The sequence below is a fragment of the Pelagibacterium xiamenense genome, assembly GCF_021166475.1.
In the GTDB taxonomy this organism is placed as follows: domain Bacteria; phylum Pseudomonadota; class Alphaproteobacteria; order Rhizobiales; family Devosiaceae; genus Pelagibacterium; species Pelagibacterium xiamenense.
On record NZ_JAJOYS010000001.1, the window covers coordinates 1,066,885 to 1,516,565 of the forward strand.

General features: G+C 63.3%; 436 protein-coding genes, 3 tRNA genes and 1 riboswitch (2 of these 440 only partly in view). Of the genes, 241 read left to right on the forward strand and 198 right to left on the reverse strand.

Annotated features, from left to right (window positions below; all coding sequences use genetic code 11):
• Together glyS and LSG43_RS05235 are read left to right on the forward strand one after the other, a co-directional pair.
• Positions 1-815, forward strand: the 3' end of a protein-coding gene (gene glyS, locus LSG43_RS05230; protein ID WP_231801802.1) for a glycine--tRNA ligase subunit beta. The gene continues 1,222 nt to the left of window position 1, outside the view; the window shows 815 of its 2,037 coding nt (coding positions 1,223-2,037); its start codon lies beyond the left edge, outside the window; its stop codon occupies positions 813-815.
• A 26-nt stretch (positions 816-841) separates the two neighbouring features.
• Positions 842-1,822, forward strand: a complete 981-nt coding sequence (locus tag LSG43_RS05235) for a DUF808 domain-containing protein (RefSeq protein ID WP_231801803.1) — start codon at positions 842-844, stop codon at positions 1,820-1,822.
• On the opposite strand, the gene rnhA is transcribed toward LSG43_RS05235, so the two are convergent.
• Genes rnhA through ispH form a run of 3 tightly spaced genes read right to left on the reverse strand, consistent with a single transcriptional unit; the run spans position 1,819 to position 3,763 of the window.
• The gene (gene rnhA, locus LSG43_RS05240) at positions 1,819-2,274 is read right to left on the reverse strand and encodes a ribonuclease HI (RefSeq protein WP_231801804.1); all 456 of its coding nucleotides are present in this window, start codon (positions 2,272-2,274) and stop codon (positions 1,819-1,821) included. The two genes, LSG43_RS05235 and rnhA, sit on opposite strands and share 4 nt — an antisense overlap.
• Entirely contained in the window at positions 2,271-2,786 is a 516-nt protein-coding gene (locus LSG43_RS05245; RefSeq protein ID WP_231801805.1) for a GNAT family N-acetyltransferase, read from the reverse strand. The genes rnhA and LSG43_RS05245 overlap by 4 nt, the downstream gene beginning before the upstream one ends.
• A complete protein-coding gene (gene ispH, locus LSG43_RS05250) occupies positions 2,783-3,763 on the reverse strand; it encodes a 4-hydroxy-3-methylbut-2-enyl diphosphate reductase (protein WP_231801807.1) in 981 nt (326 codons plus the stop codon). The genes LSG43_RS05245 and ispH overlap by 4 nt, the downstream gene beginning before the upstream one ends.
• 126 nt (positions 3,764-3,889) lie before the next feature.
• On the opposite strand from ispH, the gene LSG43_RS05255 reads away from it, so the two are divergent.
• Both LSG43_RS05255 and LSG43_RS05260 read left to right on the forward strand, forming a co-directional pair.
• On the forward strand, positions 3,890-6,172 hold the full coding sequence (locus tag LSG43_RS05255; protein WP_231801808.1) for a putative PEP-binding protein: 2,283 nt from the start codon (positions 3,890-3,892) through the stop codon (positions 6,170-6,172).
• 336 nt (positions 6,173-6,508) lie between these two features.
• On the forward strand, positions 6,509-7,510 hold the full coding sequence (locus tag LSG43_RS05260; protein ID WP_231801809.1) for a cell wall hydrolase: 1,002 nt from the start codon (positions 6,509-6,511) through the stop codon (positions 7,508-7,510).
• 1 nt (position 7,511) lies between these two features.
• On the opposite strand, the gene LSG43_RS05265 is transcribed toward LSG43_RS05260, so the two are convergent.
• From LSG43_RS05265 to ygfZ, 3 genes are all read right to left on the reverse strand, one after another.
• Complete coding sequence (locus LSG43_RS05265; RefSeq protein ID WP_231801810.1) at positions 7,512-8,054, reverse strand: hypothetical protein; 543 nt, start codon at positions 8,052-8,054, stop codon at positions 7,512-7,514.
• Between the two features lie 161 nt (positions 8,055-8,215).
• The gene (locus LSG43_RS05270) at positions 8,216-8,824 is read right to left on the reverse strand and encodes an HD domain-containing protein (RefSeq protein WP_231801811.1); all 609 of its coding nucleotides are present in this window, start codon (positions 8,822-8,824) and stop codon (positions 8,216-8,218) included.
• An 18-nt stretch (positions 8,825-8,842) separates the two neighbouring features.
• Positions 8,843-9,673: a CAF17-like 4Fe-4S cluster assembly/insertion protein YgfZ gene (gene ygfZ / locus LSG43_RS05275; protein ID WP_231801812.1), complete on the reverse strand. Its 831-nt coding sequence runs from the start codon at positions 9,671-9,673 to the stop codon at positions 8,843-8,845.
• A gap of 80 nt (positions 9,674-9,753) precedes the next feature.
• On the opposite strand from ygfZ, the gene LSG43_RS05280 reads away from it, so the two are divergent.
• Entirely contained in the window at positions 9,754-11,091 is a 1,338-nt protein-coding gene (locus LSG43_RS05280; protein ID WP_231801813.1) for a dihydroorotase, read from the forward strand.
• A 227-nt stretch (positions 11,092-11,318) separates the two neighbouring features.
• Here LSG43_RS05280 and putA read toward each other — a convergent pair whose 3' ends face one another.
• Entirely contained in the window at positions 11,319-15,011 is a 3,693-nt protein-coding gene (gene putA / locus LSG43_RS05285; RefSeq protein WP_231801814.1) for a trifunctional transcriptional regulator/proline dehydrogenase/L-glutamate gamma-semialdehyde dehydrogenase, read from the reverse strand.
• Between the two features lie 152 nt (positions 15,012-15,163).
• On the opposite strand from putA, the gene LSG43_RS05290 reads away from it, so the two are divergent.
• The 3 genes from LSG43_RS05290 to tdh are packed head-to-tail and all read left to right on the forward strand — an operon-like array spanning position 15,164 to position 17,894.
• A complete protein-coding gene (locus LSG43_RS05290; RefSeq protein ID WP_231801815.1) occupies positions 15,164-15,625 on the forward strand; it encodes an Lrp/AsnC ligand binding domain-containing protein in 462 nt (153 codons plus the stop codon).
• Between the two features lie 44 nt (positions 15,626-15,669).
• Positions 15,670-16,863, forward strand: a complete 1,194-nt coding sequence (locus LSG43_RS05295; RefSeq protein ID WP_231801816.1) for a glycine C-acetyltransferase — start codon at positions 15,670-15,672, stop codon at positions 16,861-16,863.
• Between the two features lie 8 nt (positions 16,864-16,871).
• Positions 16,872-17,894: an L-threonine 3-dehydrogenase gene (gene tdh, locus LSG43_RS05300; protein ID WP_231801817.1), complete on the forward strand. Its 1,023-nt coding sequence runs from the start codon at positions 16,872-16,874 to the stop codon at positions 17,892-17,894.
• A gap of 22 nt (positions 17,895-17,916) precedes the next feature.
• Here tdh and LSG43_RS05305 read toward each other — a convergent pair whose 3' ends face one another.
• From LSG43_RS05305 to LSG43_RS05315, 3 genes are all read right to left on the reverse strand, one after another.
• On the reverse strand, positions 17,917-18,195 hold the full coding sequence (locus tag LSG43_RS05305) for a hypothetical protein (protein WP_231801818.1): 279 nt from the start codon (positions 18,193-18,195) through the stop codon (positions 17,917-17,919).
• Between the two features lie 109 nt (positions 18,196-18,304).
• Complete coding sequence (locus LSG43_RS05310; protein WP_304622645.1) at positions 18,305-18,661, reverse strand: TIGR02301 family protein; 357 nt, start codon at positions 18,659-18,661, stop codon at positions 18,305-18,307.
• Positions 18,662-18,686: 25 nt separating this feature from the next.
• Positions 18,687-19,094, reverse strand: a complete 408-nt coding sequence (locus LSG43_RS05315; RefSeq protein WP_231801822.1) for an NUDIX domain-containing protein — start codon at positions 19,092-19,094, stop codon at positions 18,687-18,689.
• Positions 19,095-19,141: 47 nt separating this feature from the next.
• Between LSG43_RS05315 and LSG43_RS05320 the strand changes: the two genes are divergently transcribed.
• From LSG43_RS05320 to LSG43_RS05330, 3 genes are all read left to right on the forward strand, one after another.
• Positions 19,142-19,888 (forward strand): SOS response-associated peptidase, encoded by a 747-nt coding sequence (locus LSG43_RS05320; RefSeq protein WP_231801823.1) that lies wholly within the window; start codon positions 19,142-19,144, stop codon positions 19,886-19,888.
• A 371-nt stretch (positions 19,889-20,259) separates the two neighbouring features.
• Positions 20,260-20,493: a hypothetical protein gene (locus LSG43_RS05325; RefSeq protein WP_231801824.1), complete on the forward strand. Its 234-nt coding sequence runs from the start codon at positions 20,260-20,262 to the stop codon at positions 20,491-20,493.
• A 100-nt stretch (positions 20,494-20,593) separates the two neighbouring features.
• On the forward strand, positions 20,594-23,053 hold the full coding sequence (locus LSG43_RS05330; RefSeq protein WP_231801825.1) for an EAL domain-containing protein: 2,460 nt from the start codon (positions 20,594-20,596) through the stop codon (positions 23,051-23,053).
• Positions 23,054-23,062: 9 nt separating this feature from the next.
• On the opposite strand, the gene LSG43_RS05335 is transcribed toward LSG43_RS05330, so the two are convergent.
• Positions 23,063-23,662 carry a TetR/AcrR family transcriptional regulator gene (locus tag LSG43_RS05335; protein ID WP_231801826.1) on the reverse strand — a complete coding sequence of 200 codons (600 nt, stop codon included), beginning with the start codon at positions 23,660-23,662 and terminating at the stop codon, positions 23,063-23,065.
• A gap of 122 nt (positions 23,663-23,784) precedes the next feature.
• Here LSG43_RS05335 and LSG43_RS05340 point away from each other — a divergent pair, with 122 nt between their 5' ends.
• The 3 genes from LSG43_RS05340 (at position 23,785) to LSG43_RS05350 (ending at position 26,181) form a co-directional block, all read left to right on the forward strand.
• Positions 23,785-25,011, forward strand: a complete 1,227-nt coding sequence (locus tag LSG43_RS05340; protein WP_231801827.1) for an MFS transporter — start codon at positions 23,785-23,787, stop codon at positions 25,009-25,011.
• Positions 25,012-25,112: 101 nt separating this feature from the next.
• Complete coding sequence (locus tag LSG43_RS05345; protein WP_231801828.1) at positions 25,113-25,550, forward strand: VOC family protein; 438 nt, start codon at positions 25,113-25,115, stop codon at positions 25,548-25,550.
• Positions 25,551-25,707: 157 nt separating this feature from the next.
• Entirely contained in the window at positions 25,708-26,181 is a 474-nt protein-coding gene (locus tag LSG43_RS05350; RefSeq protein WP_231801829.1) for a DUF2975 domain-containing protein, read from the forward strand.
• A 94-nt stretch (positions 26,182-26,275) separates the two neighbouring features.
• Here the strand turns inward: LSG43_RS05350 and LSG43_RS05355 are convergent, their stop codons facing one another.
• The 4 genes from LSG43_RS05355 to LSG43_RS05370 form a co-directional block, all read right to left on the reverse strand.
• The gene (locus LSG43_RS05355; protein WP_231801830.1) at positions 26,276-27,901 is read right to left on the reverse strand and encodes a hypothetical protein; all 1,626 of its coding nucleotides are present in this window, start codon (positions 27,899-27,901) and stop codon (positions 26,276-26,278) included.
• Positions 27,858-28,442 carry a hypothetical protein gene (locus LSG43_RS05360; RefSeq protein ID WP_231801831.1) on the reverse strand — a complete coding sequence of 195 codons (585 nt, stop codon included), beginning with the start codon at positions 28,440-28,442 and terminating at the stop codon, positions 27,858-27,860. The genes LSG43_RS05355 and LSG43_RS05360 overlap by 44 nt, the downstream gene beginning before the upstream one ends.
• Before the next feature lie 242 nt (positions 28,443-28,684).
• Positions 28,685-29,938, reverse strand: coding sequence for a glycerate kinase type-2 family protein (locus LSG43_RS05365; protein WP_231801832.1), 1,254 nt, complete (start codon positions 29,936-29,938; stop codon positions 28,685-28,687).
• A gap of 43 nt (positions 29,939-29,981) precedes the next feature.
• The gene (locus tag LSG43_RS05370; RefSeq protein WP_231801833.1) at positions 29,982-30,530 is read right to left on the reverse strand and encodes a TetR/AcrR family transcriptional regulator; all 549 of its coding nucleotides are present in this window, start codon (positions 30,528-30,530) and stop codon (positions 29,982-29,984) included.
• 86 nt (positions 30,531-30,616) lie between these two features.
• Between LSG43_RS05370 and LSG43_RS05375 the strand changes: the two genes are divergently transcribed.
• Positions 30,617-31,633, forward strand: coding sequence for an NAD-dependent epimerase/dehydratase family protein (locus LSG43_RS05375; protein ID WP_231801834.1), 1,017 nt, complete (start codon positions 30,617-30,619; stop codon positions 31,631-31,633).
• Here LSG43_RS05375 and LSG43_RS05380 read toward each other — a convergent pair.
• Positions 31,630-32,190 (reverse strand): hemerythrin domain-containing protein, encoded by a 561-nt coding sequence (locus tag LSG43_RS05380; RefSeq protein ID WP_231801836.1) that lies wholly within the window; start codon positions 32,188-32,190, stop codon positions 31,630-31,632. The two genes, LSG43_RS05375 and LSG43_RS05380, sit on opposite strands and share 4 nt — an antisense overlap.
• Positions 32,191-32,247: 57 nt before the next feature.
• On the reverse strand, positions 32,248-33,660 hold the full coding sequence (locus LSG43_RS05385; RefSeq protein WP_231801837.1) for an FAD-binding oxidoreductase: 1,413 nt from the start codon (positions 33,658-33,660) through the stop codon (positions 32,248-32,250).
• A gap of 165 nt (positions 33,661-33,825) precedes the next feature.
• On the opposite strand from LSG43_RS05385, the gene fabI reads away from it, so the two are divergent.
• Together fabI and LSG43_RS05395 are read left to right on the forward strand one after the other, a co-directional pair.
• A complete protein-coding gene (gene fabI / locus LSG43_RS05390; RefSeq protein ID WP_231801838.1) occupies positions 33,826-34,623 on the forward strand; it encodes an enoyl-ACP reductase FabI in 798 nt (265 codons plus the stop codon).
• A 32-nt stretch (positions 34,624-34,655) separates the two neighbouring features.
• The gene (locus LSG43_RS05395) at positions 34,656-35,285 is read left to right on the forward strand and encodes a histidine phosphatase family protein (RefSeq protein WP_231801839.1); all 630 of its coding nucleotides are present in this window, start codon (positions 34,656-34,658) and stop codon (positions 35,283-35,285) included.
• Here LSG43_RS05395 and LSG43_RS05400 read toward each other — a convergent pair.
• Positions 35,282-36,259 carry an aldo/keto reductase gene (locus LSG43_RS05400; protein WP_231801840.1) on the reverse strand — a complete coding sequence of 326 codons (978 nt, stop codon included), beginning with the start codon at positions 36,257-36,259 and terminating at the stop codon, positions 35,282-35,284. The genes LSG43_RS05395 and LSG43_RS05400 overlap by 4 nt on opposite strands.
• A gap of 166 nt (positions 36,260-36,425) precedes the next feature.
• On the opposite strand from LSG43_RS05400, the gene aroC reads away from it, so the two are divergent.
• Positions 36,426-37,538: a chorismate synthase gene (gene aroC / locus LSG43_RS05405; RefSeq protein WP_231801841.1), complete on the forward strand. Its 1,113-nt coding sequence runs from the start codon at positions 36,426-36,428 to the stop codon at positions 37,536-37,538.
• Between the two features lie 3 nt (positions 37,539-37,541).
• The gene (ribB, locus tag LSG43_RS05410) at positions 37,542-38,621 is read left to right on the forward strand and encodes a 3,4-dihydroxy-2-butanone-4-phosphate synthase (protein WP_231801842.1); all 1,080 of its coding nucleotides are present in this window, start codon (positions 37,542-37,544) and stop codon (positions 38,619-38,621) included.
• 6 nt (positions 38,622-38,627) lie between these two features.
• Here the strand turns inward: ribB and LSG43_RS05415 are convergent, their stop codons facing one another.
• From LSG43_RS05415 to LSG43_RS05435, 5 genes are read right to left on the reverse strand one after another with little or no spacing between them, the layout of a single operon-like run.
• Positions 38,628-38,912 carry a hypothetical protein gene (locus LSG43_RS05415; protein WP_231801843.1) on the reverse strand — a complete coding sequence of 95 codons (285 nt, stop codon included), beginning with the start codon at positions 38,910-38,912 and terminating at the stop codon, positions 38,628-38,630.
• A 15-nt stretch (positions 38,913-38,927) separates the two neighbouring features.
• On the reverse strand, positions 38,928-39,665 hold the full coding sequence (locus tag LSG43_RS05420) for a TlyA family RNA methyltransferase (protein ID WP_231801844.1): 738 nt from the start codon (positions 39,663-39,665) through the stop codon (positions 38,928-38,930).
• Positions 39,662-40,249, reverse strand: a complete 588-nt coding sequence (locus LSG43_RS05425) for an SCO family protein (RefSeq protein WP_231801846.1) — start codon at positions 40,247-40,249, stop codon at positions 39,662-39,664. Before LSG43_RS05425 ends, LSG43_RS05420 begins: the two co-directional genes overlap by 4 nt.
• Before the next feature lie 30 nt (positions 40,250-40,279).
• A complete protein-coding gene (locus LSG43_RS05430) occupies positions 40,280-40,516 on the reverse strand; it encodes an exodeoxyribonuclease VII small subunit (protein WP_231801848.1) in 237 nt (78 codons plus the stop codon).
• 12 nt (positions 40,517-40,528) lie between these two features.
• Positions 40,529-41,482, reverse strand: coding sequence for a histone deacetylase family protein (locus tag LSG43_RS05435; protein WP_231801850.1), 954 nt, complete (start codon positions 41,480-41,482; stop codon positions 40,529-40,531).
• A gap of 65 nt (positions 41,483-41,547) precedes the next feature.
• Between LSG43_RS05435 and LSG43_RS05440 the strand changes: the two genes are divergently transcribed.
• The 5 genes from LSG43_RS05440 (at position 41,548) to LSG43_RS05460 (ending at position 46,167) form a co-directional block, all read left to right on the forward strand.
• Positions 41,548-42,498 carry an L-threonylcarbamoyladenylate synthase gene (locus LSG43_RS05440; RefSeq protein WP_231801852.1) on the forward strand — a complete coding sequence of 317 codons (951 nt, stop codon included), beginning with the start codon at positions 41,548-41,550 and terminating at the stop codon, positions 42,496-42,498.
• Between the two features lie 195 nt (positions 42,499-42,693).
• Complete coding sequence (locus tag LSG43_RS05445; protein WP_231801853.1) at positions 42,694-42,900, forward strand: cold-shock protein; 207 nt, start codon at positions 42,694-42,696, stop codon at positions 42,898-42,900.
• A gap of 55 nt (positions 42,901-42,955) precedes the next feature.
• The gene (locus tag LSG43_RS05450; protein WP_231801854.1) at positions 42,956-43,165 is read left to right on the forward strand and encodes a hypothetical protein; all 210 of its coding nucleotides are present in this window, start codon (positions 42,956-42,958) and stop codon (positions 43,163-43,165) included.
• Between the two features lie 759 nt (positions 43,166-43,924).
• Positions 43,925-45,166, forward strand: coding sequence for an NAD(P)/FAD-dependent oxidoreductase (locus LSG43_RS05455; RefSeq protein ID WP_231801855.1), 1,242 nt, complete (start codon positions 43,925-43,927; stop codon positions 45,164-45,166).
• Positions 45,167-45,168: 2 nt separating this feature from the next.
• The gene (locus tag LSG43_RS05460) at positions 45,169-46,167 is read left to right on the forward strand and encodes a 4-hydroxyproline epimerase (protein WP_231801856.1); all 999 of its coding nucleotides are present in this window, start codon (positions 45,169-45,171) and stop codon (positions 46,165-46,167) included.
• Positions 46,168-46,174: 7 nt separating this feature from the next.
• On the opposite strand, the gene LSG43_RS05465 is transcribed toward LSG43_RS05460, so the two are convergent.
• Complete coding sequence (locus LSG43_RS05465; RefSeq protein ID WP_231801857.1) at positions 46,175-47,584, reverse strand: sigma-54 interaction domain-containing protein; 1,410 nt, start codon at positions 47,582-47,584, stop codon at positions 46,175-46,177.
• A gap of 318 nt (positions 47,585-47,902) precedes the next feature.
• Here LSG43_RS05465 and LSG43_RS05470 point away from each other — a divergent pair, with 318 nt between their 5' ends.
• The 6 genes from LSG43_RS05470 (at position 47,903) to LSG43_RS05495 (ending at position 53,436) form a co-directional block, all read left to right on the forward strand.
• On the forward strand, positions 47,903-48,691 hold the full coding sequence (locus tag LSG43_RS05470) for a 3-hydroxybutyrate dehydrogenase (RefSeq protein ID WP_231801858.1): 789 nt from the start codon (positions 47,903-47,905) through the stop codon (positions 48,689-48,691).
• Entirely contained in the window at positions 48,688-49,446 is a 759-nt protein-coding gene (locus LSG43_RS05475) for an ABC transporter ATP-binding protein (RefSeq protein WP_231801859.1), read from the forward strand. Before LSG43_RS05470 ends, LSG43_RS05475 begins: the two co-directional genes overlap by 4 nt.
• Positions 49,439-50,167, forward strand: a complete 729-nt coding sequence (locus LSG43_RS05480) for an ABC transporter ATP-binding protein (protein WP_231801861.1) — start codon at positions 49,439-49,441, stop codon at positions 50,165-50,167. The genes LSG43_RS05475 and LSG43_RS05480 overlap by 8 nt, the downstream gene beginning before the upstream one ends.
• A gap of 88 nt (positions 50,168-50,255) precedes the next feature.
• Positions 50,256-51,419: an ABC transporter substrate-binding protein gene (locus LSG43_RS05485; protein ID WP_231802811.1), complete on the forward strand. Its 1,164-nt coding sequence runs from the start codon at positions 50,256-50,258 to the stop codon at positions 51,417-51,419.
• Between the two features lie 140 nt (positions 51,420-51,559).
• Positions 51,560-52,447, forward strand: coding sequence for a branched-chain amino acid ABC transporter permease (locus LSG43_RS05490; protein WP_231801863.1), 888 nt, complete (start codon positions 51,560-51,562; stop codon positions 52,445-52,447).
• Positions 52,447-53,436 carry a branched-chain amino acid ABC transporter permease gene (locus LSG43_RS05495; protein ID WP_231801864.1) on the forward strand — a complete coding sequence of 330 codons (990 nt, stop codon included), beginning with the start codon at positions 52,447-52,449 and terminating at the stop codon, positions 53,434-53,436. Before LSG43_RS05490 ends, LSG43_RS05495 begins: the two co-directional genes overlap by 1 nt.
• 30 nt (positions 53,437-53,466) lie before the next feature.
• Here LSG43_RS05495 and LSG43_RS05500 read toward each other — a convergent pair whose 3' ends face one another.
• Positions 53,467-54,426, reverse strand: coding sequence for a DnaJ C-terminal domain-containing protein (locus tag LSG43_RS05500; protein WP_231801865.1), 960 nt, complete (start codon positions 54,424-54,426; stop codon positions 53,467-53,469).
• A 149-nt stretch (positions 54,427-54,575) separates the two neighbouring features.
• Between LSG43_RS05500 and pdxH the strand changes: the two genes are divergently transcribed.
• Both pdxH and LSG43_RS05510 read left to right on the forward strand, forming a co-directional pair.
• A complete protein-coding gene (gene pdxH / locus LSG43_RS05505) occupies positions 54,576-55,211 on the forward strand; it encodes a pyridoxamine 5'-phosphate oxidase (protein ID WP_231801866.1) in 636 nt (211 codons plus the stop codon).
• A 33-nt stretch (positions 55,212-55,244) separates the two neighbouring features.
• The gene (locus tag LSG43_RS05510) at positions 55,245-56,057 is read left to right on the forward strand and encodes a DUF1499 domain-containing protein (protein ID WP_231801867.1); all 813 of its coding nucleotides are present in this window, start codon (positions 55,245-55,247) and stop codon (positions 56,055-56,057) included.
• Here LSG43_RS05510 and LSG43_RS05515 read toward each other — a convergent pair.
• Positions 56,035-56,943, reverse strand: coding sequence for an MBL fold metallo-hydrolase (locus LSG43_RS05515; RefSeq protein ID WP_231801868.1), 909 nt, complete (start codon positions 56,941-56,943; stop codon positions 56,035-56,037). The genes LSG43_RS05510 and LSG43_RS05515 overlap by 23 nt on opposite strands.
• Before the next feature lie 71 nt (positions 56,944-57,014).
• Between LSG43_RS05515 and LSG43_RS05520 the strand changes: the two genes are divergently transcribed.
• The gene (locus LSG43_RS05520; RefSeq protein ID WP_231801869.1) at positions 57,015-57,635 is read left to right on the forward strand and encodes a biotin transporter BioY; all 621 of its coding nucleotides are present in this window, start codon (positions 57,015-57,017) and stop codon (positions 57,633-57,635) included.
• Between the two features lie 71 nt (positions 57,636-57,706).
• Here LSG43_RS05520 and LSG43_RS05525 read toward each other — a convergent pair whose 3' ends face one another.
• The 4 genes from LSG43_RS05525 to LSG43_RS05540 form a co-directional block, all read right to left on the reverse strand.
• Positions 57,707-58,042, reverse strand: a complete 336-nt coding sequence (locus LSG43_RS05525) for a hypothetical protein (RefSeq protein WP_231801870.1) — start codon at positions 58,040-58,042, stop codon at positions 57,707-57,709.
• 154 nt (positions 58,043-58,196) lie between these two features.
• Positions 58,197-58,751 carry a transglutaminase-like cysteine peptidase gene (locus LSG43_RS05530; protein WP_231801871.1) on the reverse strand — a complete coding sequence of 185 codons (555 nt, stop codon included), beginning with the start codon at positions 58,749-58,751 and terminating at the stop codon, positions 58,197-58,199.
• Positions 58,752-58,947: 196 nt separating this feature from the next.
• On the reverse strand, positions 58,948-59,733 hold the full coding sequence (locus LSG43_RS05535) for a hypothetical protein (RefSeq protein WP_231801872.1): 786 nt from the start codon (positions 59,731-59,733) through the stop codon (positions 58,948-58,950).
• A gap of 548 nt (positions 59,734-60,281) precedes the next feature.
• A tRNA-Pro gene (locus tag LSG43_RS05540) sits at positions 60,282-60,358 on the reverse strand.
• Between the two features lie 127 nt (positions 60,359-60,485).
• Here LSG43_RS05540 and LSG43_RS05545 point away from each other — a divergent pair.
• Positions 60,486-60,560, forward strand: a tRNA-Gln gene (locus LSG43_RS05545).
• A gap of 32 nt (positions 60,561-60,592) precedes the next feature.
• Here the strand turns inward: LSG43_RS05545 and LSG43_RS05550 are convergent.
• A complete protein-coding gene (locus tag LSG43_RS05550) occupies positions 60,593-61,144 on the reverse strand; it encodes a VIT1/CCC1 transporter family protein (RefSeq protein ID WP_231801873.1) in 552 nt (183 codons plus the stop codon).
• 178 nt (positions 61,145-61,322) lie between these two features.
• Here LSG43_RS05550 and LSG43_RS05555 point away from each other — a divergent pair, with 178 nt between their 5' ends.
• The 6 genes from LSG43_RS05555 to LSG43_RS05580 are packed head-to-tail and all read left to right on the forward strand — an operon-like array spanning position 61,323 to position 65,529.
• Positions 61,323-62,201 (forward strand): MBL fold metallo-hydrolase, encoded by an 879-nt coding sequence (locus LSG43_RS05555; protein ID WP_231801874.1) that lies wholly within the window; start codon positions 61,323-61,325, stop codon positions 62,199-62,201.
• A complete protein-coding gene (locus tag LSG43_RS05560; RefSeq protein ID WP_231801875.1) occupies positions 62,195-62,533 on the forward strand; it encodes an ArsR/SmtB family transcription factor in 339 nt (112 codons plus the stop codon). Before LSG43_RS05555 ends, LSG43_RS05560 begins: the two co-directional genes overlap by 7 nt.
• Positions 62,534-62,570: 37 nt before the next feature.
• Positions 62,571-62,999, forward strand: coding sequence for a YeeE/YedE family protein (locus tag LSG43_RS05565; RefSeq protein WP_231801876.1), 429 nt, complete (start codon positions 62,571-62,573; stop codon positions 62,997-62,999).
• Positions 62,999-63,442 carry a DUF6691 family protein gene (locus tag LSG43_RS05570; RefSeq protein WP_231801877.1) on the forward strand — a complete coding sequence of 148 codons (444 nt, stop codon included), beginning with the start codon at positions 62,999-63,001 and terminating at the stop codon, positions 63,440-63,442. The genes LSG43_RS05565 and LSG43_RS05570 overlap by 1 nt, the downstream gene beginning before the upstream one ends.
• A 32-nt stretch (positions 63,443-63,474) precedes the next feature.
• Entirely contained in the window at positions 63,475-63,801 is a 327-nt protein-coding gene (locus LSG43_RS05575) for a protein tyrosine phosphatase family protein (RefSeq protein WP_231801878.1), read from the forward strand.
• A gap of 12 nt (positions 63,802-63,813) precedes the next feature.
• Complete coding sequence (locus tag LSG43_RS05580; protein WP_231801879.1) at positions 63,814-65,529, forward strand: SulP family inorganic anion transporter; 1,716 nt, start codon at positions 63,814-63,816, stop codon at positions 65,527-65,529.
• Here the strand turns inward: LSG43_RS05580 and LSG43_RS05585 are convergent.
• Positions 65,526-66,605, reverse strand: coding sequence for a cytochrome C (locus LSG43_RS05585; RefSeq protein ID WP_231801880.1), 1,080 nt, complete (start codon positions 66,603-66,605; stop codon positions 65,526-65,528). The genes LSG43_RS05580 and LSG43_RS05585 overlap by 4 nt on opposite strands.
• A 144-nt stretch (positions 66,606-66,749) precedes the next feature.
• Between LSG43_RS05585 and LSG43_RS05590 the strand changes: the two genes are divergently transcribed.
• From LSG43_RS05590 to LSG43_RS05625, 8 genes are all read left to right on the forward strand, one after another.
• Positions 66,750-67,994, forward strand: coding sequence for a hypothetical protein (locus LSG43_RS05590; protein ID WP_231801882.1), 1,245 nt, complete (start codon positions 66,750-66,752; stop codon positions 67,992-67,994).
• Positions 67,994-68,779 (forward strand): RnfABCDGE type electron transport complex subunit D, encoded by a 786-nt coding sequence (locus LSG43_RS05595; RefSeq protein ID WP_231801884.1) that lies wholly within the window; start codon positions 67,994-67,996, stop codon positions 68,777-68,779. Before LSG43_RS05590 ends, LSG43_RS05595 begins: the two co-directional genes overlap by 1 nt.
• Positions 68,772-69,584, forward strand: coding sequence for an NADH:ubiquinone reductase (Na(+)-transporting) subunit C (gene nqrC, locus LSG43_RS05600; RefSeq protein ID WP_231801886.1), 813 nt, complete (start codon positions 68,772-68,774; stop codon positions 69,582-69,584). Before LSG43_RS05595 ends, nqrC begins: the two co-directional genes overlap by 8 nt.
• On the forward strand, positions 69,581-70,240 hold the full coding sequence (locus LSG43_RS05605; RefSeq protein WP_231801888.1) for an NADH:ubiquinone reductase (Na(+)-transporting) subunit D: 660 nt from the start codon (positions 69,581-69,583) through the stop codon (positions 70,238-70,240). Before nqrC ends, LSG43_RS05605 begins: the two co-directional genes overlap by 4 nt.
• Positions 70,237-70,839: an NADH:ubiquinone reductase (Na(+)-transporting) subunit E gene (gene nqrE / locus LSG43_RS05610; RefSeq protein ID WP_231801890.1), complete on the forward strand. Its 603-nt coding sequence runs from the start codon at positions 70,237-70,239 to the stop codon at positions 70,837-70,839. The genes LSG43_RS05605 and nqrE overlap by 4 nt, the downstream gene beginning before the upstream one ends.
• A complete protein-coding gene (nqrF, locus tag LSG43_RS05615) occupies positions 70,836-72,059 on the forward strand; it encodes an NADH:ubiquinone reductase (Na(+)-transporting) subunit F (RefSeq protein WP_231801892.1) in 1,224 nt (407 codons plus the stop codon). The genes nqrE and nqrF overlap by 4 nt, the downstream gene beginning before the upstream one ends.
• Positions 72,060-72,062: 3 nt before the next feature.
• Positions 72,063-73,031 carry an FAD:protein FMN transferase gene (locus LSG43_RS05620; protein ID WP_231801894.1) on the forward strand — a complete coding sequence of 323 codons (969 nt, stop codon included), beginning with the start codon at positions 72,063-72,065 and terminating at the stop codon, positions 73,029-73,031.
• 166 nt (positions 73,032-73,197) lie between these two features.
• The gene (locus LSG43_RS05625) at positions 73,198-73,596 is read left to right on the forward strand and encodes a CBS domain-containing protein (RefSeq protein ID WP_231801895.1); all 399 of its coding nucleotides are present in this window, start codon (positions 73,198-73,200) and stop codon (positions 73,594-73,596) included.
• 107 nt (positions 73,597-73,703) lie between these two features.
• Here the strand turns inward: LSG43_RS05625 and LSG43_RS05630 are convergent, their stop codons facing one another.
• The 5 genes from LSG43_RS05630 to LSG43_RS05650 all read right to left on the reverse strand — a co-directional run bounded on the left by LSG43_RS05630 (position 73,704) and on the right by LSG43_RS05650 (position 81,093).
• Positions 73,704-75,887 carry a TRAP transporter permease gene (locus tag LSG43_RS05630; RefSeq protein WP_231801896.1) on the reverse strand — a complete coding sequence of 728 codons (2,184 nt, stop codon included), beginning with the start codon at positions 75,885-75,887 and terminating at the stop codon, positions 73,704-73,706.
• A 113-nt stretch (positions 75,888-76,000) separates the two neighbouring features.
• Positions 76,001-76,978 (reverse strand): TAXI family TRAP transporter solute-binding subunit, encoded by a 978-nt coding sequence (locus LSG43_RS05635; RefSeq protein WP_231801897.1) that lies wholly within the window; start codon positions 76,976-76,978, stop codon positions 76,001-76,003.
• A 211-nt stretch (positions 76,979-77,189) separates the two neighbouring features.
• Entirely contained in the window at positions 77,190-78,554 is a 1,365-nt protein-coding gene (locus LSG43_RS05640; protein ID WP_231801898.1) for a sigma-54-dependent transcriptional regulator, read from the reverse strand.
• Positions 78,551-80,440 carry a sensor histidine kinase gene (locus LSG43_RS05645; protein ID WP_231801899.1) on the reverse strand — a complete coding sequence of 630 codons (1,890 nt, stop codon included), beginning with the start codon at positions 80,438-80,440 and terminating at the stop codon, positions 78,551-78,553. The genes LSG43_RS05640 and LSG43_RS05645 overlap by 4 nt, the downstream gene beginning before the upstream one ends.
• Positions 80,441-80,502: 62 nt before the next feature.
• On the reverse strand, positions 80,503-81,093 hold the full coding sequence (locus LSG43_RS05650; protein WP_231801900.1) for a uracil-DNA glycosylase family protein: 591 nt from the start codon (positions 81,091-81,093) through the stop codon (positions 80,503-80,505).
• Positions 81,094-81,367: 274 nt separating this feature from the next.
• Between LSG43_RS05650 and LSG43_RS05655 the strand changes: the two genes are divergently transcribed.
• Positions 81,368-83,635, forward strand: a complete 2,268-nt coding sequence (locus LSG43_RS05655; RefSeq protein ID WP_231801902.1) for an efflux RND transporter permease subunit — start codon at positions 81,368-81,370, stop codon at positions 83,633-83,635.
• A 288-nt stretch (positions 83,636-83,923) separates the two neighbouring features.
• On the opposite strand, the gene argE is transcribed toward LSG43_RS05655, so the two are convergent.
• The 4 genes from argE to eutB are packed head-to-tail and all read right to left on the reverse strand — an operon-like array spanning position 83,924 to position 88,318.
• Positions 83,924-85,093, reverse strand: a complete 1,170-nt coding sequence (argE, locus tag LSG43_RS05660; protein ID WP_231801904.1) for an acetylornithine deacetylase — start codon at positions 85,091-85,093, stop codon at positions 83,924-83,926.
• Between the two features lie 19 nt (positions 85,094-85,112).
• A complete protein-coding gene (doeA, locus tag LSG43_RS05665) occupies positions 85,113-86,297 on the reverse strand; it encodes an ectoine hydrolase DoeA (protein ID WP_231801906.1) in 1,185 nt (394 codons plus the stop codon).
• Between the two features lie 36 nt (positions 86,298-86,333).
• Positions 86,334-87,326, reverse strand: a complete 993-nt coding sequence (gene eutC / locus LSG43_RS05670) for an ectoine utilization protein EutC (RefSeq protein ID WP_231801908.1) — start codon at positions 87,324-87,326, stop codon at positions 86,334-86,336.
• Between the two features lie 2 nt (positions 87,327-87,328).
• Positions 87,329-88,318, reverse strand: a complete 990-nt coding sequence (gene eutB / locus LSG43_RS05675) for a hydroxyectoine utilization dehydratase EutB (RefSeq protein ID WP_231801910.1) — start codon at positions 88,316-88,318, stop codon at positions 87,329-87,331.
• Positions 88,319-88,688: 370 nt separating this feature from the next.
• On the opposite strand from eutB, the gene ehuB reads away from it, so the two are divergent.
• From ehuB to LSG43_RS05710, 7 genes are all read left to right on the forward strand, one after another.
• Positions 88,689-89,570 (forward strand): ectoine/hydroxyectoine ABC transporter substrate-binding protein EhuB, encoded by an 882-nt coding sequence (ehuB, locus tag LSG43_RS05680; RefSeq protein WP_231801912.1) that lies wholly within the window; start codon positions 88,689-88,691, stop codon positions 89,568-89,570.
• Positions 89,571-89,727: 157 nt separating this feature from the next.
• The gene (ehuC, locus tag LSG43_RS05685; protein ID WP_231801914.1) at positions 89,728-90,399 is read left to right on the forward strand and encodes an ectoine/hydroxyectoine ABC transporter permease subunit EhuC; all 672 of its coding nucleotides are present in this window, start codon (positions 89,728-89,730) and stop codon (positions 90,397-90,399) included.
• Between the two features lie 3 nt (positions 90,400-90,402).
• Positions 90,403-91,095, forward strand: a complete 693-nt coding sequence (ehuD, locus tag LSG43_RS05690; RefSeq protein WP_231801916.1) for an ectoine/hydroxyectoine ABC transporter permease subunit EhuD — start codon at positions 90,403-90,405, stop codon at positions 91,093-91,095.
• Positions 91,092-91,868 (forward strand): ectoine/hydroxyectoine ABC transporter ATP-binding protein EhuA, encoded by a 777-nt coding sequence (ehuA, locus tag LSG43_RS05695; RefSeq protein WP_231801918.1) that lies wholly within the window; start codon positions 91,092-91,094, stop codon positions 91,866-91,868. Before ehuD ends, ehuA begins: the two co-directional genes overlap by 4 nt.
• Before the next feature lie 139 nt (positions 91,869-92,007).
• Positions 92,008-92,550, forward strand: coding sequence for an Lrp/AsnC family transcriptional regulator (locus LSG43_RS05700; RefSeq protein WP_439652003.1), 543 nt, complete (start codon positions 92,008-92,010; stop codon positions 92,548-92,550).
• 136 nt (positions 92,551-92,686) lie between these two features.
• Positions 92,687-94,177, forward strand: a complete 1,491-nt coding sequence (locus LSG43_RS05705; protein ID WP_231801920.1) for an NAD-dependent succinate-semialdehyde dehydrogenase — start codon at positions 92,687-92,689, stop codon at positions 94,175-94,177.
• Between the two features lie 28 nt (positions 94,178-94,205).
• Entirely contained in the window at positions 94,206-95,576 is a 1,371-nt protein-coding gene (locus tag LSG43_RS05710; RefSeq protein ID WP_231801922.1) for an aspartate aminotransferase family protein, read from the forward strand.
• 41 nt (positions 95,577-95,617) lie between these two features.
• On the opposite strand, the gene LSG43_RS05715 is transcribed toward LSG43_RS05710, so the two are convergent.
• A complete protein-coding gene (locus LSG43_RS05715; protein WP_231801924.1) occupies positions 95,618-97,282 on the reverse strand; it encodes a thiamine pyrophosphate-binding protein in 1,665 nt (554 codons plus the stop codon).
• A 229-nt stretch (positions 97,283-97,511) separates the two neighbouring features.
• Between LSG43_RS05715 and LSG43_RS05720 the strand changes: the two genes are divergently transcribed.
• On the forward strand, positions 97,512-98,723 hold the full coding sequence (locus tag LSG43_RS05720) for a sensor domain-containing diguanylate cyclase (RefSeq protein WP_231801926.1): 1,212 nt from the start codon (positions 97,512-97,514) through the stop codon (positions 98,721-98,723).
• 104 nt (positions 98,724-98,827) lie between these two features.
• Here the strand turns inward: LSG43_RS05720 and LSG43_RS05725 are convergent, their stop codons facing one another.
• Positions 98,828-99,598: an alpha/beta fold hydrolase gene (locus LSG43_RS05725; RefSeq protein ID WP_231801928.1), complete on the reverse strand. Its 771-nt coding sequence runs from the start codon at positions 99,596-99,598 to the stop codon at positions 98,828-98,830.
• Positions 99,599-99,952: 354 nt separating this feature from the next.
• On the opposite strand from LSG43_RS05725, the gene LSG43_RS05730 reads away from it, so the two are divergent.
• From LSG43_RS05730 to LSG43_RS05760, 7 genes are all read left to right on the forward strand, one after another.
• Complete coding sequence (locus tag LSG43_RS05730; RefSeq protein WP_231801930.1) at positions 99,953-100,990, forward strand: hypothetical protein; 1,038 nt, start codon at positions 99,953-99,955, stop codon at positions 100,988-100,990.
• Between the two features lie 338 nt (positions 100,991-101,328).
• Positions 101,329-101,814 (forward strand): toll/interleukin-1 receptor domain-containing protein, encoded by a 486-nt coding sequence (locus LSG43_RS05735; protein WP_369412445.1) that lies wholly within the window; start codon positions 101,329-101,331, stop codon positions 101,812-101,814.
• A gap of 389 nt (positions 101,815-102,203) precedes the next feature.
• Positions 102,204-103,820, forward strand: a complete 1,617-nt coding sequence (locus LSG43_RS05740) for a helix-turn-helix transcriptional regulator (RefSeq protein WP_231801932.1) — start codon at positions 102,204-102,206, stop codon at positions 103,818-103,820.
• 117 nt (positions 103,821-103,937) lie between these two features.
• Positions 103,938-104,747, forward strand: coding sequence for a methyltransferase domain-containing protein (locus LSG43_RS05745; RefSeq protein WP_231801933.1), 810 nt, complete (start codon positions 103,938-103,940; stop codon positions 104,745-104,747).
• Between the two features lie 63 nt (positions 104,748-104,810).
• Positions 104,811-105,021, forward strand: a riboswitch (cobalamin riboswitch).
• 108 nt (positions 105,022-105,129) lie between these two features.
• Positions 105,130-105,933 carry an ABC transporter ATP-binding protein gene (locus tag LSG43_RS05750; RefSeq protein WP_231801934.1) on the forward strand — a complete coding sequence of 268 codons (804 nt, stop codon included), beginning with the start codon at positions 105,130-105,132 and terminating at the stop codon, positions 105,931-105,933.
• 11 nt (positions 105,934-105,944) lie between these two features.
• Entirely contained in the window at positions 105,945-106,892 is a 948-nt protein-coding gene (locus LSG43_RS05755) for an ABC transporter substrate-binding protein (RefSeq protein WP_231801935.1), read from the forward strand.
• A gap of 43 nt (positions 106,893-106,935) precedes the next feature.
• Entirely contained in the window at positions 106,936-107,997 is a 1,062-nt protein-coding gene (locus tag LSG43_RS05760; RefSeq protein ID WP_231801936.1) for a FecCD family ABC transporter permease, read from the forward strand.
• 15 nt (positions 107,998-108,012) lie between these two features.
• Here LSG43_RS05760 and LSG43_RS05765 read toward each other — a convergent pair whose 3' ends face one another.
• The 4 genes from LSG43_RS05765 to LSG43_RS05780 form a co-directional block, all read right to left on the reverse strand.
• A complete protein-coding gene (locus LSG43_RS05765; RefSeq protein ID WP_231801937.1) occupies positions 108,013-109,116 on the reverse strand; it encodes a pyridoxal phosphate-dependent aminotransferase in 1,104 nt (367 codons plus the stop codon).
• A gap of 103 nt (positions 109,117-109,219) precedes the next feature.
• Positions 109,220-109,741, reverse strand: a complete 522-nt coding sequence (locus tag LSG43_RS05770; RefSeq protein WP_231801938.1) for an HD domain-containing protein — start codon at positions 109,739-109,741, stop codon at positions 109,220-109,222.
• 46 nt (positions 109,742-109,787) lie between these two features.
• Complete coding sequence (locus LSG43_RS05775) at positions 109,788-110,900, reverse strand: THUMP domain-containing class I SAM-dependent RNA methyltransferase (protein WP_231801939.1); 1,113 nt, start codon at positions 110,898-110,900, stop codon at positions 109,788-109,790.
• Between the two features lie 57 nt (positions 110,901-110,957).
• Positions 110,958-111,851, reverse strand: a complete 894-nt coding sequence (locus LSG43_RS05780) for a LysR family transcriptional regulator (RefSeq protein ID WP_231801940.1) — start codon at positions 111,849-111,851, stop codon at positions 110,958-110,960.
• Positions 111,852-111,968: 117 nt separating this feature from the next.
• Here LSG43_RS05780 and LSG43_RS05785 point away from each other — a divergent pair, with 117 nt between their 5' ends.
• From LSG43_RS05785 to LSG43_RS05795, 3 genes are read left to right on the forward strand one after another with little or no spacing between them, the layout of a single operon-like run.
• Positions 111,969-112,364, forward strand: a complete 396-nt coding sequence (locus tag LSG43_RS05785) for a (R)-mandelonitrile lyase (protein WP_231801941.1) — start codon at positions 111,969-111,971, stop codon at positions 112,362-112,364.
• Between the two features lie 32 nt (positions 112,365-112,396).
• Positions 112,397-113,413 carry a zinc-dependent alcohol dehydrogenase family protein gene (locus LSG43_RS05790; protein ID WP_231801942.1) on the forward strand — a complete coding sequence of 339 codons (1,017 nt, stop codon included), beginning with the start codon at positions 112,397-112,399 and terminating at the stop codon, positions 113,411-113,413.
• A gap of 29 nt (positions 113,414-113,442) precedes the next feature.
• The gene (locus LSG43_RS05795; protein ID WP_231801943.1) at positions 113,443-114,426 is read left to right on the forward strand and encodes an aldo/keto reductase; all 984 of its coding nucleotides are present in this window, start codon (positions 113,443-113,445) and stop codon (positions 114,424-114,426) included.
• A gap of 26 nt (positions 114,427-114,452) precedes the next feature.
• Here LSG43_RS05795 and LSG43_RS05800 read toward each other — a convergent pair whose 3' ends face one another.
• Positions 114,453-115,304 (reverse strand): AraC family transcriptional regulator, encoded by an 852-nt coding sequence (locus LSG43_RS05800; RefSeq protein ID WP_231801945.1) that lies wholly within the window; start codon positions 115,302-115,304, stop codon positions 114,453-114,455.
• A 70-nt stretch (positions 115,305-115,374) separates the two neighbouring features.
• Between LSG43_RS05800 and LSG43_RS05805 the strand changes: the two genes are divergently transcribed.
• Positions 115,375-115,731, forward strand: a complete 357-nt coding sequence (locus LSG43_RS05805) for a GFA family protein (RefSeq protein ID WP_231801946.1) — start codon at positions 115,375-115,377, stop codon at positions 115,729-115,731.
• Between the two features lie 165 nt (positions 115,732-115,896).
• On the opposite strand, the gene LSG43_RS05810 is transcribed toward LSG43_RS05805, so the two are convergent.
• Genes LSG43_RS05810 through LSG43_RS05825 form a run of 4 tightly spaced genes read right to left on the reverse strand, consistent with a single transcriptional unit; the run spans position 115,897 to position 120,013 of the window.
• A complete protein-coding gene (locus LSG43_RS05810) occupies positions 115,897-116,496 on the reverse strand; it encodes an ABC-type transport auxiliary lipoprotein family protein (RefSeq protein ID WP_231801948.1) in 600 nt (199 codons plus the stop codon).
• A gap of 15 nt (positions 116,497-116,511) precedes the next feature.
• Positions 116,512-118,089 carry an MlaD family protein gene (locus tag LSG43_RS05815; RefSeq protein ID WP_231801950.1) on the reverse strand — a complete coding sequence of 526 codons (1,578 nt, stop codon included), beginning with the start codon at positions 118,087-118,089 and terminating at the stop codon, positions 116,512-116,514.
• Positions 118,079-118,870, reverse strand: a complete 792-nt coding sequence (locus tag LSG43_RS05820) for an ABC transporter ATP-binding protein (RefSeq protein WP_231801951.1) — start codon at positions 118,868-118,870, stop codon at positions 118,079-118,081. Before LSG43_RS05820 ends, LSG43_RS05815 begins: the two co-directional genes overlap by 11 nt.
• A gap of 3 nt (positions 118,871-118,873) precedes the next feature.
• Positions 118,874-120,013 (reverse strand): MlaE family ABC transporter permease, encoded by a 1,140-nt coding sequence (locus LSG43_RS05825; RefSeq protein WP_231801953.1) that lies wholly within the window; start codon positions 120,011-120,013, stop codon positions 118,874-118,876.
• A 188-nt stretch (positions 120,014-120,201) separates the two neighbouring features.
• On the opposite strand from LSG43_RS05825, the gene pcaD reads away from it, so the two are divergent.
• On the forward strand, positions 120,202-121,011 hold the full coding sequence (pcaD, locus tag LSG43_RS05830; RefSeq protein WP_231801955.1) for a 3-oxoadipate enol-lactonase: 810 nt from the start codon (positions 120,202-120,204) through the stop codon (positions 121,009-121,011).
• An 11-nt stretch (positions 121,012-121,022) separates the two neighbouring features.
• On the opposite strand, the gene LSG43_RS05835 is transcribed toward pcaD, so the two are convergent.
• Positions 121,023-121,634: a PadR family transcriptional regulator gene (locus LSG43_RS05835; protein ID WP_231801957.1), complete on the reverse strand. Its 612-nt coding sequence runs from the start codon at positions 121,632-121,634 to the stop codon at positions 121,023-121,025.
• Positions 121,635-122,010: 376 nt separating this feature from the next.
• On the opposite strand from LSG43_RS05835, the gene LSG43_RS05840 reads away from it, so the two are divergent.
• The 3 genes from LSG43_RS05840 to LSG43_RS05850 all read left to right on the forward strand — a co-directional run bounded on the left by LSG43_RS05840 (position 122,011) and on the right by LSG43_RS05850 (position 125,139).
• Positions 122,011-123,027, forward strand: coding sequence for an asparaginase (locus LSG43_RS05840; protein WP_231801959.1), 1,017 nt, complete (start codon positions 122,011-122,013; stop codon positions 123,025-123,027).
• A 108-nt stretch (positions 123,028-123,135) separates the two neighbouring features.
• Positions 123,136-124,599 carry a helicase HerA-like C-terminal domain-containing protein gene (locus LSG43_RS05845; RefSeq protein ID WP_231801961.1) on the forward strand — a complete coding sequence of 488 codons (1,464 nt, stop codon included), beginning with the start codon at positions 123,136-123,138 and terminating at the stop codon, positions 124,597-124,599.
• Positions 124,600-124,608: 9 nt separating this feature from the next.
• Positions 124,609-125,139, forward strand: coding sequence for a hypothetical protein (locus tag LSG43_RS05850; RefSeq protein WP_231801963.1), 531 nt, complete (start codon positions 124,609-124,611; stop codon positions 125,137-125,139).
• Positions 125,140-125,162: 23 nt separating this feature from the next.
• On the opposite strand, the gene LSG43_RS05855 is transcribed toward LSG43_RS05850, so the two are convergent.
• From LSG43_RS05855 to msrB, 4 genes are all read right to left on the reverse strand, one after another.
• A complete protein-coding gene (locus LSG43_RS05855) occupies positions 125,163-125,714 on the reverse strand; it encodes a response regulator (RefSeq protein WP_231801965.1) in 552 nt (183 codons plus the stop codon).
• Positions 125,715-125,888: 174 nt separating this feature from the next.
• Complete coding sequence (locus tag LSG43_RS05860; protein ID WP_231801967.1) at positions 125,889-126,488, reverse strand: superoxide dismutase; 600 nt, start codon at positions 126,486-126,488, stop codon at positions 125,889-125,891.
• Between the two features lie 122 nt (positions 126,489-126,610).
• Positions 126,611-128,677, reverse strand: a complete 2,067-nt coding sequence (locus LSG43_RS05865; RefSeq protein ID WP_231801969.1) for a S9 family peptidase — start codon at positions 128,675-128,677, stop codon at positions 126,611-126,613.
• A gap of 104 nt (positions 128,678-128,781) precedes the next feature.
• Complete coding sequence (gene msrB / locus LSG43_RS05870; protein ID WP_231801971.1) at positions 128,782-129,180, reverse strand: peptide-methionine (R)-S-oxide reductase MsrB; 399 nt, start codon at positions 129,178-129,180, stop codon at positions 128,782-128,784.
• 220 nt (positions 129,181-129,400) lie between these two features.
• Here msrB and LSG43_RS05875 point away from each other — a divergent pair, with 220 nt between their 5' ends.
• The 10 genes from LSG43_RS05875 (at position 129,401) to LSG43_RS05920 (ending at position 137,186) form a co-directional block, all read left to right on the forward strand.
• Positions 129,401-131,770 carry a putative monovalent cation/H+ antiporter subunit A gene (locus LSG43_RS05875; protein ID WP_231801973.1) on the forward strand — a complete coding sequence of 790 codons (2,370 nt, stop codon included), beginning with the start codon at positions 129,401-129,403 and terminating at the stop codon, positions 131,768-131,770.
• Positions 131,770-132,189, forward strand: coding sequence for a Na+/H+ antiporter subunit B (locus LSG43_RS05880; protein ID WP_231801975.1), 420 nt, complete (start codon positions 131,770-131,772; stop codon positions 132,187-132,189). The genes LSG43_RS05875 and LSG43_RS05880 overlap by 1 nt, the downstream gene beginning before the upstream one ends.
• Positions 132,189-132,566, forward strand: coding sequence for a Na+/H+ antiporter subunit C (locus LSG43_RS05885; protein WP_231801977.1), 378 nt, complete (start codon positions 132,189-132,191; stop codon positions 132,564-132,566). Before LSG43_RS05880 ends, LSG43_RS05885 begins: the two co-directional genes overlap by 1 nt.
• Before the next feature lie 13 nt (positions 132,567-132,579).
• Positions 132,580-134,172 (forward strand): proton-conducting transporter transmembrane domain-containing protein, encoded by a 1,593-nt coding sequence (locus LSG43_RS05890; protein WP_231801979.1) that lies wholly within the window; start codon positions 132,580-132,582, stop codon positions 134,170-134,172.
• Positions 134,169-134,651, forward strand: coding sequence for a Na+/H+ antiporter subunit E (locus tag LSG43_RS05895; RefSeq protein ID WP_231801981.1), 483 nt, complete (start codon positions 134,169-134,171; stop codon positions 134,649-134,651). Before LSG43_RS05890 ends, LSG43_RS05895 begins: the two co-directional genes overlap by 4 nt.
• Positions 134,648-134,971: a cation:proton antiporter gene (locus tag LSG43_RS05900; RefSeq protein ID WP_231801983.1), complete on the forward strand. Its 324-nt coding sequence runs from the start codon at positions 134,648-134,650 to the stop codon at positions 134,969-134,971. The genes LSG43_RS05895 and LSG43_RS05900 overlap by 4 nt, the downstream gene beginning before the upstream one ends.
• Positions 134,968-135,321 (forward strand): monovalent cation/H(+) antiporter subunit G, encoded by a 354-nt coding sequence (gene mnhG, locus LSG43_RS05905; RefSeq protein ID WP_231801985.1) that lies wholly within the window; start codon positions 134,968-134,970, stop codon positions 135,319-135,321. The genes LSG43_RS05900 and mnhG overlap by 4 nt, the downstream gene beginning before the upstream one ends.
• 137 nt (positions 135,322-135,458) lie before the next feature.
• The gene (locus LSG43_RS05910; protein WP_231801987.1) at positions 135,459-135,881 is read left to right on the forward strand and encodes a Ros/MucR family transcriptional regulator; all 423 of its coding nucleotides are present in this window, start codon (positions 135,459-135,461) and stop codon (positions 135,879-135,881) included.
• Positions 135,882-136,066: 185 nt separating this feature from the next.
• Positions 136,067-136,504 (forward strand): helix-turn-helix domain-containing protein, encoded by a 438-nt coding sequence (locus tag LSG43_RS05915; RefSeq protein WP_231801989.1) that lies wholly within the window; start codon positions 136,067-136,069, stop codon positions 136,502-136,504.
• Positions 136,491-137,186 (forward strand): DUF6456 domain-containing protein, encoded by a 696-nt coding sequence (locus LSG43_RS05920; protein WP_231801991.1) that lies wholly within the window; start codon positions 136,491-136,493, stop codon positions 137,184-137,186. The genes LSG43_RS05915 and LSG43_RS05920 overlap by 14 nt, the downstream gene beginning before the upstream one ends.
• A gap of 49 nt (positions 137,187-137,235) precedes the next feature.
• Here the strand turns inward: LSG43_RS05920 and LSG43_RS05925 are convergent, their stop codons facing one another.
• Together LSG43_RS05925 and LSG43_RS05930 are read right to left on the reverse strand one after the other, a co-directional pair.
• Entirely contained in the window at positions 137,236-137,661 is a 426-nt protein-coding gene (locus tag LSG43_RS05925) for a SufE family protein (RefSeq protein WP_231801993.1), read from the reverse strand.
• Positions 137,662-137,787: 126 nt separating this feature from the next.
• Positions 137,788-138,120: a hypothetical protein gene (locus LSG43_RS05930; RefSeq protein ID WP_231801995.1), complete on the reverse strand. Its 333-nt coding sequence runs from the start codon at positions 138,118-138,120 to the stop codon at positions 137,788-137,790.
• A gap of 320 nt (positions 138,121-138,440) precedes the next feature.
• Between LSG43_RS05930 and LSG43_RS05935 the strand changes: the two genes are divergently transcribed.
• Genes LSG43_RS05935 through LSG43_RS05945 form a run of 3 tightly spaced genes read left to right on the forward strand, consistent with a single transcriptional unit; the run spans position 138,441 to position 141,468 of the window.
• Entirely contained in the window at positions 138,441-140,096 is a 1,656-nt protein-coding gene (locus tag LSG43_RS05935) for a PAS domain-containing sensor histidine kinase (protein WP_231801997.1), read from the forward strand.
• Positions 140,093-141,097: a peptidoglycan-binding domain-containing protein gene (locus tag LSG43_RS05940; RefSeq protein WP_231801999.1), complete on the forward strand. Its 1,005-nt coding sequence runs from the start codon at positions 140,093-140,095 to the stop codon at positions 141,095-141,097. The genes LSG43_RS05935 and LSG43_RS05940 overlap by 4 nt, the downstream gene beginning before the upstream one ends.
• Positions 141,098-141,132: 35 nt before the next feature.
• A complete protein-coding gene (locus tag LSG43_RS05945) occupies positions 141,133-141,468 on the forward strand; it encodes a DUF1491 family protein (protein WP_231802001.1) in 336 nt (111 codons plus the stop codon).
• Between the two features lie 16 nt (positions 141,469-141,484).
• Here LSG43_RS05945 and LSG43_RS05950 read toward each other — a convergent pair whose 3' ends face one another.
• The gene (locus tag LSG43_RS05950) at positions 141,485-142,636 is read right to left on the reverse strand and encodes a DUF2336 domain-containing protein (protein ID WP_231802003.1); all 1,152 of its coding nucleotides are present in this window, start codon (positions 142,634-142,636) and stop codon (positions 141,485-141,487) included.
• A 350-nt stretch (positions 142,637-142,986) separates the two neighbouring features.
• Here LSG43_RS05950 and LSG43_RS05955 point away from each other — a divergent pair, with 350 nt between their 5' ends.
• Positions 142,987-143,796: a hypothetical protein gene (locus LSG43_RS05955; RefSeq protein ID WP_231802005.1), complete on the forward strand. Its 810-nt coding sequence runs from the start codon at positions 142,987-142,989 to the stop codon at positions 143,794-143,796.
• Between the two features lie 13 nt (positions 143,797-143,809).
• Here LSG43_RS05955 and LSG43_RS05960 read toward each other — a convergent pair whose 3' ends face one another.
• Genes LSG43_RS05960 through LSG43_RS05970 form a run of 3 tightly spaced genes read right to left on the reverse strand, consistent with a single transcriptional unit; the run spans position 143,810 to position 147,096 of the window.
• The gene (locus LSG43_RS05960; RefSeq protein WP_231802007.1) at positions 143,810-144,361 is read right to left on the reverse strand and encodes a DUF1254 domain-containing protein; all 552 of its coding nucleotides are present in this window, start codon (positions 144,359-144,361) and stop codon (positions 143,810-143,812) included.
• A complete protein-coding gene (locus tag LSG43_RS05965) occupies positions 144,358-144,930 on the reverse strand; it encodes a DUF1214 domain-containing protein (protein ID WP_231802009.1) in 573 nt (190 codons plus the stop codon). The genes LSG43_RS05960 and LSG43_RS05965 overlap by 4 nt, the downstream gene beginning before the upstream one ends.
• A 3-nt stretch (positions 144,931-144,933) precedes the next feature.
• Positions 144,934-147,096, reverse strand: coding sequence for a transglycosylase domain-containing protein (locus LSG43_RS05970; RefSeq protein WP_231802011.1), 2,163 nt, complete (start codon positions 147,094-147,096; stop codon positions 144,934-144,936).
• Between the two features lie 130 nt (positions 147,097-147,226).
• Between LSG43_RS05970 and LSG43_RS05975 the strand changes: the two genes are divergently transcribed.
• Together LSG43_RS05975 and LSG43_RS05980 are read left to right on the forward strand one after the other, a co-directional pair.
• Positions 147,227-147,676, forward strand: coding sequence for a YcgN family cysteine cluster protein (locus tag LSG43_RS05975; protein ID WP_231802013.1), 450 nt, complete (start codon positions 147,227-147,229; stop codon positions 147,674-147,676).
• Between the two features lie 38 nt (positions 147,677-147,714).
• Complete coding sequence (locus tag LSG43_RS05980; RefSeq protein WP_231802015.1) at positions 147,715-148,320, forward strand: class I SAM-dependent methyltransferase; 606 nt, start codon at positions 147,715-147,717, stop codon at positions 148,318-148,320.
• Here the strand turns inward: LSG43_RS05980 and LSG43_RS05985 are convergent.
• The 4 genes from LSG43_RS05985 to LSG43_RS06000 all read right to left on the reverse strand — a co-directional run bounded on the left by LSG43_RS05985 (position 148,317) and on the right by LSG43_RS06000 (position 150,641).
• Positions 148,317-148,619: a hypothetical protein gene (locus tag LSG43_RS05985; protein ID WP_231802017.1), complete on the reverse strand. Its 303-nt coding sequence runs from the start codon at positions 148,617-148,619 to the stop codon at positions 148,317-148,319. The genes LSG43_RS05980 and LSG43_RS05985 overlap by 4 nt on opposite strands.
• A gap of 73 nt (positions 148,620-148,692) precedes the next feature.
• A complete protein-coding gene (locus tag LSG43_RS05990; RefSeq protein ID WP_231802019.1) occupies positions 148,693-149,406 on the reverse strand; it encodes a class I SAM-dependent methyltransferase in 714 nt (237 codons plus the stop codon).
• Positions 149,407-149,476: 70 nt separating this feature from the next.
• On the reverse strand, positions 149,477-149,902 hold the full coding sequence (locus LSG43_RS05995) for a type II toxin-antitoxin system HicB family antitoxin (RefSeq protein ID WP_231802021.1): 426 nt from the start codon (positions 149,900-149,902) through the stop codon (positions 149,477-149,479).
• A gap of 235 nt (positions 149,903-150,137) precedes the next feature.
• Complete coding sequence (locus LSG43_RS06000; protein WP_231802023.1) at positions 150,138-150,641, reverse strand: MarR family winged helix-turn-helix transcriptional regulator; 504 nt, start codon at positions 150,639-150,641, stop codon at positions 150,138-150,140.
• 291 nt (positions 150,642-150,932) lie between these two features.
• On the opposite strand from LSG43_RS06000, the gene ectA reads away from it, so the two are divergent.
• The 9 genes from ectA (at position 150,933) to csgH (LSG43_RS06045) (ending at position 158,119) form a co-directional block, all read left to right on the forward strand.
• Positions 150,933-151,487, forward strand: a complete 555-nt coding sequence (ectA, locus tag LSG43_RS06005; protein WP_231802025.1) for a diaminobutyrate acetyltransferase — start codon at positions 150,933-150,935, stop codon at positions 151,485-151,487.
• Positions 151,488-151,543: 56 nt separating this feature from the next.
• Positions 151,544-152,827 carry a diaminobutyrate--2-oxoglutarate transaminase gene (gene ectB / locus LSG43_RS06010; RefSeq protein ID WP_231802027.1) on the forward strand — a complete coding sequence of 428 codons (1,284 nt, stop codon included), beginning with the start codon at positions 151,544-151,546 and terminating at the stop codon, positions 152,825-152,827.
• Between the two features lie 19 nt (positions 152,828-152,846).
• Positions 152,847-153,248, forward strand: coding sequence for an ectoine synthase (locus tag LSG43_RS06015; protein WP_231802029.1), 402 nt, complete (start codon positions 152,847-152,849; stop codon positions 153,246-153,248).
• Positions 153,249-153,383: 135 nt separating this feature from the next.
• A complete protein-coding gene (gene thpD / locus LSG43_RS06020) occupies positions 153,384-154,310 on the forward strand; it encodes an ectoine hydroxylase (protein WP_231802031.1) in 927 nt (308 codons plus the stop codon).
• Between the two features lie 123 nt (positions 154,311-154,433).
• The gene (locus LSG43_RS06025) at positions 154,434-155,891 is read left to right on the forward strand and encodes an aspartate kinase (RefSeq protein ID WP_231802032.1); all 1,458 of its coding nucleotides are present in this window, start codon (positions 154,434-154,436) and stop codon (positions 155,889-155,891) included.
• A gap of 360 nt (positions 155,892-156,251) precedes the next feature.
• Positions 156,252-156,518, forward strand: a complete 267-nt coding sequence (locus tag LSG43_RS06030; protein ID WP_231802033.1) for a hypothetical protein — start codon at positions 156,252-156,254, stop codon at positions 156,516-156,518.
• Positions 156,519-156,584: 66 nt separating this feature from the next.
• Positions 156,585-157,046, forward strand: coding sequence for a preQ(1) synthase (gene queF, locus LSG43_RS06035; protein WP_231802035.1), 462 nt, complete (start codon positions 156,585-156,587; stop codon positions 157,044-157,046).
• Between the two features lie 153 nt (positions 157,047-157,199).
• Entirely contained in the window at positions 157,200-157,634 is a 435-nt protein-coding gene (locus LSG43_RS06040; RefSeq protein ID WP_231802037.1) for a curlin, read from the forward strand.
• 74 nt (positions 157,635-157,708) lie between these two features.
• On the forward strand, positions 157,709-158,119 hold the full coding sequence (gene csgH / locus LSG43_RS06045; RefSeq protein ID WP_231802039.1) for a curli-like amyloid fiber formation chaperone CsgH: 411 nt from the start codon (positions 157,709-157,711) through the stop codon (positions 158,117-158,119).
• Between the two features lie 61 nt (positions 158,120-158,180).
• Here csgH (LSG43_RS06045) and LSG43_RS06050 read toward each other — a convergent pair whose 3' ends face one another.
• Both LSG43_RS06050 and LSG43_RS06055 read right to left on the reverse strand, forming a co-directional pair.
• Positions 158,181-158,879, reverse strand: coding sequence for an RES family NAD+ phosphorylase (locus LSG43_RS06050; protein ID WP_231802041.1), 699 nt, complete (start codon positions 158,877-158,879; stop codon positions 158,181-158,183).
• Entirely contained in the window at positions 158,873-159,283 is a 411-nt protein-coding gene (locus tag LSG43_RS06055; RefSeq protein ID WP_231802043.1) for an MbcA/ParS/Xre antitoxin family protein, read from the reverse strand. Before LSG43_RS06055 ends, LSG43_RS06050 begins: the two co-directional genes overlap by 7 nt.
• 182 nt (positions 159,284-159,465) lie before the next feature.
• Here LSG43_RS06055 and LSG43_RS06060 point away from each other — a divergent pair, with 182 nt between their 5' ends.
• The gene (locus tag LSG43_RS06060) at positions 159,466-159,876 is read left to right on the forward strand and encodes a curlin (protein WP_231802045.1); all 411 of its coding nucleotides are present in this window, start codon (positions 159,466-159,468) and stop codon (positions 159,874-159,876) included.
• Between the two features lie 87 nt (positions 159,877-159,963).
• Here the strand turns inward: LSG43_RS06060 and LSG43_RS06065 are convergent, their stop codons facing one another.
• From LSG43_RS06065 to LSG43_RS06075, 3 genes are read right to left on the reverse strand one after another with little or no spacing between them, the layout of a single operon-like run.
• Positions 159,964-160,698 carry a DNA alkylation repair protein gene (locus LSG43_RS06065; protein ID WP_231802047.1) on the reverse strand — a complete coding sequence of 245 codons (735 nt, stop codon included), beginning with the start codon at positions 160,696-160,698 and terminating at the stop codon, positions 159,964-159,966.
• Positions 160,695-161,189 (reverse strand): SRPBCC domain-containing protein, encoded by a 495-nt coding sequence (locus tag LSG43_RS06070; RefSeq protein WP_231802049.1) that lies wholly within the window; start codon positions 161,187-161,189, stop codon positions 160,695-160,697. The genes LSG43_RS06065 and LSG43_RS06070 overlap by 4 nt, the downstream gene beginning before the upstream one ends.
• On the reverse strand, positions 161,190-161,537 hold the full coding sequence (locus LSG43_RS06075; protein ID WP_231802051.1) for an ArsR/SmtB family transcription factor: 348 nt from the start codon (positions 161,535-161,537) through the stop codon (positions 161,190-161,192).
• Positions 161,538-161,712: 175 nt separating this feature from the next.
• Here LSG43_RS06075 and LSG43_RS06080 point away from each other — a divergent pair, with 175 nt between their 5' ends.
• A complete protein-coding gene (locus tag LSG43_RS06080; protein ID WP_231802053.1) occupies positions 161,713-162,189 on the forward strand; it encodes an SRPBCC family protein in 477 nt (158 codons plus the stop codon).
• Here the strand turns inward: LSG43_RS06080 and aac(3) are convergent.
• Positions 162,186-163,034: an aminoglycoside 3-N-acetyltransferase gene (gene aac(3), locus LSG43_RS06085; protein WP_231802055.1), complete on the reverse strand. Its 849-nt coding sequence runs from the start codon at positions 163,032-163,034 to the stop codon at positions 162,186-162,188. The two genes, LSG43_RS06080 and aac(3), sit on opposite strands and share 4 nt — an antisense overlap.
• Before the next feature lie 118 nt (positions 163,035-163,152).
• Here aac(3) and LSG43_RS06090 point away from each other — a divergent pair, with 118 nt between their 5' ends.
• From LSG43_RS06090 to trhA, 5 genes are all read left to right on the forward strand, one after another.
• Positions 163,153-164,115: an SEL1-like repeat protein gene (locus LSG43_RS06090; RefSeq protein WP_231802057.1), complete on the forward strand. Its 963-nt coding sequence runs from the start codon at positions 163,153-163,155 to the stop codon at positions 164,113-164,115.
• A 196-nt stretch (positions 164,116-164,311) separates the two neighbouring features.
• On the forward strand, positions 164,312-165,532 hold the full coding sequence (locus LSG43_RS06095; RefSeq protein WP_231802059.1) for a lytic murein transglycosylase: 1,221 nt from the start codon (positions 164,312-164,314) through the stop codon (positions 165,530-165,532).
• Between the two features lie 331 nt (positions 165,533-165,863).
• Positions 165,864-166,916, forward strand: a complete 1,053-nt coding sequence (locus tag LSG43_RS06100) for a sensor domain-containing diguanylate cyclase (RefSeq protein ID WP_231802061.1) — start codon at positions 165,864-165,866, stop codon at positions 166,914-166,916.
• Between the two features lie 82 nt (positions 166,917-166,998).
• Entirely contained in the window at positions 166,999-167,805 is an 807-nt protein-coding gene (locus LSG43_RS06105; protein ID WP_231802063.1) for a glycosyltransferase family 25 protein, read from the forward strand.
• Positions 167,806-167,891: 86 nt separating this feature from the next.
• Positions 167,892-168,575: a PAQR family membrane homeostasis protein TrhA gene (gene trhA / locus LSG43_RS06110; protein ID WP_231802065.1), complete on the forward strand. Its 684-nt coding sequence runs from the start codon at positions 167,892-167,894 to the stop codon at positions 168,573-168,575.
• A gap of 42 nt (positions 168,576-168,617) precedes the next feature.
• Here trhA and LSG43_RS06115 read toward each other — a convergent pair whose 3' ends face one another.
• From LSG43_RS06115 to LSG43_RS06130, 4 genes are all read right to left on the reverse strand, one after another.
• Positions 168,618-170,423, reverse strand: a complete 1,806-nt coding sequence (locus LSG43_RS06115; protein WP_231802067.1) for an ABC transporter ATP-binding protein — start codon at positions 170,421-170,423, stop codon at positions 168,618-168,620.
• A gap of 315 nt (positions 170,424-170,738) precedes the next feature.
• Complete coding sequence (locus tag LSG43_RS06120; protein WP_231802069.1) at positions 170,739-171,701, reverse strand: DMT family transporter; 963 nt, start codon at positions 171,699-171,701, stop codon at positions 170,739-170,741.
• 134 nt (positions 171,702-171,835) lie between these two features.
• Entirely contained in the window at positions 171,836-173,683 is a 1,848-nt protein-coding gene (gene ilvD / locus LSG43_RS06125) for a dihydroxy-acid dehydratase (protein WP_231802071.1), read from the reverse strand.
• Positions 173,684-173,876: 193 nt separating this feature from the next.
• Complete coding sequence (locus tag LSG43_RS06130) at positions 173,877-174,656, reverse strand: hypothetical protein (protein ID WP_231802073.1); 780 nt, start codon at positions 174,654-174,656, stop codon at positions 173,877-173,879.
• A 215-nt stretch (positions 174,657-174,871) separates the two neighbouring features.
• Here LSG43_RS06130 and LSG43_RS06135 point away from each other — a divergent pair, with 215 nt between their 5' ends.
• A complete protein-coding gene (locus LSG43_RS06135; RefSeq protein WP_231802075.1) occupies positions 174,872-175,783 on the forward strand; it encodes an alpha/beta hydrolase fold domain-containing protein in 912 nt (303 codons plus the stop codon).
• 527 nt (positions 175,784-176,310) lie between these two features.
• Here the strand turns inward: LSG43_RS06135 and LSG43_RS06140 are convergent.
• Positions 176,311-176,874 (reverse strand): dihydrofolate reductase family protein, encoded by a 564-nt coding sequence (locus LSG43_RS06140; RefSeq protein WP_231802077.1) that lies wholly within the window; start codon positions 176,872-176,874, stop codon positions 176,311-176,313.
• A gap of 161 nt (positions 176,875-177,035) precedes the next feature.
• Here LSG43_RS06140 and LSG43_RS06145 point away from each other — a divergent pair, with 161 nt between their 5' ends.
• Positions 177,036-177,476 carry a VOC family protein gene (locus LSG43_RS06145; RefSeq protein ID WP_231802078.1) on the forward strand — a complete coding sequence of 147 codons (441 nt, stop codon included), beginning with the start codon at positions 177,036-177,038 and terminating at the stop codon, positions 177,474-177,476.
• On the opposite strand, the gene LSG43_RS06150 is transcribed toward LSG43_RS06145, so the two are convergent.
• Entirely contained in the window at positions 177,454-178,425 is a 972-nt protein-coding gene (locus tag LSG43_RS06150) for a magnesium transporter CorA family protein (RefSeq protein ID WP_231802080.1), read from the reverse strand. The genes LSG43_RS06145 and LSG43_RS06150 overlap by 23 nt on opposite strands.
• A 202-nt stretch (positions 178,426-178,627) precedes the next feature.
• Positions 178,628-181,534: an insulinase family protein gene (locus LSG43_RS06155; protein ID WP_231802082.1), complete on the reverse strand. Its 2,907-nt coding sequence runs from the start codon at positions 181,532-181,534 to the stop codon at positions 178,628-178,630.
• A gap of 146 nt (positions 181,535-181,680) precedes the next feature.
• Between LSG43_RS06155 and LSG43_RS06160 the strand changes: the two genes are divergently transcribed.
• From LSG43_RS06160 to LSG43_RS06170, 3 genes are all read left to right on the forward strand, one after another.
• Complete coding sequence (locus tag LSG43_RS06160) at positions 181,681-182,322, forward strand: type VI secretion system-associated protein TagO (RefSeq protein ID WP_231802084.1); 642 nt, start codon at positions 181,681-181,683, stop codon at positions 182,320-182,322.
• A gap of 73 nt (positions 182,323-182,395) precedes the next feature.
• Positions 182,396-182,779 carry a VOC family protein gene (locus LSG43_RS06165; protein ID WP_231802086.1) on the forward strand — a complete coding sequence of 128 codons (384 nt, stop codon included), beginning with the start codon at positions 182,396-182,398 and terminating at the stop codon, positions 182,777-182,779.
• A gap of 154 nt (positions 182,780-182,933) precedes the next feature.
• A complete protein-coding gene (locus LSG43_RS06170) occupies positions 182,934-183,317 on the forward strand; it encodes a VOC family protein (protein ID WP_231802088.1) in 384 nt (127 codons plus the stop codon).
• On the opposite strand, the gene ilvA is transcribed toward LSG43_RS06170, so the two are convergent.
• Together ilvA and LSG43_RS06180 are read right to left on the reverse strand one after the other, a co-directional pair.
• Positions 183,314-184,834, reverse strand: coding sequence for a threonine ammonia-lyase, biosynthetic (gene ilvA, locus LSG43_RS06175; RefSeq protein ID WP_231802090.1), 1,521 nt, complete (start codon positions 184,832-184,834; stop codon positions 183,314-183,316). The genes LSG43_RS06170 and ilvA overlap by 4 nt on opposite strands.
• Before the next feature lie 26 nt (positions 184,835-184,860).
• Positions 184,861-185,655, reverse strand: a complete 795-nt coding sequence (locus LSG43_RS06180; RefSeq protein ID WP_231802092.1) for an ion transporter — start codon at positions 185,653-185,655, stop codon at positions 184,861-184,863.
• Positions 185,656-185,886: 231 nt separating this feature from the next.
• Between LSG43_RS06180 and LSG43_RS06185 the strand changes: the two genes are divergently transcribed.
• From LSG43_RS06185 to LSG43_RS06245, 13 genes are all read left to right on the forward strand, one after another.
• Positions 185,887-186,318 (forward strand): hypothetical protein, encoded by a 432-nt coding sequence (locus LSG43_RS06185; RefSeq protein ID WP_231802094.1) that lies wholly within the window; start codon positions 185,887-185,889, stop codon positions 186,316-186,318.
• 54 nt (positions 186,319-186,372) lie between these two features.
• Positions 186,373-187,602, forward strand: coding sequence for a DNA-packaging protein (locus LSG43_RS06190; RefSeq protein ID WP_439652013.1), 1,230 nt, complete (start codon positions 186,373-186,375; stop codon positions 187,600-187,602).
• Between the two features lie 197 nt (positions 187,603-187,799).
• A complete protein-coding gene (locus tag LSG43_RS06195; RefSeq protein WP_231802096.1) occupies positions 187,800-188,093 on the forward strand; it encodes a tetratricopeptide repeat protein in 294 nt (97 codons plus the stop codon).
• 266 nt (positions 188,094-188,359) lie between these two features.
• On the forward strand, positions 188,360-188,794 hold the full coding sequence (locus LSG43_RS06200) for a type II toxin-antitoxin system HicB family antitoxin (protein ID WP_231802098.1): 435 nt from the start codon (positions 188,360-188,362) through the stop codon (positions 188,792-188,794).
• Positions 188,795-188,961: 167 nt separating this feature from the next.
• A complete protein-coding gene (locus tag LSG43_RS06205; protein WP_231802100.1) occupies positions 188,962-190,128 on the forward strand; it encodes a phage portal protein in 1,167 nt (388 codons plus the stop codon).
• Between the two features lie 276 nt (positions 190,129-190,404).
• Positions 190,405-190,593 carry a hypothetical protein gene (locus LSG43_RS06210; protein ID WP_231802102.1) on the forward strand — a complete coding sequence of 63 codons (189 nt, stop codon included), beginning with the start codon at positions 190,405-190,407 and terminating at the stop codon, positions 190,591-190,593.
• On the forward strand, positions 190,593-190,742 hold the full coding sequence (locus LSG43_RS06215; RefSeq protein WP_231802104.1) for a hypothetical protein: 150 nt from the start codon (positions 190,593-190,595) through the stop codon (positions 190,740-190,742). Before LSG43_RS06210 ends, LSG43_RS06215 begins: the two co-directional genes overlap by 1 nt.
• On the forward strand, positions 190,739-191,233 hold the full coding sequence (locus LSG43_RS06220) for an HK97 family phage prohead protease (protein ID WP_231802106.1): 495 nt from the start codon (positions 190,739-190,741) through the stop codon (positions 191,231-191,233). Before LSG43_RS06215 ends, LSG43_RS06220 begins: the two co-directional genes overlap by 4 nt.
• A gap of 12 nt (positions 191,234-191,245) precedes the next feature.
• Complete coding sequence (locus LSG43_RS06225; RefSeq protein WP_231802108.1) at positions 191,246-192,490, forward strand: phage major capsid protein; 1,245 nt, start codon at positions 191,246-191,248, stop codon at positions 192,488-192,490.
• Positions 192,491-192,593: 103 nt separating this feature from the next.
• Positions 192,594-193,172 (forward strand): head-tail connector protein, encoded by a 579-nt coding sequence (locus tag LSG43_RS06230; protein WP_231802110.1) that lies wholly within the window; start codon positions 192,594-192,596, stop codon positions 193,170-193,172.
• The gene (locus LSG43_RS06235) at positions 193,169-193,510 is read left to right on the forward strand and encodes a phage head closure protein (protein ID WP_231802112.1); all 342 of its coding nucleotides are present in this window, start codon (positions 193,169-193,171) and stop codon (positions 193,508-193,510) included. The genes LSG43_RS06230 and LSG43_RS06235 overlap by 4 nt, the downstream gene beginning before the upstream one ends.
• Positions 193,507-193,911 (forward strand): DUF3168 domain-containing protein, encoded by a 405-nt coding sequence (locus tag LSG43_RS06240; RefSeq protein WP_231802114.1) that lies wholly within the window; start codon positions 193,507-193,509, stop codon positions 193,909-193,911. The genes LSG43_RS06235 and LSG43_RS06240 overlap by 4 nt, the downstream gene beginning before the upstream one ends.
• An 11-nt stretch (positions 193,912-193,922) precedes the next feature.
• The gene (locus tag LSG43_RS06245) at positions 193,923-194,336 is read left to right on the forward strand and encodes a phage major tail protein, TP901-1 family (RefSeq protein ID WP_231802116.1); all 414 of its coding nucleotides are present in this window, start codon (positions 193,923-193,925) and stop codon (positions 194,334-194,336) included.
• Here LSG43_RS06245 and LSG43_RS06250 read toward each other — a convergent pair.
• Positions 194,333-194,608, reverse strand: coding sequence for a type II toxin-antitoxin system RelE/ParE family toxin (locus LSG43_RS06250; protein ID WP_369412447.1), 276 nt, complete (start codon positions 194,606-194,608; stop codon positions 194,333-194,335). The two genes, LSG43_RS06245 and LSG43_RS06250, sit on opposite strands and share 4 nt — an antisense overlap.
• A 3-nt stretch (positions 194,609-194,611) precedes the next feature.
• Complete coding sequence (locus LSG43_RS06255; protein WP_231802118.1) at positions 194,612-194,884, reverse strand: CopG family ribbon-helix-helix protein; 273 nt, start codon at positions 194,882-194,884, stop codon at positions 194,612-194,614.
• Positions 194,885-194,968: 84 nt separating this feature from the next.
• On the opposite strand from LSG43_RS06255, the gene LSG43_RS06260 reads away from it, so the two are divergent.
• From LSG43_RS06260 to LSG43_RS06325, 14 genes are all read left to right on the forward strand, one after another.
• A complete protein-coding gene (locus LSG43_RS06260) occupies positions 194,969-195,283 on the forward strand; it encodes a gene transfer agent family protein (protein ID WP_231802120.1) in 315 nt (104 codons plus the stop codon).
• The gene (locus LSG43_RS06265; protein ID WP_231802122.1) at positions 195,280-195,492 is read left to right on the forward strand and encodes a rcc01693 family protein; all 213 of its coding nucleotides are present in this window, start codon (positions 195,280-195,282) and stop codon (positions 195,490-195,492) included. The genes LSG43_RS06260 and LSG43_RS06265 overlap by 4 nt, the downstream gene beginning before the upstream one ends.
• Positions 195,476-196,012 (forward strand): phage tail tape measure family protein, encoded by a 537-nt coding sequence (locus LSG43_RS06270; RefSeq protein WP_231802124.1) that lies wholly within the window; start codon positions 195,476-195,478, stop codon positions 196,010-196,012. The genes LSG43_RS06265 and LSG43_RS06270 overlap by 17 nt, the downstream gene beginning before the upstream one ends.
• Entirely contained in the window at positions 196,012-196,644 is a 633-nt protein-coding gene (locus tag LSG43_RS06275; protein WP_231802126.1) for a DUF2460 domain-containing protein, read from the forward strand. Before LSG43_RS06270 ends, LSG43_RS06275 begins: the two co-directional genes overlap by 1 nt.
• Positions 196,641-197,519 carry a phage/gene transfer agent baseplate hub protein gene (locus LSG43_RS06280; protein WP_231802128.1) on the forward strand — a complete coding sequence of 293 codons (879 nt, stop codon included), beginning with the start codon at positions 196,641-196,643 and terminating at the stop codon, positions 197,517-197,519. Before LSG43_RS06275 ends, LSG43_RS06280 begins: the two co-directional genes overlap by 4 nt.
• On the forward strand, positions 197,516-197,938 hold the full coding sequence (locus tag LSG43_RS06285) for an NlpC/P60 family protein (RefSeq protein WP_231802129.1): 423 nt from the start codon (positions 197,516-197,518) through the stop codon (positions 197,936-197,938). The genes LSG43_RS06280 and LSG43_RS06285 overlap by 4 nt, the downstream gene beginning before the upstream one ends.
• Positions 197,939-197,948: 10 nt before the next feature.
• Positions 197,949-201,707: a baseplate multidomain protein megatron gene (locus tag LSG43_RS06290; RefSeq protein ID WP_231802131.1), complete on the forward strand. Its 3,759-nt coding sequence runs from the start codon at positions 197,949-197,951 to the stop codon at positions 201,705-201,707.
• A complete protein-coding gene (locus LSG43_RS06295; RefSeq protein ID WP_231802133.1) occupies positions 201,704-202,648 on the forward strand; it encodes a DUF2793 domain-containing protein in 945 nt (314 codons plus the stop codon). The genes LSG43_RS06290 and LSG43_RS06295 overlap by 4 nt, the downstream gene beginning before the upstream one ends.
• 31 nt (positions 202,649-202,679) lie before the next feature.
• The gene (locus tag LSG43_RS06300; RefSeq protein ID WP_231802135.1) at positions 202,680-203,429 is read left to right on the forward strand and encodes a glycoside hydrolase family 108 protein; all 750 of its coding nucleotides are present in this window, start codon (positions 202,680-202,682) and stop codon (positions 203,427-203,429) included.
• Positions 203,430-203,484: 55 nt separating this feature from the next.
• Positions 203,485-203,781: a hypothetical protein gene (locus tag LSG43_RS06305; protein ID WP_231802137.1), complete on the forward strand. Its 297-nt coding sequence runs from the start codon at positions 203,485-203,487 to the stop codon at positions 203,779-203,781.
• A 19-nt stretch (positions 203,782-203,800) separates the two neighbouring features.
• Entirely contained in the window at positions 203,801-204,460 is a 660-nt protein-coding gene (locus tag LSG43_RS06310) for a response regulator transcription factor (protein ID WP_231802139.1), read from the forward strand.
• Between the two features lie 10 nt (positions 204,461-204,470).
• On the forward strand, positions 204,471-205,829 hold the full coding sequence (locus LSG43_RS06315) for a sensor histidine kinase (RefSeq protein ID WP_231802141.1): 1,359 nt from the start codon (positions 204,471-204,473) through the stop codon (positions 205,827-205,829).
• 81 nt (positions 205,830-205,910) lie between these two features.
• Positions 205,911-206,393, forward strand: a complete 483-nt coding sequence (locus LSG43_RS06320) for a hypothetical protein (RefSeq protein ID WP_231802143.1) — start codon at positions 205,911-205,913, stop codon at positions 206,391-206,393.
• Between the two features lie 135 nt (positions 206,394-206,528).
• Positions 206,529-207,776 (forward strand): hypothetical protein, encoded by a 1,248-nt coding sequence (locus LSG43_RS06325; RefSeq protein WP_231802145.1) that lies wholly within the window; start codon positions 206,529-206,531, stop codon positions 207,774-207,776.
• Here the strand turns inward: LSG43_RS06325 and LSG43_RS06330 are convergent, their stop codons facing one another.
• On the reverse strand, positions 207,777-209,771 hold the full coding sequence (locus tag LSG43_RS06330) for an FAD-dependent oxidoreductase (protein ID WP_231802147.1): 1,995 nt from the start codon (positions 209,769-209,771) through the stop codon (positions 207,777-207,779). It abuts the gene before it with no gap.
• Positions 209,768-210,847, reverse strand: coding sequence for a hypothetical protein (locus LSG43_RS06335; RefSeq protein WP_231802149.1), 1,080 nt, complete (start codon positions 210,845-210,847; stop codon positions 209,768-209,770). Before LSG43_RS06335 ends, LSG43_RS06330 begins: the two co-directional genes overlap by 4 nt.
• Before the next feature lie 124 nt (positions 210,848-210,971).
• Here LSG43_RS06335 and ccmI point away from each other — a divergent pair, with 124 nt between their 5' ends.
• From ccmI to LSG43_RS06380, 9 genes are all read left to right on the forward strand, one after another.
• On the forward strand, positions 210,972-212,048 hold the full coding sequence (gene ccmI / locus LSG43_RS06340) for a c-type cytochrome biogenesis protein CcmI (RefSeq protein ID WP_255714015.1): 1,077 nt from the start codon (positions 210,972-210,974) through the stop codon (positions 212,046-212,048).
• Positions 212,049-212,054: 6 nt separating this feature from the next.
• Positions 212,055-212,489 carry a cytochrome c maturation protein CcmE gene (gene ccmE, locus LSG43_RS06345; protein WP_231802819.1) on the forward strand — a complete coding sequence of 145 codons (435 nt, stop codon included), beginning with the start codon at positions 212,055-212,057 and terminating at the stop codon, positions 212,487-212,489.
• An 8-nt stretch (positions 212,490-212,497) separates the two neighbouring features.
• Positions 212,498-214,471, forward strand: coding sequence for a heme lyase CcmF/NrfE family subunit (locus LSG43_RS06350; protein ID WP_231802153.1), 1,974 nt, complete (start codon positions 212,498-212,500; stop codon positions 214,469-214,471).
• Positions 214,468-214,932, forward strand: coding sequence for a cytochrome c-type biogenesis protein (locus LSG43_RS06355; protein ID WP_231802155.1), 465 nt, complete (start codon positions 214,468-214,470; stop codon positions 214,930-214,932). The genes LSG43_RS06350 and LSG43_RS06355 overlap by 4 nt, the downstream gene beginning before the upstream one ends.
• A gap of 86 nt (positions 214,933-215,018) precedes the next feature.
• On the forward strand, positions 215,019-215,774 hold the full coding sequence (locus LSG43_RS06360; RefSeq protein ID WP_231802157.1) for a sulfite exporter TauE/SafE family protein: 756 nt from the start codon (positions 215,019-215,021) through the stop codon (positions 215,772-215,774).
• A 136-nt stretch (positions 215,775-215,910) separates the two neighbouring features.
• Positions 215,911-217,428 carry a Do family serine endopeptidase gene (locus LSG43_RS06365; RefSeq protein WP_231802159.1) on the forward strand — a complete coding sequence of 506 codons (1,518 nt, stop codon included), beginning with the start codon at positions 215,911-215,913 and terminating at the stop codon, positions 217,426-217,428.
• A gap of 87 nt (positions 217,429-217,515) precedes the next feature.
• On the forward strand, positions 217,516-218,187 hold the full coding sequence (locus LSG43_RS06370; RefSeq protein WP_231802161.1) for a response regulator transcription factor: 672 nt from the start codon (positions 217,516-217,518) through the stop codon (positions 218,185-218,187).
• The gene (locus tag LSG43_RS06375) at positions 218,180-219,598 is read left to right on the forward strand and encodes a sensor histidine kinase (RefSeq protein ID WP_231802163.1); all 1,419 of its coding nucleotides are present in this window, start codon (positions 218,180-218,182) and stop codon (positions 219,596-219,598) included. The genes LSG43_RS06370 and LSG43_RS06375 overlap by 8 nt, the downstream gene beginning before the upstream one ends.
• 21 nt (positions 219,599-219,619) lie before the next feature.
• Positions 219,620-222,523: a bifunctional [glutamine synthetase] adenylyltransferase/[glutamine synthetase]-adenylyl-L-tyrosine phosphorylase gene (locus LSG43_RS06380; protein ID WP_231802165.1), complete on the forward strand. Its 2,904-nt coding sequence runs from the start codon at positions 219,620-219,622 to the stop codon at positions 222,521-222,523.
• Here LSG43_RS06380 and LSG43_RS06385 read toward each other — a convergent pair.
• Positions 222,520-224,031, reverse strand: coding sequence for a sensor histidine kinase (locus LSG43_RS06385; RefSeq protein ID WP_231802167.1), 1,512 nt, complete (start codon positions 224,029-224,031; stop codon positions 222,520-222,522). The genes LSG43_RS06380 and LSG43_RS06385 overlap by 4 nt on opposite strands.
• Positions 224,032-224,642: 611 nt before the next feature.
• Between LSG43_RS06385 and LSG43_RS06390 the strand changes: the two genes are divergently transcribed.
• Both LSG43_RS06390 and LSG43_RS06395 read left to right on the forward strand, forming a co-directional pair.
• Positions 224,643-226,514 (forward strand): ABC transporter ATP-binding protein, encoded by a 1,872-nt coding sequence (locus LSG43_RS06390; RefSeq protein ID WP_231802169.1) that lies wholly within the window; start codon positions 224,643-224,645, stop codon positions 226,512-226,514.
• An 89-nt stretch (positions 226,515-226,603) separates the two neighbouring features.
• A complete protein-coding gene (locus LSG43_RS06395; RefSeq protein ID WP_231802171.1) occupies positions 226,604-228,499 on the forward strand; it encodes an ABC transporter ATP-binding protein in 1,896 nt (631 codons plus the stop codon).
• On the opposite strand, the gene LSG43_RS06400 is transcribed toward LSG43_RS06395, so the two are convergent.
• Positions 228,500-228,982, reverse strand: coding sequence for a methyltransferase family protein (locus LSG43_RS06400; RefSeq protein WP_231802173.1), 483 nt, complete (start codon positions 228,980-228,982; stop codon positions 228,500-228,502). It lies immediately after the preceding gene.
• 155 nt (positions 228,983-229,137) lie between these two features.
• Between LSG43_RS06400 and LSG43_RS06405 the strand changes: the two genes are divergently transcribed.
• Together LSG43_RS06405 and LSG43_RS06410 are read left to right on the forward strand one after the other, a co-directional pair.
• Entirely contained in the window at positions 229,138-231,618 is a 2,481-nt protein-coding gene (locus tag LSG43_RS06405; RefSeq protein ID WP_231802175.1) for a beta-mannosidase, read from the forward strand.
• A 19-nt stretch (positions 231,619-231,637) separates the two neighbouring features.
• A complete protein-coding gene (locus LSG43_RS06410) occupies positions 231,638-232,348 on the forward strand; it encodes a D-lyxose/D-mannose family sugar isomerase (protein WP_231802177.1) in 711 nt (236 codons plus the stop codon).
• Here the strand turns inward: LSG43_RS06410 and LSG43_RS06415 are convergent.
• Entirely contained in the window at positions 232,342-233,916 is a 1,575-nt protein-coding gene (locus tag LSG43_RS06415) for a serine hydrolase (RefSeq protein ID WP_231802179.1), read from the reverse strand. The two genes, LSG43_RS06410 and LSG43_RS06415, sit on opposite strands and share 7 nt — an antisense overlap.
• Positions 233,917-234,081: 165 nt before the next feature.
• Here LSG43_RS06415 and LSG43_RS06420 point away from each other — a divergent pair, with 165 nt between their 5' ends.
• Both LSG43_RS06420 and LSG43_RS06425 read left to right on the forward strand, forming a co-directional pair.
• Positions 234,082-235,221, forward strand: a complete 1,140-nt coding sequence (locus LSG43_RS06420) for a PQQ-dependent sugar dehydrogenase (protein WP_231802181.1) — start codon at positions 234,082-234,084, stop codon at positions 235,219-235,221.
• Between the two features lie 128 nt (positions 235,222-235,349).
• A complete protein-coding gene (locus LSG43_RS06425; RefSeq protein WP_231802183.1) occupies positions 235,350-236,900 on the forward strand; it encodes a GNAT family N-acetyltransferase in 1,551 nt (516 codons plus the stop codon).
• Positions 236,901-236,921: 21 nt separating this feature from the next.
• Here LSG43_RS06425 and LSG43_RS06430 read toward each other — a convergent pair whose 3' ends face one another.
• The 7 genes from LSG43_RS06430 to LSG43_RS06460 form a co-directional block, all read right to left on the reverse strand.
• Entirely contained in the window at positions 236,922-237,404 is a 483-nt protein-coding gene (locus LSG43_RS06430) for an SRPBCC domain-containing protein (protein WP_231802185.1), read from the reverse strand.
• Positions 237,401-237,742, reverse strand: coding sequence for an ArsR/SmtB family transcription factor (locus LSG43_RS06435; RefSeq protein WP_231802187.1), 342 nt, complete (start codon positions 237,740-237,742; stop codon positions 237,401-237,403). Before LSG43_RS06435 ends, LSG43_RS06430 begins: the two co-directional genes overlap by 4 nt.
• A 145-nt stretch (positions 237,743-237,887) precedes the next feature.
• Positions 237,888-238,289 (reverse strand): GFA family protein, encoded by a 402-nt coding sequence (locus LSG43_RS06440; RefSeq protein WP_255714020.1) that lies wholly within the window; start codon positions 238,287-238,289, stop codon positions 237,888-237,890.
• Positions 238,289-238,750, reverse strand: a complete 462-nt coding sequence (locus LSG43_RS06445) for an SRPBCC family protein (RefSeq protein ID WP_231802189.1) — start codon at positions 238,748-238,750, stop codon at positions 238,289-238,291. Before LSG43_RS06445 ends, LSG43_RS06440 begins: the two co-directional genes overlap by 1 nt.
• Positions 238,734-239,081 (reverse strand): ArsR/SmtB family transcription factor, encoded by a 348-nt coding sequence (locus LSG43_RS06450; protein ID WP_231802191.1) that lies wholly within the window; start codon positions 239,079-239,081, stop codon positions 238,734-238,736. Before LSG43_RS06450 ends, LSG43_RS06445 begins: the two co-directional genes overlap by 17 nt.
• Before the next feature lie 176 nt (positions 239,082-239,257).
• A complete protein-coding gene (locus LSG43_RS06455) occupies positions 239,258-240,532 on the reverse strand; it encodes an RNA polymerase sigma factor (RefSeq protein ID WP_231802193.1) in 1,275 nt (424 codons plus the stop codon).
• Complete coding sequence (locus tag LSG43_RS06460; RefSeq protein WP_231802823.1) at positions 240,529-240,903, reverse strand: YciI family protein; 375 nt, start codon at positions 240,901-240,903, stop codon at positions 240,529-240,531. Before LSG43_RS06460 ends, LSG43_RS06455 begins: the two co-directional genes overlap by 4 nt.
• A 197-nt stretch (positions 240,904-241,100) precedes the next feature.
• Here LSG43_RS06460 and LSG43_RS06465 point away from each other — a divergent pair, with 197 nt between their 5' ends.
• The gene (locus LSG43_RS06465) at positions 241,101-241,355 is read left to right on the forward strand and encodes a hypothetical protein (RefSeq protein WP_231802195.1); all 255 of its coding nucleotides are present in this window, start codon (positions 241,101-241,103) and stop codon (positions 241,353-241,355) included.
• A 101-nt stretch (positions 241,356-241,456) separates the two neighbouring features.
• Entirely contained in the window at positions 241,457-242,572 is a 1,116-nt protein-coding gene (cfa, locus tag LSG43_RS06470) for a cyclopropane fatty acyl phospholipid synthase (RefSeq protein ID WP_231802197.1), read from the forward strand.
• Positions 242,573-242,575: 3 nt separating this feature from the next.
• On the opposite strand, the gene LSG43_RS06475 is transcribed toward cfa, so the two are convergent.
• Positions 242,576-243,190, reverse strand: a complete 615-nt coding sequence (locus LSG43_RS06475) for a TetR/AcrR family transcriptional regulator (protein WP_231802199.1) — start codon at positions 243,188-243,190, stop codon at positions 242,576-242,578.
• A 95-nt stretch (positions 243,191-243,285) separates the two neighbouring features.
• On the opposite strand from LSG43_RS06475, the gene LSG43_RS06480 reads away from it, so the two are divergent.
• A complete protein-coding gene (locus LSG43_RS06480) occupies positions 243,286-244,032 on the forward strand; it encodes an SDR family NAD(P)-dependent oxidoreductase (RefSeq protein WP_439652004.1) in 747 nt (248 codons plus the stop codon).
• Positions 244,033-244,252: 220 nt separating this feature from the next.
• On the opposite strand, the gene LSG43_RS06485 is transcribed toward LSG43_RS06480, so the two are convergent.
• The 5 genes from LSG43_RS06485 to LSG43_RS06505 are packed head-to-tail and all read right to left on the reverse strand — an operon-like array spanning position 244,253 to position 248,340.
• Positions 244,253-244,759, reverse strand: coding sequence for a GAF domain-containing protein (locus tag LSG43_RS06485; RefSeq protein ID WP_231802203.1), 507 nt, complete (start codon positions 244,757-244,759; stop codon positions 244,253-244,255).
• A gap of 11 nt (positions 244,760-244,770) precedes the next feature.
• Entirely contained in the window at positions 244,771-245,523 is a 753-nt protein-coding gene (locus LSG43_RS06490; RefSeq protein WP_231802205.1) for an ABC transporter ATP-binding protein, read from the reverse strand.
• Positions 245,520-246,356 carry an ABC transporter ATP-binding protein gene (locus LSG43_RS06495; RefSeq protein WP_231802207.1) on the reverse strand — a complete coding sequence of 279 codons (837 nt, stop codon included), beginning with the start codon at positions 246,354-246,356 and terminating at the stop codon, positions 245,520-245,522. The genes LSG43_RS06490 and LSG43_RS06495 overlap by 4 nt, the downstream gene beginning before the upstream one ends.
• Positions 246,353-247,258 (reverse strand): ABC transporter permease, encoded by a 906-nt coding sequence (locus LSG43_RS06500; RefSeq protein WP_231802209.1) that lies wholly within the window; start codon positions 247,256-247,258, stop codon positions 246,353-246,355. The genes LSG43_RS06495 and LSG43_RS06500 overlap by 4 nt, the downstream gene beginning before the upstream one ends.
• Positions 247,258-248,340: an ABC transporter permease gene (locus tag LSG43_RS06505; protein ID WP_439652005.1), complete on the reverse strand. Its 1,083-nt coding sequence runs from the start codon at positions 248,338-248,340 to the stop codon at positions 247,258-247,260. Before LSG43_RS06505 ends, LSG43_RS06500 begins: the two co-directional genes overlap by 1 nt.
• A 137-nt stretch (positions 248,341-248,477) precedes the next feature.
• On the opposite strand from LSG43_RS06505, the gene LSG43_RS06510 reads away from it, so the two are divergent.
• The 3 genes from LSG43_RS06510 to LSG43_RS06520 all read left to right on the forward strand — a co-directional run bounded on the left by LSG43_RS06510 (position 248,478) and on the right by LSG43_RS06520 (position 251,938).
• Complete coding sequence (locus tag LSG43_RS06510; protein WP_231802211.1) at positions 248,478-249,164, forward strand: helix-turn-helix domain-containing protein; 687 nt, start codon at positions 248,478-248,480, stop codon at positions 249,162-249,164.
• Positions 249,161-250,759, forward strand: a complete 1,599-nt coding sequence (locus LSG43_RS06515; RefSeq protein ID WP_231802213.1) for an ABC transporter substrate-binding protein — start codon at positions 249,161-249,163, stop codon at positions 250,757-250,759. The genes LSG43_RS06510 and LSG43_RS06515 overlap by 4 nt, the downstream gene beginning before the upstream one ends.
• Before the next feature lie 72 nt (positions 250,760-250,831).
• The gene (locus tag LSG43_RS06520) at positions 250,832-251,938 is read left to right on the forward strand and encodes a M24 family metallopeptidase (RefSeq protein ID WP_231802215.1); all 1,107 of its coding nucleotides are present in this window, start codon (positions 250,832-250,834) and stop codon (positions 251,936-251,938) included.
• Positions 251,939-251,951: 13 nt separating this feature from the next.
• On the opposite strand, the gene LSG43_RS06525 is transcribed toward LSG43_RS06520, so the two are convergent.
• Complete coding sequence (locus LSG43_RS06525; RefSeq protein ID WP_231802217.1) at positions 251,952-252,524, reverse strand: PadR family transcriptional regulator; 573 nt, start codon at positions 252,522-252,524, stop codon at positions 251,952-251,954.
• 196 nt (positions 252,525-252,720) lie between these two features.
• Between LSG43_RS06525 and LSG43_RS06530 the strand changes: the two genes are divergently transcribed.
• Positions 252,721-253,221, forward strand: coding sequence for a YbaN family protein (locus tag LSG43_RS06530; protein WP_231802219.1), 501 nt, complete (start codon positions 252,721-252,723; stop codon positions 253,219-253,221).
• Between the two features lie 38 nt (positions 253,222-253,259).
• On the opposite strand, the gene LSG43_RS06535 is transcribed toward LSG43_RS06530, so the two are convergent.
• Positions 253,260-254,468: a GGDEF domain-containing protein gene (locus LSG43_RS06535; protein ID WP_439652014.1), complete on the reverse strand. Its 1,209-nt coding sequence runs from the start codon at positions 254,466-254,468 to the stop codon at positions 253,260-253,262.
• 377 nt (positions 254,469-254,845) lie between these two features.
• Between LSG43_RS06535 and iolE the strand changes: the two genes are divergently transcribed.
• Positions 254,846-255,754, forward strand: a complete 909-nt coding sequence (gene iolE / locus LSG43_RS06540; RefSeq protein WP_231802223.1) for a myo-inosose-2 dehydratase — start codon at positions 254,846-254,848, stop codon at positions 255,752-255,754.
• Here iolE and LSG43_RS06545 read toward each other — a convergent pair.
• The 9 genes from LSG43_RS06545 to dgoD all read right to left on the reverse strand — a co-directional run bounded on the left by LSG43_RS06545 (position 255,751) and on the right by dgoD (position 265,379).
• A complete protein-coding gene (locus tag LSG43_RS06545) occupies positions 255,751-256,851 on the reverse strand; it encodes an ABC transporter ATP-binding protein (RefSeq protein ID WP_231802225.1) in 1,101 nt (366 codons plus the stop codon). The genes iolE and LSG43_RS06545 overlap by 4 nt on opposite strands.
• A gap of 9 nt (positions 256,852-256,860) precedes the next feature.
• Positions 256,861-257,856, reverse strand: coding sequence for a glycoside hydrolase family protein (locus LSG43_RS06550; protein WP_231802227.1), 996 nt, complete (start codon positions 257,854-257,856; stop codon positions 256,861-256,863).
• A 32-nt stretch (positions 257,857-257,888) separates the two neighbouring features.
• Positions 257,889-258,767 carry a carbohydrate ABC transporter permease gene (locus tag LSG43_RS06555; protein WP_231802229.1) on the reverse strand — a complete coding sequence of 293 codons (879 nt, stop codon included), beginning with the start codon at positions 258,765-258,767 and terminating at the stop codon, positions 257,889-257,891.
• Positions 258,767-259,855: a carbohydrate ABC transporter permease gene (locus LSG43_RS06560; RefSeq protein WP_231802231.1), complete on the reverse strand. Its 1,089-nt coding sequence runs from the start codon at positions 259,853-259,855 to the stop codon at positions 258,767-258,769. Before LSG43_RS06560 ends, LSG43_RS06555 begins: the two co-directional genes overlap by 1 nt.
• Before the next feature lie 71 nt (positions 259,856-259,926).
• Entirely contained in the window at positions 259,927-261,195 is a 1,269-nt protein-coding gene (locus LSG43_RS06565; RefSeq protein ID WP_231802233.1) for a sugar ABC transporter substrate-binding protein, read from the reverse strand.
• A 3-nt stretch (positions 261,196-261,198) separates the two neighbouring features.
• Entirely contained in the window at positions 261,199-262,278 is a 1,080-nt protein-coding gene (locus LSG43_RS06570; protein WP_231802235.1) for a LacI family DNA-binding transcriptional regulator, read from the reverse strand.
• A 333-nt stretch (positions 262,279-262,611) separates the two neighbouring features.
• Positions 262,612-263,334 (reverse strand): FadR/GntR family transcriptional regulator, encoded by a 723-nt coding sequence (locus tag LSG43_RS06575; protein WP_231802237.1) that lies wholly within the window; start codon positions 263,332-263,334, stop codon positions 262,612-262,614.
• Between the two features lie 31 nt (positions 263,335-263,365).
• Positions 263,366-264,124 carry an SDR family oxidoreductase gene (locus LSG43_RS06580; RefSeq protein WP_231802239.1) on the reverse strand — a complete coding sequence of 253 codons (759 nt, stop codon included), beginning with the start codon at positions 264,122-264,124 and terminating at the stop codon, positions 263,366-263,368.
• Position 264,125: 1 nt separating this feature from the next.
• Positions 264,126-265,379, reverse strand: coding sequence for a galactonate dehydratase (dgoD, locus tag LSG43_RS06585; RefSeq protein ID WP_231802241.1), 1,254 nt, complete (start codon positions 265,377-265,379; stop codon positions 264,126-264,128).
• Between the two features lie 46 nt (positions 265,380-265,425).
• Here dgoD and LSG43_RS06590 point away from each other — a divergent pair, with 46 nt between their 5' ends.
• The 5 genes from LSG43_RS06590 (at position 265,426) to LSG43_RS06610 (ending at position 272,395) form a co-directional block, all read left to right on the forward strand.
• Complete coding sequence (locus LSG43_RS06590) at positions 265,426-266,337, forward strand: carbohydrate ABC transporter permease (protein WP_231802243.1); 912 nt, start codon at positions 265,426-265,428, stop codon at positions 266,335-266,337.
• Positions 266,334-267,176 carry a carbohydrate ABC transporter permease gene (locus tag LSG43_RS06595; protein WP_231802245.1) on the forward strand — a complete coding sequence of 281 codons (843 nt, stop codon included), beginning with the start codon at positions 266,334-266,336 and terminating at the stop codon, positions 267,174-267,176. The genes LSG43_RS06590 and LSG43_RS06595 overlap by 4 nt, the downstream gene beginning before the upstream one ends.
• A gap of 70 nt (positions 267,177-267,246) precedes the next feature.
• Complete coding sequence (locus tag LSG43_RS06600; RefSeq protein WP_231802247.1) at positions 267,247-268,536, forward strand: ABC transporter substrate-binding protein; 1,290 nt, start codon at positions 267,247-267,249, stop codon at positions 268,534-268,536.
• Between the two features lie 68 nt (positions 268,537-268,604).
• Positions 268,605-271,313, forward strand: coding sequence for a DUF8487 domain-containing protein (locus LSG43_RS06605; RefSeq protein WP_231802249.1), 2,709 nt, complete (start codon positions 268,605-268,607; stop codon positions 271,311-271,313).
• Complete coding sequence (locus tag LSG43_RS06610; RefSeq protein WP_231802251.1) at positions 271,310-272,395, forward strand: ABC transporter ATP-binding protein; 1,086 nt, start codon at positions 271,310-271,312, stop codon at positions 272,393-272,395. The genes LSG43_RS06605 and LSG43_RS06610 overlap by 4 nt, the downstream gene beginning before the upstream one ends.
• Before the next feature lie 433 nt (positions 272,396-272,828).
• On the opposite strand, the gene LSG43_RS06615 is transcribed toward LSG43_RS06610, so the two are convergent.
• The 10 genes from LSG43_RS06615 to LSG43_RS06660 are packed head-to-tail and all read right to left on the reverse strand — an operon-like array spanning position 272,829 to position 282,815.
• Entirely contained in the window at positions 272,829-273,659 is an 831-nt protein-coding gene (locus tag LSG43_RS06615; protein ID WP_231802253.1) for a substrate-binding periplasmic protein, read from the reverse strand.
• Entirely contained in the window at positions 273,659-274,483 is an 825-nt protein-coding gene (locus tag LSG43_RS06620; RefSeq protein WP_231802255.1) for an ABC transporter permease, read from the reverse strand. The genes LSG43_RS06615 and LSG43_RS06620 overlap by 1 nt, the downstream gene beginning before the upstream one ends.
• A 14-nt stretch (positions 274,484-274,497) precedes the next feature.
• Complete coding sequence (locus LSG43_RS06625; RefSeq protein WP_231802257.1) at positions 274,498-275,301, reverse strand: ABC transporter ATP-binding protein; 804 nt, start codon at positions 275,299-275,301, stop codon at positions 274,498-274,500.
• Positions 275,298-276,329, reverse strand: a complete 1,032-nt coding sequence (locus tag LSG43_RS06630; RefSeq protein WP_231802259.1) for an ABC transporter substrate-binding protein — start codon at positions 276,327-276,329, stop codon at positions 275,298-275,300. Before LSG43_RS06630 ends, LSG43_RS06625 begins: the two co-directional genes overlap by 4 nt.
• A 32-nt stretch (positions 276,330-276,361) precedes the next feature.
• A complete protein-coding gene (locus LSG43_RS16450; RefSeq protein ID WP_255714027.1) occupies positions 276,362-277,156 on the reverse strand; it encodes an ABC transporter permease in 795 nt (264 codons plus the stop codon).
• Positions 277,149-278,117, reverse strand: a complete 969-nt coding sequence (locus LSG43_RS06640) for an ABC transporter ATP-binding protein (protein WP_231802263.1) — start codon at positions 278,115-278,117, stop codon at positions 277,149-277,151. Before LSG43_RS06640 ends, LSG43_RS16450 begins: the two co-directional genes overlap by 8 nt.
• Complete coding sequence (locus tag LSG43_RS06645) at positions 278,114-278,719, reverse strand: hypothetical protein (RefSeq protein ID WP_231802265.1); 606 nt, start codon at positions 278,717-278,719, stop codon at positions 278,114-278,116. The genes LSG43_RS06640 and LSG43_RS06645 overlap by 4 nt, the downstream gene beginning before the upstream one ends.
• A gap of 43 nt (positions 278,720-278,762) precedes the next feature.
• Positions 278,763-279,602 (reverse strand): citryl-CoA lyase, encoded by an 840-nt coding sequence (locus LSG43_RS06650; protein WP_231802267.1) that lies wholly within the window; start codon positions 279,600-279,602, stop codon positions 278,763-278,765.
• Between the two features lie 16 nt (positions 279,603-279,618).
• Entirely contained in the window at positions 279,619-281,370 is a 1,752-nt protein-coding gene (locus LSG43_RS06655) for a thiamine pyrophosphate-binding protein (protein WP_231802269.1), read from the reverse strand.
• A 38-nt stretch (positions 281,371-281,408) separates the two neighbouring features.
• The gene (locus tag LSG43_RS06660) at positions 281,409-282,815 is read right to left on the reverse strand and encodes an aldehyde dehydrogenase family protein (RefSeq protein ID WP_231802271.1); all 1,407 of its coding nucleotides are present in this window, start codon (positions 282,813-282,815) and stop codon (positions 281,409-281,411) included.
• A gap of 364 nt (positions 282,816-283,179) precedes the next feature.
• On the opposite strand from LSG43_RS06660, the gene LSG43_RS06665 reads away from it, so the two are divergent.
• Complete coding sequence (locus LSG43_RS06665; protein ID WP_231802273.1) at positions 283,180-284,094, forward strand: ThuA domain-containing protein; 915 nt, start codon at positions 283,180-283,182, stop codon at positions 284,092-284,094.
• Positions 284,095-284,224: 130 nt separating this feature from the next.
• Positions 284,225-284,914, forward strand: coding sequence for a GntR family transcriptional regulator (locus LSG43_RS06670; protein ID WP_231802827.1), 690 nt, complete (start codon positions 284,225-284,227; stop codon positions 284,912-284,914).
• Here LSG43_RS06670 and LSG43_RS06675 read toward each other — a convergent pair.
• On the reverse strand, positions 284,911-285,810 hold the full coding sequence (locus LSG43_RS06675) for a shikimate dehydrogenase (RefSeq protein ID WP_231802275.1): 900 nt from the start codon (positions 285,808-285,810) through the stop codon (positions 284,911-284,913). The genes LSG43_RS06670 and LSG43_RS06675 overlap by 4 nt on opposite strands.
• A 154-nt stretch (positions 285,811-285,964) precedes the next feature.
• Here LSG43_RS06675 and LSG43_RS06680 point away from each other — a divergent pair, with 154 nt between their 5' ends.
• The 5 genes from LSG43_RS06680 (at position 285,965) to LSG43_RS06700 (ending at position 291,773) form a co-directional block, all read left to right on the forward strand.
• On the forward strand, positions 285,965-286,660 hold the full coding sequence (locus LSG43_RS06680; protein ID WP_231802277.1) for a TetR/AcrR family transcriptional regulator: 696 nt from the start codon (positions 285,965-285,967) through the stop codon (positions 286,658-286,660).
• A gap of 228 nt (positions 286,661-286,888) precedes the next feature.
• Complete coding sequence (dctP, locus tag LSG43_RS06685) at positions 286,889-287,881, forward strand: TRAP transporter substrate-binding protein DctP (protein ID WP_439652006.1); 993 nt, start codon at positions 286,889-286,891, stop codon at positions 287,879-287,881.
• 150 nt (positions 287,882-288,031) lie between these two features.
• Positions 288,032-288,553 carry a TRAP transporter small permease gene (locus tag LSG43_RS06690; protein WP_231802281.1) on the forward strand — a complete coding sequence of 174 codons (522 nt, stop codon included), beginning with the start codon at positions 288,032-288,034 and terminating at the stop codon, positions 288,551-288,553.
• Positions 288,550-289,845, forward strand: coding sequence for a TRAP transporter large permease (locus LSG43_RS06695; protein ID WP_231802283.1), 1,296 nt, complete (start codon positions 288,550-288,552; stop codon positions 289,843-289,845). The genes LSG43_RS06690 and LSG43_RS06695 overlap by 4 nt, the downstream gene beginning before the upstream one ends.
• Before the next feature lie 38 nt (positions 289,846-289,883).
• Positions 289,884-291,773, forward strand: coding sequence for a bifunctional sugar phosphate isomerase/epimerase/4-hydroxyphenylpyruvate dioxygenase family protein (locus LSG43_RS06700; RefSeq protein ID WP_231802829.1), 1,890 nt, complete (start codon positions 289,884-289,886; stop codon positions 291,771-291,773).
• Positions 291,774-291,779: 6 nt separating this feature from the next.
• Here LSG43_RS06700 and aroQ read toward each other — a convergent pair whose 3' ends face one another.
• From aroQ to LSG43_RS06715, 3 genes are all read right to left on the reverse strand, one after another.
• Complete coding sequence (aroQ, locus tag LSG43_RS06705) at positions 291,780-292,205, reverse strand: type II 3-dehydroquinate dehydratase (protein WP_231802285.1); 426 nt, start codon at positions 292,203-292,205, stop codon at positions 291,780-291,782.
• A gap of 86 nt (positions 292,206-292,291) precedes the next feature.
• On the reverse strand, positions 292,292-293,269 hold the full coding sequence (gene dctP, locus LSG43_RS06710) for a TRAP transporter substrate-binding protein DctP (protein WP_231802287.1): 978 nt from the start codon (positions 293,267-293,269) through the stop codon (positions 292,292-292,294).
• Complete coding sequence (locus LSG43_RS06715) at positions 293,266-294,222, reverse strand: SMP-30/gluconolactonase/LRE family protein (protein ID WP_231802289.1); 957 nt, start codon at positions 294,220-294,222, stop codon at positions 293,266-293,268. The genes dctP (LSG43_RS06710) and LSG43_RS06715 overlap by 4 nt, the downstream gene beginning before the upstream one ends.
• 184 nt (positions 294,223-294,406) lie before the next feature.
• Between LSG43_RS06715 and LSG43_RS06720 the strand changes: the two genes are divergently transcribed.
• From LSG43_RS06720 to dusA, 4 genes are all read left to right on the forward strand, one after another.
• Positions 294,407-294,889: a c-type cytochrome gene (locus LSG43_RS06720; RefSeq protein ID WP_231802291.1), complete on the forward strand. Its 483-nt coding sequence runs from the start codon at positions 294,407-294,409 to the stop codon at positions 294,887-294,889.
• A gap of 52 nt (positions 294,890-294,941) precedes the next feature.
• Complete coding sequence (locus tag LSG43_RS06725; protein ID WP_231802293.1) at positions 294,942-296,636, forward strand: pyrroloquinoline quinone-dependent dehydrogenase; 1,695 nt, start codon at positions 294,942-294,944, stop codon at positions 296,634-296,636.
• A gap of 130 nt (positions 296,637-296,766) precedes the next feature.
• Complete coding sequence (locus LSG43_RS06730; protein WP_231802295.1) at positions 296,767-297,486, forward strand: transporter substrate-binding domain-containing protein; 720 nt, start codon at positions 296,767-296,769, stop codon at positions 297,484-297,486.
• Positions 297,487-297,836: 350 nt separating this feature from the next.
• Positions 297,837-298,853, forward strand: a complete 1,017-nt coding sequence (dusA, locus tag LSG43_RS06735; protein WP_369412449.1) for a tRNA dihydrouridine(20/20a) synthase DusA — start codon at positions 297,837-297,839, stop codon at positions 298,851-298,853.
• Positions 298,854-299,336: 483 nt separating this feature from the next.
• On the opposite strand, the gene LSG43_RS06740 is transcribed toward dusA, so the two are convergent.
• The 3 genes from LSG43_RS06740 to LSG43_RS06750 form a co-directional block, all read right to left on the reverse strand.
• Positions 299,337-299,966: a class I SAM-dependent methyltransferase gene (locus tag LSG43_RS06740; RefSeq protein WP_231802299.1), complete on the reverse strand. Its 630-nt coding sequence runs from the start codon at positions 299,964-299,966 to the stop codon at positions 299,337-299,339.
• Positions 299,967-300,195: 229 nt separating this feature from the next.
• Complete coding sequence (locus LSG43_RS06745; protein WP_231802301.1) at positions 300,196-300,882, reverse strand: retropepsin-like aspartic protease family protein; 687 nt, start codon at positions 300,880-300,882, stop codon at positions 300,196-300,198.
• An 11-nt stretch (positions 300,883-300,893) separates the two neighbouring features.
• Positions 300,894-301,724 carry an adenosylcobinamide-GDP ribazoletransferase gene (locus LSG43_RS06750; RefSeq protein ID WP_231802303.1) on the reverse strand — a complete coding sequence of 277 codons (831 nt, stop codon included), beginning with the start codon at positions 301,722-301,724 and terminating at the stop codon, positions 300,894-300,896.
• Between the two features lie 67 nt (positions 301,725-301,791).
• Here LSG43_RS06750 and cobT point away from each other — a divergent pair, with 67 nt between their 5' ends.
• Together cobT and LSG43_RS06760 are read left to right on the forward strand one after the other, a co-directional pair.
• The gene (gene cobT / locus LSG43_RS06755; RefSeq protein ID WP_231802305.1) at positions 301,792-302,808 is read left to right on the forward strand and encodes a nicotinate-nucleotide--dimethylbenzimidazole phosphoribosyltransferase; all 1,017 of its coding nucleotides are present in this window, start codon (positions 301,792-301,794) and stop codon (positions 302,806-302,808) included.
• 153 nt (positions 302,809-302,961) lie between these two features.
• The gene (locus LSG43_RS06760) at positions 302,962-303,657 is read left to right on the forward strand and encodes a glutathione S-transferase family protein (protein ID WP_231802307.1); all 696 of its coding nucleotides are present in this window, start codon (positions 302,962-302,964) and stop codon (positions 303,655-303,657) included.
• On the opposite strand, the gene LSG43_RS06765 is transcribed toward LSG43_RS06760, so the two are convergent.
• Positions 303,639-305,099 carry a sensor histidine kinase gene (locus tag LSG43_RS06765; protein ID WP_231802309.1) on the reverse strand — a complete coding sequence of 487 codons (1,461 nt, stop codon included), beginning with the start codon at positions 305,097-305,099 and terminating at the stop codon, positions 303,639-303,641. The genes LSG43_RS06760 and LSG43_RS06765 overlap by 19 nt on opposite strands.
• Positions 305,100-305,497: 398 nt before the next feature.
• Between LSG43_RS06765 and LSG43_RS06770 the strand changes: the two genes are divergently transcribed.
• Positions 305,498-305,983 carry an Lrp/AsnC family transcriptional regulator gene (locus LSG43_RS06770; RefSeq protein ID WP_231802311.1) on the forward strand — a complete coding sequence of 162 codons (486 nt, stop codon included), beginning with the start codon at positions 305,498-305,500 and terminating at the stop codon, positions 305,981-305,983.
• A 58-nt stretch (positions 305,984-306,041) separates the two neighbouring features.
• On the opposite strand, the gene moaA is transcribed toward LSG43_RS06770, so the two are convergent.
• Positions 306,042-307,064 (reverse strand): GTP 3',8-cyclase MoaA, encoded by a 1,023-nt coding sequence (gene moaA, locus LSG43_RS06775; protein WP_231802313.1) that lies wholly within the window; start codon positions 307,062-307,064, stop codon positions 306,042-306,044.
• A 51-nt stretch (positions 307,065-307,115) separates the two neighbouring features.
• On the reverse strand, positions 307,116-307,709 hold the full coding sequence (locus tag LSG43_RS06780) for a L,D-transpeptidase (protein WP_231802315.1): 594 nt from the start codon (positions 307,707-307,709) through the stop codon (positions 307,116-307,118).
• A gap of 244 nt (positions 307,710-307,953) precedes the next feature.
• Here LSG43_RS06780 and rpiA point away from each other — a divergent pair, with 244 nt between their 5' ends.
• From rpiA to gltX, 8 genes are all read left to right on the forward strand, one after another.
• On the forward strand, positions 307,954-308,655 hold the full coding sequence (gene rpiA / locus LSG43_RS06785) for a ribose-5-phosphate isomerase RpiA (protein ID WP_231802317.1): 702 nt from the start codon (positions 307,954-307,956) through the stop codon (positions 308,653-308,655).
• 31 nt (positions 308,656-308,686) lie between these two features.
• Positions 308,687-309,205 (forward strand): DUF2059 domain-containing protein, encoded by a 519-nt coding sequence (locus LSG43_RS06790; protein WP_231802319.1) that lies wholly within the window; start codon positions 308,687-308,689, stop codon positions 309,203-309,205.
• A gap of 113 nt (positions 309,206-309,318) precedes the next feature.
• On the forward strand, positions 309,319-310,698 hold the full coding sequence (gene gor / locus LSG43_RS06795; RefSeq protein ID WP_231802321.1) for a glutathione-disulfide reductase: 1,380 nt from the start codon (positions 309,319-309,321) through the stop codon (positions 310,696-310,698).
• Positions 310,699-310,816: 118 nt separating this feature from the next.
• On the forward strand, positions 310,817-312,193 hold the full coding sequence (locus LSG43_RS06800) for a class II 3-deoxy-7-phosphoheptulonate synthase (RefSeq protein WP_231802323.1): 1,377 nt from the start codon (positions 310,817-310,819) through the stop codon (positions 312,191-312,193).
• A 178-nt stretch (positions 312,194-312,371) separates the two neighbouring features.
• Positions 312,372-313,307: a hypothetical protein gene (locus tag LSG43_RS06805; RefSeq protein WP_231802325.1), complete on the forward strand. Its 936-nt coding sequence runs from the start codon at positions 312,372-312,374 to the stop codon at positions 313,305-313,307.
• Between the two features lie 182 nt (positions 313,308-313,489).
• Positions 313,490-314,479, forward strand: coding sequence for an aldo/keto reductase (locus tag LSG43_RS06810; RefSeq protein ID WP_231802327.1), 990 nt, complete (start codon positions 313,490-313,492; stop codon positions 314,477-314,479).
• A gap of 130 nt (positions 314,480-314,609) precedes the next feature.
• The gene (locus LSG43_RS06815) at positions 314,610-316,277 is read left to right on the forward strand and encodes an NAD+ synthase (protein WP_231802329.1); all 1,668 of its coding nucleotides are present in this window, start codon (positions 314,610-314,612) and stop codon (positions 316,275-316,277) included.
• Positions 316,277-317,602, forward strand: coding sequence for a glutamate--tRNA ligase (gene gltX, locus LSG43_RS06820; protein ID WP_231802331.1), 1,326 nt, complete (start codon positions 316,277-316,279; stop codon positions 317,600-317,602). Before LSG43_RS06815 ends, gltX begins: the two co-directional genes overlap by 1 nt.
• Here the strand turns inward: gltX and LSG43_RS06825 are convergent.
• Positions 317,547-318,686 carry a DUF2865 domain-containing protein gene (locus LSG43_RS06825; RefSeq protein WP_231802333.1) on the reverse strand — a complete coding sequence of 380 codons (1,140 nt, stop codon included), beginning with the start codon at positions 318,684-318,686 and terminating at the stop codon, positions 317,547-317,549. The two genes, gltX and LSG43_RS06825, sit on opposite strands and share 56 nt — an antisense overlap.
• A gap of 139 nt (positions 318,687-318,825) precedes the next feature.
• On the opposite strand from LSG43_RS06825, the gene LSG43_RS06830 reads away from it, so the two are divergent.
• The 8 genes from LSG43_RS06830 (at position 318,826) to LSG43_RS06865 (ending at position 328,678) form a co-directional block, all read left to right on the forward strand.
• Positions 318,826-319,833 carry a fumarylacetoacetate hydrolase family protein gene (locus tag LSG43_RS06830; RefSeq protein WP_231802334.1) on the forward strand — a complete coding sequence of 336 codons (1,008 nt, stop codon included), beginning with the start codon at positions 318,826-318,828 and terminating at the stop codon, positions 319,831-319,833.
• 402 nt (positions 319,834-320,235) lie between these two features.
• Positions 320,236-321,651 carry a cysteine--tRNA ligase gene (gene cysS / locus LSG43_RS06835; RefSeq protein ID WP_231802336.1) on the forward strand — a complete coding sequence of 472 codons (1,416 nt, stop codon included), beginning with the start codon at positions 320,236-320,238 and terminating at the stop codon, positions 321,649-321,651.
• 15 nt (positions 321,652-321,666) lie between these two features.
• Entirely contained in the window at positions 321,667-322,131 is a 465-nt protein-coding gene (locus LSG43_RS06840; RefSeq protein WP_231802338.1) for a GFA family protein, read from the forward strand.
• Entirely contained in the window at positions 322,128-322,628 is a 501-nt protein-coding gene (locus LSG43_RS06845; protein WP_231802340.1) for a GFA family protein, read from the forward strand. The genes LSG43_RS06840 and LSG43_RS06845 overlap by 4 nt, the downstream gene beginning before the upstream one ends.
• On the forward strand, positions 322,625-324,220 hold the full coding sequence (gene cimA / locus LSG43_RS06850) for a citramalate synthase (protein ID WP_231802342.1): 1,596 nt from the start codon (positions 322,625-322,627) through the stop codon (positions 324,218-324,220). The genes LSG43_RS06845 and cimA overlap by 4 nt, the downstream gene beginning before the upstream one ends.
• 231 nt (positions 324,221-324,451) lie before the next feature.
• Complete coding sequence (locus LSG43_RS06855) at positions 324,452-326,317, forward strand: LysM peptidoglycan-binding domain-containing protein (protein ID WP_231802344.1); 1,866 nt, start codon at positions 324,452-324,454, stop codon at positions 326,315-326,317.
• A gap of 63 nt (positions 326,318-326,380) precedes the next feature.
• Complete coding sequence (locus tag LSG43_RS06860; RefSeq protein ID WP_231802346.1) at positions 326,381-326,707, forward strand: ArsR/SmtB family transcription factor; 327 nt, start codon at positions 326,381-326,383, stop codon at positions 326,705-326,707.
• A gap of 78 nt (positions 326,708-326,785) precedes the next feature.
• The gene (locus LSG43_RS06865; RefSeq protein WP_231802348.1) at positions 326,786-328,678 is read left to right on the forward strand and encodes an ABCB family ABC transporter ATP-binding protein/permease; all 1,893 of its coding nucleotides are present in this window, start codon (positions 326,786-326,788) and stop codon (positions 328,676-328,678) included.
• Between the two features lie 48 nt (positions 328,679-328,726).
• On the opposite strand, the gene LSG43_RS06870 is transcribed toward LSG43_RS06865, so the two are convergent.
• From LSG43_RS06870 to mctS, 12 genes are all read right to left on the reverse strand, one after another.
• Positions 328,727-332,080 carry an efflux RND transporter permease subunit gene (locus LSG43_RS06870; protein ID WP_231802350.1) on the reverse strand — a complete coding sequence of 1,118 codons (3,354 nt, stop codon included), beginning with the start codon at positions 332,078-332,080 and terminating at the stop codon, positions 328,727-328,729.
• Positions 332,077-333,273: an efflux RND transporter periplasmic adaptor subunit gene (locus LSG43_RS06875; RefSeq protein ID WP_231802352.1), complete on the reverse strand. Its 1,197-nt coding sequence runs from the start codon at positions 333,271-333,273 to the stop codon at positions 332,077-332,079. The genes LSG43_RS06870 and LSG43_RS06875 overlap by 4 nt, the downstream gene beginning before the upstream one ends.
• A 131-nt stretch (positions 333,274-333,404) precedes the next feature.
• Positions 333,405-333,971, reverse strand: a complete 567-nt coding sequence (locus LSG43_RS06880; RefSeq protein WP_231802354.1) for a PadR family transcriptional regulator — start codon at positions 333,969-333,971, stop codon at positions 333,405-333,407.
• A gap of 152 nt (positions 333,972-334,123) precedes the next feature.
• Positions 334,124-334,999 (reverse strand): carboxylating nicotinate-nucleotide diphosphorylase, encoded by an 876-nt coding sequence (nadC, locus tag LSG43_RS06885; protein WP_231802356.1) that lies wholly within the window; start codon positions 334,997-334,999, stop codon positions 334,124-334,126.
• An 8-nt stretch (positions 335,000-335,007) separates the two neighbouring features.
• On the reverse strand, positions 335,008-336,156 hold the full coding sequence (locus LSG43_RS06890; protein ID WP_231802358.1) for an alpha-hydroxy acid oxidase: 1,149 nt from the start codon (positions 336,154-336,156) through the stop codon (positions 335,008-335,010).
• Between the two features lie 102 nt (positions 336,157-336,258).
• Positions 336,259-337,518 carry an NAD(P)/FAD-dependent oxidoreductase gene (locus LSG43_RS06895; protein WP_231802360.1) on the reverse strand — a complete coding sequence of 420 codons (1,260 nt, stop codon included), beginning with the start codon at positions 337,516-337,518 and terminating at the stop codon, positions 336,259-336,261.
• 54 nt (positions 337,519-337,572) lie between these two features.
• The gene (locus tag LSG43_RS06900; protein WP_231802362.1) at positions 337,573-339,432 is read right to left on the reverse strand and encodes an extracellular solute-binding protein; all 1,860 of its coding nucleotides are present in this window, start codon (positions 339,430-339,432) and stop codon (positions 337,573-337,575) included.
• Positions 339,433-339,505: 73 nt separating this feature from the next.
• A complete protein-coding gene (locus tag LSG43_RS06905) occupies positions 339,506-341,116 on the reverse strand; it encodes an ABC transporter ATP-binding protein (protein ID WP_231802831.1) in 1,611 nt (536 codons plus the stop codon).
• Between the two features lie 5 nt (positions 341,117-341,121).
• Complete coding sequence (locus LSG43_RS06910) at positions 341,122-342,216, reverse strand: ABC transporter permease (protein WP_231802364.1); 1,095 nt, start codon at positions 342,214-342,216, stop codon at positions 341,122-341,124.
• Entirely contained in the window at positions 342,217-343,338 is a 1,122-nt protein-coding gene (locus LSG43_RS06915) for a microcin C ABC transporter permease YejB (RefSeq protein WP_231802366.1), read from the reverse strand.
• 132 nt (positions 343,339-343,470) lie between these two features.
• Complete coding sequence (mctR, locus tag LSG43_RS06920) at positions 343,471-344,115, reverse strand: two-component system response regulator MctR (protein WP_231802368.1); 645 nt, start codon at positions 344,113-344,115, stop codon at positions 343,471-343,473.
• On the reverse strand, positions 344,112-345,503 hold the full coding sequence (gene mctS, locus LSG43_RS06925; RefSeq protein WP_231802370.1) for a two-component system sensor histidine kinase MctS: 1,392 nt from the start codon (positions 345,501-345,503) through the stop codon (positions 344,112-344,114). The genes mctR and mctS overlap by 4 nt, the downstream gene beginning before the upstream one ends.
• Positions 345,504-345,752: 249 nt before the next feature.
• On the opposite strand from mctS, the gene LSG43_RS06930 reads away from it, so the two are divergent.
• Positions 345,753-346,856, forward strand: coding sequence for a TRAP transporter substrate-binding protein (locus LSG43_RS06930; RefSeq protein ID WP_231802372.1), 1,104 nt, complete (start codon positions 345,753-345,755; stop codon positions 346,854-346,856).
• Between the two features lie 60 nt (positions 346,857-346,916).
• On the opposite strand, the gene LSG43_RS06935 is transcribed toward LSG43_RS06930, so the two are convergent.
• The 9 genes from LSG43_RS06935 to LSG43_RS06975 all read right to left on the reverse strand — a co-directional run bounded on the left by LSG43_RS06935 (position 346,917) and on the right by LSG43_RS06975 (position 355,601).
• Complete coding sequence (locus LSG43_RS06935) at positions 346,917-348,065, reverse strand: GGDEF domain-containing protein (RefSeq protein WP_231802374.1); 1,149 nt, start codon at positions 348,063-348,065, stop codon at positions 346,917-346,919.
• Between the two features lie 147 nt (positions 348,066-348,212).
• Positions 348,213-349,604, reverse strand: coding sequence for a TRAP transporter large permease (locus tag LSG43_RS06940; RefSeq protein WP_231802376.1), 1,392 nt, complete (start codon positions 349,602-349,604; stop codon positions 348,213-348,215).
• A gap of 7 nt (positions 349,605-349,611) precedes the next feature.
• Entirely contained in the window at positions 349,612-350,169 is a 558-nt protein-coding gene (locus LSG43_RS06945; RefSeq protein WP_231802378.1) for a TRAP transporter small permease subunit, read from the reverse strand.
• A 128-nt stretch (positions 350,170-350,297) separates the two neighbouring features.
• The gene (gene cobM / locus LSG43_RS06950) at positions 350,298-351,056 is read right to left on the reverse strand and encodes a precorrin-4 C(11)-methyltransferase (protein ID WP_231802380.1); all 759 of its coding nucleotides are present in this window, start codon (positions 351,054-351,056) and stop codon (positions 350,298-350,300) included.
• Positions 351,053-352,282: a precorrin-6y C5,15-methyltransferase (decarboxylating) subunit CbiE gene (gene cbiE / locus LSG43_RS06955; RefSeq protein WP_231802382.1), complete on the reverse strand. Its 1,230-nt coding sequence runs from the start codon at positions 352,280-352,282 to the stop codon at positions 351,053-351,055. The genes cobM and cbiE overlap by 4 nt, the downstream gene beginning before the upstream one ends.
• Positions 352,275-353,042, reverse strand: coding sequence for a precorrin-3B C(17)-methyltransferase (locus LSG43_RS06960; RefSeq protein WP_231802384.1), 768 nt, complete (start codon positions 353,040-353,042; stop codon positions 352,275-352,277). Before LSG43_RS06960 ends, cbiE begins: the two co-directional genes overlap by 8 nt.
• Positions 353,039-353,770: a precorrin-2 C(20)-methyltransferase gene (locus tag LSG43_RS06965; protein WP_231802386.1), complete on the reverse strand. Its 732-nt coding sequence runs from the start codon at positions 353,768-353,770 to the stop codon at positions 353,039-353,041. Before LSG43_RS06965 ends, LSG43_RS06960 begins: the two co-directional genes overlap by 4 nt.
• On the reverse strand, positions 353,767-354,399 hold the full coding sequence (locus tag LSG43_RS06970) for a precorrin-8X methylmutase (RefSeq protein ID WP_231802388.1): 633 nt from the start codon (positions 354,397-354,399) through the stop codon (positions 353,767-353,769). Before LSG43_RS06970 ends, LSG43_RS06965 begins: the two co-directional genes overlap by 4 nt.
• Positions 354,396-355,601, reverse strand: a complete 1,206-nt coding sequence (locus LSG43_RS06975) for a ferredoxin-like domain-containing protein (protein ID WP_231802390.1) — start codon at positions 355,599-355,601, stop codon at positions 354,396-354,398. Before LSG43_RS06975 ends, LSG43_RS06970 begins: the two co-directional genes overlap by 4 nt.
• A 213-nt stretch (positions 355,602-355,814) precedes the next feature.
• On the opposite strand from LSG43_RS06975, the gene LSG43_RS06980 reads away from it, so the two are divergent.
• Together LSG43_RS06980 and LSG43_RS06985 are read left to right on the forward strand one after the other, a co-directional pair.
• Positions 355,815-356,282: a ParC-related protein gene (locus tag LSG43_RS06980; protein ID WP_231802392.1), complete on the forward strand. Its 468-nt coding sequence runs from the start codon at positions 355,815-355,817 to the stop codon at positions 356,280-356,282.
• Positions 356,283-356,285: 3 nt separating this feature from the next.
• The gene (locus LSG43_RS06985) at positions 356,286-356,564 is read left to right on the forward strand and encodes a type II toxin-antitoxin system RelE/ParE family toxin (RefSeq protein ID WP_231802394.1); all 279 of its coding nucleotides are present in this window, start codon (positions 356,286-356,288) and stop codon (positions 356,562-356,564) included.
• On the opposite strand, the gene cobF is transcribed toward LSG43_RS06985, so the two are convergent.
• Positions 356,561-357,310, reverse strand: coding sequence for a precorrin-6A synthase (deacetylating) (gene cobF / locus LSG43_RS06990; RefSeq protein WP_231802396.1), 750 nt, complete (start codon positions 357,308-357,310; stop codon positions 356,561-356,563). The genes LSG43_RS06985 and cobF overlap by 4 nt on opposite strands.
• Before the next feature lie 211 nt (positions 357,311-357,521).
• On the opposite strand from cobF, the gene nspC reads away from it, so the two are divergent.
• The 5 genes from nspC (at position 357,522) to LSG43_RS07015 (ending at position 363,726) form a co-directional block, all read left to right on the forward strand.
• On the forward strand, positions 357,522-358,628 hold the full coding sequence (gene nspC, locus LSG43_RS06995) for a carboxynorspermidine decarboxylase (protein ID WP_255714044.1): 1,107 nt from the start codon (positions 357,522-357,524) through the stop codon (positions 358,626-358,628).
• Positions 358,629-358,703: 75 nt separating this feature from the next.
• Positions 358,704-359,996, forward strand: a complete 1,293-nt coding sequence (locus LSG43_RS07000; protein WP_231802398.1) for a saccharopine dehydrogenase family protein — start codon at positions 358,704-358,706, stop codon at positions 359,994-359,996.
• A 92-nt stretch (positions 359,997-360,088) separates the two neighbouring features.
• On the forward strand, positions 360,089-360,892 hold the full coding sequence (locus LSG43_RS07005; RefSeq protein WP_231802400.1) for an IclR family transcriptional regulator: 804 nt from the start codon (positions 360,089-360,091) through the stop codon (positions 360,890-360,892).
• 236 nt (positions 360,893-361,128) lie between these two features.
• Complete coding sequence (locus LSG43_RS07010; RefSeq protein ID WP_231802402.1) at positions 361,129-362,292, forward strand: helix-turn-helix transcriptional regulator; 1,164 nt, start codon at positions 361,129-361,131, stop codon at positions 362,290-362,292.
• Positions 362,293-362,397: 105 nt separating this feature from the next.
• On the forward strand, positions 362,398-363,726 hold the full coding sequence (locus LSG43_RS07015; RefSeq protein ID WP_231802404.1) for a hypothetical protein: 1,329 nt from the start codon (positions 362,398-362,400) through the stop codon (positions 363,724-363,726).
• A gap of 30 nt (positions 363,727-363,756) precedes the next feature.
• Here the strand turns inward: LSG43_RS07015 and csgH (LSG43_RS07020) are convergent, their stop codons facing one another.
• The 4 genes from csgH (LSG43_RS07020) to LSG43_RS07035 form a co-directional block, all read right to left on the reverse strand.
• Positions 363,757-364,170 (reverse strand): curli-like amyloid fiber formation chaperone CsgH, encoded by a 414-nt coding sequence (csgH, locus tag LSG43_RS07020; RefSeq protein WP_231802406.1) that lies wholly within the window; start codon positions 364,168-364,170, stop codon positions 363,757-363,759.
• A gap of 25 nt (positions 364,171-364,195) precedes the next feature.
• Entirely contained in the window at positions 364,196-364,567 is a 372-nt protein-coding gene (locus tag LSG43_RS07025) for a hypothetical protein (protein WP_231802408.1), read from the reverse strand.
• A 168-nt stretch (positions 364,568-364,735) separates the two neighbouring features.
• Positions 364,736-365,107 (reverse strand): hypothetical protein, encoded by a 372-nt coding sequence (locus LSG43_RS07030; RefSeq protein ID WP_231802410.1) that lies wholly within the window; start codon positions 365,105-365,107, stop codon positions 364,736-364,738.
• 353 nt (positions 365,108-365,460) lie between these two features.
• Positions 365,461-365,964 (reverse strand): MarR family winged helix-turn-helix transcriptional regulator, encoded by a 504-nt coding sequence (locus tag LSG43_RS07035; protein ID WP_439652015.1) that lies wholly within the window; start codon positions 365,962-365,964, stop codon positions 365,461-365,463.
• Positions 365,965-366,045: 81 nt separating this feature from the next.
• On the opposite strand from LSG43_RS07035, the gene LSG43_RS07040 reads away from it, so the two are divergent.
• The gene (locus LSG43_RS07040; protein WP_231802414.1) at positions 366,046-366,927 is read left to right on the forward strand and encodes an EamA family transporter; all 882 of its coding nucleotides are present in this window, start codon (positions 366,046-366,048) and stop codon (positions 366,925-366,927) included.
• A 307-nt stretch (positions 366,928-367,234) separates the two neighbouring features.
• Here the strand turns inward: LSG43_RS07040 and LSG43_RS07045 are convergent, their stop codons facing one another.
• Positions 367,235-367,639, reverse strand: coding sequence for a hypothetical protein (locus tag LSG43_RS07045; protein ID WP_231802416.1), 405 nt, complete (start codon positions 367,637-367,639; stop codon positions 367,235-367,237).
• A 338-nt stretch (positions 367,640-367,977) separates the two neighbouring features.
• Between LSG43_RS07045 and LSG43_RS07050 the strand changes: the two genes are divergently transcribed.
• From LSG43_RS07050 to LSG43_RS07060, 3 genes are read left to right on the forward strand one after another with little or no spacing between them, the layout of a single operon-like run.
• Positions 367,978-368,790, forward strand: a complete 813-nt coding sequence (locus tag LSG43_RS07050; protein ID WP_231802418.1) for an ImuA family protein — start codon at positions 367,978-367,980, stop codon at positions 368,788-368,790.
• Positions 368,705-370,243, forward strand: a complete 1,539-nt coding sequence (locus tag LSG43_RS07055) for a Y-family DNA polymerase (protein ID WP_231802420.1) — start codon at positions 368,705-368,707, stop codon at positions 370,241-370,243. The genes LSG43_RS07050 and LSG43_RS07055 overlap by 86 nt, the downstream gene beginning before the upstream one ends.
• Positions 370,240-373,587, forward strand: coding sequence for an error-prone DNA polymerase (locus LSG43_RS07060; RefSeq protein WP_231802422.1), 3,348 nt, complete (start codon positions 370,240-370,242; stop codon positions 373,585-373,587). Before LSG43_RS07055 ends, LSG43_RS07060 begins: the two co-directional genes overlap by 4 nt.
• A 104-nt stretch (positions 373,588-373,691) precedes the next feature.
• Here the strand turns inward: LSG43_RS07060 and LSG43_RS07065 are convergent, their stop codons facing one another.
• Complete coding sequence (locus LSG43_RS07065; RefSeq protein ID WP_231802424.1) at positions 373,692-374,117, reverse strand: hypothetical protein; 426 nt, start codon at positions 374,115-374,117, stop codon at positions 373,692-373,694.
• An 824-nt stretch (positions 374,118-374,941) separates the two neighbouring features.
• Between LSG43_RS07065 and LSG43_RS07070 the strand changes: the two genes are divergently transcribed.
• From LSG43_RS07070 to LSG43_RS07090, 5 genes are all read left to right on the forward strand, one after another.
• Positions 374,942-375,739, forward strand: a complete 798-nt coding sequence (locus LSG43_RS07070) for a sugar transferase (protein WP_231802426.1) — start codon at positions 374,942-374,944, stop codon at positions 375,737-375,739.
• A gap of 129 nt (positions 375,740-375,868) precedes the next feature.
• Complete coding sequence (locus LSG43_RS07075; protein ID WP_231802428.1) at positions 375,869-377,215, forward strand: UDP-glucose dehydrogenase family protein; 1,347 nt, start codon at positions 375,869-375,871, stop codon at positions 377,213-377,215.
• Positions 377,212-378,243 carry an NAD-dependent epimerase gene (locus tag LSG43_RS07080; RefSeq protein WP_231802430.1) on the forward strand — a complete coding sequence of 344 codons (1,032 nt, stop codon included), beginning with the start codon at positions 377,212-377,214 and terminating at the stop codon, positions 378,241-378,243. Before LSG43_RS07075 ends, LSG43_RS07080 begins: the two co-directional genes overlap by 4 nt.
• Position 378,244: 1 nt before the next feature.
• Positions 378,245-379,003 carry a WecB/TagA/CpsF family glycosyltransferase gene (locus tag LSG43_RS07085; RefSeq protein WP_231802432.1) on the forward strand — a complete coding sequence of 253 codons (759 nt, stop codon included), beginning with the start codon at positions 378,245-378,247 and terminating at the stop codon, positions 379,001-379,003.
• 22 nt (positions 379,004-379,025) lie between these two features.
• A complete protein-coding gene (locus tag LSG43_RS07090; RefSeq protein WP_231802434.1) occupies positions 379,026-381,575 on the forward strand; it encodes a lipopolysaccharide biosynthesis protein in 2,550 nt (849 codons plus the stop codon).
• Between the two features lie 9 nt (positions 381,576-381,584).
• Here the strand turns inward: LSG43_RS07090 and LSG43_RS07095 are convergent, their stop codons facing one another.
• The 3 genes from LSG43_RS07095 to LSG43_RS07105 all read right to left on the reverse strand — a co-directional run bounded on the left by LSG43_RS07095 (position 381,585) and on the right by LSG43_RS07105 (position 384,465).
• Positions 381,585-383,108, reverse strand: a complete 1,524-nt coding sequence (locus LSG43_RS07095; protein WP_231802436.1) for a hypothetical protein — start codon at positions 383,106-383,108, stop codon at positions 381,585-381,587.
• 116 nt (positions 383,109-383,224) lie between these two features.
• Positions 383,225-384,202 (reverse strand): hypothetical protein, encoded by a 978-nt coding sequence (locus tag LSG43_RS07100; RefSeq protein ID WP_231802438.1) that lies wholly within the window; start codon positions 384,200-384,202, stop codon positions 383,225-383,227.
• Complete coding sequence (locus LSG43_RS07105; protein ID WP_231802440.1) at positions 384,202-384,465, reverse strand: spike base protein, RCAP_Rcc01079 family; 264 nt, start codon at positions 384,463-384,465, stop codon at positions 384,202-384,204. The genes LSG43_RS07100 and LSG43_RS07105 overlap by 1 nt, the downstream gene beginning before the upstream one ends.
• A gap of 190 nt (positions 384,466-384,655) precedes the next feature.
• On the opposite strand from LSG43_RS07105, the gene LSG43_RS07110 reads away from it, so the two are divergent.
• On the forward strand, positions 384,656-385,570 hold the full coding sequence (locus LSG43_RS07110) for an OmpA family protein (protein WP_231802442.1): 915 nt from the start codon (positions 384,656-384,658) through the stop codon (positions 385,568-385,570).
• Between the two features lie 14 nt (positions 385,571-385,584).
• Here LSG43_RS07110 and LSG43_RS07115 read toward each other — a convergent pair whose 3' ends face one another.
• From LSG43_RS07115 to LSG43_RS07140, 6 genes are all read right to left on the reverse strand, one after another.
• Positions 385,585-387,018, reverse strand: a complete 1,434-nt coding sequence (locus LSG43_RS07115) for a mannose-1-phosphate guanylyltransferase/mannose-6-phosphate isomerase (RefSeq protein ID WP_231802444.1) — start codon at positions 387,016-387,018, stop codon at positions 385,585-385,587.
• Positions 387,015-388,448, reverse strand: a complete 1,434-nt coding sequence (locus tag LSG43_RS07120; RefSeq protein WP_231802446.1) for a phosphohexomutase domain-containing protein — start codon at positions 388,446-388,448, stop codon at positions 387,015-387,017. Before LSG43_RS07120 ends, LSG43_RS07115 begins: the two co-directional genes overlap by 4 nt.
• A gap of 81 nt (positions 388,449-388,529) precedes the next feature.
• Positions 388,530-390,677, reverse strand: a complete 2,148-nt coding sequence (locus LSG43_RS07125) for a GumC family protein (protein WP_231802448.1) — start codon at positions 390,675-390,677, stop codon at positions 388,530-388,532.
• A 54-nt stretch (positions 390,678-390,731) separates the two neighbouring features.
• Positions 390,732-391,535 carry a metallophosphoesterase gene (locus tag LSG43_RS07130; protein WP_231802450.1) on the reverse strand — a complete coding sequence of 268 codons (804 nt, stop codon included), beginning with the start codon at positions 391,533-391,535 and terminating at the stop codon, positions 390,732-390,734.
• Positions 391,532-392,935: an O-antigen ligase family protein gene (locus tag LSG43_RS07135; protein ID WP_231802452.1), complete on the reverse strand. Its 1,404-nt coding sequence runs from the start codon at positions 392,933-392,935 to the stop codon at positions 391,532-391,534. Before LSG43_RS07135 ends, LSG43_RS07130 begins: the two co-directional genes overlap by 4 nt.
• Before the next feature lie 29 nt (positions 392,936-392,964).
• Positions 392,965-393,633: a hypothetical protein gene (locus tag LSG43_RS07140; RefSeq protein WP_231802454.1), complete on the reverse strand. Its 669-nt coding sequence runs from the start codon at positions 393,631-393,633 to the stop codon at positions 392,965-392,967.
• 383 nt (positions 393,634-394,016) lie between these two features.
• Here LSG43_RS07140 and LSG43_RS07145 point away from each other — a divergent pair, with 383 nt between their 5' ends.
• Entirely contained in the window at positions 394,017-394,598 is a 582-nt protein-coding gene (locus tag LSG43_RS07145; RefSeq protein ID WP_231802456.1) for a transglutaminase-like cysteine peptidase, read from the forward strand.
• 7 nt (positions 394,599-394,605) lie between these two features.
• Complete coding sequence (locus LSG43_RS07150; RefSeq protein ID WP_231802458.1) at positions 394,606-394,893, forward strand: hypothetical protein; 288 nt, start codon at positions 394,606-394,608, stop codon at positions 394,891-394,893.
• 109 nt (positions 394,894-395,002) lie between these two features.
• Here LSG43_RS07150 and LSG43_RS07155 read toward each other — a convergent pair whose 3' ends face one another.
• The 9 genes from LSG43_RS07155 to LSG43_RS07195 form a co-directional block, all read right to left on the reverse strand.
• Positions 395,003-395,602: a DUF1236 domain-containing protein gene (locus LSG43_RS07155; RefSeq protein ID WP_231802460.1), complete on the reverse strand. Its 600-nt coding sequence runs from the start codon at positions 395,600-395,602 to the stop codon at positions 395,003-395,005.
• A 115-nt stretch (positions 395,603-395,717) separates the two neighbouring features.
• The gene (gene xth, locus LSG43_RS07160; RefSeq protein WP_231802462.1) at positions 395,718-396,485 is read right to left on the reverse strand and encodes an exodeoxyribonuclease III; all 768 of its coding nucleotides are present in this window, start codon (positions 396,483-396,485) and stop codon (positions 395,718-395,720) included.
• Positions 396,482-397,126: an alpha/beta hydrolase family protein gene (locus LSG43_RS07165; RefSeq protein ID WP_231802464.1), complete on the reverse strand. Its 645-nt coding sequence runs from the start codon at positions 397,124-397,126 to the stop codon at positions 396,482-396,484. The genes xth and LSG43_RS07165 overlap by 4 nt, the downstream gene beginning before the upstream one ends.
• The gene (locus LSG43_RS07170) at positions 397,123-398,196 is read right to left on the reverse strand and encodes a tetratricopeptide repeat protein (protein WP_231802466.1); all 1,074 of its coding nucleotides are present in this window, start codon (positions 398,194-398,196) and stop codon (positions 397,123-397,125) included. The genes LSG43_RS07165 and LSG43_RS07170 overlap by 4 nt, the downstream gene beginning before the upstream one ends.
• 6 nt (positions 398,197-398,202) lie before the next feature.
• Positions 398,203-399,120, reverse strand: a complete 918-nt coding sequence (ku, locus tag LSG43_RS07175) for a non-homologous end joining protein Ku (RefSeq protein WP_231802468.1) — start codon at positions 399,118-399,120, stop codon at positions 398,203-398,205.
• Between the two features lie 33 nt (positions 399,121-399,153).
• A complete protein-coding gene (gene ligD, locus LSG43_RS07180; protein ID WP_231802470.1) occupies positions 399,154-401,586 on the reverse strand; it encodes a DNA ligase D in 2,433 nt (810 codons plus the stop codon).
• Between the two features lie 39 nt (positions 401,587-401,625).
• Positions 401,626-402,876, reverse strand: a complete 1,251-nt coding sequence (dinB, locus tag LSG43_RS07185; protein WP_231802472.1) for a DNA polymerase IV — start codon at positions 402,874-402,876, stop codon at positions 401,626-401,628.
• Positions 402,877-403,001: 125 nt separating this feature from the next.
• Positions 403,002-403,075 (reverse strand) — tRNA-Gln (locus LSG43_RS07190).
• Positions 403,076-403,191: 116 nt separating this feature from the next.
• Positions 403,192-403,599 (reverse strand): C40 family peptidase, encoded by a 408-nt coding sequence (locus LSG43_RS07195; RefSeq protein ID WP_231802474.1) that lies wholly within the window; start codon positions 403,597-403,599, stop codon positions 403,192-403,194.
• A 441-nt stretch (positions 403,600-404,040) separates the two neighbouring features.
• On the opposite strand from LSG43_RS07195, the gene LSG43_RS07200 reads away from it, so the two are divergent.
• Complete coding sequence (locus tag LSG43_RS07200) at positions 404,041-405,249, forward strand: Ppx/GppA phosphatase family protein (protein WP_439652007.1); 1,209 nt, start codon at positions 404,041-404,043, stop codon at positions 405,247-405,249.
• Complete coding sequence (locus LSG43_RS07205; protein WP_231802478.1) at positions 405,239-405,955, forward strand: RlmE family RNA methyltransferase; 717 nt, start codon at positions 405,239-405,241, stop codon at positions 405,953-405,955. The genes LSG43_RS07200 and LSG43_RS07205 overlap by 11 nt, the downstream gene beginning before the upstream one ends.
• Here LSG43_RS07205 and LSG43_RS07210 read toward each other — a convergent pair.
• Positions 405,952-407,397: an MFS transporter gene (locus LSG43_RS07210; protein ID WP_231802480.1), complete on the reverse strand. Its 1,446-nt coding sequence runs from the start codon at positions 407,395-407,397 to the stop codon at positions 405,952-405,954. The two genes, LSG43_RS07205 and LSG43_RS07210, sit on opposite strands and share 4 nt — an antisense overlap.
• A 155-nt stretch (positions 407,398-407,552) precedes the next feature.
• On the opposite strand from LSG43_RS07210, the gene LSG43_RS07215 reads away from it, so the two are divergent.
• Both LSG43_RS07215 and LSG43_RS07220 read left to right on the forward strand, forming a co-directional pair.
• A complete protein-coding gene (locus LSG43_RS07215) occupies positions 407,553-408,497 on the forward strand; it encodes a diacylglycerol/lipid kinase family protein (RefSeq protein WP_231802482.1) in 945 nt (314 codons plus the stop codon).
• 3 nt (positions 408,498-408,500) lie between these two features.
• The gene (locus tag LSG43_RS07220; protein WP_231802484.1) at positions 408,501-409,331 is read left to right on the forward strand and encodes a metallophosphoesterase family protein; all 831 of its coding nucleotides are present in this window, start codon (positions 408,501-408,503) and stop codon (positions 409,329-409,331) included.
• A 62-nt stretch (positions 409,332-409,393) separates the two neighbouring features.
• Here the strand turns inward: LSG43_RS07220 and LSG43_RS07225 are convergent, their stop codons facing one another.
• Entirely contained in the window at positions 409,394-410,449 is a 1,056-nt protein-coding gene (locus LSG43_RS07225; RefSeq protein ID WP_231802486.1) for a saccharopine dehydrogenase family protein, read from the reverse strand.
• Between the two features lie 59 nt (positions 410,450-410,508).
• Here LSG43_RS07225 and LSG43_RS07230 point away from each other — a divergent pair, with 59 nt between their 5' ends.
• Entirely contained in the window at positions 410,509-411,093 is a 585-nt protein-coding gene (locus LSG43_RS07230; protein WP_231802488.1) for a Crp/Fnr family transcriptional regulator, read from the forward strand.
• Here LSG43_RS07230 and LSG43_RS07235 read toward each other — a convergent pair.
• Positions 411,090-411,431: an ArsR/SmtB family transcription factor gene (locus tag LSG43_RS07235; RefSeq protein WP_231802490.1), complete on the reverse strand. Its 342-nt coding sequence runs from the start codon at positions 411,429-411,431 to the stop codon at positions 411,090-411,092. The two genes, LSG43_RS07230 and LSG43_RS07235, sit on opposite strands and share 4 nt — an antisense overlap.
• On the reverse strand, positions 411,431-412,069 hold the full coding sequence (locus LSG43_RS07240) for an SRPBCC family protein (RefSeq protein ID WP_231802492.1): 639 nt from the start codon (positions 412,067-412,069) through the stop codon (positions 411,431-411,433). Before LSG43_RS07240 ends, LSG43_RS07235 begins: the two co-directional genes overlap by 1 nt.
• A 278-nt stretch (positions 412,070-412,347) precedes the next feature.
• Here LSG43_RS07240 and guaB point away from each other — a divergent pair, with 278 nt between their 5' ends.
• The 3 genes from guaB (at position 412,348) to LSG43_RS07255 (ending at position 415,701) form a co-directional block, all read left to right on the forward strand.
• Positions 412,348-413,850 carry an IMP dehydrogenase gene (guaB, locus tag LSG43_RS07245; protein ID WP_231802494.1) on the forward strand — a complete coding sequence of 501 codons (1,503 nt, stop codon included), beginning with the start codon at positions 412,348-412,350 and terminating at the stop codon, positions 413,848-413,850.
• Positions 413,850-415,148, forward strand: coding sequence for an RsmB/NOP family class I SAM-dependent RNA methyltransferase (locus LSG43_RS07250; protein WP_231802496.1), 1,299 nt, complete (start codon positions 413,850-413,852; stop codon positions 415,146-415,148). Before guaB ends, LSG43_RS07250 begins: the two co-directional genes overlap by 1 nt.
• 64 nt (positions 415,149-415,212) lie before the next feature.
• Positions 415,213-415,701, forward strand: coding sequence for a TspO/MBR family protein (locus tag LSG43_RS07255; RefSeq protein ID WP_231802498.1), 489 nt, complete (start codon positions 415,213-415,215; stop codon positions 415,699-415,701).
• Here LSG43_RS07255 and LSG43_RS07260 read toward each other — a convergent pair.
• Complete coding sequence (locus tag LSG43_RS07260; RefSeq protein WP_231802500.1) at positions 415,698-416,321, reverse strand: flavodoxin family protein; 624 nt, start codon at positions 416,319-416,321, stop codon at positions 415,698-415,700. The two genes, LSG43_RS07255 and LSG43_RS07260, sit on opposite strands and share 4 nt — an antisense overlap.
• Positions 416,322-416,540: 219 nt before the next feature.
• Here LSG43_RS07260 and guaA point away from each other — a divergent pair, with 219 nt between their 5' ends.
• On the forward strand, positions 416,541-418,103 hold the full coding sequence (guaA, locus tag LSG43_RS07265) for a glutamine-hydrolyzing GMP synthase (protein ID WP_231802502.1): 1,563 nt from the start codon (positions 416,541-416,543) through the stop codon (positions 418,101-418,103).
• A 58-nt stretch (positions 418,104-418,161) separates the two neighbouring features.
• Here the strand turns inward: guaA and LSG43_RS16595 are convergent, their stop codons facing one another.
• Both LSG43_RS16595 and LSG43_RS07270 read right to left on the reverse strand, forming a co-directional pair.
• Positions 418,162-418,464: a GTP-binding protein gene (locus LSG43_RS16595; RefSeq protein ID WP_369412461.1), complete on the reverse strand. Its 303-nt coding sequence runs from the start codon at positions 418,462-418,464 to the stop codon at positions 418,162-418,164.
• 52 nt (positions 418,465-418,516) lie between these two features.
• Positions 418,517-418,918, reverse strand: coding sequence for a Fur family transcriptional regulator (locus tag LSG43_RS07270; protein WP_231802504.1), 402 nt, complete (start codon positions 418,916-418,918; stop codon positions 418,517-418,519).
• An 81-nt stretch (positions 418,919-418,999) separates the two neighbouring features.
• Between LSG43_RS07270 and aztA the strand changes: the two genes are divergently transcribed.
• Positions 419,000-419,779: a zinc ABC transporter ATP-binding protein AztA gene (aztA, locus tag LSG43_RS07275; RefSeq protein ID WP_231802506.1), complete on the forward strand. Its 780-nt coding sequence runs from the start codon at positions 419,000-419,002 to the stop codon at positions 419,777-419,779.
• Positions 419,779-420,654, forward strand: coding sequence for a zinc ABC transporter permease AztB (gene aztB, locus LSG43_RS07280; RefSeq protein WP_231802508.1), 876 nt, complete (start codon positions 419,779-419,781; stop codon positions 420,652-420,654). The genes aztA and aztB overlap by 1 nt, the downstream gene beginning before the upstream one ends.
• 54 nt (positions 420,655-420,708) lie before the next feature.
• On the opposite strand, the gene LSG43_RS16600 is transcribed toward aztB, so the two are convergent.
• A complete protein-coding gene (locus LSG43_RS16600; protein WP_369412464.1) occupies positions 420,709-420,846 on the reverse strand; it encodes a hypothetical protein in 138 nt (45 codons plus the stop codon).
• On the opposite strand from LSG43_RS16600, the gene LSG43_RS07285 reads away from it, so the two are divergent.
• From LSG43_RS07285 to zigA, 3 genes are all read left to right on the forward strand, one after another.
• Positions 420,790-421,596, forward strand: a complete 807-nt coding sequence (locus tag LSG43_RS07285) for a metal ABC transporter solute-binding protein, Zn/Mn family (protein WP_369412463.1) — start codon at positions 420,790-420,792, stop codon at positions 421,594-421,596. The genes LSG43_RS16600 and LSG43_RS07285 overlap by 57 nt on opposite strands.
• 61 nt (positions 421,597-421,657) lie before the next feature.
• Entirely contained in the window at positions 421,658-422,980 is a 1,323-nt protein-coding gene (locus LSG43_RS07290) for a metallochaperone AztD (protein WP_231802512.1), read from the forward strand.
• A gap of 82 nt (positions 422,981-423,062) precedes the next feature.
• Complete coding sequence (gene zigA / locus LSG43_RS07295) at positions 423,063-424,280, forward strand: zinc metallochaperone GTPase ZigA (RefSeq protein WP_231802514.1); 1,218 nt, start codon at positions 423,063-423,065, stop codon at positions 424,278-424,280.
• A gap of 74 nt (positions 424,281-424,354) precedes the next feature.
• Here the strand turns inward: zigA and LSG43_RS07300 are convergent, their stop codons facing one another.
• From LSG43_RS07300 to araD, 4 genes are all read right to left on the reverse strand, one after another.
• Positions 424,355-424,903 carry an MmyB family transcriptional regulator gene (locus tag LSG43_RS07300; RefSeq protein ID WP_255714127.1) on the reverse strand — a complete coding sequence of 183 codons (549 nt, stop codon included), beginning with the start codon at positions 424,901-424,903 and terminating at the stop codon, positions 424,355-424,357.
• A 173-nt stretch (positions 424,904-425,076) separates the two neighbouring features.
• A complete protein-coding gene (locus LSG43_RS07305) occupies positions 425,077-425,787 on the reverse strand; it encodes a ribonuclease activity regulator RraA (RefSeq protein WP_231802516.1) in 711 nt (236 codons plus the stop codon).
• A gap of 44 nt (positions 425,788-425,831) precedes the next feature.
• On the reverse strand, positions 425,832-426,740 hold the full coding sequence (locus LSG43_RS07310) for a dihydrodipicolinate synthase family protein (protein ID WP_231802518.1): 909 nt from the start codon (positions 426,738-426,740) through the stop codon (positions 425,832-425,834).
• Positions 426,741-426,742: 2 nt separating this feature from the next.
• A complete protein-coding gene (gene araD / locus LSG43_RS07315) occupies positions 426,743-428,485 on the reverse strand; it encodes an L-arabinonate dehydratase (protein WP_231802520.1) in 1,743 nt (580 codons plus the stop codon).
• A 226-nt stretch (positions 428,486-428,711) separates the two neighbouring features.
• Here araD and LSG43_RS07320 point away from each other — a divergent pair, with 226 nt between their 5' ends.
• The 6 genes from LSG43_RS07320 to LSG43_RS07345 all read left to right on the forward strand — a co-directional run bounded on the left by LSG43_RS07320 (position 428,712) and on the right by LSG43_RS07345 (position 434,874).
• Entirely contained in the window at positions 428,712-429,758 is a 1,047-nt protein-coding gene (locus tag LSG43_RS07320; protein WP_231802522.1) for a Bug family tripartite tricarboxylate transporter substrate binding protein, read from the forward strand.
• 66 nt (positions 429,759-429,824) lie between these two features.
• A complete protein-coding gene (locus tag LSG43_RS07325; protein ID WP_231802524.1) occupies positions 429,825-430,244 on the forward strand; it encodes a tripartite tricarboxylate transporter TctB family protein in 420 nt (139 codons plus the stop codon).
• A 10-nt stretch (positions 430,245-430,254) separates the two neighbouring features.
• Positions 430,255-431,751: a tripartite tricarboxylate transporter permease gene (locus LSG43_RS07330; protein ID WP_231802526.1), complete on the forward strand. Its 1,497-nt coding sequence runs from the start codon at positions 430,255-430,257 to the stop codon at positions 431,749-431,751.
• Positions 431,752-431,789: 38 nt separating this feature from the next.
• Positions 431,790-432,833 (forward strand): LacI family DNA-binding transcriptional regulator, encoded by a 1,044-nt coding sequence (locus LSG43_RS07335; protein WP_231802528.1) that lies wholly within the window; start codon positions 431,790-431,792, stop codon positions 432,831-432,833.
• Positions 432,834-433,098: 265 nt separating this feature from the next.
• Positions 433,099-434,136: a four-carbon acid sugar kinase family protein gene (locus LSG43_RS07340; protein ID WP_231802530.1), complete on the forward strand. Its 1,038-nt coding sequence runs from the start codon at positions 433,099-433,101 to the stop codon at positions 434,134-434,136.
• Between the two features lie 15 nt (positions 434,137-434,151).
• Positions 434,152-434,874 (forward strand): FadR/GntR family transcriptional regulator, encoded by a 723-nt coding sequence (locus LSG43_RS07345; RefSeq protein WP_231802532.1) that lies wholly within the window; start codon positions 434,152-434,154, stop codon positions 434,872-434,874.
• Here the strand turns inward: LSG43_RS07345 and LSG43_RS07350 are convergent.
• From LSG43_RS07350 to LSG43_RS07365, 4 genes are read right to left on the reverse strand one after another with little or no spacing between them, the layout of a single operon-like run.
• Positions 434,871-435,995 (reverse strand): iron-containing alcohol dehydrogenase, encoded by a 1,125-nt coding sequence (locus LSG43_RS07350; RefSeq protein ID WP_231802534.1) that lies wholly within the window; start codon positions 435,993-435,995, stop codon positions 434,871-434,873. The two genes, LSG43_RS07345 and LSG43_RS07350, sit on opposite strands and share 4 nt — an antisense overlap.
• 13 nt (positions 435,996-436,008) lie before the next feature.
• Positions 436,009-436,926, reverse strand: coding sequence for a dihydrodipicolinate synthase family protein (locus LSG43_RS07355; RefSeq protein WP_231802536.1), 918 nt, complete (start codon positions 436,924-436,926; stop codon positions 436,009-436,011).
• Positions 436,923-437,873, reverse strand: coding sequence for a 4-hydroxythreonine-4-phosphate dehydrogenase PdxA (gene pdxA / locus LSG43_RS07360; RefSeq protein WP_231802538.1), 951 nt, complete (start codon positions 437,871-437,873; stop codon positions 436,923-436,925). The genes LSG43_RS07355 and pdxA overlap by 4 nt, the downstream gene beginning before the upstream one ends.
• Positions 437,870-439,048, reverse strand: a complete 1,179-nt coding sequence (locus LSG43_RS07365) for a sialidase family protein (protein WP_231802540.1) — start codon at positions 439,046-439,048, stop codon at positions 437,870-437,872. Before LSG43_RS07365 ends, pdxA begins: the two co-directional genes overlap by 4 nt.
• Positions 439,049-439,302: 254 nt before the next feature.
• Between LSG43_RS07365 and LSG43_RS07370 the strand changes: the two genes are divergently transcribed.
• The 5 genes from LSG43_RS07370 (at position 439,303) to LSG43_RS07390 (ending at position 445,360) form a co-directional block, all read left to right on the forward strand.
• A complete protein-coding gene (locus tag LSG43_RS07370; RefSeq protein ID WP_231802542.1) occupies positions 439,303-440,208 on the forward strand; it encodes a DMT family transporter in 906 nt (301 codons plus the stop codon).
• A gap of 89 nt (positions 440,209-440,297) precedes the next feature.
• Positions 440,298-441,803 (forward strand): ABC transporter substrate-binding protein, encoded by a 1,506-nt coding sequence (locus tag LSG43_RS07375; protein ID WP_231802544.1) that lies wholly within the window; start codon positions 440,298-440,300, stop codon positions 441,801-441,803.
• 72 nt (positions 441,804-441,875) lie between these two features.
• The gene (locus LSG43_RS07380) at positions 441,876-442,790 is read left to right on the forward strand and encodes an ABC transporter permease (RefSeq protein ID WP_231802546.1); all 915 of its coding nucleotides are present in this window, start codon (positions 441,876-441,878) and stop codon (positions 442,788-442,790) included.
• 1 nt (position 442,791) lies between these two features.
• A complete protein-coding gene (locus tag LSG43_RS07385; protein ID WP_439652008.1) occupies positions 442,792-443,748 on the forward strand; it encodes an ABC transporter permease in 957 nt (318 codons plus the stop codon).
• Positions 443,741-445,360: an ABC transporter ATP-binding protein gene (locus tag LSG43_RS07390; protein WP_231802548.1), complete on the forward strand. Its 1,620-nt coding sequence runs from the start codon at positions 443,741-443,743 to the stop codon at positions 445,358-445,360. Before LSG43_RS07385 ends, LSG43_RS07390 begins: the two co-directional genes overlap by 8 nt.
• 2 nt (positions 445,361-445,362) lie before the next feature.
• On the opposite strand, the gene LSG43_RS07395 is transcribed toward LSG43_RS07390, so the two are convergent.
• Both LSG43_RS07395 and LSG43_RS07400 read right to left on the reverse strand, forming a co-directional pair.
• Positions 445,363-447,300 (reverse strand): acetoacetate--CoA ligase, encoded by a 1,938-nt coding sequence (locus LSG43_RS07395; protein WP_231802550.1) that lies wholly within the window; start codon positions 447,298-447,300, stop codon positions 445,363-445,365.
• Positions 447,301-447,310: 10 nt separating this feature from the next.
• Positions 447,311-448,486 carry an acetyl-CoA C-acetyltransferase gene (locus tag LSG43_RS07400; protein WP_231802552.1) on the reverse strand — a complete coding sequence of 392 codons (1,176 nt, stop codon included), beginning with the start codon at positions 448,484-448,486 and terminating at the stop codon, positions 447,311-447,313.
• Between the two features lie 85 nt (positions 448,487-448,571).
• Between LSG43_RS07400 and LSG43_RS07405 the strand changes: the two genes are divergently transcribed.
• A complete protein-coding gene (locus LSG43_RS07405; RefSeq protein ID WP_231802554.1) occupies positions 448,572-449,135 on the forward strand; it encodes a PAS domain S-box protein in 564 nt (187 codons plus the stop codon).
• 107 nt (positions 449,136-449,242) lie between these two features.
• Positions 449,243-449,681, forward strand: the beginning of a protein-coding gene (locus LSG43_RS07410) for an ABC transporter substrate-binding protein (protein ID WP_231802556.1). It continues 1,139 nt past the right edge of the window; 439 of the gene's 1,578 nt are visible here — the first part of the coding sequence; it begins with the start codon at positions 449,243-449,245; its stop codon lies off the right edge, out of view.

Sequence of the window (449,681 nt, forward strand, 5' to 3'; positions counted from 1 at the left end):
AGGGCCTGATGGGCCGCTATTACGCCCTCGCGCAAGGCGAAAAGCCTCAGGTCGCCGCCGCCATCGAGGACCACTACAAGCCGCTCGGCCCCTCCGACCGCGTCCCCACCGATCCCGTCGCCATCGCCGTCGCACTCGCCGACAAGCTCGACATCCTCACCGGCTTCTGGGCCATCGACGAAAAGCCGACAGGCAGCAAGGACCCCTACGCCCTGCGCCGCGCCGCGCTGGGTGTGATCCGTATTATTACGGAGAACGACCTGCGCCTCGCCCTCAACGCCTTCGTGAAGAACGGCGACCTCCTCGCCTTCTTCCACGACCGCCTCAAGGTCTCCCTCCGCGACGCCGGCGCCCGTCACGACCTCGTCGACGCCGTCATTTCCGGGGACAGCGACGACATCCTCCAGATCGTCTCCCGCGTCACCGCGCTCGGCACGCTGCTTGAAACTGACGACGGCAAGGCGCTCCTTGCGGGCTATAAGCGCGCCGTTAATATCGTCGTCGCCGAGGAGAAGAAGGACAACACGGCCTATACCGGCGGCGTCGACGCCAAGGCCCTCACCGCCCCCGAGGAAACCGAACTGGCAACCGCCATCGACCTTGCCCGCACCGCCGTCGACGCCAAGCTCGCCGCCGACGACTACGCAGGCGCCGTCAGCGCGCTCGCGGCGCTCCGCGCGCCGGTCGATGCCTTCTTCGAGGCCGTGCTCGTCAACGACACCGATCCCGCCATTCGCGCCAACCGCCTCAACCTCCTCGCCAGACTCCGCGACACGATGCACCTTGTCGCCGATTTCGGTAAGGTCGCCGGATAAGCGAAAAACAAAGACGGAGCCACCCCATGAGCGTCGGCCTTATCGCCCTCCTCGACGACGTCGCCGCCATCGCCAAGGTCGCCGCTGCCTCGCTCGACGATATCGCCGGGCAGGCGATGAAAGCCGGGGCCAAGGCTGCCGGTGCGGTAATCGACGACGCGGCAGTCACGCCGCGCTACATTCATGGCTTTTCGCCCGAACGCGAATTGCCCATCGTGCGCAAGATCGCGATCGGATCCATCAAGAACAAGCTGATCTTCCTGCTCCCCGCGGCGCTGCTTTTGAGCCTGTTTCTGCCCTGGCTGATCAATCCGCTGCTGATGATCGGCGGCGCCTATCTTTGCTATGAGGGCGCGGAAAAAATATTCGCGATGCTCTTCCCCCACCAGGCGCATCATCATGAAGCCAAGGTGGAACCGTCCCCCGCCAATGCGGACAAGCTCGAGGCCGAGCGCGTCGCCGGCGCCATCAAGACCGACTTCATCCTCTCCGCCGAAATCATGACAATCGCCCTTGCCGCGATCCCTTCGGGCAATATCGCCTATCAGGCCGCTGTTCTCGCCCTCGTCGCCTTCGGCATCACCGGTATCGTCTATGGCGGCGTGGCGCTCATCGTAAAGGCCGACGATTTCGGCCTCTACCTCGCCAAAAACGGCCGCACCGGCTGGGGCAGGGCGCTCGGCCGCGGCATCGTCAAGGCCATGCCGGGTTTCATGAAAACCCTCGCGCTCGTGGGCACCGCGGCAATGGTCTGGGTCGGCGGCGGCATCATCGTTCATGGACTGGCCGGCTTCGGCCTCGACGCCCCCGAACACTGGATCGAAGACGCCGCCCACGCGGTCGAAGCCATCGTTCCTGCCATCGGCGGCGTCATCGGCTGGCTCACCACGGCCACCCTGGCCGGCATTCTCGGGCTCATTGTGGGCTTCGTATTGATACCGGTCGCCGAATACGCAATCGCGCCTGTGCTCGGGATATTCCGCAAGGAAAAGCCCGCGGCGCACTAACCCGCCCGCGCGCCCTTTTTGAACGGCGCCATCCCCTCATTGGCGAGTTGATCGGCGCGCTCGTTGAGGTCGTGCCCGGCATGTCCGCGCACCCAGTGCCAGTTGACCGTGTGCCGCGATACCGCTGCATCGAGCGCCTGCCAGAGTTCGACATTCTTCACCGGCTTTTTCGCCGCTGTCTTCCAGCCGTTCTTTTTCCAAGAGAACAACCAGCCATTGATGCCGTTCTTGACGTATTGGCTGTCGGTATAAATTTCGACCGTGCACGGTCGTTTCAGGGCGTTGAGCGCCTCGATGGCCGCGGTCAGTTCCATCTGGTTGTTGGTCGTCAGCGGCGCGCCGCCCTTGAGCTCTTTTGTGGTCCCGCCATATTGCAGGATCGCCCCCCAGCCTCCCGGGCCGGGATTGCCCGAGCATGCTCCATCGGTATGGATCACCACGCTCTGGCTCATCCTTCGGGCCGCTCCATTTTGAGAAACTGCGTCTTGAGCCCGCCCTCGGCGTCCGCGACATGCGTCGGTGTCATCCCGATCTTCTTGAGGACGTGGATCGAGGCGGTATTGCGCGTATCCGCGAGCCCGATAAAGCGCGGTTCGTCCGTGCTTGCGAAATACCAGTCGCGCAATCCCGCGGCCGCCTCGGTCGCGTAGCCTTGTCCCCAATGCTCGCGAAAAAACGTATAGCCAAGCTCGGGCTCGCCCGCGTAAATCCCGAACCCGGCCCGCCCGATGAACCGCGCGTCGGATTTCCGCCGCACGCGCAGTTTCCCAAGCCGCCGGGTCTCATAAAGCCCGATCCAGCTTTCAAGCGCCGCGCGCGCCATGTCGCGGGTCCACACGGTTCCCGAGATCGTCAGATATTGCGTGACCACAGGGTCGCCGTGCAGCGCCACAAGATCGTCGAGCTGATCGATTGTCCAGCTTTCGAGGACCAGCCGCTCGGTTTCGAGAACCGTCTCGCTCACGCCACGTGCCCGGACGCCGCTTCGAGTTCGCGCAGGACGCGCGGGATGTTGAAGGCGATATTCTCGTCCGCCGTTGAAACCATCTCGACCTGAACCGCGAACCGCTCCGCAAACGCGTCGATCACCTCTTCGACCAGCGCCTCGGGCGCCGACGCCCCGGCGGTGATCCCGATCGAGGTGACGCCTTCGAGTTGGTCCCAGTCGATATCGCTTGCCCGCTGCACCAGCACCGAAACCCGGCACCCGGCGCGCTCGCCCACTTCCACAAGCCGCATCGAGTTCGACGAATTGGGCGCCCCCACGACGATCATCGCATCGACCTTCGGCGCCACGGCCTTCACGGCCTCCTGCCGGTTGGTGGTCGCATAGCAGATGTCTTCCTTGTGCGGCACGGCAATCTCGGGGAACCGGCTCTTGAGCACCATCACGATGGCAGATGTGTCGTCCACCGAAAGCGTCGTCTGCGTCACGAGCGCCAGATTGGCCGGATCGCGCGGCGCGAAGGTCTCCGCGTCCGCAACGGTTTCGACGAGCGTGATTTTGCCCGGCGGCAGCTGCCCCATCGTGCCGATGACTTCGGGATGCCCCTTGTGTCCGATAAGGACGATATCGCGTCCTTCCTCGGCATGCCGTTGGGCCTCCACATGCACCTTGGTGACCAGCGGACAGGTCGCATCGAGATAGAACATGTTCCGGTGCCGCGCTTCCTCCGGCACCGATTTGGCAACCCCGTGCGCGGAGAATATCACCGGCGCCTCGGTTCCGGCGGGGATTTCCGAAAGCTCCTCGACAAATACCGCGCCCTTGGCCCGCAGCCCGTCGACGACGTATTTGTTGTGCACGATCTCGTGCCGCACATAAACGGGCGCGCCGTACTTCTTGAGCGCCAGATCGACGATCTGGATGGCGCGGTCGACGCCCGCGCAGAACCCGCGCGGGGCGCACAAATAGATATCGAGAAGGGGTTTGGCGCTCATAGCCCTGACATGCGGTTTCCCCCCGCCCAAGTCAAGCCACGATATTCGGTCAATTGACCGCAGCGTGGGCTGTTGCCCAATGCCCCGGTCATGGGCAATATGGCCGGGAATCAAAGGGATTTTCCGGTGGCACCTTCCCAGCAGATGTTTGCGCTCGCGCCGGCCATGGGCCTGCCGTCGCTCGCCAAGAGCCAGATACGGCTTCTGGTGGGCAAGGCGTTGTGGGTCTATTCCATGGCCGAGGCGGGGCTGCCGGTCGTCCCCACCATCGCAATCACCCGTGCATCCTGGGATGCGCTGCAGGCCGAGCGCACAACCCGCAGCGACAGCCTGCGCAAGGTCTGGGTCGCGACGCTCTTCAAGCTCGTCAAGCCCGGCAGCCAGCCGCCCGACCTCGTGGTCAGGACCTCAGCGCCAAAGCATCTGCCTGGTTTGAAGCCCGCCAAGATCGGTATTCCCGCGCCACAAAGCGAGGAGGACGCCGTCGATACCGAGCGCCCCCTCGGCAAGGCCATCGCCGCGGCCTTCGCCTCATACGGTGCTCCCGAAGGCTGGGCCGGCGAAGCCGAACTTGAAGCGCGCGAAAACCAGATCGTGGTTGTCCAGGCCAAAGCTTCAGGCCGGCTCGAGCAATTCCTCACGCGCGACACCTCGACCGGCGCCTTCGGTCCCGTCGCTCTCCCCGGCGACCGCCTGCCCAAACTGCCGCAAAGCGCCCTCGACCTTGCCAAGGCGCTCGACGCGGCCTCGGGCCAGCATATGGCCTGCGTCGTCGCGATCGCTGGCGAGGAAGCGCAATTTCTCTCCGCCCGCGCGGTGGAAGTGAGCGCCGGCGCGCAACTCGAAGCCGCCGTCGACAGGGTCGACCGCAAGGTCTGGACCCCCGCCGAAGCCGTCCGCCGCTTCAACCCTTCGCAACTGCCGCAATTGCTGCACCCCAGGCTTGCCGACGGCGCGGGCACCGAGCCGCTCGCCAGCGGTCTCGGCGTTTCCCCGGGCGCAGCCAGCGGCGAGATCGTCTTTTCCCCCGAAGACGCCGCCCGCGTCCGCGCCCGGGGGCGCCACTGCATCCTCGTTGTCATGGAAACCGGCCCCGGCGATATCGAGGGCATGAAGGCGGCAACCGGTGTCCTGACCGCCCGCGGCGGCATGACGAGCCACGCCGCGGTGGTCGCGCGCATCACCGGCAAGCCCTGCGTCGCCGGCGTCAAGGCACTGCAGATCGACGCTTCGAGCGGCACCTGCCGGATCGGCGAGCGCAGCTTTGCCGCCGGCGACAAGATCACTATCGATGGCACCGAGGGCCAGGTCTTCGCCGGCGCGCTGCCGCTCTCGCGTCCACACATCGGCGGCGCGCTCTCGCGACTGCTCGATTGGGCCGACGACAGCCGCACCATTGCCGTGCGCACCAACGCCGAAACCATCGAGGCCACGCGCACTGCGCTGAGCTTCGGCGCCGAAGGCATCGGGTTGGCGCGCTCCGAGCACATGTTCTTTTCCTCCGACCGCATGCTCGCGCTCAGGCGTCTTATTCTCTCGGAAAGCGAGGACGACCGCGCCACCGCGCTCGAAGGGCTCGTCGACTACCAGGCCGCCGACTACGCAGCGCTTTTTGCCACCATGCAGAACAAGCCGGTCAACGTCCGCCTGTTCGACCCGCCTTTGCACGAATTCCTGCCCCGCGCCGAAGACGATATCGAGGAAACCGCGTCCGCCCTCGGGCTCTCGGTCAAGGCGCTCCACGCCCGGCTCGAACGTCTCGTCGAGGTCAATCCCATGCTCGGGCATCGCGGCTGCCGGCTCATCATCACCTATCCCGAAATCCTCTCGATGCAGATCCGCGCCCTCGTCGCCGGCGTCGAGGCGGCCATGGACAACCAGGACCAGCCGGTCAATCTCGAGATCATGGTGCCCTTCGTTACCTCCGCGCGCGAGGTCGCCTGGGTCAAATCCCGCGTGCGCGACCTCGTCGGCAACGCCGAGGTCTTCCGCGAGGGCGCCAGCCTCGCCTTCGGCACCATGATCGAGCTCCCCCGCGCCTGCCTGCGCGCCGGCGATATCGCGCGGGAAGTCGATTTCATCTCCTTCGGAACCAACGATCTGACCCAGACCACCTACGGCATCTCCCGCGACGACGCCCCCGCTTTCCTCGCCACCTATCACCGCCGCGCGCTTTACGACGTCGATCCCTTCGTCACCATCGACCAGCGCGGCGTGGGCGAGCTGATCCGCATTGCCATCGAACGGGGCAGGGCGGTCAATCCGCATCTCAAGGTCGGCATCTGCGGCGAACACGCGGGCGAACCGCGCTCCCTGCAATTCTTCTCCAGCCTCGATATCGACTACGTAAGCTGCTCCCCCTACCGCGTCCCGGTCGCGCGCATGGTGCTGGCGCAGGAGGATGTGTAGCCCGCGCCGCCGCACTCAAATTTGGTCAGCCTTGCTGTCACATCTGTGCCGGAAAATTTCCTCGCCCGCGCCCGATTGTCTCCCTGCCCGCGCCCGAATGCCCCTGTTTACACCTTTCTAACCTTAATAATCGATCATCCCGATTGTCGGCATTTGATCGGGTTTGTGTTGCTTTTGGGCATCACGGGGCTTGCGGTCACGATTTGAGCCGCTGCGGAGGGCTTTGAAAGCCGCCTGCCGGGCTCGCGTACTGCCGAAGAGTTGCGTGGCGTTCGGTGCGCCTGACCGGCCCTTGGGGGCGCTGTCGCACCGATATAAAGTAGTTGGCGTGAAAGTATGGCGTATCGGCAGCACCCGGTGCGGGCAAAAAGGGCCCGTGCATCGCTCAGACCAGCGCGTGCCGTTTTGGGGCTCGCGCTCAGCCTTTCGCTTTTTGGCATGACCACGGTTCCCACCGGCGGCAGCCGCACCTTCGATCCCGCTACCGAAATGCCCGCGACGCCCGCCGCGTTCCTGAGCTATGAAGCCGGCACCCCGGTCATCACGGGCTCCGTCGCGCCGCTGTTCGAAAACGCCGTGTTCACCGGCCCGAACCGTTTGGGCAAGACCGGCCGCGCCGCGCCGCCAACCGACATCGCCGAATTCTCCGGCGCATTCGACGAGGCGCGCATGGCCATCGCCTCGGCCCGCTCGCTCGAAGATGCGAACGTCACCCGGCAGTCGGCGGTGATGGTGGCGGAGACAGAGGACGAAGGCGGCCCGCGGATGTCCGTTGCCTCCATAGACCCCGAAATGGTCTCCTCGGGCGGGCTCGCGGCCATCGACGCCGTGTCCGGCAATCCCGCGCCGGTCGATGTCCCCGAGACGCTCGCCTACGCCCGCGCCAACACCCCCGCGACCGATTTCACCCCGCGGCACAGTTATTCAGAGCGCGAGCAGTGGTGCCTCTCCACCGGCATTTATTTCGAAGCGCGCGGCGAAAGCTATCGCGGCCAGGTCGCCGTTGCGCAGGTCATCATGAACCGCGTCGCGCACCATAATTACCCCGACACCATCTGCGGCGTAGTCTACCAGAACCAGCACCGGCGCAACGCCTGCCAGTTCTCCTTCGCCTGCGACGGCATCGCCGACCGCATCAACGAGCCGGACGCCTGGGCGCAGGCCAAGGAGATCACCGCCGAAGTTCTCAACGAGGATATCTATCTTTCCGAAGTGGCCGACGCGACCCACTACCACGCGACCTATGTCCGCCCCCATTGGGCCCGCAACATGGAGCAGGTCACCCAGGTCGGCCTTCACGTTTTCTATAGGTTCAAGCCCGGCTGGCTGTTCGGGTAGGCTACCGGTTGGTGTAGCACGCCATGAAGCTGCCGCCCGACATGCACGAGTGCAGCCCCAGATCGGTGATCCTGGTGTAGGTCTGGAGCCCGTTCGGCGCCTCGCCCCAGATCAGGATCGAAGACGACGTGCCCCGCGTCCCCCTATATGACAGCGTCGCCTCCGAAACCAGTTGCCACAGTTTGCGCGGCGAAAACACCGGCCGCACCTCGATCCCCGGATATTGCACATAGGGCGAAACGATCGCGTCGCTCGAATAGACCCCGGTCGCCGTCGTCGCGATGTTGACCTCGGTCACTTTGCCATAGCCGATCTTGCGCACGCTCGCCGTGCTGGTCGGTTCGAGCGACACCCAGTCCTCGGCCGTAACGTCGTAATCCCGCCCCTCGAACGTCACGAGATTGGAAAGTGGCGCGTCTTCGTCCGCAAACGCCCCGCTTGCCCCCAAAAGCGCAACACAGATGAACAAAAACGCCACCGCGACCCGGATATGCGGGGCGATCAGCGTGCTGTGGTGGGCGGGCTTGTAACGGGCGGGTCGCATGGCCAATCCTCAAAGCGTCAACGTTGCGTTAACACTTTATCAACCTTTCCGGCCCGTTAACGCAAAGCCCTTCCTTCGCGACGGTTAATACCTAAAATTCGATTCAAACTTTAAGGATTTCAATGCGTTGGCCAAAGCCTGGGAACCGGCGGGTTCCGGCTTCAGCGCTCTACGAAAAGGCTGTCGAAAACGCCCACGAAGCGCTCATGGGCTTCCTGGGTCGGCCAGGGGCGAATCAGCCGCTCGAACCCCGGCAGGTCGAAGCCCGCCAGCGTCGGCTCACCGAAAATCTTGCGCGCCTCGTCCGCCCCGAACCCTGCAAGGTTCACGGCCTCGAAGAACGCCGCTTCCTTGTCGGCGCGCTTGATGAGCTTGCGCACCGCGGTCGGCGGCGTTGCGGGCAGCCCGAACCGGATATGGATGGCGCTCAGGAGCCGTTCCTCGACCTCACGGTAATTGCCCCCCATCGCCGCCTTGAACGGGGAGATGATGTCGCCCATCACGTATTCGGGCGCGTCGTGCAAAAGCGCATAAAGCTGGGTGACGTCGTCGATATCGGTGTCCATCGCCCCGACGATCTCGGTTACGAGCACCGAATGCTGAGCGACCGAATAGGCATAATCGCCCCGCGTCTGCCCATTCCAGCGCGCGACCCGCGCCAGCCCGTGGGCGATGTCGGATAGTTCCACGTCGAGCGGGGAGGGGTCCAGAAGGTCGAGCCGGCGGCCCGAAAGCATGCGCTGCCAGGCGCGCGATTGTGCCCTTGCCATCCGGCCCCCGTGTCTTGATTACTGTTCGGAATCGGTCATCTCGACAGCGAAACCGTAGCGCGCCCACCCGGGCAGGGCAAGCTGCACGGGCGCGTCGTCGAGCGTCACCTGATCCGTTTCGCCCACCTTGTCGAGACGGACGATGGCGACCGCACTGCCGCCGACCGGCGTCCCGATCGCGCCGACCGATTTGCCGCTCAGTAGAAGGGTGTCCCCGCGCGCCGCTGCCTTGACCCCCGAGACGATCACCGGCCGCCGCCGCGCCGTTCCGCGATGCTGCATGCGCGAGACCACTTCCTGGCCCACATAGCATCCCTTCTTGAAATCGACGCCGCCGAGCTGGTCCATCCCGATATCGTGCGGGAACGCATCCTCGGTATCGAAGTCCCACCCCAGCGCCGCAATGCCCGCGCCGACCCGCGCCGCCTCCGGCGCATCGCCCTCAGTCCAGTCCGCCGCCGCGCCGGCTTCCGCGATCACGCGATAGCCGAGCTCTTCGCCGCGCGCGTCCGCATGGACGATCCCGTTCTCCGGTGCCGCCTCGGCCCAGCCCACGCGGTGGCTCTCGTTCAGCATCTCGATCTCGAGCTTGGCGCGCAGCTTGTACATCCGCATGCGCTTGTGGAAATTCTCCGCCACGCTCTCATGGACATCCACCCAGTGCGCGCCCTCGGCCCAACCGATCAAACCCTCGGCGATGATCTTGCCCTGTGGCGTCAAAAGCGCGAACCAGCGCGCCACACCCTCGGTCTCGTCGACGGGCGCGGTCAGGACATCACCCAGAAGATGCGTCGCATCGGGTCCGGAAAACCGGAAAACGATACGATCCGCACGCAAATAAACGGTCATTTCAGGCTCCAATCTGGACTCCGCGTCCCGCGCTCCGCTACACCCGGTAGCAATTACCACCACCACCGGGAGCGTTTGCCATGAGTCGCCACTTCGATTGTCTCTTCAAAGGCGGCACGCTGGTCAACCACGATGGCATAGGTGGTGCCGATATCGGCGTTTCCAAGGGCAAGATCGCCGCCATCGGTTCGCTTTCCACCGCCACCGCCGATAAGATCGTCGATTGCACCGGGCTGACCATCCTCCCCGGCGTCATCGACACCCAGGTCCACTTCCGCGAACCCGGCCTCGACCACAAGGAAGACCTCGCAACCGGCTCGCTCTCGGCTGTCATGGGCGGGGTGACGGGCGTTTTCGAAATGCCCAACACCAATCCCCTCACCACCAGCCGCGAAACCTTCGAGGACAAGATCGCCCGCGCGACGAACCGCATGCACTGCGATTTTGCCTTCTATATCGGCGGCACCCGCGAAAATACCGCCGATCTCCCGGTTCTCGAACGCCTCCCAGGCTGCGCGGGCGTCAAGGTCTTTATGGGCTCCTCGACCGGCTCGCTGCTCGTTGCCGACGACGAGGGCGTCGAAGCGATCCTCAGCGCCATCTCGCGCCGCGCGGCCTTCCATTCCGAAGACGAATACCGCCTCGAAGAGCGTAAATCCGTCCGCGTCGAAAACGACCCGTCCTCACACCCGCTCTGGCGCGATCCCGAAGCGGCGCTCAAGAGCACGAAGCGTCTCGTCGGCCTCGCCCGCAAGACCGGAAAGCGCATCCACGTCCTCCACATCTCGACGAAAGAAGAGATCGAATACCTTGCCGGTCACAAGGACGTTGCGAGCGTCGAAGTCACCCCGCACCATCTGACCCTCGACGAGACCGCCTATACGCGGCTGGGCACCTATGCGCAGATGAACCCGCCCGTTCGCGACGCCGAGCACCGCGAGGGCATCTGGAAAGGCGTCGCCAACGGCGTCGCCGATATCCTCGGCTCGGACCACGCCCCGCATCTGCGTGAGGAAAAGGACAAGCCCTACCCGGCGTCCCCCTCGGGCATGACCGGCGTCCAGACCCTCGTCCCCATCATGCTCGACCACGTCAACGCCGGCCGCCTCTCGCTCCAGCGCTTCGTCGACATGACCAGCCACGGCCCCAACCGCCTCTTCAATCTCGCCTGCAAGGGCCGCATCGCGGTGGGCTACGACGCGGACCTGACCGTCGTCGACATGAACCGCACCGAAGCCATCACCAACGACTGGGTCGCCTCGAAGGCCGGCTGGACGCCCTATGACGGCGTTTCGGTCAAGGGCTGGCCGGTCGGCACCGTCATCCGCGGCGCAACCGTGATGTGGGAAAACGAACTCGTCACCCCCGCCCAGGGCCAACCCATCCGCTTCATGGAAACACTGCAGCCGGAGGGGTAGGGCACCCGGCGGCACACCTTCCAACGAGCAGGATGGCCGCGTCTCGAATGACGGGCCACCGCGAGTACAGCCCGGCACCTCCCCCTTTTGCGGGGATTTGGCGCAAGCCGAAAAAATCGGCGCCCCCCAAGTCATTATCGGCGCGCCAGGCACTGCATGGTCTCCCTCCCCCTTGTGGGGAGGGATTAAGGGTAGGGGTGTTCGGCGCGCATAGCGCAACCCTGAACCTAAGCCACTGCCATCAGGCTCGCATTCCCGCCAGCCGCCGCCGTATTCGTGCTGATCGCCACCTCGTTGACGAGCAGGTCCACGGCATAAACCGCCTCGCCGCTCTCGAGCAGCCCGGTCGCAAATCCCTGTACCAGGACGATCGCCCCCTCGCGCTCCGCCGCCCGGCGGCTCATCGCGCCGACCGTCTCCGCATCGCCTTCGACGAGCACCGCATCGGCCCGCTCGAAGTCCTCAGCGCCCGCCATTTTGACGCGCGAACCGATCTCCTGCGGCAGCGACGCGACCAGTGCCTCGATCTCGCTGCCGCCCTCGACCACGGCGTCATTGCCCGCCGCCAGCGCTGCTGCCAACCCATGCGCCAGCCCCGTCAGCGTCTGCGGCGCGACGAGCACCACGCCCTTGCCGTGCGTGAGATAGACGTTCTTCTCACCCACGGGACCGCTGAGTTCGCTCTCCGCATTGATCGCCGGATGCCGTCCGTACCGCAGAACCGCGTCGGCGAGTTGATCCTCGTCTCGCGCGTCGACCCATTCGGCAAGCCCCTGCAGGGTCGGGCCGGGCTGCCGCAGCGGCAGGTCGAACACCTTCCGGCTCGTCGTCGAAACCAGGCGCCGCAGGTATAGCGGCCCGCCGGCCTTCGGCCCCGTGCCCGAGAGCCCGTGCCCGCCAAACGGCTGCACCCCGACCACGGCGCCGATCTGGTTGCGGTTGATGTAGATATTGCCCACTTCGACCGCGCCCGCGACGTCGGCCATGGTCTTGTCGATCCGCGTATGGAGCCCGAAGGTGAGCCCGTACCCGAGCGCGTTGATCTTTTCGATCAGCGCATCGAGCGCGTTCCGCTTGTAGCGCACCACGTGCAGCACCGGCCCGAACACCTCGGGCCCGAGATCGGAAATATCCTTGAGTTCGATGATCGTCGGCGGCACGAAGGTGCCGTGTGCGGTGGACCCAGGCAGGTCCAGCGTCGTCACATTGAACCCCTTCTCCCGCATCCTCTCGATATACCCGGCGATAGTGTCACGCGCCTCTTCGGTAATCACCGGGCCGACATCGGTCGCAAGCCGGTCGGGTTTACCCAGCGTCAGCTCGCGCGTTGCGCCCTTGAGCATCTCGAGCGTCCGGTCGGCCACTTCCTCCTGCAGGCACAGGACCCGCAGCGCCGAACACCTTTGCCCCGCGCTGTCGAAGGCCGAGGCGATCACATCGAGCACCACCTGTTCGGTCAGCGCCGAACTGTCGACGACGAGTGCGTTCTGCCCTCCGGTTTCCGCCACCAGCGGGATCGGCGCGCCATTGGGCAGCGTCCGCCCGGCCAGTTGCCGTGCAATCGCGTGCGCCACCGGAACCGACCCGGTGAACATCACCCCGCACACCGCTTCATGAGCAACGAGCGCCGCGCCGATCGACCCGTCGCCGGGTATGAACTGCAGAACGTCCTGAGGCACCCCGGCCTCGTGGAACAGGCGCACTGCCTCCTGCGCGATGATCGGCGTCTCTTCCGCCGGCTTGGCGACGACCGGATTGCCCGCCCCGAGCGCCGCGGCCACCTGTCCGGTGAAGATCGCAAGCGGGAAGTTCCACGGCGAAATACACACCACCGGCCCGAGCGCACGATGGGTCGCGTTGTCGAACGTCTCGTCCACCTGCTGTCCGTAATAGCGCAGGAAATCGACCGCCTCGCGCACCTCGGCAACCGCGTTCGCCGCCGTCTTTCCGGCTTCGCGCATGGCCAGCGCCATGAAGCGCTCCATGCGGTCTTCCATTGCATCGGCGACGCGATAAAGGATCGCCGCGCGCGCTGAGGGCGCCTCGGCGGCCCACCCGGGCGCAGCCGCGCTGGCCCGCGCCATCACCTCCGGTACCATCGCCTCGGTCGGCTCATGGACCATCCCGACCACGTCGCGGTGGTCGGCCGGATTGACCGACGGCCGGTTCGGGCCGCCCTTGTCCTCGCCCGCAGTCCACTCCGTCTCGACGGTCGCGTCCAGCGCCTCCGAAAGCGCGATCAGCGCATCTTCGTTGCTCAGGTCGAGCCCTCGCGAATTGGTCCGCCCCCGCGCGAGAATGTCCTTGGGCAGCGCGATATCGGGGTGCTTCGACCCCACCGGCGAAATCGCCTTCGCAACCGCCACCGGGTCGGCCACCAGCCGCCCGACCGGGATATCCTCATCGGCGATCTGGTTGACGAAGCTCGAATTCGCTCCGTTCTCCAAAAGCCGGCGCACCAGATATGCCAGAAGCGTCGAATGGCTGCCCACCGGCGCGTAGATCCGGCACGGCCGGTCCAGCTTCTCCTTGGGTACGACCTCGTTATAAAGCGGCTCGCCCATCCCGTGCAGGCACTGGAACTCGTAGTCGCCGCGTTTGAAGTCCGGCCCGGCCAGCGTATAGATCGTCGCCATCGTCTGCGCGTTATGCGTCGCGAACTGCGGAAACACATGCGCCCGCGCGTCCAGAAGCTTCCGCGCGCACGCGATATAGCTCACATCCGTGTGCACCTTGCGGGTAAAGACCGGGAAATCCTCGAGCCCTTCGATCTGCGCGCGCTTGATCTCAGAATCCCAGTACGCGCCCTTCACCAGCCGCACCATGATCCGGTGCCCGCTGCGCTTTGCAAGGTCGATGATCCAGTCGAGAACATAGGGGCAGCGCTTGGAATAGGCCTGAACGACAAAACCGATCCCGTCCCAGCCCGCATAGGCCGGGTCCATCGCCAGCGCCTCGAGCAGATCGAGCGAAATCTCGAGCCGGTCCATCTCCTCCGCATCGATGTTGAGCCCGATCCCATAGCCTTTGGCCAGCGCCGCAAGCTCCTTGAGCCGCGGCAGCAATTCCCCCACCACCCGGTCATATTGTGCCCGCGCATAGCGCGGATGGAGCGCCGAGAGCTTGATCGAAATCCCGGGCGCCTCGTAAAGCCCCTTGCCCTTGGCCGCCTTGCCGATGGCGTGGATGGCCCGGACATAGTCGTCCATATAGCGCTGGGAGTCCTCGGCCGTCGTCGCGGCCTCCCCGAGCATGTCGTAGGAGTAGGAAAAGCCCTTTTCCTCCAGCCGCCTGCCGTTCTTGATGGCTTCCTTGATCGTCTGCCCGCAGACGAACTGCTCGCCGAGCATCTTCATCGCCATTTTGACCCCGGCCCGGATCACCGGTTCGCCCGAGCGCGAGACGAGCCGCGACAGCGCGTTCGAAAGTCCCTGCTCGTCCACCGGCGTCACCAGCCGCCCGGTCACCACCAGCCCCCACGTCGCCGCGTTGACGAAGATCGACCGGTCCATGCCCAGATGGCTCTGCCAGTTCCCCGGCGCGATCTTGTCGGCAATCAGGAGATCCCGCGTCTCGTTGTCCGGCGTGCGCAACAGCGCCTCGGCCAGGCACATGAGCGCAATGCCTTCCTGGCTCGAAAGCGCATACTCATGGATCAGCCCGTCAATGCCCCAGCCCGGCCCGTGGGTACGGATGGCCCTGACGGTCTTTTCCGCCAGCGCGCGGATCTTGTCCGCCTCCGCGCTCGAAACCGTCGCCGCTTCTAAAAGCGGCGGCACGGCCTCGGCCTCTGGCCGCCGGTAGGCCGCCGTGATCGCCGCCCTCAGCGGCTCGCCCTCGCGCGGCGTGCGTCCCAGAAACTCGGAAAAGGGGCGCGCCGGAGCGTTGGAAACGGGCGCGGTCTTCGCATCGATAGCCATCGCAGGATGCCTCAGTGCTGTAATGATAACTATGGTCGCTTGCCGCTTTAAGGGCAATTGCACCGAGCATGTGCCGGTTCCATCCGGAGGGCTATTGGATATTTCCGCGTTTTCCCGTAGAACTTTTGGAAAATCCTGCGCGGAGCGTACATATGACGGAAATAGATCGCATAGACCGGCGCATCCTGAAAGAGCTCCAGCTCGACGGACGGGTCACCAATGCCGAGCTCGCCCAGCGCGTGGGGCTCGCCCCCACCTCGATGAGCGACCGCCTCAAGCGCCTCCAGGCCCACGGCATCATCACCGGCTTCGCCGCCCGCGTCGATCCCAAGAGTGTCGGGCTCGAGCTCCTCGTCCTCGTCGAGGTTTCGCTCGACAAGACCACCCCCGACGCCTTCGACAAATTCGCCAAGGCCGTCCGCAAGGTCCCCGAAGTGCTCGAATGTCACATGGTTGCCGGCGGCTTCGACTATCTTCTGAAGGCGCGCCTCGCCGGCATGTCGCAATACCGCTCCTTCTTGGGCGACGTACTCCTCACCCTCCCGGGCGTCAGCGAAACCCGCACCTACCCGGTCATGGAAGAGGTAAAGTCCGACGGCCCCTTGCCGGTCTGATCGCGTCGCGCTAGCCGTTAGAGGCGAGTTGAGGAGACTATCCCATGATGAAAGGTCTTGCCGAGCACCTCTCGGCCACCCTCGAGGACATCCGTGCCGACGGGCTCGAAAAGCACGAGATGGCCATCGGGTCGTCCCAGTCCGGCCGCGTCAAGGTCGGCGGGCGGGAGATGGTCAACCTGTGCGCCAATAACTATCTCGGCCTCGCCGACGACCCCGAAGTCGTCGCCGCCAGCGTCGCCGCGCTTGAAAAATACGGCTCCGGCATGGCCTCGGTCCGCTTCATCTGCGGCACCCATGAGCTTCACAAGCAGCTGGAAGCCACAATCGCCCGCTATCTCGACAAGGACGACGCCATTCTCTTTGGCTCGTGCTTCGATGCCAATGGCGGCATCTTCGAAACCCTGCTGGGTCCCGACGACGCCATTATCTCTGACACGCTCAACCACGCCTCGATCATCGACGGCGTGCGCCTTTCCAAGGCCCGCCGCTTCCGCTTCGCCACCTCGGATATGGACGACCTCGAAACGCAATTGAAGATCGCCAGCGCCGAAGGCACGCGCTTCAAGCTCATAGTCACCGACGGCGTCTTCTCGATGGACGGCTATATCGCCAAACTCCCCGAAATCTGCGACCTCGCGGAACGCCACAACGCCGCCGTCATGATCGACGACTGCCACGCCACCGGCCATCTTGGCGAAAAGGGCAAAGGCACGCCTGCGCTCACCGGCGCCGGCAATCGCGTCGACATCGTCTCGGGCACATTCGGCAAAACCCTCGGCGGCGCCATGGGCGGCTTCATCGCCGGCCCGCAGCCGGTCATCGATATCCTCCGCCAGCGCGCACGGCCCTATCTCTTCTCCAACGCCCTGCCGCCAGCGGTCGCCGCCGGCGCCATCAAGGCCATCGAGATCGCCGAGGCCGCCGACGACCGCCGCGAAACCCTCGCCCGCCATACCAACCGCTTCCGCACTGCGCTGACGGATGCCGGCTTCGACCTCGTTCCCGGCGAAACGCCCATCATTCCGGTCATGCTCTACGATGCCACCAAGGCGGGCGCCATGGCCAGCGCCCTGCAGCAGCGTGGCGTCCTCGTCTCGGCATTCTCCTTCCCCGTCGTCCCGCGCGAAAAGGCCCGCATCCGCACCCAGATGTCCGCCGCCCTGACCGACGACGATATCACCGCCGCCATAGACGCCTTTGTCGCCGCACGCAGGGAGCTCGAAACCGTCCGATGACCCGCACCATGAAAGCTCTCGTCAAGGCCAGGGCCGAACCCGGCCTCTGGATGGAAACGGTTCCGGTCCCCGAACTCGGACCCGACGACGTTCTCGTCAAGGTGACCAAAACCGGCATCTGCGGCACCGATTTGCACATCTATAAATGGGACGCCTGGGCTCAGTCCGCCGTCCCGGTCCCCATGACCATCGGCCACGAATATTGCGGCACCGTCGCCGAACTCGGCTCTGCGGTCACCAATCTCAAGGTCGGCCAGCGCGTATCGGGCGAAGGCCACGTCATCGGCTTCAAATCCCGAGCCAGCCGGGCAGGGCGCTTCCATCTCGACCCCGAGACAAAGGGCGTGGGCGTCAACCTCCCCGGCGCCTTCGCCGAATACGTCAAGGTCCCCGCCTTCAACATCGTCCCGCTCCCCGATGCGATCGACGACGAGATGGGCGCCATCCTCGATCCGCTGGGCAACGCCGTCCACACCGCGCTCGCCTTCGATCTCGTGGGCGAGGATGTCCTGATCACCGGCGCCGGCCCCATCGGCATCATGAGCGCCGCGGTCGCCAAGCACGCCGGTGCCCGCCACGTGGTCATCACCGATCCCAACGACAACCGGCTCGACCTCGCAAAAAAGACAGAGCCCGAGATCGTGACCGCCAATACGTCCGACGACCTGCGCGCCATCGTCAGATCTCTCGGCATGAACGAGGGCTTCGACGTGGGCTTCGAAATGAGCGGCGCCCCCGCCGCCCTCGCAACGCTGACCGATCACCTCGTCATGGGCGGCAAGATCGCCATGCTGGGGCTCCCGGCAAAACCGTTCGAATACGATTTCGCCAGGCTGGTCCTGAAAATGCTGACCTTGAAGGGCATCTACGGGCGCGAAATGTTCGAGACCTGGCACAAGATGCTCGCCATGCTCGAATCCGGCCTCAACGTCCGCCCCGTCATCACCAACCGCTTCCCCGCGGAGGATTTCGACACGGCCTTCCAGTCCGCCATCCAGGGCGGCGCGGGCAAGATCGTGCTGGAGTGGTAGCAAAGCCGGGCGGCCGGAACCGCTATTGCAGTACCCGATCCAGCGAGTATTCCCCGTTGCTGATTCGGTCCGGGATATCGCCGATCATCTTGGCCACGGCCTCTTCGCCGTGATCCTTCACCAGCGTCGCGATTGCCGCGAACATCGCGGCGTGCGCGAGCGCCTGCGTGTCCACCCCGTCGCTGTCCGCGGCGTTCCATGCGTCCGCGAGATACTCGAGCGCGATCTGACGCTCTTCATGTTCGGCCTCAAGGCCGGCTACGGATGCGGAAAACGGAAATGTGCTGCGCCAAATGCTCATAAGCCGAGTGTTATCACGGCTTTGCGGCACTGCTAAGAACAAATGACCAATTGGTTAATGCCGACGTCGAAATCTGTGCAAATCCCGACCGAAAGCCCCGGCTTCCGGCCTATTCGGCAAATTGTGTGTGGATATCGCGCGCCAGCGCCGCACCCTCGTCGAGAAGGCGTTCGAGGGCCAGTTCCGCCGACGGCGTGCAGGTGCGGTAGAATCGCGCATAGGACTCGTACCCGGCATTGAAGGCCCCCGCGAGCCGCGCCCGCCGGTCCGCGTCCGGTTCGTCGAGCGCGATCAGCTCCGCCATCTGCGACCGCCAGTCGATCTCGTCGCCGCCGCACAGGGGGCCAAGCATATAAAGACTGCCCAGAATCTCCGAAAGCCGCTCCATCTGTGCCTGATAGGGCGGATCGACCGCCAGCGCGGCGCCGGGCAAAAGGGCGGCAAGGATGACAACAAGACGCTTCAGAACGAAAACCCCGGCAAGCCGTTAGCTACGACGCATATCCATAGCTATCCAGATGCCGCGCGCAAGCCGCAACGATCCGTGCAAGGTTCGGCGTCGTCTTGTAGCGGGGGATTTCCTCCAACAGCACCCAGTCCCAATTGGCGATCTCGTCGCAGACCATCGGCGCCCGGAACGGATGCCGCGCGGTGAACACCGCCAGCCGGTATCGCATCGCACCCTCGCCGACGGTTTCGGTCAGAACCTGCGCCGGCGCGCTGACGATCAGCCCGGTTTCCTCGAACAGCTCGCGCTTGACGCACTCGATGGGGGTTTCTCCCAAATCCATCCGCCCGCCCGGCAGCGTCCATAGCCCCTCGAAGGGTGCATAGGCGCGCTGGATCAAAAGCACCGCATTGCCGTTCAAAAGGGCAATCGAGCAGGCATTGGGCTGCATGCGGCGCTTCCTCTTGCTATAACGGCCCGGTAAGGAGCCGAATATTCATGTGCGGACGCTACGCTTTCACGCTGCCATCCGAGGCGATGGAAACCCTGTTCGGGGTTCGGAATGTACCGGAGTACCCGCCACGCTACAATATTGCGCCCACCCAGCCGATTCTGTCGGTCATGCGCGATGAATCCGGTGCCCGCGCCGCAAAGCTCGCCCGCTGGGGGCTCGTGCCCGCCTGGGTCAAGGACCCGCGCGAGTTCCCGCTCATCATCAACGCCCGCGCCGAATCCATGGCGCAAAAGCCCGCCTTCCGCGATTCGGTAAAGCACCACCGCTGCGTCGTTCCTGCCTCGGGCTATTACGAATGGCACCGCGCCCCTGACGGCACGAAGATCCCCCACTATATCGCCCTTGCCTCCGGCGAGCCGCTCCCCATGGCGGGTCTCTACGCCACTTGGATGGGCCCCAACGGCGAGGAGATCGACAGCGCCGCGGTCATAACCGTCCCGGCCAATCCCGACCTCGTCCATATCCATGACCGCATGCCCGCAATCCTCGACAGGGCCGATCTCGACGCCTGGCTCGACGTCCGCGGCACCGATGCCGGAACCGCGCTCGCGGCGATTCGCTCCGCCCCCCAGGGCACGATGACCGCCCATCCGGTGTCCAGCCGCGTCAATTCCGCTCGCAACGAGGGCGAAGATCTGATTGCGCCGGTCGCTGTGGAAAAGCCGTCCCCGGATTCGGACAAAGCTGAGGACGTCAAGCCGGTAAAACCGTCCCAGCTCGACCTTTTCTAGCCTTTAAACCGGGAACGGTGTTCCCCATTTGCCGTTCACTGCGCGGGAAGTTTTTCGCCTTCGTGTGACCATTTGGCACAAGGGGGCTCGATTTCCACGCATGTTCTTGGTAAAAGACCTTCCGCGACGCCTCACAGAGGCGTTCCGAAAGGTCAGGCTGGAGTTCGGCATAATGGTAACACTAACAGTTTGGGCACGCCTGACCGCGTCCGTCTCCACGTATTCCGTATGCAAACGACATACGGACTCGATGTGTAGCTCCTGGACCTGGCGCGTAGCGCGATAACGCCACACCGCCGTCACAAGACCCTCACATTAGACTGTTAGCACCGTCCCAGGGTTTGGGCGGATCGCTTCGGAGACTTTTCGAAATGACCAAGCCGATTGTTATCTCTGTCCATGGTGAACCCCAAGGCGTCGTCGTTCCCGGCGATGGCGACTTCCGTTTCATGGCCGTGAAGCTCGGCGTCTTCCCGCTCGAAGGCAAAGTTTTCGAGTCCGTCGCCGCCGCGCAGCAGGCCGCGCGTGCCCTCGTCGACGGGGCAGGGGAGTTCGGCGAAACCTTCACCGACACACCCGACGACACCAACGGACTGGTGGCGTAAGCGCCGCCGGTCCTGAAAAGGCCGCTTTTCCCCCGTAACACGCGGCTTAACAAAGTCTTTCCGGCTTTCTTGCCAAAATGGCGCCAGCTGGAGACACTCTATGAATACAACAGATTTTAGCCCCGACCTCTGGAAGAGCGCGCTGACGCGCGCCGGCATGGGGGTATGGAACTGGGATCTGCGCACCGACACCTGCTTTTATTCCGACAGCTGGTACGCGATGCTCGGTTACGCGCCGGGCGAACTCCCCGAAGCGAGCGATCTGTGGCTCCAGCTGACCCACCCTGACGATCGCGCACGCGCCATCCGCAGTGGCGAGCAGCACATCTATGGCGACGCCGAAGGGATCGAAACCGAACTGCGCCTGCGTCACAAGAGCGGCCGCTGGATCTGGGTTCTCGACCGCGGCGGGGTCGTCGAATGGGACGAAGCGGGCCGGCCCGTCCGCGTCATCGGCGTCCAGACCGACATCACCCCGCAAAAAACGGCCGAGTTCGAACTCGAACGGACCAACTGGCAGTTCGACCTCGCCCTCGAAGCCGCCCGCATGGGCATCTGGCAGTTCGACCCCGTCGCCGAGAAAAGCTATTGGGATCAGCGCACCCGCGAGATCTTCGGCCTGGGCCCCGGTCCGGAGGAACTCGAAAGGAGCACCTGGCACAGCTTCCTGCACCCCGAAGACAGGGCCAGCGCCGAGGCCGCCCATGCCGCCGCCGCAGAGATATCCGCTGGAACCACCGTGTTGCGCTATCGCATCGTGCGCGCCGACGGCGCCGTCCGGCACGTGGAAACCCTCGCCCAATACGCCGAGAAGGACGGCTGGAAGCGGCTGATCGGCTCGATCCGGGACGTCACCGACGAAGTTGTCGCCGCCGAAACCCTCGAGGCTGAAAAAGAGCGCTTCCAGGTCACCCTGCGCGCCATCGACGACGGTGTCGTCAGTTCCGACATCGAGGGCAATATCAACTTCGTCAACCGCGCGGCCCAGGCCCTTCTGGGTGACGAGGCTGCGCTTCTGGGGCGCCGCTTTTCCGAGGTCATCGCGCAGGCCAGCGCCGAGGCGCCTCCCTTCGCCTCGGATACTCCCCTCGACCGGGACGTGCTGGTGCTTGCCAGAAAAGGCGAGCCCATCCTCGTGCGCCTCACCAACAGCCCCATCCGCGCCCAGGACGGCCGCATCCTGGGCGCCGTGCATTCGCTCAAGGACATGACGAGCGAGTGGCTCAAGAAGCGCGAACTCGCCCACGCCGCCCGGCACGACGCGCTCACCGGCCTCCTTAACCGCTCTGCCCTCGAAGACGTGCTGCGGCACGCCATCGACAAGGTCCCCTCCGAACGCTTCACGCTGCTTTACCTCGACCTCGACTACTTCAAGGCCCTCAACGACTATGGCGGCCATGCCGCCGGCGACGACGCGCTCCGCGCCCTGGCGGAGCTGATCCGCGCCCGTTTGCCCCAGGGCGCTTCCGCCGCCCGGCTGGGCGGCGACGAGTTCGTCATCCTTCTACCCGGAGACGTTCGCGCTGCCGAGGAGGTCGCCAAATCGCTCATCGCCGCCGTCGGCACGCTCCAGGTCATGCCGTCGCGGGCGCACCCCCCGCTTGGCGCCAGCATCGGCATAGCCGAGCTCGCCGACGCCGGCACCCTGCCGGCCGACCTGCTCGCCCGCGCCGACGACGCCTGTTACGCGGCCAAGACCTCCGGCCGCAATCGCTTTGCGGTATTTTCGACCGAGTGGTCGCGCCATGGCTTCGGGCTGACCTCCGCCAAAATCATGGCGGAGGTGAACCAGGGCAAGGAGGATGGCCGCCTGCAGCTTTACGGTCAGGAACTCCGCCGTATCGACGATCCTTACACCTCGTGCGGGCGCGTCGAGGTCCTCGCGCGCCTCACCGACAGGGACGGGCGGTTCATTCCGCCTGCCGAATTCATCCCGGCCGCCGAGCGCTTCGGCATGGCCCCGATGCTCGATCGCTGGGTCCTGCGCCGGGCGCTCTCCCAATTCGGCGCCGAAATGGCCGAGCCCGGCGGCCTGACCCTGGGCATCAACCTCTCCGCCCAGACGCTTTCGGACCCCGAACTCTGGGCGTTCGTCGACAACACGATCTGCCGCAGCGGCGCCCTTCCGCAAAACATCGTCTTCGAGATCACCGAAACCGCGGCCTTCACCAATGTCGAGGCCGCCGAGCGCTTCTTCGCCAGTGCCCGCGAGCGCGGCTGCCGCCTCAGCCTCGACGATTTCGGCGCCGGGCTCAGTTCGTTCCAGTACCTGCGCCGCTTCCCCATCGACAGCATCAAGATCGACGGGGCCTTCGTCGAAAACCTCGTGAGAAGCAAGTTCGACCGCGCCATCGTCTCGTCCATCGCACGGATCGCCAAGACCGTCGGCTACAATGTCGTGGCCGAAAAGATCGAGGACGAGGACGTCCTCGACGTCCTGCGCACGCTCAAGGTGAAATACGGCCAGGGCTTCCACCTGCACCGCCCCGAACCGCTCAAAGCCGTCGTCGCCCGCTTCCGCCAGTCGGGGGTTACAAACCTCGCCCGCGCGCGCCGTTAGGCCCCGCCGCTACCGCACCGCCGGCACCGTCCGCAATCCCTCGAGGATCGCGGTAAAGCTCGCGACCGCCCGCTTCGAGGTCTCCTCGGGCGTGTCCGACGCCGCGATCCACATCGCCGCGTGGCTCGCCGCGCCGTTGATGAGCCGCGCCGTGGCCTCGGTATCGATATCCCCGATCACGCCGTCCGCCTTGAGCGCGTCGAGGCTCTCGCGCAGCGCCGCGATGCACCCGTTGGTGTCCGGCCACTGCGAAATGTCCCCCAGAACCGCCGGCCCGTCGCGGAATATGATGCGCTGGATTTCCGGCTCGAGCGCCATCTCGATATAGGCCGTCCATTCGCGCACCACCCCGTCCCAGAGATTGGGCGCCGCCTCAGCGATCGCCTCGAGCCGTTTTGTCATTTCGTGATCGATCTCGGCAACGACCGCCTGCAGCAGCCCCTTTTTGTCCCCGAACTGGTGGTAGAGCGCCCCCCGCGTCAGCCCCGCTTCCGCCGTGAAATCGTCCATCGACGCCTCCGCGTAGCCGACCGTGCCGAACGCGCGCCGCGCCGCCTTGAGCAGTTTCGCCCGGGTTTCGGCAATCATTTCCTTGCGTGGCTTGCGCATGCGAAATCCTTTTTCATACGCGACGTATCTAAATTGACATACGAGACGTATGTGGCTACATCGCTCACATACGCCGCGTATGTATATACGGGGCGGGTCCGCTCTGATCAAGGAATCCCGCAATGTCGAACCCTTACCGGAAAATCTTCAGCACGCCAGGCGCAAAGGGCTTTTCGGCGTCTGCCTTCGTCGCGCGCCTGCCCATTGCCATGGCACCGATCGGCATTGTGGCCATGCTCTCGCAGACCCATGGCGAATACTGGCTCGCGGGCGCCGTCTCGGCCACCTTTGCGTTCACCAACGCCTTCGCCGCCCCGCAGCTTTCCCGCCTCGTGGACCGGTACGGGCAAACCGCCATCGTCGCCCCGACGACGATCATCTCGGCCGCCGCCTTCCTCGTCCTCATCGCCGCCGCCAACCGGGACTGGCCCCTTTGGACCCTGTTCGCCTCCGCCTTCATCGCCGCCGCCATGCCCAGCATGTCGGCGATGGTCCGGGCCCGCTGGAGCGAGATTTTCCGCAACCGCCCCGAACTCAATACCGCCTTCGCCTTCGAATCGGCGGTCGACGAGTTGATCTACATCGCCGGCGCGTCGCTCTCGGTGGGCCTTGCGGTTTCGCTATTCCCTGAGGCGGGCATGCTCGCCAGCACGGCTTTCCTCACGCTTGGAACGCTGGCTTTCCTCCTTCACCGCGCCACCGAACCGAAGGTCCGCGCCGCTGAAGCGGGCGGTCCGGCCCGCTCCGCCATCACCCTGCGCCCCGTCCAGGTCATCACTCTGGCGCTCGTCTTCGTCGGCGCCATGTTCGCCACCGCCGAAGTGAGCGCCGTTGCGATCACCGAAACGCTGGGTGCCCCCGGCGCGGCCAGCCTCGTCATCGGCGTTTACGCCGCGGGTTCGTTCGTCCTGGGGCTCGTCCTCGGCGCGCTCAACCCCAAAATGCCGCTCCAGCGCCAGTTGCTCATCGCCGTGACCGCCCTCGCGGTGACCGCCGTCCCGCTTCTGTTCGCGGGCAGCTCGGTCGCGCTTTTGGCCTTCGCGGTGTTTGTGAGCGGCATCGCCATCTCGCCCACCTTCATCACCGCCTTCGGGCTGATCGAGCGCCTCGTCCCCGAAGCCATACTGACCGAGGGCGTCACCTGGGTCATGACGGGCATCGGCATCGGCATGGCGCTGGGCGCCTTCGTCTCGGGCTGGGTCGTCGACACCTTCGGCGCGCACAACGGCTTCTGGGTCTCGGTCGGCTCGGGCACCGCCGCCATGCTCATCGTCGCCCTCGCCCAGCGCACCCTCTCGGGCGACCGCCACGACGCCGGCGGCGCCCAGGCCCTGCAGCCCGCCGCATAAATCCAGGCCGGGCAGGGGGCGCTTCAACCGGGCGCCCCCCCCATTGTGAGCCCCGGCGACACCCTGTAGCGTGCCCCCGGGACACAAAGGAGGGCGGCGATATGGCACTCAAGCGGATGGACAACGTCGGCATCGTCGTCGAAGACCTCGAAAGGGCGATCGCCTTCTTCGGCGAACTCGGCCTCGAACTTGAAGGGCAGGGCATGGTCGAAGGCGAATGGGCCGGGCGCGTCACCGGGCTGGGCGACCAGCGCGTCGAGATCGCCATGATGCGCACGCCGGACGGCCACAGCCGCCTCGAGCTCTCCCGCTTCCTCGCACCCCCCGTCGCCGCCGACCACCGCAACGCCCCGGTCAACGCCCTGGGCTACCTCCGCGTCATGTTCGCCGTGGACGACATCGAGGAAACCCTCGAACGGCTCACCGCCCACGGCGCGAAGCTCGTGGGCGACCTCGTTCAATACGAAAGCGCCTACCGCCTCTGCTACATCCGCGGCCCCGAAAACCTCCTCATCGGCCTCGCCGAGGAACTGGACTGAGAGAGGAGAGGGGAGCTTTTACCCCCGCCCAACGCCACACCGCCCGACCCGCGGACGGTTTCCCGACCGGCATGAATGCGGCGGTCAACAACCATATGGCGCAAGGACCGGCACCGGACTAATATCGCCACCGATCGTTCGGTTGGGACCGGTCATCATGAAAAAAAGCCCGACGCTATTCCTTCAGGCCGTCATCGTGTTCATCGGCATGGGCGCGCTCGCTGCCATGCTCTGGGCCCCCCACCTCGAAGGCCGGAACGCAGGCGCCACCCTCGTCCAGATCTATCTCAACGATCCGTTCCTCGCCTCCGCATACATCGCGTCCGCGCCCTTTTTCGTGGCGCTCTACCAAGCCTTCAAACTGCTCGGACACATTGGGCGAAACAAGGTCTTCTCAACGAACTCCATAAGAGCGCTACGGATCATAAAATACTGCGCGATAGCGCTCGTCGCGTTGCTGTTGGCGGCACAAGCCTACTTCTTCATTGTCGTACGCGGTCACGATGACATAGCGGGCGGGGTCGCCATAACTCTCGTGCTGCTTTTCATCTCAGCCGTGATCGCCGCTGCAGCGTTCGTGCTTGAGACAACATTGCAAAACACCTTGGACATGGGTTCAAGGAGGACGTGATCGGGGTGGCAAGCGGACCGTCGGCCTAGGGTGGTTCAGTTGCGACTGCGGACATCTCGGGTCCGACCGATATGACTTCCGCTCCGGCTGACCTCTAGTGCCAAGTGCTGCATAGCTGCCTGTCTAGCCACATCATTACAGGTTCCCACGCACGATAGGGAACTATAGAAACGTAGGCGGCTACAATCCAAGGGGCATCTTCGAAGTCGGAGAGATGGTCACATTCAGCTTCGAGCCCACGCACTTCTTGGAGCAAATCTTGCCAGTTCAGCGCATAGTAAGTCCGGCTAATGAGTTCACCTTCTCCCGAAAGTAGGCAATCCCGAAAATGACTCGGAGCTATTGACATGGACTCGTGAAGGATATGGCTGAAATCCTGCCATAGCTGCTTACAGGTGACCTTCATATTTCGCTTCGCCAGCATCAGGAGGAGGGTGCGTGCCATCCACATTCGCTCATCAAAGGAGTCTTCGAGGATACGGGGGTCGGCAAGCCAAAAGGCTCCTTGCGAACGCGCCCAGCAGGACGAGAAATCATAGTACGGACTAGCAAGAGGAATTGTATTTTGCACGCGGCCACGGCTAACTGACATGAGCTGTCGGAGAATGTCTGCTAGGCCGAGCTCGGCGGAAATGCCGCCCCATTTATAGACGGACCAGTACCGCATAATCAGCGATGGAATAGCGCCCTCACCCCACAGATTCGGCTCGGCCAAACTGGCTGAAACCATCTCCCTAGCGTAGGCACGATCATACCCGCTATCTTCGTCCGGCTTTGACAAAAGAAGGAAGGCGGCACATTCGGCGACAAGGTTCCGCCGGTGCCACATTATGTCGACTTCCGACAGTGGGTCGCCACCAGTCCATGTGGTCGTCGGCTCGAAAAACGCATCTTGCGCCTCTTGCATTAGATCCTGCGCATGGGATTCCACAAGGCGGACATAGCCGCGCACAATCGCCTTCCGCCTTTTATTCCCCCGCACGAAACGTGAGGCGTAAATCGTCGCGATGATCGTCAATTGATACAAGGCATAGTGATTGTCCTCCTCATACCATTTGGCTTTTGCTATCTCAGAAATTAGCAGTGTTGATGATACCCGCGAGTTGAGCAGTGACGCAGACGCTTTTCCCGTTTCCACGGGTGCTGTCTCCACCAAGACTTCGGTGAATGCCGCCAGGTCGGGCAAATCCCTGCCGTCAGTTGCCATCAGGTTGAGGAGAGTTCTGGTTCCTTTGGGTGAAGTGGGCCAAACTTGCCGTGCTGTAGACAGAAACAGAGCAAGCAACTCTCCTCGACCCCACCATTTGAATGAGATGGCGGCAGTTGTTTCTCCTACATCCGCGGCCATGAGCGCAAAGAGTGATTGTGCCTCCTCGTCAATCTCACCATTTGTTACCAAAACTGCGTGGTGACGCTCGCGGCCCCCGCGAATGTTACTGGGAAGTGGGACTTTGTTTAGCTCTTCGATCTGCGGTACCAATCCCTGCGCTTCAGTTTTGGTAAGCCGCGATCCTGGGTTGCCCTTAAGCTGAAACGCATAAAGCGTGCCTTCTGGATTTCTGGCGACAACGTCCTTCCCAAATTCTAATGCCGAATGTCGCGTGCTGTGCAACACGGACCAACCAAGCGATATCAGCATTTGGACAAACGCAGCCTGATATCGTCGCTCAGTCTGGTTATCCAGCCAAGATTCGACCAGCCTCTCGACGACGGTGCTCATTTCGTTTTCTACCCAAGAGTTTGCCCAATTCCCGCTGAAAGGCGGGGTCCGCCATGGCGGCAGCATGTGCATTGGTCATTTCTGGCGCGCCCCACAACGTCGGTGGCAACCACACACCATCGACCGAAAAATTATGTTCCATCTTCTCGAAAAGCTCGAGAAGCATCTCTGCGCCGAGCGGCTGCCCATTGCCGTTTACAATGTTTCCGGTCTTGGCAGTGACGTCGTTCATCATCTCGATCATCATCTTCTCCTGCTGCTGCGCGAACTGCCGAGCGACGTTATCGTAGGCACTGGCAACCTCCGGAAGGCCAAATGCCCTCATAGCAGCACGGCGCACTGTCATTTCGCCGGTAGCATGCTGGAATTTAGTGGGATCAGATGTGTCGTCATGCCGGTGAATTGTGGCGGCCCGGCCCTCGAACTGGATATGCTTGCGGATCTTTCTGAAAATAGGGGAGAAGTCACCAATGCGCTGCTTCAGGTAGGCAATGTTTTGCTCCTGACGGAAACTCACCACTTTCTGGACAGTCGGCAACAAACCGAATCCTCTCGATAGAAATCGTGCGCTCAATTTGTGACAAACAACGAGATCGCACAATCGTAGTTCGGACTTTCAGAACAGCGGCAGTGGCAACTCTTATACCTTCGCGACTTGGATTTGTATGACCGAAGTGAGGTAGTTTCCCGTCGAGCCAGAGCGCCGGCCATTACCGCGCACCCCTGCTCCAGCGACGACGGCACTCCGTAGCGCGACCCTCGCCGAATCCGTGTTTGGCACCTCTACCCCACAACCACCGCCCGAAAATCATTCACATTCGTCCCCGTCGGCCCGGTCTCGAACAGCGTCTCTGCCGCCTTGAACCCCGCATAGCTGTCGTTCGCATCGAGCAGCCCGCGCGGGTCCAGGCCCGCTGTCCGCATCCGCGCCGCCGTATCCCCGTCCGCGAACGCCCCGGCATTGTCTTCCGACCCGTCGATCCCGTCCGTATCGGCGGCCAACAGCGCGATATTTTCGCCCTCGATCCCCAGAGCGAAGGCCAGGGCGAATTCGCCGTTCCGCCCGCCGCGCCCGCCTTTTTTGCGGATCGTCACCGTGGTTTCCCCGCCCGAAAGCAGCACCGCCGGCTTTGCGAACGGCCGGTCGCGGCGGAGCACTTCGCGGGCGATGGCCGCGTGTACCCCCGCCACCTCGCGCGCTTCCCCCTCGATCGCGTCCGAAAGGATCGCGGGGGTAAAGCCCGCCTCCCGCGCCACTTGCGCTGCCGCCTCCAGCGAAACCCCCGCCGAGGCGATAATGTGGTGGCTGTCGCGGGCGAAGACCGGATCGTCGGGCATGGGCGCATCGGCGGCCGGGGAATTGAGATGATCGAGCGCGGCGGGCGGCAGGTCGAGCCCATATTGCGCGACCACCCTGAGCGCATCGTGGCGCGTCGCAGGGTCGGGCACAGTGGGACCCGAGGCCACATGCGCCGGGTTGTCCCCGGGAATGTCAGAGACGATAAGGCTCACAACCGGCGCCCGTGTCGCCGCCGCCAGCCGTCCGCCCTTGAGCGTCGAAAGATGTTTGCGCACCGTGTTCATCGCCGAAATCGGCGCCCCCGAGGCCAACAGCGCCTCGTTGACGGCGATTTCGTCGGCAAGGGTCATCCCCTCCGGCGGCGCCGGCAGCAACGCCGATCCGCCCCCGCAGATGAGCGCGACGACGAGGTCGTCCTCGGTAAGCCCGGCGATCTCCGAGCGGAGCCGCTGCCCGGCCTCGAGCCCCGCAGCATCGGGTACCGGATGTGCCGCTTCGAGGATGTCGATGGTGCGCGTTTCGCACCCGTAGCCATACCGCGTCACCACCACCCCGGAGACCGGCTCCCCCCAGAGTGTCTCGAACGCCGCCGCCATCTGCGCGGCGCCTTTGCCTGCGCCGATCACCACCGTCTTGCCCCTGGGCTTGGCCGGCAGATGCGCCTTTATCCCCGTCATCGGGTCGGCGGCATCGACGGCGGCCTTGAACATGGCTTCGAGCAGGTCGCGGTGTTTCATGGGGCAGGGGCTCCGTTCGGGCTGGGGGATAACTGGATGGCTACTACGATTTATCCCCGCCACCAAGCACCCGCTTGGCGAGCAGCCGGATCGCCTTGCGCATTTCCTCGGGGTCGGGGATCTTGGCGAGAATGCCGTAGGCGGACGCCAGCAGCATGCGCGCGGTTATCTCCGGGTCCGGCACGCCCTCGGCGGCCAAAACGCCGGCAAGCTCGGCCTCCACCTGGTTGTCGAGCGCCTTGAGCGTGCCCGCCAGCCGGTGATGCGCGTTCAAAAGCTCGTCCGCATGCGGCGAGCGCGCCAGAAGATCGGCGGCGACCCCGAGCTTTCCCGCGAGCGCCTCGCCGATCCGTTCATCGAAAGGCCCATCCTGGCCGATCCCGCGATGAAACGCCGCCAGCTTGCCCTCGGCCATCACCTCGACAAGCGCCGTATAGATCGCCTCCTTGTCGGGGAAGTAGCTATAGAGCGTTGCCTTGGCGACGCCCGCCTCGCGGGCGATCATTTCCATGGTCGTGCCCTTGAGCCCCGAGCGCAGGATCACCGCCTCGGCCCCCTCCAGAATCCGCTTCCGACGGTCGCGGCTTTTCATCGATTGTCCCATTGTGTCATCGTGGTATTGAACGAATTGAACGAATATCATATATATCGTTCAGTTTTGACAGTGAGGCTATCATCATGGATCGTGTTCTTCTCACGGGCATTTCGGGTTTCCTCGGCGGCCACGTTGCCCTGGCCCTGCTCAAGTCCGGATACAGTGTCCGCGGCAGTGTGCGCAACCTTTCAAAGGCTGACAAGGTCCGCCAAACCCTTGAAAACGCTGGCGCTGACACGACGAACCTCGAATTCGTCGCCCTCGATCTCAACCGCGACGAGGGCTGGAAAGAGGCGATGGAGGGCTGTCGCTACCTCCTCCACACCGCATCCCCCTTCGTCCTCCAGATGCCTGAAAACAAAGACGAATTGATCCGCCCCGCGGTCGAGGGAACAGAGCGCGCGCTCACCGCCGCACTGGCCGCGAACGTCGAACGCGTCGTCCTGACTTCTTCAATGGCTGCAATAGCTTACGGGCACGATGCGTCCCGCACAGCGCCCTTCACAGCCGCCGATTGGACCGACCTGGAGGGCCGCGGCGTCACCGCTTATGTGGAGTCAAAGACCCGCGCCGAACGCCGCGCATGGGAACTGATGAGCGCCGCCGGCCGGCAAAGCGACCTCGTCACCATCAACCCCGCCGGCATCCTCGGCCCGCTCCTCGACGAGGACCCCGGCACCTCGGCCCAGATCGTCCTGAGGCTCCTCAACGGCACGGTTCCCGCGGCCCCGCGCATGCCGTTCGTCGTCGTCGACGTCCGCGACGTCGCCGCCGCGCACGTGGCCGCATTGACCGGCGAAGTCGGCGGAACCCGCGTCCCGGCGGGCGAGCGTCCGCTGTTCTTGTTCGAGATCGCGGGGATGCTCCGCAAGCGTTTCCCCCACTATGCGTCCAAGCTCCCAAAGATCGAGATGCCGGATTGGGCTGTCCGGATTTATGCCTTGTTCGACAAGGACATACGCAGCAATCTGGGTGAACTTGGCGTGCTCAAACGCCTCGATTCCGGTCCCGCCGAAATGCTCCTCGGCCGCAAGCTGATCATAGCCGAGGACGCCGTCGCGGCGACGGGCGAAAGCCTCATCGCCCACAAGCTGGTCTAGACGCCGATCTCGAAATATCCCAGCGCGTCGCCGATCGATTCTTCTTCATAGCCAAGATGCGAGAGCAACACGCGCCCCAGTGCGTCGTTGATCTCGCTGGCGGTTTCGAAGTTCTCCTGGCTGGGATTTTGCGCCAGTGCATTGAGCGCATCCACGAGCCGCACCAGCAACTCGTGGACCACCTTGTGCTCCTCGACGAGCCGGTCGGTCACCTTCTTCCACGCCTCGCCTTTTTCCGAAAGCGCCGGGAAAATATGCGCATCCTCGATCGAATGGTGGGCGTGAACGATCTGGCAATGCTGGCCACACAGGTTGCCGAACTGCCGGTAGTTGGATACCAGCTCGAGCGAATCGACAGCCTTTTCAACCTCTTGTGCCGTCATTTTGCCCTTGGCTGTCGCCTTCACCACCTGGCGCAGCGTCGTCACGTTCTGCCGCAAATGGTCGTGGATCATCTTTAAATGCAGTCCCGGACGGCGTTGAGCCGCGGTGACGTTTTCGAGCTTGGGCGCGCGCGGACGCGTGGAATCATCGAGAAAAGTGATGTCGAGGAGCATTGGGGTGAGGCCTGAAGTTTGCGGGTTTGGTCAATGTAGTCAGCGCGGCGCCGATTGCTAGCCCAGCACCTTGCCGGGGTTCAAGATCCCTTTGGGATCGAGCGCGGACTTGATCGACCGCATCATTGCCATGGCGACAGGGTCTTTCACTTCGGCGAGAAGGCCGGTCTTGAGCTGGCCGATCCCGTGCTCGGCGGAAATCGATCCGCCAAGCTCCCGCACCACAGCGTAAACGGCCTTGTGTACCGGTTCGGCTCCCGCCATGAAGGCTTTCTGGTCTGCGCCATCGGGTTGGCTGAAATTGAAATGAATGTTGCCATCGCCCAGGTGCCCGAACGGCACCGGCCGAATGCCCGGAACTACGTCGGCTACGGCCTTCACCCCCCGTTCGATAAGCGTGGGCACAGCCGCCACCGGCACCGACACATCGTGCTTGATGGAGCCCCCTTCGCGCGACTGAACTTCTGACATTTGCTCCCGCGCCTGCCACATCGCCTCGCGCTGAGCCAGGGATTCTGCGATCGCGCCGTTGGTGACGAGCCCGGATTCGAAGGCCGGTTCGAGCGCGGCCATCAGAGCTCCGGGCGCCACGCCCTCGGGCACCGAAATCTCTGCCAGAACGTGCCACGGCGAAGGTGCGGCGGCGACATCGTGCTCGATCATGCCGTGCTTGAGCTGAAATTCGATCCCGATGCGCGGCATCAGTTCGAACGCCGTCAGCGTATGGCCCGCGCGCGCTCGCAGTTGAGCGAACAAATGAAGGGCGGCATCCGGCGATGCGACGTTGAGGAACGCCGTTTCATAATCGGCCGGCTTGGGAAAGAGCTTGAGCGTTGCCGCGGTGATGATCCCCAGCGTTCCCTCGGAGCCCACGAAGAGGTCTTTGAGATCGTATCCGGTATTGTCCTTCTTTAGTGCAGTGAGCCCTTGATAGAGCGTGCCATCGGCGAGGACGGCTTCCACACCCATGCACAATTCCCGCGCATTCCCATAGGAGAGAACCTGAACGCCGCCGGCATTCGTCCCCAGGACGCCGCCGATTCGCGCAGACCCCTGAGAGGCGATGTGGAGCGGAAACAGCATACCCGCATCCTCGGCGATCTGGTGCGCCTCTTCGAGCGTCGTGCCGGCATTGAGCGTCATATGTCCCGCCGCCGCGTCGACATCGCGCACGCCCTTGAGCCGGGAAATCGAAACGATCACCTCGTCGCCGAAAAGCGGCACCTGACCCCCTACGAGCCCGGTGTTGCCCGCCTGCGGGATGACCCGCACATTCGTCTCGTGTGCCCAGGCCATCACCCGCTGCACTTCGGCGACCGTGCGAGGCAGGGCGACGGCGCGCGCCTTGGTGGTGAAGCGCCGTCGCGGCTCGGAGAGATAGCCCGCCATTTCCGCCGGAGCGGAGATCACGCTGTCGGCGCCGAGCAACTCGGTGAGTGCGTAAATTACCTGATCCTGGGAAAGAGGCATCGCGCGTCTTCAAGGTCCGCTTTCGTCTTTCGAAACCCGTTATGCCACAACCGGCAAGGTCTCGGCTACGTCGATGGGGTACCGCAAAACAGCGCCCCGATCCACCTTGCCCGGCGCTCTTGCGTGTGCCAAAACCGCTCCAAAGGTCATATCGCGGAGAAAAACATGGCTGGTTTGATGGAAGGCAAGCGCGGGCTCATCATGGGCGTCGCCAACAACCGCTCGATCGCATACGGCATCGCCAAGGCGCTGCACGCTCAGGGGGCGGAAATGGCCTTCACCTACCAGGGCGAGGCGCTGCACCGCCGCGTTCAACCGATCGCCGAAGAGTTTGGCTCCGACCTCGTTTTGCCGTGCGATGTGACCGATCCCGACGCCATAGACGCGGTCTTCAACGTCTTGAAGTCCAAGTGGGGCAAGCTCGACTTCCTCGTTCACGCCATCGGTTTTTCCAATAAGGAAGAACTCGATGGTCGGTATATCGACACGACGCCGGGCAATTTCGCGCTGACGATGAACATCTCGGTCTATTCGCTGACCGCGCTCGCCAAGCGCGCCGAACCTCTGATGGAGCCGGGCTCCTCGATCCTCACGCTCACCTATTACGGCGCCGAAAAGGTGCTGCCGCATTACAACGTCATGGGCGTCGCCAAGGCGGCGCTCGAGGCTTCGGTGCGCTATCTGGCCGCCGATATGGGCCCCAACGGCATCCGTGTGAACGCCATTTCCGCCGGCCCGATCAAGACGCTTGCCGCGTCGGGCATCGCGGGCCTGCGCGAAATGCTCAAGTGGAACGAAGAAAACGCGCCGTTGCGCCGCAACGTAACCATCGACGAAGTCGGGAACTCGTCACTCTACCTGCTTTCGCCGCTGTCCAATGGCGTCACGGGCGAGATCCACTATGTGGATTCCGGCTACAATGTCATCGGGATGAGAACTCTCGATGAGAATAAGGGCGAATAGGCCCACCCTTCGAGCATAAAGACAGTATTGCCATGACTGCCGTTTCCTGGCCCGATTTCTACTTCGCGCGCCATGGCCAGACCGACTGGAACAAAGAACGCCGCTATCAGGGGAGCCGGGACATCCCGCTCAACGCGACAGGCCGTAAGCAGGCGGACGCCAACGGTGTGCTCCTGCGCTTTCTGCTCGAGGAGGCAGGCACCGATCCCGCAAGCCTCAAATGGTACGCCTCACCACTCGGTCGGGCGCGGGAAACCATGGAGCGCATGCGAGCGGCCTTTGATGTTCCGTTGCCCGACGTGCACTACGACAAGCGGCTGGTCGAGATTTCCTTCGGTAATCTCGAAGGCCGGCTGCATGACGAGATCAACCGTGAGCTGGCACTCGCGCCGGGCGACCGTGACGCGGAGTATTGGCATTTCCGTCCCGAGAACGGCGAGAACTACGACGACGTGGCTCACCGGCTCGTCGCCTTTGCCGAGGAGCTGACGCATCATTGCGTCATCGTTGCCCATGGTGGCATCCTGCGCGTGCTCCGTCACATCGTCGAAGGCGCCGAGCGCAAGGAAGTCCTCAACTGGGCGCCGCCGCAGGGTGTGATAGCGCATTTCGTCGGCGGCGAGATGACGCTTCACGCCGCCGAAAAGACCTGGGACGATTAGGCGGCCCTGTTCATGTTGGGCCGCAAGCCCAGATCCTCGATCGCCTGCACCTGCTCGGCATCAAGCGGCCCGGCAGCTTCCGCGGCGAGGGCGTCCTTGAGCTCGGCGCGGTTCTTGACCCCGAGAACGAGCGTATCGACGCCCTCGATACCCAGCGCGTAGCGGTGCGCGACGATGGCCGGATCCTCGCCCCATTCAGCGCAGAGTGCCCGGAACGGCGCAGCTTTGTCGAAGTCGGGCAGGTCACGATTGCCTTCGGGTACGTCCCTGTCGAAACGGCGCGTCAGCGCGCCGGCCTGAACGGCCCGAATACCCATGACGCCCACCTCGTTGCGCTGCGCTGTTGCGATGATTTCGCGATGGCGCGGTTGCTCGTCCTCGACGACGAGGCCGCCAGGGCTATCGAGCAGGTTCGCGACGGCTTGCACGGCGTGCGGCCTCGGCACGGTGCTGAGCGCATCGAGGATTTGTGGTGTTTTCGCAACCCCCGTGAGGCCCCAGCCACCGATCAACCCGTCATCCATAAGCCGCTCGAAGGCAGGAATGACGTAGTCGCGGTAGACCGACCAGCGCGTGAAATGCGTATGACCTTCCGGCGCAGAACCGACGTCGGGGCGGATCTCATTGTGGAGGAACAAGAGATCCACACGGTCCAGCCGCATGGCTTTGAGACTCTCTTCGAGCGAAGCGCGGAACCGCGAATAGGCTTCCTCGCCCGGCGCCGAGGCAAGGCCGTATTTCGTCGTCACTTTGATGTGCTCGGGTAGGCGCCCGTTGAACGCCTCCCCGATCAGCGCCTCGCAGACATTATACCCAGGCGCGGCATCGAGAACGTCGATGCCTTCATCGATAGCCATCTTGAGCGTGGCGATGCCTTCCTCCCGGCTTGTTTCGCCCCACACCTGCCCGATGCCGCCACCCCCGAGCGTAAGGCGGCTAACCGTGCCGTACTTTCCGAATTCACTGCGTTGCATACCGGTACTCCCTTTTGCATCCTCCATACTGTGCGCTCGGAACGCGCATCGGCTACGGACACCGATGCAATGCGGTTTTCAAAGCTGAAATACGGTCCGCCCAAAAGCGCATTTCCCTTTGCGTCACGTTCCGTTAGAAAGGCGCCAACTCACTTTCGGAGTGCCTATGAGCTTTAATTCGTTTGGTCAGATGTTCCGCATAACCACCTGGGGCGAGAGTCACGGGCCGGCGCTCGGCGTCGTGGTCGACGGGTGTCCACCGGACCTGCCGATCAGCGCCGAGGTGATCCAGCGTGATCTCGATCGGCGCAAACCCGGCCAGTCGCGATATACGACCCAGCGTCGCGAGGCCGACATGGTGAAGATTCTTTCGGGCGTTTTCGAAGATGAACGCACCGACGGATTGAGAACCACCGGCACGCCGATTTCGCTGATGATCGAGAATACCGACCAGCGCTCCAAGGACTATTCGGAAATCCGCGACAAATTTCGACCCGGCCACGCTGACTACACCTACCTTCAAAAATACGGCATCCGCGATTATCGTGGTGGCGGGCGGTCTTCGGCACGTGAAACAGCAGCGCGCGTCGCTGCAGGCGCTGTCGCAAAGGTCGTTATCCCCAACGTCAAAATCCGCGCGTCGCTTGTCCAGATCGGTCCGCACAAGATCGATTATGCCAATTTCGACTGGGACGAAGTGGGCAACAACCCCTTCTTCTGCGCCGACCCGAAGGCCGCTGAGTTCTGGGCCGACTATCTCGATGGTATCCGCAAGAAGGGCTCGTCTGTCGGCGCCATTATCGAAGTGGTCGCCGAGGGCGTGCCGGCGGGTTGGGGAGCGCCCGTCTACGGCAAGCTCGACCAGGACATCGCGTCTGCGATGATGAGCATCAACGCGGTCAAGGCTGTTGAGATCGGCGCCGGCTTCGAAGCTGCCGCGTTGACTGGCGAAGAGAACGCCGACGAGATGCGCGCGGAGCGGCCCATGCCGAAATTCCTCTCCAACAAGGCTGGCGGCATTCTGGGCGGAATATCGAACGGTGATCCCATCGTCGCTCGCTTCGCTGTCAAGCCCACAAGTTCCATTTTGACCCCGCGTGGAACCGTGACGACCGAAAACGAGGATGCCGATATCGTAACCAAGGGCCGTCACGATCCCTGCGTCGGCATTCGCGCGGTACCGATTGGCGAGGCCATGATGGCAATCGTTCTTGCAGACCACTATTTGCGCCATCGCGCGCAAACCGGGCGCGACGGCGGCATCGGGTTTGGGGCGTAGGCAATGTTGAGAAGCGAGTCCGATACGCGGGTCGAAGTAGCGCTCGAGGCGATAAGGCAAGGCCGCATGGTGGTCGTCATCGACGATCACGACCGCGAAGGCGAAGGGGACATCGTCGCTGCGGCGTCCCTGATCACGCCCGAGCAGATGGCATTCATTGTGCGGCACACCTCTGGCATCGTCTGCGCGCCAATCACCAGCGAACGCGCCGCAAAGCTCCATCTTGACCCGATGGTGGCCCTCAACGACTCCGCGCACACGACAGCGTTCACCGTTTCGATCGATTTCAAGCACGGCACGACGACGGGCATCTCGGCGGAAGACCGCACGGCGACTGTACGCGCGCTCGCCAACGGCAATGTTGGCGCGGAGGACTTCTCCCGTCCCGGTCACATCTTCCCGCTCATCGCCCGGCGCGGCGGCGTCTTGATGCGCTCGGGGCACACCGAAGCGGCGGTGGATTTGTGCAAGCTGGCGGAATTGCCCGATGTCGGCGTCATCTGCGAACTCGTGAATGACGACGGCACGGTGACGCGCGGCGAGCAGGTTTCCCAATTCGCCGAAAGACACGACCTGCCTCTGGTCTCGGTCGCCGACCTTATTGCTTACCGCCAGCGCCGCGAGACGCTGATCGAGCGCGCGGGGATTTTCGACATCGAAACCAGCGCCGGTAAGGCGATCGCATACGCCTACACGACGCCCTTCGATCGCGTGCAGCACCTCGCCATCGTCTTCGGCGACGTCTCCCGCGGCGAGAATATTCCGGTCCGTCTCCAGCGCGAGGATATCGTCTCCGACGTATTCGGCGGTGCCTCCAAACTCAATTCGACCCTTGAAAGCCTTGCCAAATCTGGCGGCGTGCTCGTCTACCTTCGCGAGGGGACAGCAGGCGTCGCCTACGATGGTGGCAAGGAAGGGAGCGAAACGCACCGCTCTGCCAAGGACCGCGAGGCCGAGTGGCGCGAAGTCGGCCTTGGCGCACAGATCCTGCGCGATCTGGGTATTGCCTCGATCAGGCCGATGGCCTCGCGCACGCGCCGCTATGTTGGGCTTGAGGCCTTCGGGATCACCATCGCCGAATAGGGGCGGTCAGCAGACTTTGGGTTTGCGCTTGTGCCGCGTCGGGCGCGAGCGCTTGAACGTGCGCGCGACGGTGCCTTCGGATTTCTGTTCGAGCGCTGCCAGCGCGTCATCGAGCCAGTCCCAGCGCCGGCGGGTGCGGCGCACAAGGCGCAATGCGGTCTTGGACGTGCCGATGAGTATGAAGAGCGCGAGCGCCACCATCGGAATGCCGAACGGGATCGGCGTCGGGGCGAGGATGGCGCCGACGATCAGAAGCACCAGGGCGAACGGGACGAGGACGAGCCGCGCCATAGAACAGTTCCCGCATCATGTTCGCCGAAACGCCGCTATATGTTCGGTATTGCCGTCCCCGCCCGTGAGCGGAGAGGGCATGCGCATAACGAACGTCCAGCCCAGTTGCGCCATATGACCGATGACCGCCTCGATCGCCGCCTCGACATGTGGCCCCTCGATGACAATGCCGCCCTTGCCGATGAAATCGCGTCCGACCTCAAACTGCGGCTTGATGAGCAGCACCGCCTCCGCACCGATCATACACCGGCTAGATGGCGGTGAGATGACTTTTGTGAGAGACACGAAACTGACGTCGCAAACCAGCATCTCGATGGGCTCGGGAATGAGCGTGGTGTCGAGGTCGCGGGCGTTGGTGCCCTCGAGCGAGACGACGTTGGAGAGTGCCGCCACATCCGGGTGCAACTGCCCGTGGCCGACATCGACCGCGTAGATCGTCTTCGCGCCGCGTTGCGCGAGAACCTGCGTGAACCCGCCCGTCGAGGCGCCAAGGTCGAGGCAGACTTTGCCGCTGGGATCGAAGCCGGCGGCGTCGAGTCCCGCGATGAGCTTCAGCGCTGCGCGGGAGACGTAGCCCTCCGCCGGGTCCGAAATGGCGATAATGTCGGTTTCGGTGACCGGCTGTCCCGCCTTTTTCGCCGCGATACCATTGACCGTCACCACGCCGCGCCTGATGGCGTCGGCAGCCCGGGCACGCGAGGGGACGAGGCCGCGGGCCTCGAGCACGCGGTCGAGCCTGTCGCGCCCGCTCATGCGCCGGTAAGGCGCCGGATCTTGTCCATCGCGGTGTTGCTGTCTTCCATATAGGCGATGGTGCCGAAGAACTTGCCGTCTGCGTCGATCATGTAGACCGAGGAGGTGTGGTTGACGAGATACTCGGTCGAGCCCTCGGCCTCGACCTTTTCGGAAAAGACGCCATAGGAGCGCTTGATCTGGTCAGTCTGCGCCTCGTTGCCAACGAGCCCGAAGACGTCCTCGCCGAAGTTGGACAGATACGTGCGAACGGTTTCGACGGTATCGCGTTCAGGGTCGACGGTGACGAAGACGATGTTGAGATCGTCCGCATCGAGCCCGAGCTGCTCCTTCCAGGCCGTGGTCTCGGCCAGGGTGAGGGGGCAGACATCGGGGCAATAGGTGTAGCCGAAGAACATCAGCGTCGGCGTGCCCTGGAGATCGGCCTCGGTGAAGGTTTCGCCGGTGGCGGTGGAGACCATTTCGAAGGGGCCCCCGAACATAGATCCCGAGCGGTCCATTGGGCGCGTGAAATAGATGACCGTCGCGGCGATGGCCGCGAGCGCCACAAGCGCCCACAGCGCGATGCGAACCTTGTTGAGCACTGCGTCTTCCCCCGGCAAATGTCTCTCGTTTTACTGTTCGTCCAAAGGTTCGGTGCCGGTGGGCGTGCCATCCCTGGCGAGCGTGATCTTCTCGATCCGCGCCTCGGCCTGCTTGAGCAGGGTCTCGCAATGGCGCTTGAGCGCCTCGCCACGTTCGTAGATCGCGATCGACTCCTGCAACGGCGCCTTGCCGCTTTCGAGCTGCTGGACGATCTTTTCAAGTTCGTCGAGGGCAGCCTCGAAGCTCAATTCCGAAATCTCGGTCATCTCGATATCCCTTTAGTCTTCTTCGTGTTCTGTGCCGGCTTCACCGGTCAGAAGGACACCGACATGCGCCGCGACTCCGGAGGCAAGGCCGGCCAGATCGTAGCCACCTTCCAGCATCGAGACCAACCGGTTTGAGCAGCGCCTGTCCGCAATGTCCAACAACTTTCCCGTGAGCCACGCGTAATCGTCCGCGACCCATTCGAGCTGCGCCAACGGATCGCGGCGCTCTGCGTCGAAACCGGCCGAGACGAGAATGATGTCGGGCCGGAACGCATCGAGCGCGGGGAAGATGCGTTCGCGGTAGACCTCCCGCATGGCCTGGCCGTCCGAACCCTCCGGCAGAGGGCAGTTGACGACGTTGCCGACCCCGGTTTCCTCGGGCCGTCCGGTGCCCGGATAAAGCGGCCATTGGTGCGAGGAGGCATAAAAGACGCTTTTGTCGTCCTTGAAGATGTCCTGGGTCCCGTTGCCGTGATGCACGTCGAAATCGACGATGGCGACGCGCTCGGCACCGTGTAGCCGTTGGGCCTGGCGGGCGAGGATGGCGATGGTGTTGATGAGGCAGAACCCCATCGAGCGGTCGCGCTCGGCATGGTGTCCCGGCGGGCGCGCGGCGACGAAGGCGTTGTCCGCTTCACCCATGACGACCGCCTCGAGCGCGCGAAGCCCGCCCCCCAGCGCCGTGCCGACCGCATCGAGGCTCTTGCCCGAAACGAAGGTGTCCGGATCGATCTGCCCGATGCCCTCGGCGGGGCGCATTTTACGGATCACGTCGAGCACGGAAGGCGCGTGGACGAGCTCCGCAAGCGCCAGATCGCCAGCCGGCGCATCCTCGCGCGCCAGGCGCCCGAACCGCGGCTGGGCGAGCACGTTGGCGATGGCCTCGAGCCGTTCGGGGCGCTCAGCATGGCCTTTCGGCGTTTTATGCGTGTCGCCGTTTGTCTGGCTGACCAGGAGGGTCGTCATGGATTAGATTGATCTCCGTTGATCCACTTCTTGACGGCACACAATTGCCTTGTCAAACAGCGCCGATGCGTGCCCCACAGAAAGACCCGCAAACGATTGAAGAGGCCGCCGCGATCCTGCGGTCGGGCAGGTTGTGCGCTTTTGCCACGGAGACAGTCTACGGGCTGGGCGCGGACGCCACCAATTCGGACGCGGTGCTCGCGATTTACGAGACCAAGGGCCGTCCGCGCTTCAATCCCTTGATCTGCCACTGCCCCGATATGGCGATGGCGCGGAAGATTGCGGTCTTCAACCCGGTTGCCCAAGCGCTGGCCGACCGCTTCTGGCCCGGCCCGATGACGCTGGTGCTGCCGCTCGCGACAGATGCGGGGCTTTCGGACCTCGTGACCGCCGGGCTTGAGACCGTCGCGCTGCGTATTCCCGGGCACGAAGCCGCGCGAAACCTCGTCGCCGCGGTAGGGCGCCCGGTGGCAGCACCCTCGGCCAACCCCTCGGGCAGGCTTTCGCCCACGACCGCCGAAGCGGTGCGGGCGGGGTTCGGCGGCCGCGTGCCGGTGCTCGACGGCGGCCCGTGCGAGGCGGGGCTTGAATCGACGATCCTCGCGGTCGAGGGCGAGGCCGTCACCCAGCTGCGCGCCGGCGCGCTGGCGCGCGAGACGGTGGAGGCGGCGTTGGGGATCGCCGTGCCGACCGCTGGGCACGACGCGGCGATTGCCGCGCCGGGAATGCTCCTGAGCCATTATGCGCCCAACGCCGGGGTGCGGCTCAACGCGGAAAGCCCCGCGCCGGGGGAGGCCTATCTCGGCTTTGGCGGGTTTGCGGGCGACGGCGCACGCGCAGCGCTCAACCTCTCGCCTGCGGGCGATCTGCACGAGGCCGCGCGCAACCTCTTTTCGTTCCTCGCCCGGCTCGACGCTTCAGGTGCGGGAAAAATCGCCGTAGCGCCCATCCCGGTGACGGGCCTGGGCGAAGCGATCAACGATCGGCTGGAGCGCGCCGCAGCGCCGCGGCGATAGACCTGCCACTGCCGCCTTGTTTCGCACGCAATCGGCTGATAGTGTACAGCCACACGTTCGATGCTCTTAGCTACCTGATTTCCCGGCTATGCCGGTCACTTGGATACCTGATCTGCAAGACGTTGAGATCCTCGCATTGAGGATCGGCTTGCTTGCATAAGCGGCAAGAAAACCCTGCCACTGAAAGGATCCATCATGGTTTCCGGCAAAGTCAAATTCTTCAACACCACCAAAGGCTTCGGCTTCATCCAGCCCGACCAGGGCGGCCAGGATGCATTCGTGCACATCTCGGCTGTCGAGCGCTCGGGTCTTTCGACGCTGGTCGAAGGCCAGGCGGTGACCTACGAACTGGAAAAGGGCCGCGACGGCCGCACCTCGGCGGTGAACATCCAGGAAGCCTAAGGCTTGCGAAGGCCGCCTCCGGGCGGCCTTTTTCATTTTTAAGGCGTTTGAACCGATGACCAAAGTCAGTCCGCAGCGCAAGACGCTCGAGATGGAAGCTCGCCAGCGCGAGGCGCTCCGCCAGGAGGAACTGGTTTTGGAAGCGACCCGTGCCAAAACCGCCCGCCTGCGCGCCCTGCGACTCGAAAAAGAAGCCCAGGACCAAATAGACCGCGCAGCCGCCGGCCCCGTCCGCCGCGCGCGTAAAAAGCCCGCTCGCGGGTAAACTCCCCCTAAGCAGACACACCTATTTGTCCGGCGGCCCTTGGGTCCCGGTGTCAAACAGCGTGGACGGTATGCGGCGAGACGATGCCTCATACTGATAATTTAGATGCGAGGCCCGCCTCGCCGCATACATCCGGGATTTTAGGCTTGGCGTCCGCTCGGGCTGGGGCCAATCCCCGCCAGGTTTCCCCGGTGACCACAGGATCGCTGTGGCTGGCCTCGGTGACGTTCGGACCTCCGCTGGGACGACTCCCATCGGACCCGGACCGGTCCCGCCCAAACGTTCGTTGCGCTCGCGCCCATAAAAGCGGGTCCGTAACGCGCATCATAGGCGAGGTTTGAGAGGCGGGGATAAGTTTGCTCTGGCAGCCTTCAGTTGCGCTGGAAACCTCCTCCCATGCGCTTCGTCAGCTCCGCTGGCCCTCTGGGGGCGGCAGGAGGGCTTTGGTGGTGTTTTCGGGGCGTGAACAGGAAGCTCCCGGTGTTTTCCGTTCGGCGCGAAATAGGGATTGACCGTCGTGCCGACAATCTGCAATGGCTTTGTCGACAAATAAAATACAGATGCCGTGGCGTGGCGCGGGTAGTCGGCCCCGACCCTCTGCGAGCGCGAGAAGGAGCTGCCCATGTGGGCCGTCATGATACCTGCCGTCACCGGGGCACATTCAAAAACGACGGCAGTTGGATGCGACCGACTCGGCAGAACATATTCGCCTGTGGGGCGGGCGTTTCGAAGAACACTTAGTTTTCAGGAAGATACGCAATGACATCCCGTGACATCGTGGTGATCGGCGCCGGCGTGGTCGGGCTTTCGGTCGCATTGGCGCTGCAGGCGCGCGGGCGCGACGTCACCGTCATCGACCGCACCGGACCGGGGGCAGGGGCTTCGGCTGGCAATGCGGGGGCGTTTGCGTTTTCCGACATCATTCCGTTGGCGACGCCGGGCATCATGCGCAAGGCACCCAAATGGCTCATTGATCCGCTGGGTCCGCTGAGCGTGCCTCCACAATATGCGCTAAAGATCACCCCGTGGCTTTTGCGGTTCTGGCGGGCGAGTTGGCCCGACCGCTACGCCGCGGCGGTAACGGCGCAAAGCGCACTGATGCAGCTGTCGCGGGACGCCCTTGCGCGGCAGATTACAGCGTACGGGCTCGAGGGGATGATCCGGCGCGAAGGCCAGTTGCAGCTTTATGAAGGCGCGCGGGAGTTCGAAGCGAGCATGCCGGGGTGGCAATTGCGAAAAGAGGCGGGAATCGCCTTCGAACACCTTGAGGGGCCTGAGACGATTGCGCGGGTGCAGCCGGGGATCGCGGCGCGGTTTACCCATGCAGGATATACGCCGGACTGGATGAACGTCACCGATCCGCTCGTCTGGACGCGGACGCTGGCCGATAGGTTCGTCGCGGGCGGCGGGGCGGTGGAGACCGCGAGCGTGCGGGGGATAGCGGCGGATGGCGGCGCGGCGCGGATCGAAACGGATGCGGGTGAGATTGCCTCCGGGCACGTCGTGGTGAGTGCAGGGGCCTGGTCGCGGCAATTGGCGCGGCAACTCGGGCACGACGTGCCGCTCGAAACCGAGCGGGGATATAATACGACGCTGCCCGAAGGGGCGTTTCCGCTTAAAACGCATCTGACGTTTGGCGGGCACGGCTTTGTCGTCACGCGCATCGGCAAGGGCGTGCGCGTGGGCGGGGCGGTGGAGCTCGGTGGACTCGATCTGCCACCCAATTACAAACGCGCCGAGGCGATGCTCACAAAGGCCGCGGGCTTCCTGCCGGACCTCAAAACCGGTGGGGGAACGCAGTGGATGGGCTTCCGGCCCTCGATGCCCGACAGTCTGCCGGTGATTTCTTCCGCGCCTGGGGTGGACGGTGTGACCTACGCCTTCGGGCACGGGCATCTTGGCTTGACGCAATCGGCGGGGACAGGCGAGCTTGTTGCGCAGATGGTGTGCGGCGAAACGCCGAATATCGATATGGCGCCCTTCCGGGCGGATAGGTTTTAAAAATGATCCATACGTTTCAGTGCATTGACGGGCACACATGCGGCAATCCAGTGCGGCTTGTGTCCGGTGGCGGGCCGCGGCTCGAGGGCGCGACCATGCTCGAAAAGCGGGCGCATTTCCTCGCCGAATTCGACTGGATCCGCACCGCGCTGATGTTCGAGCCGCGCGGACACGACATGATGTCGGGTTCGATCCTCTATCCGCCGACGCGGGAGGATTGCGATATTGCGATCCTCTTTATCGAAACCTCGGGCTGCCTGCCCATGTGCGGGCACGGCACCATCGGCACTGTGACGATGGCGCTCGAAAACGGGCTGGTGACGCCGCGCGAGCCGGGGGTCTTGCGGCTCGATACACCGGCGGGGCTGGTAGTGGCCGAATATCGGCAGGAAGGCCGGTTTATCGAAGAGGTGCGGCTGACCAACGTACCCTCTTTCCTTTATGCCACCGATCTGAGCGCCGAAGTGCCGGGGCTGGGGGAGGTCCGTGTGGATGTGGCATTCGGAGGCAACTTCTACGCCATTGTCGACCCGCAGGAAGCTTTCCGCGATATGGCGGATTACCGGGCGGTGGACTTGATCGGCTGGTCGCCGCAGCTGCGCGCGGCGCTCAACGAGAAATACGACTTCGTACACCCCGAAAAGCCGCAGATTTCGGGGCTGAGTCACATCCTCTGGACCGGCGTGCCGACCGAGCCGGGGGCGACGGCGCGCAATGCGGTGTTTTATGGCGACAAGGCGATCGACCGCTCGCCGTGTGGAACGGGGACATCCGCGCGCATGGCGCAGTGGGCGGCCAAGGGCAAGCTCGCTGTTGGCGACGAGTTCATCCACGAATCCATCATCGGCTCGCTGTTCAAAGGGCGGGTCGAGCGCACAGCCAAGGTGGGGGATCGCGACGCTATCATTCCCTCGGTCGGCGGATGGGCGCGGATGACAGGATACAATACGATCTTCGTCGACCCGCGCGATCCCTATGCGCACGGGTTTGTGGTGCGTTGAGGGGCGCTCACCCGCTCAGATCGTACCGCTTGAGCTTTTCGTAGAACTGGCTGCGTGAGACGCCGAGCAGACGGGCGGCGACGGACTTCTGGCCGTTGGCCCGCTTGAGGGCGTCGATCATCGCCTCGCGTTCGGCACGGGCGCGGGCATCGGCGAGCTCCGGACCATCCTTGAACGCCGTGCGTGTCACGGGGCGCGGCATGGCGCGGGCGATGATCTCGGCGTTCAGGGATTCGGTCGGCGCGATGGCAGCGGCGCGTTCGAGCGTGTTGCGCAGTTCGCGGACATTGCCGGGCCAGTCATGCTGGCGGAGGAGGGCGACGGCGTCGGGCTCAAGGCTCCAGCCGGCCATGTCTTCGGCGCGGGGGATGGTTTCAAGGAGACGCTCGCAGATGGGGCCGACATCCTCGAGGCGGTCGCGCAAGGGTGGGACGTTCACCGTGAGGACAGCGATACGGTAGTAGAGGTCGGCGCGGAATTTGCGTTCTGCCATCAACTGATCGAGATCCTGGGAGGTGGCGGCGATGATGCGGACATCGATCTTTTTGACCGCGTTCGAGCCCAGGGCCTCGATCTCGCCCTCCTGCAGGACGCGCAGGAACTTGGCCTGGATCGAAAGCGGCATGTCGCCGATTTCATCGAGAAAAAGCGTGCCGCCATGCGCGAGTTCGAACTTGCCCTTGCGCTGCTTTTTCTCCGCGCCCGTAAAAGCGCCCGGGGCGACGCCGAAAAATTCGGATTCGAGCAGCGATTCGGGGATCGCAGCCATGTTGACGGCGACGAACGGCCCCTCGGCGCGGTCGGAAGCCTGATGCAGGGCGTGGGCGAGGAGCTCCTTGCCCGTGCCGGTTTCCCCCAGCAGCAGCGCCGGGCCGTCGCGCAGGGCAAAGCGGCGAATCTGGGCCTTGAGGTCCTGGACGAGCTCGCTCGTGCCAACGAAATTGGAGAGGGAGTATTTGGTTTCGCGCTCGCGGGTCAGCGCCGCCTGCGCGCGAGAAAGCTGGCGCTGCAGGCTCTCAACCTTTTTGAGGATCGGCGCGAGGTAGTCGACATTGTCGTAGAAGACGAACCCGATGGCGCCCTGAACAACGCCGCCCTCGTCCTTCAATGGAATGCGGCAGACGACGAACTGGCGGTCGTCGAACTGCATGATGTCGAGAAGGCTCGGGCGCCCGGTGCGGACGACACGGCGCAGTTGCGAATGCGGGAGTACGTCTTCGACCGGACGGCCCACAGGGTCGTAGTCATCTGCGAGCTTTAAAAGCCGCCGGTAGCGGCCGTCCAGCCAGACGATGCGCGCATCCGCGTCCACCATGATCGCGCCTTCGAAATACTCCCGGAGCATGTCGAACGCCCCCATGGCGGCGGCGACAAGGGCAGGCGGTGTGTTGCCGGACGGGCCGGTAGAACTGGTCATGCTCGGTTCTCCTCGTCCCGAGGCTACTCCCCCGATGCCCGACCCGCAACTGCGTGCGTTCTCATAAGCATCCGCTCGTGATCCACGTGGCGGTCGGGGTGTCCGGGTGGGCGGACAGACGTGTCCGGCGCGCCGGACACGTCATCCCCGCAGGATCGAGGGGGAGCCGCGTTCTCTATGAGCCGCCATGGCCGCAAGTCCTTGTCTGAGGGCCGTTCTCGCGGGGGCAGGCCAGACTTGGCACGGTCCTTGATAGGTATGTCGGCAACAACGCGGATCGAAGAACGGTCTGGAACACACAAAAGGGATGGAGGCCCGGTGTCCGAGGACGTCGAACATCGTGTTGTGCTGGTCACCGGCGCAACGAGCGGAATAGGACTGGCGATCGCCAAGCGGTTCGCGGCGGCGGGGTATACGGTGGCGGTCAACGGCATCGAGACCGATGCCGATGCGGCTCCTGCGCTTGCGGAAATTGCTGCCCAAGGCGGAAAGGCCGAGTATTTCGGCGCCGACCTCGCCGATGATGCCCAGGCCGAAGCGCTCGCGTGCAGGGTGATCGAGCGCCTGGGGCGCATCGATGTGCTCGTCAACAATGCCGGCATCCAGAAGGTTGCCGCCATCGAAGACTTCCCTTCAACTGACTGGCACCGCATCATCGCCATCAGCCTCGACAGCGCCTACCATACGATCCGCGCGGCACTGCCGGGGATGAAGCGCAACGGCTGGGGACGGATCATCAATATCGCCTCCGCGCACGGGCTGCGGGCATCCGCGTATAAATCCGCCTATGTGGCGACCAAGCACGCCGTGGTCGGTCTCACAAAGACCGTCGCGCTCGAAGTCGCAGAGGCCGGGATTACCGCAAATGCCATATGCCCAGGCTATGTGTGGACACCGCTGGTCGCCGCGCAGGTGGCCGATCAGGCGCGCGTGCACAAGATGAGTGAGGAGGACGTGGTGCGGAATGTGATGCTCGCACCCCAGCCGACGAAGGCCTTTGTCCGGCCAGAGGAAATCGCTGAAATGGCGTATTACCTCACCGGCGATTTGGCGCGCTCGATCACGGGGGCAGCGATTTCGATCGATGGAGGCTGGACGGCAAAATGACCGATACCGATCTCATCCTTTCGGCCAAGGGCATGACCAAGCAGTTCGCCGGGTTCATGGCGGTCAATAATGTCGATCTCAATGTGAGGCGCGGCACGATCCACGCGCTCATCGGGCCCAACGGGGCAGGCAAGACGACGTGCTTTAACCTCCTGACGAAATTCCTCCAGCCGACCGCCGGTTCGATCACTTTCAACGGGCGCGATATCACGACGCTCGCGGCGTCCGAGATCGCGCGGCTTGGGATGGTGCGCTCGTTTCAGATTTCCGCCGTGTTCCCCAAGCTCACAGTGCTCGAAAACGTCCGCGTCGCGCTGCAGCGGCGCCGGGGGCACAATTTCGACTTCTGGCGTGCGCAGACGGTGCTGGGGCAATTCAACGCCGAAGCGATGCGCCGGGTGGAAGAGGTCGGGCTGGCCGATTTCGCGCACCATACCGCCGACGAACTCTCCTACGGCCGCAAGCGGGCGCTCGAGATCGCGACGACGCTGGCGCTCGAACCCGAGATGCTCCTGCTCGACGAACCTATGGCCGGGATGGCGCAGGCGGACGTCGAGCGCATCTCCGAACTCATCAAGCGGATCTCGGCAAACCGGACGATCCTGATGGTTGAGCACAATCTTTCCGTGGTCGCGGATCTTTCGAACACGATCACGGTGCTCGCGCGCGGGCAGGTGCTGGCCGAGGGCGATTACGCCACCATATCGAACGACGAGCGGGTCATCGAAGCGTATATCGGGGTGGGGCATGACTAGCGCGCAGCCAATCGCGGGGACCGCTCCGCTGCTCTCGGTTTCGGACCTGGAGGCCTGGTACGGGGAAAGCCACGTGTTGCACGGCATGGCGTTCGACGTGGCGCCAGGCGAAGTGGTGACACTTCTGGGCCGCAACGGGGCGGGCAAGACCACGACACTCAAGGCGATCATGGGGATCATCCAGAAGCGGACCGGATCCGTACGGTTCGAGGGCCGGGAATTGATCGGCGCTCCGTCGCGGGCGATCGCCAAGGCGGGGATTGCACTGTGTCCGGAGGAACGGGCGATCTTTTCCTCGCTCTCGGTGGAAGAGAATCTGATGCTGCCGCCCAGGGTGAAGCCCGGCGGCATGCCGGTCGAAGCCATCTTCGAGATGTTTCCAAACCTCAAGGAACGGCTCGCGAGCCAGGGGACCAAACTCTCCGGCGGCGAGCAGCAGATGCTGGCGATCGGGCGCATCCTGCGCACCGGCGCGAAGATGCTGCTCCTCGACGAACCGACCGAAGGACTGGCGCCGGTTATCGTCCAGCAGATCGGCCGGACGATCGCGCGGCTCAAGCAGGAAGGCTTCACCATCGTTCTGGTCGAACAGAACTTCCATTTCGCCGCTTCTGTGGCGGATCGGCATTACGTCGTCGAACAGGGCAAGGTGATCGACATGATCCCCAACGCCGAGCTCAACGACAATATCGAGAAACTGCACGCCTACCTGGGCGTGTGAGTGCAATGGAAGGTGCCAGGCACCTTCGTCACGTTGATCAAGGGAGGATAGAGACGTGAACATCGCAACCCCAATTCTGGCAGCCGCCATGGGACTGGCCATGGCCGGATCGGCCTATGCCATCGACGTCAAGATCGGCGTTCTGAACGACCGCTCGGGCACCTATGCCGACCTTTCTGGCGAAGGCTCGGTGATTGCCGCACAAATGGCGGTGGAGGATTTCGGCGCCGCCGACAGAGGCATCAACGTCGAGATCATCTCGGCGGACCACCAGAACAAGCCCGACGTCGCCTCGACGATCGCCCGGCAATGGTATGATGAAGAAGGTGTCGATGCGATCTTCGACGTGCCAACTTCATCTGCGGCGCTCGCGGTCAACGAGATCACGCGCGAAAAGAACAAGATCTTCATCGATTCCGGCGCAGCGTCCTCGGATCTGACGGGAGCGCAATGCTCGCCCAACACCGTGCATTGGACCTATGACACCTGGGCGCTGGCCAACGGCACAGGTGCCGCGATGGTCGAAACCGGGGCGGACAAGTGGTTCTTTCTGACCGCCGACTACGCATTCGGTCATGCGCTGGAGGCCGACACGTCGGCCGTCGTTGAGGAGACCGGCGGCGAAGTGCTGGGCTCGGTCCGCCATCCCTTCCCTGGACAGGATTTCTCCTCCTACCTTCTGCAGGCGCAGTCTTCTGGCGCCGAAGTGATCGGGCTGGCCAATGCAGGCGGCGACACGGTCAATGCCATCAAGCAGGCCGCCGAGTTCGGCATCACGCAGTCCGGCCAGTCGCTTGCCGCGCTCCTGATGTTCATCACCGACGTGCACGCGCTCGGGCTCGACGCGGCACAGGGGCTGGTGCTCACCGAAAGCTTCTACTGGGATCTCAACGAAGGCACCCGGCAGTGGTCTGAACGTTTCGCCGAGCGCAATGGCGGCGACATGCCGACTATGGTGCATGCGGGCGTCTACGCAGGCGTACTGCACTATTTGAAGGCAATCGAGGAAACCGGCACGATCGACGCCGGCCCGGTGATGGAGGCCATGAAGGCCATGCCGACCTCCGATCCGCTCTTTGGTGAAGGCGAGATCCGCGCCGATGGCCGCAAGGTGCACGACATGTACCTGTTCCGCGTGAAGTCGCCCGACGCCTCCGAGGGCGCGTGGGACTACTATGACCTTGTTTATACCATTCCGGCCGAGAACGCCTTCCGTCCGATCGAGGAGGGCGGTTGCGAACTGGTGGAATAATCGGGTCTGCCAACTGAAGGATGCGCCGGAGACCGGCGCATCCCATACACATCGTTTATTGTCGCGCGTTCGAACCGAAAGAGTGGGACTACTTTTTCCGAACACGCTCCAAATCACGCGTTGTCTGAAAGCACACGCCTATGTTCGAAATCTTTGGCATCCCGGCCGCTGCCCTTTTCGGCCAATTGCTGCTCGGGCTCATCAACGGCTCGTTCTACGCCTTGCTCAGCCTTGGGCTGGCCGTCATCTTCGGGCTTTTGAACATCATCAACTTCACGCACGGCGCCCAGTACATGATGGGCGCGTTCGTCGCCTGGATGCTCCTGACCTATCTGGGTGTCGACTACTGGTGGGCGCTCATCCTCGTTCCGGTGATCGTGGGGGCAACCGGCATCGTCGTCGAGCGGCTGATGATCTCGCGGCTCTACCATCTCGACCACCTCTACGGGCTGTTGCTGACCTTCGGACTGGCGCTCATCATCCAGGGGCTGTTCCGCAATCAGTACGGTGTTTCCGGGCTGCCGTATTCGATCCCCGATGCATTGCAGGGCGGCACCAATCTGGGGTTCATGTTCCTGCCCAACTACCGGGCGTGGGTCGTCGTCGCCTCGGTCGTCGTATGCTTCGGCACATGGTTTCTGATCGAAAAGACGCGCCTGGGGGCATATCTGCGGGCCGCGACGGAAAACCCGAAGATGGTCGGTGCCTTCGGCATCAACGTGCCGCGTCTGATCACGCTCACCTACGGGTTCGGCGTCGGCCTTGCCGCGCTCGCGGGCGTGCTTGCGGCACCGATCTATTCGGTCAATCCCAACATGGGTGCGGATCTCATCATCGTGGTGTTCGCCGTGGTGGTGATCGGCGGGATGGGGTCGATCATGGGGGCGATCCTGACCGGATTTGGGCTCGGTATCGTCGAGGGACTGACGCGCGTCTTCTATGCTGAAGCCTCGGCAGTCGTCATTTTCGTCATCATGGCGCTGGTGCTGCTCATCAAGCCCGCCGGCCTGTTCGGGAGGGTCGCGTGATGACCGATCAAACGCTTATGGATACCGTCGAGACACCCTCCGCCGGACGCCCGACACCGCTCGGCATCCCGCGCCTGCACCTTGCGATATGCGCAGCGCTTGTCGCGTTCTTCATCATCGGTCCATTCTTTCTTTACCCGGTCTTCCTGATGAAGGTGATGTGCTTTGTGCTGTTTGCCTGCGCCTTCAATCTGCTGCTGGGCTATGGCGGACTTCTCAGCTTCGGCCATGCAGCGTTCTTCGGCTCGGCGAGCTATGTCTCCGCCCATGCAGCAAAGGCATGGGGATTAACGCCCGAACTCAGTATTCTGCTTGGAACCGGCTCGGCAGCGCTTTTGGGGCTGGTCATCGGCGCACTGGCGATCCGCCGGCAGGGCATATATTTCGCCATGGTCACACTGGCCTTTGCGCAGATGGTTTATTTCGTCTCGCTCCAGGCGCCATTTACCGGCGGGGAGGACGGCATTCAGGCGGTGCCGCGCAACATGCTGTTCGGGCTGATCGACATCTCCAGCGACAATGCGCTTTATGCCTTCGTCTTCGTGATCGTCTTCGCCTGTCTCTTCCTCATCTACCGCATCATCCATTCGCCGTTCGGGCAGGTTCTGAAGGCGATCCGGGAGAACGAGGCGCGGTCGGTTTCGCTTGGCTACCGCGTCAATCGCTACAAGCTTGCGGTCTTCGTGATGTCGACGACGCTCGCGGGAACGGCTGGAGCCACCAAGGCGCTCGTGTTCCAACTCGCCTCGCTGACGGACGTGCACTGGGCGATGTCAGGCGAGGTGGTGCTGATGGCGCTCCTGGGCGGTATGCATACGGTATTCGGGCCGATTGTCGGCGCGGCGATCATCGTGACGATGCAGAACTACTTTGCCACCTTCGGCGCGTGGGTCACGGTGCTGCAGGGAACGATCTTTGTGGTCGCGGTTCTGCTGTTCCGCGAAGGCATCGTGGGCGTATTGGGGAAGTGGCTCAAGAAGCCGTTGTGATAATGGGAGGCGCGGCCAGGCCGGCCGCGCTCACTCCCGCACTTTGTAGGGCTTCTGATCTCGCCAGAACCGCATAAGACTTTCAAGGTCCGGATCGCCGCCCTCGGGGAGGACGACGCGCAGATTGACATAGAGGTCGCCCTTCTCGAACAGCCCCTTCCCCTTGAGGCGCAGCGCCTTCGCGGTATCGACGCCGGGCGGAAGGTTGAGCTCTACGGTGCCCGACAGCGTAGGGACGCGGACCTTGGCGCCCAGAACGGCTTCGTAAAGCGTGATCGGCACATCAACGCGCAGGTCATTACCTTCGCGGCGGAACTGCCTATGGCGCGCGAAACGCACCGTCACCAACGCATCGCCGGTCTTGCCGCCGAGGGGAGAAGGTTTGCCCTGACCGCGCAGGCGGATCTGCTGGCCCTCTTCGAGTGGCTTGGGAAGTTTGACCGACACCGTCTTGCCCGTCGGCAGCGTCACGGGCACCGAGGCGCCCTTGTGCGCGTCTTCGAGCGTCACTGCGAGATCGACGGTGATATCCTCGCCCTTGATCGAGCGGCCCGAGGAGGATGTGGACGCGGTGAACGGGTCCCAACTGGCGCCGCCCGCTGCGCCGGAGAAGGGGTTGGCACCGGCAGAGCGCCGGTTGCCGCCGAACCCGCTCATGAATTCCTTGAGGATATCTTCGGCCGAAAAGCCGCCCGCGCCGGCGCCGCCACCGGGGCGGCCGCCACGCATACCGGCACCGTCAAAGCCGCCGAAACCGGCGAACTTCGGATTGCCGTCGGCGTCGATCTCGCCGCGGTCGTACTGGCCACGTTTGGTCGCGTCCGAGAGGAAGTCGTACGCAGCCGTCACCTCGGCAAACCTGGCGTGTGCCGCTTTGTCGTCAGGGTTCTGGTCGGGATGCAGAGCCTTGGCAAGCTTGCGATAAGCCGACTTGATGTCCTTATCGCTCGCATTCCGCGGCACCCCGAGTACTGTATAAGGGTCGCGCATGCTCTTTCTTTTGTCCGCAACAGCGTGCCCGGCTCGATATCGAGTCGGGCAGAGCCTTCAACTTCTATACCTTTCGCGGCAGTTGCAACGCCGCATCTTCGCGTCCTATATGGCCACCGTCCTGCACAATGTCCAGAAGTGGTACGGATATGACCGCGAAAACGGCGTCTTTGACCGAAATCCTGTTCGACGACGGCTACAAAGGCGACGTCGATCCCTTCGAGGTGTTCACCGAATGGCTGGAGGCGGCCCGCGAAAGCGAGATCAACGATCCCAACGCCATGACATTGGCGACGGTTGACGAAACCGACATGCCCGATGCGCGCACCGTGTTGCTGAACGGACGGGACACGCGGGGGTTCGTGTTCTATACGAATTTCGGCAGTGCCAAGGGGCGCGAACTGCGGACCCACCCCAAGGCCGCGCTTCTGTTCCATTGGAAATCCCAGCGCCGGCAGATCCGCATACGTGGTCCGGTCGAGACGGTGAGCGACGCCGAGGCCGACGCCTATTTCGCCACGCGGCCGATACAGTCGCGTATCGGAGCGCATGCCTCGGACCAGTCGCGGCCACTCGAAAGCCGTCAGGTGCTTTTCGACAAGGTCGAGGCGCTGAAGACCGAGTTCGGCGAGGACGTGCCGCGTCCGGACTACTGGTCGGGCTTTCGCGTCAAACCCCTCGAGATAGAGTTCTGGAAGGACGGTGCCTTCCGGTTGCACGACCGGGTGGTATTCAGGCGCGAGGGGCTTGACGCGCCTTGGACGCGCAGCCGGCTCTATCCCTGAGGCCGATTGGGGCAGGGGGGCACCGGGCCGGTCATGCGCGTTTTCGTCCGTACATCCAAACTTGCCATCTGGGCGCGGAGGCTGGGGACCTTCGGCGTACCGTTGCTGGTGCTGGCGATCCTGTTGCACGTCCTGGGGCACATCAGCACCGATGTGTTCGAAGTCTGCCTCGCGATTGCGACGGTGGCGGGCGGTCTTGCCGTGTTACTGGCGCTCGCGGGCTACGTAAGGCTCTGGTTCACGGGCGACAAAGGTTGGGGCCTTGCGAGCGCGGGGCTGTTGACCGGTGCACTCTGCATTCTGCCCGTGGGTGCGGCGCTGGCCCTGATGGCCGTCTATCCGTCGACCGCAGACATTTCGACCGACCCGCGCGATCCGCCCGAGCTGACATTCCCCCGTGCCGGGGAGCCGCAGGCTATCGATCCCGACCTGGCGCTCGAAGCGTTTCCGCGCGTTCTATCGCGCTCCTACCGGATCGATCCGGTGATCCTCTATGGCATCGTCCGGCGCATTGCCGAGGACAAGGGATGGCAGGTGATGGGCAGTCAGGGGCCGCAAACCGCCGGGGATGACGGCAGGCTCAACGCCATCCGCAAATCGCTCCTGGGCTGGTCCAACGAGGTTGCGGTACGGATCGAGCCCGCGCCGCTTGGCGCGCAACTTGACATACGCGGCGCGTCGGTCCGCGACGTGCAGCACGACCTGGGATCGAACGGCCTGGCCCTTGAAAGCTTTCTTGTGGCGCTGGATCAGGCTGTCGCGGACCATCTTCGCAACAACGTTCAGTTGAGCGACGCTTTCGAGGCCGACATCCCTGCGGACGCTACGCCGATAGCCACGCCCTGACGCCGAAGATGCCGCGCTTGAGGCTGATTGCGTCCTTATCGGCGAGGTATTCGAGATGCGCAAGCACAGTCTGCTGCGCCGCGAGCGCGAGCCGGCCGCGAAGCTGCGGATAGATCGCTGCCGTGATCTGGCGCAGCGATTGTGGGCCTGTGCCGAGCGCGTCGACAATTTGGCTGTTGCGCATCATCCGGTGTGCTTTGAGTGCCTTGGCGAAGCCGCGTCCGTCGGCGATTTCACCCCCGTGAGCAGGAACGAAGCGCGTCTGATGCAGGGCGATGACCTTGTCGAGTGACGCGAAATAATCCGAAAGTCTGCCATCGGGCGAGGCGATCAACGTGGAGTTCCATCCCATGACATGGTCGCCCGAAAGGAGCAGCCGGGTGCCTTCGACCGCGAAAGCGAAGTGATTGGCGCAGTGGCCCGGGGTCGCGACCGCGGTGAGGGTCAACCCGTCGAGTTCGAGCGGCTGGCCATCCCAAAGCGTCGTGTCGGGCTTGAGTCGGAAGCCGATGCCCTTTCGGCGCATCAGCGATTCGCTAAGGGTGGGCTTTCGGGAATACCGGTGGGGCCCGCCCGAAAGCAGCGGCGCGCCGGTGGCCGACTGGAGCCTGGGTACCAGCGCGCAATGGTCGGGATGCGTATGGGTAAGGAGGATACCGGCGACGCGGCGCCCGCCGATGGCCGACAAAAGGGCCTGAAGATGGCTCGGGCTGTCCGGGCCCGGGTCGAGGATCATGACCTCCTCGCGGCCAAGGACGAAGCTGTTCGTCCCGGTGAACGTATAGGGCCCGGCGTTCGGCGCGGTCACGCGTACGATGCCGTCGGCCACGGCGACCGGAGTGCCTCTCTGTGGATCGAAATCGGTACTGTACTGCTGGGTCGGCATAGCCATTGCACGGGGGGATGAGTGTGGCTAGAAGTTGGACATTCTCTTCGGCTAACGCAAAGGAATTCGTGATGGCCATGACTTTTGCCACGTCCAATACGCTTTTGGGCGCGCTCCAGCCCAAATCCCGCACGGCGCAGGCGATCACTGCGATCGCGGTTGCGTTCCTCGGCTCGATTCTTCTGACCATCGCTGCCAAGGTTTCGGTTCCGGTCTGGCCGGTTCCCGTTTCGCTTCAGTCGATGGCCGTCGCCGTCATCGCTGCCGCCTTCGGCCTGCGCATCGGCGCCGCGACCGTGACCCTGTACCTTGCTCAGGGCCTCGCCGGCCTGCCTGTCTTTGCGGGCGCCTATGCGGGCCCCGCCTATGTGATGGGTCCCACGGGCGGGTTTCTGGTCGGCTTCCTCGTCATGGCCGTCATCATCGGCTACCTCGCCGACCGCGGCGCGGCTCGCAATGTGGTTTCCGCTTTCGCCGCCATGATGCTCGGGGCCGCGGCGCTCTTCGCCTTCGGGTTCACCTGGCTCTTGGCGCTGTCGGGGCAGGCTGGCTGGATCGATCAGTCCAACGTGCTGATGTCCGCCTATAAGGGCGCCGTCGAGCCCTTCATCCTTTGGGACACGCTCAAGATGGCGTTTGCGGCCCTCACGGTCGTGGGCGGCTGGGCGCTGGTCAAGCGCAACGAACGCTGACCCGCGAGGAACGGAACGCCAAAGGGCCGGTCGAAGGACCGGCCCTTTTTCTGACGGCGGATGGTGCCGGATCAGTCGTAGTAGGAATAGACACCGACCTCGCAAACATTGACCCCCGCGCGAATGGCTTCCGAGCCATCCGCGAAGATAGCGCGGAAATCGTAGCGGCAGTAGCCCGACCCATCGTCGATGTTGATCACGACCGAATGCCCTGCCGGCAAGACGGAATCGCCCAGAATGTCTTCCTCCCAAGTCGGGCGGTCGACGTTCGAAGCGTAGAAATATGTCATCGTTACCGATGAGAAGTTTTCGATTCTGACGCGTCGGTCATAATTCTGCGCGTAGGCCTGCGTGGCGGCCAACACGGCCACCAGAACAAACCAGAGTCCAAGACATCTGGATTTCATGACTGTCGTCCCCTTGAAATTCCTCCTCCTCGGGAGGACGATCTAATCTACCACGGGACAGCGCAGTCGGACGACTCAATAGATCACGAGGCAAGGCCGTCGCGCCCGTCGTCCGGTTCGAACAACGCAGCGGTCACGTTCCGGGAAACCAACCCTAGCCGATCGTGCCCCAACGCAGTGGATCGGCTCTGGACATCGCGATCCAGTTGATTTCGGTCTGGTTCCACTGCCGGATCGTGCCGTCCATATTGTCGAGGACGAGATCGCCTTGCCCGGTGCGGACGACGAGGACCGCGTGGGCCTGTCCGCGATAGGTGCCGACCCCGATCCGGAGGGCGCTGGCCGGCACGCCGGCCTGGATCAGCATGGCCCGCTTGGCGAGTACATAGTCCTCGCAATCCCCGCTCGACACGCCGAGCGCCCACACATCATCAGAGTCCGCCCGTGGACGGATTGCTCGATTGACCGAAGCGTTCACGTGCTGAAGTTCGGCCCACAGCGCATCTGTCAAAGCGATTTCCGACTGGCCGCCGCCCTGGCAGTGGCCGGGATTGGCAAGGCAGAAAAGCTGGAACCCCAGTGGGGGCGTGTAGTCCGCGACAGTGGTGAGATGCGACCTGTCGGCGGGGTTCGTATCGGCATGAGCCATACTGATCTGCGCCGTGGCTAGGCAAGCCACGGCCAGGCAAAGACTGGCAAAACGACTCATTCTGGCAACTCCTGGGTCGGGAGAATGCCAACATGATGAATGTGCCCAGTCTATGGCCCCTTAGGCCGATACTCACATTTTTAGTAAATTTGCACAGTTTCGGCCGGCGCCGGGAGAACGGCGCCGGCCGGTGTTGGCAAGGCAGGTTGCCAGAATTTCCCGCGTCCCCTCAGGAAGTCGCCTTGCCAGCGTTCTGCTAGTGGAAGTGGTTCCGCAGGTCGTCGATGATATCCGCCAGTTCACCCTCCGGATCGTCGCCGAAACCAGAGAAGTGGCCATCGGGGCCCTTCCAATGGTCGCCGTGCGGATGATCCCAATGGTCGTCGTCGAGCCAGGGGGCGCCACCATTGCCGCCACCACCATTGCCGCCACCACCATTGCCGCCGCCGCCATTGCCGCCGCCGCCGTTACCACCGCCGCCGTTGCCGCCGCCGCCGTTGCCGCCGCCGCCGTTGCCGCCGCCGCCGTTACCACCGCCGCCGTTGCCGCCGCCGCCATTGCCGCCGCCGCCATTGCCGTCGTCGAACAGCCAATCGGCAAGATCACCCGGTGAGCCATCGCCAGCATCGAAGCGCGAGCCGCCGATAGGGATGGCGGCAGTCTGAATTCCGTCCTCGCACAGTGCCTGCGCGATACCGGTGATCTGTTCGCTTTGAGCCGGTGACGACACGTCATTCGCCAGTGCCAAAATCACCCCGGCAATTTCCGGGCAAGTGATATTGACATCGGACCGTCCCTCGACAGCCCGCCCTTGCTCGGCGAGCGCGCTTACGAGGGAGACGATATCGCGGTCCTGGGTCGCCAGGCCGTCGCGCTGGCCCACGTACATCGAAGTGAGATCGTCACAGGCCTGCAGCCCGAGCGACGCGCAGCCGCTCGTAACGTCCCGGCTGCTGAGTTGCAGCCCTTGGGTGAAGGCTGGGTACGAGATCGAAGAAACGAGCAGTACTGTCGATAGTGTCAGGAAACTTGAACGCCACATGGAACCCTCCCATAACTCGGCATAGGCGGGGGAAGATACTACAACTTGCTTATGTATGCCATGGAACGTGGTTAATGTTTGGTTAAACCGGGAACAGTATAAGTATTGTTGGAGCAAATATTAGTTGTATGATAAATGTGCCGTAGATTCGCATTTGGGGCGGTCGTCCGTCGCCTTCGAGGCTGCGCGGCTGACCCGTTGCAGACTTTCCATGGATTTGGAAAACAGCTGGCGACCGTGAAAGGGATATGCGGATCGACTTGTCCCGAGCGAGAGGTCCCGACTCATGGTTCGGGGTCAAATTAATTAAGAAAAATTGATTTAATATCGATCGGATACTTGCGTCCTGGCGCCCAAAGCGCGCCAAAAAGCCGCCGCCAAGCGTTCACAATATCGCGATTGAAGGTTTTGGGCCGGCCGAAGAACCGATATGCGGGCGAGCCGGACACCTGCCGCGCTCGTAGCATGCGCGGGCGGCGCGCGCCACCTAAATGGTCCGTTATAAACAAGAACCCCTGGTCTCGCGGTGGCGAGGCCAGGGGTGGAATTGGTCGGAGTAGCAAGATTCGAACTTGCGACCCCCTCGTCCCGAACGAGGTGCGCTACCAGGCTGCGCTATACTCCGAGATGCCGGACCAGCTTCGTGGCCGGTCGTCATGTTGGCCCGCCTTATATAGTGCGTTCCTTGACGGTTCAAGCCTGTTTCGCGGTGTTGCGTACGCCACCCGAACGGTGTAACAAGCACCGCGTCTTGGGGCGTCGCCAAGTGGTAAGGCATCGGTTTTTGGTATCGACATTCGCAGGTTCGAATCCTGCCGCCCCAGCCAGTTTTCTCCAGTTACCGCGCCGTGTGAGATGATCACAGAGCGCGCGCTTCGGCAACTGACTGCGCTCCAAGCAGGCCGATGCCATAGGCAAACAGCGCGGCAACCGAGCCGACAAGAAGCATTTCGGCACCTGCCTGGAAAAAAGGGCGCGTGGTAAAAAACGACCGCGCCGCGCCAATAAGAAACAGCGTTATCATAGCCAGAATCGTCGCCAGCCAGAAACGGTTATCGCCGAGCCCGGGGACGAGATAGGCCGCCAACGGAATGCAGCCTGCGAGAACGAATCCCATCGTCGTGATGCCACCTTTGCGGCCTGCCTTTCCGAACCGCGGCGGATTGGGCTTGGAGCGCTCGGATAAAAGTGCGCTCGCGCCCATGGAAAACCCGTCGGCAACGAGGTTGGCGAGCCCAAGTATCACAATGATCTGGTTGGGAAGCTGCGCGCCGGAAACGCCGGCAACCACGGCGAGCGTGGTGATGACGCCGTCATTGGCGCCATAAACAATTTCGGGAAGATGCGCGCCCAGGAGGGTACGCAGCTTGCCTTGTTCCGACGGCGGGCCGGGCGGAGGGTGCAAGGCCATGGTGTTGCTCGGTTCGGGTGGTGTGCGACGTCAGTGTGACGTTCCCTCTCCCCGGTGTCCTTGACCTGGGTCAAGCATAAAAATCGCAAATTAATGCTTGCAAAAAAATGCAAGCGTTATTACCTAGGCGATCAACGTAATCACCCGCCCCGCGAACACCCAAGTTCAGGACACACCAATGACAGCCAAACCGGAAGTCACGGGCTTTTTCGAACCCCGGACCTCGTCCATTCAGTATGTCGTCGCCGACCCGGAAACCGGGAAATGCGCCATCGTCGATCCGGTGCTTGATTACGACGAGAAATCGGCCGCGACCGGCACCAAGGAAGCGGACCGGATACTCGCGTTCATCGCCGACAAGGGCTACGAGGTCGAGTGGATTTTGGATACCCACCCACACGCCGACCATTTCTCTGCGGCACAGTATCTCAAGGAAAAGACCGGCGCGCCCACGGCCATTGGCGAGAAGGTGACCGAGGTGCAAAAGCTCTGGAAGGGCATCTACAACTGGCCCGAATTTCGCGAGGATGGAAGCCAGTGGGATAAGCTCTTCGCCGATAGGGAGACCTTCAAGGTCGGCAATATTCCCGCGTTTGTGATGTTCTCGCCCGGCCACACGCTGGCGTCGATCACCTATGTCGTCGGCGATGCAGCCTTCGTGCACGATACGCTGTTCATGCCCGATAGCGGTACAGCGCGCGCCGATTTTCCCGGCGGCAGCGCGAAAGCCCTCTGGCACTCGATCCAGGACATTCTGGCACTGCCGGACAAGACCCGCATCTTCACGGGCCACGACTACCAGCCCGGTGGCCGTGATCCGATGTGGGAGAGCACGGTCGCCGAACAGAAGGCCCAAAACATCCATATGGCAAAGCTCAAGACCGCAGAGGAATTCGCCGCGGTGCGTGACGCCCGCGACAAGACGCTGCCGATGCCCAAGCTGATCCTGCACGCCTTGCAGATCAACACCAATGCCGGCCGGCTCCCCGAGCCCGAAGCCAATGGCTGTCGCTATCTCAAGATCCCGCTCAACGCTCTCGGGGGCGCAGCATGGTAGGCCCGGCAATTCAAACCGAGCTGTCGCGCGAAACGCGAGTCATCAAGCAAAAGGTCGACGAGGCGTCGGCTTTTCTCAAGAAGCTCGCCAATCGCGACCGCCTGCTTGTCGTCTGCGCGCTGGTCGAGGGCGAAAGAAGCGTGCGCGAGCTCGAAGATCTGCTCGACATTCGCCAGCCCGGCCTTTCCCAGCAACTCGCGGAACTCCGCGCTGCTGGCATGATTGCCGGGCGCAAGGAGGGCAAGGCCGTGTTCTACAGCCTCGCCGATCCCAAGGTGAAGGCGATCATCGGCACGATGTACGACCTTTTCTGCGGCCCGAACGCCAACTGACGGGCGCCTCTGCCACACGAACTTCAAGGATATTGTCTTGACTGAATTTACACCGCTCTTGTCGCTCGCCGGCGGCGCGCTGATCGGGCTTGCTGCCGTCCTTCTTATGGCGCTGCACGGCCGTATCGCGGGCATGACCGGCATTCTGACTGCCGTTATTCCCCCGCTCTCTCCCGACTGGGGATGGCGCGCGGCCTTCCTTGCCGGCGCCATCGCCGCTCCGGTTCTGCTGGGCGCGGTCTTTGGTGACGTTGTTGGCTTCTCAAGTCCCGTTCCGGCGTCATGGCTGATCGCCGGAGGGCTTGTCGTCGGCGTCGGGGTCTATTTCGGTTCCGGTTGTACATCCGGCCACGGCGTCTGCGGCATCGCGCGGCTCTCGCCCCGTTCGATAGCCGCGACCGCGGTCTTTATGGTCGCGACCGCGATAACCGTCTTCGTGATACGCCACGTCCTGGGAGGTCTGTGATGCAAAAGGTTCTCTTCGCCGGTCTCATCGGCCTGATATTCGGCACGGGAATCGCGATTTCCGGAATGGCCAATCCGGCCAAAGTGCTCAACTTCTTCGATTTCGCAGGGACCTGGGACCCCTCACTGGCCTTTGTCATGGGCGCCGCGCTGGCTGTCGCAGCCATCGGGTACCATTTCGTTCTCAAGCGCCCGGCGCCGGTTTTGGACACAACCTTTCACCTGCCCACGGCTCGCCGGATAGACACACCGCTGATCGCAGGTGCGGCGATCTTTGGCGTCGGCTGGGGCATCACAGGGTTTTGCCCGGGCGGGGCCATTCCGGCGCTGGGCCTCGGCGAGCCCGACGCGATGATCTTCGTCGCCGCAATGACTGGCGGCATCGTTCTTGCGCGGTCCGCGAGGCTGGCATTCGCAGCGCGGGCGAATGCCCGTGACGCCTGATAACCCCTTCGTAAAACGCGAGAGGTAGCAATATGAAAATCAATAAAATCGACGACCGGTTCGCAACCACCGGGCAGATCACCCCCGAACACGTCAGCGAAATCAAACGCATGGGCTTTTCCGCCATTGTCTGCGCGCGGCCCGACAACGAGGAACACGGTCAGCCCGCGTTCGACGATGTCGCCCGTGCCGCAGAAACGCACGGCCTGCTTGCCGTTCACATTCCAGTCTCCGGCATGCTGACAGAGGGCCAGATCATTCGCTTCCATGAGGCGATGGCCGAAATCGAGGGACCGGTGCTCGGCTATTGCCGCTCGGGCGCCCGTGCCGGAAGCCTCTACGCGACACTCAACCGGTAGGGCGTGACGACGATGCTGGCAAAGTACGTCCCCATCCTCAATTGGGGCAGGGCCTATCGGCGGGATCAGTTCGGGCGCGACCTCATCGCGGCGGTCATCGTCACCATCATGCTGATCCCGCAGTCGCTGGCCTACGCGCTGCTCGCCGGTTTGCCGCCCGAAGCCGGGCTCTATGCCTCGATCCTCCCGCTTGTCGCCTACGCCATCTTCGGATCCTCGACGTCCCTCGCCGTTGGTCCGGTCGCCGTCGTCTCGCTCATGACGGCAACGGCGGTCGGTCGGCTCGCGGCGGAAGGTACCGCGGACTATGCGAGCATCGCCATGGTTCTGGCGCTGCTTTCGGGCGGAATACTGACCCTAATGGGCCTGTTCCGCCTGGGCTTCGTCGCCAACTTCCTCTCTCATCCTGTTATCGCCGGGTTTATCACTGCATCGGGCCTGATCATCGCAACGAGCCAGCTCGGCGGTCTTCTGGGCATTCCGAGCCGGGGTCACACCATGCCCGATCTCCTGGCATCGATCTGGGAGAACCTCGCGCGGTTCAATCCCTATACGCTTGCCGTCGGTGCCACCGCGTTGGCCGCGCTCGCCTGGATCCGCCTCGACATGAAGCGCCGTTTGACTGCGATCGGCGTACCTGTCGCCATTGCCACCTTCATGGTGCGGGCCGGCCCCGTCGCTGTCGTCCTTGCATCGATCGGGGCTTCCGCGGTCTTTGGGCTCGGAGAGCGTGGTGTCGCCCTTGTCGGGGATGTACCGCAAGGCCTGCCTTTGCTTGCGGTGCCGGGCATCTCGCTCGAACTCGTCACGGCTCTCATCGGCCCGGCATTGATCATATCGATTGTCGGCTTTGTGGAATCCATCTCCGTGGCCCAGACCCTCGCTGCTAAAAAGCGCGAGCGCATCGATCCCGATCAGGAGCTGATCGGGCTGGGCGCCGCCAACGTCGCGGCAGCCATCGGCTCGGGCTATCCGGTGACCGGAGGCTTCGCACGGTCCGTGGTCAATCACGACGCTGGCGCTGCAACCCCCGCGGCGGGGGCTTTCACTGCCATCGGCATTGCCGTCGCGACGCTGGCCCTGACCCCGTTCCTCGCGCTTTTGCCCAAGGCCACGCTCGCGGCAACCATCGTCGTCGCCGTCCTGTCTTTGGTGGATCTTTCCATTCTCAAAAAGGCGTTCAACTACGCGATGGCCGACTTCATCGCGGTCGCCACGACTTTGGGCGTCACCCTTGTCTTCGGCGTGGAGATGGGCATCTCGCTCGGTGTAGCCGCATCGATCCTGATCTTTCTCTACCGCACCTCAAGGCCGCACACGGCCGTCGTGGGGCGCGTGCCCGGCAGCGAGCATTTCCGCAACGTCCTGCGTCATAGCGTGGAGACCACGCCCGGCATCCTCTCCCTGCGCGTTGATGAAAGCCTCTACTTTGCCAATGCCCGGTTTCTTGAGGACTGCATATATGCGCGTGTGGCGGAGCATCCGGAAATCAGGCACGTCGTGCTGATGTGCCCGGCAGTCAACGCCATAGACATGTCAGCACTCGAGAGCCTCGAGGCGATCAACCAGCGCCTTGGTGACCTGGGCATTCGCTTCCACCTCACGGAGGTCAAGGGCCCCGTCATGGACCGGCTCGAACACTCGGACTTCCTCGATCACCTCACTGGGAAGGTGTTTCTCAGCCAGCATGCGGCGATTGCGGAGCTTTCCGGGGCAGGGGACGTCTAAGGCCGCGTGAGGCCACTCACATCCCATCCTAGCGGACCGGACAGGCTCTCGATGGAATCGTGGAGCACCTGCAAGGCATAATGCGGATTGTGGGCATAGGCGCCCGGATCGCCGGCAATGAACTTATAGTTGTATGCCGCCTTGAGAAGCCGGGGCGTCCATCCCGCAAAGCGAACAACATCTCCGTCGTCGGCCGTATCCGGTTCACCGTCAGCATCGGTGTCCGCGAAGAAGTAGGGAAAGCGGTTGCCGTTGTAAACGATCCCCTGACCGCTGATTTCGCGCGAATAGGCGACCATCGCCTCCATCAACCGCGTATGCAGTGCCGCGATTTCAACGGCTATGCCTTCGGCAGGATCGCCGTTGCCGTCGAAATCCGTCTCGGATGTGCGGATTGTCTCGGGATCGGCGGTCTCGTGGCACCCGATACAGGTCTCGGTTTCGACCATCAGGCTGTGCGGTTCGTGGCAGTCGATGCACTCCGAAGCCGGAGGTACATGGCCAAACCGGCCGGCATAATCTTTGCCGGGATATTGGTACGCGCCCTGCGCTTCGGCGCCAAGCTGGGTGGCAGCGGCGACGGCGTAGTGCGGGTTGATGAACGAAAGCTCGGGATAGATGGTATCCTCGTCGCGCTCCCCAACGGCGTTGGCGACCGACACGCCCGAGGCCCGGCCCTGGTGGCAGGTCGAGCAGGTCGCTGTGTTGCCTGAAATTGGAATTTCTGCACCCGAGCGGAAGGTCACGGTCGAAATCTCGCGGATGCCCTCGGCGTGGCAGGTGTCGCAATCGATTACGCCTCCTGTTTCCACTGGATGGTCGATGGTGCCAACCGTGCTGCCATCCAACCCGTAAAAATCGCGAAAGCCCTGACCGGAGTGGCACAACGCGCACGTACCGGGGATTTCTCCTTCATCATTCCAATGCGTGAAGGAAGGGGAGGTCGTGTCAGCATGGCTCGAACCGAGCCAGCTCTGGACGATTTGTGTCTCGGGTTCGGCCTGGGCGAACGCCGGACCCGGAGCCGCCGCAAGCGAGAAGGCGAGAGCGAAGATCGCGATCGGGTTGAAGCGCATGGCAATTCCCTCCAGTTCGGCCGAACCATTTCCCTTTGCCCGGTGCTTACCCGCACTTGCGTGCGCGCGCCTTGATCTCTGTCAATGAAGCTGCGGGAAGAGACCGCTAGAGACGGTCAAATAACCGCCCCGGAGCACCCCGCCATGCGTCTCAAATTCCGCAAGGGCCTGGATATCGGCATCCCCGGCGCGCCCCGCCAGGTGATCGACAGCACGATTCCGGTTGAGCGGGTCGGTGTGGTTGGCTCCGATTATGGCCCGGCCCGGTTCGACATCCTCGTAAACGAGGGCGAAACCGTTGAGCGGGGAACGCCTTTGATACGGGAGAGAAAGCGCCCCGATATTGCCGTGGCAGCGCCGGTTTCCGGCATGGTCGAGGAGATTGCGGTAGGCGCAAGGCGGCGGCTGTCCTCCATCGTCATCAAGACGGACGGCGATGCGGCGGTGGTGTTCAACACGGCCGATACCCAGATGCGGGAAGGCGTGCGTCGTCTCCTGCTCGAGTCGGGGAGCTGGACGTCTTTTCGCACTCGGCCCTTCGACCGCATCCCGGACCCGGATGCGGATCCTTCCGCGATATTCGTAACGGCGATGGATACGCGTCCCCATGCGGTGGATGCGCGAGTGGTATTCGAGCGCCATAACGACGACTTTGCGCGTGGCATCGCGCTGCTCGATCAGCTTACGCCAGCGCCCACCTACGTCTGCCACGCGCCCGAGATGCCCTTTTCATCGGCCCTGGGACGGGCGCTGCGCATCGAGGTTTCCGGATTGCACCCCGCTGGCCTCGCCGGAACGCACATCCATTATATCGCTCCGGCAACCCGCGCGAAGGTCGCCTGGCACGTTCACTACCAGGATGTGGTGGCAATGGGCTATCTCGTGCGCACGGGAACCCTGCCGGCCGAGCGCGTCATCGCGCTTTCGGGGCCCGGCCTCTCCGACCCGCGACTCGTTCTGGCACCATCTGGTGCCGACCTTGTCGAGCTCACCCGCATACACGCCACGCCGGGCGACAAACGTATTCTGTCCGGCTCGCCGCTTTGCGGACGGGAAGCCCGATTTCTCTCGCGTTATCACTGGCAGGCAAGCGTGATGCTGCGCGATACGGGCAAGGCGCCTTCCAACTGGATGATGGCCGCGCTCCGACACGCCGCGGCTCCCGTGCCGCTGATCCCGACGCGCGCGCTCGACTATGCCTTCGGGACAGATCTGCCGGTCGTCGCACTCCTGCGCGCCCTCAGCACCGGTGACACCGAGGGCGCCGAAAGGTTTGGCGCGCTTGAGCTCGCCGAAGATGACTTGGCGCTCGCGACCTATGTCACAGGCGGGACAACAGCTTTCGGCGCGCTGCTGCGCCGCATGCTCGACACGCTGGAGGCCGAGTGATGATCCGGGGTCTCTGGGAACGGGAAACCATCGCGCTTCTCATCCTCGCGGCCGCGCTCCCCGTCGGTATCGCTGGCGCGGTGGAGGGTGGATGGGCCTTCGCGACGACCTTCACGCTGGCGCTTGCCGTGCTCGCCTTCTGGCAAGGCGTATTCCTATTCGCCCGTGCCCAGCTCGCGACGGGAATTGGTGTACTCACCGCGCTCGCGGTCACCCTTTTGGGGCCGCAGGGTTTGGCGCCCTGGCAAATTATCCTCGGCGTGAGTTTTGGAGCGGTGATCGGCGAGCAGGTTTTCGGTGGCTGGGGTCGCAACATCATCAATACGGCTGTTGCTTCTCTTGCCTTCCTCTTTTTTGCCTTTCCCGAAGCGGTGACGCCGGAGCCGGGCTGGTTGATCGCCGTTTCGAGCGTGCCTGGGGCGGCTCTACTGGTCGTTCTCGGTGTCCTCGCCTGGCCAATTCCCGTCGGCGCCATCATGGGCATTGCGACCGTGGGCTTGTTGATGGGTGCAGACCTCTCCGTGCTTTTTTCTCACGGCGCCATCGTCTTTGGCATCGTGTTTCTCTCGGGCGACCCGGTGACCTCGAGCGCTACACCGGCCGGCCGCTGGGCCTATGGCGGTCTCGCCGGAGGCTTGGCGGGGCTGCTGGGCTGGGCCGCCTACGGTGTCGGCGCGCCCCAGACGATCGTTTTTGCGACATTGCTGGCCTCTCTCTTTGCCCCGCTCATCGACCACACCGTTATCACGATCAGTGCCGCTGCGAGAAAGAGACGCCATGGCTGAGTTCAGTCCCCTCACGCTTTGGCGTCGGATTCTTGCGCTGCCGAATGAAAGCCGGGCCAAAACGGTAGCCGTCGCTTTTATGGTCGCCCTTGTGTGCGCCGCGCTCGTTTCGGGGACGACGGTCGTTCTGAGACCTTTCCAGGACGCGAACCGCGCCGCCGAACGCCAGGAGCGGCTCGACGCGATGATGGCGGAGCTGCCGGGAATGGAGGACATCCTCGCCAGGTCGGGTGCCGACAGCCTCGAAGCGGTCATCGTCGACCTTGCGGCGGGCGCGGTTGCCGAAGGCGTTGACCCGGCCGTCTTCAACAGGGCTGCCTTTGCAGCCGACCCTGCAACCAGCACGGAACTGAGCGCGGACGACGACATCGCCGGGCTTGGACGGCGCTCGGATTTCCAACAGATCTACCTCCTTCGCGATGGTGACGATCTCCGCCTCATCCTCCTGCCGGTTTCCGCCGTGGGCTACGGCGGCCGTATCGAAGCGCTTCTGGCTCTCGAGGGCGACCTAAACACTGTCGCCGGGCTCTCGATCACCGGGCACAGCGAGACGCCGGGCCTGGGCGCCCGCATTGCCGAACCGGGATGGCAGGCGCTCTGGCCGGGCAAGGAAATCGCCGACGAAACCGGTGAAATCCGGCTCCACGTGGCGCGCGGCGGCGCAAGTTCGGTCTTCGAGATCGATGGCATCACCGGGGCTACGCGCACCGGCAACGCCGTCTCGAACATGATCACCTTCTGGATGGGACCGTTTGGCTACGGCCCCCTTCTCGATGCGCTCAGATCGGGGAGTTTCCGGCCATGACGTCCGCATTTCGGCGCCTTCTCGATCCGGTCATCGACAACAATCCGGTGACCCTCCAGATTCTCGGGATCTGTTCCGCCCTGGCGGTCACGACATCTTTGGCGACGGCGCTCACGATGAGCGTGGCGCTTACCGCCGTCCTTGTTGCCTCGAGTACCGTTATCAGTCTGATCCGGCGTCATATTCCCAACGCGATCCGTCTCATCGTACAGATCACGATCATCGCTTCGCTTGTGATTGTGGCGGATCAGATCCTCCAGGCCTTCGCGTGGCAAATGAGCCAGCGGCTCTCCATATTCGTCGGTCTCATCGTGACCAACTGCCTCGTTCTCGGCCGTGCGGAGGGCTTTGCAATGCGCAACGGCGTTGGCGCGAGCGCACTCGATGCGCTCGGCAACGGGCTGGGTTATTCGTTCATTCTCCTGATTGTCGGCGCCATTCGTGAGGTTTTCGGGACCGGAGCGCTCTTTGGGCATCCGGTTCTGCCGACGCTTGCTAAGGGCGGCTGGTTTACACCACTCAACCTCATGATGCTCGCTCCGAGCGCATTCTTCATTCTCGGACTTCTGATCTGGTTCATCCGGACGATCAAGGTCGAGCAAGTCGAGCACGAAGGCACCGCCATAATCAGTGCGGACGAGGCTCGAAAGCCATGATCGACCTCTTCGTCCAATCCACTTTTGCGGACAACCTGGCGCTTACGTTCTTCTTGGGATTGTGCACGTTCCTGGCGGTCTCGCGGCGCGTCGAAACGGCGGTCGGCCTGGGGATTGCCCTGCTGGTCGTGCAAACGATCACCGTCCCGGTCAACTACCTGATCTATGCCCATCTGCTCTCGGCGGGCGCGTGGGGCTGGTTGGGGCTCCCCGAGGTCGACCTCACCTTCCTGCGCTTTGTCGCCTTCATCGGTGTCATCGCGGCGATGGTGCAAATCCTTGAAATGGTGCTCGATCGCTACCTGCCGGCGCTCTACCGGGCGCTGGGCATTTATCTGCCGCTGATTACCGTCAACTGTGCCATTCTCGGCGGCAGCCTTTTCATGGTCGAACGGCACTATGACTTCACCCAGAGCGTTGTTTTCGGTTTGGGCAGCGGGTTCGGCTGGGCGCTCGCCATCGTCGGCCTTGCGGCTATCCGCGAGCGGCTCGTCTATGCCGATCTGCCCGATGGGCTCAAGGGGCTGGGGATAGCATTCATCGTTACCGGGTTGATGTCGATGGGCTTTGCGGCGTTTTCCGGGGTTGCGTTGCCATGACCGAAATTGCGCTTGCGACCGGCCTGACAGTTGTTCTCACTCTGGCGCTGACCGCACTCGTGATGGGCGCGCGGACGCTACTTAGCCCCGCTGTTTCTGCAACCGTTCGCGTGAACGGCGAACGCGAGATCGCCGCACTGACAGGCGTTAAGTTGCTTCCGACCCTTGCTGGAGCCGGCATACCCTTGCCGTCTGCGTGTGCGGGGGCGGGAACGTGCGGGCTGTGCCGCGTGCATGTCGATGCAGGCGGGGGAGATATCTTGCCCAACGAAGCAGCTCGATTTTCCCGGGCCGAAATTCGCGACGGGCTGCGGCTTGCCTGCCAAGTTGTCATCCGCGGCAACATGGTCGTCAGGGTGCCCGAGGATATTTTGGGAGCAGAGACGTTCATCTGCCGGGTTGCCGCGAGCACGATGCTGGCGCCGCTTGTCAAGGAAATCGTACTCGACGTCCCGCAGGGCCAGGATTTCGCCTTTCGTGCGGGACAATTTGTGCAGGTTACCGCACCGTCATATGCGCTCACCTTTTCCGACATCGCGGTGTCACCCGAGCATGCAGCGGTCTGGGACAAGCTGGGCTGGAGCCAGCTGAAGACGCGGGTCGATACGCAAACGACGCGCGCGTATTCCATCGCGAGCCGCCCCGGGGACAAGGGGAAGATCGTCCTCGATATCCGCCTCGCGGTCCCACCACCTGGCACCGGTGACGACATTCCACCGGGCAAGGTGTCCTCGTATCTCTTCTCGCTCGAGCCGGGAGACGTGATCGAGGTCTCGGGGCCGTACGGGACATTCTGTGCGCAAGACACCGAGCGCGAAATGGTCCTGATCGGGGGCGGCGTAGGCATGGCCCCGCTGCGCGCCATCATTCACGATCAGCTCGAGCGTGTCGGGAGCACACGCAAGATGAGTTACTGGTACGGAGCACGCAGCGCCTCGGACGTCTTTTATGCAGATCAGTTCGACACCCTCGCGGCCGCGCACGAAAACTTCTCCTGGACCGTAGCGCTCTCCGAGCCCAGGCCAGATACCGGCTGGCACGGTGAAACCGGCTTTGTCCATGACGTTGTCTGGCGCAAATACCTAAGCACGCACCCCGCGCCCGAAACCTGCGAATACTACCTGTGCGGTCCCCCGCTTATGATCGATGCAGTCCTTGCAATGCTCGACGAGGCAGGCGTTGAGCCAGAGTCGATCTTTAACGACGATTTTGGGAGCTAGACGATGCCGATCTCTCGACGTGAATTCCTGATGCTTTCCGCCGCTGCCGGCGGTGTCTGGGGCCTGCCGGTGCGCGCGGCCGAGACGCAGATTGTCGGTGGAAGCGCTTTCGGCAGTTACTGGCGGCTAACACTCGGGCAGGACGTCGATCCAGCGCCACTGGTGCGAGATATCGAGGCAATCGTGATCCGGATCGACCAACAGATGTCGCCATTTAGAAGTACGACCGACGTGTCGCGGTTCAACGCATCGCGCGGGACCGACTGGCACCCGGTTTCGGCCGATGTTCGCGCCGTCGCGGGCGCGGCACAGCAGATTTTTGCCCTGAGCGGGGGCGGCTTCGACCCGGGCGTCGGCCCGACCGTCGGGCGTTATGGCTTCGGCCCCATCAAAGGGGAGCGGCGGGGCGCCTTTGAGAGTCTCGAACTGCGCGAGGATGCGATGCGCAAGGGGGATCCCGCATTAACGCTCGATCTTTGCGGCATTGCCAAGGGTTATGCGCTTGACCTGATGGCGTCCGGGCTGGTGGCACATGGCGTAGTCGACTTTCATCTTGAATTGGGAGGGGAGGTCTTCGCCAGCGGATATCATCCCGGCGGTCGGCCCTGGCGGACGGCGGTCGAGGCTCCCGAGATCACCCATATTCTCGCGCTCGATGGCAAGGCCGTGGCCACCTCCGGGGATGGTGTGAACGGCTTTGCCGCCGGCGGGCGGCGATACGGTCACATTATCGACCCGGCGAGCGATTCTCCGGCCACCGGCAGCGTTGCGTCGGTCTCCGTGGTCGCCGACACCGCCTGCGCCGCGGACGCCTGGGCGACGGCGCTTATGGCGCTGAGGCTCGAGCGCGGCGCGGCGCTTGCCCAGGCACAAGGGCTGCCGGCGTTATTCCAGGTGCGCGACGGCGGGGGCCTGCGTGCCATTCCCGTGGGAGGGCTTGAAACCCACGTTGTCGGGGAGCTGGCATCATGATGACGTTCATCTTTACCCTTGGTGTTTTTGCGCTGTCCATCGCTGGCCTCGCCATCGGATTGTGGCTGGGCAGGGCGCCCATCAAAGGCTCGTGTGGCGGGCTCGATTGCATAAAAGGGGTTGATTGCGTGGCCTGTGCGAGACGCTCCGTCCGGGAGCGGCGGCTATGACACCGCCCGCCGGGACCATCGCGCGCTACATGACGACCGACGTCATTTCGCTTGCGCCCGATATCGAGATCAACCGCGCGATCGCTCTCCTGCTCACAAAGCGCATTTCGGGTGCGCCAGTGCTCGACCGCTCCCGCGCGCTTGTGGGCATCCTGACCAAAAAGGACTGCTTCAAGGCGGCGCTCAATGCGAGCTATTACCAGCAATGGGGTGGTCTGGTCTCGGACTATATGAGCGGCGATGTCGAAACGCTCGATGCGGAGCTCGATCTTATCGGCGCTGCACAGCGCTTCCTGACTAGCACCTACCGGCGTTTTCCAGTGATGAGGGAAGGGGAGATGGTCGGGCTATTGAGCCGGACTGACCTGCTCAGGGCCTTCAACGCAATGTGGTAGCAGCGGCCGCCGCGTCGGCCGGGGGCTGTACACCTCTCCGGGAATTTCCACCCCACGGTGTTCGAGCTCATCCCGACGATCCTGGGCGAGCTCGAACCCGTTAAGGTTTAGTCCGACCCCCGCACCACCGAACGGCCGCGCAGGACACCCTTCTGGATGGCGAAGACCACAATCCCGACACCAAGCCCCACCATGTCGGTGAGCCATCCGCCATCGATCATCGAGAGCGCCGCGATGAGCAGCACCGTCCGCAGGACGGGACCGATCTTGCCAAAGAAATAGCCCTGAACAGCCGCCGAGAGCAGATAGACGCCGATGGAGGCACTGATCACGACGTGTAGGATGTCGTACCACGCGCCCTGCATGAGCAACTCGTGGCTGTAAAAGAACATGAACGGCACGACGAACGCCGCGAGGCCGAATTTGAAGGCTTCGACCGACGTCTTCATCGGGTCGGAGCCCGAAAGTCCCGCACCGGCATAGGCGGCAAGCGCGACCGGTGGCGTGATGGCGGACATCACGGCGTAGTAGAAGACGAAGAAGTGTGCGACGAGGACGGGGATGCCCAACTGCACGAGCCCCGGCGCAACGACGGCGGCAGCGACCGCGTAGGCGGCTGTCGTCGGCATGCCCATCCCCAGGACGATGGAAATGCACATCGCAAAAAAGAGCGCGATGAACTGGTTCTGTTCGGCAATGCCCAAGAGGAGTGAGGAGAACCGTGCCCCAACGCCTGTCAATGCGATAACGCCGACGATGATGCCCGCCGCCGCACAGACCGCAACGAGCTGGATACTCATCTTGGCGGCGAGTTCGAGCGCACGGGCAAAGGCGACCGGGCCCATCTTGTAGGGCGTGAGCCAGGAAACAACCGCTGCCGAAGCCATCGCGAGCGTGCCGGCGCGGATGACCGAATAGCCCGAAAACAGCGTGTAGATCAGGATGATGATCGGCAAGAAGAGATAGACCTGTTTGACCAGAACCGCGAACTTGGGAAGTTCGGATTTGGGGAGGCCTTTCATGCCCAGCTTGGTCGCCTGCAGGTCCACCATGAAAAAGACCGAGGCGAAGTAGAGCAGCGCCGGGATGATCGCCGCGACGACGATCTCGGTATAGGGAATACCCGTTACCTCCGCCATGATGAACGCGCCGGCGCCCATGATCGGCGGGAGAATCTGACCCCCGGAGGATGCGGTGGCTTCGATCGCCGCCGCGCTGCGCGCGGGATAGCCGACCTTCTTCATCAGCGGGATCGTGAGCGAACCGGTCGCGACCACATTGCCGGCGGAAGTGCCGTTGATCATGCCCATGAGGCCCGAGGCGAACACCGCTACCTTGGCCGGTCCCCCTCGCCACCCGCCGGCCGCGGCGAAGGCGAAATTGACGAAATAATCGCCCACGCGCGAGGCCTGCAGGAACGCCGCAAAGGTGATGAAGAGGATGATGTAGGTCGAGGATACGGCGATCGGGTCGCCCAGGATGCCCTGGTCGGTGAAGATATAGGTGAAGAATCGCTCGAGAGAGTAGCCGCGATGGGTGAGAAAGCCCGGAAGCCACGGTCCGAGGAACGAATAGCCGATGAAGATGCCGGCGATGATGACGAGCGCCAGCCCGGCGACCCGGCGGGTCAGCTCGAGAATGAGCGCGACGCCGACGAGCGCGGCGTAAAAGTCAGCCGGCTGCGCGAGTGCCGTACCGGCGCGTAGACGGATCGGCTCGACGTTGAAAAGGATGTAGCCCATCATCGTCAGCGCCGCTAAGCCGAGCAGCCAGTCGGCGGCATAAACGCGGTGGGCGTCACGATCCGAGAAGAACCAGCCCGCGAGGATGGCGGCAGCGGTGCCGATGACGAGGGGAATACCGTAGGTCGCAAAAACGAAGGAATCGGGCATGCGGATACCCGCGGCCCAAAGCCCCAGCCAGGCATAGGCGACCATTATGAAGCCGTAGCCGATGCCAATCGCCGCGACCGTGAGCAGGCCCCATTCGATGGGCGAGCGCCGCACGCGTTCGGCGCGCTCTTCATGCGAGAGCGAGAGGGCCGAATAGATCAGGAAGCCGATGAACAGCCCGCCCGCAATGTGAAGCAGCCGGTAGGTCCAGGTTTCGAGCGGATAAAGGTTCATCACCGCGACGTGGAATGTCGTATAGGCCATGCACAGGACGGCAATGAGCCAGTTGAGCCGCCCGCGCGGCGCGCGCTGGTTGGTGGCGAGTGGTTCCTCGTCCACCCCCTTCGCGATCATCGGACCGGCATCGCCGTGCGATGCGGTTGCTTCAGTAGTCGACATGTCTGAAATCCTCCCGGGGGCCACGTGCCTCCGACCGGCGGCAATCTTGCCGCCCAACGTTTTCGCCCACGGATGGCGGCGTACCGCCACCCGCGTCTTCAGTCAGCGCCCTGTCAGCCGCGCAACTCGTCGGGGATTTCGATGCCGATTTCCTCGTAGTACCGCACCGCACCGGGGTGGAACGGGAGGAACGTATTCTTGTCGACATTCCCCGGGATCGTTTCTGCCGCGGTGGAGTGAATCTGCACCATGCGTTCTGTGTTTTCCATCACCAGCTTGGTGATCTCATACGCAAGGCTTTCCGGCATATCCTGGCTCGCCACCGCGAAGTTCCAGAGCGCGAGCGTCAATTGCGGATCGTCAAAGCCCTGATAGAGGCCGCCCGGAACGTCGAATGCCGCCAGTTCCGGCCGCTGCTGAAGCACCTGCCCGCGCTCTTCCTCGGTGAACCCGAAGATGTTGACGTCGTTTTCCGCCGCGATCTGGGCGAAGGCCGCAATCGGGACGCCGGCAGCGAAGGCGAAGGCATCGATCAGCCCGTCCTTCACCTGGCCGACCGCGTCGTTGGCGCCCGCATAGCTGATCTCGGGCGAAACGCCGAGGATTTCGAAAAAGCGTGGCCAGTAGGTCGCCGCGGTGCCGCCGGCGGGGCCGACAGCGACGCGCTTGCCGTCGAGGTCGTCGATCGAGTCGATGCCCGAGGACGCGAGCGCGACCGCCTGGAAGGGCGTCTGATACATCGGAAAGAGCGCGCGCAGATTCTTGTGCTCGAGCCCCGGAGCGAGTTCGGATTGGCCGGTCCAGGCTTCGTAAGCCGGGCCCATGGTGACAAGGCCGATCTGGTGGTCGCCGGTTTCAACCAGCGTGGCGTTCTGGACCGGGCCGCCGGTCACTTCGCCCGAGGCGTTGACGCCAAGCTCTTCGGTAATCAGACCGCCAAGGCCCGTGCCGTAAATGAAGTAGGTGCCGCCCTGGCTGGCGGTCCCGATCGTCAGGCTCGCCGGCCAGTCGGCCCGGTCGTCCTGCGCGACAGCCGGTGCCGCCACGAGCATCGACGCTGCCGCGATGGCAGCGAGAGTGGTAAAACGCATTGCGTCCTCCCCGTTGGGTTTTGCTTGTCGGTTTCAACCCACCCGGCACCGGATAACCTCCTCCGCGCCGAATGCGATGACCGAGAAGCCCCCAAGAACCCGGGGGGCGCAAGCGCCCAGGGCAAGTCACGCGACACTTTTTTCGCAAATCGCGCGGTCGATGTGTGGAAACGGTATCATGGACATCAAAGTGTGTGTGGGTTTCCACCCATCATTCGACTTCGGCGTCTGGTTCGAGGAGGAACTGACGACGATCGATGCCGTGCTTCTGCATCTTTTCGTAAAGCGACTTACGTGAGAGCCCCAGCGATTCATAGACAGGCTTGATCCGTCCGCCATGCGCGCGCAATGCGTTTTCGATAACGCCACGTTCGAAATTCGCTACCCGCTCGGCGAGCCGCTGGCCTCCATCCGGGGCGCTGCTTTCCTCGTTGGTGAAGGGGAGGCCGAGATCGAGCGCGTACCGGTCCGCAGCGTTCCTGAGCTCGCGCACGTTGCCCGGCCATTTGCGTTCGCTCAGCGCCGCAATTACGTGAGGCGGCACCGCTACAGGATCGCGTCGATAGCGGGACGCGGCCTCGGTCACCAACTGCATAAAAAGAAGCGGTATATCCTCGCGCCGGTCTTCAAGCGGCGGTACTTCGAGCGTGATGACGTTGAGCCGATAGAGCAGGTCGGACCGGAAACGGCCATCGGCGGCGTCTTTGGAGAGGTCCGTTTTCGAGGTCGCGAGGAACCGTACGTCGAGGGGCAGGGGCTCGTTGCTGCCCAGCCGCGTGATGACGCGCTCCTGAATGACGCGCAGCAGTTTGCCTTGTACGTCGAGCGGCATGGAGCCGATCTCGTCGAGCAGAATGGTGCCGCCCTGCGCGTGCTCGAACTTGCCGAACCGCGCGCGCATGGCTCCGGGAAACGCGCCGGCCTCGTGGCCGAAAAGCTCGCTTTCGATGAGATTGGCCGGCAGTGCGGCGCAGTTGATCGCAATGAACGGCTTCTGCGCCCGGCCCGAAAGGTCGTGTAGCGCGCGGGCGGTGACCTCTTTGCCTGAACCCGTCGGCCCGACGATGAGGACGTCCGCATCGGTCGGCCCGACCGTGCGGACTTTGCGCCGCAGATCGATCATTGCGTTCGACCGGCCCAGTATGCGCTGCTCGATGTCGTCGCTTTGCCCGGCGGCGGCGCGCAGGACGCGGTTTTCAAGCACGAGACGGCGATAATCGAGCGCACGGGCGGCGATTTCGGTGAGCTGGCCGCTGGGGAACGGCTTTTCAATGAAGTCGAACGCGCCCTCGCGCATGGCGCGTACGGCCAGTTGCACTTCCCCGTGGCCAGTAAAGAGGATGACGGGAATATCACGGTCGAGCGCATGAATGCGGTTCATCAGCGTGAGACCGTCCATGCCCGGCATGCGGATATCGGTGATGACGATGCCCTTGAACCCGAACCCCACAAGATCGAGCGCGCGCTCGGCCGTGGCAAGATCCTCCACGGAAAGCCCCGCCAGATCGAGCGCCTGCGCGGTCGACTGGCGCAGTTCGTCCTCGTCGTCGATCAGGAGAACTTTGCCCGCACTCATTGCGCCGCCTCGGCCAAAGCGTCCTCGGTCCGGGCAGGGGCCTCGGCCGCCACAAGCTCAACGGTGAAGACCGCTCCCCCGCCCGCATGGTTCGCAGCACGCAGTTCGCCGCCGAAATCCTTGACGATATTGTAGGAAATCGAAAGGCCGAGCCCCAGGCCCTTGCCCACGCCCTTGGTGGAAAAGAACGGGTCGAAAATACGTTCGTTGAGCCCTTCTGCTATGCCCGGCCCATGGTCTCGGATCGCGATTGTGACCGTTGTACCATCACCCCGAACCTCGATGTCGACGCGCTTGTTGTCGGTCTCGCTTACCGCGTCGATCGCGTTCGACAAGACGTTCACGAGGACCTGTTGCAGGCGGACCGGACCGCCGCGGGCATAAAGTGGCGTCTCCGGGAGGCTGGTCTCGATAGCGATCCCCGTCTGTTTCACCCGCCAGCCCATAATGTCGAGCGCGTCCGCGACAACCTGAGCGACCGGTACCGCAGAGAGCTTCTGATTGGGCTTGCGCGCGAAGTTCCTCAAATGGCGCGAAATCGCGCTCATACGGTCGATGAGCCCCGCGATGCGCGAGACGTTTTCAGCCGCGTCCGCGATCCGCCCGCGCTCGATCAGTACGTGTGTGTTGTCGGCATAATTGCGCGCGGCTGCGAGCGGCTGGTTGAACTCATGTGAGAGCGCCGCGGACATCTGCCCGAGCGCCGCGAGCTTGCCCGCCTGGATAAGGTCCGCCTGTGTCTCGCGCAGGCGGTCCTCGGTGGCGCGGCGCTCCGCGACTTCGCCCTCGAGCCGACGGTTGACGGCGGCAAGTTCAACGGTGCGCTCAGCGACCCGGTGTTCGAGCAATTCCCTGGCTTCACGCTGAAGTTCCATGCGCTCGCGCAGGCTCGCCCGACGCTGGAGATAGACGGCGACGCCAAGGGCCAATATCCCCACGACGAGAAGCGCCGCGATCACGGTGTTGAGTGCCTGCGCCCGGGCAGGGGCTGTGTCGAGCAGGACGCTCAGCGTCCAATCCGCTTCCGGCAGCGTTTGGCTGACAACGAGGTATTCCGCCGTTTCGTCGTTGCCCGAAATCGTCAGGAGTTCGCGGCCGTCTTCGGTAACCGCGCGCGAGACCGGCAGGTCGCGCAGCCGGGTATTGGCGTAGACCGTATTGTCGTCACCGGCCCGCTCGCCCCGGATGGGTCGAATGCCGGTGAACAACCATTCCGGCCGCCCGCTCATGAAGATCGTGCCTTCGGGGTCCGCGACGATGATCTCGTAGTCCGCGCCACGCCACCCGTCCTCAAGTGTGCCGGCGTCGACTTTGAACACCAGCGCGCCTTCGATTGTGCCGTTCACGCGGATGGGGGCGCCGAAGTAATAGCCGCGATCGCTGGTATCGGAGCTGAGTGCAAAGAACCGCTCTTCCCGTCCCGATATGACGTCCTGGAAATAGGGGCGATCATCGAACCGTTCGCCCGCGAACGATGTTGGCCCGAGAAAGTTGGACGCGGCAACCGTCGTGCCGTCCGGCATCAGCACATAGATCTGCGTTGCCTCGAGCAGCGCGTTGGTTTCCATGAGATAGATGTTGGCGGCAACCAGCGCCGCCGGGCTCTCGGGATTGGCAACGACCGCCTTGATGCTTTGCTGGCCGGCGATCAACTCGGGCAGCTCGAGATACCGCGCCATCTGCGCACGCAGCGCGGCGACCGCGAGCGTCACCGTGTTGCGCCCGCGCTCTGCGGCGGTTTCGAGATAGGCCCGGGTGGCATAGTCGCCACCGATGCTGCCTATGGCGATGACGAGTGCAAGCACGGCAACGCCCAGCCACAACCAGGGGCGCTGGAGATGGCGCAGAAGGTATGCAGGTGTGCCGGAGCGCCGGGAAATTGTCATTTCATCATCTTACTTGCGGCGCACGCACCGCGAAACGGTTTTGTGGGCGGGACCGCGTTGCGTCATTTCCGACCGAGACAAACAGCGACACGCGCCCGAAGCGCGGGAAGAACATCGCGCTCGAACCACGGATTCCGCCTCATCCACCCCACCACGCGCCAACTGGGATGGGGCAAGGGGCACAACCGCGGGAGATGATCGGCAAACGCCGCGACATTGGCTCCGAGCCTGCCCGCGCCGGTCAAATAGGCACGCTGGGCGTAGAGGCCGACGAGCACCGTCAGCTCTATGTCCGGCATCGCGTCGAATAGGCGCCGATGCCAGGTCGGCGCGCAAATAGGTCGTGGTGGCAGATCACCTCCACGCGGCGCGACGCCCGGGTAGCAGAATCCCATCGGCACAAGGGCAATTTTGCCGTTGTCGTAGAAATCCTCTGCGGCGATCCCCAACCACCTACGCAGCCTTTGCCCGCTCTGGTCGTTCCAGGGCACCCCGCTCTCGTGAACCTTCCGGCCCGGAGCCTGGCCGATGATGAGGACTTTCGCGGTGTTGCCGACCTGGACGACCGGGCGCGGCCCCAACGGCAACTCCGCTGCGCAGATCGCGCAACCGCGAATTTCGTCATGCAGAGCCTGCAAGCCGTCCGACGTCATACCGCACCTTCCGCCAGCCAATGAAAACGACGATAACCCGTACCCGACTCGCGCCATAACACGGCTCGATCAACAACGCGTATCGAGACCCCGCGCGGCTTGCTCACAGGCGCCGAATGTGTAGCAATGGCGGGACCTTAAGGGAAGCCGGGAGGGTTGGGATGCTTGACCTGCCAAGTTGCGCGTTGCGTGGTGCGGGCGATCCCCCCGGTGCCGCTGCACAACCCCTTCGCCCGGGTGCTGGCTGATGGCGGTTCCGGCAGGTTCCCGGGGCGTGAGCGCGATCGCTCCGATCGCAATGTGGGGCCTCGTGGTCCTTCTCGACGTTCTGGCTCTCTTGGCAGTTTTCGGCCTGGGTTTCGACGATGGCCTGGGCCGTGTGTTCGCGTCCGACAGCCAACGCAACGCCGACTATGAGGAACTCTCAGGACACTTCACCCCGAGCGAGGGCGATACCGTGGTTTTGTTTCAAAGCCCGGACTTCGCTGATCCCGACAGTCTCCAGGCGGTCTCGGACTTCGTCATAGAAGCGAGCTTTCTTGACGGCGTCGTGGATGTCTTTTCGCTATTCGCGTTGCGTGAGCCGGTCGACACAGGCGGCATAGGCGCGCCGCTGATCGGCATAGACGTACCACGCGACGGGTCTCTGGCGCCGAGGCTGGACGCGATCGCAGACAATATGGCGGGCGGTGGGCGCCTGATCTCGGGGGATCGCACGTCGACAGCCGTTGTGATCGCGACTGACCGGTCGGCAGTAGCCGATGGCGCGCGCACGATAATTGAACACCTTGAGGACGTCGCCGCCAGCGTCACGGCGGGGACGGATGTTTCCTTCGAAGTTACGGGCCTTCCAGCTGTTCGTCTCGACATTGTCGACAGTCTTTTCAGCGATCTCATCAGGCTCAATTTACTGGGTATGATCGCAGGGTTCGCCATATGCGTCATGGCGCTGCGCAGCGTACGGCTCGCGGTCTTCGTCGTCCTTCCCGCTGCCACGGCGCTCCTGTGGGCGCTCGGCGCGCTCTCGACATTCGGCTTCGGCATCAACGTGCTCTCAATCGCCCTGCCGGTCCTGATCCTTGTGCTCGCTTTTGCCGACAGCCTTCATCTGACGTTCGAAATTCGGCGCCTCGCACCCGATGAGCCATCGCCCGACCGGCTCGCCATCCTGGCGCTGAAACGCGTCGGACCGGCCTGCGCGCTGGCGTCGTTCACCACAGCGATCGCGTTCGGGGGGCTCATGATCTCCGAAAGCGAAATCGTCCGTAATTTCGGCCTGGCGGGGATCGTCGCGGCGTTGATCGCGCTTGTTGCGGTGCTCACGGTCCAGCCGTTGGTCTTTGCGACGGCGGGGCGGCTGATCCCCGCCGAAAGGCTGTTCCCGGCGCGGCGTAGGCGGATGCTGCGGGTTTTCGACTGGCAGTTCCTCCCCGAGTTCGCGCTGCGCCATCCCCGGCCGATTGCCATTGGCGCAATCGCCGCGCTTGTGGCCTTTGGCGCGGTATATACCGCGATCGAGCCGTCTTACTCGGTGCTCGAAAACATCAACCGCGACGCGTCCCGCGTCCGCGCGATCGAAACGTTGAACGACGAACTGGCCCCGATCAACACCATTGATATTCCGGTATCGATCGAGGCGTCCGGCGGGCTCGATGCGACCGCCGTCGAACGGATTACCGCCACGCACGAGGCGGTTGCGGGACTGGTGCCGGGAACGGTCGCCGTGTCGCTCCACAGCCTTGTGCCGGACACCGTGAACCTTTCGGCCGCCGAACGGGCGCAGAGGCTGTCCCAGGTCGTGTCGTCGATGTCAGGGAACCAGCGAGGACGGGTTTTGTCCGACGACGGAACGACAGCACTCGTCCGGCTCCATATCAACACTTATGACGCGGGCGAGGTCCGGGCCATCACCGAGCGCATCGAGCGTGCGCTGGCCGCCGACCCCATCGCATCGCAGGCCGCCGGGACACCCACCGGGTTCATGGTCATGTCGTCTTTCGTCAGCGCGGGGATGATCCTCGATCTCAACTATTGCTTCTTTATCGCTGTCGTCGCATCGGGGCTTTTGACGACGCTCTGGTTCGCCAACTGGCGCTATGGCGCGGTGGCGCTGGTGCCGAACGTGCTGCCCATCCTGGCGGTGGGGGCCTGGCTGGTGCTTTCGGGACGCGGGCTGCAGTTTTCGAGTGGCGTGGCGCTCACCATCGCCTTCGGCATCGCGGTGGACGATACGGTCCACATCATCAACCGGCTCAGGATCAATGCGCCACGGGGAAGGCCGTTCGATCCCGGCGCGATACACCGCTCGGTGGTCGAGGTGACGCCGGCGCTGGTCGTGACAACGACCGTCTTGTCCTTCGGGCTCCTGAGCACGTTCTCGAGCGCGTCGCCGATGATCGGCTATTTCGGCATCCTCTCCATTGCCGTGTTCATCCTGGCAATTCTTGCGGACCTCGTGGTGTTGCCCGCATGCCTGATGGTGCTCAACGGATGGGAAAAGAGGCGGCGCGAAAGCCGCATACTGAAAGAGCGGGATGCATGAGCGAACATCCGCAATCTTACAGCCGATATACGACCTGGATCGGCCGGATTTCATGATCGCAACGCATTGGCATCTCGATGTGACGCCGGGGGAGCTAAGCCATCGCGCTCGCGCCCGAACTGCTTGAGGTCTGGTGTGGGCGGTGCGCTGGGCGCAATCTGATGCAGGCGGAGGTCCACCGGCGCCGCGCGCACTCCTGCCGGTTCACAAGCAAAGGGGCGACTTTCCGCACAATCTGCCCTTTATACGGGCCTGTCAGGTCCGCCGCTCGGCGCATAGGGGGTGGGATTAGCTCAACCGCGGTTCGAGGTTCTCGATCATCTCCAGGCACGCGCTCAACTGGCTCAATTCGATGAACTCGTCGGGCTTGTGGGCCTGCTCGATGGAGCCGGGACCGCAGATGACCGCATCGACGCCGAGCTGCTGGTAGAGCCCGGCTTCGGTGTTGAATGATACGCACTCGGCATCGTCATTGTTGCCGGTGAGCGCCCGGACGAGCGTGACGGCTTCGGAATCGCTCATCGGTTCAAGCCCGACGACTTCGCCGATCACCTGCGTCACGATCTCGGCTTCCGGATGCACATGCCGCATGCGCGGAAGGAGCTCGTCTTCCACATAGGCCTTGACCTGCTCATGAGTGAAGTCGAAGTCGGCAGTGTTGATGGTGCGCAGTTCCCAGTCGACCGAGCATGAACCCGCAATTATGTTGCGTGCAATGCCGCCGGCCATCTTTCCGATCTGGATCGTCGACCAGGGCGGATCGAAGCGAGAGCCTTCGGGTGCCCGGCTCTTGAGCGCTTCGCCGGTCTCAAGCAGTTTGGAGACGAACCGCACGGCGTATTCGACGGCGTTGACGCCGCGGTCGGGCACCGATCCGTGTCCTTCAAGCCCGGAAAAGCTCGTTGTGTACTCGCAGCAGCCTTTGTGGCCCTCGATGATCTTCATCATCGTGGGTTCGCCCACGATGCACAGAGCCGGCTTGCGGCCGACCGCCTGAAGCTCCTTGAGCATCACCTGCGCGCCCAGGCATCCTTCCTCCTCGTCATAGGTGAACGCCATGTGGAGCGGGCGCTTGAGCTCGCGCTCGGCGAAATGGGGTGCATAAGCCAGCGCGCAGGCGAGGAACCCTTTCATGTCGCACGCGCCGCGACCGAAAAGCTTGCCGGCCCGGATCGTTGCGGTGAACGGATCCGAACTCCACTCCTGCCCGTCGACCGGCACGACATCGGTGTGCCCCGAGAGCACGATGCCGCCGTCCATCTCCGGCGGGCCGAGCGTGGCGAAAAGGTTCGCCTTGGTTCCTGTCGGGTCGAGCGTCAGATAGGTCCGTGTGCCGATCTGGTCGAGCCTCTGGTTCACGTAAGCGATGAGATCGAGGTTGCTGTCGCGCGAGACGGACTCGAACGCGATAAGATCGGCAAGAATTTCGAGCGTTTCGCCCAGGAGTTTATGCGCCATCAATCCCCCAAGGTCGCATTCAGTGCTTGACGCAAAGTTCCCGCGGCACGTTGGCAAGGCATTCGGGCCCGCCCTCGTCGCGGATGCGTATCGTTTCGGTGATCTCGAGCCCCCAATCGGGTGTCCAGATAGCGGGCATGAAATGGAAGGTCATGTTCGCACGGAGGATCGAGGGATCGCCCGGACGGATGCTCATCGTGTGCTCGCCCCAGTCGGGCGGGTAGGAAAGCCCGACCGAATAGCCCGCGCGGCTGGTCTTCTCGACCCCGTATTTGAGCAGTGTCGAGAAAAACGCCTCGGCGATCTCTCCGCAAGTGTTGCCGGGCCTCGCGACCGCCATGCCCGCTTCAAGTCCCTCGAGCACAGCCTCCTGCGCGCGCAGCATCTCAGGCGGCGGCGTGCCCAGATATACCGTGCGCGAAATCGGGCAGTGATAGCGCTTGTAGCAACCGGCGATCTCGAAGAACGTGCCTTCGCCCTTGACCAGCGGCCGGTCGTCCCAGGTGAGGTGGGCAGCGGCCGCGTCGCGTCCCGAGGGCGTCAGCGGCACAATGGCCGAATAGTCCCCGCCATATCCGTCGACACCCTTGATCGAGGCCGCATAAATCTCGGCGACGAGGTCGCTTTTGCGCAGCCCCGGCTCGGTAATCTCGCGAATGCGCGCATGCGTCCCCTCGATAATGCGAGCGGCGCGGCGCATGTATTCGAGCTCGGCGTGCGACTTGACCGAACGCTGCCACGTAACGACGCCGGAGGCGTCCACATAGGTTGCGTTCGGCAGCTTGGCGCGCAATGTTTCAAGGCACGCGGCGGTGAAGTAGTAGTTGTCCATCTCAACGCCGATGCGCCGGCCGTCCCAGCCCAGTTCCTCGAGGATACCGCACAGGTGCTCATAGGCATGACGCTCGACGTTCTGCACATAGTCGTCGGGGTAGGCGTAGATGGACTCGTCGGCGAGCCAGGTCGTCATCTGTGCGCCGACCGCGTCCATCGGCCGGCCCCACCAGAGCGGGTCCTCCGTCAGCGAAACCACGACGGCCTGATGCACATAGAACGACCACCCGTCATAGCCGGTGAGGTAGTGCATGTTCGAAGGGTTGGTGACGATAAGAATATCGATGCCTTGCGTCTGCATCGCCCGGCGCGTGGAGTCGAGCCGTTCGTGAAACTCTGGCAGGGTAAAAGGCAAACGCGTACTGGGCATTCAAGTCGTGCTCCGCAAGAGACCCCTTTCGGGCTGCTAGGTGGAAATCATTGTCCCCGCTTGCGCCGATTGTGCGCGTGTGCGGGCGAGGTTGGCAATGGCGGTATCCTGCACACCGGTTCCTGTGAGGTCCGCATAGGTGATCTGGCCGGCCCCTGTCCGGCCCGTGGCGGTGCCCGCGACGACGGCGCCCAGTTCGGCAAAAACCGTCTCGGGGTCGATGATGCCGACCTTAATGGCGTGGTGCAACTCCCCCAGCCGCCGGGTCTGCGAAAGGCGGTCCGCGACATAAAGATCGGCCCGGACCGCGAGCGCGGGCTCAATCTCGTTTTTGTGCTCAGCGTCCGAACCCATGGCGGTCAGATGCTGGCCGGGGGTGAGCCAGTCGGCCATAACGAGAGGTTCTTTGGCCGGTGTGGTGGTCACGACAATGTCGGCGCCCTCGATGGCGGACCGGATGTCCTGCGCGACGGTCACGGCGATGCCGAGTTCCTGCGACGCCTCCCGCGCCAGAGCTTCGGCCTTTCCCGCGTCACGCGCCCAGATCACGGCCTCCCTTATCGGACGCACCAGCGTCAGTGCCTTGAGCTGCAGGCGCGCCTGGACGCCCGCACCGATGATCGCGGCGCGCGCTGCCTCGGGGCGCGAAAGATGCTTTGCCGCAACCGCGCCTGCAGCCGCCGTGCGCACATCGGTCAGATAGCCATTGTCCAAAAGAAGTGCTTCAAGAAGCCCGGTGCGCGCCGAGAGCACCACCATCAGCCCGTTGACCGAAGGCAGGCCGATCTTGGGATTGTCGAAGAATCCCGGGCTCACCTTGATCGCAAAGGAGTCCAACCCCGGTACATAGGCGGTCTTGACGTCCACCTCGCCATTGGCCTCCAGGATGTCAAGCCGGAGGATATCAGGCATCGCGACCTTGCCGGCGGCCAGCGTCGCGAACGCGTCTTCCACGCACGCGACCGCATCGGCGTCGAGCGGCACCAGATCGCGCAATTGCGCTTCGGTGAGGATCGAAACGTCCGGCATAGCTAGGCCTCCTCGAATGCGGGATGGGTTCCGCAGATGATCTCGCGGTGCACGCGTGTATCGATGTTGCGTCCGGTCAGAACCAGGCCCGTCGGCCCTCTGGGCTCGAATTTCCCCGACATAAGGGCCGCAATACCGACGGCGGCACCACCTTCGAGCACTTCGCGCTCAAACTCATAGGCAAAACGGACGGCCTCGGCGATTTCGCTTTCGGACACGAGGATCGTCTCGTCGACGAGATCGCGCACCATGTTGAATGTCAGCCTGTTGTCGAGCCCGATTCCGCCCCCGAGCGAATCCGCAAGCGTGGCAACTTCCTCGACGTCGACCGGATGCCCCGCCGCAAGGCACGCCACCATCGCCGCGCCGCGCTCCATACTGACGCCGACGACGCGCGTCTTAGGGCTCATCGTCTTGACCGCAAGAGCGATGCCCGAGATCAGCCCTCCGCCCGAAAGGGGAACAAGGATCGCGTCGAGATCGGGCAGCGCCGCCATGAATTCGAGCCCGATCGTGCCTTGTCCCGCAATGACGTCGGGATGGTCGAAAGGGGGAATGTTGTTGAACCCTTCCTCGGCGACCAGCCGATCGACCTCGACCTGGGCATCATCCTGGCTCTTGCCGACAATCCGCGCCTCCGCCCCAAGCGCCGCGATGGCCTCGACCTTGTTGGCCGGCACGAGGGACGACATGCAAATGATCGCGCGTGTACCGGTGGCCTTGGCGGCATGGGATACAGCGCGCCCGTGATTGCCGGTCGAGGCTGCAGAGACCCCCCGCTTGCGTTCCTTCTCGGGCAGGCCGAGGACAGCGTTGGTAGCCCCGCGCAGTTTGAAGCTGCCCGTGATCTGGTGGTGTTCGAGCTTGAGGTGCACAGGGTGCCCCACGCGCTCGGTGAGCGCCAGGCTCGTTTCGACCGGCGTACGGCGAATGTGCGGCGCGAGCCTGTTGGCCGCCGCCAGGATATCGGTGAACGCGACAGCCTTGCCCATGCCCGCACCCAGTGACCGTCAGAATTTTCATGAAGGCACCGCTGGTAAAAGCGGCGCATATTCAATGGACTATGCAGCCACTCCTGCAGGGCGGTCCTTCCATTTATATCGCCTCCAACAGGCGATCTTGCTGCCATCGCGCGCCTAAAAAGACGCATCGTCCCTCGACTTGTGGCGAGAAGTTGGCAACCCTTACACGCTCAATCCGTTTGCATCTTCGTAAGTATCGAAGATGAAAGAGCGTTTGTGCGGACACGACTATCACAGTCCATTTGCCCGCTCAAACCTATGGGTGATCTGCGCACAATAGTGCGGTTCATCTGCATAGGAACTTGCATAACCGCGATAACATCAAAGGACAGGAGACCTCATGCACGGGAAAACTACACATACGCTGCGCAATACGCTTCTCGCCGGCGCCGCTCTGGGCGCGCTGGCGCTGACCGGCGCTGCGCAGGCGGCGTCGCTCGAGGAAATCCAGGAAAGCGGCACCATCCGCATCGCTGTTGCCAACGAAATTCCCTATGGCTACATCGATCCCAATGGCGAAGCCATGGGCGCGGGACCGGACGTCGCCAAGCACGTGATGGCCGAACTCGGCGTCGAGAACATAGAGTGGATCACCACCGAATTCTCCTCGCTCATCCCCGGCTTGCAGGCCGATCGTTTCGACATGGTCGCAGCCGAAATGGCGATTCTGCCGCAGCGCTGCGAGCAGGTGATCTATTCGAGCCCCACCACATCGTATGGCGAAGGCTTGCTTGTCGCTGAAGGCAATCCCGCTGGCGTTCACGCCTATTCGGACTTTGCCGACAACCCCGATCTGACCGTCGCCATCATGGCTGGCGCCGATCAGCTTGAAATGCTTCAGGCTCTAGGGGTTCCCGAAGGCCAGATGGTGACCATCAACTCCAACGCCGATGCGATTTCGACGGTTTCGACCGGTCGCGCCGACGCCTATGCCGCAACCGGTCTGACGGTCGGCGAACTGGCGAACCGCAGCGACGCCGTCGAGGCTGCGACCGACTTCGTCGATCCGGTGATCGACGGAACGGAAATCCGTTCCTGGGGTGGATTTACCTTTGCCCAGGGATCGGAAAGCCTGCGTGACGCGGTCAATGGTGTGCTGGCCGAATACCAGCAGACTGAAGAATGGAGCAGCGGGCTCGCTTCTTATGGCTTCACGGAAGCCGATATCAACGGTGTTTTCAACGCAACCACCGAAGAGCTCTGCTCAGAGTCCGCGATTTAAAGCGTTAAGGCTCCTTGCGCGGTCCTGCGGCCGCGCCGGAAGCGACCAATGAGCCGGTCGGGGCGCGAGGTCCCAGGGGGGACGTCCCGGCCGGCATTGTATCGGAAATTCCCAGGGCGTGGCCCTGGCATGGGGCACTTGCGATGGGCACACTCTGATGCACTGGACAGAATATTTCGGCCCTCTCATGCAAGGGGCGTGGGTCACGATCGAGCTGACCGTATATTCGACTATTCTGGGCGCGATCCTCTCATTTGCCGCCGGCATCGGAAAAACGTCGCACAACCCGGTTCTCAAAGGCATCTCGGTTGTCTACATCGAGGTATTTCGCGGGACCTCCTTGCTGGTCCAGCTTTTCTGGCTTTATTTCGCGCTCCCGCTGATCGGCGATGCTGTCGGGATCGATTTGCGGCTGCCGCCGGTGGTCGCCGGCGTACTGGCGCTGTCGCTGAACATCGGCGCTTATGGTGCCGAGGTCGTGCGGGGGGCCATCCAGGCGGTTTCGAAAGATCAATACGAAGCCGCCAAAGCATGCAATTTCACGCCGCGCCAGACGCTGTTTTCAGTCGTCTTGCCTCAGGCCATCCCGGAAATGATGCCGCCGTTCGGTAATCTCGCGATCCAGAACCTCAAAGATACCGCCCTGGTTTCGCTCATCAGCCTGGGCGATCTGGCGTTCCGCGCCGAGCAACTGCGCAATTTCACCCAGGATTCGACCACGATCTACACGATGGTCCTGTTCATGTATTTCGGCATGGCACTGGTGCTGACGGCAATCATGAAGCTGCTCGAACGCAATGTCGGCCGCTGGCGCGCGGTGAGGAGGTAGCCGATGCTTTTCGGAATCGAATGGGATACCTCCAGCAATCTGGCCTTCGCCATATCGATCCTGCCGATCCTCCTGATCGGCATGTGGGTGACGATTCAGGCTACGGTACTGGGCTTTTTCATTGCCATTGTGCTCGGCCTCGTCCTGGCGGCGCTCAAATCTGTGCCGCTCAAAATCGTCTCTTGGCCCGCATACGCGATCACCGAATTCATTCGCGACACGCCGCTGCTCATACAGCTCTTCTTTCTCTACTACGTTCTGCCCGAATATGGCCTCGTGTTCCCGGCCTTCCTCACCGGCGCGCTGGCGCTGGGTATCCAGTACAGCGCCTATACCTCGGAAGTTTATCGTGCCGGTATCGAGGCGGTCGCCAAGGGGCAGCACGAGGCGGCGCGCGCGCTCAATTTCAAATCCTTGCGGACCTTTACCCACGTAGTCCTGCCGCAAGCCGTTCCGCGCATCATTCCGGCCATGGGCAACTATCTCGTCTCCATCATGAAAGACGTGCCCGTGCTCTCGGTGGTGACCGTGCTTGAAATGCTCAACGTGGCCCAGATCATCGGCGACCGCACGTTCAACTATCTGATCCCGCTTTCGATGGTGGGTGGGCTCTACCTCATCATGACGCTAGTGGCTTCGAGCGCCGTGCGTTACCTCGACATGAACCTTCCCAAGAGAGGCTTGCCGCTCAAATGACCGACCCCATCATAAAATTCGACAAGGTCGTCAAGCGTTTCGATACACTGACGGTGATCGATGAGCTCGATTTCGAGGTCGGCCAGGGCGAGAAGGTGACCATTATCGGACCGTCGGGCTCGGGCAAATCTACCGTGCTGCGCATCCTGATGACGCTCGAACCCATCCAGGAAGGCGTCGTTTATGTCGATGGTGACATGCTCTGGCATGAAAAGGCCAACGGCGGCGTCAAGCCGGCCGGAGAAGCGCACCTGCGCCGGATGCGCGAGAAGATGGGTATGGTGTTCCAGCAGTTCAATCTGTTTCCGCACATGACAGTGCGGCGGAACCTGACCGAAGCACCGGTCAAGGTCCTCGGCATGTCAAAGGCCGAAGCGCGCGAGCGCGCGGAAGAACTGCTCGATATGGTCGGGCTTGCCGACCAGGCCGACAAGTTTCCGCACCAGCTTTCGGGCGGCCAGCAACAACGCGTCGGCATCGCCCGCGCGCTCGCCATGCGGCCCAAGATCATGCTGTTCGACGAACCGACCTCGGCGCTCGACCCCGAGCTCGTGGGCGAAGTGCTCAGCGTCATCCGACGGCTGGCTGAAGAACACGACCTAACCATGCTGCTTGTGACGCACGAAATGCAGTTCGCGCGCCAGGTTTCCGACCGCGTATGCTTCTTCGACCGCGGCAAGATCAAGGAACAGGGCACACCCGAAGAGATTTTCGGGAACCCCAAGGAAGAGCGCACCCGCGCCTTCCTGAAGGCCGTGCTCGAGGGCGAATAGGGCCCCGAAAAGGGTCCAGGCAACGCCGCCGCGTCCCGAGTCGCGGCAGGCACATTCTTCGCCGCTGGGTGGCTTCATCCGGCGAAGGTGTTGTTGTGAAACTTTTTTCCGGCCAATCTGGACGCGCGGACCCTTGCGGATGTACCGTGCGCGGATGGTTTTCGACATTGCCCGAGCCGGAGGCGCACCCATTCGTAACGGTCAGTTCAAACTCGATGATCGTGATCTGAAAATTCTCTCGATCCTTCAGCACGAAGGCCGCATTCCCAAGGCAACGCTCGCCGAGCGGGTCAACCTGACCCCCACGCCGTGCTGGGAACGCCTCAAGCGGCTGGAGGACGCCGGGATTATCGAGAGTTACGGCGCGCGCATTTCGTTGCGGGCGCTCGGGCCGATTTCCGTGATTTTCGTCGAGATCGAACTGCAAAGCCATCAGGTCGAGGATTTCGCGCGCTTTGAAAAGGCCATCGCCGACATTCCCGAAATCGTTGAATGCTGGGCAGTCGGCGGCGGGATCGACTACATGCTCAAGGTGATGACGCGCGACCTCGAAAGCTACCAGAAGCTGATCGAGGAGTTGCTGACCGCCAAGATCGGGGTGAACCGCTATTATTCCTACGTCGTCACGATGCCGGTGAAGGACACGCCCCTGCCTGTCGGCATCATCGCCGAGCAGGGCTGAATTCCGCTTCGGGAGAATTTTCCTCGCCTGCCGGTGGTCCGTAAAAGAACAACCCTCGCTTCGCACGGCTGAGTTTGGCGAACGTCTCTCCGGTTTGATCGCTATGATTCTCCCATCGTTTTGGGAGCCCCCGATCATGTCCAATTCGTCTGCCAAACACAAAGCATCCGGACTGGCGAGCCTTCTCGCCGATCCCGAACTGTTTTGCGAATTCGCTCATATAAACGGCCAGGCCGTAGGTTCGCGCTCCGGCGCGGACCTTGCTGTCAATGATCCGGCGACCGGCGCGGCAATAGGAGCCATTCCCTCGCTCGACGCCGAGGATGCTTCTGCTGCCGTGGACGCCGCCGAAGCTGCATTTGAGGAATGGTCCGGCCTGCTGCCCCAGCAGCGAGCCGCCATCCTGCGCCGATGGTTTGACCTGATGCTGGATGCCAAGGAAGATCTGGCGCAGATCATGACGGCCGAACAGGGCAAGCCGATCTCCGAGGCGCGCGGCGAGATCGACTATGCGGCGAGCTTTATCGAGTTCTATTCCGAAGAAGCCAAGCGGCCGAATATCGAGTCCGTCACCTCGCATCTGCCTGATGCGGAAGTGGAAATCTGGCGCGAGCCTTCCGGCGTTGCCGCGCTCATCACCCCCTGGAATTTCCCGTCGGCCATGATCACCCGCAAAGCCGCCGCCGCCTTGGCTGCCGGGTGTACCTGCGTCGTGCACCCATCGTCCGAAACGCCGTATTCGGCAACCGCTCTTGCCGTTCTCGCCAAACGTGCCGGCATGCCCGATGGATGCTTTAACGTGGTGACGGGGAAGGCTTCGACCATCGTCGAGCCCTGGACGCGTGATCGGCGCATCAGAGTGCTTTCGTTCACCGGATCGACCGAAATCGGGCGGCTGCTCTACCGGCAATCCGCCGATACGGTCAAACGTCTGGTGATGGAACTGGGCGGACATGCGCCGTTCATCGTCTTCGCCGATGCGGACCTCGAGCAGGCCGTCGCCGAGGCCATCAAGGCGAAGTTCGCGACCTCGGGTCAGGACTGCCTCGGCGCCAACCGGTTCTTCATCGAACGCCCGGTTTACAAGGATTTTTGCGCACGCTTTGCCGAAGCCACGGCGGCGTTGACGGTCGGTGCCGGCAACACCGATCCCGACATCGGGCCGCTGATGAACGATCGGGCCGTCGCAAAGCAGAAAAGCCATGTGCAAGACGCTCTGGCCAAGGGCGCGAAATGCCTCACTGGAGGGAATGTCCATGCCGCGGGGCCGCTCTTCTTCGAGCCCACCGTACTCGCCGACGTTCCGGATAATGCGTTGATAATGAACGAGGAAACCTTCGGTCCCGTCGCCGCGCTCTGCGCCTTCGATACCGAGGAGGAGGCGCTTTCGCGGGCAAATGCGACCGAATACGGGCTGGTCGCCTACCTCCATACCAACAACCCGCGCCGCATCTACCGCGCCTCGCGCACGCTGCAGTTCGGCATGGTTGCGGTCAACCGCACCAAGGTGACCGGCGCGCCCATTCCCTTCGGCGGCTACAAGCAATCCGGCATGGGCCGCGAGGGCGCGCGGCTGGGGATGGAGGAGTTCACCGAAGTCAAATACGTCTGCCGCGACTGGCGCTAACCTATTCAAGACAAGAAGGAAAATAACAATGCTCTCGAACGATCAACTCGACCGCTGGGACCGCGAGAACTTCTTCCATCCCTCGACCCATCTCGCCCAACACGCGCGTGGTGAAAGCCCCAATCGCATCGTAACCGGGGGTTCCGGCGTCTATATCGAGGACCGTGACGGCAACCGGCTGCTCGATGCGTTCGCAGGGCTCTATTGCGTCAATGTCGGCTATGGCCGTCCCGAGATCGCCGAGGCAATTGCCAATCAGGCCAAGGAGTTAGCGTATTATCACGCCTATGTCGGCCACGGCACTGAGGCTTCGATCACGCTGGCCAAGATGGTTCTGGACCGTGCCCCCAAGAATATGAGCAAGGTCTATTTCGGTCTCGGCGGCTCGGATGCCAACGAAACCAACATCAAATTGATCTGGTATTACAACAACATACTGGGCCGTCCCGAGAAAAAGAAGATCATCTCGCGCTGGCGCGGTTATCACGGGTCCGGGTTGATGACGGGCTCGCTGACCGGGCTTGCGGCGTTTCACAACAAGTTCGACCTGCCGCTCGCCCAGGTGATCCACACCGAGGCGCCCTATTATTTGCGCAGGAAAAACAAGGCGCTAAGCGAAGCGCAGTTCGTCGAGCACTGCGTTGCCGAACTCGAGGCGCTGATCGAACGCGAGGGTGCGGACACGATTGCCGCGTTTATCGGGGAGCCGATTCTGGGCACTGGCGGCATCGTTCCGCCGCCCGCCGGATACTGGGACGCGATCCAGAAGGTGTTGAAAAAGCACGACATTCTGCTCGTCGCCGACGAGGTGGTGACCGGCTTCGGGCGGCTGGGGTCGATGTTCGGATCGCTCCACTACGGCATTGAACCCGACATCATCACGATCGCCAAGGGCCTGACCTCGGCCTACGCCCCGCTTTCCGGGTCGATTGTCTCGGAAAAGGTCTGGAAAGTGCTCGAGGATGGGACCGATGAGTTCGGTCCGATCGGGCATGGCTGGACCTATTCTGCCCATCCGCTCGGTGCGGCCGCGGGGGTGGCGAATCTGAACCTCATCGACCAGCTCGGCCTTGTGGAAAACGCCGGGAAAACCGGTGCATATCTCAACAAGACGATGGCCGCGGCGCTCGGCGATCACCCGCACGTTGCCGAAGTGCGCGGCGAGGGGATGCTGTGCGCGGTGGAACTGGCCAAGGACAAGGAAGCCACTGAATTCTTTGATGTTTCCGAGAAGGTTGGCCCGCGGATTTCAGCCGAGATGGCCAAGAACGGCGTGATTGCCCGGGCCATGCCGCAAGGCGACATCATCGGCTTTGCGCCGCCCTTCTGCCTCACCGAAGCGGAGGCGGACATCGTTGTGGAAAAAACCGTCGATGCGGTGAAATCCGTCCTCGGCTAACGGGCCTTTCATCGTGGGCGAGGATGGAACAATTCTCGCCCTTACGATGACTGCGCCTTCGCCCGGATTTCGCTCAGGGTCGCATCGATCGACAGCGCTTCAGGGTCGACGATGCAATGGAGGATCGCGGGGCGCCCCGCAGCCCTCGCGCGCTCGAACGCGGGCGCAAATTCGGCTGTCGTTTCAACGCGTTCGCCATGTCCGCCAAAGGCGCGCGCATAGGCGGCGAAATCGGGATTGGTGAGCGCGGTCCCAACCGCGCGTCCGGGATATCCCCGCTCCTGATGCATGCGGATCGTGCCGAACATAGAATTGTCCACGATGACGACGATGATCGGCAGATCGTATTGAATTGCCGTCGCAAATTCCTGCCCGTTCATCAAAAAACACCCATCGCCCGCAAACGCGACGACCGGCCGGCCCGGATCGAGCCGTGCGGCAGCAACCGCCGCGGGGATACCATACCCCATGCTGCCCGAGGTGGGGGCAAGTTGGGTATTGAACTGCGTGAAGCGATAGAACCGGTGCACCCAGGTGGCGTAATTGCCCGCGCCATTTGTGATGACGGTTTGAGGCGGCAAGGTCTCGCGCAAATGGCCCATGACGGCGCCCATATCGACATTATCGGTCTTGCGCAGCTTCGGCGCGTTCCACGCCTCGAACGTCGCCCGCTCGGCGGCGACGGCTTCACGGCGGATGGGCGAAGGGGGCAGGGCGCCCGATAGCGCCGCAACGAAGGCGGCAGGCGATGTAGCGATGCCGATATCGGGCTGATAGACGCGGCCCAGTTCGTCGGGGTCCGGATGCACGTGGACGAGCTTTGCGCGCGGGGTGGGGATGTCGAGGAGGGTATAGCCCTGGCTCGCCACCTCGGAAAGCCGCGTGCCGATGAGGAGCACAAGATCGGCGGACCTGGCATAGGCGACGAGCCCCGGATTGGGGCCGAGGCTGAGATCGCCGATATAGTTGGGGTGATCGGCGGAAAAGAGCATCTGCCGGCGGAACGAGACCGCGACGGGGAGCTCGAGCGTTTCGGCAACCGCGTGCATCGCCTCGCGCGCTGCGGCGGTCCACCGGCTGCCGCCGAGGATGGCGAGCGGGCGTTCGGCAGACTGGATCGCGTCGCACACGGCGGCGATTTCGGCGGAAGAGGGCGCCGGGTCGGGCACCTGATAGGCCCGCGCGTCGGCGACGGCGGCGGTTTCGGTGAGCATGTCCTCGGGCAGCGCGATGACGACGGGGCCGGGGCGCCCGCTGGTGGCGACGGCGAAGGCGCGCGCGACCATCTCGGGGATGCGTGCGGCGTCGTCGACCTCGGTCGCCCATTTCGCCATGGTGCCGAACACGGCGCGGTAATCGAGCTCCTGAAACGCCTCGCGGCCGCGCATATCGCGCGCGACCTGCCCCACGAACAGGATCATCGGGGTGGAATCCTGCTTGGCGATGTGCACTCCGTGGGCGGCATTGGTCGCGCCCGGGCCGCGCGTGACAAAGCAGATGCCGGGCCTGCCCGTGAGCTTGCCCGCCGCCTCCGCCATCATCGCCGCCCCGCCCTCCTGCCGGCAGACGGTGACCGATATCGGGGAATCGTAGAGCGCATCGAGCGCGGCAAGATAGCTCTCGCCGGGAACGCAGAAGACGGTTTTAACGCCGTGGATGGCGAGCTGGTCGATGAGGATCTGGCCGCCGGTGCGGGCTATGGTCATATCGGACCCTTGAGGTCTAGGAATATGCGCCGAGTTTGAAGGTGGATGTGCGGGGACACAAGGCCAACCGCACGATCTGAACGCATATTGCTCACGCCGGTGCGTTGAACTTATCTGCACAATATTTCCAATGAAGATTTAACGCATAGCCACTAGCCTTGCGTCCATGAGGAGGACCGAACCAAAGATTACGCGGGACACGCCGTTCCTGTTTGGCAGGGACGGCGAAATGCTGCGGAAGATTGTCGACGCTGCCGCTGTCGGCATGATGGTGTGCGCCATGGACGGCACGATCGTTTATCGCAACAGGGCCTTCGTGCGCGATTTCGGTGCAGACGTCCGGTTGGCGACCGAGTTGTTCGAAGGCGAGGGCGCGCAATTGCTCGAGCAGCTCAAGGACGTCCTGGCCGGACACCGGGACGAATATGTTGGCGAACACCGCTGCCTTTCAGCGACGGGCGCCCCGATCTGGGTTTCCGCGGCGGTGTCCGTGCTGCCCTCACAGCACACAGGCGATCCGCTCTACCTCGTTGTGCAGCTGAGCGATATCGACCGCAGAAAGCGCGCCGAAAAAGCGCTGGCCGAAAGCGAAAGCCGCTGGCAGTTCGCGCTGGAGTCGGCCCGGCAGGGCGTTTGGGATCACGACGCGCGCACCCGCTCCATGTTCTATTCCCCCATGTGGAAAAAGTTGCGCGGGTTTGCGCCCGACGAGGTTGTGGACGACTCGCGCGACGCGTGGCTCGCCCGCGTACATCCGGACGATCAAAAACGTCTCCTCGAACGCGTCGACCGGCAGAACGTGGGCGAAGACGGCTATGATATTCTCGAATACCGGGAACGCCACAGAGACGGACACTATGTGTGGATCCTGAGCCGTGGCAAACCGGTCGAGTGGGACGCGGACGGCAATGTCGTGCGCACCATCGGTACGGACACCGACATTTCGCACCTCAAAGCTGTCGAGGCCGATCTCGCCCACGCGGCGACCCACGACTCGCTGACCGACCTTCTCAACCGCCGGGCATTCAATCGCGCACTCGAAGACGTGCCCGAAGACGGCCAGCACTGTCTGCTGTTCGTTGACCTCGACAATTTCAAGCCGGTCAACGACGATTTCGGCCATGCCGAAGGCGATCGCGCCCTGATCGCCGTCGCGACGGTCATCCGTGGCGCGATCCGCAAGACCGACTGCGCGGCCCGGATTGGCGGCGACGAGTTCACCGTGCTCTTGCGCGATCAGGACCTCGCGAGCGGACAGGCGGTTGCCGCGCGGCTCAAGGCAGCGATCGCGCAGATTGCCATCGGACCGGAACCCGCAAAGCGGACGCTGAGCGCCAGCATTGGCGTCTCGGAATTCGATTCCGAATGTTCGGTCGACGCTATCTACGCGCGCGCCGACGCCGATTGCTACCGGGCCAAGAAGGCCGGGAAGGCGCGTTAGCGTCGTTTCAGGAAATAGCCGTACGCATCATAGCGACTGCCGAGCGCTTGAGCGTGCGCCCGCAAGCGCCCCCAAAGGCTGCGGCGTGAACCCCATTCGAAGCGTCAAGTCCCCAGCAGTCGCGTTATTGTCTCCGCATAAAGGCGCGGCGCGGTGTTCATGGCCTCGTGGCCCTGTCCTTCGAGCGTCTGGACCTCGACACGCGGCAGGTTGCGCGCGAGCGCATCCGTTGCGAAGGCGTCGCGCGGGCTTTCGGTCCCGACCTGAAGCAGAACCGGAACCTGCAGCTCCCTGAAGCCGACCGGATCGAACCGGTAGGCACTTAAAGCCAGAATGTCGCCAAGAGATGCTTCGGCGTCGGTGACGATAAAGGGCCATGCCCCGGCGGCACGGAGGCCGTCGATATCATCCCCTGTGAGCCCCAGAACTTCAGAGAAGAAGTCCTCCGCCAGCCCGTTCCAATCGGCATTCGCAGCCCTGAGTTTGAGCCGATCGATGACCTCCGGAGGGGTCGTATCCGGCCAGGGCGGTTCGTAGAGCACGAGCTTGCGAACCTGCCGGGGACCGTCGGCAGCAGCGCGCAGAGCCACCTGCGCGCCGTATGAGTGACCCACAAGGCAGGCGGGCTCTGCCAGCGATTGCAGGAACGCCGCGAGGTTTTCCGCCTCATCGAGAAGGGCCGGGCCGGACGTCGTCTGCCCGCGCCCGCGGCGCGCGATTGCATATACGGTAAAGTGCTCCTCCAGAGCGGGGCGCACCAGCGCCCAGTTTGTCTCATGATCGCTGAAGCTGCCATGAACCAGCACCAGCGGAGGGCCCTGTCCGGCCTTTTCGTACGAAAGTGTCGCGCCACCGGGGCAAGAAAAGACCTGCATCATATATCCAGAAGCTGGAGTGGGATGGTGCGGAGCGGCTTGGTTGCTTTAGGGGCGACGCTACAAGCGAGCCGTTAGTCTGCTTTCGACCCCGTGACATTGACCAGATTCCGTCACTCCCAACAAGTTGCCGCTAGTTCGTCGGGTAACATCTGTGGGGGCCGTTTGCGGTCTGCCATATTTCAGCATGAGTATGGATAAGCGGACGTGCTCGCCCAGTGTCCAACCGCACGTGAAATGAATTTCCAACGAAACTGGCGCTGACTGCATCTATTACTTGGAATATTTCTCCGCGGTTCTTGCCCCGTCAGTATCAACCCCTTACGTTCTTTCGTCATAGCAAGGGGCTGAACAATGGCAAAGCGTTTTCCTTGGAAGAGCAATTACCTTAAAATCCCGCCGTTTGTGCAGAGCGCACTGAATGACATTGACGGCGATCTTATCACCGTCGCTGCGACCAAGAAGATCAGACGTAGAGATATTGGCGCGGGGCAGTATAGTCACCTAGGATTGAGCATGGCCAGTTCCTCCGTCGTCGCGGCTGGTCCAACCCAACCCGCTGCCGATGCCGGAAAGTGGTCTTTGCGGAACGCATATGGTTGGGACCGCAAGCGCCAGGATTGGCCGATGGTCCAGAAGACATGGACCTTCGAGTCACCCAACTTCGGGGACGGCGCGCGTAACGGCTGGACAATGCGTTCTTGGACCAAAGACGTTTATCAGCACCAAATTTTCGAACCACAGGGCATGACCATCGAAGCTAGTGTGCTGGAAGATAGGGGCGGTGAGCAGGTCGTGGTCAAATTTGCTCTCGCACCCATGCTCAGCCGGGACATGGCCGAGTTCGACTTAATGCTGCTTTGGGCGATCAACGTCCTCCAAGAGAATACCGGCGTCACCGGCGTGTACGCGAGCCACGCGACGCGCGAGGAATACGTTTCAGCCGTTACGCTCGACTGGCAGATTTTCCCACCGGGCACCGTGGACGAAGTTGTTGCTCGCTTATTGGGATCGTCCAATCCAACGAACGCCGCCGACTTCGAGAAGCATGTTCGCGAGCGGGTGCAATTGTTCGAAGGTTTCGAGCCGATAGCCTACATTCGTGGTCAGGGCGGCTTCGGCTCATATTTCGGTGCACAGTTTGCTGACGATCTAGTCGTCTTCGAGAACCTCAGATACGGCAACGCAGTCTATTTGCTGTATCAAGATTGGGATGAAGCGTCGCAGCGGTCGCGGCTCGATCTTCTCCGCGATCAGGACGCACACTTTGATCGAGTGTTGCATACTAATGGATGGCAAGATCGGCTTATAGCGCTGCTGCACGATAAGCTCTTTGAGCGCGGCCTACACCGGAGGCGGAAGGGCTATCGGTCAAAGAGTCGCGGTCAATGACTTGCTAGAATTGTTTCGCAATTAATATCTGTCAACATCAGATGTTGCGCAGAAATTACCATTTCAAATTTCCGGCAGAATAGTCGATGAGACGGAGGGGAGAGCATATGGCCAGATGTACTGCGCCAGTAAGGGGACACCGTTCGGCGGCAGCGGCAGCCAACTGCCCCGCTTGCGGAGGTCGTTATGGTCGCTCAAGGGGATATGGCAGCTACGGCGGTTACAGTGATTACAGCAGCTATCAGCCTTCTCCTTCCACCTTTAAATCGGGTAACCCGGGCGGTGGCGGTTCGGGGTATCGCAGCTCTAAGCCGCGCTGGTCCCCTTCGAGTTCCGGGGTGTGGTACACTTCCGAAGAAGTGCGGGCACTCAGTCCTGTCCGTGAATCCGTCGAAAGCCTTGCGGTTTCAGAGCCTGATCTCCGTGACGTCTTCCTGTGCCACGCGTGGGATGACCGTCAGGGGGCCGCGAAAGACCTTCATGACCTCCTTGAAGCGCGCGGTGTTCGCGTGTGGTTTAGCGAGAAAGTCCTCGGCCTTGGCGTGCCGATGATGCGGGCAATTGACAAGGGGTTGGTGAACTCTCGCGTCGGTATCGTGCTGGTTACGCCCGCCATGTTGCGCCGTCTACCGGCAGAAGGTGTCGCGGATAAAGAGCTTTCGGCGCTTCTTCGGCGTGAGCGGCTCGTGCCAGTTGTACACGGAACGACCTACGAGGAGCTTGAGAAGGTCAGCCTTCTGCTAGCGTCTCGGGCTGGGCTGAACACTGCCGAAGAGTCGATGGCGGAAGTTGCGGCTAAGATCGCTGAGTTGGTCGCGACTTGATATGCGGGTTGCGCGGCCGAAGTCAGGACGAGGTGCCACCAGATCGCGATGGGGCTTCGATGGCAGGTTTCGCGGAGTATCCGCTGGAACCGTCTATTCCGCTTCCACAGGCGAGCGGCTTGCGGCTTTGCCCTCATCCTCCGCAATCAATAGACCGAACATAATGCAGAAAAGAACTGGGGCAGCAGGGAGCTATAGCAATCAAATCCACACAGGCAGCGCTGTCCACTTGTTTGGTCACATATGCCCGTCTTCGGGGGAGAACGATGCCGGACCTATGTGCTGGGCACGGGCCATGCGCGTAGCTCAGAGCCTGCACTGAAGCTGTCCCCATCTCCCCACCCACCCCCGCAGTGTCCAACAGTCCCCCCAATATGCTAGAAAACCACATGGTACGTCTTGCCGAGATCGAAGCGGGGCGGGAGGCGTTTGCCCGATGCAGGTGGCGGGAAGCCTATGCGCGGCTTTCCGGGGCCGATGGGGTGTTGTCTCTCGAACCGGACGATCTCGAACGGTTTGCGGCGGCGGCGTATCTTGTCGGTGAGGAGGCCGAGGCAACCGCCATCTGGACGCGCGCGCATCACGAACGCATCGACCGGGGGGAGATCGAGCAGGCCGCAATATGCGGGTTCTGGTTGAGCCTCAATTTCCTGCTTCGCGGGGAGGCGGCGCGCGGTACCGGTTGGCTGGCGCGCTCGGAGCGGCTGCTCAAGGACCGGGAGGGTCCGTGCGTGGCGCAAGGGTACGGATACGCCGTGAGGGGCCTTTTGGAGATGGGGGCGCCCGAAAGCGCCAATGCGCAGTTTCGGCGGGCCGTCGCGCTTGCCGAGCGGTTCGGGGATGCCGATCTTTTAGCGCTCGCGCTTCTGGGGTCCGGCCAAAGCCTGATCCGGTTGCACAAGAGCGCCGAGGGCGCGGCGCGGCTCGACGAGGCCATGGTGGCGGTGACGGCGGGCGACGTATCGCCGGTCTTTGCCGGTATCATCTACTGCGCCGTCATCCTGACCTGCCAGCGCATCTTCGATCTGCACCGCGCGCAGGAATGGACCGGCCAGCTCGACGCCTGGTGCGCGTCCCAGCCCGATCTTGTGCCCTATCGTGGCCGGTGCCTCGTGCACCGGTCGGAAATTCTGCAGTTGCAGGGCAACTGGCCCGGGGCGCTCGATGAGGCGATGAAGGCCCGCGCGCACCTTGCCGGCAGGTCGGCGGCAGAGGTTGGACACGCGTGCTACCAGCTGGGCGAGCTTCATCGGCTTCGCGGCGCGTTCGATAAGGCCGAAGAGATGTACCGTCAGGCCGGGCTGCACGGCTATGAACCGCGCCCCGGCCTCTCGCTGCTGCGTCTGGCGCAGGGCGAGCGCACGGCCGCCGCCGCTTCAATCCGCGAAGCGGCGGGGGAGGCGCGGTCCGCGGACCCCAGACTGCTCGGCCCGTGCGTCGAGATCCTGATCGCCGCGGGCGATCTCGAAGCCGCACCGGCCGTCGCCGACGCGCTGGCACACACGGCCGCGACCCTCGACGCGCCGTTTCTGCGCGCGATTTCGGCCCAGGCAACCGGTGCTCTCCGGCTGGCAGAGGGGGCGGCGGAACTGGCGCTCGCGCCCTTGCGCGAGGCATGGGGGCTCTGGCAGCAGCTCGGCGTGCCTTATGAAGCCGCGCGCGTGCGCGTGCTCATGGGGCGGGTGTGCCAGCGGCTCGGCAGTAACGAGGATGCGCACATGCATTTCGAGGCCGCACGGGCGGTTTTCCGCGATCTGGAGGCTGCGCCCGATCTGGCCGCGCTCGACAAGCTCATGGCGGGCGGCGGCCCGGCGGGGCTTTTAACGGACCGCGAACGCGAGGTGCTGGCGCTCGTCGCGGCCGGCGAGACGAACCGGGGGGTCGCCATCGCGCTGGGCATCAGCGAACACACAGTCGCGCGCCACGTGAGCAACATCTTCGACAAGCTCGGGGTATCGTCGCGAACCGCGGCCAGCGCCATCGCCCACAGGGACAAGCTCGTCTGAGCGGCACATGGTCAATTCTCACCACAGGGCCGCCGACGCCGCCTGGTGAATACGAGCGATGCGGCGGCGCGCTCTCCTTTCTACGGTACGTGGCGTTCCGAGCAAAAGGAGGAGAAAATGACCGAGCAAGTTTACGGCAAGTCCTTTGCCGCCAACCCCGCGGAGAATTACCAGCGCTATTTCGTACCATCCATAGGCGCGCCGGTCGCGGACGATCTGATGGCGGCCGCAAAGCTGCAGCCGGGCGCGCGCGTGCTCGATATCGCGTGCGGGACCGGCGTTGTGACCCGGCTCGCGGCGGAGCGCGTCGGCGCCTCCGGCGCCGTTACCGGGCTCGACATCAGCCCGGCCATGCTGGCGGTGGCCCGGTCCCGGACCGCGCCCGGCGCATCGATCGACTGGATTGAGGCGAGCGCGGAAGCGATCCCGCTCGAGGATGAGGCGTTCGACGTCGTCTTCTGCCAGATGGGGCTTCAGTTCGTTTCCAACAAGCTCGCCGCGTTACGCGAAATGCGGCGGGTGCTGGATGCGGGCGGACGGGCGTTTGTGACGGCCCCCGGTCCCAAACCGCCCCTCTTTGCGATCCTCACCGACGCACTGGCCCGGCACCTGAGCCCCGAGGCGGCGGCGTTCGGCGATCTCGTCTTTTCGCTGCACGATGTCGATGAACTGACCGAACTCATGCGCGGCGCCGGGTTCGCCGACATCGACGTCACGGCGCGGCCCAAGACCCTACGTCTTCCCGCACCGGCCGATTTCCTGTGGCAATATCTATACAGTACGCCCCTCGCAGGCGCGGTCGCCGAGGCCGGGCCGGCAAAGCGCGAGGCGCTGGAGCGCGACGTCTGCGAGCGTTGGCAGGACTTCGCGGCCGATGGGTCGACGGCGCTCGACGTCGGCGTGACCACGGCGACGGGGACGAAATAGGCGAGGTGTATTTTGCGACGGGAGAGGAGCGGGGGCGGCGTTGACAACATGAAGGTCTTCATGCCCTATACCGCCGTCGCAGGTTCCCCGGCGGTTCACACCAACGGGGATTAAAAGGGAACACGGTGCGACGTACCCATCAGGGCGCAATACCGTGGCTGCCCCCGCAACTGTAGGCGGCGAGCTCCTTCGAGATACCACTGGCAACGCAGCCGGGAAGGTCGAAGGCGCATTGAGCCGCGAGCCAGGAGACCTGCCGCGACGTTCACTTCAACCCGGCCGGGGTGTGCCGAGGGGACGTAGATGGCGCTCGACGACATTATCACAGCTTTGTGCCTGATCGGTTCTCCCGTTATCCCCGGCCAATTGGCGGAGACGGGCGATGGACCTGGCACAGCAACTCGTCGGCGCTAGACCCGCGCGCCTCGACGCCCGGGGTCTGAGTTGGGGACCCGCCGGCGGCGCCCCCATCATCACCGATATCAACGTCTCGGTCGCGGCCGGCGAAATGCTCGCGGTGGTCGGCCCGAACGGTGCCGGCAAGTCGAGCCTTCTGCGCTGCCTTTACCGCTTTCATCGCCCGACCGCCGGCACGGTGCGGCTCGATGGCGACGACATCTGGGCCGTGCGGCCGCGCGCTTTGGCCCGCCGCGTGGCGACGGTTCTCCAGGAGTCCGCGTCCGACTTCGGACTGACGGTCGCCGAGATCGTGGAACTGGGACTGACGCCCCATGTCGGCCGCTTCAGCACGCCCAGCTACCGGCCCATCGAAACGGCGCTGGCGCTGATGAACCTCACCGATTTTGCCGCACGCAATTTCGCCTCCCTCTCCGGGGGCGAAAAGCAGCGGGTGATGATCGCGCGGGCGCTGGTTCAGAAGCCGGACCTCATCATTCTCGACGAGCCAACAAACCACCTCGACATCCGTCACCAGCTCGAGGTGCTGGACCTCCTCTCGCGGCTTCCCACTACGGTGATCGTGTCCCTGCACGACCTGGCTCTGGCGTCCGCACATGCCGACCGAGTGCTGGTGCTCGAAGACGGTAAGCAGATTCAGTTGGGACAGCCGCTCGACGTGCTGACACCGGAGACTGTCCGTCGAACTTTCGCGGTCGAGGCTGCCATTGACAGCCATCCGTCCACCGGCCGCCCCCGGTTTTCCTTTCATCTCGATCGCAACGCTTGAAGGAGTTCATCATGCGCTTCGTCTCCGCCGTCCTCGCGCCGGCGCTTCTCGCCGCTACCGCCGTTTCGGCGCAGGCCCATCCCGTTACGGTCCAAAGCTGCGATCGCACCGTCACCTTCGACGCCGCACCGACACGGGCGGTGGCAAATGACGTCAACCTCACCGAGATGATGCTCGCGCTCGGCCTCGCCGACCATATGGTCGGCTACACCGGTATTTCGGACTGGAAGACGCTGGACGAACGGCTTCGCGAGGAGGTGGGGGAATTGCCCGAACTCTCTCCGAACTACCCCTCCAAGGAAGTGCTGCTCGGCGCCGATGCGGACTTCTACTTCGCAGGCTGGAACTACGGCATGCGCGTGGGCGGCGAGGTGACGCCCGATACGCTGGCGGAATTCGACATCGCGACCTATGAACTGACCGAAAGCTGCATCCACATCATGGACAAGCCCAAGGCGTCCATGGACGACATGTATGTCGACCTCATCAACCTGGGCAGGATTTTCGGCGTCGAGGACAAGGCCGCCGCGCTCGTCGACGGCTACAAGCGGGAACTGGCCGACTTCACCGCCACGCTGCCGGCCGATGGGGCCGCGCCAAAGGTCTTTGTTTACGATTCAGGCGAGGACAAACCCTTCACCGCCGGCCGCTACGCCATCCCCACGGCGCTGATCGAGGCGGCAGGCGGCACCAACATCATGGACGATGTTGAATCGAGCTGGGCTGAAGTCGGCTGGGAACCGGTGATCGAGCGCAATCCCGACGTCGTGGTCATCGTCAACTATGGGGACGTCACCGCCGAGCAGAAGATCGACTTCATGAAGAACAATGCGGCCTTCAAGGACATCCCGGCGGTAGCGAACGACCGTTTCGTCGTGCTCGAATATGTCGAGGCGACACCCGGTCCGCGCAATATCGAAGCCATCAAGCGCCTCGCCGCGGCGTTTTTCCCGTCCTGATCCCAAATGGGCCGGCGCGTCTGGGCCGGCCCGGATTTACGTCATGTCACACAAACATCTCGTCGCGGGCCCGCGCCACATCATCCTGCATAACCTGCCCGCGCTGGTGGCAGGGCTGGTGCTCGTGCTCCTTGCCGTGATGATGGCGGGTGTCAGCGTCGGCGCCGTCGGCATTCCCCTCAATGTCGTCTGGGGCGTCATCGTCAACCACCTTGCACCGGGCAGCGTCGAGGTGACCTGGTCGGCCGGGCGTGACAACATCGTCTGGGAGGTGCGGCTGCCGCGCGTCATCCTGGGGGGCATCGTCGGAGCGACCCTGGCCGTGGTCGGCGCGGCCCTGCAGTCGGTCACCCGCAACCAACTCGCCGACCCGCATCTGCTGGGCATCTCCTCGGGCGCCGCGCTGGGGGCGATTGTCGTTCTGCTCCATACCGGCATGTTCCTCGGGCTTGTCACCGTGCCGCTCTTTGCGTTCGTCGGCGCGCTCGCGACGACGGCGATCGTGGTCGGTGTCGCCAGCTTCACCAAGGCAACCGATGCCAGCCGGCTGGTGCTGATCGGGGTCGCCGTCTCCTTTGTCGTGACGTCACTGGGGAGCCTCGGCATATTTCTGGGCGATCCGCGTGCGGCCCATACCGTGATCTTCTGGATGCTCGGTGGCCTTGGACTGTCACAATGGGAACAGCTGCCTTACCCGCTTGCGGCCCTGGCGGCGGGCAGTGCCTACCTCATGTTCAACGCCCGCAATTTGAACGCCATGACGCTGGGCGATGAATCCGCAACGGCGCTGGGCCTGCCCGCCTCAGGCTTCCGCATCGTGGTCTTCATCGTCTGCGCGCTGCTGACCGGCGCCGCCGTTGCCTTTTCGGGCGTCATTTCCTTCATCGGCCTGATGATCCCGCATCTGGTGCGCTTGGTTGTCGGCGGCGACTATCGCCGGGTGCTGCCGCTCTCGGCGCTTGTCGGGGCCATCTTTCTGGTCCTTGCCGACATGGCTGCGCGGGTCATCATCCCGCCCCAGGACATGCCGCTCGGGGTGATCACCGGCCTGGTCGGCGGCCTGTTTTTCATCGTGCTGATGCGCCGGAACGGGCGCCTGGGCTGACGCGCGGCGTGCCCTCTAACCCAGCGCCTTGAGCGTATCCTCGAGCGCCTCGGCCGCGATTGCCAGTTCGGCGTCGGGGCCGACGCTCATGCGGATGCAGCGGTCGAGGCCGGGGGCGGCGGGTTTGCGCACGAAGACGCCGCGTTCGGCGAGGCCGTTAAGGATCGCGAGTGCGTAAGCATGGTCGCGGCCGCAGTCGATGGCGACGAAATTGGTGGCCGAGGGGACGGTCGCGAGGCCCAGATCGGCGGCGAAGGCGTGGATCGTCTCGCGGGCGCGGGCGATTTTGCCGACGACTTCGGCAAGGTAGATCTGGTCTTCGAGCGCGGCCAAGGCGGCGGCCTGGCTCATGCGGGTGACGCCGAAATGATTGCGGATACGGTCGAAGCCCGCGATGACGTCCTCGTGTCCGACGGCATAGCCGACCCGCATGCCCGCAAGACCGTAGGCCTTAGAAAAGGTGCGGTAGCGCAAAAGATTGGGTCGGGCGGTATCGAAGGCCGGGAAGGCGCTTTGCGGCGCCGTCTCGCAATAGGCCTCGTCGAGGACGATGATCGTCTCCTCGGGGATCGCGGCGATGAAGGCCGAGACCTCCTCGGCGCTCCAGAGCGTGCCCATGGGGTTGTCGGGATTGGCGAGATAGACGATGCGGGTGGGGGCTTCGCGCGTGGCCACGAGGAGGTTTTCGAGCGATTCCCTGTCCTCGACATAGGGCACCGTGGCGAGCGCGGCGCCCTGCGCGGCAACGTGATAGTTGAATGTGGGGTAGGCGCCCAGCGAGGTGACGACGCGGTCGCCCGGCGAGAGGAAAAGGCGGCAGGTGAGGCCCAAAAGCCCGTCGATGCCTTCGCCCACGGTCACATTCTCGAGCCCGACGCCCAGATGCGCCGCGAGCGCGGCGCGGATGCCGTGGTTCTGCGCGTCGCCATAGGCCCAGACCTCCGGTGCGGCCGCGCGCATTTTCGCCACGACCGAGGGCGCGGGGCCGAAACCGGATTCGTTGGCGCCAAGCCGCGCCCGGAACGGCCGTCCGGTCTGCCGGACGATGGTTTCAGGGCCGACGAACGGCACGGTGGCGGGCAGCGCCTCGATGACGGGGGTAAACGGCGGTCGGGACATGGATTTCCGGCAGGCTCCTCTTGCCCCTGTGGTACACGCGTTGGGGGCGGCAGGTCCAGTGGCGCGAGGGCCGTGGGCGGATGACGCGGTGAAGGCATATCGCCTATTGCGGCGGTCCCGCGAGACACATGTCCGCGAGGACAGGCAGGGATAGATCGTGCCGACCAGCAAGATCGGCAATGATCGGTGCCAGATAAGGGCGGTCGGACGTTTTCGCCCGCAGCATGTCCCAACTGGCAGAATCCCGGAGGGTTTTCATCCAGCTGCGGCCGATCGCAACATCGGCAACGGCAAGCGCGTCCGCAAGCTTGAGGGCATCTGAGAGCAGCGTGTCCGCATGAATGCCGGTGCGATGGTCATGCGCCTTTATCGCAGTCAGGGCGTCCGAGGGTAGATCGTCATCGAGCCACGAAGCCGCTATGACCCCGTGCAGGTGGCGGGCGTCGGCGGTCTCGAAATAGTCGAGGTCGTGGCAAAGGCCGACGCTTTCCCAAAGGTTGGTATCGCCCCCGAGCCGTTCGGCGAGGCGCCGCATGAGGTAGCCGACGAATATAGAGTGGCGGGCGCGTCCGGATTTGCCCAGATACCGCTCCACCCGTTCGTGCGCCTGTTCTAACGTGATCATACTCAGAAGGGTATGCCGGTGATGGCCGCCACATCAAGAAGAGAGCTCACCCCAACGCCTCCGTGCGATAAAGCGTCACCCTGATGCCGCCATTGTCGACCGGCGCCCCGGTGGGCAGGAACGGCAGGCGGGTGGATTTGGCGAGGGTGGGGTCGCTCGTGATCAGCCCGACGCGCCAGCCGGCGAAGCGGGTCGCGAGGGTCTGGCCCAGCGCGGCGTAAAGGGCCGTGAGCTGGCCCTTGTTGCCGATGCGCGCGCCATAGGGCGGGTTGACGATGACGAGGCCCGGCGGGCCATCGGGCGGCGTGAGGGTGGAGACCGTTTGCTGGGTGAATTCGGTCCATGCCGAAACGCCGGCGCGTTCGGCGTTGGCCTGGCTCATGCGAACCGCACCGGGATCGCGGTCGCTGCCGAAAAAGCGGGATGAGGGTGCGGTGGGGGCGATCGAGGCGCGCAGGGTTTGCCAGGCTTCGGCCTCGAAGGTCGCGAGGTCCTCGAAGGCGAAGCGGCGCGAGCGGCCGGGGGCGAGGTTGGCGGCGATCTCGGCGGCCTCGATGACGAAGGTGCCCGACCCGCACATGGGGTCGAGGACGGGTTCGGTGCCGTCATAGCCGCATTGATGGAGGAAGAGCGCGGCGAGGGTTTCGCGCATCGGGGCGCGGGCGACGGCCTCCTTGTGGCCGCGCTTGTGGAGCGAGGCGCCGGAGGTGTCGATGCTGATCGTGACGACGTCGTTTTCGATCCGCGCCTTGATGACGAGCGCGGCGTCGCTGGCAATCGGCGCGCCGAGCTCTTCGGTAATCGCGGTGGCGATGCGCTGGGCTGCGGCGGCCGAATGGTAGATCTTCGACTTGCGGCACACCGCTTCGACGCGAACGGGGACGCCGGGCTTGAGGACGTCCGCCCAGGGGACGCGGCGGGCGCGCTTGTCGAGCTGGGCGAGGTGCACGGCGGGGAACGACGCGATACGCGCCAGCACGTGCCCCGCGCCGCGCAACGTGAGGTTGGCGCGCCAGACATCGGGCCAGCCGCCCTGGGTGACCACGCCGCCCGGCACGGGTCTGGGATCGGCAAAACCCTTGGCGCGGGCTTCGGCGGCGAGGGCCGGTTCGAGCCCGGGCGGGGCCATGAGGAAGATTTCGAATGGGGTATCGGTCATTGCAGCGTCAATAGCCTGATGCGGGCTGCCGCGCGAGAGGAAAGGTGGGCGAGGCCGCTACCCGCGGTATCTCAACGCCTCGACCACGAGAGCGAACGCAGGGGACGCCTGGCGCCGGTGCGGGTAGTAGAGGTGATAACCCTCGAAATAGGGGCACCAGTCGGCAAGCACTTCGACGAGCCGGCCGCTCGCAAGATGAGGCTCAGCGAGATCGTGGGGGATATAGGCAAGGCCCAGCCCGTCGAGCGCGGCACCCACCACCGGCAGGACGCTGTTGCTGGTAAACGGGCCGTCGACGCGAACCTCGAGCGCCCGGCCGTCCTTGGCGAATTCCCACGCGTAAAGCTGACCCGCCGTCGGCAGGCGGATATTGATGCACCTGTGGGCGGTCAGGTCCTGCGGCGTCACAGGCGTTGGGTGCGTGTCGAAATAATCGGGCGTGCCCACGACCGCGAAACGCCAGTCGGGGCCGATGCGGACGGCGATCATGTCCTTGCTCAGCGACTCGCCCAGGCGCACGCCGGCATCGATCCGGCGCTCGACGATGTTGGTAAAGCCGTTGTCGATCACGAGCTCGACCGTGAGGTCGGGATGTTGGCGCAGGAGCGGGACAAGGCGCGGGCGCAGTATGGTATCGGCGACATAGTCGGACGCCGATATGCGGATGGTGCCCGCAGGCTTGTCGCGCAGCGCACCGAGCGCTTCGACCTCGTTCTCGATCTCGTCGAGGTGCGGACCGACCGACCTGAGCAGGCGCTCGCCAGCCTCGGTCGGCGAGACGTTGCGCGTCGTGCGCGAGAGAAGCCGCAGCCCCAGCCGTTCCTCGAGCCCGCGTATCGTATGGCTGAGCGCGGAGGGCGACACGTCGAGCCGCACGGCGGCCTTGGTGAAGCTCCGCTCGCGCGCGACGGCGACGAAGGCGGTCAGGTCGTTGATATTGGTGCGCGGCATTACTGAGAATTCCTCACAAGTGCATGCGAACTACACCGGCTAGTCCCGTTAGTCCAGTCCGCATAGTCTCCCCCTCTAACCAATCCTGGCATCAAGGCGGCAGTTATGGAGGCCTCAATGGAAATCATCCGAGCCGGCTCCCAGCCCTCGGGCGCGGGTCCGTCCGACTGGTTCACCGGGACCGTGCGTATCGATCCACTCTTCAACCGGTTCGACGCGGCGCGCGTGCAGGGCGCGAACGTTACCTTTGAGCCCGGTGCCCGCACCGCTTGGCACACGCACCCGCTTGGCCAGACCCTGATCGTCGTGGCCGGGGCCGGGCGGGTCCAGCGCCGGGACGGTCCGGTCGAGGACATCCGCCCCGGCGACGTCGTGTGGATCCCTCCGGGCGAAAAGCATTGGCACGGCGCCGGCCCGGAAACGGCGATGACCCACATCGCCATTCAAGAAGTGCTCGACGGCAAGGCCGTCGAATGGCTCGAACACGTCACGGACGCGCAATACGGCGCGTAGCCGGACCCAGACACAACCAGGAGATACCATCCATGCGAGCAACCGTTCTTCACGGTGCCGGAGACGTCCGTTTCGAGGAGGTTCCCGAGCCGGAAATCCTCGATCCGACGGACGCGATCATCAAACTTTCGGCGACCTGCGTCTGCGGGTCCGACCTGTGGCCCTATCGCGGCCTCCAGCCTGTCGACGGTCCCCAGCACATGGGGCACGAATATTGCGGTGTGGTCGTCGAGGTCGGCAGCGCGGTCAAGACCGTCCGTCCCGGACAGTTCGTCGTCGGATCGTTCTGCATTTCGGACAATACCTGCCCCCATTGCCAGCACGGCTTCCAGTCCTCGTGCGAGCAGCGCGAATTCATGAGCGGCGCCCAGGCCCCCTATGCCCGCGTGCCGCTGGCGGACGGGACGCTGGTCGCAACCGATACCATGCCCGAGGACGACCTCATCCCGGGCCTGCTCGCGGCATCCGACGTGCTGGGCACCGGCTGGTACGCCGCCGACGCTGCGAAGGTGCAGCCGGGATCGACCGTCGTTGTCGTCGGCGATGGCGCGGTGGGCCTGATGGGTGTCCTCTCGGCCGCCCAGATGGGCGCAGGACGCGTCATCGCGATGAGCCGGCATAAATCCCGCCAGGATCTGGCGCTCGAATACGGCGCGACCGATATCGTCGCCGAACGTGGCGAGGCCGGGATCGCGCAGGTCAAGGCGCTGACCAACGGTGTCGGCGCGGACGCGGTGCTCGAATGCGTGGGGACCCAGGAATCGATGAGCCAGGCGATCCAGGTGGCCCGGCCCGGATCGATGATCGGCTATGTGGGAGTGCCCCACGGTGTCGAATTCGACGGGCAGCAGCTCTTTTTCTCGCAGACCGGTATGCTCGGCGGGCCCGCCCCGGTGCGGCGCTTCCTGCCGCACCTCATGGACCTCGTGCTGACGCGCAAGATCAATCCCGGCAAGGTCTTCGACCTCCAAATCCCGCTTGAGGACGTTGCCGAGGGCTATAAGGCCATGGACGAGCGCCGGGCTATCAAGACGCTGCTGCGCGTGTAAGATCCGCAACAGAGACGGGAGAGACGACGATGGAAAAGCGCAAACTGGGTCAGGGGCTCGAAGTCTCCGCTCTGGCGTTGGGGGCGATGGGCTACGGCAAGTCGCGCGAGATCGAGGACCGCTCCGAGATGATCGCACTCTTGCGTGCGGCTGCAGAGCGCGGGATGGATTTCTTCGACACGGCCGAAGTCTACGGGCCCTGGACCAACGAGGAAATGGTGGGCGAGGCCTTCGCGGGCATGCGCGACAAGGTGAAGATCGCCACCAAATTCGGCTGGGACATCGATCAGCAAACCGGCGAGCACCGCGGCGGGGTGAACAGCAAGCCCGCGCAGATCCGCAAGTCGGTCGAAGGCAGCCTCCGGCGGCTTAGGACGGACTACATCGACCTCTACTATCAGCACCGCGTCGATCCCGAAGTGCCGATGGAAGACGTGGCCGGGACGGTGAAGGACCTCATCGCCGAGGGTAAGGTGCGCTATTTCGGGCTGTCGGAGGCCGGGGCCGATTCGATCCGCAAGGCGCACGCCGTGCAGCCGGTCGCGGCGCTCCAGAGCGAATATTCGCTTTGGACCCGCGACCCCGAGCCCGAGATCATCCCGACGATCGAAGAGCTCGGGATCGGGCTCGTGCCGTTCAGCCCATTGGGCAGGGGCTTTCTGACGGGCAAGATCGATGCGAACGCGCAGTTCGGCGACAACGACCTGCGCAGCAGAATCCCCCGGTTTGCCCCAAAAGCGCGCGACACCAACCAGGCGCTGGTCGACCTTTTGAAACGCATCGCCGCCAGGCACAATGCGACGCCCGCGCAGGTCGCGCTGGCATGGCTTCTGGCGCAAAAGCCGTGGATCGTGCCGCTGTTCGGCACACGCAGGCTCGAGCGGTTCGAAGAGAACACCGGCGCGCTCTCGGTGACGCTGGGCGCGGACGATCTCGATGAGATCGAAACCGCGGGCATCACGGTCGAGGGCGCGCGCTATCCCGACGATATCCTGCGGCGGTCGGGTCTTTAGACCCGGACCGGGCACTTGAGCCGTTGTTATTCAGGCTCCATACCTTGCCCGGCGCCGCGCTGGCTCTCCCGGTAGCGCGATGGCGGGCAGCCTATGAAACGCTTGAAATCGTGGGCCAGATGCGCCTGATCGAAATAGCCGAGATCTCCGGCGAGATGCGCGAGGTTGATGTCGTCCTCATGCGCCAGCCGCCATGCGGCCTCCTGGATACGAAATCGCTTGATCGTCCATTTCGGTGATACGCCGACATAGTCGTGAAAGACGCGCTGGAGTTGGCGCATGCTGCATCCGGCCTCGTCGGCCAGCGCTTCGGCGCTGGTCGGGCCGTGCTCGCGCGCGGCGATGGCAATGACCGTCCGCAGCCATTGCACCGTCGCGTCAGGCGCGGGGCGCGTGCGGATCATTGTATCCTCGACGGCGGCAATCATCGCCTCGTGATCCGGCGCCGCGAGAACCCGCGCTTTGATGGCGCCCGCCGCGTCGCCGAGGACGGGCGCGGGAGAGCCCTTGTTGTCCGTGAGCGCGGTCACGGGGCCATCCAGATATGGCCGCAGCCCTCCCGCGAGGAACCGGACGCCCAGCACGCGCCCCTCGCCCTCGACGGGCCGGTCGAAAACGCCGCTTGTGGGGCCGTAGAGCGCGGCATCGCCCGCGCTTAAGACGAGGTGCGCATTGGGATAGGGCAGGACGCGCTGGGTTTCGGTCGGGCGGCCGCGCATATCCCATTCGACGATCCAGTAGTGCTCGACGAACATCGCGAGCGCCGCGCTGGGCGTGTAACGGCTCAGCCTGATCCGGTTGGCCGCACCGGCGGGGTCGACGATGCCCTTGGGGGCCTCGGAAACGATGGGCCGTTGCGCGCTGTCGCGTTTTTCCAAGTCTGAATCATCCGCGCGTGTCTTTAGGAATGCGCGGAATGAAGACATGACAGCGAAGGGATCACAAGCCATGACACAACAACGATACCGGGGCAGCTGCCAATGCGGTGCCGTCACCTATGAGGCGCTTCTCAGCCTCGACCAGGCGATCACCTGCAATTGCTCGCGATGCCAGCGCATGGGATTCGTGCTCACGTTCACGCCGCGGGAGAACTTCGATCTCAAGTCCGGCATGGAAAACCTCACGGAATACCGGTTCAATACCGGGACCATTCGGCACCAGTTCTGCAGCACCTGCGGGGTTGAGAGTTTCGCGCTCGGCGAGATGCCGGATGGCGCGCAGATCGCGGCCGTCAACGTCAATTGTCTTGAGGGTGTCGACCCCCGCGCGCTGGCGACGCAAGCTGTGGATGGACGGAGCGCGTAAGTCTCACGCCCCGGAGGCGCCGACCGGGCACGCTCGAACCCGGGCAGAGCGGCATCCGTGCGTTGAGGTTCAAGGTCAACTGGCCCGGAATGCTGCTCGTCGCGGCGGGCATCGTGATATTCCTCGTGGGATATCTCGGATTTGCCGGCTAGCGCAACGCTTGTCCTAAGCCCGCGCGGCCGTCCAGGCGACCAGTTCGACGATGACGCTGTCGAGCGCCGTGTTGAGCGCGGCGACGACGGTGGGAGCGTTGAGGCTCGATGCCGGAACGTCCGCCGAGAAGGTCTGGCTCGCGATGATGCGGCGGTCCCAGTCGTCGACCAGCCGCACGGCCAGCGACACCCGCGCCATGGCCGCGCCCCGGGACGTATCGAGCTCGAATGCACGCACGTCGGTTGCAAGGATCACTTCGGCGTCGAGCGGATCGGAGGGCGCGCCGATATTGGCGACGCCGGCATCGCGGAACGACTGCAGCATGCGGGTCTGAACCAGCCGGGGCAGCACGTCCGACCATTGCGAATCCGCGAGGTAGGAGAGCACGCCGCCGGGCTCGCGCACGACAATGCGCTCGCTGTCGTAAATCTGGATCGCATCGGGAACATCGACGATCACCGTGCGGTTCGAGCGGCGCGGCACGGCGGCCTGCGCGGCGGCGGTGAGGTCGTAGGTGGTCAGCTGCCGCGCGCCGAAACATCCGGCGAGCGCGGTGGTGAGCCCCATCGCGGAGAGAGTGAGAAACGCCCGGCGGCCGTATGTCTTTCCCATTACGCTACTTCCTCTTTACGGCCTGAAATCGCGGATCGTATCCCCGCCGAACACCAGGACCTGCGGATTGCGCTCGATACTCTGCAGGATGCGGTCGAGCCGCTGCAGGGTGCCGCGCGCATCGTTGGCAAGCGAAGTGTAGGCACCCAGACCGCGATTGGTAAAGTCGGTGATCCCCAAAGTAACCTGGTTCATCTGCGCGTCGAGGTTGTCGGACATCCGCCGGAAGGACGACGCGGCCTCCGAGAGGTCCGAAAGGAGCGTCGAGACGTCGTCGGATGCGGCGATGGTGTCCAGCCGCTCGGCGAGTTGCTGGATCGACTGGATGGCGCTGCCCGCTTCGGCAAAGAGCGATTCGCCATCCTCGGTGGCGATCATCCCGTCGATGCGCGCGATCAGCGCATCCGCGCGCTCGGCCGCGCCGTTGAGCGTTTCGGTGAGGGCGCGGGCGTTGACCATGATCTCGTCGACGTTGTCGGCATTGCTGCCCAGGGCATCCGAGAAGGTGTCGATATTGTCCATGGCGCGCGCGATGACGTCCGGATCGATCGTGGACGACGCCTGATCGATCAGGTTGAGCGTGCCCTGAAGCCCGTCGGAGACCCCTGAAAGATTGCTCGCCAGCGAACGCGCGTCGTCGAAGAACCCGTCGATATTGTCGACATTGGCTGAAAGCGACTGCGAGAAGGTACTGATGTCGTCGAAGGTCTGGCGCACCTGGTCAGGCGGGATGACGTCGACGATCTCGCGGATGTCGGCGGTGAGGTTGCGCAATTCGTCGGCCAAAGGCCCGATCTGGTCGCTGGTGCGGGTGACCGAGGAAAGAAAGTTCTCGACCCCGCCCGCATTGCTCGCGAGCGCCGCAGAGAAGGTCTCGGCATTGGCGATCGTCGCGCCGAGGCTTTCCTCGTTGGCGGTGACGAAGCTCTCGATACGCTCGAAGGTGGCGGTCGCGCTTTCGAGCGTATCGCGCGCGTTGGTGACGATGGCCTGGAAGTCCGATCCGTCCCCGGCATCGCCCACAAGGCCGGCGAGCGAGGAGGAAAGCGATTCGATGTTGGCGAGGGTGGCCGAAAGCCGGTCTTCGTTCTCGACGAAGAAGCTGTCGATCCGCGTGAACGTGCTTTCCGCGCTTGCGACGATATCGCGTGCGCCTTCCATGATGAGCTGGAAGTCCGACGGCTGGCCCTGGAGTACGGCGGCGGTTTCCCCCGGCGCCGGTTCGAGGCGGCCGGCGGCGAGGGTGCCGCCCAGAAGCTGGATATGGGCGACCCCGGTGAGCCCCTGGATTTCGAGGATGGCGCGGGTGTCGTTCATCACCGGCGCGTCGGCGGCGACCTGGATCTGCGCGAGGACCTGGCTCGGGTCGTCCGGGTTGATGCCGATCTCGATCACCTCACCGACCGGCAGGCCGTTGAAGAGCACGTTGGTGCCCGCGCCCAGGCCCGTCACCGCGCCGTCGAAAACGATCGTGTAGGGCGTGCGCGCAACCGAGGAGTCCGCCGCGCTGAACCAGTAGACGAAGCCCGCGAAGGCAACGGCAATGAGGGTCACGAACGCGCCGACGATGGCGTAGTTTGCTTTATATTCCATGCCCAGTTTGCCCCTTCTCCAGATGTCGCGCGCGCGGGCCGTGGAAATATTCGGTAAGCCACGGATCGTCCGCCGCAAGCATGTCGGGGAGGCTCCCCACCTTCAACAGCTTGCCCTTGCCCAGCGCAGCGATACGGTCGCAGACGGTCGTCAGGCTGTCGAGGTCGTGCGTGACCATATACACGGTCAACCCCAGCGCGTCCTTCAAATCGAGCAGAAGCGCGTCGAACTTGGCGGCGCTGATGGGGTCGAGCCCGGCTGTGGGCTCGTCGAGAAAAACGATCTGCGGGTCGAGCGCGAGCGCGCGCGCCAGCGCCGCGCGCTTGATCATGCCGCCCGAGAGTTCGGACGGGTAAAGGTTCTCCGCACCGGCGTCGAGGCCGACGAGGTCGATCTTGAAGCGCGCGATCTCCCGGCGGAGCGCCTTGGGGAGCCCGAGATATTCGCGCATGGGAAATTCGACGTTCTCGAGCACGGTCAGCGACGAAAAGAGCGCGCCCTGCTGGAACAATACGCCCCAGCGCCGCTCGATCTCCACCCGCTCGCGGCGCCTGAGCGCCGCATAATCGCGGCCGAGAACCTCGACGACGCCGCCGCGCATGGGCAAAAGCCCGATGATGGCGCGCAGCGTAACCGATTTGCCTGAACCCGAGGGGCCGATCACCCCGAGCACCTCGCCGCGCCTGACATCGAGGCTGAGCCCGTCGATGACGTTCTTGTCGTCGAAGCCGACGACGAGGTCCTTGATCGAGATGATGGGATCGGCGGCGGGGTTCAGCATGGCCTAGAACCCGATCGCCGCGAAGAAGACCGCAAAAAGGCCGTCCGCGACGATGACGAGGAAGATCGCGCGCACCACCGAGGCGGTGGTGTGGCGCCCCAGCGATTCGGCGCTGCCGCGGACCTTGAAGCCCTCGTTCGCCGCAACGAGACCGATGATGACGGCCATGACCGGCGCCTTGATCAGCCCCACGAAAAGCGACTGGAAGGTGAGCGTGTCCTGCAGCCGGTCGAGGAAGGTCTCGAACGGGATGCCGCCATAGGTGAGGGCGACGACCGCCGCGCCGCCAAGCCCGGCGAGCGAGCCGACGAACGAAAGCACCGGCATGCCGATCAGGAGCGCGAGCATGCGCGGCAGGATGAGCGCCTGATAGGGGTCGACCCCCATGATCGCGAGCGCGTCGAGCTCTTCGCGCATGCGCATGGTGCCCAGTTCCGCGGTGATCGCCGAGCCCGACCGGCCGGCGATCATGATCGCCGCGAGCAGGAGCCCGACCTCGCGCAGCATCAGGATGGCGGCGAGGTCCACCACGTAGATCCCGACGCCGAAATTGTTGAGCTGGAGGATCGATTGCTGCGTGATGATCGCACCCACGACGAGCGAGATCAGCACCACGATGGGCACCGCGCGGAACACGATGAGGTCGAACTGGTTGATAAAGGCGGTGAAGCGGAACCGCGCCTTGAGCGAGAGGGTCGCCGCCGCGGCCCCGATTGTTTGGCCCAGGACCGCGTGAATGCGGAAAATGTCCCCCAGCGCGTTGGCGCTCATGTGCCCCAGCCCGTCAAGCGGCGCCAGATACCAGGGCGGTCCCCGGCGCGGGGTCTTGACGTGGGGGCCCACTTCGTTGACCCGGTCGAGGAGCGCCGCGTGGGCTTCGGTGGCCTCGGCGATTTCTACGGTGCCGTCCTGGGAGAAGAGGTCGCGCTTGCGCGCGATCAGCCACGCGCCCACGGTGTCGAGCCCGGTGACGCGGTGGAGATCGAAGCGGACGGCGGGCGGGCTCGGACGGTCCTTGAACGCCGCTTCGATGCGGTTTTGCATCTGGCGCGCCCATTGCGCGGTCCACGAGCCCGAAAGGCTTGCGACAAGAACGCCATCGGCACTGGAAATGTCGATCACAGGTTCGTCCGTCGCCGCCATGCGCGCGCTACACCCTCCAACCCGACCGTTGCGATACGGTCAATGCTGGCAATCGTTTAGCATGTGGCGTTGCGATTGTCACAACATCAGAGGGCTTCCCAGACGTTCCGTCCACGATCATTGCAAGCGTGCATCGGTTTGCGATAACCCCTTGTCCGACGTCAGGATAACCAGCAGGAGCGCCGCACATGCAGTTCGTCAGGATCGATGACGCCGTTGTCCACTATCAGGTGATCGGGGCGGCGCCGGACAAGCCCGCCATCGTCTTCGCCAACGCGCTGGGCACCGATTTCCGCATCTGGCGCGACGTCATCGTGCGGCTGGCGGGAAAGTTCACCATCCTGACCTACGATATGCGCGGCCACGGCCTGTCGGACGCGGGCACGTCGCCGGTGACGATCGCCCGCCATGCAGAGGATCTGGCCTTCCTTATCGGGCATACCGGCATCGGGCGCGCGTTCGTGTGCGGGCTTTCGGTGGGCGGCATGGTTGCCCAGCAGCTTGCGCTTTCGCACCTCGAATTGGTGCGCGGGCTGATCCTGTGCGGGACCACGGCGCGGTTCGCCGATGCCGAGACCTGGGACGCGCGCATCGCGGCGGTCGAGGCGAACGGTATCGCCGCACTTGCCGACGCCACGCTCGAACGCTGGTTCACCGAAGCCTTCCGCGCGCCCGGCAATGACGAACTCGCGGGCTACCGCAACATGCTCACCCGCCAGCCGGCCAACGGCTATATCGGCACCTGCGCGGCGTTGCGCGATGCCGACCTGCGCGCGGCGGTGATGGAAATTGCGGTACCGGCGCTGTGCGTTGCCGCCGACCACGACGGATCGACGCCGCCCGACGTTGTCGCGCAGTTGGCAAAGTCGATCCCCGGCGCGCGCTATGAAGTGCTCAAGGGCGCCGGGCATCTGATGTGCGTCGAGCAGGCCGAGATGCTGAGCGAAATGATCCAGGCGTTCACCGCGATGGTCGCCGAGGACAAGACGCTGAACTGACGGCGCCGGCCCTAGTGGAACGCGACCCGAGCTCCGGGTTGTCCGAACGCCCTGTTGTCTTCGTTGGCAAAGACGTAGGCGCCGCCTTCGATCTTGCCGATCAGCCCCTGAATCCAGTCATACGCGCACGAGGTGTTGTGCATCCAGAAGCTCAAAAGCGCTTCGACGTGCTGGGGCAGGGCATCCGAACCCGTCCATTGGGCCTGGCCCGACGCGTCGAGGACGGCGGTCTTGTGCTCGAAAAGGATGTCCCGCCGCTTGCGCAGATATTTAAGAACGGTTTCGCGCGGCAATGCCGACATGAAGACAATGCCCGCACAAAGGAAGTCCGGGCGCGGTTCGGGTTCGATCAGCGCCTTGGCCATGAGGCGCTGAAACTCCTCTTCCCCCGCTTCGGTCATTTCGTAGTCCGTTCGGGCCGGAACGGTTTCGGTCGCCTCGATCTCGATGGCGTGCAAAAAGCCGTCCTTCGAAAGCTGCCGAAGTGCGTGATAGATTGAGCCGGTTTTGGTGTTGGCCCATTTGTCGGCCTGCCAAGCCAACAAATCCTGACCAACCAGATAGCCATGAGCGCGCCGGTGTGCCCGGACAATGGCCAAAACCAGCAAACGTGTAGCCGACATAGGGTGAGGCCCCTCCCGATTCTAGCGGGTTTACGCCCCAGCCCACCCTCTCCTAGCTGTGGCGCGCACCTGTTGTGTCTGTTCTCCCAGACCCTGTTCCGGACCGATCCAGCCGGATTGGTCCGCTCATAGTGCAAAGTTTACTACATTTAACAGGACGATGAACAGCGCTCAAAGGCCGAAATCGCGGAATGTTCAACGCCTTAACCGCATTTCTCCACAAAGAATGATTTGTTTTAATTCTAAAGTCGCATACCGCGGACCGCTTTTCGGGTGCCCCGGGGGAACGCCGCGCGGGCGCGATGGGTTCAATATTGACTTTCCGGCGCGCCTGCGATCCTTGATCCGCAAGACCTCTCGCACAAGGACGAAAGCGATGGACGCCAATCCCGTACTCGCCACATTCACGCGCGGCAACTGGGTGGAAAACCGCCATCGGGGGGCGTTCTGCATTGCCGATGCGGGGGGCACGGTGATCGCGTCCGCCGGGGACATCGAACGGGAGATCTTCCCGCGCTCGGCGATAAAAGCGCTCCAGGCGCTGCCGATTTTCGAAACGGGGGCGGATCGGCGCTTTGCCATGGACGACGAGGCGCTGGCGCTTGTCTGCGCGTCCCACTACGGCGAGCCCGAGCACGTGCGCGTCGCGGCCGCGATGCTCGAGCGCGCGGGGCTGACGGCGGACGATCTCGAATGCGGCGCGCACCCGCCCACGAGCCCCGCCGCGCGCAAGGCGCTGAGGGCCGCCGGCGAGGCGCCGTCTGCGCTCCATAACAACTGCTCGGGCAAGCACGCGGGCATGCTGTCGGTCGCAAAGGCGCTCGGGATCGACACCAAGGGGTATGTGACGCGCGGGCACGAGGTGCAAAGGCGCGTGCGCGCGGCGGTGGAAGCGGTGCTCGAGACGCAGATGACCGAGCACAAATGCGGCACGGACGGCTGCTCGATCCCCACATGGGCGGCGCCGCTCAAAAGTTTTGCGCGCGGGTTCGCGCGCATGGCGACAGGGGAAGGACTGCCCGAAGGAATGGCGGCGGCGTCCCGGCGCCTCTTCGACGCGGCGACCGCGCATCCGTTCCTTATTGCCGGAACCGACGCGTTCGATACCGAGGCGATGGCGGCGTTCAAGGGGCGGCTGATGATCAAGATCGGCGCCGAGGGTGTCTTCTGCGGCGCGCTGCGCGACAAGGGGTTGGGCTTCGCGCTCAAATGCGACGACGGTAACCCCAAGGTGGCGACGGCAATGATCGCGGGCCTGCTCGCCGCTGTCGCGGAGCCGGATGCGGAAGCCGCGGCTGTGCTGGCGAAATTCTCGCGGCAGGTTTCGACCAATTGGCGCGGGATCGAGGTCGGAGCGCTCGAGGCGGCCGACGGCGTGCGGGTCGGGCTTTAGCCGCCTATTGCGGCGGCGGGGTTTGCGTTCCCGGCCCCTGCGCACTTGTTCGATCCGCTTTGCGCCCGCTATAGGTTGACGACGACAACGAGTGGGGAATCGGGCGACATGCTCAACGACACGGCGGTTTACCTCGGCACCAGCACCGGGCCCGAATATCTCGCGCTCGACAAGGCGAACCGCCACGGGCTCGTCACCGGCGCGACGGGGACGGGCAAGACGGTGACCATGCAGATCCTCGCAGAAGGGTTTTCGCGCGCCGGGGTGCCGGTCTTCTGCGCGGACATCAAGGGCGACGTCGCCGGGCTTGCGGTGGCCGGGGAGCCCAAGGATTTCCTCGCCGCGCGGGCCGAGAAGATCGGGTTTGCCGATTACGTTTTCGAGGGGTTCCCGACGATCTTGTGGGACCTGTTCGGGCGTCAGGGGCATCCCGTCAGGACGACGGTTTCGGAGATGGGACCGCTGCTCTTGTCGCGCATTCTCGATCTTAACGATACCCAGGAAGGGGTGTTGAACGCGGCGTTCGCGCTGGCCGACGACGAAGGGCTCTTGCTGCTCGACTTCAAGGATTTGCGCGCGCTGCTGGCCCATGTCGGGGAGCGCCGCAAGGAGCTTTCCACGCTCTATGGCAACATCTCGACGGCGACAATCGGCGCGATCCAGCGGGCGCTATTGGTCCTCGAACAGCAGGGGGCGGAGCATTTCTTCGGCGAGCGGGCGCTCGATATCGCCGACCTGATGCGGGTGGATGCGCAGGGGCGGGGGTATATCTCCATCCTCGCGGCGGACGAACTGATGCAGTCGCCGCGGCTTTATGCGGTGTTTCTCCTGTGGCTTCTCTCGGAGCTCTTCGAACAATTGCCCGAGGTCGGCGACCCGGAGAAGCCACGGCTCGTCTTCTTTTTCGAGGAAGCGCACCTGCTTTTCGACGAGGCGCCCAAGGTGCTGCTCGAAAAGATCGAGCAGGTGGTAAAGCTGGTGCGCTCGAAAGGCGTCGGGGTCTATTTCGTGACGCAGAACCCCATGGATGTGCCCGAGTCGGTGCTCGCGCAACTGGGCAATCGCATTCAGCACGCGCTGCGCGCCTATACGCCGAAAGAGCGCAAGGCCGTGCGCGCCGCCGCCGAGAGCTTCCGGCCCAACCCGGCGTTCTCGACCGAGGAGGCGATCACCCAGCTTGGGACCGGCGAGGCGCTGGTCTCGACGCTCGGGGAGAAGGGCGCACCCTCGGTCGTCGGGCGCACGCTCATCCGCCCGCCATCCTCGCGCATGGGGCCGCTGAGCGAAGCCGAGCGCGGCGCGGCCATGGCCCAAAGCCCTGTGGCGGGGAAATACGACGAAGCGGTGGATCGCAGCTCGGCCTATGAGGTTCTGGCCCAGCGCGCCGAACAGGCGGCGCGGGAGGCGGAGATCGCGGCGCTCGAAACCGCGAATGCGCGGCCGGCGCCGAGGCGCTCTTCGCGGCAGACGCCAATGGAGGCCGCGTTCAACCAGTTCGCGCGCACGGTCGCCCGGCAGGCGGGCAACGCGCTCGTGCGCGGTATTCTCGGCAGCCTCTCGCGCGGCCGGTAGGAGGAACTGATGGCGCAGGAGATGACCGTCGCGGTTTTTGCCGATGCGGGAGAAACCGAGTACGCGGCGCTCTATCGCGAGGTCGGCAAGCTCCTGCGCAACCGGCGCGTATCTGTGGTTCTGGCCGCCGCCGACGGGCGCTATCCGGCGGATATCGTCGCTGGCGCGGCGGGCGGGGAGGCGGCGGTCACGCTCGTTTGCGCCGAACCGGAGCGGCCCGCCGGGCTGCCGGATCGCGTCGCGGTCGAACCCGCCACCGACGCGCGCGACGCCGCCCGGTTCGCCGCTGAAGCCGCCGATGCGCTCATCGGGTTGCCGGGCGGGGTCGCGTCGGCGGCGGCGCTTTATCGGGCGTGGACCGACGTCGGCGGCCCGGCGAGCGGCAAGCCGGTGGGGCTCTTGAACCGCAAGAAGGCGTTCGAGATCGTCCGCGGATTTATTTCCGACGTGGCCGCTCCGGGGCTGGGGAGCACGGACCAGATGATCGTCTTCGCCGACGGCGTGGACGATTTGCTCGGGAAGCTCAAGCGGCTGGTTTAGCGCGCGCCGGGATGGCCCGTGTGCTATTCCGGCCGGGCCTCGATCTGGCGCTGGGCACGGTGAGCGGCGAGGGACACCACATTGTCGCCCCGGCGCTCGAAGGGGAGGTCGCGGCGGTCGCGTAGGGGGATGCGGCCGCGGCGTTCGGGGCCGGTGTAGGCGCCCTTGACCGTGATGTGGTCGGCAGGACCGTTGGCGATGCGCGCGCCGATGCGCTCCTTGAGATAGATCGGGCTCATGGGCTTGACGATCACTTCATCGATCCCCGCGGCGACGCAGTCGCGGCGCATGCCGGGGCTGATCGTGCGGCTCATGGCGATGATCTGCACGTGTTTCGAAATGACCATCTCGTCATTGCGGATGGAGTGTGCGAGCGAGGTGAGGCTGCCGTCTTCCAATGTGAAATCGGAAACCAGCATGGCAACCGGCGCGATCCGCATATAGGCGTTGAGCGACCGTGCATCGCGGAATTCGCGCACCCGCCAGTCGCGCCGGCTCCGCAGCGTCGCGCCCAGAATGGACGCCAGCGCCGGGCTGGACGACAAAACGGCGATGGTCGGCACGGATTCCGTCAAGATGCACCCCTTTTACCCCATGTTTAATAAAGTCTTAACATGCATGGGGGCGAGTCGGAAGCCAACTGTCGCGCTTGTGAGGGCCGTCCACATGGGATTTCGGGGGCGACAAACGCAAATGCCCCGCCTGCGGGGTGCAGGCGGGGCACGCGATACCGTTCTGACCTGGAGGGGTTACGAAGCGGCTTCGAAGAGTTCTTCCACGTATTCCCAGTTCACGAGGTTGTCGAACCAGGCTTCGAGGTATTTCGGGCGGGCGTTGCGGTAGTCGATATAGTAGGAGTGCTCCCACACATCGACGCCCAGAAGCGGCACGCCGCCATGAACCAGCGGGTTTTCGCCGTTCGGGGTCTTGGTGACCTCGAGCTTGCCGTCCTTGAGGGTCAGCCAGGCCCAGCCCGAGCCGAACTGGCCGGCGCCGGCGGCGAGGAAGTCGGCGCGGAACTTGTCGAAGCCGCCAAGGTCGCTATCGACAGCGGCCTGCAGCTTGCCCGGGAGCGAGCTGCCGCCGCCATTGGGCTTCATCCAGTTCCAGAAATGGATGTGGTTGTAGTGCTGGCCGGCATTGTTGAAGAGGCCCTGGTTCTTGCCGTAGCTCTCCTTGACGATGTCCTCGAGATCCTTGCCCTCGAGGCCCGAGCCTTCGAGGAGCTTCGACCCGTTCGTCACATAGGCCTGATGGTGCTTGTCGTGGTGATATTCGAGCGTTTCGGCCGACATATAGGGCCCAAGCGCGTCATAGGCATAGGGGAGATCGGGAAGGGAAAAGCTCATGGATGGCCTCCTGTCTGGATGACGTCAAAGACGTATGAAATCAGTGCCTGGCAAATTTACCAAGTGAATACTTTTTATATATCCGCTTGTGTGTGACGCTGCAATGTCGGGCCGGGAGAAAACTATGCTAACCCCACGCATTTGAGCGCAAAGGCATAGGTGATCGCGGTTTCCTTGATCCGCTCGAAGCGGCCCGATGCCCCGCCATGCCCGGCGCCCATGTTGGTTCGCAGGTACAATGCGTTCCCGTCGGTCTTGGTTGCACGCAGTTTCGCGACCCATTTTGCCGGTTCCCAATAGGTGACGCGCGGGTCCGTGAGCCCGGCGAGCGCGAGGATGGGCGGGTAGTCCATGGCCGCGACATTGTCGTAGGGCGAATAAGATGCGATGCGGTCGTAGGCTTCCTTCGAGGCGATGGGGTTACCCCATTCGGGCCATTCGGGCGGGGTCAAAGGCAGCGTGTCGTCGAGCATGGTGTTGAGCACATCGACGAAGGGGACGATGGCCATCACGCCGGCCCAGAGGTCGGGCCGCATGTTCGCGACAGCGCCCATGAGCATGCCGCCGGCCGAGCCGCCCTCGGCGACGAGCCGGCCCTTGGCGGTATACCCCTTTTCGATCAGCATTTCGGCGGCGGCGATGAAATCGGTGAAGGTGTTGGCCTTGTGCTCGGCGCGGCCGGCCTTGTACCAGCGATAGCCCTTGTCCATGCCGCCGCGGATGTGGGCGACGGCGTATACGAAGCCGCGGTCGACCAGCGACAGCGTCGAGACCGAGAAGCCCGCCGGGATCGAATGCCCGTACGAGCCATAGCCGTATAGAAGGCAAGGTGCGGAGCCGTCGAGGTTCAGGCCCTTGCGGTAAAGGAGGGTGACGGGCACCTCCTCGCCGTCGGCGGCTTTGGCGAAGAGCCGCCTGGTTTCGTAAAGCGCGGGATCGTGGCCCGAGGGCACCTCCTGCTGCTTGCGCAGGGTGCGCTCGCCGGTTTCGAGGTCCATGTCGAAGACCTGCGCTGGGGTCGTGGGCGAGGAATAGGAGAATCGGATCGTCGCGGTGTCGAACTCGTAACCCGGAATGAGACCGAGCGAATAGGCCTCCTCGGGGAAGGCGATGGTCTCTTCCTCATCCGTGCGCAGATCGCGGACGACGATGCGGGGGAGACCGTCCTTGCGTTCGAGGCGGATGAGGTGGTTGGCGAGCACTTCCATGTCGAGGATGAGCGTGCCCGGTTGGTGCGGGACGAGGTCGGTCCAGTTGGCAACGCCCGGATCGGCGACCGGCGCGGTCGCAATCTTGAAGTCCTCGGCCTCGTTGTCGTTGGTGAGGATATAGAGTGTGCCGTCGCGCTCCTCGAGGGAATACTCGGTGTTCTCGTGGCGCGGCTCGACGAGAGACGGTGCGCCGCCCTTGTCCGCGTCGATCAGCCAGACCTCGGAGGTCTGGTGATCGTGCGCGGAAATGGTGATGAAGCGGCGCGACTGGGTGAGCCCGACGCCGACGAAAAAGCCCGGGTCCTTTTCCTCGTAGACGATGGCGTCGTCGGCTTGCGCGGTGCCGAGGACGTGGCGGCGGACGCGGAAGGGGCGGTGGTTTTCGTCGAGCTCGACATAATAGAACGCCGTGCCGTCATTGGCCCAGAGCGCGCCCGAGCCGGCCTTTTCGATAATCTCTTCGCGGTCCTTGCCGGTGGCGACGTCGCGGATGTGGATGGTGTAGTATTCCGATCCGTTCCGGTCCGCCGCCCAGGCGATCATCGTGTGGTCCGGCGCATGCTCGGCGCCGCCGAAACCGAAATAGCCCTCGCCCGCTTCGGCATTGCAATCGAGGAGGATGGTTTCGTCTCCGCCTTCGCGTGCCGTGCGGCAGATCAGCGGATACTGGTCGCCCTCGCGGGTGCGCGAATAATAGGCGAAGGGGCCATCGGGCGCGGGGACTGAGCTGTCGTCCTCTTTGATGCGGCCACGGATTTCCGCGTAGATCTTTTCCTGCAGCGCCTTGGTGGGGGCGCCGAATTCGCTCTCGTACCAGGCGTTTTCCGCTTCGAGATAGTCGCGGATGTCCTGCGGGAGCGTCGCTGGATCGGCCATCACCTCGCGCCAGTTGTCCGCGCGCAGCCAGGCATAGGGGTCTTGCCGGGTGACGCCGTGGCGGGTGTCGGAGAAAGGGCGCTGGGCGGCGATGGGGGGCATGGGGTGTCCTGAAATAGATGACGGGTTGGTGCGTCGGCCATACGTCGAATACCCCCCACCCGTCCTCCCCCGCAAGGGGGGAGGTGCTTCGCTGGAGCCGGAGGTTATCCCTCCGGCTTGAAATCCAGCGCCAGCCCGTTGGTGCAGTAGCGCTGGCCGGTGGGGGCGGGGCCGTCGGGGAAGACGTGGCCCAGATGCGCGTCGCAATTGGCGCAGCGGATCTCGGTGCGGCGCATGAAATGGCTGCGGTCGTCGATCTCCTTGATGACGTCGTCCGAGACGGGCTGGAAGAAACTCGGCCAGCCCGAGCCGGAATCGTATTTGGCCTCCGAGGTGAACAGCGCCGTGCCGCAACACACGCAATAATAGGTGCCGTCCCGCTTTTCGAGATTATAGGGATGCGAGAAGGCCCGCTCGGTGCCGTGCTCCCGGGTGACGTGATACTGCTCCGGCGTCAATTTATCGCGCCACTCGGCATTGGAAGTTTTGGTCGCTTCGGTCATGGTGCGTTTCGCCTTTTGTGAATGTGTTGTTCATTATTATAGCGTTTGTCTGCGATATGGTGTTCACAACTCCTTGCAGCAATCCCATGTTCCAGCCCGGCTGGACCGGTTTCGGTTGAGCTTGCCGAAAGGGACGCTAGTCTTTGCGCGCTGATTCTTTTTCCGGTGGCTGTGGACATCGGAGGTGCGGTTTTTTGGTTTGGATGGTCCGGGGGCTGAGTTGGGTCCAAGTCTCGATTTTTCGATTGCGCTGATTGCTGTCGCGCCATTTCTTGCGGCCCTCGTCGCGCCCTGGATCAAGTCTTTCACCGGTGCGCTCGCCGGCTGGGTTCTCGCCATCGTTCCCGCTGCCATATTCGCGCTGCTGCTCACCTTTGTTACTCCGGTCGCCGAAAATACCGTCGTCAAGGCGGCGCTCCCGTGGATTCCCTCCTACGGCATTAGCTTTTCGTTTTTCATCGACGGGCTGAGCCTGATGTTCGGGCTGCTGATCTCCGGGATCGGCACGTTCATCGTGATCTATTCGGGCGGCTATCTCGCCGGGCATCCGCATCAGGGGCGGTTCTTTTCCTACATGCTGATGTTCATGGGCTCGATGCTCGGGCTCGTGCTCGCCGACAACATCTTCACGCTCTTCGTCTTCTGGGAGCTGACCTCGATCACATCGTTCCTCCTGATCGGGTTCGACCACTCGCGCCAGGCCGCGCGGCGCGCCGCGATCCAGGCGCTGGTGGTGACCGGGGCGGGCGGGCTGGCCCTGCTCGCGGGGCTGATCCTGATGTCGGTGGCAAGCGGCGAAAACAGCCTCACTGGCCTCCTGACGCAGGCCGGAACGATGCAGGAGCAGCCGGTCTATCTTCTGGCGCTCATCCTCGTGCTCATCGGCGCGTTTGCGAAATCGGCGCAGGTGCCGTTCCATTTCTGGTTGCCCAACGCGATGGAGGCCCCGACGCCGGTGTCGGCCTATCTGCACTCGGCGACGATGGTGAAGGCCGGTGTCTATCTGATCGCGCGGATGAGCCCGGTTCTGGGCGGGACGCCCGAATGGTTCTGGATCCTCACCCTCTTCGGCGGGCTGACGCTCCTGTGGGGCGGCGTGCTGGCGGTGCGGCAGACGGACTTAAAGCAGATCCTCGCCTATACGACGCTCGGTTCGCTGGGGCTTCTGGTGATGCTTTTAGGCTTCGGCACCAAGGAAGCGGTCCTGGGGGCGATCCTTTATCTTTGCGCGCACTCGTTCTTTAAAGGCGGGCTTTTCATGGTTGCCGGCGCCATCGATCACGGCACCGGCACGCGCGATATCACCGCGCTCGGGGGCTTGCGCGAACACCTGCCGGTGACGTTCATCGCAGCGGTCCTCGGGGCGTTCTCGATGGCCGGTTTTCCCATCGCGCTCGGCTTCCTTGCCAAGGAAGAGATGTATCTTGCGCTGGTACACGGCCTCTGGCCCGACCTGTTCTTCCTCGCGGTCCTCATTGCCGGCAATGCGCTGATGATGGCGGCGGGCATCCTGATTGCCACAAAGCCGTTCCTCGGACCCCTGAAACCCACCCCGCATGAGCCGCATGAGGGCGGGCTTCCGTTGTGGATCGGGCCGGTGATACTCGGGGTCATGGGCGTTTCCGCCGGGCTTTTCACCGACTGGATCAACCATTACGCGCTCAATCCCATAGGCGGGTCGGTCACCAACCACGCCGTCGACGCGCACATCCATCTCGCCTTCGATCTCGCCAATCCCGCGGTCTGGGCCTCGCTCGCGACCTGGGCGCTGGGGGCGGCGATCATTTGGCAGGCCGACGCGGTGCGCAGTGCGGTACGCCGGACGGGGCAGGCGATCGGATGGACGTTCGACATCGGCTTCGATGCGCTGATGTTCGGGCTGATCCGGTTTGCCGACCGGGTGACCCGCACGCTCCATCACGGCCGGCTCGAATGGTATATCCTCCTGCTGTTCTCGGTGCTCGCGGTGGTCCTTTATGCCCCGATGCTCATCACCGGAACGGCGCCGCGCATGGCTGAATTCCCCGTGCTGAGCTTTTACGAATGGGGGGCGATCCTCATTGCGGCGGCGGGGCTCATCGCCATCCTGCTCCTGCGCACCCGGCTGACCGCGATCGTGGCACTCGGTATCCAGGGGTTCGCGGTTGCGCTCATCTTCCTGCTGTTCGGCGCGCCGGACCTGGCGTTCACCCAGTTTATGGTCGAAACGCTCTCCGTCGTGATCCTGGCGCTGGTGATGACGCGGCTGCATCTCGACGCCCGCGATCCGCGCGAGTTCGAGGTTGCGCTGCGTGACGGCGCGGTGGCGGTCGCGGCGGCGACCGGGTTCGCGGTGGTGCTTTTGAGCGTCCTGCAACTCGATCTCGACCTGTCGCTCACCGAGTTCTTCAACGAAACGAGCCGGCCCCTCGCGCATGGCCGCAACATCGTCAACGTCATCCTCGTCGACTACCGCGCCATCGATACTCTGGGCGAGATTTCGGTCGTCATGGCTGCCGGCATCGCGATCATGGCGCTTGTCCGGCTCAAGGGCGGTGACGGAGATACCCCGCGCGGCATTTCCCGCCCGACCGAGCGCAGGAGGACATAGTGAATACCGTCATCTTCCGGACGGCGGCACCGATACTTGCCGCGCTCATGATCATGTTCTCGATATTCGTGCTCCTGCGCGGGCACAACGAGCCCGGCGGCGGATTTATCGGCGGGCTCATCGGGGCGTCGGGCATTGCCATTTACGGCATCGCCTGCGGCGTCGATGCCGCACGCAGGGCGCTCAAGGTGCACCCGATTTCGCTTGCCGGCCTGGGCGTTTTCCTTGCGGCCTTGAGCGGCTTTCTTTCGCTGCCGGCGGCCGTTCCGTTCCTGACGGGGCTCTGGGCGACGTTCTATGTCGAGGGTGCGGAGATTTCGCTTTCAACGCCGATGATGTTCGATATCGGGGTCTATTTCGTCGTGGTGGGGGCCGTGGGCACCATCGCGCTGACGCTCGAGGGCGGGGAGGACGACTGATGGAAACAGCGCTTGTCGGGCTGATCGCCCTGTTCTTTGCCGTTTCGCTCTATCTGCTCTTGTCCAAATCCATCATCCGGATGCTGCTGGGCGTTGCCATTCTGGGCAATGCGGTGAACCTCCTGATCTTCACAACGGGTCGGCTGACGGCAGAAATACCGCCCATTGTGCCCGAAGACGCCTATGCGCCGATCCAGGGATCGGCCAACCCGCTGCCGCAGGCACTGATCCTCACCGCCATCGTGATCGGCTTTGCGATGTTCGCCTTCCTTCTGGTGCTGGGCTACCGCGCTTACCAGGCGCTCGACGCCGACAACACCGACAACATGCGCCTCGCCGAACCCGAGGATGCGCCGCGCCCACCGTTGAGCTACTAGGTAAAGAACAAGAATGGCGACCGCCGCGACTAGCTACGACGCACTCAACCTGCCCCCCGCGATGATCGAGGGCGCGACCGCTCCGGCCGACTGGATCGTCGTCTGGCCCGTGGCGCTGGCGCTGTTCGGCGCCGGGCTTCTGGTGATGCTGCGCAACCAGCGGCCGCTGCAATCGGTCTTTGCGGGGCTGATCGTGCTGGCGATCATCGTTTCGAACGTCTATTTGCTGCTGCGCGTCTTTGAGGCCGGCCCGCTCGCCATGACCATGGGCAAGTGGCTGCCGCCCTTTGGCATCACGTTCGTCGCCGACATGACCGGGGCGCTTTTCGCGCTCTCCGCCTCGGTCGCCGCTTTCATCGTCGTCATCTTCGCCAAGGTCGAACTCGACGGGCGCGAATACAGGTTCGGGTTCTACCCGCTTTTGCTGCTGCTCCTGTGCGGGGTGAGCGGGTCGTTCCTCACAGGGGACATCTTCAACCTTTATGTGTGGTTCGAGGTGATGCTGATCGCGTCCTTCGGGCTTCTGATCCTGGGCGGGCGCCGCATCCAGATCGATGGCGCGGTGAAGTACGGGTTCCTCAATTTTCTGGCCACAGCGCTCTTTCTGATCGCCATCGCCTATCTTTACGGGATCACCGGCACGCTCAACATGGCCGACATCGCGCGCAAATCCGCCGAGGCGCCGGTGGGGCCGCTGCTGACCGCGTCCGGGCTGTTCCTTTTCGCGTTCGGGGTCAAGGCGGCGGCGTTTCCCGCCAATGCCTGGCTGCCCGCGGCCTATCACACCCCGGCGGTGGCCGTTTCAGCGCTTTTTGGCGGCCTTCTGACCAAGGTCGGCGCCTACGCCGCCTATCGCGTGCTGGTGCTGATGCTGCCGGCAGGCAGGGATATGCTCGAGCCGGTCATTCTGGCCGTCGCGGTGGCAACCATGATCCTCGGGCCGCTGGGCGCGCTGGCGCAGACAAATCTGCGTCGGGCCATCGGCTTCCTCGTGATCGGGGGCATCGGCGTGCTTTTCGCGGGACTGACGCTGGGCACCCAGCACGGTATCGGCGGCGGCGTCATTTATGCGGTGCATTCGATCCTGACGCTGACGGCGTTCTATCTCGTCGGCGGGCTGGTCGAGCGCATGAGCGGGACGCAGGACATCCGATATATGGGCGGGATCTACACGGTCAACGCGCCGCTTTCGATCCTCTTCATCATCCTCGTATTCGCCATGGCCGGCCTGCCGCCCTTCCTCGGGCTGTGGCCGAAAATCCTGCTCGTCGAGGGTGGCGTGCGGGCCGGGGACTGGGTGATCGTCACGACCCTCCTGCTCAATTCGCTTCTGACGCTGATTGCGGCCAGCCGCCTCTGGGCGCATATTTTCTGGCGCAACGGCCATGAAGGCGCCCGATCCGAGCAGCCCAATGATACGCTGCGGCGGCTGACGTCCGACGAAGTCGGGCTCGGGCTTGCGCCGACGATCGCGCTTGTGGCGCTGATCGTGGTGCTCGGGTTCTTCCCCAACTGGCTGATCGAGGCGGGCGGCGTCGCGGCCATCGACTTGCTCGAGCCGGAACGCTACATCTCCGCCGTTTTCGCAGGAGTGCCGCAATCATGAATTTCGCCCTCCTCGTTCTGATCCTTGCCATCGTCTGGGGCGCTGTCACCGGCTCGTTCGGGATCATGAACCTGCTGCTGGGGCTCGGCGTCGCCGTCATAGCCCTGTTCTTCGTGCGTGACCGGGTGACCCGGCCGAACCTGCTACGCCGGATGTGGCGCATCGTTTCGCTGATCGGGCTGTTCCTTTACGAGCTCATGATGTCGGCGATCCGCGTCGCCGTTCTCGTCGCCGCCCCGGATATGGGCCGCAGGGTGCGCCCCGCGATCATCGCCTATCCGCTCACGGTGACCTCGGACGTGGAGATCACGCTTTTGTCCAGCCTGATCACGCTCACGCCGGGCACGCTGAGCGTCGACGTGTCCAAGGACCGCAAGACGCTTTATGTGCACGTGCTCGAACTGCACGACGAAAAAGAGACGATCCGATCCATCCGCACGGGCTTTGAGGCCAAGATCATTGAGGTATTCGAACCATGAGCGGTCCTGAATTCCTGCATCTGGCGACCACCATATCGCTCGGCCTTTTGACCGTGTCGCTGCTCTTGACGATGTACCGCATCGTCGTCGGCCCGTCCCTGCCGGACCGCATTCTGGCGCTCGATATGCTGGTTGCCGTGGTGATCGGCTATATCGTCGTCATCGCCATCCGCACCGGCTTCATGCTTTATCTCGACATCGCCATCGCGCTGGGGCTTGTGGGCTTTCTCTCGACGGTGGCCTTCGCGCGCTTCATCTATCAACGCTGGGAAATCTCGCGCAGCGCGCAAGAGGAATCACGCGAGGAGGCCCGGGAATGATTGCCGAACTGCTGTATTACATTGCCGGCCTGCTGCTGCTGATCGGCGCCGCGTTCAGCTTTCTCGCCGTGATCGGCATCCTGCGGTTGCCCGATCTTTATACCCGCGCGCACGCCGCCTCCAAGGCCGGAACCGTCGGCTCGGGGCTGACGCTGATCGCAATCGCACTGATTTCATTCGACGGCGCGGTGATTCTCCGCGCGCTGGTGGGCATCGTCTTTTTCATGCTCACCGCGCCGATCTCCGCTCATCTCCTGGCCCGGGCAGCCTATGTTGCCGGGTACAAACCCTGTGGAGAAACCGTATTTAACGCCCTCGAAAATCATGACGGCGATTCAAGTAAAGACTAGAGTGCGCTAAATTTCGCCAAGATGTATTGTGAAGCTTGAATCTGAGACTAAATAACCGTACACCAGACCAATTGGCCCAGACGCTTAAAAACCACCCTGCGTAAGCCAGTATGTCCCCAACTTGAAAGGGAATCGCAATGACCAACACGGTGGATGCGGAGCCCAAGGTCGATATCGACCTTGTAGAGTTCAGTACCGAAATCGTATCGGCTTATGTAAGCCACAATGCCATTAGCCCGACCGACCTTCCCAAGCTGATCGGCGATGTTCACGCAGCGCTCAAAGCACTGCACACCGAAGAGATTGCTCAGCCGGTAGAAGAAAAGAAGCCGGCAGTGCCTGTGCGCAAATCTGTGACGCCGGACTACATCATCTGTCTCGAAGACGGAAAGAAGTTCAAGTCGCTGAAGCGTCATCTGCGCACGCATTACAATCTTTCGCCGGAAGAATATCGCGAAAAATGGGGACTCCCGAGCGACTATCCCATGGTCGCGCCGAGCTATTCCGAGACGCGCTCGAAGCTCGCCAAGGTCAACGGCCTGGGCCGCAAGTCGGCCTGATCGCGCGCTGGAGGCGCGCCGCGCGCCTCGGGGACGACAGTATCGCATCAGCACGGATCCACTGATCAAGGCCGCCTTCGGGCGGCCTTTTTCGTGCACGATTAACGGCGCGGGTACCGAAGTTATCCCCGCCCCCACCTTCTCCCGTTATAGGAATTATGTCCTATATGTGAGAAGGTGGTCCTATGACGATCCGGCATACACGTTCCCAGACAGTTCAGGAGGCATCGGGTCTCCGTTATACCGGCGCGACCTCGCGGGGCCGCGACCGGCAGGTACGGCGGGCCTGCCGCAAGGTCGGCCGCCACGTCGCCGCCGCGCGCGGCGTGACGTTCGCCGAATTGCTCATGCCCAGCCGCTCGCGGGCGCCGGTCGCGGCGGCACGGCAGGTCGCGATGTATCTGTGTCACACGCTGCTGGGCGCGACGATGACCGAAGTCGGGCGCGCGTTCGGGCGGGACCGCAAGACGGTTTCGCATGCCTGCGCCGCGGTCGAAGACCTGCGCGACGACCGGGCGACGGACGAGGAGCTCCTGGCCCTCGAGCGCGTCATCGACGATGCCCTCATCGCCGCCCGTATCCATCCGGGCAAGCCCCGGGGGGCACGTCATGTCAGCCACTGAACGCCAGATGCGCTTCGTCCATGCGCTCCTGCGCGGCAGGCAGGAAACGGTCGCAACGCTTTCGGAGCGCGAACGGGCGGAACTGATCGACGCGGGGGTCGTCACCGAAGCCGGAGAGGGGCCGCGCGCCACGGCGGCGGCGCGCGAATGGCTGCGCCGGGCCCGGGCTGCAGGCGGCAGCGAGGCCGCTCAGCCGCCCGCTGGCGAACCGCTGCCGCTGCTCGCCGCCCTGGCACGCGCATCGGGCAGCCGCCCGGCCTTCCTTGCGCCGCACCATCTGGAGGCGGCGCGGCGGGTGCAGCGTCTGTTCGACAAGGCGCACCTCACGCCCCGAACGACAATGGCCTATAGCCCGATCGTGACCGGGGGCGCGCCCAACGGGCAAGCGAGCGCCGATATTACCGACATGGCTGCGTCCGCCCGCAAGGCGCTGGCGGCGCTCCACGCCCGGCTTCCCCGCGATTGCGCGGGGGTCGTTATCGACGTGTGCGGGTATGAAAAGGGGCTGCAGGCGGTCGAGACCGAACGCGGATGGCCCCGGCGTTCGGCCAAGCTGGTGCTGCGGATCGGGCTCGATCAGCTCGCGCGGCACTACGGGCTGGCCCCGGAGGTCAGCGGCCCGGATACCGCGCGGGTGAGCAAATGGAGAGAGGAGGGCGCGCGCCCGCGTGAGTTTTACTAGGCGCTGTCGGCGTACTGGGGGGCAGGGAGTATCCCGTCCGCCGCAGCGTCTAAGCCATCGCCATCGCGTCCGAGCGGATGCGCTTGACCATTGCGGTCAGCCCGTTCGAGCGCTGGGTGGAAAGGTGTTCGCGCAGCCCGATCTCGTCGAGCAACGGGATCGCGTCGGTCTCGGCAACATCCTTGGGCGTCCGGCCCGAATAGAGCGCGAGCAGGATGGCGACGAGGCCCTTGACGATGAGCGCGTCTGACTCCCCGCGATAGGTGAGCACCGTTTCTCCGTTCTGCGCGTGCGGTTCGGTGACGAGCCACACCTGGGACGCGCAGCCATGCACCTTGTTGGCGGCGCTGCGTTCGGCCTCGGCAAGCGGAGGCAACGCCTGGCCAAGCTCGATGACATAACGGTACCGGTCTTCCCAATCATCGAGAAAGGAAAGGTTTTCGGCGATTTCGTCGAATGCGGGTGTCGTCTTCATACGCTCTAGATAGAGCACTGCGCGCCGCAAAAAAAGGGCCGCACGCTCCGCTTCGTCGCGTATGTGCGGCCCCAAGAGCGAGCCGGCCGGCTGAGGTCCGACCGGGCCGGCCCGGGGAAGATCCTTTTAGCCCGCCCAGTCGGGGCGTTCGGGCGGCACGGGTGCCGTCCGCGGCGCGACCGCGGCGTCCATGAGCGCCGATGCGGCGGTGCCGGCAGAGGCGGTGGTCAGCGCAAGGGGGGCATCGTCCGTGCCCATGCTTTCGAGAACGCCGAGCGCAGCGGCGCGTCCCGCCGTGCATTCGAGCGAGCCACAGGGGAGACTGGAAATCCCCGCAGCGGCGATCTGCGGCGCGCTCTGGCCGACCGCCTGCGCCGCATTGCCGATATCGGCACCAGCGTGCGGCGCGAGCACCAGATAAGCGGCGGTGAGCCAGAAAGCCGAGCGAACGATAAACATTTTTCCGAACCATCCTTGCCCCGATAGAGAGGCGATGGGGCAAATCTAGCGCGCCCGCCGTAAAGCCGGTCTCGAAAAAACGCATAAAATTTTCATCAAATTTTCGATCAATTGCGCGCGTCCCGGTAAGGCCGGATTCAGCAAGGTTCTATTTACGCTAAGAGGAGAAACCGGCGCGATTCGACGCTCAAAACGGGGCTTGGGCGCCACTTCGGCCCGCGACTTAAGGGTGCATTAGGGCTTGGGATGGAACTGTGTCGCCAACCACAAGGACCGTCCCTTGGGATTCGGGCCAGGCGCCCGGAAAGTCGAGTAATTTCATGCGCAACCCTTTGAAATTCGCGGAGATCAGCGCGTTCCCGGCAGGCGTTCAGCTCGGGAATCGCTCCACGCGCAAGGGCCGCGAAACGCTCTTTTTTGCCGCATCGGGGTTGCTCGCGCTCGCCGCGATTGCCTATCCGTTCGCGCTTTACGCCCTGACCGTGGGGATCAGGCTGCCCTTCCTGCTCGCCAGCATCGCCATGGCCGGCGGCGGCGTCGCGCTGGCGCTCCACATGCACAAGCGCTACGCGATCGAGCGCGCCTGTCTCCTCGTGACGGCGGCGGCGCTCGGCCTGACGCTGACGCTCGCCGATCCGGACATTTTCGATTTCGGCCTCGCCGTTCTGATCGGCGCCGCGATCCTCGCGGTGCGCGAACGTTCGGCCGGCGCAACGGCGGCGCAGGGAGTGTGGGGAGGCGAGGGGGCCGAACGGCGCGCGTTTGCCGACTTCATCGAAAGCGTACCCGACGCGGTCGCCGGTTTTGGCGCCGACGGCACGCTGCGCTATCTTTCGCGCTCGACGAGCCGGTTGCTCGCCTGCCAGCGCTACGAACTGGACAATGGCGGCTTTTTCGAACGCATCCACGTGATGGACCGCCCCGCCTATATGGCCGCGATTTCGAGCGCCACGCGGCGCGGCAAGCCGGCGCACGCCGAAATGCGGATGCGCCGCGACAGCGATACGCCGGGCCGGTCGGCCCATTACGTGTGGATCGAAATCAGCCTATCGCCGGTCGGTGAAGCCGCGCCCGGCGCGAACGCCCGCGACGTCATCGGCGTCATGCGCGACATCACGGTCCGCAAGGACGCCGAGGGCGAGGCCGACAAAGCGCGCCGTGAGGCCGAGCAGGCCTCCGAGGCCAAATCGCGCTTCCTGGCGACGATCGGGCACGAACTGCGCACGCCGCTCAATGCCATTGTTGGGTTCTCGGACATGATGCAGGCGGGGATCGGCGGCACGCTCGCACCCGGGCACATGGAATATGCCGGGCACATCCGTCAGAGCGGGCTGCACCTGCTTGAAGTGGTCAACATGCTGCTCGACATGTCCAAGATCGAGGCGGGCAAGTTCGAGATCTCGACCGATCTTTTCGCGCCGGATGCACTTGTCGATCCGTGCATGCAGCTTGTCGAAAAGCAGGCCATCGACAAGGGCGTGACGCTCACGCGGGCAATGGCGCCGGGCCTTCCGCAGGTTGTCGCCGACGAACGCGCATGCCGTCAGATTCTCATCAACCTCCTCTCCAACGCCGTCAAGTTCAGCCACGAGGGCGGCGAGGTGCAACTGGCGATGCGCCGGCAGGGCAAGATGCTCGCGGTCGCGGTCTCGGACTCCGGGGTCGGCATGACGCCCGAAACGATCCGGCGTATCGGCGAGCCTTTCCTCCAGGAGCAGGGCGGTCTCTCGCGCCGCTACGAGGGCACGGGACTGGGACTTTCCATCGTCAAGGGGCTCGTCGGGCTCCATGACGGGCAGTTGCACGTCACCTCCGAGCCCGGGATCGGCACGACGGTTACCGTCCTCTTGCCGCTCGACGGACCCGAGCGCACGCGCAAGCCGCATTCCGCCGAAATCGCGGTCCTTCACACAGGAACCAGCCGCAGCGACGAAGACAAATGGCAACACGACGAAAGACAAAGCGCCGCAAGATGAACCAGACCTCGACAGCTTCGATGCCAATGGCGATTGGCAACGCTCTTTTTTCGCTTGTCGGACGGGGCGTCGCCTGGGGTGCGGGCAAGATGATGCACGCACCCATGACGTCGACCGGCGTGATCGTGGTGACGGGGCTTTCGATGATGGCGTCCGCCAACGCGCTGTTTTTGCAGGACGGGTACCATCCCGCGCCCATGTTCGGTGCGCCGGCGATCAGCCGCCCCGAGCCTGTCGAGCCGGTGATCGAGCGCCCCGCCGACCTTACGCCCGCGCCGCAGCCTGTCGCCGAACGCGCCAGCGCCCCGGACCAGCCGGTGCCGCAGGAGACAGCAACGGCACCCCAGACGCAGGAGGCGGACGCACCCGTACCCATCGGCAATGAGGACATTGCCGAGCTTCAGAGCAAGCTCAAGGCGATGGGGCTCTTCGACGGCGTGGTCGACGGCTATTACGGCCCCAAGACGGCGGATGCGATCCGGGCCTTTGAAGGCCGGGCCGGCCTGCCGCGCACCGGCGCGGCGACGCCAGAAGTGATGGAGGCCGTGCGCAACGCGCCCGCCACGACCTCCGAGGCGCCCGCAGCGCAGCCGCAGACAAGCGCCCAGCCGATGCCCGCGCCGGTCACATCCGAGCCCGCGGGACAGGATATCGCCGCGCTTATCGCCAGCAGCGAGACCGCGCCCGCACCGGCCGCATCCCAACAGGCCGAAGTCCCGCTTTTCGATCCGTCCACGTCTCGCCCGGCCGAGGCTGTTGCCCAAACGGCGGAGGCTCCGGCGGCCGACCCGGTGCCCGCGGCCCTCGACCGGGCGCTCGTGAGCACGGTTCAGCGCGGGCTCGCCCAACTGGGCTTCCTTCAGGCGCCGGTCGATGGCGTCGCCGGGGCAAGCACCGCCGAGGCGATCCGCAAATTCGAGATCTTCCATAATTACCGCACGACCGGCCAGGTCAGCCGCGACCTCGTCGACATGCTTGAAGCCGCTGGCGCGGACATATAAACCGGCCCTTCCTTTTTCTTCTCGACGAGGCGGCGATGCAGCGCCTGCGCAGCGACATCTGGTGCGCCGCATTCGTGCGGCGGCATAACGACCTGGGCCGCATGTGCGTCATCGCCCGGCGCGGCGATCCGGTCGCCGGGCAGATCTGGGTGGAGATCGATCACCTCAACGGCACGAGTTCGCTCTACGTCCCCGCGCCGAGCGCCACGAGCGACGGGCTCGACCGGGTGTTCCAGCGCCGTTACGGCGAAGTCGAACCTTTGACGATCCGGGAGCGGATCGCGCGCGAGGTCGAGTTCGATCCCGATCTGTGGGTTATTGCCCTGGATCTGCGCAATGGCGATCCGGGGCTTGAGGTCGTTGAAGGTTAGGGTGCGAGGCGGGCGGCTATCCCGCCCTGAGCGACCGCAGTTTGTCCAGAGTTTCGAGGGCGCGGTCGCCTGCGCCGCCCGAGCGCGGCTGCGCCGCAGGGCGCTCGGCAGTGCGGCGGCTGGGCTGCTGGAAGGCGGCGTATTCGGGCTTTGAAAGCTCGAACGGATTGACGTCACCACGCCAGGCGCTGAGCATATAGACCATCGCGGAGGGGGCAACGTCTTCGAAAAGCCGCGCGAAATGCGCAAGCTGCCGCGAACGGTCCGCGTCATGGCTGGTGGCGTGGATGAGCACCTTGAGCCCGTCATGTGCCGTGCACCCGAAGGCGCGCAGCACCACGAACAGCGCCGCGCCGCTGACGTCGTGGGAAATCTGGCCGCAGCGCACCTCGTCGAGCCCCGTGACCTGCGCCAGGAGCCGCGTGATCCTGGGGCGCTGGTTATGCGAAAAGAGCTTCATCAGGGCGCCGGTGAACTCGCCGGTCGCGACCGAGATGTGCTCGAACGTCGCCATCATCGGCGCCTGGGGCAACTGGCGTTTGGCGTAGGCCCCGATGACCGCGAGCCGCCCATCCTCGGGCAGATCGAAGAAGGCCTCGGTCAAAAGCGCGGCATCGAAATCCTCGCGCCGGCAAAGCGTCGCGGCGACGTCCTGGTCCATCTGCGCAGAGCGCGCCAGCGCCGTGAGATAGGCGCCGCGCGGGGCCAGCGCCGTGTTGGCGGCGAGCGCGCGATAGACCTTGCGGCTGTTGATGGGGAAGAGCCGCGCGAGCACGGCGTTCGAAAGGTCCGGCCGGCCCGCGATCGCGGCAATGACGTCGATCTCGCCCTTGTCGATGAGCCGCATCAGGACGTCTTCGGAAATGGCCTCGGCCTGCTGAATGTGCGGGATCAGCCCTGTCCCCAGATTCTCGAAAACGAGGATCTCGAGGTCGGGCGTCAAGCCGGGCGCGCTTGCAAGAATGCCCGCCGCCTTGGTGCGGGCCGACGGCATCGCGGTCGGGAACAGCCGCGCAGCCAGAGCCTCGAACTGCGCAACTTCCGCACTGAGCGGCCTGGGCCGCCGCGCAAAGGCGTCACATGCCGCCACGAGCAGCGTATTGGCACGCTCGACGCCGCCGGTCTCGATGAGCAACTGGAATGTTTCGTATGGCTGAAAGCCGATCATAGGGGCCGACTCAATATCGCGACTCTCTTGGTTGCCTCACTATTCATCATAATTCGTTAGCGGACTGTTAACCTTGATGAACTCTTAATGCGTTGTGCCAGTACGGGATGACCCGGTGATTTGCCGGGCGGATAGGAGAGGGTATCCGGCACTCCCGACCGGCTGCAAAGAAAGAGGCCAAAATGGGTATGCTGATCAGGTTCAGTCCCAGAACCGCGCGGCCCGTCCCCGCGCAATCGGCCCGGCGGGAACCGGCCAAAGTGCTGCTTTTCACCGGGATACGCTACGACCGGGGACCGGAAGCGGCGGGCAAGACGCCCGCACGGCCGCGAAGACGCAAGGGTTGAAGGTTGCATAGTCGCAGGTTCGGGGCCGCGCTCGCCGCGGTGGTGATTGCTGTTGGCCTGTCCGCCTGCGCACGGCCTGTGGGCGATTTCGGCCGCGCCAAGCCTAGCGTGCTCCATGACGAGATCATGCCGCAGATCGGAGATGGCCTCGCATCCTCACGCGGCGAGCCGGTTTCCGATTTCAACCTGACCGATGAGGAACGCGAGATGCACAACCGCGTCTGGCGCTTCCTTGTGGCCCCCCATACCCGCGACTGGTTTTACGATACCGCCGTCGAATTGCAGCGCACGCGGATTTCGGGGGCAACCGATACCCGGTTCTCGGCGGATCGCTACTACCACTATCTGCGGACGACCCAATACGTGTCCGCCGCCGTCCGCTACCGCACCGTTGCCAACGACATCACGCTCGACATCGCGACCCTGCCCACAACGTTCCAGTCGATCTGCGCGGTTATCGAGATCGACCGCCAGCGCGCCATCGCCGTTGCCAACGTTTCGCTTGCCGCGCCCGGCGCACCGGCGGAAGTCGCCGCCCGCAAGTGGGAGAACGACCAGCGCATCGCCTGGTTCACGCGCGCGCTCGAATACCGCTACCGCTCGTATTCGACGGCGCTCGACCGGCTGCTGGTCGAAACCCCCAACCCCGAGGCCCGTACGGTGGACGCGCTGCTTTCGCAGATGGAGCTCTTCGTGCGCCGCGCGCAGGCGGGGGATTTCTGCGCCGTCAACCCGGGCGGGTTCGTTTCCAAGGACGGCGGCATCCCCTCGCGGTACGAGACGATGATCCCGGAGCCGGCAATCCGGAAATAGCGTTGGATGCCGTCTACCGGATCGTCAGGCAGCGCAACTGGTCAAGCATGTCGCGATAGCGCGCGCGCATTGCGTCATGGGCCGGGGCCAGCCGGATGACGACCATGACGTCGTCCGAGGGCGCTTCGACGATCAGGAGGCCCTCTTCGATTTCGAAGCGCTGCTCGGCCAGAAGACGCATCTGCGCGGGATTGAAGATCCCCATGTCGAGCGTGCGGCCGACGCCCGAGCCCGAGCGGCTGGTCGTCGAATAAACGATCTGTCCCTGACGGTCGAAGACCGCGAGCGACCAGAAGCTCAATGGCAGCGTGCCGTTTACGACGCCGGGCCCGGCGTCGAGGTCGATCTGGCACACCCCGTATAAAAGCGCCGGATCGAGGCCGAGCGGGTTCGGCTCCCCCGGCGCCGGAGCGGCGATCGGGGTCATGTTTTCGAGCGTGCCGAGCGCGGCGACCTGGCTCCACAGGTCGCGCGTGGCGAGGTGGGGCAGGGCCAGAATGACCACGAGGTGGATCAGCCCGCCCAATAGTAGTCCGCCGAAAATCCAGACAAACAGGCGGGTCATGGGCAGGCGACCCTCTCGATGGCCGGCAGGGTGCTCACGTTGGAACCGCCGCCCGCGAGCCCCGCGGCGTCGTAGAGCGTCATGACGAAGGTAAAAGGGCCGGTCTCGTTTGTCGGGAGCCAGTTGCCCGGCATCATCTGCGGTCCGAAATTGAGGGTGACGCCGTCGGGGTCATAAACGATGCGTTCGGAATGGAAGTGGCTCAACCCCGGCGCGGCGGCGATTGTCGCGCCTTCGGGGTCCGCCGCGAGCAGCGTCCAGAACGTCGCCCCCGGCGTTTGGCCGGTCACCGCATAACTGCAGGCGCGCTCGAGCCGGTCCCCCTCGCTGTCGGTGCGCGCAACGAACCGGATGCCTTCGGATTTGCCCAGCTGCAGAAGACCCGTGCGCGCGAGGTAGGCGCGCGAATAGGGATCGGGGTTTTCCGTGCCGATTTCCGACCACCCGGCCCAGGGGCCGATGCGGATGGCGCCGAAAAGACGGCCGTCGGTGAGCGCGTAATAGCTCGTTCCGAACCCAACGCCGAGCGCGACCGCGAGCATGATGATGAGGTAGACGATAAACCGCAAGGATCACAAACTCTCCGAGCCGCCGGGAACAGGCGCGGTGGCCTGATCGAGCGCGCCGGGGATGGCGCCGGACTGTGCCTGACGCATTTTCTCGGAGAGATCAAGAAGCTTCACCGCCGCCGCCTCGGTGAGCGTGGGCGGCGGCGCTTCTTCGTCCTCGAGGCCGGGGGCCGCATCGCCCTCGGCGATGATCAGCGGGCGGGGCTCCATTTCAACGCCGTAGATCGGGAGCACTTCAATGCCGCGATGGGCGTTCTCCATGAAATTGCGCCAGGTCTGCGCGGGCAGCCGTCCGCCCGTGAGATTGTTGGTGGGCTCGTAATTGTCGTTGCCGTACCAGACGGCGGCGACGTAATTGCCCGTGAACCCGATATACCAGGCGTCGCGGTATGACGTGGTCGTACCGGTCTTGCCCGCTGAGGGCACGCCCTCGATGACGGCGCGTCCGCCCGTGCCGCTGTAATTGACCGCGTGCAGCACGTCGTTCATCGAAAGCACGACGTCGTCGCTCAGCAGCCGGTCGCAGCCGGGTTGCCCGGGGGCCTCGTAGACGACTTCGCCGGTCAGCGTGGTGATGCGCGTGACGCCGTAACCCCTCGCCCGGCAGCCGCCATTTGCAAAGACGGCATAGGACGAGGCCATGTCGAGCACGCTCACCGACGCGACGCCGAGCGCGAGCGAGCGGGTGACGGGGAAATCGTTCTGGATGCCCAGCCGGTGCGCCATGTCCGCGATGGGCTGGCGGCCGGTCTGGATGGAAAGACGGACGGGCACCGTGTTGATGGACGACGCGACCGCGGCGCGGATCGACGTGCTGCCGCGATAGGAGCGGCCATAGTTCTGCGGGCACCAGTTGCCGATGCAGATGGGCGCATCGGTAATGGTCGAGCGCGGCGTGATGTCGGTCATTTCGAACACCGTCGCGTAAACGAACGGCTTGAACGAGGAGCCGGGTTGACGCGTGGGGTTGGTTGCGCGGTTGTATTGGCTTTCCCCGTAGTCCACGCCGCCCACCATGGCGCGCACCGCGCCGTCGTGGTCCATCGCCACGAGCGCGCCCTGGGAGACGTTGAACGCGTCGCCCTCTTCGCGCAGGACGGTCTGCACCGCATCCTCGGCGTAGTCCTGCAGTTCAGGATCGATGGTGGTGCGCACAACAAAACCGATCTCGTCGCTGTCCCCGACCAGCCGCTTGGTTTCGAGGAAGGCCCAGTCGAGGAAATAGTTCGGCGCCTCCGCGATGTCGTTGCGCACGATCGGCTCGGCGGGACGGCGGCGCGCGCCGGTCACCTGACCTTCGCTCATGAACCCGGCGTCGACGAGGTTGGAAAGGACCACGTTGGCGCGCCCGCGCGCGGCGGCCAGGTCGACGTGCGGCGCATAGCGGGTCGGGGCCTTGAAGAGACCCGCGAGCATTGCCGCTTCGGCGAGGGTGATGTCCTGGATGCGCTTGCCGAAATAAAACTCGGCGCCCGCAACCACGCCGAACGCGCCGCCGCCCATATAAGAACGGTCGAAATAGAGCTTGAGGATTTCGTCCTTGGTGAAATTCGCCTCCAGCCAGAAGGCGAGGAACAATTCCTTGATCTTGCGCTCGATTGTACGCTCGTTGGTCAAAAAGAGGTTCTTGGCGAGCTGCTGGGTGATAGAGGAACCGCCCTGGAGGTTGGAATCGCCCTCCGCGTTGGAAATCAGTGCCCGCATCGTGCCCCAGACGTCGATGCCGAAATGGCTGTAAAAGCGCCGGTCTTCGGTCGCGAGCGTGGCTTCGATCATGTAATCGGGGATGGCCGAGAGCGCCACGGAATCGTCTGCCCGGATGCCGCGGCGGCCGATTTCGTTGCCATAGCGGTCGAGAAAAATGACCGAATAGTCCTCGGCCCGGTTGAATTCGCCCGACGCGGTCGCGTCCATAGCCGAGAGCGCCAGCGCTGTCATCAGCACCGCGCCGATGGCCGCAAAGCTCATGGCGTCGGACGCGATTTCGACGAAAAACCGCTTGATCCCGCGCACGGCAAAGAGCGAGAAGAAGTCCTGGACCTTGATATAGGCGCGTCCGGCGGATCGCAGCCCGTCATAAAGCGCGGAATCGAGCCAGGCGTCGGCCTCGAGGAGGCGCGTCTTGCTCCTGGCGCGCTTGTGTTTCTGGTAGAACGGATCCTTCACGGCAAATGCGCTCCCCGCCGCAGGGTGGTCCTCGCGGCATTTATGCCTATCTTATTGCCAGCAATGGGTTTAGGTCACAACACTTCTATGTGCATTGGGTTTACGCCCGTTCGAGACGAAAAGGCACCGGATGTCCTGGTGGGATGAAAAGCCGCTTGCGGCAATGAGCCAAGAGGAATGGGAAGCGCTCTGCGACGGGTGCGGCAAGTGCTGCCTTTTGAAGCTCGAGGATGAGGATACCGGAGAGATCTATACCTCGGACGTGCGCTGTGCGCTGCTCGACGGCGACACCTGTCGGTGCACGGACTATCCGAACCGTCAGGCCAAGGTGCCCGACTGCATCAAGCTGACCCCCGACAAGGTCACAGAGATCAAATGGATTCCCAAAAGCTGCGCTTATCGCCGCCTCGCCGAGGGCAGGGGGCTCGCCTGGTGGCATCCTCTGGTGTCGGGCGACCCCGAAACGGTGCACAAGGCCGGCGTTTCGGTGCGCAGCCGGACGGTCGCGGAGACGGACGCCAATACCGACGACTGGGAAAGCCACATCGCCGACTGGCCGCACTGGGAACCCGCGGATTGAGCGCATCCGCACATGCCTCCGCGCCAATGCGGCAATTCATGCGCGACCGGATGCGTCTCGAGCCGGTGCCCGGCCTCGACGGGATCAGTCTTTATCGCGCGCATCCGGGTAGCGGGCTCTCACGCTTTGCCGGCGACACGCCGCCCTATTGGGCATGGACCTGGGGCGGCGGGCTGGTGCTGGCACGCTTCATTGCGGACGGTCCCGAATGCGTCGCCGGACTGCGCGTGCTCGATCTGGGTACGGGCTCCGGGCTGGTTGCCATCGCCGCGGCAAGGGCAGGGGCGCGGCATGTGATCGCCGCCGATATCGACCCCAACGCGGTTGCCGCCGCCGCGCTCAATGCCGAGGCCAACGGTGTCACCCTCGATCTGGTCGTGGGCGATCTCCTCGACGAACCGCTTCGCGAGGTCGATGTCGTGGTGATGGGCGACCTCTTCTACGAAGCCGCGGTCGCCCGGACCATGCTGCCCTTCGCGCGCCGGTGTGCGGGGGCAGGCATCACCGTTCTGATCGGCGATCCCCTGCGGCCGGATTTGCCCGAGTGCGCCCTTGTCAGGCTTGCGCACTACGACGTCGCCGATTTCGGCGACGGGCACGACGCGCCGGGGCGCGCCGCGGCAGTCTTTACGTTGCGGCGCTAGCGATCCTTGCTCTTGGACGACCGGGCGCCTTTGTTGAGATCGGTGCGCGCGCGGACGTCCTTGTCGAGCTTCTCGAAGCTTTCGAGCAGGTCGTCGGTGTCGCCCCTGGCGTCGGCCTGCGCCTGACGCTGGTTGCGCACATTGTGCTGATCATCGCCGTGCAACCGGTTCTTGCCCTGAATGTCCTGAGCGTATTCGAACTCGTCCGGGCGGTCGTCACGTGGCGGGCCGGCCGGCTTCGCCCCGTGCTGGCCGGTCGCGTGCTTGCCCATGGATTTGCCTGCATTCGCCTTGGCCATTGTCGGACCTCCTGTTTCTCACAGGCCAATGCGGCCAACGACACATGAGTTCCCCGCGGCAATCGCAGGTTGGTCAAGCCAGGGGCTTTTCCCATTCCATGATGAGAAACCACGGAACGCGGCGATAGCGCGCGGTTCGTGCCGGATCGGCGCCTTGCGGCAAGGGTTCGTCGAAATGGCGCAAGACGAGCCCGTGGCTCAGAAAGAGCTGCATATAGGCCGAAAGCGGGCGATGCCAGTTCTCGATCGAGATGCCGCGCCAGCTCGCAACGGCGCTTCGTGGCGTCATGTAGTCGTCGAGGATAAATTGGCTGTTCCCGTCGGCGTCTTCGCGCCAGCCATTGGGGATGGATGCGGTGGAAAAGCTCGTGAGGTTGGCGATGAGCAGCGTGCCGCCGGGGGAGAGGACGCGCACCATTTCGGCGATGGCGGCTTCGAGGTCGGGGATATCGATCAATGTGAGATAGGAGACGACGAGGTCGAAAGCGGCATCGGCAAACTCGAGCGCCTCGGCCCGCCCGAGCCGGTAGTCGCCCTCCGGGTGCCGCGAACGCGCATGCGCGATGAGCTTTTCGGTCGGATCGATCCCGATGGCCGGAATGCCCGCCTCTGTCAGCATCCGCACGAAGCGCCCTTCGCCGCATCCGACATCGAGCGCGTGTGAAAACCGCTTGGCCCGGACCCGCTCGAGCATCGGCGTATCGAGGACATATTGGCGTCCGAAATCGCCTGTTTCGCCCATATCGGCAATCCACGCATCCGCCGATTCCGCCCAGCCGTTCGACATCATCCGATCCTCCCAAACCGCAAGCCGAGGCTGGCGGTTTGAGCGCGGTTTGGCGGGGAAGTCAATTGCGTCAAGCGGCTTCGACAGAGACCACCAGGCGATGACCCAGTGCATGCAACGCAGCGGAAAGCCGCGGTAGCTTGGTCGCGTGCCATGGATCGAGCGCGCGGCGTACCGCCTTTTCGTCCCAGCCTAACCGGCGCGCCAGTTCGCTCTGGGTAATGCCCGAGGCCGCAAACGCCTCGAGCAGCGCAATCTTTGCTGCGATGTCCGGCTCGGGCGCGATCAGCGGCTCTCCGGTAGACGGCACAGGGAGCGTGCGCCCCCTGCGTAGATATTCGAGCATGACGATCCCAAGCGCATCGGCGGCATTGGTATAGGCCTCGACCGTGCCGTCCCCTTCGGTGATCGCCTCGGGGAAATCGGCAAAGGTAACGAGGACGGTCGTGTCGTCGTCTGCCGGTTCGAAGGTCGCCGGGTAGGCATAGGTGCGCATGGCTTACCTCGTTCATAGAGCATTGCATGACCGCCTTTGCCACGACCTTTGTGGAGGTCGAAAGCGAGGCCGCGCGCCTTGGCCTCCTTCCTGATCTCGGCAATGAAGCGGTCGCGCTTGTCCATGCCGGCTCCGCGCACGTGTCACCTGCACAATTTCGGACAAAAATGTCCGAAATTCAAGGTGGTTCAGGAGAAATGTTTCGGGGCTATGGAGAACACGGGCCGGTGCGCACCTACGACGCCTCGGTCTCCGGCACCAGCTTGGGCGCGATCGTCGCGCTGGAATCGAGGACCGCCGCGGCGTCCATGTCGTCCTGGCCCAAAAGGCTCGCGACGCGCTCCAGGGCGGCGATGAGCATCAATTGCTCCCATTCCTCGAGCGCGGTGAACTGCTCGTGGAAGCGCGCGTGGACGCCGTCGGGCGCGATCGCGAGGACTTCGCGTCCCGTCGGGGTGAGCGAAAGCCAGACCTGGCGGCGGTCGGTTTCACCCTTGCGGCGCACAACCATGCCTTGGGCCTCGAGCTTGTGGATCAGCGATGTCGCCGTCGCCTGGGTGATCCCCATGCGCGCAGCGACGCTGCCCGCGGTCTGCTCATTGCCGTCTTCGAGCAGTTGCATGAACACGAGCTGGGACGGCGTCAGGCCGGTCTCGCGCATGAGCGCCTTGGAATTGAGCTCGGTCTTGCGCAGGATTTTACGCATCGCCGACAGGGCTGTTTTCGTGCGGTTTTCCAAGGCGTTATTCCGATGGCGTTGTCTTGACGTCATCATAGCTTTCCCTTCCGCGCGACCCAAGCGGCTTGCGCATCCGTTGAGAGGAAATTAGTTTGTACATAGAAAATAAACTAATCGCCTCTTGACGCAAGGGTGAACTGATAATTCCGAGTCGGAAATAAATTTCCGATCAGGAAAAGCCTAAGAAATGCACTGGTTTGGGGTATAGTCGGGAACGAACTCCCCCGTCACGCGGTTGACATTTAGTTTGGATAAGCTAACTAAATGCCCGAAACGAGTGGAGGCATAACCATGCAACTCACGGCGATCACGCCCACAAAGGGCAAGGCGGACCAGAAGATCGCGATTCGAACGCCCCGCAGGGAAGACGGTTCGAACGTCTGGCAGCTCATCCAGGACACCGCAAAGCTCGACGACAACTCCATGTACTGCAATCTGCTGCAGTGCACCCATTTCGCCTCGACCTGCGCGGTCGCGGAAATGGACGGGGAGATCGTGGGTTGGGTCTCGGGCTATATCCCGCCAGAGGATCCGGAAGCCTATTTCGTCTGGCAGGTGTGCGTGAGCGAAAAGGCCCGCGGCAAGGGCCTAGCCAAGCGGTTGATCTCGGCCGTTCTGGCGCGCAAGGCCTGTGAGAACGTCACGCATGTGAAGTCGACCATCACGAGCGACAACAAGGCCTCCTGGGCGCTCTTCGGTTCGATCGCGGAAACGCTCGAAACCGAATTGAGCCGCAAGCCGCACTTTATCCGCGACGCCCATTTCGCCGGTAAGCACGACACCGAGTTTCTCGTGACCATCGGCCCGTTCGAGCGCGAGGCGCTTCCGGTACGCTCCGCCGCCTGATCCGCGCGCGCCTGAACCCCACAGAATTCAAAGCCGTCTTTAAAGGAGACGATGCAATGACCACAACCGACCATTCGACTTTCGATCGCGTGGAAAGCCAGGTGCGTTCGTATTCGCGCAGCTTTCCCAAACTCTTCAACAAGGCCAAGAACGCGACGATTTTTGGTGAAGACGGCAAGGAATATATCGACTTCCTCGCCGGCTGCTCTTCGCTGAACTACGGCCATAACGACCCTGACATGCAGGCCGCGCTGGTCGATTATGTTACGTCCGACGGGATCGCCCACGGGCTCGACATGTTCACCGACGCCAAGGAGAAGTTCCTCCAGGCGTATGAGGAGATCATCCTCAAGCCGCGCGGCATGGACCACAAGCTCATGTTCACCGGTCCGACCGGCGCCAATGCGGTCGAGGCCGCGTTGAAGCTGGCGCGCAAGGTGACCGGCCGGACCAATGTCATCGCCTTCACCAACGGCTTCCACGGCATGACCCTTGGCGCGCTCGCCGCGACGGGCAATGCCGGCAAGCGCAATGGTGGCGGCGTGCCGCTCAACGACGTCTACCGCGCGCCCTTCGAAGGATATTTCGGGGACGAGGTGGATACCGCCGACATGCTCGAACAGATGCTCGACGATCCGTCGGGCGGCATCGACGCGCCTGCTGCAATCATCGTCGAGCCCGTGCAGGGCGAGGGCGGGCTCAACGCCGCCTCGGGCGCATGGCTCAAGAAGATCGAGGCCATTGCCAAAAAGCATGGCGCGCTCTTCATTCTCGACGACATCCAGGCTGGCTGCGGCCGGACGGGCACGTTCTTCTCGTTCGAGGAATTCGGGCTCGACCCCGACATCATCACCCAGGCCAAGTCGCTTTCGGGGATGGGTCTGCCCTTCGCGCTCACGCTCATCAAGCCCGAGCACGACATCTGGAAGCCCGCCGAGCATAACGGCACGTTCCGGGGCAATAACCACGCCTTCGTGACGGCCCGCGTCGCGCTCGAAAAGTTCTGGAAGGATGATGCGTTCTCCAAATCCGTCAACGAGAAGGCCGCACATCTCAAGAAGCGCCTCGGCGCCATTGCCGAGCGGTACTACCTGACGCTGCGCGGCCGCGGCATGATGCTGGGCATCAACACCGGCGACGGCGAGGCCGCCTCGGCCATTTGCGCCAAGTGTTTCGAGGGCGGCCTCATCATCGAAACCTCCGGGGGCGAGGACGAGGTGGTCAAGGTGCTGTGCCCGCTCACCATCGACATGGCCCAGTTCGACAAGGGTCTCGACATCATCGAGGACGCCTTCGAGGCGGTGCTCGCCAAGAACGCGCCGCGGGCCGCGGCAGAGTAAGACGCAAGAGGAAGACAAAATGATCGTACGTGACCTCGAAGAGGCCCGGCAGGGCGAGCGCCTGATCCATTCGGATGGCTGGGATTCGACCCGTCTGCTGCTCGCCGGCGACAATATGGGTTTCTCGTTCCACATCACCCGGATCCACGAGAACACGACGCACGTGTTCCACTACAAGCACCATTTCGAGAGCGTCTACTGCGTCTCGGGCGACGGCGAGATCGAGGATCTCGAGACCGGGACGGTCTACCAGATCAAGCCCGGCGTGATGTACGCGCTCGACAAGAACGACAAGCACCGTCTCACCGCGCGCAGCGAAATGGTGATGGCGTGCTGCTTCAACCCGCCCGTCACGGGCAACGAGGTGCACCGCGAGGATGGCTCGTACGCACCGGCAGCTGAATTGGCGCAGAGCGCCTGATTTCCTTGCGCGGGGCATGGTGCCCTGCGGAAGGCCAAGTCGCGCCGCATTCTGCGGGGCGCTAGGGGCAGTCTCACGGGACGGGTTCGTACCCGCCCAATGTCAACCTAGAACAAAAGAGAAGGGAATAGTTCTATGACACTCTCTGCCGTTCATAACACTGGGGACGCATACCCGACCCGGCTACCCGAAGAATCCTGGCTGGAGCGCCAGGACCCCGTATTCTGGGGCAAGTGGTCGCCGCAGGCGCCGTTGACGCGCGCCGAAACCGAAAGCTTCGAGAAGAACGGTTTTCTGATCCTCAGGGATCTGTTTTCCGAGGCCGAGGTCGAAAAGCTCAAGGCCGAGTCCGCCCGCCTGCGTTCGGGTGAAGCCGAGCTTTCGAGCGAAAACGTGATCACCGAACCGGACTCCGACGCCGTTCGCACGGTCTTCCGGCTCGACACCGAAAGCGCGGTCTTCGACCGGCTGGCGCGCGACGAACGCGTCGCAGGCAAGGTCAAGTTCCTGCTCGACGAGGATGTCTATCTCCACCAGAGCCGGTTGAACTACAAGCCCGGCTTCACCGGCAAGGAGTTCTACTGGCACTCGGACTTCGAGACCTGGCACGCAGAGGACGGCATGCCGCGCATGCGGGCGATTTCCGCGTCGATCCTGCTGACGGACAACGACGCGCTCAACGGGCCGCTCATGCTGATGCCCGGATCGCACAAGCACTTCATCGCATGCGCGGGCGAGACGCCCGGCGATAACTACAAATCCTCGCTCAAGAAGCAGGAAATCGGCGTGCCGAGCCATGAGGCGCTGACGAAGATGGCCGACGAGTTCGGCATCGAATACGCCTCGGGCAAGGCCGGCACCGTGATCCTTTTCGAATGCAACACGATCCACGGTTCGAACGGCAACATCACCCCGTTCCCGCGCTCGAACGCATTCTTCGTCTACAACGCCTGGTCCAACCGGGTGACGGAACCGTTCGCGGCCGACAAACCGCGTCCAGCGTTCCTCTCGGAGCGCGATCCCAAGGGTCCGATTACGATCGAGAGTGGCGAGATCAGCTAAGCCGCTCGACCAACCAGCAGGGTCCGCGCCTCTCGTGCGCGGATCCTGGAACTTCAAGTGTCGCCATGATGGTGGCATCAGATTACGCCGCAAACCTCGTAGTCCTTGCGGCGGGAGGCAGAATTGACCAAGCAACCCCATACCGTCGAAAAGATTGGCGGCACATCGATGTCCCGCAGCCATGAGCTGCTCGACACGGTCCTTGTCGGCGACCGCAAGGGCGATGCGCTCTACAACCGCGTTTTCGTGGTTTCGGCCTATGGCGGGATGACCGACGCGCTCCTCGAACACAAGAAGTCGGGCGAACCGGGCGTCTATTCGCTCTTTTCCTCCGCCGAGAGCGGCTGGAGCTGGGGCGACGCGCTTTCGGACGTGTGCCGGAAGATGATCGACAAGAACGCCGAAATCTTCGCCGACCCGTCCGCGCGCGAAATGGCCGACAAGTTCATCCGCGAGCGCGTCGAGGGCGTCCGGTCCTGTTTGATCGATCTCTCGCGGCTGTGCTCGTTCGGTCACTTCCAGCTCGAGCAGCACCTTCTGACCGTGCGCGAAATGCTCTCGTCGCTGGGGGAAGCCCATTCGGCCTACAATACCGTGCTGCTTTTGAAAGAGCGCGGGGTCAACGCGCGCATGGTGGATCTCACCGGCTGGCGCCAGGACGGCGAATACAAGCTCGACGAGCAGATCGCCAATGCCTTTGAGGGTATCGATCTCTCCAGCGAAATGCCCATCGTCACGGGCTATGCCCAGTGCGCCGAAGTGCTGATGAAGACCTACGACCGCGGCTATAGCGAAGTGACGCTTTCGCGCGTCGCGGTGGTGACCGGCGCCGCCGAGGCGATCATCCACAAGGAATTCCACCTCTCTTCCGCCGACCCCAAGCTCGTCGGCGAGGACCGCGTGCGCGTCATCGGCGAAACCAATTACGACGTCGCCGACCAGCTCTCGAACATGGGCATGGAAGCGATCCACCCGCGCGCGGCGAAAAGCCTGCGCCAGTCGGGTATCCCCCTGCGCGTCAAGAACGCCTTCGAGCCCGAGCACCCGGGCACGGTGATCCGGTCCGATCTCGAGGCCAAGCGGCCGGGCGCCGAGATCGTAACGGGTCTCAAGGGTGTGTTCGCGCTCGAATTCTACGACCAGGACATGGTCGGCGTGAAAGGCTACGACAGCGAAATCCTCGAGGCGCTGACCCGGCACAAGGTCTGGATCATCTCCAAGACCTCGAACGCCAATACCATCACGCACTTTTTGAAGGGCTCGATGAAGGCGATCAAGCGTGTCGAGGCCGATCTGGCCAAGGCCTTCCCGACGGCATCCATCGGTCTGCGCAAGGTCGCGATGGTCTCCGCCATCGGGCGCAACCTGCGTGGCGGCGCGACCCTGGCGCGCGCGATCGGCGTGTTGGCCGAAGCGGGTATCGAACCGCTCGGGATGACCGACATGATCCGCAAGGTCGATCTGCAGGTCATCGTTGATGAGGACGATTTCGACAAGACGATTATCGCGCTGCACCGCGGTCTGGTTGAAGACGCCGGCAAGAGCGAGGCCCCGCGCGCCAAGCTGCACGCTGCGGCCTGATATCCCGCCCGACCGGTATGAACAAAAACGGCGCTGGCGTCTCGTCAGCGCCGTTTTTTTTGGGCCGCCAAACCGGCAGAGCATGGGAGCGGAAACGCACTGTCACATTGGCGACTCTTGCAAGCGCTACGATGAGTCCCTAGATTGGTGGGGCAAATCGATGCGATCTCCGGCTGCCGCGCATACAATTGCGCGCCCTGATCGGCAAAGGCCGACGGCTCGGGATCTCAAATCCACCTCACACTGAAACGGCGTCCGCGCGGGCGCGCCGGTCGTTGTGCCGGCCGCAGACCGTAGCGGAGCCAGAACCAAAAGACGGCCGGGCGGGGGAGTCCGGCGCAAAACGAAAAGAAAACGAAGATGACGAATTTTGATTTTACAGCCCGTGCGCGCCTTTATCTCGGCAGCGACCGGACAACCGCCCTCTCGCTGGGCGCCAAGACTTTCAAGACAGCCGCCGCGGCTATCCGCTTCGCGATGGAAGAAGCCGCACCGGTGAGCCTGCGCGGTGCGCTGCTCGTCGTCGGCGCCGAGGGGTATTCGGGCGAAGCGATCCGCGCGCTCTATTCCGACCCGGCCTATCCGCTGTGCCGCAATGGCGCGGCCGCGCCCGACCTGGTCGCGTGACGGACTTGCCGCCCCGGCCCTGAGCCGCTACACCGCGCCGCGACCACGCGCGAAAGGATAGCGGCCATGGCAGAGATTGAAAGCGGCTCATTGCAGCTGGGCAAACAGACCGATGCGCCGCGATCGCCCGAAGAGGCGGTGCTCGACCCGGTACCCAATCCGCATCCCGACACCCTCTATGTGACGCGGTTCGTGTGCCCCGAGTTCACGTCGCTGTGCCCGGTGACCGGTCAGCCGGACTTTGCGCACATCGTTATCGACTACGTCGCCGACAAGCACCTTGTCGAATCCAAATCGCTCAAGCTGTTCCTGGGCGCGTTCCGCAATCACGGGGCGTTCCACGAGGGCTGCACGGTCGATATCGGCAAGCGGATCGTCGAAGCGATCAGACCGCACTGGCTGCGCGTTGGCGGATACTGGTATCCGCGCGGCGGTATCCCCATCGACGTGTTCTGGCAGACCGGCACGCCGCCCGAAGGCATCTGGCTCCCCGACCAGGGCGTGCCGCCCTATCGCGGCCGGGGCTGAGGCGTCAGCCGTCCCCACGGTTCCGCAGAAAATTTTTCGCATGAACGCTTTCTGAACGCGCGCTTCAGCGCCGGTTCCGGCGCGCGCCGTTACACCTGTCCTTGTTGAACGCAACACCGGCGGAAAAACCGCCACAGGATCAGGAGAGAGAACATGTCGCGCAAACTTATCCTTTCGACTGCCATCGCCGCCATCGTGGGTTTTGCCTCGGTTCCGGCCATGGCCAACAGCGTCTACATCCAGCAGTGGGGCTGGGCGAATGCCGCCGGGGGCCATCAGGCCGGCAACGGCAACGCCATCGGCGTCTACCAGAGGGGTTGGAAGAACAACTCGGTCTCCCGGCAGTTCGGTAACGGGAATGTGGCCGCGACCGGACAGGACGGGCACCACAACGCCTCCGATATCTGGCAGAATGGCAACGGCAATGCTGCCGGCGTCGGCCAGTTCGGCGGCCACCATACGTCCATCCTCACCCAGGACGGCAACGGCAATGTCGCCGCCGGCGTGCAGGTCGGCAATGGTTGCGAGGCCGAAGTCAATCAGACGGGCTCGGGCAACGTCGCGGCGTTCGTCCAGACCTGCCCCTGATCGGGCCATGGCCCACGACGAGCGGGAGAGGTCCGCCTCTCCCGGGTCCAACCCGGTGAGAAAGGAAACTGACCATGTTTGGCAAGGATAAATCGTTCGGGATGCAGGCTCTGGCCGCAGGTGCGGCGCTCACCGCACTGGTTGCGCTCGGTGGCGCCGGCTACGCAAGCAGCTCCGCATCCAACGCCTCGGGCTCCGCCCGCTGCGACATCGCCGCCACCCAGAGCGGTTCGATGATCGCCCTCGAGGGCCTGCTCCACGCTGAAAAGGCATTGCAGGGCAGTTATCGGTTCACTGTCCAGAGCGTCGGCGGAGGTAACTCGTCCACGACGTCCCAGGGCGGCGGCTTCGTTGTCGAAGCCCAGGACACCGCGGTTCTCGGCCGCGTGAATGTCGGAGGTTCGTCCGCCACCTACGACGTCCGGCTGGTGATCGAGATCGACGGAGAAGTCTTCGAATGCCAAAGCCGCGTCGGCGCGCAGTGAAAGCGCACGCCGGAGCAGCCGAATAAAGACCTTCCGCACCGCGCGGGAGGTCTTTTCGCGTTCATAATGCGAAAAGCCGCCCCGTCCGGCGGTTATGCACCTGGTCCACGCGCGCCCCATCCCAATGGAAATCGAAATGATCGCCCTGAACGGGGATGGGGACAAGGTCCGGCCAGAATACCCCCGCGCATGCGCCGCCGGGGCACCGGACGCTGTCGTAAACCACGCCGTTGCCACCCGCACGACGCACGGCCTTGCCCAACGCCTGCGGCGCGCTGTAGTCGTCGGGGTCGTGATAGGGAGCGCGTCCGCGCACGTCGCACAGGTCGAGATCGAGGCTGTTGACGAGGACGCGGAACTGCGACGTCCAGCCCGGCGCCTCCGCGCTCGCGGCCATTGTCCGGCCGTGGTGGTAGGCAACCTCCCGCAGCGCGACTTCTTCGCTGTTGCCGGCGCTGTAGATGCCATAGCTGCCATCGGTGAACCGCCCGGGCCGGTCCGGGCTCACGTGAACGAACGGCGCCATGAGATAGGACGCGCCCGGTCCGCCCACGCGCCGCTCGGGCGGCACCAGCGCGAGCGTCCCCATCTGCTCGCGCAGCCGCGGATTGGTCTTGGACTCGGCGGAAGCGAGCGCCTCCCAGTCGCGCGGATCGGCGATGTCCTCGAAAAGGTCGACTGGTGGATGGATCGAGCGGATGATACGGTAGGCCTTGGGCCAGCTCACGCGGGCGACCGGCAGGTCGTCCGGGCTCACCATCCCCCGCGCTCGGTGTCGAGATACGTCCGGACACGCGCGAGCGAAAAGATATCGCCCGCGGCCATGATCTCGGCCGGCGTCTTGCCGCCGAACACCGTGTTCGGCGTCTTGACCCAGCGATAGCCCCGTTCGGGATCGGTAAAGAGGATGCGCAATCCCTTGTGGATGCCCATCAGGAGCGACAGCCGCGTTGCGAGATCGCGGTCGATCCGCCCGATATCCCCCGCCTTCCAGCGCGCATAGGTTCGCGCCGGCAGTCCACCGAGAATGTCGCGCGCCTGACCGTCGGCAAGACCCCATCTGGCAAACAGATTGACCACCGCCCGCGCGAGCGCGGCGCTCTCTTCGTCTGTGATCCGGTCCGCATCGGGGACGGCTGACGTCTTTGCAATCTCGACAAGCATCGCAATTACCTCGTTTGGCGTAAAATAGGCATATTTATGCCATTTGGCAAGTCTTCGCCGCCACGCCAACCTTAACGCCAGATAAATGCTGCCTTCGAGGTGAGTTCAGCCGCGCCCTGTCAGTGTGAGGCCATCGGTTTTGAATGCCGGGACGCAACACACGGGACCAAAGGACGAGGACCATGACCAGGATTGTGAAAACCACCATCGCCACGATTTTCGCCGCCACCCTCGGCGCCGCCGCGCTCCATACGCCGGCCCATGCGGGCGGCCAGGTGTCGATCGGCATCAACGCCAAGAACGCCGAACAGGCCCAGGCCATCAACGCCGGGCTCGCGATCTACTCCATCTTCTCGGAGATCGAAGGCTCGGGCATCACCCAGAATGGCGCCAACAACATCGCGGGCCTTCTCCAGAACGGCGCGGGCAATACCGGCGTCGTGCACCAGGAAGGCAACGGCCACAACGGCACCCTCCAGCAGCACGGCCACGGCAATTCCTACGGCCTGTTCCAGTTCGGGCAGGGCACCAACGCCCACGTCAACCAGACCGGCTACGGCCAGTCCGGCGTGGGCTTCACCTTCGGCTGGTAGGCCGGAGCCGCCAGAAGGGGACGCGAGGGCGGCGTGGCGCGAGGGCGCCACGCCGTTTTTTGCTGTGCGTGACGGTCCTCCGGCCGGTCAAGCGCGGGCCTGCTTTCCCAGCGCCATATAGTGCGCGCGCCGGTCCTTGGGAAACTTTTCGAGCGCGGCGCGTAGCAGAGCTCTGGGCATCGTCGCGGCGTGGGCGTCGAGGAAGGCGATAAGGGCCGGGTCGTCCTGGGGGATGCAGCGGAGCATCCAGCCGGTGGCCTTGTGGATGAGGTCTTCGGGGTCGGTGCGCAGGATGTCGGCGATCGCCAGCGTGTCGGCGTAGTCCTTGCGCTTGATGAAGGCGAAGGTGGCGAGGATGGCCGTGCGGCGTTCCCACATGTTCGGTGACCGGGAAAGCCGATAAAGGAGATCGCGCGGTTTATCGACGAGGTGCGGACCGACGACGTGCCAGGCGCCGAGGTCGACGAGATCCCAATTGTTGATCCTGTCGTGCCGGCGCAAATAGAGTTCGTGGAGCACGTCGCGGCGCTCGGGCGTGGTGCCCTTGCGCTTGTACTGCCGGGCCATGATCGAAACCGCACCGGCCCGGTGCTCGTGGATACCGCTTTCGAGCAGGAGTTCGATCTCGGCGGGGTCCATGTCGAGGAATGCTTCGGCAGCCTCGAAGACGTGTCCCATGCGCACGCCCATGAAGACGTCGCCTTCGCCGTATTCGCCTTCGCCCATCTTGAAGTAGCGGTTGTACTTTTCGCGCTCGGCGTCCGATTGCAGCGTCTCAAGGTGCGCCTTGAAGGCATCGGCGGTGGGCGCGTCCGCGCTCATCGCGGTTGCAATTCCCCGAGCAGCCTGTCGAGCGAGTCGAGGCTCATGCCCAGGCCGTCCGTCATCCCCGAGGCAGCGGCGGCGTCGCGCGCGGCGCGGGATTCGAAAAGGATGACCTGGGTCATCTTGGTCTTCTCGACAAGCGCCGAAAACTGGATCGTGACAAGCATCGGTCCCATGGCCTCCTCGTCGTCGAAGACCTCCGTGCTGACCAGTTGGTCCGGCCTGTCGATCTCGTGGAATTCGCCCGTGAGCCCCAGGAAGGCGTCGTCCGGACCGGTCCATTCGTAGCGGTATTCCCCACCGATGGAGAGATCGATCTCGCATTTCGAGAACGACCATCCTTCGGGACCCGTCAGCCACCGGGCGACGTATTCGGGCTTGGTATAGCAGTCGAAAACGAGGTCGACCGGCGCGTCGAAATCGCGCTCGACGCGGATCTCGGTCTCGCTCGGCGCAGTGACGATCAGGCGGTGGCCGGAAGTGGTCATCTAGTTCTGCTCCCTTTTGCGCTGGGCCTTGAGATCATCCAGAAGGTCGTCGAGCCGCGAAAAATTTGCTTCCCAGACCTTGCGGTAGTTCTCCAGCCAGTCCGTTGCCTCCTTGAGCGCCGCGCCCTCGATCTTGCACGGGCGGCGCTGCGCATCGCGGCTGCGCGAAATCAGCCCCGCGCGCTCGAGCATCTTGAGATGCTTGGAGATCGCAGGCTGACTCATGTCGAAAGGTTCGGCAAGTTCCATCACCGTGGCCTCGCCCTCGATGAGCCGGGCGAGAATGGCGCGCCGGGTGGGATCGGCCAGCGCGATGAATGTGGCGTCCAGGCGTTCGGATTCATTCATGATATATAACCGATAAGTTTGATAGCTTTATAGTTATGATATTGGCGCCCCGGCGTCAATGTTTGCGCGTTCAAAGATCGGTAAGCGAATGCGCTTTTATCTCGACCCTGTCGGCATCGCCTGTCCCGCTTCGTCCTAGAGGCATCATCATGGACGCCAAACGAGGAGATCGACAATGTCTGCTGATGCCAATTTCGACGAAAGCCGCATTCTGGTCCTCAACCGCCTGATCGACGCCCCGCGCGAGAAGGTCTTCCGCTGCTGGACCGACCCTGAACTGCTGCCCCAATGGTTCGCGCCCAAGCCCTGGACCGCCCCGCGCGCCGAACTCGACGTGCGCCCCGGCGGTACGTGTTTCGTGGTGATGGCGGACCCCGAGGGCAACGAATATCCCAACCCCGGCGTCTATCTCGACGTCGTACCCAATGAACGGCTGGTGTTCACCGACGCCTTCACCGCCGCGTGGGAACCCTCGGACAAGCCGTTCTTCGTTGCCGAGCTGACCTTTGCCGACGAGGGGGGCAAGACCCGCTACATCGCCCGCGCCAAGCACTGGCGCGTCGAGGACAAGCTCGAACACGAGAAAATGGGCTTTCACGAAGGCTGGGGCATTTGCGCCGATCAGCTCGAGGCTCTGGCGCGGACGCTCTAGCCGTACCGGCGCTCCAGCCAGTCAACCGCAAACCGGGTCATGGCGGCGGCATCGACGAGGATGCTGTCGGCATGGCCGATCTTGGCCGACCGCCCTGAACCGCTTTCGAGGAAGTCCGTCACGATATCGGTGAAATAATCGATATCGTCGAGCGCCGGAATGACCGCCTCGCCGGTATTGAATTCCTCCACCCAGCGCCACACGGTCCCGGTCTCGCTCGCGAACGGCACCTCGATCCGCTTGATGCGCTTGCCTTCAAGGCGCGCGAGATGCTCGGCGTGATGGATGAGCGTCATCGTATCGCGCGGCGCCCCGAGCATGAGCACCTTGCCGCCCGCTTCAACGAGCTTTGCAAGCGGCGAGCGCGCGCCATACCCATAGTCGATCGGATGCCCGGCCGTGAGCCATTCGGCCCGCGCGCCGATCGCCGCCATGGAGGCGCCGGGACTGCCGCTGCGCAACGCCCCCGGCGTTGTGCGCAAGAATTCGGGGAAGGCGCCATTGTCGCGGATCGCGCGCGACCGAAGCGGATCGAAGGGAGGAATATGCGGTTTCCATGCGTCCGGAACGCGGCCGTCGGCATCGAGAAGGTCTTCGTAGCGCGCGTCCCAATCGGTATACCCCATCACGGTCCCTTCGGGCCCCACCGCGTCACGCAGCGCGCCGATCACAGCGTCCGGCCCGTTGAGCAGCGGGCCGATCTTCGAGAGCGCAGCGTGGACCATAACGATATCCCCGCGGGCGAGCCCGATGGCGCGCAAATCCTCCAAAAGCGCAGCGCGCGTTACGAATGGCGCCCGCGGTGCCTCGACCGTCGCATCGGGTCGGGTAGTTTCGTTTGTCATGGTCCTCACATCTATTTGCAGTCGCCGACTTTGGGCTTGCATTGCCCCGGCGCTTCTTGTGGACTTGGTTCTATTGTTGTGCGGCGCCAAGACCGGCACAAGGACAGGGGACGGAGACATGGCTGCTTTTTGTGTAAAACGACGGCCGCGCCGGGTCCCGCAGGCCCTTCGGTTGCTCGTCGCCGGCCTGCTGGCGCTTGCGGTCTTTGCCCCGCCAGCCGCCGCCCAGACCGTGAGCGACGGCTATGAGGCGTTCGAAGCCGGAGACTATGCGCGCGCGGCGGAAATCTGGCGGCCGCTGGCGGAGGCCGGTGACGTCGACGCCCAGTTCTATATGGGCGACCTCTACGAGTTCGGCGACGGCGTGCCGCAGGACTACGGCACCGCGCTCGAATGGTACAAACTCGCCGCCAAGCAGAACGACGCGGAGGCGCTTTTCCGCGCCGGGGTCTTCCACGATTTCGGCTATGGCGTTGACGTCGACTACGAAACCGCGGCCGAGTTCTATGCGCTCGCCGCGGATGCCGGCCATGCGCCGGCGCAGTTCAATCTGGGGCTGATGTACCTCGATGGCGAGGGTGTGGAGCAGGACTACGACGAGGCGCTGCGCCATTTCCAACTGGCCGCGACCCAGGGGCACGCAGGCGCGCAGAATTCCATCGGCGTAATGTACGACAACGCCGACGGCGTCGAGCAGGATTACGCCGAGGCGCTGCGCTGGTACCGGTTTGCCGCCGATCAGGGTCTCCCCATCGCCATGCACAATATCGGGCTTCTGTACGACAATGGCCGCGGCGTCGACGTCGACTTCGAACAGGCGGCGCTTTGGTATCGCAGGGCCGCGGACCTCGGTCACGCGGCGGGCATGCACGATCTGGGGCTCATGTATTACTACGGCGAGGGCGTGCCGCTCGATGCCGAGCTTGCCTACTACTGGCTTTATCTCGCGCGCGAATATGGCGGCGGCACCAATGAGTATATCGAGGAGGACGTCGCGATGGCCGCCGAGCAGCTGAGGGCGTCCCAGATCGCCGATATCGAGGAGAAGGCCCGCGCCTGGCAGCCGCGCGAGGGCGAATAGGCCGTGCCATGGTTAATCGCGCGACGACCAACGTGCTTAACGCCATCTTAAGCCGGTGGAGGCATTCTTAAGTCCTATCGTTGAGTTGCGTACGCAGGCCGTTCGGCGGCGACCCCGAGGGGGCAGGGGGAACCGCATTTCGCCACAATAGTGGCATAGGGAACGGCGTGCGGATTGGAAACGAAGAGGCCAACCAATGCGTATCGTTGCCCGTGCCCCGTTCAGAACGACCGTTTACCGCTTTGCCATCGCCGCTACGCTGAGCGTATCGGCGGCCTTCGGCGCGATCGCGCCGGCTGCGGCCAACCCGTCCCAGTTCGTCGCCGGGCTGTGGCCCGAGGCTCAGGCCCGCGGTGTCTCCCGCGCCGTCTTCGAGGCGGCTTTCGCCGGGTTCAGCCCTTCCGACCGGGTCATGGAGCTGACCCGCTCCCAGCCCGAGTTCACGCAGACCGTCGGCGCCTATCTCGACAGGCGCGTCAGCGCCGGGCAGGTCGACCTGGGCCGCCGCATGCGGGGAGAATGGAGCCAGACCCTTGCGCGTATCGAGGCCAACTGGGGCGTTCAGAACGAGGTCGTCCTCGCCATCTGGGGCATGGAGACGAATTTCGGCAACTACATGGGCGGCAACAACGTCATCCACGCGCTGGCGACGCTGACCTATGGCGACTATCGCGCGGGTTTTTTCAAGGATCAGTTGCTGACGGCGCTGCAAATCCTGCAGGCGGGGCACGTTGCGCCCCAGAACATGGTCGGGTCCTGGGCCGGCGCCATGGGCCACACCCAGTTCATGCCAACGAGCTTCGTGAGCTACGCAGTCGACTATAATGGCGACGGCCGGCGTGACATCTGGAACTCGATCCCGGACGCTCTGGCTTCGACCGCCAACTATCTGAAAGAACATGGCTGGCGGCCCGGAGAGACGTGGGGCTACGAGGTCCGCCTTCCGGCCAATTTCGACTACGCCCGCGCCTGGCAGATCAACCGGCAGTCCCTGGCACAATGGCACGCCATGGGCGCCGTACGCGCCAACGGCATGGCCTTCCCGCGGCCGGACGACCAGGCGCGCATCTTCATGCCCTCTGGCGCCAACGGCCCGGCCTTCCTGCTGCTGCACAATTTCGAAGTCATCAAGCGCTACAACAATTCCGACAACTACGCGCTCGCTGTCGGCCACCTCGCCGACCGCATCCTCGGGGCGGGGCCGTTTGTGCAGCCCTGGCCGCCCAACGAGGTCGCGCTCAACAAGGCGCAGCGCCGCGAACTGCAGACCCTGCTGAACTCCCGCGGCTTTGACGCGGGCACCGCCGACGGCGTCGTCGGCCCGCGCACCCGCGAGGCGATAATCGCCTATCAGCGCAGCATGGGACTCACCGCCGACGGGCATGCGTCGGGGGCACTGCTGGCGCAATTGCGCTAGAGGACGGCCATGCCGGTTGCCACCCGGCGCCACGGCGACTAGTCTCGCTGTCGGCCCGGAGGCACCGCGATGACATCGCTCACCACCGATCTCGAACAAAACTTGCGGCCCGGGCACGGCTTCACACCGAATATGTGCTCGATGTTACAAGGCAAACCGGGTTGTGTCTGAGCGGGAAGGACGCGTAGCCTGTTTCAAGTTTGCGCGGCCCGTTCGGGCATGCAAAACGTATTCCAGGCTCAACACCTTCGTAACCATAGCCGCGTTGCATACCCCAATTTTGTACAAAATGCGGTAGATTGAAGATGATGGCACAGGCGCGAGAGGAAGCATGACATCCAATCCGCAGACCGACGAGGAAGGCCGCCTCGGGGCGCTCTATCGGCATGGTATACCCGGAGCGGATCTGGGCGAGGCGGTCGAGCGTATCGTCAAGATCGCCATGGCCAGTACCGGGGTTCCGATTGCCGGGATCTCTGTGATCGATCGCGATCAGCAGACTTTCCTTGCCGTCCGCGGAATGCCCGACACGCCCATTTCGCGCGCCGATGCGATCTGCGACCATACGGTCGCGGGCGCAAAGCCGATGATCGTTGAAGACCTCCCTGCCGATCCCCGCTTTGCCGCCAACCCTCTCGTCACCGGTGAGGTTCAGGCAAAGGCCTATCTCGGCGTGCCGCTGGTCACCGCCGACGGCTATGTGCTGGGCACGCTTTTCGTCATCGACACCCGGCCGCGGGACTTTACCGAGGAGCAGATGACGATCGCCGTCAATCTCGCGAACCTCGCCATGGCGCAGGTCGCCACGCGCCAGCCCGAAAGCTTCGACTTTTTGACCGGCGCGCTGACCCGCCGCCGCTTCCAGCTCGACGTCGAGCGCGAATACGAGCGGGCCGTACGCTACGAGCGCCCCGCCGCGCTGATTTTCGTCGACATCGACGGCTTCGCGGAGATCAACAAAGCCGTCGGCCCCGACATCGCCGACGAGGTGCTCAAGGCCGTCGCCAACCGCTGCATGGAGGCGATCCGCTCGCCCGACAGCTTCGGGCGCGTTGCCGGGGAAGAGTTCGGCCTGCTGCTGCCCGAAACCATGGCCTACGAAGCCAGCCAGTGCGCCGAGCGCATCCGCGAAATCATCTCCAAGCTGCGCTTCAGGACCGAAGCGGGCGTCCTTTCGATCACAGCCAGCCTTGGCGTTGCGCCCATGAGCCCGGCCATCCGCTCGGCGATGGACTGGTTCGCCCAGGCCGACATCGCGCTCTACGCAGCCAAGCGGGCGGGCCGCAACTGCGTTTCCTTCGCCCCCATCAACGATGAGGACGAAACGACGCTCACAGCGGACGACCTGCCGCCCCACGATATCGGATTGCCCAAGCTGCACTAGGCCGGGGGCATTCTTTACAGCGGGTTTTGCGCCCTGTAGCGTCCGGCCTCCTCATCTCCTTTTGGAGGCGGCCCCCTTGCGCATGCCGATCTACTACATCAACCTCTCCGAGCGCACCGACCGCCGCGCCTTCATGGAAGAACAGTTCGCGCGGCTGGGCCTCGCGGCTGAGCGGATCGAAGCGGTGACCCCGGCCGACATCCCCGAGGCGGACATCGCGCGGTATTGCGACAACACCCGGCCGTCCTATCTGCGTCCCAACCAACTCGCCTGTACGCTCAGTCACGAAAAGGCCTGGCGAACCATGCTCGAGGCCGGGCACGCGCGGGCGGTGGTCATGGAGGATGATGCTGTGCTGTCGGCGCTGCTGCCGGCGTTTCTCGATGACCTCGATGGCGTGGCTTTCGACGTCGTCCGCTTTGAAGCGGCAGTGCGGAAGGTCCGTGTTCTCCCGCCGGTCGCGCAGGCTGGTCCGAGAATTGCCCTGCGGCCGTTCCGTTCGACCCTTCCCGGGGCGTCGGGCTATGTCATCGGCGAGGACGCCGCCCGTTCGCTTCTCGGACACCCTATGCTTCGCTTACTGGCGAACGACCTCGTTCTTTATGGTGCGCTTGCAGGGCCGGCCAAGGACTTCATGCGACTGCATACGGACCCCGCGCTGTGCATCCAGGTCGGCGATATTTCGCAGGACAATCGCGGCGGCGGGGTGGGCCGGAGCGACCTCAACGCGGTCAAGATGACCCATGTGTACGCTCAGAAGCATCCTCTTCGGCATTTCCTGAGGCGCACCCGGCGCGGGCTCGCGGACGGAGCCCGGAACGCCATAGATCACCTTGCGCACATCCCAAGAGGCATCACAAAAAAAGACATTCCCTATCGGGGTGAATAGCAGGAGTACGATCCGTTCACGATTTTGCCATACCGCCCCTTATCAATTTTATGGCAGACTGAGAGGTCCGGTCGGGAGCAAGAGGGATGACCAAAGTCGGACAAAGAGCACGCGATTTTCTGCGCACGCGGCGCACCTATTCGCTTGCCGAATTGATCGCGGACGGGGTCGTGCACGGGATCGGGCTGGTGATGGCCATGGTTGCGGGCAGCGTGCTTCTGACCCTCGCCCTCGTCCGCACAGCCCCCGAGGTCTTTGTTCCGCTCGCTGTCTATGTCGGCTCGCTCATCGGCGTGCTGTCGGTTTCGCTCGCCTTCAATCTCTGGCCCGAAGGCCGCGTCAAGGCGTGGCTTGCGCGTTTCGACCAGGCGGCAATATTTCTGTTCATCGCCGGCACCTATACGCCCGTTCTCGCGAGCGCCGGCGATGCGCCAATGGCCGACAAGCTCCTGATTTTCGTTTGGGCCGGAGCGCTCCTTGGTGTGGCGCTCAAGCTGCTGGTGCCCAAACGCTTCGGGCGCGCCGCCATCATCGTCTATCTCGCGATGGGCTGGAGCGGGGTTGTTGCGTTCCAGACCCTCACCGCGACCCTGCCGCCGACAGCACTGTGGCTCATACTTGCGGGCGGCATCGCCTACTCGGCCGGCATCATCTTCCATCTCTGGGAGCGACTGGCGTTTCAGAATGTGCTCTGGCACATCTTCGTGGTTCTTGGCGCAAGCCTGCACCTGGTCGCCATGTACGACTTCGCGGTGATCAGCCGGTTGTGACGGCCCGGCCCTCCGCGCCCGTTCGGGGGGAGGGCCGGGCCGTCAGGCCACCAGCCCCTTGGTCAGCTCCAGCGCCTGCCGCTCGAAGAGGCGCCGGTAGATGCCCTTGTCCGTGCGGATGAGGCTGTCGTGCGTGCCTTCCTCGATGATCCGGCCCTTGTCGAACACGAGGATCCGGTCGAGCGCGCGGACGGTCGAGAGCCGGTGGGCGATGACCAGCGTGGTGCGTCCCGTCATCAGCCGCTCGATGGCCTGCTGAATGAGCAGTTCGCTCTCGGAATCGAGGCTCGAGGTCGCCTCGTCGAGGATCAGCACCGGCGAATCCGCGAGGAACGCACGGGCAATCGCCACGCGCTGACGCTCGCCGCCCGATAGCTTCACGCCCCGCTCGCCCACGAGCGTTTCATAGCCCTTGGGCAGGGCCATGATGAAGTCGTGCGCATTGGCTTGCGCCGCAGCTTGTTCGACCTGCGCGCGGGTCGCACCGGGACGGGCATAGGCGATGTTGTCCGCGAGCGTGCGGTGGAACAGGATCGGCTCCTGCTGCACGATGGCGATCTGGCCGCGCAGCGACGACTGCGTGTGGGCGGCGATGTTCTGCCCGTCGATCTCGATGGCCCCGCCATTGATGTCGTGCAGCCGCTGGATGAGCTTGACGAAGGTCGTCTTGCCCGAACCCGAATGCCCCACGAGACCGACGCGCTCGCCCGGTTCGATCGATACCGAGAAGTCCTTGTAGAGCGGGGTTTCGTGCCCGCCATACTGGAAGGTGACGTTCTTGAACGCGATCGCACCGTCCCCGATCCGGATGGGCGATGCGCCGGGCGCGTCCGCCACGCCATAGGGCTGGGCGTCGAGCTCGACAAGCTCCTCCATCTCGTTGACCGAGCGCTGCAGGTTGCGAAAGTGCATTCCCACATCCTGCAGATAGCCTTGCAGCACGAAGAACGAGGTCAGGACGAAGGTGATGTCGCCCGCATTCGCCACGCCGCTGAGCCACAGGAGGATGCCGGTCCCCAGAATGGTCGCGCGCAGGATCAGAAGCGCCGTGTCCTGCGTGACACCGTTGAGGTTATACCGGTTCCAGGTCCGCAGCGTCCGCTTCTGCCACTTGGCCACGACGCCCCCGAGCCGGGATTCCTCCCGGTCCTCGGCGCCGAAGCCCTTGACCACGGCATTGCAGCCGATGGCATCGGCCAGCGCGCCGCCGACCTTGGTGTCCCACGCGTTCGACAGCGTCGCCGCCGGCGAGACATAAGCCACCGTGATGCCGATTGTTCCGGCGATGAAGAGGATTGATCCCAGCCCGATCACGAGCCCCATAACCGGCCAGAACGACGCGAGCAGCACCGTCGTGCCCACGAGCATGATCATCGAGGGAAAGAGCGCGACGAGGAGCGTGTCGTTCAAAAGGTCGAGCGACCACATCCCGCGCGTGATCTTCCGCACGGTCGAACCCGCGAAAGTATTGGCGTGCCAATCGGTCGAGAACCGCTGCACCCGGTGGAAGGTCTCGTTGACCACATCCGCCATCTGCAGCAGCGTGAGCCGGATGATATTGCGGAACGCGCCGAACCGCAGGACGACCGCCGTCGCCCCCAGCGCGATCAGCACGCCGAACGCCGAGACCGCCGCATCGAATGTCGCCCCGTCGCCCACCGCGCCCGACGCAATCGCCTCGACCAGCCGGCCGGCGAAATACGGCGTCATCACATCCGCCAGCGTGGCGAGCATGATGAACGTCAAAATCGCGGCGATGCGCCAGGGCTGACGTCGCCAGTGCCTGAAGGTGTATCCCAGAACGGCACGATAGGTCGTCCCGTCCATATCGAGTTTTTTGCGAGTCATGTGTCCGATACCGGCTGCCGCAAGGATGCGGACGCGCCGGTCCCATAAACTGGAAGTGGTAAGACCGAACGGCGGACGGACTTAGGCCCGCGTGCCGTTACGTTCGAAGCTGAGGAAAAGTGCGCGGCCTAGTGGCGGCGGACGCGGGGCAAGGAGGGCGACCTAACGGTGGCGCTCATGACCCTGGGAGGGCATGGGAAAATCCGTCAATGCAACGCCTCCTAGGGTTCGCGTAAAAGGGAACTGCCTTATAGATGAGACAAATTGTCTCGCCAAGAGCTTTGGCGAAGAAAAATTTTGCGTACTTGGGCGTTCCTATGCCGGCTGGCGCTTGGCGTCCTTCTCCTCGACCGGCAGATCTGCGTCCGCGGTTGTCACCGGCCGCACGGCCTTCTTGGCCAGTTCGCGCTCCCTGAGCCAGATATAGAGCCCCGAACCCACGACGATGGGCGCGCCCACGAAAACCCAGATATCGGGCGGCTGGGCGAAGATCAGCCAGCTGGACAGGCTCATCCAGATGATTTGGGTATACCCGAACGGCGCCAGCGTGGAGGCGGGCGCGAACCGGTGCGCGACGATGGCGATCTGATGTCCGGTCATCGCGGCGAGCCCGACGCCGAAAAACGCCACCCAGGTCCAGAACGCATCCGGCCACACCCAGTTCGAAACCGCGAACGGCAGCAGCAGGACGGCGCCCACGAGCCCGCCATAGAGTTGCATGGTGAGGGTGGATTCCGTGCGGGTGAGCGTGCGGGTGAGCAGATAATAGACCGCGCCCGAAAGAATGCAGCACAGCGACAGGAAAACGGCCCAGTGGAACTCCGCGCCCCAGGGCTGGACAATGATCACGATGCCCCCGAACCCCGTCAGGATCGCCACCCAGCGCCGCCACCCGACCGTTTCGCCCAGAAACGGGACCGAAAGCGCCGTGATCAGAAGGGGCATGCCGAACATGATGGTCGAAGTGACGGTCAGGGGCAGGTAAAGCACCGCAAAGAAATTGAACGCCGTCATTCCCAGAAGCGCCGTGGCGCGGACGATCTGCCCGACAGGCCTTTGCGTCTTGAACGCCGATAGCCCGACGCGGGGCAGGGTGAGCCCGGCCATGAAGGCCAGTTGCACGAGGTACCGGATGAACGCTGTTTCGAGCGGTGGAATGCCCGAAAGCACAAGCCATTTGGCCGCCGTGTCACACAGCGTGAAGAAGAAATACGTGAAAAGCACGATGCCGATGGCGTAAAGCGGACGCTCCTGCTGTGGCGCGTGGGGGGTCGACATGTGCGGGTCCGGTTGGGGAAAGGACAGGGTGAGGGGAAAGGCTAGCGGAGTTAAACGAGGCGGCCAAGTAAAATGTTAGTTGGCGCGCGACGAAAAAACCCCGGTGGTGTGCCCACCGGGGTTTTCTGAAGTCCTCAATCCTCAGGCAGGATCCGCACGGCGCCCAGGTCGGCGCTCGAAGCGAACGCGGCGTAGGCCTTGAGCGCAGTCGTCACCTTGCGCTTGCGCTTTTCCACCGGCTTCCAGGCATCGGCGCCCTTGGCGTCCATCGCCTCGCGGCGGCGCTTGAGTTCGGCATCGCTGACCAGCAGGTTGATCGTCCGCGCGGGAATGTCGATCTCGATCTTGTCGCCCGGCTCGACGAGCCCGATCGCCCCGCCATTGGCCGCTTCGGGCGACACGTGCCCGATCGACAGCCCCGAGGTGCCGCCGGAGAACCGCCCGTCGGTGAGCAAGGCGCAGGCCTTCCCCAGACCCTTGGACTTGAGATAGCTCGTGGGGTAGAGCATCTCCTGCATGCCCGGACCGCCCTTGGGGCCTTCATAGCGGATGACGACGACGTCGCCTTCCTTGACCTTGCCCGTGAGGATGCCCGAAACGGCTGCGTCCTGGCTTTCATAGACCACGGCAGAACCGGTGAATTTGAGGATGGACTCGTCCACCCCGGCGGTTTTCACCACGCAGCCGTTCTCGGCGATATTGCCTTTGAGAACAGCGAGCCCGCCATCCTTCGAGAAGGCATGCTCGGCTGACCGGATGACCCCGTCCTTGCGGTCGAGATCGAGATCGGCCCAGCGATTGGCCTGCGAAAACGCTTCCGTCGTCCGCACGCCGCCCGGCGCGGCCATGAAGAACTGCCGCACGCTTTCCGAATTCGTCCGCGAAATGTCCCACTTGTCGAGCGCATCGCCCAGCGTCGCGCTGTGGACGGTCGGCCGCGTGCGGTCGAGAAGGTCGGCCCGGTCGAGCTGACCAAGAATGCTCATGATGCCGCCGGCGCGGTGTACGTCTTCCATGTGCACGTCGTTCTTGGCCGGAGCGACCTTGCACAGGACCGGAACCTGCCGCGAAAGCTGGTCGATATCGTCCATGGTGAAATCGACCCCGCCTTCATAGGCGGCGGCAAGGATGTGCAGCACGGTGTTGGTCGACCCGCCCATGGCGATATCGAGCGCCATGGCGTTCTTGAACGTCTCCTTGGTGACGATCGAGCGGGGCAGAACGCTCTCGTCGTCCTGCTCGTAATAGCGGCGCGCCAGATCGACGATCAGATGGCCGGCTTCGAGGAACAGCCGCTTGCGGTCCGCATGGGTCGCAAGCGTCGAGCCGTTCCCGGGCAGAGAAAGCCCCAGCGCCTCGGTGAGGCAGTTCATCGAATTGGCCGTGAACATGCCCGAGCACGACCCGCAGGTGGGGCAGGCGGCCTCTTCATAGGCCTGAACTTCCGCGTCGGTATAGCTTTCGTCAGCCGCCACGACCATGGCGTCGACGAGGTCGACCGCCTGGAGCCGCTCGCGATGGATCACCTTGCCCGCTTCCATGGGCCCGCCGGAAACGAAAACCACGGGGATATTCAAACGCATCGCGGCGTTGAGCATGCCCGGGGTGATCTTGTCGCAGTTCGAAATACAGACCATGGCGTCCGCGCAATGGGCGTTGACCATATATTCGACGCTGTCGGCGATGACTTCGCGCGACGGCAGCGAATAGAGCATGCCGTCATGACCCATGGCGATGCCGTCATCGACCGCGATGGTGTTGAACTCCTTGGCCACCCCGCCCGCGCGCTCGATCTCGCGCGCCACCATCTGGCCGAGGTCCTTAAGGTGCACGTGTCCCGGCACGAACTGGGTGAAGGAGTTGACGACGGCAATAATGGGCTTGCCGAAATCCCCGTCCTTCATCCCGGTGGCGCGCCAAAGGCCGCGCGCACCGGCCATGTTGCGGCCGTGAGTGGTGGTGCGGGAGCGATATGCGGGCATCGTTCAAAAACCTGTTGCCAAGGGTGAAATGTCGGGCGCCGCGGCCGAGTGTCCGCCGCATCCTCCTCGAATGCGGCATCGCCCTATGGCGCAGTGTCACTATACTTAGAGGGTGAGGAGGGCGATGTAAAGGAAAACCGTACCGTAACGTACGGTACGGTGAGGCTACGCGAGCAATCGGCCCGTTGCGGGACTAGCGATCATTCAGCGCAAAGTCCAAGAACTGGCGAACATATCCCGCTCTCGCTATGTGTAAAATTTCTTTGCTTCCCATGAGCACGATTCCTGCGAAATAAGCCCGAGCTTCGCCGTTGGCTACTTGAATCACAAACGTGGCGCCACCGCTCATGCCGTCAGGATGCGAAACCAGCGGCTGCAATACGCGGAGCCGTAGAAGTGTTTCGTCGTTCGGTTGCTCCGGGCCATCCGGTAGGCAGGTGAGGACTCGCCTGGCTTGCTTAAACGCACGCGTCGAACCTTCGAGGCTTAGCTGCTGATCGCCGGTAGGGAAGCCGGAGGCAATCATGGCTATGATGTTGTCGCTACGAACGTCAGGAGGAATTTCAACAAAATTGTAGAAGCGTTCCTGAAGTGCCGGAATTTCTAGGCAGGGATCAGTAAAATCGAAGGCAGCAAGATCGTGCACGCCATTCTCATAAAGACCGTCAACAAAATGCCGAACACCCCCTGATGTGATGCAGAACTCGCCATCAGAAGTAAGAAGAGCGATTTGTTCCGATCGCCAACCCTTTAGTTGGTGGCGGCTACAAACGATAAAATAGCGCCCTCGATACTTTATTGCGACGCCTGAGGCGACAAGCGAAATGACGTAAGTTTCATCTTCATTGAGGGCGACGAGCGGTTGCGTGAATCGTGCCAAGACACTTTCGCCGCTTCGCGCCGGAATGAGAATACCGTTAAACCAAAAACTGAGGTCCAGACCGCGTTCAAGGATCAGCCGCTTTGTGCTCATGCGATGCCCAACACCATTGCGATATCGCCCAGGTTGTGTGGACACTTGGGATTCCCAAGTGTCCACACAACCTAGTCTGAATATCTTGTAACCTGACGGGCCACGTTGGCGAAACGCGTGAGTTTCGCGTGCGCCATAGCGAGGTTGACGGGCTGAGCCAGGAGCCAAACCTACCGCTGCCATCTCGGTTACCCTTTCCCACCAAGGAGCCTTCAGTGTCCACCCAAAACATGCACGAGCAGATGCTCTCCGAACTTGATGTTTGCCTCGATCGCTTCGAAACGCGGCCTGAGGGCAGCAGGGTGTGGCGCGAGCTTTATTTCGCGCAGCCGATCGGTGTGCGTCCGCTGACGATGACGGTGATGGCCCCTGCAGGGCCGGGGCCGCATCCGCTTGTGGTTCAGATTCACGGCGGCGGCTGGATGGCCGGGCATCCGAACGTGACCAACGACAATCTTGAGAATATGAAGATCGCCGCCAACCTGCTCGCCGCCGGCTATGCCGTGGCGCGTCCCGCCTATCGGCTATCGGCGGAAGGGACATTCCCCACGCAGCTGCACGATTGCAAAGCCGCGGTGCGCTATCTGCGGCACCATGCCGGCGTGTTCAACATCGATCCCGAGCGGATCGGGGCGCTGGGGGAGAGCGCCGGCGGTCATCTGGCGGTGATGCTCGGGCTCGAAACGCCTTCCGAATTCGAAGGGGAGGTCGGCATAACCGGACCGTCCAGCGCGGTGAAGGCGGTGGTCAATTGGTATGGCGTCATTGATTTTCTCAGCCTCGATGCCCAGGCGTTGCCGGATGCGCGGGCTGTCCATGAGCCCGCGGATTCGGCGGCGGGCCGTCTGATCGGCGGCGCCCTGTCGCAAAATCACGATCTCGCGCGGCGGGCCTCCCCGATCACTTGGGTCAACGCAAGGGCAGTTCCTTGCCTTATCCAGCATGGAACCATGGATCGCTTGGTGCCGTCGGGGCAGGGGGTGCAATTCTTCGAAGCGCTGAAGGCTGCCGGTGTGCCGGCTGAACTCGAACTGATCGAAGGCGCCGAGCACTGCTTTCGGGGAGTGGATACGGCGCCAATCATGCCGAGCGTCGTCCGGTTCTTCGATACCTATCTGCGCGGATAGGCCCCTTCACCACACGAACGGCACCAGCCGCCTCGTCCGCCCCGCATACGCCTCGAACGCATCCGAGACTCACCGAAACTTATCTCCGTCCCTCAATCCTCACTTATATTGCTTCTCACGGACCCGCTTCTGATGGGCGCGAGCGCAACGAACGTTTGGGCGGGACCGGTCCGGGTTCCTCGCGGGTCGCTGCGGGGAAGGCCCAAAGCGGACAGAGGCCGGACGGGGACTGATATCCCCGTCGCACTTCCGAAAGGGAGAGGGGCACCGGTCATTTGGGGGCTTGGGAGGTTGGCAGAAAAAGTGGTTTCCACTTTTTAGGTTCGACCAACCGACCCACTAAAGACCAACAAACCCCAGCCCGGGACGCCGCCATAAGCCGAAAACCCCGGGCGTATGCGGCGAGGCTCGCTTCGCTATTTTATTTCAGTATGAGGCGCGTCTCGCCGCATACCGTCCATGCTGTTTGAAACCGGGGCTTCAAGGCCGCCGGACGAATCCGTATGCCTTTGCGAGCGCGTCGGCGCTCAGCCTGCTTGCGCCGTCCGAGGCTCAGCGGCGTAGCGCGCCAGGATGCCGCCCGTATCGACGGGCCTGGCCTCGAGAAGCTTCAGGGGTGTCATGCCGGCCGAAAAAAGCGGCGTCCCCTTGCCCAGCAGGATCGGCGCGATGCAGATCCGGTACTCGTCGACAAGACCGAGATCAAGAAGCTGGTTGACCAGTTCGGCGCTGCCGAAGACGAAGATGTCCTTTTTATCTTCGGCCTTGAGGTCGCCAACGATGGCGGCGAGGTCGCCCTTGAGGAGGCGGGTATTGGTCCAGTTCGCCGCCTCGAGCGTCCGGGAAACGACGGCTTTTTCGACCGCGTTCATCATGTCCGCGATCGCGCCGGTCTCCTGCGTCCAATAAGCGGCCATGCCGTCATAGGTCCGGCGCCCGAACAAGAGCGTGCCGATCTCGTTGCCCTGTTTGAGCGAAAACTCTTCAAGGTCCTGCCCCCAGACGGTCGTGTGGAAGTCCAGCGACCAGGGCTCGGTGCCTTCGAAATATCCGTCGAGCGACATGACATTCCAAACGATCAGCTTGCGCATGGTACCCTCCAAACCCATTGCAACCCGCAAGGAGTTTGTGCCACATCCGTTTGCGTGCGGCAAGGGGTGTGTTCCCTTGCTGACAAAAACTGGCGCGCCGATGTCCGAACCTTGTTGCGAAGAGACGGAGGGACCGTCTCGGCCATTCAAGGAGATGAACCATGAACGCACACGCAACCATCGCCGCCGACCTGCGCGGCGTCTGCACCACCGGCTTCCAGGCCGCCGACCTCGCTGCTGCCAAGGCGTGGTACACCGATGTTTTCGGCATCGAACCCTATTTCGACACCCCGGCCTATATCGAATTCCGCCTCGGCGACGACGAGACCGAATTCGGTATTCTGGACGCCAGGTACCTCCCGGACCTGGGCGGCAATCAGGAAACCGGCGGGGCGCCGAAAGGCGCGATCGTCTACTGGCATGTCGAGAACGTCGCCGGCACCATCGCCCGGCTTGTCGAAATGGGCGCGGTCCCCCACCACCCGCCGCGCGATTTCGGCCAGGGCTTCGTCGGCGCTGCGGTGATCGACCCGTTCGGCAATATCCTGGGGCTGATGAACAACCCGCATTACCGCGATATCAAAGCCAGCCGCGGCGCTTGAAATAAAGGAAGGTCCCTCCCGCCGACGCTGCCATCAGCCCGATCGCGAAGGGGTAGCCGAAGAGCCAGTCGAGTTCGGGCATGAAATCGAAGTTCATGCCGTAGATCGAGGCGATGAGCGTCGGGGGCAGGAAGATGACCGCGGCGACCGAGAAGATCTTGATGATCCCGTTCTGCTCGATGTTGATCATCCCCAGCGTCGCATCGAGCAGAAAGGTGATCTTCTGGAACAGGAAGTTCGCGTGATCGGACAGCGAGCGCACGTCGCGCCCGAGCGTCTTGATCCGGTCGCGAATGTCCTTGCCCGAACCGCGCGTCATGGCGACATGGCCGAGATATCCCGAGAGGCGCTCGAGCGTGACGAGGCTGTCGCGGATTTTCGAGTTGATGTCGCCCTTGCGTCCGAGCGCCTTGAGGACAGCGTTGAAATTCGGCTTGGCTTTGCGTTTGCGCTCGGAGCTTTCGAAAATTTCCCGCGAGAGGGCGTCGATATCCGTGCCGCCGCGCTCGAGGATGTCCGCGAGCCGGTCGACCACGGTCTCAAGAAGCCCCACCAGCACCGTCTCGGCGTCCGTGCAGCCCATATCCGCACGCTGGGCGCGCGCCGAGAAGGTCTTGAACGGCTGCGGGTCGTGATAGCGCACCGTAATCAGGTGCTGTCCGGCAAGCACGAAGGTAACGGGCGCCAGTTCCGGCGACTCGTCGTCCGATTTGGCCGGCAGGATCGCCGTCATGAAATAATTGCCGTCCTCGGCGTAAAGCCGCGACGAGACCTCGATTTCTTCCATGTCCGCCCGGGTCGGCACCGAAAGCCCCAAGCCGTTTTCAACGGCAACCTCTTCCTCCCGGCTGGGCGCGTGAAGATCGACCCAGACGGTTGTGGAGAAGTCGCTCGGGATGCCTTCGTGAGGCTGCAGGTGTCCGGCGACGGACTGGTAGGCTTCGAGCATGGCGGGACCTTTTGTGCGACAGCCAATCTCCCAATTGCCTACTGCGCCATCGTCACAAGCACAAGACATTGCCGTTGCTTCACAAAGCCCTGCGCCGGTGCGCTGCTCCAGCGAAGTTGCGATGCCGGGAGAAGGCCGCGAAAGCCGGGACGGCGTGTAACATCAAAACCGTCGCCATGCTGGCCGAAATGGCCAGGGACGCCTAAAGCACCCTGGTCACTTCGAGAAAGCCGTTGCGCTCGGCATTGGCCTTGTTGATCGCGCTTTCGGACCCCAGGGCGACGACATGGCCGTTGCGGGCGACCTCGGCGATGAGGTCGGCGGCCTCTTTGAAATCCGCCTTGCTGGTCGCAAGCACTTGGTCGCGCCGCGCCTGCCGGTAGGCGTCGGTCGCGCCGGTGAGGGTCCGGACGAGCGCGGTGAAGCCTTTCGCGTCGGGGAGCTGGTAGCCATCGAGATCGCCGATCGTGCCGATGATCGAACGGGTGAGATCGGTATCCGAGATGTCCTCCCGCAGCTTGTCCGGCACCCCGTCATAGACGTCGAGCGTCGCGGTGAGGTTCGGGTCGCGATACGAGCCGAAGGCGTAGATCCCGGCGCTCGGGTCGAAGCGGGCGAACCCGCCATAGGCGCCGCCTTCGACGCGGATTTTGTCCCAAAGGTAGGTGGTCCCGAGATATTTCGTGACCACCGAAAGCGCGCCCGAGGGCTCGTAGCCGAGCTTTTTGAGGCTGACGCCCTTGGCGACGTAATTGACCTGCGCGGGGATCGTCAGGCCTTCGTTTTTCGGCGCCGGCAGCGAACCCCAGTCGGCCAGAACGGCGGGGCGCGTCGGCAGGTCCCCAAGGAACGCTTCGAGCCGCGGCCGGAATTGCGTCCAGCTCTCGGCGTCAGCGGTGACGTTTGCGACGGCCGTGGTGGCGTTGACGAGGTGGTCGCGGATCGAGGCGAGCGCCTCGCTCACGCTCTCCCAATCGTCCTCGATCTTCGCGGCCAGCTCGCGCAGGAAGAAGAGTTGCAAAACGCCGCCGCACTGTTCCGAGAGCCAGTCCGCCTCGGTCATCGAGGCTCGCAGCCGTGAGAAGGCGACCATATGGCCCGAGGGCACGAGCCCCGCTTCGTGCCGTGCCTTGTCTTGCGCGACGAGCTGCCGGATGCGGTCACGGTTGTCGAGCTTCGCGTCGGTGAGGATGTCGCGGGCGATGGCAAGCAGGTCGTCGGTCTTGTCCGCCATGGCCTTGCCGCGCACGATCAGCATCGCCGCCGATCCTTCGCCGTCAACCAGCGACGACGCGAAGCGCTGCGCGCCGATGCCGCCGGTCGACCGCCCGATGCGCTGGGACAGCGCGACGTAGTCCTCCTTGCTCGTGCCCGTCTGGGTGAGGGCGCGCGAGAAGATCGGGAGGTAGGGAATGAGCTCGCGCGGCAGGGTCTTGAGGTCGAATCCGAGGTCGAAATAGACGATGCCGTTGGTGGGCAGGTCATGGTAGAGCGTACGGACCTTCGATAGTGCCAACTCCTCGGTCGGCACCGTCTTGATCTCGCGTTCGAGATCCTTGAGCTCGAGCGTGGGGATTTTCGCCAGATTTTCGGGCTTGTCGGGTGCGTTCTGGAGCGCCTTGAGCTTTTGCGTGGTCGCGATAACGCCGGCGACATCCTCTTCGCTCAGCCCCGCGCGGACCGCGTCGAGCTTCGCGCGCTCCGCGGCTTCCTCCCGCTCGGCTTGCTCCTTGTCCGCCTTGAGGACGAGGGTTACGCGGTGGGAATTGTCGAGCAGGAGCGAGCGGATGCGCTCTTCGAGAACAGGCTTGCCGGCGGCGAGTTCGGCTTTGAGCGTCGCCAGCGCATCCTCGTATTTGAGCGCTTCGAGCGGGTCCTTGCCGTAAAGCCAGTCGCCCAGCGCAGCGAAGAAATACATGATGCCGCGGGGGTATCCCCCGGTGTTCTTTTCGCGCAGCGAGAACTCGATGGTGTTGACGGTGGATTCGACGGTCGCCTTGTCGATCCCGTGCTCGGCGAGCGAGGCGAGAGTGTCGAGGATAAGCGTCTCGATCTTGTCCGCGCTCTCCGCATCCGCGTTGCGCAGGCCGGCATTGAACCACGGCTCGCGATAATGCCCGTTGAGCCCGCCGATGACGCTCTCGCCCAGCCCGGACTCCGTCAGCGCCTTGTAGAGCGGCGCGGCGGAATTGCCGAGCAGCGCATGGGCCAGCACGGAGCGCCGCAGCGCTTCTGTGTGGTCGTCGGTCTCTTCGATCAGCCAGTTGAGCGTGACGAAGGCCGAACGCTTGTTTTCCTCGTCCGCCGGATAGGTGCGGACTTCGTAGCGGGGGGCGTCGAACTTGGGTTGGACGGGCACGATCGGCGCGCGCTCGGCCTTTTCGAAGCGCGAGAGGTACTTCTCGAGAATTTCGAGCCGCGCGTCCGGATCGTCGTCGCCATAAAAGATGATCTGGGCGTTGGAGGGGTGGTAGTAGCGCTTGTGGAAGGCGGCGAACTGCTCGTAGGTCAACTCGGGCATCACCTTGGGGTCTCCGCCCGAGGACAAGCCATAGGTGTTGTCGGGGAAAAGCGCATTCTGTGCATAGGTGCGCTGGACCTGGTCGGGCGAGGAATAGCCGCCCTTCATTTCGTTGAAGACGACACCCTTGTAGATAAGCGGCGCATCGGGGTTCTCGAGTTCGTAATGCCAGCCTTCCTGCTCGAACGTCTCGCGGCTGAGGAGCGGGAACAGGACCGCGTCGAGATAAACCTCGGTGAGGTTGCGGAAATCGGCCAGGTTCTGGCTCGCCACCGGATAGACCGTCTTGTCGGGGAAGGTCATGGCGTTGAGGAAGGTGTGCAGCGAGCCCTTGAGCATTTCCACGAACGGCTTTTTGACCGGGAACTGTTCCGAGCCGCACAGGACCGAGTGCTCGAGGATATGCGCAATGCCCGTGGAGTCCTCCGGCGGCGTGGCAAACGCGATGCCGAAGACCTTGTTCTCGTCGTCGTTGATGAGCGAGATCAGTTCGGCGCCGGTCTTTTTGTGCCGGTAGTACCGCGCAAGCGCGTTGACCTCGTCGATCTGTTCTTCGCGGATCAGTTCGAAAGCGTCGGCTGCGCTCATGGAGGAGCTCCTTTGGATTGGCGTCGAAGGTGACATGTAGGGCCGCCGCCCGCTCGTGCCAAGGCCACTTTCGTGTGACCCGCTATGGACTTGAGGGATCGGGCGCCCCAAATTGGCCCTTAAGGACAACGATAGGGGAGACGCGCATGCGTCGGGCAATCTTGGCTGCAGCAACGGCGATGATAGCGATTTTCCACACCGCGCCTGTTGCCGCTCAACAGTTCACGCCCGAGCAATGCGCGGCCATCGGGCCGGCGAGCGAGCGGCTGGACTGCTACGATTCGATTTTCCGCACCAGCCGGTTTACCGGCGGCGAAGCCGGACAGGAAACGCCCGACATGGGGTTGTGGGCGTCCGGCATCGAGGTCTCCCAGATCGAGGGAACCGAGCGGCCCTTCGCGTCCCTTGAATCCGAGCAGTTGATCCCCGCCCAGCCCCGTGGCCGCGCGCCGGCGCGGTTGACAGTACTGTGCCAGGACGGGCAGCCGGTGGTGCAGTTCAGCTTTGCCGGACAGTTCATGGGCACCGAGACATCGCGCTCGGGATTGATTACAATACAGTTCGACCGCCAGCCACCGCGCTCGCAATCGCTCGACCTCTCGGCGGACCGGATGGCGCTGGGGTTCTTTTCTGAGGACGACGCGCGCGGATTTATCGACCGGCTGCTCGTTACCAATCGGCTGATCGTACGCGCGCAACCCCAGGGGGAGCGCTCGGTGACCGTGAGTTTTCAGATCGAGGGGATTGAACAGGCTCTCCAACCCGTGCGGGAGGCCTGCGGCTGGTAGGATAGGTTTGCTCTTTGCCTGAAACGTCTGCCGCGAAGTCGCTCTTTTGAAGTAAAGATAAAGGAGGACGACCATGAGCGGGTTAAAAGGCAAGAATTCCTCGGCGATGCTTGCGGTTAGCGACATCGAGCGGGCGAAAAAGTTCTACGGAGGAACCCTGGGGCTCGAAGCGGAGAGCCGGGAGATGGGCGACGTCGTGATCTACAAGACCGGCCTGACGAAGCTGGAATTGTATCCTTCCGAGTTCGCCGGCACCAACAAGGCCAACGCGGTGTCTTTCGCCTGCGGCGGGGATATCCAGGCTGTCGTCGACGACCTGCGTGCCAATGGCGTGACGTTCGAAAAATACGACATCGAAGGGGCATCGTTCGAAGACGGCGTGCATAGCTGGGACGGAATGTTGCTGGCCTGGTTCAAGGACCCGGACGGCAATATCATTCTATTGCACAATAGCTGAGCGTCTCTCTGACGCTTGCCTGAAGCGTATCGGCATGCTCGATCCGGGCAGGGCAATACCTGTGCCGAGACGGAAGGAAAAAAATCGCCTCGCGTGTCGGAATGGCGGCGCGCTGCGCGTCCTTGGTGGGTACCGACCACTAGAGGAGGCCGCCATGGGTGGGCTGAAGACCAAAACATCATCGGCGATGCTTGCGACGCGTGACGTCGACCGGGCACGGGAGTTTTATTCGCAAACCCTCGGGCTCGATTTGATCGAGGAGGGAACGGGGGGCGTCATGGTCTATAGGACCGGCGATACGCGCATTTGCGTTTACGGCTCGGAATTCGCCGGCACCAACAAGGCCAATGCGGTCGTGTTCGATTGCGGCGACGATATCGAAGCCATCGTCGAAGACCTGCGCGCCAAGGGCGTGAGCTTCGAGCAGTACGATTTCGACGGCGTCACGTTCGAGAACGGCATTCATAAGGCGGGAGATTTCCGAATGGTCTGGTTCAAGGATCCGGACGGAAACATCATCCACCTCAACAACGGCTAATCGCTGGCGGCGAGAAACATCCGGTAGGCCGGATTATCGCTCTCGTCCCAATGGGGATAGCCGAGTTCGTCGAGATAGGCCTCGAACATCGCGCGTTCGCGTGGCGGCACCTGGATGCCCGCGAGGACCCGGCCGTAGTCCGACCCGTGGTTGCGGTAGTGGAAGAGCGAGATGTTCCAGTCCGAGCGCAGGCCCTCCAGAAACCGCAAGAGCGCGCCGGGGCGTTCGGGAAATTCGAAGCGGTAGAGAAGTTCGTTTTCGAGGCCCCCGACGCGGCCGCCGACCATGTAGCGAATATGAAGCTTGGCGAGCTCGTTGTCGGTGAGATCGAGCACCCGGTGCCCGTGCGCTTCAAGTTCGGTAATGATCGTGCGCACTTCCGCATCGCCGCCCGAGAGCTTGACGCCCACGAAGATCTGCGCGTTGGTGCCGGGCGCGAAGCGGTAGTTGAATTCGGTAATGGCACGCGGGCCCATCAACTGGATGAAGGCACGGTAGGCGCCGGGTCTTTCGGGAATTGTGACGGCGAGGATCGCCTCGGCGCGCTCGCCGATCTCGGCGCGTTCGGCGACGTGGCGGAGCCGGTCGAAATTGATGTTGGCGCCTGAATGGATGGCGATGGCCGCGCCGGGCCCCGTGAGTGTGCCCGCGTGCTTGCGCAAGCCCGCCAGCGAGACGGCGCCTGCGGGCTCGGCAATGGCGCGGGTGTGGTCGAAGATGTCCTTGATCGCGGCGCAGATCTCGTCGGTCGATACCGTCACGATATCGTCGAGATGCTGCTGGCAGAGCTTGAAGGTCTCCTCGCCGGCCTGCTTGACCGCTACGCCGTCTGCGAAGATGCCGACTTCGTTTAGTGGGACAGGGCGCCCCGCGGCGATCGCTGCCTTCATCGAGGCGGCGTCGTTGGGCTCGACGCCAATGACCTTGATCTCCGGGCGCAGGAATTTGGTGAACGCGGCAACGCCTGCGGCCAATCCGCCACCTCCGATGGGAACGTAGACGGCCGCGATGCCGGACGGGTGCTGGCGGAGGATTTCAACGCCGATGGTCGCCTGACCGGCGATGACGTCGGGGTCGTCATAGGGATGGACGAAGACGAGGTTCTCGTCTTCGCAGAGCTTGAGCGCGTGGAGCCTTGCGTCGTCGAAGGCGTCGCCATGGATGACGGCCTCGCCGCCCAGACGCTTGACCGCCTCGACTTTGATCGAGGGCGTCGTCGTGGGCATGACGATGACGGACCGCACGCCCATGCGGGTCGCCGAATAGGCGACGCCCTGCGCGTGATTGCCCGCCGAAGCGCAGATGACGCCGCGGGCGCGTTCGTCCGCCGAAAGGCTGGCGAGCTTGTTGTAGGCGCCGCGGAGCTTGAACGAGAAGACCGGCTGGAGGTCCTCGCGCTTGAGATAGACCGCGCGCCCGAGCTTGTCCGAAAGCGGGCCCATCTTTTCGAGCGGGGTCTCGATGGCGGCATCGTAGACCGAGGAACCCAGGATGCGGCGGATGTAGTCGTCTTGCATGGCGTTTGGTCCGGTTGATCGGCGGGCTAGCCCGCGCGGCGCTCGCCCCTGAGTTCGGCCACCTCGGAGCGCAGGGCCCTCACTTCTTCCAGCAGGATGGCGGTCTCCGAGAGCATTTTGGCGCGCGAGTCGTCGGCGGCGGACTCGTGCTCTTCCTGCATCGCCGAGACGATGACACCGATGAAGAGATTGAGGACCGCGAAGGCGGTGCACACGATGAACGGGACGAAGAAGACCCAGGCGTATGGGTGCACTTCCATGACCGGGCGGACGATGCCCATCGACCAGCTCTCGAGCGTCATGATCTGGAAGAGCGAATAAAGCGATGCGCCGATCGAGCCGAACCATTCGGGGAAGGTGGGGCCGTAGAGCTTGGTGGCGATGACGGCGAAGACATAAAAGACGAGCGCCAGAAGGACGATGATCGACGCGAGGCCCGGCAGCGCCGCGATGAGCCCGCCGATGACCTTGCGCAGCGACGGCACGACGGAAATAAGGCGCAGCACGCGCAAAATGCGCAGCGCGCGCAGGACCGAAAACGCCCCGGTCGAGGGAATCAGCGCGATGGCGACAATGACAAAATCGAAGACCGACCAGGGGTCGAGGAAAAAGCGCAGGCGGTGAGCGTAAAGCCGGGTCGCGATCTCGACCACGAAGATGCCCAAAATCAGCGTGTCGAGCGCCACGAGAACGTTCCCGAAGCGCGCCATGACTTCCGGAACGGTCTCCAGCCCCAGCGTGATCGCGTTGACGACGATGACAGTGACGATGAATTGCTCCCAGCGGCGGGAGGCGAGGAAGGCTTTGATTGTGTCGCGCATGGCGTCCGATCGGGCATTTTTGGAACTGGCGAGGAAGGGAAAGCCCAACGCGGCGCGCCGGTCAAGGTGTCGAACGCGCGCAGGGCCCGGTTTCCGGGCGCGCGCCGGACACTCCTCCTGAACTTATCCCCCCGTCACCCGGTTCGGTTAGTCTTATGGCACGGTGAGAGCGGTGCGTCCGATGGCGCAGCTCGCACCCAGTGTGAAACGCATCTTTTTCGAGCAGAACCGATGACTGAACTCTCCGGGCCCGACTGGGACGCGGTGCGGCGCGACTATGTGGCGGGCGTGATCGACGTCGAGGAAATCGCCGCGCGTCACGGCATCACCAAGAACCAGATCGACTACTACCGCGCCAAAGCGTGCTGGCCCAAGCGCCGCCCCGGCGCGAACCGGCCCGTGGGGCTCGATATTATCCGGCGCATGATCCGGCTGATCGATATCCAGGTGGCGGCGCTCGAAGAGACAATGCGAAAGGCAGGCAGCATGAGCGCGACCGAAATCCGGACGCTGGAAACCATGACCAAGACCATCGACCGGCTGATCGCGATGGACGTGACAGAGAGCGGCAAGCGGGCCAGGCAAGAGCAGAAACCCGATCCGGAGCTCGAGGCGATCCGCGAGCGGCTGGTGAACCGCATTCAGGCGCTTGAGACCGAATAGGTGAAGCCGCTTACCAAGGCTCAAAAACTGAGGTTGCTGGCCCGCGTCGCGACGATGACGCCCGAAGAGCTCAGGGCCTTCATGTACTACTGGCATGTATGGGCGCGCGACGAGCAGTTGCCGCCTGACGGAGACTGGACGACCTGGCTCCTGATCGGCGGGCGCGGGTCGGGAAAGACCCGCGCCGGGGCCGAATGGATCAGGATGCTCGCGACCGGCGAGGAACCGATTTCACCCATCGCGCTGGTCGGCGAAACCATGACAGAGGCGCGGGCCATCATGGTCGAGGGCGTATCGGGGCTCTTGCAGGTTCACCCGCGCGAGGATCGGCCCCGTTTCGATGCGGGCCGCGACAGGGTCGTCTGGCCCAATGGCGCCAAGGCGTTTCTCCTGCCGGCCAATGACCCCGAGCGGTTCCGTGGACCGCAGTTCGCGGCGGCCTGGTGCGACGAGACGGCAAAATGGCCCAAGGCGGAAGCGACATGGGACATGCTCCAATTCGGGCTCCGGCTGGGACCGCACCCGCGCCAGATCGTGACCACGACGCCAAAATCCACGCGGCTGATCAAGCGGTTGATCGCGGACCCGGGAACGGTGAGCGCACGCATGCCGACCGATGCCAACAAGGACAATCTGGCGCCGAATTTCCTCGCCGCGGTCGTCGCGCGCTATCGCCAGACGGCGCTTGGGCGGCAGGAACTCGAAGGCGAACTTATCGAGGAGATCGAGGGAGCGCTTTGGAGCCGCGCGGATTTCGACCGGCGGCGGACTGACGCCGATCCCGAATGCGAGCGCGTGATCGTTGCCGTCGATCCGCCGGTGACCGGCAGCGCGAAATCGGATGCGTGCGGGATCGTGGTCGCGGGACGGCGGGACGACATGGCGTTCGTCCTTGCGGACCGGACGGCGGCCAAGCTCACGCCTGTCGGCTGGGCGCGGGTGGCGATCAAGGCGTTCTACGAGTTCGAGGCCGACGCGATCATCGCCGAGGTGAACCAGGGCGGGGATCTGGTGAAGGCGGTGCTGGCGCAGGTCGATCCGCTGGTGCCGGTCACGCCGGTGCGTGCCAATCGCGGCAAATGGGTGCGGGCCGAACCGGTCGCGGCGCTTTATGCGCAGGGGCGGGTGGTCCATTGCGGGGCGCTGGATGCGCTCGAGGACGAGATGTGCGCGTTCGGGCCCGATGGCATGGCGGAGGGACATTCGCCGGACCGGGTGGATGCGCTGGTGTGGGCGGTGGGGGAATTGCTGCTGCGGGGGAGTGTGCCAAAGGTGCGGTTTTAGGGGGGCGCTGAAAAGGGCGACAACTATGTTTAACGAGACGTGGGGTGATCCTGACTTAATACGGGTATGATTCTGCGCTTTAATTTGCTTCCGGGGCAGTATCTTCGTGGTCAGGTCCCACATATCAATCTTCACTATAACGGCGTTAACTATCATATCAATTTGCGGTAAACGCCCCCAAACGCAGGCGAATTTTCATGGCCTACGACTTCAACATCTTCGAACGTTCCGCCGCAAAGCTTAAGGAAATGGGACGTTTCCAGGACGCGCTCGAACTCTATGTCTTCATGGCGGACGGAGATCCGTCGCTCGATGCCGGCTATTTGGCGATGCGGATCGCAGAGTGCTACGAGGCGATGGGTCGTATGCAGGAGGCCAAATATTGGCATGGCCGGGCGGTTGAGGAGAATCCCGGCGTTTGGCAGGTCAGCGAAAATGCCCGTGAACGTCTCAAGGATCTGCCGATTGAGCATTTGTTGATATCGGACTGATGCAGCTGCACTTCAGTGGCTCCACACTTATGTTGACTTCAACAGAAGTGTGGAATAGCGTACATTCATAAATGCCAGCGAATTCAAACGATGGCTTGCCAAGCAGGGCTGCCGCTTCGAGACTCATCGGGGCGGAGTGGCCATCTCACCGTGTATCGCGATGGAAAGACCTCGCAATTGCCCATGCACGGAGGGAGCAAAGAGCTTGGCACCGGCTTGGTCAACAAGATCAAGAAGGATTTGGGCCTCAAGTGAAGGGACAGAGTATGTGGTATGAAGTTGTCCTCGAGCCCGACGACAACGGAACCTGGTTGGTGACGGCGCCCGCATTCCCCGAAGTGGTCAGCTTTGGGGAAGCGCAGGAAGATGCGTGCCGGAACGCGCGCAATGCGATTGAGGAAGCCATTGCCCGCCGGATTGCGCATGGGGAGGATATTCCCGCGCCGCTCGACAAGACGACCGGTCGCGGCTGGTTCGTGGAAATGTCCGCATTGGTGCTGCTGAAATCGGCGCTCTATATGATCATGCGGGAAAAAGGGTGGACGCGTGCGGACCTGATGCGGGCACTCGATTGCAAGCGCGAGCATGTGGACCGACTTTTCCGGCTCGAACACAATTCGCGGCTGGACAGCCTCGAAGATGCGTTTCGTGCCCTTGGGCACCCGTTGCGCTTCGATATGAAGTTCCCGAACGCGGCCTGATAAGGTCGAAGTGCTCACAACCAAACCCCGCCGCCGGCGGGGTTTTTCGTTTCTGTCCGACAAACTTATCCCCGCGTCACGGCGCCGGGGTATGATGCAGGTACGGTGGGGATGATGCGGCCAGGCGGTCGCTGCCCCGCAACGCTTTCCAAACAAACGAGGACCCGATGCCGCACTGGTGGAGCCGCCTTTTGGGCGGGCGATCGCGCACGCCGTCTGAAACCAAGATGGCGGGGAGCCAGAGCCTTTTTGCGCTGAGCCCGCTCGGGACGGGCCCGGTGACCCGGAAAGGGTTCGTGGCGCTGGCCAATGAAGGGTTCGCGAAAAATCCGGTGGTCTATCGCTGCGTGCGGCTGGTGGCCGAGAGCGCGGCGCGGGTGCCGTTGGAGGTGAAGGACGGGGCGCGGGTTCTGACCGATCATCCGGTGCTCGATCTGATCGCGCGGCCCAATCGGCGGCAGACCGGGGCGGCGCTTCTAGAGAGCGTTTATAGCTATCTGCAGACTTCCGGGAATGCCTATCTCGATGCGGCGCTGGTCGATGGCGCGGTCAAGGGGCTTTACGGGCTGAGGCCGGATCGGATGGCGGTGGTCGCCGGGGGCGATGGGTGGCCGGTGGGGTTCAGCTATACCGCCAACGGGCGGACGATGAAGCTGATGCTCGACACAAAGCCGATCCCGCGCGTGCTGCACCTTTCGCTCTTTCATCCGCTCGACGATCACTACGGTTTCGCGCCGGTCGAGGCGGCGCAGGCGAGCCTTGAGACGCACAATGCGGCCTCGCGGTGGAACAAGGCGCTTTTGGAGAACGCGGCGCGGCCGTCGGGCGCACTGGTTTATAGCGCTGCGGCGGGGAATTTGACGGAGGACCAGTATCAGCGCCTCAAGGCCGAGCTCGAAGAGGGCTTCGCCGGGGCGGTCAATGCCGGGCGGCCGATGGTGCTCGAAGGCGGGCTCGATTGGAAGTCGATTGCGCTCTCGCCGCGGGATATGGATTTCCTCGAAGCCAAGAATGCCGCGGCGCGGGAAATCGCGCTGGCGTTCGGGGTGCCCCCGATGCTCCTGGGGATCCCGCGGGACAATACCTACGCCAATTACGCCGAGGCGAGCCGGGCGCTGTGGCGGCAAACAGTCATCCCACTGGTGCGGCGGGTGACGGCGGAGCTCTCAGCCTGGCTGGCACCGGCGTTCGAGGGGGCGGAACTGGTGCCCGATTTCGACGGTATCGAGGAACTGGCCGCCGAGCGGGCGGCCGAATGGCAGCGGGTTGGAGACGCGGGGTTTCTCAGTGACGATGAGAAGCGGGAATTGCTGGGGTTCGGGCGGGATCGCTGACTTCGGCTGATGCCGAATACCCCCACCCCTAACCCCTCCCCCCCCAAGGGGGAGGGGGACCAGTCAGCACTCGCCGCAAAATACTGTTTAGCCGTCGGCACAGGGCGGTCTCCCTCCCCCTTGTGGGGAGGGATTAAGGGTGGGGGTGAGACACAGGACGTACCTTGCGCCGAGGGTGGCGCAGATGGCGCAACTCTCGCGCCACCCCGTGCCATGTCGCCGGTGCGCCGAGATGGCATGGTCGCACCTGGCAATGGCCAATTGAGGAACACCACCATGGACGAGATCACCAAAGCCGTCCTCGAGAGGGGCGATCTGGCGCATCTAGCGCTGTTTTTGTGGGCGAGCGGCGCGAGTGCGGCGCTCGTTTTCGTTTTGCGCGAGCTTTCGGCGGCCAATCGGCGGTTCAACACCTTTGTCGTCGAAATCGCGCATCTCAACAGGCTTTTCAGGAGCAAGGACTGATGGGGAAGAAGTCGACCGGTCGCAAGGGGACGGGGCAGGCGCGCGAGGCTGCTGAGGTGTTCCGGCAGTTTGCCTGGAATATCGCGGGCACGCTCAAAAAGCCCGGGGTGAAGGCGGCACCAAGCGCCAAGCCGGACGGGCGCGCATGAGTGTCGCAATCGACGCCGACGGGCGGTTTTCCGGCTACGCCTCGATCTTTTCGGTGCCCGACCAGGGCGGCGATGTGGTGATGCCCGGCGCATTCGCGGCTTCGCTGAAGGCGAGGACGCCGGGCCGCGTAAGGCTTTTGTTTCAGCACGATCCCAAGGAGCCCATCGGGTTATGGGACGAAATTGTCGAGGACGCGCGGGGGTTGAAGGTTTCCGGGCGGCTCATCGACGGCGTGCCGCGCGCGCAAAGCTTGCGGGCGCTGATCGCCAGGGGCGCGATTGACGGGTTGTCCATCGGGTTCCGCGCGGTGCGCGCGAGCCGCGACGGGCGGACGGGGACGCGGCGGCTTTGGGCCGTGGATCTGTGGGAGATCTCCATCGTCACGTTTCCGATGATGGACCAGGCGCGGATTTCTGCCGCGCCCTTAAGCGCGGAGACCGCGCAACTGGCCGCAACGCTGGGCGCGGCGGCGAAAATCTTCAAAAACTGAAAAGGACGATCGATGATCAAGACCGATGAACCGCGCCTTGAAAACAAGGCGGCGGCAACGCCTGCTGGCGGCGATGTGAACGCGCTTTTTGCCGAGTTCATGTCGGCGTTCGAGGAGTTCAAATCGACCAATGACGCGCGGCTCGCCGAAATCGAGAAGCGCGGGGGCGCCGACGCGCTTTTCGAGGATAAGCTCGATCGGCTCAACGCGTTGCTCGACGGGCAGAAGGCGGCGCTCGACAAGGCCGCGGTGGACCGGGCGCGTCCGGCACTCGAAGGCGGGAGGGCCCATGGAGGCGACGAATACAAGGACGCCTTTTCGGCCTATATCAAGCGCGGTGAGGAAAAGGCGCTCTCGGTGGGCTCGAACCCCGATGGTGGATATCTGGTCCCAGCCGAGACGGAGACCGAGATTTCCCGGCTTCTGACCGAAGTGTCGCCCATGCGGGCGATCTGCGGCGTGCGGCAGGTGTCGTCGTCGGTCTACAAGAAGCCGATTACCGTATCCGGGCCGCAGGTGGGCTGGGTCGGGGAGACCGGCGCGCGGGCGCAGACCACCTCGCAGACCATCGATGAGTTGAGCTTTCCGACCATGGAGCTCTACGCGATGCCGGCGGCGACGCAGAATTTCCTCGACGATGCGGCGGTCGATGTCGGGCGCTGGATCGCCGAGGAGGTGAACGCGGCGTTCGCCGAGCAGGAAACGGGCGCGTTCGTCGCTGGCGATGGGGTCAATAAGCCTACGGGGTTCCTCGATGCGACGATTGTGGCCGAGGACAGCTGGAGCTGGGACAATCTGGGGTATGTCGCGACGGGGGTCGATGGCGGGTTCCCCGGCGGCGTCGATCCGGTCGACGCTTCCGACGTGCTGATCGACCTCGTTTATGCGCTCAAGGCCGGGTATCGCCAGAACGCGACCTGGCTGATGAACCGCGCGACGCAGGCGGCGGTGCGCAAGCTCAAGGACGCGGACGGCAATTACCTCTGGCAGCCGGCGGCGCAGGCGAATGGCCGGGCTTCGCTGATGGGGTTCCCGTTGGTGGAGGCCGAGGATATGCCCGATATCGGGTCGGACACGACGCCGATTGCGTTCGGGGACTTCCGGCGCGGGTATCTGATCGTCGACCGGCAGGGCGTGAATGTGTTGCGCGATCCCTATAGCGCCAAGCCGTACGTGCTCTTTTATACGACCAAGCGCGTGGGCGGCGGGATTGCGGACTATGACGCGATCAAATTGCTGAAGTTCGGCGCGAGCTGAGGGCCGGATTACCCCCACCCCTGACCCCTCCCCGCAAGGGGGAGGGGAATTGGGCGCAGCGTAACCTGTGCCTCTCTTCTCCAACCAATCAAAGAGAACAAAGATGACTTCCTATCTTCTCGCCGGGCCGGCGGAGGAGCCGGTTTCGCTCGTCCGGGCGAAGGCATTCCTGCGCGTCGACGATGCTGCCGAAGACGGGCTGATCGAGGCGCTGATTACCGCGGCACGGATCCACCTCGAGAGCACGACGGGGCGCGCGCTGATGGCGCAGAGCTGGCGGGTCGTGCGCGATTGCTGGCCCGAGAATCGGGTGATCGCGCTGCCGGTCTCGCCGCTGATCGCGCTGAGCGAGGTGCGGGCGTTTGATGCCGAGGGCAATGCGACGGTGATCGATACGGCACAGTTTCTGCCCGACGGGCAGGCGGTGCCGGCGCGGCTGATCCTGCCCGCCAATATCGAGGGCGCTCCGGTCTTGCGCGAGCGGATGGGGATCGAGATCGACTACGTCGCAGGGTTCGGGACAGAACCTGCGGATGTGCCCGGCGACCTCATCCAGGCGCTGCTGACGCTTGTTGCGTACTGGTATGAGCATCGCGACGCGGTGCTGGTGGCGGGCGCCGGATCGATGGTGCCCGCCGGGTTCGACCGGTTGGTCGCGAACTACAAGCGGGTGCGGTTGTGAGGGCCGCGATCCCCCCGGTCGGAACGCTGCGCGACCGGGTGCAACTGCAATCGCGGCAAACGGCGGTGGATGCGGGCGGCGGGCATGAGGCGATCTATGTGCCTCTGAACAGCGTCTGGGCACGGGTGACGAGCCGCTCGGCGCGGTTCGCGGCGATCAGCGACGGCCGCGCGGCGGCGTCCTCGCACGTGGTGGTGGTGCGGTATCGCTCCGATCTCAAGCCGGGCGACAGGATCGTCTATCGCGGGCGGCGGCTCGATGTGGTTTCGACCGAGGATATCAACGGGCGCAAAGCGTATCTCGCCTGCCTCTGCAACGAAACGGCGATGGTGGGATGAGCGCGCTCAACGATATCCAGGCCGCGCTCGTGGCCGCGTGGAAGGCGGACGCGCCGCTGACGCTGCTCGTGGGCGACGCGGTGTTCGACAGCCCGCCCCGGGACAAGACGCCGCCTTATGCGGCGATCTTCAGGCACGACGCGGTACCGCGCGACGGGGACGAGACGCCGGGGCTCGTGCATCGGATCGTGGTGCATTGCTGGGTGCCGCATCCCGCGCGGCGGGGAGCGCTCGAGATTGCGCACCGGATCGAGCGGGTCGCCGTGGCGGGACCGCTGGCGCCGTCCGAAAACATCATAACGCTGCGGCGCCATGCGCGGACGGAGACCGCGATCGACCTGGCGACGGGCCGGGCACGGGCGGCGGTGCATTTGCGATTTCATTCCGAACCGGCCGAATAGGAGATGCGATCATGACAGCCCAGAGTGGCAAGGACATGCTGTTAAAGCTCGACCAGACGGGGGCGGGGAGTTTTCTGACGGTCGCGGGATTACGCACGCGGTCGCTGGCGTTCAACGCGGCGAGCGTCGATACGACCGATGCCGAGAGTGCCGGGCGGTGGCGGGAGCTGCTCGCCGGTGGCGGGATCAAGCGGGCGTCGGTAGCCGGGGCGGGGATCTTCAAGGATAAGACGTCGGATGCGGAGATCCGGTCACTGTTTTTCGCCGGGGCGATCCGGGACTGGCAGTTGATCTTGCCCGATTTCGGGACGGTCGAAGGGCCGTTTCAGATTGTGGCGCTGGAGTTTGCCGGGGACCATGCGGGCGAGGTGACGTTCGAACTGGCGCTCGAAAGCGCGGGCGAGCTGACGTTTGTGGCGAGCTAAGGCCAGTCGCGGGCGGTGTGGATGACGCGCAGGATGGAGACGGTGCTCTCGTTGATTTCGTAAACCAGAACATAGGGCAGGCGCGGAACGAGTTTTTCGTATGTGCCTGCCTGTCTGCCCGGTCGGCCGGTGGAAATCTTAGTAAGGCGCTCCGCCGCACTGATGATACGGCGCGCCACATTGTCGGCAGCCATCGGATTGTCGTCCGCTATGAACATGAAAATCGAGCGCAAATCTGCATTTGCGCCTTCAGACCAGGTGATATTCCGCACGCCTTACGCCCGCTTTTTACTGTGACGTGCGTAGGCTTCATCAATGAGTGCGTTCATTTCCTCAACGACCTGCTCGTGCGGGACAACCCGCCCGGCCTTTACATCCTCGATCCCCTCCTGGATCTTTTCGCAGATCTCCAACTCCCGCGTCGCATAGGCGTCGAGCGCCTTGGCGGCGAGGAAGGATTTGGAGCGTTGGGTGAGCTCCGCGATGCGGTCGAGCTTGGCCTTGGTCTCGGGCGAGAGGCGGACTGTGAGGGTCGTGGTTTCGGGCATTCGAGCCTCCTGGGGGCGGTGTACACAAGTGCACACAACGCAATCACTCTGAACACACGTTAACACAACCACGGAGCCGGACAAATGGCCAATGCCCTCAGGGGTGAAATCTCCGCCGAGATCGGCGGGGAGACGATGACGCTGTGCCTGACGCTGGGCGCGCTGGCGGAACTCGAGGCGCGGTTGGGGGCGGGGGATCTCAACGGACTGGCCGAGAGGTTTGCCCGGGGGCGGGTTTCGGCGCGCGATCTGACGGCGATCATCGGCGCGGGGCTGCGCGGGGGCGGACACGCGGTGAGCGATGACGACCTTGCGCGGCTGCAGATCGAAGGGGGGCTCAAGGGTGCCGCGACGATTGCGGTGCGGCTGCTCGAAGCAACGTTCGGGGACGTTGCATGAGCCGGTTTCCCTGGACCGAGGCGATGCGGTTCGGGCTCGGGACGCTGCGGCTGCCGCCCGCGGCGTTCTGGGCGATGACACCGCGCGAACTGGCCGCTGCGCATGCCGGGCTGACCGGGCGTGGGGCCACGGCCCCGCTCGACCGTACGGCGCTTGAAAAACTGATGGCGGCGCATCCGGATGGAGGTGGGAATGCCGGACGGGTTTGAAGACGATTTCGCGGGCGAACTCGATGCGATTTCCAATGAATTGGAGCGTATTCGCGATCTTGGCGACGCGGTCGGCAACACGCTGACGCGGTCGCTGAGGGGCGCGGTGCTTGAGGGGCGGTCGCTCAAGACGTTGCTTGCCGATATCGGCCTTGCCTTCGCGCAGATTGCGCTCAAGGCGGCGCTCGCGCCGGTTGGCAATATGGTTTCGGGGCTCGTCGAGAGCGTCTTTGCGGGCCTCAACCCGGCGCTTGGCGGCGCATCGCTGACGCGTGGCGGCGGGTTGAGCGCGCCGCGCTACATGCCCGGCGAGGGGCAGTGGGGCGGCGCGAATCCGGTGACCCCGGACGGCGTTCGTGCGGCAGCGGCAGGTCTTCCGGGTACGAGCCTGCCGGCGGCGCCCGGCATCAACGTGACCTTCAACGTCGCCGCGCGCGACGCGCAGAGTTTTGCGACTGCCGAGGCGGAGGTGAGCGCGATGCTCCTGCGCGCGGTCAAACGCGGGACGCGGGGGACCTGATGGCGTTTCACGATGTGAGATTTCCGCTCGATATCGCGCTCGGCGCGCAGGGTGGGCCGCAGCGGCTGACCGACGTGGTGACGCTCGCGTCCGGGCGCGAGGAGCGCAACGCGCGCTGGGCGCACGCACGTCGGCGATATAATGCGGGATACGGCATCAAGTCGCGCGCCGACATGCTGGTCGTGCTCGACTTCTTCGAGGAGCGGAGGGGGCGGTTCCATAGCTTCCGCTGGCGCGATGCGCTCGATTTTTCCTCGGCGGCGGATGGCGGCGCCCCTTCGATGGGCGACCAGGTGCTGGGAACGGGCGACGGAACCACAACCGCTTTTCAGTTGCGCAAGCGTTATGGCGCCGGGTTCGATCCCTATTGGCGGACGATTACCAAGCCCGTCTCCGGTTCGGTCTCGGTCGCGGTGAATGGTGTGGCCCTGGGCATGGAGGGCTTTGCCGTCGATACCGCGACCGGGATCGTCACGCTCGATCCCGCGCCGCCGGCAGGCGCACAGGTGACGGCGGGGTTTACCTTCGATGTGCCGGTGCGGTTCGATACCGACAGGCTCGACATCGAACTGGCCGATTTTGACGGGGCGATTGCGCCCAATATTCCCTTGGTTGAGGTGATCGGCGAATGAGGAATTTTTCGGCTGGTTTTGCGGCGCATATCGCTTCAGGCGCGACGACGCTGTGCTGGTGCTGGAAACTTGTGCGCACCGACGGGGTGACCTTCGGGTTTACCGACCATGATGCCGCGCTGAGCTTTGGCGGGGCGACCTACACGCCCGCGCATGGGCTCGACGGCGGGGAAACCGTCGCGCGGACCGGGGCACAGACGCAAACGGCGGAGGTCCTGGGTGTGCTCCACGCCGAGGCGATCACCGAGACCGATATTGCCATGGGGCGGTATGACAGCGCGCGGGTGGAGAGCTGGCGGGTCAATTGGCGGGACGTCAGCGAGCGGCATCTGATGCGCGCGGATACGATCGGCGAAATCGTGCGCGAGGACGGCGTGTTCCGCGCCGAATTGCGCTCGGGGCAGTACGCGCTCAACGTGCCCAAGGGGCGTGTCTATCATCATCTGTGCGATGCGCGGCTGGGGGACGGAAGGTGCGGATTTGCGCTCGAACAATCCGGCTTCCGGACGAACGCCACCGTAACGGCGGTCGAAGACGCGTCGCGGATTTCCGTTTCGGGGATTTCGGGGTTCGTCGCTGGCTGGTTCGCCTATGGGCACGTCAAATGGACGAGCGGCGCGCGGGCCGGGATCGAGGACGGCGTCTCGGCGCATTCGGGGATGACGCTGGGATTCGACCGGAACGTGGCCGACACCGTTGCGGTAGGCGATACGCTCACGGTTTATGCGGGGTGCGACAAGCAGTTTGCGACCTGTAAGGCCAAGTTCGGTAACGGGGTCAATTTCCAGGGCTTTCCGCACATTCCCGGCAACGACTTCCTGATGCGCTATCCGAACGAGGACGATCCGATGACGGGCGGGAGTTTTTTCGGATGAGGGCGCAGGTGGTCGCCGAAGCGCAGCGCTGGCTGGGCACGCCCTATCGGCATCAGGCTTCGGCGTTGGGCGCGGGGTGCGATTGCCTGGGCCTCGTGCGCGGGGTGTGGCGGGCGCTCTATGGCTCCGACCCCGCGCCGTTGCCGCCTTATGCGGCCGATTGGCGGCGCAACGATGTGCGCGATGCGCTGGAAATGGCGGCGCAGCGCTATTTTGCGCCGGCGCGCGGACCGAAAGTCGGACAGCTGGTGTTGTTCCGGCTAGTGCGCAAATTTCCGGCCCGGCACTGCGCGATCATGGTGGCGGACGACAGGTTCATCCATGCGCAGGAACAGATCGGGGTGGCCGAGGGATATTTGAGCGAGGCATGGGCGCGGCGGATGGCCGGATGCTTCGAATTTCCCGCAATCACGGGCTGAGGACAATCTTTTGGCGACACTTGCATTTTCCCTCGCCGGACAGGCGCTGGGCGGGGCTGTTGGCGGACCATTCGGCGCAGTGGTTGGGCGGGCGCTCGGTGCGCTGGCCGGCAGTGCGGTCGATCAGGCGATTTTCGGCGCGCGGCCGGAGCGCGCGGGGACCGATATCCGGCTCTTCGGATCGACCGAGGGGATCGCCATTCCGCGCGTTTACGGCTGGAGCCGGGTGGCGGGGAACATCGTCTGGGCGACGGATCTCGAAAAGATCGCGCCCGAAGGCGCCGGGGCCAAGGGTTTTGGCGGGAACGACGGGGAGGTGGTCGCGGCGAGCTTCGCGCTGGCGTTGTGCGAAGGCGAGGTCGCGCATCTGGGGCGGATCTGGGCGGACGGAAAGCTGCTTGAAACCGAAGGGTTGAAGATCCGGTTCTATCGCGGGACCGCGACCCAGCAGCCGGACAGTTTCATCGCGGCCAAGCAAGGGGCGGGGAATGCGCCGGGCTACCGCAACATTGCCTATCTCGTCTTCGAGCAATTGCCGCTCATCCCGTTCGGCAATCGCATTCCCAACCTGAGCGTTGAAATCTGCCGGCCGGTCGGCGATCTCGAATCCTCGATAAGGGCGGTTTGCCTGATCCCGGGATCGACGGAGTTCGGATACGACCCGGCGCCGCGCGTACGGGTGCTCGGGGAAGGACGCGCGGCGGCGGAGAACACGCATATGAGCGCCGAGCGCTCGGATTGGGACCTCTCTATCGACGAATTGACAGCGCTTTGCCCTAATCTCGAACATGTCGGGCTGGTGGTGGCGTGGTTCGGGACCGATCTGCGGTGCGGGCATTGCGTGGTCGAGCCGCGATCCGAGGCGGCGGTGCGGGAGGTCAAGGACACCGAATGGATCGTGGCGGGCCGCACGCGGGCGACGGCCAATACCGTTTCGCTCGTCGACGGCGCGCCGGCCTATGGCGGGACACCGTCGGACGCGGCAGTGAAGGCAGCGATTGCGGACCTGTCCGCGCGCGGGATTTCGGTGACGCTCTATCCCTTCGTGATGATGGACGTCCCGGCGGACAATACGCTCACCGATCCCTATACGCTTGGGACCGGGCAGCCGGCCTACCCCTGGCGGGGGCGGATCACGTGTTCGCCGGCGCCAGGGATGCCCGGATCGCCGGACGGATCGGCAAGTGCTGCGGCGCAGGTCGATGCCTTTTTGGACAATGGCTATCGCGAGATGATCCTGCACTATGCGCAGCTTGCCGAGGAGGCCGGTGGCGTCGAGGCGTTTCTGATCGGCTCGGAGATGCGGCACCTGACCTGGGTGCGCTCCGGGCCCTCGAGCTTTCCGTTTGTCGATGCGCTCAAGGCGCTTGCTGCCGATGTGCGGGCGATTGTGGGGGACGGGACAAAGATTGCCTATGCGGCGGACTGGTCGGAATATTCCGGGCTCCAGCCCGCGGACGCGCCGGGGGACAAGATCTTTCACCTCGACCCGCTCTGGGCGGACGCCAATATCGACGCGGTGGGGATCGACAATTACATGCCGATTGCCGATTGGCGCGACGGGCGGGACCACCCGGACGGGTCCGCGACGGCGGCTATCTACGATCTCGATTATCTCAAAGCCAATATCGCGGGCGGGGAGGGGTTCGACTGGTACTACGCCAACGATGCCGACCGCACGTCGGGGGTGCGAACGCCGATCGTCGATGGGGCGCATGGCGAGGATTGGGTCTACCGCTACAAGGACCTCGTCAACTGGTGGCGCGAGCCGCACCACAACCGCATCGGCGGCGTGCGCTCGGCGAGCGCGACCGCGTGGGTGCCCCAGAGTAAGCCCATCTGGCTGACGGAAATCGGTTGCGGCGCGGTGGACAAGGGCCCCAATGCGCCCAACGCCTTTGGCGACCCCAAAAGCTCGGAGGACAAGCGGCCGCCGTTTTCCTCCGGTGTCCCCGATCCGTTCGTGCAGCGGCAGGCGTTGCGGGCGATGCATCAGTATTGGAGCCAGAGCGCGGGCAATCCGGCGTCGTCGCGATATTCCGGGCGCATGCTCGATACAAGCCGGATGTATCTGTGGTGTTGGGATGCACGGCCGTTTCCGGCGTTCCCCGGCATGTCCGATGTGTGGTCGGACGCGGCGAACTACGCGACCGGGCACTGGCTCAACGGACGGCTGGGGACCGCGAGCCCGGACGAACTGATCGCCGCGGTGAGCGCGGAGTACGGGGTTGCCCCGGCGGGCATTGCACCGGGCGGGCCGCATGTCGAGGGCATGGTGCTCGAGGACGTGATGAGCCTGCGCGACGCGATTGCGCCGCTGACCGATGCGGGCGGGCTCGTCGCGCGCGATGGGATCGACGGCATCGCCTGGGTGCGGCCCGATACCATCACCGCGGTGGAACTCGATGCGGGCGATTTCCAGCGCGGGGACGGCCCGCTGATTGCACGGCGCCGGGGCGAGGCAGCCGAGCAGGCGGGGCGGCTCTCCATGCAGTTTTTCGACCGGATGCGCGACTATCAGGCTGCGAGCGTCAATGCGGTTGCTCCCGCGGGGGATCGAATGGCGGTGACCCGGACCGGGCTCGTGCTCGAGGCGGGATCGGCGCGGGCGGCGGCGGCCGGTGCGCTTGAGCGGATGCGGCGGGCGAGCGAAACGCTGGAAACGCAACTGCCGCCGTCGCTCTCGGCGCTCGATGCGGGCGACGTGATCGCGCTCGCTGGCGAGGCGGGGCGATATGTGCTCGAAGATGTGCGGACCGGAACCGGCCTTGCGGTCAAAGCGGCGGCGCTGGCGTCGGATGTCGGCGCGCTCGCCCCGACGGCGACGGAGCCGCGCCCGGTGGTGATGCCGGCACCAGCCGTGCCTGTCGAGCCGGTGATGCGGTTCGTGCATCTGCCGAAAACCGGTGGCGGGTCGGAACTGCTCGCCGGCGCTTACGCCGAGCCATGGCCGGGGCGCGTGACGCTGGGCGATGCGGTGATGGGGGAAACGCTCGCCGAACTGACCGCGCCGATGCGGTTCGGGACGCTTGCCGCGCCGATGGCGGCGGGGACCGGGCTTTTATGGTCGCGCGCGGAAACGCTGACGGTCACGCTGGCGCTGGGGCACCTTTCGGCGCTCGGTGAGGCGGCCGTTTTGGCCGGGAGCAACCGGATCGCGGTCGAATGCGACGACGGGCACTGGGAAGCGATCGGGTTCGCGTCGGCGGAATTGGTCGCGCCCGGGACATACGTGCTTTCGGCGCTGTTGCGGGGGCAACGGATGACGGCGCCGGGCGGCGCGGCGGCGGGCAATCGCGTCGTCGTGCTCGACGGACGGTTGGTTGCGGTCGATGTGGCTGACGGCGATGTCGGCACAACCCGTAGCATCCGGGTCTATGCGGGTGCACGCGATCTTGTGGGGGCGTCCCATGCGGTGACACTCGACGCGGGACCTGCGCTGCCGCTCTCGCCGGTGCATGTACGGGCAGAGAGGGACGCGGGGAGCGGGGATGTCGTGCTCTCGTGGGTGCGGCGGAGCCGGAATGGCGGCGACGGGTGGACCTATGGCGACGTGCCGCTCGATTTTTCGCCCGAGGCCTATCGGGTGACCATCCGGGATGGGGCGGCGACTATGCGGGTCGAAACGGTTTCAGCACCGGTGTTTCTCTATTCCGCTGCCGCGCAGACGGCCGATTTCGGCGGGCCGGCGGCGGGGTTTTCGGTTTCCATTGAGCAATTGAGCGCCGTACTGGGTCCCGGCCCGGCGGCGCAGGGGGTGTTTTTATGACCACGACCGCGCGGCTCGGACTGCCGCTGCTCGCGCCCGAACAGGCGCAAAAGCACATCACGCATAACGAGGCGCTGGTGTTGCTCGATGCGCTGGTGCAGCTCCGGCTCGACGGGGTGGATACCGTCTCGCCGCCGGGGGCGCCGGCCGAGGGCGAGACGCATGCGATCGGTCTCGCAGCGACGAATGCCTGGGACGGGCACGATGGGGAGATCGCGTGTTGGACCGAAGGCGGCTGGCGGTTCGCCGTGCCGGTCGAAGGGTGGCTGGCGTGGGACGCGGGGGCGGGCAGTCTGCTGGTCTTCCGCGGCGGGGGCTGGGTGCCGTTTTCGCAGAGCCTGTCGCGCGTCGGGATCGGGGCGGATGCGGACGCGACGAACCGGTTGCTGGTGCGGTCCGAGGCTGCGCTTTTCACCGCAATCGACGCGGGCAGTGGCGGCAACGGCGATGTGCGGCTGACGCTCAACAAGGAGACGGCGGGCGATAGCGCGACGCTGCTCTTCCAGTCCGGTTGGTCGGGACGGGCGGAGATCGGGCTTTCGGGCAATGACGATTTCGCGTTCAAGGTGAGCGCCGACGGGTCGAGTTTCACCACCGCGTTTACCCTCGACGCGGACGCGGGTTTTGTGAGTTTCGGGCGGATGACGGGGGCGGTGCCGAGCTACCCGACAGTGGCGGCGGGTGAACTGACGGTCGAGACGAGCTACGCCGTGCCGGCGCCCGAAAGCGGGACGAGCGACGATGTGGATACGATATCCGGCGGGTTCGACGGGGCGGTGCTGATCGTGACCGGAACGGCGGGCAATACGCTCACCTTCCGGGACGGTACGGGGAACTTGAAGCTCGGGGCGGACCGGGTGCTCGACAATTTCGAGGACAGCCTGATGCTGGTCCGGCGCGGGTCGGACTGGATCGAACTGAGCTACGCCGACAACGGCTGATTTTTCGAGGACATTTCAAGGAGCTTACGCCATGGCGACGTCGCGGTGGGGCCATTGCCTTGCGCAGATTTTGAAAAACGAGGGCGGATACGCCGATCATCCCGCCGATCCGGGTGGCGCGACGAACATGGGGATCACGCGCAAGACACTCGCGCGCTGGCGCGGGATTTCGCCCTGGTGGGAATTGCCGAAATCCGCAGTGAAGACGCTCAGGCGCGCCGAGGCCGGGGCGATCTACAAGGCGCATTACTGGGACCGGTGCCGGGCGGGATCGCTCCCCGCCGGGCTCGACCTGGCGGTATTCGACTATGCGGTCAATTCGGGGCCCGTCCGTGCCGTCAAGACGCTGCAGGCACTCGTCGGCGTCGTCGCGGACGGGTTCGTGGGACCGGTGACGCTGGCGGCGGTCGCCCGCAGGGACACCAAGACATTGATCGGCGCGCTCTGCGACCAACGTATGCGCTTTCTCGAGCGGCTGCGGACATTTGCGGTTTTCGGGCGCGGCTGGAGCCGCCGGGTGGCCGAAATCCGGGCAGCGGCGCTGGCCGATGCGCCGCTGAGCCCTCCCAATTCATCCAACCAAGGAGTGAACGAGATGAATATTCTTGCCGGCTACAAGACATATGCCGTGGGTATCCTGATGCTGCTGGTCGGGGTCGCGGAGGTTTTCGGCTTCGATATCGGGCCATTCGGGGACTATTCGGGCGCGCAGCTCGTGATGGAGGCGCTGGCTGTGATTTTCCTGCGCAAGGGGATCAAGAACGATTTGGGCCAGGCCTGACAAGCGTCGGCAACGTTCATTTGCAGTTCAGCCAATCCGCGCTAAACATCGGGGCATGAAAAACGCCCTTCGCCATATCCTCGCCATCGCGCTGCTTGCGGCCGCGCCCGTGGCAGTTCCCGTAACCCCGGCTGCTGCGCAGTCGGGGTGCTGGGACAACTCCGCGATCCAGTCCGCACTGGCCGAAGGCCGGATAATACCGGTGGCCCAGGTTCTCTCGCGCGAGGGTGTTCCCACTTCGACCGAGGTTCTGAGCGTCAAGGTGTGCGAGCAGGGCGGGACTCTCGTTTATGTGCTTGCCGTGCTTGAAGCATCGGGCCAGGCGCGTAATTTGACGCTCAACGCGCAATAGCAACAAAGGCGGGGGACCGATGCGCATACTGGTCGTTGAAGATGACGAATCGCTCAACCGGCAGATCACCGAAGCGCTGAGCGATGCCGGATATGTCGTCGACACGGCGACCGACGGCGAGGAAGGACATTTCCTCGGCGACACCGAACCTTACGATGCGGTCGTGCTCGATATCGGCCTGCCGCAAATGGACGGCATCTCCGTCCTTGAGGCCTGGCGGCGGGACGGCCGCATGATGCCGGTGCTGCTATTGACCGCGCGCGACCGCTGGAGCGACAAGGTCCAGGGCATCGACGCGGGCGCCGACGACTATGTCGCCAAGCCCTTCCACATGGAAGAAGTGCTTGCCCGCATTCGCGCCCTGGTGCGCCGGGCCGCCGGGCACGCCTCGAACGAAATCACCGCCGGGCAGGTGCGGCTCGACGTCAAGGCCGGGCGTGTGACCGTCGACGGCAAGGCCATAAAGCTCACGTCGCACGAATTCCGGCTGCTCTCGTATCTCATGATGCACAAGGGCAAGGTCATCTCGCGCACGGAGCTGACAGAGCACCTCTACGACCAGGATTTCGACCGCGATTCCAATACGATCGAAGTGTTTGTCGGACGCCTCCGCAAAAAGCTTCCCGACGAGCTGATCCAGACGATCAGAGGGCTCGGCTATCAGATCACTGCTGAGTGACACCGGTCTGATGCGCAAGGGCTCGATTGCGTTCCGCCTGTTCTGGCTCTCGGCCGGCTGGTTGATCGTCGCGCTTGTCGCGACGGCATTTCTCCTTTCCGAGCTCTATTCCCAGGCACTCGACCGCGACCTCAACGAAACGCTCGAATTCCATATCGCCACCCTCGTGGGCCGCACACTCGAAGCCCGATCTCCTGGTTCGGACACCATCGCCATCGCCGATCCGCGCTTTTCGCGCCCGACATCCGGATGGTACTGGCAGATCCGCGACGAGAATGGCGGCATCGTCAACTTCTCCGCGTCGCTCGTCGGCACGGTGCTTCCCGATCTCGACACCCCATACAACGCTGCCAACACGCGCTCGGGCGTCATCGAGGATGCCAACGGCCAGCGGTTGCGGGCCGTCGAGCGGCTTGTGACGCTGGCCGATATCGGGCGGCTCTCGATCATGGTCGCGGGCAACCTCACCGACCTCAACGAGCGGACGGAAGCCTTCCGCGGACAGGCGATCGTCGTTCTGGGCGTCGTGGGGCTTATTCTCGCCGCGATGAGCGCGATGATCGCGCGGTTTGCGTTGCGCCCGATAGAACGGTTGCGCGAGGCGGTCGAGGCCGTCCGCGAGGGCGATGCGCCAACGGTTGCGGGCGACTTCCCCCAGGAGATCGCGCCGCTTGCCGAGGAGGTGAACGAGCTTCTGCGCTCCAACACCCAGATCATCGAACGCGCGCGCTCCCAGGTCGGCAACCTTGCCCACGGGCTCAAGACCCCGCTCGCCGTATTGCGCAATGAAGCGGAAACGGACAAGAGCGCGCTCGGCCAGACGGTGATGGTCGAAACCACCAACATGTCCAAGATCGTTGCCACCTATCTCGACCGCGCGCGGCTCTCGGCGCGCACCAGCGTCGTGGGCAAGCGCGCCGATACGGCCATGGTGCTCAACCGGCTCGGGCGCGTCATGGCCAAGCTCCACAAGGGGCACGACGTCGAGGTCGCGATCGACGAAGACACGCCCTGGTTCCGGGGAGACGAGGGCGATCTCGAGGAAATGGTCGGCAATCTTCTCGACAATGCCTGCAAATGGGCCCGCTCGGCGATTCGCCTTGGCGCCGCGGAAATCGTCCGCGAGGGGAACCGTCAGGTTCACGTCGTCGTTGAAGACAATGGGCCCGGATTAAGCCCGCAAGAGGCCGAAAAAGTGTTGCGCCGCGGTGTCAGGCTCGATGAAAAAACGCCAGGAAGCGGGCTGGGACTCGATATCGTCAAGGAACTGGTTGATGTGTATGGTGGCGACCTGACCATGACCGGTTCCGAGATGGGCGGGCTCAAAGTTGAGCTTTTTCTCCCTGCCGCGCGCAGCGGGCGCGCCTGAGCTGTGCTAAGGTGCGGCGCTGCCTGGGGACAGGAATAAGGATTTGGACGCTTTGCGGCGTCCGTTGAGAGGTTTTGGACGATGACTGTGTTGAGAACGATTGCGTTGGTGGGATTGGCATTAACGGTGGCCGCGTGCTCGCGGACGGGAGGCTATACGCCGCCCTCCTCGACCCTCGTGACCCAGCCGCCGGTGACGAGTGAACCCACCTTGCCCGAGCCGCAGCCGCAAACGCCGTCCTCCACGCCGATTCAGCCGGCAAGTCTCACGCCCGGCAATTACGACTACCTCGATCCCGCGGTTGTGCCGCTCCTTTCGAGTGCCGCGCTCGCGGCAGCCAACGATGCGCAGTTCTACGCGCTTCAGTTCGGCCGGCCAGGCGCGCCGCGCGACTGGTCGAGCGGATCGGCCTCCGGCCAAGTGTCGGTGGGCCCCTATGTGCGCGTCAACAATCTCGATTGCCGCGAATTCAGCCACCGGGTAACCGTCAACGGCCAGAGCTACTCGCGCTCGGGCACCGCCTGCCGCGAGACGACCGGCGCCTGGGCGGTCGCCGAAGTCTGATATCGCGCTCGTATTTCCGCGTATGCAAAGCCGGGTGCAATACCCGGCTTATTGCATTGAATAAACAAATCTTTGTTTACCCTCCGGGCGTAGGGTCAATCATTCTCGGGGATTGGCGACGGTCCGGTTTAGTTCATGCTCAAAGGCGAAAAGCGCAAGCGTACTGAAGACGCTTCCGTCTCTCCTGGTGCGCCCAAGGCGTCCAAGGAAGAAGTCGTTTCGCGCCCGGCCTTTGAAGCCGCGCTGTCCGGCGTGCTTGTCGATCCCCCCGTATTCCATGCTTTTGCCGGCGGGATCGACCGCGAAATGGCCGGTGCGATCTGGACCTGGATCGCCCGCGATGTTGCCGCCGGACCGGTCGCACGGCTCGCGGACGGAATCGAATCCGGCGCTGCGCCTGCCGCCGCTTTCGAAGCCATGCTTCCCGAAATCCTGGAAGCGCTCAAGGAGACGCTTGCCCAGGAGGCGGACGATTACGAGCTCGAGCGGCGCAATACGATCCAGATGGGCGGCGAGGATACCCGCAAGCGCCTGCCCTACGTGATCATGGCCCTAAGGCGCCACAAGCTGCTCGAACAGGCTGCCATCTTCGGCAAAGCTGTGAGCACGCTCCAGGACGAGGCCGCTATTGCGACCGCGCTGCAGTCGATCACGATCAACAATCCCGTTACGCGCGCGCTCTGGATGCAGGCGATGATATCCTCGAGCGCCAATCCGAGCCGCGTCATGGCGGCGGCCGTCAGCCTCTCGGGTGGAGGCGACGAAGTGCGGATCGCGAACGGGGCCTTCGCGCCGCTGGTCGAAGCGATGCTCTCGCACGCGCAGAGCCAGATCGCGCTTTTGGGCACCCATCCGGGCGTTTTCGCCGACCACGACCTCGCGTGCAAGGCCATCGACCGGTTCCATCGCCTGATGCGCGCGATCAACTACAACCTTGAGATCGACCGCAAATCCCATTGGGGCGTCATCATCGCCGATCTGACCGGCAAGGTCGCCGAAAGGCTCAACCGGCCCATGCGCGAAATCACGGCGAACGTCACCAAGGCGCTGCGCAAGCCGCGCGAGGGGGCGGATCGGGTCGATCCGGACAACGTTCTGGCCGCGCTCAACGCCATGTATCTTCTGATCACCGTGCGCAACAGCCGCGATTCCCTGGCCCTCAATGCGCTTCTCGAGCAGGCGTGGTCGGAAACCGGACAGGCCGTGGAAGTGCTCGTCACCCGCGCGCTCGACATGTTCCGTGCCAATCCCGCCGATCCGGTACTGCGCGAACGGCTCGACCTCGGCATCAAGCTCGCCGAGTTGCGCTTCAACCCTGAATACGCCGAAATCCTCCGCCGCGCCCGCGACGGCGCCGAACGCCGGACGGCGCAGCAGGCCTGACTAGTCCGATTTGATCCGTTCGGCGAGCGTGGCGGGCACCGCGACGAGCCCGTCGCGGATGAACGCCGTGTCACCGCGTTTGAGATACCCCGTCCCGATGAGCGCTTGTGTGGCCGGACCCTCCTGCGAAACGACGACACCAATGGCCTGGGCAGGATCGGCGTCGTCGCTGTTGACGAAAACCATGCATCCGGGCCCGAAGGCGCGTTTGGCCGCGGGAGTGAGGGTCCAGAGCGTCTGCCTGGCGCCGAACCGTCCGAAAAGAAACGCCGGCAACGCGTCCGGCATCGGCGCGCCGGTTGTCCGCGTGCCCGGCGGGCCTGGGAACCCGCGCGGCAGGATAACGCGCTCGCGGCAGAGTAGCGACGCCGCCTCGGTCGGCACCAGCCCCGCATGAACGGCGCTGGCGGCCTCAAGCGGCGCCAGGGCCCTGTCCGTGACTGCTTGAGACGGCGGGCCGGCCCGCAGGAATATCGCACGCAGACCGGTCTCGCGCGGCGCTGGCAACGCGTTGAGCGTGGCGCCCGGCGCGAGATAGGCGGGCGGTTCCCCGCGCTGGGCCGGACGGGCGATGGTGAGCGGGCCGTCGGGGGTTTCGAAAACCGGAGCGATCTGCGGATCGGAAATATCGCGCATCCGGCCCGAAAAAAGGGCGTCGATGGCGGCTTCGCCGCTCTGGACGCAGCCGGTCTGGCTCTTGTATCCCGCAGCCGAGCCGGCGAAAACGACCCCTGCCATGTGCCCTTTGGGGACGAGACATTCGCGCGACGCCTGCCATTGGGCCTTGCCGCCCGCGCGTAGCCAGAGCGTCAAGTCGGGCTGCCAGCCGCCCGAGACCATGAGACCGTCGGCCTCCACGCCGCCCTGAGCGGGCCGTCCCGTGGCCGCGTCGGCGTGGCGGATGGCCAACCCCCGGTCCCTCGCGGTCACCGCATCGATCCGGACGCCCCAGCCGAGCGGGAACCCGTAGGCCTTGGCGAATTCGATGAAGCGCGTCTGCGGGTTGCCGCGCGGATCGCTTGCGCGGCGGATCTCCTTACCGCAATCCGCACCCAGGAGCGCCATCCGGTAGCCCGCATTCGTTGTCGAATGCACGTGCGCGCTGGCTCCCCGCCAGAGGGAATAGCGCGACGCCATGCGCCAGGCGAAAGCCGAACGGAAGACGCCGGGCAGGCGGTTGCCCGGGAAGATGGGGAGCCGCTCGTCCTCGCCGGTGGCGAGAACGATATGGCGCGCGCCGACCGCGATGCGCTGGGGGCGGGGAATGCCGTTTTCCACCACGACGCGGATCGCGTGCACCTGTCCGTCGACAAGATCGAACGCCTCGGTGCCCAGATAGAGCGCCGCATCCTCATGGCCCGCGAGATCTCCCACCAGCGTGCCGATCATATCGCGCGGCGTCGCCTCGCCCTCGACCTTCCCGAAATATTCCGCCAGTCCGCCGAGCCGGGGCGCGCGCTCGATCAGCACGGCGCGAGCGCCACGCGCGCAGGCGCGCAGGGCGGCGGCCATGCCCGCAAGCCCGCCCCCGACAATGGCGACGTCGGCGGAGACGCGGACTTCCGGCGTGCCGGCGATCCAGGGCATTACTGGCGGGAGCCCGCGCGCGAGGTCGAGATCGAGGCTCGCCGGCAGGGTGCCCAGCGCGCCGAGCGTCTTGCCCAGGGTCGTGCGGATGCGCTTGGGTGCGCAGGTTATGAACTCGGCGCCCTCGACGATCGGGCAGAGCGCCATGGGCATACTGAGATCCGGCTGCCCCTCATTGCCCTTGAGCGCGATGGGCGGCGCTGTCGTCTCATCGAGTGCGAGCGGGTGACCCATATGGATACCGACGATGTCGATGCCATTGGCAAGCAGGGCCGAGAGCACTGTATCGCCCGCAAAGCCGGTCAGCCGCCGGCCGTCGAGCCGAAACGTCACTGGCGCCGCGGGATCGATCTGCGGCGCGGAAAAATCCGCCGCATGCGGGCTCGGCATCCGGTTTGGCTGGGTCATGCCACACTCTCGCGTGTGACGGGCGGGAATTCGGCGACGGGCGAGCGGCTCATATCGCGGTTCGCCCGGCGCGCCTCGGCCCAGCCGCGCTCGGCGGCCATCGGCTCGCCGGCGATAAGGCGCGCAATCGCCGGCGCCACGAAGACCGCGCCGGCGCCGAGCCCGAATACGACGGTCGCGCGGCCCTGACGCAGTCGGCCGAAAACCGGCGCGCCGTCCCGCGGGACCAGTGCGTCGAAGGACGACCGGGCCGCAAGGCGCACCGATGCGGGATGAGCGAGGAAACGCCCCGCATGCCGGACTGCGTCGGCGGGCTGGCCGGGGGCGACGATATCGAGCGCCAAATCGGGTGTCTGCGTGAGCGCAAAATCCCCGCCCATCGCCATGCGGACGGGGTCGTCGAGCGGTGCGGCAGGCTCGGTGCGGAATGCCGTCATCGCGACGCGATGGGCGATGGCATCGAGATCGTAGCGGTTGCAATGGGCGGCGATCGCGGTATCGTCGGCCAGAACGACGTGATCGGCCTGCAGGCCACCGACGGTGCCCGACCCGTCGCGGCGCAGGCTGAGGGGTTCGCCCGGCGCGATGGTGGTGACGTTGTGGCGCGCGAGCCAGTCCGGTACGGCGGACCAGAACGCCGCCTCGACGATCCGGTGCGCGTCGCGGACGCGATAGGCGGTATCGAAACCCGTCGGGGCGGGGACTGCAGGCTCGACGGCCTGACCAAAGCCGGCCGCGAGGTGCCGGGAATGCTCGAGCGCATACGATTGCAGCGCGCCCGACGCGCCGAGAACCACATTCGAGCGTTCGCTCAGCCGCGGGCCGATGCGGGCGAGCAGCCTCAGCGTCTCGGGCACGGTATCGAGCAGGAGCCGCCAGCTCTCGGGGCGCAGCAGCGGTGCGATGGAGAGCGCGGGACCTCGCGGAACACGCAGCGGTGACGGCGTGGCGCCGACGAGCATGGTTTCGCGCCCGTGGGCCGATGCGAGCAGGCCCGCCAGGAAGGCGGCGAACGGGCTGTCGCCGACGACGGCGATGGTTCCCTTCGAGTTGACTTTGCGCTCCTGAGCCGCCAAGGCGTCCGATCACTTTCTTTTTACGAGTGGTGCGGCAATGCGCGCGGCGGCAAATGCCTGCATTTTGTGCGCAATTCGCCTATAGAAGCAGCATTGCTTTTTATTTCAAGGGTTAGCCTCACACTTGCTCTGGATAACCGCCTTACTGTTGGCCATCGTCGTTTGTGGTGCGCTCTTTGTCGTGACGCGCCGGAAAGACGCAGACTCTGCGTCCGATACGGCCGCGACGGCGTTCTATAAAAGCCAGCTTGCGGAAATCGACGCCGACTCAGAAGCCGGGCGGCTATCGCCCGAGGAGGCGACGGCCGCCAAGGCGGAGCTGGCGCGCGAATTCATGCGTCACGAGCAGGACGCGAAAACAACGAGCACGACCGGGCCGGGACCGATTCTTGTCGGCGGCGTGCTCGCGGGCATTCTTGTGGCCAGCTTCGGGCTGTATTTCGCGATTGGCCGCGCCGATCTTCCCGCCCAGCCGCTGGCGGAGCGCGAATTGGCGGCGGGCGCGGAGATCTCGATTGAGGACGCTGTCGCCCGGGTCGAGGCGCAGATGGCGGAAACGCCCAACGACGTGCGCGGCTGGCAGGCGCTGGCGCCGATCTATATGCAGTCGGGGCGATTTGCCGAGGCGGTCAACGCCTACCGGCGTGTGATCGATCTCGACGGGGCGACGGCGGATCGGGAGACCGACCTTGCCGAGGCCATGATCATGGCCAATGAGGGTGCGATGACGCCCGATGCCATGGCGCTCTTGCGCAGCGCGGCCGACAGCGATCCCCGGCACGTCCGTTCGCGCTTTTATATCGCGGGGGAACTGACCCGCAGCGGGGACTATGCCGCGGCCGTCCCGGCATGGGAATATCTGCTCTCGCTCGGAACCGGCGAGGAGCCCTGGATCGCGACGGCGCAAGCGGGGCTCGACGCAGCGCAGGCCGGAGCGCGAGTGGGTGAGCTGAGCGAGCCCGAACCGGACGCGACAATGGACGTTATGATCCGCGGCATGGTGGAAGGTCTCGCCGCACGGCTCTACGATGAAGGTGGCAGGGCCGATGAATGGATGCAGCTCGTGCGCTCGCGCAATGTGCTCGACGGCGCAGAGGCCGCACGGGACGATCTCGAACGGGGACTGGCCGCGCTCGAGGGACAGGACAGACTGGCGCTCGAGGCGCTGGCCGAGGAACTTGGTTTGACGGAGCAGCAATAGGTGGCCTTGACCCGCAAGCAGAAGCGTTTGAGCATTATCGCCGGATTGGGCCTCGTCCTTGCGATCGCCGCCGGTCTGATCCTGATGGCTCTGCGCGACCAGATCGTCTTTTTCTATTCGCCGAGCGAGATCGCCGAAAAAGGCGTCGCGCCGGGGGAGGCCATCCGTCTGGGCGGGCTGGTCGCCGATGGCAGCTGGATGCAGGACGGCGAGACCAACACCTTCGTTGTGACCGACGGCGCGACCGAGATGACGGCCCACTATGTCGGCATTCTGCCCGACCTCTTCCGGGAGGGGCAGGGGGTCGTCGCCGAGGGCAGCATACGTCCCGACGGGACATTCGAGGCCACCAACGTGCTTGCCAAGCACGACGAGAATTACCTGCCCCGCGAGGTCGCCGACACGCTGCGCGACCAGGGCGTATGGCAGGGGGGAGAGTAACGGACCGCATGCTCATAGAACTCGGCCATTTCGCGCTCGTTCTTGCCTGTGTTCTTGCCGTCGCGCAGGCCGCGATCGGCTTTGCTTTCTGGCGGGCGTCGGGAACCGCAGCCCGTTTCGTCCAGCAGGCGGCGATTCTCCAATTCCTCCTCGTCGGGCTCGGCTTCGCCACCCTGACGCAGGCGTTTGTCGCGTCCGACTTCTCGGTGCGGCTGGTGGTCGAGCACTCCCATTCCCTGCAGCCGCTCATCTACAAGATCACGAGCGTTTGGGGGAACCACGAGGGCTCGATGCTGCTCTTTGTGCTGATCCTCGTGCTTTTCGGCGCCGCTGTGGCGGCGTTCGGGCGCAACCTGCCGCGCGATCTGGCGACACTGGTGCTTTCCTGCCAGGGCCTGCTCGTTGCCGCATTCTCGGGTTTCGTGCTCCTCACGTCCAACCCGTTCTGGCGCCTCGATCCTGCGCCGATGGACGGGACCGAACTCAACCCGATCCTGCAGGATCTTGGCCTCGCCATCCATCCGCCACTGCTCTACCTGGGCTACGTCGGCTTTTCGATCTGCTTCTCGTTCGCCGCCGCCGCGCTGATATCCGGGCGCATCGATGCGGCGTGGGCGCGCTGGGTGCGGCCCTGGACGCTGGCGAGCTGGTCCTTCCTGACGCTCGGGATCGCGATGGGCTCCTATTGGGCCTATTACGAGCTCGGCTGGGGCGGCTGGTGGTTCTGGGATCCGGTGGAGAACGCGAGCTTCATGCCCTGGCTTGCCGGCACGGCGCTGCTGCATTCCGCCATCGTCATGGAAAAGCGCAACGCGCTCAAGATCTGGACGATCTTTCTCGCGACCATTACCTTCGCCCTCTCGCTGTTGGGGACGTTCCTCGTCCGCTCGGGCATTCTGACCTCGGTGCACACCTTTGCGTCCGATCCGGCGCGGGGCACGGTGATCCTTGGCATGCTGGCGGTATTCATCGGCGGCGCCTTCGCGCTCTTTGCGCTCAGGGCACCGGCACTGCGCGCCGGCGGCCTTTTTGCGCCGGTGAGCCGGGAAGGGGCCTTGATCCTCAACAATCTCTTCCTTTCGACGGCGACCGCCGGCGTGCTCGTGGGCACGCTCTATCCGCTCGTCCTCGAAGCCTTGACAGGTGCTCGCATCACCGTCGGCGCGCCGTTCTTCGATCTCACATTCGGCGCGCTGATGGTGCCGCTTCTCCTCATCATCCCGTTCGGTCCGTTCCTCGCCTGGAAACGCGGCGATCTCGTTGCCGTTGTCCAAAGGCTTACCTTCGCCATCGCCGCAACGCTCATCGTTTCGATTATCGTCTTCGCCCTGATCGGGTTCCCCATGTCGCTCGCGCCGTTGGGCCTCGCGATCGGCTTCTGGATCATGATCGGCGCCCTGGCCGAGCTCGCCGACCGCGCCGCACTGGGAAGGCGCCGTCCGGGCGCAAGCTGGCAGCGGCTCAAGGGGCTGCCCCGTTCGGTCTATTCGACCGCCATGGCCCATTTCGGCGTCGGCGTCACCGTTATCGGCATCGTCTGCGCGACGGCATTCGAAACAGAAGTGATTACCGCGATGCGGCCCGGCGAAACCGTGGACGTCGCGGGCTACACGGTGACCTATGAGGGCGAGAGCCAGATCGCAGGCGAAAACTTCTCCGCCGACCGGGGCACATTCGCCGTCGCATCGCCCTGGGGCACGACGCACGAAATCACCTCGGAGCGCCGGACCTACCTCGTCAGCCGCATGCCGACCACCGAGGCCGGCATCGATACCTACGGCTTCTCCCAGCTCTACATCCAGTTCGGCGAACGCATGGCCGAGGGTGGCCGCGTCGTCCGCCTCTGGCACAAGCCGTTCGTGACGCTCATCTGGCTCGGGGCGGTCATCATGGCGGGCGCGGGTGCATTGTCGCTCACCGACCGCCGCATCCGCGTCGGCGCGCCCAAGACCGCGCGTAAAAAGGCGGAGACAGCGCAATGACACGCTGGATCAGAGCTGTCCTCCTCGCAGTGGTCCTCGCCTCGCCGGGCGCCGCAATGGCGGTCCAGCCCGACGAAGTTCTCGACAACCCGGTGCTTGAAACGCGCGCGCGCTCGATTTCGGAAAACCTCCGCTGCCTCGTTTGCCAGAACCAGTCCATCGACGATTCGGACGCCGAACTCGCGCGTGATTTGCGGGTCCTCGTCCGCGAACGCCTCGTTGCCGGCGATACCGACCAGGAAGTCTACGACTATGTCGTCGCGCGATACGGCGAATTCGTTCTATTGAGGCCGGTTGTGGGCGTCCACACCATCCTCTTGTGGATCGCCGCGCCCGCGCTGCTTCTGATCGGGCTCGCTGCCGTCCTCATCGGCGCCATGCGTAAGCGCCGGGCGCAAACCGGCGCGGCCGGCCTGTCCCCCGACGAGCAAAAGGCGCTCGACCGCCTCTCCAAGTCATAGCGGCGCGCGCGACCCGTCATCGCCGACCGGCAATTCCCTTTCGACCCATGTGGGCGCAAACCGGTTCTAAAACGACCCGGTGACCCATGACGTTCAGCACTTTCACGTTTTTGCCCGAGGGAGTGAGCTTCGGCGTCGCGCTGGCGCTCATCGTTCTGAGTTTCTTTGCATCCGCGTTGACGGCCGCCTTCGGGCTCGGCGGCGGCATGGCGATGCTCGCGGGGCTTGGCCTCGTCATGCCGCCCGCAATCCTGGTGCCGGTGCACGGCTGCATTCAACTGGGGTCGAACGCCGGCCGCGCCGTGGTGCAGCGGGCGCACATCCAGTGGCATACGGCGGTCTGGTTCGCACTCGGAGCGATCCCCGGAGCTGTCGCGGGTGGCGGCATTGCCGTGGCCCTTCCCGAGGCGCTGTTTCAGATCCTGATCGGCATATTCATCCTCTATTGCCTGTGGGGACCGCAGCCCGACATCAGCGGACGCGGACCGCTGGCAAACGTGGCCGCAGGCGTCCTCATTTCCGCACTCGGGATGGTGACCGGCGTCTCCGGCCCGCTGGTCGCCAATTTCCTGCGCAAAATCGCCGACCGGCGCGCGCTCATTGCGACGCATGCGACGATCATGGCGTTTTCCAACGTCGCCAAGGTGGTCGTGTTCTCCGCTCTGGGCTTCGCCTTCGCAGCCTATCTTCCCCTCATCGCCCTCATGATCGCATCGGGCTTTGCCGGAACGCTTCTCGGCAGCCGTCTGCTCGAGCATATGCCGGAACGAACCTTCCGGCGCGGATTCAGGATCGTCTTGTCCCTCATGGCCCTTGAAATGCTGCGCGGCGCGGTCTTCTAGCCTTGTTTTGGCCGCGTCCATTACGGAGATTTAATCTGAACGACACTGCGCGGAAAGGCGTTGGACACTATATCTCCATCCAAAGCCCGGGACTGCCGGGTTAATCTCCGCCTAGAGAGAAGGGACAAGACCAACCATGCGTTCATTGCTTTTAACGCCCAGCCGCAAGCTGATCGCGGCGTCCACGCTGGCGCTCGTCATCGCCGGCGGCACGGCCGCGACCTACCTGCTTCCCAGCCAGCCGGCCACGGCGCAGATCGAAGTGCAGACCGGCGCGCCCAATCTCGGCTTTGCCGATCTCGTCGAGGCCGTGAGCCCCGCCGTCGTTGCGATCCAGGTGCGCGCCGAAGTGCCGACCCAGGACATCATGCGCCGCGGTCCGGGCTTTGAATTCGATTTCCCCGATCTGCCCGAAGATCACCCCCTGCGCCGCTTCTTCGATCAGTTCGATGATCAGTTCACCCCGCCGGGTGCGCCGAACGGGCAGGCTCCGCGCCGCTTCATGCAGGCCGTGGGATCGGGCTTCATCATCTCCCAGGACGGCTACATCGTGACCAACAACCACGTGGTCGCCGACGCGTCCGAAGTGCTCGTGGTGCTCCAGGACGATACCGAGCTCGCAGCCGAAGTCGTCGGTACCGACCCGCGCACCGACCTTGCCCTGCTCAAGGTGCAGGACGACAGCGTCAACGATCTGCCTTACGTCGAATTTGCCGATGACGAGGGCCGCGTCGGCGACTGGGTCGTCGCCGTGGGCAATCCCTTCGGGCTCGGCGGCACGGTGACCGCCGGGATCATTTCCGCGCGCGGCCGCGACATCAACGCCTCGGCCTATGACGACTTCATTCAGATCGATGCGCCGATCAACCGCGGCAATTCCGGCGGGCCGTCGTTCAACCTCAGCGGCGAGGTGGTCGGCGTCAACACCGCGATCTTCTCGCCCTCCGGCGGCAATGTCGGCATCGCCTTCGCAATCCCCGCGCATGTGGCTCAGAACGTTATCAGCCAGCTCCGTGACGATGGCACGGTGACGCGCGGCTTCCTCGGCGTCTCGCTTCAGGACATCTCCGAGGATCTGGCGGCGGGCCTGGGGCTCGACAGCACCGACGGCGCGCTGGTGACCGAAACCATCGCGGACGCTCCGGCCGGTGCGGCGGGCGTCGAATCCGGCGACGTGATCGTCTCGGTCGACGGCCAGGACATCGAGGACGGCCGCGAACTCTCCCGCGTCATCTCGCAGATCGCACCGGGTACGTCGGTCGAACTCGGCATCGTTCGGGACGGCCAGGACACCGCGATCAACGTAACGCTCGACCGTCTTCCGGATGATCTGGATGCGGCACCGGCGCCGTCGGATCGCAGCCAGCAGGAAGAAGCCGAGCCCACCAGCACCAGCATCGGCGTCATGCTTGAGCCCCATGCAGGCGGCGAAGGCCTCGTCGTCGCGGGCGTTGAGCCCGACAGCCCGGCAGCGACCCGCGGCCTTGCGCCCGGCGACGTCGTGCTCGAAGCCGATGGCCAGGTGCTGACCTCGATGAGCCAGTTCGAGGACGTGCTCGCGGCGGTTCGCGACAGTGGCCGCCAGGCGGTCCCGCTCAAGGTTGAGCGCGACGGCGTCGTCCGCTTCCTCGGCGTTCCGTTCGCGAGCGAGTAAGCGTGCGCTAGCGTAGTTCGGGGGCGGCGCCGGCCTGTCCGGCGCCGCCCTTGGTGCAAAGGGCATTGGGTTTTGGGGGCAAGAACGATGAAAATTCTGCTGATTGAAGACGACAGGGAAGCGGCGTCCTACCTGGTTCAGGCACTGGACGAATGCGGGCACATCACCCACCACGCCGCGGACGGCGAAACCGGATACGCGATGGCCTCGGGCATGGACTACGACGTCCTGATCGTCGACCGCATGTTGCCCCGCCGCGACGGGCTCTCGATCATCGAATCGCTGCGTGCCGAAGACGACAAGACGCCCGCGCTGATCCTCTCCGCGCTCGGCGAAGTCGACGACAGGGTCAAGGGACTGCGCGCCGGCGGCGACGACTATCTGGTCAAGCCCTATGCCTTCTCTGAGCTGCTGGCGCGCATCGAAGTGCTGGCGCGGCGCTCCGCGCCGGCGGAGGCGGAAACCCACTATCAGGTGGCGGATCTGACCCTCGACCGCCTCTCGCGCCGCGTCGAGCGTGCCGGCGAACACGTATTGCTCCAGCCGCGCGAATTCCGCCTGCTCGAATACCTGATGAAGAACGCCGGACGCGTGGTGACCCGGACCATGCTCCTCGAAAACGTCTGGGACTATCATTTCGACCCCCAGACCAACGTGATCGACGTGCACATGTCGCGGCTGCGCGCAAAGGTCGACAAGGGCCATGAGCGCCAGTTGCTCCAGACCGTGCGCGGCGCGGGGTATATGATCCGTGACTGACAAGCGCGCCTTCTCGCTTGGCAAGCTGTGGCGGACGACGACGGTACGCCTCACGGCGATGTTTATCGCCATTTTCGTCGGCTTCGCGCTGATCCTGTTGTCGTTTCTGGCCTATCAGACCTCGGTGCAGATCCAGCGTCAGCAGAGCTATGCCATCGACAGGGAAGTCGGCCAGCTCCGGCTGCTCGCATCGCGCTCCAATATCAACACGATGATCTTCGCCGTCCAACGCCTTGCCGACCGGCCCGGCCCGGGCATCTATTATCTCGGCGATGCCACCGGCACGATGCTCGCCGGCAACGTGACCGATTTCCCGGCCGCCGTGTTGGCCGAGCAGGGGCGTTACGAGCTGACTTACGAGCGCGGGCTTGAGATCTACGGCGCTCCAGGCGACCGCGATCCCACCAAGGGCCGTGCGATCGTGGAGTCCATCGCACTCGCTGACGGGCTGCGGCTGGTGATCGGACGGGATATCGGCGAGCGGCGCGATTTTACCGCCATCATCTTCTCCACCTATTTCTGGGGCGCGCTCGCCATCGTCGTGCTGTCGGTGCTCGCTGGCGGGATCACCTCGCGCTACGTGCTGCGCCGCATCGACGGGATTACCGGCACCTCGACCAAGATCATGTCGGGCAACCTCTCCGAGCGCGTGCCGGTCACCGGGCGAAACGACGAATTCGACGCCGTCGCCACCAGCCTCAACGCCATGCTCGACCGGATCGAGCAGTTGATGGCCGGTATGAAGGAAGTGACCGATAACGTCGCGCACGACCTCAAGACCCCGCTCACCCGCCTGCGCAATCGCGCCGAGGCAGCGTTGCGCGAGGGCACCGGTCCCGAAACGCAACGCGCCGCGCTCGAAACGACGATCGCCGAATCCGACCAGCTGATCCGCACCTTCAACGCGCTGTTGCTGATCGCGCGTGCCGAAGCCGGAACCCCGTCCGGGGCGCTGAGCGAGACCGACCTCTCCGAGGTCGTCTCCGACGTCGCCGAACTCTACGGGCCGGTCGCCGAGGATGCCGGGCTGACGCTCGATGCGGACATCGAGCCCGGCCTGACGATGACTGCGAACCGTGAACTCATCGGGCAAGCCCTTGTAAATCTTGTCGAAAACGCAATAAAATACAGCGTGGAAGGTCAAGACGAGGGCGGGCGGATCACGATAGCCGCGCGTCGCGAGCGTGGGAGTATCACGATTGAAGTTGCCGACACCGGGCCGGGAATTCCCGAGCCAGACCGCAAGCGCGTGTTCGAGCGGTTCGCGCGACTGGAGGCCAGCCGCACCGAACCGGGTGCCGGGCTCGGCCTGGCGCTGGTCTCCGCCGTCGTCCGGCTCCACAAGGGCACGGTGCATTTCGAGGACAACGCGCCCGGCGCCAAGGCGGTCATCGTCTTTCCAAACGCCTGATCTTCTCGCGGGAGGACGGCCATGACGGCGCTTGTCGAAGGGCTCAAGCCGCTTGCATCGGCACAAGGCGACGCCGAGGCACTTGCGGCGCTTCTTGAGGCCGCCGAGTCGTCCCCACGCGAAAACCTCGAACGCGCGGGCGAGACGCTCGCGCCCATCCTGGCGACGGCGCCCTACCTCAACGAGCTTGCCGTCCGGCACGCCGGCTGGCTGGCTGATATTCTGAGTACAGCGCCCGAACCGGCTTTCGAAAGCATACTTGCCGAAATGGCCCGCGCCGGCCGCGAGGCGGAGACCGAGGCGGATCTGGGGAAAGCCCTGCGGATCGGCAAGGCCCGCGGCGCCCTGCTCGCTGCGGTTGCCGAACTCGGCGGTGTCTGGACAGCGCGGGAAACGACACGGGCGATGTCGGATATTGCGGATACGGCGCTCGAAGCCTGTCTCGATCTGATGATGCGCGAAGCGGCCGGGCGAGGCGAACTGGCGCTCCCCGAAGACAAGGCCACGGCCGCCAATTCCGGCCTTGCCATTTTCGCGCTCGGCAAACACGGCGGGCAGGAACTCAACTACTCCTCCGATATCGACATCGTCGTCTTCTACGATCCGCAAAGCTCCGCTCTGGCACCCGATGCGGACCACAACAAGATCTATGTCCGCATGGTCCGGCACCTCGTCGCGATGATGCAGGATCGGACCGCCGACGGCTACGTCTTCCGCACCGACGTGCGCCTGCGTCCCGACCCGGGATCGACGCCCGTCGCCATCTCGGTCGATGCCGCGATGAGCTATTACGAATCGCGCGGTCAGAACTGGGAGCGCGCCGCCTGGATCAAGGCGCGGCCTTGTGCCGGAGACAAGAAGGTCGGCGAACGGTTTCTCAAGGACCTCGCGCCCTTCATCTGGCGCAAGCATCTCGACTTCGCCACCATCGCCGACATCCAGGCCATGAAGCGCCAGATCAATATCCACCGCAAGGTCGGCGGCGAGCGGGTATTGGGCCACAACGTCAAGCTCGGACGTGGCGGTATCCGGGAGATCGAGTTCTTCGTCCAGACCCAGCAACTGATCGCGGGCGGCCGCGACCCGGATCTGCGCGTCAGGCCAACGGCCCAGGCGCTCGCCGCACTGGCGCGGGGCGGCTGGATCAATGGCGAAACGGAAAAGGATCTCGAAGAGACCTACTGGTTCCTGCGCGCGGTCGAAAACCGGCTGCAGATGCTGCGCGACGAGCAGACCCACACGATGCCGGAGACCGAGGATGGCGTCGCCGAGATTGCCTTGCTGATGGGATACGACACCCGCGAGGCGTTCGAGGACGCCTACCGCCACGCGCTCGGACGCGTGGTCAACTATTATTCGGAGCTCTTCACCGAGGGCGCGTCGCTGGCCGGCGAGATGGGCAATCTCGTCTTTACCGGCTCGGACGACGACCCCGGCACGCTTGAAACGCTCTCGGGGCTGGGCTTTTCCGACCCGGCATCCGTGTCCGCCACCATCCGCAAATGGCACTATGGCGGATATGCCGCCACGCGCGCAGCCAAGGCGCGCGAGCACCTGACCGAATTCCTGCCGACCCTGCTCAAGACCATCGCCGCCACCGGCAACGCGGACGCGGCGTTTGTCCGGTTCGACGATTTTCTCAGGCGCCTGCCCGCCGGCGTCCAGATGTTCGCGCTCCTGCACAACCACGAAGTCCTCGCCCAGCTCCTCATCGATTTCATGGCCTCCGCACCCCGGCTTGCCGAAGCGGTGATCCATCGCGCGCACGTCATGGACGGGCTTATCGATCCGTCTTTTGCGGGCGATATCGCGGAGTCCGAAGCGCTCGTTGCAAGCGTCGACGCCTTTCTTGCCGACGCCCGGTCGTACGAGGACCTGATCGACAGGGCCCGCATCATCGGTCAGGAGCAGAAATTCCTGATTTCCGCCGGCCTCGTCGGTGGCGCGTTGAGCGCCGAGCAGGCCGGCCGGCAGTTTACCGCCCTCGCCGAAACGCTGATGGCGCGGCTCTTTGATGCGGTGCGCCGGAACTTCGCCGAGCGCCACGGCACGATCGAAGGCGCCCGGGTCGGGCTTCTGGCATTTGGCAAAGTGGCCAGCCGGGAAATGACGGCGACCTCGGATCTCGACTTCATCATGCTCTACGACGTGCCCGAGGGGACGAAGGGCTCCGACGGCGAAAAGCCGCTCGATCCCCCCTCCTATTTCACGCGGCTGACCCAGCGGCTTCTCACAGCGATCACCGCGCCGACCGCGGAAGGCGTGCTCTACGAAGCCGACATGCGGCTGCGGCCCTCAGGCAATGCCGGACCGCTGGCGACCAGCTTGCGGCGCTTCCGGAGCTACCAGCGCGAGGAAGCCTGGACCTGGGAACACCTCGCGCTCACACGCGCGCGCATGGCGATTGCCGATCCGGGACTGGCCGAAGCGGTCGACGATGAAATCGCCGCGATCATGGCTCAGGACCGCGACCCCAAAAAGACGGTAACCGACGTGCGCGACATGCGGGCGCTGATGGCCCGCGAACGCCCGGCGCGCCATCCCTTCGATCTCAAGCTCCACGAGGGCGGCCTTGTCGATCTCGAGTTCATCGCCCAGACCGCGCAACTGATCGTCGGCAAAGACCTCGACGTCCCCCAGGCGCCGCCCGCCCGTGTTTTGATGCGGCTCGCCGAAACCGGCATCCTGTCCCAGGGCGAACGGCTCGCCGAGATCCACGGCGTCTATTCGTCGGTTCTGGAGTTGATGAGCGCCTGTCTGCTCGACCCGCTCAAGGACGAAGGCTGGACCGGTGCGTTCCGCGAACTTCTGGCCCGGCGTACCAACTACCCGTCCTTCGCGCTGCTTGAAGCCGACATCGCGGCCATGCGCAAGGACGTCGCCGACGCTGCAGAAGCGTTTTACACCAGGATGCTGGAGGCCTAGGCCGCCGCCCGCGATGTCAGGCTGTCCGACGCGATGTGAAGCGGCAGGCAGATCGCCACGGTCGTGCCGACGCCCTCCATCGAGTCGATCGCCAGCCGGCCCCCGCTCAATTCCGCAATGGTCCGCGCCATTGCGATGCCGAGCCCGACCCCTTCATGGGACTTTGTCGCCGAAGCGTCCGCCAGAACGAACGGCTGGGAAAGCTGCGACAACGTCTCGGGCGGCATCCCCGTGCCGGTATCGGTCAGCTCGATGACCACCCCGTCATCGGCGGTCCATGCCGCCATGCGGATTTCACCGCCGCGCGGGGTATGCCGGATGGCATTGTCGATGAGATGGCCGACCATAAGGTCGAGGTAATGCCGGTCACCGCGGATTTCGCCCTCCACGCGCGACGCGACCTGAAACCGTATTCCCGCCCGCGCCGCCTGCTTGGCATAGCGCGCCCGTGTGTCGCTGAAGAACGCCGAAAGGGGCAGGGGCTCGCATTCGAGCGCCTTGCAACCGCTTTCCAGCTCGGCGAATTCGAGGATCGCGGCAAACCGTTCGAGCAGCTTTTCGCCCGACGTTTTGATATCCCCCAGATAGGTGCGGTAGTTGTCGTCCCCCAGCGGACCGAACGCCTCGAGGCGCATCAGATCGGCGAACCCGATGATGTGGTTGAGCGGCGTGCGGATATCGTGGCTCAGATGCGCAAGGAAAGCGCTCTTGGCCCGGCTCGCGGCCTCGGCGCGGATCTTTTCTTCGTGATACTGCCGCGCAAGCAGTCGCTGCTCGTTCCGGACGGCGCTGAGCATGCGGTCCGCGGCCTTGCGTTCGGTGATGTCCGAGACCACCGTGACGAAGCCGCCGCCTGTGCAGGGCCGTTCGTCGAGCGTGATGACGCTGCCGTCGCTGCGCGCCAGCTCGACCAGACGCCTGTGCTCGGTCTCCACCACCGGCCGCGCCGAGATCTTGCCGGTCATCGCGCGCGAAACGAGCGCGTAATCGGCGCCGGGAACGAGCGCTTCCGCCTCGATCCGCAGAAGGTGCGCGAAGGCGGCATTGGCACAAACGAGTTGGCCGTCCGCTGTCCACCGGGCAAGACCGTGCGGCACCGCATCGACCACGGGTTCGAACGCGCTGTGTGCCCGTGGCCGCGCGTCGGTCTGCCCGCGCGACGCCAAAAGAACGGAAAGAAGCGCCAGCGCCCCCGCGAAGCCGAGCTTCGGCGCAAGGGCGCCAAGGAGCGTCGTATAAGGGGCGGTGACGACGACGCGCCCGGTCTCGGTCTCGGCCTCGGCGCGGGCCAAAGCCGGCGTCACCGTGTCGGCGGAGAGGATGGCGCCGGGTACCACGGCATCGAGCGTGCTTGAGAGGACAATATCGTCGGGGTCCGTCACGATGACATCGAAGCCACGCCCGGTCGCCGCCGAGATCCCGGCTTCCGCCGCCGTGAGCGCGGCTGCAAGGCCCAGCCGTTCATGGAACGCCGCGACCGCGCGGTAGACCTCGTATGCCGTGAACACCGTCGCGGCGACCAGTGCCAGGGCGAAAAGTGCGGTTCTTGCTGTGGTTTTTAGAAGGGGTGAAAAGGCGGAAGAGCGATCGAGCGCGTGCGCATGGGAGCAAGAGACTCCCCCGTCGTCAACGCCGGATATGTCCGCCGAATTCATAGCCCACAACACCCGCGCCCGATGCGGCTGCCCCGAAAGTTTTCGTGTGGTAAGACATTGAATCAACACGATGACTCTTGTCCAGAGGCAAAAGTCGCCGCCACGCGTGCGGCGGGAAATTTGCGAGTCCGCAGAGTCACTTAAAGGTTGCGAAAAATTATTCTGCACCCATGCCGGTCATGCCTGCGTTACGTTCGTTCGCTCTGGTTTAGGCGGGGAGCGATTCGCAGTCGGGCGCTATCGGCTGGCAATTGATGGCGCCGGGTGCAGACAACCGACCGCGCTTTGCTGTATTCTGCCGGGCTGTCCGGTGACGCGGCGGCCTGACTGCGGCTTGATGGATTGCGGGACAACAATTTATCAAGTATATACTTGGAAAAAGGTCGGATTTCGACCACGCTTCGTGGCGTTCTTGTGGGAAGGCGCGCGATGGGGCGCTCCGGCTATCGTATGTGGTGACAATTATGTTTCGTTGGTTTGAAAGCCGGCTTGAGCCGTATCCGCCCGAGCAGCCCGCCCAGCCGCCGCGCGGCCTTCTGGCGTTCTGTCTGCATTATATGCGGGGCGCGCGGCTTCCGCTTGCGACGATGGCCGTGCTCTCGGCGAGCATCGCGCTGGCCGAAGTCATGCTCTTTGCGTTTCTGGGCGATATCGTTGACTGGCTGGCCTCGGCGAACCGGGAAACCTTCCTCGCCGACGAAGGCCCGTTCCTCATCGTGATGGCGGTGTTTGTCGTCGTCGTCATTCCGGTGCTGGCGCTTTTTAGCGCGCTCACCATCCATCAGACGCTTCTGGGCAACTTTCCCCAGCGCGTCCGCTGGATGGCGCACCGCTACCTCATCCGCCAGTCGATGAGCTATTTCCAGGACGAGTTCGCCGGTCGCATCGCCACCAAGGTGATGCAGACCTCGCTCGCCGTGCGCGAGACGGTGATGAAGCTGCTTGACGTGGTGAACTACGTCGTCATCTACTTTATCGGCGCCGTCGTTCTCGTCGCGCTGACCGACTGGCGGCTGATGGTGCCCTTCCTCGTTTGGCTCGCTGCCTATGGCGCCGTGCTCAGCTATTTCATTCCCAGGCTCGGCAAGGTATCCCAACTCCAGGCGGACGCCCGTTCGATGATGACCGGCCGCATCGTCGACAGCTACACCAATATCGCCACCGTCAAGCTCTTCTCGCACTCCACCCGCGAGGAAGCCTATGCGCGCGAAGGCATGGACGAATTCCTCGTCACCGTGCACCGCCAGATGCGCATGGTGACGATCCTCGACAGTTCGATCACGACGCTCAACGCGCTGCTGCTGTTCTCCGTCAGCGCGGTCGGCATCTGGCTGTGGTTGGGCGGCTCGATGACCGCGGGCGCCATCGCGGTGGCGACGGGCCTCGTGATGCGCTTTCAGGGCATGAGCCACTGGATCATGTGGGAAATGTCGGCGCTGTTCGAAAACATCGGCACCGTCCGGGACGGCATCAATTCGATTTCGCTCCCGCGCGTCGTGGGCGATGCTCCTGAGGCCAAGCCCCTGGGCCAGGTTACGGGCCACATCCAGTTCCGCGACGTCGCCTTCACCTATGACCGGAAGGGCCATGAGCAGAGCCGCGTCATCGAGGGGCTGAACCTCGACATCCGCCCCGGCGAAAAGATCGGGCTCGTGGGCCGTTCGGGCGCGGGCAAGTCGACCATCGTCAACCTCCTGCTCCGGTTCTACGACCGTCAGGCGGGCGAAATCCTCATCGACGGCAGGGATATCGCGACCGTCACCCAGGATTCGCTGCGGGCCAATATCGGCGTCGTGACCCAGGATACCTCGCTCTTGCACCGCTCGGTCCGGGAGAACATCAAGTACGGCCGCCCCGACGCCTCCGACGAGGAGATGATTGCCGCGGCGAAAAAGGCCGAGGCGCACGACTTCATCCTCACCCTCGCGGATGCGAAGGGCCGCAAGGGCTACGACGCCCATGTGGGCGAGCGTGGCGTCAAGCTCTCGGGCGGCCAGCGCCAGCGCATCGCGATCGCGCGCGTGCTTTTGAAAGACGCGCCCATCCTGGTGCTCGACGAAGCCACCTCCGCGCTCGACAGCGAGGTCGAGGCCGCCATCCAGAGCCAGTTGGACATGCTCATGGAAGGCAAGACCGTGATCGCCATCGCGCACCGGCTCTCGACCATCGCGGCGATGGACCGGCTCATCATCCTCGATGAGGGCAAGGTGGTCGAGGAGGGGACGCACGCCGAACTGGTCGAGTCCGGCGGGACCTATGCGCGACTCTGGGCACGGCAATCGGGCGGCTTCATCGACGTCGAGGCCACCGAAGAGGGCGGCGTGGCAGCGCAGTAACCGGCGGCGGTCCGCCGCCGGAATCGCCGCGCCATGTCGCACTCAAGATATATCTTGACTTATTCTTGAGTTCGCCGCACGGTGACGCCATGAGCAAGATTTTCGTCAATCCGGTCCGCCGGGTTTCGCGCATTTTCGAAACCTGGGTCGATCCGTTCCGCCCTCAGGACGACATGCAACCCCCCGACACTGTGCGGGGGTTTCTCTGGCACTACCTCCGGCAGGCCAAGGGGCCGTATGTGCTCGTGATCGCGCTCGCCGGGCTCACCTCGCTGTTCGAGGCGCTGTTCTTTTTTTATATGGGCCGGCTTATCGATTTGCTCGAAACGAGCAACGCCGCCGCCGGCTGGACGGGGCTCGTCACCGATCACGGCACCGAACTGCTCGTCATGCTCGTCGTCGTCGTCGTGGGGCGTTTCCTCGCGCCGACGATCCAGGCACTCGTCGAAGAACAGACGATCGGGCGCGGGTTCACGACGCTTGTGCGCTGGCAGGCCTATGTCTACGTCTCGCGCCAGTCCATGCGCTTCTTCAACGACGACTTTGCCGGACGGCTCGTCACCAAGGTTACTCAGGCCTCCCAATCGCTCAACGATTTCATCGCCAGCGTCGTCCAGGTCGCCTGGGCGCTGACGATCTTTGCGGGGACGACGCTGTTCCTTTTTGCCCAGCTCGACCTGCGCATGGCGGGGCTGATCGTCGTCTGGATCGCGATCTTTTCGGTGCTCGCGCGGTATTTCGTGCCCCGCATGCGCGCCCGCGCCACCGAGAACGCCGAAAACGCCTCCATGCTCAACGGGCGCGTGACCGACAGCTTCGCCAATATCCAGACCCTTCGCCTTTTCGGCAATGACGAGGACAACGACCAGTACGTCCGCAACGGCTTCAAGCGTTTCCTCGATTCCGCGACCCGGCTGGGGCGGCTCGTCACTGGCGTGCGCACGGCGATGGGGCTGTTGAGCACGGTAATGATCATCGCCTTCGGCGTGCTGTCCATCCAGCTGTGGGCCGCCGACTCGATCACGATCGGCGCGGTGGCGTTCGCGCTCGCGCTGGTCCTGCGGCTCAACATGATGCAGGGTCGGATGATGGGGCAGTTGAACGGCATGATGCGGCATTTCGGTATCGTCCAGAATGCCATGGAAACCATCGCCAGGCCTCTCGAACTGGTCGACGCCCGGGACGCAAAGCCGCTCGAGGTCGAAAACGCCGCGGTGGATTTCGAGAACGTCCGCTTCCACTACGGGCGCGACAAGGGCGTCATCGAGGGGCTGAACATATCCATTGCGCCCGGCGAGAAGATCGGCCTCGTCGGCCAGTCGGGCGCGGGTAAATCCACCCTCGTCAATCTGCTCCTGCGCTTCTACGATCTCGAAAGCGGCCGCATCCTGATCGACGGGCAGGATATTTCCGAAGTCACCCAGGAATCCCTGCGCGCCAATATCGGCGTCGTGAGCCAGGATACCGCGCTATTGCACCGCTCGGTGCGCGCCAACATCATGTTCGGCAAGACCGGCGCGTCCGAAGCCGAAATGATCGCGGCGGCAAAGCGCGCCGAAGCGCATGACTTCATCATGGAGCTCGAGGACCATCGCGGACGCACGGGCTACGACGCCCATGTGGGCGAGCGGGGCGTCAAGCTCTCGGGCGGTCAGCGCCAGCGCATCGCGATTGCGCGTGTGCTCCTCAAAAATGCCCCCATCCTCGTCCTCGACGAGGCGACCTCGGCGCTCGACAGCGAGGTTGAAGCGGCGATCCAGAGCCAGCTCGAGGGCTTGATGGAGGGCAAAACCGTCATCGCCATCGCGCACCGGCTCTCGACCATCGCGGCGATGGACCGGCTGGTGATCCTCGAACGCGGGCATATCGTGGAACAGGGAACGCACGCCGAACTGCTCGACCGCGGCGGTCACTATGCGCGGCTCTGGTCGCGCCAGTCGGGCGGCTTCCTCGACCTCGACGAGGAAGAAGCGGCGGCGGAATGATCAGAACCAGCGCCGCGTGTGCGTGAGATACCGTGCATATGCCTCGCCGAACTTGCCGCTGAGATAATCCTCCTCCCGCGCCACCACCAGCCGGTCGAGCGCGAGCCAGAGGAACGGCAGCAATAGAACGCCCCATTCGAGCGCGAAGGCGAGGCATAGCCCCGTATAAACCGCCAGAAACCCCAGATAGATCGGGTTGCGGGTGTACCGGTAGATCCCGGTCGTGACCAGTTGGGTGGAGGGCTTGTAGGGCTCCACATTGGTGCCCGCCGCGCGGAAATTGGTGACCGCCTGCGCCGCGACCGCGACCCCTGCGAGGATAAGAACAATCCCGATCCAGAAGAACAGCTCCCCCACGCCGGGCGGTGGGAAGATCGGCACGGCGACCAGCCAGTCGAGCACGACGGCAATCGCCAGCGCGATCAACGGAAACAGCGGCGGCGGCATGATGAGGCCCGGATTGTCGCGTTCGGCTTCGGCCATTTGCGTCTCCCGCTTTTGCTCCCGCCCAGCATGAGCCAAGGGCTGGCAAACTGCAACTTTCGCCTTTATCGCCTCCTGCAACTAAAGTAGAACGCACCTCATCGCGCACGCCGGACGGGAGATCCGGCCCAGCTCTGCATCTTGGGGAGGATATGATGGCGAATGTCTCGCAGACGGCCGCTCGCGCCGCAATCGATTACAAGGCGCTGCACCTAGGCGGCGAATTCACGCTGTCTTCCCCTGCGCTCGAGGAAAACCTCACCATCACGCTGCCGGGCGACGTCCACACGGCTCTCCTTGAAGCGGGCAGGATCCCCGATCCCTATTTCGGCAATAACGAAGACGCCGTCGCGTGGGTCTATGAAGCGCCGTGGTCGGTGGAACGCGCCTTCGAGGCCGGCGCGGACCTTGCCGAAGGCTTCCTCACGCTCACCCTCTCGGAGGTCGATTGCATCGCGACCGTATCGCTCAACGGCGAGGTGATCGCACAGACCCAGAACCAGTTCATCCGCTACGATATCGACGTCACCGGCAAGGTGCGCGAAGGCGCGAACACGCTCCGGATCGACTTCGCCGCCATCCCCGAAATCGCCAGGGCGCGTGCCGACGCGCACCCGTTCCCGATCCCCTATGCGGCGATGAACCAGAAGGTCGCGCACCTCAATTTCGTGCGCAAGACCGCCTGCCATGCCGGATGGGACTGGGGCATCTGCCTCATGCCCACCGGCGTCTATGGGCGCATGGAATTGCGTCGCACCCCGCTCGCCCGCACCGAGAGCGTACAGGTGGATCAGGACCATGCGGACGGCAAGGTGACGCTCTCGATCAGGACGCGCATCCACGCCTTCGCGGCGGGCGAAGTGAACCTTGCCCACACGATCGATGGACAGACCGCCGGCGGCCCGGTCACGGTCGCCCCCGGCGAGAACGTCTTCACCCACACGCTCACCATTGCCGACCCGAAGCTCTGGTGGCCGGCGGGGCAGGGGGACCAGCCGCTCTACGACCTCGTCACCGACCTCGACGGCGAAACGACAACGCGCCGCATCGGCCTTAGGGACCTCGAATGGGTGGTCGAAAAGGACGAGATCGACCACTGTTTCAAATGCCGGATCAACGGCCGCGACATCACCATGATGGGCGCCAACTGGATACCGGCCGACGCTATCCCCTCGCGTATCACGCCCGAGACCGTCGGCGATCTCCTCGAGAGCGCCGTGGCGGCGAACTACAACATGCTCCGCGTCTGGGGCGGCGGTCAGTACGAACCCGATTATTTCTACGACCTCTGCGACGAGATGGGGCTCCTCATCTGGCACGATTTCATGTTCGCCTGCATGAGTTACCCCTCCGACCGCGCCTTCCTCGCCGATGTCCGCACCGAAATCACCCAGCAGGTCCGCCGCCTCTCCCACCACGCGTCGATCGCGCTCTGGTGCGGCGACAACGAGGTGATCGGCTCGCTCGGCTGGTTCCCCGAAACCAAGGCCGACCCCGAGCGCTACGTCGCCAATTACGACCGGCTCAATTCCATGCTCGGCGAGATCGTCGAGGACGAGGACCCTGCGCGCCGGTTCTGGCCATCCTCCCCCTCGCTGGGCTATCTCGACTTTTCGGACGGCTGGCACACCGACACCCGCGGCGACATGCACTTCTGGGACGTCTGGCACTCGGCCAAGCCCTTCGAGCACTATCGCACCGTCCAGCCGCGCTTCGCTTCCGAGTTCGGCTTCCAGTCCTTCACCTCGATGAACGTCATCGAGAGTTTCACCGAGCCCGCCGACCGCAATCCCTCCTCGCCGGTGATGGAAACCCACCAGCGCAACGAGGGCGGCAACGCGCGTATTCTCGAAACCATGTGCCGCTATTTCCGCTTCCCCAAGGGGTTCGAGGAAATGGTGTTCCTCTCGCAGGTCCAGCAGGGCCTCGCCATCAAGACCGCCATCGAATTCTGGCGCTCGACCAAGCCCCGTTGCATGGGCACGCTCTATTGGCAGATCAACGACAACTGGCCGGTCGCAAGCTGGTCGAGCCTCGACTATGGCGGGCAGTGGAAACTGCTTCACTACCTTGCGAAGCGCTTCTACATGCCGGTCAACGTGGTCGCGGTGCCCGAGGACGACGAGATCGTGATCAAGGGCATCAACGACGGCCACGCCCCCGCCGACATCACGCTCGAGGTCATCCGCGCCGACGTAACTGACGGCGAAAAGACGCTGAAAAGCCTCGACGTTTCCCTCGGCCTTGAATCTGCATCCGAACTCGCTCGCGTTCCGCTTGAGGACCTCGGGGATGGGCAGTTCCTCCTCCTCGAATGGCGCGGCCGCGATGGCAACCTCATCGGCCGCAACGACTTCTTTCCCCGCGCCTACAAATATTACGACCTGCCGCAGGCGACTGTCTCCGCACGCTGGAGCGAGGGTGAAACCGGACCCCTCCTGACGCTCGAAACCGACGCCCCGGCCTTCTTCGTCACCGCCTCCGTCGACACTCCGGGATATTTCTCGGACAACTGCCTGACCCTATTGCCCGGCCGCCCGGCGCAGCTTAGCTTCACCCCGCGCAAGGGAGCGTCCGTCGGCCGCGACACCCTCGAAGCGTCGCTCACCATCCGCCATCTGGCGCAAACCTACTAACCGAAAAGAGGAGGAGCCCATGAAACGCTCCCGCGTCAACGAAATCATCCGCCAGGGCGACGAATTCATCCGCTCGTTCGGCTACATCATGCCCCCCTTCGCCTATTTCTCGCCCGGCGAGATGAAGGACCGTCAGGCCGACATCCAGAACATCCTCAAAGCCGGGCTCGGCTGGGACGTGACCGACTACGGCCAGGGCGATTTCGACAATCTGGGGCTGTTCCTCTTCACTGTCCGCAATGGCGACGCCGCCGACCTCACCAGGGGGCGCGGCATGCTCTATGCCGAAAAGATCATGATCTCGCGCCACGATCAGATCTCTCCCATGCACCGGCACACGATCAAGGCCGAGGACATCATCAACCGCGGCGGCGCCAGGCTCGCGCTGCAGCTTTATAACGACGACGGCACCGACAAGGGCATCGACGAGGAAAGCGACGTCGTCGTCTATACCGACGGCATCAAGCGCACCTTGCCCGCCGGCGGCATCCTCGAGCTTTCGCCCGGCGAGAGCGTCACGCTCCTTCCCGGCAACTGGCACAAGTTCTGGGGTGAGGGCGGAGACGTCTTGATCGGGGAGGTCTCGACCGTCAACGACGACAGGACCGACAACACCTTCCTCGATCCCATCGGCCGGTTCTCGGACATCGAGGAAGACGAAGATCCCGTCCACCTGCTGGTTTCGGACTACGACAAGTGGTTCGGTGTCGGCGGCGGCTCGGGCTACTGAACCGCCTCTTCCATCCAGGTGCCCAGGCCGTCGGTGTCCAGATAGTCGATCCGCACGGTGCGCGCGCCATCCTCACGCTTGGCAAACGTCACGGACGAGCGCGAACCCCTCGGTGCGTTCTCGGTCCGTGGCGAGATGGCGAAGACGTCCTGCGCCCAGGGTTCGAGCCGGAACCGCTGCGGCGCGGGCCCAAGTTCGGCAACCAGCCCCTCTGCGTCTTCTGCAATCGTCAGCGGGCCGAAATAGGCATTCTCATAGGTGCCGACATAGAGTGAAGGGTCTGGGTTCTCCGGGGCGTCCGGAGGCGTGGGTAAACCGGCAAGGTCGCCGACCGGCGCCATATAGCCCTGCATCACCCCGTTGAAGCCCGCAAACCAGTCCCGCGAAGCCTCCCCGAACTGATACAGGTCAATGAAATAGGCGCCAATCGCCTCCGCTGCGCCCACGGGCCCGGCATTCGTCAGAACGACAATGCCCAGGTCGTCTCCCGGCAGCAACACGACGCGCGTTGCAGCGCCCAGAACGAACGCACCGGAATGCGAGAGCATGACGCGGCCGGTCGGCGTCACACCGACATTAAAGCCATATCCATAGGCATCGCTGCGCCCGTCCGCGGCCGGACTGGGCCCGCTGACGATCTGCGGCTGGACGGCAGGCAACAGGTCGTCCGGCGCAAAGACCTCGCGGCTCCCGGCGGTTCCCCCGCTGAGAACGAGGTTCAGCCAATTCGCCATATCGAGAACGTTAGTCGACAATCCGCCCGCAGGGGCCTGCGGGTCGGCGTCGCGTTCGAAAAGGGCGAGCGGCGCCCCGGTATCCATCGCATGAATGACCGCGCGGTTTTCCGCCGCCATATAGTCCGCATGCCGGTAGCTTGAGTGCGGCATCCCCACGGGTTCGAAGATATAGGCATCGGCCAGATCTTCCCACGCCATCCCCGCCGCCGCGGCGACGGCTTCGGCGCCGATGGTGATGCCGAAATTGGAATAGGCGTAGTCGAGCCTGAACCGGTCAAGTTCGTGCTCGAGAAGACGCGCAATGATGGTGTCGCGGTCGAAGCCCAGATCCTCGAGGTCGTCGCCCGCGGCGTGCGGCAGGCCGGATCGGTGCGCAAAGAAATCGCCGATCGTGGCATGATCCCGGACATAAGGGTCGCTCAGAGCCAGCGTCGGGAGGTGGCTGCTGGCAACATCATCCCAATCCACCTCGTTGTTGAAAACGGCAGCCGCCGCGACAGTGGCGCTCACCGGCTTGGAGACCGAAGCGGCCATGAAAACCGTCTCGGGGGTAATCGGGTCGCTGGTTCCGATTTCGCGGACGCCAAAACCCTCGGCAAAAACGAGCTCGCCATCATGGACCACCGCGACGGCAATACCGGGCACGCCGCTGCGTTCCATCGTATCTTCGACATAGGCCGGAAGCGCGGAGAGCGCCATGCCCAGCCGGCTTTCGGTAATTTCGGTGACATCGGCGCCCGGATAAGGTCCGGGAACGACGGTCTGGGCAAAAACCGGAACAGCCGCGAGAGCAGTGGCGGCAAAAAGGCAGATCAGGGAAGTTTTGTGCATAAAACTCAAGTATATAGTTGAGATGTCGAAACCCTAGGTTTCAGATGTTGAAAAACCATTACGCCATAATATCGGTTTGACTCGGCCGTCTTTACTTTGCGCGATATCGCGCGGCCGGACGGAACAGTGGCAGTGTTCATGTGTTGTCCGGGAGGAGGTTCTTTCATGATACGCACCATACTGGCCGGCCTGATCTGCGCGACCGCCCTTGCCGGGCCCGCCCAGGCCCAAACCTACGAAACCGACCTTGGCGCCGTGATCCTTGAAACCCACGTCGAAGGCCTCGAACACCCGTGGGGGCTCGCCTTCCTGCCGGACGGGGGCATGCTCGTCACCGAGCGTCCGGGCAGGCTGCGGCATGTCGCGGCCGACGGAACGATATCCGAGCCCATCACCGGCGTGCCACAGGTCGACAATCGCGGGCAGGGCGGGCTGCTCGACGTCGCGCTCGACCCCGATTTCGCCTCCAACCGGTTCGTCTATCTCAGCTATGCCGAACCCGGCCAGGGCGGCACGACCTCGACCGCCGTCGCACGCGGCACCCTGAGCGACGACACGACGACCCTCGGCGGCCTCGAGGTGATCTTCTCCCAGCGGCCCAAGGTGCAATCGACCTTGCACTACGGCTCACGGCTGGTTTTTGACGGCAATGGCCATCTCTTCATCACCACCGGCGAGCGGTCGGCGGACCGGTTCCGCGTCCAGGCGCAGGATCTCAACTCCCATCTGGGCAAGGTGATCCGGATCCACCCCGATGGCGCGGTGCCCCACGACAATCCCTTCGTCGGACAGCAAGGCGCATTGCCGGAAATCTGGTCGTACGGTCACCGCAACATCCAGGGTGCGGCCCTGCATCCCCAAACCGGCGCCCTCTGGATCAACGAGCACGGCCCGCGCGGCGGAGACGAGCTCAACCGCATCGAGAAAGGCGGCAATTACGGCTGGCCGCTGGTAACCGAAGGTACCGAATATTCCGGCGCGCCGATCGATCCGCCGGCGGATCTGCCCCCCGGTCTCATCGATCCGGTCGCCTTTTGGGTGCCGTCACCCGCACCTTCGGGGCTGACGTTCTACGATGGCGGCATGTTTCCGGCCTGGCAGGGCGATGCCTTCATGGGCGCGCTCGCGGGCACGAGCCTCATCCGCGTTGACATGGACGGCACCGGCGTTGTCGGGGAGGAGTTCATGTTCACCGAGCTCGGCATGCGCATCCGGGACGTCGTCGAAGGACCCGACGGCGCACTCTATCTCCTCACCGACGCCGCGAACGGCAAGGTCCTCCGCATTTCCCCTGCAGAGGGGTAGTCCGGGGGGCTTGGACAAGGGCGCGCCATCGCGTTACAAGCCCGCTCGACCTTGCCCGGTACCGCTCCGGCCAATAAGCTCGGCCGGCGGCGTTCCGCCTGCCACAAAGAACGAAGGAAACGCGCCCCGTGCCCGCAAAACTCGCGTCCAAGCCGCTTCTCGAAGTCCGCAACGCGACTGTTTCCGACATCCCCGACATCATCAAATTGGCCGCCCGCGTCTATCCCGACGAGGGGCCGTATCTCCCCGGCACCATCCGCGGCCAGATCAACGCCTTCCCCGAAGGCCAGTTCGTCGCCATTTACGACGGTGAGATCGTCGGCTATGCCGCCACGCTCCGGCTCGCCGAGCGCCAGATCTTCCGCCAGCACACCTGGGAAAACATTACCGGCGCGGGTTACGCGAGCCTTCACAACGCCAAGGGCGAATGGCTTTACGGTGTCGAGGTCTGCGTCGATCCCGGCCGCCGCCGCGCACGGATCGGCAAGCGGCTCTACGAGGCCCGCCAGCGACTGTGCGACGAACTCTGGCTCAAGGGTATCGCCTTCGGCGGCCGGCTGCCCGGCTACCGGCGCAACAAGAAGGATTACCCGCGCATCAAGGACTATTTCGAGGCCGTGCGGGACCGCGAGGTACGCGATCCGGTCGCGAGCTTCCAGATGAAGCTCGGCTTTGAGGCCGAAATGCTCCTGCGCAACTATCACCCCGAGGACGCCGCGTCGGGTGGACACGCAGCGCTTATGGTCTGGCGCAACCCGCGCTACGATCCCGAGGATGAGCAGCGGCCCGCCCATATGCGGTCCAAGGAAACCGTGCGCGTTACGACCGTGCAGCTCGAAGCGCGGCGGTTCCCGAACGCCGAGGCCTTCTTCGAGCACATGCAGTATTTCGTAGAGGTCGCCGCCGATTACGGCTCGGATTTCATCGCCTTCCCCGAACTCCTGACCCTCATGCTCCTCTCGAGCGAGCCCGAGCGTCCGCCGCACGAGGCGGTCAAGCGCCTGACCGAATACACCCCCGAATTCGTCGAGCGCATGCAGAAGATGGCGCTTGCCTGGAACATCAACATCATCGGCGGCTCGCACCCCACCATCACCGACGATGGCGACATTCAGAACGTCTGCTACGTCTTTCTGCGCGACGGCACCATCCACGCCCAGGAAAAGATGCACCCGACCCCCGACGAGCGGGATTACTGGGGCATCGTCGGCGGCGATACGGTCGACGTCATCGATACCGATTGCGGCCCCATCGGTGTGATGATCTGCTACGACGCCGAATTCCCCGAAGTCGCCCGGCGCCTTGCCGACCAGGGCGCGCGGATCATGTTCGTGCCCTATTGCACCGACACCCGTCAGGGGCACCTGCGCGTCCGCTATTGCTGTCAGGCGCGCACCATCGAAAACCAGTGCTACGTCGTCACCTCCGGGATCACCGGCAACCTCGCCAATGTCGATAACCTCGACATCAACTACGCCCACTCGGCCATCCTCACCCCCTCGGACATGCCCTTCGCCCGCGACGGCATCGCAGCCGAAGCGAGCGAGAACGTCGAGATGGTCGTTGTGGCCGATCTCAACGTCTCGACTTTGCAGTGGGCACGCGCGCAGGGCGCCGTGCGCAACCTGCGCGACCGGCGCTTCGATCTTTATCGGGTGCGCTGGAAAGACGGCGGGTAGGTTATCTCCGGCGGGATTGCGTCACTGGGCTGTCGCCCCCTCCGCGTCAGCCCCGGTAAACTCCCGCTCGAGATTGCGCAGCGCGGCGGTAAGACCGTTGCGGTTGCCGCGGACCATGTCCTCGCCGGCAAAGGATGCAACCTGCGCGGTCACATCGAGCCGGGTTGCCGCGCCTTGCGCGGTGAGCTCGAAACTGATGAGCGAGGCCGAAAGCTGGCCTTCAGTTCCTGAGACCATCTCGCTGAAGACGATGTGACGGTCCTGGGCGATGGCCAGATAGCGGGTCTCGACGCGGAACATCAGGTTGCCTCGCGGCCCGCATCTGCTGATTTCCAATCCGCCGACGCGGAAATCGGCATTCTCGAATTCCAGCGCCTCGTCGTTTGGCGCGCCCCAACGCATCCGGGCTTCGGTGTCCGAAAGCGCATGGAAAAGGCGTGCCGGCGCAACCGGGTATGTACGGTCGAGCGTGATGGTCGCGTGGGCGATGGCATTGCTGGTCATTGTTGTCCTCCGGTTTCATTTTCGGCAAGGAAGTCGCCCAGTCGGTCTAGCCGCTGGCTCCAGAGCGTGCGGCGCTCGTTGATCCAATCCTCGGCCCGCCCGAGCGCGTCGGGCTCGATCTGGCACGTGCGGACGCGGCCCACCTTCTTTGTTGTGACGAGCCCGGACTCTTCGAGCACCGCAAGGTGTTGCATCACCGCGGGCAGGGACATGGGCAACGGCTTGGCCAGTTCGGAGACCGACGCCGGTCCGTCCGTGAGCCGTTCGAGCATTTGGCGCCGCACCGGGTCGGCTAATGCGTGAAATGTCTGATCGAGTAGGTCTAAATTGTTAAGCATATGCTTAACTATCATCCCATCGACCGACGGTCAAGCCAAAGGCAGCGGTGGACGGGATGGCGAGCGCATCCGCGAAGCGGGGTGTGCATGAGGAAACGCCGCGCGGCGTTTCCTCTTGAAGGTGCTTGGGAAAGAGGGACCGGCCTCAGAGGTGGCCGGTATAAGCGGGAACCCGTTCCCATGTGTCGTGCTGCCCGTCCTCGTATACGACCGGCACGTCATCGAGCGCTTGGGGTGAGACATCGTCAAGACAGGCGACATTGACCGCGATCATGGGGCCGCCGAGTTCGGCCATCGTAAAGCTGCCGAACGGCTTGACCCCGCACCGGGTGCAGAACCGGTGATGAATGATGTGGCCCCCAAATGTGTAGTCGGCCAGCATGTCCGCGCCCGTTTCGAGCGTGAAATCGCCTGCCGGAATGACAGCCTTCCAGAACCGCGATTTCCGGCAGCTCGAGCAATTGCACCGGCTCGTCTCCCTGGTGAGATCGATCCGGGCGCTGAAGGTCACAGCGCCGCAATGGCAGCTTCCGCGATGGACCGTCATTATGCGGCCCCGCCAATGAAAGTCTCCAGACGCTCGAACGCTTCGCTCCAGCCCTCGGCGTGGCTCTCGCGGCTTCCCGCGTCGCTGAACGGCGCCTGGTGAAACGTCATGCGCGTCTTGCCGCCGGTATCCTCGAACGTGAGGGTGATGATTGTATCGAGTGCATCCGCCTCGTCCCAGCGGAACGTCATGACGATACGCTCCGGCTCGACGAGTTCGCGGTAGGTGCCCGTGTGCCAGTAGCTCTCCCCCGTCTGGCGGTTCTTGAGGCAGCCACGATAGCTCCCGCCAACTCTGGCCTCCCCATCGAACGAGACGGCAGGGGCCTCATGGGGGCCGAACCAGCGCACCACACGGGCAGGGTCGGTCCAGGCGCTGAAGACGAGTTCGCGCGGAGCATCGAACTCGCGCACGATTGTGAGGGTTTGGGCGTCCGTTTCAGCATTAGCTGCGAGGGCCATCGGGATCTCCTTTTTGAATATCGTCGAGGTAGTCATCGAGCCGATCGAAGCTTCCGTCCCAGAATTTGCGATACGCTTCGAGCCATTCGGCTACGCCGCGCAGCGGCGCGCCCTCGAGCCTGCAAGGCCGCCATTGCGCGGTTCGGCTGCGTGAAATCAACCCGGCCTTCTCCAGCACCTTGAGATGTTTTGAGACCGCCGGAAGCGTCATCTCGAACGGCTCCGCAAGGGCGTTCACGCTCGCCTCGCCCCGGCTCAACCGGGCGAGAATTGCGCGGCGCGTGGGGTCGGCGAGCGCCGAAAACACCTGGCTCAAGGGATCATGCGTCATTTCTTATTATACCAGTGAGATAACTAACCTAGTGGTTTAATACAGAAGACGGGTTCATGAGTCAAGCGAAGCTGCAAGCGCCGCGATGAATCAATTTGTCAGTGCAAAATCAATAGATTGCGGGGTTTTTCGGATTCAGGCGCGCAGGCACCTGAATCACAATGAGAGGTCGCCCACTAGGGATAAACGAACCGCCCTGAACGGCCGCGGGCTTCCAGCTTGTCGATATGAAGCCGGATGTGGGTCGCTTCGGCGGTCGTCGTCGCCCGCGCCATCGCCTTGTCGAAGGCTTCACGCGCTTCCTTGTCGCGCTTGAGCTCCATCAGCAGCCCGCCACGCAGGCCGTGGAAATAGAAATAGCCCGAAAGCGCCTCTTCGAGCGGATCGATGAGATCGAGCGCAGCCTGCGGACCTTTGACTTTCGAAAGCGCGACCGCCCGGTTGAGTGTGACCACCGGCGAGGGCTGCATCCGCTCGAGCGCGCGGTAAAGCAGTTCGATCTGCACCCAGTCGGTATCGGCCGCGCGCTTGGCTTCCGCGTGGAGCGCCGCAATGGCGGCCTGGATCTGGAAGGGCCCGGGCCGTCCATGACGCATCGCTTTTTCGACGAGGCTGAGCCCCTCGGTGATCATCGTGCGATCCCAGAGGTCCCGGTCCTGGTCCTCCATCAATATGATGTGCCCGTCCGCATCGAACCGGGCGCTTTCGCGCGAGCCCTGCAAGAGCATGAGCGCGAGCAGGCCCATGAGTTCGGGTTCTGCCGGGAAGAGCCCCAGCAACAGCCGCCCCAGCCGAATGGCTTCCTCGCAGAACGGCTTGGCGTTCTCACCCCGCTCGCTGGCCGAGGAATACCCCTCGTTGAAAACGAGATAGACCATCGCCGCGACCGCCCCCAGCCGCTCGGCGCGCTCTGTGGCATCGGGCGTATCGAAGGCGACGCCAGCCTTGGCGATGCGCCCTTTGGCGCGGGTGATGCGCTGCTCCATCGCCGCTTCGGAGACAAGAAACGCGCGCGCGATCTGCTTGACCGAAAGCCCCGAAACCACCCGCAGCGCCAGCGCGATCTGGCCCGTGGCGGGAAGCTCGGGATGGCAGCAGACGAACAGGAGCCGCAGGATATCGTCGCGATAGTGCGATTCGTCCAACCGGTCCGCGATCGCGCTTTCCGCGTCTTCAGTGTCCGAAAGCACGGCCTCGTCGGGCAGGGCAGTATGCCGCGCGCGCTTGCGCAAGACATCGATGCCGGTATTGCGCCCCACGAAAATCAGCCACGCTGCCGCATCGCGCGGGGGGCCATTCTTGGGCCACGCCGTCAGCGCCCTGAGCGAGGCCTCCTGAAAGGCCTCCTCGGCAAGATCGAGATCGCGGAAATACCGGTAGAGCGCGGCGACGGCCTTCGCCCGCGCGCCGTTGATTGCGATCCCGATCCAGCCTGTGTCGTCCTGGTTCATCCGGCTAAGGCTCCTGGCGCGTAAAAGGACACCGGCCGGATTTCATAGGCGCCGGTCCCCGGATTGGCTTCGGCCAGCTCCCGCACGAAGCCGACCACCTCCTCGAGGCTCTCGCCCTCCACGACATAAAAGCCCAGGAACTGTTCCTTGGTTTCGGCAAAGGGGCCGTCGAGGACCAGCGGCTCGCCGGCCGTCTTGCGCAGTGTGGTTGCGGATGTCGTCGGCAGGAGCCGTGCGACGGGGCCGAGCGTACCCTTGTCGATGAGCGGCTTCTGAACGGCCAGCAGGTCCCCCATGACCTTCTTGTCCTCTTCCTCGGTCCATGTGCCGACAACGGTTTCATCGTTGTAGCAAAGGATGGCGTAAAGCATGTGCGGTCCCTTCTTGCTTCGAGGACGTTCGGCCATCGCCGTGTCCCGACATGGCGAACGAAAAGATTTCGCGCCCTCGGCGCGCGGGCTCACTGTGACGCCAAAACCGGATCGGGACCAGAGGGTTGAAAACACGCAACCAAATGCGCACTTCGAACGTTGGAATAGCGGTTAGCTATGTGCGTAAGGGGTGCGCAATGTCGATCACACGCAGCGAAATGGAAACGATCCTCGGGCCGGTCGACGACCAGATGGCCACCGAAATTCTCTCCGTCGGTGCGTCGGCCCAAGAGCTCGCGCGGGCACTTTTCTGGGTGAACGCCGACGAGGCGTTCGTCAACGACGGCGCGCACATGCCCACCGGCAAAGTTGCCGAACTGATCGAGATCCTCGAAAGCGCTGAGTTCGAAGACGAATACGGTCCCGGTCCCGCAACGGTTCCCGAGCCATGAGGACCATGCCCAATCACGGGTCTGGACAAGTTGGGGAAAATCAACTTGAAATAGGCATGGAACGCGCGACCGCGCGGGGGCAATTCTTAAAACATTTTTCCATGTCATCCAGATTCAAAAGCTTCATCACCGACTTGCTTCGGCAGGCCGACATTACCATCGGCGGCGACAGACCCTGGGACATTCAGGTGCATGACGAGCGCCTTTATTCGCGCGTCATGACGCAAGGCTCCCTCGGGTTGGGCGAAGCCTATATGGACGGCTGGTGGGATTGCGAGTCGGTCGACCAGTTCCTCTACCGCGTCCTGACGTCCGATCTGCCGTCCAAGGTCAAGATCGACCCCGGCCTGGCGCTGCTGACGCTCAAGGCGATCATATTCAACCCCCAGCGTGCCCGTGCGCGCGAGGTCGGCGAAAAGCACTACGACATCGGCAACGACCTCTATGCCCGCATGCTCGATCCGCGCATGATCTATTCGTGCGGCTACTGGCGCGAAGCGGACAATCTCGCCGACGCGCAGGAAGCCAAGCTCGACCTCATCTGCCGCAAGATCGGGCTCAAGGAGGGCCAGACCGTGCTCGATATCGGCTCGGGCTGGGGCGGCTTCCTCAAATTCGCCGCCGAGCGCTACGGCGTCAAAGGCATCGGCATTACTGTCTCCAAGGAGCAGGCGCGCTACGCCAACGACACCCGCGGCAACCTGCCGATTGAAACCCGGCTCATGGACTACATGGACCTCGATGGACAGTTCGACCGCATCGTATCGATCGGCATGTTCGAGCATGTGGGCTACAAGAACTACGCGCCCTATTTCGCCAAGGTGCGCGATCTTCTGACCGATGACGGGCTTTTCCTCCTGCACACCATCGGCGGCACGCTCTCGCGCCGTTCGGGCGATCCCTGGATCGAGAAATACGTCTTCCCCAACGGCATGCTGCCCTCGCCCAAGCAGGTGACGACGGCCGTCGAGGGCAAGCTCGTCATGGAAGACTGGCACAATTTCGGGCCCGACTACGACAAGACCCTGATGGCCTGGCTTTCCAATTTCGACAAGGCCTGGCCCGAGCTTCGGGACGCCTACGGGGATCGCTTCGGGCGCATGTGGCGCTACTACCTGCAGTGCTGCGCGGCCATCTTCCGGGCGCGCTGGATTCACCTCTGGCAGGTCGTCTATTCCAAGGACGGCATCAAGGGCGGCTACGACAGTATCCGCTAAGGCTCATCCCGCCGCCGGCGCCGCCAGCGCGTCCCACGCCGCCATCGCCCCGTCGACGACGGCGTTGAGCGCGGCGCACGACGCTCCGTCGACGGCCTGAACCGAGAGGCCCTGGCTGACGGTCGTATAAAACTGCGCCATCTTCGCCGCGTCCGCACCGGCGGGCACGTCGCCCTCCGCGATGCCCCGCTCGATCCGGAGCCGCATGTGTTCTTCCCCCGACCGGCGGGTTTCCGAAAGGAAGGCGCGAATCTCTTCGTTCTCGGCTGTCCCCAACAGCGAAGCCATGACGATCATGCACCCGCGCGGCGTATCGGCCCCGGTGCAGGACTGCGCGTTGTAGCGCAGCACCGCCTCGATTGAGGCGCGCGCCGTCGGTTCGGACGCCAGCGCCGCTTCGATCGGCGCACCGACGGTGCTGTCGTAAAGCCCGATCGCCTCGCGGAACAGCGCCTCTTTAGACCCGAAGGCTGCATAAAGGCTGGGCCTGTTGATGCCCATCGCCTCTGTCAGATCCCCCAGCGAGGCCCCCTCATAGCCATAGCGCCAGAATAATATCATCGCGCTGCGAAGCGCTTTTTCCCTGTCAAAGCTTCTCGGACGGCCGCGGTCTACCATCTACGTTTCCTTTTGTACCGGCCAGTAAATAAATCGCTTGACCCGGTTGTGCAAGCCCGCTAGTCATTGTGTACCGACAGGTACAAAAATGGAGCATGGCAATGAACGATCTTTCAGGCCGGGTCGCACTGGTGACCGGTGGCAGCCGCGGCATGGGTGCGGCAACCGCGCTGGCCCTCGCGGAGCGGGGTGCCGACGTGGCGGTCACCTACCTCAATTCCGCGCAAAAGGCGGAGGCCGTCATAGCGCAGATCGAGGCCCTGGGCCGGCGGGGCAGGGCCATCCGGGCCGATAGCGCGGACCCCGACCAGATCGTCGATGCCGTCAACGCGACGGCGGACGCCTTCGGGCGGCTCGACATCCTCGTGAACAACGCGGGTATCTTCAAGCTCGCGCCGGTCGAGGAATTTACCCGCGAGGACGTCGAACGCATGCTCGGCACCCACGTCAATGGCGTGTTCCTCGCCTCCCAGGCGGCGGCACGGCGCATGGCAGACGGCGGGCGGATCATCTCGATTGGCTCGTCCCTGGCCCGGCACGCGCCCGGACCGGGCTTCTCGCTCTATTCGATGAGCAAATCGGCCTTGATCGGGTTCACCAAGGGGCTGGCGCGCGATCTGGGGCCGCGCGGCATCACCGTCAACACCATCGATCCCGGTTCGACCGATACCGACATGAACCCTGCCGACGGTCCCTTCGCCGACGAAGGCCGCAGCATCATCCCGCTGGGCCGCTACTGCGCGCCCGGGGACATCGCGGCGATGGTCGTCCACCTTGCAGGCAAGGGCGGGGCCAACATCACCGGGGCATCGATCGCCATAGATGCGGGCGTCAACGCCTGAACGCCCCGAGAGGCTCGGCCCGGAGAGGCGGGGCTAATTCGTCTCGTGCCTGCGCTGTCGCCAGCGCAGGCGAACAGAACGCGCTTGCTGCCTGGCACCGTGCGTCGGCGGGCGAGCGTATAGCATTCGAGCAGCTTTGCCGCGACGCTGGCGTTGCTTTTGCTCCCGGTCCTGAAATCGCCGACGGCACCAGCGTCGAGCCGCGGACCGCGGAGGGGAGCTAAGTCAGCGGCCGTCGCGTCAAAAGGCACGCCAGCTTGGCGGGTACCGAAAGATAGGTCTCGATCGCTGCGACGCGCTCAGGCGTATAGTGCCCCTCGACATCGAGCATATTGACCGTCGCCACCAGCTCGTCGCCCAGCACCACCGGCAAATTGACCACCGACTGGCACCCCAGCGAGTCGATAAGCGCGTAATCGGGAAACACATCGGCAATCGCATCGATCGTATTGGCAACGAACGTCCGGCGCTCCTTGTGCACCACGTCGAACCAGGAATTATGGACGATCGGCTTGGTGCCCGCGCCGGGATAGTTCACCGTGTCGCTCGTATAGGCACGCCGCGCCAGACCGGCCGGCATATCCACCGTCATCACGGTAAAAAGCTTCGCCCCGGCAACAGCATCGGCAAGCCCGTGCAGCGCGGCAAAAACCGCATCATCGCTGCTGGCTTTGGCAATGGCGGTATCGAAGGCGCGCAGCGGCGCGGCGACGTCTGGGTAGGTCATTTCGGTCTATCCTAACTGGCAAGAACGGGCGTTGGTCCGCCCGACGCGGCGAAAAGCTCGCGGGAGTAGGGGTCTTTGAATGCGCCGGTCTTGAGCATCTCCACCGTCGCGGTCTCGACAATCCGCCCGTGACGCATCACCGCCAGCCGGTCGCACATGAACGAAACCACGGGCAGATTGTGCGTCACCATCAAATAGGTGAGGTTTTGCTCGCGCCGCAGGCGCTTCAAAAGATTGAGGATTTCAGCCTGGATCGAAACATCGAGCGCCGATGTGGGCTCATCGAGCAGCAGGATCCTGGGCTCCAGCATCAACGCCCGCGCAATCGCCACCCGCTGGCGCTGCCCGCCCGAAAGCTGGTGCGGATACCGGAACCGGAACCGCCGGTCGAGCCCCACCGCTTCAAGCATCGCCTCCACCCGGTTGCCCCGGTCGCCAATCCCGTGAATGGCAAGCGGTTCGGCCAGCGTCGCATCGATGGTCTTGCGCGGATGGATCGAGCCGTACGGATCCTGGAACACCATCTGGCACGTCCGCACCACCGCATTGTCGATCCCATGGCTGCGCGGCGTATCGAAGACCGAGATGCTCCCGGTCCATTCCGGCGCAAGCCCCGCAATCGCGCGCAGCACCGTCGTTTTCCCCGACCCGCTTTCCCCCACAAGCGCAAAGCTCTCGCCCTCCGCAATCTCGAGGCTCACCCCTTCGGTGATCTGCGTGTCGCCATAGGAAATGGCGAGGTCTTTCAGCGTGATCGCGCTCATGTGCCGCCCCAGCTTGCCCGGTCGAGAACCGGCAGTTCCTCGCGGCTCTCGTCGATTGTCGGCATCGCCGCCAGCAGCCCGCGCGTATAAGGATGCGTCGCGTTGTGCAATTCGCTCGCAACGCAGGTCTCCACGATCTCCCCGGCGTTCATCACGACGATCCGGTCGCAATAGCGCGCCACGAGGTTGAGGTCGTGGCTGATGAGCATAAGCCCCATGCCCTTGGATCTGATCAGATCGTCGATAATGTCGAGCACCTGCGCCTGTACCGAAACGTCGAGCGCCGACGTCGGCTCGTCCGCGATCAAAAGGTCCGGCTCGGGAATGAGCATCATCGCGATCATGATGCGCTGCCCCATGCCGCCCGAAACCTCGTGCGGATAAAGCCCCGCAACCCGCCCGGGATCGTTGATCCGCACCGCCTCGAGCATCGAAAGCACGCGCGCCCGGATTTCACTGCCCGGCAGCCTTGTGTGAAACTTCAGCGCCTCCGCGATCTGGTCCCCCACCGTAATCACCGGATTGAGCGAGAATTTCGGGTCCTGCATCACCATCGAGATCCGCGCGCCCCGTATCGCGCGCATCTGTTTTTCCGACCGGCTCAGAATATCGATGCCGTCGAAATCCAGCCTGTCGGCGGTCACCCGTCCCGGCGCGCGGATGAGCTTTAGGACAGACCGCCCGGTCATCGACTTGCCCGACCCGGACTCCCCGACAATCCCCAGCCGCTCGCGCCCGACGGTAAACGATATCCCCTTGACCACCTCGACCCGGCCATGCGGCGTCGGAAACGAGACCCGGAGGTTCTGAACGTCCAGAAGCGGCCGGCTCATCCCTTGTCTCCCTGCTTGGGATCGAGCACATCGCGCAGCCCGTCGCCTAGAAAGCAGAACCCGAGGCTCACGAGGATGATCGCAAAGCCCGGCATCGTCGCGACCCACCACTGGTCGAGAATGAACGTTCGCCCCCGCGAGATCATCGCGCCCCATTCGGGCAGCGGCGGCTGGGCGCCCAGCCCGATGAACCCGAGCCCCGCCGCCGTCAAAATGATCCCCGCCATATCGAGCGTCACCCGGATGATCATCGAGGAGGTGCACAAGGGCAGCACATGCCGCACGATGATCCGCGCCGGCGAACCGCCTTGCAGCCGCACCGCATCGATAAACTCCGAATTGCGGAACGTGAGCGTTTCCGCCCGCGAAATGCGCGCGTAAGCCGGCCACGCCGTGATGGCAATCGCGATAATCGCGTTGTTGATCCCCGGCCCGAGCGCCGCGACAAAGGCGAGCGCGAGGATGAGCTTGGGCATAGAGAGGAAGATGTCGGTGATCCCCATCAGGGCCCGGTCGATCCAGCCGCCGAAATACCCCGCTATCGCACCGATCACCAGCCCCACCGGCGCCGCGATGACCGCGACGAGCAACACGATGGTCAATGTGATCTGCGAGCCGTAGATAACGCGTGAATAGATGTCGCGGCCCAGCTCGTCCGTGCCCATCAAGTGCTCGGCGCTGGGCGGCAACAGCCGGTCCTGCAGCGACTGGCCGACCGGCGAATAAGGCGCGATCCACGGCGCGAAGATCGCCGTCAGGACAAGCGCCAGAACGATGGCCGCGCCCACCGCTGCCAGCGGGTTGCGCAATAGCATGCCGGTGATGCGGTAAAGCCGGCCAAGATTGGCCTGAAGCCGCGAGGTGGGGGAGTCGGCGAGAAGCCAGGCGCGTGCGGATGCCATCAGCGGGCCCTCGGGTCGAGGACGCGATAGAGCACGTCCGAGATCTTGTTGATGAATATGAACACCGCGCCGATCACCAGCGTCGCGCCGAGCACGGCGTTCATGTCCGCGTTGAGAAGTGCCGTTGTGAGGTAGTTGCCGATCCCCGGCCAGGAAAAGACCGTCTCGACCATCACCGAACCCTCAAGCAGCGCCGCGTAGGAAAGCCCGATCACGGTAATGAGCTGTATGCGGATCGGGTAGAACGCGTGCCGCCAGATGACGACGCGCTCGGGCACGCCCTTGACCCGCGCGGTGGTGACGAACTCCTGGCTGAGCTGGTCGAGCATGAACGATCGCGTCATGCGCGCGATATAGGCGAGAGAGAAGAACCCCAGTACCGATGCGGGGAGGATGAGGTGGTCGAGCGCGTTCCAGAAGATGTCGTAATCCCCGGCAATCAGCGTATCGACAAGCATCAGCCCGGTGACGGGTGGGACGAGCCCGTCATAAAAGATGTCGAGCCGCCCCGGCCCGCTTGCCCAGCGCAGGCGCGCATAAAAGACCGCCAGCCCGACGAGCCCGAGCCAGAACGCCGGCACCGAATAGCCTAAAAGCCCGAAGACGCGGATCGTCTGGTCGACCCAGCTGCCTTGCCGCGCCGCCGCCACGACGCCCATGGGAACCCCGATCGCGATGCCCATCAGAATGCCGATGGTCGCCATTTCGAGCGTGGCGGGGAAAACGCGCGCGAGGTCGGAGATCACCGGACGCCCGGTCGAGACCGACATCCCGAAATCGCCTGTCAGAACGTCCGTGACATAGTCGAGGAACTGGACGGGCAGGGGACGGTCGAGCCCCATCTCGATCCGCGCGGCCTCGTAAACCGCCGGCGTCGCGCGGTCGCCGACAACCGCGAGCACCGGGTCGATGGGGATAACCCGGCCGATGAAGAAGGTTATCGCCAGAAGCCCCAGAAAGGTGAGGGCGATGGTTACCACGAACCAGACGAACGACCCTGCTGTCTTGAGCGCACGGCGCCCCTTCTGTCCGGGGAGCGCAGGCGTGGCGCTTGCGGGTTCTGTCGTCGGCTCGAAGGACACTGCGTCGGTTTCCCCTTTTACAGCAATGGCTTGCCGCTTCCGGGCGGCGGTTCGCCCGGACACGTTTTTGTCATATTTCCTCTTGGATCATACAAAAAAATTTGCTTACATCAAAAAAATTTTGATGAGGAGCGAAAGTGGGCCAACAAAAAGCCGCAGCGGCGGATACCCACAGCCAGCCGAAAGTCGGGGCGCTCATTCGTGCCCTGCGCAAGAAGCAGCATCTCACGCTGCAACAGCTCGGGGACGCGGCGCAACTGTCGGTGGGCTATCTCAGCCAGCTCGAGCGCGACCACGCGACCCCCTCGCTGGGAACGCTCGCGCAGATCGCCCGCGCGCTGGAAGTGGGCGTCGATTATTTCATCGCCGCGCCGAACCCCACCCAGGCCCATACCCGCGCCGGCGAACGCCCGCGCTTTTCCGTCGACGGGTCCTCGATCGTCTATGAGCGGCTGGGTGCGGAATTCCCCGGCAACACGCTCTCGTCCTTCCTCATGACCGTGCCGCCCGGCTACCGCTCGGAAACCGTGAGCCATGAGGGCGAGGAGATCATCTATGTCCTCGAGGGCGAGCTCACCCAGTGGCTCGCGGGCGAAGAGATGGTCATGCGCACCGGCGACAGCCTCCATTTCCGGGGGAATCTGCCCCACGCCTGGGCCAATCATACCGATAATCCGACGCGGCTTTTGTGGACCGGAACCCTGGCGATGCTGCGCTCGACGGCCCGCCCCAACCGCAACGGATCGAAAGATAACCAGTCCGGCGCCAAGCCGGCCGCAACGAAAACGAACGTCAAACCCAAGTCCAAGGAGAAACAGTCATGAAGCTCTTGAGAGCTGCCCTTCTGGCTACGGCGCTGAGCGTGGCCGTGGCCCCCGCCGCCGGCCTGGCCGAAACGCCTCCGGGCGTGCTCGTGGTCGCCCAGAACATCGACGACATTGTCGCCATCGACCCCGCGCAGGCTTACGAATTCACCTCCGGTGAACTCGTTACCAATGTCTATGACCGGCTCGTCCAGTACGACGCCGAGGATACAACCGCCCTCGCGCCGGGCCTCGCGACCGAATGGGAGATCGACGAGGAAAACAAGGCGATCACCTTCACCCTGCGCGATGGCGCGACATTCCACTCGGGCAACCCTGTGCGCCCCGAAGACGTCGTTTTCTCGTTCAAGCGCGTCATCGATCTGAACCTCACCCCGGCCTTCATCCTCGCCCAGCTGGGCTGGACGCCCGAGAACATTGAGGAGATGGTGACGGTCGAGGGCGACAACACCGTAACCGTCCGCTATGACGGCGACTTCTCGTCGAACTTCGTTCTCAACGTCATCGCCGCGCGTCCCGCATCGATCGTTGATGAGGTGACTGTCATGGCTAACGCGGTCGACGGCGACATGGGCAACGCCTGGCTCAACTCCAACTCGGCGGGCTCGGGGCCCTTCGTCCTCGCCGACTACCGCCCCGCCGAGATCATTCGCCTGAACGCCAATCCCGATTACTTCAAGGATGGCCCCAACGTCGAAAGCGTGATCATCCGGCACGTCGCCGAAGCCGCGACCCAGCAGCTTCTGCTCGAATCCGGCGACGTCGACATGGCACGCAACCTCACCCCCGACCAGATCGCCTCGATCGATAGCGACGACATCAAGGTCGAGACCTTCCCGCAGGCCGCCGTGCACTTCCTCTCGTTCAACCAGAAGAGCGAGGAACTGCAACCCGAGGCCCTCTGGGAAGCCTCGCGCTATCTCGTCGACTATGAGGGGATGACGAGCACGTTCCTCAACGGGCAGATGGAGATCCACCAGGCGTTCTGGCCCGAGGGTTTCCCTGGCGCGCTGACCGACACGCCCTTCACCTACGACCCCGCGCGGGCCGAGGAAATCCTCAAAGAGGCGGGCATCGAAACGCCGATCGACGTCACCCTCGACGTCATCAACGCCGCCCCCTTCACCGACATGGCGCAATCGCTGCAGGCGACCTTCGCGGAAGCCGGCATCAACTTCGAGATCATCCCGGGCACCGGCGCGCAGGTGATCACGAAATACCGCGACCGCACCCACGAAGCCATGCTGCTCTATTGGGGCCCGGACTTTATGGACCCGCACTCGAACGCCAAGGCGTTCGCCTATAATTCGGATAATTCGGACGACAACTATCAGGCTACCACCACCTGGCGGAACGCCTGGGCCGTGCCCGACGACATGAACGAAATGACCATGGCCGCCCTTGCCGAATCCGATCCCGAAACCCGCAACCAGATGTATCTCGAACTGCAGGAGCGGGTGCAGGAGAATTCGCCCATCGTCATCATGTTCCAGGCCGCCTATCAGGTCGCCATGGACGACGATGTCGAGGGCTATGTGAACGGGGCAACCTCGGACTTCGTGTTCTATCGCCTCGTCACCAAGGACGGCGAATAAACGTCGTATCCGGCCAAAACGGAAAGCCGCCCTTCGGGGCGGCTTTTATCGTTCCATTGAAGGATTGATCCCATGAGTGCCTATTCCGACCGCCTCGACCGCCTGCGCGCGACCATGAAGGCAACCGGCACGGACCTTGTTGCGCTTGGTCCCTCAAGCCACATGATCTGGCTCTCGGGCGTCTCCCCTCACGGCGACGAGCGCCCCGTCCTGCTGCTGGTGAGCCAGGACCATGCAGGCTTTCTGATGCCCGCGCTCAATGCCGACGCCGCCCGCACCGCCACCGATCTGCCGTTCGAGACCTGGGACGATGCCGAAGGTCCCGACGCGGCTCTCGCACGCCTTCTGCAGGCAGCAAATATCGACGGCTCGCCGAGCGTCGTCATCGACGAAACCATGCGCGCCGATTTCGCGCTTCTTCTGCTCGACGCGCTCCCGGGTGCGCGACGGCGTTTCACCGTCGATACGGTGGGGGCACTCCGGGCGCGCAAGGACACGTCCGAATACGATGCGCTCAAAAAGAGCGCGCTCCTGAACGATGCTGCCATGCGCGCGGGCTTCGAAGCCTTGCGCCCCGGCGTCACCGAGCGCGAGATCGCCACGATCGTCCGGGATTACTACAAGGCCCAGGGCGCGGCCCCCGAATTCACCAGTGTCTGCTTTGGCGCGAACGGCGCGTTCCCGCATCACGCGGTCGGCGACACCAAGCTCGCGCCGGGCGATGCGGTGCTTATCGATACCGGCGGCCGGATCGACGGCTATCCCAGCGACATGACGCGCGTCGGCTATCTCGGGAGTGCGCCGGAAGGGTTTGCCGACGTCCACACTGTCCTCGAGAGCGCCGTGCAGGCCGCCCTTGCTGCCGCAAGGCCCGGCGTACGGGCCAGCGATGTGGATAGGGCGGCCAGGGACGTCATCGCAAAGGCCGGATACGGCGCGTATTTCCTCCACCGCACCGGCCACGGCCTCGGGCTCGACGTTCACGAGCCGCCCTACATCACCGGTACCTCGGAGACGGTACTCGAAGAGGGAATGGTGTTTTCGATAGAGCCGGGCATCTATCTGCCCGGGAAATTCGGAATCCGGCTTGAGGACATCGTGATCCTGCGCGCCGACGGTCCCGAAATCCTGTCGGGCATGCCGCGTGCCGCCGTCGTGGCGGGGAACCGAGACGCCTGACCGGACCGCCGGTTCACTTGAGCCGTTCGATCTTGCCGGCGGCCTCGTCGATAAGCTGCGCGACGGCGAAGATTGTATCTTCCGTAACGCCTTCGCGCGACAGCCGGCCGCGGATGGCGCTCCTGAGGTTGCCGATCGCGCGCCGGACGGGGGCGGCATCGACGCGCTCCGTGCGCTCTGCCAGCATCGAAAGCCGGTCCATGAGGGCGCCCAGTTGCTCGGCTTCTTCGGCAAGCACGGCTTTGCCCGCCTCGGTCGCCGCGAACGTCTTCCGCGCTCCGGAAGTCTCCGCCTCCTCGGCGTGGCCCATATCCGCAAGCAGGGTGAGGGTGGGATAGACCATGCCCGGGCTTGGCGCGTAGGCGCCGTTGGTGCGCTCCTCGATGTCGCGGATCAGTTCATAGCCGTGCCGCGGCGCTTCTGCGATCAGCGAAAGCAGCACCAGCTGCAGTTCTTTTGCGTCAAAGATCTTGCCTCTGCGCCGGCCCATGCCGGACCGTGGGTCGCCGTCGCCCCGTCCCTCGTGATGCAGCCCCCGGCGCGGCCTGCGATGATGCGGATCGCGTCCATATTCGTCGAATGCCATACGTCAGGCTCCTGGTTTTGGATTATGTCAAGATATATCTTGAAGCAGTTTTGTCAAGTGTCCGCTCGGCGTCGCGGAACCGGCGCTGCTGAAGGGCACCCTCATCTTTTCTCCAGCCGGTGGGTGCATGACCCGCAGGCATACCTATATTGGGGGAGAGCTTGGGGCGCAGGCATTCGGTTTGGGATTAGCGGCAATGGACGGCAATGAGAAGGCGGACGAAACCATCCGTCCGGACAGGCACGCCGGAAATGGCCCCGCCACCCGCTCCACGCCTGGCGCCGGTCTGCGGTATCGCCTCAACCAGAGCCGGCGTGCGATTTTTCTGCTGCTGGGCCTCCTCATGGTCGCGCTCGGCATAATCGGCGCATTTCTCCCGGTTATGCCCTCGACCATATTTCTCATCCTCGCCGCCTGGTTTTTCGGCCGCTCCTCGCCGCGGCTCGAGCGCTGGCTGCTCGAGCATCCCCGCTTCGGCCCAACATTGCGCGTCTGGCAGGAGCAGGGCGCGGTGCCGCGCCGCGCGAAGGTCCTCGCCTGTCTCGGCATCGCGCTTGGCTATGTGCTCTTTTTCATAGGCGCGCAGCCCGATGTCATCATGGGTGTCATCGTCGCCATCGTCATGGCCGGCTGTGCGCTGTACGTCATAAGCCGTCCGGCCCCGCGCACGGGGGAATCCTCAAGCGCAAAGACCTGACCGCCCCACGATTTTGCCATTGTCGTCAGCGTGGAAATCTAGGCCAATCGCTCGACCCTGTAGGCCTCGTCCTGTGCCTCCGGATCCCACAATTGCACCTGGTTCCGCCCGGCGCGCTTGGCAAAATAAAGCGCCGTATCCGCCTGCGTTTGCAGTTCCTCGGCCGTAAGCGCACCTCCGCGCGTGCTTCCCACGGCCACACCGACACTCAACGTGACAACCGCCGAAACGCGCGACCCGGGATTGGGAAGCTTCGCCGCCATGACGCGACGACGGATGCGCTCCGCCGTAGCCATCGCCTCGGTTTCGGTCACCCCGGGCAGCAGCACGAGGAACTCCTCCCCGCCATACCGCGCGACGCTATCCAGGTCCGCTCGGACACTCCCCTCGATGATCTTCGCCACATCGGCAAGACACCTGTCGCCTTCCAAATGACCCAGATGGTCGTTGAGCGCCTTGAAGTCGTCGATGTCGCACATGAGCAGCGCAACGCGATCGCCCTGTCGCCACAGCGCATCGAGCTTTTCGCGCATCCAGTGCCGGTTCGCGACACCGGTCAAAGCGTCGATCTTGGCGATCTGCTCGAGGCGCCGGTTCGACTCGGCGAGTTCGAACATGTTCCGCCGGTCGCGCAATTCGAGCAGGAATGATTTCTGCGCAAGAACCGTCATCGTCCGGCGCGCAACCACCGTGGCGCCGACGCCAGACGCGAAAAAGAAAAAGCCCGACAGTGTGCTTTTGATCTCTATGCCCGGAATCTGGAGTTGGAACGCCAGGTATAGGCAAAGCGCCGCAAGTGCGAGGCCTTTGGTCATCAAGTACGGGACATTGAAAATAATAATCCCCGTAACCGCCACGAAGAGCATAATGTTGAGATAACGCTCGGTCAGTGCTTCGCCTGCGGCGACTGCGACCAGGCATACCGATAGGAGAATAAGCAGCATGCCTGCGGCGAGCACACTATCCAGGACCAACTCCGGAAATGGCTTGCGCCAGACCAGAGCAACCCCGATAGCCGCGGGAAAAATGAGCGCGCCGGGAGCCAGCATCGCAACCGCAACATCGTATGGAAGCAAAACCATGTTGAGGAGCAGCGTCACAAGGTTCAGCACGGCGACCCAGATCATCCAGGAGCGTATGACCTTGGTGGTCTGGCGCGAGGAGCGTTTGCGAAAAGCCTGCGCAAGTTTGCCTTTGAGCCAGATATCGCGCGTTCGGCCGGACAGCAGGCGTTCGGCTTCGGCCATAAGTTCAGGATCTTTGATGAAGTGATCCAGAATAGCCGTTCCCTGGCCGGCAAGGGACGGCCGAACCTTTGAATCGGTCATAGCTCACCTCGGCCCGAAGAATGGCGATATATCATCGGCAGTTTTTTCAGTCGGTCCTCTTCCCGCGACGGCACAGGCAGCCCTCCTTGGCGCCCTGTCAATTCACCAGCATAAATGACAAATCCTACCGATCACTGAAGCCGGGCGGCGCATTTGCTTGTTTCGGGGCAAACCGCTTGGGGCCTTTGTGCAATTCCCTGGCTCGCACACGGCCGCTGCCACCGTCTTGAAAAGCCCTGCGAACTCTATATTGAGAGCGGAAAAGCCCGCGCCCTTTCGACTGAGGAAGCCCCTGAATGATCCTGTTCGGCACCAACCCGATCGCCTGGTCCAACGACGATGACTGGAGCATCGGCGACCATCTCTCGCTCGACGACTGCCTGTCCGACTGCCGGACGATCGGTTTTGACGGGATTGAAAAAGGCCACAAGATGCCGGGCGAGGGCGAAGCCCTCAAGGCGGCGCTGGGAGCTTACGGGTTACGCTTCGTCGGTGGATGGCATTCGACCAATATCCTGGTCAACGACATCGAAACCGAAAAGAAGAACCTTCAGGCCTTTATCGACATGCTCAAGGCCGCGGGTGGCGATCACATCAACGCCTGCGAATGCTCCAACACAGTTCATGGCAACGACAAGGTTGCGGTCAACGACCGGCCCGTCATGACCGATGCGGAGTGGGACCGGTTCTCGCAAGGGTATGAGGCGCTCTCGGAATACGCGCAGCGCCAGGGCGTGACCATGGGCTACCACCACCACATGGGCTCGATCATCGAGAGCGGCGAGGATATCGACCGGTTCATGCAGATGGCCGGTCCGCACACCCGTCTGTTGCTCGATACCGGCCACGCCTATTTCGGCGGTGCCGATCCGGCAGAGATCGCCCGCAAATACATGGACCGTGTCACGCACATCCACTGCAAGAACATCCGCCCCGACGTCATGCGTGAGGTGCGCGACCAGAACCTGTCGTTCCTCGAAGGCGTCCGTCGCGGAGCGTTCACTGTGCCCGGTGACGAGGAGGGCTGCGTCGAATTCGAACCGGTGCTCCAGATTGCCGCCGAGAACGGATATTCCGGGTGGGTCGTGATCGAGGCCGAGCAGGACAGCGCCGTGCGCGACCCGATGCACTACCAGTCGATGGGCCTGCGCACGCTCAAGGATATCGCAAGGCGCGTCGGGCTGGGCGAGCCGGTGTCGGCCTAGCGGAAAGGCCGGTCGGCAACGGGAATGGCGGTTCCATCCGTTCCGAAGAGGCGCGCGTCCGCGACGTCGAAGCCTAGCGACAAGGTAACTCCATTGCTCAACTCAGCGCTCCCGGGCAGGGCGGCGACAAGTTGCTCGCCGGAGTTGAGGGCGAAATTTGCGATCGTTTCATTGCCGAGGTGCTCGACAAGGAGGACCTTGCCGGTGATGCCCCCGACCTCTGAGTGGGCGAGCAAATGCGGGCGCAGGCCCAAAGTTATGCTGTCTCCGCCCCTGATGCCCCTCGCGCTCGCAACGGGAATGCGCGTGCTCGGGACATCCGAACTGGCGACTGTGACCGTTCGTTCATCGACCGCCTCAACCGTCACCGGAAGCAGGTTCATCTGAGGCGACCCGATGAAACCGGCGACGAAAAGATTGGCGGGGTAATTGTAAAGCTCCAGCGGCGAGCCGATCTGCTGCACGACCCCGGCGTTGAGCACGACGATCTTGTCTGCGAGCGTCATCGCTTCGACCTGATCGTGCGTCACGTAGATCATGGTGGCATCGAGCTGCTGGTGCAGCTTGGAAATCTCCATGCGCATCGAACCGCGCAAGGCGGCATCGAGGTTCGAAAGCGGCTCGTCGAACAAGAAGACGTCGGGATTTCGCACAATCGCGCGGCCGATCGCGACGCGTTGGCGCTGCCCACCCGAGAGCTGGGCGGGGCGCCGATCGAGCAGGTTTTCCATCTGCAGAATGCGCGCGGCCTCGCGGATTTTCGCGTCGCGCTCATCCTTGGGTGTCTTGTTGAGCCTCAGACCGAACCCGACATTATCGTAGACAGTCATGTGCGGATAAAGCGCATAGGACTGGAACACCATAGCGACGCCGCGATCGCGCGGCTGGACCGTGTTGACGCGCTTGTCGCCGATGAAAAGGTCACCGTCAGTGATGTCCTCGAGCCCGGCGATCATGCGCAAGAGCGTCGATTTCCCGCAGCCTGACGGCCCCACGAAGACGACGAATTCGCCGTGTTCGATGGAGAGGTCGACACCTTTGATGACCTCGACATTGCCGTAGCTTTTGCGGATATCCTTGAATTCCAGACCGGCCATCGTCTCCTCCTAGATGTCGGCGCCAGCCGCTACCCGTTCAGGGTGGGCGTGAAGATATCCCTGTTCGTCGACCGAAACCGGGATGGGATCGGATACCCTGCCGACGAACGGTTCGTTCTCACGGGTATGGATGAACCCCATGAGGAAAAGGGCGCCATCCTTTTCAACGATTTTGCCGGCGTAGCGCCGACACGGATACGCGCCGTCGAGAAACGCGCCGGGCGCAACCTCCCAGGGGCCGAGCGGGTCATCGGCAATGAGGTAGTGGGTCCCGGTAACGGGCGCCTGTGGGTTGAGGGCTTTGTAGGCTTCGGACCAGTGTTCGGCCGCGGTGCAGAAGATACAGTACCATTTGCCATTGTGCTCGAAGACCTGGGGGACTTCCATCTGCCCGAACGTCCCGCCGCGATAGACCGGGGGCTGCAGGGTCCAGTCATAAAGATCGGGCGACGTGGCAAAGCCGATCGATCCGCCCGCGTTCGGCTCGTCGGTACCGGGTACGCGCGCGGTGAAAAACATTAGCCAGCCTGCGCCGTTGGGATTGCGTATGACCCAAGGGTCCCGCATGGCGCGGTCGTGCCAATGGCCAGGCGTATATTCCTCGTAGTCGGGGCCGGAAATATCGAGGGCCAGTCCGTCGCCGACGCGCTCCCAGGAATGCATGTCGGTCGAGGTGGCATGCCCGATGCGCTGGTGCATGCCCTCTTGGGCGTGCGGCGTGCCGGTATAAAAGAGATGCCAGACGCCATCGTCGCCCTGGACCACGGAACCGGTCCAAGTGGTCCAGTCGTCGAACGCAGGACCTTTCGAGGGAGCAAAACACGTGCCCTTGTAGTCCCAATTGACAAGGTCGGTGCTGATCGCATGGCCTTGGGTGACGTTGCGGTGGCGCAGTTCGGGATCGCCGAGCGACGCGTCGGCCTTGAGGAAATAGATGTGCCAGTCCGGGCCGTTCCTGGCGAGCCAGAAGTCCCAGATCCAGTGATTGTCGAGAGCAAGGGCCATTTGTAGTCGTCTTTCTTGTCGTGGTTCTCGGGTCAGCCCTTGATGCCCGTCGAGGCAATCGAGGCGATGAAGGCGCGCTGGAGCACGAGGTAGAAAACCAGCACCGGAATGGTGATCATCGAGAGATATGCCATCACTTCCCCCCACGCCGTATTGAGCTGGAAGAAGTACTGCAGGCCGACCATCACAGGGCGGAACTGCTCGGATTGCGTGACCATGAGAGGCCAGAGATACTGGTTGTACATGATGAGGAATTTGAGGATCGCTGCGGTCGCGAACACCGGACCGGCGATTGGCACGATCACGAGGCGATAGACCTCGAACCAGGTCGCACCATCGAGCCGGGCCGCCTCGATCAGTTCCTTGGGTAAGTCTTTGAAATACTGAACGAAGAGAAAAATCGTTAGCGCATCGGCAAGGAACGGCACGATCTGCACGTGGTAAGTGTTGAGCCAGCCCCACTGAAGCCCCTCCGCGCCAATCCAGGGCAGCGAGTTGACGACCATCAGCATAGGAATGGCGATGGTTTCGAACGGAATGATGAGGGTCGCGATGATGACCGAAAGCACGATGTTCTTGCCGCGGAACTCGAGATAGGCAAACGCGAACGCGGCCAGCGAGCACAGGAAGAGCGAGATCACGACGGTAACGACCGTGATGAACACCGAGTTGAAGATGAAGAGCCCGACGGGCGCGCGGTCGAATGCAGCGAAATAGTTGCCAACCGAGATGTCGCCCACCGGCAGGAATGCGGCGAAAGACGAGGTGTCGCTCAAAAGCTGCCTGTCGGGCTTGAGCGACGACACGACCATGAACAGGATCGGCAGAACGAAGATCAGCGCGACGGCCACGAGCAGGGCGTAGCGGCCTGTCAGTTTCAATGCGTGATTGGTTTCGGTAACGGCAGCCATTATGTGCGCTCCCGGGTGAGATAGCGTTGGGTGATCGAAATCGCGAGGACGATCAGGAACAGGATCACCGAGATCGCCGAACCGCCTGCGATGTTCTGCTGCTCGTAGCCGCGTTGAACGGCTTGGAAGACGAGCACCTGTGTGGAATCCACCGGTCCGCCGTCGGTCATCACGTCAACCTGCGCGAACAGTGCAAAGGCCTGCATCGTGATGACGACGAGGATCAGGACTGCCGTGTTGCGCAGCCCGGGCCAGGTCACGAAGCGGAATTTCTGCCACGCATTTGCGCCTTCGATTTCCGCGGCCTCGTAGAGCGACACGGGAATGGTCTGCAGACCCGAAAGCCAAATGACCATGTGGAAGCCGACGGCCTGCCAGATCGACATGGCGATGATCGCCCATAGCGCAGTATCGGGATTGCCCAGCCAGTCTATCGGCTGAAACAGCCCGAAACTGAGAAATTCGAGCAGGTTGTTCAAAAGCCCGTTGCGCCCGTCATAGATAAATCGCCAAAGCAGTGAGACGACGACGATCGACACCACGACGGGCATGAAATAGATCGTTCGGAAGACGTTTATCCCACGCAGTTTCTGATTGATCATCAACGCCAAAAGAAGCGCGAGAGCGGACTGGACCGGCGCGACGACAGCGACGAAGATGAGCGTATTGGTCAGCGCCTTCATGAACACGAGATCGCGCGCGAGAACGAGCACGCGGTCATTCCCCCAATTCCAACCGAACCATTCGCGCATGCCCTCGAGGTGTGGATAGTCGGGGTTATTGCGCGTGTAATCGCGCACCCGGGGGTATTGTAGCGCCCCATCGTCGTCGCGGACCGGGCTTCCGGCTTCATCGACTTCGGGTGACAAGGTCAGGACGCCGATGCCCAAGAGCTGCTCGAAGTTCCGCATCCCAACGAACTCGGTTGGGTTGGGCGAAATCAGGCGTTGGTTAGTGAACGAGTAGCCGAACGCCAGAACAAAAGGGGCGACAAGGAAGGTCGCAATCAGGACGACTGCCGGGGCGATCATCAGCCATCCGGCAAGCGGATGACGTTGCAGCGATTTCTGTGGGCCAGGGGAACTCATAGCGCGAAGTCCTAACGTTCCGGGAAGGCGCCAGTCCCGCATGCGGCCATGCGGGACTGGCACGGGAAGCCCTATTGGGCGGTCGCGTACCCGTTGTTCCGCTCGATATCGTCATTGATCGCGTCAGTTGCCGCGTCGAGCGTGTCGATGACGTCGGCACCGTTTGCGATGTCCGACAGCGCCTTGCGGAACTCGAGCGCCTGGAAGACATAGCCCGGCGTCACCGGACGCAGCATCGCTTGGGCTTCGGACAGCCCGAAGAAGACCTCGAGCGGTCCGCCTTCGGAATAGTTCTCGGTCATCGCAGCGGCTTCCGCAGTGGCCGGGATCAGGCCGATGCCGTCAGAGAAGGCTGCCAGATACTCGTCCTGGATCGCAAACTCGATGAACGCGCTCGCGCCCTCGGGGTGCTCGGATGTCGAGGATACGCCGAACTGCCAGGAGGCGCCGCCAATCTTCGGGCCGTTACCGAAATCCGGTGCGGGGAGGAACAATAGATCGTCTCCGACTGCCTCAAGCGTGCGAATACCGAACCAATTGCCATTCCATTGCAGGGCATAGTCGCCCTCGATGAAGCCGATCTCGCGGTCGGCCATGTCCTGGCTGGTGCCCGGAACCAGTTCGCGGTCGAAAAGCGACTGCCACCATTCGCCGAATGCTATGGCTTCGTCCCCATTCAGCACGCCTTCGGCCGTCTGGTAGGTTTCGCGGTCGACAATGCCGCCGCCAAAGCTCCAAAGGAAGGGGGCGAAAGCATAGGGGTACCATTCGCCCTGGTCGGCCATGCCCAGATCGAGGGCATATTCAAACTCGCCGGAAGCCTGCAGCGTTTCGAGGATGTCGTCGAACTCGTCGCGGGTCCAGGGCGCGTCGAGCGTGGGGATGCGGATGCCGTGTTCCTCCAGCGTCGAGCGACGCGCATACATGGCAACGGCCGCATCCCACAGGCCGACCGAATAGACCTCGCCATTGTATTCACCGATCGCTCCGGGAAGGAAGCCATCGAGCGCGCCTTCGGAAAGCTGCAGCGGCTGCATATAGCCCGCCCATGCCCAGTTCGGCATAACCGGGCCGTCGACATCGATGATGTCGGGAAGGTTACCCGAAACGGCGGCGGCAACGACAGAGTCGTTGTAGGCCGCCTGCGGGAACTCTTCGAGCACGACTGCCCAGTCGTCCTGAGAGGCGTTGAAGTCCTCGATGATCCCGACAAGGATCGAACGTTCAACGTCGTTGCCGGCGCCGTGATACCAAAGGCTCAATTCGGTTTGAGCAAATGCGGTGCCGGGTACGGCGAGCGCAATTGCCAATGCGCTGGCTGCGGTTCGAATAGGTTTCATGGTTTAGCTCCTCCACTGTGTGATGCTTGTGACCTTGCGGTCGCGCTTTTTGACGGAATTCCGCCAAACTAAGGGTCCCGAGACCGTATCCACCGGCGCCTTGCCAGTCCGTGCCGCGCCATCCATGAGGCGCAACAGCGTTTCGGCGGTGCGGATCCCGATCGTGCCGTAGGGCAGGTCGATCGTGCTCAGGCTCGGGTAAACGTGTTCGGAAATGATGCGATAATCGTCGTAGCCAACGACGCTGATATCATCGGGGATTGAGAGCCCGCGCTCATGGAGAATGCGGTAGACCTGCATCGCCATCTTGTCGTTGCCGCAGCAGAGTGCCGTCGGCCGGTCCTTGAGCCGGAGGATGCGATCGACAGAGTCCCAGAGCCGGTCGAATTCATGGGCCGGATCGGCCAGCGCAGCGCTGACGACGAGGTCGGGATCGAAGCGGATACCGTTTTCCTCGAGAGCGGACTTGTACCCCTCGACGCGGAGATCCCGGGCGATGAGCGAGTCGGGCAACGTCAGAAAGCCGATGCGCTCGTGGCCGTCGTCAATCAGGGCCTGAACGAGCGTACGTTGCCCGCCCATGTCGTCGGGAACCACGGCCGGGGTGCCTGCATCGTCGAAGCAGTTGGCGAGAACGATTGGGGTGTTGCGCCCGATGACGGGCAGCGAGACCTTCTGATGATACTCGGCCACATAGATCAGCCCCTCGACACGGTGCTCGAGAAAGGTCTGGATGAGGTTGGGCACGCGATCGGCGCGTCCACCGGTATCGGAAATGAGCAGCGTCTTGCCATACTCGGCGAGAAGCCGCTGTGCACCCTGGACGATAAAAATTTCCGGCAGCCCGGCAGGAGAGGACCACTCCGGGCCTGTCGAAATGGCTCCCGTGATCATGCCGACGAGACCGGAGCGTTGCGAGCGCATGGTGCGCGCTGCGCTGGAAGGGATATAGTTGAGGTCGCCGATAGCCTTCAGCACGGCGTCTCGCGTCTTCTGATTGACCGGGGCATCTCCGTTGAGCACCCGGCTCACCGTTTTCGGAGAAACGCCCGCCGCTTTTGCGACGTCGTAAATCGTGGCCATTCTTTCTCCTCCCAGCGTGCCGACCGTTTTTCGGGTCGAACTTTCTGGATCGTACAAGACACCGATGTCATGACATCGGTGTCATGGTTAGCAATGCGGGATTCCTGAGTCAATGGGCCGCCGCTCAAACGGTCGCAGGGCTAGGGGGCGGCGACTTGCGGCGAGGTATCCGAACGGTCACATGGCGCGCGGATCGCTTGGATGTCATTGCGTGGCAGGGTTCTCAACGCCGGTGTCTTCCAGCGTGCAGGCTTTTAAGCATCCGGGTACGGCTCGCGGGCTGCGCGACATACACAAGCAGCGCAATCTTCACAGTGGTCTACCTGGGGGCGTCTAGCGTCCGGCACTAAGACCCAGATCGACTATCGCAATATTGAGAAGCCGGGACATCGACGCGTAAGCGCCCTCGGTATCGCGGGCCCGGATACGTTCGATGACCTCACCGTGATTGGGGAGGGAGGCACCCGGTTCGCGAGCGCGTTCGATGGTCAGCCGGAAGGAATAGGCCAGCGCCGCGCCGATGATGTTGGCCAGCTGATGAAAGACCACATTGCCGCTCGCCCGCAGCAAGGCCTTGTGGAAGTCGATATCCGCCTGATTGAAGGCGGCGAAATCCTGCGCGTCCTTGTAGCGTGCCATGTCGGCATAGGCGCGTTCGAGCGGCTCGATATCCTGGGCTGAGGCGCGGCTGGCTGCAAAGCGGGCGGCGGCCGGCTCGATAACCTGGCGTGCCTCGATCAGGCTTAACACCAGTTGCGGGCTGGGCGCCAAGTCCATGGACCAGCGCAGAAGGTCTTCATCGAGCAGATTCCAGTCATCATTGGGCTGAATGACCGTACCCACGCGCGGACGTGTCGTAACCAGCCCTTTGCTGCCCAGTACCTTGATCGCCTCGCGCAGAGCGCTGCGGCTGACATTGAGCTCTTCGCACAGTTCGGGTTCGGTGGGCAGGGCCGTCCCCGGTTTCCATTCCCGGTTGAGAATGCGCTGGGCCAGTTGTTTGACCACGGTCTTGTGCACTCGCGGCTTGACCAGTTTCTTCTCGACGATGTCCAAACGTTTTCCCTCGCAGGCCGGCCCGGCAGACTTATTCGTGGTAGAGTACAGAACGCCCGCCATCGATCACAATGTTTTCTGCGTTGATGAAGGGGGCCTCGTCGCTGGCCAGGAATACGGCTGCCATGGCGACTTCGCCGGGGGTGCAGATCCGACCGGGCGGGTGCAAGTCGTACGTCTGCTGACGGGCTGCAGAGGGGTCATCAAAACTTTCCCAGTACTCGACGGCAAGCTGGGTTTCCACATAACCGGGCGAAATCGCGTTCACGCGCACCTTGTGCCGCGCATATTCGATGCCCAGAGAACGTGTCAGGCCCAAAAGCCCGTGCTTGGCGACAGGATAGGGGAACGTCCCGGGGATGATGGTGAAGCTGTGCGACGAGGCGATGTTGACGATCGAACCGCCCGCACGGAGCATGAGCGGCAAATGCGCCCGGCACATGCGCCAAACCCCCTCAAGGTCGACCGACATGCAGCGCGCCCACTCTGCATCAGAGGTGTCTAGCGGTTCGTGAAAGACGTTGATGCCGGCATTGTTGACCAAAACGTCGAGGCGGCCATGCACGGCCTGTACATGATCAGCCAAAGCCGTCACGCTTTGCGGATCGGTCACGTCGAGCGCGACCGCCTCTGCCCGGTCGCCCAGAGCGTCGGCGGTCGCACGACCCGTCGCAATGTCGATATCCGCAACGATAACCTGGCCGCCTTCGCGCACGAAGGCTTCGGCGATCGCCTTCCCGATGCCGCGGCCGGAGCCCGTGACGATGCAGATTTTATCCTTGAGCCGCATCTTACCAGTCCACAAGCGTGCCGTCCGGCATCACCGCGTTCTGGGTGTGCAGGACCTCCCGGGCGTAAGGATGCCTGTCACATTCGGCTTCGTCCACATATACGCCGAGGCCCGGTGCTTCGGGCACCTGCCAGAACCCATCCACCATTTTGATCGGGCCTTGGACCACGTCGAAATACCACGGCACCGCGCCTACCATCTCCTCCTGGATCACATGGTTCGGCGTGGAGACGGCGAAGTGAAGGGCCGCCACTCCGGCGATGGGTCCGAGTGGATTGTGCGGAGCGACGCCTACGCCGATTGCTTCGGCACGCGCGGCAATTTTTTTTGCCTCCAATAGCCCGCCGCAATGGCAGATGTCGGGCTGTACGATATCGACGGCGTTGAGCCCGAACAGTGCTTCGAATTCGCTGCGGTCGATCAGCCGTTCGCCGGTGGCCAGCGGGATGCGGTTCTTTTCCGCCAGTCTCTTCAGGCTGTTGAAATCGCCGGGCTGAACCGGTTCTTCGATGAACATGGGCCTGAAGGGCGTGATGGCGTCGATATAGGCCTGTGCCGCCCCGGCCGAGGCCGGACGGCCATGAAAGTCCACCATGATTTCCACGGCGTTGCCGGCGGCTTCGCGCAGCGCCGCCATCATACGGCTAACCAGATCGATTTCCGGCAGGGGCGCGTGATAGTGCGTGTAAGGGATAAACACAGCCTTGAAAGCCCGGTAGCCGTTCTCGATCACCTGATGGGCGCGCTCGGCAATCGCTGCGACTTCGGTGGTTTCGTAGACGGCACGCATATCACCCATGCCCAAATGGGTGTAGACCGAGACCTTGTCGCGCACCTTTCCCCCCAATAGGCGCCACACCGGCACATCCAGATGCTTGCCCAGGATATCCCAAAGCGCAAGCTCGACGCCGGAAACGGCGCTCATGCCGACGGCGCCGAGACGCCAGAATGACTGTTTGGTCATGGCGCGCACGGCCTGTTCGATATCGCGCGGATCGCGTCCGACGATCAGCGGGGCCAGATCATCGATGGCCCCGACAACGGCGCGGGTCTTCCATTCCAGCGTGGCTTCGCCCCAGCCGAACAGGCCCGGCACATCTGTCTCCACCTTGACGAAAACCCAATTCCGCATCTCGGCATTGACCACTTTGGTTTTGACAGAGGTGATTTTCACGCGACGTCCTTTGATCTGATGATTTAGGGAATAATCGGCAAATTTTCGCCGGTCAAGGCGTGATTGCGGTTGACACGGCAATTAATCATCGGATTATTAGGCGATCCAATGAGGGGCAGGAGGTATCGTGAGCGCCAGAAGTCCGATTGTTGCGAACATCAGGAGGAACAGCGCGCTCTACATCGCCGTCGCGCCTTTTTTGCTGCTTTTCCTGCTGTTCAACATATTTCCGGTTATGTTTTCCGCCTATCTGGGATTCAACCAGTGGGACGGATTCGGCGACCTGCGATTTGTCGGGCTCGAAAACTATATCCGCGCTCTTAATGATCCGATCTTTCGCAAAGCTTTGAGCAACACCATTTTCCTGTGGTTCTGGTCCACGGCGCTCACCGTCGGGCTGGCGCTGGCATTGGCGGTGATCGTCGACAGCTATGTTGTGTTCGGGCGCAATTATTTCCGCATGGTGTTCCTGTTACCGCTCTTGGTGGCGCCGTCGATCGCGGCGATCATCCTGCGTATGTTCTTCACCTCCAATGGCGGGCTGGTGAACATGCTCACGGGCGCTGTCACCGGCACGCCCACCTATTTCGACTGGCTGGGATCGGAATTCTGGATCAAGCCTCTCGTGGTGCTGTTGGTGATCTGGCGTTGGACCGGTTGGCATATGATCATCTTTCTGGCCGGTTTGCAGTCCATTCCGCGCGATCTCTACGAAGCCGCGCGCATGGACGGGGTAGGGCGCTGGGCCATCTTTTCACGCATAACCGTGCCGCTGCTGTTGCCCGCGTTGGCCTTCTCCATCATCACCGCCACTCTTGGTGGCGTGCAGATGTTCGACGAACCCTATGTGCTGACACAGGGGACCGGCGGCACCAATAACAGCGCCACCACGCTGGGCATGTATCTCTATGCCACGGCCTTCTCTCAATTCAATTTCGGATTGGGTGCGGCGGTCTCCTGGTACATCTTCGCCGGCGTCGTCACCCTTACGTTGATCTATCGGGCGATCCTGAACCGGTCGCAGTCAGGTGTGGCATGAGAAAGCTCCTTGCCAATCGTGAGCGCCGTTTCAACCTGCTGCTCACTCTAGGTGCGGTGGTGCTCTCAGTATTCTTCGTGCTGCCACTGTATTGGACGTCGGTGTTCGCCACCCGGACGCTAGGCGAGGTGTTCCAGTTCCCGCCGCCGCTGTTCTACGGAGACAACATTGTCCAGAATTTCCAGAACATTGCGGACGTTTACCCGCCGTTCCGGCCGATTGTGAACTCGTTGGCGGTGGCTGTACCCAAGACGATCCTTCTGGTGTTCGTCAGCGCGCTCGCCGGCTATGGGCTATCGCGCTACACGCGGGCGCCGGGCCATAAGACGCTGCTTCTGGTCAGTTTCGCAACGCTGTTCTTCCCACCGTCTCTGGCACTGATTCCGTTCTTTTTGCAGATGAGTTGGATCGGTTGGCTCAACACGTTCTGGCCGCTGATCGTGCCGGCCGCAGCATCCGGTTTCGGCGTTGTGTGGATGTATACCTATATCGGGTCCACGGTGCCACGTGAGCTCTATGAAGCCGCGGAAATGGACGGAGCCAAGGGGTTGTCGACCTTCTTTTTCGTGGTGATACCGATCATCCGGCCCGGGCTCGCGGCGCTGGCGGTGTGGACGCTTGTCGAAACGTGGAACGAATTTCAGGTGCCGTTGGTCATACTCGGCGCAAGCGAGAAATTCACCGTTCCGCTGGCGCTAACCTCCTTGTCGACCACGCACTATTCGGACATGCCGGCGGTAATGCTGGCCACCCTGATGGGGCTGGTACCCGTCTTCATCCTGTTTTCCCTGCTCAGCAGGCAATTCATTGCCGGTCTCACTTCGGGAGCCGTCAAATGACCCGGCACATGCCAGGCGCCGGATCAGCAAGCCGCCTCGCGGCAAGATCGAAAAAGTGGAGGAGCACAAAATGACCAAACTCTGGCTCAAGACGCTGGCCGTCGTGTCAGCCGGCTTGATAACGGCCTTGCCGGTCGCCGCGCAGGATGGCGTGACACCCAATCCCGACATTTCGGGCAATATCAGCGTATGGACCTGGCCAAATAACGACCGCACATTCGAAGCCCTCATGCCGGCCTTCAACGAGGTCTACCCGAACATCCAGGTGGAGGTGCAAGGTTTCCCCACGGCCAATGATGCTTATCTCAATACCCTGCAGCGCGGTATGCTGTCGGGCAGCGGGCCGGACGTGGCCATGATAGAAATATCCATGATGGCGTTACTGCGCGAGCGCCCGCAATGGGTGGATCTCTCTCAGCCCCCCTTCAATGCGGGAGACATGCTGGCAGATTTCGCCGATTTCACGGTAAATAACGTCACGCTGGAAGACGGAAAGATCGTCGCATTGCCCAAGCACACCGGCCCGGGCGGCATGTTCTATCGCCGCGATGTTTTCGAGGAAGCCGGTCTGCCCTCCGACCCCGATGAGGTCGCCGACCTGTTCAGAGATTGGGACACCTTTATCGAGGAGGGCCAGAAGCTGGTCGTTCCCAACGAACGCTGGGTGATCGGCAATGGCGAGGAAATCGTGCGCGCCATGACGGCGCAGGCCGGCATAAGCTATTTCGATGAAGACGGTAATCTGCAATTCGATCACCCGATCTTTCGTGAAGCCTTTGAAAAGGTCAAGGAAGCTGCAGACGCGGGAATGATCTCGCCGTTCGCCGCCTGGACGCCCGAATGGCAAGGCGCATTCCAGCGCGGACAATTGGCGACGGTGATGTATGGCAATTGGTTCGGCGGCTTGCTCAAGCGAGCCTACGCGACCGAACAGGAGGGGTTGTGGGGTGTCGCGCCCGCGCCAGGGATCGAAGGCAATCGCTCGTTCAACAGCGGTGGTGACTATATCGGCATTCTGGAAACGTCCGATAACAAGGAAGCCGCCTGGGCCTATATCAGCTGGCTGGTGGCCAACGATGTCAGTCTCCAGCAGCAATATCAGAGTGACGACCTGTATCCGGCCTACCTGCCGGCGGGCGAAACTGATTGGATCAATTTCGAAGATCCCTACTATGACGGCCAGAACGTCAACGAGATCTTCGCCACGGTCCAGGCGGAAATGACGCCCTTCGTGCTGCATCCGCTCGACAACGTCGCTGCCAATGCCATGCGCACCGCGGTCGACAATATCGCTCGCGGTGTCATGACTGTCGATGAAGCCCTGGCTTCCGCCACGGAAACCGTCCAGGCACGCATGTAATGTCTCTAACGGTCGGGGCGCCTGCGGCTGCCCCGGCCGTCCTTAGTTCAAGCCAACGGATAGAATAGATGTTGTACGAGACGGCCCTGACCGGCAGTTGGGAATTTGCGTTGGATCCAAACGCGGTCGGCGAGCGCGAAAAATGGTTCGATGGCGCATTGAGTGATACCATTACCCTTCCGGGTAGCGTGGATGAGGCGCAGAAAACTCCGCTGACCACCGAAAAAACCATGTTCTTTCTGTCCCGCAAACATCCGTATGTGGGCAAAGCTTGGTACGCACGGGACTTCGAGGTACCGGACGAGGCGGATGGGCTCTACCATCATCTCGTCCTTGAGCGTGTGCATGGCGAGCTGAATGTCTGGGTCGACGGCTTCAAGCTGGGACGCGATGAAAGCCTGTCCACTCCCAACCGGCTGTTCCTCGGTCACTTGGCCGCCGGCAGGCACCGGCTGGTCTTGATGATCGACAACGCCCGCTATGAGGCGGTGGGCGAAGCGGTAATCCGCGAAAACCCGATGATGTCCGACGTGGCCCATTCCCAGTCCGACCATACCCAGACCAATTGGAACGGCGTGGTCGGTCGTATGGCCATCGAGGCCGCTCGTGCATCGGTGGCCCGGGTCGATGTGGATGCACGTTGCCATGCAGCGCGCGTACATGTCGAACTGGATGCGTTCGATCCGTCGATCCGCTGGCCACAATACTGGACCGAAACGCACGATGACGAACTGGTATTCTCATTCGATTTCGGCAGCGATGCCGAGCCGCTGGAAATCCGGCGACCGGTGAAGATCGAAAGCGCCTTCACCGAGGTGGATATCAATGTCGATCTACCTCAGGGCGCGCGTCGCTGGGATGAGTTCGAGCCGGTGGTCCATAGTCTCACGGTGACATGGTTGCGCGACGGCGTAGAGCAGGACCGGCAGGCAACCCATTTCGGCATCCGCAGTTTCGAGCGCGATGGCAACCGTTTGCGGCTCAACGGCCGGCCGGTATTTCTTCGCGGGACGCTCGATTGTGCGCTATTTCCGCTAACCGGATACCCGCCCACGGACAAGGCCGGCTGGCGTAAGGTGTTCAAGACGATCAAATCCTACGGCCTCAACCATATACGCTACCATTCCTGGTGTCCGCCGGAAGCGGCGTTCGACGTGGCCGACGAGATGGGGATGCTGTTGCATGTTGAAACGCCGGTTTGGCCGGTGCTGGGTGCCGATCCCAATCTCGACCGGTATATCCACGCCGAGGCCGAACGCATCGTCAAGGCTTACGGCAACCATCCCAGCTTCACAATGTTTTGCGTGGGCAACGAGGTGCACGGCGACGGATTGCACGCGTTCCTGGAACGGTTCGTCGCCAAATGGCAGGCCCGCGACAAGCGTCGGGTTTATACAGGAGGCTCCGGTTGGCCGACCACGCAAAGGGCGGATTATGCCAGCAAACCCGAACCGCGCAGCCAACGGTGGGCCGAAGGGCTCGAGGCACGGCTCAACGCGCGCCCGCTGGAAACCGAGACCGATTGGCAAAGCTACGTCGACGCCGAGACGCGTCCGCTGCTCAGCCATGAGATCGGACAATGGTGCGTATTTCCCAATCTCGATGAGATCGGCAAATATACCGGCGTGACCGAGGCCCGTAGTTTCGAACTCGTCCGCGACGATATGGACAAGAAGGGTCTACTGCACCTGTGGCACGACTATTTCCTCAATAGCGGCAAGCTGCAAACCCAGCTTTACAAGGAGGATATCGAGGCTGCGCTCCGCACCAGAGACTTTCTGGGAACACAGTTGCTTGGCCTGCAGGACTTCACCGGTCAGGGTACCGCGCTGGTCGGCGTCGTGGACGCGTTCTGGGATCCCAAACCCTATGTTAGTGCGGAGGAATTCTCGGAATTCTGTGCGCCGGTCGTTCCGCTTGTGCGGGCGAGGGGGTTCGTCGTCGAGCAGGGTGAACATTTTGACGCCGACGTGCAGATCGCTCAGTTCGGCGCTGTGGACCTGGATCAGGCGCGTCTGCACTGGCAACTGATGGACGCCGATGGTGTGGTGGCCGAAGGATTTATCGAAGCAGGGAACCTGGCGACCGGCCATCTACACGATACGGGCAGCGTATCCATCGACACAGCAAACCTTCCTGCCGCCCGGCGCTATGAACTGGTGATTTCCGTTGCCGGCACCGGCTATCGCAACCGGTGGGGCGTCTGGGTGATGCCGGCAAACAAGCCTGCGCCGGACCTCGCGATTGTCGCTGAACTTGACGATACGATCCTTGCTGCAGTTGCTGAAGGCGAGACCGTCGTATTTCAGCCCGCCCCGGAAGCCATGAAGCCCAATGCGGCGCTTGGACACACGGCTGCGTTCTGGAACACCTTGTGGACCCAGGGACAAGAGCCCCACACACTGGGTCTGCTGAACGAGAATACCCATCCGGCATTAGTCGGGTTTCCGGTGGACCGGCACTCGGACTGGCATTTGTGGGAGCTGACCTATCGCAGGCGGGCGCTGGATGTTGCGGGGCTGGACGTTGGACCAATCATGCGGGTCATCGATGATTGGAACACTAACCGGGATCTGATGCTATTAGGCGAGGTGAGCGTGGGCAGGGGGCGCTTGATACTGAGCGCGATCGATCTTACGCACGACCTAGCCAATCGGCCTGTGGCCGGTTGCCTGCGTGCGTCCCTGGCCGTATATGCGGCCGATCCCGGCAAACCTGCCGCACCGGAGGTCACGGCAGACGAACTCAGAACCTGGTGGCAGGGAGTTGCGGCATGAACGCAATAGAACTGAAACAGGTCCGCAAGTCGTTCGGAGCGGCCGAGGTCATTCACGGCATCGATCTTGAGGTGGAGGAGGGCAAGTTCTACGTCTTTGTGGGGCCCTCGGGCTGTGGCAAGTCGACCCTGCTGCGCATGATCGCCGGGTTGGAGGACATTTCGGAAGGCGAACTGCTGATCGATGGCAAGCGTTGCAACGATGTTGAGCCGGCGCGCCGCGGGCTGTCCATGGTTTTCCAAACCTACGCGCTCTATCCGCACATGACGGTCGAGCAAAATATGAGTTTCGGGCTGCGCATGACCGGGACCGGCAAAGCCGAGGCCGCCGAACGGGTGGCAGAGGCGGCGCGTGTCCTGCAACTCGAGCCGCTGATCCGGCGCAAACCGGCCCAGCTTTCCGGCGGCCAACGCCAGCGTGTGGCCATTGGCCGGGCCATCGTGCGGCATCCGCGAGCCTTTTTGTTCGATGAGCCGCTCTCCAATCTCGATGCCGAGCTCCGGGTACAGATGCGCGTCGAGATCGCTCAGCTTCACCAGCGACTGGGCAGCACAATGATCTATGTGACCCATGATCAGGTGGAGGCCATGACCATGGCCGACAAGATTGTCGTTTTGCGGGATGGTCGCGTCGAACAGCACGGCGCGCCGCTCGATCTCTACAATTCTCCAGCGAACCGGTTCGTGGCCGGATTTATCGGCAGTCCGAAAATGAACTTTCTGCCCCTTGATGCCGTAGTGCTGCGGGAAAGCGGACTAGAACTTTCCCTCGGAGGGCAAACTATCGAATGGGCGGCACCGAATGCGCCTTCAGATCTGGCCGATGCGGTCGAATTGGGCGTTCGCCCTGAGCACCTCAGTGCAGAACAGCGGCCTGACTATGCGCCTTTCGTTAAAATGCACGTCAATCTCGTGGAAAATCTGGGCGGGCAGACCCTGATCTACGCGTCGATAGGTGGTGGTCAGCCTATTACCATGCTGATGGAAGGCCAGGCGCGGCCGCAAAGAGGAGAAGTCATACAAACCTATGTGGGTCGGAATCTCTGCCATTTCTTCAATGCTGATCAGAAGGCCATTCGATAGGGGTGTTCGAACAAGAAACACCGTGAAGTAACAGCGTCTGTTGCCAGTGCCGAAATCCGCGCCCAATGCCGATCGGACAAGTCCTAGGGTGCGGTGCGTGTATGTTCGATGGCAAAGTGCCAATTCGGGTATGAAACCTTTTGCGACGCCGGTGAAAACGTTGACCGGGTGCTCGCGGCGTTTTGCAATATCGTCGATGCGGAAATCATTGTGGTCGGTGAGGGGCAGTGACGTTCGGGAGCCTTTTGTTCGATCCATGAGAGAAGCGCTCGGCGCATATCTTCTGAATCGCTCCCGATATCATGCCCGAGCTCGCCACCCAGCATCTGTTCGATTGCGAAGCTGGGGGCTGCATTCGCGCCGTCGTGATGTGAGTGCGGTCGACGCAGAATTGTCTGGCCCGGGGTGTCGGTTGTCGCCCGGCGTGGGGCATCTAGTGTTGGAGCGCATCGGTGATGCCGTATTCCGATGCCAGAGCATCAATGAATTGTTCGGCCCGGAGCTCGTCGAGCACGACCTCAATCTTGCGCTTGAGTGTGAGGTCGCCCTTCCAAAATCCTAAGCCGAGAGGCAGCTGCTCGAAGGGCGGCGGCATGAAGTCGATGGCGTAGCCCGTCCCGACAAAAGTATGCTCGGCCAGGAGCGCTTCGGTGATCGCGGCCAAGAACGCGCCATCCTCAAGTCCAGACACCAGCGCGTTGGCGGAATCGACAATGACGACTGCAACGTCCCGTTCGCGGAGGAATTGTCCTAGGGCGATGCGGTCGAGGCCCGTGAGGCCAACGAACACCCCGACTGGGCCTTCGATCTCCTTAAAGGTAATGTCGGGTGCGGCGGCGAAGGCCCAACCGGTCTCGAGATATGGGTTCGAGGTATCGAGAAACGACTTTGTCGTCGGATTGAGTGCAATACCCCCGGCAAGCATTTGGCATTGCGCGCGGTTGATGCGCCAGGTGCGGGGATTGAAATTGCGGCCCATCGCGGTGTTGGAAACGATGTTCAGTCGCCAGCCGAGCCGATCGGTGATCGCTTGGAGCAACTCCACGTCGAACCCAGGCTGGTCCGGGTCTCCGGTTACGAGTGGCGGGTAGGCATCGGGCATGCAGACGCTCAGACGCCCCGTGCGGTCGACTTCGGACAGGGATGAGTCCGGGGGCAGGAAAGTCGCGCCGATCAGTACCGCAAAGATGACAGCAAGCGGTAAGAAGGTTCTTGCGGATACGGAGGAATGGCGTTTCGGCGGAACGATAGAAGCCCGAGCCATTAGACTTTCCGGAACGCCAGCAAAGCAAGCGCAAACAGGCTCACCATCATGATCCCAACGACCTGCAGCCCCAACACCGGATCAAACTGATTGAAATCGATGAGGATGCCACGCATCGCATCGATTGCGTAGGTGAGCGGATTGAGTTCGACGATCAGGACGAGCCACTCGGGATAGGCAACCAGCATCTGGGCCCGCGTGAGGGCCGGATCGAGCGGGAATATTGAGCTTGCGGTGAAATAGAGCGGCAGAATGACTGCGTTGGAAAAAACCCCGAAGGATTCAAATCCGCGTACATGGACTGCGAGGACGATCCCGAAGGATGTGAGCCCGAACGCCAGCACAAACATCAGCATGAGCGCCTGAAAGACGTCCACCCATGTCAGGGCTACGCCAGCGAATCTGGCGAGTGCGAGCACCATGCAGCCGTGTACTACCGCGGTGGTTGCGCCGCCGAGGATCTTGCCCAGGAGCACCATATTGCGTGCCATCGGCGAAACCAGAACTTCGCGCAGAAAGCCGAACTCGCGGTCCCAAATGAGCGATACGGCTGACTGGATCGACGTGTAGAGAATATTGAGAACGACCACTGCGGGGAAGATGAACTGCAGATAGGTGTAGGGCACAACAAAGCGCACTTCGCCATAGACCTCGCCGCGGAAATATGGGTTGAGGCCGATCCCGAGAATGACCACCCATAGAAGCGGCCGGCTCACGCCGCCGATCAACTGCCCCGTATCACGCAGGGCGCGCGTGACTTCACGCAGCCAGATCGCATAAACACCGTACATTTGGCCGAAAATTGCCGAGGTTGTTTCCTTCATCGCCATTTATTTCCCTAAGCACAGACCTCCCGCCCGAAGAATGCCGATTTTGGATCGGACAGCACGAGATCGCGGATGCGGGCCCAGAGATGATCGCGCAGGGCGATAAACCGGGCATTAGACCGCGTCGCCGCGAGGTTGCGCGGCCGGGGCAAATCGACGTCGAGGTGTTCGAGCACGCGGCCCTGGCCCATCAGAACCACACTGTCGGCCAGCATCAGCGCTTCGTCGACACTGTGGGTGACGAACAAAACGGTCGGCTTGCGCGCCGCCCAGATCTGCAGCAATTCGCCCTGCATCAACTCGCGCGTCTGCGCGTCGAGGCTGGCGAAGGGCTCGTCCATCAAGAGGACGCCGGGCTCGGTCGCCAGCGCGCGGGCCAGCGCCACGCGCTGCTTCATTCCGCCCGAAAGCTGCCCCGGATAGCTTCCTGCCGCCCGCTCGAGCCCCACGAGCGCGAGATAGTGCCGCGCCCGGTCGCGCCGCTCGAGCCTTGAGAACGGTAGCGGTTCGAGCGCAAACTCGACATTGGCCAGAACAGTCGCCCACGGCATCAACCGGAATTCCTGAAAGACGAAGCCCATCTCCGGGCCGGGCCGTGGAGCTGCGCCGCCAACCATCACCCGGCCCGCATCAGGTGCGATCAACCCGTTCGCCACCCGCAGCGCGGTGGTCTTGCCGCACCCCGAGGGCCCGATCAGCGCGACAAAGGTCTGCGCCTCAACCGCGAGCGTGACCGCGTCCAGCGCGGTTGCCGCCTCCCCGTCGCGCCGGGCAAAGCGCTTGGTCACGCCCTCGAAGGTCAGCCCGCCGCTCATCGGTCGGCGGGGTCCATGGCATCGTCGACGCCGATTTCGGCAAGCACCGCGTCCACCGGCCCGAACGCTACCCATTGGTCGAGTTCGAGGCGCGGCAGGCCGGCGAAATCCTCAGTCTCGTACAGCCATGCGGCGGTATAGGCGAGGTCGTCCGCGCTCATCCCGCCATTGACGCGCCAGCTTTCGGCAAAGGCTTCGGCGAGCATCTCGAGCACGTCCCGCTCGACATCCGGTCGCGCCTGGGCCATCGCCTCGACCCACATCTGCGGATCGTTTGCAAAATCGCGGCTGAGCTTGGTAATCGCGCGAATAACCGCCGCGATATCCTCAGGTCGCTCCGCAAGCACATTGCCGGGCACCGCGTTGACCTTGTTCACCACCGGAGCGCCTGCGAAATAGGCGTCCTGAGCGACAAGCACATGCAGGCCGGAGGTGTCGGGTAGTTCGCTCCAAACCCCAATGGACATCGTCGTCGCATCGACCTGGCCCGCCGCCAGCGCCTGGGCGCGTACCGAGGGTTGGCCAAGGGTGACGATCTCGGTCTCTTCGATATCGACCCCGAGGCTATCGAGAACGAGCGTCGAGAGCGCATGGTCGAGGCTTCCCACGCGGCCGACCCCGAACACTGCGCCCACCAGGTCTCCGGGCGTCGCAATCTCGTCTTTGGCCGCGATCAGGAAGGGCAGGGAGGTGTTGGGTGACATCACTGCGCGGAAATCCGTTGCGCCGCCGGCGATGATCTGCAGGAGCGCATCGACCCCAACATTGGCCATCTCGCCTTCACCCGCCTGTAGCGCGGCGAGGGCGGAGGGGGTCTGCTGCACGCGCACCAGTTCGACTTCTACCCCCTCGGCGTCGAAATACCCAAGCGTCTCGGCCAGATCCATCACCGAATTGGGCACCAGCGGCGGCTCGAGATGGGTGACGATCAGCCGGAACGGCGCCTCCGATTGCGCCTGCGCACCAGCCGTGAGCATCAGCATGGCCATGCCGGTCATGAGGGGCGAAAGCAAACGCTTAGTGGACATTGTGTTACTCCTTTGAGGGCGATGTGTTGGGATCAAACGCGCCAGCGTCCGAGCCGTAGTTCGAGCACGCGCAGACCTTCGGTGACGACGACGCCGATGGCCGCAAGCGTCAGGACCACGACGAAGTACTCCGCCATTCGAAAACTGTTGCCGTAGATCGCCAGCAATCCGCCGAGCCCCTGAACCGCTGTATAGAGCTCGGCGACAACCGTATTGATGAGGCCTATGGTTGCGCCAAGCCGCAGTCCGGCGATTACATAGGGCACTGCCCCGGGCAGAATGATCCGGGCAAAAATGCGTGGACCGCTGGCTCCGACCGAGCGCGCCATTTCGATGAGGTTGCCGTCGGCTTGTCGAACGCCGGCGTAGGTGTTGATGAGGATCGGCATAGCGGCCCCCAAAAAGACGATGAATACCTTGGCCTCGCTCCCGAGCCCCAGGATCACGATGATCAGTGGGATAAAGGCCACCCGCGGGGTGGCGGCGAGCGCGTAGACATAGACTTCCAGGGTCTTGCCCAAGGGCCTGAAGGCTCCCATGGCAACGCCGAGCGGAATAGCAAACGCGATTGCAAGCCCAAACCCTGAAAGGTAGACCGCTATGCTCTGTAAGGTCGCGCGCTGTAATACCCCGCCGTACAAGAGGTGCACGGCCGTCTCCAGGGTCGTTAACGGTGACGGCAAGATATTGCGTGCAAGGTTGGCAGATGCGACCCACCAGAGCGCGAGGATGAAAACGAGAAATCCAGCCCGCACAACCGCGACAGCGGTAACTGATACGCTGGTGGGGTGTGCGCTGACCACCAATCTGTCAGGCACCTTAAGCATTGCGGGTCCCGTTTGATGTGCCAGTTGGCGCGTCGCGCAAGTCGCGGCCGGTTAGCGATAGAAAGACACTTTCAAGGCTTGGCTGCTCGACGGAAATCCCACGCAATTGCGTCCCCAATTCAGCAAGCAAAGCGTCCGCGCTCACGGTTTGGTCAATGGCGATGAGCAGTTGACCATCTGCGGTTTCCACGGCGTCCGGATAGCGTTTGACGAGCGTTGCTCGAACCATTTCTCCGCGCGGGGAGACCTTCAAAAGCGTTCGGCCATAGTCCGCCTTGAGCGCATCGGGCGCTCCGCAGGCGAGGATTTTGCCGTGGTCGATGATGTAGACGGCGTCGCTGCCTTCCACCTCGTCGATATAATGGGTTGTGACGATGAGCGTCAGGCCCTGGGTGTCTCTCAGGGTTTCGAGATAGCTCCAGATCTTTGCACGCGATTGCGCATCGAGTCCGATCGTAGGTTCGTCGAGAAAGAGGATCCGGGGCTCGTGCATCAGCGCTCGCGCGATCTCCAACCGCCTCCGCATACCCGAGGACAACGTGCGCGTCACGGCATTGCCCCAGTCGGCCAGCTCCACCAGTTCGAGCACCGCGTCGGCGCGCGCTCGCCGTTCGGAACGGCACATCTGATAAACCATGCCGTGGAAGGTGAGGTTTTCGCGCACCGTCAGGCGGGTATCCAGCGTGGGCTCCTGAAAGACCACACCGAGCTTTTGACGGGCCTTGAGCGGATGGCGGACGGCATCGATCCCGGACACCTCCACGTGCCCGCTATCGGGCTTGCCGATCGTGCAGAGGATATCGATCAGTGTCGATTTGCCCGCGCCGTTTGGTCCTACCAGCGCCAAGACATTGCCCTCGGGCACCGAAAGATTCACATCGTCGAGCGCCAGGACCCGGCCGAAGCGTTTCGAAACATTCCGAACGTTGATAGCGAGGGCAGGAGAGACGGAGACACTCATATACTGGCCTCGATCCAGGCAATTGGATTTGACGAAACCAATGCGTGAAAGGACAGGCCCCCCTCGGCAATGACTAGCGAGGTCAAGCCCGAGCGCCTGGCAATGGAGTCAAATGCAGACGGCGCAAGGTATTGAAGAATGTATCCGCCCAATAGCGGCGGCAGGGGGAGGAGATTGAGCAGTGCGAAGCCAAAACTTGCCTCCCTCAATGTTCTGACGAGCGTGAGTGCGAACGCGGAACTCGATTGCGGCCAGTAGGCGGCGATGACCGGGCTCAGTTGACCGATACCCAATCCGAAGGCGATCAGCGCGGCCTCTCCGCAAAGCGCAACAATGATAGGTCGCGCGGCCGGGCAGCTGTCCTGTGTTGGCTCGAGCGTCAGCAATTTGGTCCATCCTGCAAGCATCGCCGTCGTGGCCACGAGCGACCAAAGGCTCGTATGGGCGACCGGATTGGACGTCAGCCTGCCGTCGAATTTCGGACCGTGATCTCCAAGCTGGTCCGCTACAAGCGCGAGAAACGCGCCCAGCAGTGTCGCGACAACAGTGGCCGCGAGAATACGCGCCAGAATGGACTGAAAACTGAGATCCAGAATTGGCATGTCGTGCCCCCTCCCAAAGGCCGCAACAGCGTTGTTCGCGGCCTTAACCGGAGCTCGACGGAACGGAGCGTTTCGCCTTGCCGGTATAACTCCAGAGGTATTGCCGAGGCAGTGGTCCCTTGTTGCGCCCGCCCTGCTGCATCTGCTCCCACGCGTGCGCCATGATTCCAACGTTGCGCGATATGCAGAACAGGCCACGCGCCAGCGGCGCGGGAAAGCCCAGTTCGGCGTAGATAACCGCGGTCGCGCCGTCGATGTTCATCGGGATCGGGCGCCCCTTGCGTTCGGTAAGGGTCGCCTCGATGCTCTCTGCGATAGACACGAAGCCGCCTCCGACTACGCCGTGCGAGGCTGCGTCGCGCACCAGGGCCATGAGTCTCGGTGCACGCGGATCAACGGGATGAAAACGGTGCCCGAATCCGGGCAGGTATTTCCCGTGTTCTTCAATAAACGTATCGATGCCGTCCGCAACGGCGGCATCGAGATCCTGCCCGCCGTCGATTCGGGCTGCGATGGCGCAATAGAGTTCGACCGCCTGTTCGCCGGCGCCGCCATGCACGTCGCCAAGGACGTTCATCGCAGATGCCATCGCGTTGTTGAGCCCCACACCGCAGGTCGAGGCCATACGAGAGATCGCAATCGAAGGGGCTTGCGGACCATGGTCGACCCCGGCCACAAGCGCGGCATCGAGCAATTGCGCCTGCTCGCGTGTCGGCAATTCGCCACGCGTCATCAGCCAGATCATTTGCGCGAAATTGGCGGATCCGATCAGCTCCTCGATGGGGTAGCCCCAGAAGCGGATGATGCCGGGTTCCATTTCAATGATGTCGGTTTGCCACCAATCCATCATCGCTTGCTTGGCCGAGCGATCGGTGTCGGGCATGGAATCCTCCTCGAACCTAAGTGGCGACGTGACCGACGTTCTTGCCGGGCGAATAGATGTCGAGAATGTTCCAATGGCCCGTCGTCGGCGTGGGATTGTTGATCATCATCACGTCGATCACCGTGGGTTTCCCCGAAGCAATAGCGGCTTCAAGCGCGGGCTTGAACGCCTCGGCGGAATTGATCCGGATGCCTTCGACCCCGAATGAACGGGCCATGGCCGCAAAGTCCGGAATGCGCGCGTCGGTGTCGGGAAAGACCGTACCCAGCGTCAAGCCGAAATGCGCCTTTTGAAGCCCCGCGATCGTGCCGTAGGCGTTGTTGTTCATCACTACCCAGACGATGCCGAGCCCTTCTTCGCGCGCGGTAGCGAGCATGGCCGGGTTTTGTCCGAACCCGCCATCACCTACCAACGAGACAACGACACGGTCGGGCCTGGCGATCTTGACGCCAAGTGCAGCGGGGGGGCCGAAACCCATCGTCGCGAAGCCGCCGGGAGTAAGGATGGTGCCGGGGGTATAGATATCGAACTGCTGACCGACCCCGTTCTTGTTCCAACCCACATCGGTGGTGATGTACCCGTCGCGCGGCAGGCAGGCGCGCACGTCTGCAAGAATGCGCTCCGGCATCATCGGAAAGGCGTCCGAAGTCGCGTTCTCATGGTTCGATGCCTTGAACTTCGTGCGGAAGTCGGAAATCGCAGCCCGTAGGGCATCGTCCTTGCGCCCGTTCGGGTAGAGCCGCCTTGCGGTGGCGAGAAGCTGCCCCAGAGCGGCCTTGAGGTCCGCGACAACCCCGATTTCGACGGGGAAATTCCGTCCGATCTCTGAAGGATCGATATCGATGTGAAGAAGCTTCGTGGGGGGAATATTGAACGTATAATCCCGGTACCAGGACGAACTGTCCGCTTCTTTGAAGCGGGTCCCGACGGCAAGAATTGTTTCGGCGTTCAGGCAGGTATCGTTGCAAAGCTGCGTGCCCCAGAAACCCGTCATCCCGAGTGTCATATCGTGGTCGTCGGGGATGACACCCTTGCCCATGAGACTGTGGGCGACGGGGATCGAGAGATGCTCGGCGAGCGCCGCCAGATCGTCTGACGCCCGGGCAAGCAGAACGCCGCCGCCCGCATAAATGAGCGGGCGTTCGATCTCCGCGAGTTCGCGCACGATCCGTTCGGCGGTATCGGTAGAAAGGCTAGGCCGTACGAGCTCTTGCGTGGTCTGGCGTAGATCAAACGCCGATCCGTCGATCTCGGCGGAAAATACATCCATGGGCACGCTTACAAGTACCGGTCCCGGTTGACCGCTCTCGGCGAGCTGGAAAGCTTTCTGGATGATCTCGGGGAAAAGATCGGCCCGGTCGACCCTCCACGCACGCTTGACGAAAGGACGGTAGACCTCCCACTGTGCTGCGTCGGCGTGGAGGTTGATCTCCTGATGCGGGTGCTTGCCATAATAGTGCGAGGGGATATCGCCGGCGATCACGACCATCGGAATGCAGTCGAGAGCGGCATTGGCAACGCCGGTCGCCGCATTGGTCATGCCCGGCCCCAAATGGCTGAGCACGACCGACGCTTTGCCGGTCACGCGCGCGTACCCATCGGCCGCGTGCGCTGCGATCTGCTCATGCCGGACGTTGACGAATTTAAGGCTCGTATTGGCCATCGCCGCCAGCACGGCGATATTGGTGTGTCCGCACAGCCCGAAGATGTGCTTGACCCCGCGGCGCTCGAGATAGCGCACCAGCAGATCGGCTACTTTTTCTTTCATGGCTGTCGAGGCCTCCCGTTTTCTTGTCGTTCTTGGGGCTACATCGTTTCGGTGTTGTAGAACTCGCCGAACAATTCTTCGTCGCTCGGGCGGTCCTCCGGGATAGGTCGGGAAACCCAGGTGACGTTCATGTAGTGCTTGAGCGAAATGTTCTCGTTGGTGATATTGCCGCCCCAGATCCCACAGCCCAGGCTCGAGGTCATCGGCATGCCGTTGGTGAACGAGCCGGCATTGGCCTTGGATTGGGGTTGGCGCACCATCATGCGGCTTACCGGCGCGACCCGCGCGAGACGGTCTATATTTTCATCGCTGTGCGAGTAGATGCCGCACGAATGGCCCTTGCCGCCGACCTCGTAGATCTGCCGGACCATTTCGAGTGCCTGATCGAACGTCTCGTATTTGTAGACGGCGAGAGTCACCGAGAGCTTCTCCTTGGAAAAGAAGTGCTCCTTGCCGATCTTGTCTTGCCGAACGATGAGGAACCTGGTGCTTTCAGGAACAGCGAACCCCGCGGCCTCGGCGATGCGGGCAGCCGGGACAGCGACGGTATCGATTTTGCGGGCGCCTTCATCGTCCCAGAGCGCGCCTTTGAGCTTTCGCTTTTCCTCTTCGGAGCACAAATAACCGCCTTCAGCCCGAAGCGCCTCGAGCATCGCATCGTAAATCTTGGCGTCGATCAGCATGTTGCCGTCGGCCGAACACCCTGAGCCAAAGTCCGAAAGCTTGGACGTTCGCGTGTTCTGTGCCGCTTGTTCGATGTCGGCCGTTTCATCGATGACGATCGTGGAATTACCGGCGCCAACACCGTAGGCAGGCTTACCGGAGCTATAGGCCGCGCGCACCATTGGCGCGCCACCCGTCGCCATCGTGAGGTCGCAGATCGACATCAACTCGTTGGTGAGCGGGATGGAAGGGCTTTCGACACATTGAAGGAGGTCCGCCGGAGCACCGATCTTCTCGAGCTGCCGCCTCATGATCGAAACCATTTCGTTGGTGGTCTTTTTCGCCCGCGGATGCGGCGAAAAGATCACCGCGTTCTTGCACTTGAGCGCATAAATGGCCGTCACCGGGGGCGTGAGGGCAGGGTTAGTCGTCGGAATCAGCGAGGCGATGACGCCGGCAGGTTTGGCGTACTTCACAATCCCTTTCTCCGGCAGTTCCTCGATCACCCCAACGCTTTTTCCGCGCAAGGCGTCACGCAACACGCCGATGATCTTGAAGCGTTTGGCAGGCCGGCCTTCCCGGTCGCCGAGGCCGCTTTCGTCGACACCCATATGGGCGAGGCGCGTGAACGTCTTTTCGTTTGCCGTGGCCCAGCCGATGGCGCGCGCGACGCGGTCGACGTCCTCCTGGGTGTAGTGGGCGATCCGCTCCATGGCCCGGCGCCCGCGTGCCAGCATATCTGCGGCCAGTTGTTTTTCATCAGCTGTGATTTCGCGCGCCATCGCATGTCTCCTCGGGACAGGCCGGGCAAAGACGCCCGTCCTGCATCAGGTTTCGTTTAGCAGGTATGCTATCGAATGTTCATAACATCATGTCAATGATATTTTCTCATATGTTTTCCAATTTGAGTGATAAAAATGCGGCTGGTGACAGCGCTTAGCAAGCGCAAGGAAGCCGGTCGATCAAAGACCTTTGGCGGGCACCAGCCCATTTTCGCGATACATGTGCATGATAAAATTAAAAATCACACATAAAATAAGAAATGTATGCGAAGGTATTGCTTCGCAGGTAAAGTGGTGTCTAAAACAGGCTTGCCAGTTTGGGGCACACACCCCGCAGCACGAGATGGCAAAGGAGGAGATTGCTATGGTGTATAGGTCAATGAAGCGCGCATTTGGCGCGGCGGCATGCGTACTGGCCCTGTCGGGCGTAGTCGGAGGCGCGTTTGCACAAGAGGATATGGCGGGGCCCGAACCGCGCTACACTACGTTCGAGAAATACGGCTTTTGCGGCAGCGTCGATGAGACCTGTTACAACGCCTGGTTCGATCGCACGTCAGGCGACGAGGAGCCGTGGAAAGTCCTGATCTTTTACCACGTCGCGCCCGGTGTTGGGCCGCACGACAACCGCGAGGCCGGTGTGTCGGTCCTCGAAGACATGCTTGAAGCCGAAGGTTACGAGGTGACAAGCACGCAGGATCCCGCCGATCTCGAGAGCGGTTTCCGGCTGCGCCCCTACGATGCCATCGTCTTCTTCAACACCGGGCGTGACGCGGTATCGAGCCTCGGTATGATGGCACTGCGCATCTACATCGAAGGCGGCGGTGGCTTTGTGGGCATCCACAACGCGTTCGGTACGAACTTCAACGACACCTGGTTCGAAGGCTTGCTGGGGGCGCAACTCTTCGACCACGGCCCGCGTCAAACCGGAACCGTGATTTCGCATAGCGACAACGATGTTTCGGTTGCCCACCTCGACGGCGTCGAATTCGGTCCGGAGGAGTTCTACAACGTGCATCCTGATCCCCGCTGGCTCAGCGATGTCCGCGTCCTTCTCAGTGTCGATAACGCGACCCGGACAGAGGGCGTCAGCGGGTACTACGGCCATCCGGGCATGGGCGAAACCAACCCCGTGTCCTGGTGCCACTACTACGATGGCGGCCGCGCGTGGGTGACGACGCTTGGGCACAGCGTCGAAATCCTTGTCGACGAAAATTGGCGTCAGCACATCCTTGGCGGCATCGACGGTGTCATGGGCAAGGAGCCTTTCTGCCAGGAATAGGGCTGAGCCCATCATCTACCGCCGTGTGCAGTTGCTCCGGCCTCTTGAACGCGGCTTCGGCCGCGTTCTTGCTTTTTGCGTGGTTTTCAGGCAATCAGATGCATGTTTCGTATGAGAAAGCGTGAAATATATGCTGCATCGCAAGTTTGACGAGTTCGGGCAGGACGGCGAAACCGTCGGCGATATCGCATTTCGTCGGATTCGAACGGACATCATTCACGGTCGGCTCAAACCGGGTCAGAAGCTTCGCCTTGAAGTTCTCAAGGAAAAATACGGCGTCAGCGTTTCGACCCTGCGCGAAATCCTGAGCAAGCTTACGGTTGAGGAATTCGTAAGCGCGGAGGGCCAGCGCGGCTTTGAGGTAACCCAGGTATCTCAGGCGGGCCTCAGGGATGTTGCTGACCTCAGGCTCCTTCTGGAGACCTATGCATTACGCAAGTCCTTCGCTGAGGGGGATCTCGAGTGGGAGGGCGCCGTGGTGTCGGCACACTACAAGCTTGCGCAGGTGGAGAAGAACCTGATCGGCGGCGATCAGTCTCAGGTCGAGCGTTGGGTCGGACAGGATTGGGGCTTTCACCACGCGACGATTTCCGCTTGCGCAGCTCCGGCGTTGATGACGACGCACTCGTCGGTCTTCGACAGATTTTTGCGGTATCACATGCTGGTGCTCGACTTCCGTGGCAAGCCTGCCGCCGAGGAGCATGAGAGGCTGCGTGACCTGGCGCTGGCGCGCGATGCCGACCGGGCCGTGGACGTGCTGACCGCGCACGTCCAGAGCGGCGTTGAGCATATACTAGGCACGGGGAAAATCCCGGCCTAGGCCGTTTGGCGGACCCGCGCCATCGATTCGGCATCCGGTCTGATGCCCGAGAACAGTTCGAACGCGCGGACGGCCTGGTAAACGGCCATGCCGCCGCCCGTGAGCACGCGGCAACCCTTAGCCTTGGCTGCAGTGATCAACTGGGTTTGCTCAGGGAAGTAGACAATGTCCGCTACCCAATGTCGGGAGGTTAGGCAGTCGATCGGAATCGCGACGCCCGGGTATTTTGCCATGCCGACCGGCGTGGCGTTGATGACACCGTTTGCCGACGCGATCGCCGCGGGCAGATCCGTGATCGCGACGCATTCGGTTGAAGCGGGTAGGGCGGTCAGCGCACCGACGACGCCGGCTGCGTTGTCCGGATTTTCGTCGTAGACCCGGATGGATTTTGCGCCCAGATCCACGAGTGCCTGCAATACGGCCCGCCCCGCACCCCCAGCGCCGACGAGAACGACGGTATCGAGCGATGCTCGGGACAATCCCTGCCGGACGCTTTCGGCAAAGCCCCAGCAATCGGTATTATGGCCGGTGCGCGTGCCATCCTTGAATACGACGGTGTTGACGGCGCCGATATTGCGCGCTTCGGGAGAAAGATCGTCGAGATAGGCGATTGCCGCCTGCTTGAATGGGTGCGTGACGTTGACACCGGAAAAGCCGACCTGTTCGCAGGTCGTCAGGATATCGCCGAGTGCAGCGTTGCTCAGCCCCAGTACGTCAAAGTCGAGGCGCTTGTAGACATAGTTCAATCCCAGGCGGAGTCCTTCGCGCTCATGCATGAGTGGAGATTGCGAGAGCGCGATGCCGCGCCCGATAAGCCCGACGAGGGTCGATTCCGCCCCTGCGTAAATGGGGGCTGACGAGGATGGAGCGGGCTTGTTGGACGATACGGGCGCCATTGATATCCTGAGCGTTATCGTGGTGGTGCACTCCAGACCGGCTGCGTGCAGTTGCGGCGCACCAGGCCAGTCGCTAAAAATGAGTGACTCGGGTATAAATGTACGAACTGGTTCGTTTAGTCAACGTATCGGATGGTGTTGAAAGAGGCAGGCAATGAGTGAGGACAGCGTCGCGGGCAGCGCGGGGGAGCGTCCAAAACCCGCCAAACGGGTGAACGATCCCGAAGGGAAGCGGCGCGATATCATTGAGGTTGCGTCGCGCGAATTCGCGCGAAACGGCTTGGCCGGCGCGCGTATCGATGAGATCGCGGCGCAGACCAAAGCCAGCAAGCGCATGATTTACTACTATTTTGGCGACAAGGAGGGGCTATATCTCCATTGCCTCGAAGGGGCCTACCGCGATGTGCGTGAGGGGGAAGCGCGGCTCGATCTCGCCGATCTCGACCCTGTCAATGCCCTGCGCGCCCTTGTGGGCTTTACTTTCGACCATCATTCCCAAAGCGAAAATTTCATCCGGATGGTGATGATCGAGAATATCCACAACGGCGAATTTGTGCGCAGCGCGACCGGTTTGCAGAAGCTCAATGCTGCTGCGCACCAACGCCTGGCCGATCTTATCGAGCGGGGTGAAGCTGCGGGGCTCTATCGCCCAGGGCTCGTCGCCATTGAGCTTCACTGGCAGATCAGTGCCTTATGTTTCTTTCATATTTCCAATCGGGCGACCTTTAGCGAGCTTTTCAAGCACGACCTTTACTCGCCTGAGGTGGTCAACCGGACACGGTCGAACTGCATCGATATGGTGCTTCGCTATGCGCTGCGTCCAGAAGTGCTGATCCGTCTCGGACTTTAGGTTCCTGGGCGCGCAGACGGTCGGCGTTGAACGTCCGGCCGAACCATTGAGATCGTCCCTTGACTAAACGAACTAGTTCGTACAAAAATCTGACACAGCAAAGCTCCGGCAATGACGGTGGGCAGATAAAACTGAAATCCTCATACATAGCCGGTATTGACTTATAAAATGCGAACTGTAGAGAGTAAGAGGAGCTCGGCAGTCCGAGCCCACATTTCAAGGGAGGAAATGATGACATTTCTCAATCGCCGTCAGGTCGTGGCTACCAGCCTTGGTGCTCTGATGCTGGCGAGTGTCGCTGGCGCCGCTATCGCACAGGACAAGCCGACCGTGCGGTTCTCCTCGGTCGTATCCGAGACCGATATCCGTGCGGAGGCCTTCCAGCGCTTCGCCGACCTTGTCAGCGACGATTTCAACGTCGAGCTTTACTTCGGTGGCACGCTCGTGGCGCAGGGCGGCGAACTTGCCGCAATGCAACGCGGCAACCTCGAAATGGGTATCCCCTCACCGCAGGATATCTCCAATCAGATCCCTGCGTGGTCGATTGTGACCTCTGCCTATCTGTTCGACGATGCGGAGCACATGCAGGAGGTGATGGCCAGCGAGGTCGGCCAGGAGCTTTATGCGATGGTCGAAGAGCAACTCGGGGTCAAGATTCTCGGTCCGCTCTATTTCGGCACCCGCCAGGTCAATCTGAAGCCTGAGATCGACGTACAGACCCCGGAAGATCTCAACGGCGTGACGCTGCGCATGCCAGGCGGCGATGCCTGGCAGTTCCTGGGGCGCGCTATCGGTGCGAACCCCACGCCGCTGGCCTATTCGGAAGTCTATACCGCGCTTCAGACCGGCGCGATCGATGGCCAGGACAATCCTCTGCCCAACGACTACAACATGAAGTTCTACGAGGTGACCTCCCAGATCGTTCTGACCAATCACCTGGTTGGCTTCGACTTGCTCTCGGTCAGCCTTGACGTTTGGAACGACATGACGCCCGAGCAGCAGGAAACCTTCCAGGCCGCGGCGGACGAAATCATCGCCTGGAGCACCGAGCAGCATCTTGCGCGAGAGGCCGAGCTCGTCGAGTTCTTCGAGGGCGAGGGGCTGCGCGTCTACGAGCCCGACCGCGAGGCTTTCCGCGCCTATGCGCAGGACATGTACCTGAATTCGGAATTCTCCGATTCCTGGCCCGAGGGCATGCTCGACGCCATTAACGCGATGTAGTTGGCGTCTGGTTCCGGTTCACGCCCGGGACCAGCCACCGCCCTGACGGCGGGGTAATGATGTTGGTGGGCGAGCTGGATGATTTTGGCTCGCCCTTTTTTGAGGCACACTGTCAAGCGTGTGCCGCTCGTTCTGATCGGAGACCGGCCGATGACCGCGCTCAAAAGGATCGCTTCCTGGCTCTACTCTATAGCGGACGGCCTGTCGGCGGTGCTGCTGACCGCCATGTTCGTGACGTTCATCATCCAGGTCGTGATGCGTTACGTCTTCAACTACCCGGTCGGGTGGACGGTAGAGGTGCAGACGATCGCGTGGATTTGGGTGATCCTGTGGGGGCAGTCGGTTACCGTCAGCGAGGCCGACGAAATCCGTTTCGACATTGTCTACAGCAGCGTCAGCGAACCGGTGCGCCGCATCTTCCGGCTGATCTTTTCCGCATTCATTGTCGGCATCTATGCCATCGCGCTGCCCGCGATCTGGGACTACGTCACCTTCATGAAGATTGAGGAGACCTCCTATCTCGATCTGCGGTTCGATTATGTCTTCTCGGTCTATGTGATTTTCACGATCGCCGTCATCATCCGCTACGGCTGGATCTTCTACCGGTCGGTGCGCGGGAAGAAAGTCGCAATCACGGCTGCGCACGATACTTCGGAGCCTCTTGAATCATGAGTTTTGAATTTGGCGTAGCCGTCGCGGTCATCGTGGTCTTTGCCCTTTTGGGGCTTCCGATCGGCCACGCGATGATCGGGGCATCGATCCTTTATCTGCTGATTTCCGGCATGGACATGAGCATCGCCGCCGAACAGCTCCTGCGCGGGCTCTATGGCAGCTACATCCTTCTGGCCATTCCGCTTTTCATCTTCGCGGCCGATCTTATGAACATCGGTTCGCTGAGCGATCGCCTGCTCATCTTCTGCCGCGCGCTCGTCGGGCGTTTTCGTGGCGGGCTAGGGCACGTTAACGTCGTTTCGAGCCTCATCTTTTCGGGCATGTCGGGATCGGCCATTGCCGATGCGGTCGGGATGGGCCGCATCATCATCAATCTGATGCTCAAGGACGGCAAGTACCCCGCCGCCTACGCCGGTGCGCTTACAGCGGCGTCCGCCATCATCGGGCCGATCATCCCGCCCTCCATTCCGATGGTGCTCTATGCCCTGATTTCGGATACGTCGATCGGCTATCTGTTCCTGGGGGGCGTGGCGCCCGGTCTCATCCTCGGCATCCTGCTGATGATCGCGAACGCAATTATGGCGCGCCGGTACAACTTCCCCGTCGAGGAAGCCGTGCCTGTGCGCGAATTGCCTAAAGCGACGCTCAATGCCATTCCGGCGCTCCTCATGCCCGTCATCTTGCTCGTTGGCATCTACGGTGGTGTGACAACCCCCACCGAGGCCGCGGCGCTCGCGGCTCTCTATGCCTTCGTTGTGTCGATTGTTCTGTACCGGTCGATCTCTCCGCGTCAGGCCTTTGAAGCCTTCCGGCAGAGCGCAAAGTCGACCGCGTCGGTGGGTATCCTCATCGCCGGAGCTCTTGCGTTCAACTATGTCGTGACCATCGAGAACGTGCCCAGCGCAATACGCTCGGTGCTTGAGGGGTACAACCTCGACGCGGTGATGTTCCTACTGGTGGTGAACGTCATTCTCCTGGTGCTCGGCTGCCTTCTTGAGGGCAACGCCATCCTGCTTGTCATCGTGCCCATCTTCATTCCGACCGCGATGGCGCTGGGGATCGATCCGGTGCATTTCGGTGTCGTGGTGGTGGTCAACATCATGATCGGGCTGGCAACCCCGCCCTATGGGCTTCTGCTGTTCGTGGTGAGCAACATCACGAAGTCGCCGGTGGCATCGACAATCAAGTTCCTGCTGCCATTCCTCGCGATCATGATCGCCGGATTGGCCATCGTCACGTATGCGCCGGACGTCGTGCTCTGGCTGCCGCGGATGTATGGCTACAACGGTTAGAACGCGAGGTGCACGTCGGTTTCGAAGGATCGGATATGATCAGAACCTCAATCGCCACGGTCTGCCTGAGCGGCGACTTCCAGGAAAAACTCGATGCCATTGCGGCCGCTGGGTTCAATGGCGTCGAGATCTTCGAAAATGACTTTTTGACCTACGACGCGTCGCCCGCCGAGGTCGGCCGGATGGTGCGCGATCGGGGCTTGGCGATAACGCTTTTCCAGCCGTTCCGCGATTTCGAGGGGTTCCCCGAGCCGTACCGGTCGCGCGCATTCGATCGAGCGGCCCGCAAGTTCGATGTCATGAACCAGATGGGCGCCGATCTCGTTCTGGTGTGCTCGAACACCTCGCCGGCATCGCTCGGCGGCATCGACCGGGCGGCGGCCGATTTCGCCGAACTGGGCGCACTTGGTAAGAAGCACGGTATCCGTATCGGTTATGAAGCGCTCGCCTGGGGGCGGCACATAAACGACCATCGAGACGCCTGGGAAATCGTCCGGCGTGCAGACCATCCCAATGTCGGGCTGATCCTCGACAGCTTCCACACGCTCTCGCGCGGCATCGATCCCAATTCGATCCGGTCGATCCCTGGCGACAAGATCTTCATCGTCCAGCTCGCGGATGCGCCCAGGATCGATATGGATCTCCTCTTTTGGAGCCGCCATTTCCGGAACATGCCCGGAGAGGGGGATCTGCCGGTTCTCGATTTCACGCGCGCCGTCGCCGCGACCGGATACGACGGTCCATGGTCGCTCGAAATCTTCAACGACCAGTTCCGCGGCGGCGATACCAGGATGATCGCCACGGACGGTCAGCGCAGCCTTGTCGCCCTGCTTGACGACGTCGGGCGCATGGAACCAGGGCTCAAGATTGCCCTGCCGGCCATGCCGGAACGCATCGACGTCAAGGGCGTCGAGTTCATCGAATTCGCCACCGGTGGGGCGGAATCCGAAGAGCTCATCGCGCTCCTCAAGAGGCTCGGTTTTTCGGAAGTAGGGGCCCATATCTCCAAGAGCGTGCGGCATTTCCGGCAAGGCGCGATCAACCTCGTTGTCAATACCGACGCCGATGGGGTCGCACACTCGAATTACATCGCGCACGGCACCTGCGCGTACGCGATCGGATTACTGGTCGAAGACGCAAAGGATACAGTGGCACGGGCCAAGGTTTTGGGCGCGACGCCGTTTCAGCAAGCCGTCGGACCCATGGAGCTCGAAATCCCGGCGATACGCGGGGTCGGCGGCGGTCTGATCTATTTCCTCGACAAGAAGGAGCCGCTTGCGAATGTCTGGTCCGTAGAGTTCGAGCCTGTTGCAGATGAAACGAGTCCGTATATCGGGCTCGCGGCGGTCGATCACGTCGCGGAGACGATGGATCACGGCGAGATGCTAAGCTGGGTTCTGTTCTTTACATCGATCTTCTCCATGACCAAGTCCCCGACGGTCGATGTCGTGGATCCTGCCGGCCTCGTCCGCTCCCAGGTGCTGGAGGCGTCCAACGGTGCTTTCCGCCTTACGCTCAACGGCGCGGAAAACCGCAATACGCTTGCGGGGCGCTTCATTGCCACGGGTTTCGGTTCAAGCATTCAGCATGTGGCCTTCCGCACTGACGACATCTTTGCAACAGCCGAGGCTCTGGAGCGCAACGGGTTGGCGCTGCTGCCGATCACGCGGAACTACTTCGACGATATCGAGGCTAGGTTCGGCCTCGAGCCGGAATTTGTCGATCGGCTGATCGCGCACAACATCCTCTACGACCGCGACGAGAACGGGGAATATTTCCAGCTATACACCAACCTCTTCGGAGCCGGTTTCTTCTTCGAGATCGTCGAACGGCGCGGGCGGTACAGTGGCTACGGCGCGCCGAACGCGCCGTTCCGGATTGCAGCCCAGAAGCGCGGCCTGCCGGACAAGGCCGTGCCTCGCCTCTAGGACGGACTAGGCAAAAATGCGCTCGACCGCATAGCGATATCCCAGAATGCCGAATCCTGCGATGACGCCGTTGGCGACGCCGGATACGTAGGAGTTGTGACGGAAGGCCTCGCGTTTGTGGATGTTGGAGATGTGGACCTCGTAGATGGGGCAGTCACAGGTCAGGAGCGCGTCGCGTATCGCAACCGAGGTTGTCGTATAGCCGGCCGGGTTTATCACCAGCCCCCGTGACCTCCGGGCTTCCTGAATCCAATCGATCAGCAGATGCTCGGCATTGCTCTGGTGGAATTCCAGTGTCGCGCGATTGGCGGTGCAGACCTCTTCGCACAGACGTTGAACGTCCTCGAGCGTGTCGTGACCGTAGATTTCGGGTTGGCGTGTGCCGAGAAGATTAAGGTTGGGGCCGTTGAGCACATAGACGGTATCCGACATTGTTGCGTCCTTGCAAAAAAGCGGGCGCGGCCTGTCAACTGGCCACGCCCTCGTGAATTTCGGTTGGGTACCGGTATCCTTACCTACTAGAGCGCGTTGATCTGTTCCAGCATGCCGTCAGGCCAGTCAGCCGAGAAACCGGAATTGAGGTATTTGTCCTGCGCAAAGACCCGGAACGCCTCTACATCCGGAGTATACACCTCCAAGCCCTCGTTCCTGAAATACTCGACCAATTCGGCCTCCTGAATCAGGTACTGCTCGGTGCTCCACTCGAACGCGTCATGTGCCGCGTCGCGCATGCGCGCCTGTTGCTCTTCGGTCAGAGTATCGAAAAGATCTGCGCTGATGAGCAGCATGCCGAAGCCGACATTGTGTCCCGTCAGGATGATCTGGTCGGTCACCTCATGGAACTTCATCAACTGGTTGTTGGGCAACGGATTGTCTTGGGCATCGATAACACCGGTTTGAAGCCCGGTATAAACCTCCGCATAGGCCATCGGCGTTGCCGTGGCGCCGATCGCCTCGCCGAGGAACTGCCAGGCATCGCCGTCAGGCATGCGCAGCGTAATGCCCTGCATGTCCTCGGGTGTTTCAATGTGCTTGTCGCCGCGCAGGTTGACGTGTCGCGTGCCGTAATAGGCCGGGGCGAGGATTTCGACACCGAGTTCGTCACGCGCAATCTGGCGCAGGGTGTCGCCAACTTCGCTCGCGAAGATGGATTCGAGATGCTCGGCATCGCGAACGAGATAGGCGGCGCTCAGAATGCTGAATTCAGGTGCCTGCTGCGCGAGGTCGGACGGTGGCAGCAGAGCCATCTGCAGGTTGCCGCGCTGTATGGCGGCCAATTCGCTGCCTTGGGCGGTCAGCGTGCCGCCGAAATAGGGAACGAATGCGAATTCCTCGCCGATCTCACGCGCAAATATGTCGACCAGGGCCTGCGAGCGGGGCGCGTCCGCAGTTGTGACATCCGAAAACAAGAGCTGCGTGGCTTCTTGGGCGATAACGGGGGGCGCGGCAGCAATGAGCGTTACCGCTGAAACGGCGGCCTGCAAGAAGTGTTTCATAGTTTTCCTCCTATGTGTGTGGGATCTGTGTGATCCGTTTGCGGCAAGGCAAAGCGGTTCTCGGGCAAGCCCTGACCGGCGCCTTCGATCGCAAGGACCGATCCGGCCAGCGGTTCGGCCGCAAGCTGCTGGGCGGAAAGGAATTTCCGCGAGGTTGTGATGTAGAGGGTCTTGAAGTCGCTGCCGCCGAAGCAAAGACATGTCGGATTGGTGACAGGAAGCGCGATTTTGCGGTCGATAGCGCCCTCAGGTGTGTAGCGCACAATTTTTCCGCCCGCGAAGAATGCCGTCCACAGGCAGCCGTCTACATCGACGCATGCACCATCGGGCCGTTCGCCCGTTTGGGCATAGTCTGCAAAGAGGTGCCGGTCGGTAATTGTGCCGGCCTCGGGATCAAACCGGAACGACCAGCTCTGGTGCCGGCGCGTGTCGGTGAAATACATCCTGTCGCCCGCCGGCGAGAAGGCGATGCCGTTTGAGACGATGATGCCATTCATTATCGGCGGGGATACCTCGGCGCCGTCTACCCGGTAGAGCGCTCCATTGGGACGATGGAGTGCGTTATCCATCGTGCCGACCCAGAACCGCCCTTTGGCGTCGCAACGGCCGTCGTTAAGCCGGTTTTCCGTCTCCGCCTCAACCTGGGCAAGAAGCTGGGTGTCGCCGGTTGTCCGGTCAAAAACATGAAGGGCGGTGTCAAGGGCGAGAAGGTGTTTACCGCATTGGGTAAGCGCGTGTGAGCCGAGATAGGACGCGTTGAAAGACCAACGCTCGACAGCGCCGGTCGATGGATCGAATGCCTGGAGCTTCGGCCTTTCAATGTCGAGCCAATAAAGACGAGCGTTTCGCTCGCACCACAAGGGCGTCTCACCGAGTTGGTCTTGGCCGGCAATTGCTACCTCGATGCTGGGTCCGAGCATAGTTTCAGGCTCTCCTGTCATGGCGCACCGCACAAATGTACGAACTAGTTCGTTTAGTCAAGTTCGTTTGATGCTATTGAAACTGTATAAACGTGCGGTCAACGGCGGTGAAATGTGACAATAAATGAGATATTGACTATCGTATGATATAAACATATTCGTATGAACGGGGCCGGGCCTCAACACTACGACCAAAGCAGTAAGAAGGAGGAGGCACATGCGCGACGCCCTACCGATCGGACATCTCCGTGAGACTCGAGACCGCACGTTGGGCGATGTTCGCTTTCGCCTGTTCGCTGCGGTCGCCGCGTTGGCGAGCGCGCAGGTCGCAGGGCCCGCGATAGCGCAGGACTATACCCTTGAAGGCGGCTCCTTCGGCCCGGAGCAGGTTGCGCGAGGTCAGGAGCAATATGTCGCGAACTGCGCCGGCTGCCACGGGGAGGACTTGCGCAGTGCGGTTTCGACGGCGCCGGATCTCACCGGTCCGGTCTTCCGCTTCAACTGGCTCAACGATCCGCTTAGCACGAAATTCGAGGTCATCCGTACGACGATGCCGCAGGGCAACGCCGGAGGCCTGTCGGACGCCGCCTATGCCGACATCATCGCCTACATCCTGTCTTTCAACGGTGTCCGCGAAACCCATGGCGAACTGCCCGCCGACAGTAACGCTCTCAAGGGCATCACGATCACTCAACCATAACGTAGACCGAACAGCTGGTCGCATCTGCTCGATGCATAGGAGGAGGAAGAACATGAGACTCAAGTCACTGATCAGTGCCATTGCCGTTTGCGCGTCCATCGGATCGGCTGCGCCCGTTTGGGCGCAGTCCGAGGATTTCACCCCTGTAACGGACGAGATGCTTGCCAGTCCCGCAAACGGCGACTGGCTACTGTGGCGGCGCGCCCTGGATAGCTGGGGGTATTCGCCCCTCGACCAGATCAATACCGAAAACGTGGCGCAACTGACGCTTGCCTGGGGCTGGTCGATGGAGCCGGGTTGGCAGGAAACAGCGCCGATCGTCTACGATGGCGTGATGTACATCGCCAATCCGGACGGCATCGCCCAGGCGCTCGACGCTGCCGACGGCGAATTGCTCTGGGAGTACCGCCGCGAAATGCCGGAAGATTTCCGCGATGGGATGATGAGCCGCGGTCTCGCGATTTATGGCGACAAGGTCTTCTTTGCTACACCCGATGCAGGACTGGTGGCGCTCGACGCGCAGACCGGCCAGGTCGTGTGGGAAACCGATGTTGCGGGGGAAGGCAAGACCGTCACCGCCGCTCCGGTGGTTGCGGACGGAAAGGTCATCGTTGGCTATATGGGTTGCTTCGGCTTCGAGGCGGAAAAGTGCGGCGTCGCAGCGTTCGACACCCAGACCGGCGAAGAGGTCTGGCGTACCATCACGGTTTCAGACGCACCGGAAGGAGAGGATAGCTGGAACGGGCTGCCGTACGTCCTGCGTGGTGGCGGTGATATCTGGACATCGGCCTCATATGATGCTGAGCAGGAACTCGTCTATATAGGCGTTTCCCAAGCCAAGCCGTGGGCGAGAGCGAGCCGGCAAACCGGTGACGAAGCGACCCTGTACACGAACGCGACGTTGGCGCTTGATCCCGATACCGGTGAGATCGAGTGGTACCGGCAATACATCCCGGGTGAAACCAACGACATGGACGAGGCCTTCGAGCACATACTTGTCGATATCGATGGCGAACCGGCCTACGTGAACATGGGCAAGCTCGCCATCCTGTGGCGTGGCAGCCGCGTGGACGGCGAACCCATGCCCGCGTTCGATCTGGGCTGGCAGGACCAGATCGATATCACCGAAAGCGGCGAATTCGCCGGCTATCGCGAGGGCAAGGTTGCGGCTCTTGAGGAGGTAATTTCCTTCTGCCCGAGCACCACGGGCTTCCGAGCCTGGCGCGCGATGGCCTACAGCCCCGAGACACGGGCCGTCTATATTCCCATGAGCATCAATTGCGATATCGGCGCGGCGTTTGGCGAGGTTGAAATGGTCGAGGGCGGCGGGGGCAACGGGCGCCTCGCCAGCGAGCGCGCCGTGCATCCGGACAGCCCTGACCATATCGGACGTTTTGTGGCCCAGAACATTGACACCGGTGAGGTGCTTTGGGAGATGCCGCTGCGCACGCCGGCCAACACGGCCATGCTGACCACCGCAGGCGGCCTCGTCTTTGGCGGCGATTGGGACCGGCATATGTACGCGTTTGACGAGGTGACCGGCGATATCCTCTGGGAAACCCGCCTGCCGCAAGCGGCTCAGGGCTACCCGATCTCGTATGCGGTCGATGGAAAGCAGTACATCGCCGTTCCGGTCGGCGTTGGCGGATATTCCTGGTCTTCGAGTGTACCCCGCGAACTCACGCCTGAGGTATCCCGCCCAAGTTCGGGCAATGCGGTTCTGGTCTTCGCCCTCCCAGAAGCATAATCCAGAACGCGCAGCGCAGGCCGGGCGCAAGTCCGGCCTGCAGCGCCAAGGGGATATGATGGCTTTCTCGCTCTCCGTACCGCGCCGCATAGCCATTGCCCTCTTTGGCCTATGTTTGGCGTGCACCGGCGTGGCAAACGGTCAACAGCCTTTTGTTGCGCCCGAATACTACAACCGCACGCGGCCCGACTTCGGCAACACCCTGCCGCTCTGCGTCATTCCCGATAGCGCCACGATCGAGGAGGACAGGGCGGCCGCGCGCCAGATCGCCCAGGTCATGCTGCTCGAACCTGAGATCATCGAACTCGACGTGGATATGGATATGCTCGACGCCGAGGGAATATGGCCGGCGGTTCTCGTCCACCTGGCCGAAAAATGCGTCGGGGTCATGGGCGTCCAACTCGTGCCCGGCATGCGGATGCCCGACTGGCTGACGATAACGCGTCCCTATCTCGAAGCGCCGTACGTTCTGCTCACCAATATCCCCGATATTGCATCCATCACCGAGCTTCCTCCCGGTGCCAGAGTTGGCTCGCCGGTCTACTCGCTGATCGACAACGAATTCATCGGCCTCATCTCCGCCGGCGGGACGTTTGCGGAGATAAAACGACTTCCTTATGATCACCCGGACCTTGCCGCCCGACTGATGTCCGAAGGCGTCATGGATGCCGCTATCGTCTGGGAACCGCATCTCGATGACGCACCCCTGAGCGGCGGGGACATCTATTCCGCCATCGCCTCCGTCGATCCGCTACAGCACGAGACACGCGAGATCGGCATCGTTCTGCGATCGACGGATGAAATGCTGCGTACAATGCTGGACCAGGCCATTGAGGTTATTTCACAATAGGCCCGACTACGTGGTCCGCGAGTCAGCAGACGATACGCTCGAAAAGTGAGCCGCCCGACGCTCTATCGCGGAGGTCGCGGTCGCCGTCTGTTGTGTAAGGAAAAATCTGATCGGCGGCCTTGGGCATTGCCCCAACGCGCCAGGTTAACCGGGCCGATCTTCGCGTTGGCTGAGCCAGGGGTTGGCTGTCGACGGAGCACGGAGGTTTTGTGCTCACGCAGGACGAGCTTGCCGTGGCGTTTTATGACAATCTGCGCCAGCCATGCTACAGAACCGTCCTTGCGTGAACGGTTATGATCGTGCCCGCACCGGTACGACATGAGCCGGGGTGAAGGAATATGGACTAAGTAGTGGAAAAAGAAGGAAAATCGCAGATTAGCGTATCTCGGCGTTTTGCCATCGCGCCCATGATGGACTGGACGGACCGGCACTGCCGATATCTGCACCGGCTTTTGACCAGGCGTTCGCTCTTGTTCACCGAGATGGTGACCAGTGCGGCGGTCACGCATGGGGATTGTGAGCGGCTTTTGGGGTATGACGCGGTCGAGCATCCGGTCGCCGTTCAGCTTGGCGGGTCCGATCCGACAGAACTCGCGCGGGCGGTCGCGATTTGTGACCGGTACGGGTACGACGAGATCAACCTCAATGTCGGCTGCCCGTCCGACAGGGTGCAGTCGGGGCGGTTCGGGGCGTGCCTGATGGCTGAACCGGAGCTCGTGGCCGATTGCGTGCGGGCGATGATCGATGCCACCGATACCCCGGTGACGGTCAAATGCCGGATCGGGATCGACGACCAAGATAGCGAGGACGATCTCAACCGGTTCGCCGATACGGTGGTTCCCGCCGGCATCGACGCTCTTTATGTTCATGCCCGAAAGGCGTGGCTGCAGGGGCTTTCGCCCAAGGAGAACCGGGATATCCCGCCGCTGGACTATGACCGGGTCTACCGGCTCAAGCAGCGGTTGGGGGATTTTCCAGTGATGATCAATGGTGGGATCAAGACGCTTGTGGAGAGTACGGCGCATCTCGAGCACGTCGACGGCGTCATGCTCGGGCGGGCAGCCTATCACGACCCGTTGATCCTTGCAGACGTCGATGCGCGGATTTTCGGTGCGGCGCAACCCGCGCGGCGACTTGGTGACGTCGCCGATCCTATGATGGCCTATGCCGAACGCGAACTGACCAAGGGCGCGCGGCTCAACCAGATTACCCGGCATATGCTTGGTCTCGCTAACGGCTTGCCCGGTGCGCGGCGGTTCCGGCAGATTCTGAGTGTCGAGGCCGCCAAACCTGGCGCAGGGCCGGAGGTCATCGCCGACGCCTTCACCTGCGTGGATACCGACGCGGTTCACGAGAAGGTTGCCTGAGCGTTTGGGTCGGTTTCGTGGCACACCTGTTGGTCCGACGACCCTACGGCCTCGGCTTTGTTGCAGTGGACGGTATGCGGCGAGACGGTGCCTCATACTGAATATAAAATAGCGAGGCCCGCCTCGCCGCATACATCCGGGATTTTTGGCTTGGCGTCCGCTCGGGCTGGGGCCAATCCCCGCCAGGTTTCCCCGGTGACCACAGGATCGCTGTGGCTGGCCACGGTGACGTTCGGACCTCCGCTGGGACGACTCCCATCGGACCCGGACCGGACCCGCCCAAACGTTCGTTGCGCCTGCGCCCATATAAGTGGGTCCGTATGCAGGAGAATAGCCGAGGTCTCAGGAGCGGGGATAAGTTTGCGTTAAGTTGCTGGATTGATGGGGTTTTCCGTCCATCCTCCGATCCGTACTCAACCCGTACAAGCTGGTGCATATCGCCCGAAGCTCGGGCTGCGCACGGCGCAACAATAGCGGCCGGGTTCAGCCGGGCTTCCTGCCGATGACGAACACGGCCTTGCCCTTGCCCGGCCGCCAGTTGTGGACGATCTCAAAGCCCGCATCGGTGTAGGCCTTGAGGAGTTGGGCATGCGTCATGACGTTGAGCTCGGGCAGGAGGCCCGCCGCGCGTCCGAGTGGACCGATGACCCCGATCAGTCTCATCATCAGGGTATCGCCAAGGCAGGCCGTGCTCGTGACGAAGACGCCGCCGGGCTTGAGGAGTTGGTAGACCTTCGCAATAACCGCGTCGCGGTTTTTCAAAAGATGCAGGACAGAGAGCCCGAGCACCGCGTCGAATGAGGCAGGGGAAGCATCGAGAGTGCCGATATCGTCCCGGGCGAAGGTAACGTTCTCGACATTTGCGGCACGAGCGCGCTCCCGTGCAATTTCCAGCATGCGAGCGGAAAAGTCGATCGCCTGGATGTGCTTCACGAATGGGGCATGCGCGATGGCAGTCGAGCCGGTACCGCAGCCGAACTCCAGCACTTCGCTCTCAGGGGTAAAATAGGTGCGCGTGACCTTGAGTTTGGTCTGATACGCATCCTCGTCGGCAACGGGCTGACTGGCGTATTTGTCGGCAATATTGTCCCAGAATCTGCTCAATTCGGTCATTGCGCTGCCCGGTGTTCGTTTCGTCCCGGCAACAGAATTGCATATTCAAAGATGGAACGGAATTGCAGAATATTGCAGCCTTAATATACATAAATGCATGAATCGGGAGGCCGCGTCGTTCGAGAATATCGCCGGGACAGTGCCCGGTGTCGAACCCGTTCTTCAGGGCATCGATCCGGTCCCCACCCACGGGCCGGCTCCTGTACGGCTTTCTCGCCGAGGCGCTGGGTTAATCGTGCATCTCAAGCGCGTTGCGGCTGACCGTGTAGCGCGAAAGCGTCTCCAGGAAGGTCATGCCCAAGAGGCTCGTATCGAGGGCGCCGTCCTGGACGACGAAGGCACGGATGTTGCTGCGGGTGATGTTTCCGATGGTGATTTCCTCGAGCGTCACCGGCGCGGCGTAGCCCGTGCCGTTGGCGGTCTGGACGGGGATCGTGTAGCGCAGCGTATCGGGGGCGAACCCGGCGCCGGCAGCGTCCTTCGCCGTCAGCACGACTGCCGAGGCGCCGGTGTCGAAGATCATGGGGATTTCGGTGCCGTTGATGTCCGCGCTGACATGGAAGCTGCCGCCGAAGGTTCTGGTGATCCGGACATTGCCGGTCGAGGGATCGACGAGGGCTGCGCCGGGCTGGAGCTCGCCCATGATCCGTTGCCCGATATTGGAAAGCTCGTAGCGGTAGGCGTAGCCCAGCATCAGGACCCCGGCGATCGCCACCCAGATCACGAGGTTCGTGACCACCTGACCCCAGCGCTGCCGGCGCGCGATCAACGCGGAGGCAATCAGCGTGCCGATGACGATGAGCGGGATGGCCTGCGCCGTTTCGCCCTGGGTCAGCCCGAAAAGCGCGCCGGCATCCGCGCTGATCGCGAGCGCGATGCCTATGGTGATCAGTAGGGCGATGGCGACGATGAGCATGGGCGGCGGCGTTAGGTCACGATCATACGCATAAAGGTAGCCAGAACGACGATTTCAACCAGTGCCTGTGCGGCGCCAATCAAATCCCCCGTTACGCCACCGACAAGCCGGTCACAAAGGCGTGTCCAGCCCAGCAGGACCAACAGGCCCAGAACAAGGGCGATCACGAAGCCCAGCACGCCCACGAACGGCGCGGCGAGAACAAAGGCGATCAGCGTTGCAAAAATGGTTCCGCCTGCAAAAGCGTTCCGCGTCAAACCGCCCACTGTGGCCGCCGCGCCTTCGGCACGTGCCTGTCCGAGAACGAGCGGGAGATAAAGCGCGGCCGAGCGCGCCAGAAGCCCCGCTGCCAACCAGACGAGCATCGCCGCAAGTGGATTGCGCGCCGCGATGGCCGAAAGCGCGGCGGCCTTGAGCCCGATAATGAAGACGATGGCGAGAACGCCGTAGGTGCCGTGCCGGCTGTCCTTGAGGATTTCAAGCCGGCGCTCGCGCGTCGCGCCGCCGAAAAGCCCGTCGGCCGCATCGGCAATGGCATCCTCGCTCATCGCGCCGGTGACGGCGGCAAAGCCGGCCAGCGCGACAAACACAGAAAAAAGCGGGGGGACACCGCCGATAGTGGCAAGAAACAGGAGCGCCGCGGGCCCGATGCCGATGACGAGGCCCGCAAAAGGTACGGCCATGGCGATGCGCTTAAGGTCGGGGCGTTCATGCGGCGTTGAGCCCGAGGGGAGGCGCGAATAAAACCGCAACGCCATGATCATATCAGCTCCGAGATTGCCCGATTGCGGCGGCGCAGTGTTGTCGTTGCGTGGGGAATTGGACGTGTCCGCGGAACTCAATTTGCGTTTCCCTTTCGGATGGCTCAAAAGTCTCATCCCTACCTACCATCCGAATCCGGGAGTCGCCATGTCTGCCTCTACTTTCGCCGATTTCGAGGACCTGTTGATGCTTGGCCCGGAGGGCGACGAGGGGGCGGTCGAGGCAGTGCGTGCGCGCGACGCGCAATTGACCAAGCCGGCCGGATCGCTGGGGCAACTCGAAAAACTGGTCGAGTTTCTGGCGCGTTGGCAAGGTAAGTCCGAACCCACAATGGACGACCCCATGGTCGCGATCTTTGCGGCCAACCACGGCGTGACGGATCAGGGCGTCTCGGCCTTCCCGCGCGAGGTGACCCGACAGATGGTGGCAAACTTCACCAAGGGCGGCGCCGCGATCTCGCAGATCTGCGCGCTCCATGAAATCAATCTGCGCGTGTTCGAACTGGCCCTCGACGTTCCCACGGGCGATATCACCGTTGTTCCAGCGATGGACGAGCGGACCTGCGCCGCGACCATTGCCTACGGCATGGAGGCCATAGCGGGGGAGCCTGACCTCCTGTGCCTTGGCGAGATGGGGATCGGGAACACGACAGTCGCGGCGGCGGTTTTCGCGGCGCTTTTCGGCGGCACCGGCGCCGATTGGGTGGGGCGCGGGACCGGGGTGGACGATGCGGGGCTGGCGCGCAAGGCCGACGCCGTCGATCGCGCGCTGGCGCGGCACGCGGGCAGGCTCAATACGCCGTTCGAAATCCTCGCCAATCTCGGTGGCCGCGAAATAGCGGCCATGCTCGGCGCGATCATTGCGGCACGGCACCAGAACATTCCGGTGATCGTTGACGGCTTCGTTGCAACGAGCGCCGCGGCGGTGGCGCATGCTGTCAACCCGGCCGCGATCGACCACTGCCTGTTTGCGCACGTCTCCGCGGAGAGTGGGCACGCACGGGCGCTTGAAGCAATGGACAAGGCCGCATTGCTCGATTTGGGGATGCGGCTCGGGGAGGGGAGCGGCGCCGCTCTCGGTGCGGTGATGGCCAAGACCGCGCTGCATCTGCACAAAAACATGGCGACATTCGCCGAGGCGGCGGTGGCCGAGAAAAACGGCTAGACGGCGCGGAAAGATATCGAATGGCAGGAGCCATGCGGAACCGCCGTCGACGCGGAGCTCTGGAAGCTCGGAGACGCCGTGGGTGCTCTTGACGTCGTCCGGTGATCGGGCAAGGACTCCAAGTTCTGCCATCGAGTCGAGGACACGCCGCCGATGTATGCGCTTTATATCGCAAACAAGAACTATTCGTCATGGTCGTTGCGGCCCTGGGTCCTGATGAAGACGCTCGGGATTCCGTTCGAGGAGAAGTTTGTCCCCTTCCTCGAGGGATCGAGCTACGAGGCGTTCCGCAAGTTCTCGCCATCGGGGCTCGTGCCGTGTCTTGTAGACGGTGGTACGACCGTTTGGGATTCGCTGGCGATTATCGAGTACCTGGCAGAGGACCATCGCGCTGTCTGGCCCGCTGACAAGACGGAGCGCGCATGGGCGCGCTGTGCAACGGCCGAAATGCACGCGGGCTTTTCCGCATTGCGGTCGGTATGCACCATGAACGTCGGCGTGCGGGTGAAATTGCATGAGATATCGGCAGCGCTTCAGAAGGATATCGACCGGATCGACGAACTCTGGCTCGAGGGCCTGGATCGCTTCGGCGGTCCCTTCCTTGCGGGCAGCGCCTTTACTGCGGTCGATGCGTTTTTCGCGCCGGTGGCCTTCCGGCACCTCACTTACAAGCTGCCTCTGAGCGCACAGGCGGACGCATATGCCCATCGGTTGATCGCGCTTCCGGCCATGAAGGCCTGGTACGATGCCGGCCTGGCCGAAACCATGCGTGAGACTGAACACGAGGCGGAAATTCCGTTCGTCGGTACGCTGGTCGAGGATCTACGGGCTCAGCCGGCTTCCGAGTAGATCTCGAGCTTGGGTGCCGTCTCCCGGACGGGGGCGACGCCCTCCATGGTGCGGGCGCGCGGGAAGGTGGCGATCACCTCGGTGCCGAACCGCAGCTTGGAGAACAGGTCGAACCGGCCCTGATGCAGGTCCATGATCTTCTGGACGATGGGCAGGCCGAGCCCGGCACCCTGCTCGGCCGTCTTTTGCGCCAGGGAACCCTGTCCGAAGGACGAGAGCACCGTCTCGATTTCCTCTTCGGGAATACCGGGGCCGTTGTCGGTGACCGACACGAACTGCCCGCCATCCGTGCTACGGCCGACCGTTACAGTGACCTTGCCCGCCTGCGGGGTGAACTTGATGGCGTTCGAGAGCAGATTGAGCACGACCTGACGCACGCTGCGCTCGTCGGCCCAGAGTTTGGGCATATCTTCGTCGCTGTCGAAAACGAGGTCGATGTTCTTGGCCCGGGCACGGATTTCCAGCATGCGCTTGCAGTCCGCGGCGATGTCCGCAAGGCCGATGGCCTCCTCGTTGAGATCGTACCGGCCGGCCTCGATGCGCGAGAGGTCGAGAAGTTCGTTGATGAGATTCAGGAGATGCTGGCCGCTGGCATGAATGTCACCGGCATATTCCTTGTACTGGGGCACCGAATGCGGCCCCAGCAGTTCCGACTTCAGAACTTCGGAAAAACCGATGATCGCATTGAGCGGGGTACGCAGCTCATGGCTCATCGTCGCCAGGAAGCGTGACTTGGCGATGTTCGCCTGCTCGGCATGGCGCCGCGCCTCGTCAGACATGATCCGCGCTTCCTCGAGATCGAGGATCAGGCCGTCCTTTTCGAGCTGGTGCTCGAGATTACCGAGCTCGGATTTGTGGAGCTGGTAGGCAAGAAAGAGGAAAAAGAAAAAGGCACCGCAAGCAACCGCCGCAAGCGCGAAATTCAGCGTGCCAGCGGCAATGATCAGCGTCGTACCGACCGAAAGGCAGGCGGGGAGGGTGGAAACGAGCGTGGCTTGCGGCAGGGTACGCGTGGACATCGCGTTGGCCGCCATACCGACCAGCAGCATGGAAAAGATGATAATGAGGATATCCTGCCCGCCGCCACCGATGGTGAGGATCGGCAACGCGGCCCAGGCAAGCCCGTAGATGGTCTCCCCGACAATGAAGGTGGCGGTCCATTTCCGGGCGTTGAACTTCTGTCTGTTTTCGCGCCGGAACTGCCGGCAGGCAAAGCCGACGGCGATATTGGCCAGCGCCACGAGACCCGCCCACGCCGCGGCAATCTCGATCGGCACCCAGAGGCTGGCGAATGCCAGCAGGATGGCGAGCACCAGGATCATGGGCAAAAGCCCGGCAATGCGGGCCGATGCGTAGTCGTCGAGGAGGTCGAAGTCGAATTCGACCCGCGTTCCGGAACTCGACGTCAGGCGCTGGCGGGCATCCAAGACCGTCCGCTGCACGGAACGCCGACTTTCACGGGGCCGCCGGGATGCTTCGGATGCACGATGATCCGCGCCAAAGGACATGGTGGGTACTCGACATACGCTACGCAACAAAAAGAGGATTGCCGTTCCCTGCCATAAGGGTAACGAAATCCGATACGCTCAGATGCCACGCTATCGGCATTGTGGTTAACAGGCAGTTGAAAGTCCGACTGCGTCCACGGGGTTTCCCTCCGCCCCCGTTGCGGACCTTATAACCGCTCCATCACCGGCCCTGCTCGTACAGACCGAACTTTGCGCGACCGCCTTGACTCGGGAAAGGCGAGGGCATCAAATGCGTATGGGGGGCGGACGATTTTCTCACTGTGCGGGCCAATTCGCCAATTTTTGGAAAATAATACCTCGGGGAGCACTCCATGGCGCTCGACAAGCTCGACCGCAAAATTCTTCAACTCCTTCAGAAAGACGCGACCATGCCGGTGGCCGAAATCGGTCGCAAGGTAGGGCTTTCGACAACGCCGTGCTGGCGGCGCATCCAGAAGATGGAGGAAGAGGGCGTGATCCGGCGCCGCGTGGCGGTGCTGAACCCTGAAAAGGTCAATGCGGGCGTGACCGTCTTCGTGGCCGTGCGGACCAACGAGCACAACGATGCCTGGCTGCGCAAATTTGCCGCCGTCGTGGAAGAGTTCACCGAGGTCGTCGAATTTTACAGAATGAGCGGCGAGGTCGACTATCTTCTGCGCGTCGTTGTGCCCTCGATCCAGGCCTATGACGTTTTTTACAAGAAGCTGATCGCCAAGATCCCGCTGACCGACGTCAGTTCCTCGTTCGCCATGGAGCAGATCAAGTACACCACGGCGCTGCCGCTCGAGTTCGCTGTGGTGAGCGACGACGACAAGTAATTCGATACCAAAGACCGATGCTACGCCGCTTTCCGGTCGGACCCGAAAATGGCGGGGATCAGCCGCCCGTAACGGACATATGCCGCGCCAGCGCCGGATCGGTATGCGTCCGGCCGATGACGAAGTCATGGCCTTTGGGCTTGAGGATCATGGCCCGGTCGAGTGCAGCATCGAGGCCTTCGGGACCCTTTGTGCGCAAGGCGTCGCGGAGGTCGACGCGGTCGTCCTGTCCCAGGCACATATAAAGCTGTCCGGTGCAGGTGAGCCGGACCCGGTTGCAACTCTCGCAGAAATTGTGGCTGAAAGGCGTGATGAAACCAAGCGTGCCGCCCGTTTCGGCAACGCGCATATAGCGGGCGGGTCCGCCCGTGCGCTTTGCGATGGGGTCGAGGGTGAAGCGCTCAGACAGCCGGTCGCGGACCTCGCGGAGCGAGAGGTGCGTTTCAGTGCGGTCGAGCGCGACGTCCCCGAGCGGCATCGCCTCGATCAGCGTCAGCTCGAACCCGCGTCCGTGCGCCCACTCGAGCATGGGGACGATTTCGTCTTCGTTGACCCCGCGCATCGCGACCATGTTGATCTTGACGCCAAGTCCCGCCGCCTGCGCGGCCTCGATGCCGTCGAGGACTTGCGGAAGGCGTCCGCGCCGCGTGATCTCGGTGAACCGCGCGCCGTCGAGCGTATCGAGGGACACGTTGACCCGCTTGACCCCCAGCCCCGCAAGCGTTTCCGCGTGTTTGGCAAGCTGGCTGCCATTGGTGGTGAGCGTCAGTTCGTCCAGCGCGCCCGCGGCCAGGTGGGTCTCCGAAATGGCCGTGATAAGCTTCATTATGTCCCGTCGCACCAGCGGTTCTCCGCCAGTTAGCCGGACCTTGCGGACGCCGCGCGCCACGAACGCGCCGACGATTGTCTGGATTTCCTCGAAGCTGAGCACCTCGCTCTTGGGCAGGAACGTCATGTCCTCACCCATGCAATAGGTGCATCGGAAATCGCACCGGTCGGTGACCGAAACGCGCAGATATGTCACATGCCGGCCATAGCGGTCGACAAGCGGCTTGTGCGGAGGCGGGTGGATTGCGTTCATCACGCAACTATATGTGCGTGGCGCGCGACGCGAAAGGGTGTGGCGTGAAAACTAATGCCTCACAACAACGAGAGCGCCGACCTCGACACGATTGTAGAGGTCGATGATGTCGTCGTTCGTAAGCCGGATGCAGCCAGAGGAAACGGCCTGGCCGATGGTCCAAGGCTCGGCCGTGCCGTGCAGACGGTAGAGCGTCGAGCCGATGTAAAGGGCGCGGGCGCCCAGGGGGTTCATCGGCCCGCCTTCCATATAGGCAGGCAGATCCGGTTGGCGGCGGCGCATGGCGGGCGGCGGCGTCCAGCCCGGCCACTCGGCCTTGCGGGTGATCCGGTGCGTGCCTGACCAGGTGAAGCCGTCCCGCCCGACGCCAACGCCGTATTTGAGCGCCTTGCCGTCCTCGAGGACGAGGTAGAGCCGCCGTTCGCTGGTGTCGACGACAATCGTTCCGGGTGTATAGGAGGTCTCGTAATCCACGACTTCGCGGCGGATCGGGCTGCCTTGTCCCATGATCGGTTCAGGCTTCGGGACCCATCTGCGCTCGCTGTGATCCCAGATGCGGTCGCCTTGAGCCATGCCGGCGCCGGTCAATCCGAGCGCGATGAAAAGAGCAACGAAAACCGCAGTCGCGTGCCGAGCGAATGTCATGAACTAGGCGTCCCCCAATGAAGCCGGAATCGGCATGATTCGGACCAGAACCGAGTTTTCAATAGCCGCATCCCGGCGCGCGCGGAAGGCGAAGACGCGCACGACTGTGTGAATTGACGAGCAGAGCGCGCGACTGTTGCACAAGCGCGACAGATTGCGGGCGGGGCAGCCGAAAGGCGAGTTGACAGCAGGCGCCTCCGCCCACGAATGTGCGCCACGGATTCGGACCGGTGGAGGGAAAACGATGAGCGAAGCGCTCAAACGGCAGGCGGCCGAGGCCGCGATGGGCGAAATTCGCGACGGTCAGCGTATCGGGTTGGGGACGGGATCGACAGCAAAGCACTTTGTCGATCTCCTTGGCGCGAAAGTTTCCCGGGGCTTCGAGTGCGTTTGCGTTCCGACCTCCGAGGTCACCGCCGCGCAGGCGCGGGGGTTGGGTATTCCCCTGACGACGCTCGAAGAGATCGACGCGCTTGACGTGACCATCGACGGGGCCGACGAAGTCGATGACGACTTTCAACTGATCAAGGGCGCGGGCGGCGCCCTGTTGCGCGAGAAAATCGTCGCGGCTGCGTCCGCGCGCATGGTGGTGATTGCCGACATTTCCAAGCGCGTGAAAACCCTCGGGGCGTTTCCTCTTCCGATTGAGATCAATCTGTTCGGGCGGGCCGCCACGGCGCGGGCCATCGAGGGCGTCATGAGAGACTTCGGGGCCGAGGGCGGGCTTTCGCCGAGACGCAAACCGGACGGGGACAACTTCATCACCGACGGCGGTCATCTCATTCTGGACGCATCTTTTGGCCGCATTTCGGACGCACAAGCGCTTTCGAAAGCCCTGCTTGACATCCCAGGCGTTGTCCAGCACGGGCTGTTTTTGAATTTGTGCCAGGAAGCCTATCTGGCAGGACCGGATGGCGTTGTCCGTCTGTCCACCGCACGATCCTGACCCTGGCCATCTACGAAGGGACCGACGCATCATGACCTTTTTGCCCAATTTGCGCCGTCTGCCGCTCAAGGCCGCACTTGCCGCGGCGCTGGCGCTCGGCGGCGTATCCGCCGCATCCGCGCAGCAGGAGATTTCTCCTGAGCATCTCTCTTTTGCGCGCCAATATGTCGACATGACTGACCAGGCCAACATTTTCGAGAACAGGCTCGTTGCGCTCGGTGTGACGATCATGCGCACGCTTGTCCAGCAGGACCCGTCGCTCACGGAGCCGGTGCAGGAAACCGTCCGTGAGGCCGTGCAGGAGTATCTGGAGCAGAAGGACCCGCTCTACGACCAGTTCGCGCGCATCTACGCCTCGCGCTTCACCATTGAAGAACTGCAGGAAATCATCGCGTTCTACGAGACCGAGACGGGGCAGAAGCTGCTCGACCAGAACCGCGGCATCAACCGCGACCTGCAGGGCGTGATGGAAGTCTGGCAGCGGAATGCTTCGCAAGAACTCATGGCCCGCACCCGCGCGATGCTGCGCGAGGACGGTTACGAGATCTGATCGCTGCTGCTTCGCTGAACGATCGACCCCTCGTCATCGGCGAGGGGTTTTTTTGTGCGCACGCGCGGCCTATATCGGGACGGCTTGAGAACACGCAAAAAAAGGGGCGCCCCATGAGCGATGAATTTGATCTGGTCGTTATCGGTGGGGGTTCAGGCGGTGTGCGGGCGGCGCGCATGTCCGCGCAGTTCGGCGCCAAGGTCGCCATCGTCGAGGAGTACCGGTACGGCGGCACATGCGTGATCCGGGGCTGCGTTCCGAAAAAGCTCTTCGTTTATGCCTCCCGCTTCAACGGGCTCTTCGACATCGCGCCGACCTTTGGCTGGCAGGTGGACGCCAAATTCGACTGGCCGACGCTTCTTGCCAACAAGAACAAGGAAATCGCCAGGCTCGAAAGCATTTATGAAAAGCTGCTCGATACCGCCGGCGTCACTGTTTTTCATGACCGCGCCGTGCTCAAGGGCGCCGATACGGTGGCGCTCCAATCCGGAAAGACACTCAAAGCCAAGCATATCCTCGTCGCGACTGGCGGCGCGCCGTTCAAGCCGCAGATAGAAGGGGCTGAACTCGGTATAACCTCCAACGAGGCGTTTCATCTCGAGACGCTGCCGCGCACGATCCTGATCGAGGGCGGTGGCTATATCGCGGTGGAATTCGCAACGATCTTCGCCGGGCTGGGGGTCGACACGACGCTGGTTTACCGCCGCGACAAGATCCTGCGCGGGTTCGATCACGACCTGCGCGACGGTCTCGAAGACGAAATGCGCTCGCGCGGCATCCGCTTCCGCTACGGCTATCATATTGCCGGGCTGTGCAAGGATGGCGAGGGTGTTTGCGTCAGCTTCTCGCACGGCGAGGAGGCGACCTTCGACAAGGTGATGTTCGCAACCGGGCGGCATCCCAATACGGATGGTATGGGCCTCGAAGAGGCGGGCGTTGAACTCGACCAGAGCGGGGCCATCGTGGTCGACGAATATTCGCGCTCCTCGGTACCCTCGATCTACGCTGTGGGCGACGTAACGGCACGCGCGGCACTGACCCCCGTGGCGATCCGCGAGGGCGCCGCGTTTGCGCAGACGGTATTCAATCACGCGCCGACAGTCGTGCCCTACGATCTCATCCCGACCGCGGTCTTTTCCGAGCCGGAGATCGGGACCGTCGGGCTACCCGAGCACGTAGCTGCAGAGCGCTATCACTCCATCGACGTCTATGTGACCCGGTTCAGGCCGATGCAGAATACGCTTTCGGACCGGACCGAGAAGATGATGCTCAAGCTCATCACCGAGACCGCGAGCGGCAAGGTGATCGGCTGTCATATTTTCGGGCCTGGGGCAGGGGAGATGATCCAGCTCGTTGCCATTCCGATGGGCATGGGGGCGACCAAAGCCGATTTCGATCGGGCGATCGCGGTGCACCCGACAGCGGCAGAAGAACTTGTGACGCTCAAGGCCCCGAGTTATCGTATTATTGACGGCGAGAAAACGGGCGTTTGAGCCCAACCCGTCGCAACCTTAGACCATTGAATACTTGGCATTGGGGGGTGGACTTGCTAGACCGCCCCACCCGCCGGGCTTTTCCGGCGGCACGATAGCGATTGAAGCGAGAGAAACGATGAGCACGTGGACACCTGACAGTTGGAGGACGAAGCCAATCCTGCAGGTCCCGACCTATCCGAGCCAGACTGAGCTTGAGGCGGTCGAGGCCCGGCTCGCTTCGTTTCCCCCGCTGGTTTTTGCAGGCGAGGCACGCGACCTCAAGGCCAACCTGGCCGAGGTCGCAAAGGGAAAAGCCTTCCTTTTGCAGGGCGGCGATTGTGCCGAGAGCTTTGCCGAACATCACGCGGATCATATCCGCGACTTCTTCCGCGTTTTCCTGCAGATGGCGGTGGTCTTGACCCATGGCGGGTCCAAGCCCGTCGTCAAGGTCGGCCGTATCGCGGGGCAGTTCGCCAAGCCGCGCTCGGCCGATACCGAGATCATCGACGGTGTGTCGCTGCCATCCTACAGGGGTGACATCATCAACGGCATCGAGTTCACCGAGGAATCTCGTGTGCCCGACCCCAACCGTCAGCTCGAGGCGTACCGGCAGTCCGCCGCGACGCTCAACCTCCTGCGCGCGTTCTCGGCGGGCGGTTTCGCGAACCTCAATCGTGTGCACGAATGGACGATGGGGTTCGTCAAGGACTCCAATTGGTACCCGCGCTATGAAGAGGTTGCCCGGAAGATCGACGATGCGATTACCTTCCTCGGTGCGCTCGGGCTCAATCCGGAAAATACGCCGGTGCTGCGGGAAACCAAGTTCTTCACCTCGCACGAGGCGCTGCTGCTCGGCTACGAAGAGGCGCTGACCCGCCGGGACTCGATCACCAACGACTGGTACGCGACTTCAGGCCACATGGTCTGGATCGGCGACCGCACGCGCAATCCCGACCACGCGCATGTCGAATACTTCCGCGGCATCAACAATCCGATCGGCCTCAAATGCGGACCGTCGCTTCAGGCGGACGATTTGAAGCGGCTGATGGAAACCCTCAATCCCAAGGATGAGGCAGGCCGGCTGACGCTGATCGCACGGTTCGGTTCGGACAAGATCGCCGAACATCTTCCGCGGCTCATCGAGACGGTGAAGGCCGAGGGCAGGACAGTCGTCTGGTGTTGCGATCCGATGCACGGCAATGTCGTCAAGGCGTCCTCGGGCTACAAGACGCGGCCGTTCGAACGGATCCTGTCGGAGGTCAAGTCGTTCTTCGATATTCACCGTGACATGGGTACAGTCGCCGGCGGCGTGCATGTGGAAATGACCGGGCGGGACGTCACCGAATGCACCGGCGGGGTCTCCGCGGTCACCGAAGCAAGCCTTTCAGACCGCTACCACACGCATTGCGATCCGCGCCTCAATGCCAGCCAGGCGCTGGAACTGGCGTTCCTCATCGCAGAGGAAATGCAGAACCAGCGCATGGGCGGCGACGCTGCCAGGGCAGCGGGCTAGCAGAACGGCCGCGGGGGTGTTCGGCGTTTCCGGATACCCCGCGGCGTCTTTTCCGGACGGTTCTCCCGCGCACAAAACCGCCCAGCGCCGGCTGGGCGTCGCCGTTTAGCAGAACATTAACCCTAACAGGGGCATAACATATGCAAGGTTTTGTCTTGCAGTGCTCTTGGAGGGTGCGATGTCCCGCGTAGTTTTGGGCATGACGGCTGGCACGTTGCTGGCCATTTCCGCCGGTTCGGCTTTTGCGGCCGATTGGGGCGCTGCGCCGTCCGAGCCGGTTCTGCGGCCGGCCTATCCCGCCGATTGGGAGCAACCCGATCCGCTAACGTTTGAAATCGGACTGCGCTATTTCTACGGCATGGGCCGTCAGTCGATGAGTGTCGGGGGGCTCGATCACTCCGTAGAGGATCAGAGCCACTTTGTCGAACTTCACGGGCGGATCGACGATGCGTCCACGGACTCGTTTCTCAAAGGCAATCTCGGCTTCGCGGCGGCGATCGACGGGTCTTATGAAACGCCGGCCACACTCGGCACCTCGGTCGATACCGACTCCGGGACGATCGCCTATGCCGGCGCTGATTTCGGCTACACGCCGTTCGGCAACGAGGCGTTCCGGTTCGGCGGCCTCGTCGGTTATCAATACCTCAACGAATCCGTCGATATGGGCCGGGCGGGGTTCGTCACCGAGGGTGGCGGCGGCGACAGCAGTCCCAATAATCTTGAAATCCACGCACTTCGCCTTGGCGTAACAGCCCAGACCAACATCAACGACATGTTCGATTTCACAATCGACGCCGCGGCGATCCCGTTCGCCCATTTGTCGGGCACCTATGGTGCCATGTCCGTCGGTAGCGTCGGGGGGCAGTCCCAGGGGTCGGCGGTGGGCATCGCCGGCAATTTGTACGGCGGTTCGGTCGAGGCTATGGCCGGCTTCCACCCAACAGAGAATCTTGTCATCCGTGCCGGTGCCCGCGGCTACTACCTCACGGGCCCTGTCGAAACGAGCTTTGAAATGCGCGACGCCGACGGGGAAAACGCGCAGGGCTATGTCGCCGACGGCAACATTGAGCTTTGGCGTTGGGGGCCGGTCATCGAACTCACTGGTACGTTCTGACGTCCCTCAATCGGTATCCAATCGTCCACGCGGCCCGATGGCATTCCATCCGGCCGCGTTTTTCATTTTCGAAATGCCGGTTGCAATCATGCCCGTGGTCTAATCGCACGCGTCCGTCCCATTCTTTTGATGAACGGCATTCGCCGTGACCGTCAAACAAGAGTTCGGGAGGATATTGACCAATGCTACGCAAACTCGGCCGTTCTGACCTGGAAGTGAGTGCCGTCGGCCTGGGCTGCTGGGCCATCGGAGGGCCTTTTTTTCTTGATGGCAAACCCGATGGTTGGGGTGACGTTGACGACAATCAGTCGATCCGGGCTATCGAACTCGCCCTCGACCTCGGCGCGCGGCTGTTCGATACCGCGGATGCCTACGGCACGGGCCACAGTGAAAGTGTGATCGGCAGGGCGCTGGGTAAGCGCCGAGAGGACGTCGTGATCGCAACGAAGTTCGGTTTCACCTATGACCAGGAGACCAAAGCTCTGATCACGACCGATGTGCAGCCTTCCTACATCCGCGAGGCCTGCGCCGCGTCGCTGCGCCGGTTGAACACTGACTACATCGACCTTTACCAGATCCATGTTGGCGAACTGACCGACAGTGAGGCCGACCGCGCGGGTGAGGAACTCGAAAAACTCTGTCGGGAGGGTGCCATCCGCTACTGGGGCTGGAGCACGGACAATGCCCGCGCCGCCGCGCGTATGCTGGACTTCCCCCATTTCACCGCCGTCCAACAGGAGCTGAGCGTTTTCAACGATGGTCCGGACATGCTCGCGCTGTGCGAAGCGGAAAATCTGGCAAGCCTCAACCGTTCGCCTTTGGCGATGGGCATGCTAACGGGCAAGTTCTCGTCTTCGACCGTACTGCCGAGTACCGACGTGCGTGCCGCCGGGCATAGCTGGGTCCGGCATTTCGAGGATGGGCGACCCAAACCGGAGGTTCTTGCGCGGGTCGAGGCCATCCGCGAGCTTCTGCAGACCGGAGGCCGCACCCTCGCCCAGGGCGCTCTTAGCTGGAACCTCGCCCGCTCGGCCAAAACCGTGCCCATTCCGGGTTTCAAAACCGAAGCGCAGGTCCGGGACAATCTCGGTGCGATGGCAAAGGGTCCTTTGCCGCAAAGCGTCATGGCCGAGATCGACAAGGTCCTTGCCTTGGAAACCGAAACCGTCTGAGGCCGGATGACCTCAGCCACGACGCCGGGTTGCCCGCTACGCAGCCCGGCGTTGCTACGTGCGCACCTTGCGCTTGACCGGCACGCGGGATAAGGCTTGCGCCGCTCGCAAGATACGCCGGATACCACCCGTGACCGAAACGCTCCGCATCGCCCTTCCGCAGCTTAACCCGAAAGTCGGCGCGCTCGAGGCCAATCTCGTCAAAGCCAAGGATGCTCTGCGGGAAGCCGAGGCGCAGGGCGCCGACATCGTCATGTTCACCGAGCTGTTTTTGACGGGGTATTTTCCCGAGGACCTGCTGCTCAAGCCGCAATTCGTGACCGAGGCCATCGCGGCCGCAAAAACGCTGGCAGCAGAGACGAAGGGGCTCAACGTGTCGCTGCTGCTGCCGACCGTGTGGCGCGCGGACGGGCATTTATATAATGCCGTTATCCTCGCCGAGGACGGCGCCATCATCGACTGGCGCTACAAGGTTGAGCTGCCCAATGACGATGTCTTTTACGAAAAACGCTATTTCACCGCCGGGAGCTTGCCTGAGCCCATGACGATCAGGGGCCATTCGGTTGGCGTACCGATCTGCGAGGATGTCTGGCACGCGCCGGTCTCACAGGCGCTGGCCGAAAAGGGCGCCGAAATTCTCCTGTGCCCCAATGGGTCGCCCTATTGGCTCAACAAGCAGCGGATCCGGCTCGAACTCGTGCGCGCCCGGGTAAGGGAGACCGGGCTGCCCACGCTCTACTCCAACCAGGTCGGCGGGCAGGACGAACTCGTCTTCGACGGTGCCAGCTTTGGGATCAATGCCGACGGCTCTCTCGCCTTCCAGGGCAAAAGCTTTGTCGAAGATATGGTCGTATCCGATTGGGAAAAGGGCGAAAGCGGCTGGCGCTGCGTCAGGGGTTCGGTGACGAGGCTCGTTCCGGTCAACGAAGCGCCCTGGCACGCGGCCATGCTTGGGCTTCGCGACTATGTACACAAGAACGGCTTTGAAAAGGTCGTGCTCGGGCTCTCGGGCGGCATCGATTCCGCCGTCACTGCGGCCATCGCGGTCGATGCTTTGGGCGCGGAAAACGTCCACTGCGTCATGCTGCCTTACCGTTACACGAGCGAAGAGAGCCTGCGCGATGCCAAGGCCTGCGCCGAAACCCTCGGGGTACGTTACGACATTGTGCCGATCGGCGATCCGGTCGACGCCGTCAACGCCAATCTCGCCCCGATGTTCGAGGGCCTCGCGCCGGACATAACAGAGGAGAACCTGCAGTCGCGCATGCGCGGCACGATCCTCATGGCGATCTCCAACAAGCTCGGCGCGCTTCTGATCACGACGGGCAACAAGTCCGAAATGGCGGTGGGGTATGCCACCATCTATGGCGACATGAACGGCGCCTACAATCCCATCAAGGACATGCTCAAGATGCAGGTTTACGGGCTTGCCGAATGGCGCAACGGGTACCATCCGAGCGACGTTCTGGGGCCGTCCGGGATCGTCATACCGCCTGCGATCATCGGCAAGGCTCCGAGCGCCGAACTGCGCCCGGACCAGAAGGACCAGGATAGCCTGCCGCCTTATCCTGTCCTTGACGGGATCATCGAGGGGCTCGTGGAAGAAGAACTCTCCGTCGCCCAGATCGTCGACAGGGGGTACGAACCCGACCTTGTCAGGAAAATCGAGCGGATGATCTATATCGCTGAATTCAAACGGCGCCAGTCGGCCCCGGGGCCCAAGCTGAGCGAAAAGGCATTCGGCATCGGGCGCAAATATCCGATCACATCGGGGTATCGCGACAGGAGCCTGTGCTGATGGTCGTCGTCCGCTACGCCCCCTCGCCGACAGGGCAGCTCCATTTGGGAAATGCGCGCCCCGCGATCCTCAACTGGCTCTTCGCCAGGCGCGAGGGAGGAGCCTTCGTTCTGCGGCTCGATGACACCGACACGGCGCGCTCGACCGAAGAGTTCGCGCTCGGTATCGAAGCCGATCTCGCGTGGCTCGGCATCGTGCCAGACCGCAAGGCACGGCAGTCCGATCGTTTTGCGTTCTACGACGCGGCACGTGACCGGCTGATCGCGGAAGGCCGGCTTTATCCCTGCTACGAGACCCCGGACGAGCTGGATCGCAAGCGCAAGCGTGCCCGCGCGCTGGGCCGGCCGCCGATCTACGACCGCGCCGCGCTCGAGCTCACCGAGGAGGACAAGGCTCGCCTCGAGGCCGAGGGACGCAAGCCGCATTGGCGCTTCAAGCTCGACGGGCGTCCGGTTCATTTCGAGGATTTGATCAAGGGCCCGCAGACGGTAAACACGGCCTCCATGTCCGACCCTGTGTTGATCCGCGAGGACGGTAGCTATCTTTACACGCTGCCCTCGGTGGTCGACGACATCGACATGGGAATTACCCATGTTATCCGCGGGGAAGACCACGTTTCCAACACTGGAACGCAGATCGAGATTTTCGAGGCGCTGAATGGCGCCGTACCTGTTTTCGCGCACCACAACCTTTTGACCGACGCCGAAGGGCAGGGGTTTTCGAAGCGGCTCGGTTCGCTTTCGCTCGCGCAGCTGCGCGAAGAGGGGTATGAAGCGCTCGCGGTCGCCATTGCCGCGTCGGTGACCGGAACGAGCCTTCCCGTCGAACCCTACGATAGCCTGGAGGCGATCGCCGAAAAGCTGGATTTCACGATGATATCGCACGGATCGGCGCGGTTCGACCCGGGCGAGCTTGCGGGCCTCAACGCCCGTATCCTGCACCAGACCGCGTTCGAAACGGTCAAGGACCGGCTTGCGGGCTATGGCGTGACCGATCCCGCGATTTGGTACGCACTGCGCGAGAATATCGCGAAATTGCCGGAAATCGCTGAGCTCAACCGCATCTTTGCACCCGATCTTGAACCGATTATTGCCGATGAGGATCGCGAATTTATTGCTCGTGCGCGGGATCTGCTGCCCGCCGAGCCCTGGGATGAGACGGTCTGGGGCACCTGGACGAACGCACTCAAGGCGGAAACAGGCCGCAAGGGCAAGCAGCTCTTCATGCCGCTGCGTCTGGCGCTGACCGGGCGGGCCGACGGCCCGGAGCTCAAGACGATCCTGCCGCTCCTGGGACGTAAGGTGTCACTGGCCCGACTATCCTGACGGGCTTGCCGTCGAAGGTGACGATGTTGAGGTCGGCCGCCGTGGTGCCGCTTTGCGCCGTGACGGCCTCGGGAAGCGTGCCGTCATTGTTTGGACGCGGGCGGGGCAGAGGAACGAAGTTGGCTTCGGCGACAACCGCCTCCGTGCGTTCGCGCGGATCGCGCAACGGCAACGGGAAGCGCTCGTCGCCGAACGCGATCATCGGGCGCGTCCCGCCGTCCCCCTCGGTCAGCGTGATCGCGCCCGTCGGCTCTTCAGGCCGGCAGGAGGCATCCAGGTCGACGTTCTGGCGGAAGGCGAAGGCATAGGGCATCGACGTGTAGCGGGCCCCGGACAACGAGATCATATCCTCGGGCTCTTCTCCGGGATTGCGGTAGGAAAAGAGCAGGACCGACTGCTCCGGGCACGACTCGTGGCACTTTATCGCGTCCTGGGTGATATACGCGTCAACCGTCGAAAAGCTGATCGGCCAGTAGAAGCCGTCCGAGGTCCGCACGCACACCGTGCGGCGGGTCGCCATGTTCGACCACGGGTTCTGGTTCTCGATATAGTCGTACCCACCCTGCTGCGGATCGCCGAACATCTGGTCGAGCAGCGAGCGTCGTTGCGGCTGGGCGGGGTTGCCGCGGGTCGCGAACGAGACGCCGGACTGGTCCGAGCCGCAGCTGAAGCGCGCATAATCCTGCAGGAGCGATTCGCGGCCCTGGGCAAGGCTTTGCCCTTCGCGCACGAGATTGGTCAGCTCCTGAACATCGGAGCGTCCGCCGGTTATCGCCTGCGCGAGGCTGCGGCACTGGGATGTCATGCCGAGCCCGGCATTGTAGGCTTCCTGGCATCCGCCGCGCACCCACTGGCTCTCGGCCTCGCGCACGCGGGCCTGGGCGTTCTGCAACTGCGCGGCCGCGGTGTTGAGATCGGTGTAGGCTGCGTTGCGCTCGATACCCTGCAGCATTGAGGTGATCTGCGTGCAGTTCCGGTTCTGCGCGAGCGCTGCCGCGCTCGTCCCGGCGGCGATTGCCGCGCCCATGAGTCCAACGGCGGTAAACCGCGCCGTCTTGGCAAAGAACCTACGCCATACCATCATTTAAACTGTGTTTCCGACCGCCATCCGGAACCCCTTGCCGATACGCCTGATTGTCATAGGGCGCGCGCAAGGCTTTAACTGTATGTAGCTATGCGTCATCTTAACAGCAAACACCAACACCTTTCGGTAAAATTCCTTTATGAAGCTTGCCAGCCTCCGCAATGGCCGCCCGGATGGGCACCTCGTCATCGTTTCCCGCGACCTGACCCGATTCGCTTCTGCCGGGCGCATCGCCTCGAACCTGCAGGATGCGCTCGACGACTGGTCCCGGGCGGCGCCGATCTTGCAGGCGGTGAGCGACCAGCTCAACAACGGCGAGATTGCCGGCATGCCCTTCGAGCCCCGCGAGGCTCTGGCACCTTTGCCGCGCGCCTATCAGTGGATCGATGGGTCCGGCTTTATGGTGCATCTCGATCGGGTGCGCAGCCTCAAGGGATCGAAAGACGCCGAACTGCAGGATGAGCGGCCGCTGCTCTACCAGGGCGGTTCGGACAGCATGGCCGCTCCAACTGATCCGATCCTCGTACCCTCCGATGACCTCGCGGTGGATTTCGAGGCCGAGGTGGTGGTCGTCACCGCGCCGGTGCACATGCGGGCAAGCCGTGAGGATGCGCAACAGGCGATCCGGCTCGTCGGCATCTGTAACGACGTATCACTGCGGCGCCTTGTGGCTGGCGATCTTCAGGAAGGGTTCGGCTTTTTTCATTCCAAACCGGCAACGAGCTTCGCGCCCATATTTGTAACGCCCGACGAGCTTGGCGACGCCTGGCGCGACAACCGACTGCACATGAAGGTGCGCGCGCATGTCAACGACAGCCTCTATGGCCAGCCCAATGCGGGCAAGGACGTGCGCTTCGATTTCGCCGATCTGATTGTCGAGGCGACACGCACGCGCGCGCTCGGCAACGGGACGATCATCGGCTCGGGTACGGTCGCCAACGCACACGAGGATATTCTGCCCTTAAAGCGTGACGGCATCGGCTTCGGCTGCATCGCCGAGGCGCGCATCGTCGAGAAGATTAAGATCGGCAAGGCCCGGACGCCCTTCCTGAAGTCCGGCGATCGGGTACACATCGAAGCCGTCGACGCCGAGGGGCGGTCGGTCTTCGGTGCCATTGACCAGAAGGTTACGCTACTGGGCTCGTAAGCGCTTCTTTTCGATCAGAACCGCCAGCCCGTCGAGAAGCCGAGCGGGCTATGAGAGAGCAGTTACAAACCCCGCACACATTTCCGTGATCGCGTTCCCGAACGCGCCCCAGCCGTGCGAGAGTGCTTTCCGACGGCAGGACATGTGGGGTGGCCTTGCCGCCGGCAATGACTCCAAAGTCATCTGACACGCTTTCAGGGGTGGTTTGGGCCACCCCTTTTTCGCGCTTGATTTCGCATGGGTTCGCGTCCATTGTGCGCGCCATGAAAACCGTCAATCCGATCTGCATTATCGGCTGCATTATTATCCGCTAACCTCAGGTGGCGGCGCGGTTTTCCTGTTCCCTTTCAAGACGGCCGGATCCCGCTGCCAGCGAGGTCATTGTCGAACAAGGGAATTTTCATGCCGTCTTTAGAACCCGCGCTCACGCTTTACAACACGCTCACCCGGACCAAAGAGGCGTTCGCGCCAATCGATCCGGCGCATGTGCGCATGTATGTGTGCGGACCGACGGTCTATGACTACGCCCATATCGGCAACGCCCGCCCGGTGATCGTGTTTGACGTGCTGTTCCGGCTCCTGCGGCACATCTACGGGGCAGAGCACGTTACCTATGTGCGCAACATCACCGACGTCGACGACAAGATCAACGCCCGCGCCGCGCGCGATTATCCCGATCTGCCGCTCAACGACGCGATCCGGAAGGTGACCGAAACGACGGCCAATCAGTTCCACAAGGATGTCGCCGCGCTCGGCTGCCTGGAGCCGACCGTTGAACCGCGTGCGACCGAGCATATCGGTGACATGATCGCCATCACGGAAAAGCTTGTCGCGGGCGGCCACGCCTATGAGGCGAGCGGGGAGGTGCTGTTCAGCGTCGCCTCGATGCCCGAATATGGCGCGCTGTCCGGCCGCAATCTCGAGGACAATATCGCGGGCGCCCGCGTCGCCGTCGAGGATCACAAACGCAACCCTGCGGATTTCGTGCTTTGGAAACAGTCGAGTGCGGAGGAGCCGGGCTGGGACAGCCCGTGGGGCCGGGGACGCCCCGGCTGGCACCTCGAATGCTCGGCCATGAGCGAACGCCATCTGGGCGCGACCTTCGATATCCACGGCGGCGGGCTGGATCTCATCTTCCCGCATCACGAGAACGAGATCGCCCAGTCGCGCTGTGCGCACGGCACCAAAGTGATGGCCAACTACTGGATGCACAACGGCTATCTCCAGGTTGAGGGCAGAAAGATGAGCAAGTCTGAGGGTAATTTTGTTACCATCCATGACCTGCTGGAAACCGATGCCTTCGGCGGCCGGAAGTGGCCGGGCGAAGTGCTGCGGCTGGCGATGCTGATGACGCACTATCGCGAGCCGATCGATTTCTCGGTCTCGCGGCTGGAGGAAGCCGAGCGCAAGCTCGCCGACTGGCAGCGGATCGCATCCAACGCGCAGCTCGCCGGCGCGGGTGCGCCCGACGCGAGCGTCGTCGAGGTGCTCTCGGACGACCTCAACTTTTCCCGCGCCGCGGTTGCGCTCGATGCCATCGCGCGCAAAGCCAATCGCGGCGAAGCCGGCGCCGCCGACTGCCTCGCCAATTCGATCGCCTTCCTGGGCCTGCCGCTCGATAGCCTCTTGAAGGTCGAGGCCGATGTCGCGGGCGATGTGGAAACCCTGGTGTACGAACGCCTTGCGGCTTTGGCCGCGCGCGAGTTCGATAGGGCCGATAAAATCCGCGCAGATCTCCTTGAGCAGGGTGTTCAGCTCATGGACTACAAGGATCCGGATACGGGTGAAAAGCGGACCAAGTGGGAGGTGAGACGATGAGTCTGGAGGAAATCAATGCCTGAAACTCTGACCGGAGGCTGTCAGTGTGGCGCCGTTCGCTTTGAGACCAAACTCGTCGGGCGCGCGTCGATCTGTCATTGCCGGATGTGCCAGAAGGCGTTCGGAAGTTTTTTCGGGCCGCTGGTGTCGGCCCATGATGGACACTGGACGCGCGGCGAGCCGAAATGGTTCCAGAGCTCCAACGTGGCCCGGCGTGCATTTTGCGGCGAATGCGGAACACCGCTTGCATACGAGACGAAATACGGGCTCGAACTCGCCATTGGCGCGTTCGACGATCCGGCCAAGGTGGCGCCTGCCATACAGGTCAACCTGAACGACAAGCTGCCGTTTTTCGATACGTTGACCAGTCTGCCGATCAAGGACGACCCGAGCGACGAATGGCTCGACTTCATGGCGGGTGTGCATTCCCATCAGCACCCCGATCACGACACCGCCGAATGGACGGTAAAGGGGGCATGATGGACGAAACCTGTTCGGGCGGCTGTCAGTGCGGTGCCGTGCGCTATCGGTTCAGCCAACGCCCGCGTGGCGCGCATGTCTGTCACTGCCGCATGTGCCAGAAGGCGTTTGGCGCGTTCTATGCACCGCTCGTGGGCGGTCCGCCGGACACGTTCGACGTGACGCGCGGTGAAATTGCTGTCTTCCGGTCTTCCGACCAGGCCGAGCGTGGCTTCTGCCGCGATTGCGGAACGCCCCTCACATTCGGCTATGCGGGCGGAGGTGGCGGCTGGATTTGCGTGTCCATCGGTTCTCTCGACCATCCCGAAGCCTTTCCGCCCAAGGATCAGCATGGGGTTGAGAGCCGGCTGGCCTGGGTCAATGGCATCGGTACGCTGCCGGACGTGCCTGCAACCGAGGTAAAAGATCCCGAAACCGCGGCCTTCATCGCCTCGACCAATCATCAGCACCCCGATCACGACACCGACGTATGGCCGCACCCCAGACAGAGCACATGACTAAAGAACGCCTCTACCTTTTCGACACCACACTGCGCGATGGCGCTCAGACCGCCGGGGTTGAATTCTCGCTCGAGGACAAGCTCGCTATTGCCAACCTGCTCGACGGCCTGGGGATCGACTATGTCGAGGGGGGATATCCGGGCGCTAACGTGGTCGATACCGCTTTTTTTGAAAAAAAGCGCACCAAGAACGCCCAGTTCGTTGCCTTTGGGATGACCAAGCGGTCAGGGCGCTCGGTCGCCAACGATCCCGGACTGCAGGACCTCGTCAACGCGCAAGCGGACGCCGTATGTTTTGTCTCCAAGGCCTGGGATCATCAGGTCGAACTCGCGCTGGGAATCTCCACCAAGGAGAATCTCAAATCGCTCGCCGAAAGCGTCAGGGCGGCCGTCGACAAGGGCAAGGAAGCCTTTGTCGATTGCGAGCATTTCTTCGACGGCTACAAGGCCAACCGGACCTATGCGCTTGACTGCGTAAGGACCGCGCTCGATGCCGGCGCGCGCTGGGTGGTGCTGTGCGATACCAACGGCGGCACGCTGCCCGCTGAAGTGCGTGCTATTGTTGCCGATGTGTTGAGGGTCGCGCCCGGCGAAAAACTCGGCATCCACGCCCATGACGATACCGGGCAGGCGGTGGCAAATTCGCTTGCGGCGGTCGAGGCAGGCGTGCGGCAGATCCAGGGGACTCTCAACGGCCTCGGGGAGCGGTGCGGCAACGCCAATCTGGTGACGCTTATCCCGACGCTGCTCTTGAAATCCGGCTATGCAGATCGCTTCGAGACCCGCGTCACGCGTGAGGCGTTGCGTACGATTACGCACGTCTCGCGCGCCTTTGACGAGATTTTGAACCGCGCGCCAAGCCGGCAGGCGCCCTATGTGGGCGGATCGGCGTTCGCCACCAAGGCAGGCATCCATGCCTCGGCCATCGCCAAGGATCCCGCGACATACGAGCACGTCGACCCCGAAAGCGTCGGCAATGAGCGCGCGGTGATGGTCAGCCAGCAGGCGGGCAAGTCGAACCTCGTTGCGAGCCTCAGGCGCTTCGGGATCGAACTGGCCAAGGAAGACGCGCGGCTCGACAAATTGCTGCGCGAAGTCAAGCAGCGAGAAGCGCGCGGGTATTCCTATGACGGCGCAGAAGCGAGCTTCATCCTGCTTGCGCGAAAGCTTCTGGGCACGCTGCCAGTCTATTTTGAGGTAACGAGCTACCGGGCCTCGGTCGAGCGCCGTTACAACGCACGTGGCGAGCTCGTGACCATGTCCGAGGCGGTGGTGAAGATCGATGTCGACGGGGAAACCTTCATGTCGGTCGCCGAAGGGAACGGCCCGGTCAACGCGCTCGATACGGCCATGCGCAAGGATCTAGGCAAATATTCGCAGCAAATCGATGATCTCGAACTCGTTGATTTTAAAGTAAGAATCCTCGACGGCGGCACGGGCGCGGTCACCCGTGTGCTGATCGAAAGCCGCGACGGGAGCGGCGAACGGTGGTTCACCGTGGGTGTTTCCCCCAACATTATCGATGCGTCCTTCGAGGCTCTCTACGAATCTTTCACCTATAAGTTGCTCAAGGCCGGGCAATCCTTGTAGTTTCAGGGAAATAAAACCCGTTGAATCGCTTGCGCGCGATTCTGTGTTGAAGCTCTGCGGGCCTGTGCGGCGGCCCGGAATATTCTGACCAAGGAGGCTACACTGGCCGGTTCATTTTCTCCTGCTGTTCTCGCCATCGGCGCTGCCGTTGTAACCGGGGCGATCGTCGTCGGGGTCATTGCCGCACCGGGAACGATTACGTGTGTCGAGCGCGGCGATTTCGGTCAGTGTATGAGCGAAACATTTTTTGGAGCGGAACCGGAAATGGTCGCGGGCGTCGGCACGCCGGCGGAAGAACCCGATGCCGACCCGGAGACTGCAACGCCCGATACGGCGACGGAGGATGAGCCGACGGCGCAGAGTGCCGAACCCGATCTGGCAACGCCCGCCACCGCGCCGAGTTTCGACATCGTGCGCGTCGAGCCCGACGGGTCGGCAGTCCTGGCCGGTGCTGCAACGCCCTATGGCGATATCCAGATTTTCGCCAATGACGAACTAATCGGCGAGGAGACGGCTGATCCGTCCGGCGACTGGGCCTTCGTTACCAACCAGCCACTACCCACCGGTGGTGTCGAGCTGCGCGTTTTCGATCTGACCTCGGAAGAATTCGCCGAAACCTCGGTCGTCGTGGTGGTTCAGGACGACCGCACGAGCGAACCTTTGGTGGTCGCTTCGACGCCGGGCGAAGCGAGCGATATCCTGCAGGGGCTGGCCGCGCCCGATACGTCCGTCGCCGAGGCGGAAGCGGACGAACGTGTGGAAGAGGAGGCGACGCCCGAAGCGGTTGGGGAAACGGAGCCACCGGTTGCCGCGAGCGAAACAACGCAAGCTGAGGCCGGAGAAACGGCTCCTGCCGAAATGACGCTTGCCGAGGCCGACCAGCCTGCCGGGGAAACGGCGAATGCGGAATCGGCGGAAGCCCAGCGCGCTGTCGAAACAGTGCCGGAACCCGCCGCCGCCACACCGGAACCCGAGCCGTCTGAAGAAACTGGCGTGACGGCAGCGGAAACGCCCGTCGCGGAACAGTCGGCGGAAGATGAGGCACCTGCGGAAGCGAAAGGCGTCGAGACGCCGGACGCGCCTGCCGAGCCCCAAACCGTTGCCGACATTCCACAGAACGAAATACAGCCACAGGCCTCGGAAAGCCAAGCGGCGGCAGAGCCGGACGCCCCCGAAAGTGGAACCGTGGCGGAAGAGCCTGCCGGAGCGCCGGCTTCTGTTGGCGTAGCGAGCGAAACGGCTGCAGTGGACGAAACACCCGAGCCTGAAGAGGCAGCGGAAACGGCGGTCGCGACCGCCGATCCTGTGCAGGCGCCCGCAGTGCCGGATGAACCCGCCATTACCATTGTTCCCCCGACGATCGATGCCGTCGAAATCGACGGTGACCGCAACTTCTTCGCGGGGAGCGGCACCGACGGCTTTGCTGTGCGGCTCTATGTCGACAACCAGTCCGTCGGCACGACCACGGTGGCGGATGGGCGCTGGCTGGTCGAGGCGATCAACGTCCTGACCGAGCAGGATCACCGCATCCGCGCCGACATGCTCAACCCGGATGGATCGGTCGCGGGCCGCGCCGAAGTGAACTTCGTCGTCGATCTGCCGAAAGCCGAGGAGCCGCAGCCCGTGCAGGAAACCACTGTAGTCGCCGAGGCGCCTGAGCCCCCTACGGAGCCTCAGGAGCAGGCAATTGTGCCCGAGGACCCGGCGGTGGACCCGGCCGCCCAAGCGCCTGCACCCGAGCCGTCCGCGGCAGCAGAGCCCCGTGTCGGAGAACCTGTGGCCGAAGACGCGCCACAGGTTGTCGCAAGCGCCGACGCCGAGCAGCCAGAGTCTCCGGAGACACCCGCCGAACAGAGCGTACCGACGCTGGTTGGCGTGAGCGAGGGCGACAGGATCGTTTCGGGCCAGGCCATCATCCGCCGCGGCGACAATTTGTGGACCATTGCGCGCCGCGTTTATGGCGAGGGCATCCGCTATACACAGATCTACGAGGCCAACACCGACCAGATCCGCGATCCCGACCTCATTTATCCCGGACAGGTCTTCACCTTGCCTGGGACGGATATGCAGATCGGCGGCGAGGCAGAGCCAGAGTAAGGTAGGGCGCTTGCGTTCCGCCCAGCCATCTTTTATCGTAATTTGACGATGGAAGAGGAAGGTATGCAACAGGACGACCTCGCAGCGATCATGCGTGCGCTGGGCCACCCGGTCCGGCTCGAAATTCTGCGCATTCTGGCCCGCAAGGCGCAGAACTGCTGCTGCAATGACATTACCGATTGCCTGCCGCTGGCCCAAAGCACCGTGTCCCAGCATTTGAAGGTTCTGCTCGACGCCGGAATCATCGAGCGCCGGGCAAAGGGTACGCGCAACAATTATTGCGTGCGCACCGACCGGCTCGCCGCTTTCAGCGTGGCGACCCGGGACTATGTCGGAGATCTGGGCACGGCCGCAGGCTCCTGCGCCGACGTCCTCGACGCCGTTTCCTGACGCCATCGGGCCGGGATCAATCCCGGACAGACACAACTCGTTACGTGCGCCTCACCGCGTGCGAGCTCAAGAGGCCCTATGGCTGATCAAAAGACTGCTTCGGTGAGCGCCGATCAAGGCGCCACTTTCGCCACCATCCGCAATCTCTGGGCTTATATGTGGCCCGACAACCGCCCGGACCTCCGGCTCCGCGTCATCTTGGCAATCGCGGCGCTGGTTCTTGCCAAGGGCGCGTCGACCGTAGTGCCCTTCGCCTATAAAGGCATCGTCGATACGCTTGACGGGGCTGGGCAGGACCCTGCCATGCTGTGGGGGGTGGCGGTGCCGATCCTGTTCGTCATCGCCTATGGCATGGGCCAGATGGTGGATTCTGGCTTCCAGCAATTGCGCGACATTCTGTTCTCGTCCGTCGGCCAGCACGCGGTGCGCCAGCTCGCCTACAAGACCTTCGAACACATCCACAAGCTTTCGCTGCGCTTCCATCTGGCGCGGCGCACCGGTGGGCTTTCGCGCGTCATCGAGCGCGGAATCAAGGGAATCGAGACCATCGTGCGCTTCACGATGCTCAATACCGCCCCCACGCTCATCGAGTTCGTCATCGTTGGCATCGTCTTCGGCGTGATGTTCGGGATCGCCTATGTGCTCGTTCTGGCCGCTACGGTCGTGCTCTATGTCGTCTTCACCGTCCGCGCCAGCAATTGGCGCATCGCCATCCGCCGCGACATGAACGAGAGCGATACCGACGCCAATTCCAAGGCGATCGACAGCCTTCTGAATTTCGAGACCGTCAAGTATTTCGGCAACGAGGCCATGGAAGCGCGGCGCTACGATGCGGCAATGGCGAATTATGAACGCTCGGCCACACGAATCTGGACCTCGCTGGGGTTTCTCAATTTCGGACAGGGCGTAATCTTCTGGGCGGGCATGATCGTCATTTCGATCATGGCCGCATCCGGCGTGATGGCAGGCGATCTGACCGTAGGCGATTTCGTGCTCATCAACGCATTCATGATGCAGATCTATCGCCCGCTTAACTTTATCGGCTTCATCTATCGCGAAATCCGTCAGGGCCTCGCCGATATCGAAGCCATGTTCTTGCTGCTCGATCAGAATCCGGAAATCGAAGACAAACCCGGCGCGCCCCAACTGGCGATCTCTGGTCCCGAGCTGCGCTTTGAGGACGTCAGGTTCCACTACGATCCGGACCGCTCGATCCTCAAGGGCGTAAGCTTTACCGTTCCGCCTGGGCGAACCATCGCTGTCGTCGGTCCCTCGGGCGCTGGAAAGTCGACAATCTCGCGGCTGATCTACCGCTTCTACGATGCGGTCGAAGGCCGGGTGACGATCGACGGGCAGGACGTCCGCGATGTAACCCAAGCCTCGCTGCGCGCTGCGATCGGCATGGTGCCGCAGGACACCGTGCTCTTTAACGACACCATTGCCTACAACATCCGGTACGGACGGCCCGACGCGACCGATGACGAGGTGCACGAGGCGGCTCGGATGGCGCAGATATCGGAATTCATCGAAACGCTCCCCCGTGGCTACGAAACACAGGTCGGCGAGCGCGGGCTCAAGCTCTCTGGCGGCGAAAAACAGCGTGTCGCCATCGCGCGCACCATCTTGAAAGCCCCGCCGATCCTCATCCTCGACGAGGCGACCTCGGCGCTCGATACACATACCGAACGCGAAATTCAGTCCGCACTCGACACGGTTTCGAAAGGCCGTACGACGCTGGTCATCGCCCACAGACTTTCGACCGTCGTCAATGCGGACGAGATCATCGTCTTGCGCGAAGGGCGCGTCGCCGAACGGGGCACGCATGGGGAGCTTCTGGCCATTGACGGGCTCTACGCCCAGATGTGGAACCGCCAGCGCGAAGCCGCCGAAGCGACCGAGCGGCTGCGAGCCGCCCAGGAGGACCCCGACGGGTTCCTATCGCGCGAACCCGCCGGCGCACCGGCCGAATAAAAAAGGGCCCGCGCGATGCGGGCCCGACTTTTCGCCTTGGAGGAAGAGTTATTCGGCGGCTTGCCGGGAAACCACGGTTACCCCGTTCTTTTCGGTTTCCACAAGGCCCGTCCGATCGGGCTCGTTGGCATTGGCGTTCGCCATGGTCTCGGGAACCGCACCGGCGGGTGCGGCGACCTGACCTGCAGGCTGCGCCTTGGGCTTGCGGCCGAAGAGGCCCATTAGAGAGACCCCGAGCGCGCCGACGAACCGGGCGGCGGCCATGATCTGCTGTTTCCACAGATACGGTGCGACCAGCATGACCGGCACCACGATCAGCGTCAGGAGCGTCGAGAAGGTCAAGCCCGATATGACCGCCGTCGTCAAATAAGACCACCATCCGCCCGAGAGCCCGTTCACTTCGAGGATGCGGTTGAAGAAGTCGAAATTGACGCCCAGCGCCATCGGAACGAGGCCCGCAACCGTCGTTACGGTCGTGAGCATGATGGGGCGCAGCCGCTGTGCGCCCGTCATCAGCGTGGCCACGACGGGATCGACATTCTCGTCGCGGAAGCGGTTGAAGGTATCGATCAGGATGATCGAGTTGTTCACCACGATACCCGCCAATGAAACGATGCCGATACCGGTCATGATCGCCGAAAAGGGCTGCCCCGTCACCATCATGCCCAGAACCACGCCGGCGGTGGACATGATGACCGTCGAGAGCGTCAGCAGCACCTGATAGAAGCTGTTGAACTGCGTGAGCAGGATCAGGAACATCAGGAAGATGACCGCCAAGCCGGCCTGTGACAGGAACTGGTTGGTCTCCTGGGTCTGTTCGTCGGCGCCGCCGAAGTCGAACGTGATCGAGGAGGGCCAATCCTGCTCGGCCATCCAGGCCTGCAACTCGGCCACCTTCGTTGCTGTCATGACCTCCGCGCCGGTTTCCGCGTCGACACCATCGACATTGGCAAGAACGTTCATCACATAGGCTTCGTCCTCGCGATTGATGTTGGCCACCTTGGGCGCGGCCTCGCGATGGATGAAGTTCGATACCGGAACCAGTCCGCTCGGGGTTACGATCCGCATCGTATCGAGGGCTTCGAACGTGCGCTCGTCCTGGGGCAGGCGCACGACGATGTCGAGAGAATCGTCAGCGTCGTCCGGCCGGTACGACCCGATGGTCAGCCCGGACGTGACGAGCTGGACATAAGGGCTCAGTTCGCGCACGCCGATACCGAAGCGGGCCGCCATGTCGCGGTCGATGGTGACCTTCCAGTCGATGCCGGGCAGGGGACGCGTGTCTTCCACGTCGATCGTGTTTCCCAGATCGTTCTCGATATAGTCGCGAACGCGTGCGACCGCGGGCCCGAGGTCCTCGTAGACCGTCGACTTGATTGTAAGGTTGATGTCCTTGCCGGCCGGAGGGCCACCTTCGGCCTCGACCAACTGGATGCCCACGCCGGCAATATTGGCGGTGCGTTCACGGATGTCGGCGAAAATGGCGCTCGCCTTGCGCCGGTCCTTCCAGGGCGCGAGTTCAAGCTGGAGATTGCCGATCGTGTCCGAAGGCACCGACGCCACCGCCCCGGTCGATCCGAAATTCATGATCATCTCGCTGATGCCCTCGACAGGCAGCACAGCCTGTTCGACCTCGACCATGATGTCGCGGATCTGTTCGGGCGAATAGTTGCCGCGCCCCGTCACCGCCACGGTGGCGTATTCCGGTTCGACTTCAGGGAAAGCGACCATGCCCGTCGGATTGGACGCATAGGCGAAGAAAATGCCGCCGATACCGCCGAAAACGAGGACAAGCACAAGGATGGGGTGCCTCACGAAGAACGCAAGCGTCCGGACATAAACGCCGGCGGGTCCGGGCACATTCTTGGGATCGAACGTCGCCGCAGCCGCACCCGAGAGTGCATCGGCACGCTCTTTTTCTGCTTGCGAAATTTTCTTTCTGGCGACGATGCCGCCGACCACGGGAATGAACACCATGGCCGTTATGAACGACGCGACAAGCGTCACAATCACCGTCAATGGCAGATAGCTCATGAACTTGCCGATGATGCCCGGCCACAGCAGCAGAGGCAGAAAAGCGGCAATCGTCGTCCCCATGGAGGAGAGAATCGGCACGAACATAAGCCGGGCGGCGCGGATGAAAGCCTCCTTGCGCGGCAAGCCCTCGGAGATCTTGCGCTCGGAATACTCGACCATCACCACGGCGCTGTCGACCAGCATGCCGACGGTGAGGATGAGTCCGAACATCACCATCATAGAGATATTGATCCCCATGAACTGCAGGATCAGGAACGCCGTCATAAACGAGATCGGGATCGAGAGCCCGATCAGCAAGGCTGGCCGCAGCCCGAGCATCGCGACCGCAGCGATAATGACCAAAACCACCGCCGTGATAACCGAACCCTGAAGCGAGGTCAGCATATCCTCGGCCGAAACCGCCTGGTCGAGCATGAAGCTCACATTGATCGCGCTCGGCCAGTCGGCAGTCGTCTCGGCAACGACGCGCCGCACGCTCTGAGAGTTATCGATGATGTTGGTGCCCGTGCGCTTGCTGACGCCCAGGATCAGCGCCGGATCGCCATTGGCGCGGGTGTATTCAGTTGCGTCCTTGAAGGTGCGCTTGATGGTCGCGACGTCGGAGAACGTAACGACTGTGTCGTTCACCGTCTTGAGAGGTAGCGAATAGACCTGCTGGGCGTTTTCGATAAGGCCGGGCACTTCGAGGTTGAACTGGCCTTGGCCTGTGTTGAGCGCTCCTGCCGGAACCACCATGTTGTTCCGTGCCAGCGCGTCCAACACCTCATTGGTGGTAAGGCCGTAGGACTCGAGTTTGAGCAGGTCGACATCGATCTCCAGCACTTCCTCGCGCGTGCCCGAAAGCTCCACTTCGCGCACCGTGGAGATACCTTCGATCGCGTCCTGAAGCTCTTCGGCATAGGTGGTCAGCGTGCGTTCGGGCACATTGCCGGAGACGGCCACCGTGATGATCGGGAAGCCGGAGACATCGACCTCATGTACGGTCGGGTCGTCGGCATCGCTCGGCAGTTGCGACCTGGCGAGGTCGACGCGCTGCCGCGTGTCCTCCATCGCCTTATCCTTGTCGGCATTGATATTGAACTCAAGGAAGATCGAGGCGTGGCCGGTCGTCGAGGTGGAGCTGATATGTTCGAGGTTCTCGAGATCGCGCAACTCCTGTTCGAGCGGACGTGCCAGAAGCGTCTCGGCATCCGATGGTGACACACCGGACTGGGATACCGAGACGTACAGATATGGCACGTCGATGTTCGGCATGTTCTCCTTGGGCAGGTTGATATAGGCCGAAACACCCGCCACCAGCAGGACGAACATGGCCGTCAGGACCGTCTTGGGCCGCCGCAGTACGGCTTCGAGAAAATTCATCATGACAGAGCGCCCTCTTCACGGCTGACCGTCACCTGCTGCCCGGCCTGCACAAATTCCTGTCCCAAAGTAATAATGTCGACCGTCTCGGGAAGCCCGGTTACCCACATGCCCTCGCGGGTATCGCGGGCCACCTCGATCGGAAAAAACTCTACAGTGTCTTCATCCACCACGGCGCGCACGCCAAGCGTACCGGCGGTATCCAGCGTGAGGACCGATTGGGGCACCAGATGTGCCATGATCGTCCCGGTCTGGATCAGCGCGTCCGCGGTTACGCCATCCCGGATCGTCCCGTCCGCGTTAGGCAATTCGATCTCCACGGTAAACGTGCGCGATGCGGCGTCGGCGGTTGCGGCGATGAAACGGACCGCGCCGACAACCTCTTGCCCGGTAACCGTCGTCACCTGCGCCTGGTCGCCTTCGTTGAGCGCGCCGATCCGTGCCTCGGGCACCTGGCCGACGAAGACCATCGGGTCGAGCTGAACGACGGTCGCGCATTCGCTGCCTGCCGAAAGATAGGCGCCCAGCTCGCTCATTGGCTCCTGCACCACGCCGGAAACCGTCGCGGTGATCTCGGTGCGCTCCAATTCGGCCAATGCTTGTTCATACGCTGCTTGAGCGGAGGCAAGAGCAACCTCGTATTGGCGAGCCGTATTGGGCGCGGCTACCCCGCGTTCGCGAAGCGCCGTGTTGTTTTCGAGATCAGCCTGAGCCTGAGCGAGCTGGGCTTCGGCCTGCGCCAGGGAGGCCTGGCGCGTGCCTTGGTCGAGTGTGCACAGAAGATCGCCAGCGGCGACCGTCTGGCCTTTTGTCACGTGCATTTCCTGGACATTGCCGCTTGTTTCGGCGCGGACGGCAACAGTAGCATTCGCCTCGGTGCGACCACGCAACTGAATGATCTGCGGCATGTCCTGTGCGGTATAGGTTGAAACACGAACCGATTGGAGGTCGTCTTCGATCTCGGCCTGGGCAACGGCCGTGACCGGCGCCTCGGCGTCCTCATCGATGGGTTGGAGAATGCCGATAGCCTCAAGCATCGGACGCAGCGGGCCGTCCTCGCCCTCGATCGCATCGATTAGCGGCTGTTCGCCGTTGCCTGCCCCCTGGCCGCCCTCAATAAGCGTACCTGAGATCATCCAGGCAGCAATGCCCAGAACGATCAGAAGAGCCAGGCCGTAAGATCTTAAAAAACGCATGGACGGCGGTCCCCACAGTAGCGCCGCGTCTCCAGGCGGCGAAACACACCGCGCGCGGCCTTCTAAACATCAGTTCGATTCTAGTGTACTACTAACCTATAACACTAAATCGCGTTTGGCCGCAAGCGGCGTTATTCGGCGGCGGACGCATGCGCGTCGGACGACCTTGCTGTCGCAATCAACTCATGCATGTGGGCATTAAGTTCATCACGCGCAACGGATAGACAAGTTTGACCAAAGCGTAGCAGCCATGCGTCATTGGCATGGCTGCCCTGCGGATCGGCATCAAGCTCGGCCTTAACCTTTGCCAACTCTTCGAGTTTCGTATCAAGGCGGGCGAGCTGTTCCCTAATTCGGCTTTCAACCAAATCCGCTGGCAGCAAGTGCGCAAACCGGACAAACAGCAGGAACGGGCTGCGATACATCTCTTCGCCGAGTGGCTCGTGCAGTGCCTCGACAAATGCGGTACGCCCCAACTCGGTGATCGCGTACATTTTTTTCGATGGCTTGCCGTCCTGGTGCTCGACGCGGCTCGTCACGAGCCCTTCGTCTTCGAGGCGGGACAGGGCCGGATAGATCGACCCGTAACTGGCGTCGACGAAATAGGCGCATTCGCCTTCTGTGCACATTTTCCGGATTTCATACCCGCTCGCTTCCCGTTCGTGGAGAATCGACAGGCACAGTGTGCGGACATTCATATCGGATGGCCCATCCATATGCTGGTTATGAATATGGTGGGCCTATATATGATCCTTGTAGATATAGCAATCCGGCACAAAAAATTTGAACACGCTCACACCCTAATCGGGGTCAACGGAACTCTGCGCATATAAATTTGAGTAAGGCCTAATCAGCCCTTAATGGCGATGTCGAGCCCCAGATCGAGCGGCGTCGCGGCCATGGTGATACGGCTGGTCGAAATGTAGTCGACACCTGTCTCGGCGATTGAGGCAACTCGCTCTATCGTGACGTTGCCCGAGGCTTCGAGCTTGGCCCGGCCGGCTGCAAGAGCGACGGCGTCGCGCAGCATGGCGTTGCTCATATTGTCGAGAAGGATCGCCTCCGCCCCCGCGTCGAGCGCCTCGGAGAGTTGGGCGAGCGTATCGACTTCTACTTCGATCGCGACCAGATGTCCCGCGAACGCCCGTGCAGCGGCAACGGCTTCGGCAACGCTCCCGGCCACCGCAATATGATTGTCCTTGATCAGGATTGCATCGTCGAGCCCGAAGCGGTGATTGTACCCGCCGCCGCAACGCACCGCATATTTTTCAAGCGCGCGCAGGCCGGGCGTGGTTTTGCGCGTGCAGCAGATGTGCGCCGGTGTATGAGCCACTGCGTCTGCAAAGCGTCGCGTAAGCGTGGCAATGCCGCTCATATGGGTCATGAAATTGAGCGCCGTTCGCTCAGCGGCGAGCACCCGCCGCGCATTGCCCGACACCTCGAGTATGGCGGTTCGGGCCTCAACGCTGTCGCCATCAAGAACGAAAGGCTCGACCACGAGCCCGTCGCCGATCATGGAAAACGCGGCAAGCGCGCAATCGAGCCCGCAGATAATTCCCGGCTCCCGCGCATTGATGCGCGCGACCGCCGTCGCGTCAGGCCCGATCGTGGCCTGCGAGGTGATGTCGCCCGCTTGCCCGAGGTCTTCGGCAAGCGCCATGCGGACTGCGGCCTCGATGATGTGGCCGGGCAGGGCGGGCGGATAGGGCAGACGCGCGGCGGTCATCTGGTGCTTTAGCTCAGCCGGTTCTCGGCAAGATTGTGCGGGCCGGCATTGTTGATGTCGCGCTCGCCGCAAAACGCCATGGTGATATCGAGTTCCTTGCGGATGATTTCGAGCGCCTTGGCAACGCCCTTTTGCCCACCGGCGCCAAGCCCATAGAGCCACGCCCGGCCGATATAAACGCCCTTTGCCCCCAGGCACAGCGCCCGCATCACGTCCTGACCCGACCGTATACCACCATCCATATGTACCTCGATCTGATCGCCGACCGCATCGACGATCGCTGGAAGCGCCGCGATCGAGGAGGGGGCGCCGTCGAGTTGCCGTCCGCCATGGTTGGAGACGACGATCGCGTCGGCTCCGGTCGAAACGGCCATTTTTGCATCTTCGGGATCCATGATGCCCTTAAGAATGATCTTGCCGCCCCAGCGCTCCTTGATCCATGCGATGTCCGACCAGTTGAGCTGGGGATCGAACTGCTCGGCGGTCCACGACGAGAGCGAGGAGAGATCGCCTACATTCTTGGCATGCCCGACGATGTTCCTGAACGTGTGGCGTCGCGTGCCGAGCATCGAGAGGCACCACTGAGGCCGGGTGGCTAACTGCATGAACGTGTTGAGATTGATTTTGGGCGGCGCCGACAGGCCGTTGCGCAAGTCCTTGTGCCGCTGACCGAGAATCTGCAGGTCCAGCGTGAGCACTAAAGCGGAGCAATTGGCTGCCTTGGCGCGGTCGATGAGGTTGGCGATGAAGTCGCGGTCCTTCATCATATAGAGTTGGAACCAGAATGGCTTTCCGCCGATCGCTTCGGAAACGTCCTCGATCGAGCAGATGCTCATTGTTGAAAGCGTAAAAGGAATGCCCGCCGCGGCAGCCGCCTTCGCCCCCAGCATTTCTCCGTCCGGATGCTGCATCCCGCCGAAGCCCGTAGGAGCGATGGCGACTGGCATCGAAACGTCCTCGCCGATCATCTTCGTTGCAAGTGTCCGGTTGGTCATGTCGACCGCGACCCGCTGGCGGAAGAGGATCTTTTTGAAGTCCTCCTCATTGGCGCGATAGGTGCTTTCGGTCCACGATCCCGAATCCGCATAATCGAAGAACATGCGCGGCACGCGGCGGCGCGCTTTGTCCATCAGATCGTGGATGGTGTAGGCGTTCATTGCAGTCCTCTTCCCCATGGCAATTTAGGTGATGTCCGATTTGCCAGCGCGCCCTGTGTAGCCCGCATTGGCGTGCGGGGGAAGGGCGGGAAACGCAACGCGTCAGTCCGGATAGGTCCCGCCGAAACGTTCCATCGCAAACGGCGCTATGTCGATCACCGGCTTTTCACCGGTCATCGCTTCCGCCAGCACGCGACCGGTCGCCGGCCCGAGCGTGAAACCGTGATGCGCATGCCCGATCGCAACCCAGAGCCCGCGATGCTTGGGCGCCGCGCCGATGATCGGCATCATGTCCGGCGTGCACGGCCTCGCTCCCTTCCAGGGTTGCGGATCGAGCCGTGCACCCAGATCGATAAGCCCTCGTGCCGCCCTCTCCGCGCGTCCGAGCTGAATCGGCGTTGCCGCGGCATCTCGTGGAGCGAATTCGGCGCCCGTCGTGAGCCTTATGCCTTTGTGCATCGGGGCAAGGAGGTAGCCGATTTCGGCATCGAGCACCCAGTTATTGAGGGGATGCGTTGCGGGCTGCTCGTAGTGCATGTGATACCCGCGCTTGACGAAAAGCGGCAGCCTGTATCCCAGAGGGTCGAGGATTTCCGGGGCCCATGGGCCGAGTGCAATCACCACTTCGCGGCCTTGGTGCGATCCTTCGCCCGTTTCGACGCTCCAGCCCGTACTGTCTTGCGTAAGCCCCTTGATTTCGGCCGTTGCGACCGCGCCGCCCAGCTCGGAATAGAGCCGCGCGTAGGCCGAAACGAGCGCGCCGGGATCGCGGACGGTCCAAGGATCGGTCCAGTGGAGCGCTCCGGCAAGACGGGTTTTAAGTCCTGGCTCGATCCGCGCCATCATATCGCCGTCGACGACCTTGTGATGGATGCCGTACGCGTCGTGATCGGCCTGGGCCTTCCGGGTCTCGGCCTTGAGTGCCTTCTCGGTCCGGAAGGCAAGATACCAGCCGTTCTTGACAATAAGGTCTTCGACACCGGCCGCCGCGATCAGGTCGGCGTGCGCGTCGATTGACTGGGCGATCAGCGGCGCGTAGCTCCTGACAACTTTTTGATAGCTGGCGGGCGACGATTTCCACCAATAGCGGGCCAATGCCGGCGCAAAGCGGGGTAAAGACAGAGGATCGTAGCGCGCCGCCGTGCTCAAATGCAGGCCGACTTGAGCCAGCGTCGCCAGATCGCGAGGGAACGGGTGCGGGCGCACGCCTTCGCGCTGGATGATCCCTGCGTTGCCGAACGACGTTTCCTGGCCGGGTTCGCGCCTGTCAACGAGCAATACTGAGCGTCCGCGACGCACAAGATGAATGGCCGTTGAGACGCCGACCATTCCGGCGCCAAGTACGATTACGTCATGTGTCATGGTTTGCACCGGCTTGAAAGGAGGGGCGGGCCCGTGTGTCGGGCCCAGTAGAATTTAATTGGCGGTGGCGCCGCCGGTTTCCTGCGCCTTTTCCTCGTCCCACCACCAGATCGTCGGGAAGCCTATGGAGTAGGTCGGCAGCGTTTCGGGGTGGCTGAACCGGTTCCAGCGCGCCGTCCGCGCGTAGGTGATGACATAGCTCGGCACGATGAAATGATGCGCGAGCAGGACGCGATCGAGCGCCTTGGTTGCCGCTTCGAGAGTTTCGCGGTCATCCGCGAAGACGATCTTGTCGATGAGCGCGTCGATACCCGGATCGGCAATGCCGAGATAGTTCCGCGAGCTTTCGACATCCGCCGACCCGGAACCCCAGTACCCGCGCTGCTCGTTGCCCGGGGAGAGAGACTGTGCCCAGGAGACATAGGCAACTTCGAAATCCCGGTCGCGCAGGCGGTTGACATATTGCGGGGAGTCGACCGAACGGACTGTCACGTTGGCGCCGATCCTGTTGAGGTTGTCCGCCAGATGCAGGGCGATCGGCTCGATGGTCGGCCCGTTGAGCAGAATTTCGAAGCCGAACTGCTCGCCATTGGCATCGACGAGCCGGTTGCCGTCAAGCGTGTAGCCGGCTTCATTAAAGAGCTGCAGCGCCGTGCGCAGGTTCTCGCGCAGCGCGTCTTCGCTGCCGCCGGTGGGGTTGGTGTAGCGCTCGGTAAAGACCGAGGACGGCACCATGTCGCGAACGTCTTCGAGGATCGTCATTTCCTCGCCTTCGGGCAGCCCGTCGTGCCGCAGGTCTGAGCTGTAAAAGTAGGAATCGATACGCTCGTACTGGCCGTAAAAGAGCGTGCGGTTGAGCTCCTCGAAGTCGAAGGCGTAGTTGACCGCTTCGCGCACGCGCGGGTCGGAGAACTTGTCGAGCCGCAGATTGAACCCGAACCCGACCATCACGCCGCTGTCGCGATACGGCTCTTCGAATTCCTCGAGGATCACACGACCGTCCTCGACGGCAGGGAAGTTGTAGGCAGTCGCCCACCGGCGCGCCACGTTCTCGCTCCACCAATCGAACTCGTCGCCCTTGAAGGCCTCGAACATGACCGTTGTGTCGCGGAAATACTCGACGCGGTATTCGTCGAAATTGTTCTGTCCGACATTGACCGGGCGATCCGCGGCCCAATAGTCGTCGCGGAGCGTGAAGGTGACCGTGCGGCCAGGCACGAAACCGGACAGTTCGTAAGGGCCGGACCCCATGGGCAATTCCAGGGTCGAAGAGCCCACGTCGCGCGTCTCGCCTCCGGCATTGCTGCCTTCCCACCAATGCCGGGGCAACACGAGAATCTGGCTCATGATGTAGGGCAGTTCGCGGTTTCCCGCCTCGTCGAACACGAACGTGATCTGCCCGGGCTCGGGGATCGTCGCCTCGCTGACGTTGGCGTAGTAGTCGGCATAAAACGGATTGAGTTCGACGAGCTTTTCATAGCTCCACAGGACATCCTCGGCGGTCACCGGCTCGCCATCGGCCCAGCGCGCGTCCGGATCGATGCGGAACGTGACGGACGAAAAGTCGCTCGGATACCGTACCGCCTCGGCGATCAGCCCGTAGCTTGTCGAAAGTTCGTCCTGAGAGGGCGTGAAAAGCGTTTCGTAAACAAGGCCGAGCCCGGTCGCAACCTCGCCTTGCGGCAGGACAGGGTTGAACGTGTCGAAAGATCCGAGAGCGGAGACGCGTACGGTACCTGCCTTGGGGGCATCGGGATTGACGTAGTCGAAATGCGCGAAGCCCTCGGGGTATTTGGGGGGGCTGCCATCGATTGTGTAGGCGCTGAGCCAGCCACTGTCGCCCTCTTGCGCGGCTGCGGGCATGCCGAGCGTACCGATAATGGCGATGCTCAAGGCAAGTGCATGAAGTTTCATCGTTCTTCCCTTCCTTTGGGCGAGGCCCGGGAGGTGATCTTACCCGAGCGCGCCGGTTTGTGGAGGCCCGACTTTAGGCCGGGTCGGTATCCTCAAGAGCCGCCGCCAGCAATGTGCGCGTATACTCGTGCTTCGGCGCATCGAAAATCTGGGCCGTCGGCCCGCGCTCGACCACCTTACCCTGGTGCATCACCATGACCTCGTTGGCCAATGCACGCACAACCTTTAGATTGTGTGAGATGAAAACGTAGGTGAGTCCGCGCCGCGCCTGCAAATCGCGCAAGAGCCTGACAATCTGCGTTTGTACGCTCATGTCGAGCGCCGACGTGGGCTCGTCGAGGATGACGAACCCCGGTTCGAGGACCAGCGCCCGGGCGATCGCGATGCGCTGCCGCTGGCCGCCCGAGAATTCGTGCGGATAGCGATCATGGCTGGCCGGGTCGACACCGACTTCCTCGAGGGCGCGGGCAACGGCCGCATCACGCTCTTTGGCGCGCATGTGTGGCATGTGCACGGCCATACCCTCGGCGACGATATCGCCCACGGTCATCCGGGGAGACAGCGAGCCATAGGGATCCTGGAAGACCACCTGCATGTGGCGCCGGAATGGGCGCATGGCCTTTGAGGGAAGGTTCTGGATGTCCTTGCCCTGAAAGACGATGCGGCCTTTGGATGACACGAGCCGCAGGAGCGCGAGCCCAAGCGTGGTTTTGCCCGAACCCGACTCCCCGACAACGCCGAGCGTTTGTCCTTCATGGACAGTCAGGTCGATCCCGTCCACGGCCTTGATGTGTCCGACCGTCCGTCGAAACACGCCGCGTTTTACGGGGAACCAGACCTTGAGGTCGTCCGCGCGCATGACGACCTCCCGCGAAGAATCGGCGGGCGGGGAGGTCTCGGCAAGCTCGGACGAAAGCAGGTGTTTGGTGTAGGCGTGCCGGGGACTGGCAAAAAGCGTCTCGGTTTTCTCGCTCTCGACGATTTCGCCATTCTGCATGACGCAGACGCGGTCCGCCATACGGCGAACGATCCCTAGATCATGGGTGATGAACAGCATCGCCATCCCCATTTTCTTTTGCACGTCGCGCAAAAGGTCGAGGATTTGTGCCTGCACCGTGACGTCGAGAGCGGTGGTTGGTTCATCGGCAATGAGAAGGTCGGGCTCGTTCGCAAGCGCCATAGCGATCATCACGCGCTGGCGCTGACCGCCGGAGAGTTGGTGCGGGAAAGAATTGAGCCGCGTTTCGGGATCGGCAATACCTACGGCGTCGAGGAGTTCAACCACACGTTTGCGCGCCGCGGCTTTCGAGAGCCCGATATGCGTGAAGAGCACCTCGCTGATCTGTCGCTCGACGGTATGAAGCGGATTGAGCGAGGTCATCGGCTCCTGGAAGATCATCGAAATGTCGTTGCCCCGCACCCGGCGCAGGGCCTTGTCCCCGAGCGTGAGCAGGTCGCGGCCCTTGAAGAGAATTTCCCCTTGCCTGTGCCGTGCTGCCGGATAGGGCAGGAGCCTGAGAACCGAGAGCGCGGTCACCGATTTGCCTGAACCGGACTCGCCCACCAGGGCGACCGTTTCACCCGGGGCAATGTCGAAACTCACCGATTTGACGGCGCCGATCGTGCGCTTCCCGAGCACGAAGTCGATATCGAGGTTGCGGATTGAAAGCAGCGGCGTGGTCATGGCGCTCACGCGAACGTCTTGCGTGCGTCGAACGCGTCGCGCACGGCTTCGCCAATAAAGACCAGCAGGCTGAGCATGATCGAGATCGAGGCAAAGCCGGTAAGCCCGAGCCAGGGTGCCTGCAGGTTGTTCTTGCCTTGCGCGAGCAGTTCTCCCAGCGAGGGCGAGCCCGGCGGCATGCCGAAGCCGAGAAAGTCGAGCGAGGTAAGCGTCGTGATCGAGCCGCCGAGGATGAAGGGCATGAAGGTGACTGTCGCGACCATCGCGTTGGGGAGAAGATGCCGGAACATGATGGTCTTGCTGTTGACCCCGAGCGCGCGCGCCGCGTTGATATACTCGAAATTGCGGCCGCGCAGGAATTCCGCGCGCACGATCCCCACCAGCGCCACCCATGAAAAAAGCAGCAGGATCACGATCAAGACCCAGAAATTGGGCGCGATGACGCTCGATATGATGAGGATGAGATAGAGCGAGGGGATCGACGTCCAGATTTCGATGAAGCGCTGAAACAGGAGGTCCGTCCAGCCACCGAAATAACCCTGCACCGCGCCTGCCGCCACCCCGATGATCGATGAGAGCACGGTCAGGACCACGCCGAACAACACCGATATGCGGAACCCGTAAATGAGCCGCGCCAGCACATCGCGGCCCTGATCGTCGGTGCCGAGCATATGCATGTTGCCGAGCGTGCACTCGGCGGAGGCGGCGCCCTCAGGATAGCGCGCGCAGGCTGCTTCCCGGCTCATCATCCAGCTTGGGGGCGCCGGATTGGGGACGGGCAGAGCGCTGTCCTTCGTGCGATAGGAGTAGCGAAAGAGCGGCCAGATCATCCAGCCGTTCGCGTTGATCTCCTCCTGGATGAAGCTCGAGCGGTATTGCGGGATCGCCAGAAAGCCGCCGAACTTGGTCTCGGGATAATTGACCACGGCCGGAAACAGCAATTCGCCCTTGTAGTATGCAATGAGCGGCTTGTCGTTCGTGACGGCTTCGGCGCACATCGAAACCGCAACGAGGATCAGGAACAGCCAGAATGCGATATATCCCCGCCGATTCTTGCGGAAGTTCTCAAGCCTGCGTCTGTTTATTGCCGAAAGCTGCACCTAGACCTCCCGCGACTCGAAGTCGATACGCGGGTCGATCCACATATAGGTGAGATCGGAGATGAGCCCGATGATCAGCCCCAGAAGCGAAAAGATGTAGAGCGTTGCAAAGACGACCGGATAGTCCCGGTTGAGGACGGATTCGAACCCCAACAGCCCCAACCCGTCGAGCGAGAAAATCGTTTCGATCAGAAGTGATCCGCTGAAGAACGCGCCAATGAACGCGCCGGGAAAACTCGCGATGATGAGCAGCATCGCATTGCGGAAAACGTGACGGTACAGCACCCGGCGCTCGGTAAGGCCTTTCGCCCGAGCGGTGATCACGTACTGCTTTCGGATTTCGTCGAGAAACGAATTCTTGGTCAAAAGCGTCGTCGTTGCGAATGCGCCGACCGCCATAGCGATGATGGGCAGGGTCAGGTGCCAGAAATAATCGAGGACCTGCAAATGAAAGGGCAGGGACGCGAAATTGTCCGATGTGAGCCCGCGCAGGGGAAAGATCGACCAGAACGAGCCGCCAGCAAACAGGACGATCAGCAGGATCGCGAAAAGAAACCCGGGAATCGCGTAGCCCATGATGATGACGCCGGAGGTCCAGACGTCGAACCGAGAGCCGTCGCGCACCGCCTTGGTGATCCCCAGTGGAATGGAAATCCCGTACGATATCAATGTCATCCACAGCCCGAGCGAGATCGACACCGGCATCTTCTCAAGCACCAGATCGACCACGGAGATATCGCGGAAATAGGACTCACCGAAATCGAAGCGCAGATAGTCCCAGATCATGCTCGCGAAGCGCTCGAGTGGCGGACGGTCGAACCCGTACTGCGCTTCGAGCTGCGCGATGAACTGCGGGGAAAGTCCGCGCGCGCCCCTGTAGCCGCCAACCCCGTCGTCCTCCTGTTCGGCGCCGGAGGTATCGACCCCGCCCTGGCCGGCGAAGTCACCCTCGACCGTACCGGTCACCCGCGTCAACGCATCGACATTGGTCCCACTCATCTGGGCGATGATGCGTTCGACCGGCCCACCCGGCGCAAACTGGATAACGAGGAAGGAGACGGCCATGATTCCCAGGATCGTCGGGATCATCAGCAAAAGGCGTCGCACGATATAGGCGCCCATCGAGACTCGGTTTCCTCACTCTGACCCGCGGTCGCTCCAGCGGTATTTGCACGATGCTCACAATGTCGTTTTTGCAATGCGGATAAAAGGGTAAAACGCAGTGCAGGCACGGATATTTGACCGCACCGCGAGCTAGCCCTCGTTCCCGATCAGCCCGTTCTCGATGGCATACCGCGTAAGCCCCGCGGTCGTTGCGATGCCGAGTTTTTTCTTGATGTTCTTGCGGTGGGTTTCGACGGTGCGCGTCGAAATATCGAGCGTGGCGGCGACATCCTTGTTGCTCTTGCCGCCCGCAATCAACAGCAGAATCGCCTGCTCGCGGGTCGTGAGGGCCCGCGTCTTGGCGTCAGCGCGGCGCTCGAGCAGCACGTCGGATACTCCTGAGGAGAAATAGGTGCCGCCCGCTGCGACGGTCTCGACAGCGGTGATGATCTCATCGGTCGAGACATCTTTGAGAATGTAGCCGGATGCCCCGTACATGACCGAGGTCGAAATATATTCCCGGCTGTCATGCATCGAGAGCATCAGAAGCCGCGTTGACGGGGCCTGCTCCTTGAAGAGTTCAATGGCGTCGAGCCCGTTGAGTTCAGGCATGTTGATGTCCATGAGGACGACATCCGGCCGGTTCGCCTGCGCGATCTCCAGCGCCTTGCGCGCCGTGGCTGCGGCGCCCACAACCGCGATGTTTTCATAGGTTTCGAGGATCGCTTTCAACCCGTCGAGGACGAGCGGGTGGTTGTCGACAAGGAGGACTTTGATGGGGGCTTGAGCTGTCATGCGACGTCCGCAAGCTTGGCGGATTTGATGAAGACGGTCTTGGGAAGCGTGGCGTGAAGCGTTGTTCCCGAGGGCCCGGTTTCGACCAGTAGCGATCCGCCGAAATGAGCCATGCGCTCCTGCATGTTTCGCAGCCCCAGCCCTCCGGAGCGCGCGCCCGGCTTTTTCCTGTTTCCCTCGGCAAAGCCGCGACCGTTGTCGCTGATGACCATCTGCACCCGCCCATGCGGGCTCGAAAGCCGGAGCGTGACCGCGCTCGCGCTGGCGTGCCGCTCGATGTTGTTGAGCGCTTCCTGCGCAACCCGGTACAGCGCGGTCTTGGATTCGGGAATAATGACGTTCTTGAACGCGACCGCCTCAAGTTCGACCGGAATGCCCGTACGCTCGGTGAAATTGTGCGCGAGTGCCTCGAGGGCGGCCGAAAGGCCGAGGTCGTCCAGCGCGGGGGGACGGAGGTCGTGACTTAAACGCCGCACCTCCTTGATCGCGCCATTGAGGGCGTCCGCCCCCTTGTCGATCGCCTCTGGCGCGCCTTCGCCGCCGCTCTGTACCTTTCGACGCGCCAGATCGATCGTATAGCGCGCTCCGATCAGGATCTGGGAAATCCCGTCGTGAAGCTCGCGGGCGATGCGGCTGCGCTCTTCTTCCTGCGTGTCGATCACGCGCTGGGTGAGTTCCTTTAGCTTGGTGTCGGCCAGGCGCCGCTCATGGAGGTTGAGAAACATCCACGTGCCGAAGACGAGGAGGACGGAGGGTACGGCGATGAGCGCCACGGTGAGAAAGGTCGAATTGATCGAGGCCCTGAGATCGGCATTGGCCGCGGCGGTTTGAGCGTAGACGTCGTCGAGATAGACACCGGTCCCCAGCATCCACTCCCACTTGTCGAGGCCGACAGCGAACGACAGCTTTTCGGCTATGGTCTCCGCGGAAGGCTTTTCCCACAAATACTGATGCAGGCCGCCGCCCTCGCGGGCTTTTTCGATGAGGTTGGCGATCACATAGTCGCCGTTAGCGTCCTGCAGGTCGATCCAGTTGACGCCGACCCGAAACGGCTGACGCGGGTGGACGACGTTGTTGCCATCATAGTCATAAACAAAGAAATACCCATCCTCACCATAGTCGAGCGAAGAGAGGATGTCGCGAACCTGCTGCTTTGCCTCCTCGTCATCCGGTCCTGCATTTTGATAAATCTCGCTGATAGCCGAGATCGCGAGGTTGGTAAGGTTCAAAAGCTCGGTCTGCTTGGCCTTGAGCATGTTGCGCTCGAACGTGTCGATGCTGGTGCGCGCCAGCTGGGTCGATTGCCAGGTCACAAGCGTGGTGATCGCAAGAATTGCCAGCACCAGCGGCACCACCGACAGTGCGAGAATCTGATGGCGAAGCTGCATCTTTGTCTGAAAGCCTCCTCCGGCCTTTTTACACTTCTTAGCATGTATTAGGCCGGTTGATCTGCGTAGTAGTGGGTAGCATTTCGCTATAAAGATTGTCACCATGGATGCGCGGGGCTCGACAGCGCGCGGACCTTTGCGCTCTGCTTGCTCCGCGCTTCGTCCGAGACCGGGTTAGTGCGGTTGGGGGAGAGGCAAAAATACGGTACCGTTTCAAGAGGCGCTTCGTGCGCCCTCGGGAGGAAATAGATGAAAAGACGCGACTTTTTCAAAAAAGCGGGCGTGATGTCCGCTGGCGCTGCCGCTGCGACCACGGGGCTGGCCGCTCCGGCGATCGCGCAGGGCAATATCACCTGGCGCATGGTCACCACCTGGCCCAAGAACTTCCCCGGCCTCGGCGTCGGCGCCCAGCGCCTTGCCGACCGCATCACGGCCGCTTCGGGTGGCCGGCTGTCGGTGCAGGTGTTCGCCGCAGGCGAACTCGTACCCGCTCTGCAGTCGATCGATGCGGTCATCGACGGTTCGGCCGAGATGAGCCATGGCGCGGCATACTACTGGCAGAACAAGAGCCAGGGCCTCTCTTTCTTCACTGGCGTGCCTTACGGCATGACCAGCCGCGAGCTTGCAGCCTGGGTCCGCTATCTGGGCGGCCAGGAAATCTGGGACGAGATCTACGACCAGTTCGGCCTGCAGGGGTTCCTCTCGGGCGATACGGGCACTCAGGCTGGGGGCTGGTTCCGCAACGAGCTGACGGGGCTTTCCGACATCCAGGGGCTGCGCTTCCGGACGCCGGGCCTGGGCGGTCAGGTTTGGGAGAAGATGGGCGCTTCGGTGACCAATCTCGCCGGCGGCGAGATCTTCCAGGCGCTGCAGTCGGGCACGCTCGACGCCGCCGAATTCGTCGGTCCTTATAACGACCTGGCCTTGGGCTTCTATCAGATCTGCAAGAACTATTACTTCCCGAGCTTCAACGAACCCGGTCTTGCGACCGAGCTGGTGGTCGACAAGGCGAAGTATCAAGAGTTGCCTGAAGACCTGCAGGCCATTGTGCGCGATTGCTCGCAGGCCGAATACGACCAGGTCGCCTCGGACTTCTACGCCAACGACCCCCGCGCGCTCGCGACGCTGGTCAACGACCACGGCGTGACGGTTCGGCAGTTCCCCGAGGAAATCCTCGAGGCAGGCGCGCAGGCTGCGACGGAACTTTTGACCGAAATCCGTGAGAATGGCGATGCGCTGACGAAAAAGACGGTCGAAAGCTACATCTCCGCACTCAATCTCGTCCGCACCCGCAGTGAAGGCACAGATATGGGCTTCATGCGCGCGCGCGAGCAGTATTTCTCGCTTAGCTAAACGCAAGACGGCGAGGAAAACGAATGGCCCGGGCGTTGCCACCCGGGCCATTTTTTGTAGCTACACCGCCGCAGCCGATCGGCCGGCGATAAGCCCCGCAAAGGGCTCCACGCGATTCCGGCCATTGCGCTTGGCGCGATAGAGGCAGCTGTCGGCGGCGCGCATGACGCTGTCCAAGTCGCCCGGACCTTCGCTGGAGTGATAGATGCCCGCCGAAATCGTGATTGAAAACGGCGAAAGCGGGCTCGACATCCGCGTGCCTGCCACGGCACTGCGGATCCGCTCGGCCAGCGCATGCGCTTCGAACGGTGTGATGTGCGGCAAAATCGCGGCGAACTCCTCGCCGCCGATCCGCGCCACGGTGTCGCCGGCCCGCAAATGGGCGGCGCAAAGCGCGGCACAGCGCTTGAGGGCGAGGTCGCCGGTGGAATGGCCGTAGCGATCGTTGACGGTCTTGAAGTGGTCTATGTCGAACAGGACGACGGCGAAGCCGCCGCTCGGCGCCGCATCGATCAGCGCGCGCAACCGCTCGTCGAAGGCCCTGCGGTTCGCCAACCCGGTGAGTTCGTCGCTCAGCGCCGCATTGCGCAGTTGCTCGGCATTGCGCTCGAATGCCATCGAAAGGGCAAAGGCGCCGCTGGCGCTCGTGTGGATGGTCGCAACGATCAGATGTGCATAGAGGATCGCATCCTGGGGTAGCGCCGATGTGATGGCCTGGGCATCGAAAATCCCCTGACCGGCCCGGACCGCGAAGGAAACCGAGAGGATGAGGTAGGCAACGAGCAAGCCGTACTGCGAGAGGCTGCGCCTGGGCTGGCGCAGGATTTCGTAAATCGCGGCGAACGTGACGGCCGTGAGCAGTACGTTGACCGTCCCGTATACGATGGCCGACTGCTCAAGATACATCGGCACCGCCGAGACAACCAGATAAGCGGCAAACGGCATTAGTGCGAGCCAATGGGGCGCGGGACGGTCGTAGAATTGCCGTATCCCACGCCAGCGATACCCGAAGCTGGCGAGAAGCACTCCGTTGGCGAAGATGTAGACGATGGGGTCGGGTAGGTCCGGGCTGAGGGCAAAGACGACCAGGGAGGCCGCCATGACGCTGTTGGCGATCAGCCAGGACATTAGAAATCGTTCGCGCTGCTGGCTGTACCACGCCGCTCCGAACGCCGCGGCCATCACGCCGAGGATCAGAATATTGGCCAAGAATAATGCCGAGCTGACCAAGCCTGTGCGTCCCTTACATGCCCCTTGTTCTACGAAAATGGCATGCGGATGCAAAAAAAGGCTGAATTCCAGCGGCTAAAGAAGAAGGGCACCTGGCGGCGCCCTTCTTGATGTCTCGTACGATGCCTAGCCGTAGACCATGTTCGGCAGCCACGTGACGATCTGCGGGAAGAGGAACAATAGCGCGATCGCGATAATCTGCAGCAACACGAAGGGCAGCGCGCCGCGGTATATCATTCCGGTCGATATCGAATTCGGAGCCACGCCACGCAAATAGAACAGCGAGAAGCCGAACGGCGGCGTCATGAAGCTGGTCTGAAGATTGACGCCCACCATCACGCCTAGCCAGATCGGGTCGATGCCGAGGGTCAAAAGGATCGGCGCGGTGATCGGGATGATGATGAAGATGATCTCGAATGTATCGAGGATGAATCCCAATACGAACATGATGGCCATGACGACGACCATTGCGCCAATTGCGCCGCCCGGAAGGTTGGTGAGGAACTCGTGCACGAGATTGTCGCCACCCATGAGCCGGAAGACGATCGAGAAGACCGAGGCCCCGAACAGGATGATGAAGATCATCGATGTGATCGTTGCGGTTGCGATCGCCGCCTCACGTACGACCCGGAACGAAAGGCGCCAGCGGAACGCCGCAAGTACCGTGGCTCCGACGGCGCCGACCGAACCGGCTTCGGTCGGTGTGGCGACGCCCGTGAGGATCGAGCCGAGCACCGCAAAGATGAGAACGAGCGGCGGGATCAGTGCGACCGTGACATCCCGCCAGATACCCTTGCGTTCCTCGTGCGACATCGGCGTTGCCGGGCAGGCTTCGGGATCGGTAACGGCCTTGAAGATCATCCAGGCGATGTAGAGCGTAACGAGCAGCAGACCGGGAACGAAGGCGCCTGCGAATAGATCGCCTACGGTGACCGGAACGGGCGCGAAATTGCCCATTTCCATCTGCACCTGCGCGTTGATCGACGAGAGCATATCGCCCATGAAGATGAGCACGGTCGAGGGCGGAATGATCTGCCCCAGCGTACCCGATGCGCAAATGACGCCGCTGGCGAGCTTGGGATTGTAGCCGGCTCGCATCATCGCCGGTAGCGAGATAAGCCCCATCGTGACGACCGTGGCGCCGACAACGCCCGTCGACGCGGCCAGAAGCGCGCCCACCACGATGACCGAAATGCCCAGCCCGCCCCGCAGATTGCCGAAAAGCTTGCCCATCGTCAGCAGGAGCTGCTCGGCGATCTTCGAGCGTTCGAGCATGACGCCCATGAAAATAAAAAGCGGTACGGCGACCAGGACTTCGTTGGTCATGTACCCGATATAGCGCGAAGCCAGCGCGCCGAGGTTGGAGGGATCGAAGACCCCCAACCACATGCCCACCATACCGAAGAGCAGCGAGGTCCCTGCCAATGTAAAAGCGACGGGGAAGCCGAGAAGAAGAAAGCCGATAACGCCGAAAAACAGCAGACCGGAAAGGATTTCACCAAGCAATACCGTTGACATCTATCCGCTACTCCTCGGCTGCAGTGGAGGGATAGCGGTAGAGTGGAGGAAGCATGTCTTCCCTGTCCGCCAGTACGAGAATGGAGCGGCAGATCATGGCTATTCCCTGCAACGCGATGAGTATGGCAAAGCCCAGAATGAAGCTCTTGAGAACGAAAAGTCCCGGCATCCCCCCAGGATTGGCGGAGCCCTCGAAGAACCGCCATGAGCGCTGTACATAGGGGATGCCCCAGACGAGGATGACGCCCATGAACGGCAGCAGGAAGAAAACGACGCCGATGATGTCGGCTATCGCCTTCCAGCGCAAAGATGCGGGCCGGTAGAAGATGTCCACCCGCACATGGTCGTCGCGAAACAGAGCGAATCCGGCCACTGCCGTGAACATGGCCCCGCTGAGCCAGACATAGAGGTCCTGCATCCACAAATAGGTCGTCCCGAAGCCGTAACGCAGCACGACGACTGCGAAACAGACGAGGACGACCCCGACGCTGAACCAGGAAAATATGTGACCAACGAGCCGGTTCAGACCGCCAATGGCCTGAACCGCGATGGCAAGCATGCGCATTGTGCCCCTCCCAAGGAAACCGGGTTTTTCTTGGAGCATACCGCTATCGGCACTCCCCGCAAACCGCAACGCGATTCCATCGACTGGGCATCGCGCTCATGCGCAAACGCCCGTAGTACTGGGTATCCTCACTCCCGGCCGCGGAATCGGCGCTGGTAGTTCGGGTCGTAGAGCGCGCTTTCGCGGAAATCGGCGGCGCCCAGAGCGCGGCCTACGAAGACGATGGCGGTACGCTCGATCGGGTCCGTCGCCAGAATTTCCTCAATGGTTTCAAGGGTTCCGCGCACGACACGCTCCTCGCTCCAGCTCGCCCATGCGACGATGGCGATCGGGCAATCGGGGCCGTAGAGGGGGGTGAGTTCGGCGACGATGTCGGCGATACGGTGGATGGCGAGGTGGATGGCGAGTGTGGCACCGGTCTTGCCGAAATTGGCGAGCGTTTCGCCCTCCGGCATCTTCGACGCGCGGCCGGAAAGGCGTGTGAGAACAAGGCTTTGAGCCTCTCCGGGGATGGTGAGTTCGCGTCCGAGGGACGCGGCGGCGGCGGCGAAGGCGGGAACCCCCGGTGTCATCGTATAGGGGATGTCATGGCGCTCGAGACGCCGAATCTGCTCGGCGACCGCGCTCCAGACCGAAAGGTCGCCCGAATGCAGGCGCGCGACGTCTAAGCCCTTGTTATGCGCGGATAAAAACTCCGCCTCGATCTCGTCGAGCGAAAGCGGGGCGGTGTCCACGACGCGCGCGTTCGATGGGCACGATGAAACAATCGTGGACGGAATGATCGACCCGGCATAAAGGCACACCGGACACGTCTCGACCAGCCTAAGTCCCCGTACCGTAATAAGATCCGCCGCGCCGGGGCCGGCGCCGATAAAGTGTACGGTCATGCCATCGTCTCCCGACGCTTGATCCACACCCATTGCGTCACCGGCATGGCCGGACGCCAGCCCGTCATCGAGCCCAGCGGTTCGGCGCGCGAAACCGCAATGCGGGTGAGGGTGCCGCCCAATTCGCGGTGGACGACCGACAGCAGCGTTTCCATTTCGAGGGTCACCGCGTTGGCGACGAGGCGCCCGCCGACGGGCAGGGCCTTTATCGCGGCATCGAGCACGCCATCGTCAGTGCCCCCGCCGCCGATGAAGACGGCGTCGGGTGACGGAAGGCCCGCAAGGGCGTCTGGCGCGGTGCCGGCTTTGACATCGAGACCGGGAACGCCGAAGGCGGTGGCGTTGGCGGCGATGCGGGCGCGGCGGGCGGCGTCGGGCTCGATGGCGATGGCGGTAAGGGACGGGTCGGCGAGCATCCACTCGATGGCGACAGAGCCCGAGCCGGCGCCGATATCCCACAAGAGCTGTCCGCGCAGCGGCGCGAGCGCTGAAAGGGTCAACGCGCGGACCTCACGCTTGGTCATCTGGCCGTCGGTTTCAAATAGGTCGTCGTTCAAGCCCGGTGTGAGCGGCAGGATGCGCGCGTGACTCTCTGCGTGCGTTTCAATGGCCAGGACGTTGAGGGGACTCACGTTTTCGAGGTCGTACCGGTCGGCGCGGACTTCACGTACCGCTTCATCCGGCCCGCCGAGGGATTCGAGGACAGTGAGCGTGCTCGGGCCGAACCCGTTGGCCGTGAGAAGGCGCGCGATCTCTCCGGGCGCGGCGGCGTCGGACGTAAGGGCGAGAATGCGGCGGCCCGGATGGAGGTGCGGGAGGACCAGCGCAATGGGATGACCGTGAAGCGAAAGCGTCGTGACCTCCTGCAGGGCCCACCCCATGCGCGCGGCGGCGAGCGAGAAGGCGGAGGGGGCGGGGGTAACGTGCATCTCGCGCGCGCTTATGCGCCTTGCGAGCGTGGCGCCGACGCCATGCGAGAACGGATCGCCCGAAGCGAGGACGCAGACGCGCTTGCGGGTGCGCAGACGCACGATCTCTTCGATGGAGGTTTCGAAGGGGGATTGCCAGCGCCGGGTCTCCTTGAGCCCCAGCGGTTCGACAAGCGCGAGATGGCGCGCGCCGCCAAAGACGATTTCGGCGTCCGCGATGAGCGCGCGCGTGGCGGGGGGCAGACCGTCGAGCCCGTCCTCGCCGATGCCGACGATGGTGAGCCAGCGCTCAGCCATTCCCGGCCTCCGGCACGAAGCGCGGCGTATAGACAAGGTCGGGCTGGCCGTCGCGCGCGATGACCCGCGTATATCCGTTCCCGATGAGGATGCAGGTGGCCATATCGGCCATCTCCGGCTGGGCATCCGAAAGCGGGACAGTTCGGATCGTTTCGTCCGGGCGGCCCACGGCGCGGGCGAAGACGACCGGAATCGAATTGGGGAGAGTTTCGCGCAAGATATTGAATGTCTTACCCAATTGCCAGGGGCGGGCCTTCGAGACCGGGTTGTAGAAGGCCATGGCGAACCCGGCGCCCGCCGCGGCGCGCAGGCGGGTTTCGATGACATTCCAGGGCTTGAGGTTGTCCGAAAGGGAGATGGCGCAAAAATCGTTGCCAAGCGGGGCGCCTAGCCGCGCCGCGGCGGCCATCATGGCGGAAATCCCCGGGACGATGGTGAGGGGCACGCCGCCAAAGCGGGCGGTGTCCGCGTCGATCGCTTCGCAGACGGCGGCGGCCATGGCGAAAACGCCCGGATCGCCGCCAGAGACCATGCAGACCGTCTTGCCCTCCAGGGCCGCGTCGAGGGCGGCGCGGGCGCGGGCGAGCTCTTCTCGGTTGTCCGAGGCGTGGCGCTCCTGGCCTGGCCGGAGATCGAGACGGTCGAGATAGGGGGCGTAGCCGAAAAAGAGGGTCGACGCGTCGACGGCAGCGCGCGCTTCCGGTGTCATCTGCTCAGGGTTTCCCGGCCCGGTGCCTATGACGTAGAGCGCGCCGCTCATGGGCGCTCCGTCCAGCCGGGCACGAGGATTTGCGAGAAATAGGGGGCAGGGGCATCGTCGCGCTCGGTGAGGCGGACGATTTTGGACGCGGCCATGGTGCCGCGTTCGACATAGATCGCACGGTCCAGCTTGTCCGCGTCTTCGAGGGCGCCGCGGATCTTGGGCAGATTGCGCCCGACCTTCATGATGACAGCGCTGTCGGTATCCTTGAGCCGCAAGGCGAGCGTTTCGCGCGAGAGCGTTCCCGGGAGGACCGTGAAAATGTCGTCGCCCTGCATCAGGGGCACACCGGCCTCCGACCAGCAGCCCGAAAGACTGGTCACGCCGGGGATCACTTCGGTCTCGTAGCGGGGCGCGAGCCGGGCGTGGATATGCATATACGAGCCGTAAAAGAAAGGATCGCCTTCGGAAAGGACGGCCACGGTGCGCCCGGCGTCGAGATGCTCGGCGATGGCCGCCGCAGACTCGTCGAAAAAGGCGGCGATGGCGTCCCTGTAGGCGTCTTCGCGCCGGTCGAGTTCGGTCGTCACCGGATAGGCGAGGGGCAGTTCGACGGCTTTAGCCGGCCAGTGTGGCGCGACGATGCCGCGGGCATTGCCGTTCCGGCCCTTCTTTGAAAAGTGGGCAATGACATCCGCTTCGAGGATGGCGCGCACAGCCTTGAGGGTCAAAAGTTCCGGATCGCCGGGGCCTGTGCCGACGCCGACCAGCTTTCCCGTTTCGCTCATAGGCCCGGCCTCGCCAATGCGTTGATGGCCGCCGCGGTCATGGCGCTGCCGCCCAGGCGGCCTTCGACGATGGCGTAAGGAACGCCGTAAGAATTCTCGCCAAGCGCCTGTTTTGACTCAGCCGCGCCGACGAAACCGACCGGCATGCCGATGATCGCGGCGGGTTTTGGCGCGCCGTCGCGCAGAAGTTCGAGCAGATGGAAAAGCGCGGTTGGGGCATTGCCGATGGCAACGAGCGCACCTTCGAGCCGCGGCAGCCAGATATGGATCGCGGCCGCCGAACGCGTGTTTCCATGGTCCTGCGCAAGATAGGGCGTTTCGGGATTGTGCAGTTCGCAGATGACATCGTTGTTTGCCGGGAGGCGCGAGCGGGTGACACCGCGTGCGACCATTTCCGCGTCGGTGAAGATCGGCGCTCCGCCTTGGAGCGCGCCGCGCGCCGCTTCCACAAAGCCCTCCGAAAAGCGAAAATGCTGAGCGGCCTCCACCATGCCGCATGCATGAATCATCCGTATCGCGACCTCGGCCTCGGCGGGCGAGAAGCGGGACAGATCGGCTTCGGCTTTGATCGTCGCGAAAGACTGGCGGTAGATCGCCTCGCCATCGCGGATATATTCGTATGACGTCATAGGGCCCTGAAGCTGTCGAGACTGGTGCCGTTCGCGGCGCGGTTGGTCCGGGCGCTGACTGCGAGTTCGGCAATCGCATCTTCAATAGCGTTAGGGTCGAGGAGCGCAAGCGTGTTTTCCTCTCCCTCCCCATGGAGGATGAGCCGGTTGCCCGTGAGCATCAGCCCCGGACGACCCGGATAGGCGCAGCCCTTGGCGCAGGTGGAGACGTGGATATGGAACGATCCATCGATCAGATCCGGGGCCATGGCGAGAAATGCATTGGCGACATCCGCAGCGTGGATGATGCCGTTTTCGCCCGCTTCCGCGCCTGAACACAGTGTCAGCATGGCGCCTTCGGCATTGGGGCGCGCCCAATACCCCAAAGCCGCGACGGCGGGAGAGAGGGCCTGAAGTGCGGCGCTGTCGAACCCGGTGAGGACGAGTGTCCGGTCGGGGGCAGGAGCGATGGCGGTGACCCCGTGGTCCGAAAGCGTGTCCGCCAGGGTCCCAAGCGAGCCGGCCTTGACCTGGCCGAACGGAACGCCGATGCGAAGTCCCGGCTCGCCATCGGCAAGCGCAAGCGGGCCAAGGGCGAAATAGACCGGCTGGGTGAAGACGGGTGTCGCCGGACGCAGATGGGGCAGGGCGGCGCGCAATTCGGGCCCGTCGAGATCGACGCCCCGGGTGCGCGGGCCGTGCGCCTGAAAGCGGCTGAGGAGCACATCGAGCGCTTCGGGAATGTCGGCTTCGTCGATCTGGCCGAGCGTCTGGCCGCCCACTTCGAGAACCCAATCGTCGGATTGCGCGATGAGGCGGATGTCGGATTTGAGATTGTCGAGCCGGATCTGCCCGCCGCTCAGGATCGTGATCGCGAGCTTGGGCGAAAGCGGTGCCCGGGCCAGCGCGGCATCGCAGACCGGCTTGAGCGCTTCAGCGAGCGGGCGCGGGTCGGCGCCCTCCTTGGGATCGCGGCCGGCGATGGGGGAGGTTTCGATGGCAACGCCGGCGACCGCCGCGATGCCGGCGTCATCGAACGCGGCGCGCAGAGGCGCCACGGTGTCCTCCTTGAGCCCGCGTACCTGAAAATTGCCGCGCGCGGTGATTTCGATCCGGCCATTGCCGAAGCTCTCGGCTGCCTCGGCAAGCGCCGCAAGCTGGTCCGGCGTCAGCGCGCCGCCCTGGGGCCGGAAGCGGGCGAGCAGCCCGTCCGCCGTCGGCATGGGCGCGGCGAGACTGGGACAGGCGCCACGGGGGGCGGGGTTTGGCGGGCTTGCGGATGGCATAGGCGTGAGGCGACTCCCGGTTTGGCGCGAGTCTTATCAGGGTGCGCGAGAAGGCGCAAAACGTGGCCAAGGCTGGACATTGCGGCGCAATTATTGAATAATTGCGCGACGCTTATTCAATAAGACGGATATCCCATGGGACACCACGCCATGCCACTGGAGACGATCGACAGCAAGGCTGTCAAAAACCTCGTCGATGCGCAAGCGATCGAGGGAGCAGTGGTGCTCGGGCAGCCTGGGGGATGGGCCGTGGTGGTGCGCTATGGCAACCACGAGCGCGTCATCGCCGCGCAGCGCTCGCACCGGATGCGCCTTTGGCGCAACCTCAATACGGCGGCGGCGTTCGTGCGCCTGGAACTGCATATGCCCCAGTTCGAGGTGGACGCGGAGGACTACGATCCTGAGGCAAACAAGCGCGAGCGGCCCGACGCGGCGGAGCGGCAGCGCCGGATGCAGCAGGCGGCAGAGCACGATGCGTGGTTCCGGGCGGAGGTGCAAAAGACGCTGGACGGGATTGCGAACGGGACCGTGCGGATGATCTCGGACGAGGAATGGAAAGCCATCTCGGAGAGAAAGCGCGCCGAACTGATGCGTCGGATCGCTGAGCAGAGCAACTGATCGATGCGATTGGTGCGCAGCGATGGCTATCGTGCCGACCTTGCCGGCATTGCCGACTACATCGCCAACGATAATGCGCAGGCTGCGCTGGCGATGTGGGACGAGATCGAGGCCCAGGTCGAGCGGCTAAGGATGTTCCCTCACTCGGGCCGCGAGGGCAGGCAAGAGGGCACGCGCGAACTCATCATATCGGGCACGCCCTACGTTGTCGTCTATGCTGTCGCCGAGGACGTCACGGTTTTGCGCGTCCTGCACGGTGCGCAGCGCTGGCCGGAAACCTAGGCCTTGCGCAACAGATAGACGTCCATGATCCAGCCGTGCTGTTTGCGCGCGGCGTCGCGGGTCATCGAGATATCGGCGGCCACTTCGGACAGCGGGCCTTCGATGAGGATTTCCTCGTCCATGCCGACATAGGCGCCCCAATAGATATGAAGGCCCTCGGGGTCGATCTGTTCATAGGATTTCTCGCCGTCGAGCATGACGACGACGCTGTCGGCGCCCTCGGGCCAGCCTTCGCGGAGCTTGCGGCCCGTGGTAATCGTCACCGGGTTGCCGATGGTGTTGAGCGGGATGGCGAAGGCGGCGGTCAGCACCTGGATGCTGGTGAGGCCGGGGATGACGCGGACGGTGAATTCGAGCGAACCGCGCGATCTGACGCGTTCGAGGATGCGCAGCGTCGAGTCGTAGAGGCCGGGGTCGCCCCAGACGAGCAGCGCGCCGGTTTCGCGTGCGTCCATATCGGCGATGAGCGTCTCGTACCGGTCGGCAATCGCTTCGTGCCATTCGGCGACGCCGCGCTGGTAGTCCGGATGGGCGGCGTCGCGGACGGGGAGGGCGAATTCGACATTGCTGTGGGCGGCGGTGACGTAGCGCGCGACGATGGCACGCCGGAGCGCGGCGAGGGCGGCCTTCTCGTCGCCCTTGGTGGGGATGAAGACGGTATCGGCGGCGTTGAGCGCGTCGATGGCTTCGACGGTCATATGCGCCGGGTTGCCCGTGCCGATACCGATGACGAGAATTTGACGCATGCCTTGCCGTTCCACAGTTTGGGGCTGTTTCTAGCCGCGTTCGGCCGCTTGCGCAAAACATGCCGGATTGTCGCGCCCGAGATTTTTTGCGTGCGGGGTCTTGTGTGTGACAGCGTCGAACTTTAGATGGTGCTCTTCCGCGTTTCGCCGACGCGGATTTTTATTGTCCAAGTGTCCGGTTGCGGGCACCTAGGAGGTTCGAACGTAAAGATTGACGCTGCAAACGCCCTATTACCTGCTCGACAAGTCGGTCATTCTCCGCAACATGGAAAAAGTCTCGTATTTGCGCGCAAGCTCGGGCGTCAAATGCGTCCTTGCGCTCAAGGCCTTCGCGACCTGGTCCGTGTTCGACGTGATGCGCGACCACATGGACGGGACGACCTCCTCCTCGCTCAATGAAGTCAAACTCGGCCGCGAGAAATTCGGCGGCGAGACGCATGCGTATTCAGTGGCCTGGGCCGACCACGAGATCGACGAGGCGATCGCCAACAGCGACAAGATCATTTTCAATTCGGTCAACCAGTTCGAGCGGTATTCCGACAAGGCGTTCGCGGCCGGCAAATCCGTCGGCCTGCGGATCAATCCGGGGCTGAGCCATTCGCACTTCATCCTCGCGGACCCGGCGCGCCCGTTCTCGCGGCTGGGGGAGTGGGACAGGGAGCGGATCGAGCCCGTGCTCGAGAAGATCTCGGGGGTGATGTTCCACTTCAACTGCGAGAACGACGAGTACGAGAGCCTCGATAGACTGCTCGGGCAGATCGAGGAACGCTACGGCGACATTCTCCATAAGATGGAATGGGTTAGCCTCGGGGGCGGAATCAGGTTCACCAATGAGGGATACCCGATCGACGCTCTCGCGCAGCGGCTGAAGGGGATGTCCGAGCGCTACGGGATCCAGCTCTACCTCGAGCCCGGCGAGGCGACGGTGACACAGTCGACGTCGCTCGAGGTGACGGTCCTTGACGTGGTCTACAATGGCAAGCATGTGGCGATCGTTGACTCGTCGACCGAAGCGCATATGCTCGATCTGCTGACCTATGACGAATACGCCAGCGTGGCCCCCAATACCGGGCCGCACACGTATATGATCTGCGGCAAAACTTGCCTTGCCGGAGACATTTTTGGGGAGTTCCAGTTCGAGACCGAGCTCAAGGCGGGGGACCGCATATCGATCCTCGATGCCGGCGGCTACACGATGGTCAAGAAGAACTGGTTCAACGGTGTCCGGATGCCTTCGATCGCGGTGCGGCATCTCGATGGGCAAGTGGAACTCGTAAAAGAGTTCACGTTTGAGGACTACGCGCAGAGCCTGTCGTAACTCTTGGGGTGAGATCCCGGACTTCGACAGCGTGCGTAGCTAAGTTCAACCTCTCGAAAAGGTGTTACGTGAGAAGTGAAAAAGAACGTTCTGATCATCGGTGCAGGAGGTGTGGCGCAGGTCGTCGCCCATAAGTGTGCGCAGCATAACGATGTCCTGGGGGACATTCACATCGCCTCGCGCACGGTCGAAAAAGGCCGGGACATTGTCGCGAGCGTCATCGAGAAGAAAGCGCTCAAAAAGCCCGGCGTCATCGAAGCGCATCAACTCGACGCGCTCGATATCGAGGCCACCAAGGCCCTGATCGCGAAAACCCGGTCCCAGATCGTCATCAATGTCGGATCGGCCTTCATCAACATGTCCGTTCTCGAAGCGTGCATCCAGACGGGTGTCGCCTATATCGATACGGCCATCCACGAAGAGCCCGACAAGATCTGCGAGACGCCCCCCTGGTACGGCAATTACGAATGGAAGCGGCGCGAGCGCTGCGAGAAGGCCGGCGTGACGGCCATTCTCGGAGCGGGTTTCGACCCCGGAGTGGTCAACGCCTATGCCGCGCTGGCGGTCGATGAATATTTCGACGAGGTCACCTCGATCGACATCATCGACATCAACGCAGGCAGCCACGGGAAGTATTTCGCGACCAATTTCGATCCTGAAATCAACTTCCGCGAGTTCACGGGCGTGGTCTATTCTTGGCAGAATGGCCAGTGGCAGACCAACAAGATGTTCGAGGTCTCGCGCACCGACGATCTGCCGGTGGTGGGCGAGAGGACGTCCTACCTCTCGGGCCACGACGAACTGCATTCGCTCTCGCGCAATCTCGACGTGCCAGATATCCGCTTCTGGATGGGCTTCGGCGAGCATTACATCAACGTCTTTACGGTGCTCAAGAACCTCGGGCTCTTGTCCGAGCAGCCTGTCGTGACCGCCGAAGGGCTCGAAGTGGTGCCCTTGAAGGTGGTGAAGGCGGTATTGCCCGACCCGTCCTCGCTTGCCCCCGAATATGAGGGCAAGACCTGCATCGGCGACAAGGTCAAGGGCCTCAAGGACGGCGTGGAACGCGAAGTGTTCATCTACAACGTCGCGGACCACAAGGACGCCTATAACGAGGTCGGCAGCCAGGGAATTTCCTATACCGCCGGCGTGCCGCCCGTCGCCGCGGCGATCCTGATCGCCAAGGGCACCTGGGACGTCCACAAGATGGTCAATGTCGAGGAGCTTCCCCCGCAGCCCTTCCTTGGGCAACTCAATGCGATGGGGCTTCAGACCTCGATCCGCGACGAGAATGGCGACCGCGACCTCTCGTTCGAGGACTGGACGCCGCAGACCGACGCGAAACCGGCGCGGAAGTCGGCGCGCTCGTAAGGCCGCTCTTCCATCGCGCTTCAAGCCCGCCCCGCGGAAACACCGGGGCGGGCTTTGTTGTGCTATAGCTCGCGACTGGATTGGAGGAGGCAATGGCAAAACAGGACGGCACGAGAGAGGCGCGCCGCGCGGGCACGGTGCAATCGGTGGAGCGGGCGCTGGCGATCCTCGAAGTGCTGGGCGAGGACGAAGACGGCTTGCGCCTCACCGACCTCGCCACGCGCACGGGGCTGTCCGCCTCCACGGTGCACCGGCTTCTGACGACGCTCGAGCTGCGCCGTTTCGTCCAGTTCGACCCGACCGGCGGCATGTGGCACGTGGGGCGGGCGGCGTTCACTGTCGGATCGGCGTTCGCGCGTCAGCGCAATTTCGTCGCCCCGGCACTGCCGGTCCTGCGGCGCTTGCGGGACCAGACGCGCGAAACGGCCAATCTCGGCGTTATCGACGAAGGCGAGGTCGTGGTGCTCACGCAAGTGGAGAGCCGCGAGATCATGCGCGCGATCACCCGGGTGGGCGGCAGGGCGCCGATCATATCCTCGGGCATGGGCAAGGCCATCCTGGCGTCCTATCCCGAACCCGACATCGACGCCGTCATCAAGCGCTTCGGCATGCGCAAGAGTACCGCCAGGACCATTACCGACCGCAAGCGCCTCGAGGCCGACCTTTCGGCGACCCGCGCCCGCGGCTATGCAATCGACGACGAGGAATATGTCCTGGGCCTCCGTTGCGTCGCCGCGACGGTGTACGATGCCAACGCCGAGGCGCTCTGTGCGATTTCGATTTCGGGGCTTTCCGCGCGGGTGACCGACGACCGGCTGGAGGCGCTTGGCCGGCTCGTCGCGGGCGCCGCACGTGAACTCACCGGTCTCCTGGGCGGGTCGGCGCCATCGCGGTAGAAAAAAATACTCCAAAGCGGTTAGGCCGTACCGATGTAATCGGCATCATAACGATCTGAAACCGGGTTCCCGAAAATGGTTAAGGAAAACTTTCCCTCTCCTGCTACTTGCCATCCATCAAGCAGCTGTCGTATTAATAAGGAAAAATGAATTAACAACCCAGGCGCACCTTTAGCCACCCCAAGATATGCGCGAACTCTTTGGCTGAGGCGAACTTCTTCGCCCAGGGGGACGTTATGTTGGAACTCGCCGACAGCGCCAATGTGCTGGCGCAGATCGAGCACATATACGACGCGGCATTGGAAGGGGTGTTATTCGAGACGGTTCTGGACACCGTAGCGCAATCGTTCAACGGGGCGGTCGTGCTGTTGTACGGGCAGGATACCGTCCGTCAGAACTGCAACTTCCTCATGCACAGGGGGCTCAATTCCGACGCGCTGCGCTCGTACATGACGGGCTTTGTCCAGCGCAATAGCTGGTTCGAACGCCAATGGGCTCAAATGCCTGGCCGCATTTACCAGGACTACGAGCTGCTCGACCGGGAAACATTCGTAAATTCACGCTTCTACAAGGACTGGCTGTCCTGGCAGGGGCCATATGAGGGGGCCACGGGGATGGTCCTGTTTCGATCCGGCACGCAACAACTGGTGCTGGAAGTCCGCTATCCCGAACACAAGGCGGACAGTCTGCGCCAGGAGGCCACCCGCGTACTCGAGCGGCTCGCGCCGCACATGGTGCGCGCTGCGCGGATATTTCACTTCCGCCAGCATCATCCGATGGAAAACCAGTTCATCAACAATATCCTCCAGCTTTTGCCGTTTCCGATCGTGCTTGTCGAGCGCGACGGCCGCGTGCAGAGCATGAATTCGCGTGCCGACGTACTCGCGCGCAAGATGGAGGCCGTCTTCCTGAGCGCCGACGGTTACCTTTATGCCGTCGATCCGGCCGACGACGTGAAGCTCAGGTCGCGGATATCGGAACTGGGACAGGCCTGCCGGCAGAGTTCGGAAATCGTCGTTCTGAAAAAGCACGACAATAGCGGGCACTATTTCGTGTCCATCATGACCCTGGGACCGGCCATCGATACCGCCGGCAGCCCGGGTTATGAGCACTACGGCACTGCCGGGCGCCGGCTCGCATTGATCATCCAGGACAGTGCCGAAGCCTTGCGGCTGACCCATGATGCACTCTGGCGGATCTTCGGGCTGACGAGCGCCGAGGCGGAACTTGCAAGCTCTTTGCTGAGCGGGCGAACAATCGGAGAGTATGCAATCGAGCGCGAGATTTCCAAGCAAACGCTTCGCAATCAACTGGCTTCGATCATGAGAAAAACAGATACGTCGCGTCAATCGCAACTTGTTGCGCTTTTGACACGCTTGGCGGTCTCCGCTGTGAACTGAAATCGTCCTCGCTTGACCCGGTATAACAATAGTTTAATCCTGTAGCCTCAAGATGTGTGCTGCGGAATACCATTTTTCTTTGCCGGTCAGTGCCTTAGGAGGACGATGCGCTCGATTGCCCTGATTCTCGCGTTTGCGATGACCCCGGCTGTCGTCCTGGGGCAGGATGCACCTGCGCAGCCGGCGAACGCTGGCATCACCTTTAACAGCGTTCAGTTCGGCGGCGGCGAGATCTTTCTCGTGCCGGGCTGGGAAGGCGATGCTGTCGCCCCGGGAGAAACCTCCGGGGAGACCAACTACGTCCTGGGCGGTTTTTCCTTTGGCGCCAGCCTGTTTTCCCGCATCGGGGAAGTCGGAGAGGCTCCGATCTATGTAGGATGGACAGGCGCGCTGTTCGTCGGCCTGGGCGAGTCGACCGATACCACGACCTATTCTGGCAACGATCCGCTACTGATCACGGGGCCGACCGGGCCCACCGCCGGTACCATCGACCTGGTGACCGGCTCGGGGGCCGCGACGGCCAGCGGAACGGCCACTTTGACCGACAGCACGGGCGATACGGCCAACGTGACGAGTTCGGCGTCCTCCCCGCCAGGCGATAACGCGGTCGCGCAGTTTTCCGTTACGACCACCGAGACCGGCGCGGCGCTTGTTGCGCTGACCACCGACGGAGCGGGGCCGGACGCGTCGGCGTTCAGCCTGATTGCCGACGATAACGGTTTCGCGCTTGTCGGCGTCGGCGATCTCGAGGATACGACGGTGACGTCCCGTACCAGCGAGACGCTTCTCATGACCAGCCAGAAGGTCATGTTCTCCTCGCCCATCACGCTCGACGACGGCTGGGCGATCACCCCGACGCTCGGCCCGTCCTATAATCTGATCGCGCGCTCGGTCCATCAGGAAACACTCGTGGACGTCGAGGAGCCCGGGGGGCTGGGAGACACGATCCCGCTTTTCGGCATCGAGCATGACGACAATCTTACAGCGCACTATCTGGGCGGTATCATCGGCGCATCGATTTCCGGCCCGATCGCCGACGGATGGCGGTTCTCGGTGGGCACAGAACTCGGCGTCTCGGGCTATTGGGCCGACTACGAGGGAACCGCGGCCGCCGTGATCCCGGGTGTCACCGGCATTTCGCTTCCTGGAACCGACGACTCGCTATCGGGTGCGACGCTCTACAACCGGGTGAGCGGTGGGGTGACCTATCTCGACCAGAACGGGCTTACGCTGAGTTTCGGTGTCCATGTCGAACGGCTCGGTGATGTGCCTTACGTGCAAACGACCGAGGTGAGTTCGCCTGACGCCGATTTCAGCGGTGGCGATACGGAAGCCAACTATTCGGCCAGCGGCGAAACCTACTATGAAAAAAGTATCGCCACTGGCCCTATGTGGAATGTCGGGGCAACGATTTCACTTACCAACCGGTTCTGATCGCCACGGATACGCAGTGGGATCTCCGGGTTACGCGGTATAGCCATCGAGGTCCGCCGTGCACAGTGTTTGGTCTCCATCGGCGGTGACGGTCAACCGTACGATATAGCGGTCCCCGCTGCCGGCATTGATGGTGATGCTGCCGACGACCTGCGGCCTGTCTTTCTCAAGCGCAAGTAGTCCGCGCTGTATTACGCGAGAACTGCCGCTCGCCCCTTCTTTGTTTACTATAAACTGGTAGCTGCCCGAGATAGTGTGGTCAGCCCATACGACACCGACAAGATCGACCCCTGTCGACAATGGCTGGCTCCGTATCTCGCATTGAACCTCACTCATGGCTTCCGCCTCCTGTGGGAGGATCGCGACAAAAATTGCTATAAGGAACACGAGTGACTGCAAAATGAGCCAGCCGCGCGTGCCGTCGATCGATGCGGTCCGGGTCATGAGCGCTCTCCCTCGACCAAAACGACTAGTTCGCCTCGACGTATATCGAGATGGTCCGGCCGCCGACGGTCACGCTCGTTGAGCGGGTATGGCCGGAAAAGCCAGGAAGATCCGTGCTGACCTGGAGACTTGACATTGCGTCCTCGTCACCGGTCTGCGTGTGGTTCTGCGAGTGACCGTGCCCGATCTGCAAGATCGCCGACGTGTTTCTGGAGCCGGTCTGACTCGTCTGCGCGGAGTTGTTGTTGCCCATCTGGATCGTCACAGCGGTGTGACCGCCGCTCTGATACGTGGTTTGGAAATTGCTGAACCCGCCTTGCCTGACGACCGACCAATCGCCGGCCCAGGCCGGTACCGCGAGCAAAGTCAGGGCGGCTGAATACAGGTAGATGCGCATTATAGGTCTCCCATTTCTAGAAGGCGCGCGCAGCCCTTGCCCGTCGTCTGCCTGCTCCAAGACAGGCGGCTCAAGTTACCGCACCTAATCGCCCTCGACATCGTTGCGTATTGCAGTCAAAGGAATGCGCAGGCGGCCGATGTTGCCACCTGCGCAACCCTGGGGACATCAGTTGCCCTGAAGCGTGATCGACACGTTGCCGAAACCGACCTGCTGGGTATCGGAATAGTCGCCATTGCCGGTCTGAACCGTCGTCGAGCTGTTGAAGACGCCCCACTGATCGGTCAGAGACGTGTTGCCGTTGCCGACCTGAATGGTCACCGAGTCATTGGCGCCGCGCTGGCGGGTCATGCTGAGGTTTCCGATGCCGAACTGCCCGGTATACGAGAAGTTGTTGCCGCTAAAGGGCCCAATGCCGGCCTGGTCGGTCAGTTGGCCGTTTCCGATGCCGAACTGGTCGACGATCGATACGTCCTGGGCATATGCGGCGCCCGCGAACAGCGTCACGGCGGCAGCGGCGGATACGATGAGCTTATACATGGTTGTCCTCCAGAATTGGAACGAGTCCGAGATGTGAGAAGCGGAATCCATCCGCGCAGCTTTAGTAACACCGAAGAAGAGAGGTGTTCCGTATGAATAGTGGGGCGTGGAGGCATTACGGATAGGTAGATATTGTGGTGTTATGATTTAACGAATTAGGCAAATGTATTGTTATTGGGCGGAGAGAGTGCTTTTTGGGTATTTTATACCCCGCCTATAGGGCGTTTGAATATTTCGAGCGCGGAAGCGCTGGCGTCGTCGCGAGATGCACTAAAGGCATGGTATATTTGCGCTTCGGAGGCGGGCCTGGACGGCCGAAGGAGCTTCAGCGCCGGCGCCGCGGAGCAGGATCGTTAGGACGCGGCCGGTCCGTCGTCCTCGAACGCGGCCAGCCATTTTGCCAGCAGCGTGTCCAGCGCGGCCCGCTCGGCGTCGCTGAGCGCGGCGGTGAGCCGGTGCTGGTTGGCGACGTGCTCGGTCACGGCCTTTTCGATGAGCGCGTGGCCGGTATCGGTGAGCCCGATCAGGAAGCCGCGGCCGTCTTCGGGATTGCGACGGCGCTCGACGAGGCCGATAGCCTCGAGCCGGTCGATACGGTTGGTCATGGTGCCGGAGGTGACCATGGTCCATTCGATAAGCGCGGAGGGGCTGAGCGCATAGGGCGGGCCGGAACGGCGCAGCGTGGCGAGCACGTCGAACGAGGCACGGTTGAGCCCGTGCGCCATGAAGGTCTTCTCCATGCCATGCCCCAGATGCTGCGCGAGGCGGTTGAGCCGCCCCAGCGTACCCATCGGCCCGACATCGAGATCCGGGCGCTCGGCCCGCCATTGCGCGAGTATTCGGTCGACCTGGTCCATACGCCCGAGCATTGCCGATGGTTATCTTGACGTCAAGATTATTTGTTGTTACCTTGACGTCAAGATAAAGGATAGTCCGCGATGCGCTCTCCCGACCTCGTCCTGACCGCCATGGCGCCCGCGATATGGGGCACGACCTATATCGTTACCACGCAGATGCTGCCCGACGGTTTTCCGCTGACGGTCGCCATGCTCCGGGCGCTGCCCGCGGGGCTGCTCCTGCTGGCGATTGCGCGGCGCCTCCCGCCGCTCGCGTGGCTGCCCAAGGTTTTCGTCCTCGGGGGCCTCAATATCGCGATCTTCCTCTCGTTGCTGTTCGTCGCCGCCTACAGGCTACCGGGCGGGCTCGCAGCAACGCTCGGCGCGATCCAGCCGCTCATCGTGCTGCTGCTCGCCCGCGGGCTTTTGGGCACCGGCCTTCGCCCCGCGGGAGTCGCGGCGGCGTTGGCAGGCATGGTGGGGGTCGGGCTCCTCGTGCTCGGGCCGGACGCCGCGCCCGATCCTATCGGCATTGTCGCGGCGCTGGGCGGTGCGCTGTCGATGGCAACGGGCAATGTTCTGGCGCGCAGGTGGCAGCCGCCGGTTTCCGCGCTCACCTTCACCGGCTGGCAGCTGACCGCAGGGGGCATCCTGCTGCTGCCGGTGGCGCTTATCGTCGAGCCGGGCTTTCCCGTGCCCAGCGCCCTCAATCTCGCGGGTCTCGCGTGGCTGGGGCTGGTCGGCGGCGCGCTTGCCTACGTTTTCTGGTTCCGTGGTATCGCGCGGCTCGGCCCGCCGGCCGTCACGGCGTTCGGTTTTCTCAGTCCGCTGAGCGCGGTCGTTCTCGGCTGGGCCGTCCTGGGGCAGGCGCTGACGCCGGCCCAGGGGCTGGGCGCCCTCATTGTGCTGCTGAGCGTCTGGTTCGGGCAGCAGGCCGGGCGGCGGGCCCGTGCGATCCCGCAATCGCAGGAAGCGGCCGCATGATATGCGGGCATCGCTGGCGCGACGGGCGGTGCGTGGAAGGCGAAGCGGCAGCATAGGCCGCTCCGCCTGCGGCCCGTGCCTACCGGCCCATGACGAGGCCTTCGCGGCGCTTGTCAGCGGCGCCGATAGCCCCTCGTCGGTGGCCAAAGCATCAGCCCGGCGTTTCGAAATCGTTGCATGATGTGCCTTTTGTGGATGTCCGGTCTTTCGCAACCGGCATGCCATCAGAGTGCGCATCGCGCGAAGGCGCTAGTCGTGAGTGTGGCAGGCTGCAGCGGCGCCGTTCTCGGGCGCCGCCGCAGGAACCTCATTCCGCGGCCGCGGTGCTGGCCGAAACGCGCGTCTTTGCCGGGGCGAAGACCACATAGGCAAAGAGCAGGACGCCCGCAAAAGCGACCAGCGGACCGATCTGCACCAGGGGTTCGAATGCGAGATTGCCCTGAAGCAGGAAATAAAGCCCCACGATCATGACCGCTACACCCAGCGTGTAGACGCCATACTGGATCATCGGGATGCGCCCGGCCGCCTTGGCGGGATTGAGCGCGTAGTACGTACCGAACAGCGCGCTCGTGACCCATCCGAGCAGATTGAGATGCGCGTGAGCGCCGGTGACGTTGTGAACCCCCGAAATCGCCATCTGCAAACCCATGCCGATACCGATAATCAGAAAAATAATGCCAGTCTGAAAATACAGGTGTGAGATCTTAGGCATTTTACCCTCCTCGCGGCGGGCATACCATGTTCGGCGAAGTCGAGCCCGCGCCAATACAGTCTATTACAAATTCTATTCGAAGTAATCTGTAAAAGCAGAGACGGCGGGGCGCGGAGAGAAAATAAACGGGTTACATCCACTTGGTGTCGGATGATCCGGAACGCGCGCATACCACGGCGTGGGTGGCGATTTCGATATGGACCGGCATTTCAGGCCGTTGCATGGCTCCATGGGCATCTGGGCAGCAGACATGTGGCGTGGTGCCAAGATGCTCCGCACACGCCGATTGACTCCCGCTCCAATCTGAGTCGTAATAGAACAAAATAGGAACATTGGCCATGGATCGCACCGAGCATATCCATGCGCTGCGCCAGGTTCTCACGCGGCTCGATCCGGGGCAGGCGGGAACGACGAACCGTTTTGCTTTCGGGGAAGCCGCGCTCGACGCTCAGTTGGGCGGTGGGCTTGCGCGCGGCGCTATTCATGAGGTTTTCGCACCCGCGACCCCTGCCGCGCCCGCGGCGGCAGGGTTCGTGACGGGGCTGGTTCTGCGCGCCGCCGGGGCGAAGGGGCATGTCGTCTGGATCCGCCAGCGCCACGCCCAGGACGAAACCGGCAAGCTCTATCCGCAAGGACTGGCCGAGATGGGGCTGGCGCCGGAAAACCTCACCCTCGTTTTGGTCAAGGACATCACCGACGTCCTGCGTGCCGCGCTCGAGGCGGCGCGGTGCAAGGCGCTCGGGGCGGTGGTGATCGAGCCCTGGGGGCGCTCGAAACATCTCGATATGACCGCCACGCGGCGGCTCTCGCTGGCGGCGGGGGAAACCGGGGTGACCGGTTTTCTCTTCCGCGTCGCCGCCGGGCCAGAGCCGAGCGCGGCGGCGACACGCTGGCAGGTGAGGGGGTACCCAACCCGCCCGCTCGCGGCGGGGGCACCGGGATTTCCAGCGTTCGAGGCGACGCTTTTGCGGCATCGTGAAGGCCTCGCACAAACCCTTTGGCATCTGGAGTGGAACCGTGACGCACTCAGGTTCAGCGCCCGCCCGGAAACCGTCGAGACCGGCTTTGCGCCGGTCCCGGCGCTATCTGGCGCTGTGGCTCCCCTACTTCTCGACGGACCGGCTGCATCGCACCTCGGACGCGCTGGCTGACCTGCCCCTGGCGCTCGCCCGAAAGGAGGTGAACGCCATGCGCATCACCGCCGTCGACGCTGCCGCGCGGGAAAAGGGGCTTTATCCCGGCATGACCCTCGCCGACGCCCGCGCGCGGGTGCGGCCCCTGCGCATCCTCGAAGCCGACCCGGACGCGGACGCGGTGCTGCTCGAAAAGATTGCCGACTGGTGCGACCGCTTCAGCCCCATTCTCACGCTCGACGGGTCCGATGGGCTGCTGCTCGACATCACCGGTGTGGCGCATCTTTTCGGCGGCGAGACCGGGCTGGCGCGCGATCTCAAGCGCAGGCTCCATGCACTTGGGTTTGCAACCAAAATCGCGATTGCGGGAACCGCGCTTTCCGCCCATGCGCTGGCGCGTTACGGCAAGGGCGGGATCGTGCCCCCGGGCGCGGAGAGCGAGAAGGCCGCGGAGCTGCCGGTCGAGGCGCTCGAGGCGGGGGGCGATGTGACCCGCGCATTGCGCCGGGCCGGGCTCGAAACGCTCGGCATGCTCGCCGAACGTCCACGAAAACCGCTCGCGGCACGGTTCGGTTCGGCATTCACCTGGCGGCTGGCGCAGATCTTGGGCGAAGGCGACCAGCCCCTGTCCCCGCGCCGGCCCTTGCCCGTCTTTTGCGCCGAACAGCGCTTTGCCGATCCGATCGGGCTTTTCGAGGATATCGAAGCCGCGCTCAAAACGCTGGCGCAGGACCTTTGCACCGGGCTCGAACGCGAGGACCAGGGCGGGCGGTGTTTTGAGGCAAGCTTTTTCCGCGCCGACGGAACGGTGCGGCGGATCGAACTCTTGTCCGGCCAGCCATTGCGAGAGCCTGCGACGCTCCTGCGGCTTTTGCTCATGCGGCTCGACGCCCTCGCCGATCCTGTCGATCCGGGCTTCGGCTTCGACATGATCCGGCTCGCGGCGGTGGCCGGAGACAGCGCGCCGCCCGCCCAGGCGCTGCTCGACGGCAGCGAAGCGGACGGGCAGGCGGTCGAAGACCTCGTCAACCGCCTCGCCGCGCGGTTCGGCGTCGAGGCCGTGCAGCGCTTCGTGCCGCAGGATAGCCATATGCCCGAATATGCGGCGAAAGCCTGGCCGGCGATCTCGGAGCGCGCAGGCTCGGGAAGCTGGTACAGGGGGGAGGCGGACGATCCGCCCTTGCGGCCGCTATTCCTGTTCTCGCCGCCCCAGCGGATCGAGGCGCTGGCCGAAGTACCCGAGGGGCCGCCGGAACATTTCTTCTGGCGCCGCGTGCGCCACACAGTGGTCCGCGTCGAGGGACCCGAGCGGATCGCGCCCGAATGGTGGAAGTCCTATGAGACGCGGAACACGCGGGACTATTTCCGCATCGAGGATCAGACCGGCCAGCGCTTCTGGGTCTATCGCGACGGGCTTTATGACCGCGATCCCGCGCCCATCCACTGGTACATCCACGGTATATTCGCATGAGCGAAACCTTGCCCGTCCCCCGCTTCGCCGAACTTGTCGCGGCGAGCAACTTCTCCTTCCTCCACGGGGCCTCGCACCCCCAGGACATGGTGCTTGCTGCGCTCTTGCTGGGGTATCGCGGGCTGGGGATCGCCGACCGCAATACGGTCGCGGGCGTGGTACGGGCCTATGGCGCGCTCGAGGATCTGCGCGAGGGGATATTGCCCGTCGAGAAGCTGCGTGAAGGGAGCGGGCCGGGGGAATATGTGCTCATCGAGCGTTATGCGGACCTCAAGCTGCCCTTTACGCTTGAGGAGATGCAGGAACGCGCCAAGGCGTTCAAGCTCGCGGTGGGCGCGCGGCTGGTCTTTGCCGACGGCACGCCCGACATTGTCGTTTACCCCGAGGACCGCGACGGTTGGGGGCGGCTGTGCCGGATTTTGACACGGGGCAATCTGAAAACGCGCACGAAAGGGGAATGCGTGCTCGAATTCCCCGATCTTCTGTTCCATTGCCGCGGGCTTTCGATGATCGTTATCCCCGAGGCGCGGGACGATACGCTCGAAACCGTGCTCACGCGGCTCGCCATCGCCGCGCCCGGCGCCGTGCGGCTGGCCGCGCGCATGCAGTATAAAGGCACCGACCGGCGGAAGCTCGTCGCGCTCAGGGAGATCGCCGCGCGCACGCGGGTGCCGCTCATGGCCACCAATGACGCGCTTTATCACGCGGTCGAGCAGCGCGATCTGCAGGACGTCCTCACCTGTATCCGCGAAGGGGTGCGGATCGACCAGGCCGGGACGCTGCTCGAAGCCAATGCCGAGCGGCATTTGAAGGCTCCCGCCGATATGGCGCGGCTGTTTACCGGGGCGCCCGAGGCGATTGCCGAAACGCGGACCGTTCTCGACCGGATCGAATTCTCGCTCGATCAGTTGCGCTACGAATATCCCGAAGAGGCGACGCCGCCAGGCTGGTCGCCACAGGAATGGCTCGAAGAGCTGACCTGGCGGCACGCAGCGATGCGCTATCCCCAGGGCGTCCCCGAAAAGGTCGAAACGCTCATAAAGAGCGAATTGGCGCTGATTAAAAAGCTCGACTACGCCTGCTATTTTCTCACCATCCGCGACATCGTCCGGGTCGCCGAGGACAAGGGCATCCTGTGCCAGGGACGGGGCTCGGCGGCCAATTCGGCGGTCTGCTATGCCCTGGGGATCACGGCGGTGGACCCGGCCGAACACGAACTCTTGTTCGCGCGGTTTCTCTCCGAGGAACGCCGCGAGCCGCCCGATATCGACGTGGATTTCGAGCACGAGCGGCGCGAGGAGGTAATCCAGCATATTTATGAGTATTACGGCCGCGAGCGCGCCGGAATCGTCGCGACGGTGATCAGCTACCGGCCCAAGAGCGCCATCCGCGAAGTGGGCAAGGTGTTGGGGCTGAGCGAGGACGTGACCGCGCTCATCTCCTCGACTGTCTGGGGAAGCTGGGGCGGGGTCGGGAGCCCGGAAAAGCACATCAAACAGGCCGGGCTCGATCCGGAAAACCCGCAGATCCTGCGTACCATGCTCTATGCGGCAAGGCTTTTGGGCTTTCCGCGGCACCTCTCCCAGCACGTGGGCGGGTTCGTTCTGACCCAGGGGCGGCTCGATGAATCGGTACCCATCGGCTATGCGGCGATGGACGACCGCACCTTCATCGAATGGGACAAGGACGATATCGACCGGGTCAAGATGATGAAAGTCGACGTGCTGGCGCTCGGTATGCTGACCTGCATCCGCAAGGCGTTCGAGTTGATCTACACCAAATACGGCGTTGCCTACGATCTCGCCAGCGTGCCCCAGGAAGACCCCGCGGTTTACGACATGCTGCAAAAAGGAAATTCCGTCGGCGTTTTCCAGGTCGAAAGCCGGGCCCAGATCAACATGTTGCCCCGCTTGAAACCCAAAACCTTCTACGACCTCGTCATCCAGGTCGCCATTGTCCGGCCCGGGCCAATCCAGGGGGACATGGTCCATCCCTATCTGCGCCGCCGCAATGGCGAGGAAGAGGTGGAATATCCCTCTCCAGCGCCTCCGTACGATCCCGACGAACTGCGCAAGGCGCTCCATCGCACGCTGGGTGTGCCGCTCTTTCAGGAACAGGCCATGAAGATCGCCATGGTCGCCGCGGAGTTTTCAGACGTCGAAGCCAACCGGCTGCGCAAGGCGATGGCCACGTTCCGGCACAACGGTACGATCGGACAGTTCCGTTCGATAATGGTCGAACGCATGATCGCGCGCGGCTATTCGCGGGAGTTTGCCGAACGCTGCTTCAATCAGATCCAGGGGTTCGGCGAATACGGCTTTCCCGAAAGCCACGCGGCGAGCTTTGCCAAGCTTGTCTATATCTCGGCCTGGATCAAATACCACTATCCCGATGTCTTCGCCTGCGCGCTGCTCAACTCCCAGCCGATGGGGTTCTACGCGCCCGCCCAGATCGTGCGCAGTGCACAGGAAAATGGGGTCGAGGTGCGCCATGTCGATCTCAACGACAGCTTCTGGGACAATACGCTCGAGGTGCGCGAGGGTGCAAAATGCGCCCTGCGGATCGGCTTCCGGCAGATCGACGGCTTTCACGAAGACTGGGCGGGAAAGCTCGCCGCGCGGCGCGGGCAGGGGTATGCGAGCGTCGACGATGCGTGGCGCCGCACGGGACTGCCGCGCCGCGCTTTTTCGCTGCTGGCCGACGCCGACGGCCTGCGTTCGATCGGCGCGGACCGGAGAGAGTCGGCCTGGGCGGTACGGCGCCTGCCGGGCGACGAGCCGTTGCCGCTGTTCGAACACGCCGACGGGCGCGAACTGGGCGAGGAAACCGATATGGATCTGCCGCAAATGGCGCTCTCCGAGCATGTGGTCATCGACTACCAGACCATCAGGCTCTCGCTCAAAGCCCATCCCATGCGGTTCCTGCGCAAAATGTTCGACGCCGAAGGGGTTGTCAGCTGCGCAGGGCTCGGTGCCTTGAAGGATGGCGCGCGGGTGCGGGTTGCCGGCATCGTCCTGGTGCGCCAGCGCCCGGGCAAGGGCAATGCGATCTTCATGACCCTCGAGGACGAAACCGGCATCGCCAACGGCCTGATGTGGGCCCGCAGGTTCGAGGCTTACCGCCGCGAAATCATGGGCTCACGCCTGGCGGTGATCGAAGGGCAGGTGCAAAAGAGCAAGGAAGGCGTCATCCATATCATCGCTTCGGCCGTCGAGGACCGATCCGACGCGCTCAACGCGCTTTCCCGGGGGGGCGGGATATCGGGCGCCACTGCCACAGGTGGTACGGGCGTCGGCCATCCCCGCAACGTCCGCATCGTGCCCAAGTCGCGCGACTTTCATTGAAGCGCCCCAACAGGCCCCCGGCATAAGAAAAGGCCCGTTCCGGCGGAACGAGCCTGAAATATGCACCATGACGGGCGGGCGATATGCCGCCCGATATTGCCGGCTCAGTTTGGGCTGGCGGAGGTCGGCGAGCCGATAGAGGCAACCGGCGTTTCCGACCCCGCTGCCACGGCGGACGCCAGCTGGGTGACCTCGGCGGCCTGCACGGGATCGCTGATCGCGCTCGCAACCTGGCTGAGCCCCGCGGCGATTACCTCCGGAATGGCACCGCCCTGGCTCGCCTCGCCAAGCGCAACGGCAACCTCGCCCAACGCGGCGTCGATCTCCGCCGGGCTCAATCCGGCAGCTTCCAGTGCGGCAACATAGGCTGCGACGGCAGCCTGACAGATTTCAATGGTCGCCCCTTCCGCCGTGCACGCACCGGTGACGCTGGAAAGATCGGGTGTTGCGGTAACCTGCGAATAGGCAGGGATTGCAAGGCCTACCGCCAACATGGCTGCAAGGCCCAAAGACTTGAACGAAACGGTCATCCTGGCGCTCCAAGAGGGTTAATTTTGAGTATACTAATTCAAGCCCATGCGAGCGTCAATCATACCCCAACCTTCACTGTTGAGGCGATGGAAACGACAGTTCCTTTCGAAGGGAAGATTGTAGATTTGCCGCAAATAGATAGTTCTAAAGGGAAACGCCGCAATGGCGTAAATGCATAAAAAATATTTTTACAGTTTTATGACGGAGAAATATGACGAATGTCGTTTCCATTGCCCCAAAAAACGAAAATTAATACTCAAATGGTTTTAAACGAGCCTTGGAGAATTGGTGGGCATTTTCAAATTCACGATCAATGTATTTTTAAGTATATATTGGATCGCAAATTGAAAAAATCACAATAAGAATTCTTGATTTCGTGGTTACGTGATATAAAAAACAGAAAGAATAACAAAAACGTAGCGATGATACCTGAGATATTAATAATATAAATCGTTAAAATTAAGAGTATGCCTAAATAGTGTGCAGGAAACTTAAAGAATGGGACTTGGAAGTGCAGGAGGTTAGAAGTAAACCGCGAGTCTTGGTGTGAATCGCGGGCGAGTTATGCGTTTGGAATGACTCAGATACGCGTCCAGTGCATGGCGCGATAAGAAAGAAATCGGGAAAACTCTTGAGAAAGCGGCGATTTCTAAGCGATTGGCCCAAAACGGCACCGACAACAATTGGCGATTAATGCCCTGTCAGGGTTAACCAAACCTCAATGCGCGGTTCCAAACGTGGTCAAAGTTGTGCACTATCCCCGGCAGTCGGCTCAAGCGGGCCGGCGGTGCTTACTGAAACTGGCGCGAGAAGGGGACGCACAGTGTTTGGGCATACGCACGATACCGCCGACGCGAACGGTATGGGGACGGCTTTCGGCCATGGCGCCGATCAGCCGCGCCCGGCGAGCGGGTGGCATAGATCCGCTTCGGGAGCGCTGGAAGCGACACCTTCCGGTTTGAGCCTCATCCTGCAGGACAATTGGCCCGTCGAGACGGAACTCACCGTGCAGCGCAGGGTGCAAATGGCGGCAAAGCGCGTCATCGACATCGTACTGAGCCTTTCCGCACTGATCTTTCTTGGCCCCTTTCTGGCTCTGGTTGCAATTGCAGTCGTCACGACGAGCAGGGGCCCGGTCTTTTTCAAGCAAGTGCGGGAGGGGCTCGATGGCGCGCCATTCGAGGTCTATAAATTCCGCTCGATGTATACCGACCGGTGCGATACGACCGGCGTCGCCCAGACAAAGGCGGGCGATCCGCGCCTGACCCCGATCGGCCGCTTCCTGCGCCAGACAAGCATCGACGAATTGCCGCAATTGCTGAACGTGCTTAGGGGCGATATGTCGCTGATCGGTCCCAGGCCGCATGTTTACGATATGCTGGCAGGCGGACGGCGCTACAACGAGCTCGTGCCGTACTACGCTGCCCGGCACGCGATGAAGCCCGGGATTTCGGGCTGGGCCCAGGCCAACGGGTTGCGCGGGCCGACGGACGACGCCGCCGTCGCATGGGCGCGCATAGACCACGATCTGGCCTACATCCAGAATTTCTCCCTTCTCCTCGATCTCAAGATCATCTGGCTGACCATACGCCGGGAGTTCATCGGCGGGACAGGCATATGAAGCCTTCAGGCAACAATTGCGCATTCAATTGGGATGTTCGCCCGGATGCTGCACGGACAATAGGCGGAGTCGTCATACAAGGCAGACGCATCTGCTATAGTGCAGCCCTCGCGTAACGGAGGTTCTTCTATGCGCATTACAATGATTGGTTCGGGCTATGTCGGCCTTGTGAGCGGCGCCTGCTTTGCCGATTTTGGCCACGACGTGACATGCGTCGATCTCAACGCCGAAAAGATCGAAGCGCTCAACAACGGCCAGATCCCGATTTACGAACCCGGCCTCGACCTTCTGGTTGCCGAGAACGCCAGGGCGGGCCGCCTGAGCTTCACCACCGACCTCGCACCCGCGGTCGCCGCCGCCGACGTGGTCTTTATTGCCGTCGGCACGCCCTCGCGGCGCGGCGACGGCCATGCGGATCTGAGCTATGTCTATGGCGCCGCCGCCGATATCGCCCGCGCCATGAACGGGTTCACGGTCGTCGTGACCAAATCGACGGTTCCGGTCGGCACAGGCGACGAGGTCGAGCGCATCATCGCCGACACCAATCCGGATGCCGACGCCGTGGTGGTCTCGAACCCGGAATTCCTGCGCGAAGGCGCGGCGATCGAGGATTTCAAACGCCCCGACCGGATCGTCGTTGGGATTGAGGACGCACGGGCCCGCCATGTGATGGAGGAGGTCTACCGCCCGCTCTATCTCAATCAGGCGCCGCTTGTGTTCACGGGCCGCCGCACGGCCGAGCTCATCAAATACGCCGGCAACGCCTTCCTCGCGATGAAGATCACCTTCATCAACGAAATGGCGGATCTGTGCGAGAAGGTCGGCGGCGACGTGCAGGAGGTCGCCCGCGGTATCGGGCTCGACAACCGCATCGGCCCGAAATTCCTCAATGCCGGCCCGGGCTACGGCGGCTCGTGTTTTCCCAAGGACACGCTTGCCCTGGTCAAGACAGGGCAGGACCACGAAGCGCCGCTGCGGCTGGTCGAGGCCACGGTGGCGGTCAACGACAGCCGCAAGCGGGCCATGGGCCGCAAGGTCGTCGCCGCGTGCGGCGGGTCCGTCCGCGGCAAGCGCATCGGCATCCTTGGCTTGACGTTCAAGCCCAACACCGACGATATGCGCGACGCACCCTCGATTGCGATCATTCAGGCGCTCAAGGATGGCGGGGCAACCATCAAAGCCTTCGATCCCGAGGGGATGAAGGCCGCACGCGCCGTGATCGACGGCATCGAATACGGCACCGACGCCTATGACGTCGCCGAGGGCGCCGACTGCCTCGTGCTGGTCACAGAGTGGAACCAGTTCCGCTCGCTCGATCTCGAACGGCTCAAGACGGCGATGAGCGGCCGCGTTTTCGTCGACTTGCGGAACGTCTATGGCCGCTCGGATCTCGAAGAGGCCGGGTTCGACTATCACGGGGTCGGACGCGCCGCCATGCCCGCTGCGGGCGCCAAGATGGCGGATGCGGCGGAATGAAGGTCTTCGTCACCGGAACCGCCGGATTCATCGGCTTTCATCTGGCGAAACGCCTGATCGCCGATGGCCACCTCGTTGTCGGCTACGACGGCATGACGCCTTACTATGACGTGACGCTCAAGACCCGCCGGCACGCGGTGCTCGGCAAGACCAACGGCTTCCGCGCCCATACCGGGATGCTCGAGGACAAGGATGCACTCCGCAATGCCATCGACGATTGCCAGCCGGATATCATCATCCATCTCGCGGCGCAGGCCGGTGTGCGCTACAGCATCGAGCATCCGGAAACCTACATAAGTTCCAATCTAGTGGGGACCTTCAATCTCCTCGAACTCGCACGCGAAATCGCTCCCAAGCACCTGCTGTTGGCATCGACCAGCTCGGTCTATGGCGGGAACGAAGACATGCCCTTCAAGGAGGCGGCGCGTACCGATTTTCCGGTTTCGCTCTACGCGGCCACCAAGAAGGCCACGGAGGCGATGAGTCATTCCTATGCCCATCTGTGGGGCATCCCGACCACCTGCTTCCGTTTTTTCACCGTCTACGGCCCGTGGGGCCGGCCCGACATGGCGCTCTTCAAATTCGTCTCGGCGATCGAAGAGGGGCGCCCCATCGACGTCTACGGGGAAGGGCGGATGGCCCGTGACTTCACCTATATCGACGACCTCGTCGAAGGCATCTGCCGCCTGATGGACGCCGTGCCGGCGGCCGGCCGGCCCGTGGAGGCCGAAGGCGTTGCGGACTCGCTTTCTCCTGTCGCGCCCTGGCGCGCCGTCAACATCGGCGGCGGCAATCCGGTGGGGCTGATGGAGTTTATCGAGGCCGTCGAAGAGGCGCTGGGCAAGCGCGCGCAAAAGCGCATGCTGCCCATGCAGCAGGGGGATGTCGTTGCGACTTCGTCCGATGACGGGCTTTTGCGCGCGCTGACCGGTTTTGCGCCGGGCGTCGGCGTGAAAGAGGGCGTATCGGCTTTCGTTGAATGGTATCGGAGCTATTGCAATGTCGGCGAGCATGAGGGAACGGCATAATGTGCCAACGGTTACGATCGGTGCGTTTCCCACGGTTTCGCTGACGCGTCGCCGGCTCGCCGAAATCATGGTCGCCGATGGCATGGCGGCGCGGGAGGCGGGGGGCGCCTGGCTGCCCAAGGCGGTTTTCTCATCCAATGGCCAGGGCATAGCGCTCGCGGGGCGGGATGCCGATTTCGCACGCGCGATGGCCCAGGCCGATGCGATCCACGCCGACGGCATGTCGGTCGTCAAGGCCTCCGCCCGCACCCGCGCGCCCTTGCCCGAGCGCATCGCGACGTCCGATTTCTTCCACGACGCTGCGGTGGCCGCGAGCGCGCACGGCCTGCGCTTCTTCATGCTGGGGGCCTCGGAACGGCAAAATGCCGCCGCGGTGGAGGCGGCGCGCCGGATGTATCCCGATCTGCAGATCGTCGGGCGTCATCACGGGTATTTCGGCGAGGGTGACGATGCGGCGATCTGCGAAATGGTACGGGCCTCCGGCGCCGACGTGCTCTGGGTCGCCCTGGGCAAGCCGCGCCAGGAATTCTGGTCGATCGCCAACCGCGAGCGGCTGGCCGGTGTCGGCTGGATCAAGACCTGCGGCGGGCTCTACGCCTTCCTCGCCGGCGATGCACCGCGCGCCCCGCAATGGATGCAGGATATCGGACTCGAATGGCTCCACCGCGTGCTCGACGACCCCAAGCGGCTCGCCTGGCGCTATCTCACAACCAACCCGTATTCGCTCTACCGGCTGATGCGGCATACAGAGCGGGGGTGAGGGGGCGGTGGGCAAGAATTTTATGTTTCGTCTGGCGCAGTTCGGCCTCATGCACATCTGGCCGGCGCTTGTGCTCGTAGTGGCCGCGATCGCCCTACCGCCTGCCGACACCGGCGCTGTCGCGGTCATAATGTCCATCGCTACGCTGTTCCGGCCGCTTGTAGGCTTCTCGCTTGGGCGCGCCAGCATCCGATATATCGGTCATGCCCGGGGGCTCGACGCGAACGCGCAGGAGTATGCCAGTCTTGCGTTCAGCGTGGCATTGGTTCTGTCGATGCCCGCCCTCGCGATCCTTGCGGTGGCTATAGGGTACTCTACCGTCGTGTACGACATGCAGGCCGGCTCTTCGACCGTCATAGCCGCCGTTGTCTTCAGCTATCTCTATGGCCTTACCGAATTCCTCGACGGCCTCTATCGCGCCGAAAACAAGTTCCAGCCGTTGGCCGTGGCCTTAATCGTCAGCAGGCTTGTTGCTTTCGGGCTTTTCTTTGGCCTGACGCTGGCCCCCCGCCTGGACGTGCTGCTGGGCGTTCTGGCGTTGAGCGAGGTGGTTTGCGTACTCATGCTGGGCACCGCTTTTGTGCGTTCGCATCGGCTCACCCCGGTAACGATGATCCGGGTCATCCGCGCTCACAGGGATGAAACTATCGAACTTTTGCGATATGCGGTGCCGGTCGTCATAAATGCGCTGGCGGTATATCTTTATGCGCGCGCGATGGTGTTGATCGTAGGCTTGTTCGTGCCACCTGCCGAGGTCGGCGGATTTGAACTCGCGGTCCAGCTCACCAATCTGCCGATGGCGTTCACGATCGTGGTCGCGACGGTCATCTCGCCCAAGGCTGCCGAAATGTTCGTTGGCGCGACGCGGGAACGCCAGAGCCTGAGGGTTCTCTTGTCCCAGGGCGCGTCCTTTGCGCTGTGGCTCAACACACTGGCGGCGGCGTTCTTGCTGCTTGTCGGTCCGGTCGCCCTGGCCTGGCTGGTTCCCGATCTGCCCGCGGCCGCCATTGTCCTGATCATCCTTTCGCCCCTTGTGGCCGTCAAAGCGTTCGCGCAGATCTTGTCGGGCGAGATCTCCGTCGCCGTCGGCCGTGCGGGCACGACGGCACGCATCACGCTTGTCTTTGGCGTCCTTAATGTGATTGCCGGGCTCACGGGCGGGTATTTGTACGGCGTCGTGGGTGGCGCCATCGCCATGGTACTGGTGCATACGGCTGCTGCGGCTGTTTCGGTCTGGCTGTTGAGCAGGCAGACGGACCTGTTTTTACGCTATCGCGCCGGCGCTGTTGCATCAGGTGTCGCGATCGGCAGTCTGCCCGCCGTCGTCCTGGTGCTCATGGCGCGGGATATTCCGGCTTTGGCGGTTATCGGTGGCACGATGCTTCTTCTGGCCGGCAATCTGGTTGTGCTGCTGGTCTCGGCCCGTTTCCGGTTGCCGTTTCACAAGCCACTCGTCGACGGTTTTCGCATGCTGCTGCCGCCGCGTCCAAAGTACAGCCTGCTGCGCGACCTGCCGGCCGAACCAGATCTCAGCGGGCACCCCGTGGTGGTGTCGTCCCTCGCGTATCTTGAGGCCGCGCATCCGGGGCTCGACCGGTTCTGGAAAGGCACGGCCAACACGCCAGTGGCAGATTGGTCATTTCTGGCGCACGCCGATTATGTCTATGCCAAATGGTTGCTCGGCCGGGAAAGCGAGCTGTCGCCCAAGGCGGCCGAGGCCTTCGCGGACGCGGTGGGTAAAGCCAAGCTCGCGGGGAGCACAGCGCCAGGAAAGCAGATGTTGCCACACTTGACCGCATACACGCTCGGAGCGCTGAACATCCTGGCAGCGGCAGGCTACGACATGCGCGAACAGGTTTACGCCGATCTCGAGCTTGACCTCGACCGGCTGATTGACGCCGAAACCAAATTGCCCAAATGGCCAGCAGCATGGTCGCACCACGCCTGGCGGGTAAGCCACTGGCTTGGAGGGATTCCCGCAATACTGCTCAATTTCGCGCGTTTCGACCCCAAGAAACAGGTCGATGAGCGCCTTGTCCACGATGTTCTGGAAGCCTGCGACGCCAAGATATTGTCTCCGGAAACCGGGCTGATGCGCACCTACCGCTCAGACGCGGTGCAAAGCGCCTTCCGCGCGGCATATCGGCTACGTCACCGTCCCGAACTGGCAGACGTCGGTGGTCTCGTTCACATTCACTGGGTCAACTACGCGCTTGGCCGCGACTATCGCGCCGTAAGGACGCTGTTGCAAAGCACGACGACGCACATGCTTGAGCACTACCCGTTCCTCGAGGGAAGCCCTTATTGCCTCGATTTCGATTATGTTCAGTTGCAGCGGACGGCGCTCGAGCAGGACAGCCAGTACGATGCGTGCGCGCTCATAAGGCGGAATGACGTGCTCATCACAGACCTGGTGCGCTATCTGTCCTCAATTCGGCAGACCTACAAGTTGCACAGGCTCCCCGGCGCTCTCGCCGCGCTTCACGAAGCGACCATGATCGCTGGCCACGCTGTAGTTCCGGGTATCGGCACGCCGCCGCGGGACGTTATTAAAACCGCGCTCTGGCTCTGAGGCGCGGTCCTATGCCAGGGTCTTGAGGGTATCTGACGAACGCGGCCTTGGGGCTTCGACGGGGGCTTTGTCCGATTGGCCCTCAAATCGCAAAGTACTTCCAACGATCACGGCAAGCATCAAACCAATTTGCCCCAAAGCAAATGGATTATAAGCCTCCTCTTGGAAAATGCCGTTTACAACCGTCGTTGCGAACGCAAGCGAGAGCAGAAGTCCCAGCCGGCTATGCCGTTTCCAAAAGAAATTCAACGTATAGTTCGCGAACCAAATATAAAACCCGACCAAAGCGAACGTAGCGATGCCGACCTGGTAGAGCAGCACTCCAACGGCACTTTCTACGCCAAACGCAGCCGCGCCGGCGTTCTGAAAATCCTGCCAGTCAAACTCAATTCTCGAGAGGTTGCCCCCTGCGCCTAAGCCATGGCCAATCGGGTTCGACAAGAAGCCTTCCAGTCCGCCGATCAGACCAAGAACATGGAAATCACGAGTCTGCATCCCATACCAGATGCCAAAAGTGGCGTAGGAAGCCAGTGTCAGCGCGAGGAGCACCTTCCAAATTCTCTTCGAAAATATAGATCGTGCATAGTAGAAAGAAAATGATATCAAAAGTATTATTATCGGACCCTTTGCTTGAATGGCTATCAGGATTGCTGCGCATAAAGTAGCAAGTATGTAGTTCTTTTGAGAAAAGAACAAAAGTAGCCCAAACATCGACAGATATGCTAGGCTAATGCTATGCATATTTGGACCGGAAACGCGAAACGTCGTCAGCCCGAGGTCGCGAAAAATAGGAAGGTTTAGGAGTGGGCGTTTTGAGAATTCTATTACGGATTCTAAGGAATAAAAATTATATCTCCCTTCGTATTTTACAGAGAAAAATTCGAATGCGTTTATAAATTCGTACAATTCCTTTGTGGCAATCATCTCTATTATTGTAAAAATAATAGCCGCTATCATGCATACGGTAAACATCGCTTTGACATCGCTCTCGCTTAGGCGAGTGCCGACATACAGACCAAAGCATATAAGAAGAGATGATGAGATCGAGGATCGAAAATATATAATCGCGTTTTGAGCGCCATTCTCTATTAGTCCGTATAGCAGATATACAGAGCAAAGTAAAAAGAACAAAGTTAGTAGTTTGGAGAGCGTGACAATATCTATTTGTTTCATATTGTTGATATGTATCCAAGAATGAAAACCAAAAATTGATAAAGTCAGAAATTGCAAACCTTGTGCTGTACTTAATTCCGATCGATCGCTGTACCCGTTTATTGTTATGGCTATAACCGTAGATTGGAATATTAGCAGAAAAAAATATACGCCAATTTGAACTCTTGTGTATTTTATAGAAATGGCAATTAGTGCTATTGCGGAAGTAACGAGAAATAAAGTTCCTCCCGTCGCCGAGAATAAAAAAATCGGCAAAGAGAGAAATATAGCAACAAGGAGCGCCGTCAGGGTTTGCGACAGCAATTCCGCAGTGATGCCGGTGGGGAGCGGTGAGGCCTGGGCTTGTGAAGCAGTAACCATTTCGTCTCCTAGGCTAGCTCCAACTTCGCAAGCAAGCCATTACTGCCGGGTGTTAGAGTGCGCGTCGCCACAGAAGAGATGATAGACAGCCACGTGTCACCGGTCGAGGGAATTCGTCATGGAACGTCGGGTGTCGTGCTGACAAGCCTAAGACTGTTCGAATGCTGAGGGAGAGTAAGCGGACCTGTCACAGGGCCTTCAACACTTGCACTTCCGTCGGTAAACGCCAAAAGGACGTCCTGTGGGAGCTCGGGGAACTGGGCAACCACAGTATCCTGTTGTCTGATCGCGGGATGGTAGGGGCCCGTAAGGACTAGAGTGTCGGTGGTTTCGGAAGCTACCAACACGGGCGCAAGCAAGTCCAGAGTGTGATCGATGAACACACCTGTTGACGGATAGGTGAGGCGGAGACGTGAGCGGATGTTGCTTGTAGAGGTGTTAGCCAGTTCACGCGATGCGATGCCACGTGCAAAGTCCGTGCCTGCCGGAAGATCGATACTGCTTGCGGCGAGGAACGTTCCGTTGGTCTCCTCCACCACCCGCACATACGCGGTCAGCCCCGCCGTTTCCCCCGCCACATGCCGCAGCGACAGTGCCGCCGTCCAGGTTTCGCCCGCTGCGGCGGCCTGTGTGTAGGCGTTGAGGGCGATCTGGAAGTCGGTGCCGGTCGTTGTGCCGAAGAGCCTCAGCCGGATATAGGGGGCGTCTCCGTGAAGGCCTGTGTGGACGACTTCGATCGAAAGCCCGCTTGAGACCAGGACCGTCCAGTTGGTGGGCAGGGCGCCGCCGCTGCCAACGACGCCGGGGAGGGCGCCTTCGAAGAGGGCGTTGACGGGGTAGAAGGTTTCTTCGGGTTCGCAAAAAAGGCCCAGGTCCGTGATGGCGGGCACGTCGGGTGGGAAAAGCTTCCATTCTCCCGAGCGCGTTTGAGCGAGCTTTTCGGATGCACGGGTGAGCGTGAAGGCGGCCGATTGAGGAATGTGCACGCCATCTTTCATGTAGCGGCCGTTTGCGAAATCGGCAGCGAAGACGGAGCCGGCGGGCCACCAGGCTGCCGAACGCGCGGGGACGGGTGTGAGCGCAAGGCCGATCATCAAACAAGACCCACAAGGCTGCCGGCGCTCGTGCCGCTCGCGAGAACCCGGGCAACGCGCAGCGGCAACACCGTGCCGCCAGGCACGCCGGCGAAAGTGGCCTGCGCGCCTGATGCCGCGACAACGGCGAGATCGCCGGTCACCCCGACATAGATGGCGCGGGTTGTCTGCGCGAGGTCGACCGCATCGTCCGGGGTGATTGTAAAGACGTCGCCTGCCGGCCCGCTCATGCTGGCCGTGCGTCCGGGAAAGGTGGTGCTCATGGAATTTCCGCTCCTGTCGTCAGGGTGTTGCACATACTGCGCTAAGCATGACACCGACACGCGGAGCGGGGATAAGTTTTGTCCAAACACCGGCTTTCGACAGGTTTTCCGCAGCCGGAGACCTTGCTCAATGCGCGGGATGTGCGAGGATCATACAAATTTGAGCGCCATCGTATTGAGGGGATCTGCCATGCCATTCGCCCGAAATCTCAGTATCATTGCCGTTTCAGTCTCCGCGCTGCTGGCCGGCGCCGCGACTGCGTTTGCGCAGGAAGACGTCGCATTGAGCCTCGAACTCGCCGGAGAGGCCTTCGAGGGCGCTCCCGCTTTCGCAGTGTTCTTTAATGGCCGGCAGATCGGTGCTGGCGCTGTATCCTCAGCCATAGATACGCAGACTGATGGGCGGCTGAGCGCTGCCAGCGACTACACCGGCTACGTAGAGACCTTCGACTTTGAAATTCCCGCCGACACGTTTTCGGACGAAGGGGCCATCGAAGTCCGGTTCACCAACGATGCCGCCGGAGAGAACGGCGATCGTAACCTATTCATCCTCTCGGCCACCCTGGCTGGAAAGACCGTGCCCTTCGACGCCTTCGTGGTCGAACGCGAAGGCGTTGTGGGCAATACCGTCGTTTCCGGCCGGCCGATGGTCGCGCTTTACAAGACGTCCGATATCGCCTTCGCCGCTGCGCCGGAAGACGGATGGAGCGTCACCCCCGATGGCGGTGCGCCGCAGGCCGACGATACACCGGCGGCCGTCGAACCGGTCTGCGACACCGCACGGGAGATCGCGCTTGTCGGGTTCGCGCGCAATTCCGCCGCGCTGACCGCAGAGCACCGCGGAGCGCTCGACGCGCTGATCGAGAGCGTCGATGCCCAGGCCTGTGAGCTGACGCTCACCGGCTATTCAAGTGCGAGCGGCCCGGCGAGCTGGAACAGGGAACTCGCGACGATGAGGGCAGAGGCCGTGCGCGCCTATTTCGAAGGTCAGGGCGTGGCATTTGGCAGTGCCAACGTCGAAACGGGCGGCGAAACGCAGATGTTCGGCACCGCGAACGCGGACAATCAACGCGTGGTGGTTGTGGTCGGTGCGCCGGCTGATTAGGCGGGAAAAGACGCTCAGGCGCGTCCGAATTCGTCGGCGATGCGGACGATATCGTCCTCGCCCAGATACGATCCTGTCTGCACTTCGATCACTTCGAGCAGCATCTTGCCCGGATTGGAGAGGCGGTGCATTGCGCCTTGCGGGATGTAGATGCTTTCGTTCTCGCGCAACGTCTTGATCCGGCCATCGACCTCGATCTCGCCGGTGCCGCGCACGACCACCCAATGCTCGGCGCGGTGGTGGTGCTTTTGGAGCGAGAGCTTCTTGCCGGGTTTGACGAACAGCCGCTTGACCTGAAAACGCTCGCCATCGAGCACCGACGAATAGCCGCCCCAGGGGCGGTACATCGTCTTGTGCGCCTGCGTCAGCGCTCGCGTTTCGCTTTGCGCCTTGAGCCGTTCGACCGCCCCGCCGACCCTTTGGGCGTCCGAAAGCCGGCCCACATAGACCGCGTCGTCGCTGGCAATGACGATGATGTCGGAGTGCCCGTCGACGACGACATGGCCATTGTCGGAGATCACAAGCGCCTCGGTGCTGTCGATCAGCGTGGTCCGCCCCCGCGTGACATTGCCGTGCTCGTCACGCAGCGAGGCGCGCCAGACCGCATCCCAGGACCCCAGATCCGACCAGGTGATGGCGGCGGGAACGACGGAAACGGCATCGGATTTTTCAAAGATGGCATAGTCGATCGATATATTCGGCGCCTTGGCAAAGGCATCGGCGTCGAGCCGCAGGAAGTCGAGATCCTGCGCCGCACCGGAGACAGCCTTTTCCGCGGCATCGCCAACCTCGGGCGCAAGACGTTCCGCAGCCTCGAGAATGGCGCTGGCGGAAAACATGAACATGCCGGAGTTCCAATAGTATCCGCCCCGGGCGATCATGGCCTCGGCCCGCTGCAGGTCCGGCTTTTCAACAAAGCGCGAGACGGCATGCGCGCCGGTATCCTCTCGGTCGCCCGCTTCGATATAACCGAACCCGGTGGCCGGCGTATCGGGCGCAATCCCGAAGGTGACGAGCCTTCCTTCGCGTGCCGCGGCCGCCCCCGTTTCGACGGCCTTGCGGTAGGCTGGGTCGGCGACGACCGCATGATCGGACGGCAGCACGTGAAGGAGGGGATCGTTCCCGCCGGCGTTGGCGATTTGAGCGGCAACGGCAATCGCCGGCGCCGTATTGCGCGCCTCCGGTTCGAGCACGATCGCGCCGGGTTCGATGCCGATCTCGCGGGCCTGCTCGGCGACGAGAAAGCGGTAATCCGCGTTGGTGACGATGATCGGCGGGTCGTAAACGGCGCGGTCCGCAACCCGGAGCAGGGTGTCCTGAAAGAGGCTGTTCTCGCTGATGAGCGAAAGGAATTGCTTGGGCCGCGCCGCCCGCGACATCGGCCAGAGCCGGGTTCCGGTGCCGCCTGCGAGCACGATCGGGACGATTTTCGGACGCGGGGAGGTCATCGGGACTCCAGGGTTTTGAGGAAAGCCTGCGCATGCGCCAATAGCATGCGCAAAAGCGCATCGGTATCCGCAGCCGCGGCGGTTTCGACATAGCACCGCATTTCGGGCGCGTTACCCGATTGGCGGAAGTGGACGATCGTGTCGTCGGACAGCGTCAAACGAACGCCATCGGTGAGGTCGACCGCGCAAGGGGTCTCGAGCTCCGGCGCGATCTCCGCGCGCGCCGCCGGATCCGATGCAATGCGCCCGAGGAAAGTCCGAGCAAGGTCAGGCATGACCGGACGCAACCGGCCGGCCTTCATCGCGCGGGGCGGCAGATCGGCGGCGATCTGCGAAACGGGTATCGCGCGGTTCCGCGCCGTTGCAAGGCACGCGATCAACGGCAGCAGCGCATCGCGCGTGGGCAACGGCGCAAGCGCGCCTGCCGTCAAAGTGATGGGCGATTGCTGGAGAAACCCGCCATTGGCCTCGAACCCGACGGCGACGCCACCCGCTGCCGATGCAAGCGCCTCGACGACATAAGGCGAACCGATCTTCGTGCGATGGACCGACTTGAACCACCCCGAGGCCTCGACGGCGCTCGTGGAGGTGAGGGGGGTAACGACCGTATCTGCGCCGAGGTAGCGCGCTGTCACGGCGCCGAGGACATCGCCCGTGATCTGAGCGCCGGTTTCGGCGATAAGAAGCGGACGGTCGCCGTCTCCGTCGGTGGAGACGACGGCGGCGAGGCCGTGCTCGGAAAGCATCCGCCGCGCGGTGTGCATGACGTCTGCCTCGATCGCTTCGGTATCGACCGCGGTAAAGCCTTCGGTCCGGCCGAACCGGACGCACCGCGCGCCGAGACCTGAAAGAACGTCCACGACAAGGTCGCGACCGGCGGCGGAATGTTCGAAAACGCCGATGCTAAGTCCTTCAAGTGCATCCGGGGGGAACGCGCGCAGGTAACGGTCGCGATATTCGGTCTTTATATCGCAGATAGCGGGAGGCAGGGCCGGGCGGTGCGGTGCGGCCGGTTCCGGCATTGACGCGACCTGCGTTTCTGCTGCCGCGCGGATGGGCGCTTCGTCGGCTTTGAGCAATTCGCCGACGGGCCGGTAGAACTTGAGCCCGTTCTGATCGGCCGGCGTATGGCTGCCCGTCACCATGATGGCCGGCAGGCCGCGGGCCATCGCATAGGCGGCAAGGGCGGGCGTCGGGACGGTGCCCGCGTTGATGGAGCGCCAGCCGGACGCAGCGAGGGCCCGGGCAACCTCCTCGGTGATGGCCGGGCTCGACGCCCGCCGGTCCTGGCCGATGACGACCCGATCCGCCGGGCCCGGACAGCAGACAGCGAGAAAGGCCCGCGTATAGGCTGCGATCCGAGGACGCGTGAACCCCGCTGCGGGGCCGCGCAGGCCCGACGTGCCGAATGCGATATCGGTGCCCGCCATCAGTTCAATCCAAAACGGTTCTACATGCCGCAACGGTCTTAGCGCATGTGCAATGGCAGGCAAACACTTGTCCGGGCAATCTCACCCTTCGTCGTAATAGCTGGCATAGGGATTCTTGTAGCCGCCGCGTGTGCCTTCCTGCTGGTTGAGAACGGCAATGATTTCAGCATGATCGGCCTTGGCATCCATCAGGCGCGTGATGGCCCGGCGCGCTTCGGTCTGCGGCGTGCTGGCCCAGCGCACGACGAATGCGATCACGTCGGCATATTGGGCAACGTAGAGCCCGTCGACCACCGGACCGATGGGCGGGGTATCGAGAATGACGATGTCGAAATTCTTGATTGCCGCCGTGATGAGGCGCTCGAACGTGACGCCGGTCAGCAGCTGGTCGGTGGGAACGTCCGAGCGCCGCGAACCGGTCAGCACGCTCAATCCCGTCTCCACGTCGCGTGCAATCACATTGGCAAGCGCCTCGCCGCTCGCTTCGCCCGTCAAGAATTCGAGAAGGCCGGCGGTAGGTTCGATCCCCAGTTGCCGGTGGACCGACGGCTTGCGTAGGTCGCAGTCGATGATGATGGTCTTGAGCCCGGAATAGGCGTAGGTGCGCGCCAGGGACAGCGCGATGGTCGTCTTGCCCTCGGCGGGAACCGAGGAGGACACCATGACGACCCGCCCCTTGCCCGGATTGCCCTCGTCGCGGGGCATTGCACCCGGCCGGCGGCGCAACGCCTGATCGACGCTCGCGCGGATTTTCCGGATCGATTCCGAATAGAACGATAGCGGTGCGGCGATGATCGTGTCGGCGACAGCGCTGTTGGCCCCGTTGGCGACCGCCTTTTGCCGTGGAACCTCCTGGATGGCGGGCAGGCGCAGGACCGAGGAGATCTGTGCTTCGGATGTAAACCCGCCGATGAAGTTTTCGTAAATGAATGCGAGGCCCACGCCGAATCCCAGGCCCGTAACACCGGCAAGCATCAGCAGAAGGGGCGTATTGGGAAAGCTGGGGCGGTCTGCCGGCAGGGCGCGCGACACGATGCGGCTGTCTGCAATTTGCAGATCGGCTTGTACCCGAAGGTCAGAGCTGCGCTCGAGCAGCGTCGCATATTGTGAACGTGCCAGTTCGGCGGATTGCTGCAATTCATAGATCCGCGTCAGAACCTCGACGGGAAGATCGCTCGCCAGGACGTCCGATCGAATCTGCTGGCGCAGCGAGCTGGCGGAACTGTCGAGATCCGAAACCGAGGCGCGCAGGCTTGCAACCTCGGTTCGCGCCGCTTCTTCGAGTTGCCCCTCGATCGCGGCGAGCTCTTCGCGCAGATCGACGGCGGCCGGAAAACTGTCCTCGGTTGCCGCAAGGCTCGCGGCAAGCTGCTGGCGCTGTCGCTCGAGCTCGGCGACGGCGTCGGACTCTAGCGTGGCGACGACGGTTTCCCAATCCTGTTCGGCAAGGGACTGCTCGACGCTGCGTGCCAGGGACTGCGTGACTTCGCGCTCACCCGTGATCCGTTCGAGTTCGGACCGCATGGCCGCGATGTCGCTGTCTACGTCGGACGCCAGGCCGTCGATATTGGCATTCAAAAAGGTGTCGAAGGACTCCTCGCTCGCAACGATAGCCGCGCGCGCCTCGGCCACTCGCGCCTCGAGAATTTCCTGGGAGGCGAGGACGTTGTCGATCTTGGCGCGCACCTGGTCGCGGATATAGGCGTCGGCGATCGCGTTCGCGAGCTCGGCCGACCGGCTTGGCACCTCGGATTCCACTTCCACCGATATGAGGTAGGTCAACCCACGGCGTTGCACCGAGACCGCGTTGCGCAGCTTGTTGAGAACGTTGCGCAACGCCGCTTCGCCGGTCGGCAACTCAGGGCTCGCAATACGCAGGAACGCCATGATCCGCTCGCGCAGCCCGAGCGAAACGCCGAATTCCGGATCCGCGACGAGATCGTGCTCGGAGACGACATCGAGCAGGATCGCATCCGACCGCAGGATTTCCGCCTCGCTGTCGACACGCGCATTGTCGCGCGACGCGCTTGAGGGACTCAACTCCGGATTCAAGAGATTCTTCTGCGACGGATCGACCAGGATCAGTGCCGAGGAGGAATATTGCGGCGTCAATGCGAATGTAACGATCGCGGCAAACCCGACAACGAGGAGAAAGACAATGATGATGAGCCGAAGCCGGCGGCGGAGGAGCCCGAATAATGCTCTCAGGTCGATCTCTGTTTCGTTCATTTTCGCTCCAGGGCGCCCGTACCCGTAAGGCCAAGCAAAACGTTTCTGGTTAAATTAATCGCCGAAAGGATCGGCAGTTGTTTGCAGCATACCGGGACGCAATCCTGCGCCGAGACGCACGGCCGACAGTATTCCGCTAGCATATGCTCCGGTATCGACGTTGATGATTTGTGACGAAAGGTCAATAGCGCTGACCGGAGTGTGGCCATGCACGATCGTGAATGGGAAATCGTCTTGCCCCGTGATATCGTCTGCGCGAATCCACATCATGTCGTAATCGGTTTGCCGGTCCAGCGGGACGCCGGGGCGCAGTCCCGCGTGAACGAATACATAGCCGGGCAGCGCCAGAACGATCGGCAGTTCCTTGAGGAACGCGATGTGTTCGGGCGGAATATGGCTTTCGAGAATGGCCCGCAGCTTGGACCAGTTACCTTCGGCTTCTGTGAGCGTGCGAAGCTCCAGGCCGTATGACGCGAGCGTTTCAACGCCGCCGAAAGACAGCCATTGCTCCAGCATGGCCCTGTCGCGCACGGCCATAGCCATCGCATGGTCGTGGTTGCCGCACAGGCATATCCGGCGCCAGCCCTCCGGCACTGGCGTGAGCACATGATCGAGCACCTGCGCCGAGTGCGGGCCCCGGTCCGTCAAATCGCCCAGCATCACGATCCATTTTTCGCCGGTGTACGCGGTGCCGTCCGCGTAGATCTGCGCTTCGAGGTCCGTGAGGAGGTCGAGCCTGCCGTGAACGTCGCCGACTGCGTAGAGAACCGCCGGCATTTCGTCGGCCTCGAGCCGGGCGCGAGGGGTGTCCCCTGCGGGGCCGCCGCCGAACAGGGCGTTCAGGAACCCTCCGATCATACCCGATCCCGCTGCTTGTATTGCGCAAAACCAAGCCCGAGTATGGCAAGGAAGTAAAAGGTATTGGCCTGGATTTCGAGACTGAAATCCACGAGCGAGTGCAGCGCAGCGACAATCGCAATCCCGATGGCGCCCAAAGGAAGCCAGAAATCCCGCTGCCGGTTGAGAAGATGGCTCATGCACCGCCAGACGATAGCGAGCACGGCCAGTATGGGCAGAGTGCCGAAGACGACGCCCAGCTCGGTCCAGAGCGTCAGATAGGTCGAGTGCGCCTTGTCCCAGACCCTGTCGGGGCTGACCGGGGCGTGCTGGTAGAGCGGATAGGCGGTCTCGAAACTGCCGCCACCGAAACCGAGAAGCGGCCGTTCGGAGATCATCTGCAGAACCTGCGCATAAAGCTGGGCTCGAACGTCGAAGTCCTGCTCGGTATTGCCAAGGCGCTCGAGCGTGCCAGCGCCGAAATGGGCAAAGGCGACGACAAAGAGCGCAATCGCGAGGATCAGCCCCAGCCGGAACCCCGCCGGCCGTTCCGTGCGCAGTTTGAACCCGGCCATCATGGCGACCGCTGCCGATCCGGCGACGCCCGCCGCCAGGCCCATGCGCGATTGCGAGGCAGCCAGCGCTGCGGCGATGAAGACCGTGCCAAGCCCATAGAGCGCGGCATCCGAAACCTTCGAACGCGAAACGCGGCGCTCGGCTTCCGGTGTTGGCTCGAAAACCGTCTTGAGCGAAAGGATGACGCCGGCAACCAGGCCGAAGGCGAGGAATGTCGCATAGGAATTCCGGTTAACGAAAGTTCCTGTCGCCGAACCCTGGTAAGCCCATTTCTCAAAGAATAGGAGAGTGTCGCCGAACTGCGTGAGCGCCACGAGCCCGTAGGCGGAATAGGCGACAACGATCACAAAAATCGCCTTGAAGCCGAAGTCCGCGCGCGACCGGTTCGCGGCAATCTGCAAAACGAGATAGAAAAACAGCCCGTAGGTCGCCATCCGAACGAGCATATAGGCGGTCTCGCCGGGTGCCAGGCTCATGCTGGCAGTTTCAAAGACGGCGCCTTCCGAATTGGCGAACGTAAACCCGCCCACCGGCAGCATCTGAGCGACGAGCCATATGCACACGGCGGCCCAAAGCGAAGCAATAACCGGAAATCGAGACAGCGGCATGCGCGCGGCTTCGCCTGCGCGAAACAGCATTGCAGCGTGTAAAAGGCCGATAATTCCGACAAGCACCGCCGAGACCGCCCAGAAGAACGGACGGTTCGCGCCGAGCGGAATGGGCACAAGCGCGATGAAGGCGATCAGCCCATATGCGATCAGGTCGTTGATGCGCCGCTGCCGGCTGCCGGCGAGTGAAGGCTCCCGTTGGGCAGACCCAGGGGATGTCACGCGGATATCGATCATGCTCTGCGGCCCCCTGGTTCCATGGCTGTCTACTGCCCCATCGCCGCGCGGACGCGCGCGAGAAACCGCCGCTGCACGTCCGGTTCGAGCGTTTCGACCACCGACGTGATGCGTTCCCTGAAGTCGGGGTCGGAAACGTACCGGCTCGCGATCGCGTTCACCCCGCGTTGGGACATCGCCAGCAGCGCAAGGTCCGCGCGATGGCTCTCCTGCGCCGCCTCCGTGAGCAGCGCGAAATAGTCCTCGGCAAGTGCAACGCGGACCTCGGCGATCCACTGCGCGCTGGGCGCGGCTTCGCGCGAGCGGATCAGCCATGCGCTGCCCGCTTCGGCCTGGCCCAGGGCAAGGCCGAAATAGGCCCCGGCATACCAGCCGAAACTATAGGTGGGCATAGCCGCGACCGCCGCATCCGCGAGCGTCGCGCATCGTGTCAGCACGGTTTCGCGGTCGGGATCAGGTTGAATAAGCCCGTGCACGGAGGTGGTCGCGGTAAGACACGACTCCATGACAACCTGCATGCCGTCGAGCGACGGGGGCAGGCCGACCTCCTCGGCTCTCAGATGCGAGAAGATTCCGGCGCGCGGCGCGGCGCCCCATTGATAGGGCGTGACCTCGCGCCAAGCCAGGAACGACCCCGAAACGATCAGCACCAGACTGAACCCAGAAAGCAGCACAAATCGGAACGCGGGCGAGGACATGGGAACGCGGCTCATCTCAGGCGACGCGACAATCGGATGGCAACTATGGCACCGCAAAAGCGGCAACTGTGACACTGGCGGCACTTCAAATAAGCGTCAAGTTTGAATTGCTTGTCAGGTTAATGGGTCGGCGCGCCGCTTTTGGCCGGCATGCCCCGCGAACTGTGTCTTTTGCCTGTAATAGATTTCAAATGCGCGACAGGATCATAGACGGCAGACTCAAGCGCCTCTAATTGCGCTGCCGGAACGCGGAACGCCTTGATATCGCTCGGTCCGATCAGTGCGTTGGAGAAATCCGCAATTGAATAAAATTGTACTCAAATAAGCGACAAGATTGAAATAGCGCCCGCGTCATAGTGGCACCATCGAATTTGGAGGCCAAAATGAAACGCGCTTCTCGACTTCTATCTGTGGCTCTTGCCACCGCTATCGCATTTACCTCTGGCTACGCCACAGCTTTGGCGCCGCAGCCGGGACGCACGGGGATCACTGCCTCGGCATCCCGCATCGAAACCGCGGGGTCGGCCGCGACGCCACTGGGGTTTCAGCTCTTCTGTCTGCGGACGCCCGAACATTGCTCTTCGGGCGGCGGCGCGCAGGTTCGGATGTCTGCGCCGTTGATGAACGCGCTGGCCAGTGTCAACCGGGCGGTCAACCGCGCGATCACCCCGCGCGTGCGGCCCGACCAGACCTGGGAGCTCGGCTCGCGGATCGGCGATTGCAAGGACTACGTGCTCAACAAGCGCCATCGCCTGATTGAGATGGGTGTTCCCGCCAGCGCGCTGCGCGTCGCAATCGGCTATACCTCGTGGGGGGAGGGGCACACGGTACTGGTTGTACGCACGACCGAAGGCGATTTCGTACTGGACAACTTGACCAACGAGGTCAGGGCGTGGAACGAAACCGGCCATCGATTGATTGCCATGTCTTCAAGCAATCCGCGCCGCTGGCAGGCCATCCGCTGACCGCAACATGCGCGAGAACGCCGGTATCGGGAGCACGGTCATGAATTTCAACCAGGATATGCTGCAGCTGGTGCCCGTCGGGCTGATTGCGGCGGTGATCGTTATTTGCGGCGCGCTCGTCTGGTCGATCGGTGCGCGCAGGCGGTCTGGCGCGGACGCCGATGGCTTCGGCAATCCGGACGCGTTATCCCCTCAGGTGGAACCGGGAGCGCCGGCCGCGGCACCCGCGACAACCATCGACACGCGCGAACGGGTTCGCTCCTTTATCAGCGAACTCAAGGCGCTGGAGAACTGAAGGCCGCTCGCTTTAATTAAGTCGGGCGCATGCCGGAGGCTGTCCGGCATGCGCCTTTTCTTTGTGTCTATGTGCCCGCACTTATGCGAACGAGACGCTGACCGCGGTGCTAGCGTACGACATACACGATCTGCCGGTTATCCGGTCGTACGAGGACCGGTACGCCGTTAATATAGACGTACTGATACGCGTAGTTCGGGATCGGGCTAAGGGCCACATTTGCCGGGAGCGTGGCGCCGACGGCGATGTCGGTTTCGAGGTAAACCTGTTCGACCGGGTGCTGCTGTGCGTAAACGACAGCGGGTTCGGGCGGGACGACGATCCTGGTGCTGTCGACCGGCCCGATAAGTTCGTCGCCCGGAACGCCGGCACTTGCCGGACCTTCATAGGTTGCGATGCCCACCAGTTCCGGCGGCCGTTCATGAGCGCGCACGGCCGCCCCGGTCTGGGTTTCGAATACGAGATAGTCCGCATACGACCACCCGCTGGTGCCGTTATAGCTGACCTTGCACCATGAACCATCCGGCAGGCACCCTTCGATGGTCGCCGGAGCACCGCTGCTGATCGAGCCGACCGGCGCGAAGTGCGGTCCCGGACCCGAACGGATGTGGAGATGGGTCGTGGCGGTTGCGGTCTGGGCGAGGGCCGGGCCGGTCAACAACAGGCCCGCCAGCACGGCCAGGCCGCCTTTGGCAAGAGTCGATTTCATTGTCATCTCTCCTTTAGGTGAATCGCGGTACGCCTGACGCGACCGCTCCACCCCCCGTGATCGAAGAACGCCGTGCCGGTAGGACCGTTCCGCGGGCATCGCCGGAACCGCTCGCCTATAAGGTGATCCAGACCGGCGCGTGGTCGCTGGCGCCTTCCAACCCGCGCACGGCCTTGTCGACGCCTGCGGATTTGAGCTTCCGGATCAGAGGGCGGCTCAAGAGCAGGTGATCGAGGCGCAGGCCGGCGTTCCGCTGCCAGCGGTTCCGCATATAGTCCCAGAAAGTATAGACGGTCTGGTCGGGGTATTTTTGGCGGATGGCATCCGACCAGCCCTGGTCGAGGAGGTGCTGGAAAAGCGCGCGGCTTTCGGGCTGGACCAGCGCGTTCTCCTTGTAGGACGTCGTCGCGTAGATGTCGCGCGGCTCGGGCACGATATTGTAGTCGCCCGCGAGAACGACGGGCAATCCGCTCGACCAAAGGTCCTGCGCATGGTCGAGGAGGCGCCGGGTCCAGCGCAGCTTGTAGTCGAATTTCGGCCCGGGGCGTGGATTGCCGTTCGGGGCATAAAGGCAACCGATCAGAACGCCGTTGACCGCAGCCTCGATATAGCGCGCCTGCCGGTCCTCCGCATCGCCCGGCAGGGCGTCGCGCGTTATGACGGGTTCCGCGTCGCGTGCCAGGATCGCCACACCGTTCCAGCTCGATTCGCCCCTCCACACGGCCCCATAACCTGCGTCCGCAAGCGCTGTCGCGGGAAACTGCCGGTCGGCGGCCTTGAGTTCCTGCAGGCAGACGACATCCGGCGCGCTGTCCGAAAGCCAATGCATCAGGTTGGGAAGACGCCTGTTGATGCCGTTGATGTTGAAGGTGGCAATCTTCACGGCGTGATGCGTTGCGCCCAGGCTGCCGTTGCCTCGCCGATGGTTTTCAGATGATCGGCGGCAGAGAACCCCGAGATGGTTTTGCGCGGCTTGAGGTCGTGATCTCCGTCCTCGAGCCAGAGTATTTCGATCGCGGGAGAGAGCGCGTAGCCGGAAACGTCCGTTGGGGAGCCGAATTCGTCGCGCGTGCCCTGGCAGATCAGAGCCGGGGTGCGCAGATGCTCAAGATGGGCCGTGCGCAACTGGTCCGGCTTTGCGGGCGGGTGAAACGGATAGCCGAGGCACAGGAGACCGGCGATCCGCCCGGCCTCGAAAAGCGGGTCCGCCACCATGCTGGCAACGCGCCCGCCCATGGACTTGCCGCCGATGATCAACGGGCCGTCGGTCGGCCCGAGATCGTCCACGGCCGCGACGTATTCGGGCATGACGCGCTCGGCCCTGGGCGGCGGCTTGCGGCCCGCATCGGTGCGGCGGCTCGCCATATAGGCGAATTCGAAACGGGCGACGCGAAAGCCCGCCGTGGCCAGCGCTTTCGCAGTCGCGGCCATTGACGCGGAATCCATCGGCGCGCCGGCGCCATGGGCCAGAAGGATGGTGACACGGGCATCCTCGGGTCCGTCGAAGAGGAAATTCGTGGTCATCCCGCCTGGCTCCGGATTTGCGCGACCAGTGCGATGCCCGCCCGGGCCCGGCGCGCCCAGTCGGACGTGTCGTCGAGTTCGAGGTAGCGGCGCCAGCCTGCGGCGGCGTCGGGCAGGTTGTTGGTGTCGTAGTCGAGCGCGGCCAGGTTGTAGACCGCATCGGCATAGGCGGGATCGATCTCGATGGCCCGCCGGAGGTGGGTGCGCGCGGCTTCGATCCGGCCCAGATCGCGCAGGACGCCGGCGCAGTTGAACCAGGATTCGACGAAGGCCGGATCGCGCTTGAGCGAAACGGCATAGGCCAAAAGGGCCGCATCGAGTTCGCCCAATTCCCGGCGGCAATTGCCCTCGTTGAAGGGCGCGGTGGCGTCGCTGGGGTCGATGGCGGCGCAGTGGGCGTAAAGCGTTGCCGCCTCCGCAAAAAGCCCGGCCTGCTCGGCGACTTCCGCGTGGCTGAAATAGTCCTCGGCCTCGTCGTCCTGTTCCGGAAGCGGCAGAAGGCGTTGGCCGTCCAGTTCGGCGAGCGAGTGGGCGTCTAGAGCCAGTATCCTTTCGCCACGGGCTTCGAGTGTCAGCGCCGTCAGCGAGCCTACGGGCCCGACCGCGTGGAGGGACCGCGCGATGTCGTGCCAGCCGGCGCCCGAGGCAATGAGGCCGGCATATTTTTTTGCCAGGATCAGGTCGCGGAACGAGAACGGTGCGCGGTCATGCTCGAACGCATCAAAGAGCGCGAGCATGTCGAGGCTCGTCTCGGAAAGCCCGGACTGATCGAGCAAAGACTGTTGGGGCAAGGTGCCAGGTGCCGCGGTCGTGGAGAGGCCGATGAGGCGCATGAGCCCGCTTTCGCTGCGAAGCTCGGCTGCCGACTCGCGCGCTGCGGCGACACGGCCCTCGATTTCGCCAGGCCCCAGCCGGGACAGCAGGCTGCGGCAGAAAACGGCCATTGTGGTGCCGCGCGGCAGGCCACGATGCACGCGCGCCCCGCGGTCGGCGAGCCGTTTCGCTGCAGATCGGAGCGGAAAAGCCTTGAGCGCCCCGACGACGCCGATGCTCGTTCCACTCAAATCCATCCCGCTTTATGCCTTCTTTCGTGGTGCCGCCTTGGACTTGGTCGATTTGCTCGCTTCAAGAGCCGCCTTGAGCGATGCCTTGGCGGGCGACTCCTTGGCGGCCGACGCGGATTTTCCTGAAGCAGCCTTGCCCTTGCTGCGCGCGGCCGGTTTGGCTTCCCCGAGGCTCGCCTTGAGGGCGTCCATCAGGTTGATCACATTACCGCGTTCGGGCGCCGCCGCAACGATAGGTTTGTGCCCCTTGAGCTTTTCCTTGATCATCGCCATGAGCGCGAGCTCGTAGCGGTCCTCATAGTCTTTGGGATTGAAGCTCGTGACTTTCTGCTCGATCAGTTTTTCCGCGAGATCCAGCATCTCGGCGTCGGGGTCCCCGGCCGGTATATTGCCGAAATATTCGGTCGTGCCGCGTACCTCGTTGGGGTTCCGCAGCGTTGTGATGAACATGCCGTTTTCGCGCGCGCCGATGGTGACCACGCGTTCACGGCTCGAGAGCACGAGCCGGGCAATAGCGACCTTGCCGCTGCGGCGCATGGCTTCGCGCAGCACGATGAAGGTTTCTTCGGCCATGGCGCCGTCGGGCGCCAGATAATAGGGCGCGTCCTGGTAAAGAACGTCGATTTCGTCCTCGTCGACGAACGCTTCGATATTGAGCGTGTGGTTGGACTCGATCCGGACGGCCTCGAGGTCGCTGTCCTCGATGATCACGTACTGCTTGGGTTCGTATTCGTAGCCCTTGATCAGATCGCTGCGCTCGACCAGACCCAGTTCGGGGTCCACCGGCTTCATGTTGATCCGGTTGTGCGTGTCCTTATGGAGCTGATTGAAGCTGATGCGGTCCGCCGAGCTGGTCGCCGGATACATCTTGACCGCACAGGACACGAGGCTCAGCCGCAAATGTCCCTTCCAACTGGCCCGTGGCGCCATCGTCGCCTCCTCGACAAATACATACGCAAATAACTATGCCGGCAGGTCGCGCGAAAACTCGTTAATGTCTGCCCATGGATCGCCGGACATGGTTACTAAACCTGGAAGCGTAGAGTAATTGAGATCCTGGGGGGAGTCGATAGATTCAAGATCGCCCCACTCTATTGGGGTCGAGGCGGGCAGGTGTGTGCGGGCCCGCAGGGAATAGGCCGACACCGCCGTCGCGCTGCGGGCATTGCGGTGATAGTCGATGAAGATGCGGTTCTTGCGGTTTTCCGCACCCATGACGGTGACGAAGGTGTCGGGGCCGGTCGCCGCGAGGTCCGCCGCGATCCGGGCGCTTGCCGCGTGCGCTTGCCGCCAGCCGAGCTTGCGGGTGGTCGGCACGACGATATGAACGCCCTTGCCGCCGGAGGTCTTGACGAACGGCACCAGCCCCATCTCCTCGAGTTCCGCGCGCAGATGCACCGCGGCGTTGACGACGTCCCGCCAGGCCACGCCTTCGCCCGGGTCGAGGTCGAAAATGATGCGGTCAGGCTTTTCGAGGTGATCGAGATGCGTGCCCCAGGCGTGGAATTCGACCGCGCCGAACTGCGCCAGGGCCAGGTAGGCTTTGACGTCCGTAACGGCGATAAAGGTCTTCTTTTCCCCCTCCGAGTTTGCGGTTTCCACGGTCGCGAGAGAAGCGGGCATGCCGGTGAAGGGGTGGCGTTGAAAAAAGCAGTCGGCCGATTTGCCCGTGGGGCAGCGGAATAGGGAGACCGGCCGGCCGAAGAGATGCGGCAGCATGAAATCGCCCATGCTCGCGTAGTAGACCGCGATGTCGAGCTTGGTGGGACCGTTCTTGCCGAAGAGACGGCGCGTGGGGTTCGTCACCCAGACACCGGCAAGGTCCGCATCGGTTACGATTCTCTGGCGCGGGGCGGGCGCCCGGCTCGACAGGCTGGCTTCGCGCAACCCCCGGAAAACGGCGTGGCGCAGCATGCCGTCCGACGTCAACGCGCCATACTGGATCCGGGCGGTGAGGACGGGTTTAACCGCCACCACCTCTTTGGGCGCCCCCTCCAGCGTTCCTCCGCTTTCGAGCGGGCGGAGACGGTCAAGCAGATCCGCCATCCCCGCGGCATCGAAGCCCGTGCCGACCTTGCCGCGATAGACAAGGTCATCCCCCACCCATTCCGCGGCTGCGATGGCGCCAATGCCGCCCGCGTCAGGGGAGACGGTGTAGCCGGCGATGACGAAGTCGCCGACCTGCGGCGCCTTTATCTTGAGCCAGGTACCGGACCGTTTGCCGCTATAGACGCTGTCGGTCCGCTTGGAGACGATGCCTTCAAGGCCCATTTCGGTGGCCTTCTCGAAGAGCGCGCTCCCGTCCCCTTCCACGTGGTCGCTATACTGAAGCGCGGGGTTCGCGCCTTCGAGCAGTTGCGCCAGAAGAACCTTCCTGTCCTCGAGCGCTGCACCGCGCAGGTTCCAGCCATCGAGGTGCAGGAGATCGAACGCGTAAAAGACCAGGTTTCGGGGGCGGCCTTCAGACAGTGCCGCCTGCAGGAGGCCGAAACGGCTGATGCCCTTCTCGTCGAGGACGACAATCTCCCCGTCGATCACCGCCTCTCGGCACGGTAGCGACGCGAACGCTTCGGGAAGATCGCCATAGCGCCGGGTCCAGTCGAGCCCACCGCGCGTGATCAGGCGCGTTTCGCCCGCTTCCACATATGCCAGGGTGCGATAGCCGTCGAATTTGATCTCGTGGAGCCAATGCGCGGTTTTGGTGGCCTGAGGCGGTGCGCCGGCGGCGGTGGCCAGTTGCAAAGCGAGCTTTTGCGGTATCGCCGCTTCGACAGCACCCTTGAGCCTGCCGGGCCTCAAAGCGCGGCGCCGGCGTTTCGGGGCGGGGGGCGGCTGCACGAGGTCTTCGATCAATCGGCCCGATTTCACGCTTTCCGGCCGGGCTTCAAGGATGTCCACCTCGGTGTCCATGGCCTGGTCGTGCTCTTTGAAAAGCAGCCAGTTCGTCTTGTCCTTGTCTTCCGGCCGGCCCTTGAGGCGCGTGAGCATCCAGCCGCCCGCGAGCTTCTCGCCTGCGAGCCGGAACTTGAACGCACCCTTGGCGATATCGGTTTCCGCATCGCCCATCGGAGCCCAGGTGCCGGTGTCCCAGACGATCATCGGGCCGCCGCCATATTCGCCCGCCGGGATGACGCCTTCGAAGTCGAGATAGTCGACCGGGTGATCTTCGGTGGCGACCGCGAGCCGTTTGTCCGCCGGGTTCAAGGAGGGGCCCTTTGGAACCGCCCAGCTCTTGAGCACCCCGTTGAGTTCCAGCCGGAGATCGTAATGGTCGGCGGTGGCATGGTGTTTGTGGACAACGAAACGGAAACCGGTCTGACCGTCCGCGCCGAAGGGTTCGCTGGTCCGCGAAAAGTCGCGCTTCTTCCGATAGCTCGTGAGCCGGTTCTCAGTCATGGGGACACAATAGGCGCAGAAAATCGGGTGACGCCAGCGTCAACCGAGGTCTTTCTCGGCCAGTTCGCGGAAAGCGTCCGGCACCGAGCCCCGCTCGTTAATAAGCGCGGCCGCATATCCGACGGCGCCGCGGCCAAAGCGGGTGCGCACCTTGTCCATTGCCATGTCGGCCGAAAGGCGGGCGACGCCCTGCCGGGTGCCCGGCCGCCGCACCTCGTCGGGGAGACCGAGCGGGAGCTCGAGCTGGAGGGCGGGCTGTTCTCCCAGATGTGAGACGGACACCGCAAGCAGCGTAATCGTTCTTTCTTCCGGGTGGTCCGCCAGCGCGGCGCGGACGAGCGTTTCGGCGATCTCGGCAACGGTGACCGTTGCGGAAACCGGCGCATCGAGGGTCGCCGAGCGGGTGACGGCGCGCATGTCGGCGAACCTTACCCGAACCGTGACGGTTCGCCCCGCGAGCGATTTGGCGCGCAGGCGCGAGGTCACGCGATCGGCCAGATGCCAGAGGGTGGGCTTGAACACCGCCGCGACCGCGGGCCGCCTGCCCAGCGCCGACTGGGCCCCTGCCGACCGGGCCCGCACCTGCGGAAGAATCTTGCGGGGGTCGCGGTTGGCTGCCAAGGCGGAGAGCTTCTCGCCGGCGGCGGTTCCGAGGAAGCTCTGAAGGTCTCGGCTGGAGGTTTGGGCCAACTGTCCGATGGTCAGGATACCCTCCGCCTTGAGCCGGGCTTCGCTGACGGGGCCGACGCCCCATATCAGCCCGACGGGCAGGTCGTGCAGAAATACGCTCTCGGCGTCCGGATCGACCACAACCAGCCCGTCGGGCTTTGCAACCTGGGATGCCACCTTGGCGAGATGCTTGGTTCGCGCCACGCCGACGGAAATTGGCAGGCCGAGTTCGGTTCGAACGCGCGCGCGGATTGTCGCCGCGATGTCCCTGGGCGCGCCGAACAGATGCGTGCATCCGGCGACGTCCGCGAATGCCTCGTCGATCGAGATGCGCTCGACCAGCGGCGTAAAGTCACCAAGAACGGCGATCGCTGCATCTCCGAGGCGCTGATATTCGCGAAAATGCCCCCCAACGAAAATCAGTTGCGGACAAAGCTCCCGCGCCTTGCGGCCGGACATGCCGCCATGCACCCCGAATGCCTTCGCCTCATAGGACGCGGCAAGCACGACACCGCCGCCGACAGCGATCGGCTTGCCGAGCAGCTCCGGATTGAGCAACTGCTCGACCGACGCATAGAAGGCGTCGAGATCGGCATGAATGATCGTCGCTTCGGTTTCCATGGCGCCACCGGAATGCCGCGCTCAGTCTCGCATGTTCTTGATATGTTCTAATTTCTCACGCGAGTCAATGCGAAGGCGCTGAACAGGCGGAAGCGGTATGGCGGGGCAGAATGGGATGAAAGAGTTGGCTGGGGAACCTGGATTCGAACCAGGACTAACGGAGTCAGAGTCCGTGGGTCTACCGTTAACCTATTCCCCACCAGCCGTGCGGCGCGCTGTGTGCGGCGCCTGAGGTGGCGCTTGTTTAGCGGCACGAGATGGCAATTTCAAGCCTTGCCGTTCACTATTTTGTGCCCGGCAGGACCAGGTCAGGCATTATGACCGGACCGGCGCCCGCCAAGCGATGGCGCGGCTGGGACTGTAGCAGCCTAGAGCCACCGTGTTGGAATAATTGCCCGAAACGATCTGCACCTGGCCGTTGTCGCACAGGCCGACGACGACGCCGACATGGTGCGGCATCACCATGATGGCTCCGACAGTGCCGGGCTCGGCCGGCTCGCCATAGCCCGCGAAATCCACGGCGCGGTTCGACCCGAGCGGCTGCAAGCCCGAACGGACCAATACGGCATCCATATAGCATGCGCACCAGCGGCCCGGGCACCCCGTAGGACGGCTGGCACCCAACTCGCCCAGCATCACGTTGATGACCGTCTGCGCATCACGGGCCATCGAAGGGGAGTCGACAGCAAGGATCGCGATAACGGAAACAATGGCAGATGTCATAAGACGCAGCACAGTAATATTGTCCTTTGACGTTGCGACAATCAGTTGTTCCGGCCCGGTGGGCCGGCGTGCACCTGAACTGGTGACATCACTGCGGGTCGAGTGGCCGCATATCGCGTCTGCGCGACGACATGCGGATCGCAAATACTGCACATTGATATTGCAGTGTGCGAAACATTACGGCGCTCAATTAGGCGCTGCACCCGCTGGCGCGGGGATAAATAGGAGTTTTGTGGCGAAAACTTGACGGTTCTGTCAGGTGGTATTGAGGTGCCCGCATGATTGCGTTGCCCGGCACGATGCTCTAGTCTCCTTTCGAACGACAAACATACCTGCCAGGGGCGCCTGCCTCGGCACCGAACCGCATCGGAAGCGCCCTATACCGTCGCTCCAGGCGGTATGGCTGGGGGCATTGCGACCGGCAGGCCGGAGAATAAGACGTTGACCGAGTCCGATCGGTCCGCCGTTGCGACGCAGCCCGAAACCGGGGTGCGCGCCCACGCCTTGGGGAACGCTCCCGAGCGGCGTGAGCCTGTAATCGCGGATCCGCCCAAGCCGGGTGGCCGCACACGGTCCCGGCGGACGCCGCCAAAGCTGCCTGCCAGCGCCCGCAAGCGCCGCGCGCCGACCTACGCGGCGCTTGATCTGGGCACCAATAACTGCCGGCTCCTGATCGCGCGCCCGACCGAAAACGGCTTCCGTGTGCTCGACGGGTTTTCGCGCATCGTGCGGCTTGGTGAAGGGCTGAGCCAGACCGGCCGGCTTTCGGAGGCGGCGATGGAGCGCACCATCGAGGCGCTCAGGCTTTGCCGCAACAAGATCGCCCAGCACGAAAACATCCGCGCCCGCATCATCGCCACCGAAGCCTGCCGCTCGGCCGTCAACTCGGCGAGTTTTCTGGCGCGGGTCAAACGCGAACTCGGCATGGTGTTCGAGGTCGTTGACCGCAAGACCGAGGCCCAGCTCGCCGTGACCGGCTGCGCCGACTTGATCGAGGCAGACTCCTCGGGCGCGCTCCTGTTCGATATTGGCGGCGGATCTTCGGAACTGGCCTGGCTCGATTTCAGGGGCGGGCGCCCCAAGAACCAGGGCAAGACGGCCGCTTCGATCCGGTCCTGGCAGTCGCTGCCGGTCGGGGTCGTCTCGATCGCGGAAAAGTTCGGCGGCATCGACGTGACGCCGGAGATCTTCGAGGCCATGGTGGAGCATGTGAGCGCCGAGCTGCGCCACTTTCGCGGCCGCGACAAGCTGCGCGAGATGCTCAAGACCCATCCGCTTCACTTCCTCGGCACATCGGGCACGGTGACGACGCTCGCGGGGCTGCATCTGGGCCTCGAGCGCTACGAGCGCGCCAAGGTCGACGGGCTCTGGATGCGCGCGGAGGACGTCGATGCGACAATGCGCGTGCTGCTGACCATGAGCTACGAGCGGCGCATGGCCAATCCGTGCATCGGCAAGGAGCGCGCCGATCTCGTCATTCCCGGTTGCGCGATTTTCGAGGCCATCCGCCGCGAATGGCCCTGCCAGATGATCCGCGTTGCGGACAGGGGGCTGCGCGAGGGCATACTGATTTCCATGATGGCCGAGGACCGCGTCTGGATGCGTGGCCGCTCCGGCCGCAAACGGCGGGGAGGGCGCAATGCCAAGTAAGCCCACGGGCAAAGGCAGCGGGCGCCGGGGTGACCGCGACCTCAAGATCCGCGTCAAGACCGCAAGGAAGCGCTCGAACTCCTCGACCGCATGGCTCCAGCGCCAGCTCAACGATCCTTACGTCGCCCGCGCCAGGGCAGAAGGGTTGCGCGCACGCTCGGCGTTCAAGCTCATCGAGATCGACGAGAAACACAACCTCCTGAAGCCCGGGATGCGGGTCGTCGATCTCGGCGCTGCGCCGGGCGGATGGTGTCAGGTTGCCGCCAAGGCGGTCGGGTCGGACCCGGAACACCCGACGGTTGTGGGTATCGACTATCTCGAAATGGATCCGGTACCCGGCGCCATCCTGCTCCAGAAGGATTTTACCGACGATGACGCGCCCGAAGCGCTGATCGCGGCGCTGGGCGGGCATAAGGCCGACATCGTCCTTTCGGACATGGCCGCGCCCACCACCGGGCACAAGCCCACCGATCATCTGCGTATCGTCGCCCTCGTCGAACTCGCCGCCGATTTCGCGCTCGATGTGCTCGCGCCCGGCGGTACGTTCGTTGCCAAGGTGTTTCAGGGCGGCACCGAGCACGAGCTTCTGGCCATGCTCAAGCGCAATTTCGCGTCGACCTTTCATGCCAAGCCGCCCGCGAGCCGCGCGGAATCCGCCGAGACATATCTCGTGGCTCGCGGTTTCAAGGGGGAACGGGTCGATTAGAACCTGGGCGAGCGGCCTTCGTAGCCCTGCGTCGACGTCTTTTCGAGCGCCGCGGCGCGCTGGGCGGCTGTCCGGTGACCGGATACCGCTTGCCCCGCATAGCGCGGCAGCAGCGCGTACGGGATGGCGGCCAGCATCGAGGCGCCTGCGACAATGAAGAAGGCCAACTGGAAATCGGGTACTCCGAGCGGCGCATCGCGCATGGAACTGCTCAATTCCAGAACGCCGCCCGCCAGTGCCACGGCGAGCGCCGTCATGATGGGCCGCATCACCGAGTGGATGACGGTCGCGGCGCCGGCCTGCTCTTCGCTGATTTCTGAGAAGGCCAGGGCGTTTTGCCCGGTGAAATAGGTCGAGCGCAACAATCCGACGAAAAAGATGACCAGCATCATCACGACGACAGGCGTTTCGGGTACGAACGTGCCCTTGATAGCCGAGCCGGCCGCCGAAAGCAGTACTGCGCTCATGAGCGCCGTCCGGAAGCCGATCCGCGCATAGAGCGGTTTTGCAACGAACTTCATCAAGAGCGCGCCAAACGCGCCCACGAAGGTGATCATGCCGGATTCGAACGGCGTATAGCCGAACCCGACCTGCAGCATGAGCGGCAGGAGGAATGGCGACGCCCCGACGCCGACGAGAAACAGCGACGTTCCGACGACCGCCGCCCGGTAGGTCGGTTCGGAAAAGAGCCGCGGGTCGAGCAACGGATGCTCGATACGCAGCGCGTACGGGACGTAAACGACTGCGGCGAGGACGCCGATGCCGGTCGAAGCGAAGGCGATCCACATCGGCAGGACCGGCATCGAGAGCAGCGACAACCCGAAGACCGTGCCCGAAAAGGCGACCGCCGTAAGGAAAAAACCAGGGAAATCCATGGGCTTGAGCGGTGCCGACTCCACACGCGGCAGATAGCGCGTGATCAGCACCAGCCCCGCAAGCCCGATGGGGACGTTGACGAGGAAAATCCAGTGCCAGCTCAGGAACGTCGTCAGGAACCCGCCGATGGGTGGGCCAAGGGTTGGTCCGATCAGCGCCGGGACCGTGAGCCATGCCATGGCGCTGACCAGTTCGGTGCGCTGTGTCGTGCGCAATAGGATGAGCCGGGCGAGGGGGCTCATCATGGCCCCGCCGATCCCTTTGACGAACCGCGCCATGACAAATTCCTGCAACGATCCGGCGAATGCACAGCCGATCGAGCCGATGATGAAAACCACGATGGCGGCGCGGAAAACGTTCTTGGCCCCGAACTTGTCCGCCATCCAAGCGCTGATCGGGATGAAGATTGCCAGCGCCACGAAATAGGCCGTGAAAGCGAGCTTGAGCGCGACTGGCGTGGTGCCGATATCCGCGGCGATCGCGGGCAGGGACGTGGCGATGACGGTCGCGTCCATATTTTCCATGAACAGGGCGACCGCCAGAACAAGCGGAATTATGCGGGTCAATGGTCCGAACCGGTTGACAGGCGAGTCGTATCGCTGCCGATAGTCGGGTGAATTGGCCCGCAACGCAATCTTGGCGGCGATCCGACGCTGAACTAATTGCCTTGCACGGCATTATCTCCCGATGGCGGCGTTCCGGCCGCAGAGAGGAAATCGCCATGGCATCAGGCCGCTACCACGTGCTGCTTAACCGCAATTCCGGAACCGTTCAGGCGCTCGGCATTACCCCCGAGATGTTGGCCGAGCGCTTCGAACAGCACGGTTTCGACGCGATTGTAGACGGTGATACGGAAACGCCTGTCGCCGAACGCATCGAGCGTGCCGTCGCCAGCGATGCACAGGTGATTGTCGCAGCCGGTGGAGACGGTACGGTCACATCGACGGCCGCGCGCATCATGGGAACGGGCAAGACCCTCGCCGTCCTTCCGCTAGGGACGTTCAACCTGCTCGCGCGGGATCTGGGCGTGCCGCTCGACCTCGACGCCTGGATCGAGGCCTTGCCGCATATGGTGTCCAAAGACATCGACGTGGCCGAGGTCAACGGAACGATCTTCCTCCACAAGGCCGTGATCGGGGTCATGCCCGATATCGCCGCGGCGCGAGAAAAGATCCGGGGCGCAGGCCGGCTCGCGGGCCTTTCCTATTTGCGCTACGTTTTCCGCCGTGTTGCGCGATCCCGCCGGCTCGCGCTCGAAGTCGTTACCGATACCGGGGAAAAGCGCATCGAACGGGTGCACGCGATCGGGGTCGCGTCGAACGCTTATGATGAGGAGTTCGGGCACTTCATGTCCCGCCAGCACCTCGATTCGGGCATCCTGACCCTCTACAAGGTCGACCGGATGTCCCCGCTCGCCTTCGTCCGGCTGGCAGCCGGCATGATCGCGGGGCATTGGCGGGACGATCCGTCCTTGCGCATCCAGTCAGCCCACGCGGTCACCATCCGGTCGCGAAAACCGCGGTTGCAGGTTATGATCGACGGTGAAATTGAAAGCCTGGAGACACCTTTGCATTTCACGATAAAACATAAAGCGCTGCCCATCCTGGCTCTGCCTGCCCAGGCGGAGGCCCCCGCCGAAAATCCCACCGTCGCAGCAGCACCTTAGCTGATGCGGCTCGTCCATTTATCGGACCTGCATTTCGGCCGCCACGATTCTGCGGTGGTCGAGGGACTTGCGCGAGAGCTTGAAAGCCAGAACGCCGATCTGATCGTCGTTTCGGGTGATTTCACGCAGGTTGGCAGCGTGCGCGAGTTCGCCCAGGCGCGCGAGTTCCTCGATTCGCTTCACGCCCCCGTCTTTGCCGTCCCAGGCAATCATGACGTGCCGCAAAGGGATCTGTTCTTGCGCTTCATCGCGCCTTATAGCCGCTACCGGCGCTATATCGGCTTCGATCTCGAACCCTTCCATGAAGACGATACCGTCGCGATTGCCGGGCTCAAGACGTCACGCCGCGCCAATTGGCGGAGCCTCAACTGGTCCGACGGCGCCATCAGCCGCGATCAGCTCGACCGATTGGGCGACCGGTTTGCAAAGGTTCCCGCGCACAAGGTCCGTATCGTCGTCGCGCACCATCCCCTTTTGCATCCCGAAGAGCCGATGGCTCACAAGCAAAGACGCGTCCGGCGCGCCGACCGGGCGCTCGAGACATTTGCGCAACTGGGTGTGAGGTTGGTGCTTTCAGGGCATTTCCACATGTCCTATGTGCGCCGTCACGAGCACGCCGGTGAAATCCGTCACGCCGCCCCGACCGGCCCGCGTCGCGCCGCCGCAGCTCCGATCCTCGTGGCTCAGGCCGCCTCGACCACATCGACCCGCCTGCGCGGCCATCCCAACGCCTATAACCGCATCGACATCAGGGACGGAACGATCACAATCGACGTGCGTGAATGGGGAGAGAGCGGCTGGGTGACGCGCGAAAAGGCGCAGCAACCCGGTTAAGGCACGCCAATACGCCCTCCGGCGGCTGGCTTCTGGTTCAATGAAGCCTGGCCGCAGACGCGCTAGGCCGGCCACGCCGTTCCCGGCAGCGCAGCTTCGAGCGCGGTCTTGGAGGCGTCCAACATGACGATGTCGTCGAAGTTCCGTACGCCGTGCGCGGTAGTGGTGACCCCGGCACTCACCGCCAGCGCGAGCATTGCAGCGGTGATGTCGGACTGGTCGCCTGAGCGCATGGCGTGGGCGCCCAGTTTCGTTCCCGAGCCGTCGAAGGCCTCGACGAGGAGGCGGGTGCATACCGGGCCGAGCGGTGGGAGCGCCGCCATTAAGCGGGCAATAGCATCCGCCCGCCGCGCGACGAATGCGCCTGCGCGCCGGCCGGCCAGAAGGCCCAGGAGCCGTGTCGTGCTGGCGGGCGCAACGGCGAGGAAGGTGCGCGCCTCATCCAGATCGAGCGCCCGGGCGATGGCGACCTGGTCGGAAAACGCAAAACCGATGGCCGGAACGGGCCGCTCGCCGGGCGCGAACCGCACCTGGCGGCGCTCGCGGCCAGGCGCGACGGTGCGCCAGACACCATCGCGCCTGGCCCGATAGGTGCCGCCAAGACCCGCGAGCGTCCATACCACAGCCGCGTGGCCGTGATGGCGGCCCATACCCATTTCCAGAACCACATCGATCCGCCGGGTCTGCGGATGAGCCTCTTTGAGATCGCGGGCCAGAACGTTGGTGAGGCCCGGCGTCAGCCCGGCATTGAGAACAGCGAGGCCCGGCCCGGATGGCAGCGCGGCTTCCAACCGGGTGAGATACTCGGGGTCCGCAGACGCATCGATATAAAGACCGCCCCGCTTCACGACCGTAGCCGCGGCGCTGGGCGGCAATGCTTCGACGAAGTTGACGACGATCCGCGCGTCGGAGGGGAGGCCGGCGCTGGCGTCCAGGGCCGTGCCCCGCGCTCGCCGCCCGAGGGATGCTGCCGCGGTCTCGGCTTTCGCCGCGTTTCGGCCGGCAAGGACTATGCGGTGTCCGCTGGTGTCCAGCACCCGGCGGGCGAGCTTCGTTCCGACGTCGCCATAACCGCCGATCAGCCAGATTTCGGCATCATGTGGAGTCTCGAAGGGCATGAGATAGTCCTTTCTTCTTTTTGCGCCGCACGATATGCCCCGCCACAGACCAACGAGATATGATCGAGATCACAATGCTGCCGGAACCGTTCGACACGATCCCATCGGCCGACCGCTTCATGCGCACCTATGAGAAGGGGGAAACGGTCTTTCTGACGGGGCAGGATATTGCCGGCCTTGGAATTGTGATCGAGGGTTCGTTGGAACTTGCCTTTACCGGGGTCGGTGGCGAGCGCGTCATCATCCACCGGGCCGAAACGGGCGATACGCTGGTCGAACCCTGCCTGTTCGCGCCGTCCTACCAGTGCGACTGCACGGCACTCACGGCGGCACGGATCGTCTTTTTGCGCAAACAGGCGGTGATCGATCTGCTGGCTTCCAGGCCCGACTTCGCGCTGTCCTACATCAAGACGCTCGCCGCGCAGGTCGACGCCCTGCGGGCGCGGCTCGAATTGCGCAACATCAAGAGTGCCCGGGATCGGGTGCTGGCCGCGCTGATGCTGATCGGCCAGACACGGACCGTGAGCGCCTTTGCGAGCGAAATCGGTCTGACCCATGAAGCGACCTTCCGGGCGCTTTCGGCGCTGGTCGCGGAGGGCAGGGCGGTGCGCCTGGAGCGCGGCCGGTACGCGCCGGCGGGCTAGCCGCCTTCCTGCTCCCGCCGCTTCTTCCTGCCGCGCGCCACTTCCGTCGCCAAAGCATCCAGCTTCGGCTCCCAGAAGCGGCGAAAGTGGTTGAGCCAGCGGTCGACCTCGAGCATCGGTTCGGGGTCGACCGCGTAGATGCGCCGTGTCCCCTCGGGGCGGACGGTGGCGAAACCGCTGTCGCGCAGGACCTTGAGGTGCTGCGAGACCGCGGCCTGGGTGATGCCGAATTCGCGCTGGATGACGGCAACGATGGCGCCGGATGTCCGTTCGTTTTCGGCGAGCAGTTCAAGGATGCGGCGCCTGACGGGGTCGCCCAGTACGTCGAACGCGTGCATCAGGCCCCCGGCGGGGTGGCGCCAGTGTAAAACGCGATGGCGCGATCGGCGGCACCCCGGGCCTGTGCGGGGTCTTCGCCGGAGGCGATGTCGGCCTCGGCCCAGGCGTCGCCCGAACCGGTCATGAAGGCTTTGGCCTCGGGCGAGGTATTGAATTCGTCTTCGTTGAACTTTGCGTCGGGCGCTGAAAGATGCAGCGCAAGGCCCATGAGCCCGAGTTCCCAGCCCACGCCGACGGCACCGGGGCCGTATTCGGCCCAGTGGGGGGTAACCGGCGCCGTGTGGACCAGGACCAGTTGCGTCCGGTCCGGCCCGTCAGGCGAAAGCGTCACCTCGATCCAGCTCACTTCGCCGCCGAATTCCCACGTCGCAGCGAACGACCGGGGCGGGGCGCAGGCGGTGATCGTGCCACTGGCGTTGCCCTGGACCTGAAACTGGCCACCCTTTTCGAGATTGCCGTCCACCGGCGCGAACCAGCGCGGCAGGCGCTCCTGGTTGGTGAGCGCATCCCAGAGATCGTTTGCGTTCGTCTCGTAGGCGCGCGTCAGTGTGACCGCGCGCGCCGGCTTGCCCTCAACCTCGACTTCGCTGACCGATCGGGAGACCGCGCCGAGGTGCTTTTCGACATCGATATCCATGTTGCCTCCATAATACAAGGTTAGGCTTATATTAGTGACGGCTTGTATTTTCGTCAATGCTCTTCCGGTCTGCCTCGATATTGCGCGCTGTCAGGCCCCTTTCCAAACCGCATCCCCGGTGGTAGTAACCCTCGCCAACCCAAGCCCGGTCTTTGAGTCGTCCCGCCCGGGTTTAAGGAAACGAAAAGCGCATTCAAAAGTCGGCCGGGCTGTCACGTCCTGGCAGGCGGGATGCGCTATTACCGTTTTTCGATTTGATCGCACGAAAGGGTCTGGCCTTGGCGAAGATTATTTCCTCCATCACCGGCGATGCCGCGCTCACCTTCGACGACGTGCTGTTGCAGCCCGCGCGCTCGGACGTGCTGCCGACCGCCGTCGACATCAGCTCCTATGTAACCAGGGATATCGCGCTCAATCTGCCGATTCTCTCGTCGGCCATGGACACGGTAACCGAGGCCAGGATGGCCATCGCCATGGCACAGGCGGGCGGCATGGGAGTCATCCACCGCAACCTCACGCCCGAGCAGCAGGCCGAGCAGGTCAAACAGGTGAAGCATTTCGAATCCGGTATGGTGGTGAACCCCATCACCATCGGGCCGGAAGCGACGCTGGGCGATGCCTATGCGCTCATGGAGCGCTACAAGATCTCCGGCATTCCCGTCGTTGCCAATGGCGGTGCCGGCGGGCGCGCCAAGGGCAAGCTGGTTGGAATATTGACGAACCGTGATGTGCGGTTCGCGACCAATCACGGGCAGAAGATTTCCGAGCTGATGACGTCCGAGGGGCTCGTCACCGTACGCGAAGGCGTCGCGCAGGAAGAGGCCAAGCGGCTTCTCCATCAGCACCGGATCGAAAAGCTCCTGGTCGTCGACGAGCACATGAACTGTATCGGCCTCATCACCGTCAAGGATATCGAGAAGGCACAGCTCAATCCCCACGCGATCAAGGACGCCCATGGACAGTTGCGCGTTGCCGCCGCATCGACGACGGGCGACCAGGGCTACGAGCGCTCGATGGCGCTGATCGACGCCGGCGTCGACCTCCTCGTGATCGATACCGCGCACGGGCACTCGGTGCATGTGGCGGGCGCCGTCGAGCGCATCAAGCGCGAAAGCAACGCGACCCGCATCGTCGCGGGCAATGTCGCAACCGCCGAGGCCACCAAGGCGCTGATCGATGCGGGCGCGGATTCGATCAAGGTCGGCATCGGCCCGGGCTCGATCTGCACCACGCGGATTGTTGCGGGCGTCGGCGTGCCGCAGCTGGCGGCGGTCATGGCCTGCGCCGAGGAAGCCGACAAGCAGGGCGTGCCGGTGATCGCGGACGGCGGCATCAAGTTCTCGGGCGATCTTGCCAAGGCGCTCGCGGGTGGCGCCTCGGTGGCGATGGTCGGTTCTCTGCTTGCGGGCACCGACGAGAGCCCCGGTGAGGTCTATCTCTACCAGGGCCGCAGCTACAAATCCTATCGCGGCATGGGCTCGGTCGGTGCCATGGCGCGCGGGTCCGCGGACCGGTATTTCCAGCAGGAAGTCAACGACCAGATGAAGCTCGTCCCCGAAGGGATCGAGGGGCAGGTGGCCTATAAGGGGCCTGCCAGCGGCGTGCTGCACCAGCTCGCGGGGGGCTTGCGCGCCGCAATGGGCTATACCGGCGCGAAAGACCTCGAAACCTTCCGGCGCGAGGCGACCTTCGTGAGGATTTCGAGCGCGGCGCTCGGCGAGAGCCACGTCCACGACGTGACGATCACGCGTGAAAGCCCCAACTACCGCGGAGCCAAATAGTGCGGCTTCCGGGCCGGCTTGCCGCCGCCATCGAAGTGCTCGCGGACATGGAGCGCCGCAAGCGCCCCGCTTCCGAGGCGCTCAAGGGCTGGGCGCTCGATCATCGTTTCGCGGGCGCCGGGGACCGTGCGGCCATAGGCAACCTCGTTTACGACGCGCTGCGGCGGCGGGCGAGCCATGCCTGGCGCATGGGCAGCGACAGCCCGCGCGCGCTGGTGCTCTCGGTCGCCGTCAACGACTGGGGCGAGGACGTCGCGGCGTTGAATCAAAGCTTTAAGGACGACAAATTCGCCCCGGAATCGATCTCCGAGGCGGAGGCGGCAAGCCTTTCAAACGACTCCGCTTTTTCCGACGCGCCGGGATATGTCCGGGCCGACATACCCGCCTGGCTTGAATCATCGCTTGAACGCGGCTTCGGCGCCGATTGGGTCGCCGAAGGGCAGGGGATGACCACGCGCCCGCCGCTCGATATGCGCGTCAACACGCTGAAGGCGCATCGCGACAAGGTCGCAAAGTCACTGGCGCGGTTCTCGCCGCAGCCGACGGCAATCGCGCCGGACGGCTTGCGCATCGCCTCCGGCCCGCGCGACGCGCGCACGGCAAACGTGCAGGCGGACGAGGCCTATCAGAAAGGCTGGTTCGAAATCCAGGACGAGGGCAGCCAGATCGTCTCTCTGCTCGCCGGCCCCGTGCCGGGCGAGCAGGTGCTCGATCTCTGCGCCGGGGCAGGGGGCAAGACCCTCGCTATGGCGGCTGCGATGGGCAATACCGGGCAGATATTCGCCTACGACGCCGAGCGCACGCGCCTGGCGCCGATCTTCGAGCGGTTGAAACGGGCCGGCGTCCGCAACGTTCAGACGCGCAACCCCGAGCCCGGCGCGCTCGACGATCTCGTGGGGAAGATGGACCGCGTCGTGGTCGATGCGCCCTGCACCGGGACCGGCACCTGGAGGCGCCGGCCCGACACCAAATGGAAGCTCACGCCCGAGCAGTTGCAGGCCCGGATCGCCGAGCAGATTGCGGTGCTCGACGAAGCCGCGCGCTTTGTGCGGCCCGGGGGCGCGCTGGTCTATATCACCTGCTCGATCCTGCCCGAGGAAAACGACGACCAGGCCGTTGCCTTTCTCGCGCGGCACGAGGGCTTTGCGGCGCGGCCGCTGCTGCCGGTGTTCGAAGAGACATTCCCCGGCGTCGCGGGCAAGCCCGCCAGTGCCGACGGAACAACGCTTGGCCTGACACCCGCGCGTACCGGCACTGACGGGTTCTTCTGCGCCATGTTCGTGAGGACGGCGGCGTAAGGGCAGGGCGGTTGTGCGTCGACCCGGATTGAACCTATCGGCGCGGCCAGGCGTTGTGCCGTGCATGACGCATGCACAAACACCTTCAGGCTTCAGTCGCCGCTATCGCCTCGTATTCCTGGGCGCTTTCCTTGTCCTCGTCATTGGAATGGGGGCCTTTATCGGAGCCCAGTCCGTGCCGGGCCCCTGGTTCGCGGCGCTCGAAAAACCGCCCTTCAATCCGCCAAACTGGGTCTTCGCGCCCGTCTGGTTCACCCTATATGTCCTCATCGCCTTCGCCGGCTGGCGGATTTTTCTCAAGGCACCCGTCAGCGGCACCATGGCGCTCTGGGCGGGACAGATGATCGCCAACTGGACCTGGTCCCCAGTGTTTTTCACATTGCACAACCTTTGGCTGGCGCTGCTTGTGATCCTTCTGCTTCTGGGGCTCATCGTCGGCTTCATCATTGCCGCCTCCCGGAAGGACAAACTCGCAGCGTGGCTCTTTGCGCCCTACGCCTTGTGGGTCACGTTCGCGACGCTCCTCAATGGTGCAATCGCACTCATGAACTAGAGGACGCTGGGGTAGCCGTCCTGTTTGAGCAGACGGGCGAGATGGGCCGTGGAGCGGGCGACCATGCGGCAGGTGGACGATATCCGATCGGGCACCGTCTCAAGATCGACGAAGTCCGTCGCCTGCATCGCTTCGCCCACCCAATAGGCGACAGCGTTGGGCGCCAATGAGAAGCCCACATCGTTGAGCCCCTGGAACAGCTCGGCGGAAACGTGGTGGGCCCCGTCTTCATTGCCGACAACGGCGGCCGCCGCAACCTTGTTGTAGCTCGGCATCCGGCCCTCTTGGTCCTTTTCGCCCAGAAAGGCATCGAGACGTTCGAGGACCCGTGCGGCGACGCTTGAGGGATGGCCGAGCCAGATCGGGCTCCCGAGCAGCAGAATATCGGCCTCGATGATCTTTTGCCGGATCATCGGCCATTCGTCCCCGTTGCCCTCATCGGACGTGACACCCGGACGGATATCGAAATCCGCCACCCGCAGGGTTTCGGCAACGGTCCCGAGCGTGTCGAACTCGCTCAGCAGGCAATCGAGCATGCGCTCGGTCGAGGATGGTGCGCCCGTGGTGGGCTTGAGCGAGCAATTGAGCGCCAGGATGCGCAATGCGGGCGTTTCGGGCATGACAATCTCCTGAGTTTGGTGGGGCAAGGTTCGCAGCGACGCGGAAGGGCGCTTCCCTTCCTTTTGGGCGGGCCGGGAGACTTTGACACCGGTACGGCCCGCCCGTTTCCTGTTGGCGAATAACGCCCCGGCCATCCGGGCGGTTGCACGGGCGGGATAATCGGTCGCAGGATGCACCGGCCCATTGCCTGACAAAGCGATTCCCATTAAAGCCTCGCCATGCAGATCGAAACGCCCCCCGACTCCATCCTTATCGTCGATTTCGGCTCGCAGGTGACGCAACTGATCGCGCGCCGGGTGCGCGAGACCGGCGTCTATTGCGAAATCCATCCCTTCTCGAAAGCGCTCGAAGCGCTCGAGACGCTCCAACCCAGAGGCATCATCCTTTCGGGCGGCCCGGCGAGCGTGGTGGAAGACGGTTCGCCCCAGGCCGACCCGGCGCTTTTTGAAGCCGGCGTGCCGGTGCTGGGCATCTGCTACGGGCAGCAGGCGCTTTGCGTGGCGCTCGGCGGCGTCGTCGAACCGGGCGAGGTGCGTGAATTCGGCCGCGCCGAGGTCAAGATCGGCTCCGAGTGCGCCCTCTATGACGGGGTCTGGTCCCTCGACCATTCTTACCAGGTGTGGATGAGCCACGGGGATTCCGTCTCAAAACTCCCTCCCGGCTTCAAGGTCGTGGGCACCTCGCCGGGCGCCCCCTTCGCCATTATCGCGAACGAGGAGCGCAGGATCTACGGCGTGCAGTTCCACCCCGAGGTGGTGCATACCCCGGACGGCTCGAAGCTGTATGCCAATTTCGTCCACAAGATCTGCGGCTGCGACGCGACCTGGACCATGGCCGCCTACCGCGAACAGGCGGTTGCCGCCATCCGCGAGCAGGTCGGCAAGGAAAAGGTGATTTGCGCGCTTTCGGGCGGCGTGGATTCCTCGGTGGCCGCGGTGCTCATCCACGAGGCCATCGGCGAACAGCTCACCTGCATTTTCGTCGACCATGGATTGATGCGCAAGAACGAGGCCGACGAAGTCGTGACCATGTTCAGGCATCAGTATAATATCCCGCTCGTACACGTTGACGCTGCGGACGAATTTATCGGCGAGCTCGAAGGTGTCGTCGAGCCCGAAGCCAAGCGCAAGATCATCGGGCGGCTTTTTATCGAGACCTTCGAGAAGGAGGCCCACAAGATCGGCGGGGTCAAATTCCTCGCCCAGGGCACGCTCTATCCCGACGTCATCGAATCCGTCTCCTATTCAGGCGGACCCTCGGTCACGATCAAAAGCCACCACAACGTCGGCGGACTGCCCGAGCGCATGAACATGCAGCTCGTCGAGCCCCTGCGCGAACTGTTCAAGGACGAAGTGCGCAAGCTCGGCCGCGAACTGGGTCTGCCCGAACACTTCGTCGGCCGTCACCCGTTCCCCGGCCCGGGCCTCGCCATCCGCCTGCCGGGCGGCGTGACCCGCGAAAAGCTCAGTATCCTCCGGCAGGCTGACGCGATCTATCTCGACGAGATCCGCAAGGCGGGGCTTTACGACACGATCTGGCAGGCCTTCGCGGTGCTGCTGCCGGTCCAGACCGTTGGCGTGATGGGCGACGGCCGCACCTACGAGAGCGTCTGTGCGCTGCGGGCCGTGACGTCGGTTGACGGCATGACGGCGGATTTCTACCCCTTCGACATGAATATCCTCGGCCGCGCGGCGACCCGGATCATCAACGAAGTCAAAGGCATCAACCGCGTCGTCTACGACGTAACCTCGAAGCCCCCGGGGACGATCGAGTGGGAATAGCGATTTTTCCGATTAGGGCTGGCGTGAAGAAAGTTGCGTCAGCCCTAATTTGTTGAAATCAATAAACGTTCCAGGCTGATCCACTCTTGGTTGGCTTTCGTCGTTCGATCACCACGCGGTCGGCTGGGCCGACCTCATCGATGGCCTCGAGAAGACGGGGAAGAGTGCTGACGATGTCGTTTCCCGGTTCACAGCATATGCAGCCGGTTGAGGCTTCGATAAGGTCCGACGCCGTCCCGTCGACCCCGAACAGATCATTATCGAGCGGCACATCCCCGAACCCATTGACATAACCATGGTCTTGCGGCCTTCGGGCCGCACCATCTTGCTGAGCAGGGTCGTCTTGGCCGAACCCGGAAATCCGATAAGGCGATAAACGGGGTTCGGATTACGGAAGTCGCCCTGAAATGCCTTCACGTCGATCCCTCCTGGCATTCGCCACAGAGGCCACGCAGCTCGACGGTGATCTTTCTGGGCTGAAAGTCATTGCGTTTCGACCATTGTGCCAGTCCGCGCCCGACCCCCGCTTCTGTAAACTCCTCGACCTGTCCGCAACTCTCGCAAATGGCAAAGGCGGCGGGACCGTCCTCCTTGTGGTGGTGTGCGCAGGCGACGAAGGCGTTGAGGCTTTCGAGACGGTGGACCAGACCCAACGCCACCAGCTTGTCGAGGGCTCTATAGACCTGCAAGGGGGCCTTCATGGTTCCGCCCTTTACCCGTTCGAGCAGCGCGTAGGCGCCAAGCGGTGTTCCGGCAGCCAGCAGCGCATTCCAGATCAGTTCCTGGTTCGGGGTGAGCCTTGCCCGATGGTTCATGTCGATTCCCGGCTTGCGTATCATGAAATGTAATGTAATAACGTCACGAAAACTCGACAACCGATTTCTGGACTGCCTGCTTTGTCTGCCGCCGCTGTGACATTTTCGGACCTGACGCTGGGATATAACGGCCATCCGGCTGTTCACCACCTCAGCGGCGCTGTGCGCAAAGGCTCGCTCACTGCCGTGGTAGGCGCAAACGGATCGGGAAAATCCACGCTGATGAAAGGCATTGTGGGCATGCTGGCCCCGATGACCGGACGCTGCACGGTTGCCTCCGGCATGCGCACGGCTTATCTGCCACAGCAATCGGAAATCGACCGCAGTTTCCCTGCCAGGGTTGTCGATCTGGTGTCACTGGGCCTCTGGCCGCGCCGCGGCCTGCTTGGACGGCATCGAGGCGAGGACCGGCACGCGATTGCGCGCGCGCTGATGGCTGTGGGTCTTGAGGGATTTGAAGGCAGGCCTATCGACAGCCTTTCGGGTGGGCAGATGCAGCGTGCGCTTTTCGCCCGCGTATTGGTGCAGGACGCGGAGTTGATCCTGCTCGATGAGCCGTTCAATGCCGTCGATGCAAAAACCGTGACGGACCTTGTGGCACTCATCAAGCACTGGCAGTCGGACCAGGGGCGGACGGTGCTTGTCGTCGTTCACGACCTTGATCTCGTGCGCGATCATTTCCCCGAAGCGCTGTTACTGGCCCGGCGGGCTGTCGCCTGGGGAGATGCCCGCGATGTCCTTGGTGCAGGAAACCTGTTCAAGGCCAGGCAGTTCACCGAGGCATGGGACGATACCGCGCCCTGGTGTGAGCCGGGCCACGAGCATGCGGGTGCCCATGCCGAGCACGGGGGGCACGTCTGATGGACGCGGTCTTCGAGCTCTTCATAGCCCCTTTTCTTGCGTTCGGTTTTATGCAGAAGGCGCTCCTCGGCGCTCTGATGCTCTCGGTTAGCGCCACCCCTGTCGGCGTCTTTCTGATGCTGCGGCGCATGAGCCTGACCGGCGACGCCATGGCCCATGCCATCCTGCCTGGCGCGGCCGCAGGGTTTCTCCTGTTCGGTCTCGAACTCGTGCCCATGACGATCGGCGGACTGGTCGTCGGGGTCGTCGTTGCGCTCGGAGCAGGGGTGGTGTCACGTCTCACGGTCCAGAAAGAAGACGCGTCCATGGCCGCCTTCTACCTGATTGCGCTTTCGGTGGGTGTCGTGATGGTCTCCATGCGCGGCTCGAGCATCGATCTGATGCACGTCTTGTTCGGCACCGTTCTGGCACTCAACTCCGAAGCGCTGACGCTGATCGGCGGCGTGGCTGCGCTGACGCTGGCAACGCTCGTGGTCTTCTGGCGTGCCCTGGTGGCAGAATGCCTTGATCCGGTGTTTCTGCGCTCGGTCTCGAAGCTGGGATCGCCCGCGCACTTCATCTTTCTCGGCCTCGTCGTTCTCAATCTGGTGGCCGGTTTTCAGGCGCTCGGGACGCTGTTGTCGGTGGGGCTCATGGTGCTCCCTGCCGCGGCTGCCCGTTTTTGGGCCCACCGCGTCGAGACCATGTGCATTGTTGCGGCGGGATTGGGCATGGCCTCTTCGGTCGCAGGTCTTCTTCTTTCGTATCACCTCAGTCTTCCGTCGGGACCGGCCATCATTCTTTCGGCTGGCGTTGCCTACGCCGTCTCCGTGCTTGTCGGCCGCCGCGGTGTCATTTTCACTCTGCGTCCGCGCACATCCCATCGCACTGCCTAGGATTTTTCTGCCATGATCCGTTCGCTGATCACTGCCCTATTTTGTTCTGTTATATCATTTAACGCTGCGCACGCGCAGGACGAGAAACTCCGGGTTGTCGCCAGTTTCTCCATCATTGGTGATTTCGCCACCCAGGTGGGTGGCGACCGGATTGACCTGCGGATATTGGTGGGTCCCAACAGCGACGCGCATGTCTATGAACCCCGGCCCGCCAACGCGATGGCACTGGCCGAGGCCGATGTGGTGCTGACCAACGGTCTGCAATTTGAAGGCTTCATGGACCGGCTGATCGCCGCGAGCGCCACAGAGGCCGATGTCGTCGCACTCACCGAAAACGTCGCCGCGCGCGAAGAGCCCGGTGGCGGCCATTATCATTTCATCGATGGCGAAGCCATTTTCCACGCCGGCGGGCTCGATCCGCACACCTGGCAATCGGTGGTCAACGCAAAGATCTATGTCGAAAATATCCGCGACGCCTTTTGCGAAGCCGATGCGATCAATTGTGCAGCTTATGAGGCCAATGCCGAGGCCTATCTTGCGGAGCTGGACGCACTGGACGCCGAAATACGCGCAAGCGTCGGGGGCCTTCCGGAGGACCGCCGGGTCGGCGTCGTGGCACATAACGCGTTTGGGTATTACGAGGCGGAATACGGGCTTCGTTTCCTCTCGCCCCAGGGTGTTTCCACCGAAAGCGAGGCCTCTGCCGCCGATGTCGCCGGGCTGATCGAGCAGATGCGCGAGGCCGATGCCGGCGCGATTTTCGCCGAAAACATTTCCGACACACGACTCCTCGAGCAGATCGCCAGCGAAGCGGGCCTCGAGATTAGCGGCGTGCTCTATTCCGATGCCCTGTCCGAGCCCGACGGACCGGCGCCCACCTACATTGCCATGATGCGTCACAACACCCGGACCATCACCTCAGCGCTCGCGGGCGACCAATAGTTTCACCTCGCATCGGTGCCATTGGTGCGCCTTTGCCCAACCTTCACATAAAGGAGACATCATGCTCAAACAGCTTGCCTATTCAACGGCGCTCGCGCTTGTCCTGGCTGGCGGCGCTTACGCCCAGGACGATCACGACCATGACGCCGAAGACGTTACGCTTTATCGCGTCTTTGTGGGCGACCATGCGGAACCGTCCGTGACCGCATTCGATCTCGGCGAGCCCGACAATCGCTGGACCTTCGAAACCACAGGCCAGAACAAACTCTACAGCGTGGAAAACGGCGCGGCCGTGGTCGCCGTGCAGTCCTTTGACGATGCGGTCAATTTCTTCACCAGTGGCGTTTCGCTCCATGCCCATGGCGATCATTCCGACATCGCGGTGACAGACCCCACCGCGATCGAGGAGACCCTGACCGGTCCGCGGCCCTTCCACTTGATCGACCACGACGGCAAGGCGGTGATCAATTTCGACCGCGGCGGCTATGTCGAGATCGTCGATACCCATGCGCTTTCCGAAGGCGAACTGGTGACGAGCCAGCTGCAGCAGGCCCGCGCGCACCACGGTTACGCGGCCCCGATCGGCGATCTGTGGGTCACGAGCGTTGCCTCGGACGAGCCGGTCGAAGGCGATGCGGCCCCGGCGCGCATCGGCCTGCAGCCGATCAACGCGGATGGTAGCCCCGCCGGCGATGTCGAGACCTGCACCGCCATTCACGGCGAGGCGTTCTCGGGCGCCTATCTGGCCACCGGTTGCCAGGAGGGCGTCCTGACCGTCACCGAGGGCGCGGATGGGCTGGAGTTCGAGATGCTCGAATATCCCGAAGATCTGCCGGCAGGCCAGAGCACCGGAACGTTGCTGGGCTCGAAGGTCATGCAGGTGTTCCTGGGCAATTACGGCGGCGACGGGCTTGTGGTGATCGATCCGGTGGACGAACCGCACTTCCGCTATATCGAACTGCCGTTCCGCCGTGTCGATTTTGCGCTTGATCCCACCAATGCCCGTTTCGGCTACGTCCTGACCGAAGACGGATCGTTGCACCAGATCGACATGCTCGCCGCTGAAGTCGCGCAGAGCGCCTCGGTGACCGAGCCTTATTCCATGGACGGAGACTGGAACGATCCGCGTCCGCGTCTCGCCATGGCTGGAGACGAGATCGTTCTGAGCGATCCCAATGCCGGGCTGGTGCGGCGCGTTTCCACCGAGACGCTTGAGGAAGTCGGAACCGTCGAGGTCGAAGGCATGCCCTACAACATCGTGGTTGTGGGTGGCAGCGGCGTCGACCACGAGGCTGGCAGCGACGATCATGATCATGCCGAAGAGGGGCATGATCACGACCATGAGGATGATCACGACACCGACGAGGATCACGACCACGAGTGATCCCGGCCATCGCGCCTCCTGACAATCCGGCGCGCGCACGGTCGCGCGCCGGCCCTCCCTCACACACCAAAGTCGATCCGCCATGCACGACACGCCAAACACCCGATCCCGCCTTCCCGTTACGGTCCTTTCCGGCTTTCTGGGCGCGGGCAAGACGACCCTGCTCAATCATGTACTCAACAATCGCGAGGGGCGCCGCGTCGCCGTGATCGTGAATGACATGAGCGAGGTCAATATCGATGCCGAACTCGTGCGCGAAGGGGGCGCCGATCTTTCGCGCACCGACGAGCAACTCGTCGAAATGACGAATGGCTGCATCTGCTGCACCTTGCGCGACGACCTGCTCACGGAAGTGCGCCGGCTGTCCCAGGAGGGGCGGTTCGACTATCTGCTGATCGAGGGCACCGGAATTGCCGAACCGCTTCCGGTCGCGGCAACCTTCGATTTCCGCGACGAGAATGGCGAAAGCCTTTCAGACGTATCGCGGCTCGATACGATGGTCACAGTGGTCGATGCCGTGAACCTACTCAAGGAGTACAGCTCACAGGATTTCCTGCGCGATCGCGGCGAAATCGCGGGAGATGCGGATGACCGCACGATCGTGGACCTTCTGGTCGAGCAGATCGAATTTGCCGATGTGGTGGTCCTGAACAAGATCTCCGACACGTCCGCAGACCAGATCAAGCTGGCGCGCCAGATCATCACGGCGCTAAATCCCGATGCCGAAGTGCTCGAAACCGATTTCGGCAGGGTCGATCTCGACAAGGTGCTCGATACCGGGCGCTTCGACTTCGAACGCGCCCAGGAACACCCGCTCTGGTTCAAGGAACTCAACGGCTTTCTGGACCATGTTCCCGAAACCGAGGAATATGGCATCCGTTCGTTCGTCTACCGGCAGCGCCGCCCGTTCGACCCCGAACGGTTCAAGGCATTTGTCAATCGTTCCTGGCCGGGCGTGGTTCGATCCAAAGGGTTCTTCTGGCTTGCGACCCGTCCGGACTTCGTGGGCGAACTCAGCCAGGCCGGCGCTCTGGTGAGAACCGAGAAACGTGGTATCTGGTGGTCGTCAGTTCCCGAAAGCCGCTGGCCGACACATCCCGAATGGCGACGCGTCATGGCGCCATACTTCGATGAGATCTGGGGTGACCGGCGCCAGGAACTGGTGTTTATCGGCATCGACCCGATGGACGAAGCGGCCATACGCGCCCAGCTGGACAACTGCCTCGTGCGGGAAACGGAATTCGTTCCCGCCGCATGGGCCGGACTGAGCGATCCGTTCCCTTCGTGGTCTCGTCAGTGACTCAAGGCCAGTCCCTGGCGCAGGTGTCGACCTTGAGCGCCCCTTGAGGCTTGGGGTGCTCCTCGGTTGACAGATCAGACCGCCACGCGCCTGTTCGCCAGCAACAGGTCCGTGGTGTCCTGGTCTGCCGGGACGAAGGTCTCGATCGTAAGTTCCGATAACAGCACCTCCCCCGCGCTCCCGAATATCGTGGTCGTGGAGAAGAACGACAAAGTTCTGTCTCCAAAGCGCAATCGCAACGGCAGGATGAGGTCGGGGCCCGAGCTCTCGCCGGGCCTGCTGCGTGCCCCGAAAGCCCGTGCGCGACGGATCATCTCTGAGACAGCCGGGTCCTGCGTGCGCTGCATCTGAGCTTCGAGGCGCTTTAAAAGGTGGCCCGACCATTCGGCGAAGTTCACGATTCTGGGCGCCAGCCCGTCGGGTGAGAGGCTCAACTCGACGATGTTGATCGGCGCCTTGAGTATGGCGGCCGATACCCCTTCAAGCAGCGGCTGAACCGCGCTGTTGGCGAACCGGATGTTCCAGTGCCGGTCGAATGCAAGAGAAGGGAAGGGAAGGGGGCGTGTCGTTCCAGAAACGGTTCGATGATGTTGCGAACCGGCCGTACCTCGCCGCCGTTCCAGTCAAACTCCTCGTAAACAGGCGCAAACCCTGCTGCAAGCAGCATTGAATTGCGGTCCCGCAGGGGAATTTCCAGATGTTCCGCCAGCCTCAGCAGATAGCGAAAGGGGGGCGCTGACGAGGCCGGTTTTCGATCCACGCGGTTCCGTCGCGCGCCGATCTATCCCATTGGCGCTCACCTGCCGTGCGTCTTGCGCCACGCCTCGAATGCGATCCTGTTCTCGTCCTTGGTGCAGGGGTAAAGCCCGATGATCGGTTGCCCGTCCTTGACGCGTTCGACGACGAAATCCTCGTAGGCGGTCATCTCGACTGCTTCGTTTGCAACCTCCTCGGCCATGTGCGCGGGAATGACGATGACACAGTCTGCATCCCCGACGATGATGTCGCCCGGGAAGACCGGAGCGTCGCCGCAGCCAATCGGCCCGTTGATCTCGATGGCCTCGTTGTTGGTCAGATTGGTGGGGCTCGATGGGCGCGTGTGATAGGCCGGAATGTCGAGTTCGGCGATCGTTGCCGCATCGCGAAATCCCCCGTCGGTGACGACACCGGCCGCGCCGCGCTTCATGAGGCGGGTGACGAGAATGTCGCCTGCCGAGGCCGCGTCGGCCTGTTTGCGGCTGTCCATGACGAGAACGTGCCCTTCCGGGCAGGTCTCGATGGCGACGCGCTGGGGGTGGTCGGGATCGCGGAAGGCGCTGAGCGGATTGCGATCCTCTCGCGCGGGCATGTAGCGCAAGGTGAAGGCGGGACCGACCATGTTCGCGCCTTTCCACCCGAGGGGGTGGACCCCCTGGATCACCTGGTGGCGCAGTCCGCGCTTGAAAAGCGCCGTCGCCAGCGTCGCGACGGAAACGCCCATGAGCTTGTTGCGGGTTTCTTCGTTCATTCTCGTTGATCCTCTCACGTTCGCCGCATCCGGCAGCTCTTGTTTCAGTGCGATGCGAGCAGGCCGTTCCCCGCCAGGAATTCGGCCATCGTGTACTGTTGTTCGGCCGAGAGCGGCCAGGCCGACGGCGGGCGCGTTGGACCGCAATCGTGTCCCATCGCCTGAAGCGCCGCCTTGACGCCGGTGACATTGGTGCCGTTGAGTTCCTGAGCGCGGATGTCTTCGAACGCCCGCATGCCGGCAATGAGCTCTTGAGCCTTTTCATAGTCGGACGCTGTGAGGGCCTTGTGAATTTCGACCGAGCGTTCGGGCCAGACATTGATCAGCCCCGATGTGAAACCGCGCGCACCGACGGCATAAAAGGGTGGCGCCCAGACTTCGGCAAGTCCGCCGACCCAGGTGATGCCGGCCGGGCAGGCCGCGATGGCGGCGGCGAGACGAAGAGGATTGGGCGTCGCCCACTTGACCCCCTTCACGCCCGGCAAGGCGCACAATTGGGCAATGGCGTCCGTCCCGATCGCGTCGTTGCGTAGATAGAGCATGATCGGCAGACCGTCCGAAGCGTCGGAAACGGCCTTGACGTAGTCGATGACGCCGCGCGGTGCGACGAAGGGGTCGGGCGGCTGATGGATCATAAGGGCCGCGGCGCCGGCATCTTTTGAGGCGCGGGCGAGCCGGCAGGCGTCGCGAACGCCGCGGCCCACACCCGCGAGCACCGGCGCGCGCCCGTCGACCAGCGCGACGACTTCGTGGACCATAGTGCACGCTTCATCGGTGGTCAGGGCGTAGAATTCCCCGGTATTACCGTTGACGACGGGCATATGGACACCCGCACCGAGCGCGCGGTCGATGATCGGGGCGAGCCGGGATGGCGCGATGTCCCCTGCGTCGTCGTAAGGGGTGACGAGAATGCCTGAAATGCCCGCGAGGGCGGTGTCGAGATCGTGTGTCATGTTCAAAAAATGTCCGGTTCGCCTGCGGTGCGGCCGAAATCGCGTTCGAGGTAGTCGAAATCGCACCCCTTGTCGGCCTGGGTGATGTGACGGGAAAACATGTAGCCATAACCGCGCTCGAACCGCGGTTCGGGCTGTTTCCATGCGGCCCTGCGGCGCGCGATTTCCGCCTCGGACACGACCATGTCGAGCCGCCGACTCGGCAGGTCGAGACGGATGATGTCTCCGGTCTGGAGGAGGGCGAGCGGCCCCCCGATAAAGGATTCGGGGGCGACATGCAGGACGCATGCACCGTAGGACGTGCCCGACATGCGGGCATCCGATATCCGGAGCATATCGCGATGACCTTTCTTGATCAGCGCCTTGGGGATGGGCAGCATGCCCCATTCGGGAAAGCCCGGGCCGCCCTGGGGGCCGGCGTTGCGCAGGACGAGGACGTGGTCGGGGGTGACGTCGAGATTTTCGTCATCGACGGCGGCCTTCATCTCGGGATAGCTGTCGAACACCAGCGCGGGGCCCTCGTGGACGTGGAGGCGGGGGTCGCAGGCGGCGGGTTTGATGACTGCACCATCGGGACACAGATTGCCGCGCAGCACGGCGAGCGAGCCCTCGTGATAGACCGGGTTCGAGAGCGGGCGGATAACGTCGTCGTCAAAGACCTTCGCATCGGCAATGGCGTCACCGAGGCTGACGCCTGCGACGGTCATGCAAGTGACGTCGAGCCGCTCCTCGAGTTGCTTCATCAAGGCCCGCAAGCCGCCCGCGTAGAAGAAATCCTCCATCAGGTAGGTCTGGCCCGCCGGGCGGATATTGGCAATGAGCGGGGTCGTGCGTCCGAGCGCGTCAAGATCGTCGAGCGTCAATGCGATCCCGGCGCGGCGGGCGATGGCGATGAGGTGGACGACGGCATTGGTCGAGCACCCCGTCGCCATGGCGACCGTGGCCGCGTTCCTGATCGCCGCATCCGTTACGATCTCCTCGGGCCTCACGTCTTCCCAGACCATATCGACGATGCGCCGCCCGCAGGCCGCCGCCATGCGCTGGTGCCCGGAGTCGACGGCGGGAATGGAGGAGGCGCCGGGCAGGGTCAGGCCAAGCGCATCGGCGATCGCGGTCATGGTGGAGGCGGTGCCCATCGTCATGCATGTACCGGCGGAGCGGGCAATGCCGCCCTGAAGCCCGCGCCATTGGTCTTCGGTGATCGCGCCGGCACGCCGCTCGTCCCAGTATTTCCAGGCATCCGACCCTGAACCGAGCGTCTGGCCGGCAAAGTGGCCGCGCAGCATCGGCCCGGCGGGCAGGTAGATCATGGGCACCCCGGCGGAGATCGCGCCCATCAGGAGACCCGGTGTGGTCTTGTCGCACCCGCCCATCAGCACGACGCCATCGAGCGGATGCGCGCGGATGACCTCTTCTGTTTCCATCGCAAGCAGATTGCGAAACAGCATTGAAGTCGGCTTGTTGAAAGACTCGTCAACCGAGAGCACCGGCATTTCCACGCCGAAGCCACCGGCCTGGGCAATCCCGCGCTTGACGTCCTTGACCCGCTCGGGGAAGTGGGAATGGCAGGAATTGAGTTCGGACCACGTGCTCAGCACACCGATGACCGGCTTGCCTGCGAATTCCTCCTCGGCATAGCCGAGTTGCATCATGCGCGAGCGGTGGCCAAAGCTGCGCAGATCGTCCGGCGCAAACCAGCGCGCGCTTCTCAGCTTGTCGGGGGTGAGCCGGGGCCGATCGGCCATGTCGTCCTCCAAAATGGGATGTGGTTGGACCAGAGTGTATGCGTATACATTCGCCGCGCGTCAAGCGTTTCTGTCGAGAAAATCCCAGCATGCGAGGTATGGTTGACAGGTAGGGGATAATGTGATGTTCATTTATGTATGCGCTAACATAGCGCAGTACGGCACGCAGCCGTGCCGGTGACATTCACATTGAGGGCAGCCACCTTGAGGCTGTCGGGAGGACCCTATGACGATAAAGCGCAGGACTTTTCTCGCCGCGACGAGTGCAATCGCGATCCTGGCAACACCGGTAGCCCTGAGTGCTCAGGAACTGCCGGGCAATGTTCGGATGGTGATCGGATCGACCTCGACGGGGGGCGACACCTATCAGAACTCCTCGATCGTCGCCGAGGCCCTAGGCGAACATCTGGGCATCAACATTCGCGTCGATGCCGTGGGCGCGACCGAGGCCTTCAAGGCCCTCGAGCGCGACAGTAGCGGATCGACGATCATGATCTTCCATGACCAGTCGTACCTTGGGCATCTCTATGGCGTGCAGGGTTACGAAGATCCTTTTGCCAACTATGTTGTCGGGCCGACCGTCGCGATCAATCCGGGCAATGCCTACCTCGTGCCCGCCGATTCGCCCTACCAGTCGATGGAGGATATCTTTACGGCAGCGGCCAATGGGGAGCGCGTCCGTGTCGCCATCCAGCCGGGTGGCGTTTCGGAAATCGGGTTCTCGGCGATGAAGAACGCGGCAAGCGTCATGTCGCCGGGGTCGGAAGACAACATCGTTCCGGTCAACACGGGGTCGCAATCGGACAAGAACCAGGCGATGTGGGACGATCTTGCCGATGTGATTAACGGGTCGATCCAGGCCAACGAGCAGTTCACGCAATTGCCCGAAGACGACGCGACGGCCATGCGCTTTGTGTGGATCACGGCCCGTCCGGGCACACTCGAGCAAGCCCCGGCAGAGGGCATGGGCGGGACGTCGCGCGACGAACTCCTGCAGTATGCCAGCCCGCAAACCAGCGTCACGCTGGATGGGGCAGAGGACTTCACCTTCGACAAGGAATTCTTCTTCCTGTTCAATCCCGACATGGACCCGGCGATCATCGACCAGATCGACACGGCGTTGACGGAAATCTTTGCGGCTGGAGAGATCCAGGAACGCCAGAAGGCGTCGTTCTTTATTCCCAACTTCCTGCCATCCGAAGAAGCCCGGGCGCATCTGACCGAGAAGCGCGACACCTATGGGCAGGTGATCGAGCAGATTTCGGCCGAGTAGCACCAGCGCGGGGCCGGCCCGTCCGGATCGCGGGCCGGTCCACCAATCGGCAGAGGAGAAAAAAGCGTGGGCGCGTGGACCCAGGTATCGATCGATTTCGAAACCTCACACCTCTATTTTCCGACACTCATCGGGGCGCTTCTTGTCGTGCTCGGGCTGGCCATCCTCTTGCGGGACAGGGCCCGGATCGCGGGCGCCGGGCGGTATTGGCGCGATGTGTTCGCGGCGATGGACAAGCTCCGGTTCTTCGGGACGATCGTACTGACCGTTCTCTATTTCATCCTCATGGTTCCGATCGGGCGTATCTGGCCCAATACCGGCATGGGCTTTCTGCTGTGCTCGGGGCCGTACGTCCTTTTGACCGGTCTCTTGTTCATGCACGAGCGGCCCTGGCGCCAGGTCGCGGCGCTCACGGCGATTGCGATTGCCGGCCCGGCCTTTGTCTGGTGGCTCTTTACGGGCCCGTTCTTCCTGACGCTTCCATAGGGGCTGCCCAATGCTCGAGATCATCACGCCGCTCTTTCTCATGCTGATCGTTGCCGGCACTTTTATCGGCATCATGTTCGGCGCCATTCCCGGAATGACCGCGACGATGGCGGTCGCGGTGTCGCTGCCCCTGACCTTCCCGCTGGGGCTCGAAAACGGGCTCGCGCTCCTGCTGGGGCTTTACGTAGGGGGGATCGCCGGCGGTCTGGTTCCAGCGGTGCTTCTTGGGATACCCGGGACACCAAGTTCGCTGACGACGACATTCGATGGCTATCCGATGTCAAAAAAGGGGGAGGGCGAGAAAGCGCTGCGGATCGGTATCGTCGCATCGCTTGTGGGCGGGCTCTTCAGCCTTGCGGTGCTCTATTTTTTCGCCCCGCCGCTCGCGGGCTTTGCGATCAAGTTCTCCTATGTCGAGAAGTTCCTCATCATCTTTTTCGCGCTTACAGTGTTGGCCGCGCTCTCGTCCGATATGCTCCTGGGCATCTTCTCGGGCGTTTTGGGCGTCTTCATCTCGCTCGTCGGCACCTACGATATTTCCGATGGCGGCAACGGCAAGTTGCGGCTCGTTCCACCCGGGACGGAATACTGGCTCGACAGCGGATTTTCCCTTCTGCCTGTCCTGATCGGCATTTTCGGTCTGACGGCCATCCTCGCCCAGGCCGAACTCGGTATGCCCAAAGAGCTCGATGCCAAGGACATCCATGTCGGCAGGCGGTCGACGTTTTCGTTCTCGATCTTTGGCGGGCAGATTACCAATCTGCTGCGCTCCTCGAGCATTGGGACGTTTGTCGGCATGCTGCCCGGTGTTGGCGGTTCGGCGGCCTCACTGCTTTCATACTCCTACGCCAAGACCTTCTCGAAAACGCCGGAGAAATTCGGCAAAGGCGAGCCCGCGGGCGTGGTTGCCTCGGAATCGGGCAATAACGGGCTGACGGGCGGCGCGCTCGTTCCGCTACTCTCGCTCGGCATACCGGGCGACTCGACGACCGCCATCCTGATCGGGGCGTTCACGCTGCAGGGCATCCAGGTGGGGCCGCTCTTTATCACCAACAATCCGGTGACCTGGGATGCCATGATCTTTGCGATGCTGATCGCCAACATCGCCATGTTTGCGATGATGTATTTTGCGATCCGGTATTTTGCGCTGCTCGTCACCGTGCCCAAGCACATCCTTTTCCCGCTCATCCTGATGATGTGCGTGATAGGGTCATATACGATCAATTACGGCATCATGTTCGACGTCTGGACGCTGCTGATCTTCGGTCTTTTCGGATGGCTGGCGGTCAAGCTGCGGCTCGAACTCGCGCCCTTCATCATCGGCTTCATCCTCGGGCCGTCCGCCGAAGTCTATTTCGTCAAAAGCCTGGAGTCGTTCGGCGACTACACGATCTTTTTCACCAAGAGCTGGATCGCGGCTGCGTTGTGGGTTCTGATCATAGGATCGCTGGCGATGTCGATCGTGCTGGCCATCCGCGCCGGTAAGAATGGCACGCAGGATGGTTAGGTCTTGCATTAGCCCGGCCGGTGTAAAAGATGGGCGTGATGAGTATTCCCGACCATACGACCGGCCAGGCCAGACGCCGGAAAAAACAGCATAGCGGTGTCACCATGGCGGATGTCGGCCGGCTGGCCGGCGTCTCGCAGGTTACGGTCTCGCGCGCGCTTTCCGATCCGTCAAAAGTGTCCGCCGAAACGTTGCAGAAAATCCGCGATGCGATCGACGTTACCGGCTTTGTGCCCAACGCCATCGCCGGGGCGCTGGCATCCCAGCGCTCGATGCTGATCTCCGCCTTCGTGCCCTCGATCACCAACATCGTCTATTCTTCGTTCATCCAGACATTCAACGCGCGCATCCGCAGCAGCGGATATGAAGTGCTCCTTTCCGAGACGGGGTTCCTGCCCGAAGAAGAGGAAAAGCTCGTCGCCGCCCACCTTACGCGCAGGCCGGACGCTGTGCTTCTGACCGGCATCCACCATTCCGCCAGAACCCGCAAGATGCTGCTGGGCGCGGGGACACCGGTCGTCGAAGTCTGGGACGTGACGGATTCCCCGATCGATGTATGCGTTGGCTTCTCCCATTCCGGAGCCGGACGCGCGGCTGCCGATTTCATTGCCGACCAGGGATACCGGAGCGCGGCGGTCGTTTCGGCCGGCGACGAGAGGGCACAGCGGCGTATGAGGGCGTTTTCCGACCGGTTTGCCCAGCGCACCGGCGCGGCGGCAATCCAATTGGATTTTCCGGCGCCCGCCAGCCTTGCGAACGGGCGCCTGGGCCTCCGGCAACTCCTGGAGACGCACGCATTTTCGGACGGCGCCATCTTTTGCAGTTCGGATCTTCTGGCTCACGGCGTGATCATCGAGGCCAGGGCGCGGGGTTTGAGGGTGCCCGAAGACGTAGCCGTTCTGGGTTTCGGCGATCAGGACTTCGCCCCCCACACCGATCCCGCCATATCGACGATCAGGGTGGACCGCCAGGAGCTTGGACGCGCCGCGGCCGACGCTCTACTCGAGCGGTTCGCGGGACGGCGTCCGGAGCGCGACGTGTTCGATATCGGATTCGAGATCGTCAGACGCGCGTCGTGCTGAGGCCGGCCTGTTCTTTCAGGCGCTATTGAAAAAACTGACGATCGTGTGCGCGCGGTAAAATCGCCCGGCGCTTGGGCCGCGTACAATGGCGGCCGTTGGCACGGGGCCCCTTGCCGAATTCGACCTGCACAACAGCAGGCACTCCGAACGCCGGGAGACGTTCCTGAACGACACCGGAAAAGCCTTGCCGGCTGCCCGATGCCACTTGATATCCTCCCACCGCTGGGGCAGGTTGTTGTAAAGATGTAAACTCCAGTGCGTGCCCATGCTTCTCGCTATTGTTGCAGACGATCTGACCGGAGCGCTCGACGCCGCGGCGCCGTTTGCGGGCCGTGGACTGCGGACCGCCGTCGCGGTGACGATCGATCATCTCGATCAAGCCTTGGCGCATCGGCCCGATGTGGTGGCCGTCAACACCGCGAGCCGCGAAATTCCTCCCGACGAGGCGCGCCGGAGGGTGGTGCGGGTACTCGATGCCCTGCCGCAGAACGCGAGACTGTTCAAGAAGATAGACTCGCGCCTCAAGGGTAATCTCGAAGCCGAACTTTCGGCCTTCGGCGCCGTGCGGTTTGCCGTTCTGCCGGGAATTCCCGAGTTCGGCCGCACCGTAATCGACGGAAAGTTGACCGGTTTCGGCGTCGCCGAGCCGATAGAGATCGCGCGAAAGCTCGGCGCGGCCGCGTCACGCAGCGACATACCGGATACGCCATCGGCCGAGGCCATGCGGGAGGCGGTGCTCGGACGTCCCGAAACGGCGGTGCTTGTCGGCGCACGCGGGCTCGCGGCCGCGCTGGCGCAGTCGATGACCGGCGCGGTGTCACGGCAGGTGACGAATCTCGGACGGAAGCTCGTGATGGTGATCGGTTCGCGCGATCCGATCACGCTGGCCCAGATCGATGTTCTCGTACAACGTCACGCCGATCTGCAGTACCTTGCGGCTCCTAACGGAAAACTCGCCACGGACACAACGCCCGCAGACGCCCGGTTGACGATTCTTCAGGCGGTCCCCGGCGAAGCGGTCGCCGCCGAGCAGGACGTGGCCCTTGCACTCGCCCAAAGCTTGAACCAGAAATGCTTTGAAGGGTATGACGGCGCGCTCATCTCGGGCGGCGCGACCGCGGAAACGGTTCTGGGTGCGCTGGGGATCGGCGTTCTGGACGTTCTGGGGGAGATCGTCGACGGCCTGCCGGTGTCGCGCGCCGGCGGTTTGACCGTGATCAGCAAGTCGGGCGGATTTGGAGCGGCCGACGCGTTGGCTGAGGTTGCCCGGAGGTATGGCGCCGCCGTGCCAGGCACGGTGTAACGGGTAGGAGCAAAGATGGCACTGGATGACGTTCAGCCGATCGCGAACCGGAAACGCCTTGGCGACTTCGTTTTCGAGAAGCTGCTGCGTGCGATTAAGTCGGGAGCATACGAGGCCGACGAACGCCTGCCGACGGAGCATGAACTTGCATCCGAGTTCCAGGTATCGCGCCCGGTGGTTCGCGACGCGCTGCAGCGCTTGCGCGATCAGGGGCTGATCTACTCGCGGCGCGGCTCGGGCAGTTTTGTGCGCAATCTCGGCGTCAGGGAGCCGCTCGGCTTCGGGCAGCTCGAGAACCTCGGAGATCTGCGCCAGTGCTACGAATTCCGGCTGACCCTGGAGCCTGAAGCCGCCGCCGGCGCGGCACTGCGCCACGACGCCGACGCGCTCGCTGCGATAAAGTCCGCGCTCGATCTGCTGCGCGATGCGACAAGCCAGCACCGGCACCGCGAGGACGCCGACTTCGGTTTCCACCTCGCCATCGCCCAAGCCTCACGCAACCAGTATTTCGCGACCGCCATGGAAGCGCTCAAGGACCACATTGCAGTCGGCATGCAGTTCCACGGCATCTCGCTCAAGATGACCTCGGGCGGCCTGCAGCACGCCTTTGCCGAGCACGACGCGATCTATAATGCCATCAAGGCAGGTGACGCAGACGCCGCGCGCCAGCGCATGCGCGAGCACTTGATCGGCTCGCGCGACCGGCTGTTCGAGGGCACCGAGGACAAGCGGCCTTAATAGGCCGCTTTGTAAATCCCCAACACGTCGTCGACGCTCATCTCGCGCGGATTGTTGTCCATCAGCCGACGAATGGCGTGCGCTTCCCTGGCCCAGTCGGGCAGGTCGGCCGCGTCGGCCCCGTGCGAGCCCAGCGCCATCTCGACCCCGAGCGCCTTGCAGAACCCGTATGCGGCCTCGAACACGCCTTCGGCATCCTCCGCGGCGTCGAGCCCGAGAAAGGACAGCACTTCGCCGGTTTTCTCCGGGCGCGCTGGCGTGTTGTAGGCAAGAACATGCGGGAAGATGATGGCGTTCGCCAGCCCGTGGGGGAGCTTCAGCCGTGTGCCGAGCGGATAGGAGAGGGCGTGTCCGGCGGCCGTGTTGACCGGGCCGAGGCACACCCCGCCATAATAGGACGCGAGCATCATTCCCGCCCGGGCTTCTGTATCCGTGCCATCCTCGACTGCGCGTGCGAGGTATTTGCCAACAAAGGCCAGCCCCATGCGCGCATAGGCGTCGACAAGGTCATGGGCCTTGATGTTGGTGAACGCTTCCACGCAATGGGCCATCGCATCGATCCCCGTCGCAGCCGTCACCGCCGGGGGCACCGAATATGTGAGTTCCGGGTCGAGGATCACCAGATCCGCGAGCATATGCGTGCTCTCGACAGCGAGTTTGGCGAGGGTGTCCGGATCGGTGACGAGCGCACGGATGCCGGCTTCCGAGCCGGTCCCCGCGGTCGTCGGCACCTGCGCGAGCGCCGTGTTGCGGCCACTGACCTTGTTTGGTCCCACGACGTCGGCGAGTGTCTGATTGCTGTCCCACAGGACGGCAGCGAGCTTGGCGATGTCGAGAACCGAACCGCCGCCAAGCCCGACAATGAGCTGCGGGCGCGCGTCACGGGCCGCTTCGAGCGCGGCCTCGAGCGCCGCAATGCCGGGCTCGGGCGGGAGATCGGAAAAGACCGTGACCTTACCGGTGAGCTTGAGCCGATCCACGTAGCGATCGGTATGCTCGGTCGCAAAAACGAGCACGGTGTCGAAATCAGCGGCCCATTCTCCCAGGCGTTCGGACGCGCCCGCGCCGATTTCTAGGCGCTTGGGCTGGTGAAGGGTTATGGCGCGTGCCATGCCGTCCATAGCGCGGTCCTTTCTACTGGGATTCAAGCTGGGCCATCTGCGCCCAGACGATTTCGCATTCGTCCGGCGTCAGCTCGACGAGCGGCGGACGGACACGCAGCCAGCCCTGGTGTTTGCGGCGCCGCGCAAGCATGGCCTTGACGGTTGGAAGCTGGACATAGGCGTTGGTGAGATTGCGCCAGGTGTCGATGCGCGTTTGCGCCGCCTCGACGGCATCGGCCATCTCCGGCTTGTCCCAATTGTCGAAGACGAAACGCAAGTCCGGCGCAATGAGGTTCGAACTCGAGGTGATACACCCCGCGCCGCCCGCGCGCAGCAGCGGCAGCATGAAGGGATCGGCACCGGCAAGGACTGAAAAGCCGGGGAACGCTTTGGCGGTCTCGGTCATGCTTTCGAGCTTGCCCGAACTGTCCTTGACGCCCACGACGATGCCGGGGAAGGCTTCGATGAGCCGTGCGATCAGGTCGTGCGAGAGCGGCACGTTGGCGATTGGGGGGATGTGGTAAAGGATGATCTTGAGATCGTCCCGGCCGACGCCTTCGATCACCTTGGCGTAGGCGCGAAAAAGTCCCTCATCGCTGACGCCCTTGTAATAGAACGGCGGAAGCAGGACGACGCCCTGGACGCCCGCCTCGGCAGCATGCCGGGTGAGCGCAATGGTGTCCTGTGCGCTCGTGTGCCCCGTTCCGGGCAGGAGCACGTCCGGCGAGACGCCCGCCTCGATGACCTTGTCGAGAATGTCCATGCGTTCGGCGATGCCGAAGGAATTGGCCTCCCCCGTCGTGCCCAATAGCGCAATGCCGTCGCAGCCTTCTTCAAGCAGCGCCTTGCAGTGGACGGCAAATGCCGCATGGTCCGGCGTGTCCTCGGCGGTCAAGGGTGTCGCTGCGGCGCTGAAAACGCCGGAAATGGCTGGGGTCTGGTTTGTCATGCGGCGTTCTCGCTCACCAGCCGGCGCGCATAGGCGATGGCGGCATTCATGTTGACGTGGTTGGCCTTGCCGGTTCCGGCGATGTCGAAGGCGGTGCCGTGATCGACCGAAGTCCGGTCGATGGGCAGACCGACCGAAACATTGACCGCCGTGTCGAAGGCAACCAGCTTGATCGGGATGTGCCCCTGGTCGTGGTACTGCGCGACGACGAGGTCGAACGCGCCCGAATAGGCGCGGTGATAGACCGTATCGGCGGAAATCGGCCCCTGCGCGTCGATGCCTTTCTCCTGTGCGGCCTTGACCGCTGGGACGATGTTCTCGTCGTCCTCCGTGCCAAATAGCCCGTTCTCGCCGCAATGGGGATTGATCCCCGCGACCGCAATGCGCGGCTTCTCGATGCCGATGCGTTTGAGGTGCTCGTGCCCGGCCTCGATCGTCGCGAGGATGCGTTCGGGCGTCGCCCGGCCAATCGCGTCCTTGAGCGAAACATGCGTCGAGACGTGGATCACCTTGAGCCGGTCCGAGGCCAGCAGCATGAAGGCCGACTTCGATCCGGTCAGCGCCGTCAGCATCCCCGTATGCCCGTCATAGTGGTGACCGGCGGCGTTGAGGGCTTCCTTGTTGATCGGCGCGGTGACGATGCAGCCGATCTCGCCTTTTTCCGCCGCGCGGACCGCGGCTTCGATGAACCGAAACGCGGCATCGCCCGCCTTGGCGTCGAGCTTGCCCCAGGGCAGGGGAGCGCCTTCGAGCGGCAGATCGATGACCAACGGATCGAGATCGAGCGCGACCCCGGCCGCCTTGCATGCGGCATCCAGCGTCGGGCGGTTGCCGAAGATCCGTGTGTTCGCGCGGTCCTCCGGCGTCATTTCGGCCACCGCCTTGACGGTGACCTCCGGTCCGACGCCCGCCGGATCGCCCATGGTAATTCCGATAATCCCGCTCACGCGCCCGCGCCTCCGTCGATCCAGCTTAGGGGAAGGCGCACATATTTGATGGCGCGCCGATGATAGGTATAGGCGACATGGATATCCCCGTCCGCGCCCTGCACCATATAAGGATAGGACATTTCCTTGTTCCGTCCGTCGACCGAGTTGTTCGAAAGGCATGTGCCTTCGCCGTCCTCGATGATCCTCCTGACGGGGAAGGTTCTGCCTCCGTCCTCGGAAACGCACAGTGTCACCGGTGCGCGCGGCACGCCCCAGACGGGATCGCAGCCGCCCTCGGCGTCCGGGCGGTCGTCGGCGACCTCGAGTTCGTCATAAAGCGATTGCCGCCGGTCGCTCGACGTTGCGGCGGATGTTGGATTGCACACCATTGCGATGCGTCCGTCCGCGAGCGAGATCACATTGATCGAGGAGTTGTTGTTCGGCACATCTGTCGGCGCGGGCGCGGACCAGCTCCGCCCGCCATCACCGCTTTCCGAGCGGTGGACGAAATCCGCCTGTCGCCTGCGGTAGAACGCCGCCAGCGTCCCGTTCCCAGCCGGAACGATCGTCATGTGCACCGATCCGATGGAATCGGGCACCTCCTCGACTGCCCATGACGCTCCGGCATCCGTGCTCACGGCGATCGCCGCCGTGTCGTGACTGCCCGTCCAGCGCTGTCCCGGCCGAGAAATGCAGCGGAAGAGGGGGAGCATCCACGCGCCGTCGTCACGAACCGTAACGCGGGCGCGCACGAAACTCCCCAGCGGCACGTCGAGCGCGCGTGCCGGGCCGGTCGAAAGCGCATTGCCCGATACGACGAGCGCGCGCTCGCGCAGCAGGCATTCATCCTGGTTGCCATGTGGCTGCGCCGTATTGAACAAGCGCAACCCACCGTCCGGCGCAGCAAAGATCACCGGGTTCTGCTCGGACCGTTCCGGATCGTCGGTAAGCTTGTGAGCCGGGCTCCAGCGGTCCCCCTGCGGGTCGAGCGTCGCGGCATAAATGGAGATGTCCGACGCCCCCTCGAGCGAGCCGCCGAACCACGCGCAAACAAGGCGCCCGTCCGGCAGAAAATCCAGAAAAGCGGCGTGATTTTGAACCACCGGCGAGGGCAGGACGGCCGTCAGCATCCCGCTCTCCGCGTCACGCCGCAGTTGCCCATCCATCTGTTGTTCGATCGCCTCGGGCGTCACGCCGTCCTCCGCTTGTTATGAACCTCGATTGGGTCGGAGAATTGCTGTTCGAGAAAAAGTTGTCAAGTTGGTTGTGTGAAATTTGTTCATCTATGGCGCTGAGGAGATAAAAAATATCGGCCTAAAAACAAAGACATAGTGGAGGTATGAGGGTAAATGGTGATTTCCGATGCGGGTTCGTGTTGACAACATTGGTCTGCCTGAACCATAGTGCCGCAACGGTGCGAGGAGGCGTCGGAAGGGAGTTCAACCTCATGAGCGCAGGAACGGTACAGATGCCCGGGCAGGGCCGGCTGATGCTGGCCGCGGCGCTCATGGCGGGCGCGGCGATACTCAGCGCCGCCGATGCCGCCATCGTGCGTCTGCTCGCCGGCGGCGTTCATCCCTTTGTTATCGGATTCTTCCGCGGCTTCTTCGGTCTTCTGTTCGTTCTGCCGTGGATCGCCTCGCGCCCCGGTATGCTGCGCTCGCATTACCGCTTCATGCATGTCGCGCGCGCCGGATTGAAACTCTTGAGCCTCATTTGCTTTTTCATTGCCTTCGGCGCTGCGCCGTTGGCCGATGCGACCGCCATCGTCTTCACCGGGCCGATCTTTTTGACCCTCGGCGCGTGGCTGCTTCTGGGCGAACGGCTGGGCGCCGCGCGTGTCTTCGCCGTTATCGCCGGCTTTTCCGGTGCCATGATCGTCTTGCAGCCCGGTAATTCTGAAGGTGTGTCCCCGGCGCTCCTTTTCGCGCTTGCCGGTGCCGCGCTCACCGCCGTCGTGCAGCTGATGCTCAAGGTGATGTCGGCCCGGGACAATACCGATACGCTGGTGGCCTGGAATCTCATTCTCATCGTCCCGCTGGCGCTGATCCCCGCGATCGCCGTCTGGACGACCCCGACGCTCTTCGAGCTCGGCCTGCTCGTCGCCCAGGGCATTTTCGGTGCGCTCAACATGACCTTTGTCACCCGGGCTCTCGGCATGGCCGATGCCTCGTTCCTCGCGCCGCTCGACTTCCTGCGCCTGCCGGCGGTCGCCATCTTCGCTTTCATTTTGTTCGGCGAAATTGCCGGTCCCCTCACATGGATCGGCGCCGCCGTCATTTTCGGCGCCACGCTGATTGCCGCCGGTGGCGGCTGGCTTGCGCGCTTGAGGGTCCGCCTATGGCCGTTCTGACCCGCTTTTCGATATCCGACTACCCGGGCGCCCGCAGCGCCGCCCGCATGTCGCTCCATTCTTGCGCTGCACCTAAGGGAGGTTATGTGATGCTTAGGAAGTTGTTGCTCGTCGGCACCGCGCTGGCCGCGACGGGCGTCCAGCCGGCGCTCGCGCAAAGCGATACCGCCGTCACCATCGTTCTCAATGAAGAAGTCGATCTGATGGAGCCCTGCATGGCGACACGCTCGAATATCGGGCGCGTGATCATGCAGAACATCTCTGAAACGCTGACCGAGCTCGACGTACGCGGCGACGCCGGTTTGATGCCGCGTCTTGCCGAAAGCTGGGAAGACATGGGCGATGGCACCTGGCGCTTCCACCTGCGCGAAGGCGTGACGTTCTCGGACGGCTCGGCCTTCGACGCCGCGGACGTCCAGCACTCGTTCGAACGGGCGTTCTCCGACCAGATCAGCTGCGAGACCCCGCGCTATTTCGCCGGCATGGAGCTTTCGTTCAATGTCGTCGATGATCACACCATCGACATCACGTCCGATCCGGCCCAGCCCATCCTGCCGCTTCTGATGACGCTCGTGACGATGGTCCCCTCCGAAACGCCGGTTGAATTCGTGCGCGAGCCCGTTGGTACCGGCCCCTACGTCCTTTCGGAATGGAATGTGGGCCAGAACATTACATTGACCCGCCGCGACGACTATTGGGGCGAGGCCCCGGAAGTGACCGAGGCGACCTATGTGGTGCGCAGCGAATCTGCCGTACGTGCGGCCATGGTGGAAGCGGGCGAGGCCGATATCGCGCCGACCGTGTCGGAAATCGAGGGCCGGACGGCGGACAAGAACTTCGCTTATCCGAACTCCGAAACCCTTTATCTGCGCCTCGACCATTCGATGGAGCCGCTGAGCGACATTCGCGTGCGTGAAGCGCTCAACCTCGCCATCGACCGCGAAGCTTTCGTCGGTACGCTCCTGCCGCAGGGCACCGAGCCGGCCGTCGCCATGGTTCCGCCCACGACGCTGGGTTGGAACGACGAGATCGAGGTCTGGGACTACAATCCCGACCGTGCCCGCGAGCTGCTTGAAGAAGCCCGTGCCGACGGCGTCGACGTCGATCAGCAGATCCAGATCGTCGGCCGCACCAACAACTACCCCAACGCGACCGAGGTCTACGAAGCCATCCAGGCCATGCTGACCGATGTCGGGTTCAACGTCGATCTGCAGATGTACGAAGTGGCCGAGTTCGAGAACATCTACTCCAAGCCCTTCCCCGAAGACCGTCTGCCGCAGCTCGTCGGCGCGATGCACGACAATTCGCGTGGCGATCCGGTGTTCTCGATGTTCTTCAAGTACCACACCGACGGCACGCAGTCGGGCCTGTCCGACCCGCGTATCGACTCGCTGATCGAAGAGGCGACCGCCGCTTCGGGTGAAGAGCGTGAAGCGCTGTGGTCCGAGCTCTTCGCCTACATCCACGACGAAGCCATCGTTGACGTCCTGCTGTTCCACATGGTCGGCTTTGCCCGCGTGGACGAAGGCATCGAGTGGACGCCGACAATCGCGACCAACTCTCAGCTGCAGCTTTCCGAAATCAGCTTCAACTGAGATAGATAGACCTGAGGACGAAGCGGAGGGCGGCGCGGCTGCCCTCCGCACTCCGGTTGAGGAGAAAACGGGATGATCCAACTGATCCGGCAACGCACACTGGCCAGCTTCCTCTCGCTTGTCGGGCTGATCGTGCTCGTCTTTTTCCTTTCGCGGTTGACCGGGGATCCGACCAACCTCTTCCTGCCCATCGACGCCACGCAGGAAATGAAGGACCAGTTCCGCGCGCTGCACGGATACGACGACCCGATCCTAGAACAATTCGGCCGTTATGTCTGGGACGTGCTGCACCTCGATTTCGGCGATTCCGTCCGCCGCGCCCGGCCGGCAATCGGGGTTGTGCTCGAGGCCTTCACCTGGACCCTGCGCCTGGCGCTCATCACCATGACGCTGGTGACCATCTCCGCGATCATTGTCGGCTCGCTCGCGGCGTTCAGGGCCGGCGGGTTCTTCGACCGCTTTGCTTCGCTCCTTTCGCTCATCGGTGCTTCGGCACCGGACTTCTGGATCGCTATTGTCGCGATCGTCATCTTCGCTGTAACGCTCGGCTGGGTCCCAACGTCCGGCACCGGCTCGGTATGGCACTGGATCCTGCCCGTCGGTGTCCTCTTCATCCGCCCCTTTGGATTGATCGTGCAGGTCGTGCGCGGGTCGATGATCACCGCGCTCTCCTCGGCCTATGTGAAGACCGCCCGCGCCAAGGGCGTCAAAAACACGCCCATTATCTTCGTGCACACCCTGCGCAACGCCATGCTGCCCGTCATCACCGTCATGGGCGATCAGGCCGCCGCCTTGCTCAACGGCGCGGTCATCGTCGAGACCATTTTCGGGTTCCCCGGCGTCGGCAAACTCATGATCGACTCCATCCTCCAGCGCGATTTCAACGTCGTGCTCGCCGCGATCATGGTGACCGCCATCGCAATTTTCATCATGAACCTCCTGATCGACATGGCCTACGCCGCCCTCGATCCGCGCATCAGGTATTGATATGGCCATGAGCGAAACCCTGCCCACCAGCGAACCCGTAAAGACATCCGAGCCCGGCGCCGTCATGCGGCTGGCGAAGATGCTCACGCGCGACAGGTTCGCACTGGTCGCCGCCATCTTCCTCGTCATCGTCGTACTGTGTGCGCTGTTCGGTCCGGCTCTTCTGGGCGACGCGGCCACTGCGCAGAACCTGCGCGGCCGCAACGCGCCGCCATTCGCGTTCGAGCGCGGCTGGCTGTTCGTTCTAGGTGCCGATGCGCTGGGGCGTCCGCTTCTGGCGCGCATCGTCGTCGCGGCCCAGAACACGATGATGGTCGCTGCAGGCGCGGTCGTCTTCTCGATGACCGTCGGCGCGACCCTGGGCCTCATCGCCGGTTATGCGGGCAAGACCATCAGCCAGGTGATCATGCGCCTCGCGGACGTGATCATGAGCTTCCCCTCGCTGCTTCTGGCGGTGATCGTGCTCTACATCCTGCCGCCCTCGGTCACCAATCTGATCATCGTGCTCGCGATCACCCGTATCCCCGTCTATCTGCGCACGACCCGCGCCGAGGTGCTTGAGATTCGCGAACGCATGTTCGTGCAGGCCGCCAAGGTGATGGGAGCCTCCCATCTGCGCATCATCTTCCGGCACATCCTGCCGGTTGTGGCGCCGACGCTCATCACCATCGCGACGCTCGACTTCGCTTTCGTTATGCTCGCCGAATCCTCGCTCTCGTTCCTCGGCATCGGCATTCAGCCTCCCGACATCACCTGGGGGCTGATGGTCAGCCAGGGGCGGCCCTACCTTACGAGCGCCTGGTGGCTGGCCTTCTGGCCGGGGCTGGCGATCATCCTCACGACGCTTTCGCTCAACCTCCTCTCGAACTGGATGCGCATCGCGCTTGATCCGATGCAGCGCTGGCGGCTCGAAGGGCGCACCAAATCCGACAAGGCCGGGGAGACATCCAATGGCTGATCATCTTCTCGAGGTCCGGGACCTTTCCGTGCGCTTCCACACGGCCGCCGGCGCGGTCGATGCGGTCAAGAACGTAAGCTGGCATCTCGATAAGGGCGAAACCCTCGCCATTTTGGGGGAAAGCGGCTCGGGAAAATCGGTCTCCGCCTCGGCGATCATGAACCTGATCGATATCCCGCCCGGCGAGATCGTCAGCGGCTCGATACTGTTCGAGGACCGCGATCTTCTCGCGATCAGCGCCGAGGAGCACCGCAAGCTCAACGGCAAGCGCATCTCGATGATCTTTCAGGACCCGTTGAGCCACCTCAATCCGGTCTATCGCGTTGGCTGGCAGATCATGGAAACGATGACCGCGCATGGCCGCTCCCGCGACGAGGCGCGCAAGCGGGCGCGCGAGCTCGTCGCGCGCGTCGGCATCCCCGATCCCGACGCGGCGCTCGAGAAATACCCCCATCAATTCTCCGGCGGACAGCGCCAGCGGCTCATGATCGCCATGGCGCTCGCGCTCAAACCCGACATCCTGATCGCGGACGAACCGACAACGGCGCTCGATGTGACCGTGCAGGCCGAAGTGCTGGCGCTTTTGAAGGAGCTGCAGGCGGAAACCGGCATGGGGCTGCTGCTCATCACCCACGATCTCGGTGTCGTTGCCGAAATCGCCGACCGCGTGGTGGTGATGAATGCCGGTGAGATCGTCGAGGAGGGGACGGCGCATGAGGTCTACCACAACCCGCAACACGCCTATACGCGCAAGCTGATCGCCGCGGCGCCCGGCAAGGGCGACATGCGATCGGGCGGATCGGAGCGCCCGGTTCTGCTCGAAGCCCGTAACGTTTCCAAGACCTATGGCGATTTCACCGCGCTCGAAAACGCAAGCTTCAAGCTCCACGCCGGGCAGACCATAGCCGTCGTGGGTGAAAGCGGGTCGGGCAAGTCGACCCTCGCGCGCACCATCCTGCAACTCGAGGCGCCCACGGGCGGCGAAGCCTTCTGGAAGGGCCGCAACCTTTTCGACATGCCGTCCAAAGAGCTGTTCGGCCTGCGGCGGCAGATGCAGATGGTCTTCCAGGATCCGACGCAGTCGCTCAACCCGCGCATGTCGGTGTTCGAGCTCATCTCCGAAGCCTGGGCCATCCATCGCGACCTCCTCCCCAAGCCGCGGTGGAAAGAGCGGGTCGAGGAACTGCTCGTGCAGGTCGGTCTGAGGCCCGAGCACGCCAAACGTTACCCGCACCAGTTCTCAGGCGGCCAGCGCCAGCGCATCGCCATCGCCCGAGCCCTCGCGCTCGAACCCGAGCTGATCGTCTGTGATGAGGCCGTGTCGGCGCTCGACGTCTCGATCCAGGCACAGGTGATCGCGCTCCTCGGGCGCCTGCGCGACGAACTGGGGATCGCCTTCCTCTTCATTGCTCACGATCTGCCCGTGGTACGCGACTTCGCGGACGACGTCATTGTCATGCAGCGCGGCCATATCGTCGAAAGCGGGACCGCCGAGCAGATCTTCAACCGGCCCAGAGAGGCCTACACCCAGGCGCTGCTTGCAGCCGGCCTCGATCCCGACCCTGATGTGCAGGCAGAGCGGCGGCGCCAACGGCTGCAGGCGGCCGTATAGGCCTAATCCTGCAATTGCGGGAGATCGCGATAGGCGTCGAGGCTTTCGGGGTTGGCAAGCGCGGTGGTGTTCTTGACCGGCCGCCCGTGGATCGTGTCGCGCACGGCGATCTCCGAGATCTTGCCCGAGCGGGTGCGCGGGATCGCAGGCACGGCGATGATCCGCGCGGGCACATGCCGCGGGCTCGCGCCCTTGCGGATGCGGCTGCGGATTTCCTTTTCCATCGTTTCGTCGAGCAGCAGGCCTTCGCGCATCTTGACGAAGAGGATCACGCGCTGGTCGCCGTCGATGTCCTGGCCGACGGCCACGGCCTCCTCGATGGCGTCCAGCGTTTCGACCTGACGGTAGATCTCCGCGGTGCCGATGCGCACGCCGCCGGGGTTGAGCGTTGTGTCGGACCGCCCGTGGATGATGAAGCCGCCCGAAGGACGCTTCTCGACGAAATCCCCATGCGCCCAGACCCCGGGGAAGCGGGAGAAATAGGCGTCGGTATAGCGGCTGCCGTCCTCATCGCCCCAGAATCCGAGCGGCATGGAGAGATGCGCACTGCGGCAGACGAATTCGCCGGGGACGCCGGCAACCGGGTTGCCATCGTCGTCCAGCGTATCGACGTCCATCCCCAGGAGCGCGCATTGGAGCTCGCCGCGGTGCACCGGCAGTATCGGGTTGCCGCCGAGGAAACACCCGCAGATGTCGGTGCCGCCCGAGATCGAGGCGAGATGCACGTTCGACTTCCAGTCGCGATAAATATAGTCGAAGCTCGCCGGGATCAGCGGCGAACCCGTCGAGAGGATCAGACGCAGCGTCTCGAGTTTGTGGCTCTGGCCCGGTTTGAGACCGGCCTTGGCGCAAGAGTCGATATATTTCGCGCTGGTGCCGAAAATCGCGATGTCCTCGGCGTCGATGACGTCGAGGAGGCGGTCGGCTTCGGGATAGCACGGGTTGCCGTCATAGGTGACGAGCGTCGCGCCGAGCGACAGGCCCGAGACCTGCCAGTTCCACATCATCCAGCCGCATGTGGTGAAATAGAAGAAGCGCTCGTTGGCACGGATATCGCAATGAAGCGCCAGCTCCTTTTTGTGCTGGATGAGAAGCCCCGCCGCCGAGTGGACGATGCATTTGGGTTTGCCGGTGGTGCCGGAGGAAAAGAGGATGACGAGCGGCGCGGAAAACGCCATGCGTTCGAAGGCGATCTCCTGCGGCGCGTGGGCGCCCAGCGCGTCGTCCCACGATACCGCGGGCAATCCCGCCAAGGTCTCGGGTACGTCCCCGACGGTGATGATGCGCGAAAGGTCCGAGCCTTCAGCGACGGCGCGGATCGCGGGCGCTACGTCGACGGCCTTGCCGGCATAGGAATAGCCCGGAACGGCGATCAGCACCTTGGGGTCGATCTGGCATAGCCGGTCCGAGGCGCCGGCGGGTCCGAAATCGGGTGAGCATGAGGCCCAGATCGCGCCGATGGCCGAGGTCGCGAGATAACCGACGATGGCTTCGATATCATGGGTAACGATGGCCGCGACGCGGTCGCCACGGCCAACGCCCTCGGCACGCAAGACGCCGATGAGTTGCGAAACGGCATCGTAAAGCCCGCCCCAGCTTATGGTGCGGCGCGTGCCGTCGTCGCGATGGGCAATGATGGCGGGGCTGTCGTCGCGGCGCTGGAGAAGGTTCTCCGCGTAGTTGAGCTTCGCGCCGGGGTAGAACTGCGCGTCGCGGATGGTTTGGCCGGGGACGAAGGCCGCATCGCCCTTGTCGCCGATGATGCCGAGTTCGTCCCAGAGCGCGCCGTAGAAGGTGTCGGGGTCCTTGATCGACCAGTCGAGCAGCGCCGGATAGTTTTCGGGCGCCGCCCCGTGAAGCGGGCGGGTCTTGTTGGCAAAACCCCATAGGGCGGTGGCGCGGATGACGGTGTCGCTGGGCTTCCAGAGGATATCGTTCATTGTCTTCCCCTCAGCGCTCGATGCACATGGCGATGCCCATGCCGCCCCCGATGCAGAGTGTGGCAACCCCGCGCTTGACATCACGCCTGGCCATTTCGTGAACGAGGGTCGTCAAAACCCGCGCGCCCGAAGCGCCGATGGGATGCCCCATCGCGATGGCGCCGCCATTGACATTGACGCGGTCGGGATCGATTCCGAGATCGCCCATGATGGCGAGGCTTTGCGCCGCGAAAGCTTCATTGGCTTCCCAAAGATCGATGCTCGAGGCGGACCAACCGGCCTTTTCAAGCGCCTTGCGCGACGCTGCGATGGGGCCAAGGCCCATGACGGCCGGATCGAGCCCGGTCGTCGCCCACGAGACGACGCGCGCCATGGGGGAGGCGTTGTGTGACTTGAGCGCGGCGTCCGACATCAGGACAAGTGCGGCGGCACCGTCGTTTATACCCGAGGCATTGCCCGCCGTCACCGTACCGTCTGCCTCAAAGGAGGGCTTGAGCCTTGCCAAGGCCTCGAGCGTGGCGTCGTGGCGGATGAGTTCATCCTCCGAGATCACCGTCTCGCCCTTCCGGGTCTTGATGGTGACCGGCACGATCTGCTCGGCAAATCGGCCCTCCCGCGTGGCTGCCGATGCCTTCTGGTGCGAGGCGAGCGCGAATGCATCCTGCGCGTCGCGGGTTACATCGCACTGCCGGGCGACGTTTTCCGCCGTAACGCCCATGGGGTAGCCGTAAAACGCATCCATCAGCCCGTCGCGCATGACCGTATCGACGAAATTGATGTCGCCGAGCTTCTTGCCCGCGCGCAGCATCGCGACATGGGGCGCCTGGCTCATGGATTCCTGCCCGCCCGCGACGACCACCTCCGCGTCGCCGCAGAGAATTTGCTGATAGCCAAGCGCAACGGCCCTGAGCCCCGCTCCGCAGACCTGGTTGACCCCGAAGGCCGTGCTCTTGTCGGGAATGCCTGCGCCCCGTGCCGCCTGCCGCGCCGGGTTCTGGCCGGCCCCGGCGGTAAGCACCTGCCCCATTATGGTTTCCTCGACGGCATCGGGCGCGACCCGGGCGGCCTCGAGGGCCGCGGCAATCGCTGTGGTGCCCAACGCATGCGCCGGCAACGACGCCAGCCCGCCGCCAAGAACGCCAATAGGCGTACGCATGGCTGCGACGATATGAATATCGGTGGTCATTCAGGTCCTCCCGGCGCTTGGATCACGCGCGTCAAGTGCAAGGTATCGCTTGCGGGAGCGTCACAGAAAGACGTATTTATACGTCATGTCCGCACCCGATCCGCCCCGCCGCTTCTCGCTCGAAGCAATGCCCGTACCGATGGTCTTCGCCACGCACCGCATCATCCGCGAGGTCAATCCCGCATTCGCCGCGCTATTCGGCTATGAGGCCGAGGAACTCGCCGGCCAGAGCTTCAACATCCTTTATCCACGGCTTGCGGATTTCGTGATGGTCGGCGACCTCTGGCGCGCCAATTTCTCCGGCGGGCGCAGCTATACCGACGAGCGCATCATGCGCCGGCGCGACGGGTCCGAGTTCTGGTGTCACGTGCGCGGGCGCTCGATGATCGAAGCGGACCCGTTTTCCGAAGCGATCTATTGCTTCGACGCTATGACACGGCCGGTGCTCGAAGCGCATTATGCGCTCACCGACCGGCAGCGCCAGATCCTGTCGCTGATTTCACAGGGCAAGACAAGCGCGGTGATTGCCGGTGAACTCGGGCTCTCACGCCGCAGCATCGATACGCATCGCCTCAGACTGATGCGCATGCTGGGCGTGAGCAACACCGCGGAAATGGTCGCGTGGTTTACCGGCCATCCGGCGCCGTAGTCTGCGAACGGGCGGCAGGACAGTCCGGACACCTTTCCGAGATCGCCCTTGCCGCCCACGGCGCGCTCTGCAAAGCTCGGGTTCTTGGCAATGCCGGGAGGAAAGTCATGTCCAAAATCCTGAACCTCGCTTTGGCCGCCGTCGCGGGTGCCGCCCTGGCCGGCGGTGCGCATGCGGAGACCTTCCGCTGGTCGGCGACCACCGATCCGCAGACGATGGACCCGCACGCGGCGAACCTCGCACCGGTAACGTCCTTCCTCAACAATATCTACGAGGGGCTCGTGCGCCGCGGCAAGGACATGGCCATCGAGCCTTCGCTCGCCACCGGCTGGGAACCGCTTGAAGGCGAGGACGGTTGGCGCTTCTTCCTTCGGGAGGGTGTGACATTCCACGACGGCGCCGCGTTCACCGCCGACGACGTCCTGTTCTCCTACGAGCGCGGGATATCCGAACAGTCCGACGTCAAATCCTGGTTTGCCCCCGTGAGCGAGGTTCGGGTCGTCGACGACTACACGGTCGATTTCGTCCTCAACGCGCCCAATCCGA

Bases quoted from the DNA above. Each gene is read 5' to 3' on its own strand.
- eutC (WP_231801908.1), bottom strand. From the start codon at position 87,326: ATGCCGGACGTTTCGATCCTCACCGAAGCGCAATTGCGCGATCTGGTG.
- LSG43_RS06520 (WP_231802215.1), top strand. From the start codon at position 250,832: ATGAGTGCCTATTCCGACCGCCTCGACCGCCTGCGCGCGACCATGAAG.
- LSG43_RS06155 (WP_231802082.1), bottom strand. From the start codon at position 181,534: ATGAGCGCAGCCGACGCTTTCGAACTGATCCGCGAAGAACAGATCGAC.
- LSG43_RS06390 (WP_231802169.1), top strand. From the start codon at position 224,643: ATGTTTCGTTGGTTTGAAAGCCGGCTTGAGCCGTATCCGCCCGAGCAG.
- LSG43_RS05525 (WP_231801870.1), bottom strand. From the start codon at position 58,042: ATGAAATCCAGATGTCTTGGACTCTGGTTTGTTCTGGTGGCCGTGTTG.
- thpD (WP_231802031.1), top strand. From the start codon at position 153,384: ATGACACTCTCTGCCGTTCATAACACTGGGGACGCATACCCGACCCGG.
- LSG43_RS06500 (WP_231802209.1), bottom strand. From the start codon at position 247,258: ATGGCATCCGCACGCGCCTGGCTTCTCGCCGACTCCCCCACCTCGCGG.
- ispH (WP_231801807.1), bottom strand. From the start codon at position 3,763: ATGAGCGCCAAACCCCTTCTCGATATCTATTTGTGCGCCCCGCGCGGG.
- LSG43_RS06210 (WP_231802102.1), top strand. From the start codon at position 190,405: ATGGACGAGATCACCAAAGCCGTCCTCGAGAGGGGCGATCTGGCGCAT.
- LSG43_RS05835 (WP_231801957.1), bottom strand. From the start codon at position 121,634: ATGTCGGCTACACGTTTGCTGGTTTTGGCCATTGTCCGGGCACACCGG.
- LSG43_RS05945 (WP_231802001.1), top strand. From the start codon at position 141,133: ATGCAGCGCCTGCGCAGCGACATCTGGTGCGCCGCATTCGTGCGGCGG.
- LSG43_RS06600 (WP_231802247.1), top strand. From the start codon at position 267,247: ATGACCAAACTCTGGCTCAAGACGCTGGCCGTCGTGTCAGCCGGCTTG.
- LSG43_RS06445 (WP_231802189.1), bottom strand. From the start codon at position 238,750: ATGGCCCTCGCAGCTAATGCTGAAACGGACGCCCAAACCCTCACAATC.
- LSG43_RS06665 (WP_231802273.1), top strand. From the start codon at position 283,180: ATGGTGTATAGGTCAATGAAGCGCGCATTTGGCGCGGCGGCATGCGTA.
- LSG43_RS06075 (WP_231802051.1), bottom strand. From the start codon at position 161,537: ATGAATGAATCCGAACGCCTGGACGCCACATTCATCGCGCTGGCCGAT.
- LSG43_RS16600 (WP_369412464.1), bottom strand. From the start codon at position 420,846: ATGCGCGTCGCTGTTGGGACCCACCAATATCCGCAGGTCAATCCGGTC.
- LSG43_RS05950 (WP_231802003.1), bottom strand. From the start codon at position 142,636: ATGATCGGCTTTCAGCCATACGAAACATTCCAGTTGCTCATCGAGACC.
- LSG43_RS05480 (WP_231801861.1), top strand. From the start codon at position 49,439: ATGACTAGCGCGCAGCCAATCGCGGGGACCGCTCCGCTGCTCTCGGTT.
- LSG43_RS07065 (WP_231802424.1), bottom strand. From the start codon at position 374,117: ATGACCGTTTCGTTCAAGTCTTTGGGCCTTGCAGCCATGTTGGCGGTA.
- LSG43_RS05865 (WP_231801969.1), bottom strand. From the start codon at position 128,677: ATGCCCCCCATCGCCGCCCAGCGCCCTTTCTCCGACACCCGCCACGGC.
- LSG43_RS06095 (WP_231802059.1), top strand. From the start codon at position 164,312: ATGCGTATCGTTGCCCGTGCCCCGTTCAGAACGACCGTTTACCGCTTT.
- LSG43_RS06195 (WP_231802096.1), top strand. From the start codon at position 187,800: ATGGCCTACGACTTCAACATCTTCGAACGTTCCGCCGCAAAGCTTAAG.
- LSG43_RS07320 (WP_231802522.1), top strand. From the start codon at position 428,712: ATGACGATAAAGCGCAGGACTTTTCTCGCCGCGACGAGTGCAATCGCG.
- LSG43_RS06810 (WP_231802327.1), top strand. From the start codon at position 313,490: ATGCTACGCAAACTCGGCCGTTCTGACCTGGAAGTGAGTGCCGTCGGC.
- LSG43_RS05645 (WP_231801899.1), bottom strand. From the start codon at position 80,440: ATGACAATTTCCCGGCGCTCCGGCACACCTGCATACCTTCTGCGCCAT.
- LSG43_RS05825 (WP_231801953.1), bottom strand. From the start codon at position 120,013: ATGGCGGCGACGGACGAACCTGTGATCGACATTTCCAGTGCCGATGGC.
- LSG43_RS06475 (WP_231802199.1), bottom strand. From the start codon at position 243,190: ATGGTAGACCGCGGCCGTCCGAGAAGCTTTGACAGGGAAAAAGCGCTT.
- LSG43_RS06630 (WP_231802259.1), bottom strand. From the start codon at position 276,329: ATGTCCACTAAGCGTTTGCTTTCGCCCCTCATGACCGGCATGGCCATG.
- LSG43_RS06380 (WP_231802165.1), top strand. From the start codon at position 219,620: ATGACGGCGCTTGTCGAAGGGCTCAAGCCGCTTGCATCGGCACAAGGC.
- aroC (WP_231801841.1), top strand. From the start codon at position 36,426: ATGAGCTTTAATTCGTTTGGTCAGATGTTCCGCATAACCACCTGGGGC.
- LSG43_RS06215 (WP_231802104.1), top strand. From the start codon at position 190,593: ATGGGGAAGAAGTCGACCGGTCGCAAGGGGACGGGGCAGGCGCGCGAG.
- LSG43_RS06395 (WP_231802171.1), top strand. From the start codon at position 226,604: ATGAGCAAGATTTTCGTCAATCCGGTCCGCCGGGTTTCGCGCATTTTC.
- LSG43_RS07060 (WP_231802422.1), top strand. From the start codon at position 370,240: ATGAGCGAAACCTTGCCCGTCCCCCGCTTCGCCGAACTTGTCGCGGCG.
- LSG43_RS05520 (WP_231801869.1), top strand. From the start codon at position 57,015: ATGGCCATGACTTTTGCCACGTCCAATACGCTTTTGGGCGCGCTCCAG.
- LSG43_RS05650 (WP_231801900.1), bottom strand. From the start codon at position 81,093: ATGACGTCGGACGGCTTGCAGGCTCTGCATGACGAAATTCGCGGTTGC.
- ehuA (WP_231801918.1), top strand. From the start codon at position 91,092: ATGACCGACCCCATCATAAAATTCGACAAGGTCGTCAAGCGTTTCGAT.
- mctS (WP_231802370.1), bottom strand. From the start codon at position 345,503: ATGCAGCTTCGCCATCAGATTCTCGCACTGTCGGTGGTGCCGCTGGTG.
- LSG43_RS05510 (WP_231801867.1), top strand. From the start codon at position 55,245: ATGCGCGTTTTCGTCCGTACATCCAAACTTGCCATCTGGGCGCGGAGG.
- LSG43_RS06865 (WP_231802348.1), top strand. From the start codon at position 326,786: ATGGCTGATCAAAAGACTGCTTCGGTGAGCGCCGATCAAGGCGCCACT.
- LSG43_RS07235 (WP_231802490.1), bottom strand. From the start codon at position 411,431: ATGCACGCGTTCGACGTACTGGGCGACCCCGTCAGGCGCCGCATCCTT.
- LSG43_RS06645 (WP_231802265.1), bottom strand. From the start codon at position 278,719: ATGCCAATTCTGGATCTCAGTTTTCAGTCCATTCTGGCGCGTATTCTC.
- LSG43_RS05745 (WP_231801933.1), top strand. From the start codon at position 103,938: ATGACCGAGCAAGTTTACGGCAAGTCCTTTGCCGCCAACCCCGCGGAG.
- LSG43_RS06620 (WP_231802255.1), bottom strand. From the start codon at position 274,483: ATGAAGGAAACAACCTCGGCAATTTTCGGCCAAATGTACGGTGTTTAT.
- LSG43_RS06080 (WP_231802053.1), top strand. From the start codon at position 161,713: ATGTCTGCTGATGCCAATTTCGACGAAAGCCGCATTCTGGTCCTCAAC.
- LSG43_RS05260 (WP_231801809.1), top strand. From the start codon at position 6,509: ATGGCGTATCGGCAGCACCCGGTGCGGGCAAAAAGGGCCCGTGCATCG.
- LSG43_RS05635 (WP_231801897.1), bottom strand. From the start codon at position 76,978: ATGCGTTTTACCACTCTCGCTGCCATCGCGGCAGCGTCGATGCTCGTG.
- LSG43_RS06420 (WP_231802181.1), top strand. From the start codon at position 234,082: ATGATACGCACCATACTGGCCGGCCTGATCTGCGCGACCGCCCTTGCC.
- LSG43_RS06405 (WP_231802175.1), top strand. From the start codon at position 229,138: ATGGCGAATGTCTCGCAGACGGCCGCTCGCGCCGCAATCGATTACAAG.
- LSG43_RS06690 (WP_231802281.1), top strand. From the start codon at position 288,032: ATGACCGCGCTCAAAAGGATCGCTTCCTGGCTCTACTCTATAGCGGAC.
- LSG43_RS06065 (WP_231802047.1), bottom strand. From the start codon at position 160,698: ATGAGCGCGGACGCGCCCACCGCCGATGCCTTCAAGGCGCACCTTGAG.
- LSG43_RS05715 (WP_231801924.1), bottom strand. From the start codon at position 97,282: ATGACCATAGCCCGCACCGGCGGCCAGATCCTCATCGACCAGCTCGCC.
- LSG43_RS07115 (WP_231802444.1), bottom strand. From the start codon at position 387,018: ATGACCTCCCCGCGTCCGAAAATCGTCCCGATCGTGCTCGCAGGCGGC.
- LSG43_RS07030 (WP_231802410.1), bottom strand. From the start codon at position 365,107: ATGTATAAGCTCATCGTATCCGCCGCTGCCGCCGTGACGCTGTTCGCG.
- ehuC (WP_231801914.1), top strand. From the start codon at position 89,728: ATGCACTGGACAGAATATTTCGGCCCTCTCATGCAAGGGGCGTGGGTC.
- LSG43_RS06185 (WP_231802094.1), top strand. From the start codon at position 185,887: ATGACTGAACTCTCCGGGCCCGACTGGGACGCGGTGCGGCGCGACTAT.
- doeA (WP_231801906.1), bottom strand. From the start codon at position 86,297: ATGCCCAGTACGCGTTTGCCTTTTACCCTGCCAGAGTTTCACGAACGG.
- LSG43_RS05320 (WP_231801823.1), top strand. From the start codon at position 19,142: ATGTGCGGACGCTACGCTTTCACGCTGCCATCCGAGGCGATGGAAACC.
- LSG43_RS05910 (WP_231801987.1), top strand. From the start codon at position 135,459: ATGACCAACACGGTGGATGCGGAGCCCAAGGTCGATATCGACCTTGTA.
- LSG43_RS05435 (WP_231801850.1), bottom strand. From the start codon at position 41,482: ATGACGACCCTCCTGGTCAGCCAGACAAACGGCGACACGCATAAAACG.
- csgH (WP_231802406.1), bottom strand. From the start codon at position 364,170: ATGACCCGGACCGCATCGATCGACGGCACGCGCGGCTGGCTCATTTTG.
- LSG43_RS06325 (WP_231802145.1), top strand. From the start codon at position 206,529: ATGCTCAAAGGCGAAAAGCGCAAGCGTACTGAAGACGCTTCCGTCTCT.
- LSG43_RS05710 (WP_231801922.1), top strand. From the start codon at position 94,206: ATGCTCTCGAACGATCAACTCGACCGCTGGGACCGCGAGAACTTCTTC.
- LSG43_RS06530 (WP_231802219.1), top strand. From the start codon at position 252,721: ATGGACGGCAATGAGAAGGCGGACGAAACCATCCGTCCGGACAGGCAC.
- LSG43_RS05445 (WP_231801853.1), top strand. From the start codon at position 42,694: ATGGTTTCCGGCAAAGTCAAATTCTTCAACACCACCAAAGGCTTCGGC.
- LSG43_RS06150 (WP_231802080.1), bottom strand. From the start codon at position 178,425: ATGCTCGAAGCCTACCAGTCCGTCGCCGGACACCTGCAGCCTCACGAA.
- LSG43_RS07255 (WP_231802498.1), top strand. From the start codon at position 415,213: ATGACGCATGCACAAACACCTTCAGGCTTCAGTCGCCGCTATCGCCTC.
- LSG43_RS06115 (WP_231802067.1), bottom strand. From the start codon at position 170,423: ATGACTCGCAAAAAACTCGATATGGACGGGACGACCTATCGTGCCGTT.
- LSG43_RS07105 (WP_231802440.1), bottom strand. From the start codon at position 384,465: ATGAGCACCACCTTTCCCGGACGCACGGCCAGCATGAGCGGGCCGGCA.
- LSG43_RS06415 (WP_231802179.1), bottom strand. From the start codon at position 233,916: ATGCACAAAACTTCCCTGATCTGCCTTTTTGCCGCCACTGCTCTCGCG.
- LSG43_RS05465 (WP_231801857.1), bottom strand. From the start codon at position 47,584: ATGACCAGTTCTACCGGCCCGTCCGGCAACACACCGCCTGCCCTTGTC.
- LSG43_RS06805 (WP_231802325.1), top strand. From the start codon at position 312,372: ATGTCCCGCGTAGTTTTGGGCATGACGGCTGGCACGTTGCTGGCCATT.
- LSG43_RS05560 (WP_231801875.1), top strand. From the start codon at position 62,195: ATGGTAGGCCCGGCAATTCAAACCGAGCTGTCGCGCGAAACGCGAGTC.
- LSG43_RS05595 (WP_231801884.1), top strand. From the start codon at position 67,994: ATGATCCGGGGTCTCTGGGAACGGGAAACCATCGCGCTTCTCATCCTC.
- LSG43_RS06875 (WP_231802352.1), bottom strand. From the start codon at position 333,273: ATGCGTTTTTTAAGATCTTACGGCCTGGCTCTTCTGATCGTTCTGGGC.
- LSG43_RS05440 (WP_231801852.1), top strand. From the start codon at position 41,548: ATGCGTGCCCCACAGAAAGACCCGCAAACGATTGAAGAGGCCGCCGCG.
- ehuD (WP_231801916.1), top strand. From the start codon at position 90,403: ATGCTTTTCGGAATCGAATGGGATACCTCCAGCAATCTGGCCTTCGCC.
- LSG43_RS06570 (WP_231802235.1), bottom strand. From the start codon at position 262,278: ATGGCCACGATTTACGACGTCGCAAAAGCGGCGGGCGTTTCTCCGAAA.
- LSG43_RS05790 (WP_231801942.1), top strand. From the start codon at position 112,397: ATGCGAGCAACCGTTCTTCACGGTGCCGGAGACGTCCGTTTCGAGGAG.
- ehuB (WP_231801912.1), top strand. From the start codon at position 88,689: ATGCACGGGAAAACTACACATACGCTGCGCAATACGCTTCTCGCCGGC.
- LSG43_RS05605 (WP_231801888.1), top strand. From the start codon at position 69,581: ATGACGTCCGCATTTCGGCGCCTTCTCGATCCGGTCATCGACAACAAT.
- LSG43_RS05730 (WP_231801930.1), top strand. From the start codon at position 99,953: ATGGCAAAGCGTTTTCCTTGGAAGAGCAATTACCTTAAAATCCCGCCG.
- LSG43_RS06490 (WP_231802205.1), bottom strand. From the start codon at position 245,523: ATGAGCGCGATCACGCTGAAAGACCTCGCCATTTCCTATGGCGACACG.
- LSG43_RS05420 (WP_231801844.1), bottom strand. From the start codon at position 39,665: ATGAGCGGGCGCGACAGGCTCGACCGCGTGCTCGAGGCCCGCGGCCTC.
- LSG43_RS07375 (WP_231802544.1), top strand. From the start codon at position 440,298: ATGCTTAGGAAGTTGTTGCTCGTCGGCACCGCGCTGGCCGCGACGGGC.
- LSG43_RS06525 (WP_231802217.1), bottom strand. From the start codon at position 252,524: ATGGCATTCGACGAATATGGACGCGATCCGCATCATCGCAGGCCGCGC.
- LSG43_RS07075 (WP_231802428.1), top strand. From the start codon at position 375,869: ATGCGCATTACAATGATTGGTTCGGGCTATGTCGGCCTTGTGAGCGGC.
- LSG43_RS05370 (WP_231801833.1), bottom strand. From the start codon at position 30,530: ATGAAAAGCCGCGACCGTCGGAAGCGGATTCTGGAGGGGGCCGAGGCG.
- LSG43_RS05805 (WP_231801946.1), top strand. From the start codon at position 115,375: ATGACACAACAACGATACCGGGGCAGCTGCCAATGCGGTGCCGTCACC.
- LSG43_RS07395 (WP_231802550.1), bottom strand. From the start codon at position 447,300: ATGAACGATATCCTCTGGAAGCCCAGCGACACCGTCATCCGCGCCACC.
- LSG43_RS06535 (WP_439652014.1), bottom strand. From the start codon at position 254,468: ATGGCCGAAGCCGAACGCCTGCTGTCCGGCCGAACGCGCGATATCTGG.
- LSG43_RS07370 (WP_231802542.1), top strand. From the start codon at position 439,303: ATGAGCGCAGGAACGGTACAGATGCCCGGGCAGGGCCGGCTGATGCTG.
- LSG43_RS06970 (WP_231802388.1), bottom strand. From the start codon at position 354,399: ATGACGTCATACGAATATATCCGCGATGGCGAGGCGATCTACCGCCAG.
- LSG43_RS05925 (WP_231801993.1), bottom strand. From the start codon at position 137,661: ATGAAGACGACACCCGCATTCGACGAAATCGCCGAAAACCTTTCCTTT.
- LSG43_RS07345 (WP_231802532.1), top strand. From the start codon at position 434,152: ATGGCACTGGATGACGTTCAGCCGATCGCGAACCGGAAACGCCTTGGC.
- araD (WP_231802520.1), bottom strand. From the start codon at position 428,485: ATGGCCGATCGGCCCCGGCTCACCCCCGACAAGCTGAGAAGCGCGCGC.
- LSG43_RS06945 (WP_231802378.1), bottom strand. From the start codon at position 350,169: ATGCGCATGCTTGCCATCGCGGTTCAGGCCATTGGCGGTCTGAACCGG.
- LSG43_RS06190 (WP_439652013.1), top strand. From the start codon at position 186,373: ATGACGCCCGAAGAGCTCAGGGCCTTCATGTACTACTGGCATGTATGG.
- LSG43_RS05740 (WP_231801932.1), top strand. From the start codon at position 102,204: ATGGTACGTCTTGCCGAGATCGAAGCGGGGCGGGAGGCGTTTGCCCGA.
- LSG43_RS06780 (WP_231802315.1), bottom strand. From the start codon at position 307,709: ATGACATTCGCTCGGCACGCGACTGCGGTTTTCGTTGCTCTTTTCATC.
- LSG43_RS06015 (WP_231802029.1), top strand. From the start codon at position 152,847: ATGATCGTACGTGACCTCGAAGAGGCCCGGCAGGGCGAGCGCCTGATC.
- LSG43_RS06310 (WP_231802139.1), top strand. From the start codon at position 203,801: ATGCGCATACTGGTCGTTGAAGATGACGAATCGCTCAACCGGCAGATC.
- LSG43_RS06565 (WP_231802233.1), bottom strand. From the start codon at position 261,195: ATGAAACCTATTCGAACCGCAGCCAGCGCATTGGCAATTGCGCTCGCC.
- ectB (WP_231802027.1), top strand. From the start codon at position 151,544: ATGACCACAACCGACCATTCGACTTTCGATCGCGTGGAAAGCCAGGTG.
- LSG43_RS06845 (WP_231802340.1), top strand. From the start codon at position 322,128: ATGATGGACGAAACCTGTTCGGGCGGCTGTCAGTGCGGTGCCGTGCGC.
- LSG43_RS06130 (WP_231802073.1), bottom strand. From the start codon at position 174,656: ATGAGCACAAAGCGGCTGATCCTTGAACGCGGTCTGGACCTCAGTTTT.
- LSG43_RS06205 (WP_231802100.1), top strand. From the start codon at position 188,962: ATGCCGCACTGGTGGAGCCGCCTTTTGGGCGGGCGATCGCGCACGCCG.
- LSG43_RS06105 (WP_231802063.1), top strand. From the start codon at position 166,999: ATGCCGATCTACTACATCAACCTCTCCGAGCGCACCGACCGCCGCGCC.
- LSG43_RS06370 (WP_231802161.1), top strand. From the start codon at position 217,516: ATGAAAATTCTGCTGATTGAAGACGACAGGGAAGCGGCGTCCTACCTG.
- ectA (WP_231802025.1), top strand. From the start codon at position 150,933: ATGCAACTCACGGCGATCACGCCCACAAAGGGCAAGGCGGACCAGAAG.
- LSG43_RS05335 (WP_231801826.1), bottom strand. From the start codon at position 23,662: ATGCGCAAGCCACGCAAGGAAATGATTGCCGAAACCCGGGCGAAACTG.
- LSG43_RS05530 (WP_231801871.1), bottom strand. From the start codon at position 58,751: ATGAGTCGTTTTGCCAGTCTTTGCCTGGCCGTGGCTTGCCTAGCCACG.
- rpiA (WP_231802317.1), top strand. From the start codon at position 307,954: ATGAGCGAAGCGCTCAAACGGCAGGCGGCCGAGGCCGCGATGGGCGAA.
- LSG43_RS06240 (WP_231802114.1), top strand. From the start codon at position 193,507: ATGAGCGCGCTCAACGATATCCAGGCCGCGCTCGTGGCCGCGTGGAAG.
- cimA (WP_231802342.1), top strand. From the start codon at position 322,625: ATGACTAAAGAACGCCTCTACCTTTTCGACACCACACTGCGCGATGGC.
- LSG43_RS05850 (WP_231801963.1), top strand. From the start codon at position 124,609: ATGGCGCAGGAGATGACCGTCGCGGTTTTTGCCGATGCGGGAGAAACC.
- LSG43_RS05315 (WP_231801822.1), bottom strand. From the start codon at position 19,094: ATGCAGCCCAATGCCTGCTCGATTGCCCTTTTGAACGGCAATGCGGTG.
- LSG43_RS06355 (WP_231802155.1), top strand. From the start codon at position 214,468: ATGACACGCTGGATCAGAGCTGTCCTCCTCGCAGTGGTCCTCGCCTCG.
- LSG43_RS05725 (WP_231801928.1), bottom strand. From the start codon at position 99,598: ATGCAGGTCTTTTCTTGCCCCGGTGGCGCGACACTTTCGTACGAAAAG.
- LSG43_RS06430 (WP_231802185.1), bottom strand. From the start codon at position 237,404: ATGACCAGCAATGCCATCGCCCACGCGACCATCACGCTCGACCGTACA.
- LSG43_RS06465 (WP_231802195.1), top strand. From the start codon at position 241,101: ATGTCGATCACACGCAGCGAAATGGAAACGATCCTCGGGCCGGTCGAC.
- rnhA (WP_231801804.1), bottom strand. From the start codon at position 2,274: ATGAGCCAGAGCGTGGTGATCCATACCGATGGAGCATGCTCGGGCAAT.
- LSG43_RS06230 (WP_231802110.1), top strand. From the start codon at position 192,594: ATGACTTCCTATCTTCTCGCCGGGCCGGCGGAGGAGCCGGTTTCGCTC.
- LSG43_RS06200 (WP_231802098.1), top strand. From the start codon at position 188,360: ATGTGGTATGAAGTTGTCCTCGAGCCCGACGACAACGGAACCTGGTTG.
- cbiE (WP_231802382.1), bottom strand. From the start codon at position 352,282: ATGGCTGAGCGCTGGCTCACCATCGTCGGCATCGGCGAGGACGGGCTC.
- LSG43_RS05625 (WP_231801895.1), top strand. From the start codon at position 73,198: ATGACACCGCCCGCCGGGACCATCGCGCGCTACATGACGACCGACGTC.
- cobM (WP_231802380.1), bottom strand. From the start codon at position 351,056: ATGACCGTACACTTTATCGGCGCCGGCCCCGGCGCGGCGGATCTTATT.
- LSG43_RS06400 (WP_231802173.1), bottom strand. From the start codon at position 228,982: ATGGCCGAAGCCGAACGCGACAATCCGGGCCTCATCATGCCGCCGCCG.
- LSG43_RS05325 (WP_231801824.1), top strand. From the start codon at position 20,260: ATGACCAAGCCGATTGTTATCTCTGTCCATGGTGAACCCCAAGGCGTC.
- LSG43_RS07400 (WP_231802552.1), bottom strand. From the start codon at position 448,486: ATGACCACCGATATTCATATCGTCGCAGCCATGCGTACGCCTATTGGC.
- LSG43_RS06545 (WP_231802225.1), bottom strand. From the start codon at position 256,851: ATGGCCGGTCTGGAATTCAAGGATATCCGCAAAAGCTACGGCAATGTC.
- LSG43_RS06450 (WP_231802191.1), bottom strand. From the start codon at position 239,081: ATGACGCATGATCCCTTGAGCCAGGTGTTTTCGGCGCTCGCCGACCCC.
- LSG43_RS06495 (WP_231802207.1), bottom strand. From the start codon at position 246,356: ATGAGCCGGCCGCTTCTGGACGTTCAGAACCTCCGGGTCTCGTTTCCG.
- LSG43_RS07135 (WP_231802452.1), bottom strand. From the start codon at position 392,935: ATGATCGATATCCGCGTGACATCCCCTGGGTCTGCCCAACGGGAGCCT.
- LSG43_RS06555 (WP_231802229.1), bottom strand. From the start codon at position 258,767: ATGGCTGCCGTTACCGAAACCAATCACGCATTGAAACTGACAGGCCGC.
- LSG43_RS06320 (WP_231802143.1), top strand. From the start codon at position 205,911: ATGACTGTGTTGAGAACGATTGCGTTGGTGGGATTGGCATTAACGGTG.
- eutB (WP_231801910.1), bottom strand. From the start codon at position 88,318: ATGGGCAAGGCTGTCGCGTTCACCGATATCCTGGCGGCGGCCAACAGG.
- LSG43_RS07390 (WP_231802548.1), top strand. From the start codon at position 443,741: ATGGCTGATCATCTTCTCGAGGTCCGGGACCTTTCCGTGCGCTTCCAC.
- LSG43_RS16450 (WP_255714027.1), bottom strand. From the start codon at position 277,156: ATGCTTAAGGTGCCTGACAGATTGGTGGTCAGCGCACACCCCACCAGC.
- LSG43_RS05915 (WP_231801989.1), top strand. From the start codon at position 136,067: ATGACGATCCGGCATACACGTTCCCAGACAGTTCAGGAGGCATCGGGT.
- LSG43_RS06060 (WP_231802045.1), top strand. From the start codon at position 159,466: ATGACCAGGATTGTGAAAACCACCATCGCCACGATTTTCGCCGCCACC.
- moaA (WP_231802313.1), bottom strand. From the start codon at position 307,064: ATGAACGCAATCCACCCGCCTCCGCACAAGCCGCTTGTCGACCGCTAT.
- LSG43_RS05860 (WP_231801967.1), bottom strand. From the start codon at position 126,488: ATGAGCTTTTCCCTTCCCGATCTCCCCTATGCCTATGACGCGCTTGGG.
- LSG43_RS06050 (WP_231802041.1), bottom strand. From the start codon at position 158,879: ATGGTGAGCCCGGACGACCTGCCGGTCGCCCGCGTGAGCTGGCCCAAG.
- LSG43_RS07045 (WP_231802416.1), bottom strand. From the start codon at position 367,639: ATGCCTAAGATCTCACACCTGTATTTTCAGACTGGCATTATTTTTCTG.
- LSG43_RS05920 (WP_231801991.1), top strand. From the start codon at position 136,491: ATGTCAGCCACTGAACGCCAGATGCGCTTCGTCCATGCGCTCCTGCGC.
- LSG43_RS05890 (WP_231801979.1), top strand. From the start codon at position 132,580: ATGGCGACCGCCGCGACTAGCTACGACGCACTCAACCTGCCCCCCGCG.
- LSG43_RS06670 (WP_231802827.1), top strand. From the start codon at position 284,225: ATGCTGCATCGCAAGTTTGACGAGTTCGGGCAGGACGGCGAAACCGTC.
- csgH (WP_231802039.1), top strand. From the start codon at position 157,709: ATGTTTGGCAAGGATAAATCGTTCGGGATGCAGGCTCTGGCCGCAGGT.
- LSG43_RS05340 (WP_231801827.1), top strand. From the start codon at position 23,785: ATGTCGAACCCTTACCGGAAAATCTTCAGCACGCCAGGCGCAAAGGGC.
- LSG43_RS05750 (WP_231801934.1), top strand. From the start codon at position 105,130: ATGGACCTGGCACAGCAACTCGTCGGCGCTAGACCCGCGCGCCTCGAC.
- msrB (WP_231801971.1), bottom strand. From the start codon at position 129,180: ATGACCGAAGCGACCAAAACTTCCAATGCCGAGTGGCGCGATAAATTG.
- LSG43_RS06760 (WP_231802307.1), top strand. From the start codon at position 302,962: ATGTATGCGCTTTATATCGCAAACAAGAACTATTCGTCATGGTCGTTG.
- LSG43_RS07155 (WP_231802460.1), bottom strand. From the start codon at position 395,602: ATGAAATCGACTCTTGCCAAAGGCGGCCTGGCCGTGCTGGCGGGCCTG.
- LSG43_RS07005 (WP_231802400.1), top strand. From the start codon at position 360,089: ATGGCAAAACAGGACGGCACGAGAGAGGCGCGCCGCGCGGGCACGGTG.
- LSG43_RS06260 (WP_231802120.1), top strand. From the start codon at position 194,969: ATGGCCAATGCCCTCAGGGGTGAAATCTCCGCCGAGATCGGCGGGGAG.
- ilvA (WP_231802090.1), bottom strand. From the start codon at position 184,834: ATGCAAGACGACTACATCCGCCGCATCCTGGGTTCCTCGGTCTACGAT.
- LSG43_RS05980 (WP_231802015.1), top strand. From the start codon at position 147,715: ATGCGCGACCGGATGCGTCTCGAGCCGGTGCCCGGCCTCGACGGGATC.
- LSG43_RS05475 (WP_231801859.1), top strand. From the start codon at position 48,688: ATGACCGATACCGATCTCATCCTTTCGGCCAAGGGCATGACCAAGCAG.
- LSG43_RS07125 (WP_231802448.1), bottom strand. From the start codon at position 390,677: ATGAACGAAACAGAGATCGACCTGAGAGCATTATTCGGGCTCCTCCGC.
- LSG43_RS05495 (WP_231801864.1), top strand. From the start codon at position 52,447: ATGACCGATCAAACGCTTATGGATACCGTCGAGACACCCTCCGCCGGA.
- LSG43_RS06745 (WP_231802301.1), bottom strand. From the start codon at position 300,882: ATGCTCATCGTCGCCATCGCCCTACTGATCACCATAGGCATCGCGCTC.
- LSG43_RS06055 (WP_231802043.1), bottom strand. From the start codon at position 159,283: ATGCTTGTCGAGATTGCAAAGACGTCAGCCGTCCCCGATGCGGACCGG.
- LSG43_RS06800 (WP_231802323.1), top strand. From the start codon at position 310,817: ATGAGCACGTGGACACCTGACAGTTGGAGGACGAAGCCAATCCTGCAG.
- LSG43_RS05290 (WP_231801815.1), top strand. From the start codon at position 15,164: ATGACGGAAATAGATCGCATAGACCGGCGCATCCTGAAAGAGCTCCAG.
- LSG43_RS07340 (WP_231802530.1), top strand. From the start codon at position 433,099: ATGCTTCTCGCTATTGTTGCAGACGATCTGACCGGAGCGCTCGACGCC.
- LSG43_RS05385 (WP_231801837.1), bottom strand. From the start codon at position 33,660: ATGCCTCTTTCCCAGGATCAGGTAATTTACGCACTCACCGAGTTGCTC.
- LSG43_RS05815 (WP_231801950.1), bottom strand. From the start codon at position 118,089: ATGGAATATAAAGCAAACTACGCCATCGTCGGCGCGTTCGTGACCCTC.
- nadC (WP_231802356.1), bottom strand. From the start codon at position 334,999: ATGACCGCCGCGCGTCTGCCCTATCCGCCCGCCCTGCCCGGCCACATC.
- LSG43_RS07165 (WP_231802464.1), bottom strand. From the start codon at position 397,126: ATGACCACGAATTTCCTCTTCGACGGACCCGAGGATGCCCGTGTCACC.
- LSG43_RS05355 (WP_231801830.1), bottom strand. From the start codon at position 27,901: ATGAGCACCGTCGTCGAGAGGCTGGTCGAATCTTGGCTGGATAACCAG.
- LSG43_RS07025 (WP_231802408.1), bottom strand. From the start codon at position 364,567: ATGCGCATCTACCTGTATTCAGCCGCCCTGACTTTGCTCGCGGTACCG.
- LSG43_RS06070 (WP_231802049.1), bottom strand. From the start codon at position 161,189: ATGACCACTTCCGGCCACCGCCTGATCGTCACTGCGCCGAGCGAGACC.
- LSG43_RS06695 (WP_231802283.1), top strand. From the start codon at position 288,550: ATGAGTTTTGAATTTGGCGTAGCCGTCGCGGTCATCGTGGTCTTTGCC.
- LSG43_RS06275 (WP_231802126.1), top strand. From the start codon at position 196,012: ATGGCGTTTCACGATGTGAGATTTCCGCTCGATATCGCGCTCGGCGCG.
- LSG43_RS06825 (WP_231802333.1), bottom strand. From the start codon at position 318,686: ATGATGGTATGGCGTAGGTTCTTTGCCAAGACGGCGCGGTTTACCGCC.
- LSG43_RS06740 (WP_231802299.1), bottom strand. From the start codon at position 299,966: ATGACCGAATTGAGCAGATTCTGGGACAATATTGCCGACAAATACGCC.
- LSG43_RS06605 (WP_231802249.1), top strand. From the start codon at position 268,605: ATGTTGTACGAGACGGCCCTGACCGGCAGTTGGGAATTTGCGTTGGAT.
- LSG43_RS07130 (WP_231802450.1), bottom strand. From the start codon at position 391,535: ATGATCGGAGGGTTCCTGAACGCCCTGTTCGGCGGCGGCCCCGCAGGG.
- cobF (WP_231802396.1), bottom strand. From the start codon at position 357,310: ATGCGTCAAATTCTCGTCATCGGTATCGGCACGGGCAACCCGGCGCAT.
- LSG43_RS06100 (WP_231802061.1), top strand. From the start codon at position 165,864: ATGACATCCAATCCGCAGACCGACGAGGAAGGCCGCCTCGGGGCGCTC.
- iolE (WP_231802223.1), top strand. From the start codon at position 254,846: ATGATCCTGTTCGGCACCAACCCGATCGCCTGGTCCAACGACGATGAC.
- LSG43_RS06140 (WP_231802077.1), bottom strand. From the start codon at position 176,874: ATGCGCAAGCTGATCGTTTGGAATGTCATGTCGCTCGACGGATATTTC.
- LSG43_RS06680 (WP_231802277.1), top strand. From the start codon at position 285,965: ATGAGTGAGGACAGCGTCGCGGGCAGCGCGGGGGAGCGTCCAAAACCC.
- LSG43_RS07205 (WP_231802478.1), top strand. From the start codon at position 405,239: ATGCCAAGTAAGCCCACGGGCAAAGGCAGCGGGCGCCGGGGTGACCGC.
- LSG43_RS06905 (WP_231802831.1), bottom strand. From the start codon at position 341,116: ATGACCACGCCGCTGCTTTCAATCCGCAACCTCGATATCGACTTCGTG.
- LSG43_RS06720 (WP_231802291.1), top strand. From the start codon at position 294,407: ATGCGCGACGCCCTACCGATCGGACATCTCCGTGAGACTCGAGACCGC.
- LSG43_RS06270 (WP_231802124.1), top strand. From the start codon at position 195,476: ATGCCGGACGGGTTTGAAGACGATTTCGCGGGCGAACTCGATGCGATT.
- LSG43_RS06090 (WP_231802057.1), top strand. From the start codon at position 163,153: ATGGCTGCTTTTTGTGTAAAACGACGGCCGCGCCGGGTCCCGCAGGCC.
- LSG43_RS05380 (WP_231801836.1), bottom strand. From the start codon at position 32,190: ATGCTCCTCGACATCACTTTTCTCGATGATTCCACGCGTCCGCGCGCG.
- LSG43_RS05705 (WP_231801920.1), top strand. From the start codon at position 92,687: ATGTCCAATTCGTCTGCCAAACACAAAGCATCCGGACTGGCGAGCCTT.
- LSG43_RS07230 (WP_231802488.1), top strand. From the start codon at position 410,509: ATGATCGAGATCACAATGCTGCCGGAACCGTTCGACACGATCCCATCG.
- LSG43_RS05975 (WP_231802013.1), top strand. From the start codon at position 147,227: ATGTCCTGGTGGGATGAAAAGCCGCTTGCGGCAATGAGCCAAGAGGAA.
- LSG43_RS06220 (WP_231802106.1), top strand. From the start codon at position 190,739: ATGAGTGTCGCAATCGACGCCGACGGGCGGTTTTCCGGCTACGCCTCG.
- LSG43_RS05375 (WP_231801834.1), top strand. From the start codon at position 30,617: ATGGATCGTGTTCTTCTCACGGGCATTTCGGGTTTCCTCGGCGGCCAC.
- LSG43_RS05345 (WP_231801828.1), top strand. From the start codon at position 25,113: ATGGCACTCAAGCGGATGGACAACGTCGGCATCGTCGTCGAAGACCTC.
- aroQ (WP_231802285.1), bottom strand. From the start codon at position 292,205: ATGTCGGATACCGTCTATGTGCTCAACGGCCCCAACCTTAATCTTCTC.
- LSG43_RS06360 (WP_231802157.1), top strand. From the start codon at position 215,019: ATGACGTTCAGCACTTTCACGTTTTTGCCCGAGGGAGTGAGCTTCGGC.
- queF (WP_231802035.1), top strand. From the start codon at position 156,585: ATGGCAGAGATTGAAAGCGGCTCATTGCAGCTGGGCAAACAGACCGAT.
- LSG43_RS07330 (WP_231802526.1), top strand. From the start codon at position 430,255: ATGCTCGAGATCATCACGCCGCTCTTTCTCATGCTGATCGTTGCCGGC.
- LSG43_RS06790 (WP_231802319.1), top strand. From the start codon at position 308,687: ATGACCTTTTTGCCCAATTTGCGCCGTCTGCCGCTCAAGGCCGCACTT.
- LSG43_RS07355 (WP_231802536.1), bottom strand. From the start codon at position 436,926: ATGACAAACCAGACCCCAGCCATTTCCGGCGTTTTCAGCGCCGCAGCG.
- LSG43_RS06145 (WP_231802078.1), top strand. From the start codon at position 177,036: ATGAACGCACACGCAACCATCGCCGCCGACCTGCGCGGCGTCTGCACC.
- LSG43_RS07405 (WP_231802554.1), top strand. From the start codon at position 448,572: ATGTCCGCACCCGATCCGCCCCGCCGCTTCTCGCTCGAAGCAATGCCC.
- LSG43_RS05940 (WP_231801999.1), top strand. From the start codon at position 140,093: ATGAACCAGACCTCGACAGCTTCGATGCCAATGGCGATTGGCAACGCT.
- LSG43_RS05265 (WP_231801810.1), bottom strand. From the start codon at position 8,054: ATGCGACCCGCCCGTTACAAGCCCGCCCACCACAGCACGCTGATCGCC.
- LSG43_RS06580 (WP_231802239.1), bottom strand. From the start codon at position 264,124: ATGCGGCTCAAGGATAAAATCTGCATCGTCACGGGCTCCGGCCGCGGC.
- LSG43_RS05485 (WP_231802811.1), top strand. From the start codon at position 50,256: ATGGGACTGGCCATGGCCGGATCGGCCTATGCCATCGACGTCAAGATC.
- putA (WP_231801814.1), bottom strand. From the start codon at position 15,011: ATGGCTATCGATGCGAAGACCGCGCCCGTTTCCAACGCTCCGGCGCGC.
- LSG43_RS06725 (WP_231802293.1), top strand. From the start codon at position 294,942: ATGAGACTCAAGTCACTGATCAGTGCCATTGCCGTTTGCGCGTCCATC.
- LSG43_RS07385 (WP_439652008.1), top strand. From the start codon at position 442,792: ATGGCCATGAGCGAAACCCTGCCCACCAGCGAACCCGTAAAGACATCC.
- LSG43_RS05590 (WP_231801882.1), top strand. From the start codon at position 66,750: ATGCGTCTCAAATTCCGCAAGGGCCTGGATATCGGCATCCCCGGCGCG.
- LSG43_RS05755 (WP_231801935.1), top strand. From the start codon at position 105,945: ATGCGCTTCGTCTCCGCCGTCCTCGCGCCGGCGCTTCTCGCCGCTACC.
- LSG43_RS06615 (WP_231802253.1), bottom strand. From the start codon at position 273,659: ATGGCTCGGGCTTCTATCGTTCCGCCGAAACGCCATTCCTCCGTATCC.
- LSG43_RS07270 (WP_231802504.1), bottom strand. From the start codon at position 418,918: ATGAACCATCGGGCAAGGCTCACCCCGAACCAGGAACTGATCTGGAAT.
- LSG43_RS05900 (WP_231801983.1), top strand. From the start codon at position 134,648: ATGAGCGGTCCTGAATTCCTGCATCTGGCGACCACCATATCGCTCGGC.
- LSG43_RS05930 (WP_231801995.1), bottom strand. From the start codon at position 138,120: ATGTTTATCGTTCGCTCGGCTTTCTGGCTCACCGCCGCTTATCTGGTG.
- LSG43_RS05400 (WP_231801840.1), bottom strand. From the start codon at position 36,259: ATGCAACGCAGTGAATTCGGAAAGTACGGCACGGTTAGCCGCCTTACG.
- LSG43_RS05575 (WP_231801878.1), top strand. From the start codon at position 63,475: ATGAAAATCAATAAAATCGACGACCGGTTCGCAACCACCGGGCAGATC.
- LSG43_RS06915 (WP_231802366.1), bottom strand. From the start codon at position 343,338: ATGGGCGCCTATATCGTGCGACGCCTTTTGCTGATGATCCCGACGATC.
- LSG43_RS07350 (WP_231802534.1), bottom strand. From the start codon at position 435,995: ATGGACGGCATGGCACGCGCCATAACCCTTCACCAGCCCAAGCGCCTA.
- LSG43_RS05500 (WP_231801865.1), bottom strand. From the start codon at position 54,426: ATGCGCGACCCTTATACAGTACTCGGGGTGCCGCGGAATGCGAGCGAT.
- LSG43_RS05995 (WP_231802021.1), bottom strand. From the start codon at position 149,902: ATGCGCACCTATGCCTACCCGGCGACCTTCGAACCGGCAGACGACGAC.
- LSG43_RS06855 (WP_231802344.1), top strand. From the start codon at position 324,452: ATGAGCGAAACATTTTTTGGAGCGGAACCGGAAATGGTCGCGGGCGTC.
- cysS (WP_231802336.1), top strand. From the start codon at position 320,236: ATGCCGTCTTTAGAACCCGCGCTCACGCTTTACAACACGCTCACCCGG.
- LSG43_RS06410 (WP_231802177.1), top strand. From the start codon at position 231,638: ATGAAACGCTCCCGCGTCAACGAAATCATCCGCCAGGGCGACGAATTC.
- ygfZ (WP_231801812.1), bottom strand. From the start codon at position 9,673: ATGACCGTTTATTTGCGTGCGGATCGTATCGTTTTCCGGTTTTCCGGA.
- LSG43_RS05720 (WP_231801926.1), top strand. From the start codon at position 97,512: ATGCTGCGGAAGATTGTCGACGCTGCCGCTGTCGGCATGATGGTGTGC.
- LSG43_RS05460 (WP_231801856.1), top strand. From the start codon at position 45,169: ATGATCCATACGTTTCAGTGCATTGACGGGCACACATGCGGCAATCCA.
- LSG43_RS05415 (WP_231801843.1), bottom strand. From the start codon at position 38,912: ATGGCGCGGCTCGTCCTCGTCCCGTTCGCCCTGGTGCTTCTGATCGTC.
- LSG43_RS07260 (WP_231802500.1), bottom strand. From the start codon at position 416,321: ATGCCCGAAACGCCCGCATTGCGCATCCTGGCGCTCAATTGCTCGCTC.
- LSG43_RS06365 (WP_231802159.1), top strand. From the start codon at position 215,911: ATGCGTTCATTGCTTTTAACGCCCAGCCGCAAGCTGATCGCGGCGTCC.
- gltX (WP_231802331.1), top strand. From the start codon at position 316,277: ATGGTCGTCGTCCGCTACGCCCCCTCGCCGACAGGGCAGCTCCATTTG.
- zigA (WP_231802514.1), top strand. From the start codon at position 423,063: ATGCACGACACGCCAAACACCCGATCCCGCCTTCCCGTTACGGTCCTT.
- LSG43_RS07225 (WP_231802486.1), bottom strand. From the start codon at position 410,449: ATGCCCTTCGAGACTCCACATGATGCCGAAATCTGGCTGATCGGCGGT.
- LSG43_RS06860 (WP_231802346.1), top strand. From the start codon at position 326,381: ATGCAACAGGACGACCTCGCAGCGATCATGCGTGCGCTGGGCCACCCG.
- LSG43_RS07380 (WP_231802546.1), top strand. From the start codon at position 441,876: ATGATCCAACTGATCCGGCAACGCACACTGGCCAGCTTCCTCTCGCTT.
- LSG43_RS07220 (WP_231802484.1), top strand. From the start codon at position 408,501: ATGCGGCTCGTCCATTTATCGGACCTGCATTTCGGCCGCCACGATTCT.
- aztB (WP_231802508.1), top strand. From the start codon at position 419,779: ATGGACGCGGTCTTCGAGCTCTTCATAGCCCCTTTTCTTGCGTTCGGT.
- LSG43_RS05330 (WP_231801825.1), top strand. From the start codon at position 20,594: ATGAATACAACAGATTTTAGCCCCGACCTCTGGAAGAGCGCGCTGACG.
- LSG43_RS06305 (WP_231802137.1), top strand. From the start codon at position 203,485: ATGAAAAACGCCCTTCGCCATATCCTCGCCATCGCGCTGCTTGCGGCC.
- LSG43_RS06660 (WP_231802271.1), bottom strand. From the start codon at position 282,815: ATGGCGCGCGAAATCACAGCTGATGAAAAACAACTGGCCGCAGATATG.
- LSG43_RS07010 (WP_231802402.1), top strand. From the start codon at position 361,129: ATGTTGGAACTCGCCGACAGCGCCAATGTGCTGGCGCAGATCGAGCAC.
- LSG43_RS06350 (WP_231802153.1), top strand. From the start codon at position 212,498: ATGCTCATAGAACTCGGCCATTTCGCGCTCGTTCTTGCCTGTGTTCTT.
- LSG43_RS05395 (WP_231801839.1), top strand. From the start codon at position 34,656: ATGACTGCCGTTTCCTGGCCCGATTTCTACTTCGCGCGCCATGGCCAG.
- LSG43_RS07015 (WP_231802404.1), top strand. From the start codon at position 362,398: ATGCGCTCGATTGCCCTGATTCTCGCGTTTGCGATGACCCCGGCTGTC.
- LSG43_RS06870 (WP_231802350.1), bottom strand. From the start codon at position 332,080: ATGATGAATTTTCTCGAAGCCGTACTGCGGCGGCCCAAGACGGTCCTG.
- LSG43_RS05515 (WP_231801868.1), bottom strand. From the start codon at position 56,943: ATGCCGACCCAGCAGTACAGTACCGATTTCGATCCACAGAGAGGCACT.
- LSG43_RS06160 (WP_231802084.1), top strand. From the start codon at position 181,681: ATGCGTCGGGCAATCTTGGCTGCAGCAACGGCGATGATAGCGATTTTC.
- ribB (WP_231801842.1), top strand. From the start codon at position 37,542: ATGTTGAGAAGCGAGTCCGATACGCGGGTCGAAGTAGCGCTCGAGGCG.
- cobT (WP_231802305.1), top strand. From the start codon at position 301,792: ATGTCTGCCTCTACTTTCGCCGATTTCGAGGACCTGTTGATGCTTGGC.
- LSG43_RS06460 (WP_231802823.1), bottom strand. From the start codon at position 240,903: ATGCTTTACGCCATCCTTTGCTACAACGATGAAACCGTTGTCGGCACA.
- dctP (WP_231802287.1), bottom strand. From the start codon at position 293,269: ATGAAACACTTCTTGCAGGCCGCCGTTTCAGCGGTAACGCTCATTGCT.
- LSG43_RS07310 (WP_231802518.1), bottom strand. From the start codon at position 426,740: ATGACACACGATCTCGACACCGCCCTCGCGGGCATTTCAGGCATTCTC.
- LSG43_RS06285 (WP_231802129.1), top strand. From the start codon at position 197,516: ATGAGGGCGCAGGTGGTCGCCGAAGCGCAGCGCTGGCTGGGCACGCCC.
- gor (WP_231802321.1), top strand. From the start codon at position 309,319: ATGAGCGATGAATTTGATCTGGTCGTTATCGGTGGGGGTTCAGGCGGT.
- LSG43_RS06315 (WP_231802141.1), top strand. From the start codon at position 204,471: ATGCGCAAGGGCTCGATTGCGTTCCGCCTGTTCTGGCTCTCGGCCGGC.
- nqrF (WP_231801892.1), top strand. From the start codon at position 70,836: ATGACCGAAATTGCGCTTGCGACCGGCCTGACAGTTGTTCTCACTCTG.
- LSG43_RS07195 (WP_231802474.1), bottom strand. From the start codon at position 403,599: ATGACATCTGCCATTGTTTCCGTTATCGCGATCCTTGCTGTCGACTCC.
- LSG43_RS06255 (WP_231802118.1), bottom strand. From the start codon at position 194,884: ATGCCCGAAACCACGACCCTCACAGTCCGCCTCTCGCCCGAGACCAAG.
- LSG43_RS07095 (WP_231802436.1), bottom strand. From the start codon at position 383,108: ATGGTTACTGCTTCACAAGCCCAGGCCTCACCGCTCCCCACCGGCATC.
- LSG43_RS06560 (WP_231802231.1), bottom strand. From the start codon at position 259,855: ATGAGTTCCCCTGGCCCACAGAAATCGCTGCAACGTCATCCGCTTGCC.
- LSG43_RS06120 (WP_231802069.1), bottom strand. From the start codon at position 171,701: ATGTCGACCCCCCACGCGCCACAGCAGGAGCGTCCGCTTTACGCCATC.
- dctP (WP_439652006.1), top strand. From the start codon at position 286,889: ATGATGACATTTCTCAATCGCCGTCAGGTCGTGGCTACCAGCCTTGGT.
- LSG43_RS06280 (WP_231802128.1), top strand. From the start codon at position 196,641: ATGAGGAATTTTTCGGCTGGTTTTGCGGCGCATATCGCTTCAGGCGCG.
- LSG43_RS07305 (WP_231802516.1), bottom strand. From the start codon at position 425,787: ATGAACGAAGAAACCCGCAACAAGCTCATGGGCGTTTCCGTCGCGACG.
- LSG43_RS06900 (WP_231802362.1), bottom strand. From the start codon at position 339,432: ATGAAACTTCATGCACTTGCCTTGAGCATCGCCATTATCGGTACGCTC.
- LSG43_RS07150 (WP_231802458.1), top strand. From the start codon at position 394,606: ATGCGCGAGAACGCCGGTATCGGGAGCACGGTCATGAATTTCAACCAG.
- LSG43_RS05765 (WP_231801937.1), bottom strand. From the start codon at position 109,116: ATGTCCCGACCGCCGTTTACCCCCGTCATCGAGGCGCTGCCCGCCACC.
- guaA (WP_231802502.1), top strand. From the start codon at position 416,541: ATGCAGATCGAAACGCCCCCCGACTCCATCCTTATCGTCGATTTCGGC.
- LSG43_RS05430 (WP_231801848.1), bottom strand. From the start codon at position 40,516: ATGACCGAGATTTCGGAATTGAGCTTCGAGGCTGCCCTCGACGAACTT.
- LSG43_RS06180 (WP_231802092.1), bottom strand. From the start codon at position 185,655: ATGCGCGACACAATCAAAGCCTTCCTCGCCTCCCGCCGCTGGGAGCAA.
- LSG43_RS06830 (WP_231802334.1), top strand. From the start codon at position 318,826: ATGAAGCTTGCCAGCCTCCGCAATGGCCGCCCGGATGGGCACCTCGTC.
- LSG43_RS06485 (WP_231802203.1), bottom strand. From the start codon at position 244,759: ATGACCTACCCAGACGTCGCCGCGCCGCTGCGCGCCTTCGATACCGCC.
- LSG43_RS05845 (WP_231801961.1), top strand. From the start codon at position 123,136: ATGCTCAACGACACGGCGGTTTACCTCGGCACCAGCACCGGGCCCGAA.
- LSG43_RS05895 (WP_231801981.1), top strand. From the start codon at position 134,169: ATGAATTTCGCCCTCCTCGTTCTGATCCTTGCCATCGTCTGGGGCGCT.
- LSG43_RS06965 (WP_231802386.1), bottom strand. From the start codon at position 353,770: ATGAGCGAAACGGGAAAGCTGGTCGGCGTCGGCACAGGCCCCGGCGAT.
- LSG43_RS05270 (WP_231801811.1), bottom strand. From the start codon at position 8,824: ATGGCAAGGGCACAATCGCGCGCCTGGCAGCGCATGCTTTCGGGCCGC.
- LSG43_RS06625 (WP_231802257.1), bottom strand. From the start codon at position 275,301: ATGAGCGGCGGGCTGACCTTCGAGGGCGTGACCAAGCGCTTTGCCCGG.
- LSG43_RS07170 (WP_231802466.1), bottom strand. From the start codon at position 398,196: ATGGATTTGAGTGGAACGAGCATCGGCGTCGTCGGGGCGCTCAAGGCT.
- LSG43_RS05305 (WP_231801818.1), bottom strand. From the start codon at position 18,195: ATGAGCATTTGGCGCAGCACATTTCCGTTTTCCGCATCCGTAGCCGGC.
- LSG43_RS06940 (WP_231802376.1), bottom strand. From the start codon at position 349,604: ATGTCAACGGTATTGCTTGGTGAAATCCTTTCCGGTCTGCTGTTTTTC.
- LSG43_RS06985 (WP_231802394.1), top strand. From the start codon at position 356,286: ATGCGATTGGTGCGCAGCGATGGCTATCGTGCCGACCTTGCCGGCATT.
- LSG43_RS06170 (WP_231802088.1), top strand. From the start codon at position 182,934: ATGGGTGGGCTGAAGACCAAAACATCATCGGCGATGCTTGCGACGCGT.
- pcaD (WP_231801955.1), top strand. From the start codon at position 120,202: ATGCAGTTCGTCAGGATCGATGACGCCGTTGTCCACTATCAGGTGATC.
- mctR (WP_231802368.1), bottom strand. From the start codon at position 344,115: ATGACAGCTCAAGCCCCCATCAAAGTCCTCCTTGTCGACAACCACCCG.
- LSG43_RS05580 (WP_231801879.1), top strand. From the start codon at position 63,814: ATGCTGGCAAAGTACGTCCCCATCCTCAATTGGGGCAGGGCCTATCGG.
- LSG43_RS05630 (WP_231801896.1), bottom strand. From the start codon at position 75,887: ATGTCGACTACTGAAGCAACCGCATCGCACGGCGATGCCGGTCCGATG.
- LSG43_RS05820 (WP_231801951.1), bottom strand. From the start codon at position 118,870: ATGCTGAACCCCGCCGCCGATCCCATCATCTCGATCAAGGACCTCGTC.
- LSG43_RS05490 (WP_231801863.1), top strand. From the start codon at position 51,560: ATGTTCGAAATCTTTGGCATCCCGGCCGCTGCCCTTTTCGGCCAATTG.
- LSG43_RS06480 (WP_439652004.1), top strand. From the start codon at position 243,286: ATGGCAATGAACGATCTTTCAGGCCGGGTCGCACTGGTGACCGGTGGC.
- ligD (WP_231802470.1), bottom strand. From the start codon at position 401,586: ATGACTGAGAACCGGCTCACGAGCTATCGGAAGAAGCGCGACTTTTCG.
- LSG43_RS05935 (WP_231801997.1), top strand. From the start codon at position 138,441: ATGCGCAACCCTTTGAAATTCGCGGAGATCAGCGCGTTCCCGGCAGGC.
- LSG43_RS05450 (WP_231801854.1), top strand. From the start codon at position 42,956: ATGACCAAAGTCAGTCCGCAGCGCAAGACGCTCGAGATGGAAGCTCGC.
- LSG43_RS05585 (WP_231801880.1), bottom strand. From the start codon at position 66,605: ATGCGCTTCAACCCGATCGCGATCTTCGCTCTCGCCTTCTCGCTTGCG.
- LSG43_RS06300 (WP_231802135.1), top strand. From the start codon at position 202,680: ATGGCGACGTCGCGGTGGGGCCATTGCCTTGCGCAGATTTTGAAAAAC.
- LSG43_RS06610 (WP_231802251.1), top strand. From the start codon at position 271,310: ATGAACGCAATAGAACTGAAACAGGTCCGCAAGTCGTTCGGAGCGGCC.
- LSG43_RS07140 (WP_231802454.1), bottom strand. From the start codon at position 393,633: ATGTCCTCGCCCGCGTTCCGATTTGTGCTGCTTTCTGGGTTCAGTCTG.
- LSG43_RS05550 (WP_231801873.1), bottom strand. From the start codon at position 61,144: ATGGCCTTGCACCCTCCGCCCGGCCCGCCGTCGGAACAAGGCAAGCTG.
- LSG43_RS06515 (WP_231802213.1), top strand. From the start codon at position 249,161: ATGAAGCTCTTGAGAGCTGCCCTTCTGGCTACGGCGCTGAGCGTGGCC.
- LSG43_RS05810 (WP_231801948.1), bottom strand. From the start codon at position 116,496: ATGGGAAAGACATACGGCCGCCGGGCGTTTCTCACTCTCTCCGCGATG.
- LSG43_RS05640 (WP_231801898.1), bottom strand. From the start codon at position 78,554: ATGAGTGCGGGCAAAGTTCTCCTGATCGACGACGAGGACGAACTGCGC.
- LSG43_RS05840 (WP_231801959.1), top strand. From the start codon at position 122,011: ATGGACGCCAATCCCGTACTCGCCACATTCACGCGCGGCAACTGGGTG.
- LSG43_RS05620 (WP_231801894.1), top strand. From the start codon at position 72,063: ATGCCGATCTCTCGACGTGAATTCCTGATGCTTTCCGCCGCTGCCGGC.
- LSG43_RS06840 (WP_231802338.1), top strand. From the start codon at position 321,667: ATGCCTGAAACTCTGACCGGAGGCTGTCAGTGTGGCGCCGTTCGCTTT.
- LSG43_RS06975 (WP_231802390.1), bottom strand. From the start codon at position 355,601: ATGCCGACGGCGGACGGGCTGCTCGCCCGCTTCCGGCCCCAGGGCGGC.
- LSG43_RS06675 (WP_231802275.1), bottom strand. From the start codon at position 285,810: ATGGCGCCCGTATCGTCCAACAAGCCCGCTCCATCCTCGTCAGCCCCC.
- LSG43_RS05700 (WP_439652003.1), top strand. From the start codon at position 92,008: ATGTACCGTGCGCGGATGGTTTTCGACATTGCCCGAGCCGGAGGCGCA.
- nqrE (WP_231801890.1), top strand. From the start codon at position 70,237: ATGATCGACCTCTTCGTCCAATCCACTTTTGCGGACAACCTGGCGCTT.
- LSG43_RS05780 (WP_231801940.1), bottom strand. From the start codon at position 111,851: ATGCCGCGCACCAATATCAACGACCTGACCGCCTTCGTCGCCGTCGCG.
- LSG43_RS05795 (WP_231801943.1), top strand. From the start codon at position 113,443: ATGGAAAAGCGCAAACTGGGTCAGGGGCTCGAAGTCTCCGCTCTGGCG.
- pdxH (WP_231801866.1), top strand. From the start codon at position 54,576: ATGACCGCGAAAACGGCGTCTTTGACCGAAATCCTGTTCGACGACGGC.
- LSG43_RS07090 (WP_231802434.1), top strand. From the start codon at position 379,026: ATGTTTCGTCTGGCGCAGTTCGGCCTCATGCACATCTGGCCGGCGCTT.
- LSG43_RS05570 (WP_231801877.1), top strand. From the start codon at position 62,999: ATGCAAAAGGTTCTCTTCGCCGGTCTCATCGGCCTGATATTCGGCACG.
- tdh (WP_231801817.1), top strand. From the start codon at position 16,872: ATGAAAGCTCTCGTCAAGGCCAGGGCCGAACCCGGCCTCTGGATGGAA.
- LSG43_RS05235 (WP_231801803.1), top strand. From the start codon at position 842: ATGAGCGTCGGCCTTATCGCCCTCCTCGACGACGTCGCCGCCATCGCC.
- LSG43_RS06165 (WP_231802086.1), top strand. From the start codon at position 182,396: ATGAGCGGGTTAAAAGGCAAGAATTCCTCGGCGATGCTTGCGGTTAGC.
- LSG43_RS05535 (WP_231801872.1), bottom strand. From the start codon at position 59,733: ATGTGGCGTTCAAGTTTCCTGACACTATCGACAGTACTGCTCGTTTCT.
- LSG43_RS06880 (WP_231802354.1), bottom strand. From the start codon at position 333,971: ATGAATGTCCGCACACTGTGCCTGTCGATTCTCCACGAACGGGAAGCG.
- LSG43_RS06550 (WP_231802227.1), bottom strand. From the start codon at position 257,856: ATGGCCCTTGCTCTCGACAATCACTGGATCTGGGACTTCTGGCTCGCC.
- LSG43_RS07215 (WP_231802482.1), top strand. From the start codon at position 407,553: ATGGCATCAGGCCGCTACCACGTGCTGCTTAACCGCAATTCCGGAACC.
- LSG43_RS07040 (WP_231802414.1), top strand. From the start codon at position 366,046: ATGCGCTCTCCCGACCTCGTCCTGACCGCCATGGCGCCCGCGATATGG.
- LSG43_RS07145 (WP_231802456.1), top strand. From the start codon at position 394,017: ATGAAACGCGCTTCTCGACTTCTATCTGTGGCTCTTGCCACCGCTATC.
- LSG43_RS05985 (WP_231802017.1), bottom strand. From the start codon at position 148,619: ATGGCCAAGGCGAATGCAGGCAAATCCATGGGCAAGCACGCGACCGGC.
- LSG43_RS07110 (WP_231802442.1), top strand. From the start codon at position 384,656: ATGCCATTCGCCCGAAATCTCAGTATCATTGCCGTTTCAGTCTCCGCG.
- LSG43_RS07050 (WP_231802418.1), top strand. From the start codon at position 367,978: ATGGATCGCACCGAGCATATCCATGCGCTGCGCCAGGTTCTCACGCGG.
- LSG43_RS06330 (WP_231802147.1), bottom strand. From the start codon at position 209,771: ATGACCCAGCCAAACCGGATGCCGAGCCCGCATGCGGCGGATTTTTCC.
- LSG43_RS05555 (WP_231801874.1), top strand. From the start codon at position 61,323: ATGACAGCCAAACCGGAAGTCACGGGCTTTTTCGAACCCCGGACCTCG.
- LSG43_RS05350 (WP_231801829.1), top strand. From the start codon at position 25,708: ATGAAAAAAAGCCCGACGCTATTCCTTCAGGCCGTCATCGTGTTCATC.
- LSG43_RS05960 (WP_231802007.1), bottom strand. From the start codon at position 144,361: ATGACCCGCCTGTTTGTCTGGATTTTCGGCGGACTACTATTGGGCGGG.
- LSG43_RS06890 (WP_231802358.1), bottom strand. From the start codon at position 336,156: ATGAACGCCTACACCATCCACGATCTGATGGACAAAGCGCGCCGCCGC.
- mnhG (WP_231801985.1), top strand. From the start codon at position 134,968: ATGATTGCCGAACTGCTGTATTACATTGCCGGCCTGCTGCTGCTGATC.
- LSG43_RS05760 (WP_231801936.1), top strand. From the start codon at position 106,936: ATGTCACACAAACATCTCGTCGCGGGCCCGCGCCACATCATCCTGCAT.
- nqrC (WP_231801886.1), top strand. From the start codon at position 68,772: ATGGCTGAGTTCAGTCCCCTCACGCTTTGGCGTCGGATTCTTGCGCTG.
- LSG43_RS05295 (WP_231801816.1), top strand. From the start codon at position 15,670: ATGATGAAAGGTCTTGCCGAGCACCTCTCGGCCACCCTCGAGGACATC.
- LSG43_RS06265 (WP_231802122.1), top strand. From the start codon at position 195,280: ATGAGCCGGTTTCCCTGGACCGAGGCGATGCGGTTCGGGCTCGGGACG.
- argE (WP_231801904.1), bottom strand. From the start codon at position 85,093: ATGGCGCATAAACTCCTGGGCGAAACGCTCGAAATTCTTGCCGATCTT.
- LSG43_RS07240 (WP_231802492.1), bottom strand. From the start codon at position 412,069: ATGGATATCGATGTCGAAAAGCACCTCGGCGCGGTCTCCCGATCGGTC.
- LSG43_RS06960 (WP_231802384.1), bottom strand. From the start codon at position 353,042: ATGAGCGGCGCGCTCTACGTCATAGGCACCGGGCCGGGAAACCCTGAG.
- LSG43_RS05770 (WP_231801938.1), bottom strand. From the start codon at position 109,741: ATGATCACGTTAGAACAGGCGCACGAACGGGTGGAGCGGTATCTGGGC.
- LSG43_RS07335 (WP_231802528.1), top strand. From the start codon at position 431,790: ATGAGTATTCCCGACCATACGACCGGCCAGGCCAGACGCCGGAAAAAA.
- ilvD (WP_231802071.1), bottom strand. From the start codon at position 173,683: ATGCCCGCATATCGCTCCCGCACCACCACTCACGGCCGCAACATGGCC.
- LSG43_RS05785 (WP_231801941.1), top strand. From the start codon at position 111,969: ATGGAAATCATCCGAGCCGGCTCCCAGCCCTCGGGCGCGGGTCCGTCC.
- trhA (WP_231802065.1), top strand. From the start codon at position 167,892: ATGACCAAAGTCGGACAAAGAGCACGCGATTTTCTGCGCACGCGGCGC.
- LSG43_RS06225 (WP_231802108.1), top strand. From the start codon at position 191,246: ATGATCAAGACCGATGAACCGCGCCTTGAAAACAAGGCGGCGGCAACG.
- LSG43_RS05455 (WP_231801855.1), top strand. From the start codon at position 43,925: ATGACATCCCGTGACATCGTGGTGATCGGCGCCGGCGTGGTCGGGCTT.
- LSG43_RS06930 (WP_231802372.1), top strand. From the start codon at position 345,753: ATGAAAAGACGCGACTTTTTCAAAAAAGCGGGCGTGATGTCCGCTGGC.
- cfa (WP_231802197.1), top strand. From the start codon at position 241,457: ATGTCATCCAGATTCAAAAGCTTCATCACCGACTTGCTTCGGCAGGCC.
- LSG43_RS05365 (WP_231801832.1), bottom strand. From the start codon at position 29,938: ATGAAACACCGCGACCTGCTCGAAGCCATGTTCAAGGCCGCCGTCGAT.
- LSG43_RS06030 (WP_231802033.1), top strand. From the start codon at position 156,252: ATGACGAATTTTGATTTTACAGCCCGTGCGCGCCTTTATCTCGGCAGC.
- LSG43_RS06245 (WP_231802116.1), top strand. From the start codon at position 193,923: ATGACAGCCCAGAGTGGCAAGGACATGCTGTTAAAGCTCGACCAGACG.
- LSG43_RS06295 (WP_231802133.1), top strand. From the start codon at position 201,704: ATGACCACGACCGCGCGGCTCGGACTGCCGCTGCTCGCGCCCGAACAG.
- LSG43_RS05990 (WP_231802019.1), bottom strand. From the start codon at position 149,406: ATGTCGAACGGCTGGGCGGAATCGGCGGATGCGTGGATTGCCGATATG.
- fabI (WP_231801838.1), top strand. From the start codon at position 33,826: ATGGCTGGTTTGATGGAAGGCAAGCGCGGGCTCATCATGGGCGTCGCC.
- LSG43_RS05280 (WP_231801813.1), top strand. From the start codon at position 9,754: ATGAGTCGCCACTTCGATTGTCTCTTCAAAGGCGGCACGCTGGTCAAC.
- LSG43_RS07035 (WP_439652015.1), bottom strand. From the start codon at position 365,964: ATGGACCAGGTCGACCGAATACTCGCGCAATGGCGGGCCGAGCGCCCG.
- LSG43_RS05775 (WP_231801939.1), bottom strand. From the start codon at position 110,900: ATGACCGATACCCCATTCGAAATCTTCCTCATGGCCCCGCCCGGGCTC.
- LSG43_RS06455 (WP_231802193.1), bottom strand. From the start codon at position 240,532: ATGAACCAGGACGACACAGGCTGGATCGGGATCGCAATCAACGGCGCG.
- LSG43_RS06655 (WP_231802269.1), bottom strand. From the start codon at position 281,370: ATGAAAGAAAAAGTAGCCGATCTGCTGGTGCGCTATCTCGAGCGCCGC.
- LSG43_RS06650 (WP_231802267.1), bottom strand. From the start codon at position 279,602: ATGCCCGACACCGATCGCTCGGCCAAGCAAGCGATGATGGATTGGTGG.
- LSG43_RS06895 (WP_231802360.1), bottom strand. From the start codon at position 337,518: ATGACACATGACGTAATCGTACTTGGCGCCGGAATGGTCGGCGTCTCA.
- dinB (WP_231802472.1), bottom strand. From the start codon at position 402,876: ATGGAAACCGAAGCGACGATCATTCATGCCGATCTCGACGCCTTCTAT.
- LSG43_RS07120 (WP_231802446.1), bottom strand. From the start codon at position 388,448: ATGGCGGGCACCGATATCGCATTCGGCACGTCGGGCCTGCGCGGCCCC.
- LSG43_RS05885 (WP_231801977.1), top strand. From the start codon at position 132,189: ATGGAAACAGCGCTTGTCGGGCTGATCGCCCTGTTCTTTGCCGTTTCG.
- ku (WP_231802468.1), bottom strand. From the start codon at position 399,120: ATGGCGCCACGGGCCAGTTGGAAGGGACATTTGCGGCTGAGCCTCGTG.
- LSG43_RS06040 (WP_231802037.1), top strand. From the start codon at position 157,200: ATGTCGCGCAAACTTATCCTTTCGACTGCCATCGCCGCCATCGTGGGT.
- LSG43_RS07080 (WP_231802430.1), top strand. From the start codon at position 377,212: ATGAAGGTCTTCGTCACCGGAACCGCCGGATTCATCGGCTTTCATCTG.
- LSG43_RS06435 (WP_231802187.1), bottom strand. From the start codon at position 237,742: ATGCTTAACAATTTAGACCTACTCGATCAGACATTTCACGCATTAGCC.
- LSG43_RS06640 (WP_231802263.1), bottom strand. From the start codon at position 278,117: ATGAGTGTCTCCGTCTCTCCTGCCCTCGCTATCAACGTTCGGAATGTT.
- LSG43_RS06980 (WP_231802392.1), top strand. From the start codon at position 355,815: ATGCCACTGGAGACGATCGACAGCAAGGCTGTCAAAAACCTCGTCGAT.
- LSG43_RS06770 (WP_231802311.1), top strand. From the start codon at position 305,498: ATGGCGCTCGACAAGCTCGACCGCAAAATTCTTCAACTCCTTCAGAAA.
- LSG43_RS07100 (WP_231802438.1), bottom strand. From the start codon at position 384,202: ATGATCGGCCTTGCGCTCACACCCGTCCCCGCGCGTTCGGCAGCCTGG.
- LSG43_RS06595 (WP_231802245.1), top strand. From the start codon at position 266,334: ATGAGAAAGCTCCTTGCCAATCGTGAGCGCCGTTTCAACCTGCTGCTC.
- LSG43_RS07290 (WP_231802512.1), top strand. From the start codon at position 421,658: ATGCTCAAACAGCTTGCCTATTCAACGGCGCTCGCGCTTGTCCTGGCT.
- LSG43_RS06440 (WP_255714020.1), bottom strand. From the start codon at position 238,289: ATGACGGTCCATCGCGGAAGCTGCCATTGCGGCGCTGTGACCTTCAGC.